The organism is Streptomyces sp. KL2 (assembly GCF_046529545.1).
GTDB lineage: Bacteria > Actinomycetota > Actinomycetes > Streptomycetales > Streptomycetaceae > Streptomyces > Streptomyces radiopugnans.
Map to the genome: position 1 here is coordinate 1 of NZ_CP127170.1, position 422500 is coordinate 422500.

Annotated in this window: 381 protein-coding genes, 1 tRNA gene, 2 rRNA genes, 13 pseudogenes and 2 riboswitches (1 of these 399 cut by a window edge); of the genes and pseudogenes, 210 read left to right on the forward strand and 187 right to left on the reverse strand. The window is 74.0% G+C overall.

Features of this window, described 5'->3' with window-relative positions:
• Positions 1 to 508 precede the first annotated feature (508 nt).
• Complete coding sequence (locus QPK52_RS00005; protein ID WP_410534703.1) at positions 509 to 1042, forward strand: hypothetical protein; 534 nt, start codon at positions 509 to 511, stop codon at positions 1040 to 1042.
• Between the two features lie 43 nt (positions 1043 to 1085).
• A complete protein-coding gene (locus QPK52_RS00010; protein ID WP_410534704.1) occupies positions 1086 to 3728 on the forward strand; it encodes a Helicase associated domain protein in 2643 nt (880 codons plus the stop codon).
• 100 nt (positions 3729 to 3828) lie between these two features.
• Here QPK52_RS00010 and QPK52_RS00015 read toward each other — a convergent pair.
• From QPK52_RS00015 to QPK52_RS00025, 3 genes and pseudogenes are all read right to left on the reverse strand, one after another.
• Positions 3829 to 4248: pseudogene (locus QPK52_RS00015) on the reverse strand (transposase); the annotation flags it as partial.
• A 261-nt stretch (positions 4249 to 4509) separates the two neighbouring features.
• Entirely contained in the window at positions 4510 to 5298 is a 789-nt protein-coding gene (locus tag QPK52_RS00020; protein WP_410534705.1) for an SDR family NAD(P)-dependent oxidoreductase, read from the reverse strand.
• Complete coding sequence (locus QPK52_RS00025; RefSeq protein WP_410534706.1) at positions 5295 to 5972, reverse strand: GntR family transcriptional regulator; 678 nt, start codon at positions 5970 to 5972, stop codon at positions 5295 to 5297. Before QPK52_RS00025 ends, QPK52_RS00020 begins: the two co-directional genes overlap by 4 nt.
• Positions 5973 to 6201: 229 nt before the next feature.
• On the opposite strand from QPK52_RS00025, the gene QPK52_RS00030 reads away from it, so the two are divergent.
• The 3 genes and pseudogenes from QPK52_RS00030 (at position 6202) to QPK52_RS00040 (ending at position 8699) form a co-directional block, all read left to right on the forward strand.
• On the forward strand, positions 6202 to 7341 hold the full coding sequence (locus QPK52_RS00030; RefSeq protein WP_410534707.1) for a mandelate racemase/muconate lactonizing enzyme family protein: 1140 nt from the start codon (positions 6202 to 6204) through the stop codon (positions 7339 to 7341).
• A 443-nt stretch (positions 7342 to 7784) separates the two neighbouring features.
• Positions 7785 to 8144 (forward strand): annotated as a pseudogene (locus tag QPK52_RS00035) (transposase family protein); the annotation flags it as partial.
• A gap of 228 nt (positions 8145 to 8372) precedes the next feature.
• Positions 8373 to 8699: pseudogene (locus QPK52_RS00040) on the forward strand (transposase family protein).
• 247 nt (positions 8700 to 8946) lie between these two features.
• Here QPK52_RS00040 and QPK52_RS00045 read toward each other — a convergent pair.
• Together QPK52_RS00045 and QPK52_RS00050 are read right to left on the reverse strand one after the other, a co-directional pair.
• Positions 8947 to 9294 (reverse strand): hypothetical protein, encoded by a 348-nt coding sequence (locus QPK52_RS00045; protein WP_410534708.1) that lies wholly within the window; start codon positions 9292 to 9294, stop codon positions 8947 to 8949.
• Between the two features lie 163 nt (positions 9295 to 9457).
• Positions 9458 to 10378: a hypothetical protein gene (locus QPK52_RS00050; RefSeq protein WP_410534709.1), complete on the reverse strand. Its 921-nt coding sequence runs from the start codon at positions 10376 to 10378 to the stop codon at positions 9458 to 9460.
• Positions 10379 to 10732: 354 nt separating this feature from the next.
• Between QPK52_RS00050 and QPK52_RS00055 the strand changes: the two genes are divergently transcribed.
• A complete protein-coding gene (locus tag QPK52_RS00055; protein WP_410534710.1) occupies positions 10733 to 11716 on the forward strand; it encodes a helix-turn-helix domain-containing protein in 984 nt (327 codons plus the stop codon).
• Positions 11717 to 11732: 16 nt separating this feature from the next.
• Positions 11733 to 12007: pseudogene (locus QPK52_RS00060) on the forward strand (IS5/IS1182 family transposase); the annotation flags it as partial.
• A 146-nt stretch (positions 12008 to 12153) separates the two neighbouring features.
• Here the strand turns inward: QPK52_RS00060 and QPK52_RS00065 are convergent.
• Positions 12154 to 13053: a macrolide 2'-phosphotransferase gene (locus QPK52_RS00065; protein WP_410534711.1), complete on the reverse strand. Its 900-nt coding sequence runs from the start codon at positions 13051 to 13053 to the stop codon at positions 12154 to 12156.
• A 507-nt stretch (positions 13054 to 13560) separates the two neighbouring features.
• On the opposite strand from QPK52_RS00065, the pseudogene QPK52_RS00070 reads away from it, so the two are divergent.
• Together QPK52_RS00070 and QPK52_RS00075 are read left to right on the forward strand one after the other, a co-directional pair.
• Positions 13561 to 13750: pseudogene (locus QPK52_RS00070) on the forward strand (helix-turn-helix domain-containing protein); the annotation flags it as partial.
• A 760-nt stretch (positions 13751 to 14510) separates the two neighbouring features.
• The gene (locus tag QPK52_RS00075; protein ID WP_410534712.1) at positions 14511 to 14987 is read left to right on the forward strand and encodes a hypothetical protein; all 477 of its coding nucleotides are present in this window, start codon (positions 14511 to 14513) and stop codon (positions 14985 to 14987) included.
• Between the two features lie 264 nt (positions 14988 to 15251).
• Here the strand turns inward: QPK52_RS00075 and QPK52_RS00080 are convergent, their stop codons facing one another.
• From QPK52_RS00080 to QPK52_RS00090, 3 genes are all read right to left on the reverse strand, one after another.
• The gene (locus QPK52_RS00080; protein WP_410534713.1) at positions 15252 to 15800 is read right to left on the reverse strand and encodes a TetR/AcrR family transcriptional regulator C-terminal domain-containing protein; all 549 of its coding nucleotides are present in this window, start codon (positions 15798 to 15800) and stop codon (positions 15252 to 15254) included.
• Positions 15801 to 16241: 441 nt separating this feature from the next.
• Positions 16242 to 17162 carry an LLM class flavin-dependent oxidoreductase gene (locus QPK52_RS00085; protein ID WP_410534714.1) on the reverse strand — a complete coding sequence of 307 codons (921 nt, stop codon included), beginning with the start codon at positions 17160 to 17162 and terminating at the stop codon, positions 16242 to 16244.
• A 1616-nt stretch (positions 17163 to 18778) separates the two neighbouring features.
• On the reverse strand, positions 18779 to 19318 hold the full coding sequence (locus QPK52_RS00090) for an AAA family ATPase (protein WP_410534715.1): 540 nt from the start codon (positions 19316 to 19318) through the stop codon (positions 18779 to 18781).
• A gap of 349 nt (positions 19319 to 19667) precedes the next feature.
• Between QPK52_RS00090 and QPK52_RS00095 the strand changes: the two genes are divergently transcribed.
• A complete protein-coding gene (locus QPK52_RS00095) occupies positions 19668 to 20021 on the forward strand; it encodes a hypothetical protein (protein WP_410534716.1) in 354 nt (117 codons plus the stop codon).
• 383 nt (positions 20022 to 20404) lie between these two features.
• On the opposite strand, the gene QPK52_RS00100 is transcribed toward QPK52_RS00095, so the two are convergent.
• Complete coding sequence (locus tag QPK52_RS00100) at positions 20405 to 21910, reverse strand: DHA2 family efflux MFS transporter permease subunit (protein ID WP_410534717.1); 1506 nt, start codon at positions 21908 to 21910, stop codon at positions 20405 to 20407.
• Between the two features lie 243 nt (positions 21911 to 22153).
• Entirely contained in the window at positions 22154 to 23161 is a 1008-nt protein-coding gene (locus QPK52_RS00105; protein WP_410534718.1) for an NAD(P)/FAD-dependent oxidoreductase, read from the reverse strand.
• Positions 23162 to 23252: 91 nt separating this feature from the next.
• On the opposite strand from QPK52_RS00105, the gene QPK52_RS00110 reads away from it, so the two are divergent.
• Entirely contained in the window at positions 23253 to 23867 is a 615-nt protein-coding gene (locus QPK52_RS00110; RefSeq protein ID WP_410534719.1) for a helix-turn-helix domain-containing protein, read from the forward strand.
• A gap of 131 nt (positions 23868 to 23998) precedes the next feature.
• Positions 23999 to 24892 carry a class I SAM-dependent methyltransferase gene (locus QPK52_RS00115; protein WP_410534720.1) on the forward strand — a complete coding sequence of 298 codons (894 nt, stop codon included), beginning with the start codon at positions 23999 to 24001 and terminating at the stop codon, positions 24890 to 24892.
• 282 nt (positions 24893 to 25174) lie between these two features.
• Here the strand turns inward: QPK52_RS00115 and QPK52_RS00120 are convergent, their stop codons facing one another.
• The 3 genes from QPK52_RS00120 to QPK52_RS00130 form a co-directional block, all read right to left on the reverse strand.
• A complete protein-coding gene (locus QPK52_RS00120) occupies positions 25175 to 26557 on the reverse strand; it encodes an Nramp family divalent metal transporter (protein WP_410534721.1) in 1383 nt (460 codons plus the stop codon).
• Entirely contained in the window at positions 26550 to 26831 is a 282-nt protein-coding gene (locus QPK52_RS00125; RefSeq protein WP_410534722.1) for a hypothetical protein, read from the reverse strand. Before QPK52_RS00125 ends, QPK52_RS00120 begins: the two co-directional genes overlap by 8 nt.
• A 66-nt stretch (positions 26832 to 26897) precedes the next feature.
• Positions 26898 to 27806: a manganese catalase family protein gene (locus tag QPK52_RS00130; protein WP_410534723.1), complete on the reverse strand. Its 909-nt coding sequence runs from the start codon at positions 27804 to 27806 to the stop codon at positions 26898 to 26900.
• Between the two features lie 248 nt (positions 27807 to 28054).
• Between QPK52_RS00130 and QPK52_RS00135 the strand changes: the two genes are divergently transcribed.
• A complete protein-coding gene (locus QPK52_RS00135; RefSeq protein WP_410534724.1) occupies positions 28055 to 28837 on the forward strand; it encodes an AfsR/SARP family transcriptional regulator in 783 nt (260 codons plus the stop codon).
• A gap of 331 nt (positions 28838 to 29168) precedes the next feature.
• Here QPK52_RS00135 and QPK52_RS00140 read toward each other — a convergent pair whose 3' ends face one another.
• The 7 genes and pseudogenes from QPK52_RS00140 to QPK52_RS00170 all read right to left on the reverse strand — a co-directional run.
• Positions 29169 to 29828 (reverse strand): GNAT family N-acetyltransferase, encoded by a 660-nt coding sequence (locus tag QPK52_RS00140; RefSeq protein WP_410534725.1) that lies wholly within the window; start codon positions 29826 to 29828, stop codon positions 29169 to 29171.
• Positions 29829 to 30158: 330 nt separating this feature from the next.
• The gene (locus tag QPK52_RS00145; RefSeq protein WP_410534726.1) at positions 30159 to 30734 is read right to left on the reverse strand and encodes a hypothetical protein; all 576 of its coding nucleotides are present in this window, start codon (positions 30732 to 30734) and stop codon (positions 30159 to 30161) included.
• On the reverse strand, positions 30731 to 32128 hold the full coding sequence (locus QPK52_RS00150) for a hypothetical protein (protein WP_410534727.1): 1398 nt from the start codon (positions 32126 to 32128) through the stop codon (positions 30731 to 30733). The genes QPK52_RS00145 and QPK52_RS00150 overlap by 4 nt, the downstream gene beginning before the upstream one ends.
• Positions 32125 to 32958, reverse strand: a complete 834-nt coding sequence (locus QPK52_RS00155) for an ABC transporter ATP-binding protein (protein WP_410534728.1) — start codon at positions 32956 to 32958, stop codon at positions 32125 to 32127. Before QPK52_RS00155 ends, QPK52_RS00150 begins: the two co-directional genes overlap by 4 nt.
• Positions 32955 to 33773, reverse strand: coding sequence for a zf-HC2 domain-containing protein (locus QPK52_RS00160; RefSeq protein WP_410534729.1), 819 nt, complete (start codon positions 33771 to 33773; stop codon positions 32955 to 32957). Before QPK52_RS00160 ends, QPK52_RS00155 begins: the two co-directional genes overlap by 4 nt.
• Positions 33770 to 34300 carry an RNA polymerase sigma factor gene (locus QPK52_RS00165; protein ID WP_410540144.1) on the reverse strand — a complete coding sequence of 177 codons (531 nt, stop codon included), beginning with the start codon at positions 34298 to 34300 and terminating at the stop codon, positions 33770 to 33772. Before QPK52_RS00165 ends, QPK52_RS00160 begins: the two co-directional genes overlap by 4 nt.
• Before the next feature lie 166 nt (positions 34301 to 34466).
• Positions 34467 to 34967, reverse strand: a pseudogene (locus QPK52_RS00170) (EamA family transporter); the annotation flags it as partial.
• 390 nt (positions 34968 to 35357) lie between these two features.
• Here QPK52_RS00170 and QPK52_RS00175 point away from each other — a divergent pair.
• Positions 35358 to 37019, forward strand: coding sequence for a glycoside hydrolase family 13 protein (locus QPK52_RS00175; RefSeq protein WP_410534730.1), 1662 nt, complete (start codon positions 35358 to 35360; stop codon positions 37017 to 37019).
• 117 nt (positions 37020 to 37136) lie between these two features.
• Here the strand turns inward: QPK52_RS00175 and QPK52_RS00180 are convergent, their stop codons facing one another.
• Positions 37137 to 37988 carry a phytanoyl-CoA dioxygenase family protein gene (locus tag QPK52_RS00180; RefSeq protein WP_410534731.1) on the reverse strand — a complete coding sequence of 284 codons (852 nt, stop codon included), beginning with the start codon at positions 37986 to 37988 and terminating at the stop codon, positions 37137 to 37139.
• Between the two features lie 423 nt (positions 37989 to 38411).
• Here QPK52_RS00180 and QPK52_RS00185 point away from each other — a divergent pair, with 423 nt between their 5' ends.
• Positions 38412 to 38840: a YybH family protein gene (locus tag QPK52_RS00185; protein ID WP_410534732.1), complete on the forward strand. Its 429-nt coding sequence runs from the start codon at positions 38412 to 38414 to the stop codon at positions 38838 to 38840.
• Positions 38841 to 39624: 784 nt separating this feature from the next.
• Here the strand turns inward: QPK52_RS00185 and QPK52_RS00190 are convergent.
• On the reverse strand, positions 39625 to 40467 hold the full coding sequence (locus tag QPK52_RS00190) for an alpha/beta fold hydrolase (protein WP_410534733.1): 843 nt from the start codon (positions 40465 to 40467) through the stop codon (positions 39625 to 39627).
• Between the two features lie 4 nt (positions 40468 to 40471).
• Positions 40472 to 41089: a dihydrofolate reductase family protein gene (locus QPK52_RS00195; RefSeq protein ID WP_410534734.1), complete on the reverse strand. Its 618-nt coding sequence runs from the start codon at positions 41087 to 41089 to the stop codon at positions 40472 to 40474.
• A gap of 851 nt (positions 41090 to 41940) precedes the next feature.
• Here QPK52_RS00195 and QPK52_RS00200 point away from each other — a divergent pair.
• The 4 genes from QPK52_RS00200 to QPK52_RS00215 all read left to right on the forward strand — a co-directional run bounded on the left by QPK52_RS00200 (position 41941) and on the right by QPK52_RS00215 (position 46394).
• A complete protein-coding gene (locus tag QPK52_RS00200; RefSeq protein ID WP_410534735.1) occupies positions 41941 to 42519 on the forward strand; it encodes a carbonic anhydrase in 579 nt (192 codons plus the stop codon).
• Positions 42516 to 44009, forward strand: coding sequence for a SulP family inorganic anion transporter (locus QPK52_RS00205; RefSeq protein WP_410534736.1), 1494 nt, complete (start codon positions 42516 to 42518; stop codon positions 44007 to 44009). The genes QPK52_RS00200 and QPK52_RS00205 overlap by 4 nt, the downstream gene beginning before the upstream one ends.
• Positions 44010 to 44419: 410 nt before the next feature.
• Positions 44420 to 45187, forward strand: a complete 768-nt coding sequence (locus tag QPK52_RS00210) for a class I SAM-dependent methyltransferase (protein WP_410534737.1) — start codon at positions 44420 to 44422, stop codon at positions 45185 to 45187.
• Between the two features lie 760 nt (positions 45188 to 45947).
• Positions 45948 to 46394, forward strand: a complete 447-nt coding sequence (locus QPK52_RS00215) for a dirigent protein (RefSeq protein WP_410534738.1) — start codon at positions 45948 to 45950, stop codon at positions 46392 to 46394.
• 222 nt (positions 46395 to 46616) lie between these two features.
• Here the strand turns inward: QPK52_RS00215 and QPK52_RS00220 are convergent, their stop codons facing one another.
• Together QPK52_RS00220 and QPK52_RS00225 are read right to left on the reverse strand one after the other, a co-directional pair.
• On the reverse strand, positions 46617 to 47624 hold the full coding sequence (locus QPK52_RS00220) for a 1-aminocyclopropane-1-carboxylate deaminase (RefSeq protein ID WP_410534739.1): 1008 nt from the start codon (positions 47622 to 47624) through the stop codon (positions 46617 to 46619).
• Positions 47625 to 47708: 84 nt separating this feature from the next.
• Entirely contained in the window at positions 47709 to 48377 is a 669-nt protein-coding gene (locus tag QPK52_RS00225; protein ID WP_410534740.1) for a GntR family transcriptional regulator, read from the reverse strand.
• 407 nt (positions 48378 to 48784) lie between these two features.
• Between QPK52_RS00225 and QPK52_RS00230 the strand changes: the two genes are divergently transcribed.
• The gene (locus QPK52_RS00230) at positions 48785 to 49432 is read left to right on the forward strand and encodes a dihydrofolate reductase family protein (protein ID WP_410534741.1); all 648 of its coding nucleotides are present in this window, start codon (positions 48785 to 48787) and stop codon (positions 49430 to 49432) included.
• 158 nt (positions 49433 to 49590) lie between these two features.
• On the opposite strand, the gene QPK52_RS00235 is transcribed toward QPK52_RS00230, so the two are convergent.
• Complete coding sequence (locus tag QPK52_RS00235; protein WP_410534742.1) at positions 49591 to 50940, reverse strand: hydrolytic protein; 1350 nt, start codon at positions 50938 to 50940, stop codon at positions 49591 to 49593.
• Between the two features lie 240 nt (positions 50941 to 51180).
• On the opposite strand from QPK52_RS00235, the gene QPK52_RS00240 reads away from it, so the two are divergent.
• The 4 genes from QPK52_RS00240 (at position 51181) to QPK52_RS00255 (ending at position 58110) form a co-directional block, all read left to right on the forward strand.
• The gene (locus QPK52_RS00240; protein WP_410534743.1) at positions 51181 to 51873 is read left to right on the forward strand and encodes a LuxR C-terminal-related transcriptional regulator; all 693 of its coding nucleotides are present in this window, start codon (positions 51181 to 51183) and stop codon (positions 51871 to 51873) included.
• 146 nt (positions 51874 to 52019) lie between these two features.
• Positions 52020 to 55208, forward strand: a complete 3189-nt coding sequence (locus QPK52_RS00245) for a hypothetical protein (RefSeq protein ID WP_410534744.1) — start codon at positions 52020 to 52022, stop codon at positions 55206 to 55208.
• The gene (locus tag QPK52_RS00250) at positions 55205 to 55909 is read left to right on the forward strand and encodes a DUF4255 domain-containing protein (RefSeq protein WP_410534745.1); all 705 of its coding nucleotides are present in this window, start codon (positions 55205 to 55207) and stop codon (positions 55907 to 55909) included. Before QPK52_RS00245 ends, QPK52_RS00250 begins: the two co-directional genes overlap by 4 nt.
• A 134-nt stretch (positions 55910 to 56043) precedes the next feature.
• On the forward strand, positions 56044 to 58110 hold the full coding sequence (locus QPK52_RS00255) for an ATP-binding protein (RefSeq protein WP_410540145.1): 2067 nt from the start codon (positions 56044 to 56046) through the stop codon (positions 58108 to 58110).
• Positions 58111 to 58219: 109 nt separating this feature from the next.
• Here QPK52_RS00255 and QPK52_RS00260 read toward each other — a convergent pair whose 3' ends face one another.
• Positions 58220 to 60130 carry a DUF4157 domain-containing protein gene (locus QPK52_RS00260; RefSeq protein WP_410534746.1) on the reverse strand — a complete coding sequence of 637 codons (1911 nt, stop codon included), beginning with the start codon at positions 60128 to 60130 and terminating at the stop codon, positions 58220 to 58222.
• 250 nt (positions 60131 to 60380) lie between these two features.
• On the opposite strand from QPK52_RS00260, the gene QPK52_RS00265 reads away from it, so the two are divergent.
• The 16 genes from QPK52_RS00265 (at position 60381) to QPK52_RS00340 (ending at position 76276) form a co-directional block, all read left to right on the forward strand.
• On the forward strand, positions 60381 to 61937 hold the full coding sequence (locus QPK52_RS00265; protein ID WP_410534747.1) for a phage tail sheath family protein: 1557 nt from the start codon (positions 60381 to 60383) through the stop codon (positions 61935 to 61937).
• A 34-nt stretch (positions 61938 to 61971) separates the two neighbouring features.
• A complete protein-coding gene (locus QPK52_RS00270; RefSeq protein ID WP_410534748.1) occupies positions 61972 to 62412 on the forward strand; it encodes a phage tail protein in 441 nt (146 codons plus the stop codon).
• A complete protein-coding gene (locus tag QPK52_RS00275) occupies positions 62409 to 62897 on the forward strand; it encodes a zinc-ribbon domain-containing protein (RefSeq protein ID WP_093657954.1) in 489 nt (162 codons plus the stop codon). Before QPK52_RS00270 ends, QPK52_RS00275 begins: the two co-directional genes overlap by 4 nt.
• On the forward strand, positions 62894 to 63052 hold the full coding sequence (locus QPK52_RS00280; protein ID WP_177213953.1) for a DUF6760 family protein: 159 nt from the start codon (positions 62894 to 62896) through the stop codon (positions 63050 to 63052). Before QPK52_RS00275 ends, QPK52_RS00280 begins: the two co-directional genes overlap by 4 nt.
• A gap of 1246 nt (positions 63053 to 64298) precedes the next feature.
• Positions 64299 to 66038, forward strand: coding sequence for a hypothetical protein (locus QPK52_RS00285; RefSeq protein ID WP_410534749.1), 1740 nt, complete (start codon positions 64299 to 64301; stop codon positions 66036 to 66038).
• A 32-nt stretch (positions 66039 to 66070) separates the two neighbouring features.
• The gene (locus QPK52_RS00290; protein ID WP_410534750.1) at positions 66071 to 66496 is read left to right on the forward strand and encodes a phage tail protein; all 426 of its coding nucleotides are present in this window, start codon (positions 66071 to 66073) and stop codon (positions 66494 to 66496) included.
• Between the two features lie 65 nt (positions 66497 to 66561).
• The gene (locus QPK52_RS00295; protein WP_410534751.1) at positions 66562 to 67284 is read left to right on the forward strand and encodes a LysM peptidoglycan-binding domain-containing protein; all 723 of its coding nucleotides are present in this window, start codon (positions 66562 to 66564) and stop codon (positions 67282 to 67284) included.
• Positions 67281 to 69104, forward strand: a complete 1824-nt coding sequence (locus QPK52_RS00300; RefSeq protein WP_410534752.1) for a VgrG-related protein — start codon at positions 67281 to 67283, stop codon at positions 69102 to 69104. Before QPK52_RS00295 ends, QPK52_RS00300 begins: the two co-directional genes overlap by 4 nt.
• 58 nt (positions 69105 to 69162) lie before the next feature.
• Entirely contained in the window at positions 69163 to 69480 is a 318-nt protein-coding gene (locus QPK52_RS00305) for a PAAR domain-containing protein (RefSeq protein ID WP_410534753.1), read from the forward strand.
• Positions 69480 to 69902 (forward strand): GPW/gp25 family protein, encoded by a 423-nt coding sequence (locus QPK52_RS00310; protein ID WP_410534754.1) that lies wholly within the window; start codon positions 69480 to 69482, stop codon positions 69900 to 69902. The genes QPK52_RS00305 and QPK52_RS00310 overlap by 1 nt, the downstream gene beginning before the upstream one ends.
• On the forward strand, positions 69902 to 71878 hold the full coding sequence (locus QPK52_RS00315) for a putative baseplate assembly protein (protein ID WP_410534755.1): 1977 nt from the start codon (positions 69902 to 69904) through the stop codon (positions 71876 to 71878). Before QPK52_RS00310 ends, QPK52_RS00315 begins: the two co-directional genes overlap by 1 nt.
• Positions 71875 to 72438 carry a phage tail protein gene (locus QPK52_RS00320; RefSeq protein ID WP_410534756.1) on the forward strand — a complete coding sequence of 188 codons (564 nt, stop codon included), beginning with the start codon at positions 71875 to 71877 and terminating at the stop codon, positions 72436 to 72438. Before QPK52_RS00315 ends, QPK52_RS00320 begins: the two co-directional genes overlap by 4 nt.
• Positions 72439 to 72871: 433 nt before the next feature.
• Positions 72872 to 73636: an NADase-type glycan-binding domain-containing protein gene (locus tag QPK52_RS00325; RefSeq protein ID WP_410534757.1), complete on the forward strand. Its 765-nt coding sequence runs from the start codon at positions 72872 to 72874 to the stop codon at positions 73634 to 73636.
• A 154-nt stretch (positions 73637 to 73790) separates the two neighbouring features.
• The gene (locus QPK52_RS00330) at positions 73791 to 74333 is read left to right on the forward strand and encodes a GNAT family N-acetyltransferase (protein ID WP_410534758.1); all 543 of its coding nucleotides are present in this window, start codon (positions 73791 to 73793) and stop codon (positions 74331 to 74333) included.
• A 167-nt stretch (positions 74334 to 74500) separates the two neighbouring features.
• Positions 74501 to 75283, forward strand: a complete 783-nt coding sequence (gene heR / locus QPK52_RS00335; protein ID WP_410534759.1) for a heliorhodopsin HeR — start codon at positions 74501 to 74503, stop codon at positions 75281 to 75283.
• 81 nt (positions 75284 to 75364) lie between these two features.
• Entirely contained in the window at positions 75365 to 76276 is a 912-nt protein-coding gene (locus QPK52_RS00340) for an NAD-dependent protein deacetylase (RefSeq protein ID WP_410534760.1), read from the forward strand.
• Positions 76277 to 76480: 204 nt separating this feature from the next.
• On the opposite strand, the gene QPK52_RS00345 is transcribed toward QPK52_RS00340, so the two are convergent.
• Positions 76481 to 77221: a class I SAM-dependent DNA methyltransferase gene (locus tag QPK52_RS00345; RefSeq protein WP_410534761.1), complete on the reverse strand. Its 741-nt coding sequence runs from the start codon at positions 77219 to 77221 to the stop codon at positions 76481 to 76483.
• A gap of 275 nt (positions 77222 to 77496) precedes the next feature.
• Between QPK52_RS00345 and QPK52_RS00350 the strand changes: the two genes are divergently transcribed.
• A complete protein-coding gene (locus QPK52_RS00350) occupies positions 77497 to 77964 on the forward strand; it encodes a hypothetical protein (protein ID WP_410534762.1) in 468 nt (155 codons plus the stop codon).
• 65 nt (positions 77965 to 78029) lie between these two features.
• On the opposite strand, the pseudogene QPK52_RS00355 reads toward QPK52_RS00350, so the two are convergent.
• Positions 78030 to 78206, reverse strand: a pseudogene (locus QPK52_RS00355) (cytidine deaminase); the annotation flags it as partial.
• A gap of 58 nt (positions 78207 to 78264) precedes the next feature.
• Between QPK52_RS00355 and QPK52_RS00360 the strand changes: the two are divergent.
• Positions 78265 to 78993 (forward strand): 3-keto-5-aminohexanoate cleavage protein, encoded by a 729-nt coding sequence (locus tag QPK52_RS00360; protein WP_410534763.1) that lies wholly within the window; start codon positions 78265 to 78267, stop codon positions 78991 to 78993.
• Between the two features lie 609 nt (positions 78994 to 79602).
• On the opposite strand, the gene QPK52_RS00365 is transcribed toward QPK52_RS00360, so the two are convergent.
• The 6 genes from QPK52_RS00365 to QPK52_RS00390 form a co-directional block, all read right to left on the reverse strand.
• On the reverse strand, positions 79603 to 80847 hold the full coding sequence (locus QPK52_RS00365; protein ID WP_410534764.1) for an ATP-grasp domain-containing protein: 1245 nt from the start codon (positions 80845 to 80847) through the stop codon (positions 79603 to 79605).
• Between the two features lie 40 nt (positions 80848 to 80887).
• Positions 80888 to 81850, reverse strand: a complete 963-nt coding sequence (locus tag QPK52_RS00370) for a quinone oxidoreductase family protein (protein ID WP_410534765.1) — start codon at positions 81848 to 81850, stop codon at positions 80888 to 80890.
• Positions 81851 to 81902: 52 nt separating this feature from the next.
• Positions 81903 to 83339 carry a methylaspartate mutase gene (locus QPK52_RS00375; RefSeq protein ID WP_410534766.1) on the reverse strand — a complete coding sequence of 479 codons (1437 nt, stop codon included), beginning with the start codon at positions 83337 to 83339 and terminating at the stop codon, positions 81903 to 81905.
• Positions 83336 to 83788 (reverse strand): cobalamin-dependent protein, encoded by a 453-nt coding sequence (locus QPK52_RS00380; RefSeq protein ID WP_410534767.1) that lies wholly within the window; start codon positions 83786 to 83788, stop codon positions 83336 to 83338. Before QPK52_RS00380 ends, QPK52_RS00375 begins: the two co-directional genes overlap by 4 nt.
• Before the next feature lie 157 nt (positions 83789 to 83945).
• Positions 83946 to 84971 (reverse strand): fatty acid desaturase, encoded by a 1026-nt coding sequence (locus QPK52_RS00385; RefSeq protein ID WP_410534768.1) that lies wholly within the window; start codon positions 84969 to 84971, stop codon positions 83946 to 83948.
• Positions 84972 to 85335: 364 nt separating this feature from the next.
• Positions 85336 to 86592 (reverse strand): MFS transporter, encoded by a 1257-nt coding sequence (locus QPK52_RS00390; RefSeq protein WP_410534769.1) that lies wholly within the window; start codon positions 86590 to 86592, stop codon positions 85336 to 85338.
• Between the two features lie 604 nt (positions 86593 to 87196).
• Here QPK52_RS00390 and QPK52_RS00395 point away from each other — a divergent pair.
• The 10 genes from QPK52_RS00395 (at position 87197) to QPK52_RS00440 (ending at position 97446) form a co-directional block, all read left to right on the forward strand.
• Complete coding sequence (locus QPK52_RS00395) at positions 87197 to 87943, forward strand: SDR family NAD(P)-dependent oxidoreductase (protein ID WP_410534770.1); 747 nt, start codon at positions 87197 to 87199, stop codon at positions 87941 to 87943.
• A 170-nt stretch (positions 87944 to 88113) separates the two neighbouring features.
• A complete protein-coding gene (locus QPK52_RS00400; protein WP_410534771.1) occupies positions 88114 to 88440 on the forward strand; it encodes a YciI family protein in 327 nt (108 codons plus the stop codon).
• Between the two features lies 1 nt (position 88441).
• Complete coding sequence (locus QPK52_RS00405) at positions 88442 to 89752, forward strand: PLP-dependent aminotransferase family protein (RefSeq protein WP_410534772.1); 1311 nt, start codon at positions 88442 to 88444, stop codon at positions 89750 to 89752.
• The gene (locus tag QPK52_RS00410) at positions 89749 to 91005 is read left to right on the forward strand and encodes an ATP-grasp domain-containing protein (RefSeq protein WP_410534773.1); all 1257 of its coding nucleotides are present in this window, start codon (positions 89749 to 89751) and stop codon (positions 91003 to 91005) included. The genes QPK52_RS00405 and QPK52_RS00410 overlap by 4 nt, the downstream gene beginning before the upstream one ends.
• Before the next feature lie 71 nt (positions 91006 to 91076).
• Complete coding sequence (locus QPK52_RS00415) at positions 91077 to 92186, forward strand: LLM class flavin-dependent oxidoreductase (RefSeq protein WP_410534774.1); 1110 nt, start codon at positions 91077 to 91079, stop codon at positions 92184 to 92186.
• Between the two features lie 105 nt (positions 92187 to 92291).
• A complete protein-coding gene (locus QPK52_RS00420) occupies positions 92292 to 92795 on the forward strand; it encodes a flavin reductase family protein (RefSeq protein ID WP_410534776.1) in 504 nt (167 codons plus the stop codon).
• 53 nt (positions 92796 to 92848) lie between these two features.
• Entirely contained in the window at positions 92849 to 94528 is a 1680-nt protein-coding gene (locus QPK52_RS00425; RefSeq protein WP_410534778.1) for a GH3 auxin-responsive promoter family protein, read from the forward strand.
• Positions 94525 to 95412, forward strand: coding sequence for an alpha/beta hydrolase (locus tag QPK52_RS00430; protein ID WP_410534779.1), 888 nt, complete (start codon positions 94525 to 94527; stop codon positions 95410 to 95412). Before QPK52_RS00425 ends, QPK52_RS00430 begins: the two co-directional genes overlap by 4 nt.
• Positions 95399 to 96595, forward strand: a complete 1197-nt coding sequence (locus QPK52_RS00435) for a mandelate racemase/muconate lactonizing enzyme family protein (protein ID WP_410534781.1) — start codon at positions 95399 to 95401, stop codon at positions 96593 to 96595. The genes QPK52_RS00430 and QPK52_RS00435 overlap by 14 nt, the downstream gene beginning before the upstream one ends.
• Positions 96592 to 97446 (forward strand): FAH family protein, encoded by an 855-nt coding sequence (locus QPK52_RS00440; protein ID WP_410534782.1) that lies wholly within the window; start codon positions 96592 to 96594, stop codon positions 97444 to 97446. Before QPK52_RS00435 ends, QPK52_RS00440 begins: the two co-directional genes overlap by 4 nt.
• 278 nt (positions 97447 to 97724) lie before the next feature.
• On the opposite strand, the gene QPK52_RS00445 is transcribed toward QPK52_RS00440, so the two are convergent.
• Positions 97725 to 99446 (reverse strand): acyl-CoA dehydrogenase family protein, encoded by a 1722-nt coding sequence (locus tag QPK52_RS00445; RefSeq protein ID WP_410534783.1) that lies wholly within the window; start codon positions 99444 to 99446, stop codon positions 97725 to 97727.
• A gap of 30 nt (positions 99447 to 99476) precedes the next feature.
• The gene (locus tag QPK52_RS00450; protein WP_410534785.1) at positions 99477 to 100136 is read right to left on the reverse strand and encodes a PadR family transcriptional regulator; all 660 of its coding nucleotides are present in this window, start codon (positions 100134 to 100136) and stop codon (positions 99477 to 99479) included.
• Positions 100137 to 100319: 183 nt separating this feature from the next.
• Between QPK52_RS00450 and QPK52_RS00455 the strand changes: the two genes are divergently transcribed.
• Positions 100320 to 101060: a Type 1 glutamine amidotransferase-like domain-containing protein gene (locus QPK52_RS00455; protein ID WP_410534787.1), complete on the forward strand. Its 741-nt coding sequence runs from the start codon at positions 100320 to 100322 to the stop codon at positions 101058 to 101060.
• A gap of 90 nt (positions 101061 to 101150) precedes the next feature.
• Here QPK52_RS00455 and QPK52_RS00460 read toward each other — a convergent pair whose 3' ends face one another.
• Together QPK52_RS00460 and QPK52_RS00465 are read right to left on the reverse strand one after the other, a co-directional pair.
• The gene (locus QPK52_RS00460) at positions 101151 to 101783 is read right to left on the reverse strand and encodes a response regulator transcription factor (RefSeq protein WP_410534788.1); all 633 of its coding nucleotides are present in this window, start codon (positions 101781 to 101783) and stop codon (positions 101151 to 101153) included.
• 274 nt (positions 101784 to 102057) lie between these two features.
• On the reverse strand, positions 102058 to 102684 hold the full coding sequence (locus QPK52_RS00465; RefSeq protein ID WP_410534790.1) for a LuxR C-terminal-related transcriptional regulator: 627 nt from the start codon (positions 102682 to 102684) through the stop codon (positions 102058 to 102060).
• A gap of 315 nt (positions 102685 to 102999) precedes the next feature.
• Here QPK52_RS00465 and QPK52_RS00470 point away from each other — a divergent pair, with 315 nt between their 5' ends.
• The 3 genes from QPK52_RS00470 to QPK52_RS00480 all read left to right on the forward strand — a co-directional run bounded on the left by QPK52_RS00470 (position 103000) and on the right by QPK52_RS00480 (position 109507).
• Positions 103000 to 106185 carry a type 2 lanthipeptide synthetase LanM family protein gene (locus QPK52_RS00470; protein WP_410534791.1) on the forward strand — a complete coding sequence of 1062 codons (3186 nt, stop codon included), beginning with the start codon at positions 103000 to 103002 and terminating at the stop codon, positions 106183 to 106185.
• A 62-nt stretch (positions 106186 to 106247) separates the two neighbouring features.
• Positions 106248 to 106478 (forward strand): hypothetical protein, encoded by a 231-nt coding sequence (locus tag QPK52_RS00475; RefSeq protein WP_410534793.1) that lies wholly within the window; start codon positions 106248 to 106250, stop codon positions 106476 to 106478.
• A gap of 146 nt (positions 106479 to 106624) precedes the next feature.
• Positions 106625 to 109507 carry an AAA family ATPase gene (locus QPK52_RS00480; protein WP_410534794.1) on the forward strand — a complete coding sequence of 961 codons (2883 nt, stop codon included), beginning with the start codon at positions 106625 to 106627 and terminating at the stop codon, positions 109505 to 109507.
• Positions 109508 to 109593: 86 nt separating this feature from the next.
• Here the strand turns inward: QPK52_RS00480 and QPK52_RS00485 are convergent, their stop codons facing one another.
• The 9 genes from QPK52_RS00485 to QPK52_RS00525 form a co-directional block, all read right to left on the reverse strand.
• Positions 109594 to 110898, reverse strand: coding sequence for an MFS transporter (locus tag QPK52_RS00485; RefSeq protein ID WP_410534795.1), 1305 nt, complete (start codon positions 110896 to 110898; stop codon positions 109594 to 109596).
• Between the two features lie 81 nt (positions 110899 to 110979).
• Positions 110980 to 112275 carry a cytochrome P450 gene (locus QPK52_RS00490; protein ID WP_410534796.1) on the reverse strand — a complete coding sequence of 432 codons (1296 nt, stop codon included), beginning with the start codon at positions 112273 to 112275 and terminating at the stop codon, positions 110980 to 110982.
• Positions 112272 to 119606 (reverse strand): amino acid adenylation domain-containing protein, encoded by a 7335-nt coding sequence (locus QPK52_RS00495; RefSeq protein ID WP_410534798.1) that lies wholly within the window; start codon positions 119604 to 119606, stop codon positions 112272 to 112274. Before QPK52_RS00495 ends, QPK52_RS00490 begins: the two co-directional genes overlap by 4 nt.
• An 18-nt stretch (positions 119607 to 119624) precedes the next feature.
• Positions 119625 to 125999, reverse strand: a complete 6375-nt coding sequence (locus QPK52_RS00500; RefSeq protein ID WP_410534800.1) for an amino acid adenylation domain-containing protein — start codon at positions 125997 to 125999, stop codon at positions 119625 to 119627.
• Between the two features lie 203 nt (positions 126000 to 126202).
• On the reverse strand, positions 126203 to 128491 hold the full coding sequence (locus tag QPK52_RS00505; RefSeq protein ID WP_410534802.1) for a lantibiotic dehydratase: 2289 nt from the start codon (positions 128489 to 128491) through the stop codon (positions 126203 to 126205).
• Between the two features lie 10 nt (positions 128492 to 128501).
• On the reverse strand, positions 128502 to 128762 hold the full coding sequence (locus tag QPK52_RS00510; RefSeq protein WP_410534803.1) for an acyl carrier protein: 261 nt from the start codon (positions 128760 to 128762) through the stop codon (positions 128502 to 128504).
• On the reverse strand, positions 128759 to 129715 hold the full coding sequence (locus QPK52_RS00515) for a threonine/serine dehydratase (RefSeq protein ID WP_410534804.1): 957 nt from the start codon (positions 129713 to 129715) through the stop codon (positions 128759 to 128761). The genes QPK52_RS00510 and QPK52_RS00515 overlap by 4 nt, the downstream gene beginning before the upstream one ends.
• Positions 129712 to 131256, reverse strand: a complete 1545-nt coding sequence (locus tag QPK52_RS00520) for an amino acid adenylation domain-containing protein (RefSeq protein ID WP_410534805.1) — start codon at positions 131254 to 131256, stop codon at positions 129712 to 129714. Before QPK52_RS00520 ends, QPK52_RS00515 begins: the two co-directional genes overlap by 4 nt.
• Positions 131256 to 133616 (reverse strand): lantibiotic dehydratase, encoded by a 2361-nt coding sequence (locus QPK52_RS00525; protein ID WP_410534806.1) that lies wholly within the window; start codon positions 133614 to 133616, stop codon positions 131256 to 131258. Before QPK52_RS00525 ends, QPK52_RS00520 begins: the two co-directional genes overlap by 1 nt.
• A 210-nt stretch (positions 133617 to 133826) precedes the next feature.
• Between QPK52_RS00525 and QPK52_RS00530 the strand changes: the two genes are divergently transcribed.
• The 7 genes from QPK52_RS00530 (at position 133827) to QPK52_RS00560 (ending at position 142829) form a co-directional block, all read left to right on the forward strand.
• Entirely contained in the window at positions 133827 to 134027 is a 201-nt protein-coding gene (locus tag QPK52_RS00530) for an MbtH family protein (RefSeq protein ID WP_093658027.1), read from the forward strand.
• Positions 134028 to 135322: 1295 nt separating this feature from the next.
• On the forward strand, positions 135323 to 136882 hold the full coding sequence (locus tag QPK52_RS00535) for a polysaccharide lyase family 1 protein (RefSeq protein ID WP_410534807.1): 1560 nt from the start codon (positions 135323 to 135325) through the stop codon (positions 136880 to 136882).
• 107 nt (positions 136883 to 136989) lie between these two features.
• Positions 136990 to 138801, forward strand: coding sequence for a polysaccharide lyase family 8 super-sandwich domain-containing protein (locus QPK52_RS00540; RefSeq protein ID WP_410534808.1), 1812 nt, complete (start codon positions 136990 to 136992; stop codon positions 138799 to 138801).
• Between the two features lie 146 nt (positions 138802 to 138947).
• Positions 138948 to 139568: a transcriptional regulator gene (locus QPK52_RS00545; RefSeq protein ID WP_410534809.1), complete on the forward strand. Its 621-nt coding sequence runs from the start codon at positions 138948 to 138950 to the stop codon at positions 139566 to 139568.
• 50 nt (positions 139569 to 139618) lie between these two features.
• On the forward strand, positions 139619 to 140164 hold the full coding sequence (locus tag QPK52_RS00550; RefSeq protein WP_410534811.1) for a toxin-antitoxin system, toxin component: 546 nt from the start codon (positions 139619 to 139621) through the stop codon (positions 140162 to 140164).
• A 14-nt stretch (positions 140165 to 140178) separates the two neighbouring features.
• Positions 140179 to 141426 (forward strand): MAB_1171c family putative transporter, encoded by a 1248-nt coding sequence (locus QPK52_RS00555; RefSeq protein WP_410534812.1) that lies wholly within the window; start codon positions 140179 to 140181, stop codon positions 141424 to 141426.
• Positions 141423 to 142829, forward strand: coding sequence for an FAD-dependent oxidoreductase (locus tag QPK52_RS00560; RefSeq protein WP_410534813.1), 1407 nt, complete (start codon positions 141423 to 141425; stop codon positions 142827 to 142829). The genes QPK52_RS00555 and QPK52_RS00560 overlap by 4 nt, the downstream gene beginning before the upstream one ends.
• 43 nt (positions 142830 to 142872) lie before the next feature.
• Here QPK52_RS00560 and QPK52_RS00565 read toward each other — a convergent pair whose 3' ends face one another.
• The gene (locus QPK52_RS00565; protein ID WP_410534814.1) at positions 142873 to 143496 is read right to left on the reverse strand and encodes a TetR/AcrR family transcriptional regulator; all 624 of its coding nucleotides are present in this window, start codon (positions 143494 to 143496) and stop codon (positions 142873 to 142875) included.
• Positions 143497 to 143659: 163 nt separating this feature from the next.
• Here QPK52_RS00565 and QPK52_RS00570 point away from each other — a divergent pair, with 163 nt between their 5' ends.
• Entirely contained in the window at positions 143660 to 144616 is a 957-nt protein-coding gene (locus QPK52_RS00570) for a DsbA family protein (RefSeq protein WP_410534815.1), read from the forward strand.
• Between the two features lie 279 nt (positions 144617 to 144895).
• Here the strand turns inward: QPK52_RS00570 and QPK52_RS00575 are convergent, their stop codons facing one another.
• The gene (locus QPK52_RS00575) at positions 144896 to 146341 is read right to left on the reverse strand and encodes a glyceraldehyde-3-phosphate dehydrogenase (protein WP_410534816.1); all 1446 of its coding nucleotides are present in this window, start codon (positions 146339 to 146341) and stop codon (positions 144896 to 144898) included.
• Between the two features lie 314 nt (positions 146342 to 146655).
• Between QPK52_RS00575 and QPK52_RS00580 the strand changes: the two genes are divergently transcribed.
• The 3 genes from QPK52_RS00580 to QPK52_RS00590 all read left to right on the forward strand — a co-directional run bounded on the left by QPK52_RS00580 (position 146656) and on the right by QPK52_RS00590 (position 150056).
• Complete coding sequence (locus QPK52_RS00580) at positions 146656 to 146859, forward strand: cold-shock protein (protein WP_093658049.1); 204 nt, start codon at positions 146656 to 146658, stop codon at positions 146857 to 146859.
• Between the two features lie 231 nt (positions 146860 to 147090).
• Entirely contained in the window at positions 147091 to 147987 is an 897-nt protein-coding gene (locus tag QPK52_RS00585; RefSeq protein WP_410534817.1) for an alpha/beta fold hydrolase, read from the forward strand.
• Between the two features lie 326 nt (positions 147988 to 148313).
• On the forward strand, positions 148314 to 150056 hold the full coding sequence (locus QPK52_RS00590) for a cellulase family glycosylhydrolase (RefSeq protein ID WP_410534818.1): 1743 nt from the start codon (positions 148314 to 148316) through the stop codon (positions 150054 to 150056).
• Between the two features lie 67 nt (positions 150057 to 150123).
• Here QPK52_RS00590 and glgC read toward each other — a convergent pair whose 3' ends face one another.
• A complete protein-coding gene (glgC, locus tag QPK52_RS00595; RefSeq protein WP_410534820.1) occupies positions 150124 to 151344 on the reverse strand; it encodes a glucose-1-phosphate adenylyltransferase in 1221 nt (406 codons plus the stop codon).
• Between the two features lie 356 nt (positions 151345 to 151700).
• Between glgC and QPK52_RS00600 the strand changes: the two genes are divergently transcribed.
• Together QPK52_RS00600 and QPK52_RS00605 are read left to right on the forward strand one after the other, a co-directional pair.
• Positions 151701 to 152714, forward strand: a complete 1014-nt coding sequence (locus QPK52_RS00600) for a hypothetical protein (protein WP_410534821.1) — start codon at positions 151701 to 151703, stop codon at positions 152712 to 152714.
• Positions 152715 to 152909: 195 nt separating this feature from the next.
• Positions 152910 to 153059 (forward strand): hypothetical protein, encoded by a 150-nt coding sequence (locus QPK52_RS00605; protein ID WP_410534822.1) that lies wholly within the window; start codon positions 152910 to 152912, stop codon positions 153057 to 153059.
• A gap of 48 nt (positions 153060 to 153107) precedes the next feature.
• Here QPK52_RS00605 and bla read toward each other — a convergent pair whose 3' ends face one another.
• Positions 153108 to 154055 (reverse strand): class A beta-lactamase, encoded by a 948-nt coding sequence (gene bla, locus QPK52_RS00610; RefSeq protein WP_410534823.1) that lies wholly within the window; start codon positions 154053 to 154055, stop codon positions 153108 to 153110.
• A 201-nt stretch (positions 154056 to 154256) separates the two neighbouring features.
• The gene (locus QPK52_RS00615; protein WP_410534824.1) at positions 154257 to 154451 is read right to left on the reverse strand and encodes a hypothetical protein; all 195 of its coding nucleotides are present in this window, start codon (positions 154449 to 154451) and stop codon (positions 154257 to 154259) included.
• 422 nt (positions 154452 to 154873) lie between these two features.
• On the opposite strand from QPK52_RS00615, the gene QPK52_RS00620 reads away from it, so the two are divergent.
• Together QPK52_RS00620 and QPK52_RS00625 are read left to right on the forward strand one after the other, a co-directional pair.
• A complete protein-coding gene (locus tag QPK52_RS00620) occupies positions 154874 to 155095 on the forward strand; it encodes a hypothetical protein (RefSeq protein WP_410534825.1) in 222 nt (73 codons plus the stop codon).
• 97 nt (positions 155096 to 155192) lie between these two features.
• Positions 155193 to 156185: a sporulation protein gene (locus tag QPK52_RS00625; RefSeq protein WP_410534826.1), complete on the forward strand. Its 993-nt coding sequence runs from the start codon at positions 155193 to 155195 to the stop codon at positions 156183 to 156185.
• Positions 156186 to 156285: 100 nt separating this feature from the next.
• Here QPK52_RS00625 and QPK52_RS00630 read toward each other — a convergent pair whose 3' ends face one another.
• Both QPK52_RS00630 and QPK52_RS00635 read right to left on the reverse strand, forming a co-directional pair.
• Complete coding sequence (locus tag QPK52_RS00630) at positions 156286 to 157227, reverse strand: M56 family metallopeptidase (protein ID WP_410534827.1); 942 nt, start codon at positions 157225 to 157227, stop codon at positions 156286 to 156288.
• A 7-nt stretch (positions 157228 to 157234) separates the two neighbouring features.
• Positions 157235 to 157639, reverse strand: coding sequence for a BlaI/MecI/CopY family transcriptional regulator (locus tag QPK52_RS00635; RefSeq protein WP_410534828.1), 405 nt, complete (start codon positions 157637 to 157639; stop codon positions 157235 to 157237).
• Between the two features lie 181 nt (positions 157640 to 157820).
• Between QPK52_RS00635 and QPK52_RS00640 the strand changes: the two genes are divergently transcribed.
• The 3 genes from QPK52_RS00640 to QPK52_RS00650 all read left to right on the forward strand — a co-directional run bounded on the left by QPK52_RS00640 (position 157821) and on the right by QPK52_RS00650 (position 159085).
• Positions 157821 to 158069, forward strand: a complete 249-nt coding sequence (locus tag QPK52_RS00640; protein WP_410534829.1) for a twin-arginine translocase TatA/TatE family subunit — start codon at positions 157821 to 157823, stop codon at positions 158067 to 158069.
• Positions 158070 to 158283: 214 nt separating this feature from the next.
• Entirely contained in the window at positions 158284 to 158955 is a 672-nt protein-coding gene (locus tag QPK52_RS00645) for a helix-turn-helix domain-containing protein (RefSeq protein WP_410534830.1), read from the forward strand.
• Positions 158945 to 159085 carry a DUF6126 family protein gene (locus tag QPK52_RS00650; RefSeq protein ID WP_177213957.1) on the forward strand — a complete coding sequence of 47 codons (141 nt, stop codon included), beginning with the start codon at positions 158945 to 158947 and terminating at the stop codon, positions 159083 to 159085. The genes QPK52_RS00645 and QPK52_RS00650 overlap by 11 nt, the downstream gene beginning before the upstream one ends.
• 104 nt (positions 159086 to 159189) lie before the next feature.
• Here QPK52_RS00650 and QPK52_RS00655 read toward each other — a convergent pair whose 3' ends face one another.
• Positions 159190 to 159999: an ABC transporter permease gene (locus tag QPK52_RS00655; protein WP_410534831.1), complete on the reverse strand. Its 810-nt coding sequence runs from the start codon at positions 159997 to 159999 to the stop codon at positions 159190 to 159192.
• A complete protein-coding gene (locus tag QPK52_RS00660) occupies positions 159996 to 161009 on the reverse strand; it encodes an ATP-binding cassette domain-containing protein (protein ID WP_410534832.1) in 1014 nt (337 codons plus the stop codon). Before QPK52_RS00660 ends, QPK52_RS00655 begins: the two co-directional genes overlap by 4 nt.
• Positions 161010 to 161143: 134 nt before the next feature.
• Between QPK52_RS00660 and QPK52_RS00665 the strand changes: the two genes are divergently transcribed.
• Positions 161144 to 161764, forward strand: coding sequence for an L-threonylcarbamoyladenylate synthase (locus tag QPK52_RS00665; RefSeq protein WP_410534833.1), 621 nt, complete (start codon positions 161144 to 161146; stop codon positions 161762 to 161764).
• A 130-nt stretch (positions 161765 to 161894) separates the two neighbouring features.
• Positions 161895 to 162863: a pyridoxal-phosphate dependent enzyme gene (locus QPK52_RS00670; protein ID WP_410534834.1), complete on the forward strand. Its 969-nt coding sequence runs from the start codon at positions 161895 to 161897 to the stop codon at positions 162861 to 162863.
• A gap of 127 nt (positions 162864 to 162990) precedes the next feature.
• Here the strand turns inward: QPK52_RS00670 and QPK52_RS00675 are convergent, their stop codons facing one another.
• The 5 genes from QPK52_RS00675 to QPK52_RS00695 all read right to left on the reverse strand — a co-directional run bounded on the left by QPK52_RS00675 (position 162991) and on the right by QPK52_RS00695 (position 166789).
• Entirely contained in the window at positions 162991 to 163635 is a 645-nt protein-coding gene (locus QPK52_RS00675) for a hypothetical protein (protein WP_410534835.1), read from the reverse strand.
• Positions 163636 to 163858: 223 nt separating this feature from the next.
• Positions 163859 to 164203 carry an STAS domain-containing protein gene (locus tag QPK52_RS00680; RefSeq protein WP_410534836.1) on the reverse strand — a complete coding sequence of 115 codons (345 nt, stop codon included), beginning with the start codon at positions 164201 to 164203 and terminating at the stop codon, positions 163859 to 163861.
• A gap of 116 nt (positions 164204 to 164319) precedes the next feature.
• Positions 164320 to 165378: an ArsO family NAD(P)H-dependent flavin-containing monooxygenase gene (locus tag QPK52_RS00685; RefSeq protein WP_410534837.1), complete on the reverse strand. Its 1059-nt coding sequence runs from the start codon at positions 165376 to 165378 to the stop codon at positions 164320 to 164322.
• Positions 165375 to 166478 (reverse strand): ACR3 family arsenite efflux transporter, encoded by a 1104-nt coding sequence (arsB, locus tag QPK52_RS00690; RefSeq protein WP_410534839.1) that lies wholly within the window; start codon positions 166476 to 166478, stop codon positions 165375 to 165377. The genes QPK52_RS00685 and arsB overlap by 4 nt, the downstream gene beginning before the upstream one ends.
• Positions 166475 to 166789 (reverse strand): ArsR/SmtB family transcription factor, encoded by a 315-nt coding sequence (locus QPK52_RS00695; RefSeq protein WP_093658086.1) that lies wholly within the window; start codon positions 166787 to 166789, stop codon positions 166475 to 166477. The genes arsB and QPK52_RS00695 overlap by 4 nt, the downstream gene beginning before the upstream one ends.
• Positions 166790 to 166859: 70 nt before the next feature.
• Between QPK52_RS00695 and QPK52_RS00700 the strand changes: the two genes are divergently transcribed.
• On the forward strand, positions 166860 to 167264 hold the full coding sequence (locus QPK52_RS00700; protein WP_410534841.1) for an arsenate reductase ArsC: 405 nt from the start codon (positions 166860 to 166862) through the stop codon (positions 167262 to 167264).
• A 123-nt stretch (positions 167265 to 167387) separates the two neighbouring features.
• Here the strand turns inward: QPK52_RS00700 and QPK52_RS00705 are convergent, their stop codons facing one another.
• A complete protein-coding gene (locus QPK52_RS00705; protein ID WP_410534842.1) occupies positions 167388 to 167561 on the reverse strand; it encodes a hypothetical protein in 174 nt (57 codons plus the stop codon).
• Between the two features lie 133 nt (positions 167562 to 167694).
• Positions 167695 to 168684 (reverse strand): Ppx/GppA family phosphatase, encoded by a 990-nt coding sequence (locus tag QPK52_RS00710; protein WP_410534843.1) that lies wholly within the window; start codon positions 168682 to 168684, stop codon positions 167695 to 167697.
• Between the two features lie 152 nt (positions 168685 to 168836).
• On the opposite strand from QPK52_RS00710, the gene QPK52_RS00715 reads away from it, so the two are divergent.
• The gene (locus QPK52_RS00715; RefSeq protein WP_410534844.1) at positions 168837 to 169253 is read left to right on the forward strand and encodes an ATP-binding protein; all 417 of its coding nucleotides are present in this window, start codon (positions 168837 to 168839) and stop codon (positions 169251 to 169253) included.
• Between the two features lie 37 nt (positions 169254 to 169290).
• On the opposite strand, the gene QPK52_RS00720 is transcribed toward QPK52_RS00715, so the two are convergent.
• Positions 169291 to 170928 (reverse strand): FAD-dependent oxidoreductase, encoded by a 1638-nt coding sequence (locus QPK52_RS00720; RefSeq protein ID WP_410534846.1) that lies wholly within the window; start codon positions 170926 to 170928, stop codon positions 169291 to 169293.
• 275 nt (positions 170929 to 171203) lie between these two features.
• Here QPK52_RS00720 and QPK52_RS00725 point away from each other — a divergent pair, with 275 nt between their 5' ends.
• From QPK52_RS00725 to QPK52_RS00760, 8 genes are all read left to right on the forward strand, one after another.
• Positions 171204 to 172349: a SchA/CurD-like domain-containing protein gene (locus QPK52_RS00725; RefSeq protein ID WP_410534848.1), complete on the forward strand. Its 1146-nt coding sequence runs from the start codon at positions 171204 to 171206 to the stop codon at positions 172347 to 172349.
• 66 nt (positions 172350 to 172415) lie between these two features.
• Entirely contained in the window at positions 172416 to 172856 is a 441-nt protein-coding gene (locus QPK52_RS00730; RefSeq protein WP_093658098.1) for a cupin domain-containing protein, read from the forward strand.
• A complete protein-coding gene (locus QPK52_RS00735) occupies positions 172853 to 174121 on the forward strand; it encodes a beta-ketoacyl-[acyl-carrier-protein] synthase family protein (protein ID WP_410534850.1) in 1269 nt (422 codons plus the stop codon). The genes QPK52_RS00730 and QPK52_RS00735 overlap by 4 nt, the downstream gene beginning before the upstream one ends.
• Positions 174118 to 175386, forward strand: coding sequence for a beta-ketoacyl synthase N-terminal-like domain-containing protein (locus tag QPK52_RS00740; RefSeq protein ID WP_410534851.1), 1269 nt, complete (start codon positions 174118 to 174120; stop codon positions 175384 to 175386). Before QPK52_RS00735 ends, QPK52_RS00740 begins: the two co-directional genes overlap by 4 nt.
• Positions 175383 to 175652: an acyl carrier protein gene (locus tag QPK52_RS00745; RefSeq protein ID WP_410534852.1), complete on the forward strand. Its 270-nt coding sequence runs from the start codon at positions 175383 to 175385 to the stop codon at positions 175650 to 175652. Before QPK52_RS00740 ends, QPK52_RS00745 begins: the two co-directional genes overlap by 4 nt.
• Position 175653: 1 nt before the next feature.
• Complete coding sequence (locus QPK52_RS00750; protein ID WP_410534854.1) at positions 175654 to 176133, forward strand: SRPBCC family protein; 480 nt, start codon at positions 175654 to 175656, stop codon at positions 176131 to 176133.
• 14 nt (positions 176134 to 176147) lie between these two features.
• A complete protein-coding gene (locus tag QPK52_RS00755; protein WP_410534856.1) occupies positions 176148 to 176492 on the forward strand; it encodes a TcmI family type II polyketide cyclase in 345 nt (114 codons plus the stop codon).
• 42 nt (positions 176493 to 176534) lie between these two features.
• On the forward strand, positions 176535 to 177590 hold the full coding sequence (locus tag QPK52_RS00760) for a methyltransferase (protein ID WP_410540146.1): 1056 nt from the start codon (positions 176535 to 176537) through the stop codon (positions 177588 to 177590).
• A gap of 167 nt (positions 177591 to 177757) precedes the next feature.
• On the opposite strand, the gene QPK52_RS00765 is transcribed toward QPK52_RS00760, so the two are convergent.
• A complete protein-coding gene (locus tag QPK52_RS00765; protein ID WP_410534857.1) occupies positions 177758 to 178639 on the reverse strand; it encodes an MEDS domain-containing protein in 882 nt (293 codons plus the stop codon).
• A 233-nt stretch (positions 178640 to 178872) separates the two neighbouring features.
• On the opposite strand from QPK52_RS00765, the gene QPK52_RS00770 reads away from it, so the two are divergent.
• Positions 178873 to 179376: a hemerythrin domain-containing protein gene (locus QPK52_RS00770; protein WP_410534859.1), complete on the forward strand. Its 504-nt coding sequence runs from the start codon at positions 178873 to 178875 to the stop codon at positions 179374 to 179376.
• 38 nt (positions 179377 to 179414) lie between these two features.
• Here the strand turns inward: QPK52_RS00770 and QPK52_RS00775 are convergent, their stop codons facing one another.
• The 3 genes from QPK52_RS00775 to QPK52_RS00785 are packed head-to-tail and all read right to left on the reverse strand — an operon-like array spanning position 179415 to position 181872.
• Complete coding sequence (locus QPK52_RS00775; RefSeq protein WP_410534860.1) at positions 179415 to 179732, reverse strand: hypothetical protein; 318 nt, start codon at positions 179730 to 179732, stop codon at positions 179415 to 179417.
• On the reverse strand, positions 179729 to 180319 hold the full coding sequence (locus QPK52_RS00780; protein ID WP_410534862.1) for a SigE family RNA polymerase sigma factor: 591 nt from the start codon (positions 180317 to 180319) through the stop codon (positions 179729 to 179731). Before QPK52_RS00780 ends, QPK52_RS00775 begins: the two co-directional genes overlap by 4 nt.
• Positions 180316 to 181872, reverse strand: coding sequence for a sodium:solute symporter family protein (locus tag QPK52_RS00785; RefSeq protein ID WP_410534864.1), 1557 nt, complete (start codon positions 181870 to 181872; stop codon positions 180316 to 180318). Before QPK52_RS00785 ends, QPK52_RS00780 begins: the two co-directional genes overlap by 4 nt.
• A gap of 217 nt (positions 181873 to 182089) precedes the next feature.
• On the opposite strand from QPK52_RS00785, the gene QPK52_RS00790 reads away from it, so the two are divergent.
• From QPK52_RS00790 to QPK52_RS00800, 3 genes are all read left to right on the forward strand, one after another.
• The gene (locus tag QPK52_RS00790; RefSeq protein ID WP_410534865.1) at positions 182090 to 184261 is read left to right on the forward strand and encodes a carbon starvation CstA family protein; all 2172 of its coding nucleotides are present in this window, start codon (positions 182090 to 182092) and stop codon (positions 184259 to 184261) included.
• Positions 184258 to 184464 (forward strand): YbdD/YjiX family protein, encoded by a 207-nt coding sequence (locus QPK52_RS00795; protein WP_410534866.1) that lies wholly within the window; start codon positions 184258 to 184260, stop codon positions 184462 to 184464. The genes QPK52_RS00790 and QPK52_RS00795 overlap by 4 nt, the downstream gene beginning before the upstream one ends.
• A 115-nt stretch (positions 184465 to 184579) precedes the next feature.
• Positions 184580 to 185356, forward strand: a complete 777-nt coding sequence (locus QPK52_RS00800; RefSeq protein ID WP_410534867.1) for a hypothetical protein — start codon at positions 184580 to 184582, stop codon at positions 185354 to 185356.
• 4 nt (positions 185357 to 185360) lie between these two features.
• Here the strand turns inward: QPK52_RS00800 and QPK52_RS00805 are convergent, their stop codons facing one another.
• From QPK52_RS00805 to QPK52_RS00815, 3 genes are all read right to left on the reverse strand, one after another.
• Positions 185361 to 185783, reverse strand: coding sequence for a DUF3662 domain-containing protein (locus tag QPK52_RS00805; protein WP_410534868.1), 423 nt, complete (start codon positions 185781 to 185783; stop codon positions 185361 to 185363).
• 245 nt (positions 185784 to 186028) lie between these two features.
• On the reverse strand, positions 186029 to 186235 hold the full coding sequence (locus tag QPK52_RS00810; protein ID WP_410534870.1) for a hypothetical protein: 207 nt from the start codon (positions 186233 to 186235) through the stop codon (positions 186029 to 186031).
• A gap of 111 nt (positions 186236 to 186346) precedes the next feature.
• Complete coding sequence (locus tag QPK52_RS00815) at positions 186347 to 187357, reverse strand: CorA family divalent cation transporter (RefSeq protein ID WP_410534871.1); 1011 nt, start codon at positions 187355 to 187357, stop codon at positions 186347 to 186349.
• A 133-nt stretch (positions 187358 to 187490) separates the two neighbouring features.
• Here QPK52_RS00815 and QPK52_RS00820 point away from each other — a divergent pair, with 133 nt between their 5' ends.
• A complete protein-coding gene (locus QPK52_RS00820; protein ID WP_410534872.1) occupies positions 187491 to 188660 on the forward strand; it encodes a spore photoproduct lyase family protein in 1170 nt (389 codons plus the stop codon).
• Positions 188661 to 188728: 68 nt separating this feature from the next.
• Here QPK52_RS00820 and QPK52_RS00825 read toward each other — a convergent pair.
• Positions 188729 to 189573: pseudogene (locus tag QPK52_RS00825) on the reverse strand (SCO6745 family protein); the annotation flags it as partial.
• Between the two features lie 538 nt (positions 189574 to 190111).
• Here QPK52_RS00825 and QPK52_RS00830 point away from each other — a divergent pair.
• The 9 genes from QPK52_RS00830 to QPK52_RS00870 all read left to right on the forward strand — a co-directional run bounded on the left by QPK52_RS00830 (position 190112) and on the right by QPK52_RS00870 (position 195725).
• Positions 190112 to 190741 carry a hypothetical protein gene (locus tag QPK52_RS00830; RefSeq protein WP_410534874.1) on the forward strand — a complete coding sequence of 210 codons (630 nt, stop codon included), beginning with the start codon at positions 190112 to 190114 and terminating at the stop codon, positions 190739 to 190741.
• Between the two features lie 154 nt (positions 190742 to 190895).
• Positions 190896 to 191393 (forward strand): DUF6202 family protein, encoded by a 498-nt coding sequence (locus QPK52_RS00835; RefSeq protein ID WP_410534875.1) that lies wholly within the window; start codon positions 190896 to 190898, stop codon positions 191391 to 191393.
• Between the two features lie 102 nt (positions 191394 to 191495).
• A complete protein-coding gene (locus QPK52_RS00840) occupies positions 191496 to 192479 on the forward strand; it encodes an aldo/keto reductase (protein ID WP_410534877.1) in 984 nt (327 codons plus the stop codon).
• Positions 192476 to 192700: a hypothetical protein gene (locus QPK52_RS00845; RefSeq protein ID WP_410534879.1), complete on the forward strand. Its 225-nt coding sequence runs from the start codon at positions 192476 to 192478 to the stop codon at positions 192698 to 192700. The genes QPK52_RS00840 and QPK52_RS00845 overlap by 4 nt, the downstream gene beginning before the upstream one ends.
• Before the next feature lie 118 nt (positions 192701 to 192818).
• On the forward strand, positions 192819 to 192992 hold the full coding sequence (locus QPK52_RS00850; protein WP_410534881.1) for a hypothetical protein: 174 nt from the start codon (positions 192819 to 192821) through the stop codon (positions 192990 to 192992).
• Between the two features lie 212 nt (positions 192993 to 193204).
• A complete protein-coding gene (locus QPK52_RS00855) occupies positions 193205 to 193429 on the forward strand; it encodes a hypothetical protein (RefSeq protein ID WP_410534883.1) in 225 nt (74 codons plus the stop codon).
• Between the two features lie 104 nt (positions 193430 to 193533).
• A complete protein-coding gene (locus QPK52_RS00860; protein WP_410534884.1) occupies positions 193534 to 194424 on the forward strand; it encodes a universal stress protein in 891 nt (296 codons plus the stop codon).
• Positions 194425 to 194682: 258 nt separating this feature from the next.
• Entirely contained in the window at positions 194683 to 195108 is a 426-nt protein-coding gene (locus QPK52_RS00865; protein WP_410534886.1) for a CBS domain-containing protein, read from the forward strand.
• Between the two features lie 86 nt (positions 195109 to 195194).
• Complete coding sequence (locus tag QPK52_RS00870) at positions 195195 to 195725, forward strand: 2'-5' RNA ligase family protein (protein ID WP_410534888.1); 531 nt, start codon at positions 195195 to 195197, stop codon at positions 195723 to 195725.
• Between the two features lie 53 nt (positions 195726 to 195778).
• Here QPK52_RS00870 and QPK52_RS00875 read toward each other — a convergent pair whose 3' ends face one another.
• Entirely contained in the window at positions 195779 to 196174 is a 396-nt protein-coding gene (locus QPK52_RS00875) for a VOC family protein (protein ID WP_410534890.1), read from the reverse strand.
• Positions 196175 to 196447: 273 nt separating this feature from the next.
• On the opposite strand from QPK52_RS00875, the gene QPK52_RS00880 reads away from it, so the two are divergent.
• From QPK52_RS00880 to QPK52_RS00915, 8 genes are all read left to right on the forward strand, one after another.
• Positions 196448 to 196660, forward strand: a complete 213-nt coding sequence (locus QPK52_RS00880; protein ID WP_410534891.1) for a hypothetical protein — start codon at positions 196448 to 196450, stop codon at positions 196658 to 196660.
• A gap of 639 nt (positions 196661 to 197299) precedes the next feature.
• On the forward strand, positions 197300 to 197410 hold the full coding sequence (locus QPK52_RS00885; protein WP_245770004.1) for a keywimysin-related RiPP: 111 nt from the start codon (positions 197300 to 197302) through the stop codon (positions 197408 to 197410).
• A gap of 370 nt (positions 197411 to 197780) precedes the next feature.
• Entirely contained in the window at positions 197781 to 199631 is a 1851-nt protein-coding gene (locus QPK52_RS00890) for a lasso peptide isopeptide bond-forming cyclase (protein WP_410534892.1), read from the forward strand.
• A gap of 48 nt (positions 199632 to 199679) precedes the next feature.
• The gene (locus tag QPK52_RS00895) at positions 199680 to 199937 is read left to right on the forward strand and encodes a lasso peptide biosynthesis PqqD family chaperone (protein ID WP_410534893.1); all 258 of its coding nucleotides are present in this window, start codon (positions 199680 to 199682) and stop codon (positions 199935 to 199937) included.
• A 98-nt stretch (positions 199938 to 200035) separates the two neighbouring features.
• Positions 200036 to 200452, forward strand: coding sequence for a lasso peptide biosynthesis B2 protein (locus tag QPK52_RS00900; RefSeq protein ID WP_410534894.1), 417 nt, complete (start codon positions 200036 to 200038; stop codon positions 200450 to 200452).
• A gap of 5 nt (positions 200453 to 200457) precedes the next feature.
• A complete protein-coding gene (locus QPK52_RS00905) occupies positions 200458 to 202386 on the forward strand; it encodes an ABC transporter ATP-binding protein (protein WP_410534896.1) in 1929 nt (642 codons plus the stop codon).
• Positions 202387 to 202514: 128 nt separating this feature from the next.
• Positions 202515 to 202748, forward strand: a complete 234-nt coding sequence (locus tag QPK52_RS00910) for a DUF2945 domain-containing protein (RefSeq protein ID WP_410534898.1) — start codon at positions 202515 to 202517, stop codon at positions 202746 to 202748.
• Positions 202741 to 203085 carry a DUF3140 domain-containing protein gene (locus QPK52_RS00915; protein ID WP_410534900.1) on the forward strand — a complete coding sequence of 115 codons (345 nt, stop codon included), beginning with the start codon at positions 202741 to 202743 and terminating at the stop codon, positions 203083 to 203085. The genes QPK52_RS00910 and QPK52_RS00915 overlap by 8 nt, the downstream gene beginning before the upstream one ends.
• An 18-nt stretch (positions 203086 to 203103) precedes the next feature.
• Here QPK52_RS00915 and QPK52_RS00920 read toward each other — a convergent pair whose 3' ends face one another.
• Together QPK52_RS00920 and QPK52_RS00925 are read right to left on the reverse strand one after the other, a co-directional pair.
• On the reverse strand, positions 203104 to 203244 hold the full coding sequence (locus QPK52_RS00920) for a hypothetical protein (RefSeq protein ID WP_410534902.1): 141 nt from the start codon (positions 203242 to 203244) through the stop codon (positions 203104 to 203106).
• 126 nt (positions 203245 to 203370) lie between these two features.
• Positions 203371 to 204630, reverse strand: coding sequence for an MFS transporter (locus QPK52_RS00925; RefSeq protein WP_410534903.1), 1260 nt, complete (start codon positions 204628 to 204630; stop codon positions 203371 to 203373).
• A 73-nt stretch (positions 204631 to 204703) separates the two neighbouring features.
• Between QPK52_RS00925 and QPK52_RS00930 the strand changes: the two genes are divergently transcribed.
• The gene (locus QPK52_RS00930; RefSeq protein WP_093658582.1) at positions 204704 to 205462 is read left to right on the forward strand and encodes a DeoR/GlpR family DNA-binding transcription regulator; all 759 of its coding nucleotides are present in this window, start codon (positions 204704 to 204706) and stop codon (positions 205460 to 205462) included.
• Between the two features lie 69 nt (positions 205463 to 205531).
• Here QPK52_RS00930 and QPK52_RS00935 read toward each other — a convergent pair whose 3' ends face one another.
• From QPK52_RS00935 to QPK52_RS00945, 3 genes are all read right to left on the reverse strand, one after another.
• Positions 205532 to 205969, reverse strand: coding sequence for an SRPBCC family protein (locus tag QPK52_RS00935; RefSeq protein ID WP_410534905.1), 438 nt, complete (start codon positions 205967 to 205969; stop codon positions 205532 to 205534).
• A 479-nt stretch (positions 205970 to 206448) separates the two neighbouring features.
• Positions 206449 to 207204 carry a sigma 54 modulation/S30EA ribosomal C-terminal domain-containing protein gene (locus QPK52_RS00940; protein WP_410534907.1) on the reverse strand — a complete coding sequence of 252 codons (756 nt, stop codon included), beginning with the start codon at positions 207202 to 207204 and terminating at the stop codon, positions 206449 to 206451.
• Positions 207205 to 207340: 136 nt separating this feature from the next.
• Complete coding sequence (locus QPK52_RS00945; protein ID WP_410534909.1) at positions 207341 to 207670, reverse strand: hydrogenase maturation nickel metallochaperone HypA; 330 nt, start codon at positions 207668 to 207670, stop codon at positions 207341 to 207343.
• Between the two features lie 292 nt (positions 207671 to 207962).
• Between QPK52_RS00945 and QPK52_RS00950 the strand changes: the two are divergent.
• From QPK52_RS00950 to QPK52_RS00985, 8 genes and pseudogenes are all read left to right on the forward strand, one after another.
• A pseudogene (locus QPK52_RS00950) lies at positions 207963 to 209006 on the forward strand (hydrogenase expression protein HypE); the annotation flags it as partial.
• A 30-nt stretch (positions 209007 to 209036) separates the two neighbouring features.
• Positions 209037 to 209572: pseudogene (locus QPK52_RS00955) on the forward strand (nickel-dependent hydrogenase large subunit); the annotation flags it as partial.
• A gap of 13 nt (positions 209573 to 209585) precedes the next feature.
• Positions 209586 to 210305 carry a DUF5947 family protein gene (locus tag QPK52_RS00960; RefSeq protein WP_410534911.1) on the forward strand — a complete coding sequence of 240 codons (720 nt, stop codon included), beginning with the start codon at positions 209586 to 209588 and terminating at the stop codon, positions 210303 to 210305.
• Between the two features lie 10 nt (positions 210306 to 210315).
• Positions 210316 to 210525: a hypothetical protein gene (locus QPK52_RS00965; protein ID WP_410534913.1), complete on the forward strand. Its 210-nt coding sequence runs from the start codon at positions 210316 to 210318 to the stop codon at positions 210523 to 210525.
• Positions 210522 to 211295, forward strand: a complete 774-nt coding sequence (locus tag QPK52_RS00970) for a DUF6084 family protein (protein WP_410534915.1) — start codon at positions 210522 to 210524, stop codon at positions 211293 to 211295. Before QPK52_RS00965 ends, QPK52_RS00970 begins: the two co-directional genes overlap by 4 nt.
• Positions 211283 to 212437, forward strand: coding sequence for a hypothetical protein (locus QPK52_RS00975; protein WP_410534917.1), 1155 nt, complete (start codon positions 211283 to 211285; stop codon positions 212435 to 212437). Before QPK52_RS00970 ends, QPK52_RS00975 begins: the two co-directional genes overlap by 13 nt.
• Complete coding sequence (locus QPK52_RS00980) at positions 212434 to 212571, forward strand: hypothetical protein (RefSeq protein WP_410534918.1); 138 nt, start codon at positions 212434 to 212436, stop codon at positions 212569 to 212571. Before QPK52_RS00975 ends, QPK52_RS00980 begins: the two co-directional genes overlap by 4 nt.
• 123 nt (positions 212572 to 212694) lie before the next feature.
• Positions 212695 to 213627 carry a pentapeptide repeat-containing protein gene (locus QPK52_RS00985; protein WP_410534919.1) on the forward strand — a complete coding sequence of 311 codons (933 nt, stop codon included), beginning with the start codon at positions 212695 to 212697 and terminating at the stop codon, positions 213625 to 213627.
• Positions 213628 to 213650: 23 nt separating this feature from the next.
• Here the strand turns inward: QPK52_RS00985 and QPK52_RS00990 are convergent, their stop codons facing one another.
• Positions 213651 to 214211 (reverse strand): GNAT family N-acetyltransferase, encoded by a 561-nt coding sequence (locus QPK52_RS00990; protein WP_410534921.1) that lies wholly within the window; start codon positions 214209 to 214211, stop codon positions 213651 to 213653.
• Between QPK52_RS00990 and QPK52_RS00995 the strand changes: the two genes are divergently transcribed.
• On the forward strand, positions 214140 to 215357 hold the full coding sequence (locus QPK52_RS00995; RefSeq protein WP_410534922.1) for a PP2C family protein-serine/threonine phosphatase: 1218 nt from the start codon (positions 214140 to 214142) through the stop codon (positions 215355 to 215357). The two genes, QPK52_RS00990 and QPK52_RS00995, sit on opposite strands and share 72 nt — an antisense overlap.
• Here QPK52_RS00995 and QPK52_RS01000 read toward each other — a convergent pair.
• On the reverse strand, positions 215354 to 216514 hold the full coding sequence (locus QPK52_RS01000; protein WP_410534923.1) for a PP2C family protein-serine/threonine phosphatase: 1161 nt from the start codon (positions 216512 to 216514) through the stop codon (positions 215354 to 215356). The genes QPK52_RS00995 and QPK52_RS01000 overlap by 4 nt on opposite strands.
• A gap of 287 nt (positions 216515 to 216801) precedes the next feature.
• On the opposite strand from QPK52_RS01000, the gene dacB reads away from it, so the two are divergent.
• From dacB to QPK52_RS01030, 6 genes are all read left to right on the forward strand, one after another.
• Positions 216802 to 218409 carry a D-alanyl-D-alanine carboxypeptidase/D-alanyl-D-alanine-endopeptidase gene (dacB, locus tag QPK52_RS01005; RefSeq protein WP_410534924.1) on the forward strand — a complete coding sequence of 536 codons (1608 nt, stop codon included), beginning with the start codon at positions 216802 to 216804 and terminating at the stop codon, positions 218407 to 218409.
• A gap of 97 nt (positions 218410 to 218506) precedes the next feature.
• Positions 218507 to 219577, forward strand: coding sequence for a P1 family peptidase (locus tag QPK52_RS01010; RefSeq protein WP_410534925.1), 1071 nt, complete (start codon positions 218507 to 218509; stop codon positions 219575 to 219577).
• A 90-nt stretch (positions 219578 to 219667) separates the two neighbouring features.
• On the forward strand, positions 219668 to 220195 hold the full coding sequence (locus QPK52_RS01015) for a DUF2243 domain-containing protein (protein ID WP_410534926.1): 528 nt from the start codon (positions 219668 to 219670) through the stop codon (positions 220193 to 220195).
• Positions 220192 to 221088 (forward strand): cytochrome c oxidase assembly protein, encoded by an 897-nt coding sequence (locus QPK52_RS01020; protein ID WP_410534927.1) that lies wholly within the window; start codon positions 220192 to 220194, stop codon positions 221086 to 221088. The genes QPK52_RS01015 and QPK52_RS01020 overlap by 4 nt, the downstream gene beginning before the upstream one ends.
• A 434-nt stretch (positions 221089 to 221522) precedes the next feature.
• Positions 221523 to 221738 carry a hypothetical protein gene (locus QPK52_RS01025; protein ID WP_143071764.1) on the forward strand — a complete coding sequence of 72 codons (216 nt, stop codon included), beginning with the start codon at positions 221523 to 221525 and terminating at the stop codon, positions 221736 to 221738.
• Between the two features lie 165 nt (positions 221739 to 221903).
• Entirely contained in the window at positions 221904 to 222533 is a 630-nt protein-coding gene (locus tag QPK52_RS01030; RefSeq protein ID WP_410534929.1) for an acetoacetate decarboxylase family protein, read from the forward strand.
• A gap of 7 nt (positions 222534 to 222540) precedes the next feature.
• Here QPK52_RS01030 and QPK52_RS01035 read toward each other — a convergent pair whose 3' ends face one another.
• The 3 genes from QPK52_RS01035 to QPK52_RS01045 form a co-directional block, all read right to left on the reverse strand.
• A complete protein-coding gene (locus tag QPK52_RS01035; RefSeq protein WP_410534930.1) occupies positions 222541 to 223734 on the reverse strand; it encodes a polyprenyl synthetase family protein in 1194 nt (397 codons plus the stop codon).
• Positions 223735 to 223941: 207 nt separating this feature from the next.
• The gene (locus tag QPK52_RS01040) at positions 223942 to 224631 is read right to left on the reverse strand and encodes an HAD family hydrolase (protein WP_410534932.1); all 690 of its coding nucleotides are present in this window, start codon (positions 224629 to 224631) and stop codon (positions 223942 to 223944) included.
• A gap of 81 nt (positions 224632 to 224712) precedes the next feature.
• The gene (locus tag QPK52_RS01045) at positions 224713 to 225693 is read right to left on the reverse strand and encodes an RluA family pseudouridine synthase (RefSeq protein ID WP_410534934.1); all 981 of its coding nucleotides are present in this window, start codon (positions 225691 to 225693) and stop codon (positions 224713 to 224715) included.
• Between the two features lie 116 nt (positions 225694 to 225809).
• Between QPK52_RS01045 and QPK52_RS01050 the strand changes: the two genes are divergently transcribed.
• The gene (locus QPK52_RS01050) at positions 225810 to 226349 is read left to right on the forward strand and encodes a cupin domain-containing protein (RefSeq protein ID WP_410534936.1); all 540 of its coding nucleotides are present in this window, start codon (positions 225810 to 225812) and stop codon (positions 226347 to 226349) included.
• Between the two features lie 241 nt (positions 226350 to 226590).
• Here QPK52_RS01050 and QPK52_RS01055 read toward each other — a convergent pair whose 3' ends face one another.
• The 3 genes from QPK52_RS01055 to QPK52_RS01065 form a co-directional block, all read right to left on the reverse strand.
• Complete coding sequence (locus tag QPK52_RS01055) at positions 226591 to 227001, reverse strand: DUF2267 domain-containing protein (protein ID WP_410540147.1); 411 nt, start codon at positions 226999 to 227001, stop codon at positions 226591 to 226593.
• Between the two features lie 181 nt (positions 227002 to 227182).
• Positions 227183 to 229342 carry a glycoside hydrolase family 3 N-terminal domain-containing protein gene (locus QPK52_RS01060; protein ID WP_410540148.1) on the reverse strand — a complete coding sequence of 720 codons (2160 nt, stop codon included), beginning with the start codon at positions 229340 to 229342 and terminating at the stop codon, positions 227183 to 227185.
• Positions 229343 to 229676: 334 nt separating this feature from the next.
• A complete protein-coding gene (locus QPK52_RS01065; protein WP_410534938.1) occupies positions 229677 to 230885 on the reverse strand; it encodes a glycoside hydrolase family 6 protein in 1209 nt (402 codons plus the stop codon).
• A gap of 267 nt (positions 230886 to 231152) precedes the next feature.
• Between QPK52_RS01065 and QPK52_RS01070 the strand changes: the two are divergent.
• From QPK52_RS01070 to QPK52_RS01115, 10 genes and pseudogenes are all read left to right on the forward strand, one after another.
• A pseudogene (locus QPK52_RS01070) lies at positions 231153 to 231512 on the forward strand (RNA-binding S4 domain-containing protein); the annotation flags it as partial.
• A 398-nt stretch (positions 231513 to 231910) separates the two neighbouring features.
• Positions 231911 to 234412, forward strand: coding sequence for a nitrate- and nitrite sensing domain-containing protein (locus tag QPK52_RS01075; RefSeq protein ID WP_410534940.1), 2502 nt, complete (start codon positions 231911 to 231913; stop codon positions 234410 to 234412).
• A complete protein-coding gene (locus tag QPK52_RS01080) occupies positions 234409 to 234843 on the forward strand; it encodes a roadblock/LC7 domain-containing protein (RefSeq protein ID WP_410534942.1) in 435 nt (144 codons plus the stop codon). Before QPK52_RS01075 ends, QPK52_RS01080 begins: the two co-directional genes overlap by 4 nt.
• Entirely contained in the window at positions 234840 to 235232 is a 393-nt protein-coding gene (locus QPK52_RS01085) for a DUF742 domain-containing protein (protein ID WP_410534944.1), read from the forward strand. Before QPK52_RS01080 ends, QPK52_RS01085 begins: the two co-directional genes overlap by 4 nt.
• Positions 235213 to 235806, forward strand: a complete 594-nt coding sequence (locus QPK52_RS01090; protein WP_410534946.1) for a GTP-binding protein — start codon at positions 235213 to 235215, stop codon at positions 235804 to 235806. Before QPK52_RS01085 ends, QPK52_RS01090 begins: the two co-directional genes overlap by 20 nt.
• A gap of 109 nt (positions 235807 to 235915) precedes the next feature.
• Positions 235916 to 237043 carry an FAD-dependent oxidoreductase gene (locus QPK52_RS01095; protein WP_410534947.1) on the forward strand — a complete coding sequence of 376 codons (1128 nt, stop codon included), beginning with the start codon at positions 235916 to 235918 and terminating at the stop codon, positions 237041 to 237043.
• Positions 237044 to 237136: 93 nt separating this feature from the next.
• Positions 237137 to 238042 carry a LysR family transcriptional regulator gene (locus tag QPK52_RS01100; RefSeq protein WP_410534948.1) on the forward strand — a complete coding sequence of 302 codons (906 nt, stop codon included), beginning with the start codon at positions 237137 to 237139 and terminating at the stop codon, positions 238040 to 238042.
• A gap of 109 nt (positions 238043 to 238151) precedes the next feature.
• Positions 238152 to 238757: a cysteine dioxygenase gene (locus tag QPK52_RS01105; protein WP_410534949.1), complete on the forward strand. Its 606-nt coding sequence runs from the start codon at positions 238152 to 238154 to the stop codon at positions 238755 to 238757.
• On the forward strand, positions 238757 to 239866 hold the full coding sequence (locus QPK52_RS01110; protein ID WP_410534950.1) for a YeiH family protein: 1110 nt from the start codon (positions 238757 to 238759) through the stop codon (positions 239864 to 239866). The genes QPK52_RS01105 and QPK52_RS01110 overlap by 1 nt, the downstream gene beginning before the upstream one ends.
• A gap of 102 nt (positions 239867 to 239968) precedes the next feature.
• Positions 239969 to 240460 (forward strand): general stress protein, encoded by a 492-nt coding sequence (locus QPK52_RS01115; protein ID WP_410534951.1) that lies wholly within the window; start codon positions 239969 to 239971, stop codon positions 240458 to 240460.
• 258 nt (positions 240461 to 240718) lie between these two features.
• Here QPK52_RS01115 and QPK52_RS01120 read toward each other — a convergent pair whose 3' ends face one another.
• The 3 genes from QPK52_RS01120 to QPK52_RS01130 all read right to left on the reverse strand — a co-directional run bounded on the left by QPK52_RS01120 (position 240719) and on the right by QPK52_RS01130 (position 242602).
• Positions 240719 to 241429, reverse strand: coding sequence for a YidC/Oxa1 family membrane protein insertase (locus QPK52_RS01120; RefSeq protein WP_410534952.1), 711 nt, complete (start codon positions 241427 to 241429; stop codon positions 240719 to 240721).
• A gap of 105 nt (positions 241430 to 241534) precedes the next feature.
• Positions 241535 to 241801, reverse strand: coding sequence for a DUF6412 domain-containing protein (locus QPK52_RS01125; protein ID WP_410540149.1), 267 nt, complete (start codon positions 241799 to 241801; stop codon positions 241535 to 241537).
• 186 nt (positions 241802 to 241987) lie between these two features.
• The gene (locus QPK52_RS01130; RefSeq protein WP_410534953.1) at positions 241988 to 242602 is read right to left on the reverse strand and encodes a TIGR03086 family metal-binding protein; all 615 of its coding nucleotides are present in this window, start codon (positions 242600 to 242602) and stop codon (positions 241988 to 241990) included.
• Positions 242603 to 242928: 326 nt separating this feature from the next.
• On the opposite strand from QPK52_RS01130, the gene QPK52_RS01135 reads away from it, so the two are divergent.
• Positions 242929 to 243099 (forward strand): hypothetical protein, encoded by a 171-nt coding sequence (locus QPK52_RS01135; RefSeq protein WP_177213962.1) that lies wholly within the window; start codon positions 242929 to 242931, stop codon positions 243097 to 243099.
• A gap of 45 nt (positions 243100 to 243144) precedes the next feature.
• Here the strand turns inward: QPK52_RS01135 and QPK52_RS01140 are convergent, their stop codons facing one another.
• Complete coding sequence (locus QPK52_RS01140) at positions 243145 to 243510, reverse strand: hypothetical protein (RefSeq protein ID WP_410534955.1); 366 nt, start codon at positions 243508 to 243510, stop codon at positions 243145 to 243147.
• Positions 243511 to 243934: 424 nt separating this feature from the next.
• Here QPK52_RS01140 and QPK52_RS01145 point away from each other — a divergent pair, with 424 nt between their 5' ends.
• A complete protein-coding gene (locus QPK52_RS01145; RefSeq protein WP_410534956.1) occupies positions 243935 to 245302 on the forward strand; it encodes a hypothetical protein in 1368 nt (455 codons plus the stop codon).
• 82 nt (positions 245303 to 245384) lie between these two features.
• Here the strand turns inward: QPK52_RS01145 and QPK52_RS01150 are convergent, their stop codons facing one another.
• Positions 245385 to 246110, reverse strand: coding sequence for an ABC transporter permease (locus tag QPK52_RS01150; RefSeq protein ID WP_410540150.1), 726 nt, complete (start codon positions 246108 to 246110; stop codon positions 245385 to 245387).
• A gap of 64 nt (positions 246111 to 246174) precedes the next feature.
• Positions 246175 to 247143, reverse strand: a complete 969-nt coding sequence (locus tag QPK52_RS01155; protein ID WP_410534957.1) for an ATP-binding cassette domain-containing protein — start codon at positions 247141 to 247143, stop codon at positions 246175 to 246177.
• A 142-nt stretch (positions 247144 to 247285) separates the two neighbouring features.
• Between QPK52_RS01155 and QPK52_RS01160 the strand changes: the two genes are divergently transcribed.
• Positions 247286 to 248050 carry a TetR/AcrR family transcriptional regulator gene (locus QPK52_RS01160; protein ID WP_410534958.1) on the forward strand — a complete coding sequence of 255 codons (765 nt, stop codon included), beginning with the start codon at positions 247286 to 247288 and terminating at the stop codon, positions 248048 to 248050.
• A gap of 75 nt (positions 248051 to 248125) precedes the next feature.
• Here QPK52_RS01160 and QPK52_RS01165 read toward each other — a convergent pair whose 3' ends face one another.
• Positions 248126 to 249781, reverse strand: coding sequence for a glycoside hydrolase family 13 protein (locus tag QPK52_RS01165; protein ID WP_410534960.1), 1656 nt, complete (start codon positions 249779 to 249781; stop codon positions 248126 to 248128).
• Positions 249782 to 250055: 274 nt separating this feature from the next.
• Between QPK52_RS01165 and QPK52_RS01170 the strand changes: the two genes are divergently transcribed.
• The gene (locus tag QPK52_RS01170; RefSeq protein WP_410534961.1) at positions 250056 to 250697 is read left to right on the forward strand and encodes a DedA family protein; all 642 of its coding nucleotides are present in this window, start codon (positions 250056 to 250058) and stop codon (positions 250695 to 250697) included.
• A gap of 6 nt (positions 250698 to 250703) precedes the next feature.
• Here the strand turns inward: QPK52_RS01170 and QPK52_RS01175 are convergent, their stop codons facing one another.
• Complete coding sequence (locus QPK52_RS01175) at positions 250704 to 251183, reverse strand: hypothetical protein (protein WP_410534962.1); 480 nt, start codon at positions 251181 to 251183, stop codon at positions 250704 to 250706.
• Positions 251184 to 251262: 79 nt separating this feature from the next.
• Positions 251263 to 252039, reverse strand: coding sequence for an alpha/beta hydrolase (locus QPK52_RS01180; protein ID WP_410534963.1), 777 nt, complete (start codon positions 252037 to 252039; stop codon positions 251263 to 251265).
• Between the two features lie 137 nt (positions 252040 to 252176).
• On the opposite strand from QPK52_RS01180, the gene QPK52_RS01185 reads away from it, so the two are divergent.
• Complete coding sequence (locus QPK52_RS01185) at positions 252177 to 252578, forward strand: hypothetical protein (RefSeq protein ID WP_410534964.1); 402 nt, start codon at positions 252177 to 252179, stop codon at positions 252576 to 252578.
• A gap of 87 nt (positions 252579 to 252665) precedes the next feature.
• Positions 252666 to 253937 (forward strand): cytochrome P450, encoded by a 1272-nt coding sequence (locus QPK52_RS01190; RefSeq protein ID WP_410534965.1) that lies wholly within the window; start codon positions 252666 to 252668, stop codon positions 253935 to 253937.
• Between the two features lie 21 nt (positions 253938 to 253958).
• Here QPK52_RS01190 and QPK52_RS01195 read toward each other — a convergent pair whose 3' ends face one another.
• From QPK52_RS01195 to QPK52_RS01215, 5 genes are all read right to left on the reverse strand, one after another.
• The gene (locus tag QPK52_RS01195; protein WP_410534967.1) at positions 253959 to 254498 is read right to left on the reverse strand and encodes an AAA family ATPase; all 540 of its coding nucleotides are present in this window, start codon (positions 254496 to 254498) and stop codon (positions 253959 to 253961) included.
• 6 nt (positions 254499 to 254504) lie between these two features.
• Positions 254505 to 255041, reverse strand: a complete 537-nt coding sequence (locus QPK52_RS01200) for a DUF1360 domain-containing protein (protein WP_410534968.1) — start codon at positions 255039 to 255041, stop codon at positions 254505 to 254507.
• A 78-nt stretch (positions 255042 to 255119) separates the two neighbouring features.
• Positions 255120 to 255425 carry a hypothetical protein gene (locus tag QPK52_RS01205; RefSeq protein ID WP_410534969.1) on the reverse strand — a complete coding sequence of 102 codons (306 nt, stop codon included), beginning with the start codon at positions 255423 to 255425 and terminating at the stop codon, positions 255120 to 255122.
• 154 nt (positions 255426 to 255579) lie between these two features.
• A complete protein-coding gene (locus QPK52_RS01210) occupies positions 255580 to 255993 on the reverse strand; it encodes a hypothetical protein (protein ID WP_410534970.1) in 414 nt (137 codons plus the stop codon).
• A gap of 156 nt (positions 255994 to 256149) precedes the next feature.
• The gene (locus QPK52_RS01215; RefSeq protein ID WP_410540151.1) at positions 256150 to 257031 is read right to left on the reverse strand and encodes a glycoside hydrolase family 19 protein; all 882 of its coding nucleotides are present in this window, start codon (positions 257029 to 257031) and stop codon (positions 256150 to 256152) included.
• A gap of 396 nt (positions 257032 to 257427) precedes the next feature.
• Here QPK52_RS01215 and QPK52_RS01220 point away from each other — a divergent pair, with 396 nt between their 5' ends.
• Positions 257428 to 258405: a DUF2637 domain-containing protein gene (locus QPK52_RS01220; protein WP_410534971.1), complete on the forward strand. Its 978-nt coding sequence runs from the start codon at positions 257428 to 257430 to the stop codon at positions 258403 to 258405.
• Between the two features lie 73 nt (positions 258406 to 258478).
• On the opposite strand, the gene QPK52_RS01225 is transcribed toward QPK52_RS01220, so the two are convergent.
• The 4 genes from QPK52_RS01225 to QPK52_RS01240 all read right to left on the reverse strand — a co-directional run bounded on the left by QPK52_RS01225 (position 258479) and on the right by QPK52_RS01240 (position 264852).
• Positions 258479 to 261700, reverse strand: a complete 3222-nt coding sequence (locus tag QPK52_RS01225; protein ID WP_410534972.1) for a glycosyl hydrolase 115 family protein — start codon at positions 261698 to 261700, stop codon at positions 258479 to 258481.
• A gap of 323 nt (positions 261701 to 262023) precedes the next feature.
• Complete coding sequence (locus tag QPK52_RS01230) at positions 262024 to 262296, reverse strand: DUF4235 domain-containing protein (protein ID WP_410534973.1); 273 nt, start codon at positions 262294 to 262296, stop codon at positions 262024 to 262026.
• A 112-nt stretch (positions 262297 to 262408) separates the two neighbouring features.
• Positions 262409 to 264052, reverse strand: coding sequence for a catalase (locus QPK52_RS01235; protein ID WP_410534974.1), 1644 nt, complete (start codon positions 264050 to 264052; stop codon positions 262409 to 262411).
• A gap of 218 nt (positions 264053 to 264270) precedes the next feature.
• The gene (locus QPK52_RS01240) at positions 264271 to 264852 is read right to left on the reverse strand and encodes a hypothetical protein (RefSeq protein ID WP_410534976.1); all 582 of its coding nucleotides are present in this window, start codon (positions 264850 to 264852) and stop codon (positions 264271 to 264273) included.
• A 280-nt stretch (positions 264853 to 265132) separates the two neighbouring features.
• Between QPK52_RS01240 and QPK52_RS01245 the strand changes: the two genes are divergently transcribed.
• Positions 265133 to 265603: a hypothetical protein gene (locus tag QPK52_RS01245; protein ID WP_410534977.1), complete on the forward strand. Its 471-nt coding sequence runs from the start codon at positions 265133 to 265135 to the stop codon at positions 265601 to 265603.
• A 27-nt stretch (positions 265604 to 265630) separates the two neighbouring features.
• On the opposite strand, the gene QPK52_RS01250 is transcribed toward QPK52_RS01245, so the two are convergent.
• On the reverse strand, positions 265631 to 266710 hold the full coding sequence (locus QPK52_RS01250) for a glutamate--cysteine ligase (protein WP_410534978.1): 1080 nt from the start codon (positions 266708 to 266710) through the stop codon (positions 265631 to 265633).
• A 197-nt stretch (positions 266711 to 266907) separates the two neighbouring features.
• Here QPK52_RS01250 and QPK52_RS01255 point away from each other — a divergent pair, with 197 nt between their 5' ends.
• A complete protein-coding gene (locus QPK52_RS01255) occupies positions 266908 to 267939 on the forward strand; it encodes a DNA topoisomerase IB (protein WP_410534979.1) in 1032 nt (343 codons plus the stop codon).
• A gap of 280 nt (positions 267940 to 268219) precedes the next feature.
• Here the strand turns inward: QPK52_RS01255 and QPK52_RS01260 are convergent, their stop codons facing one another.
• Complete coding sequence (locus QPK52_RS01260; protein ID WP_410534981.1) at positions 268220 to 269077, reverse strand: helix-turn-helix domain-containing protein; 858 nt, start codon at positions 269075 to 269077, stop codon at positions 268220 to 268222.
• A gap of 393 nt (positions 269078 to 269470) precedes the next feature.
• On the opposite strand from QPK52_RS01260, the gene QPK52_RS01265 reads away from it, so the two are divergent.
• Entirely contained in the window at positions 269471 to 269896 is a 426-nt protein-coding gene (locus QPK52_RS01265; RefSeq protein WP_410534983.1) for an ATP-binding protein, read from the forward strand.
• Positions 269897 to 270027: 131 nt separating this feature from the next.
• Here the strand turns inward: QPK52_RS01265 and QPK52_RS01270 are convergent, their stop codons facing one another.
• The 7 genes from QPK52_RS01270 to QPK52_RS01300 all read right to left on the reverse strand — a co-directional run bounded on the left by QPK52_RS01270 (position 270028) and on the right by QPK52_RS01300 (position 276428).
• Entirely contained in the window at positions 270028 to 271443 is a 1416-nt protein-coding gene (locus QPK52_RS01270; RefSeq protein WP_410534984.1) for an NADP-dependent succinic semialdehyde dehydrogenase, read from the reverse strand.
• A gap of 220 nt (positions 271444 to 271663) precedes the next feature.
• The gene (locus QPK52_RS01275; RefSeq protein WP_410534985.1) at positions 271664 to 272053 is read right to left on the reverse strand and encodes a hypothetical protein; all 390 of its coding nucleotides are present in this window, start codon (positions 272051 to 272053) and stop codon (positions 271664 to 271666) included.
• Between the two features lie 226 nt (positions 272054 to 272279).
• The gene (locus tag QPK52_RS01280; protein WP_410534986.1) at positions 272280 to 273281 is read right to left on the reverse strand and encodes an NAD-dependent epimerase/dehydratase family protein; all 1002 of its coding nucleotides are present in this window, start codon (positions 273279 to 273281) and stop codon (positions 272280 to 272282) included.
• 129 nt (positions 273282 to 273410) lie between these two features.
• On the reverse strand, positions 273411 to 273884 hold the full coding sequence (locus QPK52_RS01285) for a C40 family peptidase (protein ID WP_410534987.1): 474 nt from the start codon (positions 273882 to 273884) through the stop codon (positions 273411 to 273413).
• A 3-nt stretch (positions 273885 to 273887) separates the two neighbouring features.
• Positions 273888 to 274044, reverse strand: a riboswitch (cyclic di-AMP (ydaO/yuaA leader).
• Positions 274045 to 274422: 378 nt separating this feature from the next.
• On the reverse strand, positions 274423 to 274800 hold the full coding sequence (locus QPK52_RS01290) for a toxin Doc (protein WP_410534988.1): 378 nt from the start codon (positions 274798 to 274800) through the stop codon (positions 274423 to 274425).
• Positions 274801 to 274820: 20 nt separating this feature from the next.
• Complete coding sequence (locus tag QPK52_RS01295; RefSeq protein WP_093658300.1) at positions 274821 to 275072, reverse strand: hypothetical protein; 252 nt, start codon at positions 275070 to 275072, stop codon at positions 274821 to 274823.
• 120 nt (positions 275073 to 275192) lie between these two features.
• Positions 275193 to 276428, reverse strand: coding sequence for an acyl-CoA dehydrogenase family protein (locus QPK52_RS01300; RefSeq protein WP_410534989.1), 1236 nt, complete (start codon positions 276426 to 276428; stop codon positions 275193 to 275195).
• 161 nt (positions 276429 to 276589) lie between these two features.
• On the opposite strand from QPK52_RS01300, the gene QPK52_RS01305 reads away from it, so the two are divergent.
• On the forward strand, positions 276590 to 277231 hold the full coding sequence (locus QPK52_RS01305; RefSeq protein ID WP_410534990.1) for a TetR family transcriptional regulator: 642 nt from the start codon (positions 276590 to 276592) through the stop codon (positions 277229 to 277231).
• Between the two features lie 49 nt (positions 277232 to 277280).
• Here QPK52_RS01305 and def read toward each other — a convergent pair whose 3' ends face one another.
• Entirely contained in the window at positions 277281 to 277811 is a 531-nt protein-coding gene (gene def, locus QPK52_RS01310; RefSeq protein WP_410534991.1) for a peptide deformylase, read from the reverse strand.
• Positions 277812 to 277919: 108 nt separating this feature from the next.
• On the opposite strand from def, the gene QPK52_RS01315 reads away from it, so the two are divergent.
• The 4 genes from QPK52_RS01315 to QPK52_RS01330 all read left to right on the forward strand — a co-directional run bounded on the left by QPK52_RS01315 (position 277920) and on the right by QPK52_RS01330 (position 281332).
• Positions 277920 to 279158 (forward strand): MurT ligase domain-containing protein, encoded by a 1239-nt coding sequence (locus QPK52_RS01315; RefSeq protein ID WP_093658308.1) that lies wholly within the window; start codon positions 277920 to 277922, stop codon positions 279156 to 279158.
• A gap of 92 nt (positions 279159 to 279250) precedes the next feature.
• On the forward strand, positions 279251 to 279979 hold the full coding sequence (locus QPK52_RS01320; protein WP_093658310.1) for a type 1 glutamine amidotransferase: 729 nt from the start codon (positions 279251 to 279253) through the stop codon (positions 279977 to 279979).
• A 135-nt stretch (positions 279980 to 280114) separates the two neighbouring features.
• Positions 280115 to 281065, forward strand: coding sequence for a cytochrome c oxidase assembly protein (locus QPK52_RS01325; protein WP_410534992.1), 951 nt, complete (start codon positions 280115 to 280117; stop codon positions 281063 to 281065).
• Positions 281066 to 281170: 105 nt separating this feature from the next.
• Positions 281171 to 281332, forward strand: coding sequence for a hypothetical protein (locus QPK52_RS01330; RefSeq protein WP_177213965.1), 162 nt, complete (start codon positions 281171 to 281173; stop codon positions 281330 to 281332).
• A gap of 126 nt (positions 281333 to 281458) precedes the next feature.
• On the opposite strand, the gene QPK52_RS01335 is transcribed toward QPK52_RS01330, so the two are convergent.
• A complete protein-coding gene (locus tag QPK52_RS01335) occupies positions 281459 to 281875 on the reverse strand; it encodes an SSI family serine proteinase inhibitor (protein WP_410534993.1) in 417 nt (138 codons plus the stop codon).
• Between the two features lie 209 nt (positions 281876 to 282084).
• On the opposite strand from QPK52_RS01335, the gene argG reads away from it, so the two are divergent.
• Positions 282085 to 283509: an argininosuccinate synthase gene (gene argG, locus QPK52_RS01340; RefSeq protein ID WP_410534995.1), complete on the forward strand. Its 1425-nt coding sequence runs from the start codon at positions 282085 to 282087 to the stop codon at positions 283507 to 283509.
• Positions 283510 to 283833: 324 nt separating this feature from the next.
• Positions 283834 to 284565, forward strand: coding sequence for a lysophospholipid acyltransferase family protein (locus QPK52_RS01345; protein ID WP_410534996.1), 732 nt, complete (start codon positions 283834 to 283836; stop codon positions 284563 to 284565).
• A gap of 107 nt (positions 284566 to 284672) precedes the next feature.
• On the opposite strand, the gene QPK52_RS01350 is transcribed toward QPK52_RS01345, so the two are convergent.
• Positions 284673 to 284978 (reverse strand): type II toxin-antitoxin system Phd/YefM family antitoxin, encoded by a 306-nt coding sequence (locus QPK52_RS01350; protein WP_410534998.1) that lies wholly within the window; start codon positions 284976 to 284978, stop codon positions 284673 to 284675.
• Positions 284979 to 285070: 92 nt separating this feature from the next.
• Here QPK52_RS01350 and QPK52_RS01355 point away from each other — a divergent pair, with 92 nt between their 5' ends.
• The 3 genes from QPK52_RS01355 to QPK52_RS01365 all read left to right on the forward strand — a co-directional run bounded on the left by QPK52_RS01355 (position 285071) and on the right by QPK52_RS01365 (position 286669).
• The gene (locus QPK52_RS01355; protein ID WP_410535000.1) at positions 285071 to 285739 is read left to right on the forward strand and encodes an ATP-dependent Clp protease proteolytic subunit; all 669 of its coding nucleotides are present in this window, start codon (positions 285071 to 285073) and stop codon (positions 285737 to 285739) included.
• 17 nt (positions 285740 to 285756) lie between these two features.
• A complete protein-coding gene (locus tag QPK52_RS01360) occupies positions 285757 to 286062 on the forward strand; it encodes a hypothetical protein (protein WP_410535002.1) in 306 nt (101 codons plus the stop codon).
• Positions 286063 to 286153: 91 nt separating this feature from the next.
• Entirely contained in the window at positions 286154 to 286669 is a 516-nt protein-coding gene (locus QPK52_RS01365) for a DUF6328 family protein (RefSeq protein WP_410535004.1), read from the forward strand.
• Between the two features lie 20 nt (positions 286670 to 286689).
• Here QPK52_RS01365 and QPK52_RS01370 read toward each other — a convergent pair whose 3' ends face one another.
• Entirely contained in the window at positions 286690 to 287862 is a 1173-nt protein-coding gene (locus QPK52_RS01370; RefSeq protein WP_410535006.1) for an 8-amino-7-oxononanoate synthase, read from the reverse strand.
• A 150-nt stretch (positions 287863 to 288012) separates the two neighbouring features.
• Here QPK52_RS01370 and bioB point away from each other — a divergent pair, with 150 nt between their 5' ends.
• The 14 genes and pseudogenes from bioB (at position 288013) to QPK52_RS01440 (ending at position 301967) form a co-directional block, all read left to right on the forward strand.
• Entirely contained in the window at positions 288013 to 289248 is a 1236-nt protein-coding gene (gene bioB, locus QPK52_RS01375) for a biotin synthase BioB (RefSeq protein ID WP_410535008.1), read from the forward strand.
• Positions 289241 to 290608 carry an adenosylmethionine--8-amino-7-oxononanoate transaminase gene (locus tag QPK52_RS01380; protein WP_410535009.1) on the forward strand — a complete coding sequence of 456 codons (1368 nt, stop codon included), beginning with the start codon at positions 289241 to 289243 and terminating at the stop codon, positions 290606 to 290608. Before bioB ends, QPK52_RS01380 begins: the two co-directional genes overlap by 8 nt.
• Before the next feature lie 35 nt (positions 290609 to 290643).
• Positions 290644 to 291408, forward strand: coding sequence for a dethiobiotin synthase (bioD, locus tag QPK52_RS01385; protein ID WP_410535011.1), 765 nt, complete (start codon positions 290644 to 290646; stop codon positions 291406 to 291408).
• A gap of 22 nt (positions 291409 to 291430) precedes the next feature.
• Positions 291431 to 292093 carry a class I SAM-dependent methyltransferase gene (locus QPK52_RS01390; RefSeq protein ID WP_410535013.1) on the forward strand — a complete coding sequence of 221 codons (663 nt, stop codon included), beginning with the start codon at positions 291431 to 291433 and terminating at the stop codon, positions 292091 to 292093.
• A 147-nt stretch (positions 292094 to 292240) separates the two neighbouring features.
• Positions 292241 to 293020, forward strand: a complete 780-nt coding sequence (locus QPK52_RS01395; RefSeq protein ID WP_410535014.1) for an ABC transporter ATP-binding protein — start codon at positions 292241 to 292243, stop codon at positions 293018 to 293020.
• A 147-nt stretch (positions 293021 to 293167) separates the two neighbouring features.
• On the forward strand, positions 293168 to 294058 hold the full coding sequence (locus QPK52_RS01400; RefSeq protein WP_410535016.1) for an LLM class F420-dependent oxidoreductase: 891 nt from the start codon (positions 293168 to 293170) through the stop codon (positions 294056 to 294058).
• Between the two features lie 66 nt (positions 294059 to 294124).
• Positions 294125 to 294607, forward strand: a complete 483-nt coding sequence (locus QPK52_RS01405) for a GNAT family N-acetyltransferase (RefSeq protein WP_410535018.1) — start codon at positions 294125 to 294127, stop codon at positions 294605 to 294607.
• A gap of 270 nt (positions 294608 to 294877) precedes the next feature.
• The gene (locus QPK52_RS01410) at positions 294878 to 296341 is read left to right on the forward strand and encodes a hemolysin family protein (RefSeq protein ID WP_410535020.1); all 1464 of its coding nucleotides are present in this window, start codon (positions 294878 to 294880) and stop codon (positions 296339 to 296341) included.
• Positions 296338 to 297345 carry a hemolysin family protein gene (locus QPK52_RS01415; RefSeq protein ID WP_410535022.1) on the forward strand — a complete coding sequence of 336 codons (1008 nt, stop codon included), beginning with the start codon at positions 296338 to 296340 and terminating at the stop codon, positions 297343 to 297345. The genes QPK52_RS01410 and QPK52_RS01415 overlap by 4 nt, the downstream gene beginning before the upstream one ends.
• Before the next feature lie 80 nt (positions 297346 to 297425).
• A complete protein-coding gene (locus QPK52_RS01420; protein ID WP_410535024.1) occupies positions 297426 to 298277 on the forward strand; it encodes an SGNH/GDSL hydrolase family protein in 852 nt (283 codons plus the stop codon).
• An 11-nt stretch (positions 298278 to 298288) separates the two neighbouring features.
• The gene (purB, locus tag QPK52_RS01425) at positions 298289 to 299719 is read left to right on the forward strand and encodes an adenylosuccinate lyase (RefSeq protein ID WP_410535026.1); all 1431 of its coding nucleotides are present in this window, start codon (positions 298289 to 298291) and stop codon (positions 299717 to 299719) included.
• Between the two features lie 109 nt (positions 299720 to 299828).
• A complete protein-coding gene (mug, locus tag QPK52_RS01430; RefSeq protein WP_410540152.1) occupies positions 299829 to 300374 on the forward strand; it encodes a G/U mismatch-specific DNA glycosylase in 546 nt (181 codons plus the stop codon).
• Positions 300375 to 300414: 40 nt separating this feature from the next.
• Positions 300415 to 300636 (forward strand): annotated as a pseudogene (locus tag QPK52_RS01435) (response regulator transcription factor); the annotation flags it as partial.
• Between the two features lie 176 nt (positions 300637 to 300812).
• The gene (locus tag QPK52_RS01440; protein ID WP_410535028.1) at positions 300813 to 301967 is read left to right on the forward strand and encodes an ROK family protein; all 1155 of its coding nucleotides are present in this window, start codon (positions 300813 to 300815) and stop codon (positions 301965 to 301967) included.
• A gap of 30 nt (positions 301968 to 301997) precedes the next feature.
• On the opposite strand, the gene QPK52_RS01445 is transcribed toward QPK52_RS01440, so the two are convergent.
• Positions 301998 to 302741, reverse strand: coding sequence for a GntR family transcriptional regulator (locus QPK52_RS01445; RefSeq protein WP_410535029.1), 744 nt, complete (start codon positions 302739 to 302741; stop codon positions 301998 to 302000).
• A gap of 218 nt (positions 302742 to 302959) precedes the next feature.
• Here QPK52_RS01445 and QPK52_RS01450 point away from each other — a divergent pair, with 218 nt between their 5' ends.
• Entirely contained in the window at positions 302960 to 303709 is a 750-nt protein-coding gene (locus tag QPK52_RS01450) for an SDR family oxidoreductase (RefSeq protein ID WP_410535030.1), read from the forward strand.
• Between the two features lie 110 nt (positions 303710 to 303819).
• Here QPK52_RS01450 and QPK52_RS01455 read toward each other — a convergent pair whose 3' ends face one another.
• A complete protein-coding gene (locus QPK52_RS01455; RefSeq protein WP_410535031.1) occupies positions 303820 to 304857 on the reverse strand; it encodes an EamA family transporter in 1038 nt (345 codons plus the stop codon).
• A gap of 47 nt (positions 304858 to 304904) precedes the next feature.
• Here QPK52_RS01455 and QPK52_RS01460 point away from each other — a divergent pair, with 47 nt between their 5' ends.
• On the forward strand, positions 304905 to 306434 hold the full coding sequence (locus tag QPK52_RS01460; RefSeq protein ID WP_410535033.1) for a PLP-dependent aminotransferase family protein: 1530 nt from the start codon (positions 304905 to 304907) through the stop codon (positions 306432 to 306434).
• 114 nt (positions 306435 to 306548) lie between these two features.
• Here the strand turns inward: QPK52_RS01460 and QPK52_RS01465 are convergent, their stop codons facing one another.
• From QPK52_RS01465 to QPK52_RS01480, 4 genes are all read right to left on the reverse strand, one after another.
• A complete protein-coding gene (locus QPK52_RS01465; RefSeq protein WP_093658362.1) occupies positions 306549 to 306923 on the reverse strand; it encodes a hypothetical protein in 375 nt (124 codons plus the stop codon).
• A 145-nt stretch (positions 306924 to 307068) separates the two neighbouring features.
• Positions 307069 to 307500, reverse strand: coding sequence for a roadblock/LC7 domain-containing protein (locus QPK52_RS01470; protein WP_410535034.1), 432 nt, complete (start codon positions 307498 to 307500; stop codon positions 307069 to 307071).
• 37 nt (positions 307501 to 307537) lie between these two features.
• Complete coding sequence (locus QPK52_RS01475; RefSeq protein WP_410540153.1) at positions 307538 to 308335, reverse strand: transcriptional regulator; 798 nt, start codon at positions 308333 to 308335, stop codon at positions 307538 to 307540.
• A 17-nt stretch (positions 308336 to 308352) separates the two neighbouring features.
• A complete protein-coding gene (locus QPK52_RS01480; RefSeq protein WP_410535035.1) occupies positions 308353 to 308787 on the reverse strand; it encodes a hypothetical protein in 435 nt (144 codons plus the stop codon).
• Between the two features lie 353 nt (positions 308788 to 309140).
• Here QPK52_RS01480 and QPK52_RS01485 point away from each other — a divergent pair, with 353 nt between their 5' ends.
• From QPK52_RS01485 to QPK52_RS01495, 3 genes are all read left to right on the forward strand, one after another.
• Entirely contained in the window at positions 309141 to 310733 is a 1593-nt protein-coding gene (locus QPK52_RS01485) for an alkaline phosphatase D family protein (RefSeq protein WP_410535037.1), read from the forward strand.
• Between the two features lie 61 nt (positions 310734 to 310794).
• Positions 310795 to 311361 (forward strand): DUF1990 family protein, encoded by a 567-nt coding sequence (locus QPK52_RS01490; RefSeq protein ID WP_410535038.1) that lies wholly within the window; start codon positions 310795 to 310797, stop codon positions 311359 to 311361.
• A 118-nt stretch (positions 311362 to 311479) separates the two neighbouring features.
• Positions 311480 to 312997, forward strand: a complete 1518-nt coding sequence (locus tag QPK52_RS01495) for a GNAT family N-acetyltransferase (RefSeq protein ID WP_410535039.1) — start codon at positions 311480 to 311482, stop codon at positions 312995 to 312997.
• Here QPK52_RS01495 and QPK52_RS01500 read toward each other — a convergent pair.
• Complete coding sequence (locus tag QPK52_RS01500; protein WP_410535040.1) at positions 312945 to 314246, reverse strand: trans-sulfuration enzyme family protein; 1302 nt, start codon at positions 314244 to 314246, stop codon at positions 312945 to 312947. The genes QPK52_RS01495 and QPK52_RS01500 overlap by 53 nt on opposite strands.
• 59 nt (positions 314247 to 314305) lie before the next feature.
• Between QPK52_RS01500 and QPK52_RS01505 the strand changes: the two genes are divergently transcribed.
• The 8 genes from QPK52_RS01505 (at position 314306) to QPK52_RS01540 (ending at position 322285) form a co-directional block, all read left to right on the forward strand.
• A complete protein-coding gene (locus QPK52_RS01505) occupies positions 314306 to 314788 on the forward strand; it encodes an Lrp/AsnC family transcriptional regulator (RefSeq protein WP_410535041.1) in 483 nt (160 codons plus the stop codon).
• A gap of 102 nt (positions 314789 to 314890) precedes the next feature.
• Entirely contained in the window at positions 314891 to 316621 is a 1731-nt protein-coding gene (locus QPK52_RS01510) for a DUF885 domain-containing protein (protein WP_410535042.1), read from the forward strand.
• Between the two features lie 387 nt (positions 316622 to 317008).
• Positions 317009 to 318373 (forward strand): ATP-binding protein, encoded by a 1365-nt coding sequence (locus QPK52_RS01515; RefSeq protein WP_410535043.1) that lies wholly within the window; start codon positions 317009 to 317011, stop codon positions 318371 to 318373.
• On the forward strand, positions 318370 to 318780 hold the full coding sequence (locus QPK52_RS01520; protein WP_410535045.1) for a roadblock/LC7 domain-containing protein: 411 nt from the start codon (positions 318370 to 318372) through the stop codon (positions 318778 to 318780). Before QPK52_RS01515 ends, QPK52_RS01520 begins: the two co-directional genes overlap by 4 nt.
• Positions 318777 to 319139: a DUF742 domain-containing protein gene (locus QPK52_RS01525; protein WP_410535046.1), complete on the forward strand. Its 363-nt coding sequence runs from the start codon at positions 318777 to 318779 to the stop codon at positions 319137 to 319139. The genes QPK52_RS01520 and QPK52_RS01525 overlap by 4 nt, the downstream gene beginning before the upstream one ends.
• Positions 319117 to 319728 carry a GTP-binding protein gene (locus tag QPK52_RS01530; protein WP_093658381.1) on the forward strand — a complete coding sequence of 204 codons (612 nt, stop codon included), beginning with the start codon at positions 319117 to 319119 and terminating at the stop codon, positions 319726 to 319728. The genes QPK52_RS01525 and QPK52_RS01530 overlap by 23 nt, the downstream gene beginning before the upstream one ends.
• Positions 319725 to 321194: a cytochrome P450 gene (locus QPK52_RS01535; RefSeq protein WP_410535047.1), complete on the forward strand. Its 1470-nt coding sequence runs from the start codon at positions 319725 to 319727 to the stop codon at positions 321192 to 321194. Before QPK52_RS01530 ends, QPK52_RS01535 begins: the two co-directional genes overlap by 4 nt.
• The gene (locus tag QPK52_RS01540) at positions 321191 to 322285 is read left to right on the forward strand and encodes a cytochrome P450 family protein (RefSeq protein ID WP_410535049.1); all 1095 of its coding nucleotides are present in this window, start codon (positions 321191 to 321193) and stop codon (positions 322283 to 322285) included. Before QPK52_RS01535 ends, QPK52_RS01540 begins: the two co-directional genes overlap by 4 nt.
• 31 nt (positions 322286 to 322316) lie before the next feature.
• On the opposite strand, the gene QPK52_RS01545 is transcribed toward QPK52_RS01540, so the two are convergent.
• From QPK52_RS01545 to QPK52_RS01555, 3 genes are read right to left on the reverse strand one after another with little or no spacing between them, the layout of a single operon-like run.
• Entirely contained in the window at positions 322317 to 323138 is an 822-nt protein-coding gene (locus QPK52_RS01545) for an SDR family oxidoreductase (RefSeq protein ID WP_410535050.1), read from the reverse strand.
• A 33-nt stretch (positions 323139 to 323171) separates the two neighbouring features.
• Positions 323172 to 326222, reverse strand: coding sequence for an AAA family ATPase (locus QPK52_RS01550; protein WP_410535051.1), 3051 nt, complete (start codon positions 326220 to 326222; stop codon positions 323172 to 323174).
• Complete coding sequence (locus QPK52_RS01555; protein ID WP_410535052.1) at positions 326219 to 327385, reverse strand: exonuclease SbcCD subunit D; 1167 nt, start codon at positions 327383 to 327385, stop codon at positions 326219 to 326221. Before QPK52_RS01555 ends, QPK52_RS01550 begins: the two co-directional genes overlap by 4 nt.
• A gap of 217 nt (positions 327386 to 327602) precedes the next feature.
• Between QPK52_RS01555 and QPK52_RS01560 the strand changes: the two genes are divergently transcribed.
• Positions 327603 to 328343, forward strand: coding sequence for a CDP-alcohol phosphatidyltransferase family protein (locus QPK52_RS01560; protein WP_410535053.1), 741 nt, complete (start codon positions 327603 to 327605; stop codon positions 328341 to 328343).
• Between the two features lie 89 nt (positions 328344 to 328432).
• Here QPK52_RS01560 and QPK52_RS01565 read toward each other — a convergent pair whose 3' ends face one another.
• The 5 genes from QPK52_RS01565 to QPK52_RS01585 all read right to left on the reverse strand — a co-directional run bounded on the left by QPK52_RS01565 (position 328433) and on the right by QPK52_RS01585 (position 335421).
• Entirely contained in the window at positions 328433 to 328861 is a 429-nt protein-coding gene (locus QPK52_RS01565) for an adenylyltransferase/cytidyltransferase family protein (protein ID WP_410535054.1), read from the reverse strand.
• Between the two features lie 26 nt (positions 328862 to 328887).
• Positions 328888 to 330426 carry a fibronectin type III domain-containing protein gene (locus tag QPK52_RS01570; RefSeq protein WP_410535055.1) on the reverse strand — a complete coding sequence of 513 codons (1539 nt, stop codon included), beginning with the start codon at positions 330424 to 330426 and terminating at the stop codon, positions 328888 to 328890.
• A gap of 93 nt (positions 330427 to 330519) precedes the next feature.
• On the reverse strand, positions 330520 to 332037 hold the full coding sequence (locus tag QPK52_RS01575) for a lipopolysaccharide biosynthesis protein (RefSeq protein WP_410535056.1): 1518 nt from the start codon (positions 332035 to 332037) through the stop codon (positions 330520 to 330522).
• Positions 332038 to 332116: 79 nt separating this feature from the next.
• The gene (locus QPK52_RS01580) at positions 332117 to 333877 is read right to left on the reverse strand and encodes a lipopolysaccharide biosynthesis protein (RefSeq protein ID WP_410535058.1); all 1761 of its coding nucleotides are present in this window, start codon (positions 333875 to 333877) and stop codon (positions 332117 to 332119) included.
• Positions 333874 to 335421: a hypothetical protein gene (locus tag QPK52_RS01585; RefSeq protein ID WP_410535060.1), complete on the reverse strand. Its 1548-nt coding sequence runs from the start codon at positions 335419 to 335421 to the stop codon at positions 333874 to 333876. The genes QPK52_RS01580 and QPK52_RS01585 overlap by 4 nt, the downstream gene beginning before the upstream one ends.
• Positions 335422 to 335625: 204 nt before the next feature.
• On the opposite strand from QPK52_RS01585, the gene QPK52_RS01590 reads away from it, so the two are divergent.
• Entirely contained in the window at positions 335626 to 336879 is a 1254-nt protein-coding gene (locus QPK52_RS01590; RefSeq protein ID WP_410540154.1) for a glycosyltransferase, read from the forward strand.
• Between the two features lie 98 nt (positions 336880 to 336977).
• Here the strand turns inward: QPK52_RS01590 and QPK52_RS01595 are convergent, their stop codons facing one another.
• From QPK52_RS01595 to gmd, 3 genes are read right to left on the reverse strand one after another with little or no spacing between them, the layout of a single operon-like run.
• Entirely contained in the window at positions 336978 to 338147 is a 1170-nt protein-coding gene (locus QPK52_RS01595) for a glycosyltransferase (RefSeq protein ID WP_410535061.1), read from the reverse strand.
• Complete coding sequence (locus QPK52_RS01600; protein ID WP_410535063.1) at positions 338144 to 338680, reverse strand: putative colanic acid biosynthesis acetyltransferase; 537 nt, start codon at positions 338678 to 338680, stop codon at positions 338144 to 338146. The genes QPK52_RS01595 and QPK52_RS01600 overlap by 4 nt, the downstream gene beginning before the upstream one ends.
• On the reverse strand, positions 338677 to 339690 hold the full coding sequence (gmd, locus tag QPK52_RS01605) for a GDP-mannose 4,6-dehydratase (protein ID WP_410535065.1): 1014 nt from the start codon (positions 339688 to 339690) through the stop codon (positions 338677 to 338679). Before gmd ends, QPK52_RS01600 begins: the two co-directional genes overlap by 4 nt.
• A gap of 136 nt (positions 339691 to 339826) precedes the next feature.
• On the opposite strand from gmd, the gene QPK52_RS01610 reads away from it, so the two are divergent.
• Entirely contained in the window at positions 339827 to 340771 is a 945-nt protein-coding gene (locus QPK52_RS01610; RefSeq protein WP_410535067.1) for a GDP-L-fucose synthase family protein, read from the forward strand.
• A 40-nt stretch (positions 340772 to 340811) separates the two neighbouring features.
• Here QPK52_RS01610 and QPK52_RS01615 read toward each other — a convergent pair whose 3' ends face one another.
• Positions 340812 to 342143: a sugar transferase gene (locus QPK52_RS01615; RefSeq protein ID WP_410535068.1), complete on the reverse strand. Its 1332-nt coding sequence runs from the start codon at positions 342141 to 342143 to the stop codon at positions 340812 to 340814.
• A gap of 360 nt (positions 342144 to 342503) precedes the next feature.
• Positions 342504 to 343127, reverse strand: coding sequence for a YigZ family protein (locus tag QPK52_RS01620; protein WP_410535070.1), 624 nt, complete (start codon positions 343125 to 343127; stop codon positions 342504 to 342506).
• Positions 343128 to 343188: 61 nt separating this feature from the next.
• Here QPK52_RS01620 and QPK52_RS01625 point away from each other — a divergent pair, with 61 nt between their 5' ends.
• Positions 343189 to 343596, forward strand: a complete 408-nt coding sequence (locus QPK52_RS01625) for a CoA-binding protein (RefSeq protein WP_410535071.1) — start codon at positions 343189 to 343191, stop codon at positions 343594 to 343596.
• 85 nt (positions 343597 to 343681) lie between these two features.
• Here the strand turns inward: QPK52_RS01625 and QPK52_RS01630 are convergent, their stop codons facing one another.
• The 6 genes from QPK52_RS01630 to QPK52_RS01655 form a co-directional block, all read right to left on the reverse strand.
• Positions 343682 to 344689, reverse strand: coding sequence for an NADP-dependent oxidoreductase (locus tag QPK52_RS01630; RefSeq protein ID WP_410535072.1), 1008 nt, complete (start codon positions 344687 to 344689; stop codon positions 343682 to 343684).
• Between the two features lie 141 nt (positions 344690 to 344830).
• Positions 344831 to 345079, reverse strand: coding sequence for a WhiB family transcriptional regulator (locus QPK52_RS01635; protein WP_093658410.1), 249 nt, complete (start codon positions 345077 to 345079; stop codon positions 344831 to 344833).
• Between the two features lie 259 nt (positions 345080 to 345338).
• The gene (locus tag QPK52_RS01640) at positions 345339 to 345494 is read right to left on the reverse strand and encodes a hypothetical protein (protein ID WP_410535074.1); all 156 of its coding nucleotides are present in this window, start codon (positions 345492 to 345494) and stop codon (positions 345339 to 345341) included.
• 215 nt (positions 345495 to 345709) lie between these two features.
• Positions 345710 to 346081, reverse strand: a complete 372-nt coding sequence (locus QPK52_RS01645) for a hypothetical protein (RefSeq protein ID WP_410535075.1) — start codon at positions 346079 to 346081, stop codon at positions 345710 to 345712.
• 27 nt (positions 346082 to 346108) lie between these two features.
• Positions 346109 to 346672: a YbaK/EbsC family protein gene (locus QPK52_RS01650; RefSeq protein WP_410535077.1), complete on the reverse strand. Its 564-nt coding sequence runs from the start codon at positions 346670 to 346672 to the stop codon at positions 346109 to 346111.
• 176 nt (positions 346673 to 346848) lie between these two features.
• The gene (locus QPK52_RS01655) at positions 346849 to 347712 is read right to left on the reverse strand and encodes an acyltransferase (protein ID WP_410535079.1); all 864 of its coding nucleotides are present in this window, start codon (positions 347710 to 347712) and stop codon (positions 346849 to 346851) included.
• 141 nt (positions 347713 to 347853) lie between these two features.
• Here QPK52_RS01655 and QPK52_RS01660 point away from each other — a divergent pair, with 141 nt between their 5' ends.
• The 3 genes from QPK52_RS01660 to QPK52_RS01670 all read left to right on the forward strand — a co-directional run bounded on the left by QPK52_RS01660 (position 347854) and on the right by QPK52_RS01670 (position 350873).
• Positions 347854 to 348405, forward strand: a complete 552-nt coding sequence (locus QPK52_RS01660) for a gamma carbonic anhydrase family protein (protein WP_410535080.1) — start codon at positions 347854 to 347856, stop codon at positions 348403 to 348405.
• 102 nt (positions 348406 to 348507) lie between these two features.
• Entirely contained in the window at positions 348508 to 349551 is a 1044-nt protein-coding gene (locus QPK52_RS01665; RefSeq protein ID WP_410535081.1) for a hypothetical protein, read from the forward strand.
• Positions 349548 to 350873: an MFS transporter gene (locus QPK52_RS01670; RefSeq protein WP_410540155.1), complete on the forward strand. Its 1326-nt coding sequence runs from the start codon at positions 349548 to 349550 to the stop codon at positions 350871 to 350873. The genes QPK52_RS01665 and QPK52_RS01670 overlap by 4 nt, the downstream gene beginning before the upstream one ends.
• Here QPK52_RS01670 and QPK52_RS01675 read toward each other — a convergent pair.
• Positions 350813 to 351688, reverse strand: a complete 876-nt coding sequence (locus QPK52_RS01675) for a spermidine synthase (RefSeq protein WP_410535082.1) — start codon at positions 351686 to 351688, stop codon at positions 350813 to 350815. The two genes, QPK52_RS01670 and QPK52_RS01675, sit on opposite strands and share 61 nt — an antisense overlap.
• A 120-nt stretch (positions 351689 to 351808) precedes the next feature.
• On the opposite strand from QPK52_RS01675, the gene QPK52_RS01680 reads away from it, so the two are divergent.
• Both QPK52_RS01680 and QPK52_RS01685 read left to right on the forward strand, forming a co-directional pair.
• A complete protein-coding gene (locus tag QPK52_RS01680; RefSeq protein ID WP_410535083.1) occupies positions 351809 to 352609 on the forward strand; it encodes a TVP38/TMEM64 family protein in 801 nt (266 codons plus the stop codon).
• A 51-nt stretch (positions 352610 to 352660) separates the two neighbouring features.
• Positions 352661 to 353533 (forward strand): undecaprenyl-diphosphate phosphatase, encoded by an 873-nt coding sequence (locus tag QPK52_RS01685; protein WP_410535085.1) that lies wholly within the window; start codon positions 352661 to 352663, stop codon positions 353531 to 353533.
• Positions 353534 to 353835: 302 nt separating this feature from the next.
• Here QPK52_RS01685 and QPK52_RS01690 read toward each other — a convergent pair.
• Positions 353836 to 354816 (reverse strand): annotated as a pseudogene (locus tag QPK52_RS01690) (CapA family protein); the annotation flags it as partial.
• A 336-nt stretch (positions 354817 to 355152) separates the two neighbouring features.
• Between QPK52_RS01690 and QPK52_RS01695 the strand changes: the two are divergent.
• Both QPK52_RS01695 and QPK52_RS01700 read left to right on the forward strand, forming a co-directional pair.
• Entirely contained in the window at positions 355153 to 356151 is a 999-nt protein-coding gene (locus tag QPK52_RS01695) for a PP2C family protein-serine/threonine phosphatase (RefSeq protein WP_410540156.1), read from the forward strand.
• 120 nt (positions 356152 to 356271) lie between these two features.
• Entirely contained in the window at positions 356272 to 356604 is a 333-nt protein-coding gene (locus QPK52_RS01700) for a hypothetical protein (RefSeq protein ID WP_410535086.1), read from the forward strand.
• Between the two features lie 30 nt (positions 356605 to 356634).
• On the opposite strand, the gene QPK52_RS01705 is transcribed toward QPK52_RS01700, so the two are convergent.
• From QPK52_RS01705 to QPK52_RS01715, 3 genes are read right to left on the reverse strand one after another with little or no spacing between them, the layout of a single operon-like run.
• Complete coding sequence (locus QPK52_RS01705) at positions 356635 to 359106, reverse strand: glycoside hydrolase family 65 protein (RefSeq protein ID WP_410535087.1); 2472 nt, start codon at positions 359104 to 359106, stop codon at positions 356635 to 356637.
• 17 nt (positions 359107 to 359123) lie between these two features.
• The gene (locus QPK52_RS01710) at positions 359124 to 359978 is read right to left on the reverse strand and encodes an HAD family hydrolase (protein ID WP_410535089.1); all 855 of its coding nucleotides are present in this window, start codon (positions 359976 to 359978) and stop codon (positions 359124 to 359126) included.
• Between the two features lie 39 nt (positions 359979 to 360017).
• Positions 360018 to 360854 carry a universal stress protein gene (locus QPK52_RS01715; RefSeq protein ID WP_410535090.1) on the reverse strand — a complete coding sequence of 279 codons (837 nt, stop codon included), beginning with the start codon at positions 360852 to 360854 and terminating at the stop codon, positions 360018 to 360020.
• Positions 360855 to 361076: 222 nt separating this feature from the next.
• Here QPK52_RS01715 and lnt point away from each other — a divergent pair, with 222 nt between their 5' ends.
• Positions 361077 to 362639, forward strand: coding sequence for an apolipoprotein N-acyltransferase (gene lnt, locus QPK52_RS01720; RefSeq protein ID WP_410535091.1), 1563 nt, complete (start codon positions 361077 to 361079; stop codon positions 362637 to 362639).
• Here the strand turns inward: lnt and QPK52_RS01725 are convergent.
• Positions 362611 to 363516: a Gfo/Idh/MocA family protein gene (locus tag QPK52_RS01725; RefSeq protein WP_410535092.1), complete on the reverse strand. Its 906-nt coding sequence runs from the start codon at positions 363514 to 363516 to the stop codon at positions 362611 to 362613. The two genes, lnt and QPK52_RS01725, sit on opposite strands and share 29 nt — an antisense overlap.
• Positions 363517 to 363843: 327 nt before the next feature.
• On the opposite strand from QPK52_RS01725, the gene QPK52_RS01730 reads away from it, so the two are divergent.
• A complete protein-coding gene (locus tag QPK52_RS01730; RefSeq protein ID WP_410535093.1) occupies positions 363844 to 364338 on the forward strand; it encodes a hypothetical protein in 495 nt (164 codons plus the stop codon).
• Here the strand turns inward: QPK52_RS01730 and QPK52_RS01735 are convergent.
• Positions 364326 to 364832, reverse strand: a complete 507-nt coding sequence (locus QPK52_RS01735; protein WP_410535094.1) for a hypothetical protein — start codon at positions 364830 to 364832, stop codon at positions 364326 to 364328. The genes QPK52_RS01730 and QPK52_RS01735 overlap by 13 nt on opposite strands.
• A 92-nt stretch (positions 364833 to 364924) precedes the next feature.
• The gene (locus tag QPK52_RS01740; protein WP_410535095.1) at positions 364925 to 365947 is read right to left on the reverse strand and encodes a helix-turn-helix transcriptional regulator; all 1023 of its coding nucleotides are present in this window, start codon (positions 365945 to 365947) and stop codon (positions 364925 to 364927) included.
• A 105-nt stretch (positions 365948 to 366052) separates the two neighbouring features.
• On the opposite strand from QPK52_RS01740, the gene QPK52_RS01745 reads away from it, so the two are divergent.
• Positions 366053 to 366487, forward strand: a complete 435-nt coding sequence (locus tag QPK52_RS01745; RefSeq protein WP_410535097.1) for a DUF3224 domain-containing protein — start codon at positions 366053 to 366055, stop codon at positions 366485 to 366487.
• 40 nt (positions 366488 to 366527) lie between these two features.
• Here QPK52_RS01745 and QPK52_RS01750 read toward each other — a convergent pair whose 3' ends face one another.
• The 6 genes from QPK52_RS01750 to QPK52_RS01775 form a co-directional block, all read right to left on the reverse strand.
• Positions 366528 to 367199 (reverse strand): uracil-DNA glycosylase, encoded by a 672-nt coding sequence (locus QPK52_RS01750; RefSeq protein WP_410540157.1) that lies wholly within the window; start codon positions 367197 to 367199, stop codon positions 366528 to 366530.
• A 123-nt stretch (positions 367200 to 367322) separates the two neighbouring features.
• Positions 367323 to 368903 carry an ABC transporter substrate-binding protein gene (locus QPK52_RS01755; RefSeq protein ID WP_410535098.1) on the reverse strand — a complete coding sequence of 527 codons (1581 nt, stop codon included), beginning with the start codon at positions 368901 to 368903 and terminating at the stop codon, positions 367323 to 367325.
• Positions 368904 to 369219: 316 nt separating this feature from the next.
• Positions 369220 to 369975 carry an SDR family oxidoreductase gene (locus QPK52_RS01760; RefSeq protein ID WP_410535100.1) on the reverse strand — a complete coding sequence of 252 codons (756 nt, stop codon included), beginning with the start codon at positions 369973 to 369975 and terminating at the stop codon, positions 369220 to 369222.
• A 47-nt stretch (positions 369976 to 370022) separates the two neighbouring features.
• On the reverse strand, positions 370023 to 370784 hold the full coding sequence (fabG, locus tag QPK52_RS01765) for a 3-oxoacyl-ACP reductase FabG (RefSeq protein ID WP_410535102.1): 762 nt from the start codon (positions 370782 to 370784) through the stop codon (positions 370023 to 370025).
• Between the two features lie 174 nt (positions 370785 to 370958).
• Positions 370959 to 371354: a DUF3037 domain-containing protein gene (locus QPK52_RS01770; protein ID WP_093658453.1), complete on the reverse strand. Its 396-nt coding sequence runs from the start codon at positions 371352 to 371354 to the stop codon at positions 370959 to 370961.
• Positions 371351 to 372196 (reverse strand): HipA family kinase, encoded by an 846-nt coding sequence (locus QPK52_RS01775; protein WP_410535103.1) that lies wholly within the window; start codon positions 372194 to 372196, stop codon positions 371351 to 371353. Before QPK52_RS01775 ends, QPK52_RS01770 begins: the two co-directional genes overlap by 4 nt.
• A 330-nt stretch (positions 372197 to 372526) precedes the next feature.
• Between QPK52_RS01775 and QPK52_RS01780 the strand changes: the two genes are divergently transcribed.
• Positions 372527 to 372850, forward strand: a complete 324-nt coding sequence (locus tag QPK52_RS01780; RefSeq protein ID WP_410535105.1) for a TetR family transcriptional regulator — start codon at positions 372527 to 372529, stop codon at positions 372848 to 372850.
• Between the two features lie 240 nt (positions 372851 to 373090).
• Here the strand turns inward: QPK52_RS01780 and QPK52_RS01785 are convergent, their stop codons facing one another.
• Positions 373091 to 373363, reverse strand: coding sequence for a hypothetical protein (locus tag QPK52_RS01785; protein ID WP_410535106.1), 273 nt, complete (start codon positions 373361 to 373363; stop codon positions 373091 to 373093).
• 54 nt (positions 373364 to 373417) lie between these two features.
• On the reverse strand, positions 373418 to 376717 hold the full coding sequence (locus QPK52_RS01790; protein ID WP_410535107.1) for a BTAD domain-containing putative transcriptional regulator: 3300 nt from the start codon (positions 376715 to 376717) through the stop codon (positions 373418 to 373420).
• 427 nt (positions 376718 to 377144) lie between these two features.
• On the opposite strand from QPK52_RS01790, the gene QPK52_RS01795 reads away from it, so the two are divergent.
• Both QPK52_RS01795 and QPK52_RS01800 read left to right on the forward strand, forming a co-directional pair.
• Positions 377145 to 377453, forward strand: a complete 309-nt coding sequence (locus QPK52_RS01795; protein WP_410535108.1) for an SDR family oxidoreductase — start codon at positions 377145 to 377147, stop codon at positions 377451 to 377453.
• A gap of 53 nt (positions 377454 to 377506) precedes the next feature.
• Complete coding sequence (locus QPK52_RS01800) at positions 377507 to 378751, forward strand: MFS transporter (RefSeq protein ID WP_410535109.1); 1245 nt, start codon at positions 377507 to 377509, stop codon at positions 378749 to 378751.
• A 215-nt stretch (positions 378752 to 378966) separates the two neighbouring features.
• Here the strand turns inward: QPK52_RS01800 and QPK52_RS01805 are convergent, their stop codons facing one another.
• A complete protein-coding gene (locus tag QPK52_RS01805; protein WP_410540491.1) occupies positions 378967 to 379176 on the reverse strand; it encodes a hypothetical protein in 210 nt (69 codons plus the stop codon).
• Between QPK52_RS01805 and QPK52_RS01810 the strand changes: the two genes are divergently transcribed.
• Positions 379154 to 381400 carry a prolyl oligopeptidase family serine peptidase gene (locus QPK52_RS01810; RefSeq protein ID WP_410540158.1) on the forward strand — a complete coding sequence of 749 codons (2247 nt, stop codon included), beginning with the start codon at positions 379154 to 379156 and terminating at the stop codon, positions 381398 to 381400. The genes QPK52_RS01805 and QPK52_RS01810 overlap by 23 nt on opposite strands.
• A 17-nt stretch (positions 381401 to 381417) precedes the next feature.
• On the opposite strand, the gene QPK52_RS01815 is transcribed toward QPK52_RS01810, so the two are convergent.
• Positions 381418 to 382323, reverse strand: a complete 906-nt coding sequence (locus QPK52_RS01815; RefSeq protein ID WP_410535111.1) for a LysR family transcriptional regulator — start codon at positions 382321 to 382323, stop codon at positions 381418 to 381420.
• Between the two features lie 73 nt (positions 382324 to 382396).
• On the opposite strand from QPK52_RS01815, the gene QPK52_RS01820 reads away from it, so the two are divergent.
• Positions 382397 to 383398 (forward strand): DMT family transporter, encoded by a 1002-nt coding sequence (locus tag QPK52_RS01820; protein ID WP_410535113.1) that lies wholly within the window; start codon positions 382397 to 382399, stop codon positions 383396 to 383398.
• Between the two features lie 13 nt (positions 383399 to 383411).
• Here the strand turns inward: QPK52_RS01820 and QPK52_RS01825 are convergent, their stop codons facing one another.
• Positions 383412 to 384752, reverse strand: a complete 1341-nt coding sequence (locus QPK52_RS01825) for an aminotransferase class I/II-fold pyridoxal phosphate-dependent enzyme (protein WP_410535115.1) — start codon at positions 384750 to 384752, stop codon at positions 383412 to 383414.
• 81 nt (positions 384753 to 384833) lie between these two features.
• On the opposite strand from QPK52_RS01825, the gene QPK52_RS01830 reads away from it, so the two are divergent.
• A complete protein-coding gene (locus QPK52_RS01830) occupies positions 384834 to 385514 on the forward strand; it encodes a pyridoxamine 5'-phosphate oxidase family protein (protein ID WP_410535117.1) in 681 nt (226 codons plus the stop codon).
• Positions 385515 to 385606: 92 nt separating this feature from the next.
• On the opposite strand, the gene QPK52_RS01835 is transcribed toward QPK52_RS01830, so the two are convergent.
• The 3 genes from QPK52_RS01835 to QPK52_RS01845 all read right to left on the reverse strand — a co-directional run bounded on the left by QPK52_RS01835 (position 385607) and on the right by QPK52_RS01845 (position 388598).
• Positions 385607 to 386671 (reverse strand): DMT family transporter, encoded by a 1065-nt coding sequence (locus tag QPK52_RS01835; protein ID WP_410540159.1) that lies wholly within the window; start codon positions 386669 to 386671, stop codon positions 385607 to 385609.
• Between the two features lie 183 nt (positions 386672 to 386854).
• Positions 386855 to 387946, reverse strand: coding sequence for an EamA family transporter (locus QPK52_RS01840; protein ID WP_410535118.1), 1092 nt, complete (start codon positions 387944 to 387946; stop codon positions 386855 to 386857).
• 31 nt (positions 387947 to 387977) lie between these two features.
• Positions 387978 to 388598, reverse strand: a complete 621-nt coding sequence (locus QPK52_RS01845) for a peptidase (RefSeq protein WP_410535120.1) — start codon at positions 388596 to 388598, stop codon at positions 387978 to 387980.
• A 201-nt stretch (positions 388599 to 388799) separates the two neighbouring features.
• On the opposite strand from QPK52_RS01845, the gene QPK52_RS01850 reads away from it, so the two are divergent.
• The 3 genes from QPK52_RS01850 to fdh all read left to right on the forward strand — a co-directional run bounded on the left by QPK52_RS01850 (position 388800) and on the right by fdh (position 394422).
• Entirely contained in the window at positions 388800 to 389858 is a 1059-nt protein-coding gene (locus QPK52_RS01850) for a 4Fe-4S dicluster domain-containing protein (protein ID WP_410535121.1), read from the forward strand.
• The gene (gene nrfD / locus QPK52_RS01855) at positions 389855 to 391015 is read left to right on the forward strand and encodes an NrfD/PsrC family molybdoenzyme membrane anchor subunit (protein WP_410535122.1); all 1161 of its coding nucleotides are present in this window, start codon (positions 389855 to 389857) and stop codon (positions 391013 to 391015) included. The genes QPK52_RS01850 and nrfD overlap by 4 nt, the downstream gene beginning before the upstream one ends.
• Positions 391016 to 391158: 143 nt before the next feature.
• Positions 391159 to 394422: a formate dehydrogenase gene (gene fdh / locus QPK52_RS01860; protein ID WP_410535123.1), complete on the forward strand. Its 3264-nt coding sequence runs from the start codon at positions 391159 to 391161 to the stop codon at positions 394420 to 394422.
• 41 nt (positions 394423 to 394463) lie between these two features.
• On the opposite strand, the gene selD is transcribed toward fdh, so the two are convergent.
• Positions 394464 to 395519 carry a selenide, water dikinase SelD gene (selD, locus tag QPK52_RS01865; RefSeq protein WP_410535124.1) on the reverse strand — a complete coding sequence of 352 codons (1056 nt, stop codon included), beginning with the start codon at positions 395517 to 395519 and terminating at the stop codon, positions 394464 to 394466.
• A gap of 148 nt (positions 395520 to 395667) precedes the next feature.
• On the opposite strand from selD, the gene QPK52_RS01870 reads away from it, so the two are divergent.
• Positions 395668 to 395760, forward strand: a tRNA-Sec gene (locus tag QPK52_RS01870).
• Between the two features lie 217 nt (positions 395761 to 395977).
• Here QPK52_RS01870 and QPK52_RS01875 read toward each other — a convergent pair.
• From QPK52_RS01875 to selA, 4 genes are all read right to left on the reverse strand, one after another.
• Positions 395978 to 396538, reverse strand: a complete 561-nt coding sequence (locus QPK52_RS01875; protein WP_410535125.1) for a DoxX family protein — start codon at positions 396536 to 396538, stop codon at positions 395978 to 395980.
• Positions 396539 to 396638: 100 nt separating this feature from the next.
• The gene (locus tag QPK52_RS01880; RefSeq protein WP_410535126.1) at positions 396639 to 397046 is read right to left on the reverse strand and encodes a hypothetical protein; all 408 of its coding nucleotides are present in this window, start codon (positions 397044 to 397046) and stop codon (positions 396639 to 396641) included.
• Between the two features lie 125 nt (positions 397047 to 397171).
• Complete coding sequence (locus tag QPK52_RS01885) at positions 397172 to 398977, reverse strand: SelB C-terminal domain-containing protein (RefSeq protein ID WP_410540160.1); 1806 nt, start codon at positions 398975 to 398977, stop codon at positions 397172 to 397174.
• An 8-nt stretch (positions 398978 to 398985) separates the two neighbouring features.
• Positions 398986 to 400377, reverse strand: coding sequence for an L-seryl-tRNA(Sec) selenium transferase (selA, locus tag QPK52_RS01890; protein WP_410535128.1), 1392 nt, complete (start codon positions 400375 to 400377; stop codon positions 398986 to 398988).
• Between the two features lie 333 nt (positions 400378 to 400710).
• On the opposite strand from selA, the gene QPK52_RS01895 reads away from it, so the two are divergent.
• Positions 400711 to 401532: a PhzF family phenazine biosynthesis protein gene (locus QPK52_RS01895; protein ID WP_410535130.1), complete on the forward strand. Its 822-nt coding sequence runs from the start codon at positions 400711 to 400713 to the stop codon at positions 401530 to 401532.
• Between the two features lie 51 nt (positions 401533 to 401583).
• Here QPK52_RS01895 and QPK52_RS01900 read toward each other — a convergent pair whose 3' ends face one another.
• Both QPK52_RS01900 and QPK52_RS01905 read right to left on the reverse strand, forming a co-directional pair.
• Complete coding sequence (locus QPK52_RS01900; RefSeq protein WP_410535131.1) at positions 401584 to 402363, reverse strand: CPBP family intramembrane glutamic endopeptidase; 780 nt, start codon at positions 402361 to 402363, stop codon at positions 401584 to 401586.
• Positions 402364 to 402605: 242 nt separating this feature from the next.
• Positions 402606 to 404102, reverse strand: a complete 1497-nt coding sequence (locus tag QPK52_RS01905) for a glutamate--cysteine ligase (protein WP_410535132.1) — start codon at positions 404100 to 404102, stop codon at positions 402606 to 402608.
• A 530-nt stretch (positions 404103 to 404632) separates the two neighbouring features.
• Here QPK52_RS01905 and QPK52_RS01910 point away from each other — a divergent pair.
• Together QPK52_RS01910 and QPK52_RS01915 are read left to right on the forward strand one after the other, a co-directional pair.
• Complete coding sequence (locus tag QPK52_RS01910; protein WP_410535133.1) at positions 404633 to 405223, forward strand: hypothetical protein; 591 nt, start codon at positions 404633 to 404635, stop codon at positions 405221 to 405223.
• A 319-nt stretch (positions 405224 to 405542) separates the two neighbouring features.
• Positions 405543 to 405749 (forward strand): DUF5999 family protein, encoded by a 207-nt coding sequence (locus tag QPK52_RS01915; protein ID WP_410540161.1) that lies wholly within the window; start codon positions 405543 to 405545, stop codon positions 405747 to 405749.
• Positions 405750 to 405857: 108 nt separating this feature from the next.
• On the opposite strand, the gene gcvP is transcribed toward QPK52_RS01915, so the two are convergent.
• Positions 405858 to 408764 carry an aminomethyl-transferring glycine dehydrogenase gene (gene gcvP / locus QPK52_RS01920; protein ID WP_410535134.1) on the reverse strand — a complete coding sequence of 969 codons (2907 nt, stop codon included), beginning with the start codon at positions 408762 to 408764 and terminating at the stop codon, positions 405858 to 405860.
• 183 nt (positions 408765 to 408947) lie between these two features.
• Positions 408948 to 409045, reverse strand: a riboswitch (glycine riboswitch).
• A 159-nt stretch (positions 409046 to 409204) separates the two neighbouring features.
• On the opposite strand from gcvP, the gene QPK52_RS01925 reads away from it, so the two are divergent.
• Positions 409205 to 409582, forward strand: coding sequence for a PRC-barrel domain-containing protein (locus QPK52_RS01925; protein ID WP_093658531.1), 378 nt, complete (start codon positions 409205 to 409207; stop codon positions 409580 to 409582).
• On the opposite strand, the gene QPK52_RS01930 is transcribed toward QPK52_RS01925, so the two are convergent.
• The 12 genes from QPK52_RS01930 to QPK52_RS01985 all read right to left on the reverse strand — a co-directional run.
• Positions 409498 to 410943 carry a DNA polymerase IV gene (locus QPK52_RS01930; RefSeq protein WP_410535135.1) on the reverse strand — a complete coding sequence of 482 codons (1446 nt, stop codon included), beginning with the start codon at positions 410941 to 410943 and terminating at the stop codon, positions 409498 to 409500. The two genes, QPK52_RS01925 and QPK52_RS01930, sit on opposite strands and share 85 nt — an antisense overlap.
• Before the next feature lie 91 nt (positions 410944 to 411034).
• Positions 411035 to 411634 (reverse strand): MerR family transcriptional regulator, encoded by a 600-nt coding sequence (locus tag QPK52_RS01935; RefSeq protein WP_410535137.1) that lies wholly within the window; start codon positions 411632 to 411634, stop codon positions 411035 to 411037.
• 184 nt (positions 411635 to 411818) lie between these two features.
• Positions 411819 to 412292, reverse strand: a complete 474-nt coding sequence (locus QPK52_RS01940) for a bifunctional nuclease family protein (RefSeq protein ID WP_093658537.1) — start codon at positions 412290 to 412292, stop codon at positions 411819 to 411821.
• 74 nt (positions 412293 to 412366) lie between these two features.
• Positions 412367 to 413167 (reverse strand): MerR family transcriptional regulator, encoded by an 801-nt coding sequence (locus QPK52_RS01945; RefSeq protein ID WP_410535139.1) that lies wholly within the window; start codon positions 413165 to 413167, stop codon positions 412367 to 412369.
• A 21-nt stretch (positions 413168 to 413188) separates the two neighbouring features.
• Positions 413189 to 413998: an FHA domain-containing protein gene (locus QPK52_RS01950; RefSeq protein ID WP_245770037.1), complete on the reverse strand. Its 810-nt coding sequence runs from the start codon at positions 413996 to 413998 to the stop codon at positions 413189 to 413191.
• Positions 413999 to 414121: 123 nt separating this feature from the next.
• On the reverse strand, positions 414122 to 414967 hold the full coding sequence (locus tag QPK52_RS01955; protein WP_410535141.1) for a DUF881 domain-containing protein: 846 nt from the start codon (positions 414965 to 414967) through the stop codon (positions 414122 to 414124).
• Positions 414968 to 414974: 7 nt separating this feature from the next.
• The gene (locus QPK52_RS01960; protein WP_093658545.1) at positions 414975 to 415307 is read right to left on the reverse strand and encodes a small basic family protein; all 333 of its coding nucleotides are present in this window, start codon (positions 415305 to 415307) and stop codon (positions 414975 to 414977) included.
• On the reverse strand, positions 415304 to 416212 hold the full coding sequence (locus QPK52_RS01965; protein WP_177213973.1) for a DUF881 domain-containing protein: 909 nt from the start codon (positions 416210 to 416212) through the stop codon (positions 415304 to 415306). The genes QPK52_RS01960 and QPK52_RS01965 overlap by 4 nt, the downstream gene beginning before the upstream one ends.
• Positions 416213 to 416331: 119 nt before the next feature.
• Positions 416332 to 418827 carry a sugar phosphate nucleotidyltransferase gene (locus tag QPK52_RS01970; RefSeq protein WP_410535143.1) on the reverse strand — a complete coding sequence of 832 codons (2496 nt, stop codon included), beginning with the start codon at positions 418825 to 418827 and terminating at the stop codon, positions 416332 to 416334.
• A gap of 116 nt (positions 418828 to 418943) precedes the next feature.
• Positions 418944 to 419552: a CDP-alcohol phosphatidyltransferase family protein gene (locus tag QPK52_RS01975; RefSeq protein ID WP_410535145.1), complete on the reverse strand. Its 609-nt coding sequence runs from the start codon at positions 419550 to 419552 to the stop codon at positions 418944 to 418946.
• A gap of 145 nt (positions 419553 to 419697) precedes the next feature.
• Positions 419698 to 419814, reverse strand: a 5S ribosomal RNA gene (rrf, locus tag QPK52_RS01980).
• A 73-nt stretch (positions 419815 to 419887) separates the two neighbouring features.
• A 23S ribosomal RNA gene (locus QPK52_RS01985) occupies positions 419888 to 422500 on the reverse strand; it runs 506 nt beyond the window's last position.

Genomic DNA, 422500 nt, shown 5'->3' on the forward strand with positions numbered 1-422500 from the left:
GCGCTGCGCGCGGAGCAGCGAACCGCGGCGCTTCGCGCCGCGGTTGCGGCTCGCTGCGCTCGCCGCTCGACGCGAAGCGTCGAGCCTTCGCTTCGCTTCGGCCCCGTGCTGCGCACGGGCAGCCCCTCCGCTTCGCTTCGGGAGCCGAAGGGCCGGCGCTTCGCGCCGGGGTTCCCTCGCTGCGCTCGGCCGGCCGGTTCGCTACGCTCACTGCGGCCGAGAGCGGCCCGCGACGCGGGCCGAGGGGTTCCGCTGCGCTCCACCCCCGGCAACCACCCGCGTAGGCGGCTGGGGTCGGCAGCCGTCAGCAGGCAGGTCGAGCGCGGGGATTGAGCCCGCTGCGCGGGCCAAGCTGGTTGCGAGGTGGGCTGCTTGTTCGGGTCGGATGTCCGCGTAACAGCTTTCTCCGGTTTGATGCACATGTAGTCTTGGCGGAAGTGTGGGAAACCGTCTCCCAATTACCCGATGCGGGCCCAGATGTCCGCGCCTTCCGAAAAAGGGAAAACGCATGTGGAGTGCTCAGGATGTGGCGCGGGATCAGGTCCGGCGTCAGGCGGATGGCTTGGATGCCGCCGCCGTTGCGGAGAAGGTGGCGGAGGCCGCTGTCCGTAGGCGGGAGACCGCGGAGCAGCTGAGAGGGAACGGTTCCTTCTACAAGTTCGAGATAGACCGGGAGCGGTTGGCTTTCATCTGGCTGGCCAAGCACGCTGAGTGGCAGCGCGTCAGGGACTTGATGACTGCGCTCGGTTGGAGTGTGTACGAGCCGGAGCAGGATGCTCAGGGCTCAGCGTGGGCTCGCGAGCGTGAGGAACGGCTTACTGGTGCGCTTGCGGCACAGGCCGCCTCCGGGGAGCAGGGGCGGGAGGAAGCGGATCAGCTGCGTGCGGAGGTCTGGCTGTCTGCCGCATCCAGCCAACTGCTCCAGACGGTGGCCTACCGGGCGGGGCTGCCTCCTTCTCAGGTCCTGGCCCAGCTCGCCGAGCGAATCGTGATAGGCGAGGACGGCACGGTTTCCGTACCGTCCTTCATGCCGTCCCAGTGATTCCCGAAACTGGTGAAAAAGAAGGCAGAGGAAAGGCTTGAGGATGCTGGGTATTCAGCTTCGGGAACACCAGATAGCCCAGAAAGCAGCTTTCCGAAAGTGGGTGGGATTCCCTGCAAGATCATCCGTGCCCTCTCAGGGGGCGCGGGGCACGATCGTGTCCGCGACCGGATCGGGCAAGACGATCACGGCTGCCGCGTGCGCGCTGGAGTGCTTCCCAGGCGGCCGGATCCTGGTGACCGTCCCGACCTTGGACCTGCTCGTGCAGACCGCCCGGGCGTGGCGAGTGGTGGGCCACCGGGCGCCGATGGTGGCGGTGTGCTCGCTGGAGAACGACCCAGTGCTGAACGAGCTGGGCGTGTCCACCACCACCAACCCGATCCAGCTCGCCCTGTGGGCCGGGCACGGGCCGGTCGTCGTGTTCGCCACGTACGCCTCCCTCGTGGACCGCGAGGATCCGGAGGAGCCGTTGGATCAGGGGAAGGTTCGCGGGCCGCTGGAGGCCGCTCTGGCAGGTGGGGAGCGGCTGTACGGGCAACAGATGGCAGGTTTCGACCTCGCGGTCGTGGACGAGGCGCACGGAACTGCCGGTGATCTCGGGCGGCCGTGGGCGGCGATCCACGACAACCAGCGGATCCCCGTCGGCTTCCGGCTGTACCTGACCGCGACCCCTCGCATCCTGGCGGCGCCGCAGCCACGCAGGGGCACGGAGGGCCGGGAGCTGGTGCTCGCGTCAATGGGCCAGGACTCCGCCACCTACGGGCCATGGATCGCCGAACTCGGACTCTCGGAGGCGATCGAGCGCGAGATTCTCGCCGGATTCGAGATCGACGTCCTGGAGATCCGCGACCCCGACCCGGTGCCAGGGCTGTCGGAGGACGCGCTGCGCGGCCGGCGCCTGGCCCTCCTGCAGACCGCGCTCCTGGAGCACGCCGCGAAGTGGAACCTGCGCACCGTCCTGACGTTCCACCAGAAGATCGAGGAAGCCGCCGCGTTCGCGGAGAAACTGCCCGAGACCGCGGCCGCGTTGTACATGAACGACGTTTCAGACGACGACCTGGCGAGGGCGGAGGAGCTTCCGAAGTCGTCGGTCGACGCGGAGTTCTACGAGCTGGGGACCGGCCGCCACGTACCCCCGGATCGGGTGTGGGCGGCGTGGCTGTGCGGCGACCACCTCGTCACCGAGCGCCGCGAGGTCCTGCGCCAGTTCGCGAACGGCATCGACGCGGCCGGCCGCCGGGTGCACCGCGCCTTCCTCGCCAGTGTTCGCGTGCTCGGGGAGGGTGTGGACATCACCGGCGAGCGGGGCGTGGAGGCCGTCTGCTTCGCCGACACCCGCGGCTCCCAGGTCGAGATCGTGCAGAACATCGGCCGCGCGCTCCGACTCAACCGCGACAGCACCACCAAGGTCGCCCGCATCATCGTGCCGGTCTTCCTCCAGCCCGGCGAGGACCCGCAGGACATGGTCGCCAGCGCCTCGTTCCGCCCCCTCGTAGCGATCCTCCAAGGCCTGCGCAGTCATGATGAACGACTCGTCGAGCAACTAGCTTCCCGCACACTCACCAGCAGAAAGCGCAAGGTCCGCGTCCGGCGCGACGAACACGGGCGGATCGTCGGGGCCAGCGACGAGGAGGACGACGACACACAGGCCGCCGCCGAGGCCACCCTGCTGCACTTCTCCACCCCACGCGACCCCGCGACCATCGCCGCGTTCCTGCGCACCCGCGTCTACCGGCCCGAATCCCTGGTCTGGCTGCAGGGCTACCAGGCCCTCATCCGCTGGCGGAAGGAGAACGAGATCACCGGCCTGTACGCCGTCCCCTACGACGTCGAGGTCGAAGTCGGGGCGACCAAGGCCTTTCCGCTCGGCCGATGGGTCCACCAGCAGAGAAGAGCGCTACGGGCCGGGGAACTGGAGGAACGGCGTAAAACGCTGCTGGACGCCCCCGAGGCCGGGATGGTCTGGGAGCCCGGCGAGGAAGCCTGGGAGAACAAGCTCGCCGCGCTCCGCTCCTACCGGCGCACCCACGGCCACCTCGCCCCGAGGCAGAACGCGGTATGGGACGACCCGGCCGGCGGCGACCCCGTGCCCATCGGACAGCACATGGCCAACCTCCGCCGCAAAGGCGGCCTCGGCAAAGACCCCCAACGGGCCGCAGAACGCGCCGAGCAACTCGCCGCGATCGATGAGGACTGGAACTGCCCCTGGCCACTCAACTGGCAACGCCACTGGGCCGTCCTCGCCCACCTATCGGAGGACGAGCCCAGCGGGGCACTACCCGACATCCAGCCCGGTGTGACATTCGACGGCGACGACCTCGGACGCTGGATCCAACGACAGCAGCGCGACTGGAACCTCCTCACCACCCAGCAGCAAGAACGCCTCACACAACTGGGCCTCAAACCCACCCAGCAGCCCGCCCCCGCCCCGGCCGCCAAAAGCACCATGAAGGGAAAGCCGTCAGCGGCCTTCCAGCGAGGTCTTCAAGCCCTGGCCCAGTACATCCAACGAGAAGGAAAAACCGTGGTGGGGAGAGCGCATGTCGAAGAGCTTCCGGATGGCACGACGATCAAGCTGGGCGTATTTCTGAGCAACCAGAAGGCCAGACATAACAGGCTGAACGCGGAACAACGGACCGCCCTCACCGAACTTGGCTACACCTGGGCTGCCGAGCTTGAGAGGTAGACGACGGTTCGTTCGTGCTCAGAGACAGGCCAGACCAACCATCGGCAGGAAGGCAGGGCCCGGGTCTGTCGAACGTTCGGTGCAGCTGGGGTGGTCGAGGTCACTGACGGGCCGCCGACAGGCGGCCCTCGAAAGTGATGTCGAAGGCGTTCAGCGCGGTCTTCCAGCGCATGGTCCAGCGGGCCTGGCCCCGGCCGGTGGGATCGAGGGACATGATCGCCATGTGGACGCACTCCAGGGCGGCCTCCTCGGCCGGTGCGGTGGGGGCCCCTGCCGCTTGCGGGGAAGAGACGGGCTTGTGAGGCTTGGCGATCCTGTCCCAGTCCTGGCGGGCGGCACAGCGGAAGGAGTTCCGCAGCAGGTGTACCACGCAGGTCTGCACGGTGGTGCGGGGCCAGACGGTCTCCACCGCGCCGGGCAGGCCCTTGAGACCGTCACAGACCAGCATCAGCACATCGTTCACACCGCGGTTCTTGAGTTCGGTGCGGATGTGCAGCCAGTGCCTGGCGCCCTCGCCGGCCAGCTGCAGGCCCTCGGCCTGGGCCCGCCCCACCAGCTCGTCGATCAGCCGGTCGTCCGCGGCCATGGCCGACACAGCCCCACGAGGAGCGGACACCCCCGCACCTACCGACCTCGGCTCGTCAGCGTGAGGCCGGGGAGCCCCCGTCGCCCGGACAGAACGTGAAGGGCCGAAGAGCATCCCGTACATCTGCCGGAAGGTGTGCCAGGAGACCGTCTTCCACGAATCGGTGAGGCGTTTGGGTGTGGATGGGTAGTTTGGTCAGAAGTCGTTCGCGCTCTTGGCCATGAGGCCGCCGTCGCACACCAGGTGACTGCCCGTGACGTACGAGGCCTCGTCGGAGAGCAGCCAGACGGCGGCACGCGCGATCTCGGCGGGATCGGCCATCCGCCCGAGCGGGATCTGCCGTGCCGCGGCGTCCCTCAGGCGCGCCCGCTCGGCTTCGAGCTCCGCGCCGCCGAGGCCGAAGTAGAGCATGGGTGTGTCGGTGGCGCCGGGGACGAGCGCGTTGACGCGGATGCCGTGCGGGGCCAGGTCGATGGCGGCAGCCCTCACGAAGGCGGAGACTCCGCCCTTGGACGCTCCGTACGCGCTGTTCGAGCCCCCCGCGAAACCGGTGAACGCGGAAGGGGACGACACGCACACGATGGAGCCCGGCCTCCCGGTGTCCCGCAGGTTTCGGGCGGCTGTGCGTACGGTCAGGAACGTGCCGGTGAGATTCACCTCGAGAACCCGGCGCCACGTTTCGAGGGGCATGCGGGGCAGCGGCGCGTTGATCTCGATACCCGCGCTCACGGTCACTCCATCCACCGGACCGAGTGCTGTGCTCGCCGCGCCGAACGCGTCGACGAGCTCCCGTTCCTCGGTGACGTCCGACGCCGCCGCCCAGGCCCTGCGGGCGCCGTTGCGCCGGGCTTCGGCAGCCGCCCGCTCGGCGCTCTCGCCGTCACGGTCGAGGATGCCGACGGCCCAGCCCCGGCGCGCGGCTTCGACCGCGGTGGCCCGGCCGATGCCGCTTCCGCCGCCGGTGATCAGAATCGTCCTGGTCATTCGGAGGGCTCCTCGGGGGCTCCGAAATGAGTGTTGATGTGGGCGGTGACGGCCCGGTCCAGTACCTCTTCGTCACCGGCACGGAGTGCGTCGATGAGCTCCTGGTGCTGCCCGGCGACCACGGTCGCGTCCGAGTAGCGGCTCGCGTCGCGCCGGAAGTAGGCCCGCACGCGGGGCTGGATCGACCGCCAGATCTGCAGGCAGTGCTGTTGCCCCGACAGGGCCACGACAGCCTCGTGGAAGCGGATGTCCTCGTCGGCGAGCAGTGCCGCGTCGGCAGCTTCGGCCGCTGCCTCCATGTCGCGGACGAGGAGGTGGAGACGGGCGTAGTCCGCTTCGGTCAGGCGGGGCATCGCCTTGCGGAAGGCGAACCTCTCGAGGGAAACGCGGACCGGTACGAGGACGTTCTCGATCTCCTCCTGGGAGACGCCCAGCACCTCCGTGCCGCGGTAGGGGTAGGAAATCACCAGGCCTTCCTGCTCGAGCTGGCGCAGAGCCTCGCGCACCGGTGCCCGGCTGGTTCCCAGCTGCCCGGCGACTCCCGCCTCCGTGAGCTTCTGGCCTGCCTGGAGCCAGCCCGAGGTGATGGCCTCGCGCAGGACGTCCGCGACGGTTTCGCGACGCGAAGCGAGGGAGGCCGCGGAGAGCGCGGGGAGCTTGGGAGATCCGGACATGGCCGGAGCGTAACAGGGTCGTACTTTGTCGACAATCAAGCGGCGGCTCCTTCGGACGGTGGCCGCGGCTGCGGGGCAGACGCGGAGGGGGGCGCTTCACCCTCGGGGTCCGGCAGACTGTAGCCTAGAAGGTCGATTGTCGACAATAATTCTGTCGGTCGGGTACCGTCCCACAGCACAGCCGCCGCCTGACCGGCGGCGGCACCCCGTGCAGACGAGAGGGCAGAGCATGAGAATCACCCGAGTCGAGACATGCGGTCTCCGCGGGGCGACCCCCGAGGGGGGCTGGTCGAACGAGCTGCGCCCGGACGATGTCGTGCACACGCTCGTCGCCGTCCACACCGACGAAGGCGTCACGGGTATCGGCAGCGCGTTCACCACCGAGAACCTCGTCCGGGGAGCAATCGAGCTCCTGCTCCCCCACCTCCTGGGACAGGACCCGGTCGAAGTCGAGCGGATCACCGAGACGCTGCACCGGACCGCTTTCTGGACGGGCCGGGGCGGCACGCTCACGCACGCGACGAGCGCCATCGACATCGCCCTGTGGGACATCGCCGGCCAGGCGTTCGGCCAGCCGGTCGGCCGACTGCTCGGCGGCCGCCACCGCACCCGGGTGCGGCCCTACGCGTCGGTGCTCATGGACGAGGCCGGGCCGATGACGGAGAACCTGACAGAACTCGCGGAGCAGGGGTTCACCGCCTTCAAGATCGGCTGGTGGAAGTTCGGACGGGTGGACGCCGCCACCGACGAGCGCAGCGTCGCCGCCGCCCGCGCCGCGGTCGGCGACCGGCTGCTCGCTGTCGACGCCGGCGGCTCCGAGGGCTTCTTCCCCGGCGATCTGGCATGGGCGAAGCGGACCGCGCGGATGCTCGCCGAGTACGAGGTCGCCTGGTTCGAGGAGGCACTCGCGCCGGACGACCTCGACGGTTACGCCGAACTGCGTGCGGGTTCACCCGTCCCCATCAGCGGCGGCGAGGTCCTCACCCGCAGGCAGAACTTCGCCCCCTATCTGCGGCGCCGCGCCTTCGACATCGTTCAGCCCGACACCACGAAGGGAGGCGGTCTGAGCGAGTCGCGCCGGATCGGCTGGGAGGCCCAGGACCTCGGCATCCGTCTGATTCCGCACGGATGGAACACGGCCGTCGGCCTCGCCGCCGATCTCCAGCTCTCCTCCGCACTCGCCTCCACCGACCTCGTCGAGTACAAGACCGGTTCGGCCTATGTGGACGACCTGGTCGCGGAGGAGTGGCGACTCGACGCCGACGGATACCTCGACATCCCCTCCGCCCCCGGGCTCGGCGTGTCCCTCGACCACGAAGCCGTCGAGAAGTACGGCACACGCCCCGCGTTCGCGAAGACGAGGGCATGAACGGCGACCGGGATGCGTCCGCGGGAGCGATGCGGCAGGTCGGCGTGGAGAACACGCCGGACCTCGCCCCGGCCCGGGCTCCGCCGCCGATGACGTTGTGGGCGGGCCTTCTCTCGCGTGCCCCGTACTTCGCTCCGGAACGCCGACGTGGCCGAAGGTCGTCGACCGCCCTCGGCAGGAGACGGCGACGCGGGCGGCACCCGGGAGGTCATCGGCCGAGCGCGATCGGGCCGAGGCCGGGCGGCGACGGCCGCCAGGTCGTCCGTCCCGCCCTCGACAAGGGCCAGGCCCTGTAGCGGCTCCGTGCCGCGGACCGACCACCGCCGTTGATGCGGCCGTGCGCTGGTCCGCAGCGTCCCGCGGTGCGGCAGGACACTCGCCACGGTCGCGTGGAGCAGTGGCCGGGGACGTGACGGGAACGGCGCCGAGACGGCCCTCGGCCGCGACCTGGACGCATGCATGACGCCACGGCCGCCCGCAACGAGGGGATCGCCGTCTGCTTCCAGCACTTCCCCGATGTCGAAGTTCTGCTGGACGACGGCTACCTGGGCCTGAGCCGAGACCGTCCCGGCCAGGACGTCATCCCGCCGGGGAAGCCACGGCCCGGAGCGCCGCCCGCGCGAGTCGAACAGTGGGAACGCGACCGCCACTGGCACTCTTCGGACCGCAGCACGGTCGAACACGCCCTCGCCGACCACAAACGCTGGAAGCAGCTGACCCGCTTCACCCACCGCCGCGACCGCCTCCCCGAGACCTACCGCGCCATCGCCGGCCTCGCCTCCGACCGCACCGCACAAGCCTGAACAAGGCCCTTCAAGTAGGTCGGCACGCCTCAGCCGCCATCGCGCACCAACTCGTAAGAGGGACTGCCGCGGTAGTCACGGCAGCCCCTCTGTCACGGAGTGAAGGGGTGGATCAGCTTTCGCGGTGCCCCTTCGGGACCGAGTCGGTCTTCACGTTACGGAACCTGCGCCACAGGTCCCAAGCGAAGGTGAGAGTCCCGAAACCGAAGAGCCAGGCGATGAGGTGTCCTGACACGGCCAGTGCGATGCACAATCCGGCGCCGGTCGGCGGCTCACGCGCACAACTACTCCCACAAGCACCACCGGCACGGAGTGGACGTGCAGGTGGTCACCGATCCGGACGGCCGACTGCTGTGGCTCTCACCCGCGCTGCCGGGCCGTGCCCACGACCCGACCTCCCCCAGCCCGTACCCACCGGATCGTCCGCATCTGCGACCGGTCGAACGCGGCGTCGCCCGCCTGAAGTTCTGGCGGATCTTCCGCAGATCCCGGTGCGGTCCCAACCCCATGATGTCGATCGCCAAAGCCGTTCTCGCCCTGGAGCGGCAACGCTGAAGAAGCTCACTGGCCCGAACTTGCGGCAAGGTTCGCACCATTCGGTCCGGAGACCGATGATTGCGAGGTCGTTTCCGGAGATGGCCTCGTTGAAGTTGTCCGGGGTCGGCTCGATGGTGCTCACGAGTGCCACCCCTGCGTGTGGCCGGAGCGTCGGGTTGCGCCCAGGGCGCTGCGGCCGTCGGGCACGCCGCGAGGTCCGCGGTGTGCCCGACGGCCGTCTGCCGTGTGGGCGGCGTCGCTGAGGTCAGACAGCCCACTTGCTGCAGGTGCCGGCGCTCACCCAGCGGTGCGAGCTGATGGCGTTGCTGACCCGGTAGCCGCTGGTGAAGTAGTCGTTGGTGAGGTCGGAGGCGTAACCCTCATTGCGGGAGAGGCAGATGTGGCCGCCGCTCCACTGTGTTCCGGTTCCGTTGAAGAACTGGACTTCGTAGCTGTTGCCCTTGTTGAGGATGGACGTCGCCTTGTTGGTGTCTCCGCCCTGGAAACTCCCGTTACTGTCGCCCCAGTCGGGGTCGTTGCCCCGGGCCTTGCCGAGGAATCCGTCGCAGTAGGCGTAGTCGTAGGCGTACATGTAGCCGGAGTCTGCGCCCAAGTAGTTGTCGGAGCAGGTCGCGGCTGCGTGCGCGGTGGAGACAGGGATGGCGGTTCCGATAGCGGCCATGGCCATGACGGTCAGGGCGGCGGACAGTTTTCTCATGGATGAGACTCCTTGGTTGTCGACCGATAGGAAATCTGTGGCGGGACACGTGCCGGTCTCAGAGGTTTCCGGCCCGCGCGAGGGCGGACATCCTCATCTGCTGGTATGTGGTGGATTCTGCCGCGTAGTCGCGCAGGGCTCGTTCGCGATATTCCTTTTCAAGTGCACGTGCGATCTTCCCGAGGGATGTCTTCCGGGCGCATTCGGCCTCGGTCACGGCCAATGCGGATTCGGCTTTCCGGGCTTGTGACTCGTTCATCCCCTTGGTCAGGCCGTCCCGCTTCCGACGGATCTCGTCGGGGCTTTTGAAGGGCTCCCCTGAATTCTTCATGCAGTGCGACCACGCCGTCACAGCGGTGACCAGACGTTCGTCCCGAAGGATCTGCGGAACGTACAGGGGTGTCAGCGACGTCACGGTCTTCTTGACGCGGAACCAGGTCGGATAGTCGCCGTAGAGCTGCTCCCTCGCTTCCGCGTAACAGCCTGTGCGCGGGGTGCGGACCGAGCCGCCGGACGGCAGTTCGACGGTGAGGGTGTCATCGAAGTCCCCGTCGAGCGCTCGGGAGTAGCGGATGCGTTCCTTCTCGGGGAGGGCGTTGGCGTAGGTGATGTTGGGGTGGCTGCGGCGTGCCTTCTCGGCTGCGATGTCGAATGACCGGCCGTAGCCGTACCGGCGGGCCCAGTTGACGTCGTCCACGACGTACCCGCCGGCCTTGCGTTCCGCGATGCCCGCCACCGGGCCCGGCCAATAGCGGAAGCCTTGGCTCTGCATGCACTGTCGGACGAGCACCTCTTCCGCGCGGTCGATTTCGACCTCCTCCGCGACGGTCAGGTCCCTCACCGGAGTCCCCGGCTCGGCTGCAGCCTTTTCTTGGTTCGGCCGAGCCATGTCCGTCGGCCTTCCGTTTTCGGTTGTGCAGCCGGTGGCCAGGCAGGAGGTGAGAGCAATCGAAAGCAGAACGGTTTTCTTCACCCGCACCCGCTGCCTCCTCTTTCCCTCTCAGGTGAGCACATCGGCTCCGGACCCAGGACACTGAGAATCCGCAGCTTGTGCGAAATGGCCGCGCTTCAATCCAGGAGACTAGAGGGTGCTGAGGAGGCCGAACCTTGTTGTGCGCGCACAGATCTTTGTCAGTTGTGCAGTCGGCCACCGGTCACGGTCCGTTACTTGTGCGGCGGGTATTGCAAGCCGCATCCTGCTCTCTGTGAAGGAGCGGGAGGCGAGCGTGGGGAGAGGTGGCTCGTGGGGGGAACAGATCACGGCGTCGTCGCGTCGGCTCCGGGACGGGCGAGGCCCGGAGCCGGCCGGGAGGCGGCGCTCGACACTTCGGGTATGGCACCGGGGGATCGTGAGGACATGATCCGGCACGCCCTGTGGAAGTCCTTCTCCAGGGTCGACATCGATCACCACGCCCCCCAGGGGAACATCGAGGGCCGTATGGGACTCGGCACCGTGGGACCTATGAAGGTCTGTTCCGCCCAGGGCACCCGGGTGTCCTTACGCCGTACGGAGCGGCTGGCCCGGGAGGACGCCGAGCCGGCGGTGTTCCTCGGTCTTCAGGTGGCGGGGACCAGCCTGGTGGGGCAGTACGATCGCCAGTGCCTGGTCCGGCCGGGGAACCTCGTGGTCTTCGAATCGACCGCTCCGTACACGCTGCGCTTCGAGAAGGCTTTCGGCTACCTCTCCCTGCGCATCCCGCGCGAGGCGCTCGCGCTCCCGGAGCGGGTGCTGCGCGACGTCGCCGCCGTCACCCTCGGCCCGGGCAATCCCACCGCGCGCCTCGCCTTCACGTACTTCTCCCAGCTGGCCGCCAGCGAGGAGATACGCAGCGGGGCACACGCCGAAGCGATCACAGGACCCAGCGTGGAACTTCTCCGGGCCGTCGTGACCTCCCAGTTCGGCGATGCCAGCCCCGGCCGGACAGCGGCGTCGGAGGTGCCGCTCAGCCTGCGAATCACCCAGTACATCCGTGAACACCTGGCCGACCCGGCCCTATCGGCCCCGCGCATCGCCGCCGCGCACGACATCTCGGTCCGCCATCTCTACACCGTGCTGTCACGGTCGGGCATCAGCCTCGGAGACTGGATCCGCACGCAGCGCCTGGCCGAGTGCAGGCGGGAGCTGGCAGGCCCGGGTGGCCGGGTGCGGACCATCGCGGGAATAGGCCGTAAATGGGGCTTCGTGAACGCGACCCACCTCAGCAAGGCGTTCAAACAAGCCTATGGCATCTCACCGCGGGACTGGCGGGAGCAGCACCACCCCACCCCTTCGCGCGGGAGCGCCGCACGGACCGTCGCGCGGGCGGACGTGCCCTGAAGCCGTTGAAGCACCGGTAGGGCGGTCACCGCCTTCCGGCCGGCGGCGCCCGCGGGACTGGACCGGGGCCGGCGTCTGGCCCCGCCTGCACGAGATCCTCCTCGCGGAACTCGACGCGACGGGCCTGCCGGACATGGAGGACGCCGCGATCGACGGCTCGCACGTCCGGGCCCTGGAAGGGGGGCTCACACCGGACCCTCGCCGGTCGACCGCTGCCGCCACGGCAGCAAGCATCACCTGATCACCGACCGGCACGGAACGCCCCTCGCGGTGTCGCCGGCCAGCGGGGACAACTGGCGGCTGTCGCGCCGGTCGGGGAGCGGTGCCGGGCGACCGGAGCAGGAGCCGGGGCGGGCGCTGTGGCCGGGGTGGTGTCCTGATGCTGCCGGGGCGGCAGGTTGGCGGCGGTGTGCGCCGTCTTCGCCCCGGGCGGGGCGTCAGGCGTCGGGGTTCAGCATCGCCGCCGCGGCGGCCCGGTCGGTCTCGGCGCCGGTGGTCAGCGCGTACAGGGCGTACCCGATCGGGGAGGCGTCCCACAGGTGCTTCGCCTGGGCCGCCAGGCCGGGGTGGACGTGCCCGCCCGCCTGCTCGTAGGCGGTGAGGGTGGCCTGCAGCATCTCCTCGCCCGCGGCGCCGTACTGGGCGGACAGATCACGGGCGGGGTCGTCCACGCGGGCGGTGGTCCAGTCCAGCACCCCGGTGATCGTCCCCTCCTCGTCGAACAGCACGTGCGCGGGGTAGATCTCGCCGTGGGTCATCACGGTCTGCTCGGGCCAGCAGGTGTCGTCCTCGAGCCAGGCCTGCCATGCCCCGGCCAAGGCGGAGGAGACGGTGAAGGCCTCGCTCACGCGGGCGACGTCGTCCCGCCACGCCTGACGTACCCGGGCCGGGGTGCGGACCTCGACGCCCGCGGTCTCGGCCTGCTCCGGGGTGATGGAGTGCAGACGGGCCAGCAGGCGCCCCAGGCGCTCGGCGTAGTCCGGGTCGGCGGGGTCCATGTGCCAGTCGGGCTCCCCGGCGTCGGTCAGGGTCAGGCCCGGGGCGCCGGGCAGGGCCGGGTAGGCGATCAGCTCGGGGGAGCGGACCTGCCAGTCGGGGACCGCGACGCCGTCCTCGGCCAGGACGGGGGCGACCAGGTCCAGGACGTGCGTCTCGGCGGCCATGCCCTCGGAGACGTCGGCGCGGCGCGGTACGCGCAGCACCCACCTCCGGCCGCTCGCGTCGGAGACCATGACGACCCGGTAGTCCAGGCCCGCCTCGTTCACGGTGGCATCCCGTGCGGACAGGTGCAGGCCGTGGACGGCGGCCAGGGCGATGACGTCATCGATCGTGCTCATGGGCCCACGCTCCCACCCGCGCCCACGCCGCCTCCAGCCCTTTTCCCTTCCCGGCCACGCCGCCGGGGGCTGTTCCGGATCGACACGGCCCGCTCCTCGACCATCCTCGCTGCCAGAGCGCCCCTGCGCTCGCCCTGGGGCAAGCTCCCGGCCGAATGCACCGCCGCGCTGGAGAAACCGGGAGCGCAGCGGGGGCTTCTGGACACCGGAACCAGTCTCACGCGCGTGGTCGAAGCCGTCGAAGCGGCCCACCCGGACCTGCGCGACCGATTCCGGGCACACCTCGCCGAGAGTCTGGAGCAGGACCCGGAAGATGCGGGCAAGGACGGCGGAGACCACCTGGTGGAGCAGCTGTGGCCAGCAGCGATCGCTTACACGGCCGCCCTGGTTGTTCCGTCCGGGGAGGTCGGGACGGGTGAGCCAGGTCTCGGCCGAGGGGCCTTGAACAGGCGATGGCCTTCCGGCTCGGTGTGGATTGCGGCGTCTGCACCAACCAGAAGCGCCCTCGTGGTCCACCGTGATGCGCCCCCTGACCGATACCAGACGGCTGCGCCTGGCCCGCTGCGTGGTCGAGGACGGCCGGCCGTCGCGGCGGGGCGCCGAGCGCTTCCAGGTCTCACCCACCACGGCTCAGCGACGGGCTGAACGCTACCGGCAGTTCGGCGAGGCCGACATGGCCGGCCGTTCCTCCCGCCCGCGCACCTGGACCGGGTCACCGGCCGGGCCATCCGCCGCAACCAACGCCTCAGGCCCGACGAGCCGTTCCGTAGTATCGACATCAAGAAGCCGGGCAGCATCCCCGACGGCGGCGGATATCCGGTAATGGCCGTTGTTCGGTGTTCGGGAAAAGGGCCTGCTCGGCGGTGTCTCCTCCTTACGGGGGTGCTGCTTGGGCGGCGACAGGGGCAGCGCGCTGATTGTGCGGGCAGGAAGCACGTCCGCCGTTCAGGAAGGCGGGCCGACGGCGAGCCCCCGTCCCCAGTGCCGGGCCGGGGTGAGGGACTGCTGCCGGGGGCGAGGCCGAGGGCGGTCAGCAGGTGCTGCCGGCCGGTGTGGAAGGTCGGCCAGGTGGCGAACCGGCGGTGCAGCCAGGTGCTGATCCTCGCTCCAGCCAGGGTTGTGTCGGGGTGAGGGCGGTCAGGTGGCCGCTTCCCTCGGTGGGCGGAGCCGCACCTTCCGCGGGAGCGCGGGGAGGCCGTTGGTCTTGACGGTTCCCGGAGCGCGCCTCACGATGAGCTCCAGCGAGTATGTCAGTCGTCATAACCGAGGGAGGACCGGCATGCTTCTGGCCGATGTCCAGGAAGTGCTCGTGGAGGACGAGATGTTCGAACTCCTCGAGGAAGCCACGGAAGGGTGTTACGCCGCGGTCGAGTGACGCGCAGGACACCGACGCCCCCGGAGTCGGCGGTGGCCGCCCGTCGCGTCCGCCGCCCGCTCCCCGGCCGCAGGGACCACCCGTGATCGATGTGATGTCATACGTCCCGTCCGAGGTTCTGCACGTTCTCCGCGCACGTTTTCCCGAGCGATCCCACGCGGAGATCGACGCCCGGCTCGGCGAGTGCCTGAAGTTCCTCTACATCGTCTCCGCCGAGGAGGCCACCTTCCTGCCCCTGACCAAGGAAGTCGACGAGATCTGGCACGAGCTGATCCTGCAGACCGTCTTCTACCAGAAGCTGTGCGCGGCACTTCCCGGCGGGCGGTTCCTGCACCACCATCCGGCCCCCCTGGGCGAGTACGCCGGCCGGGTCGGACGACGGGAGACGGTGCGTCGGCTCCTGCAGTGGATCCCGTGGTACGTGGCGTACTTCGGTGGTTTCTCCGAGCAAACCGCCCGTCACTGGGTGATCGTGGACTTTCTCCGTACCCGCCTGGGCATGTCCTTGGAGGAGGTCAACGAGCTGGGCCACCGCGAACTCCGCTCCCGCGCGGCCTGAGCAGGCCCCCCGCGCACCGGTTCGGCCCGCCGCTGACCGTGCGGCAGTTCGCCGAAGTCATACAGGGAGTTCGTCCCTCCCCGGCCGCTCCCGGTCTCCCTGAGGAGGCGACGGCCTGCGTGCAGGCGGCCTCGGCCTCCACGTGGAACCCGCGTCGGCCAGGGCGCTGCCGTAGGCGTCCAGGGCATCGGCCAGCAGCCGGTGGTCGCCCGCCGGAGCGGCCGGGAGCAGGGCATACGACAGACCGAAGGCGGCCCGCGCCCCCTAGCCGTCGCCCGCGCCCTGCACGGCGCGCCACCCACCTGGACCGCACGGGAAGAACTCCGGGTGAGCTCCACCACCGCATGTCAGCCACCGTCCGCACCGCGGCGACAACCCCGGAGAACCGGCTTCCCGCCCGACCAGCAGTACCCGGATCTGCAGGTCGCGTACCACCGGCCCGTAGGAGAGTTGGAAGGCGTTCTCCGGACCGTCGATGCGCAGCCGGCCTTCATCGGCCAGCCGTTGCAGGAACGACGCGACCAGGGGCCCGGTCGTGTGCCGGCCGTGCCGCAGCGGCAGTGCGGCCAGTTCCTGCGAGTTCATGGCCGCTCGGTTGAGTGCTGTCGAGGCGTCGCCGACGAGCAGTGAGAGGAGGTTTCGGGCGATGGCGGCGAGCGTGGTGCGTGCGCAGTCGTGCGGACGGTCGACGGCTTGGACGACCGCCGCGTCGACGCTGCCGGCCTGTCGCTCGATCAGCGCGGCGAGCAGCCCCTGACGGTTGCCGGACCAGGTGTACAGACTCTCCTTGGAGGAGTCCGCACGGGCCGCCACCGCCTGCAGCGTCAGCCCTGCGAGTTCGGCGCCCAGAACGGCCTGGCGCCGGGCGGCCCGCTCCCCTGTTCGGGGCCGGCCTCGGTGCGTCGGCGGAGGCGCTACCCGGGTGTGGTGCGGAGCCACCCGTGGGCGTTCATGGTCTCCGTCTCCCCCGTCCTCGAACGGCGCGGGCAGCGCTTCCGGGTCACGGTTGCGCAAGCTGCCTCGCCGGGCCGGACAGACGCCACGTCAGCGGTCGACCGGGCTCACCCGGTCCAGGCCGCTCTCGCGCAGGACCTGCTGCACCGTGTCGTCCAGGGTGATGTACTGCGTGGTGCGAGGACACCTGCTCCCTCCGATCGGCTCCGCGTTCGCCGACGCCTGCCGCAGGACCGGAGACCGCCAGTTGCGAGCACACGGGGCACGGCTGCGGTCCTGCGGCCGGGATCACGGCCCCACTCAGTCCGCGCGGAGGCGGGCGAGCAGTTTCCCGGCGGCGTCCAGGGCCGGTTCACGCACCACGTAGCGAGTGATCCCCCAGCGCCGCTCGTACTCGGCCAGTGAGGCGGCGATCTCCTCCTCGGTCCCGATCCAGGCGTACGGCGCGGCCAGGACCTCTCGCACGGTGCACCCGACCGATTCGGCGAAGCGGTACGCGGCAGCCTCGGCGTCTTCGGTGATCTCCACCACCTGGACAAGCGCCTCGCGCGCGGGCGGGTTCTCCCGTCCGGCGGAACCCCGCTCGACCAGTTCCACCTGCCGGTCGATGTCCTCGCTTCGCCACCGCACCTCGTGGCTGTGCCCGTCCGGCAGGGTACGGCCGAGCCCGCTCAGCCCAACGACATCGGCGTACTCGCCCGCCCACCGCAGCAGGGTGGAGTTGCCGCCGCCGAAGGTGAACGGTACCCGGTCCTGTACCGGGCGCGGATTCTCCAGCCGGGCCGACCGGGCGTACACCTCCGGGCCGTCGAGGGTCACCTCCTTCCCCGCCAGTAGTGCGCGGCACGCCTCGGCCACAGCGGTGAAGCGCCGTACACGTCCGGCGACGTCGGGGCGCCGCGAGCCGACCATGGCCCACTCGGCGGGAGTGTGCCCCGCGCCCAGCGCCAGCCGGGCCCGACCACCCGAGACGACGTCCAGGGTCGCGACGTCGGAGGCGAGCAGCAGCGGCTCGCGCACTCCGGCGTTGGCCACGTAGGGCCCGAGGCCGATGCGTTCGGTGACCGGTGCGGCGGCCGCCAGGGCCACGAACGGGGAGGCCGCCGCCCCCGGGTGGTCGGGGACGAGCAGCGCGTCGAAGCCCGCCGCCTCGCAGCGCCGGGCGAGAGCAATCCAGGAATTCATGTCCTTCGGTACGGCCTGTACAGAAAACGAGAGCATGGCGGCCATCCTGGCAACGCAGGCCGCCACACCACCACACTCAGGGACAGTGGTCAGCCAGCAGCGAACGCCGCAGTGAAGACCGGACCGCCTCCCGCACCCGTGAGGCTTCTCCGGTCCGAGGTGCCGCAGAAGCTCCGCGGCACCTCGACGTACTGGGGAGCCATCGGCGCAGGTAAGGGTTGTTTTAGGCCTTGTCGGCGTGGAGCTCGCCGAAGGTGCAGTCGCGGCCTCGGCCGGGCCGGGGCCGGTGACACGTGGGCGGCGCTCGGTGGAAGAGGCCCTCCCGGGAGGCAGGGGCGTGTGAGGAGGCGGGAGCGGTAGCCCGGCGGGCACGGTCAGAGAGGTATCGGCAGATCCTGTAGCGGCGAGGCGAGCAGGGCGTCGAGGCCGGAGACGGCGGCGAAGCACACCAGCGCCGTCTCCGGCCGCCCCAGCCGATCGGTCTGCCGGGTAGTGCTGGCGGTGGGGTGGGGCCCACAGAGCACGGGGAGGGCCGGCGGGCGGTGCCGCACCTGGCCGGGTCACCGGTCTGCCGCGCCCCCGTGGGGACGTCCGTATCCGGTGCAGCCATCGTCGGCAGGTCTCGGCGGTGACCGGTTCGAACAGCTCCGGGGTGGAGATCTCGACGAGGAACTGCGTCAGCAGGTCCTGGTGCGCCTCGTCGATGTCGACCTCCTCCTGGAAGTGCACCGCCCGGGCCCAGGCGGTGAGCTGGTCCGGGCCGGCCAGCCCCGCAAGGGTCTTCTCCAGCGCGGCGGCGGCGTGGCCGCAGGTGAACACAGCGGGAGTCGACGTCCTGTGGCGCTGGGCCGCCCGGAGGAACTCGGGCAGTTCGCCGCGCCAGTACAGGAATTCTTCGGCGGGACTGCATCGGTGGGCGTTCACGGCTCCCATCCTGGCCCAGCGCACCGGCCGGCAGGTTTCCGCCACCGGTGGGGCCCGCCCCGGGGCGGGCCGCTTGGCGGCCTGCCGCTCCTTGCGATGCCCGATGGACTGCTGGGCCATTGCCGGTTCTCCCGCCCCTGCAGGCAGCACCACCCGGGCCGGAGGGTAGGGCGGCAGGCGCCGGGGCCGTGAAGTCCGGGAAGGCGCCGGCAGGGTGTTGGTGTCGCCAGACCCCTGCTGCTTCCGGTCGGGAAGTGCGGGCTCCGCAGGGGGTTTTCGGCGAGCCGCAGGAACGCGGTCTGGGAGATGGGGGCAGTGGGGATGAAGGTGAAGCATGGGGGGATCATGTGGGCGGCGCCGGCGGTCTGCCTGACCGCCGGAGTGATGGCGCCGCTCTTCGGGTCCGCCGGACCGGCGAGGCGATCCCCTTCGTGATCGCCACCCTGATCGCCGTCAACATCGGCTGGCTGCGCAGCGAAGCCGACTGCACAGAACAGCGCCCGTAACGACAGCAGTCTCTGAAGCACCCGCCCGGCCGCTGATGTGCCGCGGTGCGCCAAAACCGCCGCGCAGCCCGTCCCCCGTTCGGCGGAGGGACTACCCCGGGTGTGGTGCGGAGCCACCCGTGGGCGTTCATGGTCTCCGTCTCCCCCGTCCTCGAACGGCGCGGGCAGCGCTTCCGGGTCACGGTTGCGCAAGCTGCCTCGCCGGGCCGGACAGACGCCACGTCAGCGGTCGACCGGGCTCACCCGGTCCAGGCCGCTCTCGCGCAGGACCTGCTGCACCGTGTCGTCCAGGGTGCTGGCCGCGTCGATCAGGGTCTCCATACCCTCGGGCAGCAGATCCATCTCCCGGTACCAGTCGCGCAGGTGGTCGGCGGTGACGTGCCCGAGGTACTCGGCGTCGGGTTTCGTCGCGTGCCGCAGCACCGTCTCCGCGTAGGGCACGTGGAGGTAGTAGCAGCGTGAGACGCCCCGGTGGGCGCGCACCAGGTCCTGGAGCATCGTGCCGTAGCGGTCGGCGTACAGGATGCCCTCCACGACGACGTGGAAGCCGTGGTCCAGGGCGTAGCGGGCGGTCAGGTCGATCAGGCCGATGTTGGCGCCGCCGGGCCGGTCGTGTTCGCGCAGCACGGTCCGGCGCAGGTTGTCCTGGCCCACGATCGCGAGGTTGCGGCCGAACTCCTCGCGCAGCCCGGCCGCGACGGACGACTTGCCCGAGGCGCTGTTGCCCCGGACCACGATCAGGCGCGTGTCCTGGGTTCCCACCGTACCCGGCACGCTCTCAGTCGCCGAACGGCGACTTCGGCCAGTACCCCAGGGCCACCCTCGTCCCGGACGATGTCCCGGCAGAGGCGATTCACCCCGGAACCGCAGGGCGTTCCTCACCACACGCGCGCCTTTCCGACGGATCCTGTGCACTCCTCCCCGGCTCGTCCGGAGCGCCCCGTTCCTTCAGGATGCCCGGTATTCCAAGGCCAGGGTGCCCGCAGACACCGCCACCGGCCGGCTCGCGAGGAGATTTCGTTGAAACGCCGAACTGAAGCCGGTTGATGGTTGAAAATTCATTCAAAGCTTCGTCCCACCGGAGTTCCGATCGGGAAGGAACCACAGCACTATGAAGAGCCGACCCAAGAAACTGGTGCTGGGCGCCATGACGGCCGTCGCGGTGAGCGTCGCGCTCCCGGCGGCCCCCGCCTTCGCCACCGAGGAGATCGACTGCGGCGCCGACACGGATTCCGTGAGGGTGACGTATCTGGAGAACGGCACGGAGCACGCCCGGTGCTGGACCGGCCCCGGCAACGTCCCGCTCGAACAGGGCGGCGTCACTTCTTTCTCCTCGGGCGCCCACGAGGTGGTCGTCTTCTGGAGGACGAACCTGGGATGGGACGTCGCAGTGCTCCCGCCCCACACGTCGGCCCCCTTCACCGGCGCCGACACCTACCACGTCTACGGTTTCCACGTCAGGTAACCGCTGACGGCGGCCGGTACGCGTACGGGCCCGCGCACTCCCGCTGTTCCAGTCCCCTGCACGCGCCGGGCGCTCGGCCGCACTGCTGCTCGTGGGGCCTGCCGCCTTCATGCAGAAGCGGCCGAGGTCGGCCTCGGGTGGCCACAGCCCCTCGCAGTCGCCCCGGCGCAGGCCGGGTGGCTCCGAAGTTGCCCTGACGCTGCTCGTGGTGCTGGCACAGCACACCGAGGCCGGTCAGCGCTTGGTGACCTCGTCGAAGTTGTCCGCGGTCGGCTCGATGGTGCTCAGAGTGCCGCCCCTGCATGTGATTCGGGGGTGTCGGGTTGCGTTCAGGGCGCCGTGCGGGTGGCGTCGTGTTCCGTCCGCACGGAGTTCCTGCGAGGTCAGCGAGCGACGACGCTCTCCGCGGCTCCGGTCTCCGGGGCCGCCTCGGCGTCGGCCTGGAGGGGTGCGGTGTTCTTCGGGCCGCACAGAGCGACGTAGAGGAGCAGTGCGGCCATGACGGCGGCGCCGATCCACATGGCCTGCTGCCAGCCGTCGACGAAGGACTGCTGTGCGGCGCGGATCAGGTCCTGGGAATGGCCGCCGGTGGTGGGCGCGATCTCGATGGCGTTGGCGATTCCTTCGCGGGCGGTGTCCGCGGCCCCATCGGGGATGCCCTCGAGCTTGCCGTCGATGGCACTGCGGTAACCGTTCGCCAGGAGCGCGCCGAGCAGGGCGACACCGAGAGCGGTGCCGAACTCGCGGGTGACGTCGTTGAGTGCGGAGGCGACGCCCTGCTTGGCGCGGGGCAGGGAGCTGGTGATGGCCTCGGTGGAGGGTGTCATCGACAGGCCCATGCCGATGCCCATGGCGAGCATGCCGGCCAGGATGGACAGGTAGCCGCCGTCGGCGGACACGAACAGCGCCATCAGCGCCAGGCCGAGGGTGGCCAGGGCGACGCCGACAGTCACGGTGGAGCGGGCGCCGATCTTGGGGGCCATCTTCGGTGCCAGGCCGGAGGCCATCATCATCATGACGGCCATCGGCATCATCGCCGCCGTGGACAGCAGCCCCGACCAGCCGAGCACTGCCTGGAAGAACGGGAGGAGGACGACGGCGATGCCGGCCTGGACGCCGAAGACGACGAGCAGGGTGATCGAGCCGGAGGCCAGGCCGCGTTCACGGAAGAGGCGTACGTCCAGCAGAAATGCGTCGCGGCGGCGCAGTTCCCATGCCACGAAGGTGATGGCGGCGGCGACGCCGACTGCCAGGCTGATCAGGGCGACAGGGGCGGTCCAGCCGCGTTCGGGGCCTTCCTGCAGGGCGAAGATGAGACCGGTCACGGCGATGACGGAGACCAGCGCACCGACGGTGTCGAAGGAACGGGTGGAGCGTTCGCGGGAGTTGGGCACCGACTTCAGAGTCATCGCCAGCGCGACGGCGGCCAGGACCACAGGCAGCACGAACAGCCGGCGCCAGTCGGCGACGTCGACCAGCAGGGCGGAGAGGAACATGCCCAGGATGCCGCCGCCTCCGGCGACACCGGTCCACACGCCGATCGCCTTGCCGCGCTCCTCCTCGGGGAAGGTGGAGGTGATGACCGCGAGGGTGATCGGCATGATCATCGCGGCGCTGATTCCGGCGGCCACGCGGGCGCCGATCATCACCGCGGCCGACGGGGCGAGTCCCGCGACGACGCCGGCGGTGCCGAAGATGGCCAGTCCGGTGATCAGCATGGGCTTGCGGCCCAGACGGTCGCCGATCGCGCCGAGCGGCAGCAGCAGCGCGGCCAGGGCGAGGGTGTAGATGTTGATGATCCACAGAACGGTGGTGTGCGAGGCGCCGAACTCGACGGCCATGTGAGTCTGGGCGACGTTCAGCCCGGACACCGATGCGATGACAGCCATCAACGCGATCGAGACGGTGATCAGGATCGCGCGCAGCCGACGCGCATCCGGTGTTTCCGTGCCGCCGGCCGATGCGGTCGCCGCCCGGGGCGGCTGATTGACACTCATGGTTTCCTTCCCGAAAGGGCATGCGGAATCAGCGCCGGGACAGGGCCGGTCGCCAGGTCGGTGAGACAGGGACTTGCACACCGCGCGGACCGCTGGATGGCGGTTGCGCGGTTCTTCGTCAGCGGGGCTCAGGTGTCAGCCGGTGGTCTTCTGCGCGGCGGCGAGCGCGGCGTCGGTGTCCGCGACGGCCAGCACGGCGTTGATGTGGGAGCCGGCCAGGGCGCCGGCCGCAGCGGAGGCGCCGACCTGGGCGGTGGGGTCGGTGGCGTTGCCGGCCACCCACACACCGGGGATCTCGGTGGTGCCGGCCGTGCCGGAGGCGATCCGGCGGCCCATGGTGCCGGGCAGGTCTTCCATCGGCAGTTTCAGGCCCTCCAAGCCCTCGGTACGGGCCTGCATCCGTGTGGCCACAGCCAGAATCCGCCGCCCCACGAAAGTGCCGTCGGTCAGGCGGACGCCTGCGAGGGCGCCCTCGTCGTCGTTGACGACTTCCTCGACGTGGGTCTCGATGACGCGGATGTCGCGGGCGGCGAAGCGGGCGCGGGTCCCGGAGTCCAGGCCGGTGCCGCAGGTGAAGTGGACGAGGTCGTCCGTCAACTGGCGGAACAGCCAGGCTTGGTGGAGGGAGGCGGGGCCGGTGGCGAGGATGCCGATGGGCTCGTCGCGGACCTCCCAGCCGTGGCAGTAGGGGCAGTGCACCACGCTGTGGCCCCAGTGCTCGGCCAGGCCGGGCACCTCGGGCAGCACGTCGCGCAGGCCGGTGGCCACCAGTACCCTGCGCGCCGTCAGCGTGCGGCCACCGGTCAGGGTGATGGTGAACCGCAGGTCGCCGTCCGCCGAGGGGGTGGTGGGTTCGGCCGTGGCCACTTCCCCGAAGACGATTCGGCCGCCGTACTCGCGTACCTGCCGGCGTCCGCGCTCGAGGATCTCGGGGGGCGGGGTACCGTCCAGGGCGATGAAGCCGTGCATGGCGGCGGCGGGGGCGTTGCGCGGGGTGCCGCTGTCGATCACGACGACCGAGCGGCGCGAGCGGGCCGGCATCAGCGCGCCGTTCAGGCCCGCGGCGCCGCCGCCGATCACCGCTGCGTCCACGGTCTCGGTGGGCAGTGCATCGCTTTCGTGGTGGGCAGTCCGCGCAGACATGTCGCGCCCTTTCGCCGTACGTGGCCCTCGTGCTGGGCCGCCTGTTCGCGACGCTAAACCCACGTTGCTTTCAGGGCATACCATGTTGCTCATGACGCAAGAAGATGGGCGGCTGGACAGCCTCGTACGCAAACGGATCCGCGCACTGCGCGTCGCACAGGGCTGGTCGCTGGAGGAACTGGCCACGCGCGCCAACCTCAGCCAGTCCTCACTGAGTCGCATCGAGAACGGTCAGCGCCGCCTCGCCCTGGACCAATTGGTCACCCTCGCCCGCGCACTGGACACCACCTTGGACCAGCTCGTGGAGAACGCCGCCGACGACGTCGTGATCAGCCCGATGATCGACGGCACGCACGGCCTGATGCGCTGGCCCATGAAGGGCGACCCCGGTATGAGCGTGGTGCGTCAGCGGATGACCGACCCGCCGCCCGACAACCCGGCCCGCATGCGCGCCCACCCCGGCCGCGAATGGCTGGTGGTGCTGTCGGGCACCGCCGTCCTCATGCTCGGCCACCGGCGCTTTCGCGTCGAGACCAACCAGGCCGCGGAGTTCCCCACCATGATGCCGCACGCCATCGGCGCCGAGGGCGGGCCGTGCGAGATCATGGGCATCTTCGACCGCGACGCCCGCCGCGGCCACCAGAAGGACATCGGCGCCGACGGCTCCGAAGCCGACTGCGGAGGCACCCGGGGCCCCTGCGGATAGCGGGCCGCAGTCACGCCGACGGCCCACGGCGCGGTGGGCGATATTGCGTGGCGGGCAGCACATCAAGCCGCCCTCTTGCGCATTCCGCAAGGACCCGTGCGACAGACGCATGACCGGCTTACGGTGATGCCATGACCCAAACGCATCAGCACACCCCCCGCCGCGGCGAGAACGGTCACCACCCCGACCACGACCATGGCGGCCGCCAAGAGCACAGTGACGGCGGCCAGGCGGAGATCCTCGACCTGGACGCCGAGGTGCTCGCCGAGCACACAGCGTCCATCACCGCCTGGCTGCCGCTGAAGGGCGAGCCGCGCCGGATCGTGGACCTGGGCTGCGGCACCGGTGCGGGGACCTTCGCGCTCCTCGAACGCTTCCCCGACGCGCACGTCACCGCCGTCGACGCCTCGGCCGGGCACCTCCGACTCCTGCGCGAGAAGGCATGTGCCCGCGGTGTCGAGGGGCGCGTACGGACCGTGCGGGCCGACCTCGACGCCGCCCACTGGCCCGACCTCGGCACGCCGGATCTGGTGTGGGCCTCGGCCTCGATGCACCACATGGCCAACCCCGGTCACGCCCTGCGGAGCGTGCGCGAACTGCTCGCCCCCGGCGGCCTGTTCGCCGTCGTCGAGCTCGCGGGCTTCCCCCGCTTCCTGCCCGTCCACGCCCCGGAGAACCGGCCTGGCCTCGAAGAGCGCGCACATGCCGCGACCGACGGCTTCCACGCCGAGCACGTTCCGCACCGCGGCGCCGACTGGGGACCGATACTGATAGCCGCCGGCTTCACCGTCGAGGACGAGCGCACCATCACCATCAACATCGAAGGTGAGCGCAGCGAAGCGATCGGCCGCTACGCCCACGGCAGCCTGCGGCGCATCCGCGGCGCCGCCGCACCCGCCCTCAGCCCCGAGGACCTCGCCGCACTCGACGAGCTCCTGGACACCGACAGCCCGAACAGCCTTCTGCGCCGCGCAGATCTCGCCGTACGCACCGAGCGCACCGTCTGGGCCGCCCGCCGCGCCTGACACCCGGCGCGACCCGCGGTCGTCGGCCTGCAGGGCAGCCCCGGCACCCGGTCGCTCCACCGAAGCAGGAGACCTGACCGTGACGGCCAGGGCCGTCGACGGAGTACAGGCGGCCGGCAGCCTGGCCGACGGAACGAGCACTCAGCGATGCCCCGGCTCGCCCCGATGCCTCCACCGCCTCCCGTGCGCCCTGCCCGCCGATCCGCAGCCGGCGTATCCCGGCGGTACGCAGCCGCGGCGGCGCCGTTCCAGCGACCTGCCCGACGCCCGCCGGGAGACCGTTCAGCCGAGCAGCACGTCCTGGACGAGGAAGAGGTTGAGGCCGGTGATCGCCAGGGCCGCGGTGGCGCCCAGTGCTGTCGTGACGGGGCGGTTCACCAGAGGGCCCATGACGTCCCGCCGCGCGGTGAAGACGATCAGCGGGACCAGGGCGAAGGGGATGCCGAAGGACAGCACCACCTGGCTGAGCACCAGCGCCTGGGTGGGGTCGGCGCCCAGGGCGAGCACGGCCAGGGGCGGGCCCATCGTGATCAGGCGCCGCAGCGTCAGCGGGATGCGGCGCCGCAGGAAGCCCCGCATGATGACCTGCCCCGCATAGGTCCCCACCCCCGACGAGGCCAGACCGGACGCCAGCAGAGCCAGCGCGAACGCCAGCGCCGCGCCGGCGCCGATCGCGGTCCCCAGGCCGTGGTGGAACTGCTCGAGGGTCTCGTAGTCGGCTGTTCCCGGGGAGCGCTCCCCGTGGAAGGCCGCCGCGGCCACGGTGAGCATGGTCGCGTTGACCGCACCGGCGATCCCCAGGGCGATGAGGATCGCCGTGCGATTGGCCCGCAGCACCCGCCGCTTGCGCGCCGCGGACGTACGGCCGTACCGGCGGCTGAGGGACGAGTGCAGGTAGATCACGTGCGGCATCACCGTGGCCCCGACCATGCCGGTGGTCAGCAGGACGCTCTGGGTGTCGGCGAACCTCGGCCGCAGGCCGGCCAGCGCACCGCCCCAGGAGTCGGTCCGCAGGCTCTGGTAGAGGAACCCGGCGAGGATGACCAGCAGGAAGCCGGCGATCACCATCTCGAAGCGCCGCCTGCCCTCGGGGGCGAGCGCCAGCAGCACCAAGGACACGGCCCCGACGATGAACGCGGCCGGCACCAGAGGGATGCCGAACAGCAGGTACAGGGCCACCGCACCGCCGACGAACTCCGCCAGGTCCGTGGCCATGGCCACCAGCTCGGCCTGGATCCACAGCACCCGGCACAGTGGCCGGGGGGTGTGCTCGCGGCACAGCTCCGGCAGGTCGCGGCCGGTGGCGACGCCGACCTTGCACGCCAGGTACTGGACGAAGATCGCCACGACGTTGGCCAGAGCGATCACCCAGAGCAGCAGGGTGCCGTACCGGGCGCCCGCGGTCATGTTGGTGGCGAAGTTCCCCGGATCGACGTAGGCCACCGACACCACGAACGCCGGACCGAGCATCGCGACCACGGTCCACGGGCCGGAGTGCCGCCGTGCGGGCGTCCGCCGTTCCGCGCCGGTGCCCGGCCCCGCCTCGGCGGGGGGCGGTGCGGCGGGCACCGGGTCCGGGTCCGGGGCCGGGGCCGGGGCCGGGGCCGGAGCGGCGACCGGCGGAGCGGCCGGAGACGCCTCCTGGTGCTGGCGCGGGTCAAGCATCGGCCGCGTCCTCGCCCCCGGCGGCGCGGGACCGGCCGGCGGCCGCCCGGGGGGCGTCCCGCGGCCGCCGTGCCGTGCGGTGGTACGGCACCAGCCTGAGAGCGACGGCGGCGAGCAGGGCCGACCCCAGCAGACCCTCGGCCGTCCCCCCGGCGGCGAGGCCGACGGCCGCCGCCGCCGCGTACAGCGCCAGAAGCAGCACGGTGGCGGGGCGCGGGTGCCGCCGGACGGCCGCGGCCCGGGCCGCTTCGCTCGCGGAGCCTGGTGTGCCCATGGTCCTCCCGCCTCCTCTCGCACGGACGGGCGGGCCCTTCCCGTGCCAGAAGGGCCCGCGGTGACCTCACTCGTCGGGCGTGAAGGTGTCCCTGAGCTTGCCCCTGAGACCCGTCTCGGTGCCCAGGGACGGTCCCTTGGGCCGGCCCAGGCTGCCGTCGTACGTGGCGAAGAGCCTGGGGTCGGGAGGCGGAGGCGACGCCTTGTCGCCCAGCGGCCGGGTGTCGGCCAGCACGCCGAACTCGTGGTCGCCGTCCGGGGTCGGGCCCGAGGCCCACAGGCCCGCGGCGGCGGCCTCGCCGTCGGACAGGTGCCACAGCGTCGCGGCGTGCTCGCGGTGCTCCTCGTCCGCGAGGCCGCCGGGGACGACGACGTCCTCCAGGTTGTCCTCGCGGAGCTGTTCGATGGCCGCGAGCCACAGGTTCTGGTGGTAGGTGTCCCGTGCGAGGTTGAACTTCAGCATGTCCTTCACGCCGGGGTCGTCGGTCATGTTGTACAGGCGTGCGGTCTGGAGCCGGCTCTGGGCCTCGGCGGCGACGTTGGCGTAGAAGTCGGCCAGCAGGTTCCCGCTGGCCACCGCGTAGCGGCCGTTCCAGGGGTAGCCGTTGCTGTCCGCCGGGAGCGCCGCACCTCCGGCGATGATCGCCTGCTGCGGATCCATGCCGCCCATCACGGCGCCGACGGCGGGGTCGGAGGTGGCCACCTTGGTGGTCGCGGTGGCGGGGGCGCCCTCCATGAGCCGGGCGATCATGGTGGCGAGCATCTCCACGTGGCCGATCTCCTCCGTGGCGATGTCCATGATCAGGTCTTTGTACTTGCCCTTGATGCGGCAGTTCCAGCCCTGGAACATGTACTGCATCATCACGGTCATCTCACCGTACGCACCGCCGACGAGCTCCTGGAGCTTGTGGGCGTACACCGGGTCGGGCTTCTCGGGCTTCGCTTCGAACTGCAGCCGCTGGGTGTGTCGGAACATCGGTGGCTCTCCCTTTCCGGGCGAGGACGGTTCACGGTCGTCGGCGGAGCGCGGACGTGCGCCACCCGCCCCGCCGGGACCGGGGCCGCGCTCCACCCCTGGGACGCTAGGCGGCGCCCGTCACCACCGCGTCTCCGTGCAGGGGGCCACGGGAGTTCCGAAGGGGGTGTGACGCGCCCGGGGGCGGGAACCCCGTCCGTTCACGGACCCGGAAGCCGGTCGCACCGGTTCCTCACGGAGAGAGTCCCATGACGTCCTCCTACGTTCTCACCTCCCGGCAGCCCGGCTCCGAGGCTCCGCACGAGGCCCCGGAGTGGGAGGCCCGCCTCGCCCTGCTGGGCCGCTTCAGCATGGAGATCCGGTCCCGGAAGGTGGTTCTCAGCCCTTCCGTGCAGCGGCTGCTGGCCCTGCTGGCCCTGCATCCGGAAGGGGCCACCAGGGCCCTGGTGGCCTCCACGTTCTGGCCGGACCTGCCCGTCCGGCGCGCGGGCGCGAGCCTGCGCTCCACCCTGTGGCGGCTGACCCGCAGCAGCGGACGGAACAGGTTGGTCGACGCCGACGACGACTGCCTCGCGCTCGCCCCCACCGTCTGCGTCGACCTGCACCTGGCCGAGCGGCGCGCCGCGGCCCTCGTCTCGTCACACGCCTGCGGCCCGGCGCCGCTGCCGGCCCCGGCCGAGCTGAGGGAGGACCTGCTGCCCGACTGGACCGAGGACTGGCTGGTGGTCGCCCGGGAACACTTCCGCCAGACCCGGCTGCACGCACTGGAGGCGGTGTCCCGGAGGCTGCACGACGGCGGCGAACTCGCCGCCGCCATGGAGTGCGCCATGACGGCGGTGGAGGCGGAGCCGCTGCGCGAGAGCGCACACCGCCACGTGGTGAACATCCACCTGGCGGAGGGCAACGTCGCCGAGGCCCTGCGGCACTACGAGTTCTTCCGGCGGATGATCCGCAGCCAACTGGGGCTGGGGCCGTCCTCCGGCTTCCGCCGGCTTGTGGCGCCCTACCTGGGCCGCCCCCTGGACCCCTGATGGCGGGGACCGGGCCGCGGTGACGCCTCCGTGACGCCGACGGCAGTTCGAGGGGGCCGCTCGGCTCCACACGGAGCGGGCGGGAGGGACCGGCGCGCAGCGCCTCGTGCGCGGGACGGTGCGGCACGGCCCGGCCCACTCCGGCGCCCGCACCGCCTGCCATCGACGTGCCGCACACCGGCAGCCAGGTCTGCCGCACCGCCTCCGCGACCCGGCCCGCTTCCGCCAGACGCTCCCGCCGGCCCATGGGCGGCGCGGTCACCGGATCCGAACACGCCGAGGCCGGCGGCCGCGCGATGCGCCCGGGGGCTCCGCGCTGCCGGGCACCGGCTCAACCGGGCGGCGGAGCCGGGGACCACACGCCGAACCACTGCTCGGCGCCCCACTCCCGGAACCGCTCCACCTCGGTGAACCCCAGCCTCACCGCGAGGCGCACCGCGCGGGCGTTGGCGGCCTGGGCGGCGAGCACCACCGGCTCGCCGGGATGCGCTTCGGCGAACCAGCCGAGCGCCGCAGCGCACGCCTCGGCGGCGTACCCGCATCCCCACGCCCGCGGCAGGAACAGGTAACCGAGCTCGGCCTCCCCGGCCTCCGGGCGGATGTGCCCCGGGCGCTCCGCACCGCGCCGGTCGAACGTGACCATGCCGATCATCGCGCCGTCGAGCTCGGCCACGAACAGGCCCGGGCGCCGCCCGGGCACCGCGGGCACGGTGCGCTCGAGCTCCTCGCGCGGCCGGGGGCCACCGAGGTAGGCGCCCACCTTCGGCGAGGCGAACAGCTCGATGAACACCGCGCGGTCCCGGGCCTCGGACGCGCGCAGCACCAGCCGCCCGGTCCTGACCGGCACAGGCGGCCAGGCGGCGGGTCCGGGCTCAGTCGTCAGCAGGCCCTCCGGCAGTCCGCCTGCCGGCTCCCGGCGGACAGGCCCGGAGAGCAGGCCGGCGTGGTCGGCGGGGCGGACCCGGCCGGGCCCGAACTTCTGCGCGTCCATACCCGGCAGCATCCCAGCCACCACCGGCGCCCCCGCACCGGGGCGCCGCTGCGGCACCCCGAGCCCCCGACGTGGAGTCACCGGCGGCCTCCGAGCGTCTGCGTCCGGCGTGCGGCGCGCGGGCCGGCCTTGCCCCCTGACCGCTGCCCCGGGCGGGGATCTCCCGGGTGCGGCCCGGGACGCGACGAGGGTGACCGGGCGGCCCGTGTACGTGTGGCCGCCGGTGACGGCAGGGGCCGGGGTCTGCGTCCTCGCGGCTGTGCCCGTGGGCCCGCTGCCCGAGGAATCCGTCGCGAACGCCCTGGTGACCTCGACCATGGCCGGGACCGGTCACCGCCTCGGCCCCGCGAGGGCGTAGGCCGCGGTGCCGACGACCGCGAGGAGCAGGGCCGTCCAGGTGCCCGCCGCCGTGCCGGGCGGCAGCAGCATCCAGGCCGCCACCTGCGTGGGCACACTCGTCGGGGGCGGGGCGAAGAACGAGAACGACAGCCAGGCGAACGGCAGCGTCCATGCGTACCGGCCGTCGGAGAGCGCTGCGCCCAGGGCGGCCAGTCCCATCAGGCCCGCGCTGTCCCGGACGACGAACGCGGTGGCGGCCAGGTCCTCGCCCGTCGTCTGCACCGCCAGCAGCGCCGTGCCGACGATCGCGCCTGCGAGCAGCACGTGCGCCGCCCTGCGGGGTCCCCAGCGGATCGCGGCCGCCCGGTCCAGCGCGAGGTCCTGCCCGCTGAGCCCGGTCGATGCCGCCATCGCCCCCGCGGTGAGAACGAGCACGGGCAGCCGCGGATCACCGGGCCCTGCGCCCCCGTTGCGGGCGAGCGCCCATGCCGCCATCGCGCTGATCACCACCGCGGCGAGCGAGGCGGGCACCTGTCGCGAGCGCGCGTACAGCATCGCCCATCTCACCGGGACGCACCGCCGGTCAGGGCTTCGAGCGCGTCTCCCTCGCAGGAGAGCGCGGCGGCGCGCATCGCGTTGATCCGCGAGAGCTGTTCGGCCCGCGGCAGCGCCCTGAGGTCCTTCCAGACCTTGCGGGCCTCGGTGTCGATCTCCTGGCGCAGGTCGGACGGCCCGGTGCCGGGCAGCGGTTTGAGGTCCCCCAGGACCCAGCCCGCCGCGACGCTCCGCGCGATGTCCTCTCCCCCGAAGCTGCTCCAGCCGACGGGTGTGCAGCCCGGCACCATGCCGCGGGCGATCAGGGCCCAGGTCAACTCCTCGCCCTTGGCCGCGCTGACGAGGTCGTCGTCGAAGTCGACGAGCACGGTCGTGCGGGACCACCGCGGCATGGCGCCGTCCGGCAGTACGGCGGTGTTCTCCCGGACCGAGACCGGAGCCCGGCCGCCCAGGGCAGCGCGCAGCAGGCGCAGCGCCTCTTTTGCGGGGTCCGCGAGGCCGGCGAGCCGTGGCTCGTGCACCTTGGTCACGCATACCGGGCCGTCGCACACCGGTTCCGCGGCGGCCGTGTCGACGACGTACATCCGGCGCGGGTCGGAGGGGAGGACGAGCAAGGCGGTCACGGTGCCCGCCAGGACGGGCGTCAGGGCCAGCAGCCGGGCGCGCGCGGTCGCGGCGGCCAGCAGCGCGAAACCGGTCGCGGCCATGCCGAGCAGCCAGATCGTCTGCCCGGCGTGCACGGGGGCGGAGAGGGTGACGAGCACGTGGCGCACCTCCTGCACCGCCGGCGACAGCAGTGAGATGCGGTTCGGCTCCGCGCTCGGGTACCCCTCCTGCGTGACCGTCTCCGTCCGGCCCGGCGACATCTGCAGGAGCACTGTGAACACGAAGGCGCCCATGGCCAGCGCGGGCGGGGTGAGCACGGACGGCAGGGCCCGCCCGGCGCCCATGCCCAGCACGGCTCCCGCGACGAGGGAAAGCGCCCCCACCAGCGAGATGGGCAGCCATCCGAGGTGTGTGTACGTGGTGCCCGCGAGCACCTGGGCCGCGCCCACGAGGACGAGGAGCGCGAAGGCCGAGGCCAGCGTGATCGCCGTCGTGCCCGCCAGGGCGGCCGCGCGGTGCCGGGCGGGCCGCGGTGTGCTCTTCAGCAGCTCGGGCATCTTCGAGCGGTGGTCGCGCAGGCCCTGCAGCGCCCCGAGCCCCACAGCGAGCGGCCACAGGTAGAACAGCAGGCCGCGGGTCCACAGGGCCATGGGCGTCCACTGGGCCGTCCACGCCGTGGTGCCCCTCCACCACGCGGCGTTCACCAGGTACAGGAACGCCAGCGCCGTCGTCAGGACCACGGCGCCGGCCCACGGGGCGACGGAGCGCCTCAGCTCGATGCGCAGGACGCGGATGTTCACCAGGCGCCCCTTCCCCGGCCGCGGCCCTGCAGCAGCGCCGAGTAGCCGCGTTCCAGGGGGTTGTCGCCCACGTGCCCGGGGCCGCCCGCCGCGGCCAGCTCGTCCGGGGTTCCCTGGAAGACCAGCCGGCCCTCGGCGAAGAGCACCACGCCGGTGCAGGCGGCGGCGACGTCCTCCACCAGGTGGGTCGAGACGACCACGCAGGTGTCCGTGCCCAACTCCTGCAGCAGCCTGCGGAAGTGCAGCCGCTGGGTCGAGTCCAGGCCGACCGTGGGCTCGTCCAGCAACAGGATCGACGGATCGTTGACGATGGCCTGGGCGATGCCGACCCTGCGCACCATGCCGCCCGACAGTGCCTTCATCCGCTCGTCGGCGCGGTCCGCCAGACCCACCCGCTCCACGGCGCGCTGCACCGCCGCGGGGATCTCCGCCTTCGGCACTTCCTTCAACCACGCCATGTACTCGACGAACTCACGCACCGTGAAGCGCTTGTAGTAGCCGAACTCCTGCGGCAGGTAGCCGATCCGGCGGCGCAGCGCCCGGTGATCGCCCATGCCGCCCACGGGCTCGCCAAGCAGTTCCAGGGTGCCCTCGGTGGGGCGCAGGACGGTGGCCATCGTCCGGATGAGGGTGGTCTTGCCCGCCCCGTTGGGGCCGAGGATTCCGTGCACGCCGGTGCCCAGTGACAGGTCGAGGCCGTCGACGGCCATCCGTTTCCTGCCGGCCCTGACCCTCAGTCCGCTGGCCTGGATCTCCCAGGCGTAGGCCTTCGGCGCGATGCCGGACGCGCTCACCGCGGATGTCATGTGGTGTTCCTTTCCGGTGCTCATCGATGGGCTCCCAGCACGGAGTACGCGCCCCTGCGGGCGATCACGGCACCGATGGCGAGGGTGAGGACCAGCCCCCACACGGGCAGGCCGCCCGTCTGCAGGGCGAAGACCGTACGGCTGGTGGCCAGGGTCGGCGCCACGACCACGGCGGCCCACACGGCGGCCAGCACGGCAGCGGCGCGGGTCACACCGATGGCACCGCCGAGCGCCAGCGTCGCCGCTGTGAGGGCCAGGCAGGGCAGCAGCCACTGCGCCACCATCACCCCCGTCACCCATCCGCCCACCAGCAGTGCGGGGACGACCACGCCGAGCACGGACGCGGTGCGCCGCAACACCAGGTAGAGCCCGGCCCTGGGCACCGAGGCCGTCAGTTCGTAGGCCGGGTCCAGACCCCGCGACCAGGACGCCGCGACGCCGAGCACGGGCAGGACCGGCGCGAACAGCAGCACCAGCGACACCTCGCCGGAACCGGTACCGGCCAGGTCGAGCAGCAGGGCCAGCAGCGTCACGCCCAAGACCATGGCCAGCCAGGGCACCATCGCGGGCGTCAGCCACCGCGACAGCCGCGCCGGCCAGTGCCGTCCGCGCGGCATCGTGGCGGTGACCGCCAGCCGGGGCTCGAGGCCGGACCACACGGTGTCGACCAGCGCCGCCACGGCGGGCGCCCCGGCACCGACAGCGGCAGACAGCCGGTCACGGCACACCCGGCACACCTCCAGATGGGCCTCCACGGCCCACACCTCGTCGGCGACGAGGTCCGTGCCGCCGCGCGCGTAACTCTCGATGGCCCGCGTCGACGCGTGCTCTCCGGTCACGTCAGCGCCCTCCGCATCGCGATCCGGGCCCGGCGGGCACGGGTCTTGACCGTGCCCTCGGGCAGTCCGAGCAGGACCGCGGTCTCCCGGACGGACAGTCCGTCGAGCACCATGGCCTGCAGTACCTGTCTAAATTCCGGCGCGAGACACCGCAGCGCGTCCCCGACGTCACCGCCGACGCCCGCCGCGAGCGCCTCCTCCTCGGCGGCGGGCGCCGCGTCGGGCACGGCGGCGGCCGGCGGCGGCTCCGCGTGGTGAGCTCTGCGCCGGAACGCGTCGACCAGGCGGCGCGCCGCGATCGTCCACAGCCAACCGACGGCGCTCCCCCCGGCCGCGGTCCCGGCGAACGCGCCCGCCGCGCGCCACACCGCCAGGTAGGTCTCCTGCATGACCTCCGCGACGATCTGCTCGTCCGCACACCGGCGGCGCAGTCGCACCGCCATCCACGGCGACGTACGCCGGTACAGCTCCTCGAACGCGGCACGGTCACCCTTTGCCACCAGCCGGACGAGACGCTCCTCGTCCATCTCGCGCAGTGCTGCCCTGACTGATCCCACACCCGCTAGACGCCCGGGCCGGGCCGCGGGTTTTCCCTCCGCCGTGATCCACATCACATGCGGGGAAACCCGCGGGCTCCGCTCGGCTGACCGGGTCTGTCAAACGGGCGCGTGACCGGGGTGGCCGGGGTTGCCGGCGGGCGCTGGGCGACGGTCGGGCCCCCTGCCGCCTCCGTCCCCCCCGCCTGCCCTCGCCGCGGTGGACGATGACGACGGCCGAGAGGCAGACGATCAGTCCGAAAGCGGTCTGGAGGCCGAACGGCTCCCCGAACATCACCGCTCCCCAGACGGCCGTGACCGGAGCCATCAGGAACATCAACGTGTTGACCTCGGTGACGCCGGAGCGCCTCAGGATGAGCCAGTACAACCCGTAACCGCCGAAGGTGGAAAGACCTACGAGCCAGGCGACCGCGAGCCAGAACGCGCCCTCGGCGGGCGGTGCGGCGGCTCCGGCTCCCACGGCCAGCACGGAGAAGAGGACGGCGCTGGTGGCGCAGTGGACGGTGAGCGACACCGAGGGCGCGACCCGCGAACGGGACCGGCCCTCCAGGAACGTCGCCGCGACAAGGGAGAACATGCCGAGCAGCGGGACGACATACGCCCACCGGGGCACACCGGTCCCGGCCGCCGCGTCGGCGCGCGAACAGGCCCGCGCGCTGCTCGAGTAGCGGACGCGGCCCGTCCTTTCCCGTTGTCCCGGTGCCTTCGCCGTCCAGGCCCTCGTGTCCGGCCGTCTCCTCCCGGCCCGGACGGGCCCCGCTCACCGGGAGGTTCTCCGGCAAGGCGGCCGGGGGAGGGTCCCGGCCGGTTCCAGCCCCTCCCCCGCCCCACCGGTGCCCTCCGCGGACATCTTCGGCGGCGGGACGGGCAGACAGTTGTGGAACGCCTTCCGCTGACGGGCCGCTTGCGGCCCCGGCGCCGCCTGCGCGGTGATCTCGGTGCCGGCCCTCCGACACGGGACCGCCGCGGGCACCGCCGGGGCAGGCGACCCCTCGTCCGACATCCCGATCACGCCCTGAGGAGAGACGTGGCATTCGCCCGGACCACCGCCGACTGGTGGCGCGACGCCGTCATCTACGAGGTGTACATCCGCAGCTTCGCCGACGGCGACGGCGACGGCATCGGCGACATCGCCGGGGTGCGGCAGCGCCTTCCGTACCTCGCCGGACTCGGCGTCGACGCGCTGTGGCTGACCCCCTGGTACCCGTCCCCCATGGCCGACGGCGGCTACGACGTCGCGGACTACCGGGACATCGACCCGGTCTTCGGCACGCTGGAGGACGCGCGGGCACTGGTGGAGGAGGCGCACGAGCACGGGCTGCGCGTCCTCATCGACATCGTGCCGAACCACACCTCGTCCGCGCACGCGTGGTTCCGTGAGGCGCTGTCCGGCGGGCCCGGTTCCCCCGCCAGGAGGCGTTACATCTTCCGGCCGGGACGCGGCCCCGGAGGCGAACTGCCGCCCAACGACTGGAAAAGCGTCTTCGGCGGCCCCGCCTGGACACGGATCACCGAGCCCGACGGCTCGCCGGGCCCGTGGTACCTGCACCTGTTCGCCCCCGAGCAGCCGGACCTGAACTGGGACGACACCGAGGTGCGGGCCGAGTTCGAGTCGATCCTGCGCTTCTGGTTCGACCGCGGCGTCGACGGAGTGCGCATCGACGTGGCGCACGGCCTGGTGAAGGCACCCGGTCTGCCCGACATCGGCTCCCTCGACGGCAAGCTCCTCCAAGGGACGGGCGACTTGGACCATCCGCACTGGGACCGCGAGGAGGTGCACGAGATCTTCCAGGGCTGGCGGACCGTCGCCGACGCGTACGACGTCCCCCGCACGTTCGTCGCGGAGGCGTGGGCGGGCTTCCCCGAGCGGCTGGCCCGCTACGTCCGCCCCGACGAACTGCACACCGCGTTCAACTTCGACTACCTGATGGCACCCTGGCGCGCCGACCACCTGCGCCGCGTCGTCGACGAGTCGATCACCGCGCTCGGCGCGGTCGGCGCTCCGGCCACCTGGGTGCTGTCCAACCACGACGTCGCCCGGCACGTGTCCCGCTACGCCAGGCCGCAGCCGGACGGGCCGGTGCGTTCCCTGGCGGACCTGCGGGGGCCCGCGGACCTGCGGCTGGGCACCCGCAGGGCCAGGGCCGCCGCCCTGCTCACCCTCGCCCTGCCCGGCGGCGCGTACCTGTACCAGGGAGAGGAACTGGGCCTGTGGGAGGTCGAGGACCTTCCCGAGGAACTGCTCCAGGACCCCACCTGGCATCGCTCCGGGCACACCGACCGGGGGCGTGACGGCTGCCGTGTCCCACTGCCCTGGAGCGGGGACGGCCCGCCGTTCGGATTCAGCTCCGACGGCGCCGGGACGCCGCCCTGGCTCCCGCAACCCGACGCGTGGAAGCCGCTGACGGCCGAGGCCCAGGACCGCGATCCGTCGTCGATGCTGAACCTGTACCGGTCGGCGCTGGCCCTGCGCCGCAGCCACCCGGCGCTCGGGGACGGCACGCTCACCTGGGACAGCGCTCCGGACGACCCGGTGCTGTCGTTCGTCCGCGCCCCCGGGTTCCGGTGCGTGGCGAACCTCTCCGGCGATCCGGTGACGCTGCCCGCCCACAGCGAGGTGCTCCTGTCCAGCGAGGAGTTGGAGGCAGGCCGCCTGCCGGGCGACACGACGGCGTGGCTGGCCCTGTGATCCCCGGGCGACACGCGCCGATCCCCACCTCGGCCTGCTCCAAATCGATTGCGGCCTCCTCCGCCCCGTGGTCCCGGCCGCACGGCCCGCACCCGGGACTCGGGAGCGAGGCGCGGCTCAGGCGTCCCCCATGACCAGGCCTTCGATGGTGTGCTTCTGCACCACCGGGGTCAGCTCCTCCACCACGGGGCAGTCGAGGTGCCGGCGCACCCGGTCGGGCAGCGTGTCACGGTATCCGCGGGTGATCGCCATGTCGTGCCGCTCACCGTTGGCCGCCTCGGGTCCGTCCACACCGAGGACGAGGACGGGGCGGGCCCTGGCCGACTCGTTGGCCGTGCCCCGGTGGATCGTCAGAGCGGTCCGGGCGGAGATGTCGCCGCGCTGCGGATACTTGCGCACCGCGCGTTCCTGGTAGCGGCCGTAGCGCGACCTGGGCGGGAACATGCCGTGCTCGAAGTCGGGGCCGTCGTCCCACTGGGTGCCCGGCGCGATCTCGAAAGGTCCCATGTCCGGTGCGGTGTCGACGGTGGTCACGTTGAAGGCGAGCGAGGTGAGTCGGCGCTCGCGCCGGGTCTCCTCGGGGATGGGGAAGTCCCGGTGCCAGGGCTGGTGCACGGCGCCCGCCAGCGGGACGTCGAAACCCAGTTCCACGATGCGGTAGTCGGGCCCGAGGACCGCGGTGCACACGGACCGCACCCAGGGGTGGTCGACGAGTTCGACGAAGCCGTCGATCTGTTCGGGGTGGATCTCGACGTAGTAGCGGTTCGGCCCGCGCCCGACCGCGCCGCCGGGGCGGGCCAGAGCCTCCTCGAAAGCGGCTTCGACGTCCTCGCGCAGCCGGTCCACCCACGGTACGGGGAAGGCCCCCTTGCGGGCGGTGATGCCGTCCTCGTACAGGGCGGACACGTCGGCCGCGACATCGACGTCCAGCTCGCTCGTGCTGATTCCGGGGAACACGTGCGCCCCCATGGTGCGCCTCCTCGCCGTTGGTGGTGCGTCTCATGCTGCATCGACTGTTACAACGTTGCAATAGGGGTGCGGAAGATCTCTGGCACCGGCCGGATCCGTGTGGCCGCGGACGCCCTGTGCCGCGGCGCACGCGGTCCGGATGTCCGAGCGTGACGGGTTCACCCCGTTTGCCCGCCCGGTGGATCTTCGCGAGGTCGGCGTCCGAAGCACGGCATCCCGGCCCCGCCGGTCGCCTCCCCCGGGAACAGACGCGGTCCGCCGCGGAGGACGGTGGGCGGTCGCGGTGCCGGATCGGCGGGCTCACGGGGCTCGGTCCCGGCTGCCCGCGATGAGTTTCGGCACCGGCGGCAGTCTTCTACGACCAGACACACATCCAAGAGCACATCGCGCAGCGGTGCCGCCGAGACCACGAGGAGTCGAGCCGTGTCCGACGACGAGAAGCGGATCCGTACGCTGATCGAGCGGTGGGCCGCGGCGGTTCACCGGGGCGACCTGGACGGTGTCCTGGCCGATCACGCGGAGGACATCGTGATGTTCGACGTGCCACCGCCCCACGAGGGCGTCCGCGGCATCGACGCCTACCGCGAGACGTGGCCGCCCTTCTTCGCCTGGCAGGCACAGGGCGCCGCCTTCGAGATCGAGTCCCTCGACGTCACCGTCGGAGGAGACGTCGCCTTCGGCCACGCCCTGGTGCGCTGCGGCACGCCGCGGGAACTGGCCGCACAACCGGAGAACCGCCTGCGGCTCACCCTCGGGCTGCGCAGGGAACAGGGCCGCTGGGTCGTGGCGCACGAGCACCACTCGTTCCCGGACGTCCCCGGTGAAGACGCCACCGCCGTCGCCGAACCGTAGGGGCGGACGGTCCGCCGGCGACAGCGCCACGACGGTCACCGCCCACGGCAGCGCGAGCCGCACCCGCGCACTGGATACGCACCGGCTCCCGCCGGTCACCTCCGGCGCGGGCGCCGCCGAACGGCGTTCCCCGGCGTAGCGGGCGAGCGGGTCGTGCATGCTCCACCGGTCGCCGTCCGGGCCGGTGTTGCGCAGCAGGTCCGCCCGCACCGGAGCGCGCGGCAGCCGCCGGGCCGCCGCCTCGGTGGAGATGCTGTCGTGGACGGCCGGCCACAGCAGCCTGGTGCGAGGCCATGCGCTGGTCATCCCGTGGTCGTCACCCGGGCCGTCCGGCGGCCGAGGAGCACGGCGCCCAGACCCAGCGGGATGGCCACGGGAGCCGGCCGCGAGGCGAGCCGGGAACTGCGCGGCCTTGAATCGCTCCGCGGCGACGCCGCCGAGCCGAACGGACTCGACCACGTTCCCGGCCTCTTCCTCAAGGACGTCGTCCCGGAGGGCTTCCCGCACGCCGTACGCGTCGCCGGAAGGCCACGACGGCGATCGCCCCTCCCAGGCGTCCGAGCCGGCCTCGGGCGGCACCCGGCTACGCAGGTGCCGCCCGAGGCCGGCGGCCCGTTCCGGGTCGAGGGGGTCCCCGACAGACCAGGGGTGCCGTTCGGGCCGGGCGCGGCGATGTCGACGTGGCCTGGAGGGCCCGGTGGGCGCGGGAGGAGCCGACGTGCGCGACCGCGGGAAGCAGGGCGCCCGCGGTGACCACCGCCACCTGTGCGGCGCACGCCGCCCCCTACCCGAGCGCGAGCATCGCCTCGGCGACCTCGCCGGCCGCCGTCCCGGGGATCGCGGTGGCGGCCTCCTCAAGGACCAGCAGCCGCGCCCCGGGAACCTCGCGTGCGATCGCCTCGCCGTTTCCGACGGGGAAGAACCGGTCGTGGCGGCCGTGGACGACGAGCGTGGGAACCCTGATCCCGGGCAGGCGCTCGCGCCAGCGTGGTCCGCAGTCGAGCCTGGAGAACACCATGCCCATCTGGTTGGCCATCTGGACCGGGGGCGCGGTGCCGGGCGTGCGGTCCCAGACGCGCGCGGCGGTCGCACGCGCGGCGGCGGGGTCGTCGCCGAGGATCTCCGCGCTGCCGGCGGCGAACTCCGCCACCGCCTCGCGGTCGGCCCAGTCCGGCATCGGACGGGCGAACAGCCTGCCCATCGCCGCCCGGTCGTGGTCGGGGAGGTCGTCGTCGACCGGGCCGGGCGCGACAGCGCGGGTGCCGGCCAGGGTGAGCGCCGAGAACGCGCCCGGATGGTCGAGCGCGGCCACCTGGGCGACCATTCCGCCGACGCCGATCCCCGCCAGGTGCGCGGGCCCGCCGCCGAGCACGCCGGCGAGGGCCGCCGCGTCGGCGGCGAGGTCGCGCAGGGTGTAGGAGGGCGCCTGCGGGTCCGCCGTCGTCGACTCCCCGCTGTCACGCAGGTCGTAGCGCACCGCACGGCGTCCGCCGGCGGCAAGGCGCTCGCAGAGCGCGTCGGGCCAGGAGAGCATCGTGGTCCCGCCCGCGAGCAGGACGAGTGGGGCGTCGTCGTCGCCGAACGACTCGATGCCCAGGCTGATCCCGTGGATGTCGATGGTGGTCATCGGATCACCGGAGGACGTCGTAGGCCAGGTGCGTCACGGTCGATGTCGCGGTCACGCCGCGCTGCACCAGCGTGCGTGGCGCTCCGCCGGTGAACAGCGGCGTCCCGGCCCCCAGCACGACGGGCGCGAGGTGCAGCGTCAGCGCGTCGACCAGTCCGGCGGCGAACGCAGAGCCGATCGTGGCGCCGCCGCCCATGAGGACGACGTCGAGGTCCTCGCCGCTGTCCGAGGACGCCGCCTCGGCGCGCTCGCGCGCGGCGGTGACGGCGTCGGGCAGACCGCTGGTGACGAACGTCCAGTCCAGGCCGGTGAGCCGCACCGATTTCGGCGGTGAGCTCGTCACGACGAAGAACGCGGGCCTGCCGACCTCGCCGGCGCCGTAACCGGAGGTGTCGTCCCAGCCGTTCGGCCCGTCGACGACGTCGAAGAGACGGCGGCCGAGGACGACGGCGCCCGAGCGGGCGGTGGCCTCGCGCAGGATCCGGCGGTCGCCCGGGTCCTCGGAGAACGCCCAGGTGTGCAGGGCCTCGCCGCCGGTGCCCAGGCCGTTGTCGGGGCCGGGATCGGGCCCGGTGACGAAGCCGTCGAGAGAGATCGAGATGTCGGCGGTGATTCGGGTCATGCCGGGGCAGACCCGTTCCACTGCCCGAACTCATCGCTTGTGCGCGAACCGTGTGCGGATGCTCCGGGATCATCGCGGCCTCCCGCATGCGGCCACGGGCGGGGAGCCCGGCCCGGTGGTCCGTGCGCCGGCGCGGGAAGCGGATCGGACGGCCACGGCCCGATGCCCGCGCGTGTGACCTGCCGGGCCCGGGGGCGTCCGACGGCCGGGGTCGGCGGGCGACAGGACGGATTCACGTCATCGGACCCTCGGTTTTCGGGCTCTCTTGGGCCGGAAGTGTCGACTTGCTCATGCAAGTCGCTTTACCGGGATAAGGTTTTTCTTGACTGGTCTTTGACCAACACTTGGCCCGGCCGGGAAGTACGCGCCGTTTGGAGAGGAGCGCATGTTGCGAGGTGTGGAGCCATGGGACGCGGTCGCATTCACCACCGCCGCCCCGTTCTCCCTTTACCCCCTCCCTCCCTTCCCGCGCCGTTCGCTTCCGCACATACCGTCGGTCATGCCAAGGCCAAGGCCTAGCAGCCGGGGATAGCGGTAAGCGGAAAGGCCCCACGCAACGGGAACGCGATTTCTCGTTTCCGTGACGGATCCGGAGCCCCGGCCGAGCCGCCCCACCCCCGCGGCCGGCACCGCGTCTCCGCCCCCGCACCCCCGGCACTCGAACACGCGCTCCCCACCCGGAGCCCGGTGGCCGACCACGAACCGGCCGTGTCCGATGCCTCACGCTCCCGCCTCTCCAGACCGCCGACGGCCCTTCAGGCCTTCCGCCGCCGACACAGGCGAGAGGCAATCCCGCACCCCTACCGTGCGTGCCCGACGCGCCCCCACGACGCGCCAGGAGGACTCCCCACATGCAACCCTTCATCGACCATGCCCGCACGTTCGGGCGGCGTCCGAAGGAATTCGCCGCACACGCCGAAGGCCAGGCCCCGCAGGTGCTGTTCATCACCTGCGCCGACTCCCGGGTCGTACCGGCCCTGATCACGGGCGCCCGCCCCGGCGAGCTCTTCGAGCTGCGCACCGCGGGCAGCATCGTGCCGCCCCACACGTTCGAGCGCCCCACCAGCGAGGCGGCCACCATCGAGTACGCCGTGGAGGTGCTCGGCGTGAAGGACGTCGTCGTCTGCGGTCACTCGCACTGCGGCGCGGTGGGCGCTCTGGTCCGCGGCGACGACCTGGACGCCGTTCCGGCCGTGCGCGACTGGCTCCACCACGCCACTCCCTGCCCCAAGGGAGAGCCCCAGGACCCGGCCGTCTCCGAGGGAGTGCAGAACCACGTCCTGACCCAGCTGCTGCGCCTGCGGTCCTACCCGTGCGTGGCCGCGAGGCTCGGCAGCGGCGAACTGAGCCTGCACGCCTGGTACTACGAGGTGCACACCGGCACGGTCCTGGCCCACCGTCCGCAGACCGACACCTTCGAGGCGCTGTGAGGACGGGTACGGGCGCGGCGGACGGGACGCGCGCCGCAACCGGGTTCCCCCACCTGAAGCAGGACTTCGCCGCCTCCCTGGTGGTCTTCCTGGTGGCACTCCCGCTGTGCGTCGGCGTGGCGGTCGCATCAGGCGTCCCGGCCGAACTCGGCCTGGTCACCGGGATCGTCGGCGGCATCGTCACCGGTCTCATGCCGGGCAGCAGCCTTCAGGTGTCCGGTCCCGCCGCGGGTCTGACCGTGCTGGTCCTCGGAGCCGTCGGCCAGTTCGGGCTGCCCGCGCTCGGCGTGATCGTGCTGGCGACCGGACTGCTCCAGCTGGGTATGGGGGCACTCAACCTCGGCCGCTGGTTCCGGGCGATCTCCTTGTCCGTGGTCGAGGGCATGCTCGCCGGCATCGGCCTGGTCATCATCGCCGGCCAGCTGTACGCGGCCGCGGGCATCACCGCCCCGGAGAGCGGCATCGGCAAGATCCTGGGCATGCCCGAGGCGCTGGCCGACGCCCTCGGCAGCGCCTCGGCGCTCACCTCGCTCGCGGTCGGCGCGGGCACCGTCGCCGTCGTCGTGCTGTGGCAGCGGATGCCCGGGAGGGTGCGGGCCGTGCCCGGCGCGCTCGCGGCGGTACTGCTGGCCACCGCCGTCTCGGCGGTCTTCTCCCTGCCGGTCGCCACGGTGGAGGTCCAGGGCCTGCTCGGCGTGATCCAGCCGCCCGGGACGGACGCCTTCGCCGAGCTGGCCAATCCGGCGTTCATCGGCACCATCCTCGCCTTCGCCCTGATCGCCTCGGCGGAGAGCCTGTTCAGCGCGGCGGCCGTGGACCGGCTGCACGACGGCCCCCGGACCCGGTACGACAAGGAGCTGATCGCCCAGGGCGCGGGCAACACCGTGTGCGGCGTGCTCGGCGCACTGCCGATGACCGCGGTGATCGTGCGCAGCTCGGCCAACGTCCGGGCGGGTGCGAGGACCAAGGCCTCCCGGGTGCTCCACGGCGTATGGCTGCTGGTCTTCGCGGCACTGCTGCCCTCGGCCCTGGCGCTGATCCCGATCCCCGCCCTCGCCGGCATCCTGGTGCACGCGGGCTGGAAACTTATCCCGTTCCGCCAGGTCGCCGCCCTGTGGCGGGGGAACCGGGGCGAGGCTCTGATCCTCGTGGTCACGGCCGTCTCGATCGTCGCCGTGAACATGTTCGAGGGCGTGCTGATCGGTCTGGTGCTGTCGGTCGTCAAGACCGCCTGGGACGCCTCGCACGTCAAGCTGGAGGTCGTCGACAAGGGTGCCGGTCCCATCCAGGCGCACCTGTCGGGCAACGCGACCTTCCTGCGGCTGCCGAAGATCCTCGACAGTCTGGAGGCCCTGCCCCAGGACCGCCCGATCGAGCTGGACCTGTCCGGACTGCACCATCTGGACCACGCCTGCCGCTCGGCGCTGGAGAACTGGGCCGAGCGGCACACCACGGCCGGTGTCGATCCGGTGCGCCTCCTGACGGCCTGACCACCGGGAGCCTGGCCGGACGGCAGGTCACCTTGCTCCGGCGAGTCCGCGGCGGCAGATGGCAGACGGGAGTGCAGGCGGCGCCGGCGAAGGCCGGGAAACGGTCGGCTGTACGTCCGCGGCGGCGTTGGGGCGGCGTTGCGGCCGGCGGCGGCCGATCAGCCGGGCGAAAGGGGCTCGCTCCTCCTCTCACGGGGGCGGGCCCCTCCCGGAAGGGAGCCGCAGCCGCGCGGGGCGCGGGCCGCGGACCGGCCGTGAAGCGAGTCGGCGGCCGGCCGTGGAGGACGGCCACCGGTCGCCCGCACCGTTCGGATGCCTGGCCCGGCCGTACCGCGTCGCCGCCGCACCGGCAGCCGGAACGGCGCGGAAAGGCCGGGTGCCGGCAGCGCGGTTCTGTCAGGATGCTCGGCATGTCCGATCGCGCGCTGAGCTTCGGAGAGGTCGCGGAAGCATACGAGCGGTTCCGCCCGGGATATCCCGCGGAACTCGTCGACACGGTGACGGCGTACGCGGGCCGGCCCGTCCGGACCGCCCTCGAGATCGGCGCGGGGACGGGCAAGGCGACCCGCCTGTTCGCTCGACAGGGGATCACGGTGACCGCGACCGAGCCTGACGGGGCCATGCTGGCCGAACTGCGCAAGCACGTGCCGCCGAACGTCAGGACGGTGCGGGCCGCGTTCGAGGACCTGCGACCGGAACGGAGGTACGGGCTGGTCTACGCGGCGGCGTCACTGCACTGGACGGACCCGCAGGGCCGGTGGTCCCGCATGGCCGCGCTGCTGGAACCGGGCGGCGTGTTCGCCTCGTTCGGCGGACCGGCCCGGCCGGCCGACCCCGCTGTGGAAGAGGCCGTCCGCGCGGCACGGGCACCGTTCCTGGAGAGCGACGAGGTCCCCTCCCCCGACGGGACGCCCTCGGGGTGCGGCATGCAGTGGCCGGGCACGGAACTCCGGCGGTCCCCGTGGTTCACCGATGTACGGCAGTCGGTCGTCGAACGGCGTTTGACGATGAGTGCTTCCGACTACGTCGGCCGGCTCTCGACCGTCTCGGCGTATCTCGTGCTGCCGGACGCGAAGCGCGATCGGGTGTTCAGCCGGATCGCGCGAGTACTGCCCGGGACGGTCGAGATCGTCGCCGACATCACCGTCCACCTCGCGCGCCGACGCGAGGAGCGGTAGGGCTTCACCCGTCACAGACCCGCCGCCGCGAGACCGGTGGGGTCCCGGCGCTTCAGCGGCGCGAGGGCTCGTGTTTCCTCGTGTGGCTGAGTCAGGCTCTCGTGGAGCGCCCTCGGCGGATGCACCCCAACGGCCCCAAACTCGGCCCTCTGCTGGGCGAGCCGCCGTCACTGCCGTTAGCGTTACCGCTGAAGAGGCGTCCCCTGACTCGACGAGAAGTCCGGTGGCTCCTCTGCCACCGGGCCGGGACACCCCATTCCGGCATGGACCACAGCAGCGGCAGCGAGCCGCCGAACCAGCCCGAACCGATCACCGCCCGGATCGTCCAAGAGCCGCGGAGAAGCCTTCACAGGGGCCTCGCAGCAGGTCGATTCGGACGGAACCCGTCACACGGGCGGAGTCAGCACGGCGGACTCTCCCCGTAACGCCGCAGGCTCTCCCACGCGTCCTCACCCACGGCCCCATATCGGCTCGTGCGTATCCCTCCCGGAAGCGGCCCGATGCGTCACCGTCCGGCGGCGTCGACATCCACATCGGAAAGCCACGAAAGACCCTGATTCTGTTCGTTCCCTCGAAAACGGAGGCGATCATGGGATTCAGTGCCAGGCCCTTCGCGTTCCTCGCCGCTGCGGTTCTCGGCGGCTCTGCCGGGCTCGCTCTCGTCGGACCCGCGTCGGCCGGCGCAGACCCGCAGAAGACGACCGTGACCGCGGCGACCCGCCCTGCCGACGCCTCCCCGGCGAAAAGCCGCACCATCCGTGTGGAGGCCCGGCTGCAGGTCGGCGAGGAACTGGATCTGGGCACAGCGGGCCGCAGTGCCGGCGACCAGTTCGTCTTCAGCGGAAGTCTGGTGTCGGCCGAGGGACCGGAAGAACGCCCGGTCGGGCGCTTCGGCGGATTCTGCGTCGTCACCGACCCCGAACGCAACGCGGGACAGTGCTCGTCGACCGCGGTGCTGCCGGAAGGACAGATCACCGTCCAGGGCGAGCAGACCGGGATTCCGGCACCGGGCCCGGTCACCAACGCGATCACCGGAGGCACCGGGGAGTTCCGCAAGGCGCGCGGCCAGGTGACACAGCGGGTGCTGACACCGGCGACCTGGCGACTGACGTTCGAAGTCTCCGACGTGCGGCCTCATCGGGCCGGAGGCGGCCACAGCCTGCCCGATGTGTCGGCGCCCGAGCCCCCGTCCCTCCCCGGCAAGTAGCCGGGCCCGGCGGTGTCGACGACGCCCGGGACGCGGTGGCGGGAGCAGCGGTCCTTACCCGCGCCGCGCCGGGCGAAGGGCCGTCGTTCCGGACTGCGGTGTGCCGGTTCTCCACCGCCGGCGGCCTCCACCGCGGCATGGCCCGCAAGCCGTGGTCCGCCGCGGTGGTGTCCCCGCCTCCGGTGGGAGGCGGGGACACCACCGCACGGGAGGGCCGGTTCGTCAGTGGAACAGGCCGCTGTAGGCGTTGAGTGCCGGCTGGCCGCCGAGGTGGGCGTACAGGACGTTGGAGTCCTTGGGGATGTCGCCGTCGCGCACCAGGTCGATGAGCGCGGCCATCGACTTGCCCTCGTAGACCGGGTCGAGGATCATCCCCTCGGTGCGGCCGGTCAGGCGGATGGCGTCCAGGGTCGACTGGACGGGAACGCCGTACTTCTCGCCCGCCCACCCCTCCAGGAGGGTGATCTCCTCGTCCTTCAGGTCCCGCCCCAGTCCGAGGAGTTCGGCGGTGCCGCGGGCGATGCGCTCCACCTGCGCCCGCGTCCTGGCCGGTTCGGCGGAGGCGTCGACGCCTATCACCCGGCGCGGACGGTCCTGGCCGGCGAATCCGGCGACCATCCCTGCCTGGGTGCTGCCGGTGACGCTGCACACCACCACCGTGTCGAAGAAGACGCCGAGTTCACGCTCCTGCGCCTGCACCTCGTAGGCCCAGTTGGCGAAGCCCAGGCCGCCCAGCGGGTGGTCGGAGGCCCCGGCGGGGATGGCGTACGGCGTGCCGCCGGCGGCCCGTACGTCCTCCATGGCCCGGTGCCAGCTGTCCCGGAAGCCGATGTCGAAGCCGGCGTCGACGATTTCGACGTCGGCGCCCATCACACGGGACAGCAGGATGTTGCCCACCTTGTCGTTGACCGGGTCCGGCCAGTCCACCCAGTGCTCCTGCACCAGGCGGGCCCTGAGCCCCAGCCGGGCGGCCACCGCGGCGACCTGCCGTGTGTGGTTGGACTGCACGCCGCCGACGGTCACCAGGGTGTCCGCGCCCTGCCTCAGGGCGTCGGGCACCAGGTACTCCAGCTTGCGTGTCTTGTTGCCTCCGTAGGCGAGTCCGCTGTTGCAGTCCTCGCGCTTGGCCCATATGCGGGCTCCGCCCAGGAGGCCGCTGAGCCGGTCCAGCGGGTGGACCGGGCTGGGGCCGAACAGCAGCGGGTACCGCTCGAAGTCGTCGAGGGACACGGTGGGCTCCTTGTCGTGGTCGGCCCGGTGCGGCCGGGCTGCCGTCGTCGCGGGCCGAGGCCGGCCCGGTCCGCCGCCCTGCCGCTACTCCTCGGAGGGCAGGGTGTCCAGCAGGGGGACGAGCGTGTGCCAGTTGGCACGTGCCGCGGCGGCCGCGCCCTCGGCATCCCCCGCCGCGCACAGCTCGGTGATCCGTTCGTGCTGCGCCACCGACCCCCGCCCGCTCAGCGAGGAGAAGCGCAGCCGTTCCACACGGCGCAGTACGGGCGTGTACTGCTCCAGGACGCTTCGCACCGCCTGGTTGGCGCAGGCGGTGACGGCGACGGCGTGGAAGTCGTCGTCGGCGGCGAGCGCGCCTTCGACGTCGCCCCGGCGCAGTGCGGCGGCGAAGCGGGCGTTCGCCTCGCGCATGGCGTCCAGTTCGGCGGTGGCCAGGTTCGGCACCGCCTCGCGGACGGCCACCTCGTGCATGGCGGCCACCACCGACTGGGCATCGCGGACGGCGCGGGCGTCCAGCGGGCTGACGAGGGTGTGGCTGCCGGGTTTGGTCCGCACCAGTCCGGCCTGTTCGAGCCGGGCCAGGGCCTCCCGGACGGGGGTGCGGCTGACGCCCAGCCACTCCACCAGGTCGGTGTCGTGGAGGCGCTCCCCGGGCGCGAGGGTGCCGTCGACGATGGCGTCGCGGATCGCCCGGTAGGCGCGCTCTCTCAGAAGGGGCCGGGAGACGAGTCCTCGACTCTGCGGAACTGGCATGCAATATATTGCATGCCGCTAGGGAGGTCCTGTCAAGCCGGAGGGCGGCCCGGCCACCGGGGGAGGCGGCACGCGGGGTCTTCCCGTCCGAGCCGCCGACCTGCCGCTGTCTTCGGCGGCGACGGCGCAGAGTCCTGTTCGCCCCTGTCCGCACGCCCCGGCGCCCGGCCCGGTGGACCCTCTGCAGGCGGGCCCCGAGGAGGCGCCTGCGGGCGGAGCCGCCCTCGCCCCTTCCGTCCGGCTCGCCCGCGCGACGTGCGCGGTCAATCCGGCGGCGGCCGCGCGGCCCGCGCGACGATAAGCGCGGTGAGCCCGCCCGGCCATGAGCGTCCGTACAGCGCGGCGCCGTGACGGCGGGCACTCCGGCGATCACCCCTCACCAAGACGACCAGCAGGGAGTACAGGTCATGTCACTCGCCCGTGTCCAGAGCTTCACCGTCTCGCTCGACGGCTTCGCCACCGGCGAAGGACAGACACTCGAAGCACCGTTCGGCCACGCCGGCGAAAGGCTGCACACGTGGATGTTCGCCACGCGGTGGGGTCGCGCGATGCTCGGCCGGACGGGTGGGACCGGCGGCGTCGACGACGCCTTCGCCCGGCTGTTCGCCGAGGGGATCGGCGCCGAGATCATGGGCGCCGGGAAGTTCGGGCCGCCCGGCTGGCAGGAGGACCCTCGGTGGAAGGGCCCGTGGGGCCCCAACCCGCCCTTCCACACACCGGTCTTCGTCCTCACCCGCCACCGGCGTCCGTCGGTCGAGATGGAGGGCGGCACCACGTTCCACTTCATCGAGGCTTCACCGGCGGAGGCGCTCGAGACGGCCCGTGAGGCCGCGGGAGGCCAGGACGTACGCATCGGCGGAGGCCCCACGATGCTCCGCGACTTCCTCGCCGCCGGCCTCGTCGACCACATGCACACGGTGGTGGTTCCGGTCCTGCTCGGCCGCGGCGTACGCCTGTGGGACGGGCTCGAAGGCATGGAGAAGGACTACGAGATCGAGACCGTCTCCTCCCCCAGCGGCGTCACGCACATGACGTTCACCCGGACGGCTGCCTGAACCGGTCGGCCCGGCCGCCGGGCGAAGCGCCGGCGTCGCGGTGGAACGCGCCCGCCCGGGCGTAGCCGGTTTTCGGTCCCGGCTCATCGTTTTCCAGACAGGGCAAGATCCGGATGTTCAGCCGGGCCGCCGCCGGTCGATAGTCTCGTGAAGTGTGTTCACCCCGTGGTGCGGCTGAGCACACCGCTCACGTTCAGAACCTCATGGCATCCCCGCGCCCGGCGGCCTGTGGCCGGTGTGCCCGGTTTCTCGCAGGTCACTTCCACGGTCACGGTTTCGTTCTCGGGAATCTCGATTGGGGTCACCCAGTGGTAGTCCTGGTTGCGGAAGGTCTCCAGCGCGATCGTGGTGATCTTGCGGTCGCCGAACGTGATCGTCAGTACCCCCTCGTCCCCCTGGAAGTTGGCGACAACGATGTCCGTGACCCCGAAGACGCTGTTCGCCGGCACCCGGTAGGTACCGGTCCTGGTCTCCCCCGCGGACGTCTGCAGATCGATGGTCGCCGAGCTCTGCCGGCCGGCGCCGCCCGGGACGCCGTCGCCGGCCGCCGACCCGTCATCGCCCGGACCGGGCGGAGCCTGCGCGTCCCGGCCGCCGGGGCGGGCGTCCGAACCACCGCCGGTGCCGGTGCCGGGAGCCTGCCCGCCCTGCTCCCCGACGTGCGTGGGACGCGGCTGAACCACCTCTGCGGCCGCTTCCTCGGCCGCCTCCTGGGCGGCACTGCGCACCACGGGACGGACCAGCGCGAACCAGGCGAGCAACAGCGCCAGCAGGGCCGCGAGCACCACGAGCAGCCACCTGGGGAAGACCGGGATCTGGACGAACTCCGCCTCCAGCGGCGTCCGGACGGCGGTCGCGTCCTCCCGCGCCGTCTCCCGGTCACCGGCTTCGGCGGTTTCCACGGTGAACGGCCACACCACCGGGGCGCCGAACCACACCGGTTTGCCCGTACGGACCTTCAGCCCGGCCTCCACCGACTCGCCGGGCTGGAGCTCCGGCTCCGCCGGGCTGAAGGCGAACCCCAGTTCCTCGCCCGGCTGGCCGGGGGTGAACCCCACCCGCACGGGGGTGTTGCCCCGGTTGCGCACCGCCAGCCGGTAGCGGCCCCGCAGCCAGCCGCGCCTGCGGCCCGGAGCCAGCTCCGTGTGCAGTTCCCGGAACTCCTCAACGTGCACGGTGGTTTCGAGGACCCGCACCGCCTCGGGGTGCTCGGCCGGCAGGACGCGCACCCCGAGGGGGGTCTCACCGGCCCGGACCTCAGGGGAGCGAGGCGGCTCCAGACGGATCGTCACCGTCTGCGAGGTGCCGGGATAGAGGGAGACCCGCGGGGGGTCGGCGGTGGACCAGGGAGCGCAGTCCCCGACGACCTCCAGGCTGTACGCCTCGACGATGTCGCTGTCGTTGCGGACCGTCACACTGGTCGTGGCGGTGTCGCCCGGTGCCACCGTCACCGCCGGGATGTCGAGGCCGGGCGCGCCGGGGCCGGAAGAGGCTTCGGAAGGCGTCACGCCGCCACGGTAGGACCGTTCCCGAGGGCTCAACGAGGAGCGCGAGGGCAACACCCGGGCAATGGTCGTGCCCGGGGGACGACAACCGATTCCTCCGGAGGAGGGCGAGGCCCGCGGCACCCCGCCGCCCCGCGCCGGCAGCGCACGGGCGGTCGTGCCGTTCCCGCGTCCTCCCCACGGACCCAGGACTCACGGAACAGGTAGCTTCCCATGCACCGCTCAGAGAAAAGCAGCCCGCCCATGAACGCCCCCACACCGTATGTGCCCGCCCAGCCCCGGTCCGCGCACCGCTCCTCACGTTCCGATCTCCCGGGCCGGGTGACCGTGGCCGTCTACGCCGCCGATCCCGTCCTGCGCGTCGGCGTCGTCCAGCAGTTACGCTCGCGCCCGGAGGTGGACCTGCTCGACGACGCCGACGCGGAGCGGGCCCAGACGTCGCTGGTGGTCGTGGACAGCGTCGACGACGATGTGGCCGCCCTGCTGCACCGGCTGCGGCACAACACCGCCACCCGCGCCGGCCTCGTGGTCGGCACTCTCGGGCCCGGCGCGCTCCAACGCGTCATCGAGTGCGGCGTGGCGGCCGTGCTGCGGCGTACCGACGCCGACCAGGACCGCCTCCTCCACCTGATCCTGGCGATGGCCAACGGCGAAGGCGTGCTGCCCGGCGACCTGCTCGGCAAGCTGCTCACTCACGTGGGCGGCCTCCAGCGCTCGGCGCTCGACCCGAGGGGTCTGTCGCTGTCCACGCTGACCACACGTGAGGCGGACATGCTGCGCCTGGTGGCGGAGGGTCTGGACACCGCGGAGATCGCCCGCAAGACCGCGTACTCCGAACGGACCGTCAAGAACGTGCTGCACGAGATCATCACGCGGCTGCAGTTGCGCAACCGGGCCCACGCCGTCGGCTACGCGCTGCGCAACGGGCTGATCTGACGGCGCCCGGGGGCCACGGCACTGCCCGAAAGCGCACCACACGCTTCCCCCGGCCACGGCCCCGCCGCCCTGCCGCGCCGCACACGGCCGCCGCAGGGTGGCGGGGGCACATCCGGATGCCGCATCGGACTGCGAGGGGGACTGTGATGGGAACCGCCGCCTCCGGCGGGCGGAGGCGCCTGGCCGGGCTCGGCACGTCGTTGCTGCTGATGATCCCGCTGCTCACCGTCACGGCGGCCTCCGAGCAGGTCTTGGGGCAGGGATCCGGGCAGGACGGCGCCGGGGCCCGGCCGCGGTCGGCCGACAGCGCGGGCACCCGGGTCGCGTACGCCGGCACCCGGCACCGCAGTCTCGGCCGGGTCACCGGCGGCACCTCCAGCACACCGCTGTTCGGTGCGGGCCCGGCCCACTTCGACGTCCAGCCCTCCGCCCTCGGCGACACGATGGTGTTCGCCGGCCGCCGGGACGAGAAGGACCCGCAGATCTACCTGCGGTCCGCCGACGGCTCGGTGCGCCGTCTCACCAGCGGCCGGGACGCCGCGCACCCCCGGCTGACGCCGGACGGCCGGGCCGTGGTGTTCGACTCGGCCGAGCCCGGCGGTCCGGGCGGCCGGAAACAGCGCGACCTGTGGCTGGTGCGCACCGACGGCACCGGCCTGACGCGGCTGACCGACACCGCCTCGGACGAGGAGCACCCGACGGTCTCCCCGGACGGGCGGCGCCTGGCGTACTCCGGCGACGGCGGCCCGGCGGCCGGGCGGCAGATCTACGTGCGGCCCCTGGCCGGCGGTCCCGCCTCCCGGATCACCGACCCCGCCGACGGCACGGCCACCGAACCGGTGTGGAACCCGGCCGACGACCCCGCCCACCGGGACCTGATCGCGTACACCGCCACCGCCGCCGGGCAGAACGGCCCCCGGCTGCGCGTGACGGACGGGCGCACCGACGGGCCGCTGCTCGGGGGCGCGCAGGCAGGATGGCGTGCCCACGGGGCAGCGTGGCTGCCCGGCGGGGACGAGGTGCTGTTCCTGAGCCCGGAGATCACCTGCGAGTGCGAGGGCGACTGGGACCACGTGTTCCGGGTGCCCGCGCGCTCCGACCGGGTCCCCTCGCTGGTGCTCAGCGAGGACCGGGAGGTGCGCTCGCCCACCTGGCTCGGCTCGCTCGACGGCGGCGGCGCGGTGGTGGAGCGCACCTCGGCGTCCGGCCCGCACACGGTGACGCTGCAGGACGTCCGGCTGGACGGGGCCGACCCCCGCGACCTGGGGCTGACGATCCTCAGGGAGGACCCGAGGGCCGACACCGAGACCGATCCGGCCAAGGACCCGCTGTTCCGGCCCGACCCCGGGTACGACCCGTGGACCGAGCGGCAGAACTACACGCCCGACGGCCGCCGGATCGTGGTGACCCGCTTCGAGGACACCCCCGACGGCCGCATCCAGCGGATCTGGACGGCGGACGCCGACGGGACCGGCGCGGCGCCCCTGCCGCTCGCGGGACGCGGCCCGCGGGACTGGGACACCGACCCGACGCTCTCCCCGGACGGCAGGCGCCTCGCCTTCACCCGGACCTCGCCGGGCGGCGTCGGGGAAGCCGCCGGTCCCGGCCGCATCCTGATCGCGGACGCGGCGACCGGCGCGATCCGCGGCGAGATCACCCCGCCGGGCGGGCAGCGCACCGGCGACGCCCAGCCCACCTGGTCCCCCGACGGCACCACCCTGGCCTTCACGCGCAACCACGTGATCGGCGGGAGGGGCGGCAGCAAGCACGTCTGGACCGTGCCCGTGGACGACCTGGACCGGCAGCGCGACCTGAGCGCCGCGATCTGCCCGGGCGACTGCGAGGTCATCGACGACAGCCCGGCGTTCTCACCGGACGGACGCGGCATCGCCTTCAACCGCAAGAGCGGCGGCGGCCGGACCGACGAGCGCAACGGCATCCTGCTGACGTCCCCGTCGGGCGGGAACTGCCGGGTGCTGCTGCCCGGCGCCGCCCGCGATCTCCCCGGCTCCTGCCACCGGGAGCTGCCGGACACCTCGGCCACCGGACCGTTCCAGCCGCGCGACGCCGCCTGGACGGCCGACGGCAGGAGGCTGGTGCTCAGCTCGCGCGCCGCCCTTCCGGCCAACAGCCCCGAGAAGCTGTACCTGGCGGACATCGCGTCCGGCCGCCTCACCCCGCTCACCGCCGGTCTGCCGGGCCGGCAGAAGGAACCCGCCGTCCAGCAGTCCGTGGACCTCGCGGTCCGCGCGCCCGGCACCGTGCCCGAGGTCGCAGTGGGCCGTTCCGCCACGGTCCGCGTCGACGTCGTGAACAACGGCCCCGCCGCCTCCCCCGGCACCCGGCTGACCGTCGCACCGCCGCCCGGCGTAAGGATCACCCGGCTGACCCGGCCGGGGGGCGTCTGCGACGCCGCGTCCCTCCAGTGCGACATCGGCGTGGTGCCGCCCGGCGCCACCGTCCCGGTGCACGTCACCCTCACCGGGACCGTCCCCGGCGAGGCGCCGGTGGACTGGTCGGTCACCGGCTCCGTCCTGGATCCGCGGCCCGGCGACAACGCGGGCCGGACCGTGGTGCCGGTGCGCGAGGCCCCGCCTCCGGCGCCGCCCACCGATCCCCCGCCCGCCCCTTCCCCACCCGTTCCCTCCCCGCCCGCCGCGCCCCCGGCACCGGCACCGGACGAGCCCGAGGCCGGGCCCGGGGTGCGCGTCACGGCCCAGCCGAACCCCGGCTACGTCGGCGGGCGCGTCGTGGTGACGTACACCGTCCGCAACGGCCGCAACGCCCTGGCGACCGGACTGCGGCTGCGCGTCGGCCTGCCCCGGGGCGTCCCGCACAACGGGCCGCCGCCGGGCTGCGACCGCTCCTGGGTGTGCGCCCTGCCGGACCTGGCCCCGGGTGCGAGCACCGTCGTCCGGGTCGTCCTCAGCCCCGACAAGGCGCTGACCGGCCGCGTCACCGGCGAGCTCACCACCACCGGGACGGACGCCGACCGGCGCGACAACACCGCCCGGCAGCGGCTGCGCATCCTCCGGCCGCGCATCGTGGCGGTCCCTGCGGTCGGCAAGCCCGGCTTCGTCACCTCGGTGCGGGGCAGGGACTTCCCGCCGGGAGTGCCGGTGCGGTTCACCTGGAAGCCGGGCATCACCGCGGCTGCGGCGCCGACCGTGCCGGAACCGGACGGCACGTTCATCGGCCAGCTGCTCGTCCTCGCCAAGGACCAGAGCGGACCGCGCGCCATCACCGCCACAGGCCCCGGGTTCTCGGCGGTGAAGACCGACTTCCTGGTGGTCAGCGGCAGTGTGCAGCCGCCCGACGCGGTGGCCCGCCGGTGATCCACGAGGTCGACGAGGGGCTGCGCCGCCTGCTGGGCGAGTCCGGACTGGAGGCGTCGGGCGTCGAGATCGTCTTCGACGCCCCCACCCGGGACTGGGCGGCGCGCCGCAGCGCCCCGACGGTCTGCGTCTTCCTGTACGACATCCGCGAGGACGCCACCCGGCGCGGCAGCGGTGCCGCAGAGGTGTACGACGCGGACGGGCGGCTCGTGGCGCGGCGCACCCCGCCGCGCTGGTTCGAGCTGACGTATCTGGTCACGGCGTGGGCGAGCCGCCCGCAGGACGAGCACCGGCTGCTGTCGCAGGTGCTCGCCTGCCTGGTGGCCACCGACACCCTGCCCGCGCGGCTGCTCACCGGCACGCTCGCCGAACTCGGTCTGGCCGTCGGCCTGGACACCGCCGGGGCCGGGCTCGACGCGCCGGCCGCCTCGGATGTGTGGTCGGCGCTCGGCGGGGAGCTGAAGGCGTCGCTCGGGGTACGGGTGAGGGCGCCGCTCGCCGGGGTGAGCGAGGCCGTCGCGCCACCGGTCACCGAAGGGCTCGCCGTGCGCTCCGCCGTCCGGGACGGGAACGGGGATGCGGCGGGGCGCCGGCTGCGCTACACGGAGGTGGGTGATCCGGGACCGGAGGGCTTCGCCGGTCCGCGCGAGCGGCCGCCCGCCCCCGCCCGGCGACGGCGCAGGGGGGACCGCCGGCCGTGACGCACACCGCGGGCCCCACCGCCGAGACCACCGCCGGACCCGTTGCCGGGCCCGTTGCCGGAGCGGTTCCCGGGGCCGCTCCCGGGCCGCCCGGCGCCGAGGCCGTCCCCGACGGCGCCGACGGCGCCGACGGCGTGGAGCACGTGTGGACGCGGCTCCGCGCCGTCGAGGAGCGGGTGCGGCACGCGGTGGCGTCCCGCCGCGCCGCAGATCCCGACCCCGACGACCCCTACCGGGGCCAGTACCTCACCCCCGAGGCGGCGGCCCGCCTCCTTCACGAGCCGGGCGGCCTCGACCTGCCGCCCCGCGACCCCTGGCACCCGCCGGCCGGTTCCGTCCTGGACGGCCTCTCCCGTCACTTCGGCCTGTCCCCGCTGGACCTGGACCTGCTGCTGGTCGCGGTGGCGCCCGACCTGGACGCGCGGTTCGAGCGGCTCTACGGCTACCTCAACGACGACCTGACGCGCCGCCGCCCCACCGTCGGGCTCGCCCTGGAACTGTGCGGGCTCGCCGCGGCGGCGCCCGCCCGCTTCCGGCTCGCCCCCGGAGCCCCCCTGGTCGAGGGCGGCCTGGTGGAGGTCACCGAGCCGGAACGGCCGCCGCTGTCCCGCGTCCTGCGCGTGCCCGACCGGGTCACCGCGCACCTGCTGGGGAACACCCGGCCCGACGCCCGGCTCGCCGGGGTGCTCGGCGAGGTGTACGAGGACCCGACCGCCGAGGCGGCCCGGGCGCGCCGGGTGGCGGCCGCGGCCCGGGCCGGGGTCGGTCTCGTCCACCTGCGCGGCCTGGGCGGAGACGCGGCGGGCCTGGCCGTCGCCGCCCTGCGCGCGGCCGGGCTGCCCCCGCTCGCCCTGGACGCGGCGGCGCTCGCCCGGCACCCCTCCGACGTACCGCACCTCGCCCGGGTGGCCGCGCTCGAAGCCCGCCTGACCGGTGCCGGGGTCGTCCTCGGCCCGCTGGAGGCACTGCCCGCCGATCCCGCGGAGCGGACCCGCGCGCTGGGGGCGCTGTGCGCGGCCCTGCGGGGGATCCCCCTGCTGACGCACGGCACCACCGGCTGGGACCCGGCGTGGGCGGCCGACACCCCCGTCACCGTGACCGTGCCCGCGCCCTCCCCCGAACGGCAGGCCGAGCGCTGGCGGCACGCCCTGGAACGGGCCGCCGCCGGCGGCCCCGTGGCCGGCTCCACGGCCGGTTCCACGGCCGACGGCGCCGAGGCGCTGGCCCGGGCGGTCGCCGCACACCGCCTGGACTCCGGGCGGCTGCACCGCGCCGCCGACGTGGCGGCCCGCACCGCCGCCCTGGAAGGCCGCCCGGTGGGCCCCGACGACCTGCGGGCCGCCGTGCGGGCCCAGAACGGCGCGGGACTCGACCGGCTCGCCCGCCGGATCGAACCGGCCGTCGGCTGGGACGACCTGGTGCTCCCGCCGGCCACTCACCGGCGGCTGCGCGAGCTCGCACTGCGCGCCCGCCACCGCGAGCAGGTGCTCGGGCAGTGGGGGATGCGGCCCGGCGGCGGCCGGGGGCGCGGTGTGATCGCGCTGTTCGCCGGCGAGTCGGGCACCGGCAAGACCATGTCCGCCGAGGTCGTCGCGGCGGACCTGGGCATGGACCTGTACGTGGTGGACCTGTCCACGGTCGTCGACAAGTACGTCGGGGAGACCGAGAAGAACCTGGAGCGGATCTTCACCGAGGCGTCGGCGGTCAACGCGGTGCTGCTCTTCGACGAGGCCGACGCGATCTTCGGCAAGCGCTCGGAGGTGAGGGACGCGCACGACCGGCACGCCAACATCGAGTCGGCCTACCTGCTCCAGCGCATGGAGTCGTTCGACGGGATCGCGGTGCTCACCACCAACCTGCGGGCCAACCTGGACGAGGCGTTCACCCGCCGCCTGGACGTGGTGGCCGACTTCCCCGTCCCCGACGCCGGGCAGCGCCTGGCCCTGTGGGAGCGGTGCCTGGGCGGGAGGCTGCCCCGGGCCGGCGATCTGGACCTCGCCTTCTGCGCGGACCGCTTCGAGATGGCCGGCGGCTCGATCCGGGCCTGCGCGGTGACGGCCGCCTACCTCGCGGCGGAGGCCGGCGGGCCGCTGACGATGCGGCAGGTGGTCAGGGCGGTCGCGCAGGAGTACCGCAAGCTGGGACGGCTGGTCCTGGCGGGCGAGTTCGGGCCGTGGCTGGCGGAGGCCGCCGACGCGTGAGGGGCGGGCAGCGCGGCCCGCCCGTCTGCCCGTCTCCACGGGTCCGGCGCCCGGCGGCTCACGCCCCGGCTCCTCCCCGGCCGGGCCGAAGGGGGACGCGGGGACGGCGTCAGGCGTACTCGACGTCCCCCTCGTCGACGTGGACGGAGCCCGGCACCATGGCCTGCGGACGGATCACGTCCTTGAGCAGGAAGGCCGCCAGTTCCTTCGCGCTCTTGCCGCGCAGCACCTCTCCCGCCTGCGGATCCACCTTGCTGATCCGGGCCACCTCGGCCAGGATCCGTTCGACCAGACCGGGGATGATGTCCGGACCGACCAGCAGGTTCTGGTGGAGCAGCTCCGGGCGTTCCAGGACGGGCTTCCGAGCCCCGCGGCCGGGCCCGGTGTAGCGCTGCCTGGCGTTGGCCTCCTCGGCTATCTGGGTCCGGATCCTGTTCAGCTCGCCTTGGCGTTCCGCGGTCATGGGGGGCTTCGGCGCGGCTTCCGGGAGCTTCGGGTCTCGCTTGAACTCGCGCAGTTTCTCGAAGTTCTTGTTCTCCTTGTTCCTGAGGAACCCGTTCACGTTCTTCGTGAGGCTCCTGAACCCGGGGGGATCGGTGCGTTCCACCAGCAACGTCGGGAACTCCCGGGCGGAGAAGTCGCTGAGCATCACCCAGCCGTTGCCGAGCAGCCCCGACTCCTTCAGGCCGAGGCTGATCCGGGCTTCCTTCCCGAAGCGTGAATCCCGGAACCCGCTTTCGGGTGCTTCGACGTAGAAGAACACGAAACCGGTGTTGGCCAGTACGTGGACGTCGTACTCGTCCGTGTTGTTCGCGCCGCCGCCGTGGTCGGTCTCGAGTTTCGCCCTCGACTGCAGTCCGCTTCTGAGCACACCCTCGATCCGTTCCTTCGGGGCGTAGTGGCGGACCACGAAGCCGCTCAGCACCTGCTCCAGCTCGCGCCGCTTCCCCGCGTACCAGTCGGGGTCGCCCGCTTCCGCGTTCTCCTCGCGCAGCCCCTGCAGGTTCTCCTTCGAGAGCTCGTCGAAATAGGGCCTGCCGGTCATGCCCACGTTGGTGGTGTTCTTCGCGAAGTCCTCGTTCGTCCAGAGCAGTCCCTGCTGGGTCATCAGGTCGTAGGGGCCGTCCGGCGTGCTCAGTGTCTCCCGGAGGGACGCCAGCTCGCCGTTGACGTGCTTCAGTTCGCCCTCCACGACGTCACGGACGGTGCTCGGGCCGTCCGGCAGCAGGCTCCGGATCCCCTCCAGTTCCCTGATCTGCGCCTGGAGGTCGAAGTCCTTCAGCTTGTCGTACCGCTTCACGGCCTCGGCCATGTTGTCCGGCAGATCGTCCTCGGCGAGCCGGTCGCGCAGCGGGACCGCGGTACGGCGCTGCACGGCGGGAGCGGTGCCGGAAGCCGTGTCCTGCTCCGCACGGCCGTGAGAGTCCGGCGAGTCTGGTACCGGCCCGGACATGACCTTGTGCGCGTTGGCCTCCGCCGCCCGCTCGAAGCGGTCACCCGGGTCCGACACCGCGAACCCGTGCCCGGTGTCGCTGCCCGGGACCGGGCCCCGGCGCTGCTGGACGACATGGGTGAGCTCGTGGGCGAGGGTGTGCCTGTCGCCACCGCCGTCGCCGATGACGACATGGCTGCCGGAGGTGTAGGCGCGCGCCCCGATGGCGCGGGCCGAGCGGGCCGCGGCGCCGCCGGTGTGCAGCCGCACGTCGGAGAAGTCGGTCCCGAACCGGGCCTCCATCTCCTGGCGTACCGGCTCGGCGAGCGGTTTGCCGGCCGAGCGCAGAACCTCGTGCACCCCGGTCTCCGGTTGTTCCTCCGGGGCAGGCGTGGTGCGGGCGCGGCGGGCGACCATGGCGGACACCGCGGCGTTGCCCGCGCCGCGCTGCGCCGCGCGGAGCGCGGCGGCGGTCAGCGGGGGCGGCACGGCGGCTCCGCCTCCGAAGTCCTCCCGCCGGGCGGCGGCCCGGTCGAGTGCCGGCCGCCGGTCCTCGCTCCGCTCGGTGCGCTGCCTGGACCTCTGCACCTGCTGCCTCCTCGTCGGCGCACGCCTGCTGCGGCCCCAGTGGACCGCGGGCGCGGACGAGGTGTCCAGGTCCGCGCGGGCAGTGCGGGGGCAGTGGCGGGTGGCGCCGGGGTGATCGGCACGGGGGGTACGGAAAGGCAGCGGTCCTGCCCCCGGTCGGGTCCGCCGGTCCCTGCCGCCGGGCCGGACCCACCGCGCAGACTCGGCCTGGACACAGGTGACCGACCCGCAAGGACGCTAAGGAGCGAGCATGCCGACGTACCTCACCCCGGGTGTGTACGTGGAGGAGGTGCAGTCCGGTGCCCGCCCGATCGAAGGGGTCGGCACCGCCGTCGCCGCGTTCGTCGGGTTCGCCCGGAGCGGCCCGTTCCACACGCCGACGCTGGTCACCGGCTGGGATCAGTACACCCAGATCTTCGGCGGCTTCACCGAGGACGCCTATCTGGCCCACGCGGTCTACGGGTACTTCGCCAACGGCGGCGGCGCCGCGTACGTCGTGCGGATCGGCGGCTCCGCCGAGGACACCTCCGCCCCCGCGGCCGGCGGCGGCCGGGGGGAGAGCGGGGCGGCGGAGCCGGTTGAGCTCGGCGGCTTCCTGGTCGCGGCCCGGCCGGGCGTCTCGGGTGTGTCGGTGGAGGTCGCCGACGCGGACGGCGAGAACCCGCCGCAGGACCGCTTCAAGGTCCTGGTCCGCCGGGGCGACCAGGTGGCGGAGACGTACGAGGCCTCCAGCCGCAGGAACGTCAAGGGGTACCTGGTCAACCAGGCCCGCGCCTCCAAGCTGATCGAGGTCACCGAGCAGCAGGGCGCCGCCCAGAGCAGGCCCGCCAACCAGACCGTGGCACTGCCCGGCACCCCGGACGCGCCCGCCGCGCCCGGCTCCGGCGAGGTGTCCCGCCTCGATGCGTCCGAGTACGTCGGCGACGCCGCGGCCCGCACCGGATTCGGCGGCCTGGAGACCATCGACGAGATCACCATGGTCGCGGTGCCGGACCTGATGAGCGCCCACCGGCGCGGCGACATCGACGCCGAGGGCGTGCGCACCGTGCAGCTCGCCGTGATCGCGCACTGCGAGCAGATGGGCGACCGGGTGGCCGTCCTGGACACCCCGCCCGGACTCTCCGCCCAGCAGGTGCGCGCCTGGCGCAACGACGAGGCGGGCTACGACTCCCGGTACGCCACCCTCTACTACCCGTGGGTGCGGGTCTTCGACCCGGCCACCGGACGCAACACCACCGTCCCTCCCAGCGGCCACATCGCCGGCGTGTGGGCGCGCAGCGACGCCGAGCGCGGTGTGCACAAGGCGCCCGCCAACGAGGTGGTCCGCGGCGCGGTGGACCTGGAGTTCCGGCTCAGCAAGGGCGAGCAGGACCTGCTGAACCCGATCGGTGTGAACTGCGTACGGGCCTTCCCCGGCCGGGGCGTGCGGGTGTGGGGCGCCCGCACCCTCTCCTCCGACCCGGCCTGGCGCTACCTGAACGTGCGCCGTCTGTTCAACTACCTGGAGGAGTCGATCCTCCTGGGCACCCAGTGGGTGGTCTTCGAGCCGAACGACGACCGGCTGTGGTCGAGCATCCGGCGCAACGTCACCGCGTTCCTCACCGAGGAATGGCGCCGGGGCGCGCTGTTCGGCCGTACCGCCGAGGAGGCGTTCTACGTCAAGTGCGACCGCGACAACAACCCGCAGGAGTCCATCGACCAGGGCCGGGTCGTCTGCGAGATCGGCGTCTCACCGGTCAAGCCCGCGGAGTTCGTGGTGTTCCGGCTGGCCCAGTTCTCCGACAGCACCAGCCTCATCGACGAGTGACCCCAGGGTCCGCAAGGAAAGGTGACGAACAGTCATGGCAGTGGGCGACGCTCTTTCCACCCATGTCTTCGGCGTGCAGCTCGGGGGCTACCTGGTCGAGTCGGTCCAGGAGATCAGCGGGCTGACCGTCGAGGAGGAGGTGGTCGAGGTCAAGCAGGTCAGCGCGGAGGGCAAGCAGATCATCCGCAAGCAGCCCGGCGCCCGCCAGGCGGGCGAGATCACGATCACCCGCGGGCTCGACCAGAGCAGCGAGTTCACCAACTGGATCAAGGAGACCCTGAACAACGGCGCCGTGAACTCCGCACGGCAGAACCTCACCATCGAGATCAAGGACTCCGAGGGCACCACGGTCCGCCGCATCCAGCTGATGCAGGGCTGGGCCTCCAGGTGGGAGGGCCCGTCGCTGAAGGCGGGCGAGTCGTCCCCGGCCACCGAGTCCGTCACGATCGTGTTCGAGGAGATCATCGTCGAATGAGACGCCGTACGGTGACGGCGGGCAACCTGGAGGAGATCCTCCAGGTGACGGCGCCCGCCCCGGCGACGGAGCAGGCGGCGGCGCCCCCCGCCCCGGCCCCCCGGGAGGACCACGGGCTGCGCACCGAGTTCGAGTTCGAGCTGCCGCGCGGGTACGTCGACGAGGCGGGCACGGTGCACCGCCACGGCGCGATGCGCCTGGCCACCGCCCGCGACGAGCTGCGGCCCCAGATCGACCTGCGGGTCAAGGAGAACCCCGCGTACCTGAGCGTGGTGCTGCTGAGCCAGGTGATCACCCGGATCGGCACTATCACCGACGTGCACGCCGGGATCGTGGAGCGGATGTACGCCACCGACGTCGCCTTCCTCCAGGACTTCTACCGCCGTGTCAACAGCGAGGGCCACACCCGGGCGGCGGTGACCTGCCCCCACTGCGAGGGCGGCTTCGAGGTCGACCTCTCGGGTGGGCGCCTGGGGGAATCGTGACGTACGCCCTCCCCCGGCTCCTGGAGGAGATCGCGTACATCGCCTACCACTTCCACTGGCGGCGCGAGGAGATCCTCGGCCTGACCCACGGCGAGCGCCGGCAGTGGGTGGCCGAGATCGCCCGTATCAACACCCGCGTGAACGAAGGCGGTTGAACACATGGCATGGCGGGACAGGCTGCGCCGCCGGGCCGCCGGGCCGGGCCCCGCGCGCCGTCCGCGGCGTACGGAGCGGCCCGGTGCCGGAGCGGACGGACGGTCCGGCGAGGGGCCGGGCCGGAGCGAGCCCGGCGTTCCGGGCCCCTCCGTGCCCGGCGACTGGGACGGGGGATGGCAGCGCGCCGCTGCGCCGGAACTCACCCTGGCCCGCGCCCCGCTCGGCGTCAGCGACGGCCTCGCCTTCCGTGCGGGCCTGGCCGCCTGGCGGAACCCGTCGTTCGACACCGGCCTGGGGCACGCCCTGCTGCCCACGGCCCCGACCGGCCTGGTGCACGGCGTCACCGGTCCGGCCGCCCCGCGGCCCGTCCACACCGACGGGGGTCCGCTGCTGCTCCGGGCGCTGCGTCCGCGGGATGCGGAAGGCCCGCAGGACGGTACGCCGGACACCGCGAGAGCGACGGACCCGGACACCGTGCCCCCGGGCGGCGCGGCACCGGGCGCTCCGGCCCCGTCCGGCCCGGCGTCCTCGGCCGCACGGTCTCCCCGCGGCCGGGCCGGAGCGGGTTCCGGGGCGGCGCACGCGGGCGCGGGGCGGGAGCCCGCGGCGGCGCGGCACGGCGACGGCGACGGCACCGGGGGCACCGGCGGTCCGGAGGGCGCTCCGCGGAACCGCGGTCCGGTGTCCGCGGGCTCCCCCGCCGCGCTCACCCCGCCCTCCTCTCCCGTCCAGCGGGCCGTGCGGCCGGGCACCGGCCCGGTCGTGGCCCCCGCCGGCACCGGCCCCCGGCCGGCTGTTCCGCAGGTTCCGCTGGTACGACGTGTGTCGGTGGTCCCGGGCGCGGTCGCCGACGGATCCGTGGCCCGGTCCGCTCCCGGCGGGCCCGCGCCAAGGGCGCGGTCCGGCGCGCCCGGAGCGGACCCCGGGCGGGAGCCCTGGCCGCCGGACGCTTCCGGAGGGCGTACGCCGTCCGGCCCGGTGGTCGGGCTCCGCCCCGTGGGGCCGAGCCCGACCACCGCCCGGCACCCGGTCGGGCCCGTGCGCCGTGTCCCCGCGCTGCGGCCCGCCGCCCCTGCGCCCGGCGATCGCACCGCTTCCGGCGCACCCGGCCCCGCACCCGCCACGGCGGCACCGGCCGGAACGAAGGCGGGCCCCACAGCCCCCGCGCAGCGCGCCACCGCGCCCGGGCGAAGCCGCGCGCCCCTCGGCGCCCCGCTGGGCGAACTGCCCTCCACGGCAACACCGTTGGCGGAAGGATCCGCCCCGCGTACCGCGCCCGGCGCCGGGCCCGCGCCCGGTCCGGCGCTGCCCGTCGTCCGGCACCGCACGGAGGGCGCGACCGGCCTCCCGGACCCGTACGACAACGGCGCGAAGGAGGCGGCCCGCGGTGTACCGCAGGGCCCCGCCGCACCGGCCGACGTACCGCGCCGGTCCTCCGGCCCCGGCAAACGCACCGGTGCCCGCGCGCGCGGCGGCCTGGGCGAACCGCTGCCCGCGCTGCCGCCGAGCGCCGGCCTGCCCGGTTCCACCGCGCCCGGCGCCCGCGCCTCCCGTGCGGCGTCCGGCTCGGACGCCCCGCACCGGGAGCGGACGGCCGGTGCCGCCCCGGTGCCGCCCGCGGCGGAGGGCGGCCGGACACCCGCCGGGACCGCACCGCGTACCGTGCCCGCGCCCCGTGTGCCGGGGGGAGGCGGAGCGGACGCGCCGCTGCTGGGGGCGGGCGATGTACAGCGCCGCCTCGCCGGCCACTCCTCCACCGCCGCCCCCGCGGAGCCCGGCCCCGCGCTCCACGGGGACGGGCCCGCCACACCGCTGGTGACGCCGTCCCCGGCCGCCTCGCCCCACCGCCCGGCACGCGAGAACACCGCGGGCGCGCCGGACGGTTCGAGCGCGACCGGCAGACCGGGCACGTCGGGCGTGCCGGACACCGCGGGAGCGACGGACCCGGCGGGAAGCGCGCGACGCCACGGCACGGTGCCCGGCGGGCCGGGTCCCGGCGGGCAGCGGCCCCACCGCCCCGCCGCCCGGGTCCCGGTCGTCGTCGCGCGGGCCGCGGCCGAGGGAACCGGGGGCGCGGGGATCGCCCGAACCTCCGGTGCGGCCGGCCCCCGCCCCCTCACCGTGACCCGCTCCGGGAAGCGTTCCGCCCCGCAGGCGCCCCGCATCCTCTCGCTGCTCGCCGCGCGCCCCCTCTCCCTGAACACCCGGATCCCCGAAGGGGTGGCGCCGCCTGCCGCGTCCCGTTCGGGCGACCGTCCCGTGGTGGCGGTGCGCCGGCCCGCCGCACCGGTGGCAGGCCAGGAGGGCCTCGGGGTGCCGGCCGCGCGGCCGGCGCCGGGTCCGCCCGCGGCCACCCCGGCGGGACCGCGGGCGCGGCGGGCCGCGACCGCGCGCCCCGGGCCGGGGGCTCCGGGCGAACGGGGGACCGGTTCGCCAGGCCCCGTCCAGCGCGTCCCGGTCGTCCGGCCCGCGCCGCCCCGCCCGGAGGCGCCCGCGGAGGCCGCCGCCCCGCCGGCGCGGTCCCTGCCGGTGGCCGCCCCTCAGGCGTCGGCGCCCACCCTCCCGGTGTCCACGTCCGGCCCGGCCGCGCGGCCGGAACCGGCGGGGACCGCCCCCGTGGTCCGGTGGAAGGCCGCCCCGCCGGGCGCCCGGTCCGCGGCGGGCGGGACCGGCCGGGCGGCGGCCCCTGTACAGCGCGACGCCACCGGCACCGGTGGCACCGCCGCGTCCGCGGGCGCACCGGCCGGAGCGGTGCGGACGCGCGGTCGGCCCCGGCCGGCCTCCACGCCGTCCGCGCCCTCCTGGTCGCCTGCGCCGGCCGCCTCCGGCGTGGACGCGGCCGGGCACGCCGGGACACCGCAGGACCCCGGCCTCGACCTGGACGACCTGGCGCGCCGCCTGCTCGACCCGGTGGCACGGCTGCTCCGCACCGAGCTGCGGCGCGGCCGGGAGCGCATGGGCCGCCCCCACGACGGACGCCGCTGAGGGCCCGAAGGCAAGGAACGGATGACGGACGGATGACGGACAACATCTTCGCGACGAGCGTGTTCTTCCGGCTCGCGATCGGCGGCAACGACCTGGGCGCCTTCCACACCTGCTCCGGCATGGGCGCCGAGGTCGAGATGGAGACCTACGCCGAGGGCGGCAACAACGGCTTCACCTGGCACCTGCCCGGCCGCGTGACCTGGTCGAACATCACACTCACCCGGCCGGTCACCTCCGACACGGCGAAGATCGGCCGCTGGCTCGACCAGACGCTGCGGCGAGTGGAGCCCAAGGACGGCGAGATCGTGGCGCTGAAGCCGGACCTGACCCGGATCATCGGCTGGCAGGTGTTCGGGATCGTCCCGGTGCGCTGGCAGGGGCCGTCCTTCGACCCCTCCAGCTCCCAGGCCGCGGTGGAGACCCTGGAGATCGCCCACGAGGGGCTGCGCCCCTCCTGACCCGGCCCCGTCCCTCCACCCGCCACCCACGTCTCCGTCTCCGTCTCCGGAAAGGAAGTCCCGGCATGTCCTCAGCGGTCCGCTCCAGCCGGGCCAGGGCCCAGCTGACCCTGAAGGAACCCCCCGCCTCGGTCGGCGCGAAGCCCGGCGGGACGATCGCGCGGCTGGACCTCCAGTTCAACCCCTCCACCCTGGAGCTGCGCAAGACCACCGAGTGGCGCCGCTCCCCGTCGCGGATGGCGGGGCAGTCGGCGCTGCCGGAGTTCGTCGGCAGCGGCCCGCGCACGCTGAGCCTGGAGGTGTTCCTGGACGCCACCGCCACCCACGACGACTCCGTGGAGCAGGCGGTGGAGAAGCTGATGAAGGCGTGCGTGCCGACCCCGGCCAGCCTGGGCCGCAGGAAGCCGGCCAGCCCGTGGGTGCGGTTCGAGTGGGGCACCGCGCGGACGACCTCGTTCGACGGGGTGCTCTCCAGCCTGTCGGTGACGTACACGCTGTTCGACGTGGACGGCAGGCCGCTGCGGGCCACCTGCGCGCTGTCGGTCGAGGAGGCGAGCGTCGATCCGCCGGGCCAGAACCCGACGTCCGGCGCGCGCACCGCACGCAGCACGCACACCGTGGTGGCGGGCGACAGCCTGGCCCTGCTGGCCTGGCGGGAGTACGGCGACGCGACGGCCTGGCGGGTCATCGCGGAGGCGAACGGAATCGACGACCCGATGGCGCTCGCGCCCGGCACCGAGCTGGTGGTGCCGGGGCTGCGGGACGCGGGCGGTGAGGAGGAGCGGTGACCACATCCGAGGCGCGGGGCGGCCGGTCGTTCGCGGCGGACCCCGTCGTGGAGACGCCGGCCGAGCTCCCGCCCGTCTGGGCCGCCCAGCTCGTGAGCTGCGTGGTGGACGAGAACGTGGGCCTGCCCGACGCGGCACAGCTCACCTTCCGCGACCCCGACCACGAGTTCCTCAAGGCGACCGGCATCACCATCGGCACCCCGCTGCGGGTGTCGGTGGTGACCGTGTCCGGGCAGGCGCGCGAGCGGCTGTTCGACGGCGAGGTGACGGCCCTGGAGGTGGACCGCGACCGCACGGGCTCGTTCACGGTGGTGCGCGCCTACTCCAGGGCGCACCGCCTCCAGCGGGGCCGGAAGGTGGTGGCCTACCGGAACATGACGGCCGCGGCGATCGTCCGCAAGGTGGCCGCCGGGGCCGGACTGGCCTGCGGAACCGTGCAGGCCGCGCCGGTCACCTACCGGCAGCTCTCCCAGGCGAACGTGTCCGACTGGGAGTTCCTGCAGTTCCTGGCGGCGGAGAGCGGCGCGCAGGTACGCGTCGACGACCAGGGGCTGCTCCAGTTCACCAGGCCGCGGAAGGCGTCCGGCGCGCCAGCGCCCTCGACCCCGGCCACGCGGAACCCGATGGTGCTGGAGTACGGCCGGAACCTGCTGGCGCTGCGGGCCTCGCTGTCGGCGGCGGACGGGGCGTCGTCGGTGGAGGTGCGCGGCTGGGACGTCACCACGAAACGGCCGCTGGTGGCCCGGCAGCCGTCGGTGGACAGCGAGACGGCGGTCCCGGGCCTGAGCCCGGCGTCCGCCACCCGGTTCGGCACGTCGGCGAAACTGGCCGTCACCGACACCCCGTACCGCACCCAGGCCGAGACGACCGCGGTCGCGGACGCCACGGCGGCCCGGGTCGGCGCGGGCTTCGCCGAGCTGGAGGCGGTGGCCGAGGGCAACCCCCGGCTGCGGGCGGGCAGACCCGTGGCGCTCGGCAACGTCGGGCAGGCGTTCTCGGGCCGCTACACGGCCACGGCGGTGCAGCACGTCCTGGAGCCGCACGGCGGGTACCGGACGACGGTGTGGGTCGGCGCCAGCCCGGACCGCTCCCTGACCGGCCTGGTGACCGGTGCCAACGCGCCCTCCCGCAGCCCGCGCATGCCGGGCCTGGCGATCGGCGTGGTGACGGACGTGCGCGAGCCGGACGGCGCCGAACGCGGCGGGGTGCGGCTGAAGTTCCCCTGGCTGGACGACACCTATGTCACCGACTGGGTGCGCACCGTGCAGTGGGGCGGCAGGGGCGGCGGAGGCGTGGTCAGCCCGGAGGTCAACGACGAGGTCCTGGTCGGCTTCGAGCAGGGCCTGCTGGACAGCCCGTACGTCATCGGCGGGCTCTACAACGGCGTGGACAAGCCCTCGCCCCACGACGTGCCGCTGGTCGACCCGACCAGCGGGAGGGTCAACCGCCGCTCCGTGGTGTCGCGTTCGGGACACCGGGTGGAACTGCTGGACGCACGCGCCCCGGGCCCGTCCGGGGTCCGGCTCACCACCGGTGACGAGCGCCTCGAGGTGTTCCTCGACGACCGGCGGGACCGGATCGAGCTGACGGTGTACGCCAGGGGCCGGCAGCCCCTCACCTCCGTCCTGCTCGACGGCCGGGGCATCACCCTGGACGCGGGACGGGGCGACGTGAGCGTGTCGGGCCGGAACGTGAACATCGACGGCCGGGTCGGGGTGCGGATCGGCGGCCGTTCGGTGAGCGTCACCGGCAGCTCGGACGTCACCGTCGACGGCGGTCTGCTCGGCGTCCTCAAGGCCAAGCTCATCCGGATCAACTGACCCCCGCCCGCCGCCCCCTGCCTCTGCCCGCTGTCCCCGACACCCCGAGGAGCACCGCATGCCAGCCGCAGCCCGTACCGGTGACCCGACCGACCACGGCGGCCGGATCACCGCCCCGCCGCCCGGCGCCGCCACGGCGGTGGCGCGCGTGCTGATCGGCGGCCGTCCCGCAGCCGTCACGGGCAGCCTGACCGTCTGCCCCCTCCCCCAGCACGCGGCCCTGGGTCCGGCCAACGTGATCACGCCCGGCCCGGCGGCGGCCGTCACGGGAACCGTCCTCATCGGCGGCCTGCCCGCCGCGCGGGCACGCGACCGGAGCGCGTGCGGCGCGACCGTCCTGACCGGCGCCGCGAACGTCCTGATCGGAGGCGCGTGATGAGCGAGCGGTTCATCGGCCGGGGCTGGGCGTTCCCGCTGCGGGTCGGGCCGACCGGCGGGATCGGCATGGTCGACAGGGAGCGGGAGATCGAGGAGGCGATCCGCCTGGTGCTCGGCACCGCGCCCGGCGAGCGCCCCATGCGCCCCGAGTTCGGCTGCGGCATCCACGAACACGTCTTCGCCCCCGGCGACGGCGCCACCGCCGGACGCGTCGCGCAGCAGGTGCGCGAGGCCCTGGAGCGCTGGGAGCCGCGCATCGCGGTGGACGAGGTGGTGGTCGCCTTCGACGCCGTGGAGGCCGGCACCCTCTACATCGACGTGCACTACACCGTGCGTTCCACCAACGACCGGCGCAACCTGGTCTTTCCCTTCTACACGATCCCCTCCGAGGAGGGGGCCGGGGAACGGGGCGCCGACTGATGGCCCTGCCCTCCCCCAACCTGGACGACCGGCGGTTCCAGCAACTGGTCGACGAGGCCAAGCGGTACGTGCAGCAGCGCGCCCCGGAGTGGACCGACCACAACGTCTCCGACCCGGGCGTCACCCTGATCGAGACGTTCGCCTACCTCGTGGACCAGTTGCTGTACCGGCTGAACCGGGTTCCGGACAAGAACTACACCGCGTTCCTGGACCTGCTGGGCATCCGCCTGTTCCCACCGGCCGCGGCCGTGGCCGAGGTCGACTTCCACCTGTCGGCGCCGCAGCCCGACACGGTGGTGCTGCCCGCGGGCACGGAGGTGACCGCCGCGCCCGCCGCGCCGGGCGAGACCGGCGAGACCGGGGACGCCGTGGTGTTCGCGACCACGGACGAACTGCGCGTCGTTCCCAGCGAGTTGACGCGCCTGGTGACCGCACCCCGCAACGGTGAGCAGACCGACCGCACCGGGGCGCTCGCCGAGGGCCGCGACGTGCTCTGCTTCCAGGCGGCGCCGGAGCCGGGCGACGCGCTGCTGTTCGGCCTGCCGGCGGCGGTGCCGCGCTGCATCGTCGCGGTGCGCCTGGACAGCCGTGTGGAGGGTGTCGGCGTGGACCCGCGCCAGCCCCCGCTGGTGTGGGAGGCGTGGGACGGCGGCGGCTGGCGGGTGTGCGAGACCGGTGCGGACACCACCGGTGGGCTGAACCGGCCCGGCGAGGTCATCGTGTACGTGCCGGCCGGGCACACGGCGTCGGTGATCGGCGGGACGCGGGCCGGCTGGCTGCGCTGCCGCGTCACCGAGGCGGAGCCGGGGCAGCCGTTCTACTCGCAGTCCCCGACGGTGCGCGAGGCGGCGGTGTTCACCGTGGGCGGCACCATGTCCGTCGAGCACGCCGAGACCGTGACCGACGTGCCGCTGGGCGTCTCCGAGGGGGTCGCCGGGCAGACGTTCCGGCTCGACCGCCCACCGGTCCTCCTCGACGGCGAGCCCCCCGTGGTGGAGGTGTCCTCGGCCGAGGGGTGGCAGCGCTGGGAGGTGGTGGAGCACTTCGGCCGCTCCGGGCCCGACGACCGGCACGTCCGCGTGGACGCCACCACCGGCGAGTTCGACTTCCCCCCGGTGCTGCGCGAGCCGGACGGCACGCTGCGGCGGTGCGGCGCCGTGCCCCCCAAGGGCGCCCGGGTGCGGGTGGCCCGCTACCGCACCGGCGGCGGCCCGGCGGGCAACGTCGCCCGCGGCGCGATCCGCGTGCTGCGCAGCTCCGTCCCGTACGTCGCGCGGGTCGTCAACCGGGAGGCGGCACGCGGCGGCGTCGCCGGCGAGACCGTCGCCAACGCCAGGCTGCGGGCGCCGGAGGTGCTGCGGACGCAGGAGCGCGCCGTGACCGCCGAGGACTACGAGGTCATCAGCCGCCTCGCGGCACCCTCGGTGCGCCGGGTCCGCTGCCTGCCCGCAGGCGGCGACGCGGGCGCGGTACGGGTCCTGGTGGTCCCGGACGCCGTCGCCGACGAGGACGGCCGGCTCCGCTTCGAGCAGCTCATCCCCTCCGACCAGGTGCTCCGGGCGATCACCGCGAGCCTGGACGAACGGCGTCTGATCGGCACCCGCCTCGTCGTGGAGCCGCCGGTCTACCAGGGCGTCACCGTGGTGGCCCGGCTCGCGGCGGCGCCGGACGACGCCGGCCGGGTGCGCGACGCGGCGCTCGCCGCGCTGTTCCGGTACCTCGACCCGCTGCGCGGCGGCCCCGACGGCACCGGGTGGCCGTTCGGGCGGCCGGTGCAGTACGGGGAGGTCTTCGGCGTGCTGCAACGCGCCTGCGGCGACGCGCTGGTGGAGGACATCCGGCTGTTCCCCGCCGACCCGGTCACCGGGCGGCGCGGCGCGCCGGCGGACCGCATCGACGTGGCCGCGGGCGCGCTGGTCTTCTCCCACCAGCACCAGGTGGCCGTCACGGCCGCCGGACCGGAGGCACGGGGATGAGCCGAGCCGCCGTGCCCGGGCTGCCGAGCAGGTATCCGATCGGCGGGCAGCTGCCCGCCCTGTACGCCGACGACGACCTCGCGCAGCGGTTCACCTCCGGTCTCGACACCGTCCTCGCACCGGTCTTCGCGACCCTCGACAACCTGCCCTCCTACTTCGACCCCCGGGTGGCCCCGGCCGACTTCCTGGTCTGGCTGGCGTCGTGGGTGGGCGCCGCCGACGACCCGCGGTGGCCCCTGGCGGCGCGCCGGGAGGCGGTCGCCCGCGCGGTGGAGCTGCACCGGTGGCGCGGCACCGGGCGCGGCCTGGTCGAGGGCCTGCGGCTGGCACTCGGCGTGCACGCCGAGGTGACCGGGGACGGCGGAGCGGCGTGGTCGCGCACCGCCGGTGCCGACCTCCCGCCGAAACCCTCCTCCGAGACCCTGGTCCGGGTGTGGCCGGGCCCCGGAACGCGGGTGGACCCGGACCGGGTCCGCGCGATCGTCCGGGCCATGTGCCCGGTGCACACCGCCTGCCGGGTGGAGGTCCTGCCCGGTCCGCCCGCCGACGAGGGGAGGTGACGTCATGCGCGCGTGTCCCGCGTGCGGGACGTCCAACGGCCCGGACGACGACTTCTGCGGCAACTGCGGCACGTACCTGGGCTGGTCGCACACCCCGCCGGACCCGGGCACACGCCCGGAGCCCCCGGCCCCGCCGGCCCCCGGTCCGGATCCGGACTCCGCCCCGGACCCCGCACCGCCCGCGGACGGACCCGCGTCCGCCGCGCCCCTCCCCACCTCGCCGTCGCGCACCCGGCCGGCGGGCCGCGGCCGCGACGAGGCGACGGGAACGGGCTCCGCGCGAGCCGCGGGCCCACGCTCCGACGACGCGGGCATCGGCGCCGGACCCGGCCGGGAGGAGGGCACGAGCCCTCCCCCGCAGGCCGGACCCGGCCCTGCCCGCACCGGGGAAATCCCCGCCCCCGGGGCGCCGGCGCCGGAGCCCGTGCAACCCGTGCGCCCCGCGAAACCGGTGGCCCCGCGCCCCGTCGTACGCCCCGCGGCGGTGCCGGACGAGGTGGCGGGGGCGCCCTGCCCCGCCTGCGGCACGCCCAACCCGCCGGAGCGCCGGTTCTGCCGCCGCTGCGCGGCCGTGCTGAACCCCGCCGCCGGGCCCGCCCCGCTGCCGTGGTGGCGGACCGTGTGGCCGCTCCGCCGCCGGGTGCGGGCGGGCTCGGGCCGGGCGGTGCGGTTCCTGGTGATCCTGGCCGCGGTGGTGGCCCTGTGCGCGGGCGGACTCCTGCTGCTGCCGGCCGGACGCACCGTGTTCGAGGACGCCCGGGACAAGATGAGCAGACCCAGGCCCGTGACCCCGGTGGGCATAGAGGCGAGCGCCGAGGTCCCCCGGCACCCGGCGGCGAACACCACGGACGGGCTGAGCAACCGCTACTGGGGCGCACCCGCACCGGGCGCCTGGGTGACCTACACGTTCCGTACGCCGTTCCGGCTGGTCGATCTGATCATCACCAACGGCGCGTCCACCTCCCCCCAGGAGTACGCCCGCCAGGCACGCGCGCTCCGCCTGGACCTGGAGGTGACGAGGCAGGACGGCACGAGGCACCGCCAGGAGCTCACCCTCGGCGACAAACCGGGCCCCCAGACGTTCCCCGTCGGGATCGGCGACGTGAAGACGGTACGTCTGGTCCTGCGCTCGGCCGTCGATCTCACCACGGACCGTCACCTGGCCCTGGCGGAGGTGGAGTTCTTCCGGAGAGGCTGATCCGGCGCCCCCGCGCCCCGGCGGGCCGGTCAGGGGTTCGGCCCCGGCGCCGTGCTCCGTGCCGGCTCGGCAGGCCCCCCGAAAACTCCGGTGAGCCGGTGGCCGTCCCTGGTTATGCTGCCTCGTCCTGAGCAGGCCAGGGAGGTCCTCCGCCATGAGCAGCACCACGTCGCCCTTTCCCGACCGGATCGAGCTCGCGGGAGAGGGGCTCGTCCTGCGGGACTGGACGGAAGCGGACCTGGCCGCGATGCCGGACCTGTTCGACCACCCCGACATCGCGTACTGGACGCCGATCGCCTCGCCCTTCGACGAGGCTGCCGCCCGCGCGCGGCTGGACCGGGCCCGGCGACTGCGGGCGGAGGGCACGGCCGTCCTGCTCGCCATCACCGTCGACGGCCGCGCGCCGCTGGGCGAGGTGATGCTGCGGCGCGCTCCCGAGGGTATGGAGATCGGCTACGCGGTCGGCCCGGCGCACCGGGGCCGGGGGCTGGCCGCGCGGGCGGTGCGGGTGATGGCCGCGTACGCCTCCGAGCGGCTGGGCGCGGAGCGCGTGATCCTGGAACTGGAGGCGGAGAACGCCGCCAGCGTCGCCGTGGCGGCCAAGGCGGGCTTCAGCCTGCTCGACGTACCGCTGATCGAGGGCGAGGAGAAGGGGCGGCCCTACGTCCTGCAGACCTGGGCCCTGGACCTGCCCTGACACGGAGACCCCCGGGAATCCACGGACGGGGTTCCCCGGCCGTCCCCGCGGGCCGAAGCCTGGGCCGATCCGGTGACTCCCGGCGGGGCGGCACCGCGACTGCCGTGGTCCCCGTCCGGCCGGGACGACCATGCAGACGTGCGGCGGCGTCGGACCCGGGAGGAACCGTGAGGAGACAGGACGGCACAGCGGTGGCCACGGGGGTCACCCCCGAACGCCTTGCCGGGCTCCGCGCGTGGAATCTCGGGCTCACACTGCTGCACCTGGTACAGGCCGCGGCGGTCGTCCTCCTCGCCGGAGACTTCTCGATCACCGTCACCTCCTCCGTCCCCGAGGGACCGCCGGGAACGGACGCGCCCGCTCCCGAAGCGCTGTTCGACGTGCCGATCGGCTGGGCGGTCTCCGTCTTCCTCGCCCTGGCGGCACTGGACCATCTGCTGACGGCGACGGTGTTCCGCGGCACCTACGAACGCGACCTCAGGCGCGGCGTCAACCGGTTCCGGTGGCTGGAGTACTCGCTGAGCGCGACCCTGATGGTGCTCCTCATCGGGTTCTACTCGGGCATCACCGCCGTCAACGCCGTCATCGTCGTCGTCGGCGCCAACGTCGGGATGATCCTCTTCGGCTGGGTCGAGGAGATGATGAACCCGCCGGGACGGACGGCGACCACGATGCTTCCGTTCTGGTTCGGAACGCTGGTCGGCGTGACGCCGTGGATCTCGATCGCGTACAACATCGTCGCGGCCGGGACCGTCCCCGGCTTCGTGTACGGGATCGTTCTCGTCCAGGCCGCCCTCTTCTTCAGCTTCGGTCTCAACCAGTGGCTCCAGTACCGCGAAGTCGGCCGGTGGTCCGACTACGCGTACGGCGAGAAGGCCTACCTGGTCCTCAGCCTCGTGGCGAAGTCGCTGCTGGCCTGGCAGATCTTCGCCGGCTCGCTGGCCGGCTGAGCCCGGAGCGCCGCGGCACGGCGGACCGCCCCGCCGACCGGTGGGAGCGACTGGACACGGCCCGTTCCGTACCCTGGCGGCATGCGCATGCGCCCCACCCTGAGCTGGACCCCCGCCGAGGACCTGCCGCCGGGCACCACGGATCCGGAGCCGGTCGCCGATGCGCTGGGCGCCGGTGGCGTGCTGGTGCTCAGCGGGGCGGGCATCTCCACCGAGTCGGGCATCCCCGACTACCGGGGCGTGGGCGGGAGCCTGAGCCGGCACACCCCGATGACCTACCAGGACTTCACCGCCTGCGCCCGGGCCCGGCGCCGGTACTGGGCGCGCAGCCACCTGGGCTGGCGTACCTTCGGCCGCGCCCGCCCCAACGCCGGGCACCGGGCCGTGGCCGCCTTCGGGCGGCACGGCCTGCTCTCGGGTGTGATCACCCAGAACGTCGACGGCCTGCACCAGGCCGCCGGCAGCGAGGGCGTCGTGGAACTCCACGGAAGCCTGTCCCGGGTCGTCTGCCTCTCCTGCGGCGCCTCCAGCCCGCGCCGCGAACTCGCCCGGCGGCTGGAGGAGGCCAACGCGGGCTTCGAGCCGGTGGCCGCGGGAATCAACCCGGACGGTGACGCCGATCTCACCGACGAACAGGTCGGGGACTTCCGCGTGGTGCCCTGCACGGTCTGCGGCGGCGTCCTCAAACCGGACGTGGTGTTCTTCGGCGAAGCCGTTCCGCCCCCGCGGGTCGAGCACTGCCGCAGGCTGGTCGGCGAGGCGTCCGCGCTGCTGGTCCTGGGGTCGTCACTGACGGTGATGTCCGGGCTCAGGTTCGTCCGCCAGGCGGCCCGGGAAGGGAAGCCGGTGCTGATCGTCAACCGGGATCCGACCCGGGGCGACGGGCACGCCCTCACCCGGGTCGCGCTTCCCCTGGGAGCAGCCCTCACCACCGTGGCCGGCCGGCTGGGCATCCCCGTGGACGGCCAGGCGGCGGCCCGGGCGAGACGATGACGAAGGCGGGGCGCCGCCGAGGCCCGAGGCCCACCGCACCGGCTCTCCGCGTCCATGTGGAGCCGCAGCGCCAAGCCCGCCTCCGCCTGCGGTCGCGGGGTCGTGATCGCGGGGCTGTGGCCGCAGGGCTGTGTTCACGGGGCCCGTTCCGCCCGCGTCCGCATCACCGCCCCGACCGGTGGCCGGACCGGGCAGTGGCCTGCCTCAGGCCGGCTTGCGCCACACGGAGATGTGCTTCGCGGAGTCCTGGGTGAACGGCGCCCCGTCCCAGTCCGCGACGCGCCGCTCCAGCTCCAGCCCTGCGATCCGTGCCATCAGGTCGAGCTCGGCAGGCCAGGCGTACCGGTGCCGGGAGGCGTCGCGGCGGTAGCGGCCGTCGTCGCCGTCGGGGGTGAAGTGGTGCGAGACGAGAATCTGCTCCACCAGGTCGAAGGTGTCGAAGCCGAGATGCCGCTCGGAGACGTCGAACGGCACCGCGACCTGGCCGGGCGGAAGGAACCGCAGCTGCGGCACGCCCAGCTCGATGACGAACCGGCCGCCGGGCCTCAGATGACGTGCGGCGTTGCGGAAGCACTCGACCTGCTCGTCCTGCGTGAGCAGGTTCGTGATGGTGTTGTAGACGAGGTAGACCAGCGTGAACTCGCCGGGGACGACGGTCGTGGCCATGTCCCCGATGACGACCGGCAGCGTGTCCTCGTCGATCTTGCGCCGCAGGACGGCCGCCATGTGCTCGGACAGTTCGATGCCCGCCACCGGCACGCCGCGTTCCCGGAGCGGAACGCCCACCCGCCCGGTTCCGATGGCGAACTCCAGTGCCCGGCCGTCGCCGGCGAGTTCGGCGAGGAAGGCGAGGGTCGGTCCGAGAACGGCGGCCGAGGACATCTCGGTCTCCCCGGCGTCGTAGCGCTCGGCGGTCTCGCGGGTCCACAGCTCACTGCTCGTCACGGGCGACCACTTTGCCGGGCGCGGAGGGGCGTTGTCGACGCATTTACCCTCCACCGGCCGCGCACCGGTTGTGCGGGCGGTCGGCCTGCCGAGTCCGGGGGAGGCAACGCCGGGCCGGGAAGGTTGCCCGGTTCCGGCAATGAGCTCCGGCGTGGGCAAGTGCGACGATGCCCCTGGCTGCGGACGCCGCACGGGTGTGCGGCGGAGTGGAGACGGACCGGACGGATACGGCGACACGGCGGGGCCGCGTCGTCCGTCGGACGGGCAGCCGCCGTGTGATCAAGGATTGGCTGGAGAAGATGCTGTTCTCGGTCCCCGAGTCCGGTTGGTGGCTGATCGCGCTCGCGGCGACGGCGTTCTTCATGATCGGCATGCGAGCTCTGATCCACGGCATGAGGCTCCCGGATGAACCGCGAAGCGCGTGGGAACGGCAGAGCAGGCGGAGGAGGCAGGCGTTCTACCTCGTGACCCCCGTGTTCGCCGCCGCTGTCCTGGCGGTCAACCTGCTCCGGCCCGGGCCGGCACCGGAGCTCCTGTTCCTGTACAGCGTCGCGTTCGTCTCCGTACCGGTCGCCCTCTTCCCGGTCCGCGCCCGGGTACTCAGGGACTACATCGCCCAGCAGCAGAACCCCGGCGCCACGGCCGGACCTGACCGGCTCACGATGGCCTGGATCACCGGCTTCCTGTGCACGGTGATCCTGGTGGCCGTGTTCGCGCTGCCGGCGACGCGGTACGACATGTGAGCCGGTACCGTACGGCGGCCTCCAGGTGCCACCGGCGGTAACGGGCCGTGCCGAGCGGCACGGCGCTACCCGGCGTCGAGCTGGTGGTCGGCCCACACGTGGCTCTCGGGCAGCAGATCGGTGACGGGAACGGCCCGGAGGCGGTCGCCGGCTCCGACGATGACCTTCAGGGCCGGGAAGTGGTCGAGAAGGGCTTGGCGGCAGCGGCCGCACGGAGGGACCACCCCCCGGTCGCGGTCGCCCGGGCCGGGCAAGGCAGGGACCGGATCGCCGCGCGCCGCTTCCGGCATAGTGGTCGGCATGCTGCAGGTGTGCCCGAACGGAGCGCGGACCCGCGACGAGTGCTCCTCCCTCCCCCTGTCCCCCGCGGAGCTGGCGGCCGAGGCCGCTCGCGCGGTGGCCGCCGGAGCGGAGGACGTCCACCTCCATCCCAAGGACGCCGAAGGCGCGGACACCCTGGAGCCGTCGGCGGTGGCACGGGCGGTCACGGCGGTGCGCCGAGCCGTACCGGCCCGGGTGCGGATCGGGGTCACCACCGGCGCGTGGGCCGCCCCGGATCCCGTCCGGCGCGCCGCACTCGTCCGCTCCTGGCCGGTGCTGCCCGACCACGCCTCGGTGAACTGGCACGAGGAAGGCGCCGAGGAGGTGGCCGGCGCGCTGCTGGAGCGCGGCATCGGGGTGGAGGCGGGCATCTGGTCGGGGACGGACGGGGCCCGCCGCTTTCGCGCCTCGCCGCTGGCGGGCCGGGTGCTGCGGGTGCTCGCCGAGGTCACCGACACCGATCCGGCGACGGCGTCCGGCACCGCCTCGGCCCTGCTGGCGGAGCTGCCCGGGGACCTGTCCGCGCCGGTCCTGCTCCACGGGGAGGACGGCGGCGCCTGGCCCGTGCTGCGGCTGGCGGCCCGGCTGGGCCTGGACACCCGGATCGGCCTGGAGGACGTCCTGAGCCTGCCGGACGGCTCGCCGGCCGCGGACAACGCCGCCGTGGTACGGGCGGCGCGGGCCCTGCTGGAGGCGGAGCGGCGCTGACCCCGGAAGCTGCCGGACGACGGGGGCAGGCTCGCCGTGGTGCGGGGACGCGGCGGGATCACCGCCGCACCGGGCCGCTTCACCGACCGTGGCACGGCGGGAGGGCCGGGATCTGCCCCGTACCGCCAGGTTGCCGATGCCCTGTCAGGGAGCATTCCCCCGGCTGGGGACCGGGCCGGCGTTCCGGCCTCTTCGCGTCCGGCGGCCCGGTGCCAGCCGTCCCGGAGGCCGATACCGAAGCCGGCCTCGAGGAGTTCGGCATCGCCGCCCGGCTCGTCGACGCGAGCGGACTGACCGCCGTCGCGATGCCGTTCGGCGGCCTGGAGGCGATCGGCCCCGGCCCGGCCGCCCGCCGCACGGCCCCGGAGAACACGCGATGGCCTGCGGCGACCCCGGCCGGGGCAGCCGCCCTTCCCGGGCCTGGACGGCAGGCGGTGGGGACCCCCTCCGGCCCGGGGTCATACGCCATGCGAAGCGACCGGCGGCGGGTCGGACCGCCGCCGGTCGCGACCGGGCCCCCGGGCCTGTGTTCCAGTCCTCGCCGTCCGGCACGGATCACACGGCGGCCCCCGGTCTCCCGGCCGTGTGTCCGCGCCGGGCCGTCGCCGGTCAGCCCTGAACCGGCTCGGTCACGAACCGGACCTGCGCTTCCAGTTTCCGCGCCAGGGCCTGCGCCTCCTCGGGGGTGTCCGCGCCGACCGCGATGTGGCCGACGCGGTTCTCCACCGAGCGGTGCGGTTCGATGACCGCGCCGGGGGCGACGGCGAGTTCCGCGTGGATGACGGCCGGGTGGGACACCGCCTCTTCCCAGCCCTCGACGGCGGCCAGGCGGCCGGGCGGCGGGGTCAGGAAACGGATCGCGGAGCCCCGGACGGGCTTCAGGGCGGCCTTGTCCACCGGGTTGCCCAGGACATCGTCGTAGACCAGGCCGAACCACTCCAGGCCGGGGATCACGTGCGCCAGCATGCGGTGGATCCAGCCGCCGGCATTGCGGACGTGGACCTCGCCGAGGACCACGCCCCGCTCGGTCCACCACAGTTCGACGTGGAACTGCCCGTACCGCAGCTCCAGCGCGGCCAGCGCGGCGGTGACCTGACGCTCGATCTCGCGGGCGGTGCCCTCCGGCAGGATCGCCGGGATCACGTACTCGACCTCGAAGAAGTTGGGCGGCGGCAGCAGTTCCTTGGAGGTCAGCGCCAGCACGTGCGGCTTGCCGTCCAGGAAGACGCCCTCGGCGCTGTACTCGGGTCCCTCGACGAACTCCTCGACTATGAAGGACCCTTCGCCGGGCAGGAACCCCAGGGCGGCGGACAGCTCCCCGGGCCCGTCGATGCGCGTGACGCCCTCGCTGCCCATGGCGTCGCGCGGCTTCACCACCCAGGGTCCGGTCGTCTCGGCCAGGAAGGTTCGCGCCGCCTCCTCGTCGGCGCACACCGTGAAGCGCGGCTGCGGGAAACCGGCGGCGGCCAGGTGGGCCCGCGCCTCGTCCTTGGTACGCACCCGGCGCACGGCCCGCGGCGTGTTGCCGGGCGCACCGAGCGCTTCGGCGACCTCGGCCACCGCCTCCTGGGCCATCTCCCGCACACCGAAGACGATGTCGTAGCGCTCCCCGGCGGCGGCCCGCTCGCGGGCCCAGGCGGCGCTCTCGCCGGGCGCCGAGAAGTCGACCGCCGACACGGCGTCGGCCTGGGCGGTGATGGTGGGCGTGGCGGTGAGGGTCGCCTCCTGGTTGGTGACGTGGATCCGCAGACCGCGCCTGCGCGCCTGCTCAAGCGCCGTCGTCACGACGTCGACGGCGAGAGTGGCGTTCCCGGCGCCGCCGACGAAGAGCAGCTGACGGTCAGCCTCGGCCATCTGAAACTCCTGGGGTGGTGAAGGTGCGGACGGGTGCGGGTCAGAACGTGAGCAGGAGCTTGCCGGTGGTGGCGCGGCTCTCCAGCAACCGGTGCGCCTCGGCGGCCTCCTCCAGCGGCAGCACGGTGTGCACGAGCGGCTTGGCCACACCCTGGGCGAGATGGCGGAAAACGGCCGCGCCGGCGGCGCGCAGGGTCTCGGCGTCGTACACGTGGTCCTTCATCGTGGGCCGGGTCAGGTACAACGAGCCACCGCCGCGCAGCAGTTCCACATCCAGTGGCGGTACGGGACCGCTGGAGAGCCCGCACAGCGCGAGCGTACCGCGCCGACCGAGGCTGCGCAGGCTGGTGAGGTAGGTGGCGGCGCCGACCGAGTCGTACACGACGTGCGCCCCGCGGCCGCCGGTCAGTTCACGCACGGCCTCGTCGAACCCTTCGTAGGCGAGGGTGTGGTGGGCGCCCGCCTCGCGGGCCACCGCCTGCTTGTCGGGGCTGGAGGCCACACCGATCACGGTGGCACCGCGCGCGGCTGCGAACTGAACCAGAAGGCGGCCGAGGCCGCCCGCGGCGGCGAGGACGACCACGGTCTCGTCCTCGGCGACGGGGTGCGTCTGGTGGGTGAGGTAGTGGGCGGCGATCCCCTGCAGGGTCACGGCCGCTGCATCCGCCAGGTCCACGTCGTCGGGTACCGGGATCAGCTTTTCCTCGGGGACCGCGGTGTACTGGGCGTAGGCACCGAGCTGGGTGGCGTACGCGACCCGGGCGCCCGGCGCGAACGCGGTCACCCCCTCGCCCACCGCCGCGACGGTGCCGGCGCCCTCCTGGCCCGGGGTGAAGGGGGGCTCGGCCGGATAGGTGCCGTTGCGGTAGTAGACGTCGATGAAGTTGACTCCGGCCGCGGTGTTGCGCACCAGGACCTGGCCGGGGCCGGGGACCGGCTGCTCGACTTCCTCCGCACGGAGTTCGGACGCCTCGCCGGGCCGGGTGACGCGGATGGACTGCATGCTTTCTCTTCCCCACTCTGGGTCGTGTGCGGTCGTGCTGCGGGACTGCCGGTCAGGAGGGCGCCACGGGGCCGCCTTCCCCGCCTCCGTCCCGGCTGGCGTCGCCGGTGGCGGCGCCGGCCGGGACGCCCGGCTGCTCCCCGAAGACCTCCAGGAAGTAGTTGATGTCCTTCGTCAACCCCTTCACCATGTCTCCGATCCGGACCTGGCCGCCCGCGGCCAGGCTCTGTTCGTTGCGCCGTCGCGTGGCATCGGAGAACGGCAGCATCCCCGTGGCCAGGTAGCGTATGGCACCGTCGCCGGTCCGGCGCGGGATGATCCGCGACAGCGCGTGGCGGCTGGCGCTGAACGGAATGTCGAGCCTGCCCTCGGCGAAGGCTGCCGGGATCTCCTTGTGCAGGTCGGACACCGACAGGATGGGCTCCACGATCTCGGCGACCTCGGTGAGGACCCAGTCGAGTTCGTCTGCGATGCGGTCCTCGTCGAGCGCGATGAAGTCCAGCAGTGGCGAGTTGGCGCGGGAGGCGAGCAGCAGGCCGTCGATGTTGGCGCGGGCGTCGGGGATGCCGTGCGCCTCCTGGTACGTCTTGCTGATCAGCTTGCTGGCGCCGCCGAGCCGGGCGACGAGGGCACCGTAGAGGATGAGGTCCTCGGCGTTGGCGCGCTCGCGGGGGAAGACACCCATGAACTCGTGCAGCACGGCGTGGACTTCGACGTCCGGCGGCAGATAGCGGGCGGCGAGGAGGGGGATGGCGCGCAGGGCCGCGACGTCCTGCTCGAAGTGGCCGCCCTGCGGATACGCGACCGAGATGCAGCGCACGCCCTCGCGGGCCGCCGCCACCGCCTCCAGCACACTGACGGCCAGCGAGATGGACGGCGGTACGAGGACTGCGGTGAGTGTGCCGAACAGCTCTCGGTCCACGACGAGTCCGAGTCCGGCCAGTTCACCGCAGAGCGCGTCCACGTCCCGCCAGGCCGCGAGCGAGTCGGCCAGCGGGACCGCCTTGGAGTAGGGCAGGTTGTAGGAGATCCCGCCGCCCTCGAAGGAGGTGATGCCGGACGCGACGGACGTCTCGAACAGCAGCCGTGCGTCCGGGGAGCCGTGGCGCACCTCCAGCGGGACCGCCACCGCCTCGTTCAGCCGGCGGCCCTTCAGCCAGCCATGGGTGACGAGCGGGTAGCCGTTGAGGTCGGCCGGGTTGCGCTCCAGGACGGCTCGTGCGCTGTCGAACTGCTTGAGCCGGGTGTACGAGTCGATGGTCAGTGTGAGGATGTCGGGTCGCGCGTGCCTCTCCAGGTCCTGCAGGAGCGTCAGCATCTGGACGTGCGACCCGACTCCGCACCGGGGCTGCAGCGCCACACGCCCTGCCGCCCGTGCGGCGTGCAGCACCTCGGCCACGGTCGGTTTGCCCAGCTTCCGCACATAGGCGACGGACTCGGCGAGCGGCGGCAACCCGGGGGCTTCGCGCGAGGGAACGGCGCCGCTCATGACGTGGCTGTCTGCGCGGTGGTGTACGCACCCGAGGACGCGGCGACCGGCGCGGCCTCGGCCCGCAGCCCGTCCAGGGTCTCCAGGAGGGCGTCCGGGTCCGTCAGGACGACGTCCACGCCGAGGGCATGGAGGCGCTCGCGGTCGGAGGTGTGCTTGTAGCTGCCCACCGAGAGGTTGCCGCCGATGATCACGGGGCAGCCGAGCCGGCCGGCGGCGCGGGCGGCGGGGAGGTCCTGGAGGTCCTCGTGAGCGTGGCCGTTGAGGCTGCCGATGATCACCGCCTCGGCATCGGGGTGCTCGGCGTAGGCGTCGGCGAACTCGGCGACGGAGGTGCAGACACCGAGGTTCACGACGTGAAACCCCTTGGCGCGCAGGACATGGGCGATGAGGTGGTTGGCGACCACATGGCTGTCACTTGCGGCCACTCCGAGAATTACGGTGCGCATTCCTGCGCCCTTCGCGGTCGCAGCTTCTTCCGTCCCTTTCCCCACGCCTCCGTCGGCCGACCGGGACACGTACCTCGCTGTTTCGTCGTGCCGCATGAAATCCCCCTGGGTTATTCGAAAGGATGTCGCCCGTACACGGAACGAGCAGGAACAGAATTCAGTCGTCGAATGCGGCGAACAGCTCCCGTTTGCTGACCTCACGCAGCCGCGTGACGTTGAATTCCTTGGGATCGGCCACGGACAAGGAGTCGAAAACCAGGTTGATGGCGGGCACGAGGCCCCAGGCCTGTTTGTACGGCGGCCAGCCGGGGCTGCCGTTCTCCAGATCGGCCTGGCGCTCGAAAATGTAGTTGGACCACTTGGGCGTGGACGGATAACGGTGGTGGAAGTCGTGCACGACGGTGTCCCCGGTGAGTACCAGATAGCGCGCGGGGGCGTGCACCAGCAGCATCCGCAGACTCCAGCGCACCCAGGCCGCGGCACGCCGCACCGGCGGCAGCGCGGCTGCCGGGGCGGCCTCGCCGATGAAGATGGCGTTGGTCAGCCCGCCGAAGTACTCCTTGCCGCGCCGCACCGTCAGGTCCGGGGCGGGGAAGGTGTGCTTGACGCACAGCCGCAGTGTGTTGCTCACCTGGAACAGCGGCACGAGCGGCACGAACCAGACGATCAGCAGTTGCGCCCAGGTACCGGTGGCGGCGGTGACGGCCGCGGCCCCGGCGTAGAGGACGACGCAGACCGCCTTCTCGCTGCGGGCGGAACCGCTCCAGAACGAACGGGCGCGCGCGATGGCGAAGTTGAGGTGGAACCAGGGCGAGAGGGTCTTGCCCAGGACCCGTCGCCACATCTGCCGGCGGGTCATGCCCGGGTGCAGGTCGAGGCTGATCAGGAACGCCTGCACGGTGGGGTCGCGCAGCGTCATGTGATGGGCGGCGTGGTGGTCGCTGACGTGCTCGCGGCTGTAGCGCTCGAAGTTCTGGATGACCAGCAGACCGGAGGTCGCCCGGCCGATCGCCGTGTCCAGGCGCCGCGTACGGTACATGTTCCGGTGCGAGCACTGGTGGTAGATCATCATGCGGAGGTTCCGCATGCCGTGCAGGGTGATCGCCCAGCCCGCCGGGACCAGCAGCAGCCAGGCCCCGCCGAAGGCGATTCCGGTGCAGCCGGCGGCGACACCGAGAGCCATGGAGAGGATCGCCGAGAAGAGGTGGAATCCCGGAGTCCACCAGGACAGGGGTTTCTGTCCCGGTAATGCCTTTCCGGTGAATATGGTGAGCGGGTACTGAGCGAACCGGGGCAACGCGCGCATGGTTTCGCGGGGATCCAGATGGTCCGCAATGCCTTCGGTTCGGTAGCCACTGTCAATGGCTGCCATCGCACTCCTCAAGGTCAGGGATCTGGCGGCGCTCGGCGAGCGTCCGATCGGACGCTCGCCTTTTCTACGCGCACGTAAGGGATGTGACTGGGTGCGTGATCAATCCTGGCAGATCTTCGTCCGCAGGGTCAACCGTTTCTTCAGAGGGAAGAATTCCGACAAGTTCCCCGTTAATTCATGCCGCGGCTTCCCTCGGCTCGGGGTCGGGCAGTTCACGGCGCACTCGGACCGGAGAGAGGAAAACCGGCAGGAACGCCGCCGCCACGAACACCGCGCCCACCCACAGAGCGGGCTGGATGCCGATGAGTTCGCCCAGGAGGCCGGAGATCGCGGCGCCGACCGCCAGTGCGCCGGTCAGCAGGAACCGGAACGTGGCGTTCATACGGCCCAGCAGGGCGTCCGGTGTCATCCGCTGACGCAGGCTGACCCCGAGGACGTTGTCCATGCCGATCTTGAACATGGCGGCACACCAACCCGTTCCGGCCAGAACGAGCCAGATCCCCTGGTCCACCAGCGGCACCAGCAGCCCCGCCGGCGACAGGCACAACCCTGCCAGGCCCAGCGTACGGCCGTAGCCGAGACGGGCGGCGACCGGGCGGGCGCAGCGCGCCCCGATCAGCAACCCGATGCCCCCGACCCCCCAGAACAGCCCCAACGCGAAGCCGGGCAGGCCGAGTTCGCGGACGAACCAGATCGGCAGCATGGTGTTGATGACGGACGAGCCGAGGTTGGCGAGTGCCGCGGTGAGCGCGAGCGCGCGCAGCTCCGGGTTGCCGAAGACATGCCGCACTCCCTCGGCGACCTGGGCGTACAGCCGCACCCCGCGGCCCGGCGGCGCCGCGGCGGAGCGCGGGGTGCGGCGGATGCGGGTGAGCCCGAGCCCCGAGACGAGGTAGGCGCCGGCCGAGACGAGCACGGCGACGGGTGCGGTGAGCATCGAGACGAGCCCCCCGCCCGCGCTGCGCCCGAGCACGTTGCCCGCCGCGATCAGCGTGTTGATGTCCGCGTTGGCCTGAACCAGACCGTTCTTGCCGACCATCTGGGGCAGCACACTCTGCGAACCGACATCGAAGAACACGGTCGCGCAGCCGTTGAACAGCACGACCAGATACAGCTGCCCGAGGGTGAGCACATCCAGCCACCAGGCGAGGGGCACGGACGCGTACAGCAGAGCGCGGACCAGGTCCGCCACGATCAGCACGCTCCGATGGCTGAGCCTGTCCACCCAGGCCCCGGCCGGCAGGCCGATCAGCAGGAAGGCCACTGTGCTCAGCGTGGCCAGCGCACCCACCTGACCCGGCCCGGCGTCCAGCGCGGTGACGGCGACGAGCGGCACGGCGACGTAACTGACGTTGGTGCCGAGCTGACTGAGCGCGGAGGCCGTGAACAATGTGCGGAAATCGGGCATCCGCCATGGGGAGTCGGTTCGCATGGTCCGTTCATCCGATGGTCGGGCGGAGCCGTCCGCGGTACGGGGCTCCGTTCGGCGAGGGATCAGGTCTCAGTGAGACTGGAGCAGATGGCACCGTGGCCGGAAGAGGCCGCACGTGATTGGCTGAATTCCGCCCCGTGCAAAAATGTCCATTTGCCCCCGCTCCTCATGCTCGTCTTTTTCGCAACCGTCGATTCGGCCATAGAATTGACGCGAAACCTTGCCTCACCATCCGGTCGGGCACCGCGTTTTGTCCGTCTTCTACGCCGTTTGACCGAACCTCATCGCATACTATCGCGGAGCGGAACGAGCCAACGACCGGGGCGCCGCCACGGCGGATCTCACCGACAAGGCCATGTTCCAGCGAAGTCGTCGAAACGCGTTGACAAGAGCCGAAGATCAATGTGATCGTCTGTGAGGCTCACGGGGGACCTTCCTTCCCATGTGCCCCGTTTGCTGTGCATATATTGGCGAACACTTACGGCCACGGCCCGATCTTCCCGAGAGAAAACCGGGCGTACCGCTTGACGTTCCACTGAGCTTCCCCTCAAAGACCCTGATTGTTCAGAGTCGCCGACGTATGAAAAGCCAGGTGAATAGCAAAGTGATCGCTCGTACCGCACTTCTGATCGGTGCTGCCGGCGGAATCCTGTCGGAGGTGGCCCGCGGCCTCGCCGATCAAGGGCACCCCCTCGTCCTGTTCGACAGGAACGAGGAGACCGTCACCCGGCTCGCCGACGAGCTGGCCGGACGAACCAAGACCGAAGCCGTCGTCGGTGACATCACCGACATCCCCGCCGCCGAGCGGCAACTCGCCGAGATCGTCGAGCGGCACGCGCCCTCTGTCCTGGTCAACGGGGTGGGTGGCGACACCCGCGTCATCGGCTACGCCGACCTCGACCGCTCCCACTTCGACCAGACCTACCTGGAGAACGTGGTGAGCACCTGGATCGCGATCAAGGCGTGTGCCCCCCGGATGGCCGAGGACGGCTACGGCCGCATCGTCAACTTCGCCTCCGCCGGCGGACGTACCTACAGCCACTTCAACAACGCCGCCTACGTCGGCGCGAAGGCCGCCGTCATCGGCATGACCAAGCAGGTCGCCTACGAACTCGCCGGAACCGGTGTGGTGGCCAACGTCGTCGCGCACGGGCCGATCGCCACCGCCCGGGTCGCGGGCGCCTTCGAGCGGCGCACCGAGGAGTCCAAGAAGGACGTGCTCTCCCGGCTGCCCATGGGCCGCTACGGCACGGTCGCCGAGGCGGTCGGCAGTGTGCTCCACCTGTGCTCGGAGAGCGCCGGCTACTCGACGGGCTCCGTCATCGACGTCAACGGCGGCCTCTACATGTGACCCGCCCCGCGCGGTGCGGGAGGGATCGCGCAGACGGCGCACCTGCGGCGGAGCCGGCTCCGCGCGGTACGGCCGGATTCCGTGCGGTCGGACACCCGCACGCGTCCGTGTTCCGGTCCCGGCCGAGCTCCGGCCGCAGGTCCGGGGAATTCAAGTACAAGGAGCTTGGTGTGGCGAAGTTTGTCGTCGAATTCGAGTACAACGTCGACCGGGCCGGCCGCGAGAGCCTTCATCCGGCACATGCCGAGAATCTCTACCGGCTTGCCGACGAAGGTGTTCTGCTGCTCGGCGGACCGCTCGTCGGGGAGAATTCCGGACTCCTCGTATACGAAGTGGGTTCCCGTGAGGAACTTCAGCGGCTGCTCGACGAGGAACCGTATGTAAAGGGCGGCGTGGTGGCCGAGACCCGTATCAAGGAATGGGCGCCCGGAAAGGGCAGCTGGATCGCCGCGCTGAACCGCCCGGAGACGGTGCCGACCGGGAAGGAAACCCACTGACATGGTGCGCTTCAGCCAGGACTTGCTGCATCCCTCGATCACCGACCCGGACATGGACTCCATGCGCATCTTGAGCGAGACGGCGCTCCGCTTTCCAGATGCACTGTCATTCTCGTCGGGGGCTCCGTACGACGGGAGTCACGATCTCGCCAATCTGGGATTCTATACGGACCGCTACATCAAGCACCTGCGCGACAAAGGGGTGCCGGACGCCCGCATCACCCGGCTGCTGTTCCAGTACGGGCCCGTCAACGGCCTGATCCAGGACGAGGTCGCCCTGATGCTCCGCAAGGACGAGGGCATCGAGGTCACGCCCGAGGCGATCATGATCACGCACGGCTTCCAGGAGGCCGCCCTGGTCGCGCTGCGCGGCCTGTTCACCTCCCCCGGCGACGTGCTGCTGTCGGTCTCCCCGGCCTACGTCGGCATCCGCGGCGCGGCCCGGATGCTCGACATCCCGATCCGGGGCGTCCTGGAAGGGCCCGACGGGCTCGACCCGGAAGCAGTCGCCGAGGCGGCCCGCGCGGTGCGCGCCGAGGGCCGCCGCCCGGCCGCCCTGTACCTGGTGCCGGACTTCAACAACCCGTCCGGCACGGTGCTGCCCCTCGCGGCGCGCCGGCGTCTGCTGGAGGTCGCCGAGGCGGAGGACCTGTACGTCCTGGAGGACAACCCCTACGGTCTGTTCGCCCGCGACGGCGAGGCGCTGCCCACTCTGAAGTCCCTGGATACCGCGGGCCGGGTGCTCTACCTGGGCTCGTTCGCCAAATCCGCCTTTCCCGGCGCCCGGCTCGGCTACCTGGTCGCCGACCAGCAGGTCGACAGCGGCTCAGGCACCGTGCGCACGCTGGCCCAGACCCTGTCCAAGGCCAAGGCGATGTACAGCGTGGGCTCCTCCACCCTGTCGCAGGCGGTCATCGGCGGCATCCTCGTCGAGCACGACCACGATCTGCGCTCCGCCACCCGGGAGCTGGCCGCCGTCTATCTGGAGCGGCTGGACGCGACGCTGGCAGCACTCGCCGAGTGCTTCCCGCCCGGCGAGGACCACGGTGTCCGGTGGAACAGCCCTCGTGGCGGCTTCTTCCTGGCACTGAAGGTGCCGTTCACCGCCGACCTGGCGGCCATGGAGCGCTCGGCCCGCGACTACGGGGTGAGCTGGGCCCCCATGAGCATGTTCCACCTGGACGGCGGCGGCGAGCGCGAGATGCGGCTGGGTTTCAGCAATCTCGCTCCGGAGGCGATCCGCGAGGGTATCGCGCGGCTCGCCCGCTTCATCAAGGACACCCCGCGCGAGACGTCCGGAGACGCAGCATGAGCACTGCCGAACAGCCCGCCGCCGTCGTCGTCGACGGCTACTCGGCCGGCAACTTCTACCCCGCCGCCTTCACCGCGGCCGGCGCCCGGGTGCTCCACGTGCAGAGCACGCCGGAGCTGATTCCGACGATGCTCGCCCCGGATGTGAGCGCGTACGAGCGGAACATCGTCGCCTCCGACGAGGCGGAGCTGGTCGAGCTGCTGCGCCCGTACTCCCCCGCCGCCGTGGTGGCCGGCCAGGAGTCCGCGGTGCTGCTGGCCGACCGGCTCAGCGAGGCCGTGGGCGCCAGGACCAACGGCACCGCGCTGTCACCGGCCCGCCGGGACAAGTACGAGATGATCGAGACGCTGCGCCGGGCGGGGGTGCGCTGCGCCGAGCAGTTCAAGAGCGACGACGCGGAGCTGGTCGTCAAGTGGGCGGAGGACGCGGGCCGCTGGCCGGTCGTCGTCAAGCCGGTCGACTCCGCCGGGTCGGACTCGGTGTACGTGTGCCGCACCGCCGAGGAGGCCCGCGCCGCCGCCGAGCGCATCCTGGCCGGGAACAACCTCTTCGGCTTCGCCAACACCGAGGTACTGGTGCAGTCCTACCTGGAGGGCACCGAGTACATCGTCGACACGGTCAGCGCCGACGGCCACCGCTACGTGTGCGGGGTGTGGCGGTACGAGAAGACGCTGCTGCCCACCGGCCGGAACATCTACAACCGGGACATCCTGGTGCCCGCCGACGAGGCGCCGGTACCCTCGCTGGTCGCCTACGTCGACGAGGTCCTCGAGGCGCTCGCGGTGCGCTGGGGGCCGACGCACGCCGAAGTGATCGTCACCGACTCCGGCCCGGTCCTGGTGGAGATCGCCACCCGGCTCAACGGCAACCTCAACCCGGCCTTCCACATACTGTGCACGGGCCACAACCAGGCCGAGCTGTCGGCGCGGGCGTACATCGACCCGGAGGGCTTCGCCCGGGAGTACGGCGGCCGGGTGTACCGCAAGCTCCAGTCCGCCTACACCTACAACGCGCCCACCACCCTCGACGGCGTCGTGACGGAGGTGGACCGGGAGGCGGTCGCGGCGATCGACGCGCTGCCGAGCACGGCCGCCCTCAGCGTCAAGTACGCGCCGGGTTCCCGGATACGCCCGACCACAGACCTGATGACGGCGGCCCTGCGGGTCCACCTCACCTCGCCCGACGACACCCGGCTGGAAGCGGACTACGACAGGGTCCGCGTCCTGAAGGACTCCGTCTACCGCGTCGGCTGACGGCCGACGGCCGCCACCGCTCCACGCGGCACCAGCCCACCCGCCGTTCCACCCAACGCTGGAGGACAGCAGTGCACAGCCGTATCGGCCTGTTCCTTTCGCCCGTCCACGAAACGGGCCAAGACCCCCATCTGGCGATCCACCGCAACCTCGACCTGGTGGACCTCGCCGACCGGTTGAACTTCGACGAGGCGTGGTTCGGCGAGCACCACAGCCTGGGCTGGGGGCTCGTCGGCGCCCCGGAGACGATGATCGCCGCCGCCAGCCAGCGCACCCGCCAGATCAAACTGGCGCACGGCGTGGTCCCGCTCTCCGGGCACCACCCCTTCCACGTGGCCAGTCGTGCGGTGCACCTGCACCACCTCTCCCGCGGCCGCTACGTCCTGGGCGTGGGCCCGGGCGTGCCCTTCGACGGCTCGCTGTTCGGCCTGAACCCCAAGGAGCAGCGCAAGCGGCTCGACGAGGCGCTGCCGACCGTGCTGGAGCTGGTCAACGGCGAAAGGCGGATCACTCAGAAGACCGACTGGTTCGAGCTGGTCGACGCCAAGCTGCAGCTGCCCCGGTACGGGGTGGAGCCGATCGAGGTCGCCCTGGCCACCTCCGGCACCTCGGAGACCAGTCCGCGGCTGATCGGCCGGTACGGCCTGAGCATGACGTCGTTCGCGCTGCCCTTCGCGCTGCTGACCCCGGGCGCCCCGGAGCACATCGGGCTGGCCCAGCAGTGGAAGCACGCCGAGGAGTCGGCCGCCGAGCACGGGCAGACCCTGCACCGGGAGAACTGGCGCATCGCGCTGCCGGTGCACGTGGCCGAGACCCGCGAGCAGGCCTACAAGGAGGTGCGCGCCGGTTACGACCGCTGGCTCTTCGAGTACTTCGGCAAGGCCGCGGGCCGCGACGTGCTGGCGCCGGGCGCCTCCCGGGAGCGGGCGCTGGAGGAGCGGGTGGAGGCGGGCGGAGCGCTGGTCGGCTCGGTCGACGACGTCGTGGACGGCATCCGCCGGCTGCACGAGATGACCGGCGGCTTCGGCACGCTGCTGGTCTACGTCGCGGACTGGACGACGTACGAGGCGACCGACCGCAGCCTGGAGATGCTGGCCCGGTACGTCGCCCCACGTGTCAACGGCTTCGTCGAGCGGCCCCAGGAGGCCGTCGACTGGGCGATCGCCAGCCGCGCGAAGTGAGCAAGCGCCGGACGGCGGGCGGGCGATCCCCCGGCCGCCGTCCGGCCCGGCACGTGCGTCCCTCAACACCGAACAGACCCCGCCGGATTGAGTGGAAGAGATCACATGCTGCAGCAAACCGGGCAGGTACCGGCATCCCTGGACCAGCGCTCGTTCCGTGACATCCTCGGCCGCTTCGCGACCGGAGTCGTGCTCGTCACCACGCAGACCGCGCACGGTCCGGTGGGCATGGCCGTCAACTCGTTCACCTCCGTCTCACTCGACCCGCCGCTGATCGCCCTGTGCGCGGGCCGCACCTCCACCACCTGGCCGGACATCCGGGCAGCGGGAAAGTTCGCCGTGAGCATCCTCGGCGAGCGGCACGAGGAGCTGTGCCGGTTGTTCAGCACACCGGGGGCGAATCGATTCTCCGGCCGCGAGTGGGCGCGCACCCAGGCCGGCCACCCCATCCCCGCCGACGGGCTGGGATGGCTCGACTGCGAGATCACCGTCATCCACCAGGTCGGCGACCACGAACTGGTCGTCGCCTCGGCCGATCGCGGCGCCCTGACCGACACGGGCCGGCCGCTGGTCTTCCAGGCGGGCAGGTTCCGCGCGCTGGTCGCATGAACGCCCGCACAGCACAGGTGAGAACGAGCAGGCACAAGGGGGATTCGGAAGCCGTGGACGGTTCGCACTGGCAAGAACACTGGAACAGGCGCCGTGAGCCATTCCGGGAGGAGTGCCGACGGGCCCGGGACGCGCTCCTCGCCGACATCTCCGAGCCCTGGGCGGCTCAGGAGCGGGTCCTGAAGGACGTGGTCGCCCTGTGCCGGAACTCACTGCACTGGAGGGAGCGGGGCTACGACGAGGTCGCGCCCGACGCGAAGAGCTTCCGGGACACCCTGCCGATCCGCCGCTACGGCGACTTAGCCGCGGAGATCGAGCGGGAGACCCTCACCAAGGGCGGGGTCCTGTCGTGCAGTCCGGTGATGCGCTGGCTGAAGACGAGCGGCACGACCGGCACGCCCAAGCGCATCCCGTACACCCTGCACTGGCTGCTGACCTACCGCATCCCGGCGATGCAGGCGATGTGGGGCACCTACCTGCTGCACCACCCCTCGCTGCTCGCCCACCCGCACGCCACCCTGGACACCCAGACCGTGCACGACGACGTCGGCGACTTCCTCAACGGCGTCCAGTACCAGTCGATCAGCAACCGGCACCCCAGGATCAACAGCCGGGACTGGAACCCGCCGTGGGCGGCGGCCCCCTGGTTCGGCACGTCGGCGCCGTCCTCGCACGCCGGGCGGATGTACCACCGGGCACGCCATCTCGTCGGCCGGCGGCTGCAGTTCATCTCCGCGATCAACCCGAGCACCCTGATGTCGCTGCGCGACCTGATCTCCGAGTTCGGCGACGACCTGGTGCGCGATCTCCGGGACGGCACACTGGAGGGCAAGCCCTACACCGATCCGGACCCGGAGGCCGCCCGGCACCTGTCGTCCGTGCTGGCGCAAGGGGAGTTCACCCTCTCGGACGTGTGGCCCTCGCTCGGTGTCTACAGTTGCTGGCTGTCCTCCTCCGCCGGGCTGTACCGTTCGAAGCTGGAGGCCCTGCTGCCGGCGGCCAGGGCGATGCCGTTCATGAGCTGCGGCACCGAGGGCGTGACCACGGTGCCGGTCGACGACTCCCTGGAGAGCCAGCCGCTCGCGGTGAACCAGGCGTTCTTCGAATTCGTTCCGGCCGAGATCGAGCTGGGCCGGCTGCTGGACGCGGGGGAGCATGTCGACACCCTCCTGTTCGACGAGGTCACCGCGGGCCGCGACTACCACATGATCATGAGCCAGGGCAACGGCCTGTACCGGCTGTGGAGCGGCGACATCTACCGGGTCGACCGGATCGCCGACGGCGTGCCGTGGATCCGCTTCGTCCACCGCGACGGCGTCTTCCACTCCTTCACCGGCGAGAAGATCACCGAGGCCCAGGTCACCGAAGCCCTCGACCAGGCCCTCGCCGCGTCGGGCCTGGCCAGCGGGCTGTACCTGTGCGGACCGCAGTGGGGCGACCCGCCGCGCTACATCGTGGTCGGCGAAGTCCCCGAGCCGGGCGCCGCGCTGGACGAGCTGCTGTCGGAGGCGGTGGACCGGACGCTGAGCGACATCAACATCGAGTACGCGTCCAAACGCACCAGCGGCCGACTGGGCCGGCTGGAGTTCCACACCGTCGCCTCCGGCAGCGTCGCGGCCTACGCCGAGGCCCGCCGCCAGCAGGGCAACGCCACCCAGTACAAGTACAGGCCCTTCCAGAAGAACACCGAATTCGTCGCCGACCTGGTCGGCGAGGCGGGAGCACACCGGTGATCGAGACGAGGAGACCCCCCCAGAACGTCCACCGCGAGATCATCACCCTGCCGTCCGGCGGCGTCGGCCTGGCGCTGCACCTGTGGCGTCCGCGCCGGGAGGCCAAGGGCGCGGTCTTCTACTTCCACGGCCTGCAGAGCCACGCGGGCTGGCTGTGGGAGGTGGGGCCCCGGTTCGCCGACAACGACATCGCCTTCTTCGTGCTCGACCGGCGCGGCAGCGGCATCAGCGGCGGCGACCGCGGTGACCTGCCCGATGTCGACACGATCGTGACGGACTACACCGCGGCGATCGCCCACACCCGTGAACTCATCGGCGACGAGGTGCCGTTGACACTCTTCGGGCACTGTCTGGGCGGGTCCTTCCTGGCCGCGCTGCTGCACGACCCGCGCTTCGACGTCCGCCACGAGGCGACCGTCTTCTGCTCCACCTGGCTGGGGCGGCTGCACACCCTCCTGTCCGAGGAGGAGCGGGCCGCGCTGGCCGCCGAGCACAGCACCGAGCCGTGGGACGCCGGACTGAGGTCCTCGGACTTCACCGCCGATCCGCGCTACCGGGACTTCATCGACCACGACGACCTGGCCGTGCGCAGCCTCACCCGGCGCTCCCGTGCCGTTCTGCTCGCGCTGGAGGCGCGGTACATGACGGCGGACCGGCCCAAGCCGCCGGACGCACCCACCGCCTTCGTCTCTGGCCTGACCGATCCGATCGTGGACCTGGAGGCGACCCACCGGGTCTTCCAGAACCTCTTCGACGGCCGGGGCCTGATCCTGAAGTTCCCCACCGACCGGCACTACCTCTTCTACACCGGTGTCCGGGACAGCCTGGTCGACTGGACCTCGACGCACACTCTGCTGCAGGGGCTGGACCGTGACGTCGTGTGAGGCGCGGCTGTACCGGGTGGCGCTGCCGATGCGGATCGCCTTCGACCACCCGGCGGCCCGCCGCCGCGCCAGCGACAGCCTCGTACTGCGCCTTACCGCCGGTGACGCGACCGGGATCGGCGAGTGCGCGCCGCGCCGGTACGTCACCGGCGAGACCTCCGACGGCGTCGTCGAGGCGCTGCGCCGCTACCCGATGGACGCGCTCTTCGACCGTCTGCTGGCCACCCCGCCGGCCGACCTGCTCGCCGAGTTGCGGGAAGCGGGGTTCGAGAAGACCTTCGGCGGCGTGCGGGCTCCCGGAGAGCCGGGAGCATCCGGCAACAACCTGGTGTGCCTGCTGGAGACGGCCGTACTGGACCTGCTCACCCGTCGGCTCGGGCTGCACATCGGCGACGTGGTGTCGAGCGCCCGGGAGCAGCGGCAGGCGCGGATCTCCCAGGTGCTGGATCTGAGCATGGACGTGACCGAGTTCCTGGACACACGCGGTCCCTTCCACTTCGTGAAGGTGAAGGCGTCCGAGGACATCGAGCGGGACGTCCGTACGGTGGCCGCGATCCGCGACCGGCTCGGACCGGCGGTGCCGGTCATGGTGGACGCCAACATGAGCTGGACGCCCGGGACGGCCGTGCCGCGCGCACGCCGTCTGCTGGAAGCCGGCGCCGGGTACGTGGAGGAGCCGCTGCCGCCGCGCTCCTGGCGGGAGTTGCGCGAACTGCGCCGCGCGACCGGTGTGCGCGTGATGCTGGACGAGTCGGTGTGCACCCTCGACGACGCCCGTCAGGCGGTGGCCTTCGAGGCGTGCGACGCGCTGAACGTGCGGGTGGCCAAGAACGGCGGCCTGCTGGCGTCCGCCCGGCTCGTCGCGTACGCGCGCGGCGCGGGCCTCGGTTTCCAGATCGGCGTACAGGTCGCCGAGACCGGACCGCTGATCAACGCGAGCCGGGCACTGGCGCTGCGCTGCCCGGACGCACTGACCGTCGAAGCAGGCCAGTCCGACCGCTTCTTTCCCGAGATGATCGTATCGCCGCCGCCGGTCGTGGACCGCACCGCCAACACCATCGCCCCGGTCCCCGGGCCGGGCCTCGGCCTGCACCTGAACGAACGGGCCGAGCGGTGGGCGGCGCTGTCCTGGACCCACGGCGGCCGGCAACCCGTGGCACCGGCCGAGGAGAGTTCCCGATGACCGTTCTGTTCGAAGCCTCCTACCAGCAGGAGCCGTACGTCGGACTCGGCGACCCGGGGGACGCCGTTCTCACCCTGTATCCGGCGGCCGGACTCGACCTGCCCGCCGCGGTGCTCGCGGCGGGGGGCGGCGTGCCCGCGCTGGCGGCCGCGCTCGCCGCCGGCCGGTCACCGGTGACGGCGGCGGCGCAGGAGGTGGCCTTCCGTCCTCCCCTGCTGCCGCACTCCCCCGGTGACGCCATGGTCAGCGGGTTCATGGCGACCCACAACGTCAAGGCCGACTCGGGTGCGCCCGACCAGCCCAACTGGTTCTTCAAGGGACTCGGCGACGTGCTGAAGGTCTCCGGCGAGCCGCTGCGCGTGCCCGCGGACCCGGTCGCGGTGACGGAGGAGGCCGAGGTGGTGCTCGTGTACGTCGGCGACGCCGAGGGCGTTCCGCGGTACGCCGGGTACACCTTCGGCAACGACCTGACGGACATCGGCCGGTTCCGGCGCCACAACGGGCACCTGTCCTACGCGAAGCTGTGCGACGCGGGGATCGCCCCGTGGCTCTTCCTCGGCACCCCGCCCGCGCACGTCACCGGGCACGTCACGATCGAGCGGGACGGCCGGGCGGCCTGGCAGGGCGCGTTCGTCACCGGGACGAAGGCCCTGCACTACGGGCTGCGGGACATCACAGCCGAACTGTTCTCGTACGCCTCGCTGCGCCATCCGGGCCGGGTGCACTACGTCTACCTCGGGGCGGACCGCAGCAGCTTCCACAACGGCTTCACCACGGCCGACCGGGACCGCGTCACCATGGAGTTCGCCACCCACGGGGTGACGCTCACGCATCCGCTCCGGTGGGGCTGACGTCCGGCCCCGGCCCGGCGGACACACCCGGGCCGGGGCCGGGACGAAGGCCGCCCGGGCCGGTACCGCGGATCCGGCCGGGCGCGCCCCCTGCGCGTCCGTGCCCGGCGGCATCGCGGCCACCACCGGCACCCCGCATCGGGGCGGGGTGGCTGCGCTGCTGCCGTGGCCGGGCCCCGGCGAGTGCCTCGCCGGGCTGTGCCGCACCCCTGTCCGGATGGTTCGCCCACGGCGGCGGCGAGCCGGTCGGCGGGCCGCAGGTCACGGCCGCGTACCGCTCACGGAGCCATCTCGTAAGCCCCGGAGAGGGCCTCGACCCGCTCCCACACACGCGCCGACCGGGCGCCGTCGGCGACGGGGCGCCGGACCGCCTCCAGGGCCCAGGCCTGCTGCCGCGCCGTCGCGGAGTCCTTGCCGTGCAGCTCGACCGCGTGCGCGGAGAAGTCGCGGACGAGGACGGCGAACAGCTCGTCGAGCACGTCCTCGTCCAGGCCCGTCAGTCCCGCCTGCTCCAGGATCAGCTGACCGTGCACGACCAGGGCGAACAGCCGGCCGACTGCGAGGAGGAGATCGAGGTCGCGGCTCTGCTCCTCGTCGGGGGCGTCGGTGGCGACGAACTCGCACAGGGCGTCCGCCTGCTCGCGGAAGCGGCCGACGTTGGGCAGGTGGGCGTAGGCGTCGAAGGCGGGACGCCAGTCGTGGAAGCGGACGGAGCCCAGGCCGCGGGCCGGTCCCTGCCGGAAGAGGAAGGCGTCGTCGGCGGCGTCGAGGCGGGTGGGCACGGGCTCGTACGCGGCCGGGTCCAGCAGGTGGTTGCGCATGAACTTGAGGATCAGCGCGAGATTGACGTGGACCGTGCCCTCCAGCTTCGGCAGGCTCCGGATCTCGACGGCGGCCTGGGCGAAGTAGGTGTCCTTCTCGAAGCCCTTGGCCGCGATGACGTCCCACATCAGGTCGATGACCTTCTCGCCCTCGGTGGTCACCTTCATCTTCGTCATCGGGTTGAAGAGCAGGTAACGGCGGTCGTCGGGGCCCGCGGAGCGGAAGTAGTCGGCGGCGCGGTCGCTGAACAGCTTCATTCCCGCCAGGCGGACGTACGCGTCCGTCAGCGCCCGCCTCACGTGCGGGAAGGCGGTGACGGGGCGGCCGTAGAGGATCCGGTTGCGGGCGTGGGTGACCGCCTCGTACATCGCGTGCTCGCAGATCCCGACCGAGGCGGTGCAGAGGTTGAACTTGCCGACGTTGACGGTGTTGAGCGCGGCGTCGAAGGCGGCCCGTCCGGTGTGCAGGACATCCTGCGGGCCGACCGGGTAGTCCTCGAGGCGGAACTCGCTGACGTACTTCGACGAGTCGACGACGTTCTTCACGACGTGGTAGGCCGGGTGCCGGCTGTCGGCCGCGAAGAAGACATAGCCGTCCGCGCCCTCGACATCGGTGCGGCGGCCGAAGACGGAGACGAGGCCGGCGGCGTTCCCGTTGCCGATGTAGTACTTGGAGCCGTTCGCCCTGAAGCCGCCCTCGCCGTCGGGCTCCAGCAGCATGTCGGTGGAGTAGATGTCGGCGCCGTGGGTCTTCTCCGACAGGCCGAACGCGAACACCTCACCCTGTGAGAGCAGTTCGGCGGCGCGGGCGCGGGCCGCGGCGTTGCCGCTCTGCCAGACCGGCCCGAGCCCGAGGATGGTGACCTGCCAGGTGTACCAGTAGTCCAGGCCGTAGAACCCGAGGATCTCGTTGAGCGCGGCGATCCGCGCGGTGTCCCAGCGCACGTCCCGCCGGCCGCCGCTCTCGGAGGCGGGGGTGAGGAAGGTCGCGAACAGCCCTTCCCGGGCGGCGAAGGAGAGGAAGTCCGCCAGCCAGGCGCGGGTGCGGTAGTCCTCGGTCAGCCTGCGCTTGCCGCGGGACTCGAACCAGTCGACGGTGGCGCGCAGCAGCCTGCGGGTCTCGGGGTCGAAGTGCTCCGGATCGTAGGTGCGGGGGTTGAACAGCAGCGGGTCGGCCATGGGTGCTCTTTCCGGTTCGGGGTGAGGGGATCAGGAGGCGGGGTCGGAGGCGGGGTCGGAGGCTGGGTCGGTCCCGGCGGGCTGCCCGCCGGCAGGCCCGGGGCGCCGGCGGGAGGCGAGCCGGTGGAGGGTGGCGAGCACGTCGTCGAGCCAGTCGATCATCATCCGCTCGTAGGCGATCCCTCCCCGGAGGACCGCGTGCTGGAGCTCCCGTCCGGCATCGGGGTCCCCGGGACCGAACGCTTCGGCACCGGGATCTCCGGCGGTGCCGCTCCCGCCGAAATCCCGCCGTTCTCCCGCCAGGTAGCGCGCGAGCCGGTCCCGGTGCATCCGCTGGTGCCGCTCGACCTCGTCGATCAGGGCGGCCGGGTCACCGAAGGCCGCTCCGCGGACCTTCACGGCCAGTTCGTGCCGGACGCTCTCCGGCTGGACCGGCTCGTGAAGCCATCCGGTCAGGGCGGACAGACCGGCGGCCGAGACCGAGTACTCCCTCTTGTCCGGCCGGCTCCGCTGCCGCACGTCGCGCGCATCGACCCAGCCGTCGGCCTCCATGCGCTTGAGAACGCGGTAGATCTGCTGGTGGGTGGCGGTCCAGAAGTGCCCGATGGACCGCTCGAACCGGCGGGCCAGCTCATAGCCGGAGCCCGGCTTCTCCAGCAGGGAGACGAGGATCGCGTGTTCGAGCGCCATACCGCGATCCTGATATGCAACTTGTTGCATAGGCAAGCGTGGGCGCCCGGGTGAGACGCAGTTCACCCCTTCGAGAAGGCCCCTCCGGCGGCCCCACGCGTCCGCGGTGCGGGACGGGTTCCGGCCACCGGCCCGCTCCGGGGGCCGCACCGGGGCCGGGGGTGATTGTTAGGATCGCGGGCCATGAGCGCTCCGGAGCCCACCATCGTCGCCACCTCCGGCGGACACCGGCCCGGAGGCCGGACCGTGGTCGCCTTCGACTCCCTGGTCCACCACGCCGTGGAGCTCTCCGGCGCCCACGGCCGCCGTCCCCGCGTCCTGTACATCGGCACCGCCATCGGCGACGCCGAGCACTTCACCGCGCGCATGACCGAGGCCGCCCGCGTCGCCGGGTTCGACCTGACCCCCCTGCACCTGTTCCCCATGCCCAACCACGACGACGTAGAGGGCACGGTCCTGGACCAGGACGTCGTCTGGGTCATGGGCGGCTCGGTGGCCAACCTGCTGGCGGTCTGGCGCGTCCACGGGCTCGACCGCATCCTGCGCCGGGCCTGGCGGGCCGGCGTCGTCCTCAGCGGCGTCAGCGCCGGATCGATCTGCTGGTTCCGGGGCGGCACCACCGACTCCTTCGGCCCCGAACTGCGACCGGTCACCAACGCCCTGGGCCTGCTGCCCTACGGCAACGGCGTGCACTACGACACCGACCCCGGCCGCCGCCCCCTGGTACACCGACTGGTCGCCGACGGCACTCTGCCCACCACCCACTGCACCGACGACGGGGTGGGCCTGGTCTACCGCGGCACCGAACTTGCCGAGGCCGTCGCGGAAGCACCCGGCAAGAGCGCCTACCTCGTCACCCGCCAGGGGGACACGGTCGTCGAGGAGCGCCTCCAGCCCCGCCGCCTGCCCCCCGTCCCCCGCTGAACGGCCCTCCTACGCGGGGAACGGGGCGCGTACGCGCAGAACGGGCCCGGCCTGCGGTGACGCACCCGGACCGGGTGGAAGGCCCAACGGTCAGACCAGCCCGTGCCGCACCGCGTGGGCGACCGCGTGGGCACGGTTGCGGACCTGCAGACGGGCCATCAGCTCGTAGATGACGTTCTTGACGGTGTGCTCCGAGCAGGACAGTTTGCGGGCGATGACCGCGTTGCCGTGCCCCTCGGCCATCAGGCCGAGCACCGCCGTCTGGCGCGCGGTGAGGGCGGGAGGAGCGGGCGGCGCTCCTCCCCGCCGCTGCCCGTCGGCCCCGCCGAGCAGCTGCACGAGGGCCGTGTAGGGGATGCGGCCGATCCCGTGGTGGGCATCGTGCACGGCGGCGAGGAGCTGGTCGGGGGTGAGGTCGGCCGAACGCAGGACGGCCAGGGCGCCCGCGCCGATGGCACGGCGCAGCGCGGCGGGCGAGACGGTGTCGCACACGGTCAGCAGCCGGTGGGCGGTCGGCGGAGCCGCGGCCAGGGCGTCCTCCACGGTCGCGGCGACGGCCACCACCACGGTGTCCCGGGCGGACGCCTCGGCCGGCGGCGCGAGGGCGACACCGGCCTGGTGCAGCATCGCGGTGAGCCGGGCCGGGGCCGGGCCCCTGCGGGCGGCGACGACGTGAACCCGCAGGCCGGCCGTCCTGGTCACGAGCCGGGCGGCGGCGCTCACAGTGCTCTCCCATGAGCTTCTCCGCCCACGCGGCGCAGCGGCGCGGGCATCACCGTCGTCCGCGGCCCGGCGGCCGCGCGTGCGACGCTCACAGCGTCCCCTCCGTGAGCTTCTCCGCCCACGCGGCGCAGCGGCGCGGGCATCAGCGTCGTCCGCGGCCCGGTGGCCGCGCGTGCGACGCTCACAGCGTCCCCTGCGTGAGCTTCTCCGCCTGCGCGGCGTGCAGGTGCGGCTCCGTATGTCGTCTGCGGCCCGGTGGCCGCGCGTGCGACGCTCACAGCAGGCCCGCCCGAAGCGCGTAGGCGACCGCGTGGGCGCGGTTGCGGACCCGGAACCTCTGGGTGATGTCGTGCACGATGGTCGTCACCGTGCGCTGCGAGTAGGCCAGGCACCGGGCGATCTCACCGGTCTCGTGGCCGTCGGCGACCATGCGCAGCACCGAGCGCTCCCGGTCCGACAGGCCCGCGGCGGCCCAGGGGGCCGACGCCCCGCCGGAGGACAGGCCGCCCTCGGCGGAACGGTCCAGCAGACTGTCGAGCAGGTCGGGAGGCAGGGTGCAGTCGCCCCGGACCGCGGCGAGGACGGCGCGTGCCAGCCGGGGCGCGTCGGCCTCCCGGCGGCGCAGCAGGCAGCGGGCGCCGGAGGCGAGGGCGTGCAGGGCCTCGCCCCGGTCGAGGTCACCGGCGACCAGGACCACCGCGGGCCGGGTCCGGGTGTCGCGGACGGTGCGCAGCACGTCCAGCTCGGCACGGGCGAACCGATCGACGGTCATGACCACGACCCGCGGCTCCTCCCCCGGCACCGCCACGGAGACCTCCGGGCACAGGGACAGGGCGCTCACGGTGCCGGCCTCCAGCACCGGGTCGAGTGCGACGACGCTGACAGGTACGGGTTCTCCCACCGGATCCTCCGAAGGTCATCCGCCCGCCGGGTCCGCGGCGGGCGGTCGAGCAGGGGCAGTGCACAACAGGCTGCTCCGGTGCGGCGGGGGAGACATCGGGTCCTGTCCCCCACCTTTGCCTCCGGCGCCCGCCCACCGTGCGCAACCGGTGCCGCCGGGCCCAGGGCCGCGGGGCCCGGCGGGGTTCGTGGAAGGGACCGGGAGGGGCGGTGGCGCGCCCCGCGGCCCTGGGACCGGGCCCGGTGGGGGCGGCCGCGAAGAATATGGGGGCGCTGCCCCCATGTGGGGGTCCCGAGGCTCTGGGACGTTGGTCCTGTGACTGATTCCGCCGCTCTGCGAGAAACCCGGACCACGTCCCTGCCGCGCTGGTGGTGGGCGCGGGGGCTGACCCTGCGCGAGCGGCTCGCCGCCCCGGGGCCGCCGGCGGGCGGGCGGGCCGCGGCCGGCCGGGGCCACCGGGCGCCGTGGGCCCTGGGGGACGACGCGGGATTCGCCGCCCGACTGGCGGACCTGGGCCTGGACGCCGGCCTCGCACACGCTCTCGGGGACGAGCTTCCCGAGCGGCTGGGAGCACGGGCCGCGGAACCGGAGTGGGCCGGCTACATCGAGCGTGCGGTCGCCGCGGCCCCCGTGGAGCCGGACGACTCGGCCTGCTTCGGCACGGAGGGGCCCGCGGTGTTCCTGCCCGCGCTGCGCCCCCTGCTCTCGCTCGCCTGGTCCCGGGTGGCCGCCCGCACCGGCCGGTCCGCGGCCGAACACTCCCCTGTGCGGGCGGCGTTCGAGGAACGGCTCGGGAACCGGATCACCCGTCAGGCCGGCCGGACGCTGGTGAGGGAGTTGCACCGGGCCCGCGTCGCGGGGCGGCTCCCGGGGGCGACTCCGCGGGACCGCTTCGCCTCCTTCGCCTCGGACCTGGGCACCCGGCGGGGGCTGGCCCGGCTGTTCACCCGCTACCCGGTCCTGGCCCGGATGCTCGGCCAGAGCTGCGTGGACGCCGCCGACGCCCTGGCCGAGATGCTCGACAGGTTCGGTGCCGACTACTCCGCCCTGGTCTCCGAGCTCTTCGCGGGCACCGATCCCGGTCCCCTGGTGCGGATGGACCTCGGCCGCGGTGACGCCCACCAGGGCGGCCGGTCCGTGGCACTGCTGCACTTCGCCTCCGGCGCCGCCGTCGTCTACAAGCCCCGCCCCCTGGACCAGCACTCCCTGCTGGACGAGGCGGCGGACTGGCTCAACGGCAAGGTGCCCGGCCTGGGCCTGCGCACCCCCCGGTCGGTGCGCGGCGAGGGATACGGCTGGCTGGAGTTCGTCGAGCACCGCTGGTGCGCCTCGGTCACCGAGGCCGACCGGTTCTACCGCCGGCAGGGCGCGCTGCTGGCCCTGCTGTACGCGGTGGACGGCGCGGACATGCACTACGAGAACGTCATCGCCTGCGGCGACCAGCCGGTCCCGGTGGATGCCGAGACCCTCCTCCACTCCGGGCTGCCGCAGGCGGAGACCGCGGGGCACGACCCCGCCGCGCGGGCCCTGTACGCGTCGGTGCACCGCACCTGCCTGCTGCCGCACCTGCTGATCGGGGAGGACGGCGCGCTGGACATCTCCGTCCTCGGCCGGGACGGAGCCGGCACGTACCCCGGCGACGGGCTGCGCTGGGAGGACGCGGGGACGGACGGGATGCGCGTGGTGCGCGGCCCGGTGGAGAGCCCCGCGGGCCAGAACCAGCCGCTGCCGCCCGGCGGGGGCGCCGGACGGGCCGACCACCGGGCCGCGCTGCTGGAGGGGTTCCGGATCGGGTACGACGCGATCGCCGGGCACCGGGACGAACTCCTGGGCCCCAAGGGGCTGCTGGCCCGCTGGGCCCACCGCCCCGCCCGGCTGATCGTGCGCTCCACCCGGCTCTACGCCACCCTCCTGGAGGAGTCCACCCACCCCGATCTGCTGCGCGACGCGCTGGCCCGGGAAGCGGTGTTCGCGGTGCTGTGGACGGAGTCGGTCTGCGACCCGGCCCGGCAGCGGCTGATCGAGTACGAGATCGACGACCTGTGGCGCGGTGACGTACCGCTGTTCTTCCACCGGCCGGACCGCACGGCGGTGTGGACGTCCCACGGGGCGCGTCTGGACCGGGTGCTGCCCGCCGCGGCCCTGGCGACCGTCCGGGAGAAGATCGCCGCGATGAGCGAGGTGGACCGCTACGACCAGGAGTGGGTCATCTCGGCGGCGCTCGCCGTCACCGGTGCCAACGCGCCGCTGCGCGGGCCGCGTTCGGCGCTGGCCGTACGTCCGGCCCCGGCCGTGGTGCCCGAGCCGTCCCGGCTGCTGACCGCCGCGTGCGGGATCGCCGACGAGATCGCGGCCCGTGCGGTCCGCGGCGGCGGCCGGGCCAACTGGCTGGGTCTGGAGCAGGTCACCGGCGCGCACTGGGCGGTGCTGCCGATGGGCGGCTCACTGGCCCAGGGGTACTGCGGAGTCGCCCTCTTCCTGGCCCAGATCGGCTCGCTCGCCGGAGCCGACCGGTACACGGCACTGGCCCGGGAGGCCGTACGGCCGCTGCCGTCCCTGCTGGCGGCGCTGGCGGCGGACCCCGAGCTGAGCGCGGCGGCCGGTCCGGGCGCCCTCGAGGGGCTGGGCGGCATCGTCTACACGCTGGTGCGGCTGACCGCCCTGCTCGACGGTGTCGGCGACTGTCTGCCCGCCGCCCTGACCGCCCTCGGGCACGCCGTGGACGCCCAGCCCTCCGGTCCGGCCCTCCCCGGCCACGCCTCGCTCGCCGGCGGCCTCGCCGGAGCGCTGCCCGCCGCCGTCCTGGCGCACCGGGTGGCCGGCGCTCCCCAAGCGGCCGGGCTGGCCCGGCGCGTCGCGGACCGGCTGCTCGCCCTGGCCGGGGAGGAACGGGCCGGGGGGCCGGGCTTCGCCCACGGTGACGCCGGCATCGGCTGGTCCCTGCTGCGGTACGCCGCCGCGCTGCCGGAAGCCGAGGCGGCCGAACCCCTGCCGTACGCCCGCGCCGGGGCCGGTCTGCTGCGGTCGGCCCTGGATGCCTCGGCCGGCGAAGACGGCGGGGCCCGCGACCTGTCCTGGCACTCGGGGCTGGCCGGCGTGGTGTCGTCCGCCGCCGACGCGCTGGGCACCGCCGGCCCGGCGGCCCCCGACGAGGTCCTCGACCGCTGTGTGGAACTGCTGGCCGATCCGGCGCGCACCGGCGACCTGAGTCTGCGCCACGGCACCCTGGGCCGTCTGGAGGCACTGGCCGTGCTCGCCGGGCGGCACCACGCCGGTGCCAAGGAAGCGCTCGGCCACCGCGCCGGAGAGGTCCTCGGCCTCATCGAGCAGCAGGGCCACCGCTGCGGCACCCCCGACCACGTACCGTCCCCCGGTCTGCTCACCGGCCTGTCCGGCATCGGATACGCGCTGCTCAGGCTGGGTTTCCCGGAGACGGTCCCCTCCGTCCTCCTGCTCGACCACCCTCTCGGGGCTCAGGGCCGTCCGCACATCGCCCTGTGACCCGCCGGCTTCACCTCGTTCCGCGTCAGCCCGTGCACAGCGATCAGAAGGAGACCGTCCCCATGAACAAGCCGTCCATCGACGCCCAGTCGCAGCTCTCCGCCGACGCCGACCTCGCCGCCCACCCGGACCGGGAGCAGGACGGCCGCGAGCAGGACGCGGCGGGCCGGATCAGCCTGTCGGGGCGGAACAGAGCGTGCGCCCGCACCCGCGCGCTGGCCGGCATGGTGCTGACCAGCGGCATCGTGGTCACCCTCAGTTCGATGGACACCTCCGTCTCGGCACCGCACTGACGAGACCGCCCCGGGTGCGGGTCCGCTCCGCCGGCGGGCCCGCACCGGTGCGTCACGCGGCGTGCGGCAGGACGTGCGCCGCGTGGTCTGCCGCCACCAGCACGTATGAACTAGCATCTGCGTCCATGCGTTCGCATACGCCGTATGTGGTTGGGCGTGACCCCCAACTACGCGACCTGGAAGAGGCGTTGTCCGGCGCGCGGGACCGGCGCGGCGGAGTCGTCTTCCTGACCGGGGAGGCGGGCATCGGCAAGTCCCGGCTCGCGGCGGAGGCCGTGGGCATGGCCTTCGAGTCCGGGATGCGCGTACTTCGCGGCCGCAGCAGCACGACGGGACCCACCGTGCCGTTCCGGCCGCTGACCGAAGCCCTGATGTCCCTGTTCCGCAGCGGCGAACCGGTGGACGACTCCGCCCTCGGCCCCTACCGGCCGGTGCTCGGGCGGCTCGTACCGGACTGGAACACCGGTGACCACGAGAGCAGTTCGATGGTCATCCTCGGCGAGGCGGTGCTGCGGCTGCTCATCGCCGCCGGAAAGGACCGGGGCCAGCTCCTGCTGCTGGAGGACCTGCACGACGCCGACCCGGAGACCCTCGCGGTGGTCGAGTACCTGGTGGACAACCTGGAGTACACGCCCGTGCTGCTCCTGGCCACCATACGCACCGAGTTCTGCGACGCGCTGGACCTGGCGTCCTCGGCCCGCAGACGCGGCACGGGCACCGTCCTCGAACTGCCCGCGCTCAGCCGGTCCCAGGTCCGGGACATGGTCGCCGCCCAGCTCGGCACCGAACCCGACCGGGTGCCGGCGGCGGCTCTGGAACGCCTGTGGGACGACAGCGCCGGAAGTCCCTTCCTGGTCGAGGAGCTGCTGCAGTCCATGATCGGCGCCGGGGCGCTGGTGCGGGACGCCGACGGCTGGCGGGTCGTGGGCGATCCGCGCGGTGACGTGCCCACCGCCCTCGCGCGGGGCATCCTGCGGCGCATCGACCGGCTGGGGCCCCAGGGGCTGACCCTGCTGTCCGCCGCGGCCGTGGTCGGGCGGCGCTTCCCCCTGACGGTGCTCCAGCGGATGACCGGCATCGACGACCGGGGCCTGCTCGGCCATCTGCACGCCGGGGTTGCGGCACAGCTCGTCGTCCCCGACGAGCCCTCCCCCGACTGGTACGCCTTCCGCCACCCGCTGACCGTGGAGGCGCTGCTCACCCAGCTCACCCCCGGCAGGCGGGCCGAGCTGGCGCGGCGGGCCGCGGACGCGGCCTCGGAACTCCACCCGGAGCTGGCCGGCCAGTGGTGCCCGCTGGTCGCCGAGCTGCGCTCCCAGGCGGGCGACCGGGCCGAGGCGGGACGCCTGTTCGCGGAGGCGGGGCGGCGGGCGCTGGCCGACGGCGCGATCGGTTCCGCCGTCACCCTGCTCGACCGGGCCGAACGGCTGCTGTCGGACACCCGGGACACCCTGCGCCGGGCCGAGGTCCTGGAGTGCCTGCTGCCCGCGCTCGCCGAGGCGGGCGACTTCGCCCGCGCCTTCGACCTGGCCGACCAGCTGCACGCCCTGGGCGGGGCCGGCCTGAGCGCGCCGCGGCTGGCCGCGCTGCACACCCGGCTCGCCAAGGTGGCCCACACCGCGGGCCGCTGGGCCGACGGCAACCGGCAGATCGCACGGGCCCGTGCCGTCCTGGGCCCCGCAGCCGACGAGGCCGCCGCCGCGTCCGTCGACGTGGCCGCGGCCTACCTCGCCCTGGACACACCGGGCACGGACCGCACCCACCAGGCCGAGAAGCTGGCCCGGTCCGCGGTGGAGGCCGCACAGCGGCACGGCCTGCCCACGGTCGCCTGCCAGGGGTGGGAACTGCTGGCCACCGTGGCCCGCGAACGCGACCCCGCCGAGTCCCAGGCCATGCTGGAGCGCGCCCTGACCACGGCGGAACGGCACGGCCTCCCGCTGCGGCGCATGTACGCGCTGACCCGGATCGGCGGCAACGCCTGGCTGTCCGAGGGGGACACCGCCGGCCTGACCGCCGCCCGGGACGAGGCGCTGCGGCTGGGGTCGGCCACCATCGTCTACACCATCGACGGCATCCTCATCCTGGACTCCGTGCTGCGCGGGGAGTTCGGAGCCGCGCGGGACGCCGCCGAGGAGTGCCTGGCCGTCGTGCGGCGCCTGCGGCTGGCCCCGGCCGTCCGCTACGTGCTGATGGCCAAGGGGGCCCTGGCGGCCCACCGGGGCGAGAGAGCGGCGATGGACGAGGCGCTGGCCGCGTTCGCCGAGTGGGACGGCGCCGGCTCCCAGGAGGAACCGCTCACCTTCGGCCTGGCGCGGACGTTCTGCGCGCTGCTGGAGGAGGACGGGGAGCTGGCCCGGCGCGAACTGCGGGCCGTCCGCGAGCTGGAGCGCGACAACCCCAGCACCTACTACCTCAGCGGGCGCAGCGGTGTCGGCCTGCTGCTGGACGTGCTGGCGGGGGAGGTCGGCCGCCCCGGGCAGGAGGAGGCCGCCGCCACCGCGCCCGGCCGCCTGCGGTGGAACCGGCAGTTCGTCCTCCTGGCCGACGCCGTGCTGCTGGGCCGGGAGGGCAGACCCCAGGAGGCGTCGGCCGCGGCCGCCGAGGCGCTGCGCGCCGCCGAGCCGTACCCCACCGCCCTCCACCTGGGCATGCGGCTCGTGGCCGAGGCGGCCCACGAGAACGGGTGGGGCGAGCCGGTGGCCTGGCTGCGCCGCGCCGAGCACCACTTCCACCAGAACGGCGTGCCCGCCGTCGCCAACGCCTGCCGTGCGGCGCTGCGGCGTCTGGGCGCCCCCGTCCACCAGCACCGCAGCGGGACCAGCCGCATCCCCGAGGAGCTTCGGGCCCTGGGCGTGACGGTCCGCGAGTACGAGGTGCTCGTGCTGCTGGCCGAGCGGCTGGGCAACAAGGACATCGCCGACCACCTCTACATCTCGCCGCGCACCGTCGAGAAGCACATCGCCAGCCTCATCGCCAAGACCGGCCGGTCCAACCGGGCCGCTCTGTGCGCCCTCTCGGCCTCCCTCTGACCCGGCTCCTCCGGTCCCGGCAGCGCCTGCCCCCGGCCGCCCCGCCCTGGCCGCACCCTCCGGTCCGGCCCGCCGGAGCGCTCCGGTCACCGCATCGCGCGCACGGCGCCGGACGCGAGCACGCCCAGCGCGGTCAGCGCCAGGACCAGGGCGACGCCGGCGAACATCACGCCGGTGCCCGCCTGGGCCAGGGCGCCGCAGGCGATCAGCGAGACGGGCGCGACGGCGTACCCGAGGACCATGTCGACCGAGATCACCCGGCCGAGGACCGACTGCGGGATGTTCCGCTGGATCCAGCTCAGCCCGAAGACCCCCTGGAAGCCGATGGCGAACCCCATCACCAGCACCGTCGCGACCGCCGCCGCCGGATGGTCCAGGATGCCGAGCAGGGCCATGCCCGCGGCCAGCCATCCGGCCAGCCCCGCGATCAGCAGGCCCACCCGGGGCCTTCCCCCGACGGCTCCGCCCGCGAGGGTCCCCAGGATGGCTCCTCCCGCCAGCGCCCCGTTGAGCACGCCCAGGGTCGCCGAGCCGCCCTCCAGGGAGGTTCTGGCCAGGGTGGCGAAGCCGATGGTGAACGGCCCGGCGTAGCAGAAGTTGACGGCCGTGTCGACGACCAGCATGGTGCGGATGCGCGGGTCCCGCCACGCGTAGCGCACCCCGGCCCGTATCCGGGCGGCCAGCGTCTCCCCGGCGCCGGGCTCCGGCGAGGGGGCACCGGGGTCCGAAGGGGCACCGGGGTCCGAAGGGGCACCGGAGTCCGGGCCGGCCTCCTCCTTCTCGCGGGGGGCGGTGCGGATGCGGGCGACGCACAGCCCGCACAGCGCGAAGCACACCGCGTCGACGAGGAAGGCGACGGGGGCCTGGGAGAGGGCGACCACGAGGCCGCCGGTGGCCGGGCCCAGCACGGCGGAGACCCGGGCGCCCGCGCCGAGCAGGGCGTTGGCGGAGGTGAGCGTCTCCTTCTCCACCACCGAGGGCAGGATCGAGACCCGGGCGGGCTGGAAGAAGGCGTCGACCGCGCCGAAGGCCGCGGCGGCCGCGCACAGCATCCACAGCTGGAGTGTGCCGGTCAGTCCGCCCAGTCCGACCGCCGCCATCAGGGCGGCTCTGGCCCAGCTCGAACAGACCATCAGGGCTCTGGGCGACCAGGTGTCGCCGAGCGAGCCGCCCACCAGGGTCAGCAGGGCCCGGGGCACCGCCTGGAAGGTCAGCACGTAACCGAGCGCGAGGGTGGAGCCGGTCAGGGTGAGGGTCATCCAGGAGAACGCGATGTAGCTGAATCCGTCGCCGAGCAGCGACAGGGACTGGCCCAGCCACAGCAGGCGGAAGGAGCGCTGCCGGGCGGGGGCCCACAGCCGTGGGCCGGCGCCCGTGAGGGTGGTCGCCATCGTGGGACCTCTGCCTTTCGTCGGGCCCTCCCGGACCGCCGGGTGATGGCGGTCCGGGAGGGCCGGTGGGATGCGGGCGTGTCAGTAGCGGACGGGCAGGGCGGTCAGGCTGCGGTTGAGCAGCGAGAGCTGCCAGGTGTGCCGCGTCCCGTCCAGGCGCAGGTCCGGGTAGTCGCGGACGAGGACGCCGACGACCGCGCAGGCCACCAGCCGGGCGAGCGCCGCGCCGATGCAGAAGTGGGCGCCGAAGCCGAAGCCCAGGTGGGTGCCGCCGGTGCGCCGCAGGTCGAAGACGTCCGGGTCCGGGAAGCGGGCGGGGTCGCGGTTGGCGGCGGCGGTGACCAGGAAGATCCGGTCGCCGGCGCGGAGGGTGTGGCCGTCCAGCACGGTGTCGCGGGCGGCGGTCCTGATCGACATCTTCGAGGGCCCGTCCAGGCGCAGGGTCTCCTCGACGGCCGCGGCGACCAGTTCCGGCTCCTCGCGCACCGCCCGGAGCCGGTCCGGGCGGCGGAGCAGGGCCAGCAGGGTGTTGGTGATGAGGTTGCTCGTGGTCTCGCCGCCGGCGAACGCCATCTGGGTGAGCATCCCGACGAACTCCTCCTCGCTGACGCCGTCGCCGATCCGGCCGCCGGCCAGGACGGAGCTGATCAGGTCGTCCTTCGGCTCGGCGCGGCGCTCGGCGACCAGGCCGGCGAGGTACTCCTCCAGGCTGACCAGCGACTGCAGCGAGGTGCGGTACTCGCGCTCCTCCTGGGCGGCGCCCAGGACGAGGTCGCCCACGCGGGCGTTCCAGTACCAGAAGGAGGGGGCGTGCGCCTGGGGGACGCCCAGCCAGCGGGCGAAGACCAGGGCGGGCAGTGGTCTGGCGATGTCCGCGGCGATGTCGCCGGTCCGGCCGTGGACCGCGCGGCGGTTGAGCATCGCGCGGGCCGCCCGCTCGGTGAAGGCGCTGTAGCGGGCGACGGCGCGGGCGGCGAACTGCTCCTGGAACACCTGCCGCAGCCGGCGGTGCTGCGGCGGGTCGTTGAAGACCATCCAGCGCGAGAGGATCGCGAAGGCGCGCTCGGCGTCGTCGCGGGCGCCCTGCGGGACCGCGTCCATCAGGGGGCGGACCCGGTCGGCGGAGACCGCCGGGTCGCGCAGGCAGCGCATGACCTGCTCGTGGCCGGTGACCAGCCAGGCCCGGTGCATGGGGCTCCAGTGGACCGGGGCGTGGTCGCGCAGGGCGCTGAGGTAGCCGTAGGGGTCGGCGTTGACGGCGGGGTCGAGCAGGTACCGCTCGGTGAAGCGGGCCGACGGGGCCGGGCCGGGCGCGGTGGTCGCGGCCGTGGCGGCGGGGGCGGTGGGTGCCGCCGTGGTGGTCGCGGTGGGAGTCATCGCCGGGCCTCCGTCCCGATCGTGCCGAGCAGGTCCGCGATGCCCGCGACCAGCGGCTCGGCGAGCATGGACATGTGGTCTCCCTCGGTGACGTGGACGGTCAGGCCGCCCAGGGCGACCTCTCGCCACCGGGCCACGTAGGCGCGGTAGTCGACGTCGAGGCCGGGCATGGGCTCGCCGTCGGGCAGCCCGGCGGCCAGGGTTCCGACCACGAGGTGGACATGGCCCGGGTAGGGGCGCACCCGGTAGCCGGCCAGGGCGGTGAGCAGCGAGTGCCACACCTCGATCGGCGCCTTGTCGACCAGGGCGGCCTCGCCGGGACTCATCCCCGCGCCCAGCAGCAGTGCGGTGAGTTCGGCCGCCGCCTTCTCGCGCTCGGGCGACGGCGGCAGGGCGCGGAGGCGGTCGCGCATCCGCAGCGCCCGGCGCATGTCCCGGCCGACTCCGGCGAGCCGGTCGCGCGCCGCCGGGTTGGGCAGGTAGGGCTCGATCAGCACCAGGGGTTCGACGGTGTGGCCGGCCTCGTGGAGCTGGGTGGCCATCTCCAGGGCGATGTTGGCGCCCATGGACCAGCCCAGCAGGTCGTGGGGGCCGCGCCCGCCGTGGCCGGCGATCTCGGCGACGTAGTTGGCCGCGATGCCGCCCACCGTGCCGGGATCCACGCCGCCCAGCAGGCCGCGGGCCTGGAAGGCGCGCACCGGGCGGCCCGGCGGCAGGTGGCGGGCGAGCGGGACGAACCACGCGGCGCTGCCGCCGGTGGGGTGCACGCACCACAGCGGGGCTCCCCCGCCCTCCCGGAGCGTGACCTCGGAGCGGACGGCGGCGGCCACCGCGCTCGCCTTCCCGGCCGACTCCTCGGCGCGGACGGCGAGTTGGGCGAGGGTGGGCCGCTCGATCAGGTCGCGCACCGAGACCGGCAGGCCGCGCTCGGCGGCCAGGGCGGCCACCCGCACGGTGGACAGCGAGCTGCCGCCGATGCGGAAGAAGTCGTCGTGCACTCCGATCAGGGACAGGCCCAGCACCTCGCGCCACACCTCGGCCAGCAGCCTCTCGGCGTCGGTGGCGGGCGCGACGTAGTCGGTGCCGCTCTCGGCGCGTTCGGCCGACGGCAGCGGCAGCGCCCGTTTGTCGATCTTCCCGCTGCGGTTGACGGGCATCTCGTCGAGGAAGACGAAACGGGCGGGCACCATGTAGGCGGGCATGCCGGCGCGCAGCGCCCTCGCCAGTTCCCCGGCGGAGGCTTCGGCGCCGTCGCGCAGGACCAGATAGGCGACCAGCGCCGGCTCGCCCGGCAGGTCGGTGCGGTGCAGCACCACCGCCTGCCGCACCTCGGGCAGCGCGCGCAGGGCGTGCTCGACCTCGCCCAGCTCGATCCGGAAGCCGCGCAGCTTGACCTGGGTGTCGCGGCGTCCCAGCCACTCCAGCGCGCCGTCGGGCCGGTGCGTGCCCAGGTCGCCGGTGCGGCAGGTGCGGGAGCCGGGCGGGCCGTACGGGTCGGGGACGAAGGTGGCGGCGGTCAGCGCGGGCCGGTTCAGGTAGCAGCGGCCGACGGCCCGCCCGCCCAGGTGGATCTCGCCGGGCACTCCGGTCGGCACGGGCTGCATGTCCTCGTCGAGCACCCGGGCGCTGGTGTTGCGCATCGGGGCGCCGATCGGCGGGCGTCCCGCCCCGGGCCCCAGTTCGGCGGCGACGGACCACACCGACGTCTCGGTCAGGCCGTAGACGTTGTGGAAGCGGCGCCCGCGCGACCAGGTGTCGGCCAGTTCGGCGGGGCACGCCTCTCCGGCCACCTGGAGCACCCTCAGTTCGGGGAAGCGGTCCTCGCCCAGGACCGCCAGGGCGCTGGGCGGCAGCATGGCGCCGGTGACGCGGTGGGTGAGCAGGGTGCGGGCCAGGTCGGGGCCCGGGCGCAGCGCCTCCCGGGGCGCGGTGACCAGCCGTCCGCCGTTCGCCAGCGACCAGGTGAGTTCCAGGACGGAGGCGTCGAAGCCGAAGGAGGCGAACTGGAGGACCCGGTCCCCGGGGGTCGGGCGGATCAGGTCGCGCTGCCCTTCCAGCATGTTGATCAGGCCGTCGTGGGGGATCGCGACGCCCTTGGGGGTGCCGGTGGAGCCGGAGGTGTAGATGATGTACGCCAGGTTGCCGGCGCTCACCCCGCCGTCCGGCGGCGTCCGCAGGGCGGCGGTTCCGTCCAGGGCGCCGGGCTCGTCCAGGGCCAGGACCGGGCCGTCGAAGGGCACCGCCGAGGCGAGCGCGGTCTGGGTCAGCAGCACCCGCATGCCGCTGTCGGAGGCCATGAACTCCAGTCGTGCGGTGGGGTGCTGGGGGTCCAGGGGGAGGAACGCGCCTCCGGCCCGCAGGACGCCGAGGGCGGCGCGCACCATGTCCGGGCCCCGGTCGACGCAGATGCCGACGACCGTCTCGGGTCCGACGCCCAGCGCGTGCAGCCGGGCGGCGATCCGGGCCGCGTCCGCGTCCAGTCCGCCGTAGGTGATCTCCTGCCCGCCGTGGACGACGGCGACCGCGTCCGGGGTCCGCCGGGCGTGCGCGGCGACCAGTTCGTGGAACATCAGGGGGCCGTTGTCCCGGTCCGGTCCGCTTCCCCACTCCTTCAGGGCCCTGTCGCGGGCGGCTCCGGTCAGCGCCGGACGGGTCACCGGGGCGTGCGGGTCGGCGATCATCGTCTCGATCCGCTCGCACAGCACGTCGGCGAGCTGCTCGGCGGTGGCCGGTGCGACGTGCTCGGGGTCGGCGTCGAGGGTGAAGCCGTTCACGCTCGCGTTGACCAGCAGCGGGAACATGGTCCTGGCGATCTCCAGGGACTCGTCCCAGGTGTCGTGGGAGAGCCGGTGGAAGTTGACGTAGTTGAAGACCGCCTCGACCGGGTTCGGCTCCCCGGGCCGCAGCTGCGCCATCCTCGCCAGCGGCATCCGGCGGTGGGGCAGCATCTCCTGCTCGGCGGCGAACACCGCGCGCAGGTACTCCAGCCAGCTCCCCCGCGGACGTTCGACGCCGAAGGGCACGGTGTTGAGGAACAGCCCCCGCATCCGGTCCGCGCCGGGCACCTCGGGCCGGCCGTTGGTGACCAGGCCGATCGAGTGTCCCTCGGCGGCCTCGTCCCGTTCGGCGAACAGGCTCATGGTGTGGTGGAAGGCGGTGATCAGGACGGTGCGCCGGGGTACTCCGGCCGCCTGGGCCAGCCGCCCGATCGGCTCGGCCAGCGCCGCCCAGGAGCGCCGCACCTCGTGGACGGGTCTCTCCCCGTGCCCGCCGCCGTCGCCGCGCCGGGGGAAGCGGACGGGGCGGAGTCCGGCCAGCGCCGAGCGCCAGTACTCCAGCGCCTCCTCGCCGTGCAGCGCGGCCCGTTCCAGGGCCACGTACTCGGCGAAGGCGGGGGCGGGCGGCAGTTCGGGGGGCCGGCCGTCGGCCACCGCGCGCCGGTGCAGGTCGAGCAGGTCCGCCACCAGGGAGGTCAGGCTCCAGCCGTCCAGGACGACATGGCAGTCGGTGAGGACCAGCCGCAGTTCGTGCTCGCCCGTGTGGTGCAGGTGGATGCGGACCAGCGGCGCGGCGGTCAGGTCGAAGCGGCGCTCGAACTCCTCGGTCACGAACCGGCGTACGGCGGCGCGCTGCTCCTGGCGGGACAGTGCGCGCAGATCGGTGTAGCCGACCGGCAGCTTCGCGGTGCGGTGCACCAGTTGGAGGGGTTCGCGGTAGGAGGTCAGGTCGATGGAGGAGCGCAGGATGCCGTGGCCGCGCACCACGGTGTCCACGGCGGCCTGGAAGGCGCCGAGGTCGAAGCCCTCCGGAACGGTGATCTTCAGATCGGTGACGTTGTGGTATGCGCCGCGCCGCGGGTCGGCGAGCATCTCGTGAAGCATGCCGGCCTGGAGCATGGTCAGCGGGTAGGCGTCCTCCAGCCCGTCGGGCAGCCGGGCCGCGTCGGCCGCGTCCAGCTGGGAGAACGGCTCGACGGGGGCGGGCGCCCGGCCGGCCTTGCCGGCGCGTCGGGCGAGGTCGGCCAGGGTGCGGGCCCGGAAGAGGTCGGCCACGGTCAGGGCGAGGCCCGCCGAGCGGGCCAGGCCGATCACGCGCAGGGCCAGGATGGAGTCGCCTCCCAGGTCGAAGAAGCCGGCCGTGCGGCCGACGCGTTCGACGCCCAGGACCTCCGCCCAGATACGGGCCAGGGTCACCTCGGTCGCGCCGGAGGGCGGGACGTGCCCGGCCGGGGCCGGCGCCCCCTCGTCCGCGGCCGCGGTCAGGGCCGCGCGGTCGACCTTGCCGTTGGCGGTGATCGGCAGCCGGGGGTGGCGTACGAACAGCGCCGGCACCATGTAGTCGGGCAGGGTCAGGCGCAGCCTCTCGCGCAGCGCCGCCGCGTCCAGCGGGCGGCCCTCGGTCATGACGACGTGTGCGACCAGGCGGGCGCCGCCGTGCGGTCCGGGGCGGGCCACCACCGCGGCGTCGGTCACTCCGGACAGGGCCCGCAGGGCGGTCTCGATCTCGCCGGGTTCGATGCGGTAGCCGCGGATCTTGACCTGGTGGTCGGCGCGGCCGATGTAGGCCAGCTGCCCGTCGGGCAGGACGCGCACCAGGTCGCCGGTGCGGTACATCCGGGTACCGGGCGGGCCGAAGGGGTCGGTGGGGAAGCGTTCGGCGGTCAGTTCGGGACGGTTGCGGTAGCCGCGCGCGACGCCGCCGCCGGCGACGTACAGCTCGCCGACCGTGCCCTGCGGCACCAGGCGCCCGTACCGGTCCAGCACGTAGCCGTGCTGGCCGGTCAGCGGCCGACCGATCGGCGACCGCGCCGGGGCGTGGACGTCGTCGGCGGTCAGCGTCCGGTGGGTGACGTGCACGGTGGTCTCGGTGATGCCGTACATGTTCACCAGCGCGGGCCGGCGGTCGGCGGGGGTGTCGAACCAGTCTCGGTAGTCGCGCACGTCGAGGGCGTCGCCGCCGAAGACGACGGTGCGCAGCGCGAGGCCGGTGAAGTCCTGCCCGCTGTCGGCCAGATGGGCGCGCAGTCCCTTGAAGGCGGCGGGCGTCTGGTTGAGGACGGTGACCTTCCGGTCGCGCAGGACGGCCAGGACCGCGGCGGGGTCGCGGACCTGCTCCTCGGTGAGCACCACGACGCGGCCGCCGCTGGTGAGCGGCCCCCACAGTTCCCACACGGAGAAGTCGAAGGCCGGTGAGTGGGCCAGGGTCCACACGTCGCCCGGGCCGAAGTCGAAGTGGTGGTCGGCGGCCCCGAGCAGCCAGGCGAGGTTGGCGTGGGTGACCTCCACGCCCTTGGGGCGGCCGGTGGAGCCGGAGGTGTAGATGACGTAGGCGAGGTCCTCCGGCGCGGGGCGGACGTCGCCGGCGTCGGCGGCGGAGGCTTCGGCTTCGGCTTCGGCTTCGGCTTCGGCTTCGGCTTCGGCGAGGGGTATCACATCGACCGGCAGGCCCTGGACCGCCGCGCGGCCGGTGTCGTCGGCGACGACGAAGGAGACGCCGGCGTCGGTGAGGGTGAACTCGCGGCGGGCGCGCGGATGGGAGGGGTCCAGCGGCAGATAGGCCGCACCCGCCCGCCACACCCCGAGCAGTGCCACGGCCAGGTCGGCCGAGCGGTCCAGGCAGACCCCGACCAGCGACTCGCGTCCGACGCCGGCCGCGCGCAGCCGGCGGGCCAGGGCGGAGGCCGCGGCGTCCAGCCGCGCGTAGGTCAGCGTCCGGTCGCCGCCGAGAACGGCCGGCGCGTCCGGGGTGCGCGCGATGTGCTCGGCCAGGCGCTCGGGCGCGGTGCGCGGGGCGGGCCCGCCCGGACGTACGGGAGCGGCCGGGCCGCCGGGGCCGAGCAGGGCGGCGCGCTCGGCGCCGGTGAGCGGATCGACGGTGCTCAGCGGGGCGTCGGGCGTCTCGGTGAAGGCGCGCAGCAGTGCGGTGGTGTGCGCGGCCAGCCGGGCCACGGACTCCCGCTCGAACAGGTCGGGGCGGTAGACGAAGACCAGCTCCCGGCGGTCGCCCTCCTCGCGCAGCTCCAGGGCGAGGTCGAACTTGGCGGTGGTGTGGTCGATGCGGAAGGGCGTGCCCGTGGCACCGCCGAGGGCGAAGGCGCCCCGTCCCGCCGGGGCCTGGGTGAACAGCACCTGGAACAGCGGATTGCGGGTCAGGTCGCGCTCCGGGCTCAGTTCGTCGACGACCCGCTCGAACGGCAGGCCCTGGTGGGAGAGGGCGCCCAGGACGCTCTCCCTGGTCCGGGCCAGCAGCCGTGCCGGGGTGGGGTCGTCGGAGAGGTCGGCGCGCATGACGAGGGTGTTGACGAAGAACCCGGCCAGCTGCTCGGTCTCGGGCCGCTCCCGGTTGGCGACGACCGTGCCGATGGCGATGTCGTCCTGGCCGCTGTGCAGGGCCAGTGCCGCCTGGAACGCCGCCATCACCGCCATGTACGAGGTGGTGTCGGTGCGCCGTACCAGCTCGGTCAGCGCCGCCGACAGCCTTCCGGGCAGCTCGGCGGTGTGCACGGCGCCGGTGTGGCGGGGGGTGTCGGTGCGCGGGTGGTCGGTGGGCAGCTCCAGCGGGGCCAGGCCGGCCAGCCGGGTGCGCCAGTAGCCGAGGTCGGCGGCCTCGTCGGCGCCGCGCTGCCAGACGGCGTAGTCGGTGTAGTCGATCGGCAGTTCGGGCAGCCCGGCCGGACCGCCCCCGGTCCTGGCGCGGTACAGCTCGCGCAGGTCGCGCACCAGGATCTCCAGCGACCAGCCGTCGGAGACGATGTGGTGCATGGCGAGGATCAGGACGTGGTCGTCGTCGGCGGCCTTGAGCAGGGTGGCTCTGAAGGGCGTCTCGGCGGCCAGGTCGAAGGGGCGCATCGCCAGCTCGCGTACGGCCTCCTCCAGGGTCCGTCCGGACAGGGCCGCCAGGTCCGCCGTCTCCAGACGGGACCGGCCCGCGGGGTGGACGCGCTGGTGCGGGACGCCGTCGTGGGCGGGGAAGGTCACCCGCAGCTGCTCGTGGCGGGCGACGAGGTCGCGGACGGCCCCGTCGAGCGCGGCGGTGTCCACCGGACCGGTCAGCCGCCAGGCGGCGGGCATCAGATAGGTGGCGGCGCCGGGGTCGAGCTGGTCGAGGAAGTACAGGCGCTGCTGCGCGGCGGACAGGGGCGCGCGGTCGGGGCGCGGGGAGAGCCGGGGTATGGCGGCCGGGGCGGTGCCGGCCAGCCCGCGCAGCCGCTGCTCCAGCAGCCGCCGGGCGGCCGGCGAGAGTGCGGCGCGCGCTGTCCGGGGCCGGGACTCGGGACGGACCCCGGTCCGGGCCTCGGGCCGGATCTCGGGCTGGATCTCCGAAGTGGTCATGGCGCGTTCCGTCCAATCTCAGTCTTGGTGTTCCACCGTCAGGGACAGGTCGATCTCGTCGTCGCTCATCGCGGAGATCAGTTCGACGAGCTGCCGCTCCACCTCGGCGGCGAGCAGCTCGACGGTGGGGTGCTCGAACAGGTCGCGGACCTGGAGGGGGCAGTCGAAGGCGGCCCGCAGGCGGGAGGCGGCGGCCACGGCGCGCAGCGAGTGCCCGCCCAGCGCGAAGAAGTCGTCGTGCACGCCGACCCGGGGCACCCCCAGCACCTCGGCCCAGATCTGCGCCGTCACCGTCTCGGTGGGGGTCCTCGGCGGTGTGAACTCGGCGGGGGCGGGGGGTTCGGGCTCGGGCAGGGCGGCGGTGTCGAGCTTTCCCTGCACGGTCAGCGGCAGCGCGTCGAGTACGGCGAAGGCGGCCGGGACCTGGTAGGCGGGCAGATGGGCGCGGCAGTGGGCGGCCAGGGACTCGGCGGTGAGGCCCCGGCCGGCGGCATAGCCCACCAGGGAGCGTTCGCCGCGCAGTTCGCGGACCACGACGGCGGCCGAGTGGACGCCGGGGTGGCGGCGCAGCACGGCCTCGGTCTCGCCCGGTTCGACGCGGAAGCCGCGGATCTTGACCTGGTCGTCGCTCCTGCCGGTGAACTCCAGGTCGCCCGAGGGCAGCCGGCGCACCATGTCGCCGGTGCGGTAGAGCCGGCCGCCGCCGGGTGCGAAGGAGTCGGGCACGAACCGCTCCGCGGTCAGCGCCGGCCGTCCCAGGTAGCCGCGCGCCAGCTCCGGCCCGCCGACCAGCAGTTCGCCGGGGACGCCGAGCGGGGCGAGGTTGCCGTGGGGGTCCACCACGTAGGCCCGGCGCGAGCCCAGCGGGCGGCCGATCGGCACCCGGCCGCCGACCGGTGCGGCGACCGGGTGGGCCGTGGCGGAGACGACCGACTCGGTGGGCCCGTAGGTGTTGACGACGGGGACGCCGGGCAGGTGGGCGAACCACCGCTCCAGCGGCCCCGAGGGCAGCTCCTCCCCCCCGGTGACCAGCAGGCGCAGGCTCGCCAGGTCGCCGGCGACCGTCTCCAGCCGGGCGACCACCTCCTCCCAGTAGGAGGGGGTGAGCTCCATGACGGTGATCCCCTCGGCGCGCACCCGCTCGGCCAGTTCCTCCACCGACCACACCTCGTCGGGGCGGACGACCACGGTCGCGCCCGCCCCGAGGGCGGGCAGGATCTGCTCCAGCGAGGCGTCGAAGGAGAAGGAGGCGAAGGTCAGCACCCGGTCCCGGGCGGTGATCGCGAACAGCTCGCGGGCGGCGGCGACGTGGGCGGCCAGGGCGTGGTGCTCCACGCCGACGGCCTTGGGCCGGCCGGTGGAACCGGAGGTGAAGATGGTGTAGGCCAGATCGTGCGGGTCAGGCGTGTGGCGGGGCGCGCCGGGGTCGGGGCGCACCTCGTCGGCCGGTACGACGGGGACCGCGAGCGCGGCGAGCGCTTCCGCGGTGGACGCGTCGCCCACCACGCACCCCACCTCGGCCTCGGCGACCATGAACCGCAGCCGCTCGGCGGGAAGGCGGGGGTCGAGCGGTACGTACACCCCGCCGGCCCGCCACACCGCCAGCATCGCGGCCACCGACCCGATCCCGCGCCGTACGCAGACCCCCACCGCGCTCCCCCGGCCCGCCCCCGCGGCGGTCAGCGCCGCCGCCAGCCCGCCGGTCAGCCCGTCGAGTTCGCCGTAGGTCACCGACCGCTGCCCGCACACCAGCGCCGGCGCGTCCGGCTCGCCCGCCACGGCCACGGCGGTGAACGCCTCGGGCCCGGGGGCGGGCCGGTCCGCCCCCGCGGTGGCGACCAGGTGCGCGCGTTCGGCGGGCGACAGCAGGTCCACCCGGTGGACGGGGACGTCCGGGTCGGCCGTGACGGCGGCCAGCACCCGTCCCACGTGCTCGGCCAGCCGGGTGGCGGTGGCGGCGTCGAAGAGGTCGGCCGCGTACTCGACGTTGAGGGCGAACCGGTCGGGATAGAGGAGGAAGGTGGTGGTCAGGTCGAACTTGGCCGACGCCCACGGCAGGTCGAAGCCGGTCGCCTCCAGCCCTTCGATGTCCGGCCCCGCCGCGGGGCTCTCCTGGACGTCGACCATCACCTGGAACAGCGGGTTGCGGGACAGGTCGCGCTCGGGCCGCAGCCGCTCCACCAGCTTCTCGAAGGGCACGTCCTGGTGGTCGAAGGCGCCCAGCACGGTCGCCCGGACCCTTCCGAGCAGTTCGGCGAAGGTGGGGGAGCCGGACAGGTCACCGCGCAGGACGACGGTGTTGACGAAGAATCCGACCAGCCGCTCCAGTTCCGTCCGGCCGCGGCCGGCGACGGGGGTGCCCACCGGCACGTCGTCCTGCCCGGACCAGCGGGCGAGTACGGTCTGCACCGCGGCCAGGAGGACCATGAAGCGCGTCGCCCCCTGCTCGCGGGCGAAGGCGTCCAGCCGGGCGGCCAGTTCGGACGGCAGTCCCACCTCGACCGCCCCGCCCCGGCCCGACCAGGCCGCGGGGCGGGGGCGGTCGGTGGGCAGCCGCAGCACCGGGAGGTCCTTCAGCTCCTCCTCCCAGTAGTCCAGCCGGCCCTCCAGCGTCCCGTCCCCGGCCCGCTCGCGCTGCCACACCGCGAAGTCGCCGTACTGCACGGGCGGTTCGGGCAGCGTCGGGGCCCGGCCCGCCAGGCGCGCCCGGTAGCAGGCCGCCAGCTCCTCGGTGAAGACGTCCTTGGACCAGCCGTCGGTGGCCACGTGGTGGAAGGCGAGGACGGCGACGTGGTCGCGCGGTCCCAGCTCCCACACCCCGGCGCGCAGCATCGGCGGGCGGTCCAGGTCGAAGCGGCGGGTGGCGAGCGCGTGGGCCTGCCCCCGCACCGCTTCCAGCCGGGCCGCCTCGTCCTCGCCGTCCGGGGCGTGCCGCCACTCCAGCGGTACGCCCACCGGGTCGCAGACCTGCTGTGCGGGGCGGCCGTCCACCTCGACCAGGGCGGTGCGCAGCACCTCGTGCCGAGCCGTCATGTCGTCCAGCGCGGCCTGCCAGGCGTCGCGGTCCAGGCCGCCGCGCAGACGCCAGGAGAACCACAGGACGTACTCGTCGCCCGCCTCGGAGGTGCGGTCCAGGAACCACAGCCGCTCCTGGGCGAAGGACATCGGCAGCGGGCCGGAGCGGTCCACGGGGGTGACCGCGGTCCCGGCGGCCCGGCGCGCGGCGGCCACGGCCGGGCCGAACTCGCGGATGCGGGGGTTCTCGAACAGGGTGCGCAGCTCGATGTCGCGGCCCAGGCGCTCGGCGACGCGGGAGACCGCCATCGTGGCGAGCAGGGAGTGCCCGCCCAGGTCGAAGAAGCCGTCGTCGATGCCGACCCGTTCGACGCCGAGGACGTCCGCCCAGACGGTCGCGATGATCCGTTCGCTCTCGTCGCGGGGCGGTGTGTGGGCGACGCGGCCGACGGCGCGGTCGGGGCGGGCGTCGGGCAGCGCGGCGCGGTCGAGCTTGCCCGAGGCGTTCACGGGGAGCGCGTCGAGGAGCACGAAGTCGGAGGGCACCGCGTAGTGCGGCAGCCGCTCGGCGCACCAGGACCGCAGCGCGGCCGGCTCGACGGTGCCGCCGGTGCCGCCGGTCACGACGTAGCCGATCAGGGTCTGGCCGGTTCCGGTGTCGGGCCGCACGGCGGCGGCGGCCACCCCGGGGCACTCGCGCAGGGCCGCCTCGACCTCGCCGAGCTCGACGCGGAAGCCGCGGATCTTGACCTGGTCGTCGCTCCTGCCGAGGAACTCCAGGTCGCCCGAGGGCAGCCACCGGACGATGTCGCCGGTGCGGTAGAGCCGGCCGCCGCCGGGTACGAAGGGATCGGGCACGAACCGCTCCGCGGTCAGCGCCGGCCGTCCCAGGTAGCCGCGCGCCAGCTCCGGCCCGCCGATGAGCAGTTCGCCGGGGGCGCCGACGTCCACGGGCCGGTCGTGCGCGTCCACCACGTACACCCGGCGCGAGCCCAGCGGGCGGCCGATCGGCACCCGGCCGCCGACCGGCCCGGTGACCTCGTACGTGGTGGAGGTGACGGTCGTCTCGGTCGGCCCGTAGGCGTTGCAGACCCGTACGTGGGGCACCGCGGCCCGCCAGGCGGCCAGCGCCTCGGCCGGTACGGACTCCCCTCCCAGGATCAGCAGCCGCAGACCGGCCAGTCTCGCGGCGGCACGGCGGTCGAGGGAGAACGCCAGCTCGGTCCAGTAGGTGGGCGGGAGGTTCACGACGGTGACGCCGTGCCGCTCGACCACCTCGGGCACCTGGGTCGGCAGCCACGGCTCGTCGGGGCGGACGATCACCTGCGCGCCGCACGTCAGCGCGGGCAGCACCTGGTCCAGGGAGGCGTCGAAGGAGAAGGAGGCGAAGGCCAGGACCCGGTCCCCGGCGGTGACGCCGTAGCGGTCGCGGGCGGCGGCGACGTGGGCGGCCAGGGCGCGGTGCTCCACGCCGACGGCCTTGGGCCGGCCGGTGGAACCGGAGGTGAAGATGACATGCGCCAGGTCGTGCGGACCGGGGGTGCGGCGGGGACCGCCGGGATCGGGGCGCACCTCGTCGGCCCGTACGGCGACCGCGTCCAGTCCGGCGGCCGTCCTCGCGGTCGCCGCGTCGGCGACGACGCACCCCACCTCGGCCTCGGCGACCATGAACCGCAGCCGCTCGGGCGGCAGATCGGGATCCAGCGGTACGTACACCCCGCCGGCCCGCCACACCGCCAGCATCGCCACCACCGACCCGATCCCGCGCCGCAGCAGGACCCCCACCGCGCTCCCCCGGCCCACCCCCGCGGCGGCCAGCGACGCCGCCAGCCCGCCGGCCAGCCCGTCGAGTTCGCCGTAGGTCACCGACCGCTGCCCGCACACCAGCGCCGGCGCGTCCGGCTCGCCCGCCACGGCCACGGCGGGCGCGGGGCCGGCCGGGCGGTCGGGGGCGGCGCTCCAGCGCGCCTCGGGCCGGACGCCCGCCGCGTGCGGCGCGGACCCGTCCGGCACGGATCCGTCCGGCAGGGGTCCGCCGTGCGGGGACTCGTCCCGCAGGGGCTCCAGGCGCCGGGCGAGTTCCGCCACCGGGGTCCGCGGGTCGTCCAGGACCGCGCGCAGCAGCCCGGTGTAGGCGGAGGCGAACCGGTGCATGGTCCCGGCGTCGAACAGGGCGGTGGCGTACTGCAGCCGGGCTGCGATGCCGCCGTCCGCGCGCAGACTGAGGTCGAGGAAGACGTCCATCGTGGTGCCGGTGAGCGGCGGCGCCACCAGCTCCGCCTCCAGTCCCGGCAGGATGACGGGCCGCTGGGCGGTGTTGAGCAGGGTGAACGACGCCTGGGCCAGCGGGTGGCGGGACAGGTCGCGTTCGCCGCCCACCGCGCGCACCACGTGGTCGAAGGGCGCGTCGGCGTGCGAGAGGTCCTTCAGGACGCCGGTGCGGACCCTCTCCAGGAGGGCGCCGAAGGCGGGCTCGCCGGACAGGTCGGTGCGCAGGACGACGGTGTTGACGAACGGGCCGATCAGCTCGGCCGTTCCAGCGTGGCCGCGGTCGGCCATCGTGGTGCACACCGCGATGTCGGTACGGCCCGTGCAGCGGGCCAGCAGTGCCTGGTAGACGGCGAGCAGCAGCATGTAGCGGGTCGCGCGGTGCTCGCGGGCGACCCTGTCGACGTCGGCCACCAGGCCGGCGGGCAGGGTGAAGCGGACGACGTCGCCGGAGCCGTCCCAGAACCGGGGGCGCGGCCGGTCGGTCGGCAGGTCCAGGGGGGCGGTGCCGCGCAGCCGGTCGCGCCAGTAGCCGAGCAGGCGTTCCATGCGCGGGCCGCTCAGCCGCTCGGCCTGGGCACGGGCGAAGTCGGCGTACCGCAGGGCCGGCGGGGCCACGGCCTCGCCCCGGTAGCCCGCGGCCAGCTCGCGCAGCAGCACGTCCCATGACCAGCCGTCGACGGCGATGTGGTGCACCACCAGGAGCAGCAGGTGGTCGTCGGGCGCCAGACGGGCGAGGACCGCGCGCAGCGGGTGCTGCGTCGCCAGGTCCAGCGGACGGCCCAGCTCGCGGGCGAACAGCTCCTCGGCGCTGCCGGCCTCGGTCCGCTCCAGCACCGCGCCGCCCGGGCCGTCCACCCGGGGGACGGGCTCGCCGTCGACGGCGGTGAACCGGGTGCGCAGCACCTCGTGCCGGTCCACGACGCCCGTCAGCGCCCTCTCCAGCGCCGGCACGTCGAGCGGACCGCGGATGCGCAGCGCCAGGGGGAGCAGGGAGTCGGAGGAGTCTTCGGCGAGCTGGTCCAGGAACCACAGCCGCCGCTGAGCGAAGGATGCCGTGCGGTCGTCGTCACCGTGCCTCGCCCCGTGGGGGGCGGCTCCTGTTGTCACTGTGGCCTCCATGCGGTGTTTTCCCGAAGACTGCCGCCGCCGGGAGGCCTGCCGACAGGGAAGAAGGCGCAGCCCCGTGCGCAGTGCGGCCTGCGCGTCCGTCCCTTCGCGCGGACACGGGCGCGCGGCGGCCCCTCCGGGTGAAGCCGGAGGAACCGCCGCGCGCCCGGGGGCTCGGAGCCGGGGGCGGGCCGGGGCCGGTGCTACACCTCCCCCGTGTCGGCCACGGCGACGAAGCGCAGTTCGGAGGTGTAGGAGCGGCCCTCGTCGTCGGTCAGCCAGGTCTGCTCGGGGGTGGGCAGCATCTCGGTGACGGCGACCTGCCCGTCCGGGTCCCTGCGGGCCAGCCGGCGCAGCGCCTTGGCCAGGACGGTCACGTAGACCGGGCTGTCGAAGTCGACGTAGAACGGGCGGGGTTCGGCCGGGGAGGCGACGAACACGAAGCGCGGCAGACCGGTCTCCTCCCGCCACTGGCGGGCCCGCACGAATCTGCGCGCCTCGTCCTTCTCGGCGGCGAAGTCCGTCGAGCCCGCGGGGATCCGCCAGGTCTCCCGGGCCACCACGAGCCGGTCGACCGTGATCCGCGGCGAGTGGGCGGCCTCGGGCAGGACCTGGAACAGATCCATCGCCAGGGTGGTCAGGACGTGCGAGAACACGTCCACGGCCGCGAACTCGGCGCCGTCGGGCAGGACGACCGCCAGTTCCCCGTCCTCCCGCTCGCGCACCATGACGTCCGCGCTGTTCACGGTGCGCGGCCGAGCGGGGTCGGCGGTGAAGTCGAGCAGGGCCACCTGGTGGTCCCGCGGCCGGACCAGGGCGTGCCGGATGCGGGCCGACAGGCGGGAGCGGTGTTCCTTGGGCAGCAGCGGCATCAGGCGCGGACCGGGGTGGTCGCGGTCGGTGAGCGCGGTCAGTTCGCCGGGGTCGGGGTGCTGGTGGACGAAGAGCGATGCGCCCAGGGTGTTGGCCGCCAGGTGCAGCTCCCCCAGGACGAGTTCGAAGTCGCCGCGTGCGACGGCCTCCGCCCCCTCGGCGGCGATCATGATGTCGGGGCTGATGTAGCGGGCCGCCGTCCAGCCGCCGCCCGGCCCGCCGAACCGCTCGCGCACCGGTCCCGCGACGTCCTCCAGCGGCAGCCGCACCCGGCGGGCTCCCGGCGGGGGCGCCAGGATCCCCTCCCAGCGGTCCTGGAAGTCGCGCTGGAGCCCGGGCGCCGCCGTACGGGCGTCACCGTGCAGGACGGGCATGCAGGCGAACCAGAACGCGGCCAGGTCGACCGGCCCGCGCGCGGCCAGGCCGCGGTAGACCTCCTTCGCCCGGTCCATCACCGCCTCGGCCAGCCGGGCGGTGAGCCAGCCCGCGCTGGTCAGCAGCGGCTCCAGCGGAGCGAGGGCGTCGCGCACGGCGGGGCCGAGGCGTGCGGTGGCGGCGCGCCGGCAGTCGGAGTAGACCAGGGCGCGGCACGGTGCCGTCCCGGCCGACTTCTCCCGCACGGCGGCGGTCTCGGTCAGTGCGGTGAACTCCTCCTCCAGCTCGGTCAGGGCGGTCACCAGCGCGTCCGCGCCCCTCGCGTCCCGTACCCGGGCGCGTCGCCGCTCCAGGGCCTCCAGCGCGTCCAGCCCGCGCCTTCGCGCCCGCGTGTCCCCCACCCGTTCCAGCCAGGCCCGCAGGGAGTGTTCGGGGTGGGTGCCGGCGGGCACCTCCAGGCGCCACACCGCCCAGCGCCGCGCCACCAGGTCCTCCAGAACGGCGGGCACGTCGGTGCGGGGCAGGGCGGCGGCGATCTCCCGCGCGGTCCGCACGCCGTCGCACCGCGCCAGGACGGCGGCGGTCGCCTCGCCGACGGTCTGCGGCGGCCGGCCCGGCACCGTGACCCGGGCGCCGTCCAGACGGACGAACGGGACGCGCCGGGGGGCCGTCCACTCCCGCAGCGCGGGGTCGGCGCCGATCGTCGCGGCGAGGGCGTCGACGGCCCAGCCGGCCCAGTAGACCTCGGAGTCGGCGACCAGACCGCGGCCGGCGTCCACCTCCACCCCGTCGGTGCGCGGATCCCACCGGCCCCAGCCGACGGGGCCGAAGAAGCCGATGGTGTCGTTCTTGACGCAGAAGCGCTGCCAGTAGTGCGCCACCAGCTCCTCGCGCTGGCGCGGCATGCTGGTGCGCCCGGCCGCGGTGGGCGTCCAGTTCAGGAACGGTTTGAGGCCCGAGTCGAGCACCGGCCGGTTCTGCCAGGCCACGGCCTCGCGGAAGGCGGGGGTGCGGGCGATGTCCTGGAGGATGTGGGCGGTCTCCACCGCGGCGTCGGCGTACAGGCGGGCGAAGTCGTCCCAGCGCTCACCGGCCGGCCGCTCGCCGGGGGCGAACTTGTCGGCGGCGGCGGCCAGTCCGGGCGGTGCCAGCCGCAGCACCCCCTCGGCGGGGAATCCCGGGCCGCGCAGCGCGAACTGCTCCCACAGCCGCCAGCGTCCGCCGGGCAGACGGGTGTCGGTCACGGTCTGCTCCTCACACCTGGACGAAGTCGGAGTCGAGGACGGAGGCGAGGTCGGCGGGCGTGGGGTAGGCGAAGACGAGCGAGACCGGTACCTCCACCCCCAGTGCCTCCTGGATCCTGCCGGTGATCTGGAAGGCGGTCAGGGAGTCGCCGCCGACCTCGTAGAAGTCGCTGTCGCGGTCGAGGCCGGCCGTGCCGAGGGTCTCCCGGTAGACGGCGACCAGCAGATCGACGGTGGCGGTGCCGGTGGCGGCGTGATCGGTGGCGGTCATGGGGTCTCCTCCAGGTGGTGTCGGGCGGTGGCGGCCCTCAGGGCCGCGGTGGTGTTGCCGCCGGAGACGACGGCGACGGTTCTGGCGACGGACCTGCCGCGCCCGCGCTCGCGCAGCGCGCCGGCCAGTGCGACGGCTCCGCTGGGCTCGGCCCTGATCCCGCAGCGGTGCAGCAGGTCCATCGCGGCCAGGACGTCGGTGTCGGACACCGTGACCATGTCGTCGACGCGGTCACGGACGATCGGATAGGGCACCGTGCCCGGCCGCTGGCAGCGCAGCCCGTCGGCGACGGTGTCGCGGGAGGGCAGGCACAGGGGGCGGCCGGCCGCCAGGGAGCGGGCGTAGCGGGGCATGCTGGCGGGTTCGACGCCGACCACCCGTACCGGGTGGTCCCGGGCGGCCAGGCAGACCCCGGCCAGCAGTCCGCCGCCGCCGGCGGGGACGTAGACGGCTCCGGCGTCGGGCGCATCGGCGAGGATCTCGGCCCCGACCGTCCCCTGGCCAGCGACGACGAGCGGATGGTCGGAGGAGGGCACGAACACCGCGCCGGTCTCCGCGGCCAGCGCGCGGGCCGCCGCGTCCCGTTCGCCGACCCCTCCCGCCACACCGATCGTGTCGGCGCCCAGGGCGCGGATCAGGGCGGCCTTGGCCTGGTTCGCGCCGGCCGCGAGCACCACGGTCAACCGGATGCCCAGCTCCGCGGCGAGCCCGGCCAGCGCGATGCCGTGGTTGCCGGAGGAACCGGTGACGATGTGGTGGGCCTTCAGCGCGAGGACGGCGTTGGCGGCCCCGCGCATCTTGAACGAGCCGCCGTGCTGGAGGTGTTCGGCCTTCAGCAGCAGCTCCGGCACCGCGGCCGGCATCCGCAGCAGCGGTGTGCGCAGGACGTGCGCGGCGATGCGGCGGGCGGCGAGGTGCAGGTCGACGGGGCCCGGTTCGACGGCGGTGGTCACAGGATGCCTCCCGTACGGGCTCCCGCGGCCGGCCCCGTGCCCGCCAGGGTGCGGCGGTCTGCCTTGCCGCCGCGGGTGGTGGGCATCTCGTCGAGCCGTACGAACCGGCGGGGCATCAGGTGCGGCGGCAGCGTGCGCCCCAGATGCACGCGCAGCGCCGCGTCGGTGACGTCCGCCAGATCGCCGGTGACGTGGGCGATGAGATGGCAGCGTCCGAGGTCGTCGGTGCCGGCGGTGACCACCGCCTGCGCCACCCGGGCGTGGGCCAGCAGGGCGCCCTCGACCTCGGCGGGGTCGACGCGGTGACCGCGGATCTTGACCTGGCGGTCGTTCCGGCCGAGGTAGCGCAGTCCGCCGGGGCCCGCCTCGGCCAGGTCTCCGGTGCGGTACAGCCGGGCGCCGGGCGGGCCGAAGGGGTCGGGGACGAAGCGTTCGGCGGTGCGGGCGGGCAGGCCGCGGTAACCGCGGGCCACTCCGGCGCCGCCGATGCACACCTCGCCCACGGCCCCCCGGGGCACCGGCTCCAGAGCGTCGTCGAGCAGCCGCACCACGACGCCGTCGATGGGCGTGCCCACGATGTCGGCGGCGGTGTCGGGCTCCGCGGGCACGACGTGGCGGGTGGAGGTCATGGTGCACTCCGTCGGGCCGTACTGGTTGACCAGGGCGCCCCGGATCAGGGCGCGCCCGCCGGCGGTGAGGAACGGCCGCAGCGACTCGCCGCTGGAGACGACCAGTTCGAGCCCGGCGAACAGCCGCCGCGCGTCGGGCCTGCCGGCCAGGAAGGTCAGGAAGGAGGGGGTCACGCTCAGCAGCGCGGTCACCGAGTGGGCCCGTACGGCGGCGCCGAACGACTCGGGCCGCAGCAGTTCCGCGCGGGGCAGCAGGACCAGCCGGCCGCCGGCCAGCAGCGGCGCGAAGGTGTCGCGGATGGAGGCGTCGTAGCCCGGCGGCGCGACCTGGAGCGCCACGGTGGCGGGCCCCAGCCCGTAGTCGCGGGCGATGAAGCGCAGGTAGGAGTCCAGGCTCCCGTGCTCGACCAGCACGGCGGCGGGCTCGCCGGTGGTTCCGGAGGTGTGGCTGACGTAGGCGAGCGCGCGGGGATCGGGCGGGACCACCCGGGCTGCGGCAGAAGCAGGGGCGGCAGGGGCAGCGACGGCCTCAGGGCGGTCCGTCAGCACCGGCCGGCCGGGCACGGGCAGGTCGAGGCGGCGGACCAGGCCGGAGGTGGTCAGCAGCAGGTCGGCGCCGCCGCTGCGGACGAGCGCGGCCAGCCGTGCGGGGGGCTGTTCGACGTCGAGGGTGAGGAAGGCCGCTCCGCAGCGTACGGCGGCGGCCACGGCCACCACGGCGTCCGCGCCGCGCGGCACGGCCACCGCGCAGACCGTCTCCGCACCGGCGCCCCGCTCCAGCAGGACGGAGGCCAGCGCGTCGATCCGCTGGACGAGTTCGGCGTAGGTCAGATCACCGCCGGGAGTGGTGAGCGCGATCCGGCGGGGGGCGCGGGCGGCGTGCTCGGCGATGTCGTCGACGAAGGTGCGCATCACGCCTCCTCCTCGCCCGCGCGGGCGGCCGCCGGGTCGGTGACCGTGCGGTCGACGGCGACGAAGCGCAGTTCGGAGGTGTAGGTGTTGCCCTCGTCGTCGGTCAGCCAGGCCTGCTCGGGGGTGGGCAGCATCTCGCTCACCCTCACCCGGGCCCCGGGATCCTTGCGGGCCAGCCGGCGCAGCGCCTTGGCCAGGATGGTCACGTAGACCGGGCTGTCGAAGTCGACGTAGAACGGGCGGGGTTCGGCCGGGGAGACCACGAACACGAAGCGCGGCAGGTCGTGTTCGCGCCGCCACTGCCTGGCCCGTACGAAGCGTCCGGCCTCGTTCTTCTCCTCGGCGAAGGCGAGAGAGGCCACCGGGAACGTCCACGTCTCGCGGGCCACGACCATCCTGTCGACGGTGATCCGCGGGGTGTGGTCCCCCTCGGGACGCAGGGTGAAGCGGTCCATCACGCGCTGGGTGAGGGTGTTGGCGAAGACGTCCAGGAGGGGGAACTCGGCGCCGTCCGGCAGTACGGCGACCAGCCGGCCGCCGCGCTCCTCGACCGCGACGTCGGCGCCGAGGACCGTGCGCGGCCGGTGCGGGTCGCCGGTCTGGTCGACCAGGGCCACGCAGTAGTCCTCGGGCCGCTCCAGGGAGGGCCTGCTGCGCGCGGACCACTTCAGCGGCAGCTCCTTGGCCAGCATCGGCAGCAGCCTCGGCCCGGGGAAGTCGCGCGTGGTCTCGGCCACCAGTTCGGCCGGGTCGGGGTGCTGGTGCACGAAGAGCGAGGCGCCCATCGTGTTGAGGGCGCAGTGCATCTCGCCCAGGACCAGCTCGAAGTCCCCGCGCTCGACCGCCTCGCGGTCCTCGGCCAGGATCAGTACGTCGGGACTGACGTAGCGGGCCAGCGACCACCCCGCGCCCGGCTCGCCGAACTCCTCGCGCACCCGTGCGGCGATGTCGTCGCCGGCCAGCCGCACCCGGCGCGCGCCCCGCGGCACGTCCAGGACGCGGGCCCACTTCGCCCGCAGCTCGGCCTGGATCGCGGCGATGTCGTCGGCCGCCTTCGGATGCGGCGAGGGCAGGCACTCCAGCCACAGCGTGCCCAGGTCCACCACTCCCCCGGTCCCGCCGTCCGCCGCCTGCGCCCTCAGCCGGTCGTACACCTCGCGGATACGGGCGCCGACGGCCTCGGCGAAGCGGTTGGTCATCCAGCGCGCCGCGGTCAGGCACAGCTCCAGCGGCGCCAGTTCCGCCAGCAGGGCCGCACCGGCGGTGGCGGTGGCCGCACGCCGGGCGTCGGAGTAGACCAGGCCCCGGCAGGGCGCGGTCCGCTCGCCCTTGGCACGCTGGGCGGCGGTGGCGGTCAGCGCGGCGAAGTCGGCCTCCAGGGCTCCGATGGCGGCGGTGAGCGCGTCGGCGTCCGTTCCAGCGGCCTGCACCGCGTCGCGTCCGCGCTCCAGCACGGCCAGCTTCTCCAGGGCCCGCTCGCGCGCCTGCCGGTCTCCGACGCGCTCGAGCACGGCGCGCAGCGCTCGCTCCGGATGGGTGCTCGATGGCACGTCCAGCCGCCAGTGCACCCACCGCTTCCCGGCGAGCAGGCGCACGGTGTCGGCCGCCTCCTGCCGGCCGATCCCCGCCTCCGCGGCGATCTCGGCGACCGTCCGCCTGCCGTCGCACAGGCCCAGTACGGTGCTCTCGGTCCCGGTGAGCCGCTGGGGCGGCCGGCCCGGCAGCCGCACGGTCCCGTCGGCGACGCGTACGAACGACACCCGGCACGGGGGTATCCACGCCATCAGGGCCGGGTCCTCCCCGAGCGACCTGGCCAGCGCGTCGACGGCCCAGCTGGCGAAGTACACCCGCGAGCCGGCCAGGAACCCCTTACCGGGGTCGACGGTGACGCCCCGTGCCGACAGGTCCCATCGGCCCCAGCCGACGGGGCCGAAGAAGCCGATGGTGTCGTTCTTGACGCAGAAGCGCTGCCAGTAGTGCGCCACCAGCTCCTCGCGCTGGCGCGGCATGCTGGTGCGCCCGGCCGCGGTGGGCGTCCAGTTCAGGAACGGCGCGATGCCGGTGCGCAGCACGGCCGGGTTCTGCCAGGCCACCGCCGCTCTGAAGCGGGGCGTGGCGGCGATCCGCTGGAGCAGCTCGGCGGTGTGCACGGCGGCGGCGGAGAAGGCCTCGGTGAAGGCCTCCCACTCCGGGCCGCCGCGGTCCTGGCCGGGGCCGAACTTGTCGGCCGCCAGGGCCAGTCCGGGCGGCGCCAGCCGCAGCACCCCCTCGGCGGGGAATCCGGGGCCGCGCAGCGCGAAGTGCTCCCACAGCCGCCATCCCCCGGCGGGGAGACGCACGTTCTCCGGGACGTCCGACATGGCGGAGCTCCTTCCAGGGGGTTCGGCGGGCTCGGGAGGGTTCGGCCCTGTCCGGCCGTCCAGCACACTGCCGGGGCACACCGCGGGGGCACCAGAGAAGAACCGGCGGCGACGCGTGCGGACACCGCCGCGCGTTCGTCCCTGTGGCGGCCCGGCGGGTCCGGGCACGCTGTGCCCGTGGACCGAGCGAGTGCGAGAGGACGTGACGCGATGAGCGACAGCCACGAGGCCGGCTACCTGGTCGTCCGCAACCACGAGGAGCAGTACTCCATCTGGCGGGCGGACCGCGAGCTGCCCGCGGGATGGTCCGCCGAGGGCACCGGCGGAACCAGGCAGCAGTGCCTGGACCACATCGACCGCGTGTGGACGGACATGCGGCCCCTGAGCCTGCGGCGGGCGGCCGGAGTCTGAGGGTCGTGCGGCGGGGCGGGGCGTGAGGCGCCCCGCCCCGCCGCACGTTTGCCGGAAGCCCGTCCGACCGGATCCGGACGACGCCCTCCACCGCGGGCGGGGTCTCCCGCGGCCGGCCCCTCGCGGTCCCGCCCCGCCCCGGCGCCCGTACGCCCCGCCGGGTGCCGGGGCGCGCGCCTCGCGCCGCACGGACTACGGTGCGCCTCGGCCCTGCCGTGCCGGCCGGGCTCCCCACCGGCACGGACCTCCCGGACGGCGGTCCCCTGCCGGACGCCTCCCCCCGAACGGGGTGTGGCTGCGCGGCACCACCATCCCTGGCCCGGAACCGGCCTCACCGGCCTCACCGGATCCCGCCGGTCCGCGCCCGGGCGATCCCGCGCCGGATGCCACGGCCCTTTGGCCGCGCTCCGCCGCTGACACGCCGTCACCACCCGCGGGTTCCGCTCCGGGACCCGCTCGCGGGACACCTCCCGTCCGGAACGAGCAGGTCAAGTCCCGCCTCCCGGAAGGGACACGCGGCAGCCGCGCGACGGCATGACGGCATGCCGCCCCCACCGCCTCGCGGTGATCCCTCACCCGTGCCGAGGCAGGCCGTCGGACCCGGTCCCCGAACCCGGCGCGCGGCCGAGTGCCGGGCCCTGCTGCCCGGAAGGCGGATGACGGCACCATGCCTGCGGGGTCCGCCGCGCACGGGGTCTCGGCCCCGGAGACCGGCAGTGGTCGCGAGCGGCAGCCGCCGTATGGGACGGAAGAGTGTATTCCGCAACCATACGGAGCCTTGCCTTTCCAACAGAGGCCACCCTATCCTCACCGACAGAAAGCGCTTTCCCCATCTGTGAGGACCATTCCGGCGGGGACGACCACCCCGACACCCGTCACGACCTCGCACATGAGCGCCTTCGATCCGGCACGGGGAATTCGCCCGGGATGTCGACGCGCCACGGAGTGAAAGGGCATACGCCTCGATGAAGACGTATCGCGCCGCCCGCCACGGCTTCGACGGCGACGGCCTCCCGTAATGGCCGACCACGCCGCCGGCTTAGGCGGCCGCACCGCCGGACGGCGAAGCGGGCGGGAGCGCGGCCGCGGCGACCCCGCGGCCACCGCCGACCGCCCCGGGGGCCTCAAGGCCGCGGCGAACGGCCGGACCGGCCCGCACCGGAAAGGAAGGGCACCCGCTTTCGGGTCGGCCGCCGGCCCGCCCGGCGGCCGACCGGCGACCTTCGGCAGTTTTATGACATGAGCACGACATTCAGTAACGGTATCGAGCACTAGAGGACGACATGGGAGGCGGAATGAGACGGACAGTCGCACCGCGGCTCTACGCGGGGCTGGCCACGATGGCACTCGCGGCCGCGACGGGCGTGGTCCTGTCGATGCCCGAGGCATCTGCGGCGCCCGGCGGCGCCACCGGCTACGCGACCCAGAACGGCGGGACCACCGGCGGCGAGGGCGGGCAGACGGTCCGGGCCACCACGGGAACCGCGATCCACCAGGCCCTGTGCAACCGGGCCAGCAGCAGCACCCCGATCACCATCCAGGTCGAGGGGACCATCAACCACGGCAACACCAGCAAGGTGTCGGGCGGCAGCTGCAACACCGCCGACGGCGTGATCGAGCTCAAGCAGATCAGCAACGTCACGATCGTCGGAGTCGGCAGTGGAGCCGTCTTCGACCAGCTGGGCATCCACATCCGCGAGGCCAGCAACATCATCATCCAGAACGTGACGGTCCGGAACGTCAGGAAGTCGGGCTCGCCCACCTCCAACGGCGGTGACGCCATCGGCATGGAGAGCGGCGTCCGCAACGTCTGGGTCGACCACGTCACCCTGGAGGCGTCGGGCGGGGAGTCGGAGGGCTTCGACGGCCTCTTCGACATGAAGGACGACACCAAGTACGTGACCCTGTCCTACAGCATCCTGCGGAACTCCGGCCGCGGCGGCCTCGTCGGGTCCAGCGAGAGCGACCTCTCCAACAGCTTCATCACCTACCACCACAACCTGTACCAGAACATCGACTCCCGCGCCCCCCTGCTGCGCGGCGGCACGGCCCACATCTACAACAACCACTACGTGGGCATCAGCAAGTCCGGCATCAACTCCCGCGCCGGAGCACGCGCCAAGGTGGACAACAACTACTTCGAGGACTCCAAGGACGTCCTGGGCACCTTCTACACCGACGCGGCCGGCTACTGGCAGGTCAGCGGCAACGTCTTCGACAACGTGACCTGGTCCAGCCGCAGCGGCGACAACAACCCGGCCGGGCCGGACCCGCAGTCCAACACCACCGTCGGCATCCCCTACCCCTACAGCCTCGACGGCGCCGACTGCGTGCCGAGCGTCGTGAGCCAGACGGCGGGGGCGGGCAAGGGCCTGAAGGTGTCCGACGGCAGCTGCTCGCCGCAGACACCTGCGCCGACCCCGACCCCGGCCGATCCCACGCCGACCCCGACCCCGACCGACCCCGCGCCGACGCCGACCCGGCCCGGCGGGACCAACCTCAGCATCGGAGCCGGCTCCGACGGCTCCGGCAAGGCCGACGGAACGAGCTACGGCAACGTGCGGGACGGTGACATGAGCACCTACTGGTCGCCGAGCGGCTCGACCGGCTCCGTCTCGATCAAGTGGGGCTCGGCCACCACGGTCTCCAAGATCAACATCCGGGAGGCGGCGGGCTCCGAGGGCAGCATCAGGTCCTGGCGGGTCGTCAACCACGACACCGGCGCCGTCCTCACCTCCGGCAGCGGGGCGGGCGTCATCACCTTCCCCCAGACCTCCCTGCGCAAGATCACCTTCGAGATCACCGGCTCGTCCGGCACGCCCAGGGTCGCCGAGTACGAGACCTACGCCGGATAACGGCACACCCCGCCGCCCGCCCGGACCGGTACCCCCGGATCCGGGCGGGCGGCCCCCGGACCGAAAACCCTTTTCCCCGCCGCACGGTGGCAGGGCATCGTGGCGGGATGGATCCCGTGGAGACCGTCCGGACCCGTCTGCTGCGGGAACTCACCGGCACCGGCGCAGGCGCCGCTCCGGAGGCGGCCGAAGCGCTCGCCGGCTCGCTCGCCCCCGACGGCACCTGGCCGGACGTCGACTACGCCCACCGCTCGGACGGCTCGGACTTCCCGCCGCTGGACCATCTGTCGCGGACCCTGGCACTGGCGCTCCCGCCCTCGCCGGAGCACCGGGCCGCCGCCCTGAACGCCCTGGAGGCGTGGTACCGGGCCGACCCCCGCAGCGGCAACTGGTGGTACAACGAGATCGGCGTGCCGTGCCTGGCCGGTGACATCCTCCTGGCGCTGGCCGACCGGCTGGACGCCCGGCAGCGCGCCCGCTGGGGGCGGTGGCTCGCCGATCGCGCGGGTCCGGTGGAGATGACCGGGCAGAACCTCGTCTGGGCCCAGGGGATCGTGCTGCGCCGCGGCCTCCTGCTCGGCGACGGCGAGCTGACCGCTTCCGCCGTCCGCCGTATGTCGGCTGTGCTGCGGACCACCGACGGCGAGGGCATCCAGGAGGACCTCAGCTTCCACCAGCACGGACCGCAGCTGTACTCCGGCGGCTACGGCGCCTCCCTGGCGGCCGACCTGTCCTTGTGGATCCACGCGGTGCGCGGCACCCCGTGGGCCTTCGGCGCGCGTGAAGTCGGCCTGTTCACCGACTTCCTCCTGGACGGCCAGCAGTGGGCGGTGCACGGGGACGGCTTCGACTTCACCACCATGGGCCGCGAGATCACCCGCGCCGAGGCGCACCGGGCGGGCGGCGCACTGCGCACCGTGATCCGCAGGCTGCAGGCCGCCGGCGCGCCCCGGCTGGAGGAGCTGGCCGCGTTCGACGCGCGTCTGGCCGCGGTGCGGGCAGGCGGCTCTCCCGCCGAAGCGGCCGGTCCGGTCGGCTGCCGCGCCTACCCCCGCTCGGACTACCTGGTGCACCGCCGGCCCGCCTGGTCGGTGTCGGTGCGCATGTCCTCCACCCGCACCGTCCCCACCGAAAGCCTCAACGGAGAGAACCTGCGGGGCCGGCACCTGGGCGACGGCGTGGCCGCGATCCGGGTCGGCGGCGGCTCCGAGGACGGTTACCGCACCGTTCTGCCCCTGTGGGACTGGGCCCGGCTCCCGGGCGTCACGGCCGAGCAGTGCCCCGATCCGGCGGCCCTCTCCCCCCGCCCCCTCGGTGAGCGTGGCGCCTCGCCGGACACCGGCGTCTGGTCGGACGGCCGGCACGGCATCGCCGTGATGCGGCTGGCGGGCACGGACCGTTTCACGGACGGCTGGAAGGCCTGGTTCTGCTTCGACGACCTCTTCGTCGCGCTCGGCACCGGCATCACCGCCCCGTCGGCGGGGCACCGGGTGCTCACCACCGTCGACCAGCGGCTCGCGGAGGGCCCGCCGGTCGTCGGCTCCCACCCGGACGGGCCCCGCTGGGTGCACCACGGCCGCATCGGCTATGTGCCGCTGTCCGGTCACGGCTCGCTGCGCGCGGGGGTGGAGCGCCGCACCGGCAGCTGGGCGGACGTCACCACGACCGGTTCCCCCGAGCGGCTGTCGGCGCGGGTGTTCCACATCGGCTTCGACCACGGGCCGCGTCCGGACGGCGCCGCCTACGCGTGTCTGGTGCTGCCCGGCGCGGACCGGGCGTCCACCGCCGAGCGGGCTCGCACCCCCGGTGTCACCGTGCTGTCGAACACCCCGGGCAGGCAGTCCGTGCGGTGCGACCGCAGCGGGATCACCCTCACCGCCCGCCGAGACGCGGACGGACCGGTGCTCTCACCGGGCTGACGGAGCGTCCGCGGGCTCGTGGCCGCGGTGGCGCGGAGCCAACGGAAGTTATCCGTCCTGCAACGGTCGTTCCACGGGATGGCCCTGCCCGCGGCACAGGCCGTAGTCTCGACCTATCATCAGGTGACGACTGTTCGGAGGGCACGGTGGCCGAGGCCTCTCACAACTCCCTGGACGAGGTCCTGGAGCGCCTGGACGCTCTGTCCGAGGACAGAGGGCTCACCCGCGACGACGTCCTGGACCTCGGTGAGCTGTCCGCCGCCACCGGCCTCGGCACGAGGGAGATCCGCACCCTGCTGAGGGGCGGAAGGGTGCGGGAGCGCAAGGTGGGGGAGATCGCCCCCCGGCGGGTGAACTTCCTGTACGAGCGGCGTCTGAGGGAGAGCGGAAGGCGACCGGCCGACATCGTCGGCGAGGTGGCGGCCGGCCTGGGGGTGACCGGTGTCTGGGCCCGCAGCCTCCTCCAGGGCGAGAAGTGCCCCAACGTGCCGCACCTCGCCGCGCTGGCCGACTACTTCGGGGTGCCGCTGACGTTCTTCACCGACTCCCCCCGCGACGCGCTGACCCGCGAACTCCGGCCGCTCGTGGGCCGGCTGGAGTCGGATCCGGCCAGGGGGGAGCCCGACCCCCTGACCGCTCTCGTCGGGGAGCACGGCACCAGGGCGATCGCCGCCCGCGGCGGCGGGCGTACCCTCACCCGTGCTCAGCGGGAGGCCATCGCCAGGTTCGTCGCCGACTTCGTCGCGGACTCGGAGCCCGGGCGATGATGAGGGAGGGCAGAGGGCACAGGGGCATCGGCAGGAGTACCCGTAAGGCCATGGACGAACTCGCCCGCCGGCTCATGGACGGCCTCAGCCGCGATCCCGGACTGGAGGTGCCGACGGACGCCGAGTCGCTGTGCCGGGCGCTGTGCCGGGAGATGAGCGTGCTCCGGGGGCGCCCTCTCGAACTGAGGGTCGAGGAACTGCCGCGCGAGGTGGGCGGCATCACCGGCCTGATGCTGTCCCTGGAGGAGCGGGACGTGATCCTCGTCGAACGCCGGGTGGAGGCCCCGCAGAAGCCGATCATCGTGGGCCACGAACTGTGGCACCTGCACCAGGGCCACAGCAGCTACCTGAGCCACGTGGAAGGCGGCGCCGCCGCCCGCATGCTGTCCCCCGCGGACCGCCTCGGTGACGGCACGGTGCTGTGCGCCGCGGCCCGCAGCCACTGCGACGCGCGGGAGGAGGGGGAGGCCGAGGCGTTCGGCGTGCGTCTGTACCGGGATTTCCGCAGGTGGCTCGTGGACGATCCGCTGGCCCCCCGTCCCGCCCGTACCGACGCGGTCGTCACCCGGCTGCGGACGACTCTCGGCCCCCGGTGAGGCGACCGGGCCCCGTGGACGCCTCCGAAGACGTCATCCCCCACATCTACTACCTCGCGGCGGCCGTGGCGCTGCTGCCCCTGTTCCTCAAGATGCGGTCGATCATCCGCGCGCGGCACGAGTCGCTGCTCCGCGTGGTGAGCCTTCTGCTGATCATGGCCTTTCTCGTCCTCGCCTCCGCGGCCCCCCAGAGCATCGCCCTGATCAACCGGACCGCGGGCGTGGCCAACATCGCGGCGCCCTGGGTCTACAGCCTGCTCACCGCGTTCAGCGCCTGCTGCCTGCTGATGCTCATCGCGTGGCGGGACGGGATCAGCCCGGCGGCCAACCGCGCGATGCGGTCGGTCATCGTCGTGTACTCACTGGTCATCGTCGCGCTGTGGGTGCTCTTCGCGCTCGGCGACCCCGATGTCGAGCGACTGCGCGACTTCGACACGTACTACGCCAACGAGCCGTACCTGCGCGAAATGATCATGCTCTACATCGTGGCCCACACCGTCGCCGACATCGTGAACTTCGTACTGCTGCGGTCCTGGGAGCACCGGGTGCGCCACGTCGACGCCTGGCTCCGTGCCGGACTGCTGCTCATGGGCGCCGGTTACATCATCACCCTCGGCTTCAACGGGCTCAAGCTCGCCGCGGTCATCGGCCGGTGGAGCGGTCATGACCTGGACTGGCTCAGCACCCAGGCCGCCCCGCTGCTCGGCGCCGCCGGTTCCATCGTCATCGGCGCGGGCTTCCTGATCCCCCACGCGGGCCAGGCCGCCCACGAGTTCTGGCGGGCCGGGCTGCGCCACCGCAGGCTCCTGCCCCTGTACCGGCTGCTGAAGCAGCACGTCCCGGCCGGCCCCTCCACACTCGTCGGCAAACCGGACATCCACACGTCCCTGACGATCCGGGAGAAGGAGATACGGGACAGCCTCTACATCCTGGCCCCGTACCTGGACCACGAGTTGCACCGCCGGGCCCGCCGGGCGGTCCTCGACCCCGATCCCGTGCTCGGGGAGGCGCTCGGCCGGCGGTTCGCGCCCCGGGAGGCCGAGGGGGTCGCCGGCGCCGTGGCCGTCGTCGCCGCCATCGCCGCCCGGGCGGAGGACCCGGACAGGGGCGCCGAGTGGAGGAGCCCCGACAACCTGCTCCGCGACATCGAAGCCGTCTCCAGGGCACTGCGCCACCCCGGTACCGTCGAAACGGTCCGCCGCAACGTGGCCGCCAGGCCGGAGAGCGCCCCCACGGCATGGAACGACACCCCCGCCCCATGAGATCCGCCATAGTCCTCGGCGGCAGCCTGGCCGGCATGCTCGCGGCCCGCGCCCTGGCCGACTTCGCGACCGTCACCGTCGTGGAGCGCGACGCCCTCCCCGACCGCCCCGGGCCTCGCAGGGGACTGCCCCAGGCACGGCACACCCATGTGCTGTGGTCCGGCGGCGCGAGGGCCGTCGAGGAGTTGCTGCCCGGCACCGCGGACCTGCTCCGAGGGCGCGGAGCGCACTACGTGCCGGTGCCCACCGACATGGTCGTCCTCAGCCCGCGGGGGTGGTTCCGCCGCTGGGAGGAGTCGCACCACACGCTGCTGTGCAGCCGTGAGCTGCTCGACTGGGCCGTACGCCGGCAGGTCCTCGGCCACGAGCGCGTCACCGCCCTGGAGAACACCACGGCCGAGGGTCTCCTCGGCGGCGCGGACGCGGTCACCGGCGTCCGCGTCCGCCGGGCGGACGGCACCGAGGACAGGCTCACCGCGGACCTGGTCGTCGACGCCACCGGCCGCGCCTCCCGCGCCTCCTCGTGGCTGCGGGACCTGGGGCTGCCCGCTCCGGCCGAGCGGAGGATCGACCCGGGCCTCGTCTACGCCAGCCGTGTCTTCCGGGCCCCCGCCGCCGTACGCGCGCTGGGACGTTTCCCCACCGTCATCGTCCAGGCCGACCCCCGGCAGGCCCCCGGGCGGGGCGCCTCGCTCGTCATGATCGAGGACGGGCGCTGGATCGTCACCCTGTTCGGGACCCGCGGAGGCGAACCGGACGGGGACGGCGACGCCTTCACCGGCTTCGCCCTGGAAGCGCCCCGGCACCCGATCATCGGCCGGCTCATCGCGCACGCCGAGCCCCTCACCGAGGTCACCCTCACCCGTTCCACCGCCAACTACCGCCGCTACTACGAGCGGATGCGACACTGGCCGGAGGGGTTCGCCGTCCTCGGCGACGCCCTGGCGGCCTACAACCCCAGCTACGGGCACGGGATGTCCACCGCGGCCCAGAGCGCCGTCGCCCTGCGGGACACGGTCAGGCGCCGCGGCTGGGGGAGCCCGGGGCTGGCCCGGCGCGTCCAGAGGGCCGTGGCCGGACCGGTGGACACCGCGTGGCTCCTGGCCGTCGGCCAGGACGTGCTGTATCCGGGCGCCACCGAGCACGGCCCCACCCTCCGCGACAGGGCCGCGGCCGCCTACGTCGACCGGCTGCTCCACACCGCGACCGGCAACGGCTGGGTGGCCCGCCGCGTCACCGACGTCACCTCCCTGGAACGCCCGGTGTCCGTGCTGGGCGACCCCCGCCTGCCCCTCGCCGCGCTCCGCGGGCCCCGCCGTCCGCAGCTCGGCGGGCCTCCCCTCACCTGGGAGGAGACGGCCGCCGCCGGCCTGTCCGCATCGTCCGTCACGGCTTCGGACTGAGCGGTCGCCGAACGCTTCCCGGCGGCGTCGCCGTCGGCCCCGCCTACGGCGGGTCCGTGGCCCCGCGGTCGGAGGACGCCCCGCGCAGGAGTCTCCACACCTCCTCGGCCACCCGCTCCGCCGCGGGCCTGCCGGGCATGGCGACCCATCGGGTGAACACCCCGACGAACGCCCCGGCGAGGTAGTGGGCGCGCAGTTCCAGGAGCGGAGCGGCTCCGTCCCCGTCCCTGCCGCCGCCGTTCTCCGGGACCAGCTGGGCCGCCACCTCCTCGGCCAGCAGCTCCCTGAGCCGGTTGACGAAGCGCGCGGACCCCCCGGGCCCGAGCATCCGCCGGTACAGCGTCGCGTTCGCCTCCACGTGGCGGAACAGCTCCGCCAGTTCGCCCGGGGTGCGCTGTGCGGGGTGCGTCAGCGGGCACCGGGCGGCCGCGCGGGCGAGCCGGCCGACCTCCTCCTCCATGGCGTCCAGGAGCAGGGCGTCCCGGTCGCGGTAGTGCTGGTAGACGGTCGCGCGGTTGACCGTGGCGCGTTCCGCGATGTCGGCGATGGTCATGGATTCGACATCCCGTTCCGCGGCGATCGCCAGCGCCGCCTCCCGGAGCAGGGCGCGGGTCCGCAGTACACGGGGATCCACACGGTCGGCGGGGGGTGTCCTCTGCTTCGGCACGCCCGCCAGCATATCCACTGGACGACAAGTGGTGCCTAAGCGACTTGTGTCGCTCAGTGGCCGGGTCCGCGCCCAGGCCCGGAACCGGACGGCGACTCCGGACGCCCGGATCCCGTAAACAACACGCGTTGCTTAATCGACTCATGTCGCTTAGCCTTCCGGCATGCGAATCGAGATCTGGGCGGACGTCGTCTGCGCGTGGGCGTACATCGGCAAACGGCGCCTGGAGCGGGCGCTGGCCGGCCGAAGCGGTACGGAGGTCGTCTGGCGGCCCTTCCGGATCGACCCGACCGCCCCGGCCCGGGCCGTTCCGCTGGAGGAAGCACTGCGCGACCCCCTCATGGACGAGGCGCTGCGCGCCTGCGCGCCGGGGCTGTCACCGGCGCGGAACCGGGTGCGGATCTCGCAGGTGGCCGCCCGCGAGGGCCTGGGGCCGCCCTGGGGCTCCAAGTGGCGCGTCAGCAGCCACGACGCCCACCGGCTCATCGCCCTGGCCTACGAGCACGGCGGCCCGTCCGTGCAGGACGCCGTGGCCGAAGGCGTGATGCGCGCGAACTTCGTCGAGGGCCTGGACATCGGTGACCGGGCGGTCCTCGGCGAGGTGGCCGCGGCGGCCGGCTTCCCCCTCGGCGCGGAGCTGCTGGACGGAGAGGCGGGCGAGGTCCTCGTGCGCGAACTGCTGCTCCAGGGCAAGGCCCGGGGGGTGCGCACCTCGCCCACCATCGTCGTGGGCGGCCGGGCACTGGCGGGTGCCCAGCCGCCGGAGGCCATCGCGGACTTCCTGCGCGGCGGCGAGCGCGAGCGATCCGTTCCCTCCGAGGTCGAGCGGATGCGGTGGGCCGAGTCGCTCATGGACCGGCGCGACCCGCTGGGCGCCCTGGTGATGCTGCGTCCGCTGCTGGAGGAGTTCGGCGAGGACCGCGGGGTCCGGCTGCTGGCCGCCCGGGCCTACTTCGCCTCCGCCCAGCTGAACCGGGCCCGGGCCACCCTGGAGCCGCTGGTCGAGGAGTTCCCGGGCGACCTGTACGTACGGACGCTGTACGGACGCACTCTGGAACGCCAGGGCCGCGACGAGGAGGCCCGTCCCCATCTGCGGCTGGCGGCCGCCGCGGACGGCTGAGGACCCGGTCCGGCGGCGGGTGCAGTCCGGCCGGCGGACCGGCGGGCAGCGGTCACGGCGACGGCGACGGCGACGGCGACTGTCTTGTCGTTGGACCCGCTGCCGCCGCGGCACGGGACGTTGTCGCGGAACACCGGGGCGCCGGCGCCGAAGGGGTAGTTGTGCCGTGCGATGGCGGTGCCGATGTTGCCCGGCATCGCCGTCCTGCCGGGGTTCCGGTCCCCGCCCGCCCGTGTCACCGGACCGGGCGGGCGGGGTGCGGGAACCGGACCGCCGGGGTCAGGCCGCCGGGGCGGGGTAGGTGGGGTACTCGACGCCGGAGACGTGCTGGACGACGCGGACGACCTGGCAGGAGTAGCCGAACTCGTTGTCGTACCACAGGTAGAGGATCGCGTTGTCGCCCTCGACCTTGGTGGCGCCCGCGTCGACGATCGAGGCGTTGCGCGAGCCGATGAAGTCGCTGGAGACCGCGTCGGGTGCGCTGATGAAGTCGATCTGGCGCTTGAGCGGCGAGGTCAGCGACACGTTGCGGAGGTAGTCGAGGACCTCCTCGCGGGTGGTCTCGCGGGCCAGTTGCAGGTTGAGGATCGCGATCGAGACGTCCGGCACGGGGACGCGGATGGAGCTGCCGGTGATCTTCGCCTTGAGGTCGGGCAGGGCCTTGGCCACGGCGGAGGCGGCACCGGTCTCGGTGATGACCATGTTGAGCGGCGCCGATCGGCCGCGACGGTCGGACTTGTGGTAGTTGTCCAGCAGGTTCTGGTCGTTGGTGAACGAGTGGACGGTCTCCACGTGGCCGCGCAGGACGCCGTACTCGTCGGCCATCGCCTTCAGCGGGGGCACGATCGCGTTGGTGGTGCAGGAGGCGCAGGACAGGATCCGCTCGTCCGGCTTGATCGTCTCGTGGTTGACGCCGTGGACGATGTTGGGGACGTCGCCCTTGCCCGGCGCGGTCAGGACGACCTTGTCGACACCGGGGCGCAGGTGCTTGGACAGGCCCTCCCGGTCGCGCCACCTGCCGGTGTTGTCGATGAGGATGGCGTTCTTGATGCCGTACGCCGTGTAGTCCACCGCCGTCGGGTCGTCGGAGTAGATCACCTGGATCTCGTTGCCGTTGGCGATGATCTTGCTGTTCGCCTCGTCGACGGTGATCGTGCCCTGGAACTGGCCGTGGATGGAGTCGCGGCGCAGCAGCGAGGCGCGCTTGACGAGGTCCGGGCCGGCGGCCTTGCGGACGACGATGGCGCGCAGCCGCAGGCCGTTGCCGGAGCCGGTCTTCTCGATGAGCAGGCGGGCGAGGAGGCGGCCGATGCGGCCGAAGCCGTAGAGGACCACATCGCGCGGCTCGCGGCACTTGATCTTGTTGTCGCCCGTGGCGCCGGCGACGGCTTCGGCGGTGAACTCCTCCACCGTCAGCCCGCGCCCGTCGGCCCGGTACGTCGCGGCGAGCATGCCGATGTCGATCTGGGAGGGGCCGAGGTCCAGCGTGGTGAGGGCCTGCAGGAACGGCAGCGTCTCGGTGACCGAGAGTTCCTCGCCGGCGATCTGCCGGGCGAACCGGTGGGTCTTGAGGATGCTGACCACCGACTTGTTCACCAGGGAGCGGCTGTGGAGCAGGATCGTGACGTCCCGCTCCCGGTGCAGCTTCCCGATGATCGGGATCATCGACTCCGCGATCTCCTCGCGGTTCTTCCAGTTGGTGAACGAGTCCACGATGGTAGTCACAGGTTCATCTTTCGAGCTAGGCGGTGCTCATATGTTAACCACCCCCTATTCTGATCACCGGGGCGGTACCGCCCTGACCGGGGGTGCCGCCGGGCGGGCCGGGTCCGTACGGCCCATCAGGGCATGCCCGGCCGTGTCGGTGGCGGTGGCCGGCTGTGCGGTGTAGCGTCGTGAACAGCAGTCGTGGTTCCGAAGTCTCGTTCGCCCGTGGTCACGATCACGGGCGTTCTCGCTGTTCAGCTCATCTCCGGACCAGGGCGATCACCTCCCGGGCCCACAGGACGGGTCCGGTCCCCAAGGAGAAGGAGACGGTCATGGCCAAGGGCACCGTGAAGTGGTTCAACAGTGAGAAGGGCTTCGGTTTCATCGAGCAGGAGGGCGGCGGCCCCGACGTCTTCGCCCACTACTCCAACATCGCGGCCCAGGGTTACCGCGAGCTGCACGAGGGCCAGAAGGTCGAGTTCGACGTCACCCAGGGCCAGAAGGGCCCGCAGGCGGAGAACATCCGCCCGGCCTGACCCCGGCGCCGCCACGGGCCCGGCACCCCGCCCCGGGTGCCGGGCCCGTCCCGTCCCCGGAAGCCGCCCGCGCGGAGGGGGCGCCGCCCGGCCGCACCCGGCCGGGCGGCGCCCAGCCCTGCGGTGGTGGGGCGGGTGGAGGAACCCGGGCCGAGGGACGCGTACGGGCCGGGAAGACCGGCGAAGCACCTCCTCGGTGTGTACCGTGCGGTACACACCGAGGAGGTGGCCATGCCCCGAGTGACGCTGACCGCGGGCACCGTCGACTACACCGACACCGGGGGAGACGGGCCCGTCCTGGTCCTGCTCCACGGGGTGAACATGGACGGCACCCTGTGGCGGAAGGTCGTGGCCGAGCTCGGCCCCGGATACCGCTGTGTCTGCCCCACCCTGCCCCTGGGAAGCCACCGGCGGCCGATGGCGCGCCCCGACCTCGTCACACACCGCGGCGTCGCCTCGATGGTCGGCGAGCTGCTCGAGGCGCTCGACCTCCATGACGCCGTACTCGTGCTCAACGACTGGGGCGGCGCCCAGTTCCTGATCGCGGACGGGCCCACGGACCGGATCGCCGGCCTGGTCCTCGTCGCGTGCGAGGCGTTCGACAACTTCCCTCCGGGCAGGCCCGGCAAGGCCGTGGCCCGCAGCGCGCGGTTCCCCGCACTCCTGTGGCTCGCGATGCAGCTGCAGCGCTTCGGGTGGTTCCGGCGCGCGCCCGGCGCCTGGGGCTGGATGAGCAAGCGCCCGGTCCCCGCCGAGGTGATGGACGCCTGGTTCCGCCCGGCACTGACCGATCCCGGTGTACGGCGCGACCTGCGCACGTTCGCCCTCTCCACCCCCTCGGCGTCCGAGCTGCGCGCCCTTCCCGGCCGTCTGCGCGGCTTCGGCCGCCCGACCCTCGTGGTGTGGGCCACCGAGGACAGGCTGATGCCGCGCGAGCACGGCCCCCGGCTCGCCGCGCTCTTCCCGCGCTCGCGCCTGGTCGAGATCGACGACAGCTACACCCTCGTTCCCGAGGACCGGCCCGAGCGGCTGGCCGCCGAACTGGCGCGGTTCGTCCGCGACGATGTCGCCCCGCCCACCCGTCCGCACCCGGAGGGACGCCAGGGGCCGCCGCCGGACGGGGCGTGAAGCGCCGACGGGCCCCGCCCCGCCGGACCGCGGGGATTCGCACCGGTCCCGGTTCCGGCCGGTTCGCTTTCCGGACCCGGCCGTCGAATTCCATTCGACGGTCCATCACGTGTCGAACGCCGGTGGTCGAACGTCTCGATTCCTGCCCGGAAGTCCATATTGCTGGACGGGCCTTTTCTCCGGGCCCGCGCATCGGCCCTTGCGCCGTTGATCCGCCGCTGCGAACATCGCGACGGAGCGGTATTTCCGGCGGGCCTCCGCGGCCGAACGCGCCCGCATTCTGCTCCATTTCCTTATCACCGCGCGATGTGACCACGAGGAGTGCGATGTCCGGTTTACGTGACAGAACGGGGAAGACCCGCCGGTGGGCCGGCCTGCTGACGAGCGGCGTCGTCACGCTGCTCGCCGGGCTGAGCGTGCTGGCCGCCGGCAGTCCCGAAGCGGCGGCCGACGCCGGACACCACAAACGCGCCTCGAGTGCCGCGATGTCCCAGGTCGCCGCGATGCAGCCCGGATGGAATCTCGGCAACTCCCTCGACGCCACCGGCAGCGACGAGACATCGTGGGGAAATCCCCGTATCACCGAGGCGCTGCTCGACAACGTCCGGGCACAGGGCTTCAAGAGCATTCGCATTCCCGTGACATGGGGCCGGCACCAGGGCCCGGCACCGGATCACACCCTTGACGCGGAATATCTCGACCGTGTCGAGGAGGTCGTCGACTGGGCACTGGCGGACGGCTTCCATGTCATGATCAACATTCACCACGACTCCTGGCAGTGGATCGCGGACATGCCGTCCGACCGCGCCGGTGTGCTCGCCCGCTACAACGCCATCTGGGAGCAGCTGGCCGGCACCTTCCGGAACCACCCCTCCAGGCTGGTGTTCGAAAGCATCAACGAGCCGCAGTTCAACGGCGGCCTGGACGACGCCCGGAACGCGGCGCTGCTGGACGAGCTCAACACCTCGTTCCACCGCATCGTGCGCCAGTCCGGCGGCGGCAACACCGACCGCCTGCTCGTCCTGCCGACCCTGCACACCTCCGCCGACCAGGCGCGGGTGGACGAACTGGCCGACACCATCGACGCCCTCGGCGATCCCCGCGTCGCCGCGACCGTGCACTACTACGGCTACTGGCCCTTCAGCGTGAACGTCGCGGGCGGTACGCGCTTCGACGCCACCGCACAGAAGGACCTCACCGACGCGTTCGACCGCGTCCACGACACCTTCGTGGCCCGGGGCGTCCCCGTGATCCTGGGCGAGTACGGCCTGCTGGGCTTCGACCGGCACACCGGCACCGTCCAGCAGGGCGAGAAGCTGAAGTTCTTCGAGTTCCTCGGGTACCACGCCCGCACCAGGAACATCACCACGATGCTGTGGGACAACGGCCAGCACTTCCAGCGCACCGGCTTCCGCTGGAACGACCCTGAGCTGTTCGCCCAGATCAGGTCCAGCTGGACGACCCGCTCCGGCACCGCCTCCTCCGACCAGGTCTTCAGCGCCCGCAGCGCGGCCGTCACCGGCAAGACGCTCACCCTGAACCTCAACGGCACCTACTTCACCGGGCTGCGCCACGGCTCCACCGACCTGGTGCGCGGCAGGGACTACACCCTCCAGGGCGACCGGCTCACCATCACCGCCGCCGCGCTCACCCGGCTGAGCGGCTCCCGGGCCTACGGCACCAACGCGGTGCTGCACGCACGGTTCTCACGCGGCGTGCCCTGGCGGATCGACCTGATCACCCATGACACGCCCGTCCTGCGCGACGCGACCGGTACGACGGGGTCCTTCGCCGTTCCCACCGACTTCCGCGGCGACAGGCTCGCCACGATGGAGGCCAAGTACGCCGACGGCACCAACGCCGGCCCCCACGACTGGACGTCCTACAAGGAGTTCGACCGCGCGTTCGCACCCGACTACGCAGGCGGTGCCACCGTCCTGACGTCCGACTTCTTCGCCGAGGTCAGGGACGGCGCCCGCGTGACGCTCACCTTCCACTACTGGAGCGGGGCGACGGTGACCTACCACGTCACCAAGTCCGGGACCTCGGTCACCGGCACCACCGCCTGACCGCCACCGGCCCCGGCCCCGGGGCGGGCGCGAAACCGCCCGCCCCGGGGCCGGGGCACCGCGCGCCTCACAGGACGCGCTGCCCCTTGCCCAGCGCCACCACGCCGTTCTCCGAGACGGAGTACAGCTCCCGGTCGCGCTGCTCGTTGACCCCGACCGCGGCGCCGGGGGGCACCTCTATGTGCTTGTCCAGGATCGCGCCCCTGACGATCGCGCCGCGCCCCACACGCACGTTGTCGTGGAGGACGGAGTCCTGCACGACCGCTCCCTCCTCCACCACCACGCCGGGCGAGAGGACCGAGCGGGTCACCTGGCCGCGGATCAGGCAGCCCGCGCTGACGATGGACTCGCCCGCGATGCCCCCGGCGTTGAACCGGGCCGGCGACAGCTGGCTGGAGTGGGTGTAGACCGGCCAGTCGCGGTTGTACAGGTTGAAGGCCGGGCGCTCGGCGATCAGGTCCATGTGGGCGTCGTAGTACGCGTCGAGGGTGCCCACGTCGCGCCAGTACCCCTGGTCGCGGGCGGTCTCCCCGGGCACGTGGTTGGTGCTGAAGTCGTACAGCTGCGCCTCGCCGCTCTCGGTGAGGATGGGCAGGATGGAGCCGCCCATGTCGTGCGCGGAGTTCTCGTCCTCGGCGTCCTTGAAGAGGGACTCCACCAGCGCCCTGGTGGTGAAGACGTAGTTGCCCATGGAGGCGAGAACGGAGTCGGGATCGTCCTCCAGACCGGGCGGATCGGTGGGCTTCTCCAGGAAGCCCTCGACCGTCCGGCCGTCCGGGCCGGGTTTGATGACGCCGAAGGCGGAGGACTCCGCGCGCGGCACCCGGATGCCGGCGACGGTGACCCCGGCGCCGCCGTCGATGTGCTGCCGCAGCATCTGCCGCGGGTCCATGCGGTAGACGTGGTCGGCGCCGAAGACCGCGATGTGGTCGGGGCGCTCGTCCATGACCAGGTTCAGCGACTGGAGGATGGCGTCGGCGCTGCCCAGGTACCAGTGGGGGCCGAGGCGCTGCTGGGCGGGCACGGGTGTGACGTAGTTGCCCAGCAGACTCGACATCCGCCAGGTGGTGGTGATGTGCCGGTCCAGCGAGTGCGACTTGTACTGGGTCAGGACGCAGATCCGCAGGATGTCGCCGTTGACCAGGTTGGACAGCACGAAGTCGACCAGGCGGTACGTTCCGCCGAAGACGACCGCGGGCTTGGCCCGGTCGGCCGTGAGCGGCATCAGCCGCTTGCCCGCTCCGCCGGCCAGCACGATTCCCAGCACCGAAGGTCCGCCGCGTCGCATCGCAGCTCCTCTCTCGCCTCCGCTCCGCCCCGGCCGGGTGCCCCGGGGCGGGGGAGCCGCCTCGGCTCGCGGGCGAGGGGCTCGGCACGGGCGCCCGCACCGCCGCGGACGCCCGGCGGAAACCCCGCGGCGATCGGACCGGCGCTCATACGGCCCCGTCCCCCGGACGTCCTGTTCCAGGTTCGCTCACCCGGCGCGGTTGCGAAAGTCGATCTCCCGCGCCCGCGGCGGCGGCCCGCCCTGCGGGGGCCGAGGGCCCCGGCGAACGGCGGCGGACGCGGAGGCGGACCCGGTGTCGGTGCGGCGTGGCATTCTGGCACCGGACCGATCACAGCCCACGGGAGCGGGAGCACGGCATGATCTTTCGCCGTACCGAGGAGCACGTCGCCGTACGCTGCGGCACCTGCCCCGGCATGCCCCTCCTGCCCACCCCCTGCGACATCGACACCGGAAAGTGCCTGCGCTGCCAGGACAGAAGCCGCCCCCTGCCCGTCCCCCACCCCGAAGACCATCTGTGCGACGTGTGCCGCCGCGAGTGCCCCGACTGCGGCGCCCCCTCCGCCCAGGGCGGCCGGTGCCGGGCCTGCCGCGGCCTGTGCCGCACCTGCCACGCCCCGCTCCCCGCGCGCCCCGGGGACACAGCGGTCCGCGGAAAGTCCGGGCCGCGGAGTCCGGACGGCGCGGGCAAGCCCGGCGAGAGGGCCCCGCGGCGGGAACGGGTCTACTTCCCCCGGAGCCGGCTGGACGGCCTGTGCGACACCTGCCGGAACGCCCCCGATTCCGCCGACCCGGTCCGCGCCGTCCTCGCCGCCCTGCCGGACAAGGTCATCCGCGCCTGCGGAGGCACCGCCCCTCCCGCCGTCGTCGACACCATCCGCGCCGAACTGCGATACCACACCGTCGCCCAGCTCGCCGCCCGCGTCGACCGCCGCTGGTGGGGCGGCTGGGCCTCCCGCCCCCTGAGCCGGGACGCGGACGAGCACCGGGACGGCCACCGGCCCGACCACGTCGCCGTATGGCTGCTGGCGCCCGGCGGCTGCCCGGCCCGCTGCGACGACGGCTGGACGCCCGGCAACCCCGACCTGCCCTGCCCGCTGTGCGCCGGCCGGCTCGGGACCGGGCCCCGCCCCGCCGCCGAGGAGGGCGGCGACCGGGAGGCGCCCGCCGCCACGCCCGCGGACCGCACTCCGACCGAAGCCGTCACCCACCGGCCCATGCCCGAGTGCGAGGGGCGCGACGGCTCCTGCGGCGTTCCCGTCGCCGCCCCGTACACCATGTGCCCGTCCTGCCTGGGCTGGCCCCGGTGCGCGTGCGGCCGCCGCTACGACCCCCTGCGGGCCGCCGCGTGCACCGCCTGCGCGGCGGACTGAGGGCAGGGGCACCGAAGGAGCACCGGGACGCCTCCACCGGCGTCCGCCACGCCGGCCCCCGGCACGGGGGACCGGGAACCCGGAGGAGAGGGCGCCGCACATGGAGCGGACGCGGATCCTGCTGCTGGACGCGGCTCCCGGCAGACTGCTCGACCGCGAGCCGGAACGCCTGCTCGGGCACGGGCTGGAGGTCACGTGACCCACCGGCTGAGGGTGACCGGCCGGGCCGGGGCGGGCACCGACCACGTGGACCTGGCCGGCGCCGCCCGCCGACGACGAGCGGGTGCGCGCATGGCTCCGGCCGACCTCGCCCGCCCGATCGAGTCGGGCGGGCGTTCCGGGTGACGGCGGCGGGCGCCCGGTCGCCCCGCCGGTCCCCTGGTCCGCCTGCCGTCACGACAGCGTGTCGGCGACCACCGACGCCGCTTTCGCGATCAGTTCGTCGTCGTGCCCGGCGTCCTCCTCGTCGCGGTTCGACATGATCGCCACGACGATGGGAGCGGCGTCGGCGGGGGGCCACACCACGGCGATGTCGTTGCGCACCCCGTAGCCGCTGCCGGTCCCGGTCTTGTCGCCGACCACCCAGCTCCGGGGCATCCCGGCCCTGATGAGCCCTGCTCCGGTGACGTTGGTGCGCAGCCACTCCGCGAGCTGCGCGCGCTCGCCCTCGCCGAGGACGTCCCCGAGGACGAACGCGCGCAGGTTCCCGGCGAAGGCGCGCGGCGTGCTCGTGTCCCGCGTCTCGCCCGGGGCCCACCGGCTCAGTTCCGGTTCACGCCGTTCCATCCGGGTGACGTCGTCACCGATCTCCTCCAGCACGGCGTCCAGTCCCCTGGGCCCGCCCACCGCGTCGAACAGCAGATTGGCCGCGGTGTTGTCGCTGAAGCGGACGGCGGCCTCGCACAGTTCACGCAGGGTCATCCCGGTTCCGGTGCGCTTCCCGGTCACCGGGGAGTGGGCGACGAGGTCGTCCTCGGAGTACTCGACCACCTTCCCCATCCCGCTCGGGGAGTACTTCCGCAGCACGGCGCCGGCGGCCAGCGCCTTGAACGTGGAGGCGTAGGCGAATCGCTCGTCGTCGTTGTAGGCCACCTCCCGTCCGGTGCCGGTGTCCACGGCGTAGACGCCCAGCCGCGCGTCGAACTCGCGCTCCAGTGACCTGAGATCACGGACGTACGGTTCCGCGGCCGCGGTCGGCTTCGGAGCCGTGCTCGGATCCGGGGCGGTGGCGGACGGGGACGGCGTGGCCGGGGAGGCGCCCTGCCCGCAGGCGGCGAGCGGGGTGAGAGCGAGGGCGGTGAGCGCGCCGAGCAGGGCGCGCCGGGCGCGGGTGTGCCGCATGGTCCGGACCTCCTGGGCGCCCGTATGCCGGGCGCGTGGCGGGACGGGGCGGTACGCCGCCCCGGTGCACGGTCATGGTTGACGGGACCACTCTCGCCTTCCGCCGCCGCCCCGGTCCAATACGCCGGCGCGCCGTCCCCGTGCCGAGTCGGCCGGGTACCGGGCCGCGGGCCCCCGGGGCCGCGTGGGCGCACGGCTCCGTCAGGGGGAGGCCGCCCCGGTCGGAAGGCGAGGACGGTCGCGCTGCCCGGTACGGCCAGGGCCGCGGCCGCTCCGCCCGGCGAGGCGCTCCTCCTCGGGTGTGCCGAGGACGGTGACCGCGCCGGACAGCGCCTCGCCCCGGCCCGTCCGGTCGGCGGGGGCGTCGCCCGGTGCCACGAGCCGGACGCCGCGCACCACGGTGACGGTCGCGGCGATCGGTGCGCGGCGGCGCCCGCTCCGACATGCGCCACCGGGCGGAGGGATGGCCGGGATGACGCCCGTTCAGGGGCCGTTTTCGGCCTTTCCCGCTCCGATCGCCTCAGTGCGCTCCGAGCAGGGGCCGGCACCCCCTATCCTTCTACAGTCATGTAGAAAACCGGAGGGGGTCATGTGCGTTTCCCGCTGCCCGCGCATCCCGCGGGAGGGTGCGGCGCGGCGAGCCATGACCCATGGGAACGGATCGACGGGCGGTCGGTCAACGCGCGGGCCGGCCGGTGTGGTTCCGGCCAGGGGTACTGCGCCCCGCGCCCGGTGGCGCGCGCTCCGGCCCTCGTTCCGCCCGCACCGCGGTCCGCTCCCGCACCTCACTCACACACCGTCAGCCTGGGAGGGCGTACGTGGCTTCGATCGACCTGGACAAGGTGCTGGACAAGGCGTGGGCGGACAAGTCCCTGCCGGAGATACTCCAGGCTCCCGTCTCCGCCCTGAAGGGCGTCTCCGACCGCGACGGCGAGCTGCTGGACCAGGCGTTCGGCGTGAAGACCGTGGCCGACCTGGCCGGGTTGAAGTACGCCCGCTGGGCCCAGGCCCTGGCCGCGCTGGACACCACCGCCAAGTAACCACCGAAGACCGCGTGGCGCCGCGCACGGCGCAGCCCCCGCGCCCCCGCCGCGGCGCCACGCGCCTTCACCCGCACATGTAAAGGAGAACGCCGCGATGGTGTTCAAACGGCTGCTCGGCTCGCTCGGCGTGGGCGGACCCACGGTGGACACGGTCCTGGCACAGGGCCCGGCCCTGCCGGGCGGCCCTCTGTCCGGACAGGTCCATCTCAACGGCGGCAGCACCGATTTCGACATCGAGCACATCACCCTGGAACTGATCGCCCGCGTCGAGACCGAACACGGCGAGGGCGAGTCCGAGGGCGGAATCGTCTTCGACCGCTTCACCGTCGCCGGCGGCTTCCGCCTGGCCCAGGGCGAGGAGCGCACCGTCCCGTTCACCGTGACGCTGCCGTGGGAGACCCCGGTCACCGAGCTGTACGGCCAGCCCCTGGGCGTCGTCCTGGGAGTGCGCACCGAACTGGCCGTGGCCGGCGCGAAGGACAAGGGCGACCTCGATCCGCTGACCGTCGGCCCGCTGCCCGCGCAGGAAGCGATCCTGGAGGCCCTCGGGCAACTGGGGTTCGGCTTCAAATCCGCCGACCTGGAGTACGGCCGCATCCACGGCACCGGCCAGACCCTGCCCTTCTACCAGGAGATCGAACTCACCCCCGCCCCGCAGTACGCGCACGCGGCCACCGAGGTCGAGGTGACCTTCCTCGCCCATCCCGGCGGCATGGAGGTGGTGCTGGAGGCCGACAAACGCGGCGGCCTGTTCGGCGGGGGGCATGACGCCCTCACCCGCTTCACCGTCGGCCACCACGACGTCCGCGACTGGAACACCGAGGTCGACGGCTGGGTCCGGCACCTCCTCGAGCACCACGCAGCACACTCCGCGCACTCCGCGCACAGCGGGTACGGTCACGCCGACCCCTACGGCCACGGCCACGGCGAGCACCACGGCAGCCACCGCTCCGGCCCCGGCATGGGCACCGCCGTCGCCGCGGGCGCGGCCGGACTCGCGGTCGGCGTCGTCGGCGGAATGGTCGCGGCCGAGATCGCCGACGAGATCGGCGACGCCTTCGAAGACGAGACCGACGAGGACGCATAGGGCTGATCCCCGCGCTCCCGGTCCGGGCCGCGGTTGCGCGGCCCGGACTCCTCCCCCGCGCGGGGCGGGCGGTGCCCGTGGAGTCCGCCGCGCCCGTGCCCTACAGCGGGGTGGCCGCCTTCAGCACGAGGAACAGGGTGACGGCGGAGTTCGCCGACGACAGCGCCGAGACGGTCGTCCCCGCCGCGGCCGTCCAGGCCGCCAGCCCGGCCGTGGTGAACACCGGCGGCCAGCTGCGCGCCACCGGAGCGGGCTCCAGCAGGGCCGCCACCCGTCGCGGTACCGGCCCGGCCGCGGCGAAGTGGACCAGTGCCGCACCCGGGGGGTTGCCGCGGGAGACCAGCGCGGCCTTGCCCACCGCCCGGGCCACCGCCCGCCGGCTGCCGACCGCGTCCGCCGCCTCCTCGTCCGCCCACCGCTCCGCCGTGTAGGACACCGCCGTGCGCAGCGGCCGCAGGAAGGGGTTCGCCCGCGCGGCCAGGTGCACCGCCAGCAGGAACCGGTGGTGCCGGCCGGTCAGATGCGCCCGCTCGTGCGCGAACAGCGCCCGCCGCTCCCCGCCCTCCAGGCACGACAGCATCGCCGTGGACACCACCACCCGGCCCCGCCGGCCCCGGTCCGCGGGCAGCGCGTACGCGTACGGCTCACCGTCGGGCAGCACCGTCACCGAACGGCCGCGCGCGCCCTCCAGAGCCCGCACCGCCCGGCGCCGCACCCTGCGGTGCACCCACAGTGTCCGCGCACAGGCCACGACGACCGCCAGCAGTGCGGGGATGGCCGCCCGGCCCGCGACCTCGTCGTACGGGACCGCCTCGCGCACCTCCGGATCCGACCAGCCGTCCGGCAGCGGGTTGCCCGGCAGCTGCGCGGTGCCCACCACCATCAGCAGCGCCAGGCACACCGTGCTGCACACCGCCAGCACCCCGGCCGCCGCCGACAGCAGCACCGTGGCGGTGCGCGGGTGCAGGTGCTGCTCGGCCAGGCGCGCGATCGGCCAGGCCGTCAGCGGCAACACCAGCGGCAGGAAGACGAAGACCCCCACGACCGTCTCATCCCCCCGGCTCTTCGGCCCGCTCCAGCAGCTCCCGCAGCAGCCGCTCGTCCCCCGGCGGCAACGAGGTCACAAAACTCGCCAGCACCGCCTGACGGTCACTCTCCCCGTCCAGCACCCGCCGCATGCGCAGCGCCGCCAGCCCCGCCCCGTCCGCCGTCGGCGACCACACGAACGAACGTCCCGACTTCTCCCGCACCACCGCGCCCTTGGCCAGCAACCGGGTCAGGATGGTGATCACGGTGGTGTACGCCAGATCACCGCCGAGCCGCTCGCGCACCCAGGCGGTGTCCACCGGCCCCGGCGCCTGGCCCAGCGCCGACAGCACCTGTACCTCCAGCTCACCCTGGCCGCGCCGCCGCGCACGGGGCCGCCGGGACCGCCCGGCCTTCTCCTGGTCCACCCTGCCGTCTCCTTCCAGCCATGCCCCCGTCACCCGGCCGGGCCGACCGTACATCGTAGGCGAGCGGTGGCCGGATCGGCACTCGCAGACCTTCTACACTGACGTAGATTCAGAATATCCTCCGCCGACCGCTCCCCGCCGGGGCGCGGACCCCGCTCCGCCTCCGGAAAGGAAGCAACGGATGTTCGGGATCAGCGAGATCGCCATCCTCATCATCGTCGCCGTCGTCGTCTTCGGCGCCAGGAGACTCCCCGGACTGGCCCGCTCCGCGGGCCAGTCCGCCCGCATCCTCAAGAGCGAGGTCAAAGCGATGCGGTCCGAGCGCGCCTCCGGGCAACCCGCTCCGGAACCGCGCGTCATCAGGGCCGGCGACGGTGGAGCGGCGCCCTCCCGCCCCGGAACCCCCTCCGGACCCGAGGCGCCGCGCTGAGGGGCGGACCGAAACGGCCAGGGAGGGGGCCGGAGCACGACAGGGCGACCGCGTACGGCTCCGCGCCGATCCGTGCGGCTGCCCGGGGTCGCGGGGTGGCGCGATCCGCGCCCTCGCGTTGGGATCGGAACGGAAAGCGGGTTTCCTCCCCATTCGGGCTTGCCTCCCAGGCAAGCAACTTGCCCCGCAGACATGACCGTGGCTCAATGAGTGCATGGGCCAAAGAACTCCCGACACGGGCATGGACCTGCCCGGTGTCGCGCCCCGTCTGCGCGCTCTGCGCAGACGGGGCGGTCTCACCCTGGAAGCCGCCGCCGAGCGGCTCGACCTGTCCCCCGCGCACCTGTCCCGCCTGGAGACCGGGCAGCGCCAGCCGTCGCTGCCGCTCCTCCTGGCCCTCGCCCGGACCTACGGGACCACGGTCGCGGACCTGCTGGGCGAGGCGCCGCCCGACAGGGACCCGGTCGTCCGTGCCGGGCAGGTGGAACCGGTCGAGGCCGGCGGCTGGGTCTACCGGCAGGCAGGCGGGTCACGACGGGCCGTGCAGGCGCTGCGCGTGCACATCCCCCCGGACGCCCAGAACGATCTGGTCCGGACCCACGCCGGCGAGGAGTGGCTGTACGTCCTCACCGGCCGCCTCCGCCTCGTCCTGGGAGGGTCCGAGCACCTGCTCGGACCCGGCGACTCGGCCCACTACGACAGCCTGACCCCCCACCGGATCACCGCCGTCCCCCCGGAGGGGGCCGACCTGCTCTTCGTCCACACACTGCTGCAGAGCCACATCGGCGATCTGTGTCTGGGCGGCGGTGACCGGCCGCTCCGGCAAGGCGCCCAGCGGCACACCGACCCGTCGCGATCCCCGGAAGGTGACATCCATGCCGAGTGAAGACACCGGCGTCGAGCGCGGCGACGGCCGCTTCCCCCGCGGGCTCGTCCTCCGCCTGTTCGCCTACATAGTCGCGGGCCACCTCTTCGCGTTCTTCCTCTACCTGCTGTTCACGCTCGGGGGCGAGTAGCCCCTCCCGTCCCTCCCCCGCCCTGTCCCCGCGGCGGCGCCGGTGCACGGCCGTACTCGGCCGTGCACCGGCGCGGGCGGGAAGGGCAGGCCCGGCCCGTCTCCTCAGGCCTTCGCCCGGTACGCCCTCATCGCCAGCGGATAGAAGACCGCCGCTATCCCCGCCGCCCAGACCAGCGACCACAGCAGCGGCCGGCCCACCTCACCACCCAGCAGCAGACCGCGGTACGCGTCCGACAGGTGAGTGACCGGATTGACGTCCGCCCACGCCTGGAGCCAGCCGGGCATGGTGTCGACGACGACGAAGGCACTGCTGGTGAAGGTGATCGGGAAGATCAGGGTGAAGCCGAACGCCTGGACCTTCTCCGCGTCGCCCGCCAGCATGCCGATCAGCACCGCGCACCAGGAGACCGCCGCCGCGAAGACGACGAGCAGCAGCGCGCCCGCCAGGAAGCCGCCGAAGCCGCCGGTGACGCGGAAGCCGAGCGCCAGCCCCAGGCCGATCATCAGGAGCATCGCCCACACGTGCTTGGCCAGGTCGGCGGTGATCCGGCCGATCAGCGGGGCGGAACGGGCTATCGGCAGGCTGCGCAGCCGGTCGAAGACGCCTTTGGTGAGGTCGGTGTTGAGGGCAAGCGCCGTGTAGGTGGTCATGAACAGGGTGTTCTGGACGATGATCCCCGGCAGCGCGTACGTCAGGTAGGCGTCGGGCGACCCGGCCATCTGGCCGCCGAGCACATAGGTGAAGAGGAAGACGAACATGATCGGTGTGATGCTGTAGTCGACGAGTTCCAGCGGGTTGTGCTTGATCGCGACGAGGCTCCGCCACGCCATGGTGGCGGTCTGGCGCAGTCCCGCGCCCGGACGCACCCGGCCGCCGGCCGTGACGGGGGCCTGGGCTGCCGTGGCGGTCATGACGCGCTCACCGTCCTCTCCTCGTCCCGCTCGCCGCTCCGGGCCCTCGCCGCCTCCCGCCGTCCTCCGTCCGGCCCGGCACGGTGGCCGGTCAGCGCCAGGAAGACCTCGTCCAGCGACGAGCGGCGCAGCGTCAGCTCGCCGACCGCGATACCGGCTCCGTCCAGACCGCGGACCACCGCGGGCATCAGCTCCGGTCCGCCGACCGACGCCGTGACCGCGTCCCCCTCGATCCTGGTCTGCGGCCCGGCCGCCCGCGCCACCAGGGAGTGCGCGGCCGCCAGGTCGCGCTCCCGCACCGGCCGCACCTGGAGCACCTGCCCGCCCACCTGCGACTTCAGCTCGTCGGGCGTGCCCTCGGCGATGATCCGGCCCTTGTCCATCACCACGATCCGGTCGGCCAGCAGATCCGCCTCGTTCAGGTACTGCGTGGTCAGCAGCGCGGTCACCCCCTCGGCGACCAGGCCGCGCAGCATGTCCCACAGCTCCCCCCTGCTGCGCGGGTCGAGTCCGGTCGTCGGCTCGTCCAGGAAGAGGATGCTGGGCCGGCCCACCAGGCTCGCCGCCAGGTCCAGCCTGCGCCTCATGCCTCCCGAGAAGGTCTTCACCGCGCGCCCCGAGGCCTCCGTCAGCCCGAAGCGCTCCAGCAGTTCGGCCGCCCGCGCCTTCGCCTCACGCCTCGGTGTCCCCAGCAGCCGTCCGATCAGCAGCAGGTTCTCCGTGCCGGTGAGGTTCTCGTCGACCGCCGCGTACTGGCCGGTCAGGCCGACCAGGGAGCGCACGACCCCCGCCTCCCGCACCACGTCGTGGCCGGCGACCTCGGCCCGCCCCGCGTCCGGCTGGAGCAGGGTGGCGAAGATCCGCACGGCGGTGGTCTTGCCCGCTCCGTTCGGCCCGAGCAGCCCCAGCACCGTCCCGGTGCGGGCCGCCAGGTCCACGCCGTCCAGCGCCAGGGTGTCCTTGAAGCGTTTGGCCAGGCTCTCCGCCTGGATCGCGTACGCGCGTGCCATGGGACTCGCCTCCTCGAACCGAGGTCGCGCTCGGGTGCCGCCTCCGGCCCCCGGCCCGGGAACGGCCCTATGGACAACTGTGACGCACGCCACTGACATTCGCCGCGGTGGCCTGATCGCGTAGGGTCGGCGGGATGGCGAGGTATTTCGACGTGCACCCCGACAACCCCCAGCAGCGCACCATCGGCACCGTGGTGGAGGACATCCGCTCCGGCGCGCTCATCGCGTATCCCACGGACTCCTGCTTCGCGCTGGGGTGCCGGCTGGGCAACCGCGACGGCATCGCCCGGATCAGGTCGATCAGGAACCTCGACGACCGGCACCACTTCACCCTGGTTTGCCGGGACTTCGCGCAGATGAGCCAGTTCGTGCGCATCGACAACGACGTCTTCCGGGCGGTCAAGGCGGCGACGCCCGGCAGCTACACCTTCATCCTTCCCGCGACGAAGGAGGTGCCGCGCCAGCTCCTGCACCCGAAGAAGAAGACGGTCGGGGTCCGGATCCCCGACCACGTCGTCACCCGGGCCCTGCTGGACGAGCTCGGCGAGCCCCTGCTGTCCAGCACCCTGCTCCTGCCCGGCGAGGACGAACCGCTGACGCAGGGCTGGGAGATCAAGGAGCGGCTCGACCACGTGGTCGACGCCGTGCTGGACTCGGGCGACTGCGGCACCGAGCCGACCACGGTCATCGACTTCTCCGGGGGCGAGGCGGAGATCGTACGCCGGGGAGCCGGCGACACCTCGCGGTTCGAGTAGCCGCCCCGGCGTACGCGCACCCGCGTCCGCCGGGGCCTCCCGCCCGTAGACGTCCCGCCCGGGCCGGGGCCGGTTCCGCCGCGTCCGGCGACGGCCCCGCCACACACCCGACACCCGATGGAGCACCGACATGACGAGCACACCTCCGGTCACGCTGGAGGACGTACGCGACGCAGCCGCGCAGATCGAGGGCGTCGCCCACCGCACCCCCGTACTGCGCTCACGCACCCTGGACTCCCTCGTCGGCGCCGAGGTCTTCCTCAAGTGCGAGAACCTCCAGCGCGTCGGAGCCTTCAAGTTCCGCGGCGCCTACAACGCCGCCTCACGCCTGTCGCCCGAGCAGCTGGCCCGCGGCATCGCCGCCTACTCCTCGGGCAACCACGCACAGGCCGTCGCCCTGGCCGCGCGGGAACTGGGCACCACCGCGGTGATCCTGATGCCCGAGGACACCCCGCGCTCCAAGCTGGAGGCCACCGCCGGGTACGGCGCGGAGATCGTCACCTACGACCGCTACACCGGCGACCGGGTCGCCCTCGGCGGGGCGCTGGCGGCCGAGCGCGGGCTGACGCTGATCCCGCCCTACGAGCATCCGCACATCATCGCCGGCCAGGGCACCGCCGCCCTGGAACTGATCGAGGAGGCGGGCGAGCTCGACGCCCTGGTGGCCCCGGTCGGCGGCGGCGGGCTGATCGCCGGCAGCGCCACGGCCGCCAAGGGCCTGCTGCCCGGGGTCCGTGTGATCGGCGTCGAGCCGGAGGCCGGGGACGACACCAGGCGGTCGCTGGAGGCGGGCAGGCGCGTCTCGATCCCCGTGCCGCGCACCATCGCCGACGGTCTGGCCGCGGAGACGCCCGGGGAGCTGACCTTCTCCGTCAACCGCCGACTGGTCGACGAGATCGTCCTGGTCGGCGACGACCGGATCCGCGAGGCGATGCGGCTGGCCTTCGAACGGCTGAAAACGGTCGTCGAGCCCAGCGGCGCCGCCGCCCTGGCGGCCGTGCTCGCCGGGCTTCCGGACCCCCTGCCGTCCCGCATCGGCGTCATCCTCTCCGGCGGCAACATCGGCGCGCAGCGCTTCGCCGAACTCCTGGGGGGCTGATCCGCCCGCGGGCACCGCCCACCGACCACAGCCCACCAACCACAGCCCGCCGCCTTCCGGCCCGGCCGTACGCCGTCCCCGCCCCCGCCGGCAGCCGGTGTACGGCGCACGGCGGGGCCCGGCGGACCTAGTGGCCCGAGTGGTCGTGGCCCCCGCCCTCCGGCGGGCGCAGGGAGGCGCCCGGCACGGCGCCGGAGAACTGCCCGGCCGCGCCGTTCCTGGCCCCCTCGGGCCATACCAGCACCTGGTAGCCGACGGCCACGAGGTCGGGCACGGCCCAGGCGCTCAGTTCCGTCGCGCTCTCGCCGGGTGCCAGTTCACCCTCGAATCCGCCGTCGTCGGCGGCCTTCTGGGCCATGCCGCCGACCTCGGTCCCCACCCACTGGACCTCCACGGCGCCGAGGTCGACAGGGGCGTCGCCGTTGTTGGTGAGCCTCACGCGCAGCCCCAGCGGCTCGCTGTCGCGTCCCAGCAGCTTCTCGCGGGCCCCGGCCAGCCGCTTCCCGTCCACCGTGCCGTCCCGGACGTCCGTACGGTCCGCCGGACGCAGCCGTCCCAGTACCGTCGCCGTCGCCTCCAGGCCGTCCGGCCAGGCGAAGGTCCTCCCGGTCGGTACCGCCGACGGCCCGGCGGACGGCGCTCCGGAGGGGCGCGCGGTTGCCGAGGCGGAGGGGTCGGGGGCGGCCGACGGGGCCGGCTCACCACCCACACCGCATCCGGTGAGGGGCAGGGATAAGGACATCAGAACCGCTGCGAGCACGGTTCGGCGCATGGGGGACTCCAGCGGGCGGCCTCGGGGGACAACGGCGAGGCCGACGGTAGCGTCCCGTCCGCCGCCCCGTAAAGATCGGCGGCCCCGCCCGCACGGGGGGGGGGGAGACACGGGGGGACACGAGGGAAAAGGAGCCTGCCTCGCTCGCTCCGTCCGCCTCGCGGCTCCCCGCGCGTCCTCGCCGGGTGCCGGTGCCGGGTGCCTCCGGACGGGACGCCCGCTGTCACTCCTCGATCACCGCGACCGCGTCCAGGCCGACGGCGTGCAGGGTCCGCCGGACGGTCCGGTCGGCTCCGCGGACGGTCAGCGCGGCGCTCTGCGGCCGTCCGGTGGCCACACGGATCAGGGCGTAGGCGCATGCCAGGTCGATGTGGTCGAGGTCGCCCATCTCCAGCACCACTTCCTGGGCGTCGAGCAGCCGCGGGTCCACCAGCCGCTCCTCCAGTTCGCCGAGCGCTCCGGCGTCCAGCCGGCCGGAGAAGGCGAGTACGGCACGGCGGCGCCCCGCCTCGGTGATCGCCAGGGTCGGGCGGTGCGCCCGTGCGGCGGGTTGCGGCTCGGATGCCACGGCGACCTCCTCCGTGTGTCGGCCGGCGGTGGTTTCGCGCTTGTTTTCGTCCTCTCCCTCCAGCCTCTCACCACTTCCCGCCGCCCCGGCCGCGCGGTGCCGGCCGGGGCCGTGCGTCACCGGACCAGAGCGGCGATCTCGGCAGCGGCGTCGCGGGCGGGGCGGCCGGTGCCGATGAGGGTGGCGGAGGCGGGGCCGGTCCAGTCGCCGTAGCCGAGCAGGTGCAGGCGCGCCTCGTCCAGGGCCCGGGTGCCCTCGGTGCGGATGTGGCCGCGGGCGGTGCGCAGCCGCAGCGGTGCGAGGTGGGACAGGGCGGGGCGGAAGCCGGTGCACCAGATGACGGCGTCCGCACCGGCGGTCGTGCCGTCGGCCCAGGCGACACCGTCGGCGGTGAGGCGGGCGAACATCGGCGACGCCTTGAGCAGACCGGCGTCCCTGGCTTCGCGCACGGGCGGCGCGGCGACGATGTCGCCGAGGGAGGCCACCCCGCCGGTGTCGGCGCGGCCTTCGTCCAGGGCGCGGCGCCGTGCGGTGGCGGCGTCGAACAGGGCGCGGCCGTCGATGTCGTCGGCCAGGAATCTCGGCGGACGAGCGGTCACCCACGTCGCCTCCACGCCGGCCAGTGCCAGGTCGGCGGCGATCTGCGCGCCGGAGTTGCCGCCCCCGACCACGATGACGCGCCGGCCGGCGAACTGTCCGGGGTTGCGGTAGCCGGTGGTGTGCAGCTGCCGTCCGGTGAACGTCTCGCGTCCGGGGACGGCCGGGAGGAAGGGGCGCCACCAGGTACCGGTGGCCGAGACCACGGCCCGCGCCGACCAGGCGCCGGAGCCGGTCTCCACCCGCAGCCGCTCCCCGTCGCGGTGCACGCCGTGGACGCGGACGCCGCGCCGTACGGGCAGGCCGTAGCGCTTCTCGTAGTCGGCGAGGTAGCCGACGACGTGGGCGGCGTCCGGGTAGGTCCGGCCGGGCTGCGCGGGCATGGGCCACCCGGGCAGCGAGGAGTATGCGGCGGGGGAGAACAGGCGCAGGGAGTCCCACATGCGGCGCCAGGCGCCGCCGGGGGCGTCCTGGGCGTCGAGGACGGTGAAGTCCAGGCCCTGGCGGCGCAGGTGGTAGCCGGCGGCGAGCCCTGCCTGGCCGCCGCCGACCACCACCACATCCGTGCGCCGCGTCATGACCCCGGCTGTCCGGTGGTGAACCTCCTGCGCCAGGCGAGGGCGACGTAGACCAGGGCGACGAGGACGGGGACCTCGATGAGGGGGCCGACGACGCCGGCCAGGGCCTGGCCGGAGGTGACGCCGAAGGTGGCGATGGCCACCGCGATGGCCAGCTCGAAGTTGTTGCCCGCGGCCGTGAAGGCCAGGGTGGTGGTGCGCTCGTAGGCCAGGCCGATGGCCTTGCCCAGGGCGAAGGTGCCGAAGAACATGACCGCGAAGTAGACCAGCAGCGGCAGCGCGATGCGGGCGACGTCGAGGGGCTGGGAGGTGATCGTCTTTCCCTGGAGGGCGAAGAGGACGACGATGGTGAACAGCAGCCCGTACAGCGCCCAGGGGCCGATCCTGGGCAGGAAGCGCTGCTCGTAGTCCTCGCGGCCCATCCTCCGCTCGCCGACGCGGCGGGTGAGGAAGCCCGCCAGCAGCGGGACGCCGAGGAAGACTGCGACGTTGGCGGCGATCTCCCAGGCGGAGATGTCCAGGGCGGCCGCGTCGCCCAGGCCGAGCCAGCCGGGCAGCAGGTCGAGGTAGAACCAGCCCAGCAGGCCGAAGGCCAGGACCTGGAAGACGCTGTTGAGGGCGACCAGGACGGCGGCGGCCTCGCGGTCGCCGCAGGCCAGGTCGTTCCAGATGATGACCATGGCGATGCAGCGGGCGAGTCCGACGATGATCAGTCCGGTGCGGTACTCGGGCAGGTCGGGCAGGAAGATCCAGGCCAGGGCGAACATCACGGCCGGGCCGACGATCCAGTTGATCACCAGGGAGGAGACCATCAGGCGGCGGTCGCCGGTGACGGCGTCCAGCCGGTCGTAGCGGACCTTGGCCAGCACCGGGTACATCATGATCAGCAGGCCGAGCGCGATGGGCAGCGAGATGCCGCCGATCTCGACCTTGCTCAGGATGCCGTTCAGGCCGGGGATCAGCCGGCCCAGGCCCAGGCCGGCGGCCATGGCGGCCAGGATCCACACCGCCAGGAACCGGTCCAGGGTGGAGAGGCGGGCGACGATGCCGCCGTCTTCGGGGGGACCGGCCGGTCTGGTGGTCTCTTCGGCGGTGGTCACGGACAGGCCCTTCTCGTCTCGGCGGCGCGGGTGGTGCGGGCGGTGCGGGCCAGCTCCGTGAAGGAGCGGCCCAGGTGCTCGATGACGTCCGGGCGCAGCCGGTAGTAGGTGTACCGGCCGCACGGTTCGGTCTCCACGACCCCGGCCTCGCGCAGGACGCGCAGGTGGTTGGAGAGGTTGGTCTGCTTGGCCCCGGTCTCGGCGACCAGGTGGGTGGTGCACAGGGTCTCGGTGGCCAGCAGGGTCACGATGCGCATCCTGAGCGGATCGGCGAGCACCCGGATCAGGTCAGTGTCGACTGACGTCAGCATGCGCTGATACTGTCACATCAGCCGGGGGTGATGCCACCCGGCCCCCCGACGAGCCGAAGGAAGACCCGTGATGCCCGACAAGCCGTCCGTGCTGTTCGTCTGCGTCCACAACGCCGGCCGCTCCCAGATGGCCGCCGCCTGGCTGACACACCTGGCCGGCGACCGCGTGGAGGTCCGCTCCGCCGGGTCCGCACCGGCCGACGAGGTCAACCCGGCCGCCGTCGAGGCCATGCGCGAGGTCGGCGTCGACATGTCGGCCGAGGTGCCCAAGGTGCTCACCACCGAGGCCGTCCAGGCGTCCGACTACGTCATCACCATGGGCTGCGGCGACACCTGCCCGGTCTTCCCCGGCAAGAAGTACCTGGACTGGAAGCTGGAGGACCCGGCCGGGCAGGGCGTGGAGGCCGTACGCCCCATCCGCGACGAGATCCGCAGGCGGATCGAGGCCCTGATCGCCGAGATCGACGCGCCCTGAGTCCGCCGCGATCCACGGCCGGGGGCCGGTGCTCCCCGCGGGAGGCACCGGCCCTCGGCTCACGCGTCCGCCGGGAGCGCGACGGCACACGCCGCCGGCGCCGCCGGTACGGCCGTGCCCGCGTCAGCGGCTCCGGCGGACGGATCGTCCGCCGCCGATCCCCGCCACGTGGAGAGCCAGCGAGCCCAGTCCCAGGAGCATGAGGTTGGTCGACGAGAAGAGTTCGTTCGTCGCCAACCCCGCGACGTTGACCAGGAATGCGAGGAAGAACAGCACCGCCGCCACTATGCCGAGCATGAGGCCTCCCTTGTCCGTGTGGTGCCAACCGTCTGCCCCGTGGGACCGGCCGGACACCGGCCCTCCAACCTTCTGCGCCCCCAACGCCGTTGACCGTCCGTACGCCGTGCCGCGGCGGTCGTACGGGGCCGGGTCAGGGCGCCGGCACCGTGCCGGACGGGTCCCTGCGGCGCACGTCCGCCGGGGCCTCGTGCCACAGCGGGGCCTGCTCCCGGATCTGCCTGAGCATCACTCCCTCGCGCAGTCCCCACGGGGAGAGCGTGACGGTCTCGATCTCCATGCACCGCATGGCCGTGTGCGCTATCACGGCTCCGGCCAGGGACTGCCGGGCGCGGGCGGCGGAGATGCCGGGCAACTCCGCGCGGGCGGCCGCGGGCAGGGAGGCCAGCCGCTCCACGGCCGCCTTGAGGTCCCCGCGCTCGATGCGGCGCGTGACGAAGGGCCCCAGCTTCCCCGGAGGGGCCCCGCACAGGCGGGCCAGCTGCTGGAAGGTGCGCGAGACGGCCACGGCGGTACGTGGGCGCTCCCAGTGGATCCGGACCGCCACGTCCCGCAGTTCGTGGCGTACACGGCGTCTCAGCTCCCTGATCGCGCCGGCCGGCGGAGGGTCCGCCTCCCCGAAGTACTCGCGCGTCATCCGCCCCGCGCCCAGCGGAAGCGAGGCAACGAAACCGGGCGTCCTGTCCCGGCCGAAGGCCACCTCCAGCGAGCCGCCGCCGATGTCCAGCAGCACCATCGGGCCGGCCTGCCAGCCCATCCACTGCCGGGCCGCCAGGAACGACAACTCCCCTTCCGTCACACCCGACATGACGTACAGGGGCACCCCTGTCCCGCTGTGTACGGCCTCCAGGACCTGGTGGCGGTTGGGTGCGTCCCGGATGACCGCGGTGGCGAAGGCGAAGGGCTGCTCCACCCCCCAGCGGGCGGACTCCTCCCTCACCTCGGCGACCGCGGCCACCACGGCGTCCACCGCCCGCTCTCCGAGCCGTCCGTCCGGTTCCACGTACTCGGCCAGCCTCAGGCGCCGCTTCGCCGTGTGCACCGGCAGCGGTATGTCACCGCCGCAGTCGGCCACCACGAGCCGCACCGTCTTGGATCCCACGTCCACAACCGCCAAACGCATGGAGGGCTCGTGCCCCCCGGCGCCGCGCGGCATGCCACCTCTCCCCGGACACGGGCACAGACCGGCCATCTCCCGCCGGTGCGGCGGGGCCGCGCCATTGCACCGGCCCACCGGGGGTAGAAGTCCGGCTGTGAGCAGGGAGGTGGACCGTCGTGTGCGAGTCGTCGCTGCGGGCCGTGGGATGGGCGCGGTCACTGCCGGTTTCCAGCGGGGTGAAGGCCGCACGGGAGTGGGCGCGTGGTCATCTGGAGTCGCTGGGGTGGACGGAATCCGCCCCGGAGACGGTGGACGCGGTGCTGCTGACCGTCTCGGAACTGGTGACCAACGCGCACGTGCACGCGCACAGCGCCGCCCAGTTGGTGCTGACGTGGGACAACCGGTGCCTGCACGTCAGCGTGCACGACTCCTCCGCCGACCTCCCCGCGCCCCGCTCCCCCAGCACCGAGCGGACGTCGGGACGCGGCATGTTCCTGGTCGACGCCCTGGCAGACGAGTGGGAGGCCCGCCCCTGCACGGACGGCAAGACCGTCACCGCCTGCTTCCGCCCGTCCGGGGAGTCCGCCGGGTGAGTACCGCGGACCCGGCGGACCCCCCGGACGGAGGCCGTCAGTCCAGCGCCAGCACCGCCGAGACGGCCCGGCGCAGCGCCGCCTCCGGGTCCGGGACCGGACCGGCCGAACGCCACGCCACGAACCCGTCGGGGCGCACCAGCACCGCGCCGCCGGGTTCCGTGCCGTGGACCCGCGCCCAGTCCGCGCCGTCCTCGGGTACGAGATCGGCGTCCGCTCCGGCGCCGATCCGGTACGCCACCAGCGGCACGGACAGCTTCTCGGCGACCCGGCCGGCCGCCTCGTGCCATCCGGCCGCCGCGCCGGCTCCGGCCAGGAGGACCGGGGAGCGCTCGTACAGGTCCAGGGTGGAGATCCGCTCCCCCGCGCGGCGCAGCCACATGTGGGGCGCCCGGCTGCCCGGTTCGCCCGTCAGCCGCAGCTCCTGGGGGACGGGCGGCGCCTCGGGGTCGGTGCCCACGACGGCGCCGCGCGGATAGCGGTAGCCCAGGACCACGCCGAGGATGCCGCCTGCGCGTCCGCCGCCCGCCCCGGGCACGGGGACGTAACCGGGGTGGCTGTGCTCCACGGAGCGCGCCGAGGCGCGTGCGCTGGTGGCCTGCGCCACGGGGCGGCGTTCGGTGTCGTACGTCTCCAGCAGGCCCGGGCCCGCCCAGCCGCCGAGTATGGCGGCCAGCTTCCAGGCCAGGTTGTGCGCGTCCTGGATGCCGGTGTTGGAGCCGAACGCGCCCGTGGGGGGCATCTCGTGGGCCGAGTCGCCGGCCAGGAGGACCCGGCCGGCCGCGTACCGCCGCGCGACCCGTTCCGCCGCGTGCCACGGGGCCCTGCCGGTGACCTCCACGTCGAGGTCGGCGACTCCGACCGCGCGGCGGATGTGCTGTGCGCACCGCTCGTCGGTGAACTCCTCGAGCGTCTCGCCCCGTTCGGGGTGCCAGGGGGCGTGGAAGACCCACCGCTCCCGGTTGTCGACCGGCAGCAGGGCCCCGTCGGCGCCCGGGGTGGTCAGGTAGCAGACGATGAAGCGGCGCTCGCCCACCACCTCGGCGAGCCGGCGGGAGCGGAAGGTGACACTGACGTTGTGGAACAGGTCGCCGGGTCCGCTGTGCCCGATGCCGAGGCTCTCGCGCACCGGGCTGCGCGGGCCGTCCGCCGCCACCAGGTAGTCGGCGCGGACCGTGGTGCGCTCCCCGGTCCCCCGGTTCACGACCACGGCCGTGACCCCGTCCGGGCCGGAGTCGAACGACGTCAGCTCGGTGGAGAAGCGCAGGTCGCCGCCGAGTTCCCGGGCACGCTCCAGCAGGACCGGCTCCAGGTCGTTCTGACTGCACAGACACCATGAGCTGGGGCTGAACCGGGCCAGCCCGCCGCCCGGGTCGATCTCCCGGAACAGCCACTCGCCCGCCTCGCCGACCAGGGTGGGCGTCTGCAGGATCCCGTGGTTGCCAGCCAGGACCGACGCCGCCCGCCTGATCGCCGGTTCGGCGCCCGCGACCCGGAACAACTCCATCGTCCGCACGTTGTTGCCGCGTCCGCGCGGGTGGATCGAGGTTCCCGCGTGCCGTTCCACCAGGGTGTGCCGCACCCCGAGGCGGCCCAGGAACAGCGAGGCGGACAGACCCGTCAGGGAACCGCCGACGATGAGGACCGGGACCCTGAGGTCGGCTTCTCGGCTCATCACTCTCCTCCAGCTCATCGTGTCCGCCGGCGCGCGCCTGTGCGGCCGGGCTGGAGATCAATGCCCCGGTCCGGGATGCAGTGCCCACACTTCACCCGGTTGATCATCATTGCTTGCGGTATCGGATGGCTCGTCACATGATCGGTGTGCGCGGCGGTTGACGCCTGGTCACGGCGCATCGCGAGCGCTCTCCGTTCCCCCCCGTTTCCCGTTCCCCTCGTTCCCCCCGTACGAGAACCCCCAGGGAGAGGTATGCCGAAGAAGAGGTATGTCGGATGACGGCCCCGGCCCCCACACCCCAGGCCTCCGGCCGTGTCTCCCAGTCGGCCTTCGACGGCTCCAGACTCCGGGTCATCCTGCTGCTCGACATCCACGACGGAGCCCAGCAGGAGTTCCTCGACGCCTACGAGCACATGCGCAACCAGGTGGCGTCCGTGCCCGGCCACCTCAGCGACCAGCTCTGCCAGTCCATCGAGAACCCGTCCCAGTGGCTCATCACCAGCGAGTGGGAGAGCGCACCGCCCTTCCTCGCCTGGGTCAACAGCGAGGAGCACCTGGAGACGGTCAGACCGCTGCACAGCTGTGTCCGGGACACCCGGTCGCTGCGCTTCAGCGTCCTGCGGGAGACCTTCGGCGGCGGCGCCGGGGCGGCCGCCCCGGCCGGGAGCGGACTGCAGAGCGCTCCCCGGCTGGGCGACGGCGTGGTGCGCCACGCCCTGACCTTCACGGTCAGGCCCGGCAGCGAGTCCAAGGTCGCCGAGATCCTCGCCGGTTACGAATCCCCCGAGGCACGGGTGGACGACACCACCCGGCTGTGCCGCACCTCCCTGTTCATGCACGGCAACCGGGTCGTACGCGCCATCGAGGTGCGCGGCGACCTGCTCGCCGCGCTGCGCCACGTCGCCCGCCAGCCCGAGGTGCGCGCGGTGGAGGAAGCCCTCAACCCCCATCTGGAGCAGGACCGCGACCTCGACGACCCGCAGTCCGCGCGGGCGTTCTTCACCCGGGCCGCACTGCCCGCCGTACACCACGTGGCGTCCTGCGGGCCGCGGTCGCCGCGGGTGCGGCGGCACGCGCTGTACTACCCGGCCAGGCCGGGCCGCGGCATGGAGCTGGCACGGCTGCTCTCCCGGCAGGACGAGATCGCCGCGGACGACCCGCACGGCCCGGTCCGCGCCGCCACCGTCTTCCAGCGCGACGACGTCGTCGTCCGGCTGGTCGAGGTGGAGGGCGAGCCCGACGCCGCCCCCGCCCGGGTCCTCGGCCTGGGGAAACCCGGGAGCGCCGCCGAGGCCGCCCGTCTGCTCGACGCCGAGGCGCTCGGACTCGACGGCCCCCCGGCCGGCGAGCGCGACCTCCTGCGCCTGCTGTCGCACGCCGGGATGCGGCTGGTCACCGACCGCACCGCACCGGGCTCCTGACCCCGTCGGCCGCTCCGCCGGCCGGTACACCCGCGCAACACCGCCCCCTCCACGGAGTGACCGACCATGACCAAGCAGTTCCCACGCATCGTCGACCTCGGCGAGATCGAGCCCAACCGCAGGCGCGGAGGCGATCTGCGCGCCATGCTCACGCCCGCAACCGTGGGCTCCACCAGCGGTTTCATGGGGCTGGCCATCGTGCAGCCCGGCGACCGCATCGGCGAGCACTACCACCCGTACTCCGAGGAGTTCGTGTACGTCGTCAGCGGCTCCCTCGAAGTGGACCTGGACGGGGAGCCCCATCCGCTCTCCCCCGACCAGGGGCTGATGATCCCCGCCTACATGCGCCACCGGTTCCGCAACGTCGGGGACACCGAGGCCCGCCTCGTCTTCCACCTCGGGCCGCTGGCCCCCCGGCCCGAGCTCGGCCACGTCGACACCGAGGAGACCTCCCCCGCCCGGGCGGCCGGCGACCGGGCGGCGCAGCCCACCGGAGCGTCCTCGTGACGCGACGCGTGGCCGTCACCGGCCTGGGCGTGGTGGCGCCGGGCGGGATCGGCGCGGAGGCCTTCTGGGACCTCCTGGCGAACGGTCGCACCGCGACCCGGGGCATCACCCTCTTCGATCCCGCGGGCCTGCGCTCGCGGATCGCCGCGGAGTGCGACTTCGACCCCCTCGCGCACGGCCTGACGGTGGAGCAGACCGAACGCTGCGACCGCTACGTGCAGTTCGCGCTGGTCGCCGCGGCGGAGGCGGTCCGCGACGCCGGGCTGGAGACGGAGCGGGAGGACCCCTGGCGCCTGGGCGTGAGCCTGGGCACCGCGGTCGGCGGCACCACCCGCCTGGAGCACGACTACGTCCTGGTCAGCGAGCGCGGTTCGCGCTGGGACGTCGACCACCGGCGGGCCGGGCCGCATCTGCACCGCGCGTTCTCGCCCAGCACGCTCGCCTCGGCGGTCGCCGAGGAGTTCGGCGCCCGCGGCCCGGTGCAGACCGTCTCCACCGGCTGCACCTCCGGGCTGGACGCCGTCGGGTACGCATTCCACGCCATCGGGGAGGGCCGCATGGACGTCTGCCTCGCCGGTGCGGCGGACTCCCCGATCTCGCCGATCAGCATGGCCTGCTTCGACGCCATCAAGGCCACCTCCCCGAACAACGACGACCCCGCCCACGCGTCCCGGCCGTTCGACGCCGACCGCGACGGCTTCGTCATGGGAGAGGGCGGCGCGGTGCTGGTGCTGGAGGAGCTGGAGCACGCCCGGGCCCGCGGCGCGCGCGTGTACTGCGAGGTCACCGGCTACGCCACCTACGGCAACGCCTACCACATGACCGGGCTGACCGGTGAGGGCCTGGAGATGGCACGGGCCATCGACACCGCCCTGGACCACGCCCGCCTGGACGGCACGGACGTCGACTACGTCAACGCGCACGGCTCGGGCACCCGGCAGAACGACCGCCACGAGACCGCGGCGGTCAAACGCTCCCTGGGCGCCCACGCCTACGGCACGCCCATGAGTTCGATCAAGTCCATGGTGGGCCACTCCCTCGGCGCCATCGGCTCCATCGAGGTCGCCGCCTGTGTCCTGGCCCTGGACCGCCAGGTGGTGCCGCCCACCGCGAACTACGAGACCCCGGACCCCGAGTGCGACCTGGACTACGTGCCGCGCGCGGCGCGTGAGCGGAGGCTGCGGAACGTGCTGTCGGTGGGCAGCGGCTTCGGCGGCTTCCAGTCCGCGGTGGTGCTGAGCGGGCCGGGCGGGAGGACACCATGAACCCGCCAGGCACCCGGCGCGCGGTCGTCACCGGCATCGGAGTCGTGGCGCCGGGCGGGATCGGCGCGGAGGCCTTCTGGAAGTCGGCCGCCGAGGGCCACACCCTCCTGGACCGCATCACCCGGGAGGGTTGCGGTCATCTGCCGCTGAAGGTCGCGGGGGAGGTCCGCGGCTTCGATCCGGCCGCCTTGATCGAGGGCAGTCACCTCGTCCAGACCGACCGGTTCACCCACTTCGCGATGGCCGCCGCCTCGCTCGCCCTGGAGGACGCCCGGCTCGGCCGCGCCGACGTCGGCTCACCGTACTCGGTCGGCGTGGTCACCGCCGCCGGCTCCGGCGGCGGCGAGTTCGGCCAGCGCGAGCTGCAGAAGCTGTGGGGGCGGGGATCCCGCCACGTCGGTCCGTACCAGTCCATCGCCTGGTTCTACGCGGCCAGCACCGGCCAGATCTCCATCCGCGGCGGCTTCAAGGGGCCCTGCGGCGTGGTGGCCGCCGACGAGCCGGGCGGTCTGGACGCCCTGGCGCACGCCGCCCGCGCCGTGGCGCGCGGCACCGGCACCGTCGTCGCCGGTGCGGCCGAGGCGCCGCTGGCCCCGTACTCGATGGTCTGCCAGCTGGGCTACCCCGAGCTCAGCACCGAGGGCGACCCCGAGCGCGCCTACCGCCCCTTCACCGCCGGCGCCCGCGGCTTCGTGCCCGCCGAGGGCGGGGCGATGCTCGTGCTGGAGGAGGAGTGCGCGGCCCTCGACCGCGGGGCCGAGCCCCGGGCGACGGTGGCCGGCCACGCGGCCACCTTCACCGGGGCGTCCCGCCGGGAGGAGTCCCGCGAAGGGCTGGCCCGGGCGATCGGCGCCGCGCTGGCCGAGGCCGGCTGCGCGCCCGGGGAGGTGGACGTCGTGTTCGCCGACGCCCTCGGTACGCCCGAGGCGGACCGGGCCGAGGCCCTGGCGATCACCGACGCCCTGGGCCCGCACGGCCGGCGCGTACCCGTCACCGCGCCGAAGGCGGGCACCGGCCGCGCCTACTGCGGGGCTCCCGTGCTGGACGCCGCGGCGGCCGTGCTCGCCATGGAGCACGGCCTGGTGCCCCCCACCCCCAACGTCTTCGACGTCTGCCACGACCTGGACCTGGTGACCGGGCGGGCGCGCTCCGCGGAGCTGCGCACCGCCCTGGTCCTCAGCCGGGGCCTGATGGGCTCGAACGCGGCGCTCGTGCTGCGGCGCGGCGCCGGACACCCCACCGACCGAAGGAGTGCATCCGCATGACCGACCAGATGACGGGCCAGGTGACCGTCGAGGAACTGGCCGCGCTGATGAAGCAGACGGCGGGCGTCGCCGTGGACCCCGATGACCTGCGGCAGCGGGCCGGTTCCGGTTTCGACGCCTTCGGCCTCGACTCGCTCGGGCTGCTGGGCGTCGTGGGCGAGCTGGAGAAGCGCTACGGCAGGGACATGCCGGAGCGGGCCGAGCAGTGCAGGACTCCCCGCGAGTTCCTCGGCTTCGTCAACGGCGTCCTGACGGCGGAGGCGTGAGATGGCCGGGCACACCGAGAACGAGATCGTCATCGCCGCGCCCCTGGACCTGGTCTGGGACATCACCAACGACATCGAGAACTGGCCGCGGCTGTTCAGCGAGTACGCCTCCGTCGAGATCCTCTCGCGCGACGGCGACACCACCACCTTCCGCCTGACCATGCACCCGGACGAGAACGGCACGGTGTGGAGCTGGGTGTCGGAGCGGACCGCCGACCGCGACGCCCTCACCGTGCGGGCCCACCGCGTGGAGACGGGCCCCTTCCAGTACATGGACATCCGCTGGGAGTACGCGCAGCTCCCCGAGGGCGTGCGGATGCGCTGGACGCAGGACTTCGCGATGAAGCCCGACGCCCCGGTCGACGACACGTGGATGACGCGGAACATCAACCGCAACTCCCGCGTCCAGATGGCGCTCATCCGGGACCGGATCGAGCAGCGCGCCCGTCAGGCCGGCGCGCCTGCGGCGATGGCCGACTGAGAAGGGACCCCTCCGTGCACCACACCCTGATCGTCGCCCGGATGGAACCGGGGGCGGCGCCGGACATCGCGAAGGTGTTCGCCGAGTCCGACCGCGGCGAGCTGCCGCACCTGGTCGGCGTCGCCCGGCGCAGCCTCTTCCAGTTCGGCGATGTGTACATGCACCTCATCGAGAGCGAGCGGGATCCCGGACCGGCCATCGCCCGGGCCGTGGACCACCCGGAGTTCCGCGCCGTCAGCGAGCGGCTGACGGCGTACGTCCGGCCGTACGACCCTCAGACCTGGCGCGGCCCGAAGGACGCCATGGCGCGGTGCTTCTACCGCTGGGAGCGCGACGGCGCGCCCCTGCCGCCGCGCTGACGGGCCTCCCCACCACAAGAATCGAGGCGGTGCATGACAACCGTGACAACCGTTGGAACCGCTCCCCCGCCGCCCATGCGGCTGCGGGAGCTCGCGTTCGGGGCGGCGTGCGCAGCCGCCGTACGCGCGGCCGCCCGGCTGGGCGTGGCCGACGCGCTGGGGGAGGACCCCATGAGCGCCGAGGAGTTGGCGGCGGAGGTGAAGGCGGAGCCGCGCCCCCTGCGGCGGCTGCTGCGCGCCCTGTCCTGCCACGGCGTCTTCACCGAGGACGGGGACGGGAGGTTCGCGCACACGGGCGTGTCGCGGCTGCTGCGCGAGGACGACCCGAACAGCATGCGGGACGTGGTGCTGTGGTGCACCGAGCCCTGGACCTGGGACGCGTGGCCGCTGCTCGACGAGGCGGTGCGCTCCGGCCGCAGCGTCGTCCCGGATCTGTACGGCAAGGACTTCTTCGCCTACCTGCACCAGGACGCGCCCGAGTCCGCGCATGTCTTCAACCGGGCGATGACGCGTTCCAGCGAGCAGTCCGCCCGGGACGTCGCGGCCTTCCTCGACCTGTCGGAGGCCGAGTCCGTCGTCGATGTCGGGGGCGGCCAGGGGCATGTGCTGGCGAGCCTGCTGGAACGCCACCCCGGGCTGCGGGGCGCCCTGCTCGACCTGCCGCCGGTGGTGGCCAACGCCGACCCGCGGCTGCGGGAGGGCGGGGCGCTCGCGGACCGGGCGCGCATCGTGCCCGGCGACTGCCGCACCGCCGTCCCGGCCGGCGCGGATGTGTACATCGTCAAGAACATCCTGGAGTGGGACGACGACAGCACCCGCAGGACACTGCGGAACATCATCGCCGCGGCGCGGCCCGGAGCCCGGGTCGTGGTCATCGAGAACCTCGTCGACGACACCCCCTCGATGCGGTTCACCACCGCGATGGACCTGCTGCTCCTCCTCAACGTCGGAGGCGCCAAGCACACCGGGCGCAGCATGGCCGAGCGGCTGACCGGGGCCGGTCTGGCCATCGGTTCCGTCCGCCCGGTCAACCCGTATCTGCACGCCTTCGAATGCACCGTCCCCGGAGACGGGCCGGCCCGCGCCGCCGGGGCGTGACGGCCCGGTGCCGCCGCCCGTTGCGGGCCGACCGGGGGCGGTGAGGGACGCGGCGGAGGCCGGCGGGCGAGCCGGCCTCCGCCGCGTACCGGTCCGTCCCCGCCGCGACGGGGCCAGGCGGGCGAACGGACCGGTACGGGAGGGCCGGGGGGCCGGGCCGGTGGCCGTCAGGGGGCGATCTCCAGCCCGCCGCACTCCTCGGGGAACATCGCGGCCACGCGCCGCAGGGAGTGCGGCGGGCGGTGCACGACCAGCCGCCGGCCCCGCCCGCGCTCGGCGCCGGCGGCCGCGGCCAGCGCCGCGACGGCCGCGGTGTCCAGGAAGTCGGCGCCGGACAGGTCCAGGTGCACCGCCGGCCCGGGCAGACGCGCCAGGGCCGCCAGCGCCGTCTCCAGGACGGCCCGGGTGTCGGCGTCGGCTCCGCCGCGCAGCCCGAAACCCGTCCGGTCGGCCAGGGGCGTGACGCCCAGCGGCGGCTCGGTGCGGGCCCCGGAGCGGCCGCCGGGGAAGAGCCGCCGGATGTGGGCGGCGGTCAGCAGGGCCGCGGTGCCCTCGGGCACCGCCGCACGGTCGTACAGGCACAGCGCGGTCAGCGGCAGCCGCGCGAACACCTCGTGGTTCAGTCGCAGTTCGTACTCCAGCAGACGGTCCGCCCCCGGCACGCCACGTGCGCACCAGGCCATCTCGCCGACCGCGTACAGGCCCGCGTACCCCTCCCGGACCGCGGTGGCGCACTCCTGCTCCCAGGCCCGCGCCATCCGGTCCGGGTCGAACGGCGGCCGCCGCAGGTAGGAGTCCTCGGCCCGGCGGACGACGAGCCCGCCGCGTTCGGCCGCCGCCACCGCGTCGACGCCGTTGCGGCCGAGCCGTTCCACCACGGCCGCCGGTGCCGCGGTGTCGGCGAAGTACACCACCCGCCGCCCGGCGGCCAGGCCCTCGCGGACGAACTCCGCCGCGCTGCGCGCCCACTGCCTCTCCCCCGCGTAGGCGCAGCACATGTGCCGCTCCCACTCGGGGGACGGCTTCGGGCCGGCACCCGTCAAGGACATCCGCTCCGCTCCCGCGCCGTCTGCTCGCCGCGTCCGCACAAGCCTGTTCGAGGTCCCCACCGTATCTCCCCCGGCCGGACGGCAGTACCACGCCCGCCACTCCGGCCGCGGCCGGGGAACGGGGAGATCACAGGGACGCCCGCCGGGGTGTCCGCCGCAGGCGACGGGGTATCCGGCGGACCGGTCGACCACTTTTCACGTCCTGTCCGTTCCGTTTCCTTCGAGGAGCCCGTATGCCGCCCGCAACCTCCGACGTCGTCGAGCTGATCCTGCGCGACCACCGCAGGATGGAGGACCTCTTCCGCACGATGCGCAACGCCGAGGCCGACCGGGCCGGTGCGCTGGGCGAGTTCGCCGCCCTGCTGGTCGCCCACTCCCTGGCCGAGGAGGAGAAGGTCTACCCGGCCCTGCGCCGCTACAAGAACGTCGACGACGGCGATGTCGAGCACAGCGTGCACGAGCACGGCGAGGCCAACGAGGCGCTGCTCGCCCTGCTGGAGGTGGAGGACACCTCCTCCGAGGAGTGGGACGAGAAGCTGGAGGCGCTCGTCACCGCCGTCAACCACCACGCGGACGAGGAGGAGCGCACCCTGCTCAACGACGCCCGCGAGAACGTCGCCGACAGCCGGCGCGCCCAGCTCGGGGAGGCCTTCGCGAAGGCGCGTGCCGAGCACCTGGAAGCCGACTGCGGAAGCGTCGGGAACGTCCGCAGGATCGTGGCCTCCAGCGGCGGCTGACCGCCCGGGCCGTGACCGCGCCGGCCCCGTGCCGGGGGTCACGGGTCGGCGGTCACGGGTCGGGCAGCCGCCGGTGGCCGTCCCCCGCCGTGGACGTCCTCGAAGACCGCCCTGCGTTCGGTGGGGGCCTGGTTGAGGACCCACAGGCCGGCCAGGACGGCCAGCACGAAGACGACGGTCACCAGGACCGCCAGGACCAGCCGGCGCCTGCGCTCCCTGCGGAGCCAGCCGCCGCGGGCGGCGCGGTAGGCGTCGGGGGCCGCGTGGACGCCGCCCGCCAGGGTCTCCAGCGCCTCCCGAAGCCTTTCCTCCGTGCCGGGGGCGTCCGGGGTTCCGGGTGTGCGGGGGACGTTCATCTGCGGGCCTCCATCGCCTGGGTCAGGGCCGCGATGCCGCGCGAGGTGTGGGTCTTGACCGAACCGGCCGAGATCCCCATGGCCGCGGCGATCTCACTCTCCTTCAGTCCCAGCCAGTGGCGCAGGACGAGTGCCTCTCGCTGCCGGGCGGGAAGCCGCTGGAGCGCGTCGATCAGCACCCGCTGGTCGTCGCGGAGGAGCGCCGAGTTCTCGGCGGAGGCGACCGGCTCGGACGGCGGCGGCTCCATGTGCCTGCGAGCCACCTGCAGGTGGCGTATGCGCATCCGGGTCAGATTGCAGACCACCGACCGCAGGTAGGCCTCCGCGGAGCCGGGTTCGCGCAGTTTCCTCCACTTCCGGTAGATCTGGTAGTAGGCCTCGGCCACGATGTTCTCGGGGTCGTCGGCGCCCAGCAGCGTGGCCAGCCGCAGCATCGGCGTGTAGTGCAGGCTGAAGAGGCGGGCCACCTCCGCCTCGCGCTCCGGCTCCAGCCCCTCGGAGGCCGCTCGCGGCGGGGGAACCACCGGGGCGGGCGGCAGAACGGCGGCGCGGGCGTCCCGGCCGAACCGGTCGCGGATGGGTTTCATAAGGTGCTCGCTCCCGTCTCGGGACGGTGTCTGAGGGCCATGCGGGGCGGGAGTGTGGTGGTGTCCGGGCCGCGGGGGACCCCGGCACGGTCCAGGACGAGGGTGGCGGCCACCGCGACGGCCAGGTTCGGCAGCAGGGCGACGAGCCCCGCGTAGACCTCCAGGCCGGCCGGTCCGAAGGGCGCCACCGGGGAGAAGCCCTCCCGTACGACCATGAAGGTGCCGACCGCCATCCCGGTGGCCCAGCCCGCGAGCAGCGCACGGTGGTGCAGGCGGCGGGTGAAGAGCCCGGCCACCACCGCGGGGAAGATCTGCAGGATCCACACGCCGCCGAGCAGTTGCAGGTTCACCGCGTCCTGGTCGCGCAGGCCGAGCACGAAGGCGACCGCCCCTGCCTTGGCGGTGAGCGAGACCACCCTGGCGACTCTGACCTGGTGCTTGGGGGTGGCCGTGGGGTGGAAGTACTCGACGTACACGTTGCGCACGAAGGAGGTCGCGGCCGCGATCGACATCACGGCGGCGGGCACCATCGCCCCCACCACCAGCGCCCCGAAGACCAGTCCGGCCAGCGGCCCCGGCATCAGCCGGTCGACCAGCATGGGGACCGCGGCCTCCGCTCCCCCGCGCGGGGTGCGCACCCCGTAGGCCAGGGCGGCGATGCCCAGCAGCCCGAACAGGCCGAGCACCGCCGTCCACAGCGGCAGGGCGGAGGAGACCCGGCGCAGCACCCCGGTGCCGGAGGCCGCGAAACCCGCGGTGAGCACGTGCGGGTACATCAGCAGGGCCAGTGCCGAGCCCAGCGCGAGGGTGGCGAAGGCCGACTGCTGCCCGGGGGCGAGGACGAGCGGGGCACCCTCCGCGCCCCGCTCGGTGAGGGTGCGCCCGGCCGCGTCGAACATGGCGCCGGGGCCGCCCAGGTGGTCCAGGACGAGCCAGAAGGTGACCAGGACCGAGCCGAAGACGGCCACTCCCTTGAGGGCGGATATGACGGTGGGCGCTCTCAGGCCGTGCCGGTAGGTGGCCACCGCCAGCCCCGCGAACAGCGCGGCCATCGCCAGGTCCCCGGTGACCGCGTCCGGGTACAGGCCGCCCGCGGTGAGCACCGCGCGGATCCCCAGCAGTTGGAGGGCGAGGTAGGGCATCGTTGCGAGGATGCCGGTGAGGGCGACCGCCAGGGCCAGCGGCGGCGAACCGTAGCGCCCGCGGACGAAGTCGGCGACGGTGACGTAACCGTGGCGGCGGGCCACGGACCACAGCCGGGGCAGCAGGACGAACGCCAGCGGGCAGACGATCACGGTGTAGGGGAGCGCGAAGAAGGCGGTGGCCCCGTTGCCGTAGGCCAGTCCGGGCACGGCGGTGAAGGTGTAGGCGGTGAAGACCGTGCCGCCCAGCAGCAGCCAGGTCCACGCGGTGCCCAGGCTCCGGTCCGCCAGTGCCCAGCCCTCCAGCGACGGCAGGCGGTCGCCGGCGCGGAGACGGCGGGCGGTGGCCGCCAGGAGCGACGCTCCGCCGATGACGGCGAGGAACGCCGTGGCCATGGCGCCGTCGGCCATCGATCACCGTCCTTGGGGTGCGCGGGTCCCTCGCTCACCGGTTGCCCGGCCCGTGTCTTCCATCGACAGGGAGACCAGGGAAATCCGCCGTAAACCCGTTGTCAACCCGATCGTGGTGACCGGCAACTCTTGCACAGACCACAGGAGCCGGCCGACCCCGCGGCCCGTGGCCTCGTACCGCTGTCCACCGGGGCGACCAGTCAGGCGAGGAGCCGTCATGCCATTACCCGTCGTGCCGACCGAACCGACGACCGGGCCGAGGACCGGGCCGAGATCGATCCTGCTGTGGACCGCCGTCGCCCTCCTGGGCGCGGTCGGCTGGGGCATGATGGCCCTGGCCCGGGGCGAGGAGATCTCCGCGATCTGGCTGGTGGTCGCCGCTCTGGGCTCGTACGCCATCGCCTACCGCTTCTACGCCCGCTTCATCGCCCGGCGGGTCCTCCAGCCCGACGACAGCCGCGCCACCCCGGCCGAGCGGCTCGAGGACGGCGTCGACTACCACCCCACCGACCGCCGTGTGCTGTTCGGCCACCACTTCGCCGCCATTGCGGGAGCCGGGCCGCTGGTCGGCCCGGTGCTGGCGGCCCAGATGGGTTATCTGCCGAGCACCATCTGGATCGTCGTCGGCGTGATCTTCGCCGGGGCGGTCCAGGACATGGTGGTGCTGTTCCTCTCCATGCGCCGGGACGGCAAGAGCCTGGGCCAGATGGCGCGCGACGAGATCGGCAAGGTGGGCGGCGCCGCGGCGCTCATAGGCGTCTTCGCCATCATGATCATCCTGCTGAGCGTGCTCGCGCTGGTCGTGGTCAACGCCCTGGCCCACTCCCCGTGGGGCACCTTCTCGGTCGCCATGACCGTCCCCATCGCCCTGTTCATGGGTTTCTACCTGCGCTACCTGCGGCCGGGCCGGGTCGTGGAGACCAGTGCCATCGGGGTGGCCCTGCTGCTGCTGGCGATCCTCGGCGGCGGCTGGATCCAGGACTCGTCGCTGGCCGACACCTTCACCTGGAGCCCCACGACCCTGGTGTTCTGCCTGGTCGCCTACGGTTTCGTCGCCTCGGTGCTGCCTGTGTGGATGCTGCTGGCGCCCCGTGATTACCTGTCCACCTTCATGAAGGTGGGCACCATCGTGCTGCTGGCGGTCGGCGTGCTGGTCGCCGCGCCGACGCTGAAGACCGACGCGGTGACCCCCTTCGCCTCCTCGGGCGACGGCCCGGTCTTCGCCGGTTCGCTGTTCCCCTTCCTGTTCATCACCATCGCCTGCGGCGCCCTCTCCGGCTTCCACGCCCTGGTGGCCTCCGGCACCACGCCGAAGCTGATCCAGAAGGAGTCGCAGGTCCGGATGATCGGCTACGGCTCCATGCTGATGGAGTCCTTCGTGGCCGTCATGGCGCTGGTCGCCGCCTGCGTCATCGACCCGGGCCTGTACTACGCGATGAACGCCCCGGCCGGCATGCTGGGCACCACGGTGGAGAGCGCCTCCCAGGCGGTGGCGAACCTGGGCTTCAGCATCACCCCCGACCAGCTGGCCGCGGCGGCCAAGGCCGTCGAGGAGGAGACCCTGATCGCGCGCACCGGCGGCGCGCCCACCCTGGCCGTCGGCATGGCGGAGATCTTCTCCCAGGTGTTCGGCGGCGCCGGGATGAAGGCGTTCTGGTACCACTTCGCGATCATGTTCGAGGCGCTGTTCATCCTCACCACGGTGGACGCGGGCACCCGGGTCGGCCGCTTCATGCTCCAGGACATGCTGGGCAACGTCTGGAAGCCCATCGGCCGGGTCACCTGGAAGCCGGGCATCTGGATCACCAGCGCCCTCGTCGTCGGCGCCTGGGGCTACTTCCTCTACGTCGGTGTCACCGACCCGCTCGGCGGGATCAACCAGCTCTTCCCGCTGTTCGGCATCGCCAACCAGCTGCTCGCCGCGATCGCCCTCACCCTCGCCACCACCCTGCTGATCAAGGCCGGGAAACTGCGCTGGGCCTGGGTGACCGGCGTGCCGCTGGCGTGGGACGTGGCGGTCACCTTCACGGCGGGCTGGCAGAAGATCTTCTCCGACGACCCGAAGGTGGGCTTCTTCGCCAACCGCGAACGCTTCTCCGAGGCCATCGACGCCGGCCAGGTGCTGGCTCCGGCCAAGAACATGGACGAGATGCACACGGTGGTGCTCAACCAGACCGTCGACGGCGTGCTCATGGCCCTGTTCCTGGTGCTGGTCGCCACGGTGATCGTCAACGCGGCCGTGGTGTGCGTACGCGCCGTGCGGTCCGCTGAGCCGCTGCCGACCACCGAGGCGCCCTACGTCGAGTCCCGGATCGAGGTCCCGGCGTCGTGGTCCTCGGGCAGGGCGGAGGAGGGGGAGAAGGAACCGGTGGGAGCGGGCGAGCGATGACGGGCGCACTGCTCGACAGGGCGGCCCGGCTGCTGCGGGGGGTCCGCTGGTACCTGCGCGAGTTCTCCGGCGAGGCGGACTACGAGCGCTTCCGCCTCAGGCACCTGCGCGAGCACCCGGGTGAGCCGGTCCCCTCCTGGCGCGAATACGAACGGCGGCGCGCCCGGCACCGGGAGGAGCATCCGCAGAGCCGCTGCTGCTGACCCCGGCGGACCGGCCGCGCGGCCGGCGGGGGCGCCGCGGCGTCCACCCGGATACTGGTCCGTACGGCTCCTCCCGCACCGGGTGGCAGGAGCCGTACGGCCAGGAGGTGGTGCGGTGTCGCGGCGTGCGACGGCGAAGTCGCTCACCCCCGCGCAGCGGCGGGCGGTCATGGCGTCCGATCCCGCGACGGGAGAGCTGACGGGGAGTCCTGCGACGGGTGCCGCCCTGCGGGACAGGGGCCTGGCCGTGGCGTACGGCCGGGCGGGCAGGTACTACCTGACCGAGGCGGGGCGGGCGGTGCGCGAGGAGTTGCGCGAGGAGCCGTGCGGGGAACCGGACCCCGGCGTGCCGGAGCCGGTCCCCGGCCGGGCCGGGGCGGCTCCGCCCCCGGCGCCCGCTCCGGCAGGGCGGACCGGAGCCGCCGGGCCGACCGGTCCCGGGGCGTTCGCCGCGGCGACCGGGGACGGGCCGCCGACGCGGGAGGACCCCGGGCGGCGCGCCGCCGCCGTGGCCCGCGCCTGGGCCGGTGTGCTGGAGATACGCCGCGTCACCGGCGGTTTCGCCGGGCCCGGTCCGGGCGTCCCGGCACCCTGGGAGCGGACGCGGATGGTCTGGGCGGTCTCCCTGGCCCTGGAGGCCGCGGGCGTACCGCCGTCGGCGGTCGACGAGGGCGGGCGCCGCACCCGGGCGGGGTACCGCGTCCTCGGCTCCGGCGAGCCGGGCGCGGTCCGCGTGGAGTGGCGGGGCCCCGCCGCCTCCGCCGGCCGCGAGCGCGCCGAACGGGAACTGAGGGCGTGCGCGGAGCACCTGGCCGGGTGCGGCTGGGAGGCGCTGCTGTACTGGGGGGCCCGCCGTACCCCCTTCCTGCTGGTCACACCCGGCGCTCCGTGAGCGGTCACCGCACCGGGGCGGTGACCGGGTCCCCGTGGCCGGTGAACGCGTCGGCGCGGACGTTGGGGGTGGGGCTGCCGGTCACCCGGTAGCGGCCGTTGGGCACGTCGTCGGAGACGGTGACGCGGACGGTGAGCGGGCCGGCCCACTCGTACCCCTTCCTCTCCCCGTGGCGCGCCAGGCTGTCCGCCAGCAGCTGGCCTATCTGCCCGCCGCGCCGCGCCAGCTTCTCGTACACGGCGGTGGAGAGTTCGACCTCGTAGGCGTTGGGAACCACCACACGGCTGTGGCTGCACACGACGGTGTGCGCGTCGCACTCGCTCCGCAGGGCGTCGAGGATCTCGACCGGTTCCCTGCGGAGCATCCTCGCCAGCAGCGATTGCTCCCAGCTCTCGACCTTGCGTTCCCATCGGCTCAGTGTTCCCATATCGGATCGCGTGCCCGGGGTGGATCGTCGCATGCGTCCGCAAACGTCCGGAGTGCTCCCGGGGACGCCTCCGCGCCCGTGCGGCCGGTTCACCCGGGACCCTGGCCGCGGCACGGAACAAGGCCGCCGCTTCGCGGGAAGCGGCGGCCTTGTTCCGGCACGGATCGCCCGGCGTTCGGGCCGGCCGGGTCGTACCGGGACGCGGGGCGGGCCCGGCGGGGCTCCGGTCCTGCGGCGACCGGGCCTCACGCGGCGTGCCGGTCCTCCCGCGGGGCGGTGGAGCGCTCCGGCTTGTGCGCCGGGAGGTCCGGTACGGCCCGCAGGTGGCGTTCGCGGGCCGGCTCGGCCGCGGGCCCCGGGTCGGCCTCGCCCAGCATGCGTTCCTCGTACCGCCCGAGGGCGAGCATCACGCACAGCAGCAGAGGGGGTATGACGAAGGCTGTGACAGCCACGGGAACTCCTTTGAGGGGAAGGGCTTGCCTCTGTTCCGCGTTGCCTCCCTCACCGGGCGGAAACCCTCGAAACACCCTCTTCGGGGCGTTCGGGTGACCCGCCGCCCGCCGTCACAGCCATCCGTTGCGGCGGAAGGCCCGGTACAGCAGTCCCGCGGCGGCGGCCATCACGCCCACGGCCAGCGGATAGCCGAACTCCCAGCCCAGTTCCGGCATGTGCTCGAAGTTCATGCCGTACAGGCCGGCGACCATGGTGGGGATCGCGAGGATCGCCGCCCATGCCGATATGCGGCGCATGTCGTCGTTCTGCCAGGTGCCCACCCTGGCCAGATGGGCGTCGAGCGCGGAGTTGAGCAACTCGTCCAGGGACCGGACCTCGGTGTCGGCGTGGTGCAGGTGGTCGGCCACGTCGCGGAAGTACGGAAGCACCCCCCGCGGCCACTGCGACCGCGGCTCGGCGGCGAACTCCCGCACCACCGGGACCAGGGGCCCGACGGCGTCGCGGAACTCCAGGACCTCCCGCTTGAGCGAGTAGATCTCCTCGGTGAGGTCGTCGCGGGAGGGGGAGAAGACGCAGCGCTCCAGCCGGGTCAGATCGGCGCGCACCTTGCCCGCGGCGTCGTTGTAGGCGTCCACCACCACGTCCAGGACGGCGTGCAGGACCGAGACCGGGCCGAAGCGCAGCGTCGCCGGGTCGGCGGCGAGCCGGCGGGCGGCCTCGGCGGCCGGGTCGGCCGACCCGTGCCGGACGGTCATCACGAAACGGGGCCCGATGAAGACCATCGCCTCCCCCGTCTCCACCTCCGAATCCTCCTCGACATACCACAGCGTCCTCAGCGCCACCGCCAGCACGTCGCCGTACCGCTCGCGCTTGGGACGCTGGCGCGCGTGGACGGCGTCCTCCACCGCCAGCGGGTGCAGCCCCAACTCGGCCGTCAGATCGGCCACCTCGTGCTCGGCGGGAGAGTCCAGGCGCACCCAGGCGAACTCCCCCTCGCCCAGCTCCCGCAGGTGTTTGAGCACCGTCCGCCCCGCCTCTTCGGGCCGCTCGCAGCCGACCCGCCGGGCCGTTCCGTCCTCTTCCCGGTAAACCACGCACTCCATGCCGTACGGATGCTTCACCGGTCCGGTTCCATGCGTGGCCGTCCCGGAGCGCCGGCGGCCGCGGGGGTCCCGGCGACGGCCCGTTGTCGGTGCCCTCCCCTAGGATCGGCAGGGCGTCATCCGTGCCACCGCGAACCATCCGGAGCTCCCCGTGCAGCACCACCCCGGCCGGCCGGACGGCCTGTTCCCCCTGGAGGACCTGCTGCCGCCGGGAACGGACCGCCCCCCGGCGTCCGCCGCCTCGTTCCGGGACTCCCCGGCGGCCGCCCGCATGCTCGACGTACGGGAGATCCACGCGGAGCCGGAGGCCGCCGCGTCGGCCCGGGGGCGGGAGGTCATCGCCCGCTTCCCCCGCGCCCGCGTGGTCGAAGTCCCCTCGCACTGGCGGATCCCCGGGCTGCACGGCGACCGGGGCAGCACGGCCCGGTGGGTGCGGGTGAAGACCGAGACGCTGGTCCTGGGGGTCCGCAAGACCTTCACCGTGCGCCCCAACGGCCGGTCGGCCGACTGGATCGCCCCGGGGCCCTCCAACGGCTGCGCCATGGCCTGCGCGTACTGCTACGTCCCCCGCCGCAAGGGCTACGCCAACCCGATCACGGTCTTCACCAACACCGACCGGATCATCGACCGGCTCGGCCGGCACATCGCGGCCCAGGGCCGTAAAACCGCTCCCAACCAGTGCGACCCCGGCGCGTGGGTGTACGACATCGGCGAGAACGGCGACTGCTCGGTGGACGCGCTGGTCTGCGACAGCACAGCCGACCTGGTCGCCGCCTTCCGGCGGTGGCCGACGGCCAAGGCGTCCTTCGCGACCAAGTTCGTCAACCCGGACCTGCTCGCGTACGACCCGCGCGGCCGCACCAGGATCCGCCTCTCCCTGATGCCGGCCGAGGACTCGCGGCTGCTGGACATCCGCACCAGCCCGGTCGCCGAGCGGATCTCCGCCGCGGGCGACTTCCTGGAGGCGGGATACGAGGTGCACTTCAACCTCTCGCCGGTCGTCGTACGCCCGGGCTGGGAGGAGGCGTGGGCCGGTCTGCTGCGGGAGCTCGACGACGTCCTGCCGCCCGCGGTCAAGGCGCAGGCCGCGGCCGAGGTGATCATGCTGACCCACAACCGGGGTCTGCACGAGGTGAACCTGGGCTGGCATCCGCGGGCCGAGGAGGTGCTGTGGCGGCCGGAACTCCAGGAGGCCAAGGTCTCGGAGGGCGGCAGCCGGAACGTCCGCTACCGCAGCGGCGCCAAGGGAGCGGCCGTGGAACGCCTGCGCGAGCTGATCGCGGCGCATGCGCCCTGGCTGCGCGTACGCTACGCGTTCTGACCCCTTTCCGGCGCTTCGGGGCGCTTCGGGGTGCTTCGGGGTCGGTGGTGCCTCTCACCCCGCCCCGCCGGTGCCGGCAGCCCCATCGGGTTGGGGAACCGCAGCGCCGCGGCGGCGGCACGGGCCACAGGGGTGAGCAGCCGGAGCAGCCGCTCCCCCGCCGCCGCGTCCAGCCCCTGCCAGGGCGCGCGGCGGCACGGTCGGTCGCCTCCTCGACGGCGCGGTGGGCCAGCCGCCCCTCCGGCGTCGCCCCGCCGCCGGGATCCAGCAGGCCGCGAGCGGCCAGCCGGTGCCCGGCGGCCCGCCACTCGTCGTCACTCCAGCCCCGGTAGGGCTGGAGTTCGCCGCGGGGGAGGTCGATGCCCGCCCGCAGGACGAGGATCTCGCAGCCGTCGAATCCCGCGGCGACCAGAGCGGCGACATGGCCGTCACCGCGGTGCTCGCGCAGTACGGTCGCCGCGTGCCACAGGCGTTCCAGCGGGTCCGCCGGAACGGGCAGCGCCCGGTTGGCGGCGGCCAGCACCCGCCCGGCGCAGTCCAGGTCCCGGACCACGGGCAGCAGCAGAGCGGCGGCCTCCTCCGCCTGCCGGCCGTGCCCGGCCAGCAGGCGCCGCAGTGCCGCGCCGGCTCCGGCCCGGCGCGCCTCCAGGGCGCGCTCGGGCGTCGCCACCGCCCAGAGTCCGGGCAGGGCCCGGGCGACCATGGCCGGGGCGAAGCCGAAGAACGCGGCCGTGACCGGCTCCGGCCCGGTCTCCCCCAGCGGCGCGGCGCGTCCGGCGAAGTAACCGCGCCAGAAGCCTCGCAGCCCCGCGTCCTCGAAGGCGTCCCGGGCCTCCGGCGCGAAGTAGGTCACCGCGTGGACCGGTTCGAGCAGGGTCCACAGTGCGCGTGCGGCGCCTGACGGATCGTCCACGTCCCTCCTCCCCCTGTGACGGGTCACCGGGTCTCCCTTCCCCTGGCAGAGCTGGTTCATCCATCACCGGAGTGCGCCGTTCCGCCCTGTCCCGCGAGGTTCCTGAGCCGATGTCACGGTTGCCCGCCCCGGGCGCCCGGTCTCCGGGAGAACGTCGGCACTCGCGTGATCGAACGTCTGGTCAGGTCACATGATCGTGGTTACGCTCCTGCGTGGCCATCGGCTCCCGTTGGCCACCGCGGCCCCGTCCTGCTCGGGCGCCGGCTCGAACACGTACCCGAACACCTGGACACCTGCGAGGAAGAGGAATCGGCGGACGCCGGGGCGTCCCCCGATTCAACGCGCGTCGACCGGCGTCGTCACCCGACCGTCCGGCCGGCCGGACCGTCCCCTCGGCCGGACCCCACCGGTCCGCCGCGGGAGTTCGACCAGCGACTCGTGCCGGCTTCGACCGCCGGCGCCCGGGAGGCTGTGTGAGGCACGACAGCGGCAGGAACGAGAAGACCGGCGGGGAGCTCCGGACGAAGGGATGGAGGCGGTGTTCACGGAAGTGGACGCGATCCGCCGGGAACCGCCGGACCGCTCCCCGTTCCGCGGCAGGGACACGCTCAGGATCCTGGCCGAACGGATCGGGGGATCCCCGGAACCGTCCCGAAGGCCCGTGGTGCGGGCCTTTCTGGAGGACATCGGCTCCTTCGCCCCCGGCGGCCGGCTGGACGCCGTCAGGGGCCACGTCAACGGCCGCCGCGACAACCACCTCTTCTCGCTCTTCGGCGCCTCCTGCTTCCCGAAGCTGTCGCTGGACTGCCTCACCCGCGAGGAGCTGCCCGCCGATCCCCACCTGGCCGAGTGCTACGCCGTGGAGGGCGTCCCGCGGCCCGACTACGACGCGGTGGCCTCCCCGCTCCTCTTCGGCCACCTCGGCGAGCACGGCGGCATCCGCGTCGGGGACGGCGTGATCGAGCCCGGTGCGGCGGCCCCCACGGCCCTGGCCGAGTCCCTCTGCGGGATCCAGCGCATCGAGGCCGGCCTCCACCGGGAGCCGGTGGAGGCCGCCCGCAGGCGGCTGCTGGAGTTCACCAACCGGTACACCGACTACGACCCGGCGGCCCGCGACTACCGGTACGTGCCGTTCCCCGCCGAGGTGAAGGAGCGGCTGGGCGTCTAAGGTCCCTCCCCTCCCCCGGCCCGGCCGCGTCCGCCGGCAGGCCCCGCCATGAGCCCCTGCGGTGGGACTCCGCGCCGTCCGTGTCCGAACGCCCTCTTCCGCGCATCACCCGTACACCACCCGTACACCACCCGTCGGACCCCCTGGAGTGATCGTGGCCGTTGCCCCGGAGTTCTCGCTCACCGACCGCGGCACGCCGGACGAGCGGGCCGAGGAGGAGATCGACAAGGCGCGCCCGCGGCGTGCGGACAACGGCTTCTTCGGCACCGCGCGGAGCGTCGAGACCGTCAGCCCCCGGGCCGGGCTCGCCGTCGCCGAGCGGTGGCGCGCGATGACCAAGGGCTTCATGCTCACCACCCTGGCCGGACCGGGGGTGATGGCCCGCTCCTTCGCGGGCGGAAACCCCTCCCGTGAGGTCCTGGGCGCCTTCCGGACGGTGTACCGGGTCATCGGCGGCGACCCGGACAGCGCCGTCCCGGAGTTCCGGGCCGAGGCGGCCGGGCCGCACGCCCTGCTGACGGCCCTGCCGCCGGCCGTGCCCGGCGGCACCCCGGACTTCCGGCGCCTGCTGTCGGACGATCCCGGCCTGTTCACCAAGGACGCGTGCGCCGCCCTCGACGCCCGCCGCGGCCTGCGCGAGGGGCCGCGGTAGGCGGCGGTCGCCGCCCACCGCGCCACGCTCACCGCCTGAACGGCACGGCGGGCACCGAACAACACACCGAACACACCGAGAGAACGAACCGAAAGGACGACAGTGCGCTACCGAAGCGTGGGCCGGCTCGGCTGGGACGTCAGCGAGATCGGCTACGGCATGTGGGGCATCGGAGGCGGCCCCGGGGGCTTCACCGGCTGGGACTACGACACGGCCCCGGACTGCCTGGACCTGGCGGTCGACCTCGGCTGCACGTTCTTCGACACCGCCTGGGTCTACGGTCGCGGTGTCAGCGAGCGGATGCTGGGCGACCTGCTGCGCAGGCACCCCGACCGCCGGCTGTACGTCGCCACCAAGGTCCCGCCGCTGAACCGGGAGTGGCCGCCGCGCCCCGGCGACACCCTCGACGACGTCTTCCCGCCCGGCCATGTGCGCGAGTACGTCCACCGCAGCCTGGAGAACCTCGGCACCGACCGCATCGACCTGCTGCAGTTCCACGTCTGGGAGGACCGGTGGAGCGATGACGAACGCTGGCAGCGGGTGATCTCCGATCTGAAGGCCGAGGGCGTGATCGAGGGGTTCGGCATCAGCGTCAACCGCTGGGAGCCGGAGAACTGCCTGCGGGCGATCGACACCGGCCTGGTCGACGTCGTCCAGGTCATCTACAACATCTTCGACCAGGCACCCGAGGACGAGCTGTTCGAACGCGCGCTGCTCGACGACATCGGCATCATCGCCCGCGTCCCCTTCGACGAGGGCGGCCTCACCGGGAAGCTCTCCCACGACACCGTCTTCCCCGAGGACGACTGGCGGGCGGTCTACTTCGGCCCCGAGAACCTGGGCCCGACGGTCGAGCGCGCCGAGCGGCTGAAGAAGGTGCTGCCCCAGGGCATGACGCTGCCCGAGCTGTCGCTGCGCTTCATCCTCCACCACCCGGCCGTCAGCACCGTCATCCCCGGCATGCGCAGACCGGAGCACGTCCGCGCCAACCTGGCCGTCTCCGACGGCCGGAGGCTGGAGCGCGCCCTGCTCGACGAGCTGCGCGGCCACCGCTGGGACCGCCGCCCGACGGAGTGGTCGATGTGACCGTCATAGCCATGTGGGCGCACCCCAGGGCGGTCTCCACCGCCTTCCTGCGCATGATGGCCGAACGCGGCGACGTGACCGTGGTGCACGAGCCGCTGGTGCCGCTCACCGACCACGGCGAGGTGTCCGTGCCCGGCCCGGACGGGAGCACGGTCGTGCTCCGCTCCCCGGCGAGCCGCCGGCCCACCTCGCGGTGCTGGGCGAGGAGCGGCACAGGCTGACGGCCCGCCATCCGTTCCGCAGGCAGCGGGCCGGCTCCGGCACGGTGCGCATCTGGTTCGAGACCAGACCGCCCGGGACGCGCCGGCCCGCGAGGGGCGGCTGCGCGAGGAGTCGTTCGTGTTCTCCCCGGCAGACCACCGCGTCGCACCGATCACCGCCTGGGTGCGGATCCCCGACGGGCTCGCCGGGGAACCGGCGGCGCCGGCCGCCTTCGACGAGATCGAGCAGACCGGCGGGACCGGGCACGCGCTCCCCCGGCCCGCCGGGCCGGCCGGGCGGAGAAGCCGATGAGCGCGTGGAGCACCGTCCACACCGGGCCGGCGCACCGGTCCGGCCGGAGCCCTCCGCCGGCGCGCGGGCCGGAGCAGACTGGAAGAGGATGGCCGGAAGGAGGCGGCCGCGGGCCGACCGGTGCCCCGGGAGACCCGCGCCGGTCCGGACGCCGGCGGCCGGCCGCCTGGCGATCCCCGAAGTCCGAGGTCCGACGGACGAAAGGTGCCGACATGAGCGCGAACAGCCCGTACGAGCAGCCCCCCGGCCACGGCCCGCAGAGTTCGCAGGAGGCCCGGGTGCAGGCGCTGGAGACGCAGGTGCAGGCACTGGCCGAGGCCGTCCGGGTCCTCGCCCGGGGCCTGGAGCAGCCCCCCTCCCAGGACACTCCGCTGCCCGAGGCGGCGGCCCGCGGGGCCAGGCTCGCGCACGAGATCCTGCTGGCCCAGGGCCTGTAGGCGGCGCCCCCGGCCGTCCGCGGCCCGCCCCGCCCGACGGGCGCGACCGGCGGGGCGCTGCCAGACTGGGCGGCGAGGGGCTGGAGACTACCCCGGAGGCGGCTATGACCAGTTCACAGGGACGCCGGCCGGTCGTGGTGGGAGTGGACCCCGACCCCTCCCGGCGGTCGGCACTCGCCTGGGCCGCGGACGAGGCCGCCCGGCGGGGCCTGCCGCTTCGGGTGGTGCACGCCGAGGGCGTGCCGACCGGCGGTTACTGGTCGTCGGAGCTGCGGCCCTCCTGGGAGCAGTGGAACCAGGCGCTGCACGAGGCCGGCGAGCAGGTGCTCGGGGAAGCTGTCGCCTTCGCCGAGGAGCGGCAGCCGCGGGTGGAGGTCTCCTGGCTGCTGGCGGAGGGGCACCCCGCCTGGGTGCTGCGCGAGGAGGCGCGGGGCGCGGCGATGGCCGTGGTGGGCTCCTGGCACCTGTCCTCCGCACAGGAGCTGTTCGGCTCCGCCGCGGTGGGCCTGCCGCTCACCGCCCACGCCCCCTGCCCGGTGGTGGTCCTGCGGGAGCCGGAGCACGTCGTCCGGCGGCCGCCGTACCTCGTGGTGGGCGTCGACGGCAGTCCGGACTCCGCAGCGGCCGTCGACTTCGCCTTCGAGGAGGCCTCGCTGCGCGGCGCGGCGCTGCGGGCCCTGTACGTGTGGCATCCGCCGCTGCTGGGCCCCCTGGACGAGAACGCGGCGGAGCAGGAGGCCCGGCGGCTGCTGTCGGAGTCGGTCGCGGGCCGCACCGCCGCGCACCCGGAGGTGGAGCTGCGCCAGGAGTGCGTACGGGGGCATCCGGTGCAGGTCCTGGCCGAGGCGTCCGAGCAGGCCCTGGGCCTGGTCGTGGGCACCCGGGGCCGCGGGGGCTTCACCGGGATGCTGCTGGGGTCGGTGAGCCAGGGGGTGCTCCACCACGCCCGCTGCCCGGTCCTCACCGTACCCGCCGCGGACGGGCGCGCCGCCTGACGCGGCGTCCCGCCGCCCGGATGCGGGACGGGGCGGAGCGGACCAGAATGGACTACCGGGTCCGGGTGTCCAAAGACGCCGGGGCGCCTGGGCGCTCGGGGCCTCTCCGCGAAGCCGGGTCCACCGCGTTCACCGGACCGGCCGGATCTGCCGGACCGGCCGGACCCGATGAACTCGGCGAATCCGCCGGACCCACCGCGTTCACCGCATCCTCCGCATTCGCGGGATCCACCGCATTTCCGATTCGAGGAGACTGCCATGACCACTGCCCGGGACATCATGCACACCGGAGCGGAGTGCGTCGGGGAGCACGAGACGCTGGACGCCGCGGCGCGGCGCATGCGCGACCTGGACGTGGGCGCGCTGCCGATATGCGGCGACGACGACAAGCTGCACGGAATCGTCACCGACCGCGACATCGTGGTGAAGTGCCTGGCCACGGGGGGCGATCCGGCCAGGACGACCGCCGGTGAGCTGGCCCAGGGGCGGACGTTCACGGCGACCGCCGACACGGACGTCGAGAAGGTCCTGGACACGATGGAGAAGCACCAGGTCCGCCGGGTGCCGATCATCGACGAGGAGAAGCGGCTGGTCGGCATGGTCAGCGAAGCCGACCTGGCCCGCAACCTCCCCGAGGCCGAGGTCGGCCGGTTCGTCGAGGCCGTGGTGGCCAAGCACCTGTGACCACCGCCCCCGCGGGGCCGGAGATCCGGCCCCGCGGGGGTGCCACCGTACGCCGGACGGGCGGGGCGCGCCGTACGCTGGCCCGTGTGCGCACCGTGGAGCTGCTTCCGGACGGCGCCGCCGACCTGGCCGTGCGCCGGGTGTGGCGCCATCTGGCCGCGACGGGGTCGCCCAGCCAGGAGGCGCACGCCCATCCGACCAACCGCCCCCACCTCACCCTGGCCACCGCCGACGCGCTCCCGGGCGCGGCGCGCGAGGAGGTCGCCGCGGCCCTGGCCGCCCTCCCGGCGGAGTTGTGCCTTGACGGACTGCTGCGCTTCACGGGGCGTACGCACGTCCTCGCCTGGGCCGTACGGCCGGACCCGGAGCTGCTGCGGCTGCACGGGGCGGTCTGGCGGGCGCTGGCCGCCTCGCCCGGGGCCGGGGGGATGAACCCGCTGCACGCTCCCGGCCGGTGGGTCCCGCACATCACCCTCGGACGCAGCCGGCGCCCGGCATGGGACCGGCCGGACGCGGAGTTGCTGCCCGCCGGGCTGCGGGGGCCGGTGCGGGGCCGTCTGACCGGTGCCCGCAGCTACGACTCGGCCACCCGCACCACCGAGTCCCTCATCCCATAGGGACGTGCCGCAGGGGCGCGCCCGGGCCCCTCCGCCCGTCGGTCCTCCGCCCGTCAGTCCGCCGTCCGGCCTTCCCGGGCCACCAGGGCGAAGGTGTGCCCGGCCGGGTCGGAGTACAGGCGGACGTCGCGCGGGCCGCCGTTGTCCTTGGTGTCGATCGGGCGCGCCCCGTGGCCGACCGCCTCGCGTTCGGCCTCGTCCATGCCCTCCTGCGGGACCAGGATGTGCAGGTGCGCCTGGAGGGAGTCGTCCGGGCGTGGCCAGCTCGGCGGGGCGAAGCCGTGGTCGCGCCGGACCGCCAGGCGGACCCCCTCCGGCCCGGTCACCTCGATGAAGTCCGGGTCCGCGCCCCGGCGCACCTCGGCCCCCAGGAAGTTCGCGTAGAACTCCGCCAGCGCCTCGGGCTCGGCGCAGTCCAGCACCAGCACGCTCGTCTTCTGCACGGGCACGGGTCACCCCCACGGGTCGTCGTCGGCCGTTCGCCGTCCGTCGGGGCCCGTATACCCCCGAATCTCCGGAGCAGCGGACTCCGTTTCCAACTGCCCTCCTCCCTGGCTCAGTTGGCGGTCCCTGCTCATGGCGTGCCCGCCTGCCGTCCGCGTACGCGCGGCCGCCGCGCCGCCTTTCCGGGGCCGGCCCGGCAGCCGGCGCGGAGCGGGTCGGCACAGAACGGACACACCCGGCGAAGGCTGCCGTGCCGCGTCCGCGGGTAGATTCCGCTCATGACTGATGTCGTGGACGCAGACGAACTCCTCCGTCGCATCCGGGTCGCACGCGACTGGGCCGCCGAGCGGGAGGCCGGGACCGGGGGTCTGTCCGGCACGGAAGGGAGCGCCGGCACTCCGGCGGCCGACGTCGACCGTGTCGTCTTCTCGGTGGTTCGCGAGGTGCTGGACGAGATCATCAATCCGGGAACCCACTCCCGCCGACAGTAGGCCCTCACGGGCCGGCGACAGGAGTACACAGGAGTACAGGGGCCGCGCGGCGATGGCGCGGGGGCGGCCCCCGCCTGGGCGGCGCCGATGGCACGGCGCGCGGCAGGCCGGTGCCGTCGTGCCCGGTCCGGCCGGGCACACACGCGCGGGGCGGGCCGGTTTCCGGCCCGCCCCGCAGCCGTGGGGGCGGGGGCTGCCCGGATTCGAACGGCCGGGCCGGGGTCCGGGTCAGCCGCGGCACGCACCCGCGCGCCCGGGGCCGGCCAGGCAGGGCCCACACCCGTCCGCGGCGCCTTGGCCGATCCACCCGCCGCGCCGCGGCGGACCCCGCCCAGGGCCGGTCCGTCCGCGCCGGTGGGCCGCCTCCCACAGACCAACAGGACAGCGCAGAAGCCTTCACGCAAGTACACATAGGAAATTTCCTACGCGCCTGTTGTTGGCATCCGTGCGCTGTTGTGGTGATGTCCTCGTATTTCTAGCGTGGTTTTCGGCTTCGAGAGGTTCGCGACGGCCGGTCGTGTGCGGGTGGTCGGACGCGCCACCATCCTCCGGGATGCCTGCGCAGCCCGCTCCGGCCGGCCTCGAAGCCCTCGCGGAACACCCGCGAGCACACCACACCACGACAGAAAGGGAATGATCATGCGCGCTTACGTGCGTCCCACCCTCGCCAAGGCCGGCGGCTTCCGCAAGACGACCGGGCTCGCCGGCCGGAGCGCCCCGGACCTGCTGGGCGGCAAGAACCTGGCCTGACGCGGCTACCGCACGACCGCTCCGCACCCGTGACGGGTGCGGAGCCCCGGCCGGCCCTCCCCGCCGGCCGGCGAGCCGGGTGGCAGCGGCTGCCGCCCGGCTCGCCCGTCTCCGGACACCGGCGGCCGGAAGGTGTGCACGTCCGCGGCCCCGCTCCCCCACCTGGAGAGGGCTTCCGACCCGGAGGCCACGGCCCGGCCCGAAACGGTCCCTCGCGGGACGAAAGGAAATCACCACAGGCCCGGGGCGATTCTCCCCTCGGCTCCGCCGGGGGCGACCGCACCCTCGGCTCCGCCGGGGGCGGCCCCCTGCCTCGCCAGGAGCGATCCCATCACCGGCCGAAGCCGGTGGTCCTCTCGATAGGAGACTGATGGACGGTTCCTTCTCCCCACCCCCCGCCTCCGCGTGGTTCGTCGTCCTCCCCGACACCGACGCCGCCGCCGGGCTCGGCGCACGGGCGCGTGCGCACGCCTCCCGGGAGGTGGCGCACCCCTCCGGCCGCCCCTGGATCCTGGGCCACTGGGCGCAGGACGCGCTGACGGTGGGGGACTGCGGCGACGCACGGGTGGCGGTGCTCGGCGAGCACCTGGTCACCGCCGAGGAGGCCGCACGTGCCGCCGCGGCGGCCCGGGACTCGCTGGCCTCGCTCGACCGGTTCGCCGCGGCGTGGCCCGGTGGCTTCCACCTCCTCGCCAGCGCCGCCGGCCGGGTCCGGATACAGGGGGGCGTGGTGGGGATCCGGCGCGTCTTCCACGCCGGCGCCGGCCCGGTGACGGTGGCGGGCGACCGCGCGGACGTGGTGGCGGAACTCGCGGGCAGGAGCATGGACGAACGGCGCCTGGCCGTCCATCTGCTGACCCTGAGTCTGCTGCACCCCCTGTCGGGGCAGCCCGTGTGGGAGGGGGTGGAGCGCCTGCCCGGCGACCACTGGCTGTGCCTCCCCCCGGAAGGGGGCACGCGGCGGTTCCGCCGGTGGACGGCGCCGGAGCCCTCCGTGCCCCTGGCCGAGGGCGCCGAGGCGCTGGCGGAGGCGCTGACCACCGCCGTCGACGTACGCACCCGGGGCCGCTCCCTGGTGACGGCGGACCTCGGCGGCCTGGACTCCACGGCGATCTGCTGCGCGGCCGCCCGCGGAACGGCCCGGGTGGTCGCCTACACCGCGGAGACCCACGACCCGCTCGGCGACGACGCGCACTGGGCCCGCCGGACGGTGGCGGCCCTGGGGAACGTGGAGCACCATCTGGTCCCGGCCGAGCGGATCCCCCTGACCTACGACGGTCTGGACACGTTCGACGACCGCCTCGACGCCCCCTGCCTGATGGCCGTCGACCACCGGCGCCGCATGAGCCTTCTGGAGCTGGCCGCACACCGGGGCTCCACCCTGCACCTGACCGGCATGGGCGGTGACGAGCTCCTGATGGGCTGCGCCGCGCATCTGCACACGATGGTCCGCACGCATCCGCGGACCGCCCTGCGCAGTCTGCGGGGCTTCACCGCCAAGTACGGGTGGTCCCGGCGGGAGGTGCTGCGCCAGCTCCTCGACCGGCGGGACTACCCGTCCTGGCTGAAAGGGGTCGGGCAGGACCTGCTGCGGCCCCAGCCGCGGGAGCGGGAGCCGCTGCTGGAGTGGTGCGTGCCGCCCAGGCTGCCGCCGTGGACGACGCCCGACGCCGTCCACGCGGTGCGCGAGCGCATCCTGGCCGAAGCCGCCACCGTGGAACCGCTGGCCGCGGGCCGGGGCCACGGGACGCACCGGGAGCTGGCCACCATGGACCTCACCTCCCGTTTCGCCCGGCACGTCGACCAGATGGCCGCGCCGCTGGGAGTGGCCTGCGAGGCGCCCTACTACGACGACCGGGTCGTCGAGACGTGCCTGGCCGTGCGTCCGCAGGACCGGATCACCCCCTTCCGCTACAAGCCGCTGATCGTGGAGGCCATGCGCGGCATCGTGCCCGAGGAGAGCCGTACACGGGCCACCAAGGCCAATGCCGGGATGGAGGCGGAGCTCGGTCTGCGCCGCCACCGCGAGCGGCTGCTGGCCCTGTTCGAGGACTCCCGTCTGGAACGGCTGGGCCTGATCGACGCCTCCGCGCTGCGCCGGTGGTGCGACCTCCCGGTGTCGGCGGAGCTGGGCAGCGAGCTGCTGCAGCCGACGGTCGCCTGCGAGGTGTGGCTGCGGTCCCGTGAGAACGCCACCGCCTCCTCGCGACCGGCCTCCTGACCCATCGTCCCGACCGCCTGCGGCGGACCGAACGGAAGGAAGACCCCCATGGCGCTCACCCTGCGCCCCGGTGTGCTGATGACGGACACCGAGTACGGAACGGCCCTGCTCGACCAGCGGAGCGGCGAGTACTGGACCCTCAACCCCACCGCGGCCGCCGTGCTGCGCGCACTGCTGGAGGGCCGCTCCGCCCGGCAGGCGGCGACGGCCCTCACCGGCGAGTACGACGTGGCTCCCGAGGAGGCCGAGGAGGACGTGCTCCGCATCCTCGGCGAGCTGCGCGACGCGCGGCTCGTCTCCGGCTGAGCGGGCCGCCGGCCGCAGCGCCGCCGGAGCGACGGGCCGGACCGCAGGCCGGCACGGGAAGAGAAGTCCGCGGGAGAAGAGAAGGAGAAGAGGAGAAGGTGTCGACCCCCGAAGCGATTCCGTACGATCCCCGCTCCGTCCCCCTGGCGCACCGCCTCGCGGCGCGTTCCGCCGTGGGCTGCGCCCATCTGCTGGCCGTGCTGCCGCCGGGCCGCATCCGCGCCGTCCTCGCCCTGCTGCGGCGCGGCGCGCGTCCGGCGACCGAGGCGGAGGCGGCGAAGGCCCGTGAGACGGTGCTCGCGGTGAGCCTGGCCTGCGGCGGGCAGCGCGGCTGCCTGCCGCGCTCGCTGGCCACCGTGCTGCTGTGCCGCATGCGCGGCAGCTGGCCCGTGTGGTGCGTGGGGGTGCGCACCAGCCCGCCCTTCGCGGCGCACGCCTGGGTGGAGGCCGAGGGGGTACTGGTGGGCGAGGGCTGTCCGGCCGACTACTTCCAGCGCTTCTTCAGCGTGGGGTGAGGCCGTTGACCGCGCAGACCGCACCCCCGGCCCGGGCGGACGCCGTCCGCGGCGGGGAACCGCGGGAGGGCGGGGAGGCCGCCCCGGCCCGCTCCCGGTGGCTCGCCGGCCGCCCCGGCAGGGCCCCCTCCGGCCGCCGCGCCCTCGCCGGGCGACTCCGTCCGCACCGCACCGGCATCCTCGCGGGCACACTGCTCGGCCTGCTGGGCGGTCTGCTCTCCCTGGCCCAGCCGCTGGCCGCCAAGCGGCTGGTGGACGAGCTGGGCGGCGGGCGCGCGGCGGCCGGCTGGGTGCTGCTGCTCAGCGTGCTGGTGCTGACGGGCGCCGTCCTGGCCGCCGCCGGGCAGTACGTCCTGGAGAGGACCGGGGAGGCCGTGGTCCACACCGTCCGGCGGCAGCTCACCGCGCATCTGCTGCGGCTGCGCGTGCCGGCGGTGGAACGCGCCGAGCCCGGTGACCTGATCTCCCGTGCCACCTCCGACACCACCGTCCTCCGGCAGACCGCCGTCCAGTCGGTGGCCTCGGCCGTCGTCGGCTCGCTGCTCCTCGTGGCGACCGTCGTCCTGATGGGCCTGCTGGACGTGGTGCTGCTGGGCGTCACCCTCGGCGCGCTCGTGCTCGTGGCCGCCGCGGTGGCGGCGGTCGCGCCGCGCATCGGCCGGGCGGCACGGCAGGCGCAGGAGGCGGTCGGCGCCATGGGATCCGCCCTCGAACGCGTGCTGGGCGCCTTCCGCACCGTCAAGGCGGCCGGCGCGGAGCCGCGGGAGACCGCCCGTCTGCACGAGGCGGCGGACGGCGCCCGCCGGGCCGGCGTGCGCGCCGCGGGCTGGGAGGCCGTCTCCGCCACCGCCGGGAGCGTGGCGGTGCAGGTGGCGTTCCTGGCGGTGCTGGGGGTGGGCGGCGCGCGGGTGGCCTCGGGCGCGACGGAGGTCTCCACGCTCGTCGCCTTCCTGCTCTACCTCTTCTCGCTGGGTCCGCGGGTCCACCAGCTCGTCGACGTCGTGGGCCGCTTCCAGGAGGGTTCGGCCGCCGCCCTGCGCGTGCGGGAAGTGGAGCGGCTGCCCGCCGAGCACCTCGGCACCGGCACCGGCTCCGCCCCGGCCCCCGCCCCCGCCGGGGCGGGCCTGCCGGAACCGGCCTCGCTGGTCTTCGACCGGGTCGGCTTCTCCTACCGGGCCGGGCTGCCGCCCGTGCACCGCGAGGTGAGCTTCACCGTCCCGGCACGGGGCATGACGGCTCTTGTGGGGCCCTCGGGCGCGGGCAAGACCACCGTCTTCTCCCTGGTCGAGCGCTTCCACGAGCCGGACACCGGCCGCGTCCTGCTCGACGGCCGGGACGTGAGGGACTGGCCGCTGGCCGAACTGCGGGCCGCCATCGGATACGTCGAGCAGGACTCCCCCGTCCTCTCCGGAACCCTCCGCGACAACCTGCTGTTCGGCGTCCCGCCGTCCGGGGGGCGGCATCTGGACGAGGTGCTGCGCCGCACCCGGCTGGAGGCCCTGGTGGCCCGGCTGCCGCAGGGACTGGACACCCCCGTCGGCCACCGGGGCGACCGGCTGTCGGGCGGCGAACGGCAGCGCGTCGCCGTCGCGCGCGCCCTGCTGCGCTCCCCCAGGCTCCTGCTCCTGGACGAGGCCACCTCCCAGCTCGACGCGGCCAACGAGGCCGCGCTGCGGGACACCGTCGCCGACGCCGCCCGGAGCACGACCGTACTGGTCGTGGCCCACCGTCTGTCCACCGTGATCGCGGCCGACCGGATCGTGGTCATGGAGGAGGGAAGGGTCAGAGCGGTGGGCACCCATGACGAGCTGCTGGCCGGCGACGCCCTCTACCGCGACCTGGCGGCCACCCAGCTGCCCGGTCCGCTCTCCGGGGACCGGGCGCGGAACGGCACCGGGCGGGCGGCGCAGACGCGGGGCCGCCGGGACGGGTGACCGCGCCGGGCGCACGCCCCCGGCCGCACGCCCCCGCGCCCCGGCTCCGCGGTGGTGGAATACGGCCACACCGATACCATGAGGACGAACGGGGCTTTTCATCCGTCCACTCCCCGCGGGAGGGGAAGATGACGAAGAAGAAGAGGAAGTTCCGCAAGGGGGACCAGGTCTCCTGGAAGAGCCACGGGAGCGAGGCCGTCGGCAGGGTCGAGGAGGAGATCACCTCCCGTACCGAGACGGGCGGGCGCACCGTGGACGCCTCCCCCGACGATCCCCAGTACCAGGTCCGCAGCGAGAAGTCCGGCGGCCGGGCGGTCCACCGCCCCGACGCCCTCCGCGAGAGGGGCCGCGGAGATGACTGAGCACCGCGACGACCGCGACGGGACCGTCACCGAGTTCGGGAAGCTGGTCAACCTCACGCCCCGGCAGCTCCAGGACTGGCTGGAGCGGGACGAGTCCAAGGCCGCCGGGCAGCACCGGGGCGGCGGGGAGAGCACCGGTCACGCCTCGGGCCGCCGTATCGTCGAGCTGCTGCGGACATCGAAGTCCGACCTCAGCGACGACGACGTGGCCCACATGCGCAAGGTCAACGGCTACATCAAGCGGCACCTGGCCCAGCGGCCCCCCGGCGACGTCACCGACACCACCTGGCGGCACTCCCTGATGAACTGGGGGCACGACCCCCTCAAGGACCGCTGACGCCGCCGCCCGCCCGCGTCACCGCTCGGGTTCGCCCTCGTCCACGCGGTAGGACCTGCTCCAGGTGGCCCCGCAACGGCAGCGGGACAGCTCGATCAGATCGCCTTCCTCGGACACCTCCAGCTCGTGGTTGAGGCGAACGTGCACATGCTCTGCCATGGCGGACCGACTCCCGGTCGACGAGGGCTCTCCGGCCCTGTGGCCGGCGGGGACGCCCTCATCATCCACGTCCGCCGCGCCGCGGGGAATGGCACGGGTCACTTCCCTGGGGAACCCGGGCGGCCGTCAGTCCGCCGCCTCGGGCACCTTGCGGGCCTCCGCCCGCCCCTCGGCGGGGATCCCTTCCCCGGCGGCCGCCCGGGGCTCGGGCCGCAGGATCCCGGCGGCCCCCGCCGCCACCGCGCACAGGGCCACGGGCAGCAGGAAGGCGACGTTCAGCGGCACGAGATGGGTGAGCGGCCCGATGACGGCGGGTCCGGCGAGCATGCCGAGGTAACCGAGCCCGGCCACCCGGGAGACGTTCGCCCCGGCGGCCTCCGGATCGGCGTGGCCCGCGGCGCTGAAGAGCTGGGGCACACAGCCGGACAGCCCCAGGCCGAAGACCGTCCAGCCGGCCAGTGCCAGGGGGATCCAGGGCGAGACCACCACGGCCGACAGGCCGATCGCGGCCAGGAGCGCGCCGTAGCGGACGATCGCGACCGGGCCGAAGCGCGCGGCCACCCGGTCGGTGAGCAGGCGTCCGACGGTCATGGCGGTGGCGAAGGCCCCGTAGGCGAGGGCCGCCGTGGCCGCGGGCGCGCCCAGGACGTCCCGCAGGGCGAGCACGCTCCAGTCGTTGGCGACGCCCTCGGCGAGCATCAGCATCAGCGCGAGGGCGGCCAGCGCCCAGATCCGCGCGGGCGTCCCGCGCCCCGTCCCGGCCCCGCTCCCGGCGGACGGCCTCGGGGGCTCCTCCCCGGGCCCGGCGGGTTCGGCGGGCCCGGCGGGTTCGGGGCGCAGCAGCGCGGGGGCGGCCAGGACGGCGACGAGGAGCCCGACGGCGCCCATGCCCGCGAGGGTCGCGGCAGCGCTCCAGTCCCAGCTGAGAGTCCGGGCGCCGACCAGGGCGGCGAGCACCCCGCCGACGGAGAACACCGCGTGGAAGGCGGACATGACGGGCCGCCGGTAGCCGCGCTCCACCTGGACCGCGTGGGTGTTCATGGCGACGTCCAGGCAGCCGTTGCCGAAGCCGAACACCAGCAGGGCCGCGCCCAGCGTCCAGGCCCCCTCGGCCAGCCCGGGCAGCACCAGCGCCGCGCTGCACAGCACCGCGCTCAGCGGCACCACCACGCGGGCGCCGAGGCGGTCGGCCAGCGGCCCGGTCAGCCGCATGCCCGCGAAGGCGCCTCCCCCGAGCAGGAGCAGCAGCCAGCCCAGGACGGCGTGGCTGATCCCGGCGCGGTCCTCCACCACCGGGATGTGGACGACCCACATGCCCATCAGGAAGCCGTTGAGGCCGAAGTAGGCGAAGGTGGCCAGCCGTGCGAGCCGCAGCGTTCTCTTCATGTTCCAGAACTTAACAAACAAGATTGCTGTTCGATAGATTGAATTTCGCACAACTCTCGTGTTCAATTTCGGCGTGGCGAGCGCGGAGCGACTGAGACGGATCACCGAGGCCGTACGCGAGGCCGGGCAGCTGAGCGTGGCGGAGCTGGCCGGGCTCACCGGCGCCTCGGAGATGACCATCCGGCGCGATCTGGAGGTCCTGGCGGATCAGGGGGTCCTGGAGCGGTACCGCGGCGGGGCCAGCAGCCTGCTGCTGCGCGGCGAGGAGCCCCCGTTCGGGCTGAGGGAGCTGGAGAGACCGCACGCCAAGCGGCGGATCGCCGCCGAGGCGGCCTCCCTGATCGCCGACGGCGAGTCGGTCGTCCTCGACAGCGGCACGACCTGCCTGGAGGTGGCCCGCGTCCTGGCCGGCCGCCGGCTGACCGTCATGCCGCTGTCCCTGCACGCGGCCAACGCGCTGACCGGTGCCCCCCGGCTGAAACTGCTGCTGCCCGGCGGGGAGCCGCGCCCGGGCGAGCTGGCGCTGACCGGCCCGCTGACCGAGGCCTCCCTGGCCTCGCTGCGCTTCGACACCGCCGTCGTCGGCTGCTGCGGACTGAACGCGGCGGACGGGCTGACCGCGTACGACCTGGCCGACGCCGCCGTCAAGCGCGCCGCGATCGCCTCGGCCCGCCGGGTGGTCGCGGTCGCCGACGCGGCCAAGTTCTCCCGCACCGCCCTCGCCTTCGTCGCGCCGGCCTCGGCGCTCGACGCGGTGGTGACGGAGGAGGACGCCCCCGAGGACGAGACCGGTGCTCTGGAGGCGGCCGGCGTGACCGTGCGGAAGGTGTGACCGCGCGGAAGGTGTGAGCGGTCCCGCCCAGGGTCCGGGCCCAGGGTCCGGGCCACCCGGGCGAGGCGGTCACCGCCCCTTCAGCAGCCCCGTGACCACCCGGCCGAACAGCAGACGGGCCGCCCGGGCCGTGAGCCGGTCCAGCAGGCGCGGCACCCCCCGTACGCGCACCTCCTCGCGCCAGACGGCCAGCGATCCCCCCTCGACGGGGACCACCTCCGCCTCGGCCCAGCCGAGCACCACCCTGCCCCGCTTCTCCACGCGGCAGCGGCCGGGACGGTCTCCGGCCGGCGGTTCCCAGCGCACGACCTCCATGGGATCGTCGAACCCGGCGCGCCCGGCTCCCGTACGCGCCGTGAAGCGCGTGCCGACGCGCGTGGGCGGGGCGGTGGTGACCGTGATCGCGGTGAACGGGACATGGCGGGCGTGGTTCTCCCACGTGGTCAGCCGGCGCCATGCCTCCCCGGCCGGGAGGTGCGTGCGGCGCTCGATCCGGATGAGAGGCATACCGCGACGGTAGGCACCGCGCGCCCGTACGCCCGGCCGACCCGCCGCGGCCGCCCCCGAAGACCGCCGCGCCACGGCCCGCACATGACGCCCGCCCATGCCCGCGCCCGGCTCCGGGAGGGGCGTCGGCAGCGGTCCCGTGCACGGCTCGCAGTCCGCTCGGACGCGGCCCCCCGTCCCTTGTCGTACGGAGCGGGGAGGTCGTTTCCCGCCTTCCGCGCCGGAAGGCGCATCCCCGAGATGGAAGCGCTCCCACATCCGGAGCCGAAGACCGTCCGCCCCGGACGGCGCGGGGTCTTCACCCGAGGCCGCAGCGCCACCCCGCCGTCCGCGCCCCGCGCGAGACGGCTCTCCTTCTCCGCGTTCCCCTGCCGAAACCGCTCCGGGCGCGCACCTCGCGACGGGATGACCGCGTCCCGGCCCCGTCGTGGGGCCGCGTCCGCCGGCCGGGACCGGGGTCCCGGCCGGCGGACGCCGGGTCACTCGGCCGGGACGACCAGCCCGTAGAGGCCGTCACGGCGGCGGTGGAGCAGGGCTCCGCGCTCGGTGGCGGTGTCGACGAAGAACACGAACGGCAGGCCGGTGGTCTCCAGCCGCCACACCGCCTGCTCGATCCCCATACGGGGCGCCGGGATCCCGCTGACCCCCAGCGGGGCGGCCGGCGGAAGACCCGACGGCACCGGCGCAGCCACGTCCCTGCGGGCGCGGGCCAGCCGGTGGCCGCCCTCCCCGTCCCGGTAGACCACGCTGTCGACACCGGAGTCGGCGTCGGTGAACAGGTGGAAGTCGTACCCCAGGTCCTCCATCCGCCGTACGGCCTGCGCCGGGGTCAGCCGGGCGGGTCCGTGGGCGCGGCGGCGCACGACCCGGCGTCCCTGCCCGATGCGCGAGCCGGGGCGCGGCCCGCCGCCGTGGTGCCCGCGGCGGTGGACGCGGGACAGCCGGCCCGCCAGCCGGTCGCGCAGCAGGTCGATCGCCTCGGGCATGGTGTCGGCGGTGACGTGGGCCCGCACCAGGTGGCCGTTGACGTCCACGTTCACCTGGGCGTGCGCCGGGTGCCGCACGGAGGCGTTGGCCGCCTGGCTCAGCTTCACCCTGGTGCCCAGGACCGGTTCACCGACCTTGCCCAGGGCCGCCAGCACCTTGGTCCGCGCGTACTCGGCCGCGTCCCCGGGCACCTCGCCCCGGACCTCGACCCTGACCTCCGGGAGGGGACGGATCTGCGAACGGTTCATGGTTTCCTCCTGCCGTCGTGGCACCTTCAGGCTCCTCCCGCGCCGATCTCCCCGGCAGGGCCGAAGGTCCCCGGGGCCGGTGCCCTCCGTACCCCGCACCGGCCCCGGACGGCCGGCGCGCCGGCCGCGACACGGCTCACGGAAAACGGAAGGCGTCCCCTCGGGGGCAGCAGATGCGGGGCAGCGGCTCGCCCAGGGGCGCGGTGTCGCTGCGCACCTCCACCCCGAACTCCAGCGCGCAGGCCGTGCAGCGGGCGCGGGCGGGGACGTCCTCGACGACGAGTTCGGCACCGGCGAGCGCCGTGCCCTCGGTGACGACCTCGAAGGAGAACCGCAGCGCGTCGGCGACCACACCGGACAACTCGCCCATGCGCAGGCGCACCGCCTCCACCGAGGAGGCGCCGGGGCGGCGGGCGGTGTCCTGTGCGCTCTCCACCACGGCGGCGGCGATCGACAGCTCGTGCATGGGGGGTCGCGCCAGCCATCCGCCCCGGCTCCCCGGTGGGCCGCCGGTCCGGACCCCGGACGAGTCCCCCCCGTACAGCCCAGGCGCCGCACCCGCCGTCCGCCGGCGGCGGGTGCCCTCCGGGGGCTCCGGCGCGTCCGGAGGACGCTTCCCCGGTACAGCACGTTTGATTTATAGGGGTTTGTTGGAAATGTCACGCTTCGTGGAGCGGTCGGCGGCCCGGAGCACGCGGCTCGCCGCCCGCCCCGGGCCCGGGTTGCGGTCCCCGCCACCCGCAGGGAAGGAAGGCTCCATGAGCACCGACACGCTGGCCCCCGGCGGTGTCGACGAGGCCCACGTCCTGTGGACCTCCGAGGGCATGAGCTGCGACGGCGACACGGTCTCGGTCACAGCCGCGACACTGCCGAGCCTGGAGGACGTCGTCCTCGGGGCCATCCCCGGCATCCCCAAGGTCCACCTGCACAACAAGGTGCTGGCCTACGGGACCGGCGAGGGCTTCACCCGCGCCTTCCACCAGGCGGCCGCCGACGAGCTGGGGCCGTTCGCCCTGGTGGCCGAGGGCTCCGTCCCCAACGAGGACATCAACGGGGACGGCCACTGGACGTCGATGGGCAACGACCCCGGCACCGGCGAACCGGTCACCCTCAACCAGTGGATCGACCGCCTGGCGCACAAGGCGTACGCGGTGGTGGCCATCGGCACCTGCGCCACCTACGGCGGCATCCACGCCATGGCGGGCAACCCCACCGGCTGCACGGGCCCGGCCGACTACCTCGGCCGGGACTTCCGCTCCACGGACGGGCTGCCGATCGTCAACGTGCCCGGCTGCCCGGTGCAGCCGGACAACTTCATGGAGACCCTGCTGTGGCTCCTGCACCAGGCGGCCGGGCTCGCGCCGCCGATCCCGCTGGACGACCAGTTGCGGCCGACCTGGCTGTTCGGCAAGACCGTCCACGAGGGCTGCGACCGGGCCGCCTACTACGAGCAGGGCGACTTCGCGCTGGACCACAACTCCCCCAAGTGCCAGGTGAAGACCGGCTGCTGGGGCCCGGTGGTGAACTGCAACGCGCCCAAGCGCGGCTGGATGGACGGCATCGGCGGCTGCCCCAACGTCGGCGGCGTCTGCATCGCCTGCACCATGCCGGGCTTCCCCGACAAGTTCATGCCCTTCATGGCTGAGCCGCCCGGAGGCAGCGTCTCCTCCGGGCGGCTCAGCCGGACCTACGGGCCGCTGGTGCGCTCCCTGCGCGCCGTCACCAACCGCACGGTGAACAAGGAGCCCAGGTGGCGCCACAACCGCGCCGAGCCGACCTCCGGCTACGACCCCGGCGGTCGGGCCGGTGACGACGCACCGCACACCGGCGCCGAGGACGCCACCTACAGGGAGGCCCTCACCATGAGCCGCCTCACCCGCGAGATGTGCTGCCTGACGGAGGGCCGGCACGTCCACCCCTCCACGCTCTACCCCGGCGGCGTCGGCACCGTGGCCACCCCCCAGGTCTTCACCGACCACCTGGTGCGGCTGATGCGCTGCGTGGACTTCGTCAAGCGGGCCGTCGCCATGAACGACGACGTCTTCGACTTCTTCCGCGAGGCCCTGCCCGGCGTCATCTCCCACCACCTGGTGATCCGGGACAAGAAGATCGCCAACTACCGCCCCTGCCCCCCGACCCCCTGGAACGCCAGCCCCGCGACTTCTACGGCGCACCCGGCCCGTACGAGGACGCCGCCCAGGGCCACCCCCTGTTCGAGGAGAACGGGCCGGAGGACTTCAAGGGCATCGACATCATGCGCACCGTGCGCAGCTTCGACCCCTGCCTGCCGTGCGGCGTCCACATGTACCTCGGCGGCGGGCGCACCCTGCGCCGGACCCACTCGCCGACCTTCGGCCAGGTCTCGTAGCGGGCGGCCGGACATGCCCCGGGACGACGAGTACACGCGCGGGCAGGCGGCCCGCGCCGAGGAACTGCTGTCCGCGCTGGAGTCGCCGCCGGACAGCGCGGCGGCCGCCCGCGCCGCCGACACCGTCCAGACCCTGGTCGGCCTCTACGGAGACTGCCTGGCCCGGATCGTGGACCGACCGGGCCGGGAGGAGGGCGGCGCAGACGCGGTGCGCCGGCCGGCCGGCGACGAGCCGGTCGGCCATCTGCTGCTGGCCCACGGCCTCCATCCGGACCCGGCGGAGACCCGGGTGCGCCGCGCCCTGGCCGGCCTGAGGTCGCAACGGCGGCTCGGGGAGGACGCGGTGGAGCTGACCGGGATCTCGCGGGAGGTGGCCCGCGTCCGGCTCGGCGGCACCGGGCGCGGCTGCTCCTCCGCCTCGCGCTCCCTGGAACAGGCGGTACGCGAGGCGGTGGCCGCCGACCGGGCCGTCGCGGCGATGGCCGACGACGTCGAGGCACTGCTGGTCAACCGGGCGGGCGGCGCGCGGGAGCGGTGGATCGTCCCGCTGGACGACTGCTACCGCCTGGCGGCCGTCGTACGCACCCACTGGAAGGGACTGGGCGGCGGGCCGGAGGTGTGGCGGCACGTCGGGGACTTCTTCCGAGACCTTTCCCCCGGCCCGCCCGCCGATCCGCCCACCGGCTCACCGCACACCGATCCGACCCCCACCGACCCCCCGTCCCCCACCTGAAGGAGGCGTCATGGCCCGTATCGCCGTAGGCGAGGCCGATGTGAGGCCCGACAGGGCGGCCCACGCCAAGGGCACCAGGCAGGGCAACCAGAAGGGCTCCTACCGCAAGACCCCCGGTCTGCCGCCCGGCGACCGCTCCACGGCCCGCCGGTCGACGGGCGTCAACGCCGGGCGCCGCGCCCCGGTGATGCCCGGGATGCCGAACCTCTCCCCGTCATGACGGCGCCGTACGCGAAGCCGGCCGGCGCTCCGTCCCGGCACCTCATCCCGGCCCTCTCCTTCGACGTCACGGGCGCGGAGCCCGAGCGCCACGCCGCCGTGCCCACACTCCGCTTCGACGTGGAGATCACCCGTACCGGCGGCGGCCCGGTCCGCTCGGTCAGCCTGACCACCGTGATCAGGATCGACGTCACCCGCCGCCACTACGACCAGCGGGCGCGGGCGGCCCTGGCCGAGCTGTTCGGCGAGCCGGAGCGGTGGGCCACCACCCTGCGCCCGCTGGCCTGGACCCGGACCACGGCGGTGGTCCCCCCGTTCGACGGGACCACCACGATCGGCCTGACGGTGCCGTGCGCCTGCGACGCCGAACTGGCCGTCACCAAGTACCTGCGCGCCGTCCCCGACGGTGAGGTGCCGCTGGACTTCCTCTTCAGCGGCACGGTCTTCTTCGACGGCGGTCAGGGCCGTCTGAGAACGGCCCAGATCTCCTGGGCCGAGGACGCCGGCTACCGGCTGCCCGCCGCCCTGTGGCACGCGCTGGTCGACCGCTACTGCGGAGGCAGCCCCTGGCTTCGGCTGTCCCGGGAGACCCACGACCGGCTCGACGCCTACCGCGCCCGCCTGACGCTGGGCACCCTGGACGACGCCGTCGGCGCCCTGCTGGACCGGGCGGACGGCCACCGTTCCCCCTTCCCCGCCGCTTCGGACCCTTCCGGCATCCCCAGCACCCCCAGAACACCCGAGACCACCGGAGCACCATGGACGACGTGACACCGGCGGAGCGCACGGCCGAGCCCGCGGGGAAGGCCGAGAAGATCGTGCGCACCTGCCTGTACGAGGGCTACCTGCTCTGGCCGTACCGCAGATCCGCGCTGAAGAACACCAAGCGCTGGACCTTCGGCGGGGTCTTCCCGCGCTCGTGCGCCGACACCCTGGGCGAGGCGCACCGGATGCGCACCCAGGTGCTGCTCGACACCGGCGGCCGCCCGGCCGACCGCACCGAGGTGGCCGTACGCGTACGGTTCCTGCACGTCGTCGACCGCGGCGTGGTCAGGGAGGGACCCGGCGGGCCCGAGGCCGTGGACGAGCTGATCGTGGACGGTGAGCGCCACCTCGCCTGGCGGGAGGCGACCGAACGCGAGGTGTCCGTACCGGTGCGGCTGGACACCGTTCTCGGCCGGACGGTGCGCACCCCCGTCGACGTCCCCGCGGGCACCGACCGCGAACCGGTCCTGGACGCGTCGGGCCGCACCGCCGGCGCCCTCGTCCGCCGGTGGAACGCGCTGAGCGGCACGGTCGAGATCGGCGCCGACCCCGTCGCGGACTGGGTGTTCCGGCTCACCGTGCGCGTCGAGAACACCACACCCTGCCCCGCGCCCGACCCCGTGGACCGGGGCGCCCGGGAAGCGGCCTGCGCCTACGCCTTCGTCTCCACCCACACCGTGCTGCACAGCCGCACCGGGCGCTTCGTCTCGCTCCTGGACCCGCCCGGGCGACTGCGGGAGGCGGTCTCGCGGTGCGAGAACCAGGGCACCTGGCCCGTTCTCGTGGACGACGACACCGAAACCGGCACGGACACCGGCGCCGGCACCGGCACCGGCGACGGCGCGGACAGCGGCGGCGCCGGTGACGGGTCGTTCGCCCGCACCGTGCTCTCCTCCCCCGTCACCCTGTACGACTTCCCCGAGGTGGCGCCCGAGAGCCCGGGCGACCTGTTCGACGACGGCACGGAGATCGACCGGCTGCTGATCCTCGGCGTGATGAGCCTGACCGAGGAGGAGAAACGGGAGGCGCGGGCCCGCGACCCCAGGGCGCGGGAGATCCTGGACCGCTGCGCGGATCTGGGCCCCGACGAGCTGCTCGCCCTGCACGGCGCCATCCGCGAGTTCCGGCCCGTGGGGGAGGAGGCGTGAGGGACGGGACGGTACCGGTCGGCGGGGTACGGCTGGGGAGAGGCGGACGGGTGCGGCTGCGCCCCTCCCCCGGATCCTGGTGGCCGGAATCGGCAACCTCCCTGGTGCGGTACATGCGGATCAGGGCGATGTGACCGGTGCGGCGGACGCGGCGGCGGGAGCGCCCTCCCGCGGGTCCCCCGCCGGCAGGGGACAATGGTGCCCGTTCCCGGGCCCGGCCAGACGGTGCCCGCCCGCACGGCAGGAGAACGCGCCCGGTGTCCCCCAGAACCTCCCCCGAGAAGCGTCGGCGGCCGCCCGCCGACGGCCGGGACCGCGCAGGCCGGCGGCCCGCACCCCGCCGCGCTCCGGATCCCGCCCCGGATCCGGAGCTGCGGGCCGACTGCGGCTCCTGCTTCGCGCTGTGCTGCGTCGCACTGCCCTTCGCCCCCTCGGCCGGCTTCGCCGTCGGCAAGGACGCCGGACAGCCGTGCGGGAACCTGCGGGAGGACTTCCGCTGCGGCATCCACTCCCGGCTGCGGCAGGAGGGCTTCTCCGGCTGCACCGTCTTCGAGTGCTTCGGCGCGGGCCAGAAGGTCTCCCAGGTCACCTTCGGCGGACGGCACTGGCGCGAGGACCCCCGCACCGCCCGGCGGATGTTCGAGGTCTTCCCCGTCATGCGGCAGCTCCACGAGTTCCTGTGGTACCTGTCCGAGGCGCTGGAGCTGCCGCCGGCCCGCCCGCTGCGCCGCGAACTGCGCCGGGCGGCGGACGAGGTCGGGCGCCTCACCCGCGCCGGCGCCGGGGAACTCGCGGAGCTGGACGTACCGGAGGTCCGCCGCGGGGTCGACGCACTGCTGCTGCGCACCGGCGAGTTGGTACGGGCCACCGCCCTCGGCCACGGAAGGGGCCGCCGAAACCACCGCCGGGCCGATCTGACGGGGGCCCGACTCAAGGGCGCCGACCTGCGCGGCGCCGATCTGCGCGGGGCGTACCTCATCGCCGCCGACCTGCGCGGCGCCGATCTGCGCGGGGCGGACCTGATCGGCGCGGACCTGCGGGACGCCGACCTGCGGGGTGCCGACCTGACCGGCAGCGTCTTCCTCACCCAGCCGCAGGTCGACGCGGCCCGCGGAGACGCCCGGACCGCACTGCCCCGGCGGCTGGCCCGTCCCGCGCACTGGCAGTCCGCGGGACACGGCGGGAGCTGAGACCCCGCGCCCTCGGCCCGGCCTCAGGCGAGCGGTTTGACCATGACATGCTCCCGGCGGCCGTCGGGCAGCTCGCCGCCGACCGGGCCGAGGTCCTCGAAACCGTGGCGGCGGTAGAGGGCCGCCGCGTGCTCGTTGCCCGGCATCACCGACAGCCGCAGCTCCCTCGCCCCCGCCTTTCGGGCCCACCCCACCACCGCCCCTACCAGCGCGTCCCCGGCACCCCGCGGCCGCAGGCGTGCCGCGCGCGTCCCGGGGTAGGCGACGGTTTGCGTCCGGGCGCCGACAGGTGGAGTCGCGAACAGGCGCCCGGGCGCCTTCGCACCGGTGGCCGGCGGTCCCCCTCCCGGCGGCCACCGGCCACTCCCGGCGCGCCCCGGCCTCGTGCCCGCACCGCTGCCCGTCCCCGCCGCCCGTCCCCGCCGCCCGCCACCGCCGCCGAAGCGGCCCCACGGCCGGGCGGACGACCGTAAGGAGCCACTGTGCCGGAACGGGACCCCGCCGTCCGCCTCATGCTCGCCGGCCTGCTGAAAGCCAGCCACATGACGCCCCTGGAGATGCTGCCGGCCACCGTGGCCGAGCACGCGGCGGCCGCCGGACTCCAGGACGTACGGATCTACCTGGCCGACCTGCAGCAGTACTCGCTGCGCCTGCTGCCGGGCCGCGAACCGCTCCCGGACGACGAGGAGAGGGAACTGGCCGTCGAGGGGACCGTGCCGGGCCGGGCCTTCCAGTACGGCCAGACCCTGCCCGCCGCCGGAGCCGGACCGCACGGCTACCGGTGGTGGGTCCCCCTGCTGGACGGCACCGAACGCCTGGGGGTGCTGAACGTCAGCACCGCCCTCGACGACGACCGCACCCATGAGCACATGGGGCTGCTGGCGACCCTGACGGCCCTCCTGCTGGAAAGCAAGAGCAGGACCAGCGACACCTCCGCCCGGCTGGCGCGCACCCGGGAGATGAACGTCGCGGCCGAGATGCAGTGGCACCTGATGCCCCCGCGCACCTACGCCGACGGCCGGGTCGTGATCAGCGCCGCCCTGGAGCCGGCGTACCTCGTCAGCGGCGACGCCTACGACTACGCCACCGCCGGTCCCATCGTCCACCTGTCGGTCTTCGACGCTATGGGCCACGACACCGCGGCCGGGCTCACCGCCGGTCTGGCCGTGGCCGCCTGCCGCAACCTGCGGCGGCAGGGGGCCTCGCTCACCGAGACCGGCGAGGCGATCGAGGACACCCTGGTACGGCAGTTCGGCAACACCCGCTACGCCACCGGGATCCTGGCCGCCCTGGACACCCGCACCGGTGTGTTCTCCTGGGTCAACCGCGGGCACCACCCGCCGGTCGTCATCCGCGGCGGACGCTGGTCCGCCCTGCTGCGCTGCCCGCCCGCCCATCCGATGGGCACCGGACTGGGCCTGGCCGGCGCCCTGTGCCGCGAGCAGCTGGAGCCGGGCGACCGCGTGGTGTTCTACACCGACGGCATCACCGAGGCCCGCGGACCGGGCGACCGCGAGTTCGGCCTCTCCCGCTTCCTCGACTTCCTCATCCGCCACCACGCCGACGGCCTGCCCGTGCCCGAGACCCTGCGCCGTCTGGTCCACGCCGTACTCGACCACCACGGCGGCCGGCTCCAGGACGACGCGACGGTCCTGCTGTGCGAGTGGTTCGGCCCCCGCCCCGAGGACTACGGGCCGGCCGCGGCCCGGGCAGGTGTGAACCCCGCCTAACGGGGACCGGCGGCCGGGTGGCCGGATCCGCCGCTGCCGGAGGAGCCCTCGCGCTCCGGCGCCGACGGCGTGCTCCGGCGCAGCACCAGAAGGGCGATGTCGTCCGCCGGGCTGCCCCCGGTGTGGGCCGCCAGCTGGTCCAGCAGGCCCGCGGCCACCTCGCGGGGAGAGGCGTCCACCCAGCCGGCCAGGCGTTCCTCCAGGGGGAAGAAGGCACCGGCGGAGTCACGCGCCTCGGTGACGCCGTCCGTGCAGAGCAGCAGCATGGCGCCGGGCGGAAGGGGGAACCGCTCGACGGCGCGGGACTCCGGGGCGAGGGAGCCCAGTCCGAGGGGCACTCCGGAGTTCCGCAGCGGGACCGGCCGGACCGCCGGCCCGGTCCGCTCCCGGTGCAGCAGGTACGGCGGGATGTGCCCGCAGTCCACCACCTGGACCTCCCGTCCGCCGTCGGCGTTCAGGACGAGCGCGGTGACGAAGCGTTCGGGCTCCCCGGTCTGCGCCTCGAAGGCGTTGTGCCGGACGACCGCGTTCTCCAGCGCCTCCACGACCGCGGTGAGCTCCGGCTCCCGGCCGGCGGCCTCCCGGAACGCGCCCAGTACCGCGAAGGCCGTCCCGATGGCGGGCAGCCCCTTGCCCTGGACGTCGGCGATGAGCACCCGGGTGCCGTACGGCGAGGGCATGACCTCGTAGATGTCGCCGCCGACCCTGCTGTCCTCCTCCACCGGCTCGTACACGCCGTCGGCCAGGAGCCGGTCGGTGAGCAGCGGAAGAGGGCGCAGGATCTGGCGCTGCAGCGCGGCGGCGGCCGAACGCAGCCGGCTGATCTCCTCGTCCCTGCGGCTCCGCTGCCAGGCCCCGGCGACGCTCAGCCCGCCCAGCACCATGGTGAAGGCGACCGTCGAGAGGTTGGCGGAGACCGTCTGGAAGGGGTCGTAGACCAGCAGCCCCACCAGGAGGGCGACGACCCACGCGGCGGCGACGGCGGTCTGCCGCGCCGTACCGCGGCCCGCGACGAAGGCCGGAAGGAAGATCAGCAGGGGGACCAGCCCGAGACCCCGGTCGGTCAGGTAGTCGGGCACCACCACCAGCAGCGTCACGGCGACGAGCAGGGCCGCCAGGGTCCGGGAGCCGAGCCTCGCAGGGGCGTGGTCCCTCATCCGGCTCCCGCCCGCCATCGCTCCTCCGGGGGATCGAGAGCCACGCACCGTCGCTTCCGCACCTTTCGTGGTCGGGTTCCGCCGGGACGGTCCGTGCCGCACGCGGGACGGATCCGGTGTCCCAACCCTCCCCCATCCCCCGGCCGTACCGGGGCATTCGCACGCCGCGTCGCCCGTGCGCACCAGCACCGTACCCCGACACGCCGACGACTGCCACGGAGCCGCCCGGCCCGCCGGGCGGCCCCGGCCTTCTGTCGCGGCCCGGGGAACTGCGCGATCCTCGCTCCATGACCAGACGCAGCACAGGAACACGACTCCGCGCGAAAGCCCGCTGGTGGCCGCTTGCCGCAGGCCTCGCCCTGACCCTCACCTGGAGCTTCCCGGCCGGAGCGGAGGATCCCGCCGACGCCGGGCTGGCAGCCGCGCTCGACCGTGTCCTCGCCGACGACCGGCTGTCCGGCGCCGCGGCGGGCGTGGTCGTCGGCGACGCCGAGACCGGCCGCATCCTCTACGAGCACCGGCCCGGCGACCGGCTGATGCCCGCCTCCAACGCCAAGCTGGCGACATCGGCCGCCGCGATGGAACTGCTCGGCCCCGGGCACCGCTTCCGCACCGACGTGCTGACCGACGGCCGGCGCCGCGGCCCGGTGCTCCACGGCGACCTGTACCTGCGCGGCACCGGCGACCCGACCATGCTCGCCGAGGACTACGGCCGGCTCGCCGCCGAGGTCGCCGCCTCGGGCATCAGACGCGTCACCGGCCGGCTGGTCGCCGACGACACCCGCTTCGACGACCGGCGCCTGGGCCGTTCCTGGGCCGCCGACGACGAGTCCGCCTACTACTCCGCGCAGGTCTCCCCGCTGACCGTCGCCCCCGACACCGACTACGACGCCGGCACCGTCCGCGTCCGCGCCGTTCCCGGCGAGAACCCCGGTGACAGGCCGGAGGTCACCCTGACGCCGCCCAACGACTACGTCACCGTCGACGTACGCGGCACCACCGTCGCCGAGGGCGGGCCCGACACCCTCTCCATCGAACGCGAGCACGGCGGCAACACCATCGTGGTCGACGGGGACATACCCGTCGGGGCGGATCCCACGGTCTCCTGGACCAGCGTCTGGGAGCCCACCGGCTACGCCGCCGCCGTCTTCGCCGACGCGCTCGCCGACCACGGAGTGCGCGTCTCGGGCGGCACCCTCCTGGGCCGGGCCGCCCCCCGCGGCGCCGAGGCGGTGGCCGAGCACCGCTCGATGCCGCTGAGGGAACTGCTCCTGCCCTTCATGAAGCTCTCCAACAACAACCACGCGGAGGTGCTCACCAAGGCCATCGGCCACAAGACCTCGGGCCGCGGCACCTGGAGCGCGGGGCTGTCGGCCGTGACCGGCTATCTGGAGAGCGAGGGGCTGGACACCGGCACCCTGCGCCAGGTGGACGGCTCGGGCCTGTCCCGGATGAACCTCATGCCCGCCGGGCAGCTCGCGCGGCTGCTGGCCTCGGTACGGGACGAGCCGTGGTTCGGCCAGTGGTACGACTCCCTGCCGGTGGCCTGCGAGAGGGACCGCATGGTGGGCGGCACCCTCCGCTCCCGGATGTGCGGCACCCCGGCCGCGGGCAACGTGCGCGCCAAGACCGGCTCGCTGACCGGCGCCTCGTCCCTGTCGGGCTACGTCACCGGCGCCGACGGGCGCGAGATGTTCTTCAGCGTCGTCCTCAACAATCACCTCGCCTCCTCCGTGAAGGGCATCGAGGACGCCGTCGCGGTCACCCTGGCCTCGCACGGCGGGCGGGAGGGGGACGGCGGGAACGGTGCGGAGCGGGCCGCCCCGCGCTCCGCACCGCCCGGCACTCCCCCGGCGGACCTGGAGTGCTCCTGGGCCAAGCCGCGCGGCTGCTGACGCACTCGGCGGCTTCCCGGGTGGGATCCTGACCGCCGCGGACGGAGGGCCCCGCGACAGGAGGGCCCCGCGGCAGGGGACGACGGAAGGACGGCGCATGGCACATTATTTCCAACATGCCCAACGGGCGCGGGGACTGGGGATCGTGGCGGACTGCGACGAGCCGGGCCCGTACAACGCGATCACCGACGTGCCGGGCGTCGCCGTCGGACACACCACCGTCCGCAGGGAGCCCGATGTGCACACCGGGGTGACCGCCGTCGTCCCGGCGGGCATCGGGCCCCACCCCGGCGGCACCGTGCTGCCCGCCGCGCTGTTCACCGCCAACGGCTACGGCAAGCTGGTCGGCGCCACCCAGCTCGCCGAGCTGGGGCAGCTGGAATCGCCGGTCGTCCTCACCTCCACCCTCAGCGCCTTCCGCGCCGCGGACGCCGTGGTGAGCTGGATGCTCACCCGCCCCGAACACGCCGGGGTGCTCTCCTTCAACCCGGTGGTCGGCGAGTGCAACGACGGGTACCTCTCCGACATCAGGGCCCGGCCGGTGCGCGAGGAGCACGTGCTGGCCGCGATCGAGGGGGCCGCGGGCGGGCCGGTGGCGGAAGGATGCGTCGGCGCGGGCACGGGCACCTGCGCGCTGGGGTTCAAGGCGGGGATCGGCACCGCCTCCCGGCGGGTCGCCCTGGAGCCGGTGGGCGCGGTCCGGGTGGGCGTGCTGACGCAGGCCAACTTCGGCGGGACGCTGCGGATCGCCGGTGCCGCCGTCCTCCCGGAGCCGGCCGGCCCGCCCGCGGACCCGGGTCCCGGAGAGGACGGCTCGTGCATGGTGGTCGTCGCCACCGACGCCGCGCTGGACGCCCGGCAGCTGGGCCGGCTGGCCCGGCGGGCGGTGTTCGCGCTGGGCCGGGTCGGCGCCTCCTACGGCCACGGCAGCGGGGACTACGGGCTCGCGTTCAGCACCTCCCCCCTGCTCGGCGGCGTGCCGGCGGCGGTGCCCGACCGCTGCCTCGACCCGCTGTTCGGCGCGGTCCTCCGGGCGGTCGAGGAGTCGGTGCTCAACGCCCTGTGCGCGGCGGTCACCACGACCGGCCGGCTGGGACGTACGGTGCCCGCGGTGCCGGTGGACCGGCTGCGCGGGCTCGCCGGGCGGGCGCCCTCCTCCGGCGCGTGACGGCCGGCGTACGGCAGCCGCCGGCGCGGGAAAGCGGGTACGCGTATCCGGGCACGCCACGCACCCTCCCGGAAAGGGCAGCACACCACGATGACCCAACCGGCCCCGCACCCCGCCGCCCCGCCTCCCCGGCCCCCGCTCCGGCCCCGCCGCTCCCTGGCGGTCTGCGCGCTGATCGGCGCGGCGCTCATGGCCGCGGTCGACGAGATCGTCTTCCACCAGTTGCTCAACTGGCACCATTTCTACGACCGTTCGACCCCGTCGATCGGGCTGCTCTCCGACGGGCTGCTGCACACCGCGGAGCTGCTGGGCCTGGTGGCCGGTTTCGTGCTCTTCGCCGACATGCGCCGTCGCGGCACCCTCTCCCCCGCCCATGCCCGGGCCGGGCTGTTCCTGGGTCTGGGCGCCTTCCAGCTCTTCGACGGCATCGTCGACCACAAGGTGCTGCGCATCCACCAGATCCGCTACGGCGTCGATCTGCTCCCCTACGACCTGGCGTGGAACGGCCTCGGCCTGGCGCTGCTGGGCGTCGGCGCGGTCCTGGCCGTACGCGCCGGGCGCGCCTCCGGCCCGCCCGGCCGCCCTGGGCCCTCCAAGCCGCCGGAGCCCTCCCGGTGACGCCGGAGCACGTCCACTCCTCCGGTGCGGTCCCGGGTCCCGCGATCCTGCTCGCCGCCGCCGCGCTGCTCGCGGTCGCCTGCTACCTGCTCGCCGCCGCGCGTCTGCGGCACCGCGGCGACGTCTGGCCGTACGCGCGCGACCTGTGCTTCGCGTCCGGTGGCGCGGCCCTGGCCTCGGCCGCCGTCGTCACACCGCCCGGCGGCCCGTTCACCGCCCATATGGCCCGGCACCTGGTGGTCGGCATGGCCGCGCCGCTGCTGCTGGTCCTCGCCCGGCCCCTCACCCTCGCGCTGCGCGTACTGCCCCCCGGCCGCCGCCGGCGCGCCCTGCTGGCCGCGGCGCACTCCCGGCCCGCCGCCTGGCTGGTCTTCCCGCCCCTGGCCGCGCTGCTGGACGTGGGCGGCCTGTGGGTGCTGTACCGCACACCGCTGTGGTCCGCCTCCCACGGCCGGCCCCTCCTCCAGGCGGCGGTGCACTTCCATGTCCAGGCCGCGGGACTGCTGTTCACCTTCGCCGTGTGCCGGCTCGACCCGGTACGGCGCCGGTGGGGCCCGGCCTGGCGCGGCGCCGCGCTGCTGGGCGCGGGGGCGGCGCACGCCGCGCTCGCCAAGTCCCTTTACGCCTCGCCCCCGTACGGCACCGGCTTCGCCCCCGCCGACCTGCACACCGGAGCCCGGCTGATGTACTACGGCGGCGATCTGGTCGAGTTGGCCCTGGCCGTCGTCCTGGCCGTGCAGTGGTACACCGCCGGCGGCCGCGCCCTGGCCCGCGCCCGGCGGCGGTCCCGCGGCACCCGCCCGGCGCCCGCCCGGCATCCGGGTGCCATCCGCATGCGTGCCGCCGCGAACGGCGGGTACGCGAAGGACACAACCCGCAAGGGAGTCACATAGGTCAGCGGATCTCCATGCGCTGACACCGCCGGCGGCCGGGTGTCCGTCCCCCCGCACAGATCGGCCGCCGGCTCCTCCCTTCTCCGGCCGGCCCCCAAACGAGCCGAGACACTCCGACTCCGGCTCGCCTTGGACGAGGAAGCCGGGCCCGGGAGGAGGACGTGCCGCCCGGCGGGTCCGCAAGGGACCCGCGCGAGGCGGCCGCCGTCCGTCCGGTGCCGGGAAGGCCCGGCGCGGATCCCGGCCCACCGGAAGGACTTCGCCGCAGCGTCCGCGGGGCGGGGCGGCAGGACAGCGGGACGACAGGGTGTAGAGCGATAGATCGACAAATACCTGCGGGTGACTTGAGGGGCCGAATGCAGCAGGCCGCCGCGCGGCCGGACCGCACCGGGGTCACGGTGGAAGTCCCCAACGTCTCGAAGGAGATTGATCCCATGCGTCGTCTTGTCCGCGTGTCCGCGGTCGGTGCCGGTCTCTGCTGCGCCCTGTTCGCCGCCGCCCCCGCCGCCACCGCCGCCTCGACCAGCCCCGAGTCGGGCGTCCAGATGTGCTCCGAGCACGTCAACCCCGGCCTGCTGGGCGGTCTGCTCCCGAGTGCGGGCAGCCAGACCAAGGGCTGCATGACCAGCAACGCCACCACGGCGGAGTAATCACTCGGCGGCATCCCGGGTGGGTGCCCCGCGGCCGGGCCGCGGGGCACCCACCCGCCGTTGCGCGGCCCGCCCGCGTCCCGCACGGCCCGTCCCACATGGCCCGCCGCGCACGGGGTACGAGGTCCGCGCGCCACAGGCCGTGGCAGGAAGGAGCCGTGGAGCATGCCGGATTCCGCCCCCGCCCCGAACGGGCCGCTCCCGCCGTACCCGCCGGCCCCCTGGAGCTTCCGGGGGCATCTGTGGGCGGCGCTCCTGCCGGTGCGCCACCGGCTGCCCGTCCCGCCGGACCTCCGTCCGCTGGCGGGCGCCTCCCTGCTGGCGGTCGGGCTCGTCCGGTACCGGGAGGGCACCCTCGTCTACGACGAGCTGGCCATGGGCCCGCTGGTCCGGCGCGGCCGCCGCGCCGGGCTGCTGATCGACCGCATCTGGGTCAGCGACACCGCGTCGGTGCGGGGCGGCCGGGAGATCTGGGGGCTGCCCAAGGAGCTCGCCTCGTTCACGTGGACGGACAGCTCGGTGAGCGTCACCGACCACGACGGCCCGGTCGCCGGGCTGGCCTTCGCCCCGGGAAGGCTCCGGCTCCCGGCTTTTCCGCTGCCCCTTCCGGGTTTCTCCGGCCCGGCCGGGCGGCGGCTGTTCGTCCCGGGCCGCCTGGTGGGGTCCCTGCGCCCCGAGGCGGTGGCGGTCACCTCGTGGTCGGACCGGCTTCCGCCCCTGGAGCGCACCACCGCACGGCTCTCGGTGGCGGTGCGCCCGTTCCGCATGACCGTTCCCGAACCGGTGCGCTGCTGACCACCGGTCACGGCGGCTCCGTGCCCGCCGCCGCCCTCACCAGGGCGGCCAGCCCCTGGTGGACGGCCGGGTCGTCGCAGACCTGGTGGAGCCTGTCCAGGGCGAGCGCGCTCAGCCGCTCGATCCGCCTCTCCACCGCCGCCCGCACCCCCAGCGCGGTCAGGACGTCGCGGAAGCGGGCGAGCCGCTGGGGGGTCAGCGTCCGGTCCCCCAGGCTCTCGCGCAGGACGGCGCGGGCCCCGGCGTCGCCGAGCGCCTCGGCGCGGGCCAGGGCGAGGGCGGCCAGATAGGTGTTCTTGCCCTCCCGTACGTCGTCGCCCGCCGGCTTGCCCGTTCGCCGCGGGTCGCCGAAGACCCCGAGGAGGTCGTCGCGGAGCTGGAAGGCCAGACCCGCCCGCCGGCCCGCCAGGCGCAGCGTGCCGACCAGGGCGGGGGGCGCGCCGCGCAGGGCCGCGCCCAGTTGCAGGGGACGTTCGGCGCTGTAGAGGGCGCTCTTGAGGCAGGCCACGCGCAGCGCCGTCGGCGCCGAGAAGCCCCCCTCGGCCTGGGTGTGCAGATCGAGGAACTGGCCTGCCACCATCTCCGTGCGCATCGCCCGCCACGGCTCCTGGACCCGCTGCCCGGCCGACCCCTCCGGCAGCGCCTCGGCGAACATGTCGTCGGCCCAGACCAGCGCGAGGTCGCCGGCGAGGGTCGCCATCGACGCCCCGTACGCCTCGGGGCTGCCGAGCATCCCCTCGCGCCGGTGGCGGCGGGCGAGGTCGACGTGGAGGGCCGGGCGGCCGCGGCGCAGCGCGGAGTCGTCCATCAGGTCGTCGTGGATCAGCGCGCAGGTCTGGAGCAGTTCCAGGGCCCCGGCGAGCCGGAGGGCGGTGGCCTCGTCGCCGTCCCCCGGGCGCCCTCCGGCGGCGCGCCAGCCCCACCACAGGAAGGCGGCGCGCGTCCGTTTGCCCCCGTGCAGCGCGAACCGTGTGACATCGGCGGCCAGCCGGGCGCGGAAGAGGCCGTCGAGACCGCCTGCCTCCTCGCACCTGCGGTCGGTGTAGCGCCGCAGGGTCTCCTCGAGACCGCGGCGGAACTCGCCGTCGGGTCCCGAGGATTCGCCGCGGGCCGGGGAGGGCGGCAGGTCCGGGTCCGGCGGCCGCCCGCGGGCGCCGCCGGGACCGTCACCGCCGGGGGCGCCGGAACCGGTCGTGGCCATCGGGCGTTCCGCACGAGGTCGTGCCTCGCCCGGCGGTGAGGCGGGGGCGCCTCGCCGGCCGGGGCGCGGGCGGGGTACGGCTGACGGGCATCGCGGCCCCCTCCTCACCGTCGTCCTCGCCGTCGGTGTCCCGGGCACCGGGGACGGCGGGGAACGGGTGCCCTCCCCCGGCGGTGGAGAACCTCCGCCGGGGCGCACGGGCGGGGCTCAGTCCCGGCCGGGCCGGCGGGCGAGCAGGCTGCCGTCGAGGTGGGCCAGCAGGTCCGCGGGGTTCTCGTAGACCTCCGCCGCGCCCGCCTCCTCCAGCTCCCGCCGGGTGATCCCGCCCGAGAGCACCCCCACGCAGGGCACGCCCGCCCGCTCGCACGCCACCACGTCCCACACGGTGTCGCCGACGAAGACGGCCCGGTCCGGGGTGACCCGTGCGTCGTCGAGCGCGGAGCGCACCAGGTCGGGCGCGGGTTTGCTGGCCTCCACGTCGTCGGAGCTGGTCGCGGCGGTCACCGCCTCGTCCGCGCCCACCGCGCGCCGCATCGCCTCCAGTTCGTCGCCGCGCGCGGAACTGGCCAGAACGACCGTCCAGCCGCGGTCGGCGCATGCCCTCAGCAGTTCGGCCGCTCCGTCCAGCGGGGCCAGCCTCGGCCAGTACTCGGCGTACAGGGTGTGGTGGGCTGCGCTGACGGCGGCGGCCTCGTCCGGATCGTGGTCCTCACCGAGGAACCGGGCGAGGAGCTGGTCGCTTCCCATGCCGATGGTCCGGTGGATCACCGACATCGGCACCCGGCGGCCCGACTGCCGCAGCGCCTCCCACCAGGCCACGGTGTGCAGATAGGTGGTGTCCACCAGGGTGCCGTCCACATCGAAGAGCACGGCCCTTCCCGTTCCGTCGCCGCTCATGCGCAGCCCCTTTCCGCCGGTCGGCCTCCCGAGAGGCGTCTTCCCGGTTACCCCCGGACTCCCCGGCCATGGGGCGCGTGATCACCCGGACGAGGGTGTGCTCACCACCCCCTGGGTCCCTTCCCCGGCGGCCCACCGCCGGTGGCACTCCCAGGCGGACAGCGTGCGCCGGCTGGTGAAGCGGCGTGCGCGGCCGGTGACGGGGTCTGTGAACTCCAGTGATCTGGCCAGCAGTTGGAGAGGGCGGCCGAAGTCGTCCGGGGCGGGGTCGGTGACCGCCGGATAGACCGGGTCGCCCAGGATGGGGACGCCCAGGGAACTCATGTGCAGACGCAGCTGGTGGGTGCGGCCGGTCACCGGCACCAGCCGGTAGCGGCCGAGTCCGCCGCGGTGCTCCAGCAGTTCGACGCGGCTGGCGCTGTTGGGCTCCCCCGGCACCTCCCGCGCGGCGATGACCCCGCGCTCCTTGACGATCCGGCTGCGCACCGTGCGCGGCAGCGCGAGGCCCGGGTCGTGGGGCGCCACGGCCTCGTACTCCTTGCGCACCCGCCGGCCCTGGAAGAGGTCCTGGTAGGCGGCGCGGTGCTCGGGGCGGACGGTGAACATCACCACGCCCGCGGTGAGCCGGTCCAGCCGGTGCGCCGGGCTGAGCGCGGGCAGCCCCAGGTCGCGGCGGAGCCGGGCCAGCGCGGTCTCGGTGACGTGGCGGCCGCGCGGCGTGGTGGCCAGGAAGTGCGGCTTGTCCGCGACGACCAGGACGTCGTCGCGGTACAGCACCTCCACCGCGTACGGCACCGGCACCTCCTCCGGCAGCTCCCGGTGGAACCACAGGTGGGCACCCGGCCGGTACGGGGCGGCGGGCGCCAGCGGGCCGTCCGCGCACCAGACGGCCCCCTCGCGCAGCATGGCGTCGATCAGGGCGGGCGCCACCGCGGGCAGCCGGTCGACCAGGTGGTCCCGGACCGTCTCCCAGCGGCCGTCCTCGGGCATCCTGAGGCGGACGGGATCGATCCCGTGGCGCTGCGGCAGGGGGGAGGGCGGCACCGGGCGTCTGCGTCTCATCTCGGGGGCAAGCCTAGTGCCGTGCGGTACCGGGACGGCCGGGCGCCCGGCCCGGCCGCCGGGGCGGGCCGCCGTAGGATCGGGGCGACCGTCCACGCCCCTTCCCGGAGGTGCCGGTGTCCCCCGACCAGAGCCCCCGCGTCCTGACCGACCTCGACGACCGCATCGCGCGGGCGGCACCGGACGAGGGCGGGGCGCTGTGGCGGCTGGCCGAGTCCGGACGGCAGCTCGACGCGAATCTGGTGCGCCTGCCGCCGGGGGCGTCCGTCGGCGAGCACGCCGAGAACGATCTGGACGTCCTGCTGCTCGTGGTCGCCGGCGGCGGGGAGATGGAGGACGGCTCCGGCGGGCGCCGGACGCTCGCCCCCAAGGCCCTGGTGTGGCTGCCGCGCACCTCGCGGCGGGCTCTGCGGGCGGGCCCGGACGGCCTGGTCTACCTGACCGTCCACCGCCGGCGGCCCGGCATGACCGTCGGCGCGCGCCCGTCCTCCGCCGAGCGCGCCGCTCCCGGCGGGGAGGAGGGCGGTGACGAGGGCGGCGAGGGCCCGTGCATGCTGGACCGGGTCTGTCCCGCCTGCGGCCGGATGAACGAGCGGGCGGGCTCGGGCGTCTGCGAGCGGTGCGGCGAGCCGCTGCCGTCGCCGGGGGCCTCGTAGGCGCCCGGCCCGCGGGAACCGCCCCGCCGCCCCGCTTTCCCGGTCGGCACCCGGTCAGCGCCCTTGGCAGCTGTAGAGGAGCAGGAGCAGGAGGGCCGTACCGGCCAGGCTGACCAGCAGGGAGCCCAGGCACCCGGTGCGGTTGGAGAAGAAGACGAACACGGTCACCGTCTCAGGGATCGTCGCGCGGGTGCCCCGGCGGGCGCCGGGGCACCGGGCCGGTGTCCGGCACCGCCCCTGCTCACGTGTGCCCCGAGCTGCCCGCGAAAAGCACCCGGGCGAGTTCGTCGTCCAGCGAGGGGCGGATCTTCGCCGAGCACGCCCCGCCGGTGGCCTCGTCGACCACCTCGATCACGCAGCGGGCCTCGTGCATCGCCTTGGGGCGGTCGGCCGAGGCGCGCCGCGCGACGCGGTCGAAGAACTCCTGGGGGCTCATCCGCATGCCCGAGGCCGGCTCGTCGGGCGCGTACGCAACCCTGCGCAGATGCTCGCCGACCTCGCGTGGGAGCTGGGCGGCCAGCTTCTCCGCGACCGTGGCCGGGACTCGTTCCGCGAGGGTCTCCAGGCTGGCCCGGGTGGCGGTCTCGGCCGCGCCGGGGTTGTCCAGCCGGGCACGCGCCTGTACCTGTCCGAGGAAGGTGTCGTACCGCATGGTCACCTCGTCCCTTCCTTCATCGCTGACCCAGCCCCGGTACCCGGGCGAAACGGGAGGAAACACCCGTTCAGCGGCTCCGGTGACGGCTCGGCTCCGGTCCCGGCGGCAGGTCCGGTCCGGCCCCGGTGACGGGTTCGGGTCGGGGCCGGACCGGAGCCTTCACGAGCGGGCGGCCGTGTCAGGAGCCGCCGCAGACGGTGTCCGGTACGGCCGGGGACCCGGTGGCCGTGAAGCCGAACGTCGCCGAGCCGTCGGGGGCCAGCCGCGCGTTCCAGGCCGCGCCGGTGGCGATCACGGTGTCGCCGGAGCGGGTGAGCGTGGCGTTCCAGACGCTGCCGACCGTGAAACCGCCCTGCGGGGTCCAGCGCACCTGCCAGCCGTCGACGGGTGCGGAACCGTTGTTGCGCACCGTCACCTCGGCCTGGAAACCGCCCGACCACTGGTTGACGACCCGGTAGTCGGCGGTGCACGGCGCCTGTCCGGGGCCGCCCGGCTCACCGGGCTCCTCCGGTTCCTCCGGCTCGCCGGGCTCCCCCGGGCCGGCGTCGGTGTAGGTGAGTCCGTACCCGTAGGGGAACAGCGCGTCCTTGCCGTCGCCGTCGTTGACCGGCTGCTGGCCCGCGGACCGCATCCAGGTCACCGGGAGCTTCCCCGTCGGCGCGTGGCCGCCGTAGAGCACGTCGGCCACCCCCGCGCCCTCGGTGCCCGGCAGCCAGGAGGCGAGCAGCGCGTCCCAGCCGCCGAGCTGCCCCGCGATGTCCAGCGGACGGCCGGAGACGAGCACGACCACGACGGGGACCCCGGAGGCCCTCAGCCGCGAGAGGGTGGTCAGGTCCTCCTGGTCCAGGCCCATCGAGCCGGGCCGGTCGCCCTCCATCTCCGCGTACGGCCTCTCGCCGACCACGGCCACGGCCACGTCGTAGGAGCCGTCGATGCCGTTGCCGTAGCGGTCGTAGGCGACCTTCGAGGGGTCCGACGCCGCGGCCCGCATGCCCTCCAGGATGGTGGTGCCCGGTGTGATGTCACCGCTGGAGCCCTGCCAGGTGATGGTCCAGCCGCCGCTCTGGTTGCCGATGTCGTCGGCGTTCTTCCCCGCCACGAAGACCTTCGCCGACTCGGCCAGCGGCAGCAGCCCGCCGGAGTTCTTCAGCAGCACCTGGGACTTGCGCACCGCCTCCCGGGCGAGTTCACGGTGGGCGGCGGAGCCGATCGTGGAGGTGTAGGAGCGGTCGGTGTAGGGGTTCTCGAACAGACCCAGCTCGAACTTCTTCGCCAGGATGCGGCGGTTGGCGTCGTCGACGCGCTCCATCGGCACCCGTCCGGCCTGCACCTCGCCGCGCAGCAGCTCGATGAACCTGCGGTAGTCGTGGGGCACCATCACCATGTCGATGCCGGCGTTCACCGCGTCGCGGACCTCGGAGGCGGTGAAGCCCTCCCGCCCGTCGAGCTGGTCCACGCCCGCCCAGTCGGACACCACGAAGCCGGTGAAGCCCAGTTCGCCCTTGAGGACGTCGGTGATCAGGTAGCGGTGGCCGTGCAGCTTCGCGCCGTTCCAGCTGCTGTAGGAGACCATCACCGAGCCCACGCCCCGCTCCACCGCCTCGCGGAACGGCGGCAGGTGGATCGCGCGCAGCTCGGCCTCGCTCAGCTCGGTGTTCCCCTGGTCGTCGCCGCCGGTGGTGCCGCCGTCGCCGATGTAGTGCTTTGCGGTGGCCAGGATCGATCCGGGGGCGTCGAGCGAGGCGCCCTGGAGGCCGTCGATCAGCGACGTCATCGCACCGGGCAGTTCGGGCGTCTCGCCGAAGGATTCGTAGGTGCGCCCCCAGCGGTCGTCGCGGGCCACGCACAGGCAGGGCGCGAAGGTCCAGTCGACGCCGGTGCCGGAGACCTCCTCGGCGGTGGCGCGCCCGATCCGCTCCACCAGCCCGGGGTCACGGGTGGCGCCGAGCCCTATGTTGTGGGGGAAGATCGTCGCCCCGCGCACGTTGTTGTGGCCGTGGACGGCGTCCACGCCGTAGATCATGGGGATGCCCAGCGGGGTGGACAGCGCGGTGCGCTGGAAGGAGTCGTACATCTCCGCCCACGCCTGTGGGGTGTTGGGGGTGGGGACGGAGCCGCCGCCGGACAGGACGGAGCCGATGCGGTAGGCCGCCAGGTCCGACCGGTTCTTCAGCGCGCTCCGGTCGACCTGGGTCATCTGGCCGATCTTGTCGTCGAGGGACATGCGGGACAGCAGGTCCTCGACGCGGTCGTCCACCGGCAGGGCCGGGTCCTCGTAGGCGGGTGGCGCGTCGGCCGACGCCGCGGCGGGTGTGCCGTTCAGACTGCAGGCCACCATCAGGCTCACCGCCGCCCCCGCGGTAAGCCGCCGGAGCCGCCCGCGCAACGCGGTGCCGGCCGGTGTCCGCCCCGTCCGCTGTCCGGGGGTCCCTCTCGTCGTCCGTCTCATCGCGGTGCCGTCCTTCCGGTGGGGCCGCGCTCTCGGCACGCGGCCTGTGGGGGCTTCCGGCCCCGGCCCGGTGGCCACCGGGCCGGACGTCCGGCCCCGGCGGAGGAGACACCGGGGCCGGACGCGGAACCGGTTCGCCGGCGCGCCCTCATCGCGCCGCCGGACCGGGGGTTCCCGACCGGGGCTCCAGGCGCGGGGAGCCTTCCGGACGGGTGGTCGAGGTTCAGGGGCGCAGCGGCGGCTCCGCGTTGCGCACCAGCTCCAGCGCCTGCTCCGGGAACCACTGGCCGGCCGCCGGATCGACCATGCCGCGCGCGGGGTCCTGGGGCCCCTCGGTGCCGCGCAGGCACAGGCCGTCCGACTCGCCAGGGATCTTGATCCACAGGCGGGCGTCGTGCAGCGGGTCGCCGGTGCGGGTGGTCGGCCGCGCGCCCAGGCCGCGGTCCGGCGGGTTGCACCACTCCTGCGGGTCCGGGTAGAGGCCCGCCGGCGCGGTCCACGGCCCCTTGCCGTTGCGGCTGGTGTCGGTGACGAAGTGGGGCTGGTCGGACGGGTCTGCGGTGACGTTCTCGTCCAGCCATGCCCGGGCGTCGTTCCTGTCCGACCACTGGTCGGGGCATGAGGCCGCGTCGCCGCCGCCCTGGACGTACTCCACGCAGCCGGACACCAGCTTGCCGTACCAGGCCAGTTCGTCGTCGGCCCGGTAGTTGGAGGCGTTGAGGTAGAAGCCGGCCGTCCGCTCGATTCCGGCCTCGACCAGCCGGGGCACGATGGATCCGACGCCGTGCCAGCCGCTGTGTCCGGCGTCGAGGTAGACGGTGGTGCCGGGCCGGGCCGAGAGGGTCTCGACGGCGTAGCCGATCTCCGCGTAGCGGGCGGCGGTCAGGGTGCCCTCGTCGTCGTCCTGGCCGCAGTCGGAGGGCAGCAGGGCGAGGGAGTCGGGCTCCAGGACGATCAGCGCCCTCTTGCCGCCGAGGCCCCTGGCGACCTCGTCGATCCAGGCCTTGTACTCGGCGGTGTTCGCCGCGCCGCCCGCCGAGTACTGCGAGCAGTCGCGCCCGGGGACGTTGTAGAGGGCCAGCACCGGCAGGGCGCCCTTGCGCGCGGCGTCCCGCACGATGCGGGCCACCTCCTGCCGGATGCGGCTGTCGTCCCCGTTCCCGTCGAGCCAGACGGCCTGGGGGGTGGTCACCATCCGGGCGATGCCGGCGGCGTCCCGGTACTCCCCCGCCTCCGCCAGTTCCCCGATCTGCGTGTACGCGTCGGGGTTGGCCGGCGGTACGTACAGGCGCTCCCCGCCCCGTCCCCGCTCCTGCGCTCCCTCCGCGGCCCGGTCGGCGGCCCCTGCCGTCCCGGCGGCCCCGGCGACCAGTGCCAGCGCGGCGGCTGCTGCGGCCGCTGCGATGACGGTCCCTCTTCTGCCTCTGTGCACGTTCCCGGCTCCTGACGTGGGCGGTCCGACGGAGCACTCCCCCGCGGCACGGCCCGCCGCTTCATGGGAGCGCTCCCATGCTCGCTGCCAGACCTTCCTCCCGTCAGCGCCGCCCGTCAAGACCCCTGCCCGGTTTTTCCGCGGAGCCCGCCGCGTCCCGCGCCCCGCACCAGGGGTTTCCGTTGCGGAGGCGAAGGGCGGGGGCGGCGGCGGAGCACCCGCCCCGCGGCGCGCTCCTCTAGAGTCGGAGGCATGGCTGCAGACGAGGCGAGCGTACGGATCGACAGCTGGATCTGGTCCGTCCGGCTCACCAAGACACGTTCGATGGCCGCCGACGCCTGCCGCGGGGGCCACGTCCGCGTCAACGGAGACCGCGTGAAGGCCTCCCACCCGGTGCGCCCCGGCGACGAGGTGCGGCTGCGCCATCTGGGCCGCGACCGGATCGTCGTCGTCACGCGCCTGGTGCGCAAGCGGGTCGGCGCCGCCGTCGCGGCGGAGTGCTTCGTCGACAACAGCCCGCCCCCGCCCCCGCGCGAGTACACCGCCCCGGCGGCCCGGCGCGACCGCGGCGCCGGCCGCCCGACCAAGCGGGAGCGGCGCGAGATCGAGCGGCTGCGCGGTCGCTGACCCCGGCCGCCGCGTGGACCGGGCCGTACGCCGACGGCGTACGGCCCGGTCCACGCGGCCGAGACCGCACGTCCGCACCCTCGCACGGCCGCCCGGATTCGCGGCGGGGAATCCCCGGCCGCCCAGATCCCGGTCACACCGCGACACCGGCGCCCCCGGTGGTTCCGCTCCCCCGGAGCCGCCCCCCGCACTATCGTCCAATTTTCAATCATTCGCCGGACGGCGCCGTCGGCGGACCGCGGCGAGGCAGGCCCGAGGGCGCGGCCGGACGTGCTGTCAGGTGATGCGAAGTACGCCCCCACCTGTTTTCTTTTGACACCGCGTATGACTAACATCGCTCCGTCCTGCGCCGCCCTCACCAGCGGCGACCCGTCACCGTGAACCACTGCTGGGGAGAGATGGCACTGCGCACCCGTGTGCCGAGACGGCAGGGGCGGTCGGCGAGCAAAACGTTCCGCCTGGGTTCGCTGCGTCCGAACTCGATCCGGACGGCCCTGCTCATCCTGGCCGTCGTGCCCAGCCTCGCCATGATCGCCCTGTGGGGCGTCAGCACCGCTCAGTGGGCGCGGGACTGGGAGGTCCAGAAGGACGAGAAGGCCCTCGCCGCCCGCGCCGGCACCCCGGCCAACGCCGTCTACTTCAACCTCCAGGAGGAGCGGCGCCTCAGCGCCGAGATGCTGGCCGATCCCGACGGCCCGACCCGCGCCGCCCTGCGCGAGCAGCGCGCCCGGACCGACGAGGCCATTCGCGCCTTCCGCTCGCTGTCCGGCATCGACGCCTCCAACGCGCCCGAGGACCTGCGGGAGATCGTCGAGCTGACCCGCTCGGACATGCTCCGCATCGACCGCATCCGCCAGAGCGTGGACAACGGAGTGGCGGGCCAGGCCGACGTCTTCCGCTACTTCACCGAGCTGATCGCCGTCGACCTGCGGCTCTTCGAGACCCTGAGCCGCTCGCGGAACAGCGAGGTGACGGCCCGGGCCAGGGTTCTGATCGACCTGTTCTGGGCCAAGGAGATGCTCTCCCGCGAGGACGCCCTGCTCGCCCGGGGCTGGGACACCCGCCGGATCACCAGCGGCGAGCACTCCAACCTGACCGAGTGGATCGGTGCGCAGCAGTTCCTGCTGGAGAGCCGGATCGCTCCCCACCTGCCGCACGAGGACCTCCTGCTGTACCGCCAGATGACCACCAGCAGCCACTGGCTGGGCAAGGCCGAGACGGAGCGGGTGCTGCTGGGCGCGCACTCCCACAACGGGACGTCCGGCGTCCCCCTGCCCGACTCCGAGGCCGAGTGGCGCGAGTCGGTGGACGCGATCACCCCGCAGTTCCAGAAGCTGGTGACGAACCGGACCATCGACATCAACCGGGTCGGCGACGAGGCGCTGGCGTCCCTGGAGCGCCGCATGACGATCGTCGCCGCCATCGGCCTGGTCGCGGTCCTCCTGGTCGTCACGCTCAGCCTGCGGACCGCGAGCGTCCTGCGACGGCGCATCACATCGCTGCGCCGGGAGGCCCTGGAGCTGGAGAGGAAGCTGCCGGACGTCGTCGAACGGCTGCGCCGCGGCGAGGCGGTCGACACCGAGACCGAGGTGCCCCGGGTCAGCCACGAGAGGGACGAACTGGGCCGGCTGGGCCAGGCGCTCAACCTCGCGGGCCGCAGCGCCGTCGAGACCGCCGTACGGGAGGTCGAACAGCACCGCGGCTTCGAGCGCCTGCTCCAGCGCATCGCCCGCCGCACCCAGCTCCTCATCGGCCTCCAGATGAAGAAGCTCGACGAGATGGAGCGCCGCCACGAGGACCCGGAGGTGCTGGAGGGCCTGTTCGACCTCGACCACCTGACGGCCCGTCTGCGCCGCTACGAGGAGAACCTGGTCATCCTCGGCGGCGGCCAGCCGCAGCGGCGCTGGCGCAAGCCGGTGAAGATGCTCGACGTGCTGCGCGCCGCGCTGGGCGAGGTGCAGGACTACCGGCGCATCCAGGTCGAGGTCGAGGGCCGGCCCTGGCTGACCGGCCGCGCCGTGGGCCCGGTGGTGCACGTGCTGGCCGAGCTGATGGAGAACGCCGCCGCGTTCTCCAAGCCGCCCACCCCCGTGGAGGTGCGGGCCGGCATGGTCGGGCGGGGCCTGGTCGTGGAGATCGAGGACCGCGGCCTGGGCATGGAGCCGGACGAGTACGAGCGGGTCAACCGGCTCATCACCGACCCGCCCCGCGCCGACATGCTCTCCCGCGCCGACGACGTCCGGCTCGGTCTGTACGTGGTCGCGCGGCTCGCCTCCGGGCTGGGTCTGGGGGTCGAGTTCCGGCCGTCGGTGTTCGGCGGCACCCGGGTGATCGTCCACATCCCCGAGGAACTGGTGGCGGAACGGCCCGCCGACGACGAGCCCCGGAGGGCCGGCGCACGCCGTGAGGCGGACGCCGTACACGGCAGCGCCGCCGGCGGCGGGAGCGCGCAGCCGGCCGGCGGGCCCCCCGCGCCGCTGCCCGTGCGGTCCCGCGGCCGGGCGATGTCCGCGGTCGTCCCCGCTCCGGCGGGCCCGCCGTCGGCCGAAGCGGCCCGGGACGCCGAGGACACCGGGAACGCCCGGGACACCGAAGCCGCCGGGAACTCCGACGGCGCCGGAGAGGCGCAGCACGACGGCGCGGCGGCCGGGCCGCTGCCCAAGCGCGTCCGCCAGGCCAGCCTCGTCCCCGAGCTGCGGAAGCCGGCCGCCCGGAGGGCCCCCGCTCCCGACGAGGACACGCTCACCCTGCGCCCGGAGCCCGCCCGTTCCGGCGCCGCCATCGGCGCCTTCCAGCGGCAGTCCCGCATCGCCAGGCGGCAGGCCGCCCCCGACGCCCCCTCCACAACCGGCGGCAGCACGCCGGGTCAGAGCCGACCCAAGACGGAAGACCGAACATGACACAGCGAACCACCGCCACCAACCAAGACCTGGACTGGCTGCTGGACGGTCTGGTCGAGCAGGTGCCGGGCACCCGGCACGCCGTCGTCCTGTCGGACGACGGGCTGGTGATCAGTCAGTCGGGCACCATCGAACGCACCGCCGCCGAGCGGCTGGCCGCCGTGGCCACCGGCCAGCAGAGCCTGGCCCGCGGCGTCGACGAGCTGTTCGACGGCGGCCCGGTGCAGCAGGTCATCGTGGAGCTGGCCAACCTGTGGCTGTTCATCACCGCGGCCGGCAAGGGCACCCACCTGGCCGTCGTCGCCTCCCAGGACGTGGACGCCGAGGTGATGGCGGTGGCCATGCACACCCTCGTCCAGCAGGTCGGCCAGAAGCTCGGCACCGAGGCCCGGTCCGGCACCCCGGCCTCCGGCAGGGGTGGACGTGGGTGAACCACTGGACGGACAGTCTGGAGTCCGACGGAGAAGAAGAGGACTCACTGGTCCGGCCGTACACCATCACACGCGGCCGCACCGCTCCGCAGCGCGACGACCTCACCCTGATCACGGTGGTGACGACGGTCGAGCCCGAGGAGGGCCGGCCCGCCGGGCGGCGGCTGGAGCCGGAGCACCGGGCCATCGTCGAGCAGTGCCGCGAGCCGGCCGCGGTGGCGGAGATCGCCGCTGAGCTGGACCTGCCCGTGTCGGTGACGAAGATCCTGATCGGCGATCTCGCGGCGCTCGGCAGAGTGACGATCCGTCCGCCGCTGGCGGACGGGGGAAGTGGTGGACTGAACGTGGAAACTCTTCAGGCGGTGAGGGATGGGCTCCAGAGACTCTGACGGTACGACGGGCCCCCTGGCCGTCAAGATCCTCGTCGCCGGGGGCTTCGGGGTGGGCAAGACCACGATGGTGGGGGCGGTCAGCGAGGTGGCCCCCCTGCGCACCGAGGAGTACCTGACCGAGGCCAGCGTCGGAGTGGACGACATCGGCGGGGTCGCGGACAAGGCCACCACCACGGTGGCGCTCGACTTCGGCCGGATCACCGTCAACCCCGAGCTGGTGGTCTACCTCTTCGGCACCCCGGGCCAGGAGCGTTTCTGGTTCATGTGGAACGACCTGGTCAACGGCGCCCTCGGCGCGGTCGTCCTGGTCGACACCCGGCGGCTGGAGGTCAGCTTCGCCTCCATCGACTTCTTCGAGAGCCGGGGCATCCCCTTCGTGGTGGGCGTCAACTGCTTCCACGGCCGCTGCGACCGCACCGAGCAGGAGGTGCGCGACGCCCTCGACCTCGACCCGGGCGTCCCGCTGCTGCTGGGGGACGTACGGCGGCCCGAGACCGGCCGCGATCTGCTGGTCGCCCTGATCGACCTGCTGATGGCCCGGTCCGCGCCGGTCCACGAGCCGGCCGGCTGACCGGCGGCGGGGCCGCCCCTCCCCCGCCCGCCGGCGCGCTCCGGCACGCGCTCCGCACACGCTCCTCCCGGCACGCTCCTCCTGCCGGAGGCTCTCCTGAAAGGAAGTCATGTCCCCGGCCCCTACCGTTCTCATCGTCGGAGGCGGGATCTGCGGCAACGCCCTCGCCGTCCTGCTGCGCCGCGCGGGCATCGGAGTCGACCTGGTGGAGGTCTCCTCCGACTGGAACGTCCAGGGCTCCGGCATCACCCTCCAGGGCAACGCCCTGCGGGTGCTGCGCGAGGTGGGCGTGTGGGAGGAGGTCGGCAGGGCGGGCTTCGGCTTCGACACCCTCGGGCTGATCGCCCCGGACGGCACGGTGCTGCACGTCGCCGAGGACATCCGTACCGGCGGACCCGGGCTGCCCGCCACCTTGGGCATACGCCGCCCCGATCTCCAGCGCGTCCTGACCGGCGCCGTACGCGCGGCCGGGGCCCGCGTCCGGCTCGGCTGCACGGTGGAGTCCCTGGAACAGGACGGCGGCGGGGTGGACGTCCGCCTCACCGACGGCACCGCCGGCCGCTACGACCTGGTGGTCGCCGCCGACGGGCTGGGCTCCCCCGTCCGCGCGATGATCGGGATCGAGGACCGGCCCGAGCCCACCGGAATGGGCATCTGGCGTGTCACCGCGCCCCGCCCGCGGGGCGTGGAGCGCACCGATCTGGCCTACGGCGGCCCCGCCTACATCGCCGGCTACTGCCCCACCGGCGAGGACTCCCTCTACGCCTATCTGGTCGAGCCCGCGCGCGAGCGCGCCGAGCTGCCCCCCTCCTCGTACGCCGCCCGGATGCGCGAACTGGCCGCGGGCTACGGCGGCGCCTGGGAGGAGATCCGCTCCTCCATCTCGGAGGACTCCGCGGTCAACTACACCTGGTTCCACCGGCTCCTGGTCGAGGGGCCGTGGCACCGCGGCCGGGTCGTGCTGGCCGGGGACGCGGCCCACGCCTGCCCGCCCACCCTCGCCCAGGGCGCGGCGATGTCCCTGGAGGACGCCCTCGTCCTGGCCGAGCTGCTCGCCGGCGGCGCCGGCTGGGACGAGAAGCTGCCGGCCGCCTACCGGGAGCGCCGCATGCCGCGGGTGCGCATGGTCGTGGAGAACTCCGTGCGGCTGGGCTCCTGGCTGATGGAGGGCGTGCGGGACGCGGACGTGCCCGGGCTGATCGGCCGGACCATGACGGTGCTCGGCGAGCGCCCGTAGAGCGGTGTCCTTCCGGTGCTTCGCGGTCCGCGCGCTCCGCCGAAGGCTCATAGCAGTCCTTCACCATCCCCAAAACCCGTTTATCGTTCCGGCATGTTCGATTCGCGGCACATCAGGACCTTCCACGAGGTGGTCCGCACCGGTTCGTACTCGGCGGCGGCCCGCTCCCTGGGATACACACAGCCCGCGATCACCCAGCAGATGAAGGCGCTGGAACGGGCGGTGGGCACTCCGCTGTTCCTGCGGGCCGGCCGGCGGATGCGGCTCACCGAGGCGGGCGAGGCGCTGTCCCGGCACGCCGGCGCGATCCTGGGCAGCATGGAGGCCGCCCGGCAGCAGATGGCGGCGCTGACCAGGCTGCGCGCGGGCCGGGTGCGGGTGTGCGCCTTCCCCAGCGCCGGGGCCACCCTGGTGCCGGAGGCGCTCGCGCGACTGGCGGCCGACCACCCGGGCGTGCGGGTGGAGCTACAGGAGAGCGAGCCGCCGGAGTCGCTGGACCGCGTGGTGCGCGGCGAGTGCGACATCACCCTGGCCTTCACCTACCCCGGGCTGCGCGAGCAGGTGCCCGACGAACTGGTGGAGATCCCGCTGCTGGAGGACCAGCTCACCGTGCTGCTGCCCACCGGGCATCCGATGGCCCGGCGGCGGGCGGTCCGGCTGGCGGAACTGGCGGACGAGCGATGGATCGCCGGGTGCCTGCGCTGCCGCACCAACTTCCTGCACGAGTGCGCCGAGCTGGGTTTCGCCCCCGACATCGTCTTCACCACCGACGACAACCTCGTGGTGCAGAGCCTGGTCGCCGAGGGGCTGGGCATCGCCATGATGCCGGGGCTGGTGCTGTCCTTCCTGGTCCACCGGAAGGTCACCGGGCGCGCCCTGGAGCCGGCCGCCCGGCGGCAGGTCTCGGCGTACGTGCTCCGCGAACATCTGCGGATACCGGCCACCGCGCTGGTGCTCCGGGAGCTGGAGGCGGTGGCGGCGAACCGCACCGGCTGCTGAGGCCGGCCGCCGCACGGCCCGCCCCCCGCCCCGTCCATAAGCAGGATTCGGGGAAAGGCGAAGAAACCCTCGTTGGACGTGATGGATGTTCGGGCGCGACGCTGCGGGCATGGCCGCTTCGCTCCCCTCCACCGCACACCCCGCCGTCCTCCCGGCCGCCCGTGCCGCGGGCCCGCGGACGACCGGCCGCCTCGCCGCCCTCGTCGCGGACATCCGCGAGGCCGTGGGACGGGGTCTGCCGCCGGACCCGACCGCGTACCTGGTCGGCGAGAAGCTGGCGCCCCACCTCGGCGCCGCCGACCTGCTCACCCCCGAGCAGTGCGAGGGCGACCCCGAGCGCTACCGCCAGCACCTGCTGCACGCCGAGGCCGACGGCGGCTTCTCGGTCGTGGCCCTCGTCTGGCTGCCGGGCCAGCGCACCTCCGTGCACGACCACGTCTCCTGGTGCGTCACCGGGGTCCACGAGGGCGAGGAGCACGAGCGCCGCTACCGGCTGCTGCCCGCCGACTCCCCCGGCGGGCGGGCACGGCTGGTCGCCACCGAGGACGCGGTGAACCCGCAGGGCTCGGTGTGCGGCTTCGCGCCCCCCGGCGACATCCACCGGGTCTGGAACGGCGGCCCGGGCAAGGCCGTGTCCATCCACGTCTACGGAGCCGACATCTCCCGGCTGGGCAGCAGCGTCCGCCGGGTCTACGACCTGCCCGCCGACCGCTGATGGCGCTGCTCGGGCAGCGTCCGGGACGGCAGGCCGGGAACCACGGCGCCGAGGACCGCGCTCCCGCCCGCCCGCCCGGGCCGGGCCTCCGGCGCCGGGGCGTACCCGGCCCGCTGCCCGGCCTCGCCCTCGCCGCGGGCGGCACCGCGCTGGCCTGGGCCGTGCACCGGCTGCTACCGGGGGTGCCGATGCTGACCGCGGCGGTCGTGCTGGGCGTCGCCGCCGCCCACCTCCCCGCGGTGGGCCGGTTCGCCTCCGGCACCGGCCGGCCCGGACTCTCCCTGGCCGGAAGACGGCTGATGCGCGCCGGCGTGGTGCTGCTGGGCCTGGAGCTGAGCCTGGGCGACGTGCTGGGGCTGGGCTGGACGACCGTCGGCATGGTGCTGGCGGTGGTGGCCTCGACCTTCTTCGGCACCCTGTGGCTGGGCCGCCGGCTCGGCCTGCGCGGGGACCAGCCGCTGCTGGTCGCCACCGGCTACTCGATCTGCGGTGCCTCCGCGATCGGCGCGGTCGGCGAGGCGCGCGGCAGCGACGAGCGGGACACGGCCGCCTCCGTGGCGCTGGTGACCCTGTGCGGCACGCTGGCCATCGTCGTCCTGCCGCTGCTGCACCACCCCCTCGGCCTGGACGACTCCCAGTTCGGGCGCTGGGTCGGCGCCGGTGTGCACGACGTGGGCCAGGTGGTGGCGGCCGCCCAGACCGCGGGCCCGGCGGCGCTGGGCGAGGCGGTGCTGGTGAAGCTGATGCGGGTGCTGCTGCTGGCTCCGCTGGTCGCGGCGGTGGCCGTCGCGGCGGTACGGCGCGGCAGGGACGGCCGGGACGGTCGGGACGGGGAGCCGCGCGGCAGGCGTCCCCCGCTGGTTCCGCTGTTCGTGGCCGGATTCCTGGCGGCAGTGGCCGTACGCACCACCGGGGCCGTCCCGGCCGGCGCGCTGGAGGCCGCCGCGACGGTCCGGGAGTTCGTCCTCGCCGCCGCGCTCGTCGGCCTGGGCAGCGCCGTCCACCTGCCCTCCCTGGCGCGGACCGGCATGCGGCTGGCCGTGCTCGGGGCCTGCTCGTGGGTGGTCGTCGCCGGGGTCTCCTACGCAGGCGTGCTGCTCACCACCTGACGCCCGCGGGGCCGCCCTCCGCCTCCCTTGCCGGGCGCCCATGAAGGGACGCCCGGCGGGGAAGGCGGACGATAGCGGACATCCCGACAAGGAGAGCACGAGATGGCCAACATCGAACCGAGCTCCGTCAATCCGGTCAGCGATGCCTGGAACACGGTGGCCAGCTACTCCTCCTACACGGAGGCCCAGACCGCCGTGGACCGCCTCTCCGACGAGCGCTTTCCCGTGGAGCAGATCGACATCGTCGGTTCCGACCTGCGCCTGGTCGAGCATGTCACCGGGCGGATGACCAAGGGCCGGGCGGCCGCCATGGGAGCCGCCAGCGGCGCCTGGTTCGGGCTCTTCATCGGCCTGCTGGTGGGGCTGTTCACCACCGGCGGCGCCTGGCTCGGGCTGATTCTCGGCGGCATCCTCATCGGCGCGCTGTGGGGGGCGGTCTTCGGGTTCGTCGGCCACGCCGCGACCGGCGGGCAGCGCGACTTCTCCTCCACCCGGTCCCTGGCCGCCGCCCGCTACGACGTCATCGTGCGCGGCGGGCACGCCGACCACGCGCGGGGCATCCTCCAGCGCGAGGGGCTGGCGGGCACGGCATGACCACGACATCGACGGGCAGTGGCCGCGCAGGGCCGGCCGGCCTCCCCGGCTCACCGGTCCGAGGCCGGACCGGGAGAGCTACGGCGGCGAGACCGGCACCCTGTGGTTCGACGACATGACCGTCGGCGGCCCCCGCACCGGCTGCTGGCCGCCTCCCGCGCCCCCGCACCCCCACGGGAGGAGCCTCGGCACGCGCACGCGCCCACGGTGCCGGGCGCGTGCCGAGGACATGGGCGGCGCCGGGGCCCCGCGTCCGGCTCACCCCTCCCCGACGGCCCCGCGGTCGCGGTGCAGCAGCGCCCGCTCCGCCGCCGTCCACGCCGTGGTCGTGGCCAGGTAGAGGCCGGCGGCCAGCGGTACGAACGCGGCGGTCGCCAGGGTGCCGAAGGAGAGCAGCGGCAGGACCCTCGCCAGGCCCGGCGCTCCGGGCATCTCCGCCGGGAGCGCCGCCGTGCGCGCCCGCCGGTACGTCCAGGTCGCCACGGCGGCGATCACCGCGAACAGGCCGAGGTACACCAGCCCCTGCGGGCCGAACACCCCGCCGTCCGCGAGCGCGTCGGCGTAGACACCGCCCAGCGGGGCCGCTCCCAGCCGGTCCTCCAGCAGTCCGTTGGGCTCGCCGCCCACCCGCTCCGCCGTGAACAGCCGGTACATCACGAAGAAGACGGGCAGTTGCGCCAGCATCGGCAGGCAGCCCGCCGCCGGTGAGACGCCCTCACGGGCGTGCAGTTCCAGCAGGGCGCGCCGCAGCCGCTCGGGGTCCGCGCCGTGCCGCCTCCTCAGCTCGGCGACCCGCGGGGCGAGGCAGGCCCGGGTCTTCTCCGCCCGCGCCCCGGCCCGGGCCAGAGGGTGGAGCAGTGCGCGTACGCACACGGTGGCCACCACGATCGCGGCGGCGGTCGCGGAGGTGGCGAAGAGCGGTTCGAGCGCGCCGGCCAGCAGCGCGAAGAGGTGGACGATGGCGGACATGGCTGAGCCCTCCCGGGGTCTCGTCGTGCCGGAGTGAGGAGACGTCGGCGTGACGAGCCGTGCGGGCGCGGCCCCGGTGAAGGGTCCGCCGCGGTTCTTCCGCGCCTACCCGGCCGTCGGGAGGGGACGGCCGGGCGCCCGGGGCCGCGGGCGGCCCGAGGCGTCGGGATCGCGCTGCGGCAGGAAGGCGGTGCGGCGCTCCCGGTCGCGCAGGGCGGTGCGGACGCGCGCGGGCGGGGCGGGCCTGGCGCGGCACGCGGTGAGGAGAGCGGCCACGGCGAGGGCGGTGCCCGCGGCGGCGGTGGCGGCCAGGGCCGCGGCCGCCTCCGCCAGACCACCGCCGTGGGCGGACTGGAGGCCCGTCAGGAGCATCAGCAGCGCCGTCAGCACCGGGGGGACCAGGAGGGCGGGCGGCGGGAGGGCGATGTGCCGCCGCAGCGCACAGGAGGCACCCGTCAGGCCCGAGGACCCGCCGTACGGCATGTGCGCCTCCCCCTTCCCGCTTCCCGCGGCTCCCTCCCCGGCGGCCCCGTCCGCTCGCGCCGGCCGCCACCGATGCTAGCCCAGACGCCCCGGAGCGGTCCCGGGGTTCCAGGAGGGCTTCCTGCCGCTGAGTCCCACGGCGCGGTCCAGCAGCGGGGAGTCGCCGGGGACCTCGACGACGGGGCCGAACACACCCGCCCTCCCCGCCTCGTCCGTCGACTGCGACAGCAGGTCGATCGACACCCGCAGGCTCGCCTCGTCGCAGTCGTACTCCTGGCCCGTGGCGCGGGCGATGTCCCAGCCGTGGATGAGGAGTTCGTTCAGGGCGACACGGCCGGCCACCGCGGCGGGCAGGGTGACGCCGCCGGCCTGGGTGGTTCCCTCCCACGCCGAGGGTTCCCGCCATGCCGCGACGAGTCCGTCCAGGGCCCTGGGGACGGCGTCGCGCCAGTCGGCGGGCAGCAGCGCGGCGGAGGGCCGGGAGGCGGAGGGGTCGGTCCGGGTCGCGGGCCCCAGGTCCTTGCGGGCGGCGTCCCGGAAGGCGATGCTCAGGCCGAGCACATGGTGGACCAGATCGCCGACGGTGGCCGCCTCGCACGGTGTCGGCGCGGAAAGCCACCCGTCGGCGACCCCCTCCAGCACCAGGGCCATTCGCCGGGCCGGGGGTTCCAGATCGGGCATCGCGGTCATCTCGCGTTCCTTCCTCTCACGGGTGCACCGGTTCGCGCGGCCCCGTACGGGCGCGCAGGTGTGGGGACCGGCACGGTGCGAGGAACTCATCGCCCTCGCGATGGGTGGCGTACGTCTCCCCGGCGCGGGGCATGACCGCCGCCGCCACGGGTAGCCGCCCGCTGGTCCGCCACCGCCCACCGGCCGGACGCGCCCTGAGGGGGTGTGCCCGGATGGCGGGCGCGGCGGCGGGCGCTCGATCGGCACGTGAAACGATCTGGGCGCGGCGAACGGCCGCACCACGGGTCGCTCACGGCACCCGTGAAACGAGAGGAAGGATCCGCACCATGGCGACCACCGCGACCCGGACCGAGCACCCGCCGATCTACGAGGGTCTGCTGGAGGAGCTCGGGGACGTACCCACCGAGACGCGCGAGGCGGCCGAGCGAATACTGCGCGAGACCCGTGAGGTCCTGGACTGGAGAGAGCCGGGCGAGGCGCAGCGCCGGCCCGAGTGACTCCGGGCCGCCCGGCCCCCGCCCCGGGAGCGCCGGGCGGTGCCGTCAGGCGGTGACCGGGAGCGGCACCAGGAAGAATTCCCGGCCGTCGTGTCCGACCACGCGCACCGGGTGGGAGGGCAGCGCGCCGAAGACGGCCGCCGCCACCGCCTCCGGTGCGTCGTCGGCGGTGATCGGCGGCCCGAGGGCCGCCCGGATCGCCTCCCGGGACGTGGGCGAGGGGGCCTTGCGCCCGGCGAGCGCGGCGCACTCGTCGATCTGCTCGTCGCTCAGGTCCGGCCCGTATCCCCTGCGGCGCGCCTCGGCGGCCACCACGGTGGCCAGGGCGGCGCGGTTGTGGTCGCGGCAGACGTCCCCGGGCGTTCCCCTGGGGTGGAAGTGGCGGGCGGTTCCGATCGAGATCGAGGACAACGCGGCCTCCGTGCAGAGGTGGAAGAGGAGGGGCGGGCGGGGCTCCCTCCGGGCGCCGGCGTTCCGGGCCCCGCGCCCGTCGGCCGCCGCACGTCGTCTGCCGCGGCGGCGCGGCGGCGGGCAGCCGGGGCGCCTTCCATGGTACGGCCGCGTTCCGGCGGCTCGCGGCCCCGTCGGCGTCCGGTGGAGGGATGGGAAGGCCCCGGTCGAGACGGGGGAGAACTCGACCGGGGCCGGTTGAGAGGCGGGTGCCCGGGAGGCGGCGCCCCGGGGGAAGAGGCGCGTCGGCGTCCGTCGGCACCCACATCTGATTCAACCGTAAACCACTCTGGAGTGTTCCCGCACACCGGGTTCCTCTCGCGCTTCCGCACAGTTTCCCCCGGCGTTCCCGGGTGACCGGACGGCGGCTGGGTAGCGGAACACCATGAGGACAAACCGCCCCATCTCTCACATACTCCGGGGGCGGCGGGCGACTCTGCTCTGGGCCGTCCTGCTCGCCCTCGCCACCGCCCTCCTCACCCCTGCGGGCGGCGCCCGCGCGGCCACCGACCTCGGCGAGGTCGCCGCCGCGCTGCGGGACGATCCCGTCTACGTCGATCCGGCCGCCTCCGACAAGCTCTCCGAGACCGAGGCCGACCGGCTCGCCGAGCAGATCCGGGCCGGCGACGTCCCCGTCTACATCGCCGTCCTGCCGGCCGACTCCTCCTACGGGGGCGACGCCGTCTTCGACCGGCTGCGCTCGGAGGTGGGGCGTCCCGGCGTGTACGCCGTAGCACTGGGCTCGCAGTTCGGCGCGGCCTCGGACGCCGGTGTGCTGGCCGGCTCGACCGCGAGCGAGCTGGCCCAGCGCAACCTGCGGGAGCACTCCGGCGAACCGGACCGGATCCTCAGCGGCTTCGTCACCGACGTGCAGTCGGCCGCGCGCACCGACGGCGGCGGCACAGGCGGTTACGGCGACCGGGACACCACCGGCGGAGGCGGAGGCGTCCTGGTGGGCTTCCTGGCCGTGCTGGCGGTGTTCGCGCTCGGCGGCCTGTTCCTGACGCGGCGCTCGCGCAAGCGGCAGCAGGAGGAGGAGCGGGCCGAACTGGAGCAGGTGCGGGCGGCGGTCCAGGAGGACATCACCTCCTACGGCGAGGCCCTGGACCGGCTGGACTTCTCCCCCTCCGCCCCCGGTGTCGCCCCGGAGATGCTCGACGACTACCGGCGGGCGCTGGACGCGTACGAGAAGGCCAAGGACGCCTCCGACGCGGCCCGCCGCCCCGGCGACGTGCGGGCGGTGTCCGAGGCGCTGGAGGACGGCCGGTTCGCCCTGGCCGTGCTGGACGCCCGGCGGGAGGGGCGGGAACTGCCGCAGCGGCGGCCTCCGTGCTTCTTCGACCCCCGGCACGGGCCGTCGGTGCGCGATGCGGAGTGGGCGCCCCCGGGCGGCTCGCCCCGCGAGGTGCCGGTCTGCGCGGCCGACGCCGCCCGGCTCGACGACGGACTGGACCCGGCGGTGCGGACCGTGCCGACCGCGACCGGTGAGCGGGTGCCCTACTGGGACGCCGGCCCGGCCTACGGTCCGTGGATGGGCGGCTACTACGGCGGCTACGGCTCGATGCTGCTGCCGGGCCTGCTCTTCGGAACGGTCCTGGGCAGCAGCATGGGCGGCTGGGGCTACGGCTACGGACCCGGCTGGGGTCACGGCGGCGAGGACGGCGGCGGCGGGGGCGACTTCGGCGGAGGCTTCGGCGGCGGGGACTTCGGCGGCGGTTTCGGCGGAGGCTTCGGCGGCGGGGGCGATTTCTGAGGGCCCCTCCGCCGTGCGCCCCGGGCCGGACTCCTTCCGGGCCCGGCCCGGGGCACATCGCACCGTCATGCCGTGCGGGGCGTCATGCCGTACGGCGGCGGAAGAGCATCCCGGAGGCCGCGACGGAGACGGCGAGGATCCCGGCGCACCAGGCCAGGGCCTGCCAGAGCGCACCGCCGACCGGCTGCCCCAGCAGCAGCCCCCGCAGCGACTCGATGACCGGGGTGACCGGCTGGTTCCCGGCGAAACCGTGGAGCCAGCCCGGCATGGTGTCCACGAGGACGAAGGCACTGCTCGGGTAGGGCAGGAACAGCACGAGGAAGGTGAAGCCGCTCGCGGCCTCGGTGGACTTCGCGAGCAGGCCCACCGCGGCGGACAGCCAGGACAGGGCCAGGACGTAGGCCGCCAGGACACCCGCCGCGGCAGCCCAGCCGGCCGCCCCCGCCTCCGGCCGGAAGCCGATGGCCAGGGCGACGGCGAGCACCACACCCGTGGCGGCGGCGTTGCGCGCGGCGCTCGCCGCCACGTGCCCGGCCAGAAAGGAGGTGCCGCCGACGTCCAGGGACCGGAAGCGGTCGACGACGCCCTCGGCCATGTCGCCCGCGACGCCGACGGCCGTCGCCGCGGCCCCGTAACCGGCGCACAGCACCAGCACCCCGGGGACGACATAGGTGACGTACCGGGTGCCGGTGTCGATCGCCCCTCCGAAGAAGTAGACGAACACCAGCATCAGCATCACCGGCAGTATCAGCGAGGTGAGCAGGGCGTCGGTGTTGCGCGCGGACAGCCGTGTGCAGCGGGCGGCCATGACCAGGGAGTGGGTCAGGACGCGGGCCGGGGCCCCGGGCGCGGCGGCACGGGGTGCGGTGAGGTCAGACACCGGCGGGCTCCTTGCGGTCGGCGGATGCGGCGGCCCGGCCGGTGAGGGCCAGGAAGACGTCGTCGAGGGTGGTCTCGTGCACGGTGAAGCGGGTCACCGCGCCCCGTTCCGGGTCGATCTCCTCCAGCAGCGCCCGCACGTGGGATGCGCTCCCGTCGGTGGGGACCCCGAGGAGGAGCCGGTCCGGTTGGCGGTGCACGGCGCGCCCGCCGAGCAGTTCCGCGATCCGCCCGTACGCGGCGGCGTCGCTGAGCGTGAGGTCCAGGCGCCGTCCGGCGACCCGCCTCTTGAGGTCGGCGGCGGTGCCGTCGGCGACCACCCGGCCCGCGTCGAGGAGGGCGATGCGGTCGGCGAGCCGGTCGGCCTCCTCCAGGTACTGGGTGGTGAGCAGGACCGTGGTGCCGGCGGCCGCCAGACCGGCGACGAGTTCCCACATCGTCTGGCGGCTGCGCGGATCGAGCCCGGTCGTCGGCTCGTCGAGGAAGACGACCTCGGGGTCTCCCACGAGTCCCGCCGCGATGTCCAGACGGCGGCGCATCCCGCCCGAGTACGTGCCGGCCCTGCGGCGGGCGGCGCCGGCGAGGTCGAACCGCTCCAGCAGTTCCCCGGCGCGCTCGCGGGCCCGGCGCCGTGTCAGCCCACACAGCCGGCCCATCATGCGGAGGTTCTCCTCACCGGTCTGCTGCTCGTCCAGTGCCGCGTACTGGCCGGTGAGGCTGATGCGGCGGCGCACCTCGCGCCGGTCGCGCACCGTGTCGAAGCCCGCGACCCGGGCCCGGCCAGCGTCGGGGCGCACCAGCGTGGACAGGATGCGCACGGTGGTGGTCTTGCCCGCACCGTTGGGCCCCAGCAGTGCGAACACGCTTCCGCGCGCCACCCGCAGGTCCACCCCGGCCAGGACCTTCACCCGGCCGTAGGACTTCTCCAGACCGGTCGCCTCGACCACCGGTTCGTCGGCCATGGCGGCCTCCCCCCTCTTGTTCCGCGTACCCTCTACGCGCTTCTGTGTATGCAATACGCACTACTGCGTAGGGTATACACATCCCTAGGATGGCGGTCAACCGGACGCAGGGCACGAGATACGGCGAGGGCGGGCGCGACAGATGGCGAAGGACAGCGGCGGCGGCCTGCCTCCCGGCGTGGAGACCGCCTGGGGCCTGCGCGAACGTCCCGGCAAGGGGCCCCGGCCGGGGCTGAGCGTGACCCGGATCGTCCGCGCCGCGATCGAACTCGCCGCCGCCGAGGGGATCGCGGCGGTCTCCATGGCCCGAGTCGCCGCCGCGCTCGGCGTCTCGACGATGTCGCTGTACCGGTACGTGGCGTCCAAGGAGGAGCTTCTCGTCCTCATGGAGGACACCGCCTCCGGGCCGCCTCCGCGGGGCCCCTCGCCCGAGGAGGAGGGCTGGCGGGCCGCGCTCGCGCACTGGGCCCGCTCCCACCGCGAGGTGCTGCACCGCAACCTGTGGATGCTCCGCATCCCGATCAGCTCGCCGCCCATCACGCCCAACTCGGTCGCCTGGATGGAGCGGGGCCTGGCCTGCCTGCGCGGCACCGGGCTGGACGAGGGCGAGAAGGTCCAGGTCATCCTGCTGGTCAGCGGCTTCGTCCGGAACGAGGCGACCCTGGCGGCGGACATCGAGACCGCCGCCAGGGCCTCGGGCCGCAGCCCGGCGGAGACGATGGCCTCCTACACCCGGCTGCTGGGCAGGCTGACCGACCCCGAGCGCTTCCCTGCCGTCACCGCGCTCCTCGCCTCGGGGGTCATGGAGCAGCCGGAGGGGCCCGACGACGATTTCGCCTTCGGCCTGGAGCGCCTGCTGGACGGCGTCGAGGTGCTGGTGCGGGCGCGGAACGCGCCGGGCCGCTGACGCACGGCGGCGTCAGCGGCCCGGCGGCACCCCGGCAGCGGCCCGGCGGGGTCCGCTGGAGCCGGCGTCCGGTGGTCAGCGCGGCTGGGCGTCCAGCCAGACGGCGGTGTCCGGCGGCAGCGTCCGCCAGTCGCACGCACCGCTGGCCAGCAGCGGCTCGGCCGCGGACGGCGGCAGGGGCAGCGGGACGCCGGAGAGGTTGACCCGGCACTCCAGGGCACCCTTGCGGAAGGCCAGCTCACCGTCCCGGGCCGGCAGCCAGGCGAAGCTCTCGTCCCCGGTGAAGGAGCGGCGGGTCTTCAGCGCCGTCCGGTACAGCTCCAGGAAGGAGTCCGGCCGGCCGGTCTGGGCCTCCACCGAGTACTCGCCCCAGCCGTCGGGCTGCGGCAGCCAGCTTCCGCCCGGGCCGAACCCGCAGGACGGGCCCGAGCGCTCCCAGGGCAGCGGTACGCGGCAGCCGTCGCGGCCCTTGCGGGCGTTCCCCGTCCGCTCCCACATCGGGTCGCGCAGCGCCTCGCGCGGCAGGTCGGCCACTTCCGGCAGGCCCAGTTCCTCCCCCTGGTAGAGGTAGGCGGTGCCGGGCAGCGCCAGTGTGAGCAGGGCGGCGGCGCGGGCCCGGCGACGGCCCGTCTCCTCGTCGGCGGCCGGCTCGCGGCCGTCCGACATCAGCCAGGCGGTGGTGTCGGTGCCGGCGGGCAGGGCGTGGCGGCTGAGGTGGCGCACCACGTCGTGGTTGGACAGCACCCAGGTGGGCAGCGAGCCGACCGAGCGGGCGCCCTCCAGCGAGGAGCCGATGACCTCGCGGTAGGCGCCGGCGTCCCAGGGGCAGCGCAGATAGGGGAAGTTGAACGCCTGGTGGAGTTCGTCGGGCCGGGTGTACAGCGGCAGCCGCGCCTGGCTGACGCCCGCCTCGGCCACGGCGATCCGGGGCGGAGCGTACTCGTCGAGGATCTTCCGCCAGGCCCGGTGGATGTCGTGGACCTCGTCACGGTCCCAGAAGGGGTGGTCGTGTCCCTCGGGCGGTGCGTTGAGGGGGGCGGAGTCCGATCCGTTGGTGTCGCGCAGCGGCGGGGTGAGGTCCTTGCGCATGCCGTGTGCCACGTCGATGCGGAAACCGTCGACGCCCAGGTCCAGCCAGAACCGCAGGATGCTCTCGAACTCGGCGACCACCTCGGGGTTCTCCCAGTTCAGGTCGGGCTGCTCGGCGGCGAATATGTGCATGTACCACTGGCCGTCCGGCACCCGGGTCCACACCCCGCCGCCGAACTTGGACTGCCAGTCCGAGGGCGGCTCGCCGCCGTCCGGGCCGCGGCCGTCCATGAAGACGAAGCGGTCGCGGGCGGGCGAGCCGGGCGGGGAGGCCAGCGCCTCGGCGAACCAGGGGTGCTCGCTGGAGCAGTGGTTGGGGACGATGTCGACGATGACCTTCAGGCCCAGGGCGTGGGCCCTCTCCAGGAGCTCGCGGAAGTCGTCCAGGGTGCCGTGGCGCGGGTCGACGTCGCGGTAGTCGCTGACGTCGTAGCCGCCGTCGGCCCAGGGCGAGCGGTAGAAGGGGGTGAGCCACACCGCGTCCGCGCCCAGCTCTGCGACGTGGCCCAGGCGGTCGGTGACCCCCTTCAGGTCGCCCATGCCGTCCCCGTCGGCGTCGGCGAAGCTGGGCACGTATATCTGGTAGACGACGGATTCCCGCCACCAGTCGGCGTCGTCGCCTCGGGACGTGCTCTGTGTCACGGCTGCCTCTCGGATCCTGCTTGCAAGACAAGCCGAATTATTGGGCCGCCACTTGGTTCACGGTCAAGAAATGCCCGGGATACGAGCGCGTGACATATGCCATGTCCGGTGATGTCCGGACTCACCGATCCGGCTCAGCCGCCCCCGTCACGAGGTTCGCCGGGGAAGGCCCGGGTAACCGTCCCCACACCGTCCGTGCCCTCCCCCGCACGGCGCCGGGTCGCACACTGGCTCCCTCCCCCGTCCGGAAGCGGGGGCGTCCACGGAGGATTCGATGAACGCCGTATCGGCAGCACAGCGGACCGGCGGCCTGGTGAACTGGGCCACCGGCCTGATGGAGACCCTCGGCGCCCCCGGGGCGGGCCTGGCCGTCGCCCTGGAGAACCTCTTCCCCCCGCTGCCGAGCGAGGTGATCCTGCCGCTGGCCGGGTTCACCGCCAGCCGCGGCGACATCAGCCTCTTCGCCGCCCTGCTGTGGACCACTCTCGGCTCGGTGGCCGGGGCGTTCCTCCTGTACTGGGCGGGCGCGCTCCTGGGCCGGGAGCGGACCCTGGCCATCGCCCGGAGGATCCCGCTGCTGAAGCCCTCGGACATCGAGAGGACCGAGGCGTGGTTCGCCAGGCACGGCACCAAGGCGGTCTTCTTCGGGCGGATGGTCCCGGTCTTCCGCAGTCTGATCTCGGTCCCCGCCGGCATCGAGCGCATGCCCGCGACGACGTTCCTGGCCCTGACCACGCTCGGCAGCCTGCTGTGGAACACCCTCTTCGTGCTGACCGGGTACGTGCTCGGGGAGAACTGGCACACCGTGTCGGGCTATGTCTCGATGTACTCCAAGGCCGTGGTGGCCGTCATCGTCACAGCCGTCGTGGGTTTCGTCGCCGTCCGCACGGTGAGGTACCGCCGCGGCGACGGGTAGGACGCCTCAGGTGCGCCCCTCCTTCTCCTGGGCCTCCTCCAGAACCGGTCCGGCCGTCATCCACCCGGCCCGCACCACCGTGAAACCGGCCGCCTCGTAGGCGTCGCAGACCTGGTGGTCGTCGTCGACCACCACGGCGACGGCGCGCTCCCGCGCCAGGCTCCGCAGCAGTTCGGGCTTGGCGACGCGGGCCGGGCGGCGGTCCCCTACGCCGCGCATCAGCAGCGGTCCGCCCGGCAGGCCCTGCCGGGCCAGCCACCGGAGGGTGTCGCGGCGGCACCGTTCCGGCCGTCCGGTCACATAGGCGATCTCGTGCTCCTCGGCCGCGGCCAGCGCCAGTTCGACGCCCTCGGCCAGCGGCGGGTCGTCCGGGGCGGCCGCGAAGAATGCCTCCCAGTCACGGCGTCCGCCGAGGAAGTGCAGGCGGTGGCGGACGTCGGCGAGCGTCCCGTCCAGGTCGAACACCGCCAGCGAGCGGGACGCCATCGGTCACCTCCGGATGCGGTACGGCAGTGGCACTCCCACCATGCTCCCACCGTGCTCCCACCGTGCTCACGCCCTCCGGTCACGGCTCCGCGGCCGCCGGCGGGCCGTCCACCCACCAGCGCAGCGCCTCCGTGGCCAGCTCGGGCGGCACCTCGTGGCCACCGCCGAACTCCCGGTAGGTGACCGCGTAACCGGACCGCATCAGCTCGGGGACGAGACGGCGGCTGCACGCGCCGACCGGCAGGACGGGGTCCTCCCGGCCGTGGGAGACGAAGACACGGGGGCGCCCGTGGTGGACCATCGGGGCCATGAACCCCGGCGAGAAGGCCAGCACCGCACCGAACAGGTCCCCGTTGGCCAGCCCCAGCGAGAGCGCGTAGGAGGCGCCGTCGGAGAAGCCCGCCACCGCCACCCCCGCCGGGTCCACCGGGAAACGCCGGAAGACATCGTGCAGCGCGGCGTCCAGCCGGGCCACGTCCGGACCGTAGCCGCCGACGACGACATCCCAGGTGGAGCCGGCCGCCTGGGGCGCGAGCAGCAGCAGCCGGCCGGACCCGGCCTGCGGGAGCAGCCAGGTCAGCGCCTGCTCCGCCGTTCCCCCGGCTCCGTGCAGCACCACCACCAGCCAGTACGGCCGCACCGGTGCGCCGGCTCCCGCGGGCGGCGGAACGCGCAGCAGCGCCCGCCCGTCCAGGTGGTGCGTGCCCGGCTCCCCCTCCGCGAAGCCGGGCGGGGAAGCGGAGGGCCGGGCGGACAGACGGCCGTGCGGCACGTCCTCCCCGACATCCGGATGGGGGAGGGCCCGCTCCGGACCCGGGGCGCCGCCCGTGCCCTCTTCTCCGTCCGTCCCGGTCACTTCCGCTCCCTCCTCCGCCTTCGGCGCCCGGCTCTCCGGCGGGCGCCGTGCCCGGCGGGCGTCCGGCCCCCGCCCGCCGCCGTGGTACCCCCGGCGGCACGGCGCATGCCCGCGTCACCCGGGGGTACGCACCCCGCATGGCCGACAAAAAGGACACAGGCAGGAACGCCGGCAGGGACACGCCGTCGAAGTGGAACCCGGACGACGACAGGGTCCGGGAGATCCGGGAGGCCGAGCGCGAGCGCGGCGAGTCCCGCCCGTTCGACTACCCCTACGGCGAGCGCCGGGCCAATGTGCGGGCCAGGCGCCGCATCAGCAGGGAGGAGGCCGACGCGGACATGCCGCCGGGCCTCTCCGGGAGCTACGGCACCACCGGTGGCGGGCAGCCCGCGGGCCCCGCGCGGGCCCGGCCGGGCAGGTCGGTCGTGGGCGAGGATCCGGCCGGGATCGCCGACCGGGACGGCACGCCCGGGGAGAGGGCCGGGGAGAAGGCCGGCGAGGAGACCCGGGAGGCCGGCGAGGACACCGGAGGCGGGTAGCGGCCACCGGGGTGGAGTTCCACCGCCGCGCCCCGGAGGGCGGTGCGGCCTCCGTTTCACCCCGGTCCGCCGGGGCACGCGGCCGGCATGAGTCTCTCCCGCCTCCTGCCGGACAGCACCCTGTCCCTGCTCGCCCAGGGTTACGCCTGGCTGCCCGACCGTATGCGCCGCACCGCGGGCCCCCTGGTGCGTGCCCGGCTGCTGGGGAAGCCCACGGTGGCCCTGCGCGGGCCGGAGGCGGTCCGCTTCGTCTACGACGAGCGCCATGTGCGCCGCGGGCCGGCCCTCCCCGAACCGGTGAAGAGCACCCTGTTCGGGCACGGCGCGGTGCACACCCTCGACGGTGAGGCGCACCGCGTGCGGAAGGCGATGTTCCTGTCGCTGCTGAAGTCCCCGCAGAACATCGCGGGCCTGGTCGGCGATGTCACCGCGGCGTGGGACGGGGCGGCCGCCCGGTGGGCGGAACGGGAGCGGGTGGTGCTGTTCGACGAGGCGAGCCGGGTGCTGGCCGGGGCGGTCTGCCGGTGGGCCGGCGTACCGCTGGAGGAGGCCGAGGCGGAGTCCGCCGCCCGCGACCTGATGGCCATGGTGGACGGCTTCGCCACCCTGGGCCCGCGCCACTGGCGCGCCCGGTCGGCACGCCGCCGCCGCGAGGCGTGGCTGGCGTCCCTCGTGGAGGGGGTGCGCGACGGCTCGGCGAGCGTGCCGGAGGGTTCGGTGGTGGAGGTGGTGGCGCGGCACGTCGACGCCGGCGGCGAGCGGCTCGACGCGCGGACGGCCGCGGTGGAGATCCTCAACGTGCTGCGCCCCACCGTCGCGGTCTGCTGGTTCGTCGCCTTCGCCGCTCACGCCCTGCACCGGTGGCCGGAACACCGGGCCCGGCTGGCAGAGGAGGCGCGCACGGGCGCCGGGCACGGCTTCGGGGGCGCGTACGCGGAGGCGTTCGCCCACGAGGTGCGCCGCTTCTATCCGTTCGCGCCGTTCATCGGCGGTCTCGCCGCGGCCGATCTGACGTGGCGGGGCGAGCCCGTCCCCCGGGGCGCGCTCGTCCTGCTCGACATCCACGGGCAGGACCACGACCCCGCGCTGTGGGAGGACCCGTACTCCTTCGACCCGCGGCGCTTCCTCGACCGCCCTCCGGAGCGGGACGAGCTGATCCCGCAGGGCGGCGGCGACCCCGCCACGGGCCACCGGTGCCCGGGCGAGGACGTCACCGTGGCGCTGCTGACGGCTCTGTCGGCCCGGCTTTCCCTTCTGGAGTACGACGTGCCCGAGCAGGATCTGCGGATTCCGCTGCGCCGCGTCCCATCCCGTCCGCGCAGCGGCTTCGTCGTCGCGAACGTGCGCCCGCCCGGCTGACCGGGACCGGCCGCCGGGCCGTCAGCCCCCTCGGCCCTCCTCGTCCGGCCGCGCGTCCGGTACGTCCCGTACCTCGAACCCGCCGCGGCCGTCGATCCGCACCTCCCGCACCGCGTCGAAGCCGTCCGAACGGCGGGGTTCGCGCAGCCGCCGGAGGGTGTCGAAGAAGCCCGCCTCGGGCACGCGCTCCCTGCCCTGGCGGGCGGCGTTGCGCGCCAGGGCGTTCGGCACGTCGGGCGGGAACCAGTACGCCACCACCCGCGCCCCGTACGCGCGTCCCGCGGCGATCAGGGGAGCCCACTCCAGCGGCGAGGGGTTGGTGTTGTCCACGACCACCGGCCGCCCCCGCTCCAGCGCCTCCTCCACCATGCGCATCTGCCGCCGCTGCCTGTGCCGGGCGGAACGCGGGAAGAGGTCCTTGCTGACCACGGTGTACTCGGCGGGCAGGCAGCGGACGCGGAAGGCCGTCTTACCCGAGCCCTGGAGGCCGATCAGCACGGCCAGTTCCGGACGGGCCCGCGGCCCCTCGCCCGGGGCCGGCGGCCGCGGCGGTCCCGCCACGGCTTCTCAGCCCTCGCCCTCGGCCTTCTGCTGCGTCAGGCTCCAGGCGTACTGCAGCCAGTCGGACAGGGCCACGCTGCTCAGGCAGGAGGTGACCAGGCGGGTGGCGCGCGGAGCCGTCGCGTAGCCCACCGTCAGACCGCCGGCGATCCACATCGCCACGCAGAAGGGGCAGGCCAGCAGTTCGCCCATGGACCGGTGCAGCCCGTGTCCGCGGGGCACGTCCATGACCTCGGCGCCGTGGAGGCTGCCGGTGCGGCGGGTGAAGGGGGCCCGCAGGAAGCTGGTGACCTTGTCCTTGGTGAGCAGCCGGGAGCTGCGGTAGGTGGCGACCCCCATCAGGAGCAGGTCCAGCGGGGGGATCCTCTCGGGCAGCTGCCGGCCCGACGCCCTCATGCGCCAGGCGAACACCCCCGCCCCGGTCGCGTAGACGCCCGCCAGTGTGGCGAGTCCGCGCAGGGAGACCTCCCCCTCCTCGGAGTACTCGTCCGCGCCGGTGACCCGCCCCACCGTCTCGGCGGCCTGATCCATGGCACCACTCATTCGGCTCCTCCTCGTCACCGGTCCGCAAAAAGACCTCGCGCCTCACGCCCGGCACTGCGTACCCGGCGCGCGCCCGTGTCAGGGCCTGGGGTTCGTACGCCGCCACCGGGGGCGCGCGTCGGCCCCTCTCCGCCCCGCGACCGAGGCGCACCGCGGGCACAGCCGCTGCACGCGGTCGGCCGCACCGCCCGACTCGGGGATGACGTCGGTCCACGTCACATGCGGGAAGCGGTCGAGCCGTGAGCGGCTGAGGGACAGCCCGCACACGGTCTGGTTCATGCCCTGCTCCCAGGCGTGCACCTCGCCCGCGGGAAGCCGGACGTTGTCCTCCTCGTCGGTCCACCGGCCCGACGCGGCCACGGCGTATCGCTTGCGTACTGACACGGAGGTACGGGTTTCCCCGGAGGCCGTCCCCACACCCTTGTCCCCGCGGTTTCCGCAGCTCCCGGAGCTCCGGGGCCGCCGCCCGGGCTCCTCCCCCTCCCCCTGTCGCCGGGCGCCGTGCCGTCCACCGCGCCCGCGCCACGGCGTCAGCGGCTCACTCGGAGTGCGCCGCCGGCTCCTCCCGGCGGTGGAGCCTGCCGCCCGCGCGGAACTCGTGGATGGCGTGGCCCTGCTCTCCCGCGGTCAGCATCACCTGCTCCCAGCCGAGCGCGCGGTTCCCCGTGGCGAACAGCGGGCCGCTCTCCCGGTCGCCGACCAGTGTGCGCAGCAGTCCGGCCGCCCGCTCGCTGATGTCCCCCTCGCCCTCGGGCACCGGCCGGCCGCAGACCCCGGTCACCCGCCCCGCCCGGAGGTCCACGTCCTGGATCTCCAGGGAGAGCAGGTCCAGCACCCGCAGGTCTCCCTCCCACAGCAGCAGCCACAGGGCCCGGTGCGCCATGTCGATGGAGTCGTCGCGAAGCAGTTCCTCGAGCCGTTCGGCGGTGATGCGTTCGTCCGTGAGCGTCATGGCCCGGCAGTATTCCGGGCGGGCACGTCCGCGGGTAGGGGTAGGAAGGATCCTTCCGGTGAAGGTTTTTCCGCAGAAGCCCGTGCCGCCGCCCGCCGCCCGCCGCTCGGGCGGCGGCGGGCGGCGGCACGGCGGCCTTCCGGCCCGACTCCCCCGTCAGCAGCTCAGGTTGTCGCCCGGGGTGGTGCCCAGGATCTGGACGAACCGCTGGTACTTGTCGATCCGGCTCTGCACCTGGGCGGGGTTGCGCCCGCCGCACTCCAGGGAGCCGTTGATGCTGCGGATGGTCTCGCCGAAGCCGTGCCCGCCCACCATCGCGTTGTGCGGGGTCATGGTGCCCGGGCCGCTCTGGGTGTTCCAGTACCACAGGGCGGTCTTCCAGGCGACCGCGGCGTCCCGCTCCACCAGATGGGGGTTGCGCAGCAGGTCGATGCCCAGCGCGTCGCCCGCCGCCTTGTAGTTGAAGTTCCAGCTGAGCTGGATCGGGCCGCGCCCGTAGTAGGCGGCCTGGCCCGCCGGGCAGCCGTAGGGCCGGCTGCTGTCGCAGTAGTGGGGGTAGTTGGCGGTGTTCTGCTCCACGATGTGGACCAGACCGCCGGTCTCGTGGCTGACGTTGGCGAGGAAGGCGGCGGCCTCCCGCTTCCTCACCGTGTCGCCGCCGGTGCCGGCGAAGGCCGGGTAGGCGCTCAGGGCGGCCTTCAGCCCCTGGTAGGTGTAGAAGGAGTTCCGGTTCGGGAACATCTGGTTGAACTGCGCCTCGCTGACCACGAATCCGGACGGGTCCGGGTTCGTGGGCGGCGGGGTCGTACCGCCGCCGCAGGCGCCCTGGTCGCTCCAGACGCCGGAGGTGCCGGGGGGCGCCTCGTTCTGGGTCCACCAGCGGGCGGTCCAGTTGTGGCCGTTGTGGGAGACGGTCGTCCCGCCGAGGTAGACCGACGAGGAGTTCCACGGGGTCGCACACTCGGCGGCGGAGGCGGAGGTCGCGGGTAGGGCGACCGCCAGGGCGCCTGCGAGGGCGGAGGCGGCGAGGCCCGCCATGAGGCGTTTTCTCAGCACCTGAACTTCCCTTCCGGGGTGGGGGGTTGGTCGGGAACACTCAAGCGCCTTGGTATGTACCAGTCAAGGTATGGACCAGATCCGCTTCGCGCCGGGGCATGCGGCGACCCCGACCGGGACCGCACCGAGCCTCCCCCTTCAATCCGCCCGGCCGGCGCCCCGCCCGGCATCCCCTTCGCCCCTTCCCCTCCTGGATAAGGGCTTTGGTCGGGAAACGGATGATCTGACATGAGACGAAGGTCATTCACCGCGATCGTATGAATTGAGACTTCACCCGAATGCCGGTCATCCGGTCGGGTCCGGCCTTCGTTGTTGTGGACGTGACTCCACCAGACCTGCTTTCCACATCCGCGGCCCGTCTCCCCGGATCGGGCTGCCGTGAGTGACCAGGGCCCGCACTTCGATCCGTACGGCACGCCCGCGGGTCCGGACCCCGACTGGTACCGCACCGGTGTCCATCCGGAGTTCGACCAGTGGTTCGTACCGGAGCAGAGAGCCCCCGCCCCGCCCGACGTGGACGTCCTCGATCCGTCCTGGGACTTCGAGGCCGAACTCGCCAAGCTGCTCCAGGACTCCGGCCACGCCCCGCCCCGGCCCCACGGCCGGGAGCACGATCCGGCCCATGCCCGGGCCCAGTCCGCCGAACAGCCCCGGGGGGCGCACACCGGGCCGGAGCCGGCCGTGGACGAGGCCACCCGGGTGCTGCGCCGCTTCGGCGCCGGGGACGCCGAAGAGGCGGTGCGCCCCGCTGACGGCGCCGCTCCCGCCCGCCGGGCGGGGCGTTCGGCCGCCGAACGCCGCCACCGCCGCAGGCGCCGGACACCCCAGCGGCCGGAACTGTCGCTGCTGCACGTGTTCAGCTACGCCGTGGCGGCACTGACCGCCGGCATCGTGGCCATGGTCAGCGTGCTGGGCGGACTGGTCTCCTACGACCCCCTGCGCCTGCTGGCCGGGCCCGCCGTGCCCGCCGACCTGGCGCGGTGGTGGCCCCTGCTGGTCTACGGGCCCTGGCTCGCCGGCTCCCTGTCGATCCTGCGCGCCACCGTGCTGCGGCGCCGGGTCCGGCACTCCTGGGCGGTGGTGGTCCTCTTCTCGGCGGTGGCGGTGGTCCTGTGCGTGGCCCACGCCCCCAAGACCCTGACCGGGGTGGCGGCCGCGGGCCTCCCCCCGATCACCGCCCTGGCCTGCTTCCACCAGCTGGTGGGGCAGATCACCCTCACCCAGCCCCGGCACGCCCTGCCCCGCCGGCCCGCACCGCTGCCGCAGCGTGGTCCGCTCCCCCGAATGCGGACCGGCTACCGCGGGGACGGCCCGAGGCGTCCTTCCCCGGACGGGCGCCCCGGGCCGGGCCGCTGAGGCGGGTGGGAACGGAGCCGGCCGGGCGTCCCCAGGGGCGCCCGGCCGGCTCGTCACGGCGCGGTGCCGCCCGTCAGCGGCCGGCCCGCCGGCTCTCCGGCGGTCCCAGGTAGCTCGGCCGCAGGCCGCCGGTGTCCACGACGATCCGGTGCACGATGACCGTGGGGTCGACCATCCACAGCTTCAGGACGTGGACGCCCGGCCGGCCGACCGTGTGCCGGGTGACGGTGCGGTTGACGTTGTCGGAGGTGTTCCTCGCCCACCGCTTGTTCATGTAGGTGTCGTCGGCGCCGGTGGCGGCGGTGACGTCGACCGTCCGCGGCTCGGCGTCGTCGATCGAGACGGCGTACCGCAGGCCCTTCGTCGGCAGGACGTTGTTGCGCGGCGCCAGGTGGACCCATACATCGACCTCGCCGGCCGTGGTGAGCGTCATCTCGTACTCCAGGCGCGGCCCGTGGCCGCCGGGTTCCCGGCTGGGCGCGGTGACGGGGTAGGGCTCCATCCCGTCCTCGGCCCGCCCGATGTCGGGCAGACGCCTCCAGTGGACGCCCGCGGTGTCGACGGCCCGGGAGTAGTGCGCGGCCTCCATGCAGACGTGCCCGTCCGCCTCGACGAAGCCCCGCGGCCCCCGCCGCGGCATCCGGTGGTTCTCGACGACGGCCTGGACCTCCACGGTGGCGCCGCCGGGGCCGTGGACGGTGATGGGCACCCTGGTGACGCCCTTGGGGGCCCTCTTCCAGTCGACCCGTACGGTGGCGCGCACCTGCTCCTCGACCCGTCCGCGTGCGCGGTCGACCCTCACCCAGGGGTCGGCCGCGGTGATGCGGTAGTCGAAGGGCCTGCTGCCGCGGTTGAAGACCTCGATGTACTGCTCGGGGTAGTTCTGGTACGGGCTGAAGGCCGGCAGCACCGCCTCCCCGTCCGCCTCGGGCCACCACAGGTCGGATCCGTCGATGCCCACGCCCATCTCGGCGCGGTCGGGCAGTTCGATGCGCCTGACCGCCGGGAAGACCTCGTCGGGCAGGGCGACGTGGTCGGGCGTCTGGGGCTGCTGCCAGGGCGCGTCGGGCCCGTAGCGCTCCACGTCACCGTAGCCGATCTTCGGCTGGGTCTGGAAGCCCTTCCACTTCCCGCCGGCCAGGATGTTGTTGTAGTAGTCCGACATCGCCTGGTCGTCGGCGAAGCGCTCGTCGGTGAGGTCGGCGTAGCGGTTGGCGGCGGCGCGGCCCTGCTCGGCGTAGAGGATGTTGGTGAACTGCGCCTCGCGCAGCTCGTAGAGGTTGGCGGTGGCCTTCACCTGGTAGAGCACGAGCTGGTAGTAGGCGTCCTGGTCCTCCTTCGGGAGCCGGCGGCCGGCCTTCTCCGCACGCCTGGCGAGCCTGCGCCACTCCTCGGTGACCCGTGCCGTCTCGCCGTAGTGGTTGAGGTGGTAGGGGCTGGCCTGGTCGTCGTAGACCACCGCCTCCTCGTCCTTCGACAGGTCCTTGGCGGGGTCGAGGGTGATGCGGCGGTTGAGCAGCTCGGGCTTGCGGCGGGCCTGCAGGACGCCGTAGGTGTGCAGGATCTCGGCGATCTCGTCGGCGTGCTCGGGGCCGAAGCTCTGCGCGACGTAGCCGCGCCCCCACTCGTGGAGGCGCTCCAGGGGCCAGCGCTCCGGAGCCCAGGCGTAGTCGAGGAAGAACTGCGTGGGCAGTTCCTCGGCCTTCAGATCGCCCACGTTGACCACCCACAGGCGGTCCACGCCGTAGGTGTAGGTCAGGTGGAGCTGCTCCCAGGTGCTGACGAGGTTGACGGTGTCGACCCACTTGTAGTTGCGGCCGACCCCGACGTAGTCGAAGTGGTAGTACATGCCGTAGCCGCCGGCGCGCTCGGGGAGCGACTGGTCCGGGAGCTTGCGCATGTTGCCCCAGTTGTCGTCGCAGAAGACGACGGTGACGTCCTCCGGCGGGCGCAGGCCCTTGTCCCAGTAGCGCTGGACCTCCTTGTAGAGGGTCTGCACCTGCGGGATGCCGGTGACGTCCTCCTTCCCGGTGACCTCGGCCAGGATCTCGCGCTGGCTGTCGAGGATGGACTGCATCAGGTCGATGCCGTCGCCGTCGGGCAGGCTGACGTCGCCGTTGCCGCGCATGCCGAGGGTGACCACGCCCTCGAAGTCCTCCTCGACCATGCGGCGGATGCCGTCGGCCCAGTACGCCTCGATCGCCTGCCGGTTGCGGCGGAAGCTCCACTCTCCGGTGCCGCCGTAGGGGTCGCTGCCGGGCTCGGTGATGTTGCCCTCGGCGTCGCGCCTGGCGGGGGTGGCGTGGCGGTTCCACTCCTCGATGCCGCGCATCATGGGGGCCTCGTGGGAGGTGCCCATCACGATGCCGTACTCCTTGGCCGTGGCGTGGTTGGCCGGGTCGTCCTCGGCGAAGGCCCGGCCCCACACGGCCGGCCACAGGTAGTTGGCCTTGAGCCGGAGCATGGTCTCGAAGACCTTGGCGTGGAACTCCTTGTTGAAGCCGTTCGGGAAGCCGGGGGCGCGGCCGGGGCCGAAGTACTCCGGCGCCCAGGTGCCCAGGGCCGGGTTCTCGTCGTTGATGAAGAAGCCGCGGTACTTCACGGCCGGAGTGCCCTGGGTGTGGCGGCCGGGCAGCACGTGCAGCTCGTCGTGGCGGCGCGGCGGTACGTCGTCCCAGAAGTGCCAGGGGGACACGCCCATCTGGCGGGTGGTCTCGTAGATACCGAAGATGGTGCCGCGCTGGTCGCTGCCGGCGATGACGAAGGCGCGGCGCACTCCCGGTACCGGTTCCTCCACCACCTGCTCGACGGTGGTCTCCCACTTCCCCGCGATGCCCGAGACGTCCAGCTTCCCCGCCGCGACGAGCCGGTCGATCAGCGGGCTCTTCCCGATGGTGCCGACGATCACGGCCTCGGCGCGCCGCGGCGGGACGTCACCCCGCTTGAGGGCCGGCTCGACGCCGGTGACGCGCCCGATGTCCTTGCGCAGGTCCTCCGCCGCCCGCAGTACGCCCGGGTGGTCGCCGCCGCTGACCACGATCGGCGCGGCGCGGCCGTCCGCGACGAGGGGGAAGCTCCCGCCGCGGCGGGAGAAGGAGATGTAGGTGCCGGAGCCTTGGGTGTGCCCGCCGCCCCTGCCCCGGTCCGCGGCGGCGGCCGGGGCTGCGACGGCGGCGGGTACGGCGGCGGCGGCCGCGGTCAGCGGTATCAACCCGAGGAACGTCCGCCGGCTGGCGTTCTCGGAAGCCTGTGGACCGGTGTTGGGCCTTCTCATTGCTCGATCTCCGCAGGTCATGGACGGGAGAGGACTGGAGAGGAATCGCACGCTGATCTTTCCGGAATGGTTCCGGAAAGGAAATCATCGAGGCATGCCCGGGTCAAGGCTCTGCACCGCGGAAGTTCCATGTGAGTAAAGGCGGTTCAAGGGCGGAACCACAGGAGGAGGCCGTCTGTGGTTCCGGAAATTTTCGCCGGTGCGACGGTGGCTCCGGCACTGCGGCACGTCCTACGGGCGGGCTCGCCACCGCTTGTCCGCACGGCCCCGCACACGGCGGCGGGGCCGTACGGTCGATCCGTACGGCCCCGCCGTGGTGCGCCGCCCGCCGGGCGGCCGCCGGGTCAGCCCGGCCAGGTGCCCGTCATCTTGCGGACGGCGACGGCACCGCCGCGGTCCACCGCGGCCCTGACCACCGAGAAGATCACGCCCTGGATCGCGGCGGCCAGCAGGATCTCGCCCAGCCTGCGGTCCTCGTCGCCGGGGTCGGGGGCGTCGTCCCGGTCGCTGACGATCTTCCACGCCTGCCTGAAGGCCGCGCTCGCGACGGCGCCGCTCACGGCGCCGAGCGCGATGCCCACCGGCCTGTAGAGCAGCTTCTTCTTCCTCTTCTTCATGACCGGTTCTCTCCTACCGGGTCCGCGGGACTGTTCCGGGTGCTCCGCCACGGGGCGCCCGGGTCTTCCCACGGATTCCCCGCGCGCGCCCCGCCACACGGCGTCCCGCCGGTCAGCGGGTCACCACGTGCCGCTCGTCCGGAACGCAGTGGGTCATCGTCAGGCCCTCGACGTCCCGCGGCGGGTTCTTGCCGAGGTTCGCCAGGCGCTCGCGGTCCTCGTCGGTGAGCTGCTGGTTCGGCAGCGGCTCCAGGTTCGCCACGTCCTGCGGGGAGATGCCGAGCCCCTCGCCCACCCGCACTCCGAGGTCGTTCTCCACGAGCAGGAAGTGCCACACCATCCGCTCCTGGATGTGCCTGGGGCACTGCTTCAGCTGGTTGGTGAAGTTGGCGACCAGGTCGTCGCGCTCCCAGTCCTCCATCAGCAGGTAGCGCTGGCCGGCCTGCAGGTAGTCGTTGGTCCGCGGGATGCGGCTGCGGGTCAGCCTGCCGCGGAGTTCCGGCCCCTGCTCGCCGTAGCCCGGCCCCTCCGCCTCCCGGAGCCCGCCCAGGGTGGACGGCTCGTAGTTGACGTGCCGGTTCTCGCCCCGGGGGTCGACCTCGTAGGCCATGGGGCCGCCGTTCTGGTTGGTGTGGACCGGGGCCTTGGCCCGGTTCACCGGCAGCTGGAGGTAGTTGGGGCCCACCCGGTATCGCTGGGTGTCGCTGTAGGAGAAGGTGCGGCCGACCAGCATCTTGTCGTCGGAGAAGTCCAGGCCGTCGACCAGCACTCCGGTGCCGAAGGCGATCTGCTCGTTCTGGGTGAAGAAGTCGTCCGGCATCCGGTTGAGGACCATGCGGCCCACCGGCTTGGGCGGGAACTCCTGCTCCGGCCAGGTCTTGGTGTCGTCCAGCGGGTCGAAGTCCAGCTCCGGGTGCTCGTGGTCCTCCATCATCTGCACCAGGAGTTCCCACTCGGGGTACTCGCCCCGCTCGATGGACTCGTACAGGTCCTTGGTGGCGTGGCCGAGGCTGTCGGCCTGGACGTTCGCGGCGTCCTCCTCGGTCATGGAGCGCACGCCCTGCTTGGGCATCCAGTGGTACTTGACCAGCATGGTGCGGCCGTCGGAGTTCTCCCACTTGTAGGTGTTGACCCCGAAGCCCTGCATGTGCCGGTAGTCGGCGGGGATGCCGCGCGGGCTGAAGAGGTTGACCAGCATGTGCATGGACTCGGGCGTCTGCGACATGAAGTCGAAGATCCGCTCGGGCCTCTGCTCGAAGGTCACCGGGTCGGGCTTGAGCGCGTGGATGACGTCGGGGAACTTGATGGCGTCCCGGATGAAGAAGACGCCGAGGTTGTTGCCGACGAGGTCCCAGTTGCCCTCCTCGGTGTAGAACTTCACCGCGAAGCCTCGCGGGTCGCGGGCCGCCTCGGAGGAGTCGCGCCCGCCGATGACCGTGGAGAAGCGGACGGCCACGTCGGTGCGCTTGCCCCGCTCCTGGAACAGCTTGGCGCGGGTGTACTGCGCGATGGGCTCGTCCCCCCAGGAGCCGTACGCCTCGAAGTAGCCGAAGGCCGTCACGCCGCGCGCGTGCACCACCCGCTCGGGGATGCGCTCGCGGTCGAAGTGGCTGATCTTCTCCAGGAAGTGGTAGTTCTCCAGCGTGGCGGGACCCCGGGCGCCGACCGTGCGCTGGTTCTGGTTGTCGTGGATCGGGTGGCCCTGCCGGTTCGTGAGCACCGGACGGTCGTCGCGCTGCCTGGCTGTCTCGGTCACGTACTGGTCTCCTTCGAACGGGGGTTCACGCGGCGGAGGCGTCCGGAATCCGCCGTGCGCGTGTGCCTGTACCCCGATCCGCCCCATTCGTACCTTCACATCGGCCATCGGTGCGCCGCGAGGAGCGCGCGGACCGGACGCGCCGGTCCGCCGCGTCCCGTGGGGGGCGGCGGACCGGCGCGCGGGCTGGCCTCCGTGCCGTGTGCCGGCGTCCGGGGTCAGCGCTCCAGATCGCCGCGCATGGCGACGAACAGCTTCCCGGCCTCTTCGGAGGTGCTGTCGGGGAACAGCGCCACCGCGGCGGTGCTCTCGTCCGCCCAGCCGCAGATCACCTGGCCGTTCTCGGCCAGGGAGGCCGTCAGGCACTCCACCGAGCCGCCCAGCGGTCCGGGGTCGGCCACCGGCTGCGCCTGGGGCTGCCCCAGCTCCGGGTCCCACTCGATGTACTCCAGCATGCCGCGGAAGAGGTGTTCGCGGCGTTTGCCGGTGTCCTCGGGGACGTTGTCGACGCCCTCGAAGAGGATCGGGTCGCCGCCTTCCGGGTCGGCGAAGTGGCTGACGACCAGCCGCATGCCCTCCCGCATCTCGCCCGGGTCGACCGGTACGTCCGTGACGGCGCCGTCTCCGGTGTGCTTGCGCAGGCCCCCCGCCTCCGCCGCGTCCACGAGGGACCGCTCGCCGCCCGGCACGGCCGGCCGCGACGCGCTCGGGGAGGCGGCCGCCGGCGCGTCCGGTATCGCGGGCGACGAGGCGTCGTCCGCCGGCAGGTCCTCCGGCTGGCAGGCGGTCAGCGCCGCCACGGCGACCGCCGCGGCGACGGCTGCCCGGCACAGTCTTCCCCGAGATGTCCGAAACACAGTGGTGTACCCCCCTGTCCGAGGCCGTCCGGTCGACGGCTGCGACCAGTGGACGCGCAGGTGGGCGGGCCCGGTTCCCGCACTCCGGCCGCCGCCGGAAGCCCAGGGGGCGCGCCCGCGAGGCTGGCCGGAGTTCCGCTGTCCCCGCCGCCCGATCCGGGGTACGCATGACGGGGGACCGCAGAGCGGACGACCGCTCCCCCGTGCGGAGAGGAGGCGCCCCGTGTCCACCGAGACGGACACCGGCCGGGAGTACGGCGCCTCGTCCGGCGTCCCGTCCCCCGGGCCGCCCGCGTCCCCCGGGCCGCCCGCGAGTCCGCCCGCAGGTGCGCCGGAACAGGCGGAGGACGGCGGGTGCGCCTGGGTCGTCGGCGACTGCTGGCTGTGGTGCCTGCGCAGCGGCACGGCGGTGACCTGGCTCGGGCCGGTGGTCTCCTGGGGCACCCACGCCCCGCTGTACGCCTGCGAGGACTGCATCAGCCGGCTCGAGGAGCAGGTGCGGAGCCCCTCCCCCACCGGGCGGGGCTCCGTCTGCTGGCTGTGGTGCGGGCGGGGCGGCGTGCCGCTGAACCCTCTCGCGGAGGTCGGCTACCGCGGGAGGACGACCGTGTTCTCCGCGTGCGAGGACTGCGTGGCCCGGCTCAAGCAGAAGGTGCTGGCCGCGGCGATGGTCAAGGACACGGCCAACCGCTGAGCCCCGCCCGTGCGGGCGGGGCGCGGTTCAGGCCACGGTCCTGCGCACCGCTTCGGCCACGACGGCGCTCAGATCGCCGCCCGTCTCCTCGAAGACGGCACGCTGGGCGGCGGCGCCGTTGCCGCGCCGGAAGAGGTCCTCGATCCCCTCCTTGGCCAGGGCCAGGTCGCCGGCGTCCGACAGGGCCGGGGCGGTGTGGTCGAGCAGGGCGCCCACGACGCTCTCCGCGGGCGCGGGCTCGAAGGTCACCGGGTGCACCAGCTCCCCGGAGAGCCCGGAGCGGCCCGCCCGCCACGCCGCCAGGCGCAGCAGGCCGACGTCCACCGGCGCGGGCGGTTCGTCCGCGCGCCACTGGCGGGCCGCGGTCTCCACCAGCGCGCGGACCAGCGCCGCGAGCAGCACCGTGTCGCGGGCGTCGAGGCACACGTCGGCGACCCGCACCTCGACCGTGGGGTAGTTCCGCGCCAGCCGGGCGTCGAAGTAGATCATCCCCTCGTCCAGCAGCGCCCCCGTCCGGATCATCGAGCGCACCCGCTCGCGGTAGTTCCCGGCCGAGCCGAAGACCTCCACCGGCCCCGCCGACGGCCACCGGCCCCACACCCGGTTGCGGTAACTGGCGTATCCGCTGTCCTCGCCCTGCCAGAAGGGGGAGTTGGCGCTCATCGCCAGCAGCGGGGCCAGCCACGGACGGATCCGGTCCAGGACGGCGACCCCCTCCTCGTCGGACTCCACGCCCACATGGACGTGGAGCCCGCAGGTGAGCTGCTCCTGGGCGGTCAGCCCGTACTCCTGGACCATCCGCCGGTAGCGTTCGCCGGGGCTGAGCGAGGGGTCGGCCGCCAGCGGCGAGGTGGCCAGTGCCGCGACCTCCGCCCCGACCGCGCGCGCCCGCTGCGACGCCGCGCCGCGCCACCGGCGCACCTCCACGGCCAGGTCCACCATCTGCGTGCGCGGGCGGGTCCCGGTCTCCAGCTGCTCCTCCTGGAGCTCCTTCTCCAGTTCCTCGTCCTCGCCCACGGAGGCCAGCACCGCTCCCGAGACGGCCTGCGGCTCACCACTGTCCGCGCTCACCAGGAGCAGTTCTTCCTCGACACCGACGCTTCTCATCGCCACAGCCTCCTCAGGCGGTCGTCCGATCCAGCGAATTCCCCGGCCGGGCGCAAGTACGCGCCACGGTTCGGCCACACGGCCGGGCCGGGCGAACGGGTCATGAAAGGGCCGGAAGGGGGAACAAGCACCATCCCACCGGCGCACCGCCCGCGCGGCCGTACGCCGGTCACAGGACAGAGGCCAGGGAGGAGAGCTTGCGTCTGCGCCACACCCGGCCCGGCGATCCCGGCTACACCCGCAGGCGCCACGGCCGCGGCTTCCGCTACCTCGACGCCGAGGGCCGGCCGCTGCGCGACCCGGCGGAACTGGAGCGGATCAGGTCCCTGGTCATCCCGCCGGCCTGGAAGGACGTGTGGATCTGCCCCAGGCCCAACGGCCACCTACAGGCCGTCGGCACCGACGCCGCCGGGCGCCGCCAGTACCTGTACCACCCGCGGTTCCGGGCGGAGCAGGAGAAGACCAAGCACGAGCACGTGCTGGAGGCCGCCGAGGCGCTGCCCCGCATCCGCGAGACGATCGGGGCGCACCTGGACGAGCGTGGGCTGACCCGGCAGCGGGTGCTGGGCGCCGCGGTCCGCCTGCTGGACCTGGGGTTCTTCCGCGTCGGAGGCGAGCGCTACGCGGAACTGAACAGCTCCTACGGCCTGACCACCCTGCTGCGCGAGCACGCCGACTGCGCGGGCGGCGAGGTGACCTTCACCTACACCGGCAAGCACGGCCGGGAGGTGGTGCGCGCCGTGGCGGACCCCGCGACGTTCCGGGCGGTGCGCGCCCTCAAACGCCGCCGCGGGGGCGGCGAGAGGCTGCTGGCCTACTGGGAGCGGCCGGTGTGGCGCGAGGTGACGGGCGAGGACCTCAACGCATATCTGAAGGACCTGGGCGGTGTGGACATCACCGCCAAGGACTTCCGCACCTGGCACGCCACCGTGCTGGCGTCCGTCGCCCTGGCCGTCTCGCGGTTCGCCGACCGGAGCGAGGCCGCCCGCCGCCGTGCGGTCGCCCGCGCCGTCAAGGAGGTCTCCGAGTACCTGGGCAACACCCCGGCGGTGTGCCGCGCCTCGTACGTCAACCCGCGGGTGATCGAACTGTACGAGGAGGGGGTCACCATCGCCCCGGTCCTGCACCGGCTCGGGGACCGGGCCGCCTTCGGGGTTCCCGCGACCCAGGGGGCGATCGAGGAGGCCGTGCTGCGGATGCTGCGCACCGGCCGCCCTCCCCGGGGCTGAGGCCGGACGGCCCGGCGCGGAACGCCTCGGGTGCGCGAGGCCGTCAGGCACTCCCCCTTCCCGGTCCGCTCCTCCGCCGGCCTGCCGCGGTCGCAGGGGGCCCTCTCCGGACCCTCGGGTTCTGATGAACGTCGCGACACCCGACCTCCGGATGGACGAAGCCGTCGTGCTCGTCGGAAGAGCCGTTCCCGCATGTCCGCACACCGCCCGCACGACGGTCGCACGCAAGAGGGCGGCCGCTGTGCGACGCCGGCCACACCGGAGGCGGGAGGGGCGGGCCTCAGAAGGCGTCGCGCAGTTCGAGGAGCTTCCGCTCGGTGTCCTGGACGGGCAGGGCCTGGGTGACCATGCGGTCGAGGGCTTCCAGGTAGGTGGTGACCTCGGGGCGCTCGTCGATGTAGACGGCACCGGTCAGGCTCTCGGTGTAGACGATGTCCGGAAGCTCCGGATAGCTGAACCGGAAGAGCTGGAAGGGACCGAACATCCCCGGGTGGGGCCCCGCGCTGAAGGGCATGATCTGCAGACTGATCTCGGGCCTGGCGCAGATCTCGACCAGGCGGTCGATCTGAGCCCTCATGACACCGGCGCCGCCGACCGGCCTGCGCAGCACCTGCTCGTCCAGCACCGCCCACAGGCGCGGAGCGTCGGGCTTGGCCAGGAGCCGCTGCCGCCCCATGCGCAGCGCGACCCGCCGGTCGAGCTCCTCCTCGTCCGCCCGGGGGAAGCCGGTCCGCAGCAGGGCACGGGCGTAGTCCTCGGTCTGGAGCAGGCCGGGGACGCAGTGGGGCTCGTAGGAGCGGATGAGGTCGGCTTCGCTCTCCAGGCTGACGTAGAGGCTGAACCAGTCCGGCAGGACGCTGCGGAAGCGGTGCCACCAGCCCGGCCTGTTGGCCTTCTCCACCAGCGCGAGGAAGGCGTCGACCTCTTCCGCCCCGATGCCATAGCTCTCCAGCAGCGCCTTGACGTAGAGCGGGCGCAGGCCCACCTCGGCCTTCTCCATGCGGCGGACCGTGGATGTGGTGACGCTCAGGACCCGGGCGGCTTCCTCGAACGACTTCCCGGCGCGTTCCCGCAGGTCACGCAGGCGCAGCCCCAGGACGATCTGCCCCACGGTCGGTGCCGACCGGGACTCGCCCATGGTCTCTCCCTCTCCGCTCGCGCCTCACCGGCAGAGCAGTGTGCCATGACCTCGGCGACACAGCCAGGCTGTCATTTAAATCTTGCAATTTGCAGAACTCTTCTTGCCTTTTGCGGACACCGATGAGCATAGTAGCCGGGTGATCCAGTTCACGACGCGGTCACACCGGCGTCGAACCGTCCCGGTACACGGGCCCTCCCGCCCCTCCCGCGGGCCCCGTGCCCTCGCCGTCCCTCCCCACCGTGACGCACTGGACGCGGTGACCGGTCAGCGGGCGTTCCCGGGCACCGGCCCCTCACACGGACCCGGCGGCGCACCGGCCCCGACGCCCACCGGCGTACGAAAGGCGAGCCACTGATGGCTCTTCTCCCCCGCTCAGCGCACATGGCACCCATGCTGCCGGCAGTCCACCCCCAGCGATCGCGGCAACGGGCGGAGTTCGAAGTGCCCGCCCAGCGCTCCTCGGTGTGCGTGGCCCGACATCTGCTCGTGGAGTGGCTGCACCGCTGGCACTGCCCACAGAACGTGGTCGACACGGCACAGCTGGTCGTGTCCGAGTTCGTCACCAACGCCGTGGTCCACACCGTCAGCGACAGGATCGCCTGCCTCCTCCAGCACGGTGACCGGCGGCTGCGCATAGAGGTGCGCGACCAGGGCACCGGCGCATCCGGGCTCGCGGCCCGCTCGGCGGGCCCGGACGCGACCAGCGGGCGCGGTCTCCAGCTCGTCGACGCCCTCGCGGACTCCTGGGGGGACATACCCGCGGCCCAGGCGCGGGGACGCGTCGTGTGGGCGGAGCTGAGGCTGGACGAGGTGTGACGGACCCCTCCGCCTCCGCCTCGCACCGCCCCTCCATCGCCACCGCACCACCCGCCACCGCGGCCGCCGCCACCCGGCGTTACCGCCCGTAGCACGCCGTCGCCGGGCCTCGCGCCGCACGCCGCCGCGCCTCACTCGGCGGTGGGCACGTCCGGAGGCGTGCCGTGCCAGACCGTGGTGACGTTGCAGAACTCGCGGATGCCGTGCCCCGACAGCTCCCGGCCGTAGCCCGAGCGCTTGGTCCCGCCGAAGGGCATCGCCGGGTGCGAGGCGGTCATGCCGTTGAAGTAGACGCCGCCCGCCCGCAGGTCGCGCACACAGCGGTCCTGCTCCTCCCGGTCGCGGATCCAGACGTTGGAGCTCAGGCCGAAGGGGGTGTCGTTGGCCACCTCGATCGCCTCGTCCAGGTCCGCCGCCCGGTAGAGGGTCGCCACCGGGCCGAAGGTCTCCTCGCGGTGGACGCGCATCCCGGGCGTGACGTCCGCGAGGACGGTTGGCTCGTAGAACCAGCCGGCCGGGTGGGCGGCGGGCCGCCGTCCGCCGCACAGCACGGTGGCGCCGCGCTCGCGGGCGTCCTCGACCAGCTCCTCCAGGTCGGCCCGGCCCCTCTCACTGGCCAGCGGCCCGACCTGGGTGGACTCGTCCATCGGATCGCCCACCTTCAGGGCCTTCATGCCGTCCACGAACAGCCGGGTGAACTCCTCGTACACCTCCCGGTGCACGATGAAGCGCTTGGCCGCGATGCAGGACTGGCCGTTGTTCTGGGTCCGCGCGGTCACCGCGACCTCGGCCGCCTTCGCCACGTCCGCCGAGGGCAGGACGAGGTAGGGGTCGCTGCCGCCCAGCTCCAGAACCGTCTTCTTGATCTCGTCGCCGGCGACCGCGGCCACCGAGCGCCCGGCGGGTTCGCTGCCGGTGAGCGTCGCGGCGGCCACCCGGTCGTCGCGCAGGACGCCCTCCACCGCGCCGGAGCCGATCAGCAGGGTCTGGAAACAGCCTTGCGGGTAGCCGGCGCGGCGGAAGAGGTCCTCCAGGTACAACGCGGTCCGCGGCACGTTCGAGGCGTGCTTGAGCAGGCCGGTGTTGCCCGCCATCAGTGCGGGGGCCGCGAAGCGGATCACCTGCCACAGCGGGAAGTTCCACGGCATCACCGCCAGGACCGGGCCCAGCGGGCGGTAGCGCACGTACGCGGTGCTGCCGCCGCTGTCCTCGACGTCCGCCGGGGAGGGGTGCTCGTCGGCCAGCAGTTCCCCGGCGTGCTCGGCGTACCAGCGCATCGCCTTCACGCACTTGGCGGCCTCGGCGCGGGCCGCGGTGACGGGCTTGCCCATCTCGGTGGTCAGGGTGCGGGCGATGTCGTCCCGCTCCTTCTCCAGCAGGTCGGCCGCCCGGTGCAGCAGTTCGGCGCGTTCGGCGAAACCGGTGGTGCGGTACTCCTCGAAGGCGGCGCGGGCGCGCTCCAGCCGCTCCTCGATCTCCTCCGCGCCCAGGGGCTCGAAGGTCTGCAGGATCTCGCCGGTGGCCGGGTTGGTGGTCGAGATGGGCATGGGTCCCTCCCGGAGTGGTGGGGACGGTGCCGGCCGCCGGCCGGTACGGCCGGCGGCTGCCCGCGCTCCCGCTCGTCCTCGCTCGCTTCCGTTCGCGGGGCGCGTACCCGCCCGCGGCGGTCTCATTCGGCGGCCGGCACGCCCCGGCGGGAGGACGGGCGCGGTTCGGGGGCGTGCCGCACCGAAGGGCCATGGGCCGGCCGTCACCGCCGCGGGCCGGTCAGCGCTGGGCGAGCTTCAGCCGCACCTCCACCTCCTGGTCGCCCGAGATCCGGGGCTCGGCCGTCACGTCGTAGAAGCCCGCGAGGGCGTCCTGGACCTGCCGTACCGCGTCGGGGCCGCCGCTGAGGTCCGCCTCGACCGGCTCCCCGAGTTCCAGGGTGCACTCCACCTCGCCGTGCGTGCGGACGTCGACCGTGCCCACCCAGAACTTGCGCTGCTCGCCGTCCGTCCCGGTCCCGCCCCCGCCGTTGCCCAGTTCGGGCGACTCGGGGAACGCCGACCTCAGGACGGCGAAGACGGCCGCCGCGTCCGAAGCGGTGCAGTGGGGCAGCTCGATCTCGACGAGGCACGCCCCTTCCTTGGTCTGTCCGGTCTGTTCAGTGCTCATAGCCCCACCTGTACCCCGGTGCGGGCGATGGTCACAGCCCGTTCCGGCACACGGCCGGTCCGCGGGTGCCTTCGCCGCCGGCGCCGACCGGGGCCCGGCGGGCCTCTCCGCGGGTCCGGCCCCCGCCGCCGTGAGCGCCGCCCACCCGGCGGCCGGTACCTGCTCCGCCCGGCGCGGCATCACGGCGGATCCCCTCGCACAACGGTGGAGATCACGGTCGTGGGGATCAACTCCCCGCCGCGCGAAGGATCTCCGCCTCCTTCCCGGGTGCCAGCCCGACCCTGGGGCGGTCGGGACGAAGGGGCGGCTCACCGCCCAGGCCGCACAGCCAGGCCCAGGTGTCGGCCACGGTCCGCTCCACGGGACGGCAGCGCAGTCCCGCCGCGACGGCCCGGGACACGTCGCCTCGGTGCATGGCGTCGTGGAGCTCGCCCGGCGGAGTCCACACCGGCAGGTCCGTCCACGGCCCGACCCCCGCCGCGAGGATCCGCTCCGGGTCGGTCCACCGCAGCACGGCGCCGGAACCGGTGGTCCGCACACAGCTCTCCAGCAACTCCCCCATGGTGGCGTGGCCGGGTGGGCTCACCAGGTTGTACGGGCCGCCCAGTCCGCGCTCGGCGGCGTCCAGCGTCCAGACCGCGAGATCACGCGCGTCCACGTACTGCAGGGGCAGGTCGCGGGGGCCGGGCGCCAGGACCTCGCCGCCCCGGGCGATGCGCAGCAGCCACCACGGCAGCCGGCCGATGTTCTCGTACGGGCCCAGGATCAGTCCCGCCCGCACCAGCAGACCCCGGTCGCCGAAGGCCGCCTCGACGGCCATCTCCCCTCCCCGTTTGGCCCTGGCGTAGTCGGCGCCGTCGCCGTCGCCGGGTGAGGCGTCGACGAGCGGGCCCGTCTCGTCCAGGCCGGCCGGGGAGGGGTAGGCGTACACCGAACGGCTGGAGACATAGGCGTAGTGCCCCGCCCGTGGCGCCAGCACGGCTGCGGCGTCGCGGACGGCGGCGGGCGCCCCGGCCCAGGTGTCGACCACGATGTCCCAGCCGCCGGCCGCCTCCTCAAGGGCGGCGAGCCCGCCGTCGGCCGTGCGATCGCCCCGCAGCGCGGCGGCGCCGGGCGGCGGGGCGTGGCGCCCCCGGTTGAAGACCGTCACCTCCCAGCCGCGCGCCAGCGCCTCCTCCGCGGCCGCCCGGCCGACGAACTCCGTTCCGCCCAGCACCAGAAGTCTCATGGGCCGAGCGTGCCCGCCGGCGCGGCCGGGCGGAACGGCTTCACGCCCGTGGCGTAATCGCCGGGAGCCGAACCGGACCGGGCCGGGCCCTTGTGGGGCCCGGCCCGGTCCGGCTGGGGTGTCGCGGTGTCACCTCACGCGCCCGTAGCGCACGCTCTTGGTCCAGATCCTCTCCTTGCGGACGGTCTTGCCCGGCTTCGGGGAGTGCCAGATCCGTCCCTCGCCGGCGTAGATGCCGACGTGGTAGACACTGCCGCCCGAGTGGAAGAAGACCAGGTCGCCCTTCTTGCGCGACTTGGCGGAGACCTTCTTCGAGCGGTTGTACTGGGCCGCCGCGGTGCGCGGCAGCTTCTTGCCCGCCTTCTTGTACGAGTACTGGGTGAGTCCCGAGCAGTCGAACCGGTTGGGGCCGGCGGCGCCGTAGCTGTAGGGCGCGCCCTTCTTGGAGGCCGCGACCTTGAGCGCCTTGCTCGCGGGGGTGGCCGCCTCGGCCTCGGGTGCGGCGGACGGGATGAGCACCGTTCCCGCCAGGGTGGCGGCGGTGACGGCGGCGGTGATGCCCGCCCGGGACAGCGGACCCGGTATGCGTGCGTGCGCAGACATGAGTGAACCCTTCGTCATACGCCTGCGAAAGATGACCTGTCGGGTTCGGGCTGGCGAAGTTGCCCGGCCACGCACTGCGTGGCTTCACCCCAAGGGCCGCGTCGTGCGCGGCCCGCCTTGCTCGGGTCTCCCGCTCCTGCCGTCTCGTCATGGTCCGTTTCTCACCCGGGCGGCGGCAGGATTGGGCGTCCGTCCGGGCGGCCCCGCCCTTCAGCGGGGACTTGCGGTCTCCTACGGATAGTGCGTCAGAAAAGCTCCCGATAGGTCGATCGAAGGCGTTTTGTGAACATGCTCACTGCCGGCCCGCCGATAGAGGCGCCCGTCCCGGAGGCTGACCGGTCGGCGTTTGAAGGTGCCTGCCGAAAACGGGCGTTGGGCCCTTCCGGAGGTGCGCCGACGGTCCGGCGGCCGGTTCGCGGGCCGGTTCGGCGTGCCGTCCGGATCAGCCCGAATGGCTGCGGTCGTGTCGGGTGAACGCGGCGGGTCGCGAGGCGGCCCGAAGGCCGGGCGGGGGCTGCGGACCGCCGCGGACGGGGCGTCAGATGCGCCAGGAGCGGATGCGGTCGGCGGCGGCGAAGACGTCCGCCGTGCCGGAGAGGATCTCCCGGGCCAGGTCCACCAGGGCGCCGTAGGGGGCGTCGATGCCCTCGCCGGAGGCGTGCATGTATGCGACGGCGGTGGCGCAGGCGAACCGCGCGTTCCCGGCGGGCAGGGGCCTGAGCAGCACCAGCGTGTGCAGCAGGGCCGCGGCGCGCCAGGCCGGGTCCGGATCGGTCCCCAGCCGCGGCGGGTCGACCCGGTGGCGGGCGACGGCCGCGACGAGGGCGGAGAAGTCGGAGATCGCCGGCTGGTCCGGGAGGACCTCCTCGTGCCGCTGCAGCAGCCAGGGCACGTCTATGTGGACGACGGGTGTCACGGCTCGGCCCGGCCCCCGCTTCAGGCGGCCCGGCCCGGGGCTCCCCCACGGGGCTCGTCGTCGGGGAACGCGTCGGCGAACGCCTGCTCGGCGGCGGGGTCGGAGAAGAAGCGGCGGAAGACCTCGGCGGCCTCCTTCAGAGCCCGGTGGCGCGCGATGTCGGCGGCGGTGGCCTCACGCACCAGCGCCTTCATCGTCATCCCGCGCTCCCGGGCGATCTCCCGCAGGTCCTGGAGCTCCTGGTCGCTGAAGTCCACGTTCAGAGCCGACATGCCCCAACGGTACTGCGCCGGTACCGGTGCGGCAATCACCGCAGGCCGAAGCGGTGGCCGTCCGGTACCCGCCGGGCAGGCCGACCGTGGGGCCGGCGGCCCGCCGGGCGGGGCGGGAGGTCAGCGGACGTGCACGCCAGAGACGGTGCGGGCGATGACCAGGCGCTGGATCTCGCTGGTGCCCTCGAAGATCGAGTAGATGGCGGCGTCCCGGTGCATGCGCTCCACCGGGTACTCCCGGGTGAAGCCGTTGCCGCCGAGGATCTGCATCGCCTGGGCCGTGACGCTCTTGGCGGTCTCGCCGGCGAACAGCTTGGACATCGACCCCTCGGCGCCCTCGAAGGGCCTGCCCGCCGCCGCCATCCACGAGGCCCGCCACACCAGCAGCCGGGCGGCGTCGATGCGGGTGCGCATGTCGGCGAGCTGGAAGGCGATGCCCTGGTTGTCGATGATCGGACGGCCGAACTGCACACGGGTCTTGGCGTAGTCCAGGGCGACCTCGTAGGCGGCGCGGGCGATGCCGACGGCCTGGGCGCCCACGGCGGGGCGGGAGGCCTCGAAGGTGGCCATCGCGGCGTTCTTCACTCGCTCGCCGCCCTTCTTCGCCTCCTTCGCCCGCTCACGGGCGCGGGCGAGGCGCTCGTCGAGCTTGTCCTTGCCGCCCAGCAGGCAGTGGCCGGGCACGCGGACGTCCTCGAGCACCACCTCGGCGGTGTGGGAGGCGCGGATGCCGTGCTTCTTGAACTTCTGCCCCTGGGACAGGCCGGGGGTGTTCGGCGGGATCACGAAGGAGGCGTGCCCCCTGGAGCCGAGTTCGGGGTCGACGACGGCGACGACGACGTGGACGTTGGCGATGCCGCCGTTGGTGGCCCAGGTCTTGGTGCCGTTGAGCACCCACTCGTCCTTGGCCTCGTCGTAGACCGCGCGGGTGCGCATGGCCGAGACGTCCGATCCGGCGTCCGGCTCGGAGGAGCAGAAGGCGGCGACCTTCACGTCGTTCGCGTCGCCGTACATCTGGGGGATCCAGGTGCCGATCTGCTCCTCGGTCCCGTTGGCGAGCACGCCGACGGCGGCCAGCGCGGTGCCGACGATCGACAGGCCGATGCCCGCGTCGCCCCAGAACAGCTCCTCCATGACCATGGGGATGCTCAGGCCGGTGGGGTCGAAGTACTGCTGGGCGTAGAAGTCGAGCGAGTACAGGCCGATCTTGGCCGCCTCCTGGATGATGGGCCAGGGCGTCTCCTCGCGCTCGTCCCACTCCGCGGCGGCGGGGCGCATGACGTCGGCCGCGAAGCCGTGGATCCATTCCCGTACGGCCTTCTGGTCGTCGTTGAGGTCGAGTGCGAACTCCGCCATGGAAGCCCCTCCATCCGTTGTTACTAGCGGTAACGTGAATATGTTACCGGCCAGTGCGATGTCAACCTCCCACCGTCGGCACCCTCCCCCGCGCCCCGCGGGTGTTACGTTGCGCTCAGGCGGCAGCGAGGTGTCACAGCGGGTCGGGGAGGCCGAGGGACATGGAGACCACACATCGGGAGGACCAGCGCAGCGCCACCGAGCGCCGGCGCCGGGAACTCCTGGAGGCCGCCGAGCGCGTGGTGCTGCGCGACGGCCCGGGCGCCTCGATGAACGCCATCGCCGCCGAGGCCGGCATCACCAAGCCCATCCTCTACCGGCACTTCGGCGACAAGGGCGGGCTCTACCGCGCCCTGGCGGTGCGGCACACCGACGCCCTGGTGGACGCGCTGCGGGCCGCCCTGGACGCCCCCACCGACCGGCGCGAGCGCGTGGAGGCCGCGCTCGACACGTATCTGGCCGCCATCGAGGCCAGGCCCCAGGTCTACCGCTTCCTGATGCACCCGGCCGAGGAGCCCGGAGGCGAGCGCGGCTTCGACGTCGGCCAGTACTCGGCCCCGCTGCTGCGCAGGCTCGGCGAGGAACTGGCCACGGTGATCGCCGAACGCGTCGACCTCGGCGCCGACCGCGAGGAGCGGGCCCGGGTGTGGGGGCACGGAATCGTCGGCATGATGCACGCGGCGGGCGACTGGTGGCTGGGCGAGAAGCCCTGCCCGCGGGAACGGCTGGTGCGGCACCTGGCCGACCTGCTGTGGGGAGGCCTGGCCACGGCGGAGGACCTGGCCGGCGGCCCGGGCCTGTGAGCACCGCACCGCGGGCGTGCCCGCCGCGGCGCCCGCGGGGCGGCCCGGACTACGGAGCCCGGCGCACCGCGCGCAGCGCCCGGCGGCGGCGCAGCCCCGTGAGGCGGTCGGTGTACACGGTCCCGTCGAGGTGGTCGCACTCGTGCTGAAGGCAGCGGGCGAAGAAGCCGGTCCCCTCGATCCGCACCGGCGCCCCCGTCCTGTCGTACCCCTCCACCACGGCGCGGTCGTGGCGCTCCACCGCGGCTTCCGCACCGGGCAGGGACAGACAGCTCTCCGGGCCGCGTACGATGACGCCGCCGGTCTCCACCAGACGCGGGTTGACCACATGACCCAGGTGGCGGCGGTCCTCGTCGTCGGGGCAGTCGTAGACGAACACCCGCGAGGGGACGCCGATCTGGTTGGCCGCCAGGCCCACACCGCGGGCGGCGTACATCGACGCGAACAGGTCCTCCACCAGGCGGTCCAGCTCCGCGTCGAAGGACACCGCCTCCGCACAGCGCGTGCGCAGGGCCGGGTCGGCCGACATCCGCAGGGGATGGACGGAACCGGAACTTCCGGGAATGGCGCCGCGGTGCATGGGTGTCACCCTACGCCGTGTTGATCATCCAGGGGTGGCGCGGTTCGGGGCCGGGAGCGGACCTCGGTAGGCTGATCCCCGACCCAGGGGCAAGGAGGGACAAGGACGATGGCAGGCAACACGGAGCCGCTGCCGCCGCGGGCCAAACTGGCCGTGACGGCGGGCAAGGCAGCCGCGGCGGTGTCACGGGCCGCGGGCCGTGGCAGCGGGTCGGTGATCGGCGGACGGGTGGCGCTCAAACTCGACCCCGACCTGCTGGCCAAGCTCGCCCAGAACCTGGACGTCGTCCTGGTGTCGGCGACCAACGGCAAGACCACGACGACCCGGCTGATCGCCGAGGCCCTGCGGGCCGCCGGTCCGGTCGTCTCCAACGCGCTGGGCGCCAACATGCCCGCGGGCATCACCGCGGCGCTCGCCGGGAGCGGCGACGCGCGCTACGGCGTCATCGAGGTGGACGAGAAGTACCTCGCCGCGGTCGCCCGCGACGTGACTCCCAAGGCGATCGCCCTGCTCAACCTCTCCCGCGACCAGCTCGACCGCGCCGCCGAGACCCGGATGCTCGCCGAGCGCTGGCGCGAGGGCCTGTCCGGTTCCAAGGCCGTGATCGTGGCGAACGCCGACGATCCGCTGGTGGTGTGGGCCGCCTCCTCCTCCCCCAACGTGGTGTGGGTGGCCGCGGGCCAGGAGTGGAAGGACGACGCCTGGTCCTGCCCGGCCTGCGGCGGCGTGATGCAGCGCCCCGGGGACGACTGGTTCTGCGGCGAGTGCGGCTTCCGCCGCCCCACTCCGAGCTGGGCCCTGTCGGGCGACCACGTGCTGGACCCGCACGGGTCGGCCTGGCCGATCCACCTCCAGCTCCCCGGTCGGGCCAACAAGGCCAACGCCACCACCTCCGCGGCCGTCGCCGCCGCCTTCGGGGTGCCGCCCCAGACGGCGCTGGAGCGGATGTACTCGGTGACCGCGGTGGCCGGCCGCTACGACGTGGTGTCCTTCCAGGGCCGTGAGATCCGGCTGCTGCTGGCGAAGAACCCGGCCGGCTGGCTGGAGACCTTCTCCCTGATCGACGGCCCGCCGGCGCCCGTGATCCTGTCGGTCAACGCGCGCGGCGCGGACGGCACCGACACCTCCTGGCTGTGGGACGTGGACTACTCGCGGCTGGCCGGGCACCCCATCTGCGTGATCGGCGACCGCAAGCTGGACCTGGCGGTCCGGCTGGAGGTCGCGGGGGTCGACTTCCAGGTCTGCGAGAACGCCGCCGAGGCGGTACGGCAGTGCCCGCCCGGCCGGATCGAGGCGATCGCCAACTACACCGCCTTCCAGGACCTGCGCCGCATCGTCGGCAACTGATCCCGGGCCCTTCGGACCACGGCCGGAGCGAGACGGCCGAAGACGCCAGAGATGCCAGAGACGCCGAAGACACGGCGAGGATGCGAGCGAGCATGAGTGAGAGCGGCCTGCGCGTGGTGTGGGTCTACCCGGACCTGCTGAGCACCTACGGCGACCAGGGCAACGTACTGGTGGTGGAGCGGCGTGCGCGGCAGCGCAGGCTGGGCGTGCAGCGGATCGACGTCCGCTCCGACCAGCCGATCCCCACCTCCGGGGACATCTACCTGGTCGGCGGCGGCGAGGACCGGCCGCAGCGGCTGGCGGCCGAGCGGCTGCGCCGCGACGGCGGGCTGAACCGGGCCGTGGACAACGGCGCCATCGTCTTCTCGGTGTGCGCCGGCTACCAGATCCTGGGGCACGAGTTCATCAACGACCTCGGGCAGCGCGAGCCGGGCCTGGGCCTGCTGGACGTCACCAGCACCCGCGGCGAGGGCGAGCGGTGCGTCGGCGACGTGCTGGCCGACATGGACGAGCGGCTGGGCCTGCCGCAGCTGACGGGCTTCGAGAACCACCAGGGCATCACGCACCTGGGCCCGACCGCGCGGCCGCTGGCCCGGGTGCGGCTGGGCCGGGGCAACGGGACCGGCGACGGCACCGAGGGCGCCTGGAACGACACCGTCTTCGGCACCTACATGCACGGTCCGGTGCTGGCCAGGAACCCGCAGATCGCGGACCTGCTGCTCAAGCTGGCGCTGGACGTGAACGCGCTGCCGCCGGTGGACGACCGGTGGTACGAGGCGCTGCGCGCCGAGCGGATCGCGGCGGCCACCCAGCCCGCCTGACGGCTCCGCCCGGGCGCCCGCCGCCCCCGTACGGCACCCGTTCGGGCCAGGTCAGGACCGCCCCCGGCCGGAACCCCGGCCGGGGGCGGTCCTACTCTGGTCCGAGCGGATCGGCACGAATCGGGAGAGCTGCGGATGGACCACGACGGACACGGCACGATGGCGGATCTGCCGCCGTTCACTCTCGGACGCGGCCTGGAGTTCTCCCCCGAGCCGTTCTTCCTGGTGAGCTGCCTGCTGGCGCTGGTGCTCTACGGCTGGGGCGTTCTGCGGCTGCGGCAGCGCGGCGACACCTGGCGGACCAGCCGCACGGTCTCCTTCGCGCTGGGCGTGCTGACGGTCGCTCTGGTGATGTGCACCAAGCTCAACGACTACGGCATGGTGCTGTTCAGCGTGCACATGGTGCAGCACATGGTGATCAGCATGCTGTCGCCGATCCTGGTGCTGCTGGGCGCCCCCGTGACGCTGGCGCTCCGCGCGCTCCCGACCGCCGGACGCGGTCGCAGGGGGCCGCGCGAGATCCTGGTGGCGGTGCTGCACAGCCGTTACATGCGGGTGGTCACGCACCCGGGGTTCACCATCCCGATGTTCATCGCGAGCCTGTACGCGCTGTACTTCACGCCGCTGTTCGACTTCCTGATGGAGTCGAAGGCCGGGCACATCGGGATGATGGTGCACTTCCTGGCGGTCGGGCTGGTCTTCTTCTGGCCGATCATGGGCGTGGACCCGGGGCCGCACCGCCCCGGCTATGTGATGCGGATGCTGGAGCTGTTCGCGGGCATGCCCTTCCACGCCTTCTTCGGCATCGCGCTGATGATGGCCGGCGAGCCGATGGTCCAGGCGTACGCGAACCCGCCCGCCTCGCTCGGGGTCACCGCGCTGGCCGACCAGAACGCCGCGGGCGGCATCGCCTGGGCGTTCAGCGAGATTCCCACTGTCATCGTGCTGATTGCACTCGTCTTCCAGTGGTACTTCTCCGAACAGCGGCAGGCTCGGCGCGACGACCGGGCCGCTGACCGCAACGGCGACCAGGACCTGACCGCGTACAACGCCTACCTGGCGTCGTTGCAGGCCCGCGGCCAGTAGTGCGCCGGGCCGAGGCCGGACAGGACGGGGCCCGGGCCGTGGCCGTGTGACGGCCGCGGCGGCCGGCGGCCCCGCTCCGACCGACTCGGGAGGAAGGTGTGAGCGATGCCGGAGACGGCGAAGGCCATGACCATCACCACGGTGGCCGCCCTGGTGCTGGTGACCGCCTACTCGGTGGCACTGGGCGGCAGCGGCTGGCTGTGGTTCGCGTGGGTGGTGCTGGGACTGGTGACCCTGGGCGTGGCGACGACGTCGCGGGGGCGGTGAGCCGCTCCGCGAACGGGCTCTCAGCCCGTCCGGAAGGGGGTGCGGGTCCCGGCCCGGACGGCGTCCGGGCCGGGACCCGCACCCCCTTCCGGATTCACCGGTTCACGGGCTCACCGGCTCGTGGGCTCAGAAGTCGAACACCGCCCCGGTCTGCCTGAGGAGGTCGCAGGCGTTGGGGAACTCCGACCGCCAGTGGATCCGGCTCCCCCGCCAGATGCCCGTGGCCTCGGCCACCACGGGCCTGTGCTCGTTGGTGCAGTCGCGCCGGCGGTCGGAGAGCTGGCGCAGTTCGCCCCCGGAGCGGTCGATGTCGCGGCAGGCCTCGGCAGCGCGGGGGTGGGGGCCGCCACCGCCGTCCGGGCAGACCAGCATCACGCCCCGCGTCCAGGTGTCCCCGGCGTCGGAGACGGTCAGGAAGACCTCGCCGCGGGCCGGCTCGGATCCGGGGGCCTCGGCGAGGGCGGCGGACGCCGGAGCCAGGAGCGCGGCGACGGCAGCGGCGGTGACGGCCGCGGCGACGGTGGTGCGGGGGCGCGGGAACATGCGGGCCTCCAGGGGGCTGGGCACGATTGCGCGCCCAAGACCACCGTGGCGGAGCATTCCGGGCAAGGAACCTCGCCCGGCCCCTCACCCGGCCGGCGGAAGCCGCTCCCCCGGCCGGGGCCCGCGGCCCCGCCATCCGGTCTCCCGCGCCCGGGCCGCTCCCCGGCACGGACGACATCCCCGCATGTACGCGGGTCTAGGATGCATACATGTCGAAGGTACTGAATAAACTTCCAGTCGGTGAGCGCATCGGCATCGCGTTCTCAGGAGGTTTGGACACCTCTGTGGCGGTGGCGTGGATGCGCGAGCGCGGCGCCGTCCCCTATGCCTATACGGCCGACGTCGGCCAGTACGACGAGCCCGATCTGGCCGACGTGCCGGAGCGGGGTCTGGCGTACGGCGCGGAGCGGGCGCGGCTGGTCGACTGCCGCGACGCCCTGGTCGAGGAGGGCCTGGCCGCCCTGGCCTGCGGTGCCTTCCACATCCGCTCGGCCGCGCAGACCTACTTCAACACCACCCCGCTCGGCCGTGCGGTGGTGGGCACCCTCCTGGTGCGGGCGATGCGCGAGGACGACGTCTTCATCTGGGGGGACGGATCCACCTACAAGGGCAACGACATCGAGCGGTTCTACCGCTACGGTCTGCTCGCCAACCCCGGCCTGCGGATCTACAAGCCCTGGCTCGACCGGGCGTTCGTGGCCGAGCTCGGCGGACGCCACGAGATGTCCGCCTGGCTGTCGCAGCGGGACCTGCCCTACCGCGACTCGGCCGAGAAGGCGTACTCGACGGACGCGAACATCTGGGGCGCCACGCACGAGGCCAAGCGCCTGGAGTACCTCGACACCTCGATGGAGATCGTGGCCCCGATCATGGGCGTCCGCTTCTGGGACCCCGAGGTCGACATCCCCGCCGAGGACGTCACCGTGGAGTTCGAGCACGGCCGCCCCGTGCGGATCAACGGGCGCGCGTTCCCCAGCGCGGTCGAACTGGTGCGGGAGGCCAACCTCATCGGCGGCCGGCACGGTCTGGGGATGTCCGACCAGATCGAGAACCGCATCATCGAGGCCAAGAGCCGCGGCGTCTACGAGGCCCCCGGCATGGCACTGCTGCACGTGGCCTACGAGCGGCTGCTCAACGCCATCCACAACGAGGACACCGTGGCCATGTACCACGTGGAGGGGCGCCGGCTCGGGCGGCTGCTCTACGAGGGCCGCTGGTTCGACCCGCAGGCGCTCATGCTCCGCGAGAGCCTCCAGCGCTGGGTCGGCCGCCCGGTCACCGGCAGCGTCACGGTGCGGCTCCGCCGCGGCCAGGACTACTCCGTCCTCGACACCCAGGGGCCGCACCTCAGCTACCACCCCGAGAAGCTGTCCATGGAGCGCAGCCACGACCCGGCGTTCGTCCCGGACGACCGCATCGGACAGCTGACCATGCGCAACCTCGACATCGCCGACTCGCGGAGCAAGCTGGAGCAGTACGCCGCCCACGGCCAGCTCGCGGCGTGGGGCGGGCTCATCGGCGAGCTGCCCCCGGGCGGCGCCGAGGCCATCTCGGCGGGCAGCCACGAGGGAGGGGAGACACCGGTGGACTCCGACGCGCTCGACCACGCGGCGATCGAGTCGGGTACGGACTGAGGGCCGGCCGCGGCCGCCCGGGCGCGAGGGCCCCGGCGGGCGTTCCGCCCGCGGGTGGCGGCCGTCCGCCCGGGCTTCGCCGTCCCCGTCCCGGGCCGCAACCGGGCGGCCCGGGGAGCGGGTTGGCGGGAGCGGGCCGTCGCGGGAGCCGTCGCCCGGCGGGCACGGGCACGGTGCCGGAAGGGGCCGGAGATGGTCGCACACCGCGGCGCCCGCGCATAGACTGAACCCTCTCCGATCGTCTGCCCGGCCGCTTCCCGGCCGCTCCTCGGCCGGGGGGAGAAGCAGTTCGCAGGCCCGTCCGGTGCGGTAGGGAGCCACCCCGTGTTCTACTACGTGCTCAAGTACGTCCTGCTGGGCCCGCTGCTGCGACTGCTGTTCAGGCCCCGGATCGAGGGGCTGGAGAACGTCCCGGACGAGGGCGCGGCGATCATCGCCGGAAACCACCTGTCGTTCTCCGACCACTTCCTGATGCCCGCCATCCTGCGCCGGCGCATCACCTTCCTCGCCAAGGCGGAGTACTTCACGGGACCGGGTCTGAAGGGCAGGCTGACCGCCGCGTTCTTCCGCAGCGTGGGGCAGATCCCGGTCGACCGCTCGGGCCGCGGCGCCGGGCAGGCCGCGGTCGAGGAGGGGCTGCGGGTACTGCGCCGGGGGGAGCTGCTCGGCATCTACCCCGAGGGCACCCGGTCGCACGACGGGCGGCTGTACCGGGGACGGGTCGGCGTCGCGTCCATGGCCCTCAGGGCGAGGGTGCCGGTGGTCCCGTGCGCCATGGTGGGCACCTTCGAACTCCAGCCGCCGGGCAGGGTGCTGCCGAAGATCGGACGGGTGACCATCCGCTTCGGCGAACCGCTGGACTTCTCGCGCTTCGCGGACCAGCACGGCGAGCGCACGGTGCTGCGCGCGGTCACCGACGAGATCATGTACACCATCATGAACCTCTCCGGCCAGGAGTACGTGGACCTGTACGCGCCCGACGCCAAGGCCGCGCAGGCGAAGGCGCGCAGGAGCGGTGACGACGCGGACCCGGCCCCGGGGAACGCCGCTCCTTAGGACCGGTACCGCCGGGAGCGGCCGCCCGGCGCGGCGGACCGGCAGGGCGGCCTGCGCCCGGCCTGCCGCGCGCTCTCACACGTCCCTTCGAGCTCTCCGCGCGCCCTCTACACGCCCCGGTGCCCCGGCCTCCGGTCCCCGGCGGGCGGGGCGGGGTGGTGCGCCGCGATACCGAAGCGGCCCCGTTCGCCCGGAGCGGACGGCACTTCGCGCACGGCCGAGACCGTACTGATCACCCCGTCCCGCCCACCGGCGTCCTGCTCCTCCAGTCGTTCCAGGTCAGCGGCGGCCACCAGGGCCACCAGCGGCTTCCCGTGGCGCGTCACCACCACCCGTTCGCCGCCGTACACCACGCGATTGATCAGGTCGGCGAGTTCCGCACGGGCTTGCGTCACCGGAATTTCGTAGGCCATGCTCCCAGCATAACCGGGTGTACGTCCTGTACATTTTGTACATCGTCTGTGTGCAGGGCGCCTCGCCGAGCCCACGGAGGGATCCCACCGCCATGTACCGATCCGCCGCCCCGTCACCCGCCCGTCCCGGCCGGCCGGCCGCCCGCTACGTGCTGCCGGAGTTCACCGAGCGCACCGGCGACGGCGTCCGGACGCTGGACCCGTACTCCAAGCTGCTCCAGGAGCGCATCGTCTTCCTCGGCACCCCGATCGACGACACCTGCGCCAACGACGTCATGGCACAGCTGGTCCACCTCGAACACGCCGCACCCGAGCGGGACATCTCGCTCTACATCAACTCCCCCGGCGGATCCTTCACCGCGATGACCGCGATCTACGACACGATGCGGTTCGTCTCCTGCGACATCGAGACCGTCTGCCTGGGGCAGGCCGCCTCCGCGGCGGCCGTGCTGCTCGCGGCGGGCACCCCTGGCAAGCGCCTGGCCCTGCCCGGGGCGCGCGTCATGATCCACCAGCCCTCCCTCCCCGAGCCCGTCCGGGGGCAGGCCCGGGACCTGGAGATCCGGGCCGGGGAGATGCTGCGCACCCGGGAGAGGCTGGAGGGGATGCTGGCCGAGCACACCGGGCAGCCACTGGAGCGCGTCCGGCGGGACATCGAGCGGGACACCTTCCTCGACGCCGAGGGTGCGGTGGCCTACGGGCTCGTGGACCGGCTGACGGCCGGCCGCAAGAGGCCCGGCGCCGTGCGCGCGCCGAGGTGAGCGGGCAGGCGGGCCGGATGCCTCCAGAACCCCCGCCCCTGCCCGCCCTGACCCGCGCCGAGGGCGAGCTGGTCGACCGTTACCTGGAGGTGGTCGACCTGCTGGGCAGGATCAATCCCGCGCGCGGGCGGGACACCTACGGGGCCCTGCGTGCCGCCCAGGCGCTCGCCGGCCGGGCGGCGGCGCTGCGGGACGCGCTGACGGTGATGCACGAGCGCGGTGAGACGGAGCTCCACGCCCGCACCCTGGCACGGGCGCTGCGCGTGCTGGACGGGCGGCGGCGCGCGGGCCTGGTCGGGCTCCCGCCGGAGCCCGGGAGCTGAGAGGCCGGCCGTACGGGCCCGGGCCCGTACGGCCGGAGCCGTACCGGGTCGGCGGCGAGTGACGCGCCCCCGGGCGGCAACACCGGAGCACATGACCGACCGCCACGAAACGCCCCTGGAACGCGCCGACCGCAACTTCGTCGAGCTGCTGCAGGAACTGAGGATCATCCAGACGGGCGTCCAGATCCTCTTCGCCTTCCTCCTCACCCTCGCCTTCACCCAGCGCTTCACCGGCCTCGACACGGTGCAGCGCGGCACCTACGTCACCACGCTGCTGCTGGCGGTGACCGCCTCCATCCTCTTCACGGCGCCCGCGGCACTGCACCGGGCGCTGTTCCGGCGCGGGGTCAAGCGGCTGATCGTCGACGTGTCCTCACGGCTGGCCGGAGCCGGGCTGGTCGTCCTCGCCCTGGCGCTGACCGGGTCCGTGCTGCTCGTGGTGGACGTGGTGCTGGGAAGGGCCGCGGGGATCGCGGTGGCGGCGTGCGTGCTGGCGTTCTGCGCGGCGGTGTGGGCGCTGCTGCCCTTCGGGCTGCGCCGCAGGGCCGCGGGGAGGCGGAGCCGTACGGCGGACCCGCCCCCGGGGCGGCCGGCGGACACCGGGTGAGCCGCCGGCCGCGCGGGCGGTCAGGCTTGCGGCCGTACGGGCGGCGCGGTGCGCGTGACGGTGGCCGCGGCCGCGTCCAGCTCGGCCTCCGTCAGGTCGGCGCGGGCGGTCAGCCGCAGCCGGGAGATCCCGTCGGGCACCGACGGCGGCCGGAAGCAGCCGGCGGCCAGCCCGGCGCCGCGGCAGTCGGCGGCCCAGCGCACGGCCGCCTCCGGAGAGGGCGCGCGCACCGACACCACGGCGGCGTCCGGGCGGGTCGCGTCCAGACCGGCACCCGCCAGCCGCTCGTACAGTCCCGTCGCGGCCTCGCGGACGCGGGCGGCGCGGCCGGGTTCGGCCCGCAGCAGCCGCAGCGCGGCAAGTGCCGCGCCGGCGGCAGCCGGGGCGAGGCCGGTGTCGAAGACGAAGGTGCGGGCGGTGTTGACCAGGTGGTCGATCACCCGGGCCGGTCCGAGGACCGCGCCGCCCTGGCTGCCGAGCGCTTTCGACAGCGTGGCGGTGGCCACCACGTCCGGGTCCCCGGCCAGGCCCGCGGCGTGGAGGGCGCCCCGGCCGCCGTCGCCCAGGACGCCCAGGCCGTGCGCGTCGTCCACCAGCAGCGCGGCCCCGTGCCCGCGGCAGACGGCGGCCAGTTCGGCCAGCGGCGCGGCGTCGCCGTCGACGGAGAAGACGGCGTCGGTGACGGCCACGGCGCGGCCGGCGAAGCCGTCGAGCGCCTTGCCCACGGCGCCGGGGTCGGAGTGCGGGACGACGGCGGTCTCCGCCCGGGACAGCCGGCAACCGTCGATCAGGGAGGCGTGGTTGGCCGCGTCGGAGACCACCAGCGTGCCGCGGTCGGTCAGGGCGGTGACCGCGGCGAGGTTGGCCGCGTAGCCGGAGGAGAACACCAGGGCCGCCTCGAAGCCGCAGAAGTCGGCGAGTTCCGCCTCCAGTTCGGCGTGCAGCTCGGTGGTGCCGGTGACCAGGCGGGAGCCGGTGGCGCCCGCGCCCCAGCGGCGGGCGGCGGACGAGGCGGCGGCGACGACCTCCGGGTGCCGGGCCAGGCCCAGGTAGTCGTTGCCGGCGAGGTCGAGCAGGGGGGAGCCGGCGGGCCTGGGGCGCAGGGAACGCACCAGGCCCGCGCGGCGGCGCAGTTCGGCGTGCTCGTCGATCCAGTCGAACGGGTCCGGGGTGCTGCGGTGCTCCTGCGGCATGGCGGGCCGTCCCTCGCCTTCTGTCGGTTCCGCCCAAAGGTAGCGGCGGACGGACCCGCACAGGGTGTGGCGATACACACACCTTCCATCCGCCTGGTTGTGGGGGTTCGTCCTTGGCCGCGGGCGGGCGCGTAGGCGAGGATCAGCGCCATGGACCTGCTGAAGACGCTGGTGGACAAGGGGCTGCGGCGCGAGCTGCCCACGCGTGAGGAGGCGCTGGCCGTACTGGCCACCTCCGACGACGAACTCCTCGATGTGGTGGCCGCGGCCGGTAAGGTGCGGCGCCAGTGGTTCGGCCGGCGGGTGAAGCTCAACTACCTGGTCAACCTGAAGTCCGGGCTGTGCCCGGAGGACTGCTCGTACTGCTCGCAGCGGCTGGGGTCGAAGGCCGACATCCTCAAGTACACCTGGCTGAAGCCGGAGGAGGCCGCCGCGGCGGCCGGCGCGGGCGTGGCCGGGGGCGCCAAGCGCGTGTGCCTGGTGGCCAGCGGGCGCGGGCCCACCGACCGGGACGTGGACCGGGTCTCGAAGACCATCGCCGCCATCAAGGAGCAGAACGAGGGCGTGGAGGTGTGCGCCTGCCTGGGCCTGCTCTCCGGCGGCCAGGCCGAACGGCTGCGCGAGGCGGGCGCGGACGCCTACAACCACAACCTCAACACCTCCGAGGCGACCTACGGGGAGATCACCACCACCCACACCTACGCCGACCGCGTGGAGACGGTCCACCAGGCGCAGGCGGCCGGACTGTCGGCCTGCTCGGGGCTGATCGCGGGCATGGGCGAGACGGACGCGGACCTGGTGGACGTGGTCTTCTCGCTGCGCGAACTGGACCCGGACTCGGTGCCGGTGAACTTCCTCATCCCCTTCGAGGGGACCCCGCTGGCCAAGGAGTGGAACCTCACGCCGCAGCGCTGCCTGCGCATCCTGGCGATGGTCCGCTTCGTCTGCCCCGATGTGGAGGTCCGGCTGGCCGGCGGGCGCGAGGTGCACCTGCGGTCCATGCAGCCGCTGGCCCTGCACCTTGCCAACTCCATCTTCCTGGGCGACTACCTCACCAGCGAGGGCCAGGCGGGCAGGGCCGACCTGGAGATGATCGCCGACGCCGGTTTCGAGGTGGAGGGCGCCGGGGAGCGGACCCTGCCGGAGCACCGGGCGGACGTGCTCGCCGCGTCCGGCGGAGGCTGCGGCGGGCACGGCGGCGCGGAAGCCGGCGGGGGCTGCGGTCCGTGCGGCGGCGGTGACGCGGACGGCACGGACACGGCGGGCGAGCCCGTCTCGGAGGCGGCCGGGGAGTCGGAGGCCGCCGGGGCTCCCGGACGGGCCCGCACCGATCTGGTGGCGGTACGGCGGCGGGGCGCGGGCACGGAGCTGCCGCCCAATGCCTGACGCCGACGTCCCTCTCCCCCTCTCCCCCTCTCCCTCCCACTCCCCCTCCCTCCCCCCTTCCCCGGGTCTCTCGCCCGAGGAGCTGACCGAGCTCGACCGCCGCCACGTCTGGCACCCCTACGGCCCGATGCCCGGCCGCTCCGAGCCGCTGGTCGTCTCCTCCGCCTCCGGGGTCCGGCTGCGGCTGGCGCGCCCGGCCTGGGGCAGCGTGGAACTGGTCGACGGGATGTCGTCGTGGTGGTCGGCGATCCACGGCTACAACCACCCGGTGCTCAACGACGCGGCGCGCGCCCAGCTGGAGCGGATGAGCCATGTGATGTTCGGCGGGCTCACGCACGAGCCCGCCGTACGTCTGGCCCGACGGCTGGTGGACATCACCCCGGACGGGCTGGAGCACGTCTTCCTCGCCGACTCCGGTTCGGTGTCGGTCGAGGTCGCCGTCAAGATGTGCCTGCAGTACTGGCGTTCGCTGGGACGGCCGGGCAAGCGGCGGCTGCTGACCTGGCGCGGCGGCTACCACGGGGACACCTGGCAGCCGATGTCGGTGTGCGACCCCGAGGGCGGCATGCACCACCTGTGGTCCGGGACACTGCCCGAGCAGGTCTTCGCGGACGCTCCGCCGGACGGCTTCGACTCCGGTCCCGACCCGGCCTACGAGGCGCACCTGAGGGAACTGGTCGCCTCCCGCGCCGAGGAGCTGGCCGCGGTGATCGTGGAGCCCGTGGTGCAGGGCGCGGGCGGGATGCGCTTCCACTCCCCCGCCTATCTGCGGGTGCTGCGCGAGGCGTGCGACGAGCACGGCGTGCTGCTGGTGTTCGACGAGATCGCCACCGGCTTCGGCCGCACCGGCTCCCTGTTCGCGGCCGGCCACGCGGGGGTGGTCCCCGATGTGATGTGCGTGGGCAAGGCGCTGACCGGCGGTTATCTGACGATGGCCGCGACCTTGTGCACGACGCGGGTGGCGGAGGGCATCTCGCGCGGCGAGGTGCCGGTGCTGGCCCACGGACCCACCTTCATGGGCAATCCCCTGGCGGCGGCGGTGGCGGGGGCCTCCCTGGACCTGCTGCTCGCCCAGGACTGGGCGGGCGAGGTGAAGCGGATCGAGGCCGGGCTGCGCGACGGGCTCGCCGGGGCCGCCGCGCTGCCGGGGGTGCGGGACGTGCGCGTGCTGGGAGCGATCGGGGTGGTCCAGCTCGACCACGAGGTGGACATGGCGGCGGCCACCGAGGCCGCGGTGCGCGCGGGCGTGTGGCTGCGGCCGTTCCGCGACCTGGTGTACACCATGCCTCCCTACGTCACCGGTGACGAGGACGTGGCGCGGATCGCGGAGGCGGTGTGCGCGGCGGCGCGCGCGGGCTGAGAAGGCGGGGCGGGAAGCGGGCCGGGGAGGTCCCGGTGCCCGGAGGAGCGAGGAGAGGCGCGAAGATGTCGGTGCTGATCGTCACCGGGACGGGCACGGAGGTGGGCAAGACCGTGACCACGGCGGCGCTGGCCGCCGCGGCGGTGGCCGCGGGCCGCTCCGTGGCCGTGCTCAAACCCGCGCAGACCGGGGTGGCCGAGGGCGAGCCGGGGGACGCGGCGGAGGTGCGGCGGCTGGCGGGCGCGGAGGTGACCGCCGTGGAACTCGCCCGCTACCCCGAGCCGCTGGCCCCCGAGACGGCGGCGCGCCGTGCCGGTCTGCCCCGGGTGCGTCCCGAGGCGGTGGCGGAGACGGCGCGGGCGCTGGAGGAGGAGCACGACCTGGTGCTGGTCGAGGGCGCGGGCGGGCTGCTGGTGCGCTTCGACGACCGGGGATCGACCCTCGCCGACGCCGCGCGGCTGCTGGGCGCCCCGGTGCTGGTGGTCGCCGCGGCCGGGCTGGGCACCCTGAACGCGACGGCGCTGACGGCCGAGGCGCTGCGCTCCCGGGGCCTGGAGTGCGCCGGTGTGGTGGTCGGCAGCTGGCCGCGCGAGCCGGACCTCGCGGCCCGCTGCAATCTGGCGGACCTCCCGGTGGCGGCGGGCGCCCCGCTGGCGGGGCTGCTGCCGCAGGGGGCGGGCTCGCTGGAGCCCCCGGTCTTCCGCGGGCGGGCGGCGGGCTGGCTCTCCCCGCGGCTCGGCGGCTCCTGGGAGGGTGAGGTACGGCCGGCGGGGAGAGAATGGGAGGGCGCACCCAGGTGACCGCCCTTTCCGGAGGATTCCCATGGCTGCCCGCCGCAGGTCCGCGCCCGAGGCCGTGCACCACCCCGTCTTCGCGCGCTACTACGCCCGCTTCGCCCCGGCGGTGGACGAGCGGGCCGGGATCGGCGCGCACCGCACCGAGCTGCTGGCCCCGCTGTCCGGCCGGGTGGTCGAGGTCGGGGCGGGCAGCGGCCTGAACTTCGGCCGCTACCCGGCCGCCGTGCGCGAAGTGGTGGCGGTGGAGCCGGAGCCCCTGCTGCGGCGGGCCGCGCGGGACGCCGCGGCGCGCGCCGCGGTCCCCGTCTCCGTGGTCCCCGGCGTCGCGGAGGAGCTCCCACTGGACAGCGGGTCGTTCGACGCGGCCGTGGTGTCGCTGGTGCTGTGCTCGGTACGGGACCCCGGCCGCGCCCTGGCCGAGATCCGGCGGGTACTGCGGCCGGGCGGCCGGCTGTGCTTCTACGAGCACGTCCGGGCCGGCGGCACCGCCATGGCGCTCACCCAGCGGACGCTGGACCGCACGGTGTGGCCGCATCTGTTCGGCGGCTGCCACACCGCGCGGGACACCGTGGCCGCGATCGGGGCGGCCGGCTTCACCGAGGTGTCACTGCGGCGGCTGCGGGTTCCGGAGGGAGGCGTGCCGACGCCGGTCTCGGCACACGTCCTGGGCAGTGCGCGGCGGCCTTGACACCCCCGGGCGCCGCCGGGCGGGCGGCGCCCGGGGGTGTCGTGGCGTTTCCCGCCGCCGCCCCGTGGATGGATGGCCCCGCACCGGGTACGGCCCTATCAGTCCCGGCTCCCGCGAGGGAGCCGTCCGTCCGAGCCGGGAGGTGCGGTGTCCACTGACGCGGAGAAGACCGGCGAGGCGCCGGAGGCCGGGCGGCCCGCCGCCCGGGCCCGCGCGCTGACCAAGACGTACGGCAGCGGCGAGACGGCCGTGGTGGCGCTCGACTCGGTGGACGTCGACATCGCCGGGAGCCGGTTCACCGCGGTGATGGGCCCGTCCGGCTCGGGGAAGTCGACGCTGATGTACTGCCTGGCCGGACTGGACACCGTCACCGAGGGGAGGGTGTGGATCGGCGGCACCGAGATCACCGGGCTGGGGGACGCGGAGCTGACACGGCTGCGGCGGGACGAGATCGGCTTCGTGTTCCAGTCCTTCAACCTGCTGCCCACCCTGACGGCGCTGGAGAACATCACGCTGCCCATGGACATCGGGGGCCGCAGGCCGGATCGGCGATGGCTGGACACGGTGATCGACACGCTCCGGCTGCGGGACCGCCTCGACCACCGGCCCACCCAGCTCTCCGGCGGCCAGCAGCAGCGGGTGGCCTGCGCCCGCGCGCTGGCCTCCCGCCCGAGGCTGGTCTTCGCCGACGAGCCGACCGGCAACCTCGACTCGCGCTCCGGGCTGGAACTGCTGGACTTCCTGCGCCGGGCGGTGGACGACCTGGGGCAGACGGTGGTGATGGTGACCCACGACCCGGGCGCCGCGGCCCACGCCGACCAGGTGCTCTTCCTGGCCGACGGGCGGATCGTCGACGAGATGCCGAGCCCCACCGCCGAGGCGGTCCTGGAGCGGATGAAGCGGTTCGACCCCGTGCGGCAGTACTGACCCGCCCTTCCCCGCCGTCTCCGGTGAGCCGTCGGGAGACCGCGGGGACACTTCGGGACGCTGCCGTCCACCCCCGAACGCGTCCCCGGCCGCGCCCGCCCCGGAGAACGAGCCAGTCCCGGATCCCGGAACCGTGAGGAGAGCCGTGTGACACGACCGTTCCGCTTCGGCGTCAGCCTGGTCGCCCTCGGCTCCCGCGACGCCTGGCGCGCCAAGTGCCGCCGCGCCGAGGAGCTGGGGTACGACGTGCTGCTCGTGCCCGACCATCTCGGCGCTCCCGCCCCGTTCCCGGCGCTGGTCGCCGCGGCCGGGGCGACCCGGCGGCCCCGCGTGGGCACCTTCGTGCTCAACGCGGGCTTCTGGAACCCCGCCCTGCTGGCCCGCGAGGTCGCCACCTGCGACCGGCTGACGGGCGGACGGCTGGAACTCGGGCTGGGCACCGGGTACGTGCGCTCCGAGCACGAACGGGCCGGGCTGCCGTGGGGATCGCCGGGCGAACGGGTGGACCACCTGGAGCGCACCGTCGCCGAGCTGGACCGCCTGCTGTCCGACCCCGAGCACGTCCCCTCGCCCCGGCAGCGGCCCCGTCCGCCGCTGCTGATCGGCGGCAACGGCGACCGGGTGCTGCGCCTGGCCGCCCGCCGCGCCGACATCGCCGCCTTCACCGGAGCCCGGCAGGCCCCCGGCGCCCCCGAAGGCGTCATCCACCTGATCAGTCCGGACGAGCTGGAGGAGCGGACGGCCGCCTACCGCCGCTTCGCCGCCGGCCGGGACGAGCCCGCCGAGCCGAACCACCTCGTACAGCGGGTGGTCGTCACCGACGACCGGCGCGCGGTGGCCCGCGAGCTGGTCCCGTACGCCCTGGGCGCGACGGAGGAGGAGCTCCTGGAGCACCCGGCCCTGCTCACCGGCAGCGTGGGGCAGATCGCCGAGCAGGTGCGCGCTCACCGCGACCGGTACGGCTTCAGCTACATCTGCGTGCTCGACCCGTTCATGGAGGCCTTCGGGCCGGTGATCGAGGAGTTGCGGGGCAGCTGACGCCCCCTGGTGACCACATGCCGAAACACCGCACGTCCGGTGCCCGGCCGGTGCTGGGATACCGCCATGGACGATCTTGTGAACGGCCCCGGCCTCCGGATTCGGGCGGCCCTCGCCGCGGACATCGACTCCGTGCTGGCCTTCTGGGCGGAGGCCGCGGAGGGTACGAGCATCAGCGACGACCGCGCGGGCGTGGCGCGGCTGATCGAACGGGACCCGCAGGCGCTGCTGCTGGCGGTGCCCGGCGGGGACCCGGCGGCCCCGGCGGACCGGGAAGCCCCGGCGGCCGGGCCGGTGATCGGCTCGGTGATAGCGGGCTTCGACGGCTGGCGCTGCCACCTGTACCGGCTCGCGGTCCATCCAGCGCACCGCCGCCGCGGTGTGGCCTCGGCCCTGCTGGCGGCGGCCGAGGCTCGGTTCGCCGCGCTGGGCGGGCGGCGGGGCGACGCCATGGTGCTCGACCGCAACGCCTCCGCCCACCATGCCTGGCGTGCCGCGGGGTACGCGCCGCAGCCGCAGTGGAGCCGCTGGGTGAAACCGCTGGACTGACGGGTGCGGCCCGGCGGACCGGCGGCTCCGGGGAGCGTACGGCCGCTCGCATACGATGGACAGCCCATCGCGCGTTCGCGCCGTGTGCCGCGGTTCCCGCGTCCACGGCGCGCGTGCCCGACAGACATCCCAGAGAAAGGTGTGTGAGCGTCCGCCCATGGGCGAGCCTCCCAGTAGTCCCGGCAGCAGAACCGGCAGCCGAACCGGCCGTGACCCCGGCCGCCGAGCGGCTCTCTCCGTCCCGCCGGACCAGAGGACGGAGGTGACCCGGTGACCGAAGTGCTCCTCCTGCTCCTGGCACTGCTGCTGACCCTCGCCTGTGCAGTGTTCGTCGCGGCGGAGTTCTCGCTGACCACCGTCGAGCGCGGCGACCTGGAACGGGCCGTCGAGCGCGGCGAGCCGGGCGCCGACAGCGCACTGAAGGCGGTGCGCTCCCTCACCTTCCAGCTCTCCGGCGCCCAGCTCGGCATCACCGTGACCGGCCTGATCATCGGCATGCTCTCCGAGCCCTCGACCGCACGGCTGCTGTCCGGCCCGCTGCGGGCGGCCGGACTGCCCCCCTCGGCGGCGTCCTCGGTGGCGCTGGTGACCGGCACGGTGCTGTCCACGGTGGTGCTGATGGTCGTCGGCGAGCTGGTGCCGAAGAACTGGGCGATCTCCCGGCCGCTGCCGGTCGCCCGCCGGGTCGGCGGCCCGCAGCGCGGTTTCAGCGCCGCCTTCCGGCCGCTTATCACCCATCTGAACAACACCGCCAACCGGGTCCTCCACCGGCTCGGCCTGGAGCCCACCGAGGAACTGGCCTCGGCGCGCTCCCCGCAGGAGCTGGTCGCGCTCGCGCGCCACTCGGCGAAGGAGGGCGCCCTGGAGGCGGACACCGCGGAACTGTTCGTCCGCACCATCCGGCTCTCCGAGCTGACCGCGCAGAGCGTGATGACACCGCGCGTCCAGGTCACCGCGCTGGAGGAGAACACCACCGCGGAGGACGTCGCCAACGCCGCCCGGGCGACGGGCCTGTCCCGCTTCCCGGTCTACCGCGGCAACCTCGACACCGTGGTCGGTGTCGCCCACGTCAAGGACGTGATCGCCGTCCCCGCCGGGCGCCGCGCCGGCCACCCGGTCACCAGGCTGCTGCGCGAGCCGGTGCTCGTGCCGGAGTCCCTCACCGTGGACCGGCTGCTGGACCGGCTGTCGGGGAAGAACAGCATGGCGGTGGTGATCGACGAGTACGGCGGCACCGCCGGGGTCGTCACCCTGGAGGACATCATCGAGGAGGTCGTGGGCGAGGTCCGCGACGAGCACGACCCTCTCGAGACTCCCGATCTGGTCCCGGCGGGCGCGGACGAGGAGGGCCGCACCGTCTACGACGCGGACGGCGCGGCCCGCACCGACCGGCTGGAGGAGATCGGCCTGCGCGCCCCGGACGGCCCGTACGAGACCCTGGCCGGGCTGATCGCCACCGAGCTGGGCCGCATTCCGGCCGTGGGCGACGTCCTGGAGGTCGCCGGATGGCGGCTGGAGGTCGTGGACGCGACCGGACGGCGGGCCGCGGGGGTGCGGCTGACCGCTCCGCCCGGTCCCGGCGGCGGGCAGGACCACGACGGCGGACGCGGCGCCCACCGCGGCGCCGGCGACCGCGACCGGGACGGCCTGGCCGAGCCGGCCGGCCGGGAACGGGACCACCGCGACCGGGCCCACGACCGCGGTGGCGTCCAGAGCCAGGAGGCGAGCCGATGACCGCCGTCCAACTGCTGATCGGCCTGCTGACGCTGGTCGCCAACGCCTTCTTCGTGGGCGCGGAGTTCGCCATGATCTCGGTGCGCCGCAGCCAGATCGAGCCGCTCGCCGAGCGCGGCGAGAAGCGGGCGCGCAGCGTGGTGTGGGGACTGGAGCACGTCTCGGCGCTGATGGCCTCCGCCCAGCTGGGCATCACCTTGTGCACGCTGGTGCTGGGCGTGGTCGCCGAGCCCGCGATCGCCCATCTGCTGGAGCCGGTGTTCCACCTCGTGGGCGTGCCGGAGGGCCTGATCCATCCGATCGCCTTCGTGATCGCGCTGGCGGTGGCGACGTATCTGCACATGCTGTTCGGCGAGATGGTGCCGAAGAACATCGCCCTGGCGGCGCCCGAGCGCGCCGCGCTGCTGCTGGGACCGCCGCTGGTCGGCCTCACCCGGGCCCTGCGACCGGTGATCTTCGGTGTCAACGCCCTGGCCAACGGTCTGCTGAAGCTGCTGCGGGTGGAGCCCAAGGACGAGGTCTCGGCGACCTACTCCGACGACGAGCTGGCCCGTCTGGTGGCCGACTCCAGCGAGGCCGGGCTGCTGGACGAGCGCGCGACGGAGCGGCTGCGCGACGCGCTGGAACTGGGCCGCCGCCCGGTCGTGGACGTCGTACGGCCCACCGACCGCGTCGTCTTCGCCCCGTTCGGCGTCACTCCCGAGGGGCTGGAGCAGCTCTCCGCGCGCAGCGGTTTCTCCCGCTTCCCCGTGGTGGACGGCCAGGGCAGGGCGCTGGGCTATCTGCACGTCAAGGACGCCCTCGACGCCGCGCACCGCGAGGCGCCGTTCCCCGTCGCGGCGCTGCGGCCGATCGCCCGGGTGCGGGCCACGACGCCGCTGGACGACGTGCTGGGCGCGATGCGCAGCAGCGGCACCCACCTCGCGGCGGTGATCGGCACGGACGGGCGCGCGGTCGGGCTGGTCACCATGGAGGACGTGCTGCGCGAACTGGTGGGCCGCTGACGGCGGGCGGGGCGGCACCACGAGCAGGCGCGTACCGCGAGAAGGCACGTACCGAGCGGTCGGTTACCATGTCCTGCGTCATGGACAGTGCAACCAACTCGCCCGCCCCGCCCGCCATCACCAGCTTCGTCGCCCTGGGGGACTCCTTCACCGAGGGCATGTCGGACCTGCTGCCGGACGGCGGCTACCGGGGCTGGGCCGACCTCCTGGCCGCCCGTCTCGCCGCACGCACCGACGGCTTCCGCTACGCCAACCTGGCCGTGCGCGGCAAGCTGATCCGGCAGATCGCCGAGGAGCAGGTGGACGTGGCCGCGGCCATGGGCGCGGACCTGGTGACGCTGGTCGGCGGCCTCAACGACGTACTGCGTCCCAAGTGCGACATGGACACGGTGTGCGGTCTGCTGGAGGAGTCGGTCGCCAAGCTCGCCCCCAACTGCCGCCATCTGGTGCTGATGCGCAGCCCCGGGCGGCGCGGGCCGGTGCTGGAGCGATACCGGACGCGCATGGAGCACCTCTTCGGCTTCATCGACGGTCTCGCCGAGCGGCACGGCGCCCTGGTGGTGGACCTGTACGGCTGCGACGCGCTGGGCGATCCGCGGATGTGGGCCGACGACCGGCTGCATCTGACCACCGAGGGGCACCGGCGGGTGGCCGAGGCGGTCTGGCAGCGGCTGGGGCACGAGCCCGAGACCGACTGGCACGCGGCCCTGCCGCCCGCCGTCCTGCCCGGCTGGTACGCGCGCCGCGTCGCCGACCTGCGCTTCACCCGCCGCCATCTGCTCCCGTGGATCGGCCGGCGGCTGACCGGACGCTCCTCGGGCGACGGGCTGACGCCCAAGCGGCCCGACCTGGCGCCGCTGGCCCCGGCCGTGGACCGGGGACGGTACTCCGACGCCGGCCTGACTGCGCTGGCCTGCGACGACACCCCGTAGAATCCCCGGGTGTGACTGACAAGCCGCGCATCCCGAACGTCCTGGCAGGCCGCTACGCCTCCGCGGAGCTGGCCCGACTGTGGTCCCCCGAGCACAAGGTGGTACTGGAGCGGCGGCTGTGGCTCGCCGTGCTGCGGGCCCAGAAGGACCTGGGCGTCGAGGTGCCGGAGCAGGCCCTGGCCGACTACGAGCGGGTGCTCCAGGACGTCGACCTCGCCTCGATCGCCGAGCGCGAGAAGGTCACGCGCCACGATGTGAAGGCGCGGATCGAGGAGTTCAACGCGCTGGCCGGGCACGAGCACGTGCACAAGGGCATGACCTCCCGGGATCTGACCGAGAACGTCGAGCAGCTCCAGGTCCGGCTGTCGCTGGTGCTGATGCGCGACCGCGCGGTGGCCGCGCTGGCGCGGCTGGGGCGGCTGGCGGCCGAGCACTCCGAGCTGGTGATGGCGGGGCGCTCGCACAACGTCGCCGCGCAGGCCACGACCCTGGGCAAGCGCTTCGCGACCGCCGCCGACGAACTGCTGGTGGCCCACGCGCGGCTGGAGGAGCTGCTGGCGCGCTACCCGCTGCGCGGCGTCAAGGGGCCGGTGGGCACCTCCCAGGACATGCTGGACCTGCTGGGCGGGGACGGAGGCCAGCTGGCCGAGCTGGAGGAGCGGATCGCCTCGCACCTGGGCTTCGGCCACACCTTCACCTCCGTCGGCCAGGTCTACCCGCGCTCGCTGGACTACGAGGTGGTGACCGCGCTGGTCCAGCTGGCCGCCGCGCCCTCCTCCCTGGCCAAGACCATCCGGCTGATGGCCGGGCACGAGCTGGTGACCGAGGGCTTCAAGCCGGGCCAGGTCGGCTCCTCGGCGATGCCGCACAAGATGAACACCCGCTCCTGCGAGCGCGTCAACGGCTTCGCCGTCATCCTGCGCGGCTACGCCTCGATGGTCGGCGAACTCGCGGGCGACCAGTGGAACGAGGGGGACGTCTCCTGCTCGGTGGTGCGCCGTGTCGCGCTGCCGGACGCCTTCTTCGCCCTCGACGGCCTGCTGGAGACCTTCCTGACGGTCCTGGACGAGTTCGGTGCGTTCCCCGCGGTCGTCGCCCGCGAGCTGGACCGCTACCTGCCGTTCCTGGCCACCACCAAGGTGCTGATGGGCGCGGTGCGGGCCGGGGTCGGCCGGGAGGCGGCCCACGAGGCCATCAAGGAGCACGCGGTGGCCTCGGCGCTGGCGCTGCGCGAAGGGGCCGAGCGCAACGAGCTGCTGGACCGGCTGGCCGCTGACGAGCGCATCCCGCTGGACCGGGAGCGGCTGGACGCCCTGCTGGCCGACCGGCTGTCCTTCACCGGTGCGGCCGGTGATCAGGTCGCCTCGGTGGTGGCCCGGATCGAGGAGATCGCGAAGCGGCACCCGGAGGCCGCCTCCTACACACCCGGCGCGATTCTCTGACCCCCTCCCCGACTGCCGGAGGCGCTCCCGGGCAGAAGGCCCGGTGGAAGGGGCGCGAGGGAGATCCATGTCCGGGAGGGCCATGTCCGAGGAGACCTCCGGCAGCACGATGACCGGGGACGAGATGGAGGCGCTGCGCGCCCGCACCGTGCCGGACGTGGTCGCCGAGGGGCTGCGCGTCCTGTTCTGCGGGATCAACCCCGGGCTGACGACCGCCCGGCTGGGCCACCACTTCGCCCACCCGGGCAACCGCTTCTGGCCGGTGCTGCACGCCTCCGGGTTCACTCCCCGGCGGTTGAGGCCCTCGGAGCAGCACGAGCTGCTGTCGTACGGGCTGGGCATCACCAACATCTCGCCCCGCCCCACCGCCCGCGCCGACGAGCTGACGCCCGAGGAGTACCGCACGGGCGGTCGTGTGCTGGCCGAGAAGGTGGCGCGGCTGCGCCCGGAGTGGCTCGCGGTGGTCGGTGTGACCGCCTACCGGGCCGCCTTCGGGGACCGGAAGGCCCGGACAGGCCCTCAGCAGGCGGCGATCGGCGGCGCCCGGGTGTGGGTGCTGCCCAACCCCAGCGGGCTCAACGCCCACTGGACGCTGGAGACGATGGCCGAGGAGTACGGCCGGCTGCGCGCCGCCGCGTTCGACGGCCCGTCCTGACAGCGGCAGTCGGCCTGACTCTCCCGCGCGGCCGCCCGCCGCCCGGCGGGTGCTGGAGCGGGCGGCGCTGACCGGACGGGAAAGGGAGGTGCTGCGGCTGATGGCCGGCGGGTTGTCGAGCGCGGAGACCGCGGGTCGGCTGGTGCTGGGCGGTGAGACAGTGAAGTCCCATGTCAGTTCGGTGCCGGCGAAGCTGGGAGCGCGCGACAGGACCCGGGCGGTGATCACGGCGTACGAGTCGGGCTCCGTCACGCCGGGCTGAGCTGCGGGCCGCCGCGCCCGTCCTGCCGCGGGCCGGTCGCGGGCCGGTCGCGGGCCGGTCGCAGACCCGCCTCGGGGCGGTGCCCGCCGTCCCGGGGCACCTCACCCGGCTCTCGCTCCTCCCGCGCTCACCGGATACGATCCGCCCACACATGCGCACTTCCCAGGAGGCGGACGTTGGGGCGGCTCACCGGCAGGGACCCCTCCCTGCTGCGCAGGATCAACTCCGCCGTCGTCCTGCGCGCGCTGCGCGCCGCCGACGGCCCACCGACGCTGTCCGATCTGGCCCAGGTCGCGGAGCTGTCCCGGCCGACGGTCGAGGGCGTGGTGGAGCAACTGGTGGAAGCCGGGCTGGCGGCCGAGGCCGCCGTCGCCCCCGGTGACGTCCGGCGGCAGGGACGGCCGGCGCGCCGCTACCGCTTCCGGGCCGAGGCCGGCCATCTGCTCGGTATCGAGATCGGCCCGCACCGAGTGGCCGCCGTCCTCTCCGACCTGTGCGGGCGGCGGCTGGGCACGGTCGGGCGCGCGGTCTCCGAACAGGCGACGGCCGACGAGCGGCTGGAGCGGGCGCGCGCCGTGGTCGCCGAACTGCTGCGCACCTGCGAGGTGCCGCGCAGCACCCTGCGCGCGGTGGGGGTGGGCAGCCCGGGGATCGTGGAGGCCGACGGCACGGTGCGGCTGTGCACGGCGCTGCCCGGCTGGACCGGTCTGCCGCTGGGCGAGCGGCTGCGGCGGTCGTTCCGCTGCCCGGTGCTGGTGGAGAACGACGCCAACGCCGCCGCGCTGGCCGAGCACTGGAAGGGCGCGGCCGTCGGCGTGGACGACGCGGTGTTCGTCCTGGCCGGGCTGAGCCCGGGCGCCGGCTCGCTGATCGGCGGGCGGCTGCACCGCGGATTCGGCGGCGCGGCCGGGGAGATCGGCGCACTGCACCTGCTGGGGCGTGAGGCCACCCCCGAGCATCTGCTGTCCACGACCGGCGAGCCGCTGCACCCGCTGGACGAGGCTGCGGTGGCGCGGGTCTTCGCGCTGGCGCGCGAGGGGGACGAGCGGGCACGGCAGGCCGTCGAGCGGTTCATACGGCGGCTGGTGCACGATGTGGCCGCGCTGGTGCTGGCCCTGGATCCGGAGCTGGTGGTCGTCGGCGGCTGGGCCACCGGACTGGACGGCGTGCTGGACCCGCTCCGACGCGAGCTGGAGCGCTACTGCCTGCGGCCGCCGCGGGTCGCGCTGTCCCTGCTGGGCGGGGAGGCCATCGCGACCGGCGCGCTGCGGCTGGCGCTCGACCACGTCGAGGAGGAGCTGTTCACCGTGGAGGGCGCCGTCGCCCGCTGACGTCCCGCCACCGGGCGCGCGGCGCGTGCTTCAGCTCGCCAGCAGCGAGACCCCGGCGGAGTCGCCGAAGGTGAGGCGGCAGGTGTCGGCCCGGTAGGTGGAGAGCGCGACCGCGGCGGTGCCGCCCGCGGCGAGGTAGCGGGTGGTGACGACGAGGACGGGCGCGCCGGGCAGCCGGTCGAGCCGCCTGGCGTCCTCCGCCCGGGCGGAGCCGAGCTCCACGGCCCGGTCCTGGCCGCCCAGTTCGAGGCGGTTCAGCTCGCGGAGGACGGCACGGCCGCGGGCGGCTCCCGCCTCGGCCCCGATGCCGGACATCCCGGGCACCGAAGCGGCGGGTACGTAGAGCGTCTCGGTGGCGACCGCCTGGCCGTGGGCCATACGGACGCGGTGGACGGCGTAAACCGGCCGGCCGGCCTCCGTGCCGAGCGCTCCGGCCACCGCGGCCGGCGGGGCGGTCTCCTCGCAGTCCTCGGTCTGCCAGGCGTCGCCCGGGGCGCCGGGCCAGCTGTGCCGGACGGGGTTCACGTCGACGCCGACGCGCGGCGGGGCGACGGTGGTGCCGACTCCGCGGCGGCGCTGGAGGCGGCCCTCCAGCTCAAGCTGCTCCAGGGCCTGGCGGAGCGTGGCGCGGGCGACGCCGAAGCGCGCGGCGAGCTCCCGTTCGTTCGGCAGGATCTCCCCCACCGCGAACTCCGAGTCGAGCGCCTCCGACAGCACGGTCCTGAGGTGCCAGTACTTCGGTTCCGGCACCGTCTCCAGTCGCGTGGTCCCCACCCTTGCCTCCGCAGTCGCCGTGTTCCGTCGGAATTTATGCGCGCTTCTTTTTTAAAGGTTGTTGCGTATGCCGACCTTAGGGAGCGGCGGCCCATTTGGTCAAGACCAATCCGACCCGCTAGCGTGCCGACCGGGCCGCCGGGAAGCGGCTGCGGGAGCGATAAGAGAACGACAAACGGCAAGAACGGCAAGAGGGCGACGAGAGGGCGAGGGCGGGCATGGAGCAGCGGGTCACGGTCGTCACCGGCGGCAGCCGCGGAATCGGGGCGGCCGTCGCCCGGCGGCTGGCGAGGGACGGACACAGCGTCGCGGTCGGCTACCAGCACTCCCGCGAGGCGGCCGAGGAGACGGCGCGGGCGGTGCGCGCCGAGGGCGCCGAGGCGATCACCGTGCGGCTGGACACCAGTGTGGAGGGCGAGGTCGACGCCCTCTTCGAGGAGGCGGCCCGGCGGCTGGGCGCGGTCACGGGCGCGGTCCTCAACGCCGGGATCACCGGCCCGCTGGGCCGTTTCACCGAGACCTCCACCGAGGTGATGCGCCGGGTGGTGGACGTCAACGTCATGGGCACACTGCTGTGCGCCCGGCGCGCGGCCCTGGCGATGTCCACGCGGTACGGCGGCTCCGGCGGCTCGATCGTCACCCTCTCCTCGTGCGCGGCCACGCTCGGCAGCCCCGGCGAGTACGTCCACTACGCCGCGGCCAAGGCGGCGCTGGACGCCATGACGGTCGGGCTCTCCAAGGAGCTGGGGCCCGACGGGGTGCGGGTGAACTCAGTCCAGCCCGGGACGATCCTCACCGACATGCACGCCACGATGGGCGATCCGCAGCGGCCCTGGCGCAAGGCCGAGGTGATCCCGATGGGCCGCCCCGGAGAGCCGGAGGAGGTGGCGGGCGCGGTCGCCTGGCTGATGTCCCCGGAGGCGTCCTACACCACCGGGGCCGTGCTGCGGGTGAGCGGCGGATTGTAGCGGCAGGCCGTGGGCGGCGGATCAGTGCGCCCGCAACCCGTGCACCGGCCGGTGCGCCGGTGGGCCGAGCGGGCCCCGTACCGGTCAAGGGCGGTCCGGGGCCGGGCGGGTCACCCCGGATGCCGCCGGACGGCCGTCCGCTCCGGCACGGGCACGCCTTCCCCCGGCGTCCCCGGCGTCCCCGGCGCTCCGGACGGTTCGGGTGACCCCGCCGGTCCCTCCGGCCCCGGCACGGCCGGGCGGCGGGTCGGGGCGCCCGCGCCCAGCGCGACGCCCGCCCCGACCAGCAGGCTGCCGCCCGCCTGCGCCCAGCCGTAGGAGCCGGCGGCCACCAGCGGAGCGGTCAGCGCCGCGCAGACCGGGATGAGCCCGGAGAAGAGCGTGGCCCGCTCGGCGCCGATGCGGCGGACGCCCGCGTACCAGCAGACGAAGCCGACCACCGTGACGACGACCGCCTGCCACAGCAGCGCCGCCGCCTCGGCCGGGTCCGGCATCCGCAGCCAGGCCCGGCCGTCGAGCACCACACCGAGCAGCGCGGCCTCCAGCGCCGCCAGGGCGCAGGCCGCCGCGGACAGCAGCCGGGCGCCCAGCGGGCGCACCAGGGGGACGGCGATCACCGCGAACCCCACCTCGCCCGCCAGCGCGGCGGCCGACCACAGCAGTCCGGCGGCGTCGGTGCGGCCCCAGCCCTGTACGGCCAGGGCGCCGGCCGCCACCAGCAGCGCCCCGTACAGCACCGGACGCGCGGGCCTGCGGCCGTCCAGGGCGGGGACGACCACGGCCACGACGACCGGCGCGCAGCCGACCAGCACCCCGGGCACCGCGGGCTCGGCGGTCCGTTCGGCCGCCAGTACGGCGAGGTTGAAGCCGACCATCCCCACGGCGGCGAGCAGGGCGAGGCGCGCCCACTGACGTGCCGTCAGCAGGCGCAGGGTCGCCTGCGCACCGCGTCCGAGCAGCGGCAGGAGCAGCAGGCAGGCCAGGCCGTAGCGCAGTGCCTGGCCTCCGGCGTAGGGGTAGTCGCCGAGCACGCTGTTGGCGGTGAAGGAGGCGCCGACCAGGCAGCAGGCGACGGCGGCGAGCAGGGCGCCGCGGCGGCGCGCGGCCGTGGAGGGACCGGAGGAGGGGCCGGAGGAGGGGGAGGTCATGGGATCGACGCTAGGAAGCGGTGCGGTCCGGTTTAAGGTCCACTTCCATGACGGTTACGGGGACCACTTCCGGCGAAGACGGAGGCCGAGGCGGAGACGATGCGGGGCAGGGCGCGGAGCCGGGCGCAGGGCGCGGCGGGGGTGCGGCGTGGGGGCTGCTGCTGCCCGTCTCCTCGGCCCCGCCCCGGCAGCGCGGGCGCGCGCTCCAGGCCCGGCTGCGCGAGGCGGTGCGCTCGGGTCGGCTGGCGCCCGGCGCCCGGCTGCCCTCCAGCCGCGAACTCGCAGCCGACCTGGGGGTCTCCCGGGGCCTGGTCACCGAGGCGTACGAGCAGCTGACCGCCGAGGGCTATCTCACCAGCAGCCGGGGTTCGGGCACCTGGGTGGGCAGCGCCGTGCGCGACGCCCCGGTGGGCGCCCCGCCCGCCGGGGAGCGTCCGGCCGTGCCCGCCGTGGACTTCCGGCCCGGCTCCCCCGACCCGGCACTGTTCCCGCGCACCGCCTGGGCCGCCGCCCACCGCAGGGCGCTGGCCGGCCTGCCGCACCACGCCCTGGGCTACCCCGATCCGCGCGGGCTGCCCGAACTGCGCTCCGCGGTGGCCGCCCTGCTGACGCGGCGGCGCGGGGTGGCCGCCGATCCCGGGCGGGTGGTGATCTGCTCGGGCGTGGCGCAGGCGATGACGCTCCTGGCCCTCACCCTGAACGAACGCGGGAGGCGGACGGTGGCGGTGGAGGCTCCGGGAAGCTTCGAGCACGCGGCGCTGTTCGCGGCGGCCGGGCTGCGCACCGCGCCGGTCGGCATGGACGCGGAGGGACTGCTCCCCGGGGAGCTGGCGGCCTCGGGAGCGCGGGCCGCGGTGCTCACCCCCTCGCACCAGTTCCCGTCCGGCATCGCCTACTCCGCGGCTCGCCGCTCGGCGCTGCTGGCCTGGGCCCGCGATGTGGACGGGCTGCTGGTCGAGGACGACTACGACGGCGACTTCCGCTACGACCGGGCGCCCGTCGGCGCGCTCCAGGGACTCGACCCCCGGCGGGTCGCCTACACCGGATCGGTCAGCAAGTCCCTCGCGCCGGGGCTCCGGCTGGGCTGGCTGGTGGCGCCGGACGCTCTGGCCGGGGAGATCGTGGAGCGCAAGCGGACCATGGACCTGGGCCATCCGGTGCTGGACCAGGCCCTGCTGGCCGACTTCATCGCCCGCGGCGAGTACGACCGGCAGTTGCGCCGCTGCGGACGCGCCTACCGGCAGCGGCGCGACGCACTGCTGCGGGCCCTGGCGGAGCACATCGGGGACACGGAGGTGACGGGGATCGCCGCGGGGCTCCACGTCATCGCCGCGCTGCCGCGCCGGTGCGGCCCGCAGGAGCGCCTCCTCACCCGTGCGGCCCGGGCGGGGGTGGCGGTGCGGCCGCTGTCCGACTACCTGCCGCCGCGCCCGTCGTCCTCGCCGCCGTCGCCGCCGGGGAGCGACGGCGGCGAGGGCGACGGGCGCGTGCGACTGGTGCTGGGCTACGCCCATCTGACGCCGAACCGGATCGCGCACGGCGTACGGCTGCTGGCCGAGGCGGCCCGGAGCCCATGAGGAGAAGGGCTCCCGAGCAAAGGGAGCGGCCGTCCTCCCCCGGCCCGTCCGCGCTCTCACGCGGCATCCCCGGGTGCCGGACCGCCGTGCGCGCCCGAAGGGTCCGCCGCCGTGTCAGATCTCCAGCTCCGCCTCGATCCTGCGCAGCTGGTGCCGGGCCATGGCGAGGTTCGCCCGCGTCTTGTCCAGGGCCAGGTAGAGGAAGAGGCCGTTGTTGCCGCGCCCCCTCAGCAGGCGGATCAGGTGGTACTGCCCGCCGAGGGTGATCAGGATGTCCTCGATCTCGTCCTTCAGGCCCAGCATCTCCATGGTGCGCACCTTGGCGCGGACCACGTCGGTGTTGCCGGCGGCGGCGACGTTCAGGTCGAGGTCCTTGCCCCCTCCGACGGTGCCCAGCGCCATGCCGCTGGTGTAGTCGACGAGGGCGGCTCCGAGGGAGCCCTCGATGGCGGTCATCGCTTCCTTGAGGGAGGTTTCGACGTTGGCCATGGCTGTCGCACTTCCTTTCCGTGTGCACCGCGGTGCACGTTCCGGTCTTTCGTTGACATATCGGGTGGCAGCGGGCGGGTTCGCCCGCGGTGTGGGCCGGGTGCCCGGGAGGGCGGCCGGGCGGCGCCGGTGGTCCCGGCTCGGCTCAGTCGCCCTCCGGCCGTTCGTCCGCGCCCGCGGCCAGCCGGGCGATGCGCGCTCCGGTCCGGCGGGCCTCCAGGTGGATCCGGCCCACGTTGGCGCGTGGCTCCGCCAGGACGGCCAGGACGGCGGGACCCGCCGCGTAGGCCCCGACGTAGCCCTTCTCCCCCCGCACCAGCAGTTCGCGGAAGTGCCCGCGGTCGGCGGTGTCCGCCAGCCGCAGCGCGTCGGCGAGGGCTGCGGCGGTGAGCGCCGCCAGGGCGACGGCCTGGGTTCCGGGGGCGTCCTCTGCGAGCAGTACGCCCCCGGTGCCGACCGCGAGGGCACCGGTCAGATGGGGGACCCGGGAACGCAGCACGCGCAGCTCGCGCAGCACCTCCGGGTCGGCCGCGGCGGGCTGCCGCAGCCCGGCGAACTGCTTGAGCGCGCGCCTCACGGCAGGGCTCCGGGGCCGGCGGGAACGGTTCGGTGCATCACAGGCGCGCCTCCAGGGCATCGCGGATCCGGAGCAGCAGGGCGATGTCCGGGTCGGCGGACATCTCCGGGGTCCGGGCGGCGGACGCGGGGGACGGGGGCGGGAGGGACCCTGGCACCTGGGTCACCGGCGCCGACGGGGCCCCGGAGGGGGGTGCCGTCGCGGGGGCGGGCGTCCGGATGTGCCCGGCGGCGGCCAGCCGCCGTACGTCGATCAGCACGTGGAAGGCCGGACGGCCGAGCCGGCGCGCGATGCCGGCGGGGGTGCGCACCCCGTCCGCCAGTTCCAGGACGGCCCACTGCCTGCGGGTCGGGGCGGGAGAGGCGGCCTCCCGCGTCCGGACCACCGGGGCGGTGTCCACCTCCGGATGCGGCCACAGGTCCTCCAGCAGTCTTCTGCGGCGCAGGACCTCGCGCTGCAGATCCCCGGCCGGGACCGGACGGACGGGCCCCAGCCAGTGGGAGAGGCCGCTGCGGAACCGGGCCGGTCCGCTGCCCGGGGCGAGGGCGAAGAAGGCCGCGTCGTACAGCGCGCCCAGATGGTAGACCTCCAGCTCGCCCCGGGTCAGCCGGCCGTTGTCGACCAGGAAGCGTGCGACCTGCCGGCGGGCCCCCGCCCGTTCCACGGCCTCCCGCCAGCCCTCGGCGGGGAGCCTGCCGCCGAGGGTGAGCAGCACCTCCAGCCCCGGGGAGACGGGGCTCTCCGCGTGGACCACCTCGCCGTCGCGCAGGTAGAGCGTCCCGTTGCCGCGCAGCAGCGCCCCGGTGGCCCGCCGCGCCGCGAGATGGCCGAGCATCGGGGAGAGGGCGGCCCTCACTCGAGCACCAGCCGCTCGCAGAGGTGGCGCAGGCGGATGCGGGCGAGGGCGAGGTTGCCGTCCTCCCGGTCGAGCCACAGATGGATGAAGAGGCTGCCGTCGAAGACCTGCTGCCCGATGAAGCGCAGCAGGTGGTAGCCGTCGCGGGTGGTGACGATGAGGTCCTCGACCGGTTCTCCCGCACCGGGCTCCGCCTCCCTCCCCGGCTCCCCGCCGCTTGCGCTCCTGGAGCCGCCGGGCCCGGCGAACGCGGTGCGCTCGGCGGCCGTGCGGGCGAGTTCGGCCGTCTCGGCGGCGGTCGTCTCGTGGTCCCCGCACGACGGCTCGCCCACCGCTCCGAGCGCGAGCCCACTGGTCCAGTCGACCACGGCGGCGCCGCGGGCGCCGGGCAGTGTCATGGCCTCGAGCAGGCACTCGTCGATTCCGGGCACGCGCGGTTCCCCTCCTGCTCGCCGTGCGGACGCACCCACCGGTGGTGCGGAAGTGACGATGAGATTACGCATCGTGTCACCCGTTCCGGGCACATTTGATCGATTCCGACCGAGGAAGCGGCGTACTGTTCGAGTGGCAAATGAACTTGTCATTTTCACGTCGCTCTACGCCCGCCTGGCCGGCGCCTGTTCCGGCGTCCGCTCCGGCGCGGGTGCCGGGCCGGCCGGGCACCGCCGCGTTTACCCGGAACAGGCCGGCACGCGGCGGAGCGGTTCCCCTCCGTTCGCCTCGCGAGGCCACCATGACCGGCCGTACGACCCGCTCCGCCCGACGTTCAGGAGGCTGTCCGCCCATGGCACCACACCAGGAATCACCGGAGCGCGCCGCGCCCGCGCGGCGCTCGGTTCTGCGCGGCACGCTGGCGGCCTCGGCCGCGTTGTCCCTGCCGGCCGCCGCGCTGGGGCCGGCCGCCGCTCCCGCGCTGGCGCTGTCGGGGCGGCCGAGGGCCGGCTGGGGGGTGCAGACCGGGGACGTGACGGCCACGTCCGGCCTGGTGTGGGTGCGCTCGGACCGCCCGGCCCGGATGCTGGTGGAGACCTCCGCCACGGAGTCCTTCCGCAACGCGCGCCGCTGGCACGGCCCCCTGCTGGGGCCGGACACGGACTTCACCGGGACGACGGCGCTGCACGGACTGCCGCCGGGCCGGCAGATCCACTACCGGGTGGTGCTGGCAGACCCCGACGACCCCCGGCGCACCGGCGAGCCGGTCCACGGCACCTTCCGCACCGCCCCCGCGCGGCGCCGGGACGGGGTGCGCTTCGTGTGGTCGGGCGACCTGGCCGGGCAGGGCTGGGGCATCAACCCCGACCGCGGCGGCTATCCGGTCTTCGACGAGATGGCCCGGCTGGACCCGGACTTCTTCCTCTTCAGCGGCGACACCGTCTACGCCGACGGCCCGCTGGCCGAGACCGTGGCGCTGCCCGGCGGCGGTACGTGGCGCAACGTGGTCACCGAGGAGAAGGCGAAGGTCGCCGAGACCCTCGACGAGTACCGGGGCAACTTCCGCTACAACCTCATGGCCGAGTCGCTGCGGCGCTTCAACGCCCAGGTCCCCTCGATCGTGCAGTGGGACGACCACGAGGTGGTCAACAACTGGTACCCCGGCGAGATCCTCACCGACTCCCGCTACACCGAGCGGCGCGTGGACGTGCTGGCGGCCCGGGCCCGGCGGGCGTTCGGCGAGTACTTCCCCCTGTCCTCCCCGCGGCGCGACCGCGACGGGCGGATCTACCGGGTGGTGCGCCACGGCCCGCTGCTGGACGTCTTCGTCCTGGACATGCGCACGTACCGCAACGCCAACTCCCGGGGCCTGCAGACCTCCGACCCGCAGGGTGTACTGGGCGCGGAGCAACTGGCCTGGCTCAAGCGGGAGCTGGCGCGCTCGCGCGCGGTGTGGAAGGTGATCGCCTCGGACATGCCGCTGGGGCTGGTCGTATCCGACGGCGCGGACGTCGAGGCGGTGGCGCAGGGCGACCCGGGCGCGCCGCTGGGGCGCGAGCTGCAGATCGCCGAGCTGCTGCGGTTCGTCCGCGACCGGCGGATCACAGGCACGGTGTGGCTGACCGCGGACGTGCACCACACCTCGGCCCAGCACTACGACCCGGCGCGGGCGGCGTTCGGGGACTTCGCGCCGTTCTGGGAGTTCGTCACCGGGCCGCTGAACGCCGGGGCCTTCCCGGCGAGCACGCTGGACGGCACCTTCGGCCCCGAGCGGGTCTTCGTCAAGGCGCCCGAGCGCGGCAACGTCCCGCCGAGCGAGGGCTACCAGTTCTACGGCCAGGTGGACATCGACGGCGACAGCGGCGAGCTGACGGTGCGGCTGCGCGAGGAGGGCGGCGCGGTGCTGTTCACCAAGGTGCTGCGCCCCGGTCTCGTGGGGCAGTAGGCGGCCGGGCGTCCACGGGTCCGGCGCACCACGGAGCGATGCGGCGCAATACGCTGCGCCCATGGACGCGAGCGACGACCGCACGGACGACCCCGCGGCCGGCCTGACGTATGCCGGGGCGGGCGCCACCCGCGAGGACGACCCGTCCGGCTACCCGCCGGGCTTCGGGCGGCTGCGGGTGCGCACCCGCCTCGGCTCGGGCCGGGAGGTCTTCCTGGCCGCCGGGCGGGCCGTGCTGACCTGGCGGATGCACCGGGCCATGGGCGTGGGGATGGCCACCGCCTCCCCGCGCGCCGAGCCCGGGGTGCGCGTGGTGGTGGGCCTGGGCGCCGGAAGGCTGAGGATCCACGCGCCGTGCCGGGTGGTGTGGACGGCGGACGGCGAGCGGCGGGCGGGCTTCGGCTACGGGACGCTGCCGGGGCACCCGGAGAGCGGCGAGGAGGCGTTCGTCGTGGAGCTGGACGACGACGGGACGGTCTGGCTGGAGGTACGGGCCTTCAGCCGCCCCGAGGTGTGGTGGGCGCGGGCCGCCGGGCCGCTCGTCCCGCTGTTCCAGCGGCTGTACGCCCGGCGGTGCGGGGCGGTGCTGCGGAGGCTCTCCCGCGCCTCCCGCCGCCCCCGTGCCTGACGGAGCGCTCGGCGAAACCGGCGAAACCGGCGAAGAGGGCATGGTTCCCAGAAGGCCCTTAACCCATCGGTCACAAACCGTTCGTGATCACGCAACACCGGTCGGCGAGAGTGGCCGCATGACCGAATCCTCCCCGCACCGCGCAGACCGCCGAGCAGACCGCCGCACCGCTCGCCGCGCCCTCCGCCGCAGGGCCCGCGGCCCGCACCACTGGCGGCACGACCTGGTCGAACTGGCTGCGCTGTTCACGGCCGTGACCGTGGCCGACAGCATCGCCAAGACGGTGGCGCACGGGCCGGACGGCCCGGTGCTGCTGGTCCTGTCGGCCGCCGCCCTGCTGGCCACGGCCGGAATCCACACCTGGTGGGCGCGGCGCCGCCACCACCCGCCGCCCGATCCCGGCGGGGGCCCGGCGGGCGGGGCGGGCCCCACCGCCTCCACCGCCTCCACCGCCTCCACCACCTCCGCGGCCGCCTCGCAGGAGCCGCCGGTGCTGTGGCGGCTGCGCACCACCGTGCGGGAGGAGCCCGGAGCGCTCGCCGCGCTGTGCACCGTCCTGGCGGAGCTGCGGGTGGACGTCATCGGGCTCCAGACGCATCCGCTGGGCGAGGTGACGGTGGACGAGTTCCTGCTGCGGGCGCCCCGCGCGCTGGAGGCCGCCGAGCTGGGCCGGGCGGTGGCCTCGGCGGGCGGACGGGACACCTGGCTGGAGCGGGCCGACGCACACGATCTGGTGGACACCCCCACCCGGGTGCTGGGCCTGGCCACCCGTACCGCGCTGGACAGCGCCGAACTGCCGCTCGCACTGCGCCAGTTGCTCGGCCGTTGCACGATCCGCTCGGTGCCCTCCCGGACGGCGGGCGGGCAGCCCGGAGGGGAGCGGCACGGGGAGGAGACCCCCGAGGACGGCGTGCTGGAGGGGACGGTGATCCGGATGCGCGATCCGCGCGGCGGGACGATCGTCGTGGAGCGCCCCCACCTGCCCTTCACCCCCACCGAGTTCGCCCGGGCCCGTGCCCTGGTCGAGCTGGACGCACGGCTGGACGCCCAGCCGGACTCCCGCCCTTCCGGAACCGCCGGGCCCGGCGCCGGCAAGGGGTCGGCGGGCCGGATGCCGCGCCGCCGCGAGACGCTCACGCTCCCGGAGGGGAACGAGATCACCGTACGGCGGGCGGACACCTCCGACCTGGAGGCCGCGCGCGCGATGCACCGGCGCTGTTCGGCGCGCACCCTGGCCGCGCGCTACCACGGTCCGGTCAGGGACGCCGACCGCTACCTGGACCACCTGCTCAGCCCCCGCTTCGGCCGCACCCTGGCGGCCGAGACGGCCTCGGGGAAACTGGTGGCGCTCGGCCATCTGATGTGGGACGGCGACGAGACGGAGGTGGCCCTCCTCGTCGAGGACGTCTGGCAGCGCCGCGGCATCGGCGCCGAACTGCTGCGCCGTCTGGTGGCGATGGCCGCCGAGGCGCGGTGCGAGAGCGTCTACGCCGTGACGCAGTCGCACAACACCGGCATGGTGGCGGCCATGCGCGGCCTGGGGCTGCCGCTGGACTACCAGGTCGAGGAGGGCACCCTGGTGATCACCGCCCGGCTCGTCCCGGTTCCGGCAGCCGCCGAGCCGGAGCCGCGCTGACACCTGCGGCACCGTCCCCGGCGCCGCCGGCGTCCTCGGTGCCGTTCCCCGCTCCCCCTACGCGCCGTTCGGCTCCGCCTCCGGTTCCCCGGGCGGAGCCGAGCGCCGCGTCGAGGTCGTTCCACAGGTCCTCGACGTCCTCCAGACCGACCGACATGCGCAGCAGCCTCTCGCCGATCCCGCCGGTGCGGCGGTCGTCCTCGCCGATGATGCGGTGGCTGATGGACCCGGGGTGCTGGATGAGGGTGTCCACGCTGCCGAGGCTGACCGCCGGGGTGATCAGCCGCACTCCCGCGATCACCTCGTGCGGGTCCCCGTGCACCTCGAAGGAGACCATGGCCCCGCCCAGCCCCGGGTAGTGCACCCGGGCGATCCGCGGGTCGCCGGCCAGGCGCCGGGCCAGTTCCGCGGCCGTGGCCGACTGCGCCCGCACCCGCACCGGCAGGGTGGACAGGCCCCGCAGCAGCAGATAGCCGGCGAGCGGGTGGAGTACGCCGCCGGTGGCGAAGCGCACCTTCCGCAGCTCGCGGGCCGTCTCCTCGTCACAGGCGACGATGCCGCCGAGGACGTCGCCGTGTCCGCCCAGGTACTTGGTGGCGCTGTGCAGCACGATGCGGGCGCCGTGCTCGACGGGCCGCTGCAGTACGGGGGTGGCGAAGGTGTTGTCGACCAGCAGCGGTACGGAGCCGCAGGAGTGCGCCACGGCCTTCAGGTCGATTTCGGCCAGGGTGGGATTGGCCGGTGTCTCCACCATCACCAGGCCGGTGTCGGGGCGTATGGCGTCGGCGATGCCGGCCGGGTCGGTCCAGGTGACCTCGGTGCCCAGCAGCCCGGCGGTGAGCAGGTGGTCGCTGCAGCCGTACAGCGGCCGGACCGCGACGACGTGCCGCAGCCCCTGGGCGGCGCGGGCCAGGAGCACCGCGGTCAGGGCCGCCATGCCGCTGGCGAAGGCGACGCCCGCCTCGGCGCCCTCCAGCCGGGCCAGGGCCGTCTCGAAGCGCGCCACGGTGGGGTTGCCGAGCCGGCCGTAGACCGGCGGGCCCTCCAGCTCGGCGCCGGTGGCGGCGAACTCGTCCAGCCGGGCGGCCTCGGCCCGGCTGTCGCGGGAGGGATAGGTGGTGGACAGGTCCAGGGGGGCGGCGTGCAGGCCGAGGGCGGCGAGGTCCTCGCGTCCGGCGTGCACGGCCTCGGTGGCCAGCGTTCGGGTGGCGGCCGGCGGTGTCGTGTCCATGCTGTCCTGGTGGGTCATGCCGCGATGCTGAACAACTACCGGCGTGTAGCGGAGAACGACCGTGTTATGTTCGGCGAATGTCCGATTCAGTCGTTCTCGACCCGGTCGATCTGGAGATTCTGCGCCTTCTGCAGAACGACGCCCGGACCACCTACCGCGATCTCGCGGCCGCCGTCGGCGTGGCCCCCTCGACCTGTCTGGACCGAGTGGCACGGCTGCGTCGCGGCGGGGTGATCCTCGGCCATGCGCTACGACTGGATTCAGCCAAACTCGGAAGGCCTCTGGAGGCCTTCCTCTCGGTACAGGTCCGGCCCCACAGAAGGGAGTTGATCGGACCGTTCGTGGAGCGCGTCCGAGCGCTGCCGGAGTCGCGGGCGCTGTTCCACCTGACCGGTCCCGACGACTACCTCGTCCATGTCGCGGTCGCCGGGACCGCCGATCTCCAGCGGCTGGTGCTGGACGAGTTCACCTCGCGCCGGGAGGTCGCCCGGGTCGAGACGCGGCTGATCTTCCAGCAGTGGACGTGCGGCCCGCTGCTGCCGCCCGAGCGGCCGGGCTGACCGGGGCGGCCCGCGGCCGGCCCGGTCCCGTGATGGCGGAAGCCGCCTCCCCGGCGGCGTTCCCCGTGGCCCGGCGGGCACCGCCGTACCAGGATGAGGCCCATGTCCGATGTCACGAACACCTCATCCGGGACCGCGCACGGTACCGCGCACGGCACAGCGCCCCTGCCCCGCCAGGTCGCCGACGCCTATGTCGACGACCTGGTCGCACTCGATCCGATCCTCGGCACCTACCTCGGTCTCCCCGGCGGTCCGCGAGAGCTGCCCGACTTCTCCCCCGAGGGCCAGGAGGCCGTGGCCGTCCTGGGCCGCACCGCCCTGGAGCGGCTCGCCGAGGCCGAGCGGCGGCCCGGCGGTGACGGCGAGGCCGAACGGCGCTGCGCGCGCCTGCTGCGCGAGCGGCTGACCGCGGAACTCGCCGTGCACGAGGCGGGCGAGGGGCTGCGCGCCGTCAGCAACCTCCACTCCCCGGTGCACTCGGTGCGCAGCGTGTTCACGCTCATGCCGACCGCGGCCGACGAGGACTGGGCGGCCGTCGCCCGGCGGATGACGGCCGTGCCGGCCGCCCTGGAGGGCTACCGCGCCTCGCTGGCCAAGGGCCTGGCCGGCGGGCTTCCGGCCGGTCCGCGCCAGGTGGACACCGTGATCGGGCAGCTCGGCGAGTGGCTGGGCGCGGAGGGCGGCCGGAGCTGGTTCGCCTCCTTCGCCGCCGGCGGTCCCGAGTCCCTGCGCGCCGAGCTGGACAGGGGCGCGGCCGCGGCCGCCGGCGCGGTGGCCGGTCTGCGCGACTGGCTGCGCGACACCTACGCCCCGGCCGTCCACGGCGCGCCGGACACCGTGGGCCGCGAGCGGTACAGGCGGTGGTCGCGCTACTGGAACGGCACCGATCTGGACCTGGCGGAGGCGTACGCCTACGGCTGGGAGGAGTACCACCGCGTCCACGCCGAGATGCGCTCGGAGGCCGAGAAGGTCCTGCCGGGCGCCGCGACCCCGTGGGAGGCGCTGCGCCACCTCGACACGCACGGCCGGGCCGTCGAGGGCGTGGAGGAGACCAGGGTGTGGCTCCAGGAGCTGATGGACGAGGCGATCGAGAAGCTGGACGGCACGCACTTCGACCTGGCCGGACCGGTCCGGCGCGTGGAGTCCATGATCGCCCCGCCGGGCAGCGCCGCCGCGCCGTACTACACCGAGCCGTCGCTGGACTTCTCCCGGCCCGGCCGCACCTGGCTGCCGGCGATGGGACGGACCCGCTTCCCCCTCTACGAGCTGGTCACCACCTGGTACCACGAGGGCGTCCCCGGCCACCACCTCCAGCTCGCCCAGTGGACGTACGTCGCCGACCGGCTCTCGCGCTACCAGACGTCGGTGGGGATGGTCAGCGCCAACGCCGAGGGCTGGGCGCTGTACGCGGAGCGGCTGATGGACGAGCTCGGCTTCCTGCACGACGCCGAGCTGCGGCTGGGTTACCTGGACGCGCAGATGCTGCGCTCCGTCCGGGTCATCGTGGACATCGGCATGCACCTGGGGCTGGAGATCCCGGGCCACTCCCCCTTCCACCCCGGCGAGCGGTGGACACCGCGGCTGGCCCAGGAGTTCTTCGGCATGCACAGCGGCCTGCCCGCCGAGCACGTCGAGAGCGAACTGGTGCGCTACCTGGGCATGCCCGGCCAGGCCATCGGCTACAAGCTGGGCGAACGCGCCTGGCTGAAGGGGCGCGAGGCCGCCCGCGCGGCGCACGGCGACGCCTTCGACGCCAGGAGGTGGCACATGGACGCGCTGTCCCTGGGTTCGCTGGGACTGGACGACCTCGTGGCGGAGCTCTCCGCGCTCTGAGCCGCGCCCCGAGCGCCCTACGGCGCTCCGCAGGGCGCGCGGACATCCCCCGCGCGCCCTGCGGTGACCGGCGGCCGGCCGCCGCCCGCCGCCCCCTCGTCCCGCCGCCGTCCGCCCGCCACCGGGCTGTCACGCTTTCGACGCGTTGCCGGCGTACAGAGCGGGTTTGCGGAAGGCGTCGCCGACCCGCTCCGGACGCGGTTCCGGCGCTCCGGCCCGACGCCATATCAGATGATCGCCCACAGGGCCACAGCCTGGCCATTTCCCCTCCCCCTCGCGGGCCCGGGCCCTACGCTGTCGTCGCACGCGACCCGCGGTTACCCCGGTCGGCACCAACCGACGGTTTGACCGTTTCTTCCCGCAACGACGCGTCCGCGAGGAAAGTTGATGAGCGATATAACGACCGTGGCGAGTCTGTTCGGCTCGGGGCTGGCCGTGGCCCTCACGCCGGTGGCGGTACGCCAGGCTCGTCTGATCCGCGGGCTGCGGACACAACTGTCCGAAGCCCGCTCCGGCAGCCGGGCGCGGGACGCCGAGCTGGCCCGGCTGGCCGGGGTGAGCCTGCCGGCGACCGTCCAGGCCGTCAGCGACCGGCAGCCGGTGCCGGACCTCCCGCCGGTCTCCGCGGAACTGGCCGGGACGCCGTTCGCCCGCCACCTCGGCGACCTCCACGAGCAGGTCGTACGCGCCCTGACCGACGCCGAGGGCCGCACCGCGCAGATGACCCAGGCGACGCTGCTGTCGGTGGCCCGCACCCTCCAGGCTCTTGCCAACAAGCAGCAGATGGCCGTCACCGACATGCTCCGCAAGCACGACTCGCCCGAGGTGCTGGGCGATCTGCAGGTGGTCGACCACGCCACCGCCCAGATCCTGCGCCGCGCCCAGGCGATCACCGTGGTGTGCGGCTCGTACCCGGGCCGGCAGCACGACGCCACCCCGCTCAGCGACGTGGTGCGGGGCGCGGTCAGCCGCATCCTGGACTTCCGGCGCGTCAGGATCTTCCACGACGAGGGGGACCGCGCCGTCGTGGGGCGGGCCGTGGAGGGTCTGGTGCTCGCGCTCGCCGAACTGCTGGAGAACGCCACCCGCTACTCGCACCCGGACACCCAGGTGCTGGTGCAGTTCGAACGCGCGCACAACGGGCTGTCCGTCATCGTGGACGACAAGGGTGTGGGCCTCCAGCAGGGCGAGCGGGAGCGGGCCCAGCGCCTGCTGTCGGGACAGGGGGCCGTCAGTGTCACCCGGCTCGGCGACCCCCCGAAGTTCGGTTTCGCCGTGATCGGCATGCTGAGCAGCCGGTACGGGTTCGAGGTGTCGGTGACCAAGTCCCCCTACAGCGGTGTGCGGGCCGTGGCGTTCCTGCCCAGCTCGCTGCTCACCGACCCGTCCCCGGGCCGGCCGGTGGCCTCGCTCGGCTCGTCCGGCTCCCTGCCCGGGGACGCCGGCGCCTCCTCCGCGGCCGGAACGGCAGCCGTTCCGTCCGCCGGAACGGCGACCGGCGCGACGGCGGAGGCCGCGGCCGGGGCGACGACCGCGGGCGGGCTGCCCAAACGCCGGCGGCGCACCGCCGACGCGCCACCACACGCCGTCCCCGCGCCCCGGTCCGCCGAGCCGCCGGCGGCCGGCCGCTCGGCGCGGGACTCCGCCGCCGCCCTGGGCGGTTTCGCCCGTGCCGCACGGGCCGCCCAGCGCACCACGCCGACGTCCGGAGGATCCGAGCCGGACGGGTCTGAAGGGAACACCGAGACATGATCTTCGACAACGAGAAGCTGGCCTGGATGCTGGGGCAGATCATGGACCAGCCCGAGGTCCGCGACGCCCTGCTGGTCTCCGGGGACGGCCTGGTCCGGGCCTGCACCCCGGGCCTGGACCGGGACACCGCCGAGCAGACCGCCGCCGCGCTGGCCGGTGTCCAGGCCACCTCCAGCGCCAGCGCCCGGCTGTGCCGCTCCGAACCGGACTCCTGGGAGCAGAGCCTGACGCAGTTCCGTGACGGATACGTCATCACCATCCGTGCGGGCGACGGGAGTTTCCTGGCCGTGGGCACCTCCGGCGCGGCGGACGTGGAGGCCGTCGGCTTCCGGATGCACCAGCTGGTGGCCCAGCTCGGCGGGCAGATGGCCAGCGAGCCCCGCCACGACTCGGGCGGCCCGACATGACCCCTCGCCGCGTACGCACGGACCTGGTCCGGCAGTACGTCATCACCGGCGGCCGCAACCGGCCCAGCCGCAACACCCACGCCCTGGAACTGATCACCCTGGTCACCGCGACCGGGGACCGGCCGGTGGCCGAACTGGAGCCCGAGCAGCAGAGGATGGTCCGGCTCTGCCGGGGCGGCTATCTGTCGGTGGCCGAGGTCGCCGGCCACGTACGGCTGCCCGTGTCCGTCACCACCATCCTGCTGGCGGATCTGATCGACAGCGGCCACATGGTCGCGCGCAAGCCCCCGCCGGTGGCCCGGCCCACCGACCTCGACGTCCTGGAGAAGGTCCTGGATGGCCTCAACAACATTCTCTGACGGCGGTGTCTACGTCCGCGACACCGTCCAGACCGCCGCCAAGCTCCTGGTCGTCGGACCGTTCGGCGTCGGCAAGACCACACTGATCGGCGCGGTCAGCGAGATCGAGCCGCTGCGTACCGAGGAGGTCATGACGCAGGCCGGTGCGCTGGTGGACGATCTGAAGGGCGTGGAGGACAAGAGGACCACCACCGTCGCGATGGACTTCGGCCGCCTCACCCTCTCCCCCGAGCTGGTGCTGTACCTGTTCGGCGCGCCCGGCCAGCAGCGCTTCATGCGGGTGGCCCCGGTGTGGCGTCAGCTGGCCCTCGGCGCCTACGGGGCCCTGGTGCTGGCCGACACCCGGCGCCTGGACGCCTCCTTCGACGCGATGGAGACGGTGGAGCGGCACGGCCTGCCGTACGCGGTCGCCCTCAACTCCTTCCCCGACTCACCGCGCTTCCCCGAGGAGGAGCTCCGCGAGGCCCTCGACCTGGGGCCCGAGACCCCCTTGGTCGACTGCGACGCGCGGGACCGCGCCTCCGCCGCACGGGCGCTGATCGCCCTGGTCAAGCACGTCCGCACCCACTACCAGGAGCACGTTTCGTGACGACCCCGCCTTCCGGCCCCAACACGGCTCCCCCGCCGGGCTGCCCCGCCCACCGGCCCCCGGGCGCGCCCGTCGCCGGTCTGCCTCGGCTGTACGGCCCCGCCTTCGCCGCCGACCCGGAGACCACCTACGCCGGGCTTCGCGCGCAGGGCCCGGCGAGCTGGGTGGAGCTGGCCCCCGGCGTCCCCGCGATCGTGGTCACCGACTACGGCGCGGCGCTGGAGGTGCTGCGCAGTTCGCAGTTCAGCAAGGACGCGCGCCGCTGGACGGCCCTGAACCAGGGGCTGATCCCGATGGACAACCAGGTCGTCCCCATGATGGGCTTCCGGCCCAGCCTGCTGTTCGCCGACGGCGACCGGCACCTGCGACTGCGCAGGACCGTCGACGACGCGCTGGCCCGCGTCGACTCCTACCGCGTGCGCGCCTTCGTGCAGCGCAGCGCGACCGCGCTCATCGGCGAGTTCGGCCCCGCCGGCTCGGCGGACCTGGTCTCCCAGTACGCCGAGCGGCTTCCGGCGCTGGTGTTCACCCAGCTGTTCGGCTGCGACGACGCGCTGGCGGACCGGATGGCCCGGGCCTGCGCGCGGATGATCGACGCCGAGCCCGCCACGGCCCAGCAGGGCAGCGAGGAACTGGCCCGCTGCCTGGGCGAGCTCGTCGCCGCCAAGCGCCGCTCCCCCGGCGCCGATGTGACCTCCTGGCTGCTGCACCACCCGCTGAAGCTGTCGGACGAGGAGATGATCCACCAGCTGGTGGTCCTCATCGGCGCGGGCACCGTGCCGCAGTCGGCCTGGATCTCCAGCTCCATCATGCTGCTGCTGACCGACGACCGGTTCGCCGGCGACCTCTCCGGCGGCAGCCTCACCGTCTCCGACGCGCTCAACGAGGTGCTGTGGGAGCAGTCGCCGATGGCGAACTTCTGCTTCCACTACGCCACGAACGAGTACGACCTGCGCGACGACTCCGGCGCCGGGCTGCTGATCCCCCCGGGCGTCCCGGTGCTCATCAGCCACGCGGCGGCCAACACCCAGGAGCCGCGCGACGGCGGCGGTGACCGCCGGTCCGCCAACCACGCCCATCTGGCGTTCGGCGCGGGGCCGCACGTGTGCCCCGCGCAGGGCGTCTCGGAGATCATCACCGACGTGGCCATCGAGACGCTGCTGGACGTGCTGCCCGATGTGGCGCTGGCCGTCCCGGCCTCCGAACTGACCTGGCGGCCGGGACCCTTCCACCGTAGCCTGTCGGCGCTGCCGGTGACCTTCCCGGCACTCTCCGCGTCCGGCTCCACGCCCGTGCACACCCCCGCACCGTCCGACACGACATCCGGAGGCCAGCCATGGAATCACCAGACATCCCCGTCCTCGACCCCACGGGACGCGACCTCCACGGCGAGGCGGCCCGCCTCCGCGCCCGGGGGCCGGCGACGCGGGTGGAGCTTCCTGGTGGGGTGGTCGCGTGGTCGGTGACCGGACACGAGTACGTCAAGCGCCTGGCGGGCGACCGGCGCGTCTCCCGTGATCCGCGGCAGCACTGGCCGGAGCTGGAGCGAATACCCCAGGACTGGGCGCTGAACGTGTGGGTGCGGGTGGTCAGCGCCTTCACCAGCTACGGCGCCGAGCACCGCCGGCTGCGCAACATGATCGCCCCCTCCTTCACCCCCCGCCGAACCGAGGCTCTGCGTCCCCGCGTCCAGGAGATCGTCGACGGGCTGATCACCTCCCTGGAGACCGCCGATCCGGGCGAACCGGTCGACCTGCGCGCGGAGTTCGCCTACATCATCCCCAACGAGGTGATCTGCGAGCTGTTCGGCGTCCCCGCCGACATGCGCGCCTGGACCCGCCGGGTCATGGACGCCGTCCTGAACACCGACGCCTCCCCCCAGGAGGCGCGGGCGGCCTACGCCGAGATGTGGGCCTGCATGCGCGCGCTCGCGGACGTCAAGCGCGTCCGGCCGGGCGACGACATGACCACCGAGCTGATCGCCGCCCGCGACGGCGACTTCGCGTTCGACGAGGACCAGTTGATCAGCACCCTCGTCCTGATGATCGGCGCGGGCAGCGAGACGGCCGTCAACCTGATCGCCAAGGCCGTCCACGCCCTGATCACCCGTCCCGACCAGCTCGCCCTGGTTCGGGAGGGGAAGGCGAGCTGGGACGACGTGATCGAGGAGACGCTGCGCGTCGAGGGGCCGATCATGCACATGCCCCTGCGCTACGCGGTGGAGGACATCGACCTCGACGGCGTGCGGATCCGCAGGGGCGAGCCCATCATCCTGGCCTTCGGCGCCGCGGGCCGCGACCCCGCCCTCCACGGCGAGGACGCCGACGCCTTCGACCTCACCCGCACCGAGCGGGAGCACCTGGCGTTCGGCTACGGCGTCCACTTCTGCCTGGGCGCGCCCCTGGCCCGTATGGAGGCGGCCATCGCGCTCCCGGCCCTCTTCGAGCGCTTCCCGGACATCCGGCCGGCCTCCGGGGTGGAGGGGCCCGTGCCCCAGGCGTCGTTCATCGCCAACGGCCACCGGTCCCTGCCGGTCCATCTCAAGCCCGTCGCCTGAAACCGCCGGAACCTTTCCGCGCCGGCCGGCGTCAGCGGTTGAAGCCGCCGTCGGAGGTGATGACCTGGCCGGTGACCCAGGCCGCCTCGTCGGTGGCGAGCCAGGCGACCAGCCTGGCCGGGTCGTCCGGCCTCCCCCAGCGCCCGCCGGGGAAGAGGGAGGCGATGAACGCATGGGTCTCGCCGGTGGCGTAACCGGTGTCCACCGGGCCGGGGTCGACCGTGTTGACGGTGACGCCCCGGCGGGCCAGGGCGGTCGCCAGGCTCCGGGTGACGGAGGCCAGCGCCCCCTTGGCCAGCGCGTAGGCCATCTCGCCCGGCATGCCGCCGCCCTGGTCCTGGCCGGAGGTGGTCATCACCACCCGGCCGCCGCCCTGCCCCTCGCCGCGGCGGCGCGCGTACGCCTGGACCAGCAGCACCGTGGAGCGGGTGTTCACCGCCCAGTGGGCGTCCAGCATGTCCGCGTCGATCTCGTCGAGCGTTCCGTCCCGGCCGCTGAGGGCGTGGTTGGCGACCAGGATGTCCAGCCGTCCGCCGAGGGCCCCGGCCGCGGTGGCGACGAGTTCCGCCGGAGCGCCGGGGGCGGTGAGGTCGGCAGGGCTGTGGGTGACGGCCGCGCCGTCGGCGGCGAGCGCGCGCAGGTCCGCGGCGAGCGCCTCGGGGCCGCCCGGGTCCGCTCCCCAGGGCTGTCCGGCGTCGTGGGGGACGTGGTGGTGGAGGTGGACGCTCGCGCCGTACGCCACCAGCCGGCGGGCGATCGCGTAGCCGATCCCGGCCCGGCGGGAGGCGCCGGTGACCAGGGCGGTGCGGCCGAGCAGGGGCAGGGGGTCGCGGTAGGGCGCTTCGCGGGTCATGACCGTCATCCTCGCGGCGCGCCGCGGTGGCCGTCACCCGGTTTTCGGCACCCGGTGGCGTACGGCGGAACCGGTCCGGGTCTTGACCACCTCCAGCTGCGCCGGGATGCGCCGGCGCAGATCGGCGACGTGGCTGACGATGCCGACGCTGCGGTCGCGTTCGCGCAGGGAGTCCAGGACGTCCAGCACCTCGTCGAGGGTCTGGTCGTCCAGGCTGCCGAACCCCTCGTCGATGAAGAGCGTGTCCAGGCGCAGTCCGCCCGCCTCCTCGCAGACGACGTCGGCCAGGCCGAGGGCGAGGGCGAGGGAGGCGAAGAAAGACTCGCCGCCGGAGAGGGTGGCGGTGTCGCGCTCGCTGCCCGTCCAGGCGTCGATCACGTGCAGACCGAGCCCGGAACGACCGCGGCCGGAGGCGCGCGCGTCGGAGTGGACGAGGGTGTAGCGGCCCGCGGACATGTGCGCCAGGCGGGCGCTGGCCGCGGCGGCGACCTGCTCCAGACGGGCGGCCAGCACATAGGACTCCAGGCGCATCCTGTGCTCGTTCTCCGCCGACGTACCGGCGGTGAGGGCCGCCAGCCGGGCGACACGGTCGTACTCCTCGCGCAGCGGGGCGAGTTCCCGGGCGTCGGCCAGGGCGCGGGCGGAGAGCCGGTCGAGCTGCTCGCAGCGGGTGCGGGCCTCGGCGTGGGCGGCGGAGGCGGCGTTCAGCCGCGCCACGGCCGACGCCAGCGCGGCCTCGGCCCCTGCCGGGCCGGCCGGCGCGGAACCGGCCGGTTCCGCGTCGGCCGGTTCGAAGCCGGCGAGTTCGGGGGCGGCCAGTTCGGCCGCGACGGTCGCCTCCTCGGCCTGACGGTCGTCCATGCGGCGTTGCAGCAGACGCTGCTCGTCGCCGGGGAGCCGGGCGTCGGCGGCGGCCTGCGGTGTGTCGAACCCGGCCCGCCAGACGGCGTCCGCGAGCCGGGCGTCGGCCTCCTTCAGCCGCAGCGCGGCGGCCTCGGCGACGGACGCGGCCTCGGCGGCACCGGCCAGCCGCCGTGCCAGGCGCTCCAGTTCGGCCGCCCGGTGGGCGACGGAGGGGGCCTCGCCCCGGGCGCGGGCCACCTGCTCCTCCAGTTCCGCCCGTTCGCCCAGCAGCGCCTCGCGCCGGGAGAGGCGGGAGGCCACCCGTCGTTCGGCCTCCCGCCGGGCGGCGAGGCGGGCGTCGTGCTCGCGGACGGCGCGCTCCAGGGCGGCCCGGGCGTCCTGCGCGGCGGCCGCCGCCCGGCGGGCGGCGCCGTGGTCCTCCTCCAGCGCGGCGATCCGCTCGGCGAGTTCGGCGACGGGCGTCTCGCCCGCCTCCTCGGCCGCCGCGGCCAGCTGGTCGCGTATGGAGTCCAGCCGCTGTTCGGCCCGCCGCCTCAGGTCCTCCGCCCGCTGGTAGTCGGCCAGAGCGCTCTCCTCGGCGCGCCGGTCGACGTGCCCGGTCCCGGGGCGGGCCGGGTCGGGGTGCTCGCGGGAGCCGCACACCGTGCACGGCGCGCCCTCCTCCAGCCCGGCGGCGAGTTCGGCCGCGATGCCGCGCAACCGCCGCTCCTTGACCTCCAGCCAGTGCTCCTTGGCGGCCAGGGCCCGGTCAAGGGCGGCCGACAGCCCCTCGCCGGCCGCGGTCCGCTCGGCGGCCAGGATGTCGCGTCGGCGCGCGGCGTCCAGGGTGCGACGCAGGCCGTCCAGCCGCCGGGCGAGCTGCTCGGCGCGGGGTGCGGCCTCCGCGGCGGCGTCCACGCTCCGCTGGTGGGCGGCGCGGGTGGCCTCCCAGCCCGCCAGCCAGTCCTCCACCTCGCGCAGCAGTTCCTCGTCCGAGCCCGACTCCCTCTCCAGCAGGGCGAGTTCGGCGCTGAGGCGGGCGACGCGCTCCTCGGCGCGCCGGGCGGCCTCCAGTGCGCCCAGCTCCCGGCGGGCGGCGCGTTCCAGGTCCACGAGGCGCTCGGCGGGGGCCTGGGCCGCCCCGCCGGGCAGTTCGGCGCGGGCCCGCTCCTCGGCGTACGCGGCGTCGCGGCCCTCCCGCTCGGCCTCCTCGCGCAGGGCGAGGGCGGGGGCGACGGTGTCGGCGGCGCGGGCCCGCTCCAGCCGGGCGCGGTCGGCCCGGTGCTCCTCGTCCCGCGCGGCCAGCTCCCGGGCGCGCCGCCGGGCCTGTGCGTACCGCCTGCGGCGCCGCTCCAGCTCGCGCTCCTCCTCCAGCCGCCGCCGGGCGTCCGTGTGGGCCCGCTCGGCCAGGCGCAGGGCCGAGGCCGCGGCGTCCAGCCGTTCGCGGGCCAGGGCACGGGCGGGCGCGGCCCAGCCGAGTACGGCGTCGGCCAGGCCGAGGTCGCCGGGCGAGAGACCGGCGAAGGGATCGCCCTCCGGCCCGGCGCCCGGCTCACCGGTGCCCCCGGCCGCCTGCCACATGCGGTGGGCCAGGGCGAGCAGCCGCTCGTCGCCGTCGCGCACCCGGCGCTGCGCGGCGGTGCGCAGTTCGGCCAGGTGCTGCTCGACGGCGGCGAAGCGGCGGGTGTCGAAGAGGCGGCCCAGCAGTCTCGCGCGCTCCTCCGCGCCGGCCCGCAGGAAGCGCGCGAAGTCGCCCTGCGGCAGCAGCACCACCTGGCAGAACTGCTCGCGGCTCATGCCCAGCAACTGGGCCAGCTCCTCGCCGATCTCCTGGTGGGAGCGGCTGAGCGCCTTCCAGGTGCCGGTCGCGGCGTCGTACTCGCGCAGCCAGGACTGGGCCTTGTCGGTGGTCATGCCGGTGCCGCGCTTCTTGGGGCGCCGCTGCTCGGGCTGCCGGGTGACCTCGAGCCGCCGTCCGCCGACGGTCAGGTCCAGGACCACCTCGGTACGGGTGCCGGGGTCGGCGTGGTCGCTGCGCAGCCTGGCGGGGCCGGAGGCCTGGCGGGCGCCGGGCACTCCGCCGTACAGGGCGTAGCAGACGGCGTCCAGCACGGAGGTCTTGCCCGCGCCGGTGGGCCCGTGCAGCAGGAACAGCCCGGCGGAGGACAGCTCGTCGAAGTCCACCTCCTGGGTGCCGCCGAAGGGCCCGAAGGCGGTGACGGCGAGCCGGTGCAGCCTCATCGGGGCGCCTCCGTACGGGCCGCCTCGGCGCGTACGGCGTCCAGAGCGGCACCCAGCAGGGCCCGTTCGTCCCCGTCGGGGCCCGCTCCGCCGCGTACGTGGGCGACGAAGTCCTCGGCTATCTCCTGGTCGGTGCGGTCGCGCAGCCGCCGCCCGTAGGAGGCGAAGGGGTCCCCCTCCGCGCGCTCGGGCTCGAACACGAGGGTGAGGACGTGGGGGAAGCGGGCGGCGAGCCGGGCCATCGGCTCGCGCGGGCGGACGGGGTCGGTGAGGGTGGCCTCGACCCAGGCCTGTTCGTGGCGCTCCAGGGCGGGGTCGGCCAGCAGTTCCTCCAGTGTCCCGCGGACGCGGGCCAGCGGGCGCGGCACGGGGCAGTCGATCCGCTCGGCCGCCACCTGCCCGGCCGGCCCGAGGTCGACCAGCCACATCGACTTGCGGTGGTGGGTCTCGGAGAAGGAGTAGGCCAGCGGCGATCCGGAGTAGCGGATCCGCTCGGCCGGCGTCTGGCAGCCGTGGAGATGGCCCAGCGCCGCGTAGTCCACCCCCTCGAAGACACCGGCCGGGACGGAGGCGACGCCGCCGACGGTGATGTCCCGCTCGCTGTCGGACGGCCGGCCCCCGGTGACGAAGGCGTGGGCGAGGACGACCGAGCGGGTCCCGGCGGGACGGGCGGCCAGGTCGGCGCGCACCCGGTCCATGGCGGCGCCCAGCACCGCCGCGTGCCCGGCCCGCTCCACCCCGAAGTGGTCCTTGACCAGGGCCGGCTCGAGATAGGGCAGGCCGTAGAACGCCACCTCGCCGTAGGCGTCGGGCAGGAGGACGGGGGTGGCGCAGCCGGCGGGGTCGGTACGCAGATGGACGCCCGCCCGCTCGATGAGCCCGGCGGCCACCCCCAGCCGGCGGGCCGAGTCGTGGTTGCCGGAGATCATGACCGTCGGCACGCCGAGGTCCGCCAGGCGGTGCAGGGTGTCGTCGAAGAGTTCGACGGCGGCCAGCGGGGGCACCGCCCGGTCGTAGACGTCCCCGGCGACGAGTACGGCGTCGACGCGCTCGGTGCGCGCCACCTCCACCAGGTGGTCGACGAAGGCCTCCTGGGCGGACAGGAGGCTCACCCGGTGGAAGCTCCGGCCCAGGTGCCAGTCGGAGGTGTGCAGCAGTCTCAAGATCCGGCTCCGCCCCGCAACGTCTGTCCTTCTGCTCAGCCCCCGTCGGCCGCCCTCCGGATTCTCGCATGATCCGTTCGGCGGGATGCCGCATACGGTCGGACCGGGCGGATCGGGGCGCCCGGCGCCCGGGCGGCCGGCGGGGGGCCGCCTGCCATGATGTGCTCCCCGGCGTTCCGTGCTCCGGGCGGGGGGAATCCGAGTGGGGGGAGAGAGAATGAGCCGGTTCCGTTACGCGGTGGGGGAGTTGGCGGCGGCGCAGAAGTCGGCCAAGGGGGTGTCGCTGTACTCGCGGTACGTCAACCGGCCGGCCGGCCGATTACTGGCCGCCGCGGCCTACGGGGTGCGGATGTCGCCCAACCAGGTCACGGCCGTCAGCGCGGCTTTCACGTTCACGGGGGTGGCGCTGATCGCCCTGCTGCCGCCCTCGCACACCCTGGCGCTGGGGGTGTTCGCCGCCCTGGTGACCGGCTTCGCGCTGGACTCGGCCGACGGGCAGCTCGCCCGGCTGACGCGGCGGGGCAGCGCTGCCGGGGAGTGGCTGGACCACGTGGTGGACTGCGCGAAGATGCTGGCGCTCCACATGGCGGTGCTGGTCTCCTTCCACCGCCACTTCGGCTTCTCCGACCCGGTGTACCTGCTCATCCCCCTGGCCTTCCAGTTCGCCGCCGTGACGGTCTTCTTCGGGGGTGTCCTCACCGAGCAGCTGAAGCGGAACGCCAAGGCCGCGGGAGGCACGGGGGGCAGCGCGGCCGCGGCGCCGCCGGCCGCGCCCTCCACGCTCCGCTCGGTGGCCCTGCTGCCCGTGGACTACGGGCTGCTGTGCGCGGTCTTCCTCTTCCTGGGCAGCCGCGAGCTGTTCCTGGTGCTGTACTGCGCGCTGCTCGCCGCCCACCTGCTGTTCCTGCCGGCGTTCCTGGCGAAGTGGTACCGGGAGCTGTCCGTCCCCGCCCGCTGACCGGCCGCTCGCCCTTTCGCCGCCCCGGCGCGCGGGGCCGGGACGGCGAAAGGGCCGCGTTGAGGAAGGCGGTGGGCCGCGCGGCCGGCTCAGGCAGACTCGGCCAGCCCGTCGAGCGCCCGCCGCAGCAGGGTGCTGGAGGTGTGGACGGTGTAGGGGAAGTACACGACCTCGACCCCGACGCCGGCGAAGTCGCGCTCCAGCTTCTCCCCCTTCTCGGTGCCCCGCCAGTCATCGCCCTTGAAGATGACGTCGAAGCGCACCTGCCGCCAGGTCTCCAGCTTGTCGGGCACCGTCTCCACGAACGCCGCGTCCACGAAGCGGATGCTGCGTACGATCTCCAGCCGCTCGGTGAGCGGAACGACCGGTGACCTGCCCTTGGCCTGCCGGGCCATCTCGTCGGACACCACTCCGGCCACCAGGTAGTCGCAGCGGCTCCTGGCGTGCCGCAGGATGTTCAGGTGCCCGACGTGGAATAAGTCGTACACCCCGGGCGCGTAGCCCACTCGGTACGTCATCCGCGCCTCCTCGGCGTGCGGTCGGGTCAGCTGCCGGCTGTCACGTACACGGGGCCGTTGCGTCCCGAGAGGTTGGTGCCGTCGGTGACCTCCAGCGAGTAGCGGTGCGTCGCGCCGGGCTCCACGGTGTCGGTGTAGCCCATCATGGGCCGGTCCCAGTAGCGGGAGTCCTGCTCGATGGAGGTCAGGAAGACACCGTCCCGGTAGAGCCGGTAGGTCAGGACGCCGTCGTCCCGGTCCCAGGACGCCTTCCAGCTGAGTTCGATCTTCCCTCTGGCGCCGGTGGCGCCGCTCATCAGCGGCACCTGGGGCGCCCCGGTGTCGGGTTCGGCCGCGAAGCGGGTCAGCCCCTGCTGCGGTTTCTCGTTGACGGTGGTGAACTCCCCGCCCGTCCACAGGATTTCGTCGGCCATGACCATGGCGCGCGGGCCGATCTGCTCGCCGATGCCGTCGTTGGTGTCGGGGAACCACGGCAGGATCGTCTTGTCGGAGATCGACTGGGCCAGCAGGTGCTGCCGGTTGCGGTGCTCGGGGAAACCGCCGGGTGTGTCACCGCAGTTGTGCGCGTGCGAGCCGCTGTAGAGCACTCCCCGGTGGGGCACCACGGCCTGGGTGGCGCCCAGGCAGGTGTCCTTCCACAGCATCGCCCCGTCCGCGAGCCGTCCGGCCGCGCGGCCGTCGAAGACCCCGCCGCCGGTGCCCTCGGCGCCCAGATAGAAGTTGGTGCCGTCGTTGACCAGCGACTTCACCGCCGACTTGCGCGGGATCCAGCCGGTGAAGTGGTTGACGATCCGCCCGGTGGTCGCGTCCAGGCCGACCAGTCCGTGCACGCTGTTCAGGAGGCTGCCGTTGATGGAGGTGAACCGGCCGCCGATGATGACCTTGTTCAGGTGCGGGGCGACGGTGATGGCGTTGATGCCGGGGATGGGGTCGTTGGAGATCGACGATCCCCGGACGGTGACGTTGAAGGGCAGCAGGGTGCCGTCGGGGGCCAGGGCCGCGACGCGCTCGCGCGTCTGCCCCTGGACGGTGGTGAACTGCCCGCCGATGTAGACGGCGTCGTCGGTGACGTCGATGGCCCGGACGGTCGAGGAGACAACCGGTTTCCAGTCGGAGCCGATGGTGCAGTCCTCGGTGTTCAGGCTGGCGGTGTTGGACCGCCCCTCTCCCCCGGCGCTGCCGAAGGAGCCGCCGATGTAGAGCAGCGAGCCGTCCGGTGACGCCTTCAGGGCCCGTACCGTCTCCACTCCTCCGGTGAACTCCGGTGCGCACGGCAGGGGCTCGCCGGTCACCGCGTCGAAGGCGGCGAAGTTCTTCCGCCGCAGTTCACCGGTGCCGGCGGACGCACCCGGTGGGCGGATGTGTTCGAAGGTGCCCCCCGCGTAGACGACGCCCCTGGCGTATGCCAGGGCCCACACGATGCCGTCGGTCTGCCAGGTGCTCAGCGGATCGGCGGTCAGGGTGGTCTCGCCCGCGGCCTGGGCCGGCCCGGCCCCTAAGGCCGTGGACGACAGGCCGAGCACGGCGGCGGCGAGCAGGAGTCTGACGGGTCTTCTTCTGCGCATGGATTCCCCCCTGGAAACGCATGAGCGCGGACGGGACGGGCCGGGGCGGGGAGGGCTCCGCGCCGGTCGGCGCGCGCGGTGGCCACCCCTTGTTCAGCTTGCTCGGTGCGACTTCCCCTCGCTGCCCTTGCGCAGCGCCCGGAAGAACTCCCCCACCCCCAGCGGCACACGATAGCGCCACACGGCCGCGCAGAACCCGCAGACGGCGAAAGCGCCGCCCAGCAGCGCACCCCACGCGGTGTCCCCCCACAGCACGCGGGCGGCGAACGCCGGCGGCGCGGCGGCGGCCACGGCCACGAACGCGGCGTGGAGGTAACCGCGGTCGACGGTGCGGAAGCCCAGCCGCCGCACCAGCAGTGCCGAGGCGGTGTTGTCCACCACGATCGCCAGCCCCCATGCCAGGGCCGCCCCCGTCACCCCGTACCGCGGCGCGAGCCAGACCCCGGCGCCGAGTTGGACGGCGAAGCCGGCGCCCGCCGTCGCCAGGTTCCAGGTGCTGCGGCCGGCCATCAGGACGACGGTCTGCGCGTTGCCGACGCCGACGTTGACCGCGCAGGCCGCCGACAGCACCACCAGCGCGGCCGCGCCTTGGCCGAAACCGGGCCCGAACAGGGAGAGCACGGTGGTGGGGAAGGCCGCGAGCATCGCGAACAGGGGCCAGGAGAACAGCACGATCCACCGGGTCGACAGCCGGTGCAGATGCTCCGCCTCCCCTTTCAGGCCGCCCGCCAGCAGTCTGCTGATCTGCGCGGCCACGGCGAGGCGGACCGCGAGCTGGAGCAGGGTGCCGGCGGTCACCAGGCGGCCGACGGCCGTGTAGATCCCGGCCTCGGCGCCGGTGCCCAGCGCCGACAGCAGGACCACCCCGATCCAGACGGCGGCGATGTCGAAGACCGAGGACAGGGCGCGGGGGCCGGCGAAGGACCAGAACTCGCCGGGGCCGACGAGCCGCCCCTCCCCCGGTCCGCCCGGTCCGCCCGGCACGCCTGCCCCGACGCGCCGCGCCGCCCGGGAGCGGCGCAGCGAGGCCCAGGCCGCCACCGCTCCCAGCAGGGCGGGGGCCAGCCAGGCCGCGGACAGCGCGAGCACGCCCGGCGCGAGCAGGACCAGGGGCAGGGCGAGCGCCACCCGCAGCACGGGTTTGCCGATCTGCTCCACGCCCACGAAGGGAACCACCGAGCCGTACCCGCGGGTGGCCCCCAGCAGGACCAGCGAGACGGTCGCCACCGGCAGGAAGATCGCGAACAGCCGCATCACCGTCAGGGCCTGCCCGGCGGGGAGGCCGGGCAGCAGCCAGGCCGCCGGGGCGGGGGAGAGGAACAGCAGCGCCGCACACGCCGTGCTCGCCGCCAGGGCGGGCGGCACGGCGGTGCGCAGCAGCGCGGGTACGCCGGCCCCTCCGGTGAGTTCCAGGTCGCGGGAGACGAAGCGCACCAGCGCGGTGTCGGCGCCCAGCTTGCAGGCGTTGCTCACGATGGTGAACGCGGCGACGCCCGCGAAGACCGCGCCGGCCCCGTCCGCGCCGAGCCCGCGGGTGACGACGGCGACCAGGAGGAAGCCGAACAGCGCGTTGGCGGCGGAGCCCACGAAGCCGAACCATCCGCCGCGCACGGTCGCGGCGACCCCCGGGCGCGCGCCCCGGCCGCCGCGCCGCTGCCCCGCGCGCCGTGCGCGGCGGGCCGTGCGCCGGTCACGGGCGCGAGGCGGTGCCGTCGCCGGTGCGGCGGTACCGGCCGTACGAGCCGTAGGCGGTGTCCTGGTGGGTGCCGGGCGGCTTCGGTTCGAACCGCTTGAGCGCCACGGTGTCCTCGCCCGTACCGCCGGTGCCGGAGCCCGGGCCGCCTCCGGCGGCCCCGCCGGAGCCGGGACCGCTGCCGCCCGGCACGCCCTTCCCGGCGGACGCGGTGGGTTCGGCGGGGACGGCGGAAGAGTGGCCGCGACGGCGCCTCCGGCCGCTCCCGTACAGCACCGCGCCCAGGACGTGTCCGCCGACGGAGGTGACCAGGTCCCGCACCCGGTCCAGGTCGTCCCTGAGGGTGGTGTCCGGATCGCAGACCACCAGCACCCCGCGCGCCAGTCCGGCGACGGCCGTGCCGTCCGCGTGGGACAGCAGCGGTGCGGTGACGGCCACGACGTACTCGCCCCGCTCGGCGGCTCCGGTCAGCAGTCCCGTGAAGCCCGGTGAGTTGAGCGCCCGCGCGGCGTCGGGCACCCGGCACCCGGGGACGAGTTCGAGGTACCCGGCGGTACCGGTGTCCACGGTGGTCCGCGCGCCGTCCGGCCAGCGGCCCGGCACGGGCTCGCGGGCGGCGCCTCGCACCGGGAGCTCCCCCGCCAGGCGCGGCGTACGCGGGTCGGCCTCGACCAGCAGCACGTCGCGGCCGGTCTCGGCCAGGGCCGCGGCGAGGTTGACCGCGGCGGGCAGGGTCCCGGGGTGTTCCCGGGCGGACACGACCAGCAGGCCGCCGGGCTCCGCCAGGCGCGGGTGGCGCAGCGCGCGCAGGGCGATCGTGCGGAACTCCTCGGCCCGCTCCCCGCCGCGGGACGGGCCGACCTCCAGGATCCCCGCGCCGTCGCGCCGCCGCGGCAGGGCGCCGAGCACGGGCGCGCGCAGGGCGGCGCGCACCTCGCCGGCCGAGCGCGCCCTCGGGTCCAGCAGGGAGCGGATCCAGGCGGCGAGCAGTCCGCCGGCCAGGCCGGCGACCGACCCGACCGGTACGAGCACCCCGGTCCCGGGGCCGGAGGGCGCCTCGGGCACCTCGCCCCGGCGCACCACGTCGCCGGGCGAGGTGTCCAGTGTCTTCAGTCCGGTGACACGTCCCTGGAGGTCGGCTATGCGGGCGGTGAGGTTCGCGCGTTCGGACTCGGCGGTCTGCCGGGCCGACTCGGTGGACGCTCCGGCGATCTTCTCGTCCAGCTCCTCGCGCTGCTCCACCAGGGGTTCGAGCTCCTCGTTGAGCTCGGCGACGGTGTTGTCGATGCGCCGGACGACGGCGGCCTCGCGGTGGTCCAGATAGGCGCGTACGAAGGCGTTGACGCGTTCGGCCGCCTCCTGCGGCGAGTCGGCCGTGTACTCGAACTCCAGGATCTGCGTGTCGGGAGGGTTGCTCACCCGCAGACCGCGCTGGAGCTGCGCCGGGTCGGCTCCCCCGCCCAGTTCCCCGGCGGCGCGTCCGGCCACCGCGGCACTCCGTGCGATCTGCCGCTCGGTGCCCATGCTGATCTGCTTGTCGGCCGAGACCCCGCCCGCCTCGAACGGCGCGGTGCTGATGGCCTGTACGACGACCTCGCCGGTGGCGGTGTAGTCCGCGCCGCCCGCGGTGGACACGGCCCCGCCGCAGGCGGCGCCCAGCAGCAGGCCGGAGGCGATGAGGGCGCGGTGGCGGAAGAGCCGGCGCAGCTGGTCGCGGAGCTGGTCGGGCTCCCGCGAGGACGGGTCGTAGGCGCTCACGTGCGTGCTTCTCCTGTGGAGGTGGTCGAGACGGCGGTGCGGGGCGCGGCGCTCGCGGGTGCGGGGCCGGTGTCCGGCCCCGCACCCGCGGGCGGCCCGGGACGCGGTTCGGGGCGCCGCTCGGGCTCCGTCCGGCCCGGTCTTCCGGTGATCAGCACGGGCACCAGGAGCAGCAGGGTGAGCGGTCCCATCACGAACAGCAGACTGCCGCGCAGCAGGATGATCTGGTAGAAGCCGAACGCTGTCACGGTCAGGGCCGCGAGCGTACCGCCGTGTTCCCGCAGCCGGTGCCGTACTCCGTCGATCCGCCGTCCCGCGGCCCCGAACAGGGCGAAGACCGCGACCACTCCGGGGAAACCGGCCCACATGTAGCTCTCGATCCACAGCGGCGCGGAGAGGTTCTCGAAGGAGTAGCCGGCGTGCCGGGCCAGGGCGACGCCCGCGTCGTCGGGCTTGCCGGGCCAGACGGCGCGCGGCACGAAGAACAGCGGCGGCCCGAGTGCGTCCCGGATGTCGTGCCCGTTCTCCCGTACGTGGTCGACGCCGGTGGCGATCTGCTGGAAGGCGTCGTAGTCGCCGTTGGAGGTGAACTGCTCGGCGAGCGAGAGGACCTCGACCGGTTCGCGCTCGTCGTGGCGGAAGTAGTCGCTGTAGGGGAACACCAGGAGCACCGCGGCGGTGACGGCCGCCGCCCCCGCCCGGAAGGCGCGCGGCCGGCGCAGCGCGGGAGCGGCGAAGACGAGCGTCAGCAGCACCGTCCCGGCCCAGAAGCGCGGCTGGCTGACGGGGTTGTTCACCACGGCGTTCACCGCGACCAGCACGGGCAGCAGGATCCACCGCACTCCGCGCAGGGTGCGGTCGCCGCCGGGCGCGCGCGGCACGTACAGCAGCGCGAGAAGCGCCCAGAAGGCCGGGACCGACAGGCTCCAGGCGGCCAGGGCCTGGTTCGCGGCCCCGCCCGGATCCCCCTGCGCGGCGGCCTCGTTGACGGCCTGGCGGCTCTGGAAGAACGCCGCCGGGCCGCCCTGGGCGGGTACCAGCACGGCCGCCAGCGTCAGGGCCGCTCCGCACAGCAGCAGGGTGCGCGCGGGGGTGATCCGGCGGGTGAGCAGCGGTTCGAGCACGGGGCGGGTGCGGGGCGTCCGCCGTCCCGCCAGCGCCGATCCGGCGCTGTAGGCGAGCAGTCCGGTCTCCGTCAGGACCGCCGAGGCGAAGGCGGTGCCGGCGTCGACGGCGAAGCCCCACGGGTAGGAGTCGGTCGCCAGCATGGCCAGCGGCGCCAGGCCCAGCCAGACGTAGCAGAAGAGCCAGAAGCCGAAGCCGACCACCCGTATCAGGGGATCGGTCAGCACCCGTGCCAGCGCCCCTCCGGTGTGGGCCACCACCACGCACTGCACCGCGAACGCGGCGCCGGTGCGCACGTCCTGCCCGTACAGCACCAGCGCGGGCAGCAGCAGGACGAGCAGGACGGTGCACAGGCACAGCGCGGGGACGCTGCGCGGCTCGGCCCGCTCCGCCGCCGGGGACGGTTCCCTCACGGGCATGACCCGCTCTCCTCCTCCCCTTCCGCGCCGGCCCCGGTCCGGGGCGGTACGGGCGGGGTCGTGTGCTCGGCCGGGCCCGTGAAGCGCTCGGCCGGGCTCGGTTTGCTCAGGTTTCCCGTGTTTCCCGGCTTTTGCCGCGAACCGGGGGTGGATGAGGCCGTATGCCCCTACGATGACCGCGTCTTCGAAGGGGGAACGGCTGTGCTGGACTCGTTCACGGACCGCTGTGTGCTCGTGGTCTCGACCAACTACGCGCCGGAGCACGCGGGCATCGGACCGTACTCGGCGCAGATCGCCGAGCACCTGGCCGCGCTGGGCGCCGACACCCATGTGCTCGCAGGGATGCCGCACTACCCGGCGTGGCGCGTGCACGAGGAGTACCGCGGCAGATGGCGGGTGCGCGAGGTGCGCGAGGGCGTCACCGTCCACCGCCGCCGGCACACCGTGCCGCGGCGTCAGACGGCGCTGCGCCGGGGGCTGTTCGAGGCCAGTGTCCTGGCGCACGGCATCGCGGCGCCGCCGCGCGTCCGCCCGGACGTGGTCCTCTCCCAGATGCCGAGCCTGGCCGGCGGCGTGCTCGGCGCCCGGATCGCCCGGCGCGCCGGAGCGCCGCACGCGGTGGTCGTCCAGGATCTGATGGGCGCGGCGGCGGGGCAGAGCGGGATGAGCGGCGGCGGCCGGGTCGCCTCGTTCGCCGGGGGCGTGGAGGGCCGCGTGCTGCGCTCGGCGGCGCTGGTGGGGGTGGTGCACGAGTCGTTCGCCGACCGGGTGGCGGCCATGGGCGTGCCGCGCGAGCGGGTGCGGGTGGTGCCCAACTGGACTCATGTGCGCGCCCCCGGCGGCGACCGCGCGCGGACCCGGGCCCGGCTGGGCTGGCCCGAGGACGCCACCGTGGTGCTGCACTCGGGGAACATGGGCCTCAAGCAGGGGCTGGAGGTGCTGGTGGAGGCCGCCCGCCTGGCCGGCCGGGGCGGCGGCCCGGGCTCGGGCGGCACGGTGCGGGTGGTGCTGATGGGCGAGGGGCACCGGCGCGGGCATCTGCGTGAGACGGCCCGGGGGGTGGAGTCGCTGGACTTCCTCCCGCCCGCGGACGCGGAGGAGTTCCCCGAGGTCCTGGCCGCGGCGGACGTACTGGCCGTCACCCAGCGGGCGTCGGTGCTGGACATGAGTCTGCCGTCCAAGCTGACCTCGTACTTCACGGCCGGGCGCCCGGTGGTCGCGTCCGTCGCGGCCGGCAGCGGCACCGCGCGGGAGGTCGAGCGCTCCGGCGCCGGGGTGGTGGTACCGCCGGAGGACCCCGAGGCGCTGCTGGAGGCGGTCCGCCGGCTGGCCGGAGATCCCGGGCGGTGCGCCGAACTGGGCGCGCGGGGGCGCGAGTACGTCGAGCGGCGGCTGAGCCGCCGGGCCGGTCTGGAGCGGATCACCGCCCTGCTGCGGGAGGCGTCTGCCACCGGGTGAGGGACGGTCTCGGTGCGCGGGCGCGGTGCGGGGCGCGGGCGCGGTGCGGGGCGCGGGCGCGGTGCGGGGCGCGGGCGGCGCGGGCCGCCTGCGGCACCTCACCGTGCTCCGGGCCGGGCGGCGCGGGCGGCGGACCCGTACAGCCTCTCCAGCCGGTCGGCCACGGCCGCCAGCGCGAACCGCTCCCGTACGGCGGCACGGCCCGCCGCGGCGGTGCGCTCGCGCAGTGAGCGGTCCTCCAGCAGGCTCAGCACCGCGCCGGCCAGCGCCCCGGGGGAGCCGTCGGTGACCAGCGCGGCCCCGCGCCGCTCCAGCTCGGCGGCGATCCCGCAGCTGTCGGTGCAGACCACGGGGGTGCCCGCGGCCAGCGCCTCCAGCACACTCATCGGGAACGGCTCGTCCACGCTGGGCAGGACGTACACGGTGGCGCGGGCGATGCGCCGTACCGCGGCGGCGTGGTCCAGCGGCCCGCCGTACCCCACCGCCTCCTCCAGCCCCTCCCGGGCGATCAGCCGGCGCACCGGTGCCAGCCGGCCCTCGTCGGCCCCGTGCAGGGTGAAGGACGCCTCGGGGTGCTCGGCGCGCACCAGCGCGGCCATGCGCACGAACGCCTCGGGGCGCTTGCGCCGGTGGAGCCGGGCGAGGAAGAGGACGTCCGCCTCGTCCGGCCGCTCCTGCGGCCCGGCTTCCTCCCGCGGCCGCTCCTGCGGCCCGGCCGCGGCCGGCCTCACTCCGTTGGGCAGCCGGACCGTCGGCGGACCGCCCGGCCGCAGCACCCTGCGCAGCCCGGTCTCCTCGGCCTCGGTGAGCACCAGCGCGGCGCGCGCCCTGCGCAGCAGGGGCACATAGCAGCGGTCGAAGAGGCGTACGGCGGCCGAGCGGCGCGGCTGGACCATCCCGTGGGTCTGGACGACGAAGGGGCGGCGGCGCAGTACGGCGGCGGCCAGCGCCGCGAGGGAGACCAGATCGCGTCCGGCGTGGACGTGCAGCACGTCGGCCCGGCCCGCCAGCCGCCACAGGGTGAGGGCCAGCCGGGGGTGGAACAGGCCGAGGAACCCCCGGCCGGGCACCAGCGTGCGGGCGCGGTGGGCGCGCAGCGGCACACCGTCCAGGGTGCGCGGCGGCGCGGCGCGACCGCGCCACAGGGAGACCAGCGCGACCTCGTGACCGCGCGCGGCCAGCTCGGCGAGCTGCCCGGTGGCCACGCTCACCGGGCCGCCGTAGGCCCCGTCGTCGCCGGTCAGGGTGACGGTGTGGACGATCCTCATCGCGTGCCTCCGGCGGTGTGCACGGCTCCCGGCGCGAGGTCGCGGTGGGCGACCGCCCCGGCCCCGACGACCGCGCCCGCGCCGACGGTGACGCCCCGCAGCACCAGGGCGCGGGCGGCGACCCAGGAGCCGCGCTCCAGACGGACGGGGGCGTTGTCGAACTCGAAGGTGGGCGAGTGCCGCTGATGGCTGCCGGTGCACAGCACCGCCTCCTGGGAGACGCACACATCGCTCTCGATGGTGATCGGCTCCAGATTGATCAGCCAGGCGCCCTCACCGATCCACACGTCGTCGCCGACGGCCAGCTTCCAGGGCCACTGCACCCGCACCCGGTGCCGGATCAGGACCCGCTGCCCCACGCGCGCGCCGAAGGCCCGCAGCAGCGCCGGGCGCCAGCGCGGCGGGAACCACCACTTGACGAAGAACAGGTTGAGCGCGGCGAACCAGGCGGCCTGGGCCAGCAGGCCGCGCTGCTTGTCGTAGCCGGCGCCGGTGAAGCCGCGCAGCCGGCGCCCGGCGGCCGGGGCGCTCAACGGTCCACCCGCACGCGGCGGCCGGACAGTTCGGCCTCCAGTTGCGCCACATCGGCCTCGACCATGATCCGGGCCAGCTCGTCGTAGTGCACCTTCGGGGCCCAGTCCAGCAGCTTCCGCGCCTTGGAGGCGTCCCCGATCAGGGCGTCCACCTCGGTGGGGCGCTCGTACTTGGGGTCGAAGCGCACGTGGCGCTCCCAGTCCAGCCCCGCGGCGCCGAAGGCGGCGGTGAGGAAGTCGCGGACGGTCGCGGCCACTCCGGTGGCCACCACGTAGTCGTCGGGCTCGTCGCGCTGGAGCATGCGCCACATGGCCTCGACGTACTCGGGCGCGTAGCCCCAGTCGCGGACGGCGTCGAGGTTGCCCAGGTAGAGGTGCTCCTGCAGGCCGGCGCGGATGCGGGCGACGGCACGGGTGATCTTGCGGGTGACGAAGGTCTCGCCGCGGCGCGGGCTCTCGTGGTTGAAGAGGATCCCGTTGACGGCGTGGATGCCGTACGCCTCGCGGTAGTTGACGGTGGCCCAGTACGCCATGACCTTGGCGCAGCCGTACGGGCTGCGCGGGTGGAAGGGCGTGGTCTCGTTCTGCGGGGGCGGGGTGGAGCCGAACATCTCCGAGGAGGAGGCCTGGTACAGCCTGGTCTCCACGCCGCCGGCCCGGATGGCCTCCAGCAGCCGTAAGGCGCCGAGCCCGGTCACGTCGCCGGTGTACAGGGGGGCGTCGAAGGAGACGCGGACGTGGGACTGGGCCCCCAGGTTGTACACCTCGTCCGGCCTCACGTCACGCAGCAGGTTGACCAGCGCCACCCCGTCGGAGAGGTCGGCGTGGTGCAGGACGAGCCGGCGGCCGGGGGTGTGCGGGTCCTGGTAGATGTGGTCGATGCGCTCGGTGTTGAAGCTGGAGGAGCGTCTCATCAGACCGTGCACGGTGTAGCCCTTGTCCAGCAGCAGTTCGGCCAGATAGGAGCCGTCCTGCCCGGTGATGCCCGTGATCACGGCGGTACGCGGCATGGTGTTCCCCCACAGGTGGTCTGGTGTCGGCCCGTGTCCGGCCGGGCGCCGGGGCGGGACGGGATCTCGACGACAACTGGCCATGTTTCAACAGAAGTCGGGGGAAAGTAAGCCCTTCCCTGACAGAATGCGCGCCATGGACGATCTGCTGCCCCCGCCCGCCCGCGTCTTCGTCGCGGGACACCGCGGCCTGGTCGGCTCCGCCGTCGCCCGGCGCCTGTCCGCCCGGGGCTACGAGGTGCTGACCCGCGCCCGCGCCGAACTCGACCTGCGCGACGGTGCCGCCACCGCCGCGTACCTGCGCGACGCCCGGCCCGACGCCGTGGTCCTGGCCGCCGCGAGGGTGGGCGGGATCATGGCCAACAGCACCCGCCCCGTGCAGTTCCTGGAGGACAACCTCCGCATCCAGCTCGCCGTGGTGAGCGGCGCCCACGCCGCCGGGGTGCGCAGGCTGCTCTTCCTGGGGTCGAGCTGCATCTACCCCAAGCACGCCGAGCAGCCGATCACCGAGAGCGCCCTGCTGACCGGCCCGCTGGAGCCGACGAACCAGGCGTACGCCGTCGCCAAGATCGCCGGGATCGTCCAGGTCCAGTCCTACCGGCGGCAGTTCGGCGCCTCCTACATATCGGCGATGCCCACCAACCTCTACGGGCCCGGCGACAACTTCGACCCCGAGACCTCGCACGTCCTGCCCGCGCTCATCCGCCGCTTCCACGAGGCGGTGCGGAAGGGCGCGGAGGAGGTGGTGCTGTGGGGCACCGGCAGCCCCCGCCGCGAGTTCCTGCACGTGGACGACCTGGCCGCCGCCTGCGAGGTACTGCTGCGCCGCTACGACGGCGACGAACCGGTCAACGTCGGCTGCGGCGAGGACCTGACGATCCGCGAACTGGCCGAGCTGGTCGCCTCGGTGGTGGGCTACGAGGGCCGGATCGCCTTCGACTCCTCCAGGCCGGACGGCACCCCGCGCAAGCTGCTCGACACCGGCCGGATGCGGGCGCTGGGCTGGTCCCCCTCGGTCGGCCTGTCCGAGGGGATCGCCGCCACCCACCGCGCCTGGCTCGGCGCGGCGGAAACGGTCTGACCCGGCCCCGCCGCCCGCCGCGGCGCCCGCCCGGCCGCTCCTAGTACGCGCCACGGGCGCTCACCACGGCGCGGAAGGTGCGGGCCAGGACGCCGACGTCCCCGGTGTAGGACCAGTTGTCCACGTATCTCAGGTCGAGCGCGACGGTCTCGTCCCACGACAGGTCGGACCGTCCGCTGATCTGCCACAGCCCCGTGATCCCCGGCTTGACCGACAGTCTGCGCAGTTCGGTGTCGTCATAGCGCTCCACCTCCTCGGGCAGCGGCGGGCGCGGTCCCACCAGCGACATGTGGCCGGCCAGCACGTTGAACAGCTGTGGCAGCTCGTCCAGGGAGTAGCGGCGCAGAACGCGGCCCAGCCGGGTGACCCGGGGGTCCTCGCGGATCTTGAACATCCCCCCGTCGTGCTCGTTCGCCGCCTCCAGCGCCGGGCGCATCCGGTCGGCGGCCTCCACCATCGTGCGGAACTTCCACATCCGGAACGGCACCTGTCCCCGGCCGACGCGGACCTGCCGGTAGATCACCGGTCCCGGCGACGACAGGCGCACCGCCGCCGCCACCCCGAGCAGGACGGGCGAGAGCAGCACGGCCAGCAGCAGCGCGCCCATCCCGTCGGTGATCCGCTTGAGCAGCACCGGCAGCCCCCGCCGGGCGGCCGGCTCCACGTGGAGCACGGTCATCCCCGCGGCCCGGGCCAGCCGCAGCCGGTGGCGCGAGACGTCGACGAGGCCGGGGACGACGGCCAGGCTCCGGCCGTCGTCGTACAGGGCCCAGGCCAGACGGCGCAGCCCCTCCCCCGTCGTCCACCGCCCCGGCACGACGAAGACCGTGTCGGCGTCGAGCTCCGCCGCGCGCCGCAGGACGGTGGCCGTGTCCGCGGCACCCACGGCGCCCACGGCGTTCGCCGCGTCTTCGGCGCTCCCGGGCACGCAGCCGCCGACCACCACGTACTCGTCGTCGGTGCGTGCGCCCATCCGCGCCGTCAGGCCGTCCGCGGCCCCCTCCTCCCCCACCACCAGCACCCGCCGCAGCCCCCGGGCCCGGCGCCGCAGCGCCAGCGTGCGCCGGTACGCCAGCCTGCGGTGGGCGGCGGTCAGCGCCAGACAGGGAAGGAGTGCGGGCAGCCACGCCCCGGCCGACACCTCCAGCCGCGCCGTGACGCACACCGCGGCGAGCAGGCCCAGCATCGCCAGCCAGTCGCGGAGCACCGGCAGTACGGTTCCGCTCTCCCCCGTCTCCCCCGTATAGCGCCCTCTCAGGGCCGCGACCAGCGGCCAGGCCGCGCCGACGACCGCGGCGGCCGGCAGCGGACCCGGCCCTCCCCCCGCGGCACCCAGCGCACCGGCCGGCAACGCCGCGCCCAGTACGTCCACCGCCAGGGCCGGCGGAAGGCGCCGGCCGGCCCCGGATCTCCCCCTCGTCTCCCGCTTCCCGTCCCGCACGCGGACGCGTAACGGCTCGGCTAAGCCCGCGGGCGCGTCGGCGACCCGCGTTCCGGCAGCCTCGAACAAACCCCTGCCCCCCTACTCGGTCGGCGTCCCCTTCCCCCCGCTCGGCCGGCCGGTGCCGGCTCCGCATTCGCCTCCGTACCGAGTGTGAAGACTAGAACACACTTACCGATTTCCGTGGCAGTTCACCCAAGTTGCCGATGTCTGCGGTTTCGCGTTCACATGACGCCCCGGAGATCATCCGTGGGTGTTCGGTCGTGTTCCCCGTCAGGTCCGTCCGGCCCGTCAGGTCCCGTACGCCTCGCCGCCCAGCTCCAGCCGGGCGGTGCCCGCCGTGGCGTCGGCGAGCCAGGAGCGGAAGGCGTCGACCTCGGCCTCGGGCAGTCCGATCTCGATGGCGACCTCGGTGCCGTAGCGCACGCCCCGCACGTCCCGGCCGCCGGCGCGCAGCTCGTTCTCGACCCGGCCCGCCCGCTGGTGGTCCACCGTGACCGTGGCCAGCCGCATCCGCCGCCGGGTGACGGTGCCCAGCGCGTCGAGGGCTTCGCCCACCGCGCCGCCGTAGGCCCGGATCAGCCCGCCGGCGCCCAGCTTCACCCCGCCGAAGTAGCGGGTGACGACCGCGACGGCGTAGCGGACCTCGCGGCGCAGCAGCATCTGGAGCATGGGGACGCCGGCCGTACCGCCGGGCTCCCCGTCGTCGCTCGCCTTCTGCACACCGGCGTCGGCGCCGATGACGTAGGCCCAGCAGTTGTGGGTGGCGTCCGCGTGCCGCTCGCGGACCCGGGCGACGAACGCCCGCGCCTCCTCCTCGGTGGCGGCGGGCGCGAGCGCGCAGATGAAGCGCGACCTGTTCACCTCGGTCTCGTGCACGCCCTCGCCCGCGACCGTCACATACTGCTCCCGCATTCCGCCCACCCTACGGTCCGCCGCGGGGAATGGCCCGGCCGGGCCGTCCGTTGGCAGGGGCATGTACGGAGACTCAGAGACAGTCCGCAGGATCCTGACCGAGGCCGGCGACACCTGGGCGGTGGTCGGCCTGTCGTCCAACCGCGGCCGCGCGGCCTGGGGCGTGGCCGCGGCGCTCCAGCGGTTCGGCAAGCGGATCGTGCCCGTCCACCCCAAGGCCGAGACGGTGCACGGCGAGCGCGGCTACGCCTCCCTGGCCGAGGTCCCCTTCCCCGTCGACGTGGTGGACGTGTTCGTCAACTCCGCGCTGGCCGGCGGTGTCGCGGACGAGGCGGTGGCGGCCGGGGCGAAGGCGGTCTGGTTCCAGCTCGGCGTGGTCGACGAGGCGGCCTACGAGCGCACCCGCGCGGCGGGTCTGGAGATGGTGATGGACCGCTGCCCGGCCATCGAGATCCCGCGTCTGGGCTGAGCGCCCTCCCGTGGCGCGCCCCGCCCGGAGGCGGGGCGCGCCACGGGGCCGGAACCCGGAACCAGGACCGGGATCAGGGCCGGGATCAGGCCAGTTCCAGCACCAGCTTGCCGACGTTCTCCCCCCGGAAGAGCATCTGCAGCGTCTCGGGGAAGTCGTCGACGGTGCCCTTCACCACGTGCTCCTTGACCTTGACGCGGCCCTCGCCGATCCAGCCGGCGATCTCCTGCGCGGCCTGCCCGTAGCGCTTGGCGTAGTCGAAGACCACGAAGCCCTCCATCCGGGCGCGGCGGACGAGCAGGGACAGGTAGTTCGACGGGCCCTTGACCGGGGTGGCGTTGTTGTACTGGCTGATCGCGCCGCAGATCACCACGCGGGCGTGCATCGCCAGCCGGGTGAGGGCGGCGTCCAGGATGTCGCCCCCGACGTTGTCGAAGTAGACGTCGATGCCGTCCGGCGCGTGCTCGCGCAGCGCCTTGCGGACGTCCTCGGCCCGGTAGTCGATCGCCGCGTCGAAGCCCAGTTCCTCGGTGAGCATGGCGCACTTGCGCGGCCCTCCGGCGATGCCCACGACCCGGCAGCCCTTCGCCTTGGCGATCTGCCCGGCGATGGTGCCCACCGCGCCGGCGGCCCCGGAGACCACCACGGTCTCGCCGTCCTTGAGCGCCCCGACGTCCAGCAGACCGAAGTACGCCGTCATGCCGGGCATGCCAAGTGCGCCCAGGTACGTCGAGGGCGGGGCGAGCGCGGTGTCGACCTTCATCGCGCCCCTGCCGTCGGAGACGACGTACTCCTGGACGCCGAACGTGCCCACCACGTGGTCGCCGGGCCGGAAGTCGGGGTGGTTCGACGCGGTCACCTCGACGACCGATCCGGCCCGCATCACCTCGCCGATGCCGACGGGCGGCAGGTAGGAGGGGCGGTCGTCGAGCCATCCCCGCATGGCGGGGTCCAGGGAGATGACGCGGGTACGGCCCGCGAAGCGGCCCGGCCCGGGGTCCTCCACGGGCACCGAGCGGTGCTCCCAGTCCTCGGGCTTCACCTCTCCGGTGGGGCGGGCTGCCAGGCGGATCTGGCGATTGGTCGCCGACATGGGGCCTCCTGCTCGATCGAGACTCCCTGCACCGTACCGACCAGTAGGTACGAGGTCGATGTGATCTGTGACACCTTCGCCCTCCGGTGCGCCTCGGGCCGCCTCGGGGCGCACCGGAGCACCCCGAGGCGGCCCCGGCCGTCAGCCGTCGGGCAGCCGGCCCACGAAGCGCCGTCTGATCAGCCGCCGTTCGGCCGCGGTGGTGCCGCCCCACACCCCCTCGGTCTCGCCGTTCCTGACCGCCCAGTCCCTGCACTGGGGCATGACGGGGCAACCGAGGCAGACGGCCCGTGCCCGCGCCGTCTGCCGCTCCGCCGGGCCGCCGTCCCCGATGGGGAAGAACAGCTCGGGATCCTCGCCGCGGCACGCCGCGGACTCACGCCAGCCCATGTCAGCTCTGCGGCCGGCGGGAGCGGGACGGCCGCGGGGGAACCGCCCGGCACGCGCCGGGCGCACCGGCCGGCGGCGGGTCCGCACGGAACGCGCGATCCGCGCGGAAGGGGAAGAAGTCGGGAACGCTCACCGGAACCTCCGCGGATTCGGGGCGGCCCGCCACCGGGCAGCCCGGAGATCCCCACGGCGCGATGGTGCGCCGCGGAGCCCGGCAGAGGTGTCGATATCCAAATATAAAGGAACTTTCCGGCACAGGTCATGCTCCTGGGCCGCCCCTCACCAGGCGGTGCAGGGCGAACCGGGCCGGGCCCGCGTAGAGGACGAGCGCCGACAGCGGCCCCTCCACGCGCAGCTCGGTGCCGGTCCGCCCGTCGGGCAGGACGGCGACCGCGTGGTGCGGGCGCATCCGCACGGGACCGGCCTCGACCCGCCAGGTCCACCGCCGCCGCGCACACGCACGGACCGGATCTGCGGCGACCGGGTGGGCCACAGCTCCGGCCGCGCGTAGCGCTCCCGCACTTCGTCGGCCGGGGCCCGCCCGGCCGCCCGCAGGGTCATCCGTGCCATGCCGGCCGGCTCCTCGTCACGGAGGGACGGCCGGACGCGGCGTGCGCCGGGCCGCTGCCCTCACTCGTCGGAGTAGCTGAGTTCCCCCAGGGTCCAGCCGCTCACCTCGCCGATGGCGACGCGGTACATGCCGCCGGTGTCGGGGAGGCCGTAGCTTCCCTGGAGGATGCGCGCGACGTGCAGGTGCAGATGTGTGGGCCTGCCGCCGCCGTGCCGGCCGTCCTCCCCGGACGGCCCGAACAGCTCGGCGAACGGCTTCAGGCGCTCGGAGTCCCGCAGGACCTCGGCGACCCGCGCCTTCCAGACGGCCTCGGGCGCCAGCCTGCCGGTGATGACCGCGCCGGGGACCACCACGGTGAGGGGCATCTGGTTGCTCCGCTCGGACTCCACCTTCTCGGCGATGGAGACGAGCAGGTCATCGTGGTTCGACATGCGGGCAGAGTAGCGCCCGCACGGCGGTCAGTCGCCGGTGCGGGCGGCCTGGAGGCCCAGACCGTCGAGCACCCGCGCGCCGGGCAGGCCGGCCAGGAGCGCGCCGGGCACCAGCAGTTTGCCGCGGCGGCGCCCGGAGCCGACGACGGCGTACGGGGTGTCGGCGACCGCGGCGTCCACCAGCAGGGGCCAGCCCTGGGGCAGACCGATCGGGGTGATGCCGCCGTACTCCATGCCGGACTCGCCGACGGCCGTCTCCATGGGTGCGAACGAGGCCTTGCGGGCGCCCAGTTCGCGCCGGACGGTGCGGTTTACGTCGGCACGGGTGTGGGCGAGGACGACACAGGCGGCCAGGGTGGTCTCCTGGCCGCGGCGGGCCGCGACGACCACGCAGTTGGCGGACTGCTCGGGCGGAATGCCGTGCACCTCGCCGAAGCGGGCGGTGTCGGCGTCGTCCGGGTCGCTGTCGACGTAGACGATCCCGTCGGCCGGCACGGGGCCGCGCAGCGCGGCGGCGACCGGCGGGGCCAGCAGGTCGAGCTTGTCGGTGACCGGCCAGGCGTCGGTGAAGTTACCGATGGGGGCGCGCATGGCGTGCACGGTAGCAGCCGCCCGGACGCCCTCCGCGCGGGGCGGATTCGGCGGCGGAGCGGACGGCTGCGCGGGCGGAGGGGGTCAGATCCAGTGGTTGCGGGCCACGTACAGCAGCAGTGCCAGGCCGTGCAGGGCGACGGCGAACAGCAGCAGCAGGCGCAGGGTCCGGTTGTTCACGGCGTACGCATCCCGTCGTCGCTTCCTTCCCGGTCGGCGGGCGGGGCCGGGACCGGTCCGGGACCGGCCGCCCCGTCCAGTCTGCCCTCCTCCGCCCCGGCCGTCCCCGGCTCCGGGACCCCGAGGCGGGCCAGCGCCGCCAGCTGCCGGCCGGTGACGCCCTCGGGCACCGGCACCGGCGGCGGGGTGCGCAGCGGGGGCAGCCATCCCTGCCCCGGGTCCCAGCGCCGTACGACCTTCGCGGGCGCGCCCGCGACCACGGCGTGGTCGGGGACCTCGCCGCGGACGACCGAACCGGCCGCCACCACCGTGTTCCGCCCCAGCCGCGCGCCCGGCAGCACCACCGCGCCCGTACCCAGCCAGCTGCCCGCGCCGATCTCCACCGGCGCCGAGCGCGGCCACTGCCTGCCGATCGGCTGGTGGGGGTCGTCGTAGGAGTGGTTGGTGGAGGTGATGTAGACGTACGGGCCGCAGAAGACGTCGTTCCCGATCGTCACGCCCGCCCCGGCCCCGTCGGCGACCACATGGCTGCCCCGGCCGATGACCACCCCGTCGCCCAGCCGCAGCACCGTGTCCGGCCCGAGGTCGAGGTCGGGCATCATCCCTGCGGTCAGCGTGACCTCGGCGCCGACGACGCAGCACGCGCCCAGCTCGATCCACTCGGTGCCGAACAGCGTGCCCTGCGGGAAGGCCAGGCGGGTGCCCTCCCCGATACTGCGGAACGCGTACGGCCCCGGGCGCTCGGCCGAGACGGCGCCCGCCCGCTGCGCGTGGCGCCACAGCCCGTGCACGGCGCGGGAGGCCGTACGGGAGGCCGCGCGGGACAGCAGGGAGGAGAACACGTTCCTGTTCTTGGGCACCCGGTCACGGTAGACGCCCGGACGGACGGCGCACCGCCCGGCGTGCTGTGATTCCCGCCCCACCCGATCCCTTACGGTGCCGTTGGAGAAGGTGTTCGGCACACGGGCCGTGCGCTGCACGGCGGGCGGAAGAGGGCGCGGATGGAATGGCGGGCGATGATCGCGGGCGTGGTGGGCAGGGAGCCCGAGATCGATCCGGAGGCGTACGTCGCCCCGACGGCCGTGGTGGTCGGCCAGGTCTCGCTGGGGGCCGGCGCGAGCGTCTGGTACAACGCGGTGCTGCGCGGCGACTGCGACGCGATCACCGTCGGCGCGGACAGCAACGTGCAGGACAACTGCACCGTCCACGCCGACCCGGGCTTCCCGGCGGTCGTGGGCGAGCGCGTCTCGGTGGGGCACAACGCGGTGCTGCACGGCTGCACGATCGGGGACGAGGTCCTGGTCGGGATGGGTGCGACGGTGCTCAACGGTGCCCGGGTGGGCGCCGGTTCGCTGGTGGCGGCCCACACCCTGGTCCCGCAGGGGATGGAGGTGCCGCCGGGTTCCCTGGTCGCCGGGGTGCCCGCCCGCGTCAGGCGGGAGCTGACCGAGGAGGAGCGGGAGGGCATCCGCGTCAACGCCGCGGCGTACCGGGGGCTGGCCGGGGCGCACCGGGAGACGCTGGTCGTCCCGGAGGACGGCGGGGGCCGGTAGCGCGGCGGTACCGGCCCCGCCCCCCGGGGGCCGTGTACCGGGTGCGTACCGAAGCGGGGGTGGCCGTGGCCCGGCCGCGGCGGCGGCTCTAGTGTTCTCGCCATGTGGCCAGGACAGCAGCCGCCCGGGGGCGAGCAGAACCCGCAGAACCAGCAGCCCAACCCGTACCAGACGCCGGGGTACCAGACCCCGAACCCCTACCAGACGCCGGGGTACCAGGCGCCCAACCCCTACCAGGGCCCGGGGTACCAGGGGCAGCCCGGCGGCCAGTGGGGGCAGCCGGGCGCACCCGGCGCACCGCAGCCTCCGCAGGGCGGCGGCAGGAGCGGCAAGGGGGGCCGGAACGCGGCGATCGCCATCGTCGCGGCCGTCGCGGTGATCGCCGCGGCCGTGGTGACGGGGGTCCTCGTCCTCGCCGACGACGACAAGGGCGAGAAGGCCGGGGGGCCCGGCAGCAGCGTCTCCCCGAGCCCCGAGCCCTCCACCGCCGAGCCGAGCGAGGACGCCGGCACCGAGCGGGACGACCCCACCAACCCGCGCGACGGCCTCGCTCCGGAGAAGCCCGACCCGGTGGTGTCCGGCTGGAAGGTCGTCACCAACGCCAAGCACCACAACGCCTTCGACGTGCCCGCGGACTGGAAGGTCGGCACGGAGACGACGATCATCGGCTACGGGCAGAAGGACGAGGACGACCCCTTCTCCGGACCCCAGGTCGCCTTCAGCGCGCCGGCCTTCTACAAGGAGAGCTGGTGCAAGGCCGGCAACAGCAAGTACACCCGGGCCATCGTCGGCAGCAAGGGCGGCCAGGGCTCCCGCAACACCGCCGAGGGCGCCGAGATCGCCGCGGAGAACTTCGTCTACTTCGCGTACGGCGAGCAGAAGGACACCGTCGAGCTGACCAAGGCGAAGAAGTTCTCCAACGAGCACGGCATCACCGGCCACACGGCGAGCGCCACGGCCACCGGGGTCGAGAAGGAGAACAAGTGCGACTCCGACGGCAAGGTCGTGACCGTCTCCTGGATCGACGGCAGCAACGACCTGCGCATCTGGGTCCTGGTCACCGACGCCGGGGTCGATGACGAGGTGTCCCAGGCCACCATCGACAAGATGACCGGCAGCCTGCGGCCGTACGCGGAGGAGGACTGACCGGCGGGGGGCCCGCCGGGGGCGGGGCCGGGCGACTGCCGTCCCGCCCCGCCTGGGCGGGCCGCAACTACACGCTGCTGACGGCCGCCGCCGTGGTCACCGGACTGGGCAACTCCGGTGCGCTGATCGCGGCGGCGTTCGCCGTGCTCGCCTCGGGCGGCGACGGCACCGACGTGGGCCTGGTCGCCGCCGCCCGCACCGTCCCCCTGGTCCTGTTCCTGCTCGTCGGCGGCGCCGTCGCCGACCGGCTGCCGCGCCACCGGGTGATGGTGGCGGCCAACGCGCTCAACTGCGCCTCCCAGGGCGTCTTCGCGGTGCTGGTGATCACCGGCGCCGCCGAGCTGTGGCAGATGGCGCTGCTGTCCGCGCTGGGCGGCACCGGCCACGCCTTCTTCGCCCCGGCCGCCGAGGGGATGGTGCTCGCCAGCGTCCGCGGCGAGCAGGCCGGGCGCGCCTTCGCCGTCTTCCGGATGGGGGTCAACGGCGCCTCCATCGGCGGCGCGGCGCTCGGCGGCGCGCTGATCGCCGCGGTCGGCCCCGGCTGGGTGCTGGCGATCGACGCCGCCGCCTTCGCCGCCGCGGGGGCGCTGCGCGCCTTCCTCGATCTGCGCGGGATGCCCGAGCGGGCGCCGGGCGGCGGCCTGCTGGGCGATCTGCGCGACGGCTGGCGCGAGGTGGCGGGACGGCCGTGGCTGTGGGCGGTGGTCCTGCAGTTCGCGGTCGTCAACGCGGTGGTCGCGGCGGCCGAGGCGGTGTACGGGCCGCAGGTCGCCGAGGAGCATCTGGGCGGTGCCCGGCCGTGGGGGCTCGCACTGGCCGCCTTCGGCGCGGGCACGGTGTGCGGCGGGGTGCTGATGACCCGCTGGCGGCCGCGCCGCATCCTGCTGGCCGGCACCCTGTGCGTCTTCCCCCTGGCGCTGCCCTCGGCGGCGCTGGCGGTGCCGGTGTCCGTGGGGTGGCTGATCGCGGCGATGTTCGTGACCGGTGTCGCGCTCGAGGTGTTCGGGGTGAGCTGGATGACGGCGCTGCACCAGGAGGTGCCCGAGGAGAAGTTCTCCCGGGTCTCGGCCTACGACTGGCTGGGCTCGATCGCCCTGGTGCCCCTCGCCACGGCCGCGGCGGGTCCCGTCGAGTCGCTGGTGGGCCGGTCGGCGGCGCTGTGGGCCTGCTCGGTACTGGTCGCGGCGCTGACGGCCGCGGTGCTGTGCGTGCCGGAGGTGCGCGGTCTGACCCGGCGGGGCGGGGCGGCGGTGGCCGGCGGTCAGCCGACGGTGAAGGAGCCCTCCGGCGGCATGGGCGAGGGCGCCGCCTCGCTCTCCTGAACCGGGCGCGCGCGACCGGTCAGCCGCTCCAGCGCGGCGCCGTGCACCACCCGGGCCGGGAACGGGTCGCCCGCCGCCAGCCGTGCCAGCCGCTCCACGGGCAGCCCGGCGCGGGAGGCGACCAGCACGGTGTTGCCGAACCGGCGGCCGCGCAGCACGGCGGGCTCGGCGACCAGGCACAGCCGGCCCGGGTCATCGCCGAACGCGGCGCGGAAGCCGGCCAGCTGGGAGCGGAGGAAGCCGAAGGGCGCGGCGTCGGCGAGGTTGGCGACGTAGACCCCCTCCGGCCGCAGCACCGCGGCGGCGGCCCGGGCGTAGGCCAGGGTGGTCAGGTGGGCCGGGACGCGGGAGCCGCCGAAGACGTCGGCGACCAGGGCGTCCACCGACCCGGGAGGTCTGTCCCGCAGCGCGGTGAGGGCGTCGTCGGCGCGCACCTCGATCCCGCTGCCGGGCGGCAGCGGCAGATGCTCGGCCACCAGGCCGATCAACGCCCGGTCGGCGTCCACCACCTCCTGGCGGGAACCGGGGCGGGTGGCGGCCAGGTAGCGCGGCAGGGTCATGGCCCCGCCGCCCAGGTGGAGGACGTCCAGCGGTGCGCCCGGGGCCGCGGCGCAGTCCAGGACGTGGGCGATCCGGCGCACGTACTCGAACTCCAGGTGCGTCGGGTCGCCGGGGTCCACGTACGACTGGGGTGCGTCGTCGACGGTGAGCAGCCGGGCGCGCGGCCGGTCCACGTCCGGCAGCAGCCGCGCGGTGCCCTGGTCCACGGTCCGGCGCACGGGCACCGGCTCCTGCCGCGCCGTCTCCTCGTCCATCGTCCCATTGTCGCGGCCCGCCGCGGGGAGCGGAGCACCGGGCTGTGAGGTCCGCCGGGTCGCGGGCCTCACAGCGGGCGCACCGGGACGCATGTCACCCGCGTCGGTTACGCTCGCCCGGTGCCCGTCCCCGCTCCCCGGCCCGTCGGACCCGCCGCCCGGTGCTCCGCGGTGCTGTTCTCCCCGTGGTCCCGTCTGTCCCTCCTCGCCGTGCTGCTGGCCGCCGCCGCCACGACGGTGGCCCTCCACGAGCCGCAGCAGCTTTTCGCCCAGGGGTGGCGCCCCCAGCTCTCCGGCGGCGGCGCGCTGGCGCTGTTCGCCCTCGCGTACGGCCTGTGCACCGCGGCTCTCGTGCCCAGGCCGGTGCTGAACCTGGCCTCGGGCGCCCTCTTCGGCGCCGCCCTGGGCACTGCCGCGGCGGTGGCCGGGACGGTGCTGGGGGCCGGGCTGACCTTCGGGCTGGGACGGCTGCTGGGGCAGGACGCCCTGCGTCCGCTGCTGCGCGGCCGCTGGCTGGCGGCCGGGGACCGGCAGCTCAGCCGCCGGGGTTTCCGCTCGATGCTGGTGCTGCGGGTGCTGCCGGGGATCCCGTTCGCCGTCTCCAACTACGGCGCCTCCGTCAGCCGGATGCGCTGGTCGGCCTTCCTGTCGGCCACCGCGCTGGGCTGCGTGCCCAACACCGCCGCGTACGCCGTGGCGGGCAGCCAGGCCGCCGAGCCGACCTCGCCCGTCTTCCTGGTGGCGTCCGCCTTCATCGCCGTTCCCGGACTGGCCGCCGCGGCCGTCGCCTGGCGCAGGCGCGCCCGGCTGCGCCGGCCCGGGGCGCCGCGGGAGTCCGCGGACCGGGCGGTCACCGAGCCGGTACGCTCAGGCCCGCGACGTTCGCCCGCCGTTTCCCTTCCCGTTCCCGACCGGCCATAGCATCTGCCCGACCTGACCGATGATCACGAATAGGGACGAGCACACCCCGACATGTCTTGGTTCGAAGCGTTCATCCTCGGGCTCGTCCAGGGGCTGACCGAGTTCCTCCCCATATCCTCCAGCGCCCATCTGCGGCTGACCGCGGTCTTCGCGGGATGGGAGGACCCCGGTGCGGCATTCACCGCCGTCACCCAGATCGGCACCGAGACGGCCGTGCTGATCTACTTCCGCAAGGACATCGCGCGGATCGTCTCCGCCTGGTTCCGCTCGCTGTACGACAGGCAGGCGCGCCGCGAGCACGACGCGAAACTGGGCTGGCTGGTGATCGTCGGCTCCATCCCGATCGGCGTCCTCGGCCTGACCCTCAAGGAGCACATCGAAGGCCCCTTCCGCGACCTGCGGCTGATCGCCACGACCCTGATCGTGCTGGGCATCGTCCTGGGCGTGGCCGACCGGCTCGCGGCGCGCGACACCTCCGGCGGGCGCCACCGCGCCGTGCGCGAGCGCAAGTCGCTGGAGAGGCTGACCGTGCGCGACGGCCTGCTGTTCGGCATGGCCCAGGCGATGGCGCTGATACCCGGCGTGTCCCGCTCGGGTGCGACGATCAGCGGCGGCCTGTTCATGGGCTACACCCGCGAGGCCGCCGCCCGCTACTCCTTCCTGCTGGCCATCCCCGCCGTCCTCGCCTCCGGGCTGTTCGAGCTGACGGAGATCGGCGAGGGGCACGTCTCCTGGGCGCCGACGATCTTCGCGACCGTCCTGTCCTTCCTGGTGGCCTACGCGGTCATCGCCTGGTTCATGAAGTTCATCTCCACCAGGAGCTTCATGCCGTTCGTGGTCTACCGGGTACTGCTGGGCCTGCTGATCTTCGCCCTGATCGCGGTCGGGGCGGTCTCCCCGCACGCGGGCGAGTCGCTGGGCTGAGGTCCGCGGGGAGCGTCCGCCGGCGGCCGGGCCGCCGCCCGGCCTCACCGGCCCTCGGTGAGACCGTCCTCGGCCGCGCCCCGGCTCAGCACCGCCTCGCGCACCCGCCCGTGCACCTCGGGGAAGTTCTCCGCGGTGGCGCGTACGACGCGGAAGGGCGGGCCGGTGTCGGAGTGGCCGACCAGGAACTCGGCCTTCGCGACGCTCCAGCGCCCGTTCTCGGGGGCGAAGGTGAAGCGGGCCATGGACCCCTCGTTGCCGCTGCGCTTCTCCTCGGGGACGAAGCTGGCGACCTGGTCGCCCAGGCCGTAGACCACCCAGGTGCCGTTCACCTTCTCGTAGGGCTGGGGCACGTGGTTGTGGGTGCCGATCAACAGGTCGATGTCCCTGTCCGCGCCGGTGCGCGCGGCGGTGAGCCTGCGGGCCAGCTCCTTCTGCGTCGCGTCGGGCGCCTGCTGCCACTCCGTTCCCCAGTGCAGGCTGACGATCACCACGTCGGCCCCGGCGCGGCGGGCGGCGCGGGCGTCGGCGAGCACACGGCCGGGCTCCAGCAGGCTCACCGCCCACGGCCGGTCCTCGGGGAGCGGGATGCCGTTGGTGCCGTAGGTGTACGACAGGTGGGCGATCCGGGCGCCGCCGGCCTCCAGCAGCGCCGGGCGGGCGGCCTCCGCCGCGCTGCGGGCGGTGCCCGCGTGCCGGACCCCTGCCGCGTCCAGCGCGTCGAGGGTGCGGCGCACGCCCTCGAAGCCGTCGTCGAGGCTGTGGTTGGAGGCGGTCGAGCAGCTGTCGTAGCCGGTGGCCCGCAGGGCCCGCGCGAGCTGGGGCGGGGAGCGGAACAGCGGATAGCCGGTGAAGGGTCCGTCCTCGTCGCCGTAGGGCGTCTCCATGTGGCACAGCGCGATGTCGGCGGGCGCGACCACCGGTTTCACGCCCGCGAGGATGCGGGTGAAGTCGTGTCCGGTGCCGCCCGCGTCACGCCGGGCCTGCTCGATGATCGACGGGTACGGGATGATGTCGCCGGTCGCCACCACGGTGAACGGCCTGCCCCCTTCCGCCCGCGCCGCCCGGTCCTCTCCCGGGGCGGTGCCGGGCGCGGTGCACGCGGCGAGCGCGGCGAGCGCGGCGAGCGCCAGTGCGGCGGCGGTCGCGCCCGCGGGGCGTATCCGGCGGCGGCGTATCCGGCGTATCCGGTCCACCGCCCCGCCTCCGCCCGCGCCCGTACGTCCGGTCGTCCGCGGTGCGCCCCGTCCGGCTGCCGTCCCCACTGGTGCGATCCGGCGCATCCTTCGCCTCCTGTGCGTCCCGGCACGACGCCCCGGGCCGGCGCGCCGTGCTCCTCTCCGGCAGCGTGGGCGGCGGCGGGGTGTGCGGCACCTCCGGCGGCGCCCGGCTGAGCCGACCGGGCGAACGGATCGCGCGGATGCCGGAACGGGGTGCGCGGGGGGCGACGCGGGGGCGCGGGAAACGGCGCGACCGCGCGGGTCGCTTTTCCGCGCCGCCTCGGCCTGGGAAGCTGTTCGCAGACAACCGCGGGGAACCCGCACCGAACCCCGGAGTCCACTTTGGCCGAACGCGACGACGACAGCTACCGACTCCTGGCCGGGCTGCCCTTCGCGGCCATGACCGTCGTCGTCCTGGTGGACGTGACGGCCGGTCCGGGGGTGGGGTTCCTGCCCCTGCTGTCGCTCGGTCCCGCCTTCGCCAGCCTGGTCGGCGGCATGCGCCGCACCGCGCTGATCGGGCTGCTGGCGCTGGTCCTGTGCTTCTGCCTGGCCTCCTACGACGGCCTGCTGGGGACCACGCCCGGGTACACGGCGCTTCTGTCGGTGGCCGGGGTGTCGGCGGCCGGGCTGGCCGCGGCCGCCATCCGCCAGCGGCACGAGGCCGAGCTGGCGAACATGCGGTCCATCGCCGAGGTGGCGCAGCGGGTGCTGCTGCGCCCGGTGCCCCGGGCCGCAGGGCACCTGCGGATCGCGGTCTCCTACACCTCCGCGGTGGCCGAGGCCCGGATCGGGGGCGATCTGTACGAGGTCGTCAACTCGCCCTCGGGGGTCCGGGTGATCGTGGGCGACGTCCAGGGCAAGGGCCTGGAGGCGGTGGAGACGGCCGCGGTCGTCCTGGCCGCGTTCCGGGAGGCGGCGTACGACGAGCCGGACCTGGCGGCGGTGAGCGCCCGGCTGGAGCGTTCGGTCAACCGGCACATGACACAGGAGCGGTTCGTCACGGCCGTCCTGGCCGAGACGCACGAGGACCGCTCGGTGACCCTGCTCAACCACGGCCACCCCTCGCCGCTGGTCGTCCGCGCGGACGGGACGGCCCATCTGGCGGAGCCTCCCGAGACCGCGCCGCCCCTGGGCATGGGCCTCGATCTCAAGCCCCCGGAGCCGTACGGGCTGTCACTCGCCCCCGGCGACCAGATGCTGCTGTACACCGACGGTGTGACCGAGGCGCGCGATCCGGACGACCGCTTCTACCCGCTGGTCCGGCGCGCCTTCCTGCTGCGCGAGACGAACCCGGACATCGGGCTGGAGTCGCTGTGCCGGGATCTGGTCACACACGTCGGGGGGCCGCTGCAGGACGACGCGGCGATGCTGCTCCTGCGGTACCGCGAGGGGTGAGCCGGGCCGGCTCCGGCCGGTGGCCGGATCGCCGGAATTCGAAAGATTCACCCGCTCGGAGGGGGTACCCGGCAGAGGACCGACCGCCGCAGTCCGCACCGACCGAGCTGGACCGAGACCATGAACGAATCCCGCCGCCTCACCCTCCGAGAACTCCGCATCCTCCACGAGACCGAACGGGCACTGCTGCGTGACGCCCGCCTGGCCGCCCTGTTCCGGGGGTTCGGCGAGGCGGAGACCGGAGCGGCGGAGCCGACTGCGGGCGGGCCGGGGACACCGTACCGCCTGTGGCTGCTCGCCGGTGTCTGCCTCTTCCTGGTCCCGGCGCTGATGGTGCTGCATCCGCTGGTCGGCCTGCTGGTGTTCCTCTCCGCCCTGGTCATGGGCGCGGCGGGCCGGGCCGGCCGCCGCGCGGGCCGCCGACTCGGACGGCCCGGGCCGGGTGCCGGCTGAGCGGCCCGGCCGTCTGCCGCCGGCCGGCCCTCACCGGTCGGCCAGGTCCAGCCAGGCCGACTCGCCGGGCTCGACGGTGACGGTCCGGTCGGGCAGCACCAGGCGCACGGGGGCCTCGGCCGACCCGGGCAGGCTGACTCGCATGCCGTCCGAGCGCATCCGCACCCCCACCCCCCAGTGGTGCCGGTAGCGGATGGTGAAGCCGAACTCCGAGAGTTCCGGGAGCGGCGCGGGATCCATCCGCAGGGCGCCCCCGCGGGTCTCCAGACCGGTCAGCCCGCGCTGGACGAGGTCCAGCGTCCCGGCCATGGCGCCCAGGTGGATGCCCTCGGCCGTCGTACCGCCCTGGATGTCGGCGATGTCGCTGACCAGCGCCTCCTGCACGTAGCGCCAGGCTTCGGGGCGCCGCACCCGGGCCAGCACCCACCCGTGGACCAGGGAGCTGAGGGTGGAGCCGTGGCTGGTGCGGTGCAGGTAGTGGTCGACCGTGCGCCGCCACAGCTCGTCGTCGAGGGTGTAGCCGAGCCGCTCGAACAGGTCCGCCAGTTCGGCGGGCTGGAACAGGTAGCCGAGCATCAGCGCGTCGGCCTGCTTGGATGCCTGGTAGCGGTTGACGGTGTCGCCCTCGGCCTCCAGGATCCGGTCCAGCCGGCGGATGTCCCCGTACCTGCGGCGGTAGCCCTCCCAGTCCAGCTCGGCCAGCTCCCCGTAGCCGTCGAACTGGCTGATGACGCCCGCGTGGAAGGGCACCCGCAGCCGCCGGGAGACGTCGTCCCAGCGTTCCAGCGTCTCCCCGTCCAGGCCGAGTTTCAGGCACAGCTCCTCGCACAGCGGTTCGGGGACGGTCCGGATCGTCTCCAGGGCCCGGCCGAGCACCCAGGCGGCGGTGACGTTGGTGTAGGCGTTGTCGTCCAGGCCGGGCCGCTCCCTGTCCGGGTAGGCCTCGTGGTACTCGTCGGGGCCGACCACGCCGAGGATGCGGTAGCGCCCCAGGTCCGCGTCGTACCGCGCGGCGCTCGCCCAGAACTGGGCGATCCGCAGCAGCGTCTCGGCGCCCCGGGTGTGCATGAAGTCGGTGTCGCCGCTGGCCTGCCAGTACTGCCAGATGTTGTAGGCGATCGCCGAGCCCACGTGGTGCTGGAGGCGGGAGTGGTCGGGCAGCCAGCGGCCCGAACGCGGGTTCAGGTGCAGCGTCTGGGTCTCCTCGCGCCCGTCGCTGCCGCTCTGCCAGGGGAACATCGCGCCCTCGTAGCCGTTGTCCTCCGCGGCCCGGACGGCCTCGGGCAGCCGCCGGTGCCGGTAGGCCAGCAGGGCCCGGGAGACCTCCGGGAAGTGGACGTTGAGGTAGGGCAGCACGAACAGCTCGTCCCAGAAGACGTGCCCCCGGTACGCCTCCCCGTGCAGCCCGCGCGCCGGGACCCCCACGTCCAGGTCGGTGATGTGCGGCGAGAGCGTCTGCATGACGTGGAAGAGGTGGACCCGCAGGATGTGGCCCGCCTCGCCCGGCACCTCCAGCTCGGCGTGCCGCCACAGCTCCTCCCAGGCGGCGCGGTGCGCGTCGAGCAGGTCGGGGAAGCCGGGCGCGTGGCCGATGTCCTCCAGCGCGGCGTGCAGCGGCTCGCTGACCGCGATGTCGTGCGAGGTGTGCAGGGACACGGTCTTGACGACGGTGACCGACCGCCCGGGCCGGACGGCGACGGTCAGCCGCCGCGCGGGCCGCACCCCGCTCAGGTCGGTGCGCGCCGAGACGGCCTCGCCGCTCTCCAGGCGGGTGCGGGCGGCCAGGGCGACGCCGATCTCCGAGTTCGTGGTGCGGCAGCGCACCCAGACGGTGTCCGGCGCCGTCGATCCGGTGCTGTGACCGGTCAGGTGGCGGCCGTTCAGGGCCCGGTAGCGCTCCACGCCCTCGTTGGCGACGCCGCCGTCGAGAGCGGAGTCGACCTCCAGCGTGCCGTTCCAGTTCTCCGCCGTGAAGACGGTGCGCAGCGCGGCCAGGTGCGGCTGCCCCATGTGGACCAGCCGGTGCTGCTCGACGCGCAGCCGCCGGCCGGCGGCGTCCTCCAGGCGCAGGGTCCGGGCCAGGACGCCGTGCCTGAGGTCCAGCCGCTGCCGGTAGGCCAGCAGCCCGCCGCCGTCGGGGGTCCACCAGGAGGGGGCGGATCCGTCCCCGAGGCCGCTCACGGGACTGACCGCGGGGCCGCCGGGGGCGCCGTCGGGGCCGCCGTCGAGGATCCGGAAGCGCAGGGGCAGCCAGTTGGGCAGGTTGACCATGTCCTCGTTCTCGACGTCCCTGGCCGCGCCGCCCTCGCCTCCCTCCACGGTGGACACCAGCCGGTTGTAGCAGCCCGCCACGTACGTGCCCGGGTAGTGGGGTCCTCCGGCGTCCGCCTCGGGAGCCGCGCCCCGGGTCGCGAAGTAGCCGTTGCCCAGGGTGCACAGGGCCTCGCGCAGCCGCTCCTCCATCGGCTCGTAGCCCTCGTAGGCCCATTCCCAGCGATCCACGGTCCCCTCCGCCACTGTCAGCCCTCCTCGTCGTGCCGGCCGGCGCGGGGACCGGGCGGCAGCAGTTCGGCCAGGTCGGCCACGACCACGTCGGCCCCGTGGTCGCGCAGGTCCCGCGCGCTGGTGGGGCCGGCCGTCCGGTCCACCCCGACGACCAGTCCGAAGCCGCCCCGGCGGCCCGCCTCGACACCGGCGAGCGCGTCCTCGACGACGGCCGCCTGCCCCGGAGGCACCCCCAGGCGCCGGACGGCCTCCAGGAACACCGCGGGGTCCGGTTTGCCGGGCAGCTCCAGCCGGGCCGCCTCGTGGCCGTCCACCACGGCGTCGAACACCTCCGGCACCCCGGCGCCCGAGAGCAGTTCCCTGGCGTGCCGGGAGGCGGATATCACCGCCATGGGCACCCCTTCGCGGCGCAGGACCCGCAGCAGCCGCAGCGTGCCGGGCCAGGCCTCGACGCCGCCCTGCCGCAGCGCGGCGGTGAACAGCCGCTCCTTGCGGGCGGCGACGGCCCGGACGGTGCCGTTGCCGGGCGGGTCGTCCGGCTCGCCGGGCGGCAGGTCGAGGCCCCTCGACGCGAGGAAGGCGGCGGCGCCGTCCAGCCGGGGCCTGCCGTCGACGTACCGCCGGTAGTCCTCCTGGACGTCGAACGGGCGGAACCGGTCCCGCGGCTCCTCCTCCGGCACTCCGCCGCCGCGTTCGCGCCACTCGCGCAGGCAGTCGTCGAAGGCCTCCTTCCAGGCCGCGGCGTGGACCCGGGCGGAGTCGGTGATCACCCCGTCGGTGTCGAACACCACGGCCCTCAGGCCGTGCAGGCGGTGCGCCGGCGCGGCGTCCTCCTCCGGGTCCCGGGCTGCGGCTGCGGCAGGCGGCATGATCACTCCGTCCGGTGGGGGTCGTCGGGGCGGTCCGGGTCAGATGTGCTCCGGTACGAGGGCCACGGGGCAGTCGGCGTGGTGGATGACGGTGTGGTCGACCACCCCCAGCTGGAGGCCGAGGCGGCCCTGCCGGCGGTGGGCGCCGACCACCAGCAGGTCCGCCCGGCGCGACTCCTCCAGCAGCACCGCGCGGGTGGAGCCCTCCACGGCGTGCAGGTGCAGGTCGATCCCGGAGTACTCCCGCGCCGCGGCCCGCAGGGCGCCGTCCAGGTGGTCCATCGCCTCCCGGTGGCGGGCGCCGGTCGGGCTGCCCTGGAGCAGCAGATGGTTCTCCGCCGTGCGGACGGGCCGGCGCCAGGTCCGTACGGCGTGCAGCCGGCAGTGCCGGGCGGCGGCCTCGCGGAAGGCGAAGTGGGCGGCGGGCGAGCCGTCCACCCTGTCCCCGACGCCCAGGACGATCCGGCCGTGGCCGCCGGTGCGGGCGGTCTCCCCGCCGCGCACGACGACCACCGGGCAGTCGGCCCGGCCGGCCGCCTCCAGCCCCACCGAACCCAGCAGCAGGCCCGCGATCCCGCCCCGGCCCCGTGAGCCGACGACGAGGGCGAGCGCGTTGCGGCCGGCGTGGACCAGCGCGGTTCCGGGCTCCTCGTCGAGGACGACGGTGGTCACCCGTACGCCGGGGGCGCGCAGGCGGACGCGCTCCGCCGCGGCGGACATCAGCTCCTCCGGCTCCGGGGCGCCCTCCCCGCGGTCCTCGGCGCCGTGGACCAGACACAGCGGTACCGAGTGCCGGACCGCCGCGTCCGCGGCCCAGTCCACCGCGAGCAGGCTGGGCCCGGATCCGTCGACGCCCACCAGCAGGGGGAGCTCCACCGCCGCCACCTCCTTGTCCCGGCCTCCTGCGGTCCCCCGGTCCCGGGCCGCCCGCTCCGGCCGGCGGGCCGCGGGTTCACCCGCCGGTTCCTGGGAACGGTGACCCGCATACGGACCGGTGAAACCCGCGGCGAGCGGTTCTCGGCCGCCCGTCCCGCGGCACGCCCCCCGGCGCGGCGGGGTGTCCGCACACCGGCCCGGCCGAGGCGAGGGAGGCGCGGCATGCGGGTGTCCGCAGGGTCCGGGTGGCGGCGCGGTGCGCTCGCGGTGGCGGCGGGCGCGCTGCCCGCCCTGTCCTTCCCGGCCCCGTCGCTGTGGTGGTGGGCCTACGCCGCGCTGGTCCCGTGGCTGCTGCTGCTGCGTACGGCGCGGAGCGGGGGGCGTGCCGCCGTGGAGGGCTGGCTGGGCGGGACCGGTTTCCTGCTGGCCACCCATCACTGGCTGGCGCCGAGCCTGCACGTCTTCGTCGTGGTGGTGGCGGCCCTGATGGGGCTGCTGTGGGCCCCCTGGGGGTGGCTGGTGCGGCGGCTGCTGGCCGGTTCGCCCGCGCCGGGCCGGGCGGTGGCGGCGGTGGTGCTGGTGCCCTCGGCGTGGCTGGTGGTCGAGCTGGTGCGCTCCTGGGAGTACCTGGGCGGGCCGTGGGCTCTGCTGGGGGCGAGCCAGTGGCAGGTGCCGCCCGCGCTCCGGCTGGCCTCGCTGGGCGGGGTGTGGCTGGTCACCCTGTGGGTGGTGGCGGCGAACACCGCGCTGGCGGCACTGGTCGCGGTGCCCGGCGCGCGGCGGGCCGCCGCGGCCGCGGCGGCGGTGTGCGTGCTGGTCCCGGCCGCGGCCTGGGCGTGGGCGCCGCTGCCGCGGCCGTCGGGCACGGTCCGCGTCGCGGTGGTGCAGCCCGGTGTGGTCGCCGGGGCCGATGCGCGCTTCGACGCCGGCGAGCGGCTGACCCGCGGCCTGGCGGGCCGGGAGGTGGATCTGGTGGTGTGGGGCGAGAGCAGCGTCGGCTACGACCTGGACGAGCGCCCGGACCTGAGCGAGCGGCTGGCGGCGCTGTCCGCGCGGGTCGGGGCGCCGCTGCTGGTGAACGTGGACGCCCGGCGCCCGGGCGGGCCGGGGATCTTCAAGAGCTCGGTGGCGGTGGGCCCGCGGGGGCCCACCGGGGAGCGCTACGACAAGATGCGGCTGGTGCCGTTCGGCGAGTACGTGCCGGCCCGTTCCCTGCTGGGCTGGGCGACGGCGGTGGGCAGGGCGGCCGAGGAGGACCGCAGGCGCGGGGACGCGCCGGTGGTGATGGAGAGCGCCGGGGTGCGCACCGGCCCGCTGGTGTGCTTCGAGTCGGCCTTCCCCGACACCGGCCGGGTGCTGGCGCGCGGCGGCGCCGAGCTGCTCGTCGCCCAGTCGGCGACCTCCACCTTCCAGGACAGCTGGGCGCCGTCCCAGCACGCCTCCCTGGCGGCGCTGCGGGCCGCGGAGAGCGGGCGGCCGATGGTGCACGCCACGCTGACGGGGGTGAGCGCGGTGCACGGCCCGCGCGGCGAGCCGGTGGGCGGGCGGCTGGGCACCGAGCGGAGCGGGGCCGCCGTCTACGAGGTGCCGCTCGCCTCGGGCACCACCGCCTACGTCCGGTTCGGCGACTGGGCCGTAGCCGCCGCGCTGGGTTCGCTGCTGTCGGCGGCGGCCGTGGCGGCGGCGCGCCGGCTCCGGCACGGGCGGTCCCGGAACGGAGGGCGGGGGAAGCGGCGGCCCGGGGCGCGGAGGGCCGCTACCCGGCCTGCTCCAGCGCGGCGATGACGACCCGTTCGCACAGCTCGTGGGTGCGCAGGGCGTCCTCGGCGTCCAGGTGCCGCCCGGTGCGCACGGCGTCGAGGAAGGCCAGGGTGATCTGCTCGATGCCGCGCTGGCGGGCCACCGGCACCCAGTCCCCGCGGCGGCGGATGCTGGGCTGACCCCTGTGGTCGACTACCTCGGCGAGGTTGAACACCTGGCGCCTGGTGTCCCGCCCGGAGACCTCCAGGACCTCCTCCGCGCTGCCGCTCATCCGGTTCATGACGCCGATCGCGGTGAAGCCGTCGCCCGACATCTGGAGCACCACGTGGTGCAGGAGCCCGTCCCTGACCCGGGCGCGGACGTCGATGTGCCCGGCCGGCCCGGGCAGCAGGAAGCGGAGGGTGTCGACGACGTGGACGAAGTCGTCGTAGACCACCTCGCGCGGGTCGGCCGCCAGCCCGATGCGGTTCTTCTGCATCAGGATCAGGTCGCGCGGGTGCTCCAGGCACTGGGCGTAGCCGGGTGCGTGGCGGCGGTTGAAGCCGACGGCGAGCGGGACGCGCCGCTCACCGGCCAGGCGCACCAGGCGCTCGGACTCGGCCAGGGTGTAGGCGAGCGGCTTGTCGACGTAGGTGGGTACCCCGGCCTCCAGCAGCCGGGCGACGATCGCGGGGTGCGCTGCCGTCGGGGCGTGGACGAACGCGGCGTCGGGGCCGGCCGCGATCAGCCCGTCGAGGTCCGCGTGCCGCTGCGGGCCGGGAATCCGGTGGGCCTCGCCCGTCCGCTCCAGGGTGGCGCGGGTGCGGGTGTGCAGATGGAGTTCCAGTCCCGGCCGGGCGGTGAGCACCGGCAGGTACGCCTTCTGCGCGATGTCGCCGAGCCCGATCACTCCGACCCTCACGGGACCCCCTTGGTTTCGCCGTCGTCCGGTGCCGTCCGGTGCCTCCCGGGGCGCGACCGCCGCGCCGCCGCCCGTGTTCCCCGCGGACCGGCAGCATACGCGGCGCGCGGCGGCTTCCGGACGGCGCGTGCCCTCGACGGCCGTGCGGTGCGGCGGGGACGGTGCTCCCCAGCCCGGTGTGCCGGGCGGGGGAGGCGCTCCGGCAGGCCCCGCCACCGGTCACACGGGCCCCGTCGGGCACAGCGGTTGCGAGGAGCCGCAGAAGGCCACTCGCGTCACTCCTGCGGGGAGTTCCCGATGGTCGATCGGCGCGGGAGAGTTGGCCGGGTGCGAGATGTGCGAAGCGCCCTGCTGCTGGCCGGCGCCGCCCTGGCGGCCGTCTCGGGGTGCGTCACGGTGGCGGGCGGCCAGCGGCCGGAGGAGGGCGGACCGCCGGCCCCTCCCGCCGGCCCCGCCCTGCCCCGGCAGGACACCGGACCGCCAGGGACCCCCGGGCCGCCACGGACCCCCGGGCCGCCACGCGAGACCCTCGCCAGGGTGGAGGAGGGCCCGGAGCGGCCCGGCACCCCCTCTCCGCCCCGGTACGGTCCGCCGTCCGCGTCGGCCCCCGCCTTCCCGCCCGCCACGCGCCCGGCTCCCCGCCCGCCGCGGCGCGAACGCCTCCCCTCCGGCCCCGCCCGCCCGGAGCGCACCTCCGGCAGTCCCCCCGGCGGCTCCTCCCGGTGGCCCGGCACGGATGTGTGCGGGCTCGGGGAGGCGTACGGCGGCTGGGCCGCGGACGGCGAACCGGCGCGGACCTGCCGGCAGGTCTACGGGGACTGATACGGCGGCTCGCCGGTGGCCGCCAGCCGCCGCGACAGCCTCTCGATGGCGGCCCTGACGCCCGTGCCGTACGCGTCGTCGGGCAGTTCCCCCACGGCTCCGCGGGCCCGGGCCAGCTCGCGCCGGGCGGCGGCGTGGTCGCCGAGCCCGGCGTGGCCTGCGGCCAGGCTCAGATGGAGCGCGGGGAGCAGGGCCCGTACGGCCGCCCGGTCCCCGGCCGGGGCCTTCGCGGCGGCCAGCGCGCGCCGGTCCCACTCGAGTCCGGCCACGGGGTCGTCCTGGGTGCCGGCCAGGTAGTGGGCGATGGCGCAGCGGTGGAAGGGGTCCCCGTCCGCGGCCGTCTCCTCCCACAGGTCCGCCAGCCGGTTGCGCGCCTCCTCCCGGTCCCCGCCCCGGTGCAGGATGACCGCCTGGCCGATCCTGGTCGGCAGCGGCTCGCCCGCCGCGCTCCCCTCCTCCCCCGCCGCTCCGGTCTCCTGCCGATGCTCCGCCACGGGCTCTCCTGTGTGGTGGTGTCGGTGCCGGCGGCGCGGGCGTCCTTCCCGCGCCGTCCTCCGACGCTAGCCGCCCTCGGCGGCCGCGGCGCTCAGGCGCTCTCACCGCTGCCCCGTCCGTACCTGCGTGCCAGCGTCTCCACCTCCCGGGCCACCGCCGCGCGCAGCCCGGCCGGGCCGAGCACCTCGGCCTCCGCCCCGAGCCGGAGCAGGTCGCCCACCGCCACGGGGGTGCTCTCCACGGGGAGGAGCACCCTCGACCAGCCGTCCTCGTCCGGCCCGTCCGCCTCCCGGGCCGCCCGCGCGCCCACCGCGCCGAAGAGCATGGGCAGCAGCCGCAGGCCGCGCGGGGAGAGCCGCAGCTGCGCCTCGTCCCGCAGGCGGCCGGTCTCCAGACGGCCGGCGACCTCGGCCCAGTGCGCCGCGAGGTCGAAGCCGGCCGGCCGCTCGAAGCGCTCGCCCGGCGCCTCGAGGGCGAGGATGCGCGAGACCCGGTAGGTGCGCGGGTCCTCCCGCGGGCGGGACCCGCCGCCGTCGCCGTCCGGGCCGTGGGCGGACCGGGCGACGAGGTACCAGATGCCGCCCTTGAGGACGAGCCCGAGCGGATGCAGCTCGCGGCGCACCTCGCCCTTCCAGCGGCGGTAGTGGACGCGCAGCGTCCGCTGTTCCCAGACGGCCTCGGCCACGCGCGCCAGGTGCGGTACGGGGTCGGCGTCCCGGAACCAGGCCGGGGCGTCGAGGTGGAAGCGCTCGGAGACGCGCCGGGTGCGCTCGGCGAGCTGTGCGGGGAGCGCGGCGCGCAGCTTGAGCTGCGCGGTCGCCAGTTCGGCGCCCAGCCCCAGCTCGGCCGCGGCCCTTGGCATCCCGGCGAGCCACAGGGAGTCGGCCTCCTCTCCGGTGAGGCCGGTCAGCCGGGTGCGGTAGCCCTCCATCAGGCGGTAGCCGCCCTCCGGTCCCCGTTCGGCGGTCAGCGGCACGCCGGAGGCGATGAGCGCCTCGGCGTCGCGGTAGACGGTGCGGACGGAGACCTCCAGCTCGGCGGCGAGTTCCGGTGCGGTCATCCGGCCCCGGTTCTGGAGCAGCAGGAGCATCTGCAGAAGGCGGTCGGCGCGCATGGCGGCAGTCTGCCGTCCGTACCTGACAGGAGATGTCAGGTACGGACGGGACAGTGGTGGCGGCCGGCGCGGGAAGGGCCCGCGCCACCGCATGTGAGGAGCCCCATGACCACGCACACCACCGGCAGCTTCACCTTCGCCGACTGGCAGGAGAAGGTCATCGCCGAGGCCGGCGGCGGCGGTGGTGGCGGCGGCGGCCCGAAACTGGCCTCCGCCGTCGTCACCAACCACTTCACCGGCGGCATCGTGGCCACCGGGACCTCGTGCGCATACACCATCGCCTACACCACGGGAGAACCCGGCTCCGCCGGCAGCTTCACCGGCCACGAGCTGGTCTCCGGCACCGTCGACGGACGCGCGGGCTCCTTCGTGCTCGCCGAGCGCGGCACCTTCGACGAGAAGGGCACCGTGCACTGCGTCTTCGAGGTGGTGCCCGGGTCGGCCACCGGCGAGCTGGCCGGGCTGCGGGGGACGGGCGGCTTCACCGCCGTGCACGGCGAGCCGTCCGTCGCCTACACCTTCGACTACGGTCTGGGCTGAGCCGGTCCGGGCGGCCTGCCCGGGCCGTCCGGGAGGCGGCTCAGGAGCCGAGGTTGGGGATGCACCAGTCGATCGGCGTGTGCCCCTGCGCCGCGATCGCCTCGTCGATCTGGCTGAAGGGGCGTGATCCGAAGAACTTCTTCGCCGACAGCGGCGAGGGGTGTGCGCCCTGGACCACCGTGTGCCGCTCGGTGTCGATCAGCGGCAGCTTCTTCTTCGCGTAGTTGCCCCACAGCACGAAGACGGCCGGGTCGGGGCGGGCGCCCACGGCGTGGATCACCGCGTCCGTGAACTTCTCCCAGCCCTTGCCCTTGTGGGAGTTGGCCTCCCCGGCCCGGACCGTCAGCACCGCGTTGAGCAGGAGTACGCCCTGCTTCGCCCACGGCATCAGATAGCCGTTGTCCGGGACGGGGCAGCCCAGGTCCGCCTGCAGCTCCTTGTAGATGTTCCGCAGGGACGGCGGGATCCGCACCCCGGGCCGCACCGAGAACGCCAGCCCGTGGCCCTGCCCCTCGCCGTGGTACGGGTCCTGCCCGAGGACGAGCACCTTGACCCGGTCGTACGGGGTGGCGTCCAGCGCCGCGAAGACCTCTTCGCGGGGCGGGTAGACCGGCCCGCGCGCCCGCTCCCCCTCGACGAACTCGGCGAGCTCCTTGAAATAGGGCTTCTCCAGCTCGTCGCCGAGGACCTTCTGCCAGGACTCGGGCAGCATGGCGTTCACGTGAGACAGACCTCCGGTGTCGGTTCCGCGCGCCTCACCCGGGCGCGTACCCAGAACGTACCGGTGACCGCCGACAACCGCGCCGCGCGGGCGGTCGCCGGCGGCCGCCTCAGGTCACCAGCTCTTCTTCCGGTCGAGCTCCCACAGCCGCATGATCGTCGAGGAGTCGATGCTCCACTCCACACCGGCGATGTCCTTGTGCGCGACGATGTAGAGCTTGCCCTGCCACAGGGGCAGCAGCCGTACGTCCTCGGCCAGGATCTTCTGCGCCTGTGTGAAGGCGGTGCTGGCCGCGCCCCGGTCGCTCTCCTTGCGGGACTTGGGCAGCAGCGTGCCGGTCAGGAGCTTGTGCTCGTACGGCGTGCCCAGGGCGTTCTCCTTGCCGACGAACGGCGAGATGTAGTTGTCCGCGTCCGGGAAGTCGGGGAACCAGCCGCGGCCGAACACCGGGTACTTCTCCTCGGTGATGCCTTCCTGGAACTCGCGCCACTCGCGGCCCTCCAGGGTGATGTCGAACAGCCCGGACGCCTCCAGCTGCCGCTCGATCTCGGCGAACTCCTCGGCGGTCGTCGCGCCGTAGCGGTCGGTGGTGTACCAGAGGGTCAGCTTCACCTTCCCCTGGATCCCGGCCTGGCTGAGCGTGGTGCGGGCCTCCTCCACGCTGGGCTCGCCGTACTCCTCGTAGAAGGCGCTGGTGTGGCCGGTGATCCCGCCGGGGACCATGGAGTACAGCGGGGCGGCGGTGCGCTTGTAGACGTTGCGGACCAGTGCCTTGCGGTCGATGACCTGGGCGACCGCCCTGCGGACGGCGGGTTCGGCGACCGACTCGTGGTGCGGGTTGAACACCAGGTAGCGGATCTCGGTGCCGTAGACCTCGTTGAGCTTGATGTCCGGGTGGTCGCTGCGGTTCTTCCCGAAGTCGTCGATCTGCTCCGGGGTCAGGCCGCGGTAGGTGAGGTCGACCTCGCCGCTCTTGAGCTGCTCGACCATCTTGGCCGAGTCCTTGAAGTAGCGGACGGTCACGGCGTTGTTCTTGACCTCCGCCGAGCCCTTGTACTTCTGGTTCCTGACCAGCTCGGCCCGCTCGTCCTCCTTGTAGCCGTCGAGCAGGTACGGTCCGGAGCCGCTGATCTTGTCCGACTCCAGCAGCCGGTCGGCCGGGTAGGCGGCGGGGTCGACGATGGACGCGGCGGGGGTGGCGAGGACCAGCGGGAAGGTCGCGTCCGGCCGCTTGAGGTGGAATATGATCGTCCGCTCGCCGGACGTCTCGATGCGGTCGATGCTCTGCAGCAGCTGGGCGGGGCCGGTGGGCGCCTTGATCTCCAGGGTGCGCTCGATGGAGTACTTGACCGCCTCCGCGTCCAGCACGTTGCCGTTGGAGAACGTCAGGCCCTTCTTCAGGACGCACCGGTAGACGCTGCTGACGGTGTCGGTGAAACCGCAGCGCTGGGCGGCGTCGGGCTCCGGGGTGCCGCTGGAGCTCGGGAAGTGCAGCAGGGTCTGGTAGATGTTCCGGTACAGCTCCCACGAACCGTCCCAGGCGCCGGCCGGGTCGAGGACGCTCGGCGTGCTCGTGGTGCCGACCACGATCGCCTCCTCGCTCCCGTCGTCACCGAGCAGCGAGCCGCATCCGGCGAGCAGGGTCGCTGTCACCAGCACGACTGCGCCCTTCAGAGGCTTGTTCTGGCTGAACACTTGCACGCTCCTCGGTCGGCGATGCCACTTATGCCACTACTGCCTGGGTTGCTGTGGGGGGATCCATCGGCTGACGGGACGGAGCGCGCGCCACGGTGCGGAGCGCGTGCCACCACACGTACGGCAGGGTCTCAACGGGCCTGTCGTGCCGAGGACGTGGCAGACCTTACCGCAGCATATGACGGGGCTGACAGGCTTCTGGACCGGGCAAGATCAGGACTTCGTCCGGCGGGGGCCCGGGCGGTCGCGCAGAGTGCGGGAGCCGTGTCAGGGCGCGGACCGGCGCGCGCCGTGGCGGTGCGCGGAGGCCCCGGGGTCACTCGACCCCGGCGTTGAGGAAGATCCCGCCGTCGACCACGAGGGTCTGGCCGGTGATCCAGCCGGAGTCGTCGGAGGTGAGGAAGGCAGCCGCTCCGCCGATGTCCTCGGGGGTGCCCAGCCGCCCCATCGGGTAGCGCCTGGCCACCTCCTCCTCGCGCCCCTCGTAGAGCGCGGCGGCGAACTTCGTCTTCACCACGGCCGGGGCGATGGCGTTGACCCGCACGCCCGGCGACAGCTCGTGGGCGAGCTGGAGGGTGAGGTTGACCATCGCGGCCTTGCTGATGCCGTAGGCGCCGATGAAGGGCGAGGCGGACAGCCCGGCGACGGAGGCGATGTTGACGACGGTGCCGCCGTGTTCCTTCTGCCAGGCCGCCCAGGTGCGCTGGGCGAACCCGAGCGCGGAGAGGACGTTGGTGTCGAAGACCTTGCGGGCGACGTTCAGGTCCAGTTCCGCGATGGGCCCGAAGACCGGGTTGGTGCCCGCGTTGTTGACCAGGTGGTCGACGCGGCCGAACGCCTCCATGGTGCGTTCGACGGCCTCCGCCTGGTGGGCCTCGTCGTGGGCCTTCCCGGCGACGCCGATGGCCCGGTCCGCGCCGAGCCGCCTCACCGCCTCCGCGAGGGCGTCCTCGTTGCGGCCGGTGATGCACACCCGGTCACCGCGGGCCACGAGCGCCTCGGCGATGCCGTAGCCGATGCCGCGGCTCGCTCCGGTGATCAGGGCGACCCTGCCGCTGTCCTGCACTGCCATGAGCTCTTCTTCCGTTCCGTCGTTTGCGGTGCGGCCGTCGGCGGCCGTCAGTCGAGCGGGCCGCCGGCCACGTACAGCACCTGGCCGGAGACGAAACCGGCCTCCTCGCCGGTGAAGAACGCGATGGCGTTCGCGATGTCCTCGGGCCTGCCCACGCGCTGGACGGGGATCTGGGAGGCGGCGGCCTTCTGGAAGTCCTCGAAGCCCATGCCGACGCGGGCGGCGGTGGCTGCGGTCATGTCGGTGACGATGAAGCCGGGGGCCACGGCGTTGGCGGTGATGCCGAACTTGCCCAGTTCCTTGGCGAGGGTCTTGGTGAAGCCCTGCAGGCCGGCCTTGGCGGCGGCGTAGTTGGCCTGGCCCCGGTTGCCGAGGGCGGAGCTGGAGGAGAGGTTGACGATCCGGCCGAAGCCGGCGTCGACCATGTGCTTCTGGCAGGCCCGGGACATCAGGAAGGCACCGCGCAGGTGCACGTTCATGACGGTGTCCCAGTCGGAGTCGCTCATCTTGAACAGCAGGTTGTCGCGGAGCACACCGGCGTTGTTGACCAGGACGGTCGGTGCGCCCAGCTCGTCGGCGACCCGCGCGACGGCGGCCTCCACCTGCTCGGTGTCCGACACGTCGCAGCCGACCGCCAGCGCCCTGCCGCCCGCCGCGGCGATCTTCTCCACGACGTCCGCGCAGGCGGACTCGTCCAGGTCGAGCACGGCGACGGCCCGGCCCTCGGCGGCGAGCCGGACGGCGGTGGCGGCGCCGATCCCCCGGGCTCCGCCCGTGACGATCGCGACACGCTGCTCGGTGGTGGGCATGCTGGTTCTCCTCGCACTCGAATGGGTGAGCAACCGCTTAGTACCTTCGGCAGACGTGACGCTAGAAGCACGGACACGCTGTGTCAACGGCCACAGGCGCGGTGAGGCCCAGCCCACGTCCGGGCCTCTGCGCCTCCCCGGCATGCCGAGCACCGGGGGCTTCCGGTGCGCCCCTCAGCGCACCAGTACCTCCAGCAGCCGCTCGGTCTCCGCCTCGGGGTCGGCGGTCAGCCCGGTGTGCACCGGCCCCGGCTGGAGGACGGTGGAGCGGGGGGCCACCAGCCACCGGAAGCGCCGCCCGGCGTCGTCGGCCGCGGCCTGCCCGGCCTCCGCCCCGCCGCGGCACAGGCACTCCACCGCGTGCAGGGCCGCCCGCACCCCCTCGACGTCGGCGTGCGGATCGAGCGCCCGCAGCCGTCCGACGTCCAGATGGGTGCGGGCCGCGACGAAGGACCGGGCACGGCAGTAGACGACGACCCCGGCGTTGATCATCTCACCGCGCTCCACCCGGGGGACGACGCGCAGCACGGCGTACTCGAAGACGTCGCGTCCGCTGTACCGCCCGCTCACCGCGCGCCTCCGCCCTTCTTCAGCCCGCTGACGGCGTCCGCCCAGTCCTTCAGCCAGCCCGGAGCCCGGGAGGGCCCGTCCTGGCTCGGGGCGCCGAGGGTGATCCGCTCGTGGACCGTACCGGCCCGGGCGGCCAGCACCTCGGCATAGGCGCGGCGCAGCGCCTCCGGAGTGTCGAAGCCGGGCTCGTCCGCCAGCCACTCGTCGGGGATGTCGGCCGCGCACTCGGCCAGCAGTTCCTCGGTCACCCGCGGCGCCAGTTCGGCGGCAGCCGAGGCGATGTCCGGTCCCATGGGCGCCAGGGCGTGGTCGGAGGCGTCGTACGGCTTGTCGGCCGCCCTGGCCGCGGTGGCCCAGTTGTGGTGCCAGATCAGGCTGGCACCGTGGTCGATGAGCCACAGGTCGCCGTGCCAGACCAGCATGTTGGGGTTGCGCCAGGAGCGGTCGACGTTGCCCGTCAGGGCGTCGAACCACACCACGCGCCCGGCCTCCTCCCCGCTCACCCGGTAGGCGAGCGGGTCGAAGCCCATCGAGCCGGGCAGGAAGTCCATCCCCAGGTTCAGTCCGCCACTGGCCTTGAGCAGCTCCTGCACCTCCTGGTCGGGCTCGCCCAGGCCGATCACCGGATCCAGCCGGACGCGCACCAGATCGGGCACGCGCAGGCCCAGCCGCTGGGCGAGCCGCCCGCACAGCACTTCGGCCACCAGGGTCTTGCGGCCCTGCCCTGCTCCGGTGAACTTCACGACATAGGTGCCCAGGTCGTCGGCCTCGACGATGCCGGGCAGCGAGCCGCCCTCGCGCAGGGGCGTCACGTAGCGCGTGGCGGTGACTTCGGGAAGCATTTTCACAGGCTATCGGAAGCCCCGGCCTTGCAATCCACGGCCGCCTCCGGCGAATACAACCCGAGGACGCCGGCGCGATCATCCCTGGGGAGAATCCGGGGAGTTCCGGCCAGTGCCCGGCTTCCCCTGCCTGTCCGGCAGTGGCGCACACACCGGTACGGCGATCGGGAACTCCCGCCGGCACCAGCACCCATGCGACCGCGCCGCTCCCCGTCACCTTCGGAGCACTGGACCGAAAATTCTCCACAGACTGCAATTCTGCGTGATCAAGCGTTTCCGGGGGGCGTCAGGACGAAACAGGAGAGAGCCTTCAGGACCCAGGAGAGGTTCTTGGACGCGTCGGCCGACGAATTCTCGCGGCACGGCTACGCGGGGGCCGACCCGCAACGCATCGCAGCCCACGCCGGCATGACCGAGGGCGCCCTGTACGCCCACTTCCCGTCCAAGAACACCCTCGCCGCCGTGTTCACTTCCGATTTCGACCAGATACGGCGCGAACTGCCGCAGGGGATGGGCGACAGCGACCCGCCGCTGACGAACCCGCACCGCGTCACGGCCGGCTTCATGCATCGCATGCGCACGGACATCCGCTTCCGCGCCGGCCTCCGCCTCGTCTGCGAGGAGGCGTGCACCCGGGGAAGGTCCCGGCGGTGATAGCCGACCTGTCGGCCGTGCCGCCGACCCGGATCATCGGCGAGGCCCGGGACCGGGAGGAGCCGACCGCCGCGCGGAGTCCGGAGCTGATCAGCTTCACCGGTCCTGTCGCTGATCTTCGGTACGTACTGCACGACGCCGCCGGACGGCCCCGGCCCGAACGTGAGGGGAACCCACCCGCAGGGCGGCGGCGCCACCGCGCACCCACCGTGAGCTTCCGGTCGCGGTGACCGGCCTGTTCTACCGCCGGATCGCGGCCATCGCGGACTCCGTCGAGGACTTGGGGCTCCCGCCGGTCAGCTCCGTCGTCGAGCTCCTGATCCGGACGGCCGTGGCCCTCCGCGACGAGACCGTGCTCCGGGCCGGGGCGCGTCTGCGGTTGGAGCGGCAACTGATCGGCGTCCGGCTCCCGGTCCCGTACGAGGCGTACACGGATCCGGTCACCTCCCGGCCGGCGAGGAAGGAGAGGACGGGCCCGCGGGACGGCTCCCCCTCCTCCACCACGCTCGCCACCGTCCTGGTGTCCGCCTTCTCCGGCGCGCAGCGGTCCAGGGCTGCGGGGCGCCCTCACCCGGCTCCGTCGGTCGGCCAGCCGAGTGCCGTACACGCGTGGCGCACCGCCTCCTCCGCGGTCAGCCGCGCACCGCGCTCGAACGCCTGCGTGAAGGCGGGCTCGCCCAGGGTCTCCCGGGCCGCCGCCGCGATGCGGTCGACATCGCCGCGCTCGGCGGGCGGCAGCGGAGCTCCCGGGCCGCGCCGCGCCGCGTTCGCCGCCCCGAGCAGCACGGCCGCGCACGCGGCAGGCCGCCCGTCCCCGTTCCCGTGACCGAGCAGCGCCGCCGCCCCCGCGAGGCCTTCCAGGGAGAGGGCCAGAGCGCGGGGCTCGCCCAGGGAACGGGCGATGTCCAGGCCACGCAGGTGACAGGCGACGGACCGGTCCGCGTCACCGCGGAGTTCGGCCACGAAGCCGAGTTCGGCGAGGAGCAGGTGGTCGCCCGCCTCCGAGGACACGTCCGCGTAGCCGTCGCGGATGCGCTTCAGGTGCGCCTCGGCTCCGTCGAGGTCGCCGGAGCGGCGCGCGCCGAGTGCGAGGCCCATCTCCGAATGGATCTCGCCGTACTTGTAGCCCTGTTCCACGGCGATGCGGCGTGCCCGCTCATGCAGATCGCGGGCCCGCTCCCAGTCGCGGGCCAGCAGCGCGAGCCGGCCGAGCCCGGACAGCCGGGCCGACACCTCCGTCTCCAGGCCCAGTTCCCGTGCTATCCCCAGCCCTTCACGCTGACGACGTGCCGCGTCGTCGTAGTCGCCCTTGATCTCGGCGAGCGCGGCGAGCGGCGAGACGGTCTGCAACTCCCCCCAGCGGTCTCCCAGTTCGCGGAAGAGTTCGGCGCTGCGCAGGCCGTCGCGGCCGAGTCCCGCGAGGTCGCCGCGGATCAGCGCGAGTGTCGCCCGCATGCCGAGGGCGGCGGCGGTCCCCCATCGGTCGCCTGCTGCGGTGAAGAGGCCGAGGGCGCGCGCGTTCAGTCTGTCGCCGGCGGCGGCTTCGCCCGCGCTGAACATCCCGTACGCGCACAGCCACAGGGCGCGGGCACTGCGCACGGGGTCGGGGACGGCGTCGGCGGCCGCGTCGAGGTCCGCCGCGGTTCGGTCGCCGGTGAGCAGCGCGAACGCGGCGTGCAGCAGAACGGGTTCCGGCGCGTTGCCCCCGGCGGCGGCCAGAACGGCCGCCAGGCTGCGGCGGGCCTCGGTGAAGCGGCCGCACAGCAGCCACCACCAGGACAGGGCGGTGGCGAGCCTCACCGCCTCGGCGGCCCGTCCCCCGGCCGCTCGGCGGATCCCCTCGTCGAGTGCCGCGCGTAGGTTGCCGGCTTCGGCGTCCAGACGTGCGAGCCAGGTCCGCTGGTCCGCGCCTCGCAGCCCGGGCTCGGCACGCTCGGCGAGTGCGAGGTAGTAGCGCAGATGGCGGTCGCGTACGGCGGTGAGGTCCTCCATCTCGTGCAGCCGCTCCGCCGCGTACGCGGTGACGGACTCCAGCAACCGGTAGCGGGGCCCGGTGGAGCCGTCCACGACGACCACCAGTGACCGGTCGACCAACCGCGTCACCAGGTCGAGTACTTCCTCACGGGCGACGCCGTCACCCGCGCACGTCGCCTCGGCGGCTTCCAGGTCGCAGCCGTCGCTGTGCACCGCGAGGCGGCGCAGGACGATCCGCTCGGGTGCGCTGAGCAGCTCCCAGCTCCAGTCGATCATGGCCCGCAGGGTCTGCTGGCGGGCGGGCGCGCCCCGCTGCCGGGAGGTCAGCACCCGGAACCGGTCGCCGAGGCGGGCCGCCAGTTCCCGCACTCCCAGAGCGCGCACGCGGGTGGCGGCGAGTTCGAGGGCGAGCGGGATGCCGTCGAGGCGGCGGCAGATCTCGGCGACGGCCTCCTGGTCGGACGCCTCCCGGTCGAGGCGGAAACCGGGGGTGGACGCGGCGGCCCGTTCGGCGAACAGGCGTACGGCGTCGGCGGTCCGCAGGGGCTCGACCAGGAACACGGCCTCTCCGGCCAGGCCGAGCGGCTCCTGGCTGGTGGCCAGCACGCGCAGGCCGGGCGCGGTGCGCAGCAGCAGCTCGGCCAGTTCGGCGGCGGCATCGACGACATGCTCGCAGTTGTCCAGGACGAGCAGGACTCGGCGGTCCCGCAGGGCGGCGGCGAGGCGCTGCGCGGGGGGCCGCTCCCCGGCACCAGTCCCGCTGCCCGGCAGCGCGGAGGGGGCGTCCTCCCGGATGCCGAGGGTGGCGGCGACGACCTGGGCGAGGTCTGCGGAGGTTCCGGCGCGAACGCCGGCGAACTCCACGAGCCAGACGCCGTCGGGGTGCCCGCCGGCCGTGGCGTCAGCCGCCGTGGCGGCCGCCGCCACGGCCAGGCGGGTCTTGCCGACGCCGCCGGGCCCGGTGAGGGTCACCAGGCGCGCGGCGCCCAGGAGCCGGGAGAGCCGGGCGAGTGCCTGGTCCCGGCCGATGAGGGGGGTGAGGGGGACGGGCAGGTTCGAGTCGGGACCCGCTGCGGGCGGTGGCGCGGCCGGCCCGGAAGCCGTCCCGGCCCGGACGGGGTCCGGCGCGGACGGCACCGGGGAGAGCGGATCCCGGTGGAGCACCGGGTCCTGGCGGAGCACCGCCCGGTGCAGCGCGCCGATTTCGGGTCCGGGATCGACGCCCAGTTCGCCGACCAGACGGGCTCGCAGGTCCTCGTACGACGCCAGTGCCTCGCTCTGGCGGCCCGCGAGGTAGAGAGCCCGTATCTGGACGGCGCGCAGGCGCTCCCTCAGCGGGTACCGGGCCACCAGGTCGGCCAGCTCCCCCGCGAGGAGCACATGGTCTCCCGCCGCCAGTCGCGCCTCGGCCTGCTCCTCCAGAACGGACAGCCTCTGCTCGGTGAGGCGGTGCGCGGGCCCTCGCGCGAACTCCTCGTCCGCGAAGTCCGCGTACGCGGGCCCCCGCCACAGGCCGAGGGCCTCGGTGAGCAGCGCGGCCCGTGCGCGGGGATCGCGTACGGTCCCGGCCTCGGCCACGAGGGCCCGGAAGCGGTCGGCGTCCACCTCGTCGGCAGCCGGGTCGAGCCTCAGCCGGTAGCCCGGCCCCTCCCGCACCACGCGGTCCCGGCCCAGGACGCGGCGCAGTTGGGAGACCTTGGCCTGGAGGGCTCCCGCCGGCTTGCCCGGCGGTCCGTCGCCCCACAGGTCGTGGACGAGGCGGTCCGCGGACACCGGATCCCCACCGTGCGCGAGCAGGTCCGCCAGCAGCGTCCGGACCTTGGCCTCGGGAACCCTGATCGCCTTCCCCTCGCCGTCCCACACCGCGAGTGGCCCGAGTAACCCAAACCGCATGTGGGCAACGGTACATGTCCGGTCCGCGCCGCGCGCCCGCGTACCCCGGCCCTCCCGCACCCGTCGCACCCGCCCCTCCGGGGAAGGCCGTCAGCGGACCGTCAGCGGCTCCGAAGCCCGTCCGAAGCGCCTTCGCGCACAGTCTTGTCCGCCGGATGACGTGGCGCCCCCGGAAGTACAGGGCGCCGGAAGGGAGCGGCGGGCATGACCAGGTACGCGGGGAGAAGGGCGGTCGTCGCCGGCCAGGCCACCGGTATCGACCTGGCCATCGCCAAGCGTCTCGTGGAGGAGGGCGCGGAGGCGCTGCTGACCGCCCGCACTCCTCGGGAACGCGTACGCGGGCGTCGAACCGGGTTCCGCCACCCGGGTCGTCGCCCCGGCCGCCGTCGAGCACGGCCCCTGGCCGGCCGGCCACGGCGTCGACTTCGTGTTCGCCGACGCCGTGGCCACGGCGCGCCCGCTGCTGCCGTATCTCAGGGACGGCGGCAGGGTCGTGCTCACCACCCCCGCCGCCGTGCACGAGCTCGCCGCCGAGCTCGCCTCCCGCGGCATCCGCGTCAACGCGGTGGCACCGAGCCGCATCGAGGCATCGGTGGACGGTAACGCGCCGCTGCCGCCGCTCGGCCGTCTCGGTTCCACCGAGGAAGTGGCCCGCGCCGCGCTGTTCCCGGCGACGGACGCGACGTTCACGACCGGCGTCCGGCTCCCCGTCGACGGCGGCCTCGGCGACCCGTGACCGCACTCCGCTTCAGCAGACGTCCACGTTCCCCGAGACCCGGAGCACATCACATGAGCACCTCACCCGAGATCGCGGATCCCCCCGGCCCAGGCACCCGTGCCGCGCCGCCTGCCGGCGGCGGGGGCGAGGAGCGGGAGAAGCTGCCTCTCCTCGCCCTGCTGGCCCTGTCCACCGCCGTCTTCATCACCAGCCTCACCGAGACCCTTCCCGCCGGTCTCCTCCCCGCGATGAGCGAGGGCCTGAACGTCAGGGAGTCGGCGGCCGGGCAGACCGTCACGATCTACGCGATCGGCACCGTTCTGACCGCGATCCCCCTGAGCGCGGCCACAGCGGGCTGGCGGCGCAAGCGGCTGCTGCTGACGTCGATGGCGGGCTTCGCCGCCGCCAACACCGTCACGGCCCTTTCGCCGGTCTACAGTCTGACGATGGTGGCGCGGTTCGTCGCGGGCGTCGCCGCCGGTCTGGCCTGGGCCCTGCTCGTCGGGTACGCCAGGCGCATGGCGCCCGTCCGCCTGCAGGGCAGGGCCGTCGCCATCGCCATGGCGGGCATCCCGGTGGCGCTCTCCCTCGGTGTGCCTGCCGGAACCTTCCTCGGCTCGGCGCTCGGCTGGCGCGCGGCGTTCCTGTCGATGACGGCCCTCACGGTGCTGCTGCTGCTGTGGATCTCCATGGGCGTGCCCGACCATCCGGGGCAGGCGCGCGGTGAGCGGCCGAAGATGCTGGGGGCGCTGCGCGTCCCCGGGGTGTCCCCGGTGCTGTTCGTCGTCCTCGTCTTCGTCCTGGCCCACACCATTCTGTACGCCTACATCGCCACGTTCGTCAACGACCTGGGCATGGGCGACGACACCGATCTGGTCCTGCTGGTCTTCGGCGGCGCCTCGCTGGTCAGCATCTGGATCGTCGGGGCGCAGATCCACCACCGGCTGCGCTCGCTGACGGTCACCAGCGTCCTGCTGGTCGCCGTGGCCGCCGCGCTGCTCGCGGTCGTCGCCGACAACGCGGTCCTCGTGTACCTCGCCTCCGCCCTGTGGGGCCTGGGCTGGGGCGGCGTGCCCACACTGCTGCAGACGGCCGCCGGCGACGCCGGCGGCAAGGCCGCCGACGCGGCGCAGGCGATGCTGGTGACGCTGTGGAACGTCGCCATGGCGGGCGGCGGCATCGTCGGCGGCGTCCTGCTCGACGTGATCGGCAGCGAGTCCTTCCCCTGGGCCGTGATGCTGCTCCTGGCACCGGTGCTCGCGGTCGTCCTCATGGCGCACAAGCACGGCTTCCCCGCCAAGCGGCCCGGCGCGTAGGGCGGGCCCCGGACCCCGGTCGGCCCGGCCCGGGGCCGTCGGCCGGGGTCCCCTCCCGGACGGAGACGGGTCCGCACGGAGACCGGGTCCGCGCCGGCTTCCCGGGCGGCCCTCTTCCGCGTCACCCGCGCCGACGCCGACGGCGCCCCGCACTATGCGGGCCACACCTCCGGCAACGGTCTGTGCGACATCGGCATGCACCGCAAGGGCCCCGGTCACAACCCGTACCGCAAGCTGTGCGACACCGCCATGGCGCCCTGGCTGTTCCCGGGGGAGCCGCCGCAGCCGGTGACCGGCCGGGGCACCATCGAGCGGGACGGTGCGGCCGCCTGGGAGGGGAACTCCGGTTGCGGCGGCGACGCCCATGAGCCGCCGGGGGCGACGACCGGGGAGGACGCCAGGATGCCGCGCCGGGAACCTCTCACGGTCCGGGCTCCGGACGGGCCCTCCCCGTCTCCGCCCCTCCCTGCGAGCACTCCCGTGTCCCGGGGCGTCCGCACTCCTCCCGGTCACCGTGCTAAGGATTTCCCCGTGACCGCCTCCGGCTTCCCGCGGCAGTTCGCCCGCACCCGCCGCTTCTCTCTCGGTGCCCCCCGGCAGCCCGCGGTGTCGCCGGACGGTGCGCGGGTGCTGTTCGTCCGCACCGGGGGCGGGGACGACCCCGTCGGACGGCTGTGGCTGTGGGAGGACGGTGAGGAGCGGTTGCTGGCCGCCCCGCACGGCGCGGACGACGGCGCGCGCCCGGTCCCGCCCGAGGAGCGGACGCGGCGCGAACGGGCCCGCGAGCGGTCCACGGGCGTGGTGGCGTACGCGGCCGACAGGGAGCTGCGGCGTGCGGTGTACGCGCTCGGCGGGGCGCTGTGGGCGGTGGACACCGGCGGCGGCGCGCCGTTCCCGGTGCCGGCGGCCGGCCCCGTGGTGGATCCCCGGCCCTCCCCGGACGGGGAACTGATCGCCTACGTCACCGGCGGTGCGCTGCACGTCGTCGGCTTCGGCGACGGCGGCGACCGGTGTCTGGCCGCCCCCGAGGGCCCTCGGGTGACGTACGGGCGGACCGATCATGTGTCGGCCGAGTCGATGGGGCGGCTGCGCGGCCACTGGTGGGCGCCCGACGGCCGGGCCCTGCTGGCGGCCCGGGTGGACACCTCGGCGGTGCGGCGGCGGTGGGTCTGCGACCCGGCGCGTCCCGAACTCCCGCCGCGTCCCATGGCCTATCCGGCCGCGGGCACGCCCAACGCCGACGTCTCCCTGCATCTGCTCTCCCTCGACGGCGGCCGCACCGAGGTCGTCTGGGACCGCGCGGCCTTCGAGTACGTGGTGGCCGCCGACTGGGACGCCCACGGCCCGCTGGTCACCGTGCAGAGCCGCGACCAGCGCGTGCTGCGGGTCCTGGCGGCCGATCCGGCCACGGGCGCCACCCGCGTCCTGCACGAGCAGCGCGACCGGCACTGGGTGGAGCTGGTGCCGGGCGCGCCGTGCCGCACCGGATCGGGGCTGCTGGTGAGGGCCGAGGAGTCGGCCGGCACCCGGCGGCTGCGCGTCGGCGACACGCTCACCCCGGCGGGTCTCCAGGTCACCGGGGTGCTGGGCGCGGAGGGCGAGGAGGTGCTGTTCACCGGGTGCGAGGACCCGGTCGAGGAGCATGTGTGGGTCATGGGGCCGGGGTCGGGCTGCCGCCGCGTCAGCGACGGTCCCGGGGTGCACTCGGCCGCCGCGGCCGGCGGCACCGTGGTGCTCGACAGCCTGGCCCCGGACGGGCACACGGTCACCGTCCGGCGCGGCGGGACGGTGGTGGGATGGATCGCCTCCCTGGCCGAGGAGCCCGTCGTGACACCCCGTCCCCTCTTCCTCGTGCACGGCGGCCGGCGGTTGCGCAGCGCGCTGTTCCTGCCCTCGGGGTACGACCCGCGGGCGCCGGACGCCCGCCCTCTGCCCATCCTGCTCAGCCCCTACTCCGGGCCGGGGATGCGGCTGGTGGTGCGGGCCCGGACGTGGTGGGCGTGCGTGGCCCAGTGGTTCGCCGAGCAGGGCTTCGCCGTACTGGTCACCGACGGGCGCGGTACCCCGGGGCGGGGGCCGGTGTGGGAGAAGGAGATCCGCGGCGACCAGCTCACCCCCGTGCTGGAAGACCAGATCGACGCCCTGCGAGCGGCGGTGGCCGAGCATCCGTGCCTGGACCCGGGCCGGGTGGCGATCCGCGGCTGGTCCTTCGGGGGCACGCTCGCCGCCGCGGCCGTGCTGCGCCACCCGGAGGTCTTCCACGCCGCGGTCGCCGGAGCGGCCCCCACCGACCAGCGGCTGTACGACACGCACTGGAAGGAGCGCTACCTGGGCCATCCGGAGCGGGAGCCGGAGAACTACGAGCGCTCCTCGCTGCTGCGCGACGCCCACCGGCTGCGCCGTCCGCTGCTGCTGGTGCACGGCACCACCGACGACAACGTGGCCTTCGCGCACACGTTGCGGCTGTCCGCGGCGCTGCTGGCCGCCGGGCGCGAGCACTCGGTGCTGCCGCTGTCCGGCGCGGGGCACGGCGGCGGCGACGGAACGGCCGCCGAACGGCTGCTCGGTTTCGAGCTCGACTTCCTGCGCGACGCGCTCGGGTTCGGCCCCGCGCCCGGGCCCGGACGGCGGTTCCGGGAGGACGCCTGAGCGGGGTGGCTCCCGCGTCAGCCGCCGATGCCGTACGCGGCCGTACGCAGCGCCTCCACCGCCGCCCGGATGGACGGCCTGCGGTCGGCGTCCTCCCGCCAGACCGCGTAGACGTGCCGCTTCATCGGGTGCCGGACGGGGGCGACGGCCACCCCCTTCGGCAGCGGTCCGCGGCCGAGGCGGGGGGCGACGGCGACCCCGAGTCCGGCTCCGACCAGGGCGAGCTGGGTGTGGTGCTCCCCGGCCGTGTGGCACAGTCTGGGCTCGATGCCCTGGCCGCGCAGGGTGAACAGCAGCCAGTCGTGGCAGAACTCGCCCCCGGGCCAGGAGATCCACTCGTCGTCCGCGAAGTCCGCCAGTTCCACCGACTCGGCTCCGGCACGGGGGTGGCCGGCGGGCATCGCCACATCGGCCGGGTCGTCCAGGAGCGGCTCCTTGGCCAGTCCGCCGGGCAGGGACAGGGGGCGGTTGTGCCAGTCCAGGACGACCGCGAGGTCGATGTCCCCGCGCACCAGCGCCCGCACCGACTCCTCGGGCTCCATCTCCCGCATCCGGGCCCGTAGTCGGGGGTGGCCGGCTCGCAGTGCGGCCAGGGCGGCGGGGAACAGCCCCCGGGCGGCGGTGGGGAAGGCGCCGAGCAGCAGTTCGCCGACGGCCCGGCCGCGGTGCGCCTCCAGTTCGGCCTCGGCGAGTTCGAGCTGGGACAGGACGCGCCGGGCGTGCTCGGCGAGCAGGCGGCCGGCGTCGGTGAGCCGGACGCCGCGGCCGTTCCTGGCGAGCAGCTGCTGACCGGTCTCGCGCTCCAGTTTGGCCATCTGCTGGGAGACGGCCGAGGTGGTGACGTGCAGTCCCTCGGCCGCGCCGCTCACCGAGCCGTGGCGGGCGACGGCGTGGAGGATGCGTAGCCGGTCCAGGTTCAACATGTAAGCGATGCTAAGCGGTTCACTCCAGGATTTCTCGCTTGTTCTTAATCATTGAAGGCGCGATCGTTGACGCATGTCCGTCTCCACTCGCGTCGGTGCCGTGCCGGCTCCCGACTCCTCCGGCCCCACGGGTCCGTCCCCCGCCCCGACCGCCCCGGCCGTCCCGGCCCCTCCGGCAGCCCGTCGCCCGACCTCGGTCGACTGGCGCATCCGCTTCGCCGCCCTCAGCCTGATCTGGGGCTTCAGCTTCCTGCTGATCAAGGTCGGCACCCACGGCTTCGCCCCGCTCCAGGTCACCCTCGGACGCCTGGTGTTCGGCACGGCCGTCCTGGGCGCGGTGCTGCTGGCGCGGCGCGAACGGCTGCCGCGGGGCCTGCGCACCTGGGGGCATCTGGCGGTCGCGGCGTTCCTGCTGAACGCGCTGCCGTTCACCCTCTTCTCCTACGCGGAGCTGACCATCTCCTCCACCCTGGCGGGCATCTGCAACGCCACCACCCCGCTGTGGGGCATGCTGCTCTCCCTGGTCGCCCTCTCCGACGACCGGCCCACCAGGCGCCGGGTCGCCGGGCTCGGCATCGGTTTCGCGGGCGTCCTGACCGTGCTCGGCGCCTGGCAGGGCTTCGGCGGGCAGGACCCCGCCGGCACGGCCATGGCGCTGGTCGCCGCGCTCAGCTACGCGGTCGGCTGGGTGTACGTGCGCCGCACGCTGTCGGGCGCCGAGGGGTCCAACGTGGCGATGGCCGGCTCCCAGCTTCTGCTCGGCACTCTCCAACTGGCGCTGGTCACCCCTTTGTTCACCTCCTTCCCGGCCTCGTTCCCCGTCGGGCCGCTGCTGGCGGTCGCGGCGCTGGGCGCGCTGGGCACCGGGGTCGCCTTCCTGCTGCAGTACGGGCTGGTGGCGGAGGTGGGGCCGACCACGGCCACTTTGGTGACGTACTTCATCCCCGTGATCGCCACGGCGGCCGGAGTGGCGCTGCTGGACGAGCACCTGGCCTGGAGCACCCCCGTCGGCGCGCTGGTCGTGCTCGTCGGCGCCGCCCTCACACAGAGCCGGACGCGGGGCGCGCGGCCGTGACAGGCGGTACGGTTCAACCGTACCGCCGCGCCTCGCCGGGCCGGATCGCCGCCGCCACCGCGTCGGCGACCGGCCCGGCCTCGTCCTCGGACAGGGCCGAGACGGTCAGCCGGACTCCGGGCGGTGAGTCGATCCGGAAGCGGGCCCCGGGGGCGACGGCCCAGCCGGCCCGCAGCAGCCGGGCGACCGCGCCGGTCTCGTCGGGCACCGGCACCCACACGTTCATCCCGCTGCGTCCGTGCGCCTCCACACCGCGCGCGGCAAGCGCCTCGATCAGCGCGGTGCGGCGGCGCCCGTAGGAGCCGGCCACCTCGGCGGGGTCGATCGCCCGGCTCTCCCACAGGGCGGTGACGGTGTGCTGGAGCAGATGGCTGACCCAGCCGGGCCCCAGCCGCTGCCGTCCGCGCACCCGGTCGACGGTGACGGCATCGCCGGTCAGCACGGCCAGCCGCAGGTCGGGGCCGTACGCCTTGGCGGTGGAGCGCACCAGCGCCCAGTGGTCGGTCGGGCCGCCCTCGCCCGCCAGCGGGTGCAGGGGCAGATCGACGATGCCGTGGCCGTGGTCGTCCTCGATCAGCAGCACCCGGGGGTGTCCGGCCAGGACGCGGCGCAGTTCGCGGGCGCGCGGCGCGGAGACCGCGGCGCCGGTCGGGTTCTGGGCCCGGTCGGTGACGACCAGGGCCCGCGCACCCTGCCGCAGCGCCCGTTCGACCGCCTGAGGCAGCGGGCCGTCGTCGTCCAGGGCCACCGGGAGCGTCCGCAGGCCCAGCGCCGGGACGAGGTCCAGCAGGCTCCCCCATCCGGGGTCCTCCACGGCGACCGCGTCACCGGGTTTCAGATGGGCCGCCAGCACCCGTTCGATGGCGTCCAGCGATCCGGAGGCGGCGGCGACGGGGCCCGGTGGCACCGTGTCCGCGTCGAAGGCCGCCCGTGCCAGCCGGACCAGGTCGTCGGTGAGCCCCGGGGCGCCGTAGAGCGTGGGGTGCCGCTCGTGGCGCCGTGCGGCGGCGGCGAGCGCGGCGTTCAGCGAGGGCAGCAGCGCCGGGTCCGGGTTGCCCGTGGAGACGTCGCGCGCGCCTTCGGGCGCCTCGACGCCGATCGCCTCGCGGGCGGTGGTGGCCGGGCGCGGGCGCACCCGGCTGCCGCGCCGTCCGGCCGTCTCGATCACCCCGCGCTCGCGCAGGGTGCGGTAGGCGGCGGCGACCGTGTTGGGGTTCACGCCCAACTCCGCCGCCAGTTCCCGCATGGGAGGCAGCGGCCGCCCCGGCTCCAACTCCCCCGAGCCGACCCCTCGTTCCACACTGGCGGCGATTTCGGCGGCGCGCCGCCCTTCGATCCGATATCCTCCTAGCACAAAGCACAGTATGCACTAGTGCAATAAGAGGGAGCAAGTCGGCGAGCCCGGCCGCCAACGCATCAGAGGGAGTCGAGAACCATGTCCACCACCGCCCCCGGGGGCGCGTACGCCCCGACCGAGCGCACCGTTCCCACCCGTGGCCGCAAGCGCGCGGCGTACGACCGCGACCTGGTGCACGCGATCCTCGACGACGGCTGCCTGTGCCACCTCGGCTTCGTCCGCGACGGCGCACCGGTCGTCCTGCCGACGCTCTACGCCCGGGTCGGCGAGCGCCTGTACGTCCACGGTTCCACCGGCTCCCGGCCGCTGCGTGCGGCGGGCTCCTCCGATGCGGGGCTGCCCGTCTGCCTGACGGTGACGCATCTGGACGGACTGGTGCTGGCCCGCTCCGCCTTCCACCACTCGGTCAACTACCGCTCGGTGGTGGTGCACGGCACGGCGCGCCCGGTGCAGGACCCGGCAGAGCGGGCCACCGCCCTCGACGCCATCGTCGACCAGGCCGTCCCCGGGCGCTCGGCCGACTCGCGTCCGGCGGACGCGCGGGAGCTGGCCGCCACCGCCGTCGTGGCCCTGGATCTCGAGGAGGTCTCGGCGAAGGTCCGCACCGGCGGCCCGAACGACGAGCCGGAGGACCTCTCCCTCCCCCACTGGAGCGGCGTGGTGCCGGTGCGGAGGGCCTACGGCGCTCCCGTGCCGGCCGAGGACATGGCTCCGGGCGCCGCCGTGCCCGGCTACCTCGCCGCGCTCACCGCGCTCTGACGGACAGGCCGGCGGACGGTTCGGGGGCGGGTCGGGGGCGGGCGCGGGCGGAGGGACCGTCCGCACCCGCCCCGTCTTTCACGCTCCCGCTCTCACGCCCCGGCTCCTCCCCCGACGCCCCCGGTCCCCCCCACGCCCGCGCCCGCGGCCGCCGTGCGGCGCGCACCGGTGGCCAGCCGCGCCTCGGCGATCGCCAGCCCCGTCACGGCGGCGAGCAGCAGCGCGGTGCCCACGACGGTCGCCGCGGTCAGCCGCTCGCCCAGCAGCACGACGGCGATCACGGCCGCGCTCACCGGCTCGATGAGCATGATCACCGAGGCGGTCGCCGACCGTACGACCGCCGCCCCCGCGAAGTACAGCGCGTACGCCAGCGCCGTGGGCACGGCGGCGGTGTACGCCAGCAGGATCAGCACCCTCAGCGGGTCCTCCGCGGCGTGCGGCAGCAGCCCCTCGGCCAGCCCCAGCGGCAGCAGGCACACCGCGCCGACACCGAACGCCCAGGTGGTGGTGGAGTACGGGTCGCCGCCCGCACCGTTGCGGCCCATCCACCGGGTCAGCAGGGTGATGGCGGCGTAGCCGGAGGCGGACAGCAGCGCGAGGCCGACGCCCAGCGGCCGCACCGTCGTCTCGTCGCCCCCCAGGCACAGCACCGTCAGGCCGGCCAGCGCGCCGGCCACGGCCGCCAGACCGCCGCGCCCCAGCCGCTCGCCCATCGTCAGCCGGGCGCCGAGTGCGATGAGCACGGGACCGGCGCCGAGGGTGACGACCGTGCCGACGGCGAGTCCGGTGGCCTGGACCGCTGCGAAGTAGGCGGTCTGGAAGAGCGTCAGGCCCAGCCCGGTGGCCACGATCCGCCCCACCCGGCGGCGCCGCGGCTCGGGTGCGGCCGGAGCCGCCCGACCGGAGCGGCCGGAGCGGGCGGAGCGGCGCAGGGGGAGGAACGCCAGCAGCAGGGCGATCCCGCCGACGTAGCGCCAGAAGGACAGGGCGATCGGCCCCAGGTCGCTGGCGCGGTACAGCAGGGCGGCCGCGGCTCCGGCGGTGCCCCAGGCGACTCCGGCGACGACCAGGTAGAGCAGCCCGCGCCCGACGGACAGGCCGTCGGCGGGCGCGGAACCGTTTACGGAATCGCCGCTTCCGCCGATGGGCGCGGCAATGGACGGAGCAGAAGTGGGTTTCGACACGTGTGAGTTCTCCGCGTACGTCGGGAAGCTGTCATGTGGTCCCGTACGCGGGCAGCGATGACCTGCGCGGCGGCGCTGACGCCCCGGCGCGGTACTCCTCGGCAGCCCGCCCTAGACGGCGGGCGGGGGCAGCACGGTCGAATGCATGTCCGCACCCTACGGTGCGGGCACGTCCCGCGACAACCGCTCCCCCGCGTGCCCTCCCTCACCCGGGGTCCCGCCGGCGGCCGCCTCCGCCGTCCGCCGCGCGGCCGGGGCCGCGCCGCCCTCCGCGACCGGCGCGGCGGACGGCGCCGCGGGAGTGGCGCGCTGCGCGATGAACGCGCCCGCCAGCACCACCGCACCGCCGAACATCTGGACCGCCGACAGCCGCTCGTCCAGCAGCACCCAGGCCAGCACGGTGGCCACCACCGCCTCCAGACAGGCCACCACCCCCGCCACCTGCGGCGAGAGCCTGCGCACCGACACCACCCCGGTCAGATAGGCGGCCACGGTGGCCACCAGCACGATCCAGCCCAGCAGTACGGCCGCGGGCACCTGGACGCCGGCGCCGGATGACCAGACGCCCGTCAGCTCGGCCCGCCCGCCCAGCACCGACCACTCCATCTGCCAGGGCCGGGCGACGGCGGTGAGCACCAGCGCGCCGATGAGCAGTCCGTAGGCGATGACCCCCAGGGGATCGGGCGCCCCGCCTTTCCCCGAGTCGCCGGTCCCGTGGTCGGACAGGACGAAGTACCCGACCTGGCAGCAGGCGGCTCCCAGCGCCAGCAGCAGCCCCCAGACGTCGAAGCCGAGCCCGGCCCAGATCTCCACCACGCACGCCAGGCCGCCGACCGCGAGCACCACCCCGGCGCCCGCCGCCCGGCTCACCGGGCGGCGCTGGACGAAGCGCACCCAGCCCAGCACCAGCGCGGGCGCGAGGTACTCCACCAGCAGGGCGACCCCCACCGGGATGCGGGAGATGGCCGCGAAGTAGCACGCCTGCACGCCCGCGACGGCCAGCAGCCCGAACCCGGCCAGCAGTGCCGGGCGCCGCCGCAGCAGACCCCGGTGGCGCCAGGCCAGCGGCAGCAGCACCACGGCGGCGCCCGCGACTCTGAGCCAGGTGACGTGCAGGGGGTCGAGGCCGGCGTTGATCAGCGGCTTGGCCGCGGGACCGGAGCCGCCGAAGGCGACGGCGGAGACGAGGGCGAGGGTGAGGCCGGTGCTCGTCCTCGAAGGAGCGGACGGAGATGTCGGGGCATGCACCGGCCCATCATGGCAGCACCCGACAGGAGTGTCAGCGGCTGCGTCCCTGACAGAGCCGCAGGGGGCGGACCCCGGCGATCCGCGCAGCCGCTCCCACGGGATCGGAGGCGGGTGCGCAGGCGGGTGCGCAGGCGGAGGCCGCGGAGACGGGGGCGGGAGCGGGGACGGCACCCGCGCGGCGCAGCACCTCCACCGCCCGGCAGCACGGATCGGCCAGCAGCGCGTCCAGCAGGTCCGTGCCCTCCACCCGTACGCCGCCCCGCGCCCGCGCCCGCCGGAGCGCGCCTTCCAGGGCCGCCGCCGCGGCCGGGGAGCAGCCGGGAGCACCGCCCGGGGCGGTGGCCGGGGCGACCCCGGCCTCCCCCGCCGCGCCCTCCACCGCCCGCTGCCAGCGCAGCCCGTAGCCGATGCTGCGCTGCGCCAGATAGCCGAGGACCCGCGTCAGGCGTGCCGTACCGCCCAGGGCCTCGCGTACGGCCTGGTCCGACTCGACCAGGCCGTGCAGCAGATGGGCGGTGTCGACATGCCGGTCTCCGGCCCGCCCCGCACGGCGGCGCGCGCTCGACAGCGCCGCCGCCGGCCCCGGGCCGAGCGCGGCGCAGACCTCCGGTCTCCGCCCGGCCGGGGCCGGGCGGGACGTATGACTGTGCACGCTCCCCACCCCATCACCCCGCCGGCGCCCGGGCATCCGCGCCGAGGTCCATTCGCGCGTCCCCCCGCAGGCGGGGTGCCCGGCCCGCCGCCTCCTTCTCCGGGCGGAGGAACGGACGGCCCCGTTTCGCCCGGCCGTCTTCCGGGGACCCGTGGACAGCACAGCCGCCGACGGGTGCACCGGAAGGGAGACAGTGGCTCCATGACCGACACCGCCGCACAGACCGGGGACACCGGGCCGTCCGCCACGGGGGGCCTGCTCCACGGCGCGCAGCCGGACGTGGCGGGTGCCGCGGGCCACCGCGACCACCCGCAGCGTGTGGGCTTCTTCACCGACACCTCGATCTGCATCGGCTGCAAGGCGTGCGAGGTGGCGTGCAAGGAGTGGAACGCCGTGCCCGAGGACGGCCTGGAACTGACCGGCATGTCCTACGACAACTCCCAGGGGCTGAGCGCCTCCACCTGGAGGCATGTGGCCTTCATCGAGCAGCGCAAACCACTGGGGAGCCAGGAGACCGGTGTGGCGCACGGCCCCGTGGGCGGTGCCGGCGGCACGGAGGGCATGGGCGACCTCGACGTCTTCGCCGCCGCGGGGCGCCTGGGCGCCACGGTCCCCGAGCCGGGCGCCCCGACGGGGGCCGAGCCGGGCGCCCCCGCCGGCGAGGTCTCCCCGCTCGCGCCCGACGGGCGCACCGAACTGCGCTGGCTGATGGCCTCGGACGTGTGCAAGCACTGCACCCACGCGGCCTGCCTGGACGTGTGCCCCACGGGCTCGCTGTTCCGCACCGAGTTCGGCACCGTCGTCGTCCAGGAGGACATCTGCAACGGCTGCGGCTACTGCGTCCCGGCCTGCCCCTACGGGGTGATCGACCAGCGCAAGGGTGACGGCCGCGCCTGGAAGTGCACCCTGTGCTACGACCGGCTGGGTGCGGGGATGGAGCCGGCCTGCGCCAAGGCGTGCCCCACCGACTCCATCCAGTTCGGCCCGCTGGACGAACTGCGGGAGCGGGCCGCCGCCCGGGTCGCGCAACTGCACGCCGCCGGCGTGCCCGACGCCCGGCTGTACGGCGAGGACCCCGACGACGGCGTCGGCGGTGACGGCGCCTTCTTCCTGCTGCTGGACGAACCGGAGACCTACGGCCTGCCGCCCGACCCGGTGGTGACCACCCGTGACCTGCCGTCGATGTGGCGGCACGCGGCGGTGGCGGCGGCGGCGATGGCCGCCGGGGTGGCCGCCTGCTTCGCGGGGAGGCGCCGGTGAGCGCCCCGGAGCCGAACGTGCCGGAGGCCGGGTCCGGAGGACCGAACGCCCCCGACGGCCCCTACGGCCCCGGAGGAGCGGAGACCGGCGGCGGGCGCTCCGGCCGGACGGCCGCGACCGGCCAGGGCGGCGGCAGGCACCGCCGCAGGCGCGGGCGCGGGGAGCGGCCGGTCGTCCCCGAGGCCGAGTTCACCTCGTACTACGGCCTGCCGATCCTCAACCGGCCGACCTGGAAGACCCTCGACATCGCGGGCTACCTCTTCCTGGGCGGGCTGGCCGGGGGCTCCTCGCTGCTGGCCGCCGGGGCGCACGCCACCGGGCGCCGCACCCTGGCCAGGTCGGCGAAGATCGGGTCGCTGGGGGCCATCTCCGCCTCCACGGTGGCGCTGATCCACGACCTGGGGCGCCCCGGGCGCTTCTACAACATGCTGCGGGTCGCCAAGCCCACCTCGCCCATGAGCGTGGGTTCCTGGCTCCTGGCCGCCTACGGTCCGCTCGCCGGGGTGTCCGCCGTCACCGAGGCGACCGGCCTCTTCCGGCGCTCCGGCGCCGCGGCCACCGCCGGAGCGGCGGTGCTGGGCCCGGCCGTCGCCTCCTACACGGCCGTGCTGATCGCCGACACGGCCGTGCCGTCCTGGCACGAGGGCTACCGCGAACTGCCGTTCGCCTTCACCGGTTCGGGGGTCGCCGCGGCGGCCGGGCTGGGCATGCTCGCCGCTCCCGTGGAGCAGGCCGGCCCGGCTCGCCGCGCCGCCGTCTTCGGGGCCGCGCTCGAACTGGGCGCCACCGCGGTGATGACCCGCCGTATGGGCCTGGCCGCCGAGCCGCTGGAGCGGGGCAGGCCCGGAGCCCTGATGCGCGTCTCGAAGGCCCTCACCGCGGCCGGCGCGGCCGCCGGGCTGCTGGCCGGACGGCGCAGCCGGACGGGCGCGGCCCTCTCGGGCGCGGCCCTGCTGGCCGGTTCGGCGGCCCTGCGGTTCGGCGTCTTCACGGCGGGCGTGGCCTCCGCGGAGGACCCGAAGTACACGGTCCTGCCCCAGCGCGAACGGCTGCGGGCCCGGGCCCGGGAGCGCCGCCGCGAGACTTCCGGCGGCGGAACGGGCGGCGGAGGCGACGAGGACGGTGGAGGTGGCGAGGACGGTGGACCGGCGGGGTGAACGCCGGTTCGGCCGGTTTGGCGGACGCGGCCCCGGGTACCCCGGAAAGCCGGTGACAGGGTGGCCCGTGCCGTCCCCCGGCGGGGGCGGCACGGGCGGTCGCACTCAGGACCAGTGGCACGAGTTCAGCGAGGACGGCAGTCGTGGGCATCCGAACCTGGATCAACTCCTGGCCGGTCTACCGGCAGCTCACCGGTGACGATCCGCTGGGCCGCGGTGCCGCGGCCCGGAGCGAGTACACCGCGAACCTGACACCGCGGGTGGAGACCGCCGACAGGGTGGTGAAGTCCATCTGCCCCTACTGCGCGGTCGGCTGCGCCCAGAACGTCTACGTCGAGAACGGGAAGGTCACCCAGATCGAGGGCGACCCCGACTCCCCTGTCTCCCGGGGGCGGCTGTGCCCCAAGGGGTCGGCGAGCCTCCAGCTGACCACCGGTTCCGCCCGGGCCAAGCACGTCCTGTACCGGCGTCCCCGCGGCACCGAGTGGGAGCGGCTGGACCTGGACACGGCGATGGACATGATCGCCGACCGGGTGATCGAAGCGCGCCGGGCCGGCTGGCAGTGGGAGCACGAGGGCAAGCGGGTGCGGCGCACCATGGGCTTCGCCCACCTCGGCGGCGCGGCGCTCGACAACGAGGAGAACTACCTGATCAAGAAGCTGTTCACGGCGCTGGGCGCGGTGCAGATCGAGAATCAGGCCCGTATTTGACACTCCTCCACGGTCCCCAGTCTGGGGACCTCGTTCGGGCGCGGCGGCGCCAGCACCTTCCAGCAGGACCTGCAGAACTCGGACTGCATCGTCATCCAGGGTTCGAACATGGCCGAGTGCCACCCGGTGGGTTTCCAGTGGGTGATGGAGGCCAGGGCCCGCGGCGCGAAGGTGATCCACGTCGATCCGCGCTTCACCCGCACCAGCGCCATGTCCGACGTGCACGTGCCGTTGCGCGCGGGCAGTGACGTCGCGTTCCTGGGCGGGCTGGTCAACCACGTCCTGAGCAACGAGAAGTACTTCCGCGAGTACCTCCTGGCGTACACCAACGCCCCGGTGATCCTGCGGGAGGACTTCCGTGACACCGAGGACCTCGACGGCGTCTTCTCCGGCCTGGATCCGCAGGAGCGGATCTACGACGCGAGCACCTGGCAGTACGAGGGGATGGCGACGCAGGCGGCCTCCGGCCACCGGGAGGAGCACTACCCGAAGGTCACCACCGACAGCGAGAGCGAGATCTCCCACGAGGCCCGCGGCGAGTCCCACGGCTCCGGCGGGCCCGCCATCGGCGAGGGCGTGCCGCACCGGGACGAGACGCTCTCCCACCCCCGCTGCGTCTTCCAGGTGCTCAAGCGGCACTTCTCCCGCTACACCCCGGAGATGGTGGAGAAGGCCTGCGGGGTGCCGCGCGACCTCTTCGAGAAGGTCTGCGAGCTGGTCACCGAGAACTCGGGCCGGGACCGCACCACGGCGATCGCCTACGCCGTCGGCTGGACCCAGCACACCACCGGCGTCCAGAACATCCGCGCCGCCGCGATCCTGCAGACCCTGCTGGGCAACATGGGGCGGCCGGGCGGCGGCATCCTGGCCCTGCGCGGCCACGCCTCCATCCAGGGCTCCAGCGACATCCCGACGCTCTTCAACCTGCTGCCCGGGTACATCCCGATGCCGCACTCCCACACCGGCGAGGACCTCGACATGTTCATCGAGGCCGAGGCGGCGGACAAGGGCTACTGGGGCCACATGCGGGACTACATGGTGAGCCTGCTCAAGGCCTACTGGGGGGACGCGGCGACCGCGGACAACGACTTCTGCTTCGACTACCTGCCGCGCCTGACCGGTTCGCACAGCACCTACGACACCATCCAGCAGCAGCTGGACGGCGTGTGCCGGGGCTACTTCCTGATGGGCGAGAACCCCGCGGTCGGCTCGGCCAACGCCAGGCTGCAGCGGCTGGGCATGGCCAACCTGGACTGGCTGGTGGTGCGGGACTTCTCCCTGATCGAGAGCGCCACCTGGTGGAAGGACGGACCGGAGATCGAGTCGGGCGAGCTGCGCACCGAGGACATCGACACCGAGGTGTTCTTCCTGCCGGCGGCCTCGCACACCGAGAAGGACGGCAGCTTCACCAACACCCAGCGCATGGTCCAGTGGCACTACCAGGCGGTGGAGCCGGAGGGCGAGGCCCGCAGCGACCTGTGGTTCATGTACCACCTGGGCCGGATCATCCGGCGGAAGCTGGCCGGCTCCACCGAGGAGATGGACCGCCCCGTCCTGGACCTGGCCTGGGACTACCCGGTCAGGGGCGAGACCGCCGAGCCGGACGCCGAGGCCGTGCTCGCCGAGATCAACGGCTTCGACGCCGAGGGCAGGCCGCTGTCGTCCTACACCCAGCTGAAGGACGACGGCTCCACCTCCAGCGGCTGCTGGATCTACTGCGGCGTCTACGCCGACGGCGTCAACCAGGCGGCCCGCCGCAAGCCGGGCGGCGAGCAGAACTGGGTCGCCCCCGAGTGGGCGTGGGCGTGGCCCGCCAACCGGCGGATCCTGTACAACCGCGCCTCGGCCGATCCCGAGGGCAGGCCGTGGAGCGAGCGCAAGGCGCTGGTGTGGTGGGACGCGGACCGGGGGGAGTGGACCGGCCACGACGTCCCGGACTTCCCGGTCACCAGGCCCCCCGACCATGTGCCGCCGGAGGGTGCCAGGGGCGCCGAGGCCCTGTCGGGCACGGACGCCTTCATCATGCAGGCGGACGGCAAGGCGTGGCTGTACGCGCCCACGGGGCTGATGGACGGGCCGCTGCCGGCGCACTACGAGCCGCAGGAGTCGCCGTTCACCAACCCCTTCTACGGTCAGCAGCGCAACCCGGTGCGGGAGTTCCTGGTGCGGCACCCGTACAACCGGTTCCAGCCCAGCGGAGCGGAGCCGGGCTCGGAGGTCTTCCCGTACGTGGTCACCACCTACCGGCTCACCGAGCACCACACCGCGGGCGGCATGTCCCGCTGGCAGCCGTACCTGGCCGAGCTCCAGCCGGAGTTCTTCTGCGAGGTGTCACCGGAGCTGGCGGCCGAGCGGGGACTGGAGCACCTGGGCTGGGCGACGGTGGTCAGCGCCCGGACCGCGATCGAGGCGCGGGTGCTGGTGACCGACCGGATGTCGCCGATCCGGGTCCAGGGCCGGACGCTGCACCAGATCGGGCTCCCCTACCACTGGGGACCCAACGGCTACACGCGCGGGGACGCCGCCAACGAACTGCTCCACCTGGCCGTGGACCCCAATGTGCACATCCAGGAGACCAAGGCGCTGGCGTGCGACATCCGTCCCGGCCGCAGGCCGCGCGGGCCGGCCCTGCTGGACCTGGTGCGCGAGTACCGGGTGCGGGCGGGCATCACCGAGGAGACCGGTACGCAGATGTGACGTGCCGCCGGCGCGGACCCGCCCGCGCCGGCGGCGCCCCGTCAGCGGATCACCAGCGCGTGCTCGCCGGCCGCGGTCAGCTCGCCGATCACGGGCGCGCCGGGGATCTCCCCCGCCACCAGCAGACCGCCGGAGGTCTGGGCGTCGGCCAGCAGCAGCCGGGTGTGCTCGTCCGCGGAGCCGAAGTCGGTGTGCGGGGCGACCCAGTCGAGGTTGCGGCGGGTGCCGCCGCTGACGTAGCCGTCGCGGACCGCCTCCCGTGCTCCGTCCAGATAGGGGACGGCCGATGAGTCCACCACGGCGGTCACCCCCGAGGCACGCGCCATCTTGTACAGGTGGCCCAGCAGCCCGAAACCGGTGACGTCCGTGGCGCACCTCGCTCCCGCCGCCAGGGCCGCCTCCGCGGCGTCCCGGTTGAGGGCCGCCATGGTCTCCACCGCGTGCCCGAAGAACTCGCCGGTAGCCTTGTGCCGGTTGTTGAGCACGCCCAGGCCCAGCGGCTTGGTCAGCGACAGCGGCACCCCCGGCCGCCCGGCGTCGTTGCGCAGCAGCCTGTCCGGATCGGCGATCCCGGTGACGGCCATGCCGTACTTGGGCTCGACGTCGTCGACGCTGTGGCCGCCGCCGACGTGGCAGCCCGCCTGCCCGGCGACCTCCAGCCCGCCTCTGAGCACCTCCCGCGCCAGCTCGAACGGCAGCTTCCCGCGCGGCCAGCCCAGCAGGTTCACCGCCACCAGGGGACGGCCGCCCATGGCGTACACGTCCGACAGCGCGTTGGCGGCGGCGATGCGCCCCCAGTGGTAGGGGTCGTCCACCACGGGGGTGAAGAAGTCGGCGGTGACGACGACGGCGGGCCCTCCCCCCGGCCCGGGCAGGCGTACGGCGGCCGCGTCGTCGCCGGTGTCCAGCCCGACCAGCAGTTCGCCGGCGGGCTCGGCCGCGGGCCGGATCCCCGTCAGCCCGGCCACGGCGTCCTCGAGTTCGCCGGGCGGGATCTTGCAGGCGCAGCCGCCGCCGTGCGCGTACCGGGTCAGCCGTACGGGCGCGTCCACCGCGCCGCTGTTGCGGTGGACGTCCGTCTCGTTCCGGGTGTACATCACGGTCCCCTCTCACCGGCCCGTGCCGGGCGTCGCGGCACTGACTGCCCCGCCGCCACCGGCCGAAACGCCGGGGGAGGAGATTGACTCCCTCCGAGCCCCGGCGTTTGGATGATCCACGTCCGGGGCACCAGTGCCCCGGCGGCATGGAGGCGTAAGGGTGCCTGGTGGCCCTCCCGGTCTTCAAAACCGAGGTGCCCGAGGATCTCGGGCAGGTGGGTTCGATTCCCATCCGCCTCCGCCGGCCGCCTTCCCAAGCCGCTCGGCCGGGCCCGCGGCACGGTTCTCCAGGACCCACCGGTAGGACGGCAGGCAGGATGCGGCGGCGGCCGGCCGCACGGGCCGCCGTCGGAAGGGCCCCCTCTCGGCGGTACGGACCACCGAGCGCCCCCCATGCCACTGGCACCGGCTCTCCGTGCCCTGTCCCGGACGCCCGCTCAGGAGCGGTTCCGGCGCCGTCAGTCCGGCAGGGGTCCCGCACCGGGAGGCGTCGCCTGCTCCGGTCCGCTGCCGAGCGCGCCCGCCCGGCGGCGCAGGACGGCGGCGGCCGCCGCCGTGCTCGCCGCGAAGGCGGCCGCCATCACCCAGGGGCGGTTGAGGCGGTGGCCCAGCGCGTGGTCCAGTGAGTGGCGACCCGGGCCGGTGATGCTCAGGCAGGTGGCGACGAACCCCAGGAAGGCCGGGTACTCGTAGCCGCCCTCGGTGACGAAGAAGCCCGCCGGGGCGTGGACCGACACCGCACCCGTCATGGTCCCCGCGACCGCCGCTCCCGCGGCCGGCGTGGCCAGACCCAGGGCCAGCAGCACGCCGCCGCCGGCCTCGGCCAGCCCGGCGGCGAGCGCGCTGGTCCTGCCGGGAGTGAAGCCCATGTACTCCATCGCCTCCCGGGTGCCCTCCAGGCCGTGCCCGCCGAACCAGCCGAAGAGCTTCTGGGCGCCGTGCGCGAACAGGACACCGCCCGTGCCCGCTCTGAGGACGAGCAGTCCCAGGTCGCCGCGGTCGATCGGGGGCACGGGCATGAAGATCACCTCTCCGGGGTCAGGTCGCCCTCCCCAGCCTCACCCCTGCCCGGTTCTCCCACCACTTCCCGGGCCCGTTCGGGGCAGCCGCGGCCCGGGTTCACAGCACGGCCCGCCACAGGGCGAGGGCGGCGGCTGCCACCGCGGCGACCACCGAGACGGCCAGGACCAGCAGCAGGATCAGGATCACCCCCGCCAGGACGCCCGCGAGCGCACGGGTGGCACGGCTGCGCTCCGAGTGGGCCGAACGGGTGCGTTCCCCGAGCCCGGTGCGCTCCCCGCGCCGTACGGACCGGCCGCGGTCGCCGTGCTCGTCGCACACGGCGACGGCCAGGGCCGCGAGGTAGCGCAGCCGCTCCGGGGGGAGCGGCTCGACCAGTTCCGGGCCCAGTTGCCGTTCGACCGCCACGACGCGGGGGTCCCCGTCGTTGATGAGCCTGCGCGCACGCGTACCGGTTCTCCCGCCGATGGCGTCGCCGGGCCGGTGGTCGGGGTGGTGGTCGGACATCGGCAGGCCCCCTCCTCGCACTGATGCTTCGCGCAGGGAGCGTAGTGGGCAGGCGCGGCCGGCGGGGCGGCACGGTGCGTTCCGCTCCCCTCCCGCCGGCGCACCGGGTACCGCCGCCCGGTGCGTCAGCCGCCCGGTGCGCCGGCCGCCCGGCCGGCCGGAGGTCCGCAACGCCGCCGGGTGTTGTCCAGGCGGACCGTCAGACCGCGCGCGTCCAGGTGCTCCAGCAGGGGGATCACGACCCGGCGCGTGGTGTCCAGGGCGCGGCGCGCCTCGCTGGTGGTGAAGGGCTGCTCCAGCCGGGCCAGCAGTCCGGCGGCCCGGGTGTCGGCGCCGGGCAGCAGCACGATCCCGTCGCCGACCCGGAGCAGCTCGCCCGCGGCGACGGCGGCGGCGACCGCGTCAGGGGTGAGGCCGAGTTCCGCCAGCCGGTGCGCCTCAGGGGCGCGGAAGGGTGCGGTGCCCAGCTCGGCGCGCACGGCGTCCACCGCCTTGCGCACCCGGGGCGGCAACCGGGGCCGTGCGGCGCTGCCGTAGATCCGGCCGTCGCGGTACTCCAGGGACGGCCGGGGCGCGGCGTCCACCAGGGCACGGACGAGGGCGCGTTCGGGAAGGCCGAGGGCGCGGCGGGCGGCCTCGGCGGGCAGCCCCGGGCCCATCGGCTGCCGGGCCGCGTGCTCCTCCACCGCCCGCACCAGCGCGCGCCGCAGCCCGGCCCAGTGGCCGGGGTCGGCGAGCCAGTCCCCGGCGACGGGTTCGTACGGGGGGCGCACCCCCATCGCCAGCAGTTCGGCGCCCCGTACCAGTCCCCGGCGCCGCACCTGGGCCGCGCCGTCCGGTGCGCCGGTGGCCGTCTCCAGCTCGCGGGCCCTGGCCCGTCCCGCGCCGCGCCGCTCCAGCCGGGGCGGGCGGACGTCGAGCACGGTGATCCCGGCGGGGATCCGGTGCCGCCCGGGATCCCGCAGCAGCGCCGTGTCGCCCACCCGCAGCGGCAGCGGGCGCTCCAGGGTCAGGCGCGCGGTCTCCGTCCCCAGCGGCCGTACGGCGGCGGGGACGGCGGCGGAGCCGACGTGCAGCACCAGATGCCGGGGCAGGTCGGCCGCCGGGTCGCCGTGCAGCCGTACGTCCAGCAGGCCGGTGGTGAGCCAGCGGCCCGGGGTGAGCAGGGCCTCGCCGCGCCGCAGCGCCTCGGCCCCGGCGCCGTGCACGTTGACCGCGACGCGGGCGACCGCGCCCACCTCCTCGCGGTCCTCCTTGAGGGACTGCAGTCCGCGTACACGGACCACCGCCCGGCCGTCGGAGGCGAGGGCTAGGCGGTCGCCGGTGCGGATCGTGCCCGCGGCGAGGGTGCCGGTCACCACGGTGCCGCGGCCGCGCACGGTGAAGGAGCGGTCCACCCACAGACGTACGTCGGCGGCCCGGTCGGGTCCGGGCAGCGCGGCGGTCAGCCGGACCAGGGCGGCGCGCAGCTCGTCCAGTCCCGCGCCGGTGACGGCGCTGACGGGCACGGCCTCGACCTTGCCCAGTGAGGTCTCGGCGATCCTGGCGAGCGCGTCGTCGCGGACCGGGCCGGGGTCGGCGAGATCTGCGCGGGTGACGGCGAGTACGCCGTGCCGCACCCGCAGCGCGTCCAGGACGGCGAGGTGCTCCTCGGACTGCGGCTGCCAGCCCTGGTCGGCGGCGACGGCGATCAGGACGGCGGGCACGGGCCCGACTCCGGCCAGCATGTTGCCGACCAGTTTCTCGTGGCCGGGCACGTCGACGAAGGCGACCTGTCCGGCCCCGGGCAGGGACGTCCACACGAAGCCCAGGTCGAGGGTGAGGCCGCGGCGGCGCTCCTCCTCCCATCGGTCGGGCTCCATGCCGGTCAGCGCGCGTACGAGGGTCGACTTGCCGTGGTCGACGTGGCCGGCGGTGGCGATGACGTGCACGTCCCCGCTCACCCCTCTCCCCGGCCGTTCGCGGCGGTCTTGGCCGCCCGCCGTACGGCCTCCGCCACATCCGCGTCCCGCTCCGGCGGGACGGTGCGCAGGTCGACCAGGCAGCGCCCGCCCTCCACCCGCCCCAGGACGGCGGGCTCGCCCAGCCGCAGGGGCCCGGCGTACTCCTCGGGCAGCGCCACCGCCGCGCTGGGCAGGGTGACGCCGGGCGCCCCTCCCCCGCCGACGGCGGCCTCGCTGTCCACGGCGCGGGCGTCGACGTCCGCGCCGCGCAGTTCGGCGGCGAGGCGATCGGCGCGTGCCCGCAGGTCCCCGGGGTCGGCGTGGAGCATGGTGCGGACGGGGGTGGCGGGGCCCCGCAGCGTGGCCTCCAGCGCCGCCAGCGTCATTTTGTCCACCCGCAGCGCGCGGGCCAGCGGGTGGCGGGCCAGGCTCCGCACCAGGCCGGCCCGGCCCAGGAGCAGGCCGCACTGCGGGCCGCCGAGCAGTTTGTCGCCGCTGGCGGTGACCAGGGACGCGCCCGCGCGCAGCCAGCCGGAGGCGTCCGGCTCGTCCGGAAGCACCGGTTCGGGGCGCAGCAGCCCGGAGCCGATGTCGGCGACGACGGGGACACCGGGAGGGCAGAGCCGGGCCAGCTCGGCGACGGAGGCCGATCGGGTGAAGCCGGTGATGCGGAAGTTGGAGGGGTGCACCTTCAGCACGAAACCGGTGTCGGGGCCGATCGCCGCCTCGTAGTCCTCGGCACGGGTGCGGTTGGTGGTGCCGACCTCGCGCAGCCGGGCCCCGGTGGACACCAGCAGGTCGGGCAGGCGGAAGCCGTCGCCGATCTCGACCATCTCGCCCCGGCTGACGACGATCTCCTTCCCCGCCGCGAGCGCGGTCGCGGCCAGGACGAGGGCGGCGGCGCCGTTGTTGACCACATGGGCGGCCTCGGCGTGCGGCACCGCCTCGCGCAGGGCGTCCAGGGCGGAGGCGCCGCGCCGGGAGCGGGCGCCGGTGGCCAGGTCGAGTTCCACGTCGGTGGGGCCGCAGGCGGCGTCCACCGCCTCCCTGGCGGCCTGCGACAGCGGCGCCCGGCCCAGGTTGGTGTGGAGCAGCACGCCGGTGGCGTTGACCACCGGGCGCAGCCCCCCGGCCGTCGGAGGCAGCGCCGCGGCCGCGGCGTCGGCGACGGACTCCGGGGGGATCTCACCGCTCCGGGCGCGCTCCAGGGCCCGCACGACCGCGGACTTCACCGGTGCGCGCCCCAGGCGCCGGGCGGCCCCGGTCAACCTGGGGTCGGAGAGCACCACGTCCGTACGGGGGAGCCGGCGGCGCGCGTCGGCCGGGGGGGCCTTCCCGGTATGCGTGTCCGCGGCCTGTGCGTCCGCCGTCGCGGTGTCGCGGTCCATCCGGTGGCCTCCTGGTGGGACGCGGTACGGGTACGGGCCCGGCCGGCCGCCGTCCGTCCGGCGCCGCCCGTCCGTACGCGCGGCGCGGCTGCGGGCGGACGGCGGCGGTCTCCGGCGTGGCGCGGGGCGTCGGCCAGGATAGGCGCGCGACCGCCCGGCACCGTGGTGCCGCACCGCCGCGCGCCGCGTCCTGGCGCGTGCCCGCCCCTCGCCCGGTCAGTCCTCGCAGCCGTCTCCGGGGGCCTCCGGGTCACCCGGCAACCGGGTACCGGCGGACCACCCGACCGCCGTCGGCCGTGGCCGGTGCCGTCCGCGCCTTCTAGGCTGCCGATCATGAGGATTCGTATCGTCGACGCCTTCACCGGCCGGCCCTTCGCGGGCAACCCCGCCGCCGTCGTGCTCCTGGACTCCGGGCCGTTCCCCGGTGACGACCGGCTCCAGCGGCTCGCCGCCGAGGTCAATCTCTCCGAGACCGCCTACGCCCGCCCACTGCCCGAGAGCCCCGAGGCCGACTGGGCACTGCGCTGGTTCACCCCCGTCACCGAGGTCAACCTCTGCGGCCACGCCACGCTCGCCACCGCCCATGTGCTGCGCTCCACCGGCGCGGCGGCCGGCACCGTCCGGTTCGCCACCCGCAGCGGCATCCTCACCGCCGAGGCGGCCGCCGACGGCTCGATCACCCTGGACTTCCCCACCGCTCCGCTCACCGAGATCCCCGTGGGCGAGGACGTCCGCGCGGCCCTGGGCGCCGATGTGCTCTCCGCCCACGACACCGGGCCCAACGTCGGCGACCTGCTGGTCGAGGTGGCCGACGAGAAGACCGTGCGCACCCTGGCCCCCGACCTGGCCGCCGTGGCACGGCTGAGCCACCGGGGCGTCATCGTCACCGCGCGGGCCTCGGACGAGGGCGGGGCGTACGACTACGTGTCGCGCTTCTTCGGCCCGGCCGTCGGCGTCGACGAGGATCCGGTCACCGGCAGCGCGCACACCGCGCTCGCGCCCCTGTGGTCGGGCCGGCTGGGCCGCGACCGCCTCACCGGTCTCCAGGCGTCGGCCCGCACCGGCCTGGTGCGCACCACCCTGCGCGGCGACCGCACCCTGCTGACGGGGGAGGCCGTGACCGTCATCGACGGGGAGCTGCTCGCCGGACCGTGAGCCGGCGCGCTCGTCGCCGTACCACCGGACGGGGCGGGCCGCGGGCGGCCGTCAGCCCGTGGGCAGCCAGTCCACCCGGCCCGCCAGCAGCGCGTACCCGACGAACGCCACGATGTCGATCAGGGCGTGCGCGGCGACCAGCGGGCCGACCCGCCCCCACCGCCGGTACAGCCACACGAAGATCACCCCCATCACCACGTTGCCGACGAACCCGCCGATCCCCTGGTAGAGGTGGTACGACCCGCGCAGCAGCGAACTGGCCGCCAGCGCCGCCGCCGGGCTCCAGCCCAACTGGCCGAGCCTGCGCAGCAGGTAGCCGACGACGATGACCTCCTCCACCACGGAGTTCTGGATCGCCGAGGCGATCAGCACCGGGATCTTCCACCACACGTCCGGCAGCGATTCGGGCACCACCGTGAGGTTGAAGCCGCTCGCCCGCGCTCCGAGGTAGAGCAGCAGACCGCTGCCCCCGATCCCGGCCGCGACCACCGCGCCCCGGCCCAGGTCGGACCAGGGGCGGCGCAGGTCGAAGCCGATCCTGCCCAGCCCCGGCCCGCTTCCGGTGCCGCCTCCCGGCTTCTCCGGCCCCTCGCGCGTCAGAAGGTGGGCGACGAGCAGGACCGGCACCAGAGCGGTGGCGATGCCGAACAACTGCCAGGCCAGGTCCAGCCAGGGCCGGTCGGGGGCGTACGAGCCGTTGAGCCGGGCCGCCTGGTCCTTCAGGCCGCCGGGCCGGGTCAGCGCCCCGATGAAGCTGATGAGCGCCGACAGGGCGCTCGCGCCGAGCGACAGCGCCAGCACGAGCAGCGTCTCGCGGCCCAGCACCCGCATGCCCGGCGTACCGTCTCCGCCCCCCGGCTCCGGCTCCCGTCCGCGCCCCGGTCCGTGTTCCTCGTCGCGCACTCCCGCTCGCACTCCGCCTCCCGCTGTGCCGTTCGTCCGTCCCCGGACATGGAACGACACAGCTTGCCCCACCGCTCCCGCCCTCCGGCGGCGGGCCCTGCGAAGGACGGGGGAGGCGGGGTTCGGGGTGTGGGGCACGGGTCCGGAAGCGCTTCCGGGCCGCCGCGGCCTTACGGGCCGGCCGGCCAGCCGTGCACCGGCTCCCCGGTGCGCACCAGCTCGCAGTAGCGCCGCACCGTCGCCGCCAGCGCCTTCTCCCGGTCCAGTCCGCCCTCCAGGGCCCGGTGGTAGGCGTCGGCCTGCCAGGACGCCCCGTTGACCCGGCGGCGGCAGCGTTCCTCGACGACCGACAGATAGCGGTCCCGGTCACCGGGCTCGATGCCCCAGACGTCCAGGCCCCGGGCGGCCATGGGCAGCAGCTCCTCCAGCACCAGCCGGTCCACCGGTACCGCCGACAGCTCCCCGCCGCGGCCGGGGCGGGGCCACCACAGCCGGGCGTCCATGCCGTGGCGGCAGGCGGCGTCGAAGTTCTCGGCGGCGGCGGAGAACGGCATCCGGTTCCACACCGGGCGCGGGTCGTCGGCCAGTGCGCGCACCAGGCCGTAGTAGAGGGCGGTGTTGGCCAGTACGTCGGTGACGGTGGGGCCGGCCGGCAGCACCCGGTTCTCCACGCGCAGGTGCGGCACCCCGTCGGCGACGCCGTACACGGGCCGGTTCCAGCGGTAGACGGTGCCGTTGAGCAGCGTCATCTCGGCCAGCGAGGGGATGCCTCCGGCGTCCAGCACCTCCAGCGGTTCCTCGTCCTCGCAGACGGGCAGCAGCGGCGGGAAGTAGCGGCTGTTCTCCTCGAACAGCTCGTAGGCCGAGGAGATCCACCGCTCGCCGAACCAGGTCCGCGGCCGCACCCCCTGGGCGATCAGCTCCGGCTGCCTGGTGTCGGTGGCCTGGAGGAAGAGCGGGGGGCGGGACTCCCTCCACAGCTCGCGGCCGAAGAGGAAGGGCGAGTTGGCCCCCACGGCGACCTGGACGGCCGAGACGGCCTGGGCGGCGTTCCACACGTCGGCGAAGCGGCCGGGGGTGACCTGCAGATGGAGCTGCACGGAGGTGCAGGCGGCCTCCGGGGCTATGGAGGACGAGGCGTACCTCAGGTGTTCCACGCCCTCGATGTCCAGGACGACCTCCTCGCCCCGGATGGCCATGATCTGGTCGTTCAGCAGGGTGTAGCGGTCCGCGGCGGTGAGGTTCGCCGATACCAGGTCGTCTCCCGTGAGTGTCGGCAGAATACCGATCATCACAATGCGCGCGTCGACCTCGGCCGCTTTGCGGTCGGCATAGGCCAGACCGGTGCGCAGCTCCTCGGCGAGCTGGTCCAGCACCCGTCCGGACAGCCGGTGCGGAAGGATGTTCACCTCGAGATTGAACTGCCCCAATTCCGTCTGGAAATCCCGGCTCGCAATGCGTTCCAGTACCTGCGTGTTCATCATCCGGGGCATCCCCTCGGCGTCCGCGAGGTTCAGTTCGATCTCCAGTCCCATGAGATCACGGGGGCGGTCGAAGCGCTGCTCGTCCAGCAGCCGCCGCAGCCCCTGGAGGCACCGCTGGAGCTTGTCCCGGTATCGCTGGCGGTCGGACAGGGCGAACCCGCTGGCCTCGACCTTCTCGCCCATCGATGCGTCCCTCCTCGAGTGAACCGTGACCGGATGATGCCCCGCGGATGCGAGAGATAACGCCCCGTGCGACAGTGAGGATCCGGTAAGCTGGACCCAGGCTTTCACGGGGCACATTCCCATGTCATACGTCGGGGATACGTCGGCGCCGCCGGTTCGCCGGCGTCCTCCCGCCGACATCGGCCTTGCGGGCCCCGCCCGCAGGGAATAGCGAAAAGATACGGACGACCGCATAGTCAGCCGCTTTCCAGGTCAGCGGTCGCCCATCCGAGGACTCGCAGATGGAACACCGCTGGAAAATGTCCGGATGACCTCTTGCCGGTAACATGCGGGACAGCTAGCCGAAACACCCTCTGAACAACCTTCGTATAAACTCCACGAAAGCGGCTGAGACGCGACCCGACGATGGGCGCGCATCCGCCGTCTCCCTCATTTCCGGCCTTCTTCTTCACGGCCCTTCCGTACGCCGACAGCGCCGTCCGCGCCAGCAGCTGAGCACCACCGTGTCTCCGATTGAGAGGCGACCCACCATGCCCCTGCGTGTCCAACCGGCCCCGGCACCCGCTCTGCGCAGTGTGCACGCGGCCCTCGGTTCTCCCGCCGGCCTTCGAGGCGACACCGCCCCTCCCGGCCTCCGGGCCCGGGCGGGCTCGGTGCGCCCGGACCTCTCCCTGCCGCTCCACGTGCTGGACGGGATCACCGCATCCGCCGGGCCGCCCCGCACCAGGCTGACCGGCTGGCGCTTCCTGCTGCGGGACGCGCACGGCGTGGCGGGCGCCGCCGACGCGATGCTCACGGCGGACGGCTGGACGTTCTCCCACTTCTGCGGGGGGCCGTTCGTCGCCTCCGCCGAGACCGCCCTGCGCCGCGCCGAGACGCTGCCGGCGACGTACCAGCCGCGTCTGCTGTCGGTGCCGGAGCTCTACATGCTGACGCTGTGGCTGCACGCCGACACGGAGGCCGACGCCGCCGACGGCTCGCCCGCCCCGGCCGATCTGCTGGTGCCGCTCGCTCCGGCCCCGCCCGGGATCGCGGCGCACCGGCCGCACCGCGTCGACGGCCTGCTGCCGCTGCTGACCCGGCGGCTGGGGCCCCCACCCCTGCTGGGCGCGCCCGCCTGATCCGCGACGGCGCGGCCCGGCGGCGGGCGTGAGCGACGGTGGTGCCCCGAGGCCGGACGGCCTCGGGGCACCACCGTCGCTCACGCCCTCTCGCATGACTGGTCGTCCACGGCCCCGACATCACCCGAACGGATGGTTCTGGGCCGGGCAACCGCCTCCCGGGGAGCCCGTCATCGGAACGTGAGGAGAGCCGCGGCGAAATCCCTGCGGAATCCCGGCCGCGGGACAACACTGGGGGGATCGACCGAGAGACACGGGGGCGGCCATGAAGCACGCATCCAACCGCAGCACCACCACATCGCAGCGAAAGAACCCCACCATGTGTCAGCACCAACCGCCCTGCCCGTCAGCCGACTCCACCGACCGGGAGGCCGCCCATCTCGTGGCGCACCATCCGGAGCAGGGCTGGAGCCTGCTGTGCAACGGCGTCCTGCTCTTCGAGGACACCGGCGAACTGCTGCCCGACGGGCAGATCATCGCGCCGCACCGGCCGCTCGGCGCCGAGCACGTCACGACCGCCGCCTGACGGCGGGCGGGCACCGCGCCGCAGCACGACCGCACAGGGGACGGGCCCCCTGCCCGCGCGGGCAGGGGGCCCGTCCCCTGTCGGCACCCGGCGCCGGCCGGGCGCGGCTCAGCCGTCGTACTCGTCCATCGGGGGGCAGGAGCAGACCAGGTTGCGGTCGCCGTAGGCGCCGTCGATGCGCCGCACCGGCGGCCAGTACTTGTCGGCGGCCACGACGCCGGCCGGGAACGCCGCCTCCTCGCGCCCGTACGGGTGCTCCCACGCACCGGCGAGATGCGCGGCGGTGTGCGGGGCGTTGCGCAGCGGGTTGTCCTGCGCGTCCCACTCCCCCGAGGCGACCTTCTCGATCTCGGCCCGGATCGCGATCATCGCGTCGCAGAAGCGGTCCAGCTCCGCCAGGTCCTCGCTCTCGGTGGGCTCGATCATCAGCGTCCCCGCCACGGGGAAGGACATCGTCGGGGCGTGGAAGCCGTAGTCGATCAGCCGCTTGGCCACGTCGTCGATGCTGACGCCGGTGGCCTTGGTCAGCGGGCGGACGTCGATGATGCACTCGTGGGCCACCAGACCGCCCGGGCCGGTGTAGAGCACCGGGTAGTGCGGCTCCAGCCGCTTGGCGACGTAGTTGGCGCCGAGCACGGCCACCTGGGTGGCGCGGCGCAGCCCCTCGGCGCCCATCAGCCGCACATACGCCCATGAGATCGGCAGGATGCCCGCCGAGCCCCAGGGCGCCGCCGAGATCGGCCCCACACCCGTCTCGGGGCCGGCGGCGGGCTGGAGCGGGTGGTTGGGCAGGTACGGCGCGAGGTGGGAGCGGACGGCCACCGGTCCGACGCCCGGGCCGCCGCCGCCGTGCGGGATGCAGAAGGTCTTGTGCAGGTTCAGGTGGGAGACGTCCGCGCCGAACTTCCCCGGCTTGGCCAGGCCCACCAGCGCGTTGAGGTTGGCCCCGTCCACGTAGACCTGGCCGCCGGCCTCGTGCACGGCCGCGCAGATGTCGGTGATGTGCTCCTCGAACACACCGTGGGTGGAGGGGTAGGTGACCATCAGCACCGCCAGCTCCTCGCGGTGCTCGTCGATCTTGGCCCGCAGGTCCTCGACGTCCACGTCGCCGTTCTCGCCGGTCCTGACGACGACGACCCTCATCCCGGCCATCACGGCGCTCGCGGCGTTGGTGCCGTGCGCGGAGGACGGGATCAGGCAGACGGTACGGCCGGCCTCTCCGTTCGCCCGGTGGTACGCCCGTACCGCCAGCAGGCCCGCCAGCTCGCCCTGGGAGCCGGCGTTGGGCTGGATGGAGACCTTGTCGTAGCCGGTGATCTCGGCCAGCCGCTCCTCCAGCTCGCGGATCAGCGTCAGATAGCCCTCGGCCTGCTCGGCGGGCGCGAAGGGGTGCAGTGCGCCGAACTCCGGCCAGGTGACCGGTTCCATCTCGGTGGTGGCGTTGAGCTTCATGGTGCACGAGCCCAGCGGGATCATGCCGCGGTCCAGCGCGTAGTCCCGGTCGGCCAGGCGGCGCAGGTAGCGCAGCATCGACGTCTCGGAGCGGTGCCGGTGGAAGACCGGGTGGGTCAGGTACTCGTCGGTGCGCAGCAGGGAGGCGGGCAGCACCTCTCCGGCGGCCTCGTCCAGCGCCTCGGCGTCCCCGGCCCCGGACTCCACCCCGAAGGCGCCCCACACGGCGGCGAGCTGCGCGCGCCCGGTGGTCTCGTCGCAGGCGATGCCGACGTGGTCGGCGTCGGTCAGGCGCAGGTTGACCCCGGCCTCGCGGGCGGCGGCGACGACCTCGGCGGCCCGGCCGGGCACCCGTGCGGTGACGGTGTCGAAGAACGTGTCGTGGACTACCTCGACCCCGCCCTCGCGCAGCCCCTGGGCGAGGGCGGCGGCGTAGCGGTGGGTGCGGCGGGCGATGGCGGCCAGCCCGTCGGGGCCGTGGTAGACGGCGTACATCCCCGCCATCACGGCGAGCAGCACCTGGGCGGTGCAGATGTTGCTGGTGGCCTTCTCCCGGCGGATGTGCTGCTCCCGGGTCTGCAGGGCCAGGCGGTAGGCCCTGGCGCCGTCGGCGTCCACCGAGACACCCACCAGGCGGCCGGGCAGGCTGCGCGCGAACTTCTCCCGCACCGCCATGAACCCGGCGTGCGGTCCGCCGAAGCCCATCGGCACGCCGAAGCGCTGGCTGGACCCCACCGCGATGTCGGCGCCCAGCTCGCCGGGGGAGGTCAGCAGGGTGAGGGCGAGCAGATCGGCGGCGACGGTGACGACCGCGCCCAGCCCGTGCGCCTCCTCGATCACGCCGCGCAGGTCGCGCACGGCACCGGAGGCGCCCGGGTACTGCAGCAGCACGCCGAAGACACCGCGTTCGGCGGCCTCGGCGGGGATGCCGCCGGACAGGTCGGCTACGACGACCTCCACCCCGGTGGGCTCGGCGCGGGTCTCGATCACGGCGATGGTCTGCGGCAGGCAGTCGGCGTCGACCAGGAAGACGCCCTGCTTGACCTTGCCGACACGCCGGGACAGCGCCATGGCCTCGGCCGCCGCGGTGCCCTCGTCCAGCAGCGAGGCGCCGGAGGTGGGCAGCCCGGTCAGGTCCGCGACCACGGTCTGGAAGTTCAGCAGCGCCTCCAGGCGCCCCTGCGAGATCTCCGGCTGGTACGGGGTGTAGGCCGTGTACCAGGCGGGGTTCTCCATGACGTTGCGCAGGATGACCGGCGGAGTGAAGGTGCCGTGGTAACCCAGGCCGATCATGGAGTGCAGCACCTGGTTGCGCCCGGCCAGGGAGCGCAGCTCGGCCAGGACCTCCGCCTCGCTGCGGGCGGCGGGCAGGTCCAGCGCCTCGGTGCTCTTGATCACCTCGGGTACGGCGGCGGCGGCCAGCTCGTCCAGCGATCCGTAGCCGACCTGCGCGAGCATCTTGGCCTGCTCACCGGCGTCGGGGCCGATGTGCCGCTCCTCGAAGGGAGTGCCCCGCTCCAGCTCCGCGAGGGAGGTGGCGGGAGGAGTGCGGTCTGCTGTCATCTGGAGGCCTCCTGGTCTGCGCGACCTGCGAGGGGCACCGTGGCGCGGGTGCCCGGACGGCCTCCCCCTCTGTCATCGCGACCTGAGAGCTTCACCGGCCCACGTCCGCGGCCCGGTTTTCACCGTCGGTGAGGAGGGGCTGCGGCGTCGTCCGTCGCGGCCCGCCCTGCTTTCCAGAGTGACCTCGCCCGCGCGGTACGTGAGCCTGAGAGATTCCGGGGAGGATTTGCTCCTTCGGCGCCTCCGGCACTGTCACCGGAGGACTCTCCCGCTCGGGGTCAACAGCCACTTCAGAGCCTACCAGCGCCCGGTGGCACCGGCCCGGCCGCGGCCCTCGCCGCCCTGCCCGAGTGGCCGACGCGCCGAATGTGCCGTTTCGTTGTTTGTGGCGACTGTTTGCGAGCAGGCGCCTCTTCGTGCGAGGAGTTGGAGGGACCGCCGTGCAGACCGACATCGACCCGCGGAATCTGATAGGCCTCAAGGCTTTCGACAGCGCCGGGCAGAAGATAGGGACCGTGGACGAGGTGTACCTCGACGACGCCACCGGCGTCCCCGAATGGGCGGCGGTGCGCACCGGGCTCTTCAGCCGCGACGCCTTCGTCCCGCTGGAGCCCAGCGAGGTGGTGGAGGGGACGCTGAAGGTGCCCTTCGAGCGCTCCCTGGTGAAGGAGGCGCCGGACTTCGGCGTGGGCCGCCACCTCTCCCCCGAGCAGGAACTGCAGCTCTACCGCCACTACGGGCTGGGCGTGCCCGGCGCCGGCGCGCCCGCCTCCGACGACGACATGACGTTCGGGCGGATCGCGGGCTCCGAGACCTGACCGTCCCACGGCGGGAGCGGCTCGGAGGGCTCCAGCCCCGGATCGTCGACCGCGAAGGTGCGCACCCGGCCCGGCGGCGATCCGGGCCGCTCGAACCGCACCGTGACCCGCCCCAGGCCGCTGCCCTGCACCCAGCCCGGCCCGTACCGCGCGTGCCGTACGTCCAGACCGGGCAGCCAGTGCCGTACCACCTCCGTTTCCCTCCCGGAGCCCGCTCCGCCCGCCACCGGGGGCGGAGCGGGCTCCGGAGGCCGGGCGCCGGGCAGCCCGGCCGCGCCGGTCTGGGCGAACAGATCCTCCTGGGTGAAGTCGGCCAGCCCGCTCACCCCGACCCCCAGCAACCGCACCCCGGCGGTGGTGTCCACGCCCTCGACGAGCCGGGCGGCGGCCTCCCTCACCACCGCGGGGTCGTCGGTCGGGCCGCGCAGCGTCTCGGAGCGGGTGAGCGTGGAGAAGTCGTAGCTGCGGACCTTGACCACCACCGTGCGCCCGGAGCGCCCCGCGGCCCGCAGCCGCGCGACGCAGCGGTCGGCCAGCCGCGCGACCTCCGCGTGGATCCGCGCGCGGTCGGTGAGATCGGTGTCGAAGGTGTCCTCGACCGAGACCGACTTGGCGTCGCGCTCGGCGACCACCGGCCGCTCGTCGATCCCCTGCGCCATCGCGTACAGCGCTCCGCCGTGCGCCCGGCCCAGCAGCCGCACCAGCTCCGCCTCCCCCGCCTCGGCGATCTCGCCGACGGTGGCTATCCCCGCCCTGCGCAGGGTCTGGGCGGTGGCGGGCCCGACGCCGGGCAGCGTGCGCACCGGCATCGGCGCCAGCAGCGCCCGCTCGCTGCCCGGCGGGATCACCACCAGCCCGTCGGGCTTGGCCTGCTCGGAGGCGATCTTGGCGAGCATCTTGGACCCGGCCAGTCCCACCGAACCGCTGAGCCCGGTGGCGGCGCGGATGTCCCGGCGCAGCCGTTCGCCGACGGCGCGGGCGGCGCCGGCCGACCACTGCCCCGCCCCTCCTCCCGCCCCGCCCGCCTGGAGGTCCACGAACGCCTCGTCCAGGCTGAGCGGCTCCACCAGCGGCGACAGCTCGCGCAGCAGCCCCATCACCACTTCGCTGACGCGGCGGTAGAGCCCGAAACGGGGGGTGAGATAGGCGGCGTTCGGACACAGGCGGCGGGCCTGGGCCATCGGCATCGCCGAGTGCACCCCGAAGACGCGGGCCTCGTAGGAGGCGGTGGCGACCACACCGCGCGGCCCGAGACCACCGACGATCACGGGCTTTCCGCGCAGACTGGGCTTGGCCGCCTGCTCCACGGCGGCGTAGAAGGCGTCCATGTCCAGGTGCAGGACCGTCGGTGTCCCTCTCACACCCGTGATGCTGCCCTACGCCACTGACAGGGGCGACCGCGGCGCCCGCCGGCTGCGCCGCGCCGGCGGTGGCCCGGCCACCGCGCCCGGGTCACCCCGCCCGGTTGCGGCGGCGCGCCAGCTCGTCGGCCGGATTCTCCCCGACGATCGTCTCCCCGGTGTCGACCCGCTCGGCGTGCAGCTGGGACAGGGCGGCCTCGACGTCCCGCCACACCACGCCGACCGCGATACCGAAGACCCCCTGGCCGCCCTGGAGGAGATCGACGACCTCGTCGGGCGAGGAGCACTCGTAGACCGTCGCGCCGTCGCTCATGAGCGTCATCCGCTCCAGGTCCTCGACCCCGCGCGAGCGCAGGTGCCTCACGGCGGCACGGATGTTCTGCAGTGACACCCCGGCGTCCAGGAGCCGTTTGACGATCTTCAGCACGACCACGTCGCGGAAGCTGTAGAGCCGCTGGGTGCCCGAGCCGTACGCCGGGCGGACGCTGGGCTCGACCAGACCGGTACGGGCCCAGTAGTCCAGTTGCCGGTAGGTGATGCCCGCGGCCGCGCACGCCGTCGGTCCCCGGTAGCCGATCAGCCCGGGGGCGGCGCCCTGCGTGGCGGGGGCGGACCGGGCGGGAGGCCGTATGGAGGACCCGCGCAACGGATACGGATCGCCCGCCGCCCTGCTGTCGCCGGTGCTGCTCACGCCGACCCTCCGTCCTTCACGTCCCGCGGATATGCCCGGGACCTGCCCAATCGACGGTAGGCAGTCACTCGGGGTGCGTCAACGATCGCCACACTCGGCACGCCGAGTGATAATCACCCAAGGAGTGGTTTCGCGTGTCCCCGTCGCGGGAATGGGTGCCGGAATGGCCTGGCGCCGACGGCGCTCACTGGTTGCTGGTGCCGAAGTCCTCCGGGGAGATCTGGTCGAGGAACTCGCGGAACTTCTCCACCTCGTCCTCCTGCTCGTCCGGGATCGCGATCCCGGCGTCGTCCAGCACACCGTCGCTGCCGTAGATCGGCGTCCCGGTGCGAAGGGCCAGCGCTATGGCGTCGGACGGGCGGGCACTCACCTCCACACCGCTGGCGAAGACCAGCTCGGCGTAGAAGACACCCTCTCTGAGGTCGGTGATCCGCACAGCGGTGAGCTCCTGGCCGACCGCCTCCAGGACGTCCTTGAACAGGTCATGGGTCAGCGGGCGGGCAGGCGTCATGCCCTGCTGGGCGAAGGCGATCGCTGTCGCCTCCCCCGGACCGATCCAGATGGGAAGATACCGGTCGCCTCCCACCTCTCGCAGGAGAACGATCGGCTGGTTGGAGGGCATTTCGACCCGGACACCCACAACGTCGAGCTCGTTCACACAGCAACCCTAGGACGTGCGCGCCCCCTTTGGGTAGTCGGGCACCCCGCGACCTGCCCATCGCCGGCGCGAAGTCAGCGCAGCCGCGCCTTCAGCGCCGACTGCACCAGGGCCGCGTGCAGCCGTACGGCCAGCGTCGCCAGCTCCCGTGCGGTCGCCTCCGCGTGCGCCCTGGTCTGGGGATTGCGGTGCCGCCGCAGCGGCGCCACGACCTGCTCGACCAGCCCCGCCTCCCGCTCCGCGGAGGCCTTCACCACCCGCAGATGCCGCGGCTCCAGACCGTGCCGGCCCAGGTCCGCGACGATCCGGGCGATGGCGACGGCCTCGGCGTCGTACCCGCCGTCCCCTCCGGGGCGGATCAGGCCGTACGACTCCCACTCCGCCAGTTGCTCCTCCTCCGCCTCCGCCGCGGCCAGGAGCTCCGCGCGCCCCACCCTCGCCGCACGGGGACTCTCCGCGCCGGCGGGACTGTCCGTGCCGTGGTGGGCCGGGACGGCGGCCGAGGCCCGGTCCCCCTCCGGCGCGTCGAACGGGTCGATGGCCTCGGACGGCCTCGCCGGGCCGGGCAGGGCCACCTCCTCGCCGCGGTCGAGCGCGTCGAGCTGCTCCTTGATGACCCGCAGCGGCAGGTAGTGGTCGCGCTGCAGGCGCAGCACCCGGCTCAGGCGCTCCACGTCCGCCGCGGTGAACTTGCGGTACCCCGACGGGGTCCGCTGCGGCTCCACCAGCCCCTCGGACTCCAGGAAGCGGATCTTGGAGATGGTCACCTCGGGGAACTCGTCCCGCAGCAGGTTGAGCACGGCGCCGATGCTCATCGGAGCGGACTTCGCGGCGGCGGTGCCCCTGCGGGCACCGCCGGACCGTGATTGCAGCATGGACGCCCCCGGGGCGGTGGGTCAGACGGTGCGCTGGCTCGCGAAGAAGACCAGCCGGTACTTCCCGATCTGGACCTCGTCACCGTTGTTGAGCACGACCGAGTCGATCCGCTCGCGGTTGACGTACGTGCCGTTGAGGCTGCCGACGTCGGCGACGGTGAACCGGCCGTCCGGGCCGCGCCGGAACTCCACATGGCGGCGGGAGACGGTCACGTCGTCCAGGAAGATGTCGCTCTCGGGGTGGCGCCCCGCCGTCGTCAGCTCGCTGTCCAGCAGGAAACGGCTGCCGGAGTTCGGCCCCCGGCGCACCACCAGCAGCGCCGAACCCATCGGCAGCGCGTCCACGGCCGCCTGTGCCTCGGGGGACAGCGACGGCAGGGCCGTCTGCCCCGTCATCTCGGCGTCGTAGGCCTCGATGCCCGAGATCGAGATGGTGGAGGTCGTCTCCGAGGAACGCTCGGGTACGGCGCCCCCACGCAGCGGCGCTCCGCAGTTGGAGCAGAACCGGCTCGCCTCGGCGGCGCGGTTCCCGCACCTCGCACAGACCGGCAAGTCAGCTCCTCCACCCGTACTCGAGGCTGATGGTGCCTCGGAACCTATGCGGCCGGACGCTCCCCGGTCAACAGAGACAGGGCCGTGACCACCCGAATTGTCGCCGGGCGCGACCTCGTCGCGGAAGAGCGGGCGCTCCGCCCCCTCTGCGGCGGACTCGCCGCCGCGCGGCGCACGGTGCCGGGCGCCGTCACCGGCGTCCTGACGCTTGCCGAACAACTTCCCAAGAAAACTCACGGGCGATTCCCCTCGCACGAAACAGACCCGCCCGTGGGGCAGGACAGACCCTCGATGCTCACGGTGGCCGAACCGGACGCCCTCACAACGTCCCTGGCCTTCGGACAGTTTCCCTTACCCGCAGGTCGGCAAGCGCGCCGACCCCCGGTTTCTTCACGCGTCGGCTCACTGCGATGACGACTGAGCGTAGTCAGGCCGCTTCGCCGATCGCAAGGCATCCACGACGATCTTCTCTGAACGGGTTATGGACACGGTGGCCTGCTCCTTCTCCAGGGACTGGACGACACCGCCCGGGATGTTGAGCGCCGGCTCGAGGTCCTGCGGCGTGCCGATGACCTCGAAACGGTATGGCGAGGCCACCTTGCGGCCGTCGATCCTGATACCGGCGCCGCTGTCGGTGAAGTGGGTGCTCGTCACCACCCGTACTCCGTTGACCTCGATGGCCTCGGCACCCGCGGCGCGCAGCTCCTGGATCGCGTCCAGCAGCATGTGCGCCTCGACCGTGCCCGCGGCGTCGTCCACCGTCATCCGGATACCCGGTCCCTCGGCCGCGACCGTACCCGCCAGCACGCCCAACTGCCGTGCCCTCTCCTCGGTCTGCCGACGCGCCTCCTCCGCCTGGTCCGAGCTGTTCTCCAGTTCGGACTTCTGGTTCTCCAGCTTCCCCCTCTCCTCCTCCAGCCGCTGGGTGCGGCTGTCGAGCTCGTCGAGGATCCGCACCAGGTCCTCCTGCCTCGCACCGCGCAGCGGACTGTTCTCGCTGGTGGAGCGGACCTGGATGGCGAGTCCCAGCCCGAGGACGAACAGCAGCAGTGCCACGGTGAGTTGGTTGCGGTTCACCCGCGGTGGCCACAGCCCGCGGATCAGCCGTTCACGTCCGCCCGGAGAGGGCCCCTCGCCGGCCGGGGCAGCGGGTCCCGAGGACCCGGCCGGCTCCTCCGGCACCTCTGCGGCCCCGTTCCGCTCCTCCTCCGGGTCCCTGCCCGGCGGTGTCGTCCTGTCGTCGCTCATCGCTCACTCACGCCCGGAACACATGCCGCCGGATGGCGGCGGCATTGGAGAAGATACGGATGCCCAGCACCACCACGACGCCCGTCGACAACTGCGCGCCGACGCCCAGTTTGTCACCGAGGAAGACGATCAGGGCCGCCACCACCACGTTCGAAAGGAAGGACACCACGAAGACCTTGTCGTCGAAGATGCCGTCCAGCATCGCGCGCAGTCCGCCGAAGACCGCGTCCAGCGCCGCCACGACGGCGATCGGCAGATAGGGCTCGACGACCGTCGGCACCACGGGACGGACCAGGAGTCCGGCCACGACTCCCACGATGAGGCCCAGAACGGCGATCACGATGTGCTGCCCTTTCCTGTCTTCACGGGCTCTGCCGTACGAACGGTGAGGCTGGGCGCGGCCGGCAGCCGCACCCTGTCCTGGACGGAGATGCCGGTGCGGATGCCGTAGTTGTCCTGGAGCACGTCCAGGTACCGGCCGTCGCTGCTGTCCTGGAAGGCGTCGCTCAGCTCCTCGCCGTCGCCCACCGCGAGCAGGGTGTACGGCGGCACGAGCGGTTTGTTGTCGACGAGTATGGCGTCGCCGGCGGCGCGGATGGCGGACAGGGCCGTCAGCCGCTGCCCGTTGACCGAGATCGCCTCCGCCCCCGACTCCCACAGCCCGTTGACGACCCGCTGCAGGTCCCTGTCCCGCACCCGCCCGGTGTCGGCGAAGCCGGTGCTCTGGCGCGGTCCGCCGCCCTCGCCCGGCCCGGAGTCCTCGGCGTCGTCGACGACGAGCCTGATCCCCGGCCCCTCGACCGGCACCGCCCCGGCCAGCAGCGCGACCACTTCACCGCGGTCGCCGCCGTGTTCCTGGAGCGCCTCGCGCTGCATCGCCGCGACCTCCTCGCGGAGGCCGTCCACGCGGGCCTGCAGGCCATCGGCGTCCCGGCTGCCGTCCTCGATCCGGTCGATCAGCTCCTGCCGCTCCCGCGCCTCCGTGGGCGCCTCGAAACGCGCCTGGGCCGCTCCCAGCGTGACCACCAGCGCGGCCAGGACGAGACCGGCGGCCAGAACGAGCTTCCCGCGCAGTGTGCGGGGCAGCCCGGACCGGCCCTCGGCACCGCGGCGGGCCGCCGCTTCCGCGTAGCCGTCGTCGAGGCTGTGCTCCATCACATTGGTGAGCAGCGACATGGAGGCGTCGGGTCGCGCAGGCCGTGAGGGGGTGCTCCGTACGGGGTGCTGCTGCGACATGCCGCACATCGTCGCACGTCGAGGGCCGTACCGCCGAACGGGGCCTCCACAGCTCCGGAGCGCGTCCGTTCGGCGGTACGGTACCGCGGTTCCCCGGAGCCTTCGGCACCCCGGGAACCGCCGGGCCGTCAGCGTCCGGCGCTGTCGACCACCGCCGACCATTCGTCGAGCAGCGCCTGCGCGGAAGCGTCGTCAGGCCCCTCGGCCCACAGATGGGTGACCGCCTCGGCCGGATCCGGCAGCACCATGACCCAGCGCCCGTCGGACTCCACCACGCGCACGCCGTCGGTCGTGTCGACGAAACGTTCCCCCGCGGCCTCGACGACCCGGCGCATGACCAGGCCCTTGACCGCCCAGGGGGTGGCCAGGTCGCGGCGCAGCACATGGGCCTGCGGGATACGGGCGTCGATCTGGCTCAGGGTGAGCTGGGTACGGGCCACGAGTCCGAGCAGGCGCACGAAGGCCGCCGTGCCGTCGAAGACACTGCTGAACTCGGGCACGATGAACCCGCCCCGGCCGTCGCCGCCGAAGACGGTGGCCTCGTCCCGCCCGACCCTGGTGAGATCGTCCGGCGAGGTCGTGGTCCACTCCACCTGGGTGCCGTGGTAGGCGGCCACCTGCTCGGCGATGCGGGTCGTGGTCACCGGCAGGGCGACCTTCCCGCTGCGCCGCTCCGCGGCGATCAGGTCGAGCATCACCAGCAGCGCCCGCTGGTCCTCGATGATCGTGCCGCGTTCGTCCACGAGGGAGAACTTCTCGCCCACGGGGTCGAAGCGGACGCCGAAGGCCGCCCGGGCCGACGCCACGATCTCCCCCAGCCGCACCAGCCCGGCACGACGGGTGTCCGCGGTCTCCGTCGGCCGCGACTCGTCCAGCCCCGGATTGATCGTCAGCGAGTCGACGCCGAGCCGGCCGAGCAGGCTGGGCAGGACGAGGCCGGCGCTTCCGTTGGAGGCGTCCACGACGACCTTGAGACCGGACTCGGCGACACCGCTGGTGTCCACCGCCCGCAGCAGCGTCCCCGTGTAGGAGTCGAACACGCTGGCCGGGAAGCTCAGGTCCCCGATCTCTCCCGGGAACGCCCTGCGGTACTCCTGGCGGGCGTAGACACGGTCCAGCTTGCGCTGTCCCGCCTGGGAGAGGTCGGCCCCCCGTTCGTCGAAGAACATGATGTCGACGGAGTCGGGGACGCCCGGCGTCGTACGGATCATGATGCCGCCGGCGCTGCCTCTCGCGGTCTGCTGACGCGCCACCGGCAGCGGGACGTTCTCCAGGTCCCGCACGTCGATGGCGCTGGCCTGGAGGGCGGAGATCACCGCGCGCTTCAGGGCGCGCGCGCCTCGGGAGTGGTCGCGGGCCGTGGTGACCGTCGACCCCTTCTTCAGCGTCGTGGCGTACGCCCCCGCCAGCCGCACGGCCAGCTCCGGCGTGATCTCCACGTTGAGGATGCCGGAGACGCCGCGGGCGCCGAACAGATGGGCCTGGCCACGCGACTCCCAGATGACCGACGTGTTGACGAAGGCGCCGGCCTCGACCGTCTTGAAGGGGTAGACCCGGACGTTGCCCTGGACGATGGACTCCTCGCCCACCAGGCACTCGTCGCCGATGACCGCGCCGTCCTCGATCCGGGCGGCTCTCATCACGTCGGTGTTCTTGCCGATGACGCAGCCGCGGAGGTTGGACTGGGGGCCGATGTAGACGTTGTCGTGAACGACGGCCTTGTGCAGGAACGCGCCGCTCTTGACCACCACGTTGGAGCCGATGACCGTGTGCTCCCGCAGTTCGGCGCCGGCCTCCACCTTGGCGTAGTCACCCACGTACAGCGGTCCGCGCAGTACCGCGTCGGGGTGGACCTCCGCGCCTTCCGCGATCCATACCCCCGGGGAGATCTCGAATCCGTCGATCTCGACGTCGACCTTCCCCTCGAGGACGTCGGCCTGCGCCTTCACATAGCTCTCGTGGGTGCCGACATCCTCCCAGTAGCCCTCGGCGACATAGCCGTAGATCGGCTTGCCCTCCTTCATGAGCTGCGGGAATACATCACCGGACCAGTCCACGGGGACATCGGGGTCGACGTAGTCGAAGACCTCCGGCTCCATGACGTAAATGCCGGTGTTGACGGTGTCGGAGAAGACCTGGCCCCAGGTGGGCTTCTCCAGGAACCGCTCGACCTTCCCTTCGTCGTCGACGATGGTGATGCCGAACTCCAGCGGGTTGGGGACCCTCGTGAGACACACGGTCACCATCGCGCCGCGCTCTCGGTGGAAATTGATGAGTTCGGTCAGGTCGAAGTCGGTGAGAGCGTCACCGGAAATAACGAGGAAGGAGTCGTCCTTGAGGGCTTCCTCTGCGTTCTTCACGCTGCCCGCGGTACCCAGAGGCTTTTCCTCGTTGGCGTAGGTGAGCTCCATTCCGAGCTCCTCGCCGTCACCGAAATAGTTCCTGACCAGGGAGGCCAGGAACTGTACGGTCACCACGGTCTCGGTGAGACCGTGCCGCTTGAGCAGCCGTAGCACATGCTCCATGATGGGCCTGTTGGCCACTGGCAGCAGCGGCTTGGGCATACTCGCGGTCATCGGGCGAAGGCGGGTGCCCTCGCCACCGGCCATTACGACGGCCTTCATGTCGGAAGCGTCCTCCTTGAAGAGACGACATACATGCCGACTGTGCCCGGCCGAAGAGACCCGTGAATCTGTTAAAGGGCCACTCGGGTCTCGCAGCCCCCGACGAGAGTCAGGGCCTAGTCGGCTGCGGCGTCCGCCTTGACAAGTCGGCGGACTTGAACCACATAGAGGATTCCTGCCCACCAGTACAGGGTTGTACCCCAGCCTGCGAACGCCCATCCGAAAATAGCAGCCAGTGACGGAAGCCATCCGCTTCCGTCACTGAGCAGCAGCAGCGGGAAGGCGTACATCAGGTTGAAGGTGGCGGCTTTCCCCAGGAAGTTGACCTGCGGTGGCGCATACCCGTGGCGGTCGAGGACCCAGACGGCGACCAGCAGCATGAGCTCACGCGCCAGGAGCAGCCCGGTGAGCCAGAGCGGGAGGATGCCACGCCACGTCAATCCGACCAGGGTGGAAAGGATGTACAGCCTGTCTGCGGCCGGGTCGAGGATGCGGCCGAGACCGCTGACCTGATTCCAGCGCCGGGCGAGTTTGCCGTCCAGGTAGTCGCTCACGCCGCTGAGCGCGAGCACGAGCAGCGCCCAGCCGTCGGCGTTGGGACCTCCGAACTCCGGCCAGAGGATCAGCCACAGGAAGAGCGGCACCCCTACGAGCCGCGCCATGCTGAGGATGTTGGGGATGGTGAGGACACGGTCCGTCTGGACGCGTGTCTCCTGGGCCTCCACCCGGGACCTCCCGTGAGTCCGTGCCAACGATGCTTCCTGACCTTACCCGCAGCGCGAGGCCGGAGAAGGAAGGGGGTCCCGGGAACGGGGCAGAACGCGAGAAAGCCCTGCCGGGGAACCCGGCAGGGCTTTCTCTCCACAAATCGTTCGGCGGCGTCCTACTCTCCCACACGGTCCCCCATGCAGTACCATCGGCGCTGAAAGGCTTAGCTTCCGGGTTCGGAATGTAACCGGGCGTTTCCCTCACGCTGTGACCACCGAAACACCATGACACACACGCACCGCCGGCCAGACGGGTCGTGGTCTCAGAACCCACACAGTGGACGCGAACATCTACGGACAAGCCCTCGGCCTATTAGTACCAGTCAACTCCACCGGTCACCCGGCTTCCATCTCTGGCCTATCAACCCGGTCGTCTCCCGGGAGCCTTACCCCCTTCAAGGGGTGGGAGTCCTCATCTCGAAGCAGGCTTCCCGCTTAGATGCTTTCAGCGGTTATCCCTCCCGAACGTAGCCAACCAGCCATGCCCTTGGCAGAACAACTGGCACACCAGAGGTTCGTCCGTCCCGGTCCTCTCGTACTAGGGACAGCCCTTCTCAAGACTCCTACGCGCACAGCGGATAGGGACCGAACTGTCTCACGACGTTCTAAACCCAGCTCGCGTACCGCTTTAATGGGCGAACAGCCCAACCCTTGGGACCGACTCCAGCCCCAGGATGCGACGAGCCGACATCGAGGTGCCAAACCATCCCGTCGATATGGACTCTTGGGGAAGATCAGCCTGTTATCCCCGGGGTACCTTTTATCCGTTGAGCGACGGCGCTTCCACCAGCCACCGCCGGATCACTAGTCCCGACTTTCGTCCCTGCTCGACCCGTCAGTCTCACAGTCAAGCTCCCTTGTGCACTTACACTCACCACCTGATGACCAACCAGGCTGAGGGAACCTTTGGGCGCCTCCGTTACCCTTTGGGAGGCAACCGCCCCAGTTAAACTACCCACCAGACACTGTCCCCGATCCGGATCACGGACCCGGGTTAGACATCCAGCACGACCAGAGTGGTATTTCAACAACGCCTCCACACACACTGGCGTGCATGCTTCACCGGCTCCCACCTATCCTACACAAGCCGAACCGAACACCAATATCAAGCTGTAGTAAAGGTCCCGGGGTCTTTCCGTCCTGCTGCGCGAAACGAGCATCTTTACTCGTAGTGCAATTTCACCGGGCCTATGGTTGAGACAGTCGAGAAGTCGTTACGCCATTCGTGCAGGTCGGAACTTACCCGACAAGGAATTTCGCTACCTTAGGATGGTTATAGTTACCACCGCCGTTTACTGGCGCTTAAGTTCTCAGCTTCGCGGCGCCGAAGCACCACTAACCGGTCCCCTTAACGTTCCAGCACCGGGCAGGCGTCAGTCCGTATACCTCGCCTTACGGCTTCGCACGGACCTGTGTTTTTAGTAAACAGTCGCTTCTCGCTGGTCTCTGCGGCCACCCCCAGCTCACCGTGCAAGACGGATCACCAGGCGTGGCCCCCCTTCTCCCGAAGTTACGGGGGCATTTTGCCGAGTTCCTTAACCATAGTTCACCCGAACGCCTCGGTATTCTCTACCAGACCACCTGAGTCGGTTTAGGGTACGGGCCGCCGTGCAACTCGCTAGAGGCTTTTCTCGACAGCATAGGATCATCCACTTCACCACATCGGCTCGGCATCAGGTCTCAGGCTCTCGTGCCAGACGGATTTACCTACCTGGCGCCCTACACCCTTACCCCGGGACAACCACCGCCCGGGCTGGACTACCTTCCTGCGTCACCCCATCACTCACCTACTACCGGATCGGGCCGTCGGCTCCACCAGCACCGCACCCCGAAGGATGCGGGCGGCTTCACGGACTTAGCATCACCGGGCTCGGCCCTTGCGCTCCACAGCGGGTACCGGAATATCAACCGGTTATCCATCGACTACGCCTGTCGGCCTCGCCTTAGGCCCCGACTTACCCTGGGCAGATCAGCTTGACCCAGGAACCCTTGGTCAATCGGCGCAGGAGTTTCCCACTCCTGTATCGCTACTCATGCCTGCATTCTCACTCGTGAACCGTCCACCACTGCCTTCCGGCGCGGCTTCACCCGGCACACGACGCTCCCCTACCCATCGACACCCTCGTTGGAGGTCCATGTGCCGATGACACGACGTCGGCGGTGTGCTTGAGCCCCGCTACATTGTCGGCGCAGAATCACTTGACCAGTGAGCTATTACGCACTCTTTCAAGGATGGCTGCTTCTAAGCCAACCTCCTGGTTGTCTCTGCGACTCCACATCCTTTCCCACTTAGCACACGCTTGGGGGCCTTAGTCGATGCTCTGGGCTGTTTCCCTCTCGACCATGGAGCTTATCCCCCACAGTCTCACTGCCGCGCTCACACTTACCGGCATTCGGAGTTTGGCTAAGGTCAGTAACCCGGTAGGGCCCATCGCCTATCCAGTGCTCTACCTCCGGCAAGCAACACGCGACGCTGCACCTAAATGCATTTCGGGGAGAACCAGCTATCACGGAGTTTGATTGGCCTTTCACCCCTAACCACAGGTCATCCCCCAGGTTTTCAACCCTGGTGGGTTCGGGCCTCCACGACCTCTTACAGCCGCTTCACCCTGCCCATGGCTAGATCACTCCGCTTCGGGTCTTGGGCACGCTACTCAGTCGCCCTGTTCGGACTCGCTTTCGCTACGGCTTCCCCACACGGGTTAACCTCGCAACATACCGCAAACTCGCAGGCTCATTCTTCAAAAGGCACGCAGTCACGACACACCGGCAAGCCGGCGTGCGACGCTCCCACGGCTTGTAGGCACACGGTTTCAGGTACTATTTCACTCCGCTCCCGCGGTACTTTTCACCATTCCCTCACGGTACTCTCCGCTATCGGTCACCAGGGAATATTTAGGCTTAAC

What these genes read in the sequence shown, in the direction of transcription:
- QPK52_RS00005 (WP_410534703.1), top strand. Translation starts at nt 509, where the DNA reads ATGTGGAGTGCTCAGGATGTGGCGCGGGATCAGGTCCGGCGTCAGGCG.
- QPK52_RS00010 (WP_410534704.1), top strand. Translation starts at nt 1,086, where the DNA reads ATGCTGGGTATTCAGCTTCGGGAACACCAGATAGCCCAGAAAGCAGCT.
- QPK52_RS00020 (WP_410534705.1), bottom strand. Translation starts at nt 5,298, where the DNA reads ATGACCAGGACGATTCTGATCACCGGCGGCGGAAGCGGCATCGGCCGG.
- QPK52_RS00025 (WP_410534706.1), bottom strand. Translation starts at nt 5,972, where the DNA reads ATGTCCGGATCTCCCAAGCTCCCCGCGCTCTCCGCGGCCTCCCTCGCT.
- QPK52_RS00030 (WP_410534707.1), top strand. Translation starts at nt 6,202, where the DNA reads ATGAGAATCACCCGAGTCGAGACATGCGGTCTCCGCGGGGCGACCCCC.
- QPK52_RS00055 (WP_410534710.1), top strand. Translation starts at nt 10,733, where the DNA reads ATGGCACCGGGGGATCGTGAGGACATGATCCGGCACGCCCTGTGGAAG.
- QPK52_RS00065 (WP_410534711.1), bottom strand. Translation starts at nt 13,053, where the DNA reads ATGAGCACGATCGATGACGTCATCGCCCTGGCCGCCGTCCACGGCCTG.
- QPK52_RS00085 (WP_410534714.1), bottom strand. Translation starts at nt 17,162, where the DNA reads ATGCTCTCGTTTTCTGTACAGGCCGTACCGAAGGACATGAATTCCTGG.
- QPK52_RS00095 (WP_410534716.1), top strand. Translation starts at nt 19,668, where the DNA reads ATGAAGAGCCGACCCAAGAAACTGGTGCTGGGCGCCATGACGGCCGTC.
- QPK52_RS00100 (WP_410534717.1), bottom strand. Translation starts at nt 21,910, where the DNA reads ATGGCTGTCATCGCATCGGTGTCCGGGCTGAACGTCGCCCAGACTCAC.
- QPK52_RS00105 (WP_410534718.1), bottom strand. Translation starts at nt 23,161, where the DNA reads ATGTCTGCGCGGACTGCCCACCACGAAAGCGATGCACTGCCCACCGAG.
- QPK52_RS00110 (WP_410534719.1), top strand. Translation starts at nt 23,253, where the DNA reads ATGACGCAAGAAGATGGGCGGCTGGACAGCCTCGTACGCAAACGGATC.
- QPK52_RS00115 (WP_410534720.1), top strand. Translation starts at nt 23,999, where the DNA reads ATGACCCAAACGCATCAGCACACCCCCCGCCGCGGCGAGAACGGTCAC.
- QPK52_RS00120 (WP_410534721.1), bottom strand. Translation starts at nt 26,557, where the DNA reads ATGCTTGACCCGCGCCAGCACCAGGAGGCGTCTCCGGCCGCTCCGCCG.
- QPK52_RS00125 (WP_410534722.1), bottom strand. Translation starts at nt 26,831, where the DNA reads ATGGGCACACCAGGCTCCGCGAGCGAAGCGGCCCGGGCCGCGGCCGTC.
- QPK52_RS00130 (WP_410534723.1), bottom strand. Translation starts at nt 27,806, where the DNA reads ATGTTCCGACACACCCAGCGGCTGCAGTTCGAAGCGAAGCCCGAGAAG.
- QPK52_RS00135 (WP_410534724.1), top strand. Translation starts at nt 28,055, where the DNA reads ATGACGTCCTCCTACGTTCTCACCTCCCGGCAGCCCGGCTCCGAGGCT.
- QPK52_RS00140 (WP_410534725.1), bottom strand. Translation starts at nt 29,828, where the DNA reads ATGGACGCGCAGAAGTTCGGGCCCGGCCGGGTCCGCCCCGCCGACCAC.
- QPK52_RS00155 (WP_410534728.1), bottom strand. Translation starts at nt 32,958, where the DNA reads ATGAGCACCGGAAAGGAACACCACATGACATCCGCGGTGAGCGCGTCC.
- QPK52_RS00165 (WP_410540144.1), bottom strand. Translation starts at nt 34,300, where the DNA reads ATGGACGAGGAGCGTCTCGTCCGGCTGGTGGCAAAGGGTGACCGTGCC.
- QPK52_RS00180 (WP_410534731.1), bottom strand. Translation starts at nt 37,988, where the DNA reads ATGGGGGCGCACGTGTTCCCCGGAATCAGCACGAGCGAGCTGGACGTC.
- QPK52_RS00190 (WP_410534733.1), bottom strand. Translation starts at nt 40,467, where the DNA reads ATGACCACCATCGACATCCACGGGATCAGCCTGGGCATCGAGTCGTTC.
- QPK52_RS00195 (WP_410534734.1), bottom strand. Translation starts at nt 41,089, where the DNA reads ATGACCCGAATCACCGCCGACATCTCGATCTCTCTCGACGGCTTCGTC.
- QPK52_RS00200 (WP_410534735.1), top strand. Translation starts at nt 41,941, where the DNA reads ATGCAACCCTTCATCGACCATGCCCGCACGTTCGGGCGGCGTCCGAAG.
- QPK52_RS00210 (WP_410534737.1), top strand. Translation starts at nt 44,420, where the DNA reads ATGTCCGATCGCGCGCTGAGCTTCGGAGAGGTCGCGGAAGCATACGAG.
- QPK52_RS00225 (WP_410534740.1), bottom strand. Translation starts at nt 48,377, where the DNA reads ATGCCAGTTCCGCAGAGTCGAGGACTCGTCTCCCGGCCCCTTCTGAGA.
- QPK52_RS00230 (WP_410534741.1), top strand. Translation starts at nt 48,785, where the DNA reads ATGTCACTCGCCCGTGTCCAGAGCTTCACCGTCTCGCTCGACGGCTTC.
- QPK52_RS00240 (WP_410534743.1), top strand. Translation starts at nt 51,181, where the DNA reads ATGAACGCCCCCACACCGTATGTGCCCGCCCAGCCCCGGTCCGCGCAC.
- QPK52_RS00245 (WP_410534744.1), top strand. Translation starts at nt 52,020, where the DNA reads ATGGGAACCGCCGCCTCCGGCGGGCGGAGGCGCCTGGCCGGGCTCGGC.
- QPK52_RS00265 (WP_410534747.1), top strand. Translation starts at nt 60,381, where the DNA reads ATGCCGACGTACCTCACCCCGGGTGTGTACGTGGAGGAGGTGCAGTCC.
- QPK52_RS00270 (WP_410534748.1), top strand. Translation starts at nt 61,972, where the DNA reads ATGGCAGTGGGCGACGCTCTTTCCACCCATGTCTTCGGCGTGCAGCTC.
- QPK52_RS00275 (WP_093657954.1), top strand. Translation starts at nt 62,409, where the DNA reads ATGAGACGCCGTACGGTGACGGCGGGCAACCTGGAGGAGATCCTCCAG.
- QPK52_RS00290 (WP_410534750.1), top strand. Translation starts at nt 66,071, where the DNA reads ATGACGGACAACATCTTCGCGACGAGCGTGTTCTTCCGGCTCGCGATC.
- QPK52_RS00295 (WP_410534751.1), top strand. Translation starts at nt 66,562, where the DNA reads ATGTCCTCAGCGGTCCGCTCCAGCCGGGCCAGGGCCCAGCTGACCCTG.
- QPK52_RS00305 (WP_410534753.1), top strand. Translation starts at nt 69,163, where the DNA reads ATGCCAGCCGCAGCCCGTACCGGTGACCCGACCGACCACGGCGGCCGG.
- QPK52_RS00310 (WP_410534754.1), top strand. Translation starts at nt 69,480, where the DNA reads ATGAGCGAGCGGTTCATCGGCCGGGGCTGGGCGTTCCCGCTGCGGGTC.
- QPK52_RS00315 (WP_410534755.1), top strand. Translation starts at nt 69,902, where the DNA reads ATGGCCCTGCCCTCCCCCAACCTGGACGACCGGCGGTTCCAGCAACTG.
- QPK52_RS00320 (WP_410534756.1), top strand. Translation starts at nt 71,875, where the DNA reads ATGAGCCGAGCCGCCGTGCCCGGGCTGCCGAGCAGGTATCCGATCGGC.
- QPK52_RS00330 (WP_410534758.1), top strand. Translation starts at nt 73,791, where the DNA reads ATGAGCAGCACCACGTCGCCCTTTCCCGACCGGATCGAGCTCGCGGGA.
- QPK52_RS00340 (WP_410534760.1), top strand. Translation starts at nt 75,365, where the DNA reads ATGCGCATGCGCCCCACCCTGAGCTGGACCCCCGCCGAGGACCTGCCG.
- QPK52_RS00360 (WP_410534763.1), top strand. Translation starts at nt 78,265, where the DNA reads ATGCTGCAGGTGTGCCCGAACGGAGCGCGGACCCGCGACGAGTGCTCC.
- QPK52_RS00365 (WP_410534764.1), bottom strand. Translation starts at nt 80,847, where the DNA reads ATGGCCGAGGCTGACCGTCAGCTGCTCTTCGTCGGCGGCGCCGGGAAC.
- QPK52_RS00370 (WP_410534765.1), bottom strand. Translation starts at nt 81,850, where the DNA reads ATGCAGTCCATCCGCGTCACCCGGCCCGGCGAGGCGTCCGAACTCCGT.
- QPK52_RS00375 (WP_410534766.1), bottom strand. Translation starts at nt 83,339, where the DNA reads ATGAGCGGCGCCGTTCCCTCGCGCGAAGCCCCCGGGTTGCCGCCGCTC.
- QPK52_RS00380 (WP_410534767.1), bottom strand. Translation starts at nt 83,788, where the DNA reads ATGCGCACCGTAATTCTCGGAGTGGCCGCAAGTGACAGCCATGTGGTC.
- QPK52_RS00385 (WP_410534768.1), bottom strand. Translation starts at nt 84,971, where the DNA reads ATGGCTCTCGGTGTCGCCGCCGGCTGCACCGGAATCGCCTTCGGCGGG.
- QPK52_RS00390 (WP_410534769.1), bottom strand. Translation starts at nt 86,592, where the DNA reads ATGCGAACCGACTCCCCATGGCGGATGCCCGATTTCCGCACATTGTTC.
- QPK52_RS00405 (WP_410534772.1), top strand. Translation starts at nt 88,442, where the DNA reads ATGGTGCGCTTCAGCCAGGACTTGCTGCATCCCTCGATCACCGACCCG.
- QPK52_RS00410 (WP_410534773.1), top strand. Translation starts at nt 89,749, where the DNA reads ATGAGCACTGCCGAACAGCCCGCCGCCGTCGTCGTCGACGGCTACTCG.
- QPK52_RS00420 (WP_410534776.1), top strand. Translation starts at nt 92,292, where the DNA reads ATGCTGCAGCAAACCGGGCAGGTACCGGCATCCCTGGACCAGCGCTCG.
- QPK52_RS00440 (WP_410534782.1), top strand. Translation starts at nt 96,592, where the DNA reads ATGACCGTTCTGTTCGAAGCCTCCTACCAGCAGGAGCCGTACGTCGGA.
- QPK52_RS00445 (WP_410534783.1), bottom strand. Translation starts at nt 99,446, where the DNA reads ATGGCCGACCCGCTGCTGTTCAACCCCCGCACCTACGATCCGGAGCAC.
- QPK52_RS00450 (WP_410534785.1), bottom strand. Translation starts at nt 100,136, where the DNA reads ATGGCGCTCGAACACGCGATCCTCGTCTCCCTGCTGGAGAAGCCGGGC.
- QPK52_RS00455 (WP_410534787.1), top strand. Translation starts at nt 100,320, where the DNA reads ATGAGCGCTCCGGAGCCCACCATCGTCGCCACCTCCGGCGGACACCGG.
- QPK52_RS00475 (WP_410534793.1), top strand. Translation starts at nt 106,248, where the DNA reads ATGAACAAGCCGTCCATCGACGCCCAGTCGCAGCTCTCCGCCGACGCC.
- QPK52_RS00485 (WP_410534795.1), bottom strand. Translation starts at nt 110,898, where the DNA reads ATGGCGACCACCCTCACGGGCGCCGGCCCACGGCTGTGGGCCCCCGCC.
- QPK52_RS00490 (WP_410534796.1), bottom strand. Translation starts at nt 112,275, where the DNA reads ATGACTCCCACCGCGACCACCACGGCGGCACCCACCGCCCCCGCCGCC.
- QPK52_RS00495 (WP_410534798.1), bottom strand. Translation starts at nt 119,606, where the DNA reads ATGACCACTTCGGAGATCCAGCCCGAGATCCGGCCCGAGGCCCGGACC.
- QPK52_RS00510 (WP_410534803.1), bottom strand. Translation starts at nt 128,762, where the DNA reads ATGACCGCCACCGATCACGCCGCCACCGGCACCGCCACCGTCGATCTG.
- QPK52_RS00520 (WP_410534805.1), bottom strand. Translation starts at nt 131,256, where the DNA reads ATGCGCACCTTCGTCGACGACATCGCCGAGCACGCCGCCCGCGCCCCC.
- QPK52_RS00525 (WP_410534806.1), bottom strand. Translation starts at nt 133,616, where the DNA reads ATGTCGGACGTCCCGGAGAACGTGCGTCTCCCCGCCGGGGGATGGCGG.
- QPK52_RS00530 (WP_093658027.1), top strand. Translation starts at nt 133,827, where the DNA reads ATGAGCGACAGCCACGAGGCCGGCTACCTGGTCGTCCGCAACCACGAG.
- QPK52_RS00535 (WP_410534807.1), top strand. Translation starts at nt 135,323, where the DNA reads ATGAGACGGACAGTCGCACCGCGGCTCTACGCGGGGCTGGCCACGATG.
- QPK52_RS00540 (WP_410534808.1), top strand. Translation starts at nt 136,990, where the DNA reads ATGGATCCCGTGGAGACCGTCCGGACCCGTCTGCTGCGGGAACTCACC.
- QPK52_RS00550 (WP_410534811.1), top strand. Translation starts at nt 139,619, where the DNA reads ATGGACGAACTCGCCCGCCGGCTCATGGACGGCCTCAGCCGCGATCCC.
- QPK52_RS00560 (WP_410534813.1), top strand. Translation starts at nt 141,423, where the DNA reads ATGAGATCCGCCATAGTCCTCGGCGGCAGCCTGGCCGGCATGCTCGCG.
- QPK52_RS00570 (WP_410534815.1), top strand. Translation starts at nt 143,660, where the DNA reads ATGCGAATCGAGATCTGGGCGGACGTCGTCTGCGCGTGGGCGTACATC.
- QPK52_RS00580 (WP_093658049.1), top strand. Translation starts at nt 146,656, where the DNA reads ATGGCCAAGGGCACCGTGAAGTGGTTCAACAGTGAGAAGGGCTTCGGT.
- QPK52_RS00585 (WP_410534817.1), top strand. Translation starts at nt 147,091, where the DNA reads ATGCCCCGAGTGACGCTGACCGCGGGCACCGTCGACTACACCGACACC.
- QPK52_RS00590 (WP_410534818.1), top strand. Translation starts at nt 148,314, where the DNA reads ATGTCCGGTTTACGTGACAGAACGGGGAAGACCCGCCGGTGGGCCGGC.
- glgC (WP_410534820.1), bottom strand. Translation starts at nt 151,344, where the DNA reads ATGCGACGCGGCGGACCTTCGGTGCTGGGAATCGTGCTGGCCGGCGGA.
- QPK52_RS00600 (WP_410534821.1), top strand. Translation starts at nt 151,701, where the DNA reads ATGATCTTTCGCCGTACCGAGGAGCACGTCGCCGTACGCTGCGGCACC.
- bla (WP_410534823.1), bottom strand. Translation starts at nt 154,055, where the DNA reads ATGCGGCACACCCGCGCCCGGCGCGCCCTGCTCGGCGCGCTCACCGCC.
- QPK52_RS00625 (WP_410534826.1), top strand. Translation starts at nt 155,193, where the DNA reads ATGGTGTTCAAACGGCTGCTCGGCTCGCTCGGCGTGGGCGGACCCACG.
- QPK52_RS00640 (WP_410534829.1), top strand. Translation starts at nt 157,821, where the DNA reads ATGTTCGGGATCAGCGAGATCGCCATCCTCATCATCGTCGCCGTCGTC.
- QPK52_RS00645 (WP_410534830.1), top strand. Translation starts at nt 158,284, where the DNA reads ATGGGCCAAAGAACTCCCGACACGGGCATGGACCTGCCCGGTGTCGCG.
- QPK52_RS00650 (WP_177213957.1), top strand. Translation starts at nt 158,945, where the DNA reads ATGCCGAGTGAAGACACCGGCGTCGAGCGCGGCGACGGCCGCTTCCCC.
- QPK52_RS00655 (WP_410534831.1), bottom strand. Translation starts at nt 159,999, where the DNA reads ATGACCGCCACGGCAGCCCAGGCCCCCGTCACGGCCGGCGGCCGGGTG.
- QPK52_RS00660 (WP_410534832.1), bottom strand. Translation starts at nt 161,009, where the DNA reads ATGGCACGCGCGTACGCGATCCAGGCGGAGAGCCTGGCCAAACGCTTC.
- QPK52_RS00665 (WP_410534833.1), top strand. Translation starts at nt 161,144, where the DNA reads ATGGCGAGGTATTTCGACGTGCACCCCGACAACCCCCAGCAGCGCACC.
- QPK52_RS00670 (WP_410534834.1), top strand. Translation starts at nt 161,895, where the DNA reads ATGACGAGCACACCTCCGGTCACGCTGGAGGACGTACGCGACGCAGCC.
- QPK52_RS00675 (WP_410534835.1), bottom strand. Translation starts at nt 163,635, where the DNA reads ATGCGCCGAACCGTGCTCGCAGCGGTTCTGATGTCCTTATCCCTGCCC.
- QPK52_RS00685 (WP_410534837.1), bottom strand. Translation starts at nt 165,378, where the DNA reads ATGACGCGGCGCACGGATGTGGTGGTGGTCGGCGGCGGCCAGGCAGGG.
- QPK52_RS00695 (WP_093658086.1), bottom strand. Translation starts at nt 166,789, where the DNA reads ATGCTGACGTCAGTCGACACTGACCTGATCCGGGTGCTCGCCGATCCG.
- QPK52_RS00700 (WP_410534841.1), top strand. Translation starts at nt 166,860, where the DNA reads ATGCCCGACAAGCCGTCCGTGCTGTTCGTCTGCGTCCACAACGCCGGC.
- QPK52_RS00705 (WP_410534842.1), bottom strand. Translation starts at nt 167,561, where the DNA reads ATGCTCGGCATAGTGGCGGCGGTGCTGTTCTTCCTCGCATTCCTGGTC.
- QPK52_RS00710 (WP_410534843.1), bottom strand. Translation starts at nt 168,684, where the DNA reads ATGCGTTTGGCGGTTGTGGACGTGGGATCCAAGACGGTGCGGCTCGTG.
- QPK52_RS00720 (WP_410534846.1), bottom strand. Translation starts at nt 170,928, where the DNA reads ATGAGCCGAGAAGCCGACCTCAGGGTCCCGGTCCTCATCGTCGGCGGT.
- QPK52_RS00725 (WP_410534848.1), top strand. Translation starts at nt 171,204, where the DNA reads ATGACGGCCCCGGCCCCCACACCCCAGGCCTCCGGCCGTGTCTCCCAG.
- QPK52_RS00730 (WP_093658098.1), top strand. Translation starts at nt 172,416, where the DNA reads ATGACCAAGCAGTTCCCACGCATCGTCGACCTCGGCGAGATCGAGCCC.
- QPK52_RS00740 (WP_410534851.1), top strand. Translation starts at nt 174,118, where the DNA reads ATGAACCCGCCAGGCACCCGGCGCGCGGTCGTCACCGGCATCGGAGTC.
- QPK52_RS00745 (WP_410534852.1), top strand. Translation starts at nt 175,383, where the DNA reads ATGACCGACCAGATGACGGGCCAGGTGACCGTCGAGGAACTGGCCGCG.
- QPK52_RS00750 (WP_410534854.1), top strand. Translation starts at nt 175,654, where the DNA reads ATGGCCGGGCACACCGAGAACGAGATCGTCATCGCCGCGCCCCTGGAC.
- QPK52_RS00765 (WP_410534857.1), bottom strand. Translation starts at nt 178,639, where the DNA reads ATGTCCTTGACGGGTGCCGGCCCGAAGCCGTCCCCCGAGTGGGAGCGG.
- QPK52_RS00770 (WP_410534859.1), top strand. Translation starts at nt 178,873, where the DNA reads ATGCCGCCCGCAACCTCCGACGTCGTCGAGCTGATCCTGCGCGACCAC.
- QPK52_RS00775 (WP_410534860.1), bottom strand. Translation starts at nt 179,732, where the DNA reads ATGAACGTCCCCCGCACACCCGGAACCCCGGACGCCCCCGGCACGGAG.
- QPK52_RS00780 (WP_410534862.1), bottom strand. Translation starts at nt 180,319, where the DNA reads ATGAAACCCATCCGCGACCGGTTCGGCCGGGACGCCCGCGCCGCCGTT.
- QPK52_RS00785 (WP_410534864.1), bottom strand. Translation starts at nt 181,872, where the DNA reads ATGGCCGACGGCGCCATGGCCACGGCGTTCCTCGCCGTCATCGGCGGA.
- QPK52_RS00790 (WP_410534865.1), top strand. Translation starts at nt 182,090, where the DNA reads ATGCCATTACCCGTCGTGCCGACCGAACCGACGACCGGGCCGAGGACC.
- QPK52_RS00795 (WP_410534866.1), top strand. Translation starts at nt 184,258, where the DNA reads ATGACGGGCGCACTGCTCGACAGGGCGGCCCGGCTGCTGCGGGGGGTC.
- QPK52_RS00805 (WP_410534868.1), bottom strand. Translation starts at nt 185,783, where the DNA reads ATGGGAACACTGAGCCGATGGGAACGCAAGGTCGAGAGCTGGGAGCAA.
- QPK52_RS00855 (WP_410534883.1), top strand. Translation starts at nt 193,205, where the DNA reads ATGAGCGCGAACAGCCCGTACGAGCAGCCCCCCGGCCACGGCCCGCAG.
- QPK52_RS00860 (WP_410534884.1), top strand. Translation starts at nt 193,534, where the DNA reads ATGACCAGTTCACAGGGACGCCGGCCGGTCGTGGTGGGAGTGGACCCC.
- QPK52_RS00865 (WP_410534886.1), top strand. Translation starts at nt 194,683, where the DNA reads ATGACCACTGCCCGGGACATCATGCACACCGGAGCGGAGTGCGTCGGG.
- QPK52_RS00880 (WP_410534891.1), top strand. Translation starts at nt 196,448, where the DNA reads ATGACTGATGTCGTGGACGCAGACGAACTCCTCCGTCGCATCCGGGTC.
- QPK52_RS00885 (WP_245770004.1), top strand. Translation starts at nt 197,300, where the DNA reads ATGCGCGCTTACGTGCGTCCCACCCTCGCCAAGGCCGGCGGCTTCCGC.
- QPK52_RS00890 (WP_410534892.1), top strand. Translation starts at nt 197,781, where the DNA reads ATGGACGGTTCCTTCTCCCCACCCCCCGCCTCCGCGTGGTTCGTCGTC.
- QPK52_RS00895 (WP_410534893.1), top strand. Translation starts at nt 199,680, where the DNA reads ATGGCGCTCACCCTGCGCCCCGGTGTGCTGATGACGGACACCGAGTAC.
- QPK52_RS00910 (WP_410534898.1), top strand. Translation starts at nt 202,515, where the DNA reads ATGACGAAGAAGAAGAGGAAGTTCCGCAAGGGGGACCAGGTCTCCTGG.
- QPK52_RS00915 (WP_410534900.1), top strand. Translation starts at nt 202,741, where the DNA reads ATGACTGAGCACCGCGACGACCGCGACGGGACCGTCACCGAGTTCGGG.
- QPK52_RS00920 (WP_410534902.1), bottom strand. Translation starts at nt 203,244, where the DNA reads ATGGCAGAGCATGTGCACGTTCGCCTCAACCACGAGCTGGAGGTGTCC.
- QPK52_RS00925 (WP_410534903.1), bottom strand. Translation starts at nt 204,630, where the DNA reads ATGAAGAGAACGCTGCGGCTCGCACGGCTGGCCACCTTCGCCTACTTC.
- QPK52_RS00935 (WP_410534905.1), bottom strand. Translation starts at nt 205,969, where the DNA reads ATGCCTCTCATCCGGATCGAGCGCCGCACGCACCTCCCGGCCGGGGAG.
- QPK52_RS00940 (WP_410534907.1), bottom strand. Translation starts at nt 207,204, where the DNA reads ATGAACCGTTCGCAGATCCGTCCCCTCCCGGAGGTCAGGGTCGAGGTC.
- QPK52_RS00945 (WP_410534909.1), bottom strand. Translation starts at nt 207,670, where the DNA reads ATGCACGAGCTGTCGATCGCCGCCGCCGTGGTGGAGAGCGCACAGGAC.
- QPK52_RS00960 (WP_410534911.1), top strand. Translation starts at nt 209,586, where the DNA reads ATGCCCCGGGACGACGAGTACACGCGCGGGCAGGCGGCCCGCGCCGAG.
- QPK52_RS00965 (WP_410534913.1), top strand. Translation starts at nt 210,316, where the DNA reads ATGGCCCGTATCGCCGTAGGCGAGGCCGATGTGAGGCCCGACAGGGCG.
- QPK52_RS00970 (WP_410534915.1), top strand. Translation starts at nt 210,522, where the DNA reads ATGACGGCGCCGTACGCGAAGCCGGCCGGCGCTCCGTCCCGGCACCTC.
- QPK52_RS00975 (WP_410534917.1), top strand. Translation starts at nt 211,283, where the DNA reads ATGGACGACGTGACACCGGCGGAGCGCACGGCCGAGCCCGCGGGGAAG.
- QPK52_RS00995 (WP_410534922.1), top strand. Translation starts at nt 214,140, where the DNA reads ATGCTCGCCGGCCTGCTGAAAGCCAGCCACATGACGCCCCTGGAGATG.
- QPK52_RS01000 (WP_410534923.1), bottom strand. Translation starts at nt 216,514, where the DNA reads ATGAGGGACCACGCCCCTGCGAGGCTCGGCTCCCGGACCCTGGCGGCC.
- dacB (WP_410534924.1), top strand. Translation starts at nt 216,802, where the DNA reads ATGACCAGACGCAGCACAGGAACACGACTCCGCGCGAAAGCCCGCTGG.
- QPK52_RS01010 (WP_410534925.1), top strand. Translation starts at nt 218,507, where the DNA reads ATGGCACATTATTTCCAACATGCCCAACGGGCGCGGGGACTGGGGATC.
- QPK52_RS01015 (WP_410534926.1), top strand. Translation starts at nt 219,668, where the DNA reads ATGACCCAACCGGCCCCGCACCCCGCCGCCCCGCCTCCCCGGCCCCCG.
- QPK52_RS01025 (WP_143071764.1), top strand. Translation starts at nt 221,523, where the DNA reads ATGCGTCGTCTTGTCCGCGTGTCCGCGGTCGGTGCCGGTCTCTGCTGC.
- QPK52_RS01030 (WP_410534929.1), top strand. Translation starts at nt 221,904, where the DNA reads ATGCCGGATTCCGCCCCCGCCCCGAACGGGCCGCTCCCGCCGTACCCG.
- QPK52_RS01035 (WP_410534930.1), bottom strand. Translation starts at nt 223,734, where the DNA reads ATGGCCACGACCGGTTCCGGCGCCCCCGGCGGTGACGGTCCCGGCGGC.
- QPK52_RS01040 (WP_410534932.1), bottom strand. Translation starts at nt 224,631, where the DNA reads ATGAGCGGCGACGGAACGGGAAGGGCCGTGCTCTTCGATGTGGACGGC.
- QPK52_RS01045 (WP_410534934.1), bottom strand. Translation starts at nt 225,693, where the DNA reads ATGAGACGCAGACGCCCGGTGCCGCCCTCCCCCCTGCCGCAGCGCCAC.
- QPK52_RS01055 (WP_410540147.1), bottom strand. Translation starts at nt 227,001, where the DNA reads ATGCGGTACGACACCTTCCTCGGACAGGTACAGGCGCGTGCCCGGCTG.
- QPK52_RS01060 (WP_410540148.1), bottom strand. Translation starts at nt 229,342, where the DNA reads ATGGTGGCCTGCAGTCTGAACGGCACACCCGCCGCGGCGTCGGCCGAC.
- QPK52_RS01075 (WP_410534940.1), top strand. Translation starts at nt 231,911, where the DNA reads ATGGCACTGCGCACCCGTGTGCCGAGACGGCAGGGGCGGTCGGCGAGC.
- QPK52_RS01080 (WP_410534942.1), top strand. Translation starts at nt 234,409, where the DNA reads ATGACACAGCGAACCACCGCCACCAACCAAGACCTGGACTGGCTGCTG.
- QPK52_RS01090 (WP_410534946.1), top strand. Translation starts at nt 235,213, where the DNA reads ATGGGCTCCAGAGACTCTGACGGTACGACGGGCCCCCTGGCCGTCAAG.
- QPK52_RS01095 (WP_410534947.1), top strand. Translation starts at nt 235,916, where the DNA reads ATGTCCCCGGCCCCTACCGTTCTCATCGTCGGAGGCGGGATCTGCGGC.
- QPK52_RS01100 (WP_410534948.1), top strand. Translation starts at nt 237,137, where the DNA reads ATGTTCGATTCGCGGCACATCAGGACCTTCCACGAGGTGGTCCGCACC.
- QPK52_RS01105 (WP_410534949.1), top strand. Translation starts at nt 238,152, where the DNA reads ATGGCCGCTTCGCTCCCCTCCACCGCACACCCCGCCGTCCTCCCGGCC.
- QPK52_RS01110 (WP_410534950.1), top strand. Translation starts at nt 238,757, where the DNA reads ATGGCGCTGCTCGGGCAGCGTCCGGGACGGCAGGCCGGGAACCACGGC.
- QPK52_RS01115 (WP_410534951.1), top strand. Translation starts at nt 239,969, where the DNA reads ATGGCCAACATCGAACCGAGCTCCGTCAATCCGGTCAGCGATGCCTGG.
- QPK52_RS01120 (WP_410534952.1), bottom strand. Translation starts at nt 241,429, where the DNA reads ATGTCCGCCATCGTCCACCTCTTCGCGCTGCTGGCCGGCGCGCTCGAA.
- QPK52_RS01125 (WP_410540149.1), bottom strand. Translation starts at nt 241,801, where the DNA reads ATGCTCCTGACGGGCCTCCAGTCCGCCCACGGCGGTGGTCTGGCGGAG.
- QPK52_RS01130 (WP_410534953.1), bottom strand. Translation starts at nt 242,602, where the DNA reads ATGACCGCGATGCCCGATCTGGAACCCCCGGCCCGGCGAATGGCCCTG.
- QPK52_RS01135 (WP_177213962.1), top strand. Translation starts at nt 242,929, where the DNA reads ATGGCGACCACCGCGACCCGGACCGAGCACCCGCCGATCTACGAGGGT.
- QPK52_RS01145 (WP_410534956.1), top strand. Translation starts at nt 243,935, where the DNA reads ATGAGGACAAACCGCCCCATCTCTCACATACTCCGGGGGCGGCGGGCG.
- QPK52_RS01150 (WP_410540150.1), bottom strand. Translation starts at nt 246,110, where the DNA reads ATGGCCGCCCGCTGCACACGGCTGTCCGCGCGCAACACCGACGCCCTG.
- QPK52_RS01155 (WP_410534957.1), bottom strand. Translation starts at nt 247,143, where the DNA reads ATGGCCGACGAACCGGTGGTCGAGGCGACCGGTCTGGAGAAGTCCTAC.
- QPK52_RS01160 (WP_410534958.1), top strand. Translation starts at nt 247,286, where the DNA reads ATGGCGAAGGACAGCGGCGGCGGCCTGCCTCCCGGCGTGGAGACCGCC.
- QPK52_RS01170 (WP_410534961.1), top strand. Translation starts at nt 250,056, where the DNA reads ATGAACGCCGTATCGGCAGCACAGCGGACCGGCGGCCTGGTGAACTGG.
- QPK52_RS01175 (WP_410534962.1), bottom strand. Translation starts at nt 251,183, where the DNA reads ATGGCGTCCCGCTCGCTGGCGGTGTTCGACCTGGACGGGACGCTCGCC.
- QPK52_RS01185 (WP_410534964.1), top strand. Translation starts at nt 252,177, where the DNA reads ATGGCCGACAAAAAGGACACAGGCAGGAACGCCGGCAGGGACACGCCG.
- QPK52_RS01190 (WP_410534965.1), top strand. Translation starts at nt 252,666, where the DNA reads ATGAGTCTCTCCCGCCTCCTGCCGGACAGCACCCTGTCCCTGCTCGCC.
- QPK52_RS01200 (WP_410534968.1), bottom strand. Translation starts at nt 255,041, where the DNA reads ATGAGTGGTGCCATGGATCAGGCCGCCGAGACGGTGGGGCGGGTCACC.
- QPK52_RS01210 (WP_410534970.1), bottom strand. Translation starts at nt 255,993, where the DNA reads ATGACGCTCACGGACGAACGCATCACCGCCGAACGGCTCGAGGAACTG.
- QPK52_RS01215 (WP_410540151.1), bottom strand. Translation starts at nt 257,031, where the DNA reads ATGGCGGGCCTCGCCGCCTCCGCCCTCGCAGGCGCCCTGGCGGTCGCC.
- QPK52_RS01225 (WP_410534972.1), bottom strand. Translation starts at nt 261,700, where the DNA reads ATGACCTGCGGAGATCGAGCAATGAGAAGGCCCAACACCGGTCCACAG.
- QPK52_RS01230 (WP_410534973.1), bottom strand. Translation starts at nt 262,296, where the DNA reads ATGAAGAAGAGGAAGAAGAAGCTGCTCTACAGGCCGGTGGGCATCGCG.
- QPK52_RS01250 (WP_410534978.1), bottom strand. Translation starts at nt 266,710, where the DNA reads ATGAGAAGCGTCGGTGTCGAGGAAGAACTGCTCCTGGTGAGCGCGGAC.
- QPK52_RS01260 (WP_410534981.1), bottom strand. Translation starts at nt 269,077, where the DNA reads ATGGGCGAGTCCCGGTCGGCACCGACCGTGGGGCAGATCGTCCTGGGG.
- QPK52_RS01265 (WP_410534983.1), top strand. Translation starts at nt 269,471, where the DNA reads ATGCTGCCGGCAGTCCACCCCCAGCGATCGCGGCAACGGGCGGAGTTC.
- QPK52_RS01270 (WP_410534984.1), bottom strand. Translation starts at nt 271,443, where the DNA reads ATGCCCATCTCGACCACCAACCCGGCCACCGGCGAGATCCTGCAGACC.
- QPK52_RS01275 (WP_410534985.1), bottom strand. Translation starts at nt 272,053, where the DNA reads ATGAGCACTGAACAGACCGGACAGACCAAGGAAGGGGCGTGCCTCGTC.
- QPK52_RS01280 (WP_410534986.1), bottom strand. Translation starts at nt 273,281, where the DNA reads ATGAGACTTCTGGTGCTGGGCGGAACGGAGTTCGTCGGCCGGGCGGCC.
- QPK52_RS01285 (WP_410534987.1), bottom strand. Translation starts at nt 273,884, where the DNA reads ATGTCTGCGCACGCACGCATACCGGGTCCGCTGTCCCGGGCGGGCATC.
- QPK52_RS01295 (WP_093658300.1), bottom strand. Translation starts at nt 275,072, where the DNA reads ATGTCGGCTCTGAACGTGGACTTCAGCGACCAGGAGCTCCAGGACCTG.
- QPK52_RS01300 (WP_410534989.1), bottom strand. Translation starts at nt 276,428, where the DNA reads ATGGCGGAGTTCGCACTCGACCTCAACGACGACCAGAAGGCCGTACGG.
- QPK52_RS01305 (WP_410534990.1), top strand. Translation starts at nt 276,590, where the DNA reads ATGGAGACCACACATCGGGAGGACCAGCGCAGCGCCACCGAGCGCCGG.
- def (WP_410534991.1), bottom strand. Translation starts at nt 277,811, where the DNA reads ATGCACCGCGGCGCCATTCCCGGAAGTTCCGGTTCCGTCCATCCCCTG.
- QPK52_RS01315 (WP_093658308.1), top strand. Translation starts at nt 277,920, where the DNA reads ATGGCAGGCAACACGGAGCCGCTGCCGCCGCGGGCCAAACTGGCCGTG.
- QPK52_RS01320 (WP_093658310.1), top strand. Translation starts at nt 279,251, where the DNA reads ATGAGTGAGAGCGGCCTGCGCGTGGTGTGGGTCTACCCGGACCTGCTG.
- QPK52_RS01325 (WP_410534992.1), top strand. Translation starts at nt 280,115, where the DNA reads ATGGACCACGACGGACACGGCACGATGGCGGATCTGCCGCCGTTCACT.
- QPK52_RS01330 (WP_177213965.1), top strand. Translation starts at nt 281,171, where the DNA reads ATGCCGGAGACGGCGAAGGCCATGACCATCACCACGGTGGCCGCCCTG.
- QPK52_RS01335 (WP_410534993.1), bottom strand. Translation starts at nt 281,875, where the DNA reads ATGTTCCCGCGCCCCCGCACCACCGTCGCCGCGGCCGTCACCGCCGCT.
- argG (WP_410534995.1), top strand. Translation starts at nt 282,085, where the DNA reads ATGTCGAAGGTACTGAATAAACTTCCAGTCGGTGAGCGCATCGGCATC.
- QPK52_RS01350 (WP_410534998.1), bottom strand. Translation starts at nt 284,978, where the DNA reads ATGGCCTACGAAATTCCGGTGACGCAAGCCCGTGCGGAACTCGCCGAC.
- QPK52_RS01355 (WP_410535000.1), top strand. Translation starts at nt 285,071, where the DNA reads ATGTACCGATCCGCCGCCCCGTCACCCGCCCGTCCCGGCCGGCCGGCC.
- QPK52_RS01360 (WP_410535002.1), top strand. Translation starts at nt 285,757, where the DNA reads ATGCCTCCAGAACCCCCGCCCCTGCCCGCCCTGACCCGCGCCGAGGGC.
- QPK52_RS01365 (WP_410535004.1), top strand. Translation starts at nt 286,154, where the DNA reads ATGACCGACCGCCACGAAACGCCCCTGGAACGCGCCGACCGCAACTTC.
- QPK52_RS01370 (WP_410535006.1), bottom strand. Translation starts at nt 287,862, where the DNA reads ATGCCGCAGGAGCACCGCAGCACCCCGGACCCGTTCGACTGGATCGAC.
- bioB (WP_410535008.1), top strand. Translation starts at nt 288,013, where the DNA reads ATGGACCTGCTGAAGACGCTGGTGGACAAGGGGCTGCGGCGCGAGCTG.
- QPK52_RS01380 (WP_410535009.1), top strand. Translation starts at nt 289,241, where the DNA reads ATGCCTGACGCCGACGTCCCTCTCCCCCTCTCCCCCTCTCCCTCCCAC.
- QPK52_RS01390 (WP_410535013.1), top strand. Translation starts at nt 291,431, where the DNA reads ATGGCTGCCCGCCGCAGGTCCGCGCCCGAGGCCGTGCACCACCCCGTC.
- QPK52_RS01405 (WP_410535018.1), top strand. Translation starts at nt 294,125, where the DNA reads ATGGACGATCTTGTGAACGGCCCCGGCCTCCGGATTCGGGCGGCCCTC.
- QPK52_RS01415 (WP_410535022.1), top strand. Translation starts at nt 296,338, where the DNA reads ATGACCGCCGTCCAACTGCTGATCGGCCTGCTGACGCTGGTCGCCAAC.
- QPK52_RS01420 (WP_410535024.1), top strand. Translation starts at nt 297,426, where the DNA reads ATGGACAGTGCAACCAACTCGCCCGCCCCGCCCGCCATCACCAGCTTC.
- mug (WP_410540152.1), top strand. Translation starts at nt 299,829, where the DNA reads ATGACCGGGGACGAGATGGAGGCGCTGCGCGCCCGCACCGTGCCGGAC.
- QPK52_RS01450 (WP_410535030.1), top strand. Translation starts at nt 302,960, where the DNA reads ATGGAGCAGCGGGTCACGGTCGTCACCGGCGGCAGCCGCGGAATCGGG.
- QPK52_RS01455 (WP_410535031.1), bottom strand. Translation starts at nt 304,857, where the DNA reads ATGACCTCCCCCTCCTCCGGCCCCTCCTCCGGTCCCTCCACGGCCGCG.
- QPK52_RS01460 (WP_410535033.1), top strand. Translation starts at nt 304,905, where the DNA reads ATGACGGTTACGGGGACCACTTCCGGCGAAGACGGAGGCCGAGGCGGA.
- QPK52_RS01465 (WP_093658362.1), bottom strand. Translation starts at nt 306,923, where the DNA reads ATGGCCAACGTCGAAACCTCCCTCAAGGAAGCGATGACCGCCATCGAG.
- QPK52_RS01475 (WP_410540153.1), bottom strand. Translation starts at nt 308,335, where the DNA reads ATGCTCGGCCATCTCGCGGCGCGGCGGGCCACCGGGGCGCTGCTGCGC.
- QPK52_RS01485 (WP_410535037.1), top strand. Translation starts at nt 309,141, where the DNA reads ATGGCACCACACCAGGAATCACCGGAGCGCGCCGCGCCCGCGCGGCGC.
- QPK52_RS01490 (WP_410535038.1), top strand. Translation starts at nt 310,795, where the DNA reads ATGGACGCGAGCGACGACCGCACGGACGACCCCGCGGCCGGCCTGACG.
- QPK52_RS01495 (WP_410535039.1), top strand. Translation starts at nt 311,480, where the DNA reads ATGACCGAATCCTCCCCGCACCGCGCAGACCGCCGAGCAGACCGCCGC.
- QPK52_RS01500 (WP_410535040.1), bottom strand. Translation starts at nt 314,246, where the DNA reads ATGACCCACCAGGACAGCATGGACACGACACCGCCGGCCGCCACCCGA.
- QPK52_RS01505 (WP_410535041.1), top strand. Translation starts at nt 314,306, where the DNA reads ATGTCCGATTCAGTCGTTCTCGACCCGGTCGATCTGGAGATTCTGCGC.
- QPK52_RS01510 (WP_410535042.1), top strand. Translation starts at nt 314,891, where the DNA reads ATGTCCGATGTCACGAACACCTCATCCGGGACCGCGCACGGTACCGCG.
- QPK52_RS01515 (WP_410535043.1), top strand. Translation starts at nt 317,009, where the DNA reads ATGAGCGATATAACGACCGTGGCGAGTCTGTTCGGCTCGGGGCTGGCC.
- QPK52_RS01520 (WP_410535045.1), top strand. Translation starts at nt 318,370, where the DNA reads ATGATCTTCGACAACGAGAAGCTGGCCTGGATGCTGGGGCAGATCATG.
- QPK52_RS01525 (WP_410535046.1), top strand. Translation starts at nt 318,777, where the DNA reads ATGACCCCTCGCCGCGTACGCACGGACCTGGTCCGGCAGTACGTCATC.
- QPK52_RS01530 (WP_093658381.1), top strand. Translation starts at nt 319,117, where the DNA reads ATGGCCTCAACAACATTCTCTGACGGCGGTGTCTACGTCCGCGACACC.
- QPK52_RS01545 (WP_410535050.1), bottom strand. Translation starts at nt 323,138, where the DNA reads ATGACCCGCGAAGCGCCCTACCGCGACCCCCTGCCCCTGCTCGGCCGC.
- QPK52_RS01550 (WP_410535051.1), bottom strand. Translation starts at nt 326,222, where the DNA reads ATGAGGCTGCACCGGCTCGCCGTCACCGCCTTCGGGCCCTTCGGCGGC.
- QPK52_RS01560 (WP_410535053.1), top strand. Translation starts at nt 327,603, where the DNA reads ATGAGCCGGTTCCGTTACGCGGTGGGGGAGTTGGCGGCGGCGCAGAAG.
- QPK52_RS01565 (WP_410535054.1), bottom strand. Translation starts at nt 328,861, where the DNA reads ATGACGTACCGAGTGGGCTACGCGCCCGGGGTGTACGACTTATTCCAC.
- QPK52_RS01570 (WP_410535055.1), bottom strand. Translation starts at nt 330,426, where the DNA reads ATGCGCAGAAGAAGACCCGTCAGACTCCTGCTCGCCGCCGCCGTGCTC.
- QPK52_RS01585 (WP_410535060.1), bottom strand. Translation starts at nt 335,421, where the DNA reads ATGCCCGTGAGGGAACCGTCCCCGGCGGCGGAGCGGGCCGAGCCGCGC.
- QPK52_RS01595 (WP_410535061.1), bottom strand. Translation starts at nt 338,147, where the DNA reads ATGAGGATCGTCCACACCGTCACCCTGACCGGCGACGACGGGGCCTAC.
- gmd (WP_410535065.1), bottom strand. Translation starts at nt 339,690, where the DNA reads ATGCCGCGTACCGCCGTGATCACGGGCATCACCGGGCAGGACGGCTCC.
- QPK52_RS01610 (WP_410535067.1), top strand. Translation starts at nt 339,827, where the DNA reads ATGGACGATCTGCTGCCCCCGCCCGCCCGCGTCTTCGTCGCGGGACAC.
- QPK52_RS01620 (WP_410535070.1), bottom strand. Translation starts at nt 343,127, where the DNA reads ATGCGGGAGCAGTATGTGACGGTCGCGGGCGAGGGCGTGCACGAGACC.
- QPK52_RS01625 (WP_410535071.1), top strand. Translation starts at nt 343,189, where the DNA reads ATGTACGGAGACTCAGAGACAGTCCGCAGGATCCTGACCGAGGCCGGC.
- QPK52_RS01630 (WP_410535072.1), bottom strand. Translation starts at nt 344,689, where the DNA reads ATGTCGGCGACCAATCGCCAGATCCGCCTGGCAGCCCGCCCCACCGGA.
- QPK52_RS01635 (WP_093658410.1), bottom strand. Translation starts at nt 345,079, where the DNA reads ATGGGCTGGCGTGAGTCCGCGGCGTGCCGCGGCGAGGATCCCGAGCTG.
- QPK52_RS01645 (WP_410535075.1), bottom strand. Translation starts at nt 346,081, where the DNA reads ATGTCGAACCACGATGACCTGCTCGTCTCCATCGCCGAGAAGGTGGAG.
- QPK52_RS01650 (WP_410535077.1), bottom strand. Translation starts at nt 346,672, where the DNA reads ATGCGCGCCCCCATCGGTAACTTCACCGACGCCTGGCCGGTCACCGAC.
- QPK52_RS01660 (WP_410535080.1), top strand. Translation starts at nt 347,854, where the DNA reads ATGGAATGGCGGGCGATGATCGCGGGCGTGGTGGGCAGGGAGCCCGAG.
- QPK52_RS01665 (WP_410535081.1), top strand. Translation starts at nt 348,508, where the DNA reads ATGTGGCCAGGACAGCAGCCGCCCGGGGGCGAGCAGAACCCGCAGAAC.
- QPK52_RS01675 (WP_410535082.1), bottom strand. Translation starts at nt 351,688, where the DNA reads ATGGACGAGGAGACGGCGCGGCAGGAGCCGGTGCCCGTGCGCCGGACC.
- QPK52_RS01685 (WP_410535085.1), top strand. Translation starts at nt 352,661, where the DNA reads ATGTCTTGGTTCGAAGCGTTCATCCTCGGGCTCGTCCAGGGGCTGACC.
- QPK52_RS01695 (WP_410540156.1), top strand. Translation starts at nt 355,153, where the DNA reads ATGACCGTCGTCGTCCTGGTGGACGTGACGGCCGGTCCGGGGGTGGGG.
- QPK52_RS01700 (WP_410535086.1), top strand. Translation starts at nt 356,272, where the DNA reads ATGAACGAATCCCGCCGCCTCACCCTCCGAGAACTCCGCATCCTCCAC.
- QPK52_RS01710 (WP_410535089.1), bottom strand. Translation starts at nt 359,978, where the DNA reads ATGCCGCCTGCCGCAGCCGCAGCCCGGGACCCGGAGGAGGACGCCGCG.
- lnt (WP_410535091.1), top strand. Translation starts at nt 361,077, where the DNA reads ATGCGGGTGTCCGCAGGGTCCGGGTGGCGGCGCGGTGCGCTCGCGGTG.
- QPK52_RS01740 (WP_410535095.1), bottom strand. Translation starts at nt 365,947, where the DNA reads ATGCGCGCCGACCGCCTTCTGCAGATGCTCCTGCTGCTCCAGAACCGG.
- QPK52_RS01745 (WP_410535097.1), top strand. Translation starts at nt 366,053, where the DNA reads ATGACCACGCACACCACCGGCAGCTTCACCTTCGCCGACTGGCAGGAG.
- QPK52_RS01750 (WP_410540157.1), bottom strand. Translation starts at nt 367,199, where the DNA reads ATGCTGCCCGAGTCCTGGCAGAAGGTCCTCGGCGACGAGCTGGAGAAG.
- QPK52_RS01760 (WP_410535100.1), bottom strand. Translation starts at nt 369,975, where the DNA reads ATGGCAGTGCAGGACAGCGGCAGGGTCGCCCTGATCACCGGAGCGAGC.
- fabG (WP_410535102.1), bottom strand. Translation starts at nt 370,784, where the DNA reads ATGCCCACCACCGAGCAGCGTGTCGCGATCGTCACGGGCGGAGCCCGG.
- QPK52_RS01775 (WP_410535103.1), bottom strand. Translation starts at nt 372,196, where the DNA reads ATGCTTCCCGAAGTCACCGCCACGCGCTACGTGACGCCCCTGCGCGAG.
- QPK52_RS01790 (WP_410535107.1), bottom strand. Translation starts at nt 376,717, where the DNA reads ATGCGGTTTGGGTTACTCGGGCCACTCGCGGTGTGGGACGGCGAGGGG.
- QPK52_RS01800 (WP_410535109.1), top strand. Translation starts at nt 377,507, where the DNA reads ATGAGCACCTCACCCGAGATCGCGGATCCCCCCGGCCCAGGCACCCGT.
- QPK52_RS01810 (WP_410540158.1), top strand. Translation starts at nt 379,154, where the DNA reads ATGCCGCGCCGGGAACCTCTCACGGTCCGGGCTCCGGACGGGCCCTCC.
- QPK52_RS01815 (WP_410535111.1), bottom strand. Translation starts at nt 382,323, where the DNA reads ATGTTGAACCTGGACCGGCTACGCATCCTCCACGCCGTCGCCCGCCAC.
- QPK52_RS01820 (WP_410535113.1), top strand. Translation starts at nt 382,397, where the DNA reads ATGTCCGTCTCCACTCGCGTCGGTGCCGTGCCGGCTCCCGACTCCTCC.
- QPK52_RS01830 (WP_410535117.1), top strand. Translation starts at nt 384,834, where the DNA reads ATGTCCACCACCGCCCCCGGGGGCGCGTACGCCCCGACCGAGCGCACC.
- QPK52_RS01850 (WP_410535121.1), top strand. Translation starts at nt 388,800, where the DNA reads ATGACCGACACCGCCGCACAGACCGGGGACACCGGGCCGTCCGCCACG.
- selD (WP_410535124.1), bottom strand. Translation starts at nt 395,519, where the DNA reads ATGTACACCCGGAACGAGACGGACGTCCACCGCAACAGCGGCGCGGTG.
- QPK52_RS01875 (WP_410535125.1), bottom strand. Translation starts at nt 396,538, where the DNA reads ATGCCCGTGCCCCCGATCGACCGCGGCGACCTGGGACTGCTCGTCCTC.
- QPK52_RS01880 (WP_410535126.1), bottom strand. Translation starts at nt 397,046, where the DNA reads ATGTCCGACCACCACCCCGACCACCGGCCCGGCGACGCCATCGGCGGG.
- selA (WP_410535128.1), bottom strand. Translation starts at nt 400,377, where the DNA reads ATGGACCGCGACACCGCGACGGCGGACGCACAGGCCGCGGACACGCAT.
- QPK52_RS01895 (WP_410535130.1), top strand. Translation starts at nt 400,711, where the DNA reads ATGAGGATTCGTATCGTCGACGCCTTCACCGGCCGGCCCTTCGCGGGC.
- QPK52_RS01900 (WP_410535131.1), bottom strand. Translation starts at nt 402,363, where the DNA reads ATGCGGGTGCTGGGCCGCGAGACGCTGCTCGTGCTGGCGCTGTCGCTC.
- QPK52_RS01905 (WP_410535132.1), bottom strand. Translation starts at nt 404,102, where the DNA reads ATGGGCGAGAAGGTCGAGGCCAGCGGGTTCGCCCTGTCCGACCGCCAG.
- QPK52_RS01910 (WP_410535133.1), top strand. Translation starts at nt 404,633, where the DNA reads ATGCCCCTGCGTGTCCAACCGGCCCCGGCACCCGCTCTGCGCAGTGTG.
- QPK52_RS01915 (WP_410540161.1), top strand. Translation starts at nt 405,543, where the DNA reads ATGTGTCAGCACCAACCGCCCTGCCCGTCAGCCGACTCCACCGACCGG.
- gcvP (WP_410535134.1), bottom strand. Translation starts at nt 408,764, where the DNA reads ATGACAGCAGACCGCACTCCTCCCGCCACCTCCCTCGCGGAGCTGGAG.
- QPK52_RS01945 (WP_410535139.1), bottom strand. Translation starts at nt 413,167, where the DNA reads ATGCTGCAATCACGGTCCGGCGGTGCCCGCAGGGGCACCGCCGCCGCG.
- QPK52_RS01955 (WP_410535141.1), bottom strand. Translation starts at nt 414,967, where the DNA reads ATGAGCGACGACAGGACGACACCGCCGGGCAGGGACCCGGAGGAGGAG.
- QPK52_RS01965 (WP_177213973.1), bottom strand. Translation starts at nt 416,212, where the DNA reads ATGTGCGGCATGTCGCAGCAGCACCCCGTACGGAGCACCCCCTCACGG.
- QPK52_RS01970 (WP_410535143.1), bottom strand. Translation starts at nt 418,827, where the DNA reads ATGAAGGCCGTCGTAATGGCCGGTGGCGAGGGCACCCGCCTTCGCCCG.